We start from the raw sequence: 461,373 nt of genomic DNA on the forward strand, positions 1-461,373 counted from the left end.
GCACGGTACCGACCGGGCCTACGCCGTGCCGGAGCTGGCGGAGCGGCTGGGCGAGGCCTGTGGCGTGGTGCTGCGTCATCCCGATGAGAAGACGCTCTATCTTGCCGGGGATACCGTCTGGCGTGACGCGGTGGCGGCCGATCTGCAAAAGCACCAGCCGGACGTGGTGGTACTTAATGCCGGATATGCCCACGTGCTTGGTTTTGGGCCCATCATTATGGGCCAGGAGGATGTGCTCAACGTTCATTTCCTGCTCCCACAGGCCAAAATAGTGGCGAGCCATATGGAGGCGATTAACCACTGCCTGCTGACCCGCAGCGCGCTGCGTGAGTACGTTGAAGCCAATCAGGTGGGTGACGCAGTGACCATTCCCCAGGATGGCGAAACCGTTATATTCTGAGTGCGTTAAAGGGAAAGGAGAGACAGATGTCGCTAATCAACGTCGCGATTGTCGCGGTAGACGGGTTCAGCCCGTTCCACTACTCCGTTCCCTGCATTCTGTTTGGCGATTCCGTCTCCGGCGAAAAGCGCTTTAACGTGACGATCTGCGCCGAAACGCCGGGGTTCCTCACCTCAAAAGACGGGTTCGCCCTCAACGCCACGCAGGACTACACCGCCATTGGTCGGGCCGATATAGTCGTTGTTCCCTACTGGCAGCACGTCCTCGAACGCCCGCCTCAGACGCTGCTCGACAGCCTGGTGCAGGCGAGAGACAACGGCGCGGAAATCGTCGGGCTGTGTCTGGGGTCGTTTGTGCTGGGCTATGCGGGCATTCTCGACGGCAAGCGCGCTGCCACCCACTGGGAGTTCGAAAATCAGTTCCAGTCGCTCTTTCCGCACGTCCAGTTGGATATCAATGCCCTCTACGTGGATGACGGCAATATCATCACCTCTGCCGGAACCGCGGCTGCGCTGGACTGCTGCCTGTATATCATTCGTCAGCGCTTTGGCAGCGTGGTCGCCAACCAGATTGCCCGGCGGATGATTGTGCCGCCGCACCGCGAGGGCGGTCAGGCGCAGTTTATTGCTCAGCCTGTTCCGAATGACACCCGCGATGCACGTATTAATTGCCTGATCGACTATCTACAGCAGCACATCACCGAACCCCATAGCCTGGACTCGCTGGCGGAGGTGGTTTCGATGAGCCGCCGCACGCTGACCCGTCACTTTATTAAAGCCACGGGAATGAGCGTCGCCGACTGGCTTACCGCCGAACGCCTGCGGCGTAGCCAGATCCTGCTTGAAGCCGGAAATATGCCGATTGAACGCGTGGCCGAGCTGGTGGGATTTAATTCTGCCGTCACCTGGCGACAGCAGTTTAAGGCGCGTTTTGGGGTAAGTCCTGCGGAGTGGCGAAAGACGTTTCGTCTGCATAGCTAGCGTGGAAGTTCCACCCCGGTAAGTTGGGTATGAAGAGATTGAGCTACCCCAGCCTCTCCACCTTCGTCTCCCCCTCCGCCATCGACAGCTGGTACAGCGAAAACGATCTCTGTTTCTCAATCAACTTCGCCAGCTCCGGCGAGTGGCTGGTGAGCCAAATCTGCGAGTAGCGGCTGGCCTCGGCGATTAAGCTCGCCAGCGCGGGCAGCATCTGCGGATGCAGGCTGTTTTCCGGTTCGTTCAACGCGATAAACGCCGGTGGGCGCGGGCTTAACAGCGCCACCGCCAGGCACAGAAAGCGCAGGGTGCCGTCGGAGAACTCCGCCGGTTCCAGCGGCCTGCTCAGCCCCTCGCGCTGCATCATCATGCGAAAACGTCCGCCGGTGTTGTCGCTGTAAAACACGCAGCCGGGGAAGGCCTGGTCGAGGATGTGCATCAGGAGCAGTTCGTCGCCAATCTCCACGATGGTCTGAAACGCCGCCGCCAGGTTGGCACCGTCGCTGGCCAGCACCGGGGAACGGAACCCGACCTGCGGGGCACGCATCGCCGAGCCGGATGAGACGGAAAACTCATGATAAAAGCGCCAGTTACGCAGGGACTCGCGCATCTGCGACACTTCCGGGTAAAGATGCGGTTCGCCGAGCTGCCCGAACACCGATTCGTTCTCGTACAGCGTGCCGCTGTGGGTCACTTTCTCGTGATGCACGTTATTCAGAAACACCGCCTGATTCTTACGCTTCATCAGCTGTGACGACGGGCGTCGATGCTGGCCGCTCAGCCAGATGGACTCCTCTTTGATCACCGGGTCGAGCTGAAACTGCGAGGGATAGGGCAGTCTCTCCACAAACCCGACCTGCAGCTCGTATTCGTAGGTCTCGGTTTCCACCGCCAGGTTCATCCGCCGCAGCTGGTCGCTGCGGGTTTTGCCTGCCCAGAACACCTTCAGAATGCCGCCCTCGTTCGCCAGCGCCTGGGAGAACTGCCCCTGGGCGGCGCTGTGCATCAGGTGTATCGCCTTGTAAATATTGGATTTCCCGGTGCCGTTCGGGCCGAAGACGATGTTGAGCTGCTCCAGCTCAAGCGACATCTCGCGGATGGAGCGGTAGTTTTGAATGTGCAGGGTGTTGATCACGGGCAGGCCCCTTTTTGCAGAATAAGCCTGTATATAATCACAGTCTTTGAGGTTAAATGCAAAAAAGAGACGACAGTGAGGATGTCGTCTAAACGGGGTACTGCTTTGGGCCTCTACGGGTCAATGGGGCCTTCGCATTTTTGTGATCACTTGACTGCCAGACGCAGACCCAAATCATCAGGATAGGGATCAAAGTAGTTTTGCGTCATCAGATACCGGTCGGGATATTCGGCCAGGTAGTGCTTCAGCAGCGTGATCGGGGCGAGAATAGGTAACTGCCCGTTGCGATAGTGCAGGATCACGTCGCGCAGCTCACCGCGCTGGCGGGTGTTTAGCTGGTTGCGGAAATACCCCTGAATATGCATCAGCACGTTGGTGTGGTTCTTACGCGAAGCCGGTTTTTTCAGGATGGTCATCAGCTTTTCCCGGTACGCCACAAAGAAGGCGTCCAGGTCTTCCCACTCGTGCAGCGAGGCAACGAACGGACCGATTTCACGGTAGCCCGCCTGATGGTGCGCCAGCAGCTGCAATTTATAGCGGCTGTGGAAATCCAGCAGCCCACGTCGCGTCAGACCTTTAGCGCGCAGCGTGTTTAGCTCGTGCAGGGCAAATACCCGCTCAATAAAGTTTTCCCGCAGCACAGGGTCGTGCAGCCGACCATCTTCCTCGACGGGCAGCCATGGGTAGGTTTCAAGAAGGGCGGCGGTGAACAGCCCGACGCCCTCCTTGCGGCCCCGGTTGCCGTTTTCATCGTACAGCCGCACGCGTTCCAGGCCACAGCTTGGGGATTTTGCACAGACGATAAATCCCGAAAGATCGCCGATTTTTGGCAGATAGTCCGCCGTAAAGTCGGCCATTTTCTGCGTGAGGTCATCATGAGGCGGCTTGCTGAAACGGAGCTGCGTCTCGCCGCTGTCCGTCAGCGTCAGGCGTATGGCCGGGCGAGGCGTCGGCAGGCCGATCGCCATTTCCGGGCAGACGGGGCGGAAATTTACCCACTGGGCCAGCTCATCCATAACGAAGCCCATACGCTTGTGTCCGCCGTCAAAGCGTACGGCGGAGCCGGTCAAACATCCGCTAATACCGAGCACAGGTTTCGTTGTCATGGTGTGGTCCTCCTGTTCATATAATTAAAACTTACACAACATGACTAATTTGTCCAAGTATTCGCGGAACTATTTTTTTTATTCCTTTAGAATCAATGCGTCTTAACTGCCCTTGTAGGTCGAGTAACCGTACTGACTCAGAAGAAGCGGGATGTGCAGCTTTTCGTTGGTGCGGGTCACGGTAAACAGCACCGGGATCTCCGGGAAGAAGGTGTCCAGCTTTTTACCGTGGAAGTACTCTGCGGTTTTAAAGGTCACTTTATACACGCCAGGCTGCATGTCCTGGTCCTGCGGATAGAGCGATTTGATACGTCCGTCGTGGTCGGTTTTGCCGCTGGCAACCGGGGTCCATTTGTCCTGCTGCTGCTTCTCCAGCGTAACGGTCACGTCTGATGGCGGCATCCCGGTTTGCTGGTCGAGAATGTGGACGCTCAGCGTGCCGGCAGGGGCGCTAAAGGCGGCAGGGGCAAAGGCCATGGCGGCCAGGAACAGCAGAGGGGTTGTTTTTTTCATGGTGTTTTCCTGTGGAGTTATTCGTCACAGGAAAACGTTAGCATCTGCGGCGCGGGAAAATATTCAACTTTTCGTGAAGATTCCCACAGCAGAAAATGATCAGAGGATAATCACTTCAAGCGATACCTGCTGCTGCCACTGCTCCAGCTGCTTTTTCCGTCCGGCGGTAAGTTTGCCGCTGGTGACCAGAAGCCATTTCCGCTCCGGGAAAATCTCCGGAGCCAGCGTGGCAGGGGGAACCGGCAGGATGTCGATCCGGTGACCCTGACCGGTGCGCGTTAGGGCTTCGAGCCAGATCTCGCACGGGTCGTTGAGATGCCAGCCGCTGAGCAGAATATTGTCGCCCGGCGCTTTCTTATCACCTTCGAGACAAAACGAGGTGTAGGCGATGATGATGCCGTCGAGGATCGCGCGCAGGGTCATGGCGGCGGCAACGTTAGCCGAGACCTGGCTGCGCAGCGGACGCAGCACGTTCGCGACCAGCTCTGGTCTTGGGTACTCGCGTCCGGCGTCGTAAATCATCTGGCGCAGGGATTCGACTTTGCCGTCCTGCAGGCGCTGCAGCATGTTCTGCTGCAGGGTTTGCCAGTTGTTGGTCCGCCCCAGCGTCGGGCGCTCCAGCAGCGGTTTGACCTGGCCGATTGGGACGCCTTTTTTGACCCAGTCGAGGATTTTCAGCGCCTGCTGGACGTCCTCATCGCTGTACTGGCGGTGACCGCCTTCCGTGCGCTGTGGCTTGAGTAAACCGTAGCGACGCTGCCACGCCCGGAGGGTGGTGGCGGTAATGCCGCTGAGTCTGGCGAATTCGCCGATGGAGTAAGCCATGTCCGTGTCCAGAGTGGAGGAATACTCTCAATATACTACGAATTTTCCCGAACGGGATGAAGCGCCGAAACGGTGCACTACACTTAACATCCAACCGTGCAAATGAAAGGAATTCTCATGAAGCTATGGCCTGTTGTGACCGGTGTTGCCATTGCGCTGACCCTGGTTGCCTGTAAATCCCCTACGCCGCCGAAAGGCGTGCAGCCTATTACTCATTTTGAAGCCAGCCGCTATCTCGGCAAATGGTACGAAGTCGCGCGCCTTGAAAACCGCTTTGAACGCGGTCTGGAGCAGGTGACCGCCACCTACGGCAAGCGCAGCGACGGCGGTATCAGCGTGCTGAACCGGGGTTACGATCCGGTGAAAAACAAGTGGAATGAAAGCGAGGGGAAAGCGTACTTCACCGGCGAGCCGACCACCGCCGCGCTGAAGGTGTCGTTCTTCGGTCCGTTCTACGGCGGGTATAACGTAATCAAACTGGACGACAAGTACCAGTACGCGCTGGTCAGCGGCCCGAACCGCGATTATCTGTGGATTTTGTCACGCACGCCGACCATCCCGGATGCGGTGAAGCAGGATTACCTGAACACCGCGCGCAGTCTGGGCTTCCGGGTTGACCAACTGGTGTGGGTGAAGCAGTAAAGATCGTGCTTTCTTCGTAGGGTATTACGGACTCGCCTGGATAGACTTCCGTTAAAAGCCCAACGGAGGGAAGACGTTATGATCTGGCAGCCTTTTCGTGGTGACGCACCGAAAAACATGATGATTTTCAGTGCGTCCTTTCCCGACGTCAGCGACCAGTGGCCGATGAAAGACGATGCTGCCCGTGAAATCGCTGCGCTTGATCGGGCGCTGAAAGCCGAGCCAGCGCTCCGTCCTCCACTGGTTGAGTACGAAGAAGGAGGGCAGGCCGTGCTTGTCCCGCAGAACCGCTATTCCGAGCAGGCTTTCCGCAACCGTCCGGCGCTTACCGCATGGCGAACCCGGCTGGTGCCCTCCGCGCTGGCGCTGTTTGTGGTGCAAAACCCGCTTGAGGATCGCCTGCCGGACGGCACAAAGATGGACAGCGACAGTCGTCAGTGGTTTATCCACGCGAACGACGCCATCGGCGTGCGCTCCCGCGCCCGGGTGCTTGCCGCACTGGTGGAGAAGTACATTCACAATGAGAGCGAGAACAACTGGGTAAGCCTGGCAAGCGGCGCCGCCATTCCGGTGCTGGAGGCGCTGCGCGAAGCAAAGCTCGATGGCCAGCAGGTCTATCTCACGCTGGTGGATAAAGACCCCGTGGCGCTTAGCTGGGCCGAAACCATGGCGGCGCAGGAAGGCATTGTGGTGGGCGAACAGCTGACCCTGCTCAGGCGCAACCTGGTGCACACGCTGGTGCGTAACGAGGACCTGCTGCTGGAGCTGGGCGAGCATCAGGCCGAACTGGTCGACGCGCTGGGGATTTTTGAATACTTCAACGATGCCGACGCGGTGATTTTTCTCCAGCGCGCGCTGCGGCTGGTCAAGCCCGGCGGGGCGGTGATTGTCTCAAACATGCTGACCAGCAGCCCGCAGATTGACTTTGTGCTGCGCGGTATCGGCTGGGAGGATATCCACCCGAGGACGCTACAGCAGCTGCAGGATATTCACCTGGCGGCGGGCGTACCGGTGGAAAACGTCACCGTGGTCGTGCCGAAGGATGGGGTGTATGCGGTGATGGAGATTAAAGCTTAGCACGGTCGGTTCCCTCTCCCTGAGGGAGAGGGTTAGGGTGAGGGGGGACAGACCGCAAGGAGTGGCTTGAAATTGTTCGGTTTTCCAGACATGATCCCCCCCATGAAAATCGAAACCGCACACCCCTCCCACTTCGAACGCCTGGTCGCGATCTGGGAATCCTCCGTCCGCGCCACCCATCACTTTTTACAGGAAAGCGATATTGCGGCGCTGCGTCCGCTATTGCTCAACGCGTATCTCCCCAACCTCAAGGTCGTGATAGCCCGCGATGACGCAGGCGTTATTCACGGCTTTTTAGGGGTGGATGAAAACCGCATTGAAATGTTGTTTGTGGATGATGCGAGTCGCGGGAAGGGTGTCGGGAAATTGCTGCTTAAACACGCCATCGCAGAGTTCGGCGCGAACGAAGTGGACGTAAATGAGCAGAATCCGCAGGGAGTCGCCTTTTATCGGCATATGGGATTTGAGCAGGTCGGGCGCTCGGAACTTGACGGGCAGGGGAATGCGTTTCCGTTGCTGCATATGCGGTTGAGTGGGCAGGCTTAACGCCCTCTCCTTATGGTAGAGGGCGTTTGCAAGCTAGTTACTGGTAATTTGCCCGATAATGACGCCCCGTACTTTTTCGCCATCAAAGTAATAAGAGACCGTATTACTCTGGATGAATCCATTCTTTACTGGCGTCTCATGATAAAAAAGTACCGCTTTTTGTTTGGCAATCTCACTCTTGCCGAACCATTTAACTAAATTTCCATGACTCGCATTTAACAATGGAATATTAGCGACTGAGACGCTGACATGTCCTGTGGTTTTCGCACACTCTTTATGGCTGCCATCTTTGGATATGGCCAGCGCTGTGAGCAGTCCTGCCCCCATTTCGTTATCAGAAATAAACCAGTAATTCGTGCCATCGTCGTCATGAAGACAGATCCAACGAGCGGAACTGTCTTTGTTAACTGGTGTGCTGGAGATGTCTGCCAGATGAGTAACTTCCATTTGCACGGTTTTCTTACCGATAGTGATGATTGGGGTGAGGGGCATTGTTGTAGAAATTTCCGCCAGCGAGCCGTCTTCATCGTAATACTGGGTCGCGAAGCCGTTCATTTCATTTGCTGAGACGTACAAACTGACTGGAACGAGTAATGGCAATAAACAAAATAAATGCTTCATTTGACAATCAATACCGTATCGTTGCTTTTCCAGATACTCCTTCTGGCACTAAGAGGAGCAATGATACAGCCCTCAGAAGAGTCGTCAGGGTGCAAACTGCTTTTACCATGAATTTTAAATGAGTCCCTACCACACATATCATTTGTCGAGTAGGGCGTGAGGCTAAGAGTATATTTTCCTGTGTGGGCTGAATTATGAGGTGACCCAATAGTATAAGTACCTCGTGGCAGTGGTCCGTTGTTTTTTACACACTCTTGTGAAGGATCATTTTTGTAACCGCTGGCACCTGCGTAGTCCGCATCAAATTGATAGACACCATCCAGATAAAACTTATGCTCTTTTACATCATATTCCCAGGACATACTTTCTCCTTAAGCGCGTTCTTTCCATGTATCAGAGTGAATGATGTTTCCATCAATGTAGTGCCATGTGATTTTTTCATAGGTCAGATCTACATATTCATGGTGTGTATATTGTTCATTTTGCGGATGTTTAATGTCAAACATAAGTGGTTCAATTTGAACAACTCTTGCGTTTTCTAAAGTTGTCTTAAAGTAAGCCTTTTCGAGCCCGTTATAGTTTATCCTGTAAAATATGAATTCTGCTTTTTTTAGTGTTTGCCCAGTGCATAAGGCTTTGTATAGATAAGAGGATGATGAATCAATCTCTTTCATGAATGCATAGGTGCTACAAATACGTTTTGCTGTAATTTTTCCGGACAATTTATCTACGGGTTGCTCTATAGAATGCATAAATTCAATCACTTCTATTGAACCCTCTCGATCTTTTATCTCGACAGAACCATTAATCCTCCGGCCAGAATCATCCTCAAGCCATAAGTAAACAGGTATAGCCATCTCAATCTCCTTTTATAGGTTGAGAAAAAGTACTCTTCATTAATGATTTAGATTGTGACTTTCGTTTCAAGATAGAAAATAAAATATTAGGAGGTTACTAGTAACTAAGAATTGCTCTTTGAGACGTATTGGTTTCTCGGATAGATATTTGAAAACTATAGCACTGAATTATGATTTACTAACATTTTAAGGTAAGTCATAAGTTAACATAGCGTCAGGTATTGAAATGATGAATATTATTAAAATACTGTTCTTGTAAGTGAGCATTACATGTGGGGTACGAGCGCTTTTTGGATGTTATCGAAGAAAACGGGCATTCCATAATGTTTTATGTTGGCTGCATGCTCAGCAGCCAACTGGATAAAAGTGGTCACAGTTATGATAATTGCAGGCTCGTCAGGGTGCGCTCGATCTGGGATAACTTTGCTTTAGTTCGTTTGTAATCTTCGAGAATCCGCTGCTCCTGCTCGTTATACGCCACCAGAACGATGCACCCTTTCATCACCTTGACCGTGACCTGCTGTCCGGTATCAAAGCCTGCGGCACGCAGCCACTTGCCAGACAGAATGATATTGGGCGTGGATTTGTCGAAAACATTCGGGCGGTATCCCACAATTAACGAACGCTCGGTTCCGGATTGGTCGGTGTCTGGGGTAGAATGCGAATCAGCCATAATCAACTCCTTGATAGTTGGTGAGGTTAGACGCTCCGGTTGTGTTCCCGCACATCGGGGCGTTGCTAGTACAGGAGGTTTAGGTGGCCTCCTATGTGTGTGAGATTAAATGGATAGGTGGCCTCATGTCAATCATTTCGCGCGAAAAAAAACCAAAAGGCGGTGGGCAGTCTCCGCAGTTTAAGATGCGGATTGATCCGGCATTGAAGGAACAGTTGGATGCAGTGGCGGCTGAGGAAGGGGTGAGTCTCGCCAGTTGGTTAAAAAATTTAGCGAGGGAGGCTCTGTATGAGCGGGGAATAAAACCAAAAGGTTGAAATTATTTAATATTTAGATGAGGCAAGAGTTTATAATATGAAAGTTGAGTATTTGGTAACTATAGAAATTAAAGATTCTTTTTGTAGGACAAAAAAATCCTTTATAAACTTCATACAATCAAATGCTGATCTAGCTTTGTCCAGAGATAATGTTATCTATAAAAGCCATACATATGGACTGAAAATTTCTGAGGAAAAATGCCCCTCTGACAGGCATAAGATATTCCACCTTAGGGTTAATAATGACAATGAAGAGTTAATTGATGATTTTGTAATTTTTTTAAAAACCCTTAGAGGGATGTTACATTTCGCCTCAAAAAATAATGTACAAACAATTTGGGATGATATTAGTTTTAATTACTCCGTTAAAGGGTATCCAGTGATTCATCAAATAGAGAATTTGATGAGGAAGTTAATAACTAAATTTATGTTGACAAATGTAGGTTTGGGATGGATAGAAACCACATTCCCTGATGAATTACGTAAAACTAAAAGAGACAAAGGTACATCTTCAAACAACAATTACTTATATGAAACTGACTTTATTCAGTTATCTAATTTCCTTTTCGATTCTTACAGAACGCAAGAAATTGATGAGCTCATTCAGACAATAAAAAATCATGATGAAGAGATGATCAGCATTGATAGCATTAAAGACTTCATTCCCTTATCTAATTGGCAAAGATATTTTCAAAAGCATGTTGGTTGTGATGCCACTTATCTTAAGGCAAGATGGGAAAAACTTTATCTATTAAGATGTAAGATTGCTCATAATAATACAATAGAAAAAAAGGATTATGATCTCATTATAGAGCTTGATAGTGAAATTAAACCAATTTTAGAAGAAGCTCTAGCATCTTTAGATAAAATCACAGTTCCTGAAAATGAAAGAGAGGAATTAGCAGAGAATGTTGCCATGAATAATAATCAGCATTATAGTGATTTTATCATTTCATGGAAAGCTTTTGAAAACAGAGTGCTAAGCCTAGCATATAAAAGTGGAATTATAGTAGAAGGAATGAATATGCCTTTTTCTCAAATAGTACAAAGGTTGAGGGATCGAAATTTAATAAGTGAGGATGTTGCTGAGCAATCTTCAAAATTGAGAAATATAAAGAATATTATTGTACATGATCTTAATAGAGAGATTACTATTAATGATTTGGAGTATTATAATGCGAACCTTAAAGGGATAATTAATATGTTATGATTTTTCGCGAAATATTTTTGAAACAGATATGTTCCGTTCAAAATAAGAATTTTAATGGGTGCAATCTGAACGTTAATAAAAATTTTGGCGGAAGATCACAGGAGTCGAACCTGCCCGGGAACGCTGGCGTCCCCAACTGGATTTGAAGTCCAGCCACCTCACCGGAGATGACGATCTTCCGCGCCTGCATTGCTACATGGAGGCGGGGCGCATTATAGCTACTTTCAGGCATTTACCACATACCCCGACACACTTTTTTCACCTCTCTTTTGACCTGTACCCCCCTGTTTCAGTTAATTCTTAAGAAAATCCTCAGGTTAGCGTTTTGTGCTCTCCGACATTTACCGCGATCACAAAAAACAAGAAACGTAATCTGCTAACCAGAAAACGCAATACCCGCTCATGAAACAATGGTTTAAAACCAATGCAACCGGTCTCAGCGCCCCCTACAGCGTGAAGGATGAATAAAAGATGAGCGAAGTATTGTCAGTAAAAGAGAAGATTGGCTACGGCATGGGAGACGCCGCCAGCCACATCATTTTTGATAACGTCATGTTGTATATGATGTTTTTTTATACCGATATTTTCGGCATTCCCGCCGGGTTTGTCGGCACCATGTTCCTGCTCGCCCGTGCGCTGGATGCAATCTCCGACCCATGTATGGGGCTGATTGCCGACCGCACCCGCAGCCGCTGGGGCAAGTTCCGCCCGTGGATTTTGTTCGGCGCCATCCCGTTCGGCATCGTCTGCGTGCTGGCCTATACCACGCCGGATCTCAGCCTCAACGGCAAAATGGTTTACGCCGCCGTTACCTATACGCTGCTGACCCTGCTCTACACCGTGGTTAACATCCCGTACTGCGCATTGGGCGGGGTGATCACTAACGACCCGACGCAGCGTATCTCCCTGCAATCCTGGCGCTTCGTGCTGGCGACGGCGGGCGGCATGCTCTCCACGGTGCTGATGATGCCGCTGGTGAACCTGATCGGCGGCGACGATAAAGCGTTCGGCTTCCAGGGCGGGATCGCCGTCCTGTCGGTGGTCGCGTTCCTGATGCTGGCGTTCTGCTTCTTCACCACCAAAGAGCGCATCCAGGTGCCGCCGAGCACCACCGCCATGCGGGAAGACCTACGCGACATCTGGCGCAACGATCAGTGGCGCATCGTTGGCGTGCTGACCATCCTCAACATCCTCGCCGTCTGCGTGCGCGGCGGCGCGATGATGTACTACTGCACCTGGATCATGGGCTCGCCGGAAGTGTTCGTCGCGTTCCTCACCACCTACTGCGTCGGCAACCTGATCGGCTCCGCGCTGGCGAAACCGCTCACCGACTGGAAGTGTAAGGTCAGCATTTTCTGGTGGACCAACGCCGCGCTGGCGGTGGTGAGCGTGGCGATGTTCTTCGTGCCGATGCATGCCACCGTGGTGATGTTCGCCTTTATCTTCGTCATCGGCGTGCTGCACCAGCTGGTAACGCCGATCCAGTGGGTAATGATGTCCGATACCGTCGACTATGGCGAATGGACCAACGGCAAACGTCTGACCGGGATCAGCTTTGCGGGCACGCTGTTCGTGCTGAAGCTTGGCCTGGCGCTGGGCGGGGCGATGATCGGCTGGATGCTGGCAGGCGGCGGCTACGACGCGGCAGCCAAAACCCAGAACAGCGCGACCATCAGCATCATTATCGGCCTGTTTACCCTGGCCCCGGCGGTCTGCTACGTGCTGAGCGCCATTATCGCCAAACGCTACTACACGCTGAAAACCCCCTTCCTGACCAAAATCCTGGGCGAGCTGGCGCAGGGTGCGCGCCGCAATCAGCAGGAGTTTGAAAACCTGCCGGTCAGCAAAGAATTGCAGAACTAAGAGGACGAAAGCATGAAAATCAGTGATGGAAACTGGCTTATTCAACCGGGTCTGAACGTGACGTATCCGGTACAGGTGTTCGACGTGGAGCAGCAGGGCAATGACCTGGTGGTGTACGTGGCGCCGCGCGACGTGCGTGAGCGCACCTGGCAGCTCGACACGCTCATGTTCACGGTGCGCCTGTTTGCCCCGCAGGAGGGGATTGTCGGGGTGCGCATCGAGCACTTCCAGGGCGCGCTGGACAACGGCCCGCACTATCCGCTGAACGTGCTGAAAGACGTGAAGGTCGAGATTGAAAACAACGCGGAATTTGCCGAGCTGAAAAGCGGAAGCGTCAGCGTGCGCGTGACCAAAGGGGAGTTCTGGGCGCTGGACTTCCTGCGCAACGGCCAGCGCATTACCGGCAGCCAGCTGAAAAACAACGGTTACGTGCAGGACACCAACACCGATCGCAACTACCTGTTTGAACGTCTCGACCTCGGCGTAGGCGAAACGGTCTACGGTCTGGGCGAGCGCTTTACCGCCCTGGTGCGCAACGGCCAGATGATCGAAACGTGGAACCGCGACGGCGGCACCAGCACCGGGCAGTCCTACAAAAATATCCCGTTTTATCTGACCAACCGCGGCTACGGCGTGCTGGTGAATCACCCGGAAAACGTCTCGTTCGAAGTCGGCTCGGAGAAAGTCTCCAAAGTGCAGTTCAGCGTCGAAGGGGAGTATCTGGAGTACTTCGTGATCGACGGCCCGACGCCAAAAGAGGTGCTCAACCGCTATACGCGGTTCACCGGGCGTCCGGCGCTGCCGCCCGCGTGGTCGTTCGGCCTGTGGCTGACCACGTCGTTCACCACTAACTACGACGAAGCGACGGTTAACAGCTTTATCGACGGCATGGCCGAGCGCGATCTGCCGCTGCACGTCTTCCACTTCGACTGCTTCTGGATGAAGGCCTTCCAGTGGTGTGATTTTGAGTGGGACCCGGTGACCTTCCCGGATCCGGAAGGGATGATCCGCCGCCTGAAGGAGAAAGGGCTGAAGGTCTGCGTGTGGATTAACCCGTACATCGGCCAGAAGTCGCCGGTATTTCGCGAACTGAAAGAGAAGGGCTACCTGCTCAAGCGCCCGGACGGCTCCCTGTGGCAGTGGGACAAGTGGCAGCCGGGGCTGGCAATTTATGACTTCACTAACCCGGAAGCGTGCCGGTGGTATGCCGACAAGCTGAAAGGCCTGGTGGACATCGGCGTCGACTGCTTTAAGACCGACTTTGGCGAGCGCATCCCGACGGACGTGCAGTGGTTTGACGGATCCGATCCACAGAAGATGCATAACCATTACGCCTACATCTACAACGCGCTGGTGTGGAACGTGCTGAAAGAGACCGTGGGTGAGCAAGAGGCGGTGCTGTTTGCCCGCTCGGCGTCCGTGGGCGCGCAGCAGTTCCCGGTTCACTGGGGTGGTGACTGCTACGCCAACTATGAGTCGATGGCGGAAAGTCTGCGCGGCGGGCTGTCGATCGGCCTGTCCGGCTTTGGGTTCTGGAGCCACGATATCGGCGGATTTGAAAACACCGCCCCGGCGCACGTCTACAAGCGCTGGTGCGCGTTCGGGCTTTTATCCAGCCACAGCCGCCTGCACGGCAGTAAATCTTACCGCGTGCCGTGGGCGTATGATGACGAGTCCTGCGACGTGGTGCGCCACTTTACGCAGCTGAAGTGCCGGATGATGCCGTATCTGTACCGTCAGGCGGCGCTGGCGCGCGAGTGCGGTACGCCGATGCTGCGGGCGATGATGCTGGAGTTCCCGGACGATCCGGCATGCGATTATCTTGACCGCCAGTACATGCTGGGGGATGCGGTGATGGTCGCGCCGGTGTTCTCAGAGGAGGGCGATGTACAGTTCTGGCTACCTGAAGGACGCTGGACGCACCTGTGGCATAACGACGAAATTCAGGGTAGCCGCTGGCATAAGCAACAGCACGACTTCCGCAGCCTGCCGGTCTATGTGCGCGATAACACCCTGCTGGCGCTGGGCAATAACAGCCAGAAACCAGACTATGCGTGGAACGAGGGCACGGCCTTCCAGCTGTTTAACCTGGAGGATGGCGCAACGGCGGTGAGTGAAGTGCCTGCGGCGGACGGCGCGGTGGCGTTTACGCTGAAAGCGTCACGAGAGGGCGATACCGTGACCCTGACCGGCGTGGGTGAGGCGCGAAACTGGTCGGTGTGCTTGCGCAACGTGCAGAAGGTGGGCGGCGTGAAAGGCGGTTCACATGCGGGAAGCGAGTGGGGCGTGGTGGTAAAAGCGGAGGGGAATGAGGTGGTGGTTCACCTCTGAGCGATAAAAATGCCCGGTGGCGCTTCGCTTACCGGGCCTACGGTAATTATGCGGTCTGATGCCCTCACCCTGACCCTCTCCCACAGGGAGAGGGAATAAAACCGCCACCCGGCTTGTTTATTGCACGGGTGTTGAAACAATGCCACCCGTCATCGTCTGCTCTACCTGCTGTTTATCTATATTCACCGCGCTCAGCTTGCCGTTCACCGTCGGCTTCAGCGGCGCATTGGCCTGCACGCTGCCGCTGGCGGTGAGTTGAATATTGCCGTCGCCCGTCACCGGTAGCGCTGGCCAGCCCCACTGCTGCAGCACGTTGAGCGGCACGCCGCGCCCGTTAAGGCTGACGGTGGTTTGCCGTTGCGGCAACTGCGAAACCGTCGCCGTCGCTTCCAGAATGCCTTTCTCGGTAAATGCGCTCAGGTCGGTAATGTTCACCGTGGCGGCGTTGGCATTCAACGCCAGCGACGGACGGCGCACGTCCACGCGGTTAAAGGTCGCCGCCGCGCCGTTCAGGGTTGCGCTGCCGCTCCACACGCCCCACTGGCGGTCTTTCACCAGCTGCAGGTTGGCACCGTAGCCATCCAGGGAGGTGATCTGCCACGGGAAGGCGGGATCGATGTCGATCACCAGGTTGCGGCTCAGGCCGAATTTTTGCAGCGTGACGCTGTTCAGCCATTCCGGTAGCGGCTCCATCCACAGCGTTTTCCAGTTCTGCGGCAGGGTGTACTCCAGACCGGCGATGGCGACATCGTCCAGCACCAGCGCTTTGCCGTCGCGCAGCCAGTTGCCGGAGGTGCGCACCATGCCGCCTTCCCAGCGGGAGGTAAACTGGCGCAGCGCCATACCCTGCGGGGAAAACTCTGCGTTCAGGATCGGGTCAAACAGATGCAGCGAGCCGTAGATAAACTCGCTGGCGTTCATGGACAAACGCCCGTCCTGACTTTGCCAGTCGCCTTTGCTTATCGTCAGGTTGCGCAGGCTTAAATCGAGGTCGGTCACCGCCCAGTCCGGGCCCTGCAGCCGGGCGTCGGTGACCTCCAGACGGCCTATTTGCAGAGAAGGGAGGGTGGCCAGCGGGGCAAAGAAGGCTTTCAGCGTGTTGTCGCTCTGCAGGCGGATCTCATTCAGACGCAGGGTGTCGATAACCCAGCTTCCGTCGGCGTTACGCAGGGCGGAGCCGGTGAGCGAACCGCGCGCCATATCGGCACCGATGGTGTTCAGCACTACCTCCTTGCCGTTAAGCTGGCCCTCAATTAACACGTTGGTGGCCGGGACGCCGTTGAGTGTCAGCGAGCCTGCGCTCATCTGAATCTGTGCGTTTTTCCCCAGCACGTTGCCGGCTTCCGGCTGCCATGGGCTGACGCCGCCCGTCACCTTCTGCGCGCTCAGATCCCATTCGGTATTCGGGCTGTTAAAGGCCATATTGCTCAGTTGTAGACGATCGGCCTGCAAGGGCAGCGGTGCCGTCTGCGGCGAGAGGTTCAGCGTGCCATCGAAAAGGGTAATGGTGTCCATATGCAGCGGATCGGTCACCTGACGGCTGCTCAGGCCGATATCAACTTTTTTGGCTACCAGCGTGGCAGGTTTACCGTCCCGCCCGAAGGTGACGTTTTCCAGAATAAGATGGGAAGGCGACGAAAAGCGGTGATTCATCTTGTCGAAACTGAGTTCGTAATCGGTATTCACCGTCACCCAGCTGCTGACCTGAGCCGCGCCCCAGCGGGTCTGGAGCAGAATATAGAGCGCCAGTATCACAATGAGCAGGGCTACCAGAAGATAGACGAGCAGCTTTCCAATAAATTTCATGGTCTTCCATCCCGCAAACGTACATAAGGGAGTTATGCACGATTTATGCGCAATCCTCAAGGCGGGAATGGTGTAAATAGATGTCACGGCAGGCATTGACTGCCTGCCGTGAAGGGGATCAGTTCTTTTCAGGCGGGAAAACGAGGTTCAGCACAATAGCGGTGATACCGCCCGCGGCGATGCCGGAAGAGAGCAGGTTTTTCACCCAGTCAGGGGCAAACTGCAGGATCAGAGGCTGCTGAGAAACGCCCAGTCCCACGGCCAGCGACAGCGCGATAATCATGATCGCCCGGCGGTTCAGCGGTTCGCGGGAGACGATACGCACCCCGGACGCTGCGATAGTCCCGAACATCACCAGCGTTGCGCCACCCAGCACCGGCTCAGGAATGTGCTGCACAAAGCCGCTCACCGCCGGGAACAGGCCGAGGACGATCAGCATCAGCGCCACCACAAAACCCACGTAGCGGCTGGCGACGCCGGTCAGCTGGATCACGCCGTTGTTCTGGCCGAAGCAGGAGTTCGGGAAGGTATTGAATACCGCAGAAACAAACGAGTTCAGGCCGTTCGCCAGCACGCCGCCTTTCAGGCGCTTCATGTACAGCGGGCCGGACACCGGCTGCTCGGAGACGTCGGAGGTAGCGGTGATATCGCCGATGGTCTCCAGAGAGGTGATCATAAAGACCAGCATCAGCGGCAGGAGCAGACCCCAGTCAATGCCCAGACCGTAGTACAGCGGTGTGGGGACGGTGATCAGCGCGCTGTTGGTCGGTGCGGTGTTCTCCGGCAACATGCCCAGCGCCCACGCCAGCAGATAACCGGCTGCCATGGCGATCACCAGCGAAGCCACGCGCAGGTAAGGGTTACGCTGGCGGTTAAGCAGAATAATGATCGCCAGCACGACGCCCGCCAGCAGCAGGTTTTTCGGTGCGCCGAAGGTATGGTCGCTCATTGCGGCATAGCCGCCGCCGATGGAGGTGAGGCCGACCTGAATCAGCGACAGGCCGATAATCATCACCACCACGCCGGAGACCAGCGGGGTAATGACGCGGCGCGCCAGATGCAGCACGCGGGAGATGACCATCTCCGTGCAGCTTGCCAGCATCAGGGTGCCGAACAGCGCCGCCATCATGGTCGGGACATCCGCACCGCCGGTTTTCAGGGCTGTGCCGCCCATGATCAGCGGTGCCACGAAGTTAAAGCTGGTACCCTGGATCGACAATAATCCCGACCCCACCGGACCCCACGCTTTAATTTGAATAATTGAGGCCACGCCAGAGGCGAAGAGGGACATACTGATGATGTGCTGCGTATCCTGCGCCGGTAAACCGAGCGCCTGGCAGATCAGCAGCGCCGGGGTGATCACCGCGACAAACATCGCCAGAAGATGCTGGCAGGCCGCGAAAAGCGTCTGAGGCAGTGGCGGGCGATCTTCAAGGCGGTAAATCAGTTCGCTATTTTGCTTCTGCGCAATCGGTTGCGCATCAGGCGACTCTATGGTGTTAACGGACATCGGCGGCAATCCCACGGTGGAAAAGCGGGCATTTTATCTGACCACCTGGTAAAAGCAAACGATTGCCAGCAAAAAAAGGGAAGAAAATCTGCCGTTGTGAGCAGGTTTTCTACAACCCGTCGGGAAAAAAAATTACACTTTTTGCGCCGGTGGCTCATGAAGAGCGCAAACCGGCCAGGATAACGCCGCGTGTGTATGGAACACGCGCATAACAGGAGCCTTTTATGATTCATCTCGATACGTTGTCGACCCTTGTTGCCGCAACGCTGGTTCTGCTGCTTGGTCGCAAGCTGGTACATAGTGTTTCCTTTCTGAAAAAGTACACCATTCCTGAACCTGTCGCCGGTGGCTTGCTGGTGGCGCTGGCCCTGCTGGTACTGAAAAAAAGCATGGGCTGGGAAATTGATTTTGATATGTCCCTGAAAGATCCGCTGATGCTGGCCTTCTTTGCCACCATCGGCCTGAACGCCAACCTGGCGAGCCTGCGCTCTGGCGGTAAGGTGCTCGGCGTATTTCTGATTGTGGTGGTGGGACTGCTGCTGATGCAAAACGCCATTGGCATCGGCATGGCGACGCTGCTGGGGCTGGATCCGCTGATGGGTCTGCTGGCGGGTTCGATTACCCTGTCAGGCGGCCATGGTACCGGAGCCGCGTGGAGTAAGCTGTTTATCGAGCGTTACGGCTTTGAAAACGCAACGGAAGTGGCGATGGCCTGCGCAACCTTTGGTCTGGTGCTGGGTGGCCTGATTGGCGGCCCGGTGGCCCGTTATCTCGTTAAACATTCCACCACGCCGAATGGCAGACCGGACGATGAAATGGTGCCCACCGCGTTCGAAAAGCCGGATGTCGGGCGCAGCATCACCTCGCTGGTACTGATTGAAACCATCGCGATGATTGCCATCTGCCTGACCATGGGCAAAGTGGTTGCGCAATGGCTGGCGGGTACAGCGTTTGAACTTCCGACCTTTGTCTGCGTGTTGTTTATCGGGGTCATTCTGAGCAACGGTCTTGCGCTGATGGGCTTCTACCGCGTGTTTGAACGTGCGGTATCGGTGCTCGGTAACGTCTGTCTGTCGCTGTTCCTGGCGATGGCGCTGATGAGCCTCAAACTGTGGGAGCTGGCCTCGCTGGCGCTGCCGATGGTGGCGATTCTGGCGGTGCAGGCACTGTTTATGGCGCTGTACGCCATGTTCGTGACCTGGCGCCTGATGGGGAAAAACTACGATGCAGCGGTGCTGGCAGCGGGTCACTGCGGGTTTGGTCTGGGGGCAACCCCAACGGCTATTGCCAACATGCAGGCGATCACCGAACGGTTTGGGCCATCGCACATGGCGTTTCTGGTGGTGCCAATGGTCGGGGCGTTCTTTATTGATATCGTCAACGCGCTGGTGATTAAGCTGTACCTGATGCTGCCGATGTTTGCCTGAGATCAGGCGTTGGAATAGCGCTCGGTTTCCGGCATCCAGCGCTCAATTAACGCTGCCGCCTGTTCGGGGTAGCGTTCATGAATATGGCGTGCGAGGCGCTGAACTTCCGGGATCATGGCCTGATCGCGCAGCAAATCCGCCACCTTAAATTCGGCATTTCCCGTCTGACGCGTGCCCAGCAATTCGCCCGGGCCGCGTATCTCAAGGTCTTTTTGTGCAATCACAAAACCGTCGTTGCTGTCGCGCAGCACCTGCAAACGCATCTGGGCAGTTTTTGAGAGCGGCGCTTTATAGAGCAGCACGCAGTGGGAGGCCACTGCGCCACGCCCAACGCGCCCACGCAGCTGGTGGAGCTGAGCAAGGCCAAGACGCTCCGGGTTTTCGATGATCATCAGGCTGGAGTTGGGGACGTCGACGCCCACTTCAATAACCGTCGTCGCGACCAGTAAATGCAGCTCACCCTGTTTGAACGCCTGCATCACCGCCTGTTTTTCGGCAGGCTTCATGCGCCCGTGAACCAGACCCACGTTTAGCTCCGGCAGCGCCAGCTTTAGCTCTTCCCACGTTGCTTCAGCAGCCTGCGCTTCAAGCAGTTCTGACTCTTCAATCAGGGTGCAGACCCAATAGGCCTGACGCCCTTCGTGGGTACAGGCGTTGCGCACGCGGTCGATGATATCGCTGCGGCGCGTATCCGGTATGGCGACCGTCGTGACCGGCGTACGCCCCGGCGGCAGTTCATCGATGGTGGAGGTATCCAGATCGGCGTAGGCGGTCATCGCCAGGGTGCGCGGGATTGGCGTGGCGGTCATGATCAGCTGATGCGGATGGAAGCCCTGCTGCAGCCCTTTTTCCCACAGCGCCAGACGTTGATGCACGCCGAAGCGGTGCTGTTCGTCGATAATCACCAGCGCAAGGCCGTTAAACTGTACCTGCTCCTGGAAGATAGCGTGTGTGCCGACAATCATCTGCACCTGGCCGCTGGCGATGGCTTCCTGCTGCGCAAGACGCGCTTTGCCTTTTTGCTTCCCGGCAAGCCAGCCTACCTCAATCCCGAGCGGCGCGAACCAGGCGCGGAAATTATTGGCGTGCTGTTCAGCCAGCAGCTCAGTCGGCGCCATCAGCGCCACCTGTTTACCGTGGGCAATCGCGCGCAGTGCTGCCAGGGCGGCAACCAGCGTCTTACCGGACCCGACGTCGCCCTGCACCAGGCGCATCATCGGCACGTCGAGTGCCATATCGCGTTCAATCTCGGCCGTTACGCGCGCTTGTGCGCCAGTCGGCTTAAACGGCAGAGTGGCCAGCAGCTTATCTTTGAGCGCATCATTCTGGCTTAACGGCTGAGCGTGGAAACGCTGCGCGCCTGCGCGAAGCGCCAGCATGCTCAGGTTATGTGCCAGTAATTCCTCAAGGATAAGACGCCGTTGTGCGGGATGTTTGCCGCTTTCTAAATCGCTGAGCTGTAATGTGGGTGGTGGACGATGCAGTGTGCGCAATGCCTCGGGCAGGCTCATCATGCCCTGTGCCAGCTCGGGGGGCAGAAGTTCGGTAATCGCGCAGGTATCCAGCAGCTCCAGCGCCTGATCGGTGAGTTTACGCAGCGTTGCCTGCTTAATGCCTTCAGTCGTCGGGTAAACCGGCGTAAGCGTCTCCTGCAGTTCCGGTGTGCTGAGGTCGCCCTGCACGCGGTACTCCGGGTGGATCATCTCTGCGCCGTATTTACCGCGTTTGGCTTCGCCATAGGCCAGCACTCGGCGGCCTGTCGCCAGGCTGTTTTTCATCGCTGCGCTGAAGTTGAAAAAACGCATGGTGAGAATGCCGGTACCGTCGCTGATCTGACAGGTCATCATCCGGCGTCCACCAAACGTGATGTTGCAGTTCAGGACTTCGCCTTCAACGGTGGCGTAAATGGCAGGCAGCAGATCGCCAATTTTGTAGAGCTGAGTGCGGTCTTCGTAACGCAGAGGGAGGTGCAGGAGGAGATCCTGCACGGTATGCAGGCCAATTTTTGCCAGCTTACTGCTTTGCGCCGCGCCCACGCCCGTCAGGCTATTGAGCGGAATGGCATCCAGCAGGCGGCCTTTCATCAGTTACCCGGCGTACTGCATGGTGGACCACCACTCGGCATCGGCTTCAATTTCGCCCTGCGCGTTGACGTGGGGGTAAGGCAATTTTTTCTGCTTCGCGACGCGAGCCAGCACCGGATAACCGCCTTCAAACAGCAGGCGCTGCTGTTCCTCTTCCGGCAGCATACTGTTGCTGCGCTCGTACATTCCGGCGTTCTGGCGCTGGCGCTGCGCTTCATACAGAATCAGCGCAGAGGCAACCGACACGTTCAGGGACTGAACCATACCGATCATCGGGATGATGATGTCCTGATCCGCCAGATCCAGCGCTTCCTGGGTGATCCCGGTTTTCTCCTGCCCCATCAAAATGCAGGTTGGGCGGGTGTAGTCGATCTCGCGGAAATCCACAGCTTTAGCAGAAAGGTGAGTCGCAAGAACCTGCATACCGCGGCCTTTCAGGTGCGATACGGCTTCACCAATCGTCTGATGCGTTTTGACGGATACCCAGCTGTTGCTGCCTGCGGCAGCAGACACCATGTTTCGCATGCGGGTGCCCGGCCAGACGGCGTGCACTTCATGCACGCCGACGGCGTCTGCGGTACGAACGATAGCAGAGACGTTATGAGGCTTATGAACCTGCTCCATGCAGACCGTCAGGTCAGGCTGACGCCTGGCGAGCATTTCGCAGATACGTGTATAACGTTGTGAATTCATAAACCTAGTTTCGGTTTCGGGTAACTTTAATCACGTCCGGCATGACGCGGATCTTGCGCATAATATTCGCCAGATGCACGCGGTCGCGGGCGGTCAGACGAATAAAGGCGCTATAAACGCGGCCGTCTTTTTCTTCCGTATTCAGGCTCTGAATGTTGGACGAGGCCGTGTTGATCGCTGCCGTCAGGTTTGCCAGGGCACCCTGGTGATTGAACATATCCACCTTAATTTCGGTGATAAATTCCTGCGCCGTCTCTTTGTCCCACTCGACCGCCATAAACTTCTCGGCTTCTTTCTGGTAGCCGCGAATGTTACGACAGGATTCATGGTGGATAACCAGCCCTTTGCCGGGGCTGACGTGCGCAATAATCGGGTCACCTGGGATTGGACGGCAACATTTCGCGAAGGTGATCAGCACCCCGTCCGCGCCTTTGATTGGCAGATGAGCGTGGCCGGATGCGCCTGGAGCAGAAGGTATCGCTTCGCCCTGCTGCAGGTTTTTCGCCACCACGACGCTCATGGCGTTACCGAGACCAATTTCCGCCAGCAGATCGTCCAGAGACGTGAGCTTCATGCGGTCGAGTTCGCGCTGGATATGCTCTGGTGGAATTTCAGCCAGCTTACGGCTACCGCCCAACGCGTGGTTGAGCAGACGGCGTCCCAGGCTGACGGAGTCGTCGCGCTTGAGGTTTTTCAGCAACTGGCGAATTTTGGCGCGCGCTTTGGAGCTCACCACAAAGTTCAGCCAGGCCGCGTTCGGGCGTGCGCCCGGTGCGGTAATAATTTCTACCGTCTGGCCGCTGGAGAGCGGCTGAGACAGCGGATAAGGCTGTCTGTCGACGCGTGCGCCCACGCAGGCATGCCCGATATCGGTATGTACTGCGTAAGCAAAGTCGACCGGCGTTGCGCCCGCAGGCAGTTCGACAATGCGACCTTCTGGGGTGAAAACGTAAATCTCATCCGGGAAGAGATCGGATTTCACGCTCTCGATAAATTCAAAGGAGCTACCCGCACTCTGCTGCAGTTCCAGCAGGCTCTGCATCCAGCGTTGGGCGCGGATCTGTGCAGTCGTGCTGCTTTCGCCACCGTGCTCTTTATACGCCCAGTGCGCGGCGACACCCATCTCTGCCATCTGGTCCATGTCTTCGGTGCGGATCTGCACTTCGACAGGCACGCCGTGTGGACCGATCATCGAGGTATGCAAAGATTGATAGCCGTTCGCTTTTGGAATGGCGATGTAATCTTTCATGCGCCCCGGACGCGGTTTGTAGAGGCTGTGCATCTGCCCCAGCACGCGATAGCAGGTGTCGGCATCGTGGACGATCACGCGGAACGCGTAAATATCCATGATCGAGTGAAAACGCTGCTCTTTGAGCACCATTTTGCAGTAAATCGAGTACAGATGTTTCTCGCGGCCGCTGACGCGGCACGGAATGCCCGCTTCCTGTAAACGCCCTTCAATTTCCGAGAGGATCTTTTGAATCATCTCTTTACGGTTACCGCGTGCGGCTTTCACCACCTCTTTAATGACGCGATAGCGGTTCGGGTATAACGCTTCAAAACCCAGCTCTTCCAGCTCGGTTTTAATGTGGTGAATACCTAAACGGTGCGCCAGCGGACTGTAAATTTCCAGGGTTTCACGAGCAATGCGGCGACGCTTGTCCGGGCGAAGTGAGCCCAGCGTGCGCATGTTGTGGGTACGGTCAGCGAGTTTGATGAGAATGACGCGGATATCCTGCACCATCGCCATAATCATCTTGCGGAAGTTTTCGGCTTGCGCCTCTTTCTTGTCGCGGAATTTCAGCTTATCAAGCTTAGAGACCCCTTCCACCAGTTCGGCAACGCTTTTGCCAAACAGCTGTTCCATATCCTGGTAGGTGGCAGGGGTATCTTCGATCACGTCATGCAGCAGAGCAGCCATCAGCGTTTCGTAGTCGAGTTTCATCTCGGCCAGAATGCAGGCTACCGCAACAGGGTGCGTGATGTAGGGTTCACCGCTTGAACGTGTCTGGCCCTCGTGAGCGTCACGTGCAACGAGATACGCCTGCTGAAGACGCTTAATCTGGTCTTCAGGCAGATAGGTTTGAATCAGTTGATTCAGGCTTTCAAACAGATACAAGGGCGACCCGCAGGTTTAATTAACGACGACCTTCAGCAATGGCGGTTACGGCCTGCAGTTCTGCGGCTTCCTGCTCTTGCTGCTCCTGGCGCTCACGCACGTCGAGGATCTGGTTGTTGATCAGACCTTCTTCGATTTCGCGAAGTGCAATAACGGTGGTTTTATCGTTTTCTTCCGGTACCAGCGGATCTTTACCGCCTACCTGCATCTGACGAGCGCGACGCGCGGCGACCAGTACCAGGTCAAAACGGTTACCAATTTTCTCTACAGCGTCCTGAACAGTTACGCGTGCCATACTTAAAATGCTCCACAGGTGAAGAAATGACTGGGCATGATACTGAAAGTGGGTTCAGTCTGCCAACAGTTTGGTGATTAATGCGTCATGTCGCTGCTTCTGGCGGCTCATACGCAGACGTTCTGCGCGAAGGATGGTTTTGAGATCGCTCAGCGCGGCATCAAAATCATCATTCACAATAAGGTAATCATATTCCGCGTAATGGCTCATTTCTGCAACTGCCTGGGCCATACGCTTTGCAATCACGTCTTCGCTGTCCTGACCACGGCCACGCAGACGGCGATCCAGCTCATCTTTCGATGGCGGTAAAATAAAGATACTGCGTGACTCCGGCATTTTCTTGCGAATTTGCTGTGCGCCCTGCCAGTCGATATCCAGGAAGACATTCACGCCCGTGGCCAGAACCTGCTCAATGGTTTCACGCGAGGTACCGTAGTAGTTACCAAACACTTCAGCGTGTTCAAGAAACGCATCCCTGGCGATCATCGCTCTGAACTCGTCGTGATCCACAAAGAAATAGTGTTCACCGTGCACTTCACCCGGACGCGGCTGACGCGTGGTGTGAGAAACAGATACCTGTGTGTCGTACAACGGTTGGGTTTTTAACAGTGCCTGAATAAGGCTGGATTTACCCGCGCCACTAGGGGCAGAAACAATATAAAGCGTGCCTTGAGCCATGAGAGTCTTTTGTATGTGTTAGCGAAGAAGTCCTACATACGGGCTTATTATACACGTCGGCGCAGTGTGACGTAGCCTTTGTCACACTTTTTCCCCTGGATTATTGAATTTTGCGTACCGTTTTCAGGTTTTACCCGCGGTTTGCTGCAATAAAAATGAATACTGGATAGCGTCTCGCATGATGAGAAGTTGTTATTAGCCATGTTTCTCACGTCAGGTTATACCTCCGGCATTGCAAAGGAGGGGTAGCGATGTGGCGATGGATAAGCGGGTTAATGCTGTTGTGGTGTGGTTATGGGGCGGCGGTGTGTCCGGTGTGGTCACAGGCTAAAGCCGGAAAAGAGATTGCATCCTTAAGCGCACAGATCAAACGCTGGGATGAAGCCTACTGGAAGCAGGGCGTCAGCGAGGTCAACGACGAGGTATACGACCAGCTCAACGGACGCTTAGCCCAGTGGCAGCGCTGTTTTGGCCATGATCTCTCAGAGAACACCTTACCTGCGCTGACGGGAAGCGTAAAACATCCTGTTGCCCATACGGGGGTGCATAAGGCCGCCAGCAAAGAAGCGCTAGGTCAGTGGATGCGAGGCCAGAAAAATCTCTGGATGCAGCCAAAAGTCGACGGCGTGGCGGTGACGCTGGTGTATCGCAACGGAAAGCTCGCCCAGGCTATCAGTCGCGGTAATGGGTTAAAAGGTGAGGACTGGACCGCTCGCGTGCGTTTGATTCCGTCAGTGCCTAAAGAGGTATCCGGCGCACTGGCAAACAGCGTCCTGCAGGGGGAGCTTTTCTGGATGCGCGAGAATCATATTCAGCGGCAGATGGGCGGAATGAATGCACGCGCAAAAGTGGCGGGGGCGATGATGCGGCAGAACGACGGTGCGCTTCTGAACCAGACAGGAATATTTATCTGGGCCTGGCCGGATGGTCCGAAAGAGATGGAAAGTATGATTTCGGCGCTTTCCGGAGCAGGGTTTTCCATGACGGCGCCCTATACCTTGCCCGCCCGAACGGTTGATGAAGTTGAAAAGCAGCGTTTGGCCTGGCAAAACACAGCATTACCCTTTGCCACGGATGGCATTGTGGTTCGGTCCGCGGAGTCGCCTTCAGGGGAGCGCTGGCTGCCTGGCGAAGGCAACTGGGTCATGGCGTGGAAATATCCGCCAGTTGCGCAGGTTGCTGAGGTCAGGGATATTCATTTTTCAGTTGGGCGTACGGGTAAAATTTCCGTCGTGGCGGCGCTGGAGCCGGTGCAACTGGATGATAAACAGGTACAGCGGGTGAGCCTGGGGTCGGTTGGACGCTGGCAGAGGCTGGATATTGCCCCTGGCGATCAGATCCAGGTGAGCCTTGCCGGGCTGGGTATCCCACGGTTTGATAAGGTTATCTGGCGAGGGACGGACAGACAAAAACCAGAACCACCGGCCTCGCGTTTTCACTCCCTGAGCTGTTTTTATGCTTCGCCAGAGTGTATGGAACAGTTCTTCGCCCGGTTGACGTGGCTCAGTTCTAAGCAGGTATTCAACATTGAAGGATTAGGCGAGTCAGGCTGGCGAACACTCTGGCAGGCGCATCGTTTTGAACATCTCTTCTCATGGCTGCTCTTAACGCAGGCGCAGCTCCAGTCTACGCCGGGGTTTTCTCCAGCGCGGGGGCTGGCGATCTGGCATCGCTTCAACCTGGTACGTGAACAACCTTTTATCCACTGGATGATGGCGTTGGGTGCGCCATTGCCACAAGCCTCGCTGAAGGCGTTGGGGGATATGTCATGGCAACAGATGCGTGAACGCAGCGCAAAGGCGTGGCAGGCCTTGCCGGGTACGGGGGAAGAGAGGGCGCGGAAAATTGTCGCATTCATTCACGATCCTGGCGTTGCCATCCTGGCGACGTGGCTCGGCAAACAGGGTCTGCCAGGATTTTAGAGTGAGCTTGCTTTAGCTTTGCGCCAGGGGGTATGCCTGTCTGGCGAACTGAAGGTTTCGCGAAGCTGATCGTAGTCATAGATGTGACGGCCGCCATCAATCACCGGGATAAGCGTGGGAGCCTGGTAGCACGCTTCAAGTACCGAACTGCACTGATCAACACCCGTTGTGATTCCAAGCCACGTTAACATCAATTCATAATTGCTTGCCGTGGGCCACGGTTCATGTATCCAACCCACCGCTCTTTTTTGAGTATTCAGGGCTTGCTGGCTGTACCAGATAAACTGGGGGACCTGGTAAGCTTCTTTGCTTGGATTACGTGAGCCATGCATATAGATAGAATTCAGTTGCGGGTTTTTTTCCAGTCCATGGTCTGAAAAATAGAGCAGAGAGGATGTGCTACCCTGCAGGCGTTTAGTCACTTCGCCAATGAAAGAGTCGGTAAACAAAATCGCGTTATTGTAGCAATCTTCATATTTGTTGCCGGAGTGCAGAATATTGGCGGATGCGGGGTACCGATCGCAGGCCATCTCGTGACTGCCGTTTATATGTAGAAAAATCAATTTCTTGCCGGGGGTTTTAAGCGCCTCATCAAGGGCAGGTAAAAGCTCGGAGTCATAACGCGTGTCAATCCACTGGGCTTTTTGGCTGACAGAGGCAATGGCCACAATGTAATTATTGCTCTTGCCTGTATTACCCTGGGCGCTAATCCATTCCGTGTGATAGCCCGTTTGATTAGCAAGGCTAACGATATTGTCAGCAAGCTTATCGGCGGTGAAGTGGTCCGGATCCGCTTTACTTAATATCATCGGCACGGAAAGAACGGTGGCTGACGCGGGGGCAATAGCATTGCTAAAAATGAGGGCATTCTTAGTCAGCCTGGATTCCACTGGCGTGGTCTCCTGGTTAAAACCGTAAAGCTGCATATTGCTGCGACGTGCGGATTCACCTACGATAACAACATAATTTTCGATGCCTGTTTCATGATGCTGCAACGCAGGATAATTGATACTGTGCTGACTGATTTTCTGTGCCAGCGCGTTATCACGATGAGCAATAATAAACTCTGCGCCGATGTAAAACGGTGTATTGGTTAAAATCCGGGAGCTTAGGGGATAATAAACTTCAAGGTCGTGGCGTTTTTTTAGCCAGCTTGCCGTTGAGTACCATCCCAAATAAACGGCAAGCAGAACGAATCCGACGGTTTTTACCCGGGAAGAAGCATGCTCGCCAGCGGATTGGATTGCGTACCAGGTGACAATAAAGTAAGCAACCGCGGCTGGTAAACAGTGAAGGTATAAACCCGACATGCTTTTTGCCTCGGCTACGTGAGTGCCGAGCATACTCATCGCAAATACAGTGTTAAATTCGCTCTGGTAGACACTCCATGTACTGTAAGCAATCGCAAAATTTAACGTGAGCAGGGCGGTTAAAGCAAATGCGACCATCTTGCCGGAAAGCGAGCGATAGATCGCTGCGGCACAAATCAGTAACAGCGCATTACAAATCGCAATGCGCACTGCGAATCGGGCAGGTTGCGTTAAAAATACAGGCCATAATTGAATTAGCACGGAAACGAGCAGCAATATTAAAAAATGACTGCTGAGTTTTTTATGAATAATCAGTGCTGACGTTTTGGCAAAGGACATTGTTTTAACGCAAATTAATGGGGGGAAAGGTGCGATAGTTTATCGCAATTGCCCCGGTAAAATGAGATAACAAAAAGTGCTTTTTACTACTTTGTTGTAGCTTTGTTGAGAATTCAATGTGTGTCCTGCGTGTAATGAAAAATGGGCAATCCCAGTTTTAAGCGCAGCGCCAGCAAGCGAGCCGTAAAGCCAAATATTAACGTAGCAATGATCACAACATCATGGCTCGAAACATAGTGTTGTAAAGCAATATACAGAACGGCAGAGGCGAAGGATATCCCGGCGTAAAGCTCTTTCTGAAAAACCAGCGGAATGCGCTTGCAGAACATATCACGCAATACGCCACCAAACACGCCTGTTACGACTGCGGCGATAGTGGCAATGACCGGACTTTCGCCCATATCCAGCGCGATTTGCGCCCCTATGATGGAGAAAACCACAAGACCCAAAGCGTCAAGGACTAAAAACAGACGGCGAAGATGGGGCATAACCGGCGCAACGATGGTGGTCAACACAGCGGCAATCGCCACAATAACAATGTATTCAGGGTTTTTTACCCAGCCAAGCGGATAGTGTCCCAACAGGATATCACGTACCGATCCACCACCCAGTGCTGTGGCAGTAGCAATAATGATCACCCCAAACGTATCCATACGTCGACGACCAGCAGCGAGTGCTCCAGTCATGGCTTCGGCTGTGATCCCTACGAGATAAAGAATATGTAGCAGCATGTCTTCCCCCAGCATGTTGGGCGGCAGAGTAGCGTTTTGTGCAGCGGGTCACTATTTAGTTTTTTTTGTGTGAGCGACAATGACCTACTTATTTTAATCCAAAAACAGTTCATGCGCCGTCTTTATGGCGTCAATGTGTTTATGAATACATTATTTTTTCTCATGTTTAGGGCGTGTGTTGAGTGAAGATCAGACGAAACATAGGCACAAGCGCTTTATTACCCGTCTCGCTGAGGTGGTTATCGTCGAAATAGTGCGGTTCAAGATTTTTACTGCCCATGCACCGCCCCGCACTGCACAGATAAGGCGTGGGGTCGAGAACCTTAACGCCACAGGTTTTTGCTGCCAGAGATTGCGCCATCAGTATTGCGCGGTTTCGATTCTGATACTCTTCCAGAGGAATGGAGATATCCTGCGCTTTTTTAGACGTCATTAAGCGATGGGAGAGGGTTCGGGGCACATTCACATTCATTTCTGGAACAGGATTGACCAGCACCACCGGATGTTCGCGATTAAGCGTACAGGCCATCTTTACGATGGACGCCGCATACTGCTGTAAATATTGTTTATCGTCCAGAGAGCCTGTGATGAATTTCACAAGTCTTTTCTCAGCATAGTGGGTCAGACGGTTGATAATCACTACCGGGACGTTAGCAGGATAGGCTTTCAATTTTTCACTCAGCGAGCGGTTAAATTTGCCACAACGTTTGCTCTCTAGCAGAGTGGCATCTGCCAACGTAGGGCAACCGGAATAGGTTATGCCGACAACTGAACCACGATCTGCTGCCGCTGCAGCAACGGCAGTTGCCGCCGCTTCGGCGTGGCTGTCGCCAATAATGATGGCTGCAGGTGTACCGGTACCGTAAAAACTCATGTGCGTTTTTGGATCGGCGGCATAGTTTTTATTGTTCGCTTCGGTGGCAATCCGCTCTACCTGCACATCAGGGTGGCTGACAATCATGCCGTTTTTTACCAGATAGCTATACCCCCAGGCTGTCCCGATACAGCTAAACAGAATTATCCATAATGCTGCAACGCTAAGCTGGTTCAAAAAGTTTTTGGCGGGTTGCTCAATCATTACCCATGAGACCCATCCGAGTAAAAATGATAAGGCAATAGCGCCGACTACCCAGAGTCCGTTGTCCTGGTGCCCTGCATAAATGAGGTACACGGCAACAGGCCAATGCCATAAATAGATAGAATAGGAACTTAAACCCACCCAGCGAAGGTTTCGGTCAGCAAGGCTAAACAGTGAATTATCGTTGCTATAGATAACTAGCATGGTACCGATGATGGGTAGCAGAGTTAACCCGCCTGGCCAGGCGCGTTCAGCGCTAATAAAGAAAACAGAAGCCGCGATGAGCATATATCCCAGCAGGCTCGTTATCGTGCGCAAAGCCCTGGGGAGGGTTAAACGATTTGCCCCATACCAGACGAGGCCACCGCAGAGCATTTCCCAAGCGCGATAGGGCATCAAATAAAACCGGGTAGCGTCATTCGCCGTTGCACTCATGCTATACCAAAATGCACCCAGCGTAAGTATCAGCAGGCATAACCCGGTAGTGATCCATTTCCTGAGCGGGTATAACGCCATAATAATAAAGGGTAAAACCAGATAAAACTGCCATTCAACCGAGAGTGACCAAGTGTGAAGGAACCAGTTTTCATGCGAGTCGGTAGCAAAATAGTCTCCAGACTCCTTATTTAGCTTTATATTGGAAATAAAAATAACGATATAGCCAATATAATTTCCGAGTTTTCGATATTCGTTTGTTGGAAGCCAAAATAAAGTCGCCAATGCCATGATAATACACATCAAAAGCAATGCAGGGAGTATGCGTTTAGCACGTGCAGTATAAAACTTTATAAGGTTAAATGAATGCTTTTCCAGGCTTGTAGATATAATTTTTGTCATCAGAAAACCAGAGATAACAAAGAAGATATCTACCCCAACAAACCCGCCCGGGAGAAGGGCTGGTGCGAAGTGGTAAAGCACTACTGAAAGAATGGCAACGCCACGCAGCAGGTTGATATCCTGGCGGAATTCGCGGTCAACGGCGAGGCTTTTGCTTTCCTCTAATGTTAAGTTGATGTTTGCCATTCACTTTTCCGAACAATATTTTTCTTTTAATTAAAACGTCGGAGAGTGTAACAAAAGCAATAAGTAATTTCTTGTGTTCTAATGCCAAACGAAAAAGGCCACTGCTTCCAGTGGCCTTTTAAACATTATCGAGGGAGGTTACTCGATATTCTGGATTTGCTCGCGCATCTGCTCAATCAGCACCTTCAGCTCGATCGCTGAGTTGGTTACTTCAGCATTGATCGACTTAGATGCCAGGGTGTTCGACTCGCGGTTGAACTCCTGCATCATAAAGTCGAGGCGGCGGCCTACCGCTTCCTTCTTCTTCAGGATGTTGTAGGTCTCTTTCACGTGTGCTTCCAGACGATCCAGCTCTTCGGCAACGTCAATACGCTGCGCCATCAGCACCAGCTCTTGTTCCAGACGGGTGTTTTCCAGCTGAACTTCCGCTTCTTCCAGTTTGGCTACCAGACGCTCGCGCTGCCATTGCAGCACTTCCGGCATATGGGTGCGGACTTTTGCCACTTCGGCGCTTACGCCTTCAAGACGCTGCTCAATCATCGCTTTCAGCGCCTGGCCTTCGGTTTCGCGGGCCACGATAAAGTCATCCAGGGTACCGTCGAGGGCGGCAAGGATTTCGGCGGCGATGGCATCCAGATCCTGCTCACCGGCAGCCATGACGCCAGGCCAGCGCAGAATATCAACCGGGTTGATTTCGCCTTCATCACTTTGCATTTTGACCCAGTTCGCCGCATTCACGAGCTGTTTAGCCAGTTTTTCATTCAGGATCAGTTCGCCTTGCGCACTGGCATCAGGCTCAAAACGCAGGTTACATTCCACTTTACCGCGCGTCAGACGAGTACGGATGCGCTCGCGTACAACGGGCTCGAGGCTGCGGAACTGCTCCGGCATACGGAAATATGTTTCCAGATAGCGCTGGTTTACCGAGCGCATTTCCCAGGTAGCGCTACCCCAGCTACCCTTGATTTCACGCCGGGCGTAGGCGGTCATACTGCGGATCATAGACATTCCCGTTTTTAAAGGAGAGATGGGGGGATTATAGCTTTCGGGGGCTTCTCAGGATAGGAATAAGCGTCCTTTATCCGTATAATGCGCAGCCACATTCGTTTCAAGCCGGAGAATCCATCATGCGTCCATCAGGTCGTAGCGCCAATCAGGTGCGTCCCGTCACCCTGACCCGTAACTATACAAAACACGCTGAAGGTTCCGTGCTGGTTGAGTTTGGTGACACCAAAGTACTGTGCACCGCGTCCATCGAAGAAGGTGTTCCGCGTTTCCTGAAAGGCCAGGGCCAGGGCTGGATCACCGCAGAATACGGCATGCTGCCGCGCGCGACCCACACCCGTAACGCCCGTGAAGCGGCGAAGGGTAAGCAGGGTGGCCGTACCATGGAAATTCAGCGTCTGATCGCGCGTGCGCTACGCGCTGCTGTGGACCTGAAAACTCTCGGTGAATTCACGATTACGCTCGACTGCGACGTGATTCAGGCTGATGGCGGCACGCGTACCGCGTCCATTACCGGTGCCTGTGTGGCGCTGGCCGATGCCCTGAACAAACTGGTTGCAGCCGGTAAGCTTAAAACCAACCCAATGAAAGGCATGGTTGCGGCGGTTTCCGTGGGTATCGTTAACGGTGAAGCGCTGTGCGATCTGGAATACGTCGAAGATTCCGCCGCCGAGACCGACATGAACGTAGTGATGACCGAAGACGGTCGCATCATTGAGGTGCAGGGCACGGCGGAAGGCGAGCCGTTCACCCATGAAGAACTTCTTACCCTGCTGGCTCTGGCCCGAGGGGGAATCGAATCTATTGTCACGTCGCAGAAAGCGGCGTTAGAAGATTGATTTTAAAGGCGACCAATGAGTCGCCTTTTTTTTGCCTGCAAGACTGAAACCAAAGGAGCGAATCCATGAAATCGTATCAGCGCCAGTTTATTGAGTTTGCGATTAATAAACAGGTCCTTAAGTTTGGCGAGTTTACGCTGAAATCCGGTCGTAAGAGCCCTTATTTCTTTAACGCCGGGCTGTTTAATACCGGGCGCGATCTGGCGCTGTTGGGTCGTTTCTATGCCGAAGCGCTGATGGATTCCGGAATTGATTTTGACCTGCTTTTTGGCCCGGCCTACAAAGGCATTCCGATTGCGACCACCACCGCAGTAGCGCTGGCGGAACATCACGATCGCGACGTGCCGTACTGCTTTAACCGTAAAGAGGCTAAAACCCACGGTGAAGGCGGTAACCTGGTCGGCAGTGCACTGCAGGGCCGCGTGATGCTGGTGGACGATGTGATCACCGCAGGCACTGCGATTCGTGAATCGATGGAGATTATCCAGGCTCACGGCGCGACGCTGGCTGGCGTACTGATTTCTCTGGATCGTCAGGAGCGTGGTCGCGGCGATATCTCTGCTATCCAGGAAGTTGAGCGTGATTACGGCTGCAAAGTGACCTCTATCATTACCCTGAAAGAGCTGATTGCGTATCTGGAAGAGAAGCCTGAGATGGCGGACCATCTGGCTGCGGTGCGTGCATATCGCGAAGAGTTTGGCGTGTAGCTGAATTGCCCGGTGGCGCTACCGCTTACCGGGCCTACATCACCCGCAGGCCGGATAAGGCGAAGCCGTCATCCGGCACCGGAGTTATTGCAACTGAGCGGCGACGAGCGGCCAGCGGGCGTCAAAATCGTCCGTTGGACGGTATTTAAATTCGCTACGGACAAAGCGTGAGAGCATACCTTCACAAAACGCTAAGATCTGGCTTGCCAGCAATGTCTCATCCATCGTGTATCCTTCGCCTTCACGCATTTTCTTCTCGCGTAGTACCTGGCGCAGCTGCGCTTCAATACGTTCGAAAAGCTGATTAATGCGGCCCTGTAGCCTGTCCTGCTCAAACATCAGCGCGTGGCCAGTGAGGATACGGGTCAAGCCCGGGTTACGTTCACCAAAGCCCAGAATTAACAGCACAATCAGACGCAGACGCGCGGTGGTGTCTTTTTCGTCTTTCAGAATCAGGTTGATGCGTGTGATCAGGCTGTCTTCAATAAACTCAATCAGACTGTCGAACATCCTGGTTTTACTGGGGAAATGACGGTATAGCGCCGCCTCAGACACGCCTACAGAGGCGGCCAGTTTAGCGGTGGTGATGCGTTGACTGCCATCGCTGGATTCAAGCATCAGAGCCAGAGATTGAAGTATTTCTTCGCGACGATTCCTTTTCGCGGTTTGTTTTTCTGCCATGTTACAAAATACCCCTGAAAATAAGCACTTGCCAGGCTGGCATCCACACAGCGACCGCAAACGGACGTTTGCGGTTTGTTATTGCATTATGGCGCTGTGAGATACGTGTTTGTTGGGCGTTTATTTGCGCCCGGAATGGCCGAAGCCGCCTTCGCCACGGTCGGTGGCGTCAAAATCTGCCACCAGGTTAAATTCTGCCTGAACCACTGGCACAAAGACCATCTGCGCGATACGCTCGCCCGGTTCAATGGTGAAGCTGTCCTGACCACGGTTCCAGACGGAAACCATCAGTTGACCCTGATAGTCGGAGTCGATCAGGCCAACCAGGTTGCCCAGCACAACGCCATGCTTATGGCCAAGGCCAGAGCGTGGCAGGATGACTGCCGCCAGAGACGGGTCAGCAATGTGAATGGCCAGGCCCGTCGGGATCAGGGTGGTGGCACCCGGAGCCAGTTCTACGGCGTCATCGAGACAGGCGCGCAGGTCAAGTCCGGCAGAGCCGGAGGTGGCATAGGTTGGCAGCGGGAATTGCTCGCCAACACGCGGGTCCAGAATCTTAACGTCGATTTTTTTCATCATAACGGGTAACGATCTCGTCCAGTAATTGTTGGCCCAGGAGTTCCTTGCGCTCAAGCGGTAAGATTTTATCTCCATCCTGCCAGAAAAGGTGCAGTGCGTTGCTGTCGCTGTTAAATCCTTGCGTGGCCAGCGATACATCGTTCGCGCAGATTAAATCGAGGTTTTTGCGCGTACGTTTTTGCCGGGCATATTCTTCCACATTATTCGTTTCTGCGGCAAACCCAACAACGTAAGGACGATGGTTTTTTAGTGCGGCGACGCCGGCAACAATGTCCGGGTTTTTCACCATTTTTAGCGTTAATTCATCGCCTTGCTTTTTGATTTTCGCATCAGAGATGGTCTCAGCGCGGTAGTCTGCCACGGCCGCACAACCGATGAAAATCTGCTGGCGTTGCGCATGAGCCTGCACGGCGGCTTCCATCTCCAGGGCGGTGGTGACGTTAATGCGCTGCACAAAAGGCGGCGTAGGCAACGAGACCGGACCGCTTACCAGCGTGACGTTGGCGCCGCGTTTTGCGGCGGCGGCGGCAATGGCAAAACCCATTTTGCCGGAACTGTGGTTAGTGATGTAACGCACCGGGTCCAGCGGCTCGCGCGTAGGGCCCGCGGTAATCATGATGTTGAGATGTTGCAGATCGTTGACAGGCGAGAAATGGGCGGCGGCCATGTCGACAATCGTCAGTGGGTCAAGCATGCGGCCCGGGCCCACATCGCCGCAGGCCTGGCTGCCGCTGTCCGGACCCCAGATAAACAGGCCACGTGACGCCAGCATCTCCAGATTATGCTGGGTGGCCGCGTTACGGTACATCTGCTGGTTCATCGCAGGCACAACGGCGACCGGGGCAGGTGTAGCGAGGCATATGGTTGAAACCAAATCGTTCGCCATACCGGCCGCCACTCGGGCGATCAAATCAGCCGTGGCAGGGGCAAGAATCACAAGATCTGCCCACTTCCCAAGCTCAATGTGGCCCATTGCGGCTTCGGCGGCCGGGTCGAGCAGGCTGTCAGATACCGGATACCCTGACACGGCCTGCAGGCTCAGGGGAGTGATAAAGGCTTTGCCGCCTTCGGTTATCGCGACCCGCACATCCGCCCCGCGCTCGCGCAGACGACGCACCAGCTCCGGCGCTTTATAGGCAGCAATACCGCCGCTTACGCCAAGAACGATTTTTTTACCGGCCAGGCTCATCATGATTCTTTCCTGTTGGGTTTCACCAGAGAGCGGGCATTTTATCACAATCCCCTGAGCGCGGTGATTTTGTCCTTAGCTCACTTTGCGAGGCGCTACGCAAGAACGATACGAGGCCGTCGAGTGCCTGACTGGCCTGTGGCAGCATGTGGGTAAAAAGGGAGAAAGAGCATGGAAGAAGAGGATGAACTGCTGCTGCCGCGCGAAAAGTTGCTGCGCAACGGCGTCACCCCATTAACAGACGATGAGCTGCTGGCGCTCTTTTTGCGTACCGGGACCCCGGGGAAAACGGTCTTTACGCTGGCAAAAGAGCTGATCGCTCATTTCGGTTCACTGTATGGCTTGCTGACCGCCGACCTGGCACAGTTTAAGCATATTGGCGGGATCGGCGTGGCGAAATATGCTCAGCTGAGGGCGATTGCCGAGCTGGCCCGCCGTTTTAACAATGTCCGCCTGGAGAAGGAGGCACCGATCCTGACGCCAGCGATGACGCGTGAATTCCTGCAAAGTCAGTTAACCGATGTTGAACGCGAGATCTTTATGGTGATCTTTCTCGATAACAGGAACAGGGTGCTGAAACACAGCCATCTTTTTTCGGGTACTCTGAACCATGTAGAGGTACATCCGCGTGAAATTGTGCGCGAAGCGATAAAAGTGAATGCAGCGGGCGTGATCCTCGCGCATAATCACCCCTCTGGCTGTGCAGAACCGAGCAGAGCTGACAAAGAAATGACCGAGCGCATTATCAAATGCTGTCAATTCATGGACATTCGTGTGCTGGATCATCTGATAATTGGCCGCGGAGAGTACCTTTCTTTTGCCGAACATGGCTGGATTTAGGCTATTTCTGGCGATCCATCGGGATCTTTGTCTGTTCGGGACTTGAGCACACCGCCGAGTCAGCGTATACTACGCCACCTTTGAGAATCTCGGGTTTGGCATTTGGGCCTGGCAATCGAGAGTTCACTTAGAACTATGCGATGACCGGGCTGTAAAGCCTGACGAGGCGCCGATACCCCATACGAAGCTCGAGCTAATTTGATTTTTGGAGAATAGACATGTCCCGAGTCTGCCAAGTTACTGGCAAGCGTCCGGTGACCGGTAACAACCGTTCCCACGCACTGAACGCGACTAAACGCCGTTTCCTGCCGAACCTGCACTCTCACCGTTTCTGGGTTGAGAGCGAGAAGCGTTTTGTCACCCTGCGTGTATCTGCTAAAGGTATGCGTGTAATTGATAAGAAAGGCATCGATACAGTTCTGTCTGAACTGCGTGCCCGTGGCGAAAAGTACTAAGTACTTAAAGAGGAAATAAATCATGGCTAAAGGTATTCGCGAGAAAATCAAGCTGGTTTCTTCTGCTGGTACAGGTCACTTCTACACCACCACGAAGAACAAACGTACTAAGCCGGAAAAACTGGAACTGAAAAAATTCGATCCAGTTGTACGCCAGCACGTACTGTACAAAGAAGCTAAAATCAAATAATTTTAGCCTCCTTGTATTGAAAAACCCCGCAACTGCGGGGTTTTTTGCATTCTGCATCTCAACGGAGGAACCATGCCTGAATTACCTGAGGTAGAGACCAGCCGCCGCGGCATTGAGCCCCATCTGGTCGGCGCGACGATTCTTCATGCTGTCGTTCGCAATGGACGTCTGCGCTGGCCGGTGTCCGATGAGATCCACGCGTTAAGCGATAAACCCGTGCTTAGCGTGCAGCGCCGCGCGAAATACCTGCTGCTGGAGCTGCCTGACGGCTGGATTATCATCCATCTGGGGATGTCCGGGAGCCTGCGCATCCTTACTGAAGAACTGTCCGCGGAAAAGCACGACCACGTCGATCTGGTGATGAGCAACGGCAAAGTGCTGCGTTACACCGACCCACGGCGCTTTGGCGCGTGGCTGTGGACTAAAGAGCTGGAAGGGCACAACGTGCTGGCGCATCTGGGCCCGGAGCCGCTCTCAGACGCGTTTAATGCGGAATACCTGAAAGCGAAGTGCGCGAAGAAGAAGAGCCCGATTAAGCCCTGGCTGATGGATAACAAGCTGGTGGTCGGCGTGGGGAATATCTATGCCAGCGAATCGCTGTTTGCCGCCGGGATCCATCCCGATCGGCTGGCCTCTTCACTGTCGGCTCAGGAGTGCGAGCTGCTGGTCAGAGTGATTAAAGCGGTATTGCTGCGCTCGATTGAGCAGGGCGGAACCACGCTGAAGGATTTCCTGCAAAGCGACGGCAAGCCGGGCTATTTTGCTCAGGAGCTGCAGGTGTATGGCCGTAAAGGTGAGCCATGCAGAGTCTGCGGAACGCCAGTTATTGCCACGAAGCACGCACAGCGCGCCACGTTCTACTGCCGTCAGTGTCAGAAATAGCGCTACTTTAGCTTTTCTAGCAACGCCTGGTGGACGTTTACCGGCAGGAAGTGGGTAACGTCCCCATGATGGCGAGCCACCTCTTTTACCAGCGTGGACGAGATAAACGACCACTCTTTGGACGGCATCAGGAATACGCTTTCCAGTTCCGGCATCAGGTGGCGGTTCATGTGCGCCAGCTGCATCTCATACTCGAAGTCTGCCACCGCGCGTAACCCGCGAATCAGGATGTTTGCCTGCTGGGCACGGGCGAAGTTTGCCATCAGGTCGCTGAAGCCCACTACCTCTACATTCGGCAGGTGTGCAATCGCATCGCGGGCAAGCGCAACACGCTCGTCGAGGTCAAACATGGGTTTCTTGCTGGGACTGGCGGCAATCGCCAGAATCACCGTGTCGAACATGCACGCCGCACGGGTGATGATATCAAGATGACCGTTGGTGATCGGATCGAAGGTACCCGGATAAATCGCTTTTGTGCTCATGGCTCACGTTTTCTCTGAGTAGCCGCGGCAGAGCGCCCACAGCTCGGTGTATTTGTTGAAAGTATACTGGGCATTCACCACCGCCAGTAACCAGCCCTGCTTACCGTCCAGCACCCCGCCACGCAGCAGCAACGTTTTCAGAAACGCGCCCAGCGTGTGGGTGAAGATGCCGGTCAGCGTGGCCTTCTTGCCGCGCTGGTGGCGTTCCTGCGCCCACGCGGTGGCATAGCTGAGCTGTTTACGCTGGAAGCTGGCGAAATCGCGGCAGGTCAGGTGTAGCAAATCGCCCGTCAGGGGGATCTGCCGGGCGCTGTCGCAGACCAGTGACTCGTGGACCAGGTTGTCGTTGTACTGATAGCGCTCGCGCTCATAGAGGCGCATTACGCGGTCAGGATACCAGCCGCTGTGGCGCATAAAACGGCCCAGGAAATAGTTACGACGGGCAATGCTGTAGACCGCTTCGGGCTGCGGCGCGGCAAGCACGGTCTGAATGGCTTGCTGGAGTTCCGGGGTGACACGCTCGTCGGTGTCGATCATCAACACGTAATCACCGGTAGCATACTTTTGCGCGCGCTGGCGCTGGATGCCATAGCCTTGCCAGTCCGTATTGATAAAGACCTTTGCACCCGCTGCGCGGGCAACGTCCACCGTGTTGTCCGTGCTGCCGGAGTCAAGCACGACGATTTCGTCAGCCCAGGCGATCGAAGCCAGGCAGTCCGGAAGCAGGTCGGCGGCGTTTTTGGCGATCATCACGACCGACAGACGCGTTGACATTAGTGGCTCCGCTGAGGCAGATAAGGTTGCAGAAGCTGCAGAAGACGGGTGAGTGCGCCCTGGTTCTGATGCAGCACTTCGACGGCATGGCGACCGTACCACAGACGATAATCTTCGTCCGTCAGAAGGGTCGACACCTCTTTGACGACGGAGTCCGCGTCGGTCACGGTAATTAAACCATCGGCCTGCTGCAATTTGGCGCAGATATCTTTGAAGTTAAACGTGTGCGGACCCATCAGCACCGGAATGGCGTGCGCAGCTGGCTCGAGCGGGTTATGGCCGCCGCGTTCCACCAGGCTGCCACCGACAAAGGCGAGGTCGGCAATGCCGTACAGCAACATCAGCTCGCCCATGGTATCGCCAATCACCACCTGGGTGCTGCCGGAAGGGATCTCACCGCTGCTGCGCAAGGTGAAGCTGAAGCCGCCTTTCTGTACCATTTCACGGGCATCTTTAAAACGCTCCGGATGGCGGGGAACGAGGATCAGCAGTAAATCAGGGAATTTTTCCAGCAGCTTGCGGTGCGCCTGCAGGATGATCTCTTCTTCGCCATCATGGGTACTGGTTGCAATCCAGACCTGACGACGCGGGGCCCACTGGCGACGCAGCGTGATCGCGCGGGCGGCGAGTTCAGGGGTAACAGAAATATCAAATTTCAGGCTGCCCGTTACCGCAAGCTGGTTGCGTTTCAGGCCCAGCGCGATAAAGCGTGCGGCATCTTCTTCGTTTTGCGCGGCAATCAGGGTGATTTTGCTCAGGAGACGGCGCATAAATTTACCCAGCTTGCCGTAGCCTTTCGCTGAGCGCTCTGACAGGCGCGCGTTGGCAATCACCAGTGGAATTTTACGGGCATGCAGGGCGGAAATCATGTTCGGCCACAGTTCAGTTTCCATCACGATCACCAGTTTCGGGCGAACGGTATTCAGGAAACGATTCATGGCGCAGGGCAGATCGTAAGGGAGGTAGACGTGATGAACGTCTTTGCCAAAGGCGGATAACGCGCGCTCTGAGCCGGTTGGCGTCATCGTCGTGACGGTGATGGGCAGCGATGGGTAGCGGTGACGCAGGGCGCGAACCAGCGGGATCGCTGCCAGCGTTTCACCAACAGAAACGGAATGCAGCAGAATACCGTCCGGGGCGACTTTATTGCGGCAAAAGCCATAGCGCTCAGCCCAGCGTTTACGATACGCAGGCGCTTTACGGCTACGAAGCAACAGTCTCAGCCACACCAGTGGCTGAATGATGTAGAGCAGGGCGGTATACAACAATTCCAAGCGATTATCCGTTTTTTAGTTTCGGCGGGCAAATTCTAAGCATTTGGGCCGTCTAAAGCTATCTCTTTGGTGTTTTTAGGCATCCATTTGCCTGCGTTACGTTCATTCGCCTTAAAAAAAACGGGCAATTTCTTGCCCGTTTCTTGTCTCACCGTTTAGCGCTCCGCTTCGGGGAGGGCGTTCAGATGGTAGGTTACGCGCTCCGAAAGCCCGCGAATGTCACCGCCAGTGATAAAGAAGCTGTCATCTTTTTGATTTGGATTACTGACGTCGTAGCCCAGCATCTTGTTGATGAGCGTTGCCACCTGATAATGGTTGAGCGGCATCTGCGGACTGATCTCCTTCATGGCGTAAGCTGGATCGTTGCTGAAGTAGAGGAACGGTACCTGAGCAATTGGCATTTCTACAACCGAGTGGCCAAACAGACCGTTATCGCCCACGCGTTCCCCGTGATCGGAGGTGATAAACACCAGCACCGGCAGTTTGGATTTTGCCAGCGCGGTGCGAATCGCGGACGCGAGTTCCTTGTCATACAGGCGGACCGCATCGTCATACTCATTTTTCTTCTGCGCCACATCATCACTCAGACGCGGCGTAGAGAACTTCGCGAAGCCCTGCGGGATATTACGCTCGTACGGGATATGTGGAGCACGGCTGTTGAGCACCATCAGGAACGGTTTGTTCCAGTCCAGCGTTGCTTTCTCAACGGATGGCGTCAGAACAACGTCCGCGCCGACATCCGGTGCCGGGCGGATCTGGGTATCTTCCCACAGATCAATATCATGGATACCAATCCAGTTGCTCAGCCCTTCCAGCCCTTGAGCTGAGATAAAGGCGGTCTGATAACCCTGTTTTTTCGCATTGGCGAAGATATTGGTGGATTTGGATTTGTAGGCGCCGTAGTTATCCGGTTCACGCAGATTATTCACCAGCATCGGAATGGCCACACGTGTGGACACCGCATTTGAGACAATCAGACGACCCGTCCCTTGATATTGCTTTAATAGTGCTTTCAGCTCTGGCGTGGTATCTCGCTCGTAGCCCAGGGCGCTAACGTGGTGTGGGTTAAGGCTCTCACCAATCGCCAGAATAATAGAATATTTACCTGCGTGCGTTCCTGCTATAGGTTTGACCTGGTAGGGATCGTAATGGGCCAAATTCTGGTTTTCGCCAGAAATAGCTTCCGGAATCAGGCGGATTGCACTGAAGCTCATTGCGGACAGGCCGTTACGCAGCAGGGAGTGTCGGAGGTCCGGATTGAATTTGTACATCTGCCCGTCGACCGCTTTATAGAACTGACCGACAAACATCACGACGATGGCAAGGAGGCAAGGAAGGGCAATCCATTTATGCCAAAGCGGAGCCAGACGACGCGCAAAGACCAGCCCAAACACGACTGACACAATCATAATGGCGAAGTAGATGCCCAATGAACCTAAGCTATCAGTGATACCGCTGGCAATGTCTTTCGTTTCCACGAACGCCAGCCACACTTCGCTCGGGCCATAGAACTGGCCATAGAACTGGTAGTACACCGCTTCTGATATCTGCACGATAAACGTGACAGCCAGCAGCAGGCGAGTCAGGAAGAAGCGCGCACTGGCGGCGGCCAGCAGGGAAATAATCAGATACAGCGAGAGATCACTGGATTTCGGCTGGTAGACATGATCTTTCAGTAGGATGATGATTTCTGAGAGCGAGAACAGCAGCATGAATGCCAACGTCAGCCCCAGGGTACGCAACAGATTACTGCGTGGGGTGAACGAAGATTGTGAAGTTGTTTTAAACATGAGAGAACTCTATTCCGATCAGAACTTTTTAGTCAGCGGACGAATGGCTTTACCAAAACCAAAGCGCAATGCGCGAACCACCGTAGGGCGATTGTGCAATCCTTTACGCCAAATATCCTCAAACAGGGCGTACCAGCGGGCAGCGACCGCTTCGCGGGAATAGACCTGTAGACGTTTTTCACCCTGTTCACGCATCTGACGATACAGTTCAGGAGAGTTTTTCAGACGCATAATGGCATCAAATGCTTCATCAGGGTTTTTAGCGATCAGGTAGTCCAGCTCGCTTTCGCGGATCGCACGGTAAGACGGCTCATCGTCGCAAACCATCACGGTCCTCCCCAGCCAGTTGTTAATGAGTTTACTGGCAGGTTTGCGGGCCAGTTTGTGATCGTGCGATTTACGGAAGCTGATGCACACGTCCACATCCTGGTAGTTTGTCCAGTTATCGAATGAAATGCGGAGTTCGATACCTTGTTCAGCAAGACGTTGCTTAAAGGCCCCTTCGCGATATTCGTTCGGAAAACTGTCCACGCGGCCGAAGAACGCAACGGTTTTGATGGTTTCGTCGGCGCGTGCGCGAGGCTTTACGCCCGGCTGTGGCCAATAGGGGACGAAGATACGGTTGCTATGGTTGTCCACTTCCGGGTTCTGGTCTACGACAACATCGGCCCCAATGACGGGAGGACGATCCGCACGTGCGACCACGGTGAAACCACGCCAGGGTTTAACACGAGAACCAAAATCGTCGTTATGCATCAGGTTAATGGCATCTGGCCTGCATTCAGAGCCAAACGAACATTCGATAGCGTCACCATAATAATGGTTCAACGCCAGCGTGGTCTGGAACGTCCAGCCACCGCGACCTCCACAATAAAATCGCTCCGGAATGTCGTCCGGATTGACACGTTTATCCAGGAGGGTCTGGAAATCTGCGTAGTTTTTAGCGATAAAATCCGCGCGGGAAACCGCGTGTAATTTAAGTTTGCTCATAATTTTCGTTAGCCAAGAATTTTTTTAAGACGGAAGTAGCGGCGCCCCAGGCGCCACCGTTGGCGAAAGCCGCGTGCATTTTGCCAAATCATGTTCCAGATACCGCGATCGAAAAGCTCACGGGTGATCTCACGTTTTTTGGCCATATCGTCAATGTTGTTAATGCTGTGCAGGATCCCCAAACCCTCTTTGGCGATTTGCCAGTGGCAGGCTGGTACGCGTTTCACCTGTTCCGGATAGCGTTTGTTGATAGCGTCCAGCATTTCCAGAATCTTCATATAGTGGCGTGCGGAACGCATGCGCGTATCGTCTGTGCCTGGGGTATGGGAAACGGAAGCGGAGTGGATCAGGTAGTCGTAATAGACCTCATCCACATACTGCACGCGTCTGGCGGTGAGCAGCACTTCCGTCGTCCAGGGGATATCCTGATGACGAAGGCCGTGTTCAAAGCTGAAGCCCTGCTCTTTGATAAAAGCGTGTCGATAGATATTCAGCCAGGTCACATGCAGGAACTTACGTGATTCGAGCGCCATCTGCAGCCAGGTCGGGCCATCCAGTACATCGGTTGAAGCGAGTTTATCTGAAGGAAAAATCTTTTTCGACGGACGTCCATCATCATAGATATAGGTGCCGTTGCAGGTCGCGACGTCCAGTTGCCCGGCAAGCGCAATTTCCAGCAAACGCGGGTACATACCCGGGTAGATCACATCATCAATATCCGGAAACGCAACGTAATCACCCGTTGCTACAGCGAGGCCGGAATTACGGGCGGCAGAGACGCCACCATTAGCCTGATTGATGACCGTAAAGCTACTGAATTCGCTGGCGTAGCGGGCGATGATATCTGCGGAACCGTCTGAAGAGCCGTCATTAACAATAACCAGTTCCAGATTTTGCAGATTCTGATTCTTTATGCTGTCAAAAAAAGCGCTCAGGAAATTTTCGCCATTATAGACGGCGACAATGAGGCTTAATTGAGGCGTTCCAGACATGCTTACTCCGTAATTTAACGCGGTGAGATGCGGCCAACGAACGATGCAGTAACGTGCAATGGCTTTTCGACAGTCGGCAGGCAAAAGAGTTCTGATGGGTACCATTGCGCCGATACTTTTTACTCCCGGCGCAATGTATACGCGATCAGGAGGTCGTTTCTGTCTGTTTAGCAGGGCGTAACGCGCACATGCCCACGAGTAGCCCGGTTAGCAGCATATATTGCTCCAGGTAATGATCTTTCAGATTGTGGTCAACCATGGTTCGGGAGAAGAAACCAACTGTAAACAGCAGCAAGAACATCCCTACCATTGCATTGCCATGACGGAACTCTCGCCAGCCGATGTACCAGCAACCTGCAAGTAAAATAAGCCAACCCGCAATACCCGCGATACCGTTCTGAATACCAAACTCAATCAGGCCATAGTGGCTGTGCGGGATGTTGATGCGATTGTCCTGAGTGTCGCGACGCAATACATAACGGAATGCCTCTTTGCGTGGCCCCATTCCTGCAGGATGCTCACCTACCAGTTTCCAGCCCTGGTGGAAAAAGCTGGCGCGGCATCCGTTGGAGTGGTTCATCGGACGACCAAGATCGTTAGTCGGTACCGTTCCGTTGGTTTTGTTATAGCAAAAACTGGTGAAAGGAGCGTTCCATCCTGTTATCGCATCACTTTCCAGATTTTGCCAGCGTGGATCGGTTTTCCAGGAAGCATAGCCCAGGAGCGCGGAAACGATAATGATGCCCACAAGAATCGCACCTGTGAGCACGACCCGGCTGCGACGCATGCTGTGCAGGCTGAGCAGAATGAAGGAGGAGAAAAGGCTGCCGACCAGGCCGATAGTTCCCCAGCGGGTGTCAACTAACGCCGTACAGGTCAGGTTACACAGCAGCATAAAGGCAAGGAACGGTGTTTTCAGGCGTAAAAAGCGTTGATGAAGCAGGCCGCGCGCAAGCAGTTCGGCGAGCAGGAAACCGGTGATCATATTGACCTGGAAGCTCATGCGCGTGCGGTTATAAACAATTCGCGTTTCACCCCAGTGGATCACGCCGTCTCGCCAGTAAAGCCAGGCGGTATCAAGTAAGTGGATACAGACAACGCCCCAGAAAAAAAGCACCACGAGTGTAAAGAATCGGGCTGCCGATAACGAGGGGAAGCGATCCTGAATTACGGGTAATAACACCAGGCCAGCACAGAAAAGCAATACCGGACGTAACCACTGACCGTCCCAGGTCGAAACCATCTCTTTAATATCCGGTGCGACAAAAAAGCCGTTAATCAGGATAAAAAAGGTTAAGGTCCAAAGCACAATAAGCACGAACTTAATTTTGTTTAAGTCCAGCGCTTTTCTCGCCATTGAAGAGCTAAAGAAAAGACCGAGCGCCACCACAATATTGGGATAAATCAGACCATTACGATGAAAAGGAAGCTGATCGTTTGGAATTGGCCAGATAAAACATAAAGCCAGTACAGACAGTACTAAAAGACCTGTCAGGATGTTACGCGTATTTGTCATAATTTTGGTACTGGTAAAGGATCTCGGCGTTAATACCGGTTAGTTAACAATGCCATGCGCAAATTCCACTGATTTCGAATGGAATAAAAGCCTGAGAAAATTACCACAGAAGCCATAACTACAGAAGGACAATGTTTGTAAGCAAGATTAATCCGTCTGTGCATTACCCTAATACCAATGTATATAATCGGCAGATTGGACAGCGATTCCAGCTCAATGACAGGAAATGTATGCATATTGTTCACACTGAAGCAGACGGCGGCAAAGGCGGACAGCCTCTGCGCATTATCAACGAATCGCTAGGGATGATTCAGCGTGGCCATCAGGTGACTCTCCTTTGTCCGGAAACAGCGCCTCTACACGCGCTGGCGCGCAATGCTGGATTGAAGGTGATCACCATGTCGTTGAAGCGTAAGAACCTTAAAAACGTGCTCCTTCTGCGTCGCTGGCTGAAGGATAACCGCCAGTCGATTGACGTCGTTAACAGCCATAACTCCGCCGATACCTGGCTGGTGGCGTTGGCTAATCTGACGCTCTCTCACCCCGTACCGCTGGTCCGCACTCGTCATGCGTCAGGTGTACCACGCAATAACTGGACGACCCGCTGGCTATTCCGCACGGCCTGCGCGCATATCGTGACCACGGGGGAAGCGTTACGTCATCAGGTGGCAAATATTGGCGTGCCGATGTCCCAGAGTACGTCGGTGCCAAGCGGTGTCGATACGCAGCGCTTTCATCCGGGGGATAAGCACGAAGCCCGCGCACATTGTGGCTTATCTGAGTCAGATTTCTGGCTGGGCGTGGTGTCGCATTTGCGTCCAAACAAAGGTCACAGCGTACTGCTGCGTGCTCTGGCGAAAATCGACAATCCACAGATCAAGCTGGCGATTGTTGGCGAAGGCCCACACAAAGCGACGCTGGAGCAGGAAATTACCGCGCTGGGATTACAGCAGCGGGTGGTGGTGGCGGGACATCAAACCGATCCGGAACGTTGGTTCCCGGCATTCGATATTGCGCTGAGCCCTTCACACGATATGGAAGGTGTCCCGCAGGGCGTGTTGCAATCGTTAGCCACCCGCGTTGCAACCATTGCAACGGATGCTGGTGGAACGGGAGATGCGGTGATTAACGGGCAGACGGGGTTGTTAATTGCGCAGCGCGACGAAAACGCCCTGCACGATGCCATAATGAAACTCTATAACGACTCAGCGCTTCGCGAAACACTCGCGCAACAGGGTTATGACTACCTAAGCAATCACTTTACCCGCGAATGCATGCTGGACGCGATGGAGAAAGTCTTCTCCGATGCCGTTCAGCGCAGCAAATCGTGATAAAGCGTTTGTAACTCTCGCGCCATTCTGCCCAGGGTGAAAGGCTCCGCAGTTGCACGTGCAGCCGCGGAGTAATCGACACCCTGTTCACGGCCTTTCAACCAAAGAGAGATGGCCTGCTTGTAACCTTCGCTGTCCAGCGCATCACGCACCCAACCGTTTTGACCCTCGGTTATCCACTCGGCTGCGCCACAGCCGTGGCTGGTGAGCAGCGGCAAACCGCATGCCAGTGCTTCCACGCAGACGTTCGGGAAGGGATCGTAGAGCGTCGGTAGGATAAGTGCATCAGCCGTGCCATACACTTCACGCACGTTGGCAACGGGGCCCAGGAACGCCACGCGTGCGGCGACCCCCAGCGTTTGCGCCAGTTTCTCGAACTTCCGCGCATGTTTATCGCGCCCGGCAATCAGCAGCCAGACGTCAGGATGCGCCACAATGGCGCGCAGCGCGGTGGCAACACCTTTACGGCTGAAACCTGACCCAACATACGCCAGCACCGGCGCAGTATGGGGAATGCCCAGTGCTACACGCTTCGAAAGGGAGCGTACCTCAGGGCTGAACTGGTCTGTGTCGACGCCGTTATAGATCACCGTCAGCTTGTCATCCGACAGCCCGAAGCGGCGGGCTATATCGTCGCGCACCATCTTCGAATTACAGATCACCTTGCGTAGCTGCGGATGGGTAAACATCTGCGTTTCAGATCGCAGGATGTAGCGGTGATAGCGGCTCAGAGATTGCGCCCAGCGCGCCAATGGCGACAGAATGCGACCATATTGCTCAAGCCAGGTGGCGTGAACCCCGTCGCCTGCCCGAAAGATAGTCGCTCCTGGTATGCGTTCGTGGCTTTGCACAATATCAAACTGTGCAAAGTGCGCGGCGGCTTCCGCGGCAAAACCGGATTCACGAGCGATGCGATTGCGAAACGGCGGATTGACCGTCAATGTTTTCCAGCCTGCGGCATCTTCCCACTGGCGGGCAATCAGCGTGACATCAAGCGAGGTATTCTGCGCCAGTACGTTAAGCGCACGTGAGACAAAACGCTCTGCGCCACCGTTGGGGTTGTAGGTCTGTCGAACAATTGCCAGCTTCATGCAGGTGTTTCCGTTGCCAGTAGCATCGTGTCGATGGCGCCCAGCACCTGCTGTGGTGTGATAGCAGTGATGCAGTCTGAGACACCGCTGTCTCCGCAGCCCGCTTTACCGCACGGCTGGCAGGTAAACCCAGCCACAATCACACGGTAGTTGACCCCCCATGGTGCCCATTTGATGGCGCCGGTAGGGCCAAAAATGGCGACGGTCGGCGTACCGACGGCGCTTGCAAGGTGCATCGGCATGGAGTCCACTCCGAAGTATATCCGCGCGTGCTTCATGAGCGCGCCCAGCTCTTTCAGGTTCAACTGACCGCTTAAATCAAAGACCGGTTGGGTGAGGGCTGCGCGCAGCTCATCCATGTAGGTCTTCTCTTCTTTTGACGGTGCAGCGGAGAGGATAATCGGCAGGCCGCGCGCGGCCAGGTTATCAATCGTCGCTGCCAGCTTTTTGATATCCCAGGCTTTAAACATCCAGCGCGAGGTCGGGTGAACCAGAATGTACGATTTACTCGTGAGCCCAAATCCGGCCAGCTTTTCGGCAACAGAGACTTCTGCCGCTTCACCAGGCACAAAAAGAGTATGTTTGTCTTCGTCGGACTGCGGATGAATACCGATTCGGCGCAGGGCATCCAGATTGACCTCCACCATATGGCGGCTGTTGTCCTGAATAGCCGGGTAGAGCGTGGTGAACGATTTCACCCAGCGACGACGTGCCAGACCCCCGCGTTTATCCGGCTTAAAGCCAACGGAAACGCGCGGTTTCAGGCGACGCGCCAGACGCGCGCCGTGCCAGTGTTCGGTCAGATTAATCAGCACGTCATACTGACGGCCTTTCAGGGTATTGAGCAGCGAGCGGTAGAGGCGGAATTGTTCAAACCACCCCTTTTTACGCCAGTTACGACCAATCGTATGGACCTGGTCGATATGCGGGTGGCTGGTCAGCATCGCCTGCGTGTCGTCATAGACCAGTGCGTCGACTTCTACATTCGGCCAGTTCTTTTTCAATACGGTAAACACTGGCGAAGTAAGCAGAACGTCACCGTGGTGACGCAACTTAACGATCAGCACGCGCTTTGGTGGACGCTCCGCTGAGAAAAAATCAGACATAGGCTCTCTCTGCTGCCAGCAAAGGCTCTAATTGCGCAAATACCGCAGCGGCGCTGAGGTCGCTTAGCTGCGATGAGTCTTTCGGGCGGCAGATATATTGATTTTTTCCATAGCCGCCGATAAGGCCCGGGTCCGTTGGGCCATAAAGCGTAATATTAGGTCGATCCAGCGCTGCCGTCAGATGGCTGAGGCCCGTATCCACGGAGACCACTGCCGCAGCGCCGGCCAGCTCCTGAGCCACACCATCAAGTTTCATGCGCGGCAGAATGTCTACATAATCAAACCCTGCCGCCAGACGTTTGGCACGCGCTTCTTCATGCGGCGCTCCCCACGGGAGTTTGATACGTAGCCCCGCACTCCCCAGCAGGCTTATCAGTTCGCGCCAATGTGTTTCTGGCCAGTGTTTATCATCGCGCGTTGTGGCATGAAGGAAAACCAGATAAAGCGCATCTGTTTGTTGCGAACTGTGCAAAAAATGCTGAGAAATAGCGTAATCACCCTGCGTTTTGGGTTTTACATAGCCAAGACTCTTTGCAAACAGTTCACGGGTACGCTCCACCGCGTGCTGTTGTTTTGCAATACGGTGGCGACGGTTATAGAACAGGCTCGCCAGCGGCTCGCGGGCGGAGTGCCAGTCCATGCCATGCTTTACGCCGTGTGCCAGACGCGTCACCAGCGCGGCGCTTTTCACCAGCCCCTGCGCGTCGATGATCGCGTCGTAACGCTGCGCCTGAACCGCTTCGCGGAAGGCGGTGCGCTCGGCTTTAATCGGTGTGGAGAACCATGCTTTGCGCCAGCGGCGAATGGCCACCGGGATCACGCGGTCTACTGCTTCATGCCAGGTAGGGATCTGCGCGAAGCCTTCTTCCACCACCCAGTCAAAACGGATGCCCGGAATGGCCTGCATCGCGTCCGTCAGCGCAGGCAGCGTATGCAGAACATCACCCATAGAGGAGGTTTTAACGATCAATACCCGCATCCGTTACCCTTCTTCGCTCAACAGCAGTTCGTTGAGTTCTTCGAGAACACGCTGCGGCGTGATGTCGATCAGGCTCTGGTGATAGCCTTCTGCGGCATCGCCTTTGCGCACCTTGTGGTAGCCGGTAATCAGGCGAATGACGCGCGCTTTGTGCGACAGTGGCGGCGTGAAGTCCGGGCTGCTTGGACCATACAGCGCGACCAGCGGGCGGTCCAGCGCGGCAGCGACGTGCATCAGGCCGGAATCATTGGTCACCACGGCTTTACAGGCGGCGATCAGAATAACAGCTTGTTCGAGCTGCGTTTCCCCGGCCAGGTTTCGGCACCAGGCCTGCTGCTCTGTGCTGAGCGTGGCGAGAATTTCATTGCCTGCTTCGTGGTCTTTTGCCGAGCCAAACAGCACAATCTGATAGCCTTCGTCGATCAGCTGTTTTGCCAGCTCCGCATAGTGATAGTGCGGCCAGCGTTTTGCCGGACCGAACTCCGCACCAGGACAGAAGCCAATCATCGGGCGTTCAGACGAAAGACCAAACGCGTTGCAGGTCTGGGATTTCTCGCCGTCATTAACCTGAAGCTGCGGCCAGAGCAGCGGCTGCGGCAGATCTTTCGCACTGCGCATCACGCCTTTGTCGTAGGCCAGCGCCACGTAGCGCTCCACCATTAGCGGCCAGGCCTCTTTGTCCAGCACCCGCGCGTCGTTCAGCAGGCCGTAGCGCATTTCACCGCGCCAGCCGGTACGGTGCGGAATACCCGCAAAGAAGGGCACTAAGGCAGATTTGAAAGAGTTCGGCAGGACATACGCGCGATCGTAGCGCTTCTCGCGCAGGCTATGGCCGAGCTTGCGGCGTTCGCCGATTTCCAGCGCACCGTGGCCGAGTGGCATCGGGATCGCCTCGTTCACTTCCGGCATACGCGATAACAGCGGACGGCACCACGCGGGTGCCATCACGTCGATTATCGCCTGGGGATAGCGCGCCTTGAGCGTGCGATAGAGACTTTGCGACATCATCATGTCGCCCACCCATGACGGGCCGATCACCAGAATTCTCATACTTACGCGTCGCGGTTCAGCCAGGCCATATATTCCGTTACGCCTTCGGCAACGGTCTTGAACGGCTTGTCGTAGCCAGCTTTACGCAGGTTAGTCAGGTCTGCCTGGGTGAACGCCTGGTAGCGGCCTTTCAGCTTATCCGGGAACGGAATGTACTCAATGCTGCCTTTTTTGTGGTACGCCAGCGTCGCGTCTGCCACTGCCTGGAAGGATTCCGCGCGGCCAGTCCCCAGGTTGAAGATGCCGGACACACCGTTTTCCCAGAACCACAGGTTGACTGCAGCCACATCGCCCACGTAGACGAAGTCGCGCTTAAAGCCGTCGCTGCCTTCGAACAGTTTCGGGCTTTCGCCATTATTCAGCTGGGTATTCAGGTGGAATGCCACGCTCGCCATGCTGCCTTTGTGCCCTTCGCGCGGCCCGTAGACGTTGAAGTAACGGAAGCCGACAATCTGGGAGTTCGCTTCTGGCAGAATCTGACGCACGTATTCGTCGAACAGGAATTTGGAGTAGCCGTAGACGTTCAGCGGTTGCTCGTATTCGCGGGATTCGATGAAGTCTGAGGTACGCCCGCCGTAGGTGGCAGCAGAAGAGGCGTACAGGAACGGAATTTCACGCTCCAGGCAGTAGTGGAGGATCTCTTTGGAGTACTGATAGTTGTTGTCCATCATGTACTTGCCGTCCCACTCGGTGGTGGATGAGCACGCACCTTCGTGGAAAATGGCTTCAATCTCGCCAAACTCTTCACCTGCCATAATCTGGATAAGGAAGTCTTCTTTATCCATGTAGTCAGCGATGTTCAGATCCACCAGGTTAACGAACTTGGTGCCATCTTTCAGGTTGTCCACCACCAGGATGTCGGTGATGCCTTTGTCATTGAGAGCCTTAACAATATTGCTGCCGATAAAGCCTGCGCCGCCGGTAACGATGATCATAACGGTAACCTTTGAAGTGTGGAGTCCGGGGACAATCCCGAACGCTAATGTTTCTATCATATCATCACAATGCCCTGTCTTCAGCCATTCACCGATATGCGGTAGGGGTACACGTGATTTATGCTGCAAAAACGACAAGAGATACTGCGTCATCTCGTCATGAACTATAGGTTTGGGTAATATGTCCCGAAATTTGCCGAGTCTGGAGAATTGCAATGCGTGGTGATTTTTACAAACAGTTAAACAGCGACCTCGACACCGCACGTGCGGAAGGGTTGTTCAAGGAAGAGCGTATTATCACGTCTGCTCAGCAGGCGGACATCACCGTTGCCGACGGCAGCCACGTGATCAACTTTTGTGCGAACAACTACTTAGGTCTTGCGAATCACCCTGAGCTGATTGCCGCAGCGAAAAACGGCATGGATACTCACGGTTTCGGTATGGCCTCCGTACGCTTTATTTGCGGTACCCAGGATAGCCACAAGCAGCTTGAGCAAAAGCTGGCGAGCTTCCTTGGAATGGAAGACGCGATTCTCTACTCCTCCTGCTTCGACGCCAACGGCGGTCTGTTTGAGACCCTGCTTGGCGCAGAAGATGCGATTATCTCCGACGCCCTGAACCACGCCTCCATCATCGACGGCGTACGCCTGTGTAAAGCGAAGCGTTTCCGCTATGCCAACAACGACATGGTTGAACTGGAAGCGCGCCTGAAAGAGGCCCGTGAAGCGGGTGCTCGCCACGTGCTGATCGCCACCGACGGCGTGTTCTCCATGGACGGTGTGATCGCTAACTTGAAAGGTGTCTGTGACCTGGCGGATAAATACGACGCGCTGGTCATGGTCGATGACTCTCACGCGGTCGGTTTTGTCGGCGAAAATGGCCGCGGTTCCCACGAATACTGTGACGTGATGGGCCGCGTGGATATCATCACCGGTACGTTGGGCAAAGCGCTCGGCGGCGCGTCCGGTGGTTATACCGCTGCGCGTAAAGAGGTGGTTGAATGGCTGCGTCAGCGCTCCCGCCCGTATCTGTTCTCCAACTCCCTGGCGCCGGCCATTGTTGCCGCCTCCATCAAGGTACTGGAGATGGTGGAGTCCGGCGCGGGGCTGCGCGATCGCCTGTGGTCGAACGCCCGTCTGTTCCGTGAAAAAATGAGCGCCGCAGGTTTCACCCTGGCCGGTGCCGATCACGCCATCATCCCGGTGATGCTGGGTGATGCGGTCGTGGCGCAGCAATTTGCTCGTGAACTGCAGAAAGAAGGGATTTATGTCACCGGGTTCTTCTTCCCGGTGGTACCAAAAGGCCAGGCGCGTATCCGCACCCAGATGTCTGCGGCGCATTCGCCTGAACAAATTGAACGTGCGGTGGAAGCCTTTACCCGCATCGGCAAACAGCTGGGCGTAATTGCCTGAGGACGTGTGATGAAAGCGTTATCCAAACTGAAAGCGGAAGAAGGGATTTGGATGACCGACGTGCCGGAGCCGGAAGTCGGTCATAACGATCTGCTGATCAAAATTAGTAAAACCGCCATCTGCGGTACTGACGTTCACATCTACAACTGGGACCAGTGGTCACAGAAAACCATTCCGGTCCCGATGGTTGTCGGTCACGAATATGTGGGTGAAGTGGTTGGCATTGGTCAGGAAGTCAAAGGCTTCCAGATTGGCGACCGCGTCTCCGGGGAAGGCCATATCACCTGCGGCCACTGCCGCAACTGCCGCGGCGGGCGTACGCACCTGTGCCGTAATACCATTGGCGTGGGCGTAAACCGTCCGGGCTGCTTCGCGGAATACCTGGTGATCCCGGCGTTTAACGCGTTCAAAATCCCGGACAATATCTCTGACGATCTGGCCTCCATCTTTGACCCGTTCGGTAACGCGGTACACACGGCACTCTCCTTCGACCTGGTGGGTGAGGACGTGCTGGTGTCTGGCGCGGGCCCCATTGGCATTATGGCGGCAGCCGTGGCGAAGCATGTAGGCGCGCGTAACGTGGTGATCACCGACGTGAACGAATACCGTCTGTCGCTGGCGCGTAAAATGGGCGTCACCCGCGCGGTGGATGTTTCCAAAGAGAGTCTGACCGACGTGATGGAAGAGCTGGGCATGACCGAAGGCTTTGACGTAGGTCTGGAGATGTCCGGTGCGCCACCGGCGTTCCGCACCATGCTCGACACCATGAATCACGGTGGCCGTATCGCGATGTTGGGTATTCCGCCGTCAGATATGTCTATCGACTGGAACAAGGTCATCTTCAAGGGGCTGTTCATCAAAGGCATTTATGGCCGTGAAATGTTCGAAACCTGGTACAAGATGGCGGCATTAATCCAGTCTGGTCTGGATCTGTCCCCGATTATTACTCACCGCTTCTCAGTTGATGAGTTCCAGAAAGGCTTTGACGCGATGCGTTCAGGTCAGTCTGGGAAAGTTATTTTGAGCTGGGATTAACAGAAAAAGCGCCTTCGGGCGTTTTTTTTTCGGCTTCTTCACATTTCTTACATCCGCAATCAGATTATTTTGATTTTTCCTTCGCTTTTTTATCCACACACTTATAAAGTTTGTTGACGATCCGTTTACATTTACAGTGCCTATGTTCAAGCTTACCGTTTGTTTATTGACCTGTAATTCAGCGCGTTTGCTGCGCGAGGTGATCCCTCCGCTGCTGACAGTGGCAGATGAAATTGTCGTTCTGGATTCCGGCAGTACTGATGCCACTCTTTCTATTTGCCGCGAGTATAGCCTCTCCCTTTACCATCACCCCTATACTATGCATGGCGTGCAGATGAACCATGCGATCGACCTTGCGAGCAATGACTGGGTGCTGTGTATTGATAGCGACGAGATTCTGGACGCAGAAACTGTCGACTTTATTCTGACCCTCAAAGCCGGGGATGAACCTTCCGCCGATCGCGCATGGCGTATCGCCCGGTACTGGCATGTGCTGGGTGAGGAAGTGCGTACAATCTATCCTGTTTCCTCTCCTGATTTCCCGGTGCGCCTGTTCAATCGTACACTGGCTCGTTTCAACCAACGACCAGTGGATGACAAAGTTGAAGGCAATATTGTCGCCGTGAAAATGCCGGGTCGGGTGCGTCACGACACCTTTTATAACCTGCATGAAGTGTTCAACAAGCTCAACGGCTATACCACTAGACTGGTGAAATATCAGGCGGTTCGGCCCTCGATAGGACGCGGCATCATCAGTGCCATCGGGGCTTTCTTCAAATGGTATCTGTTCAGCGGCGCCTGGCGCCAGGGCAAGGTTGGGGTCGTGACGGGGCTTTATGCGACGGCCTACAGCTTTTTGAAGTATTTCAAATCCTGGTATCAGCATCAGGAGAAAAAAGAGCCCGTTGCTAATAAGCAGACGGACTCACAGATTGCGAAATAAGGGGCAAGCAATCAGGATTTCTTACCCCATCCCTGCCACTGGTGCTGGAAGTATTGCACCAGCGTACTCTGGCTCACGCTTTCGCTGATGACCGCGAAGAAGCGGGTTGCATGCACCGGTTCAGGCGGTTGTTTCAGCTTGCAATTCTTCACGCCACGGAACGGGTTACGCGGCTGCGTTGCGGGTGGTTGTGCACTACCCGGGCGAGATGTATCGACCTGCGGCTCATTGAGCAGATCGCTCGGACGTACCAGTGTGATATCTGGAGGCAAGGTCGGCAACATCTGCTGCAAAACGCGCACCGTAGAAGGATGCGGGTGGCCGATGGCAATGGCTGAACCATTACGTCGGGCGAGCTGCACGGCGCGATTGAACTGCACGCGAATGTCGGCCTCGTTCTGAGTATCATCCAGGAACACCTTGCGCTTGATCACCTTCACTCCCGTTCCCTGAGCGGCACGCATCGCCTGGCTGTTGCCGATGGTCATGCTGTCGAGGAAGTAGAGGTTGTAGCGTTCCAGCGCCCGCATCACTTTTAGCATGCCGTACAGGCTGGAGGTCATCGCGCTACCCATATGGTTGTTCAGGCCAACGGCATACGGCACGTTGTTGTAAGCGTCACGGATGATGCGCTCGATCTCATCGCTGCTCATATCCGGACGAAGCGTATCTTTTTCCAGCGGCTGTTTACTGAGCGGTGCCATCGGCAGATGGATGAGGACCTGATGTCCGCTGTTGTGGGCTTTGGTCGCCATCTCACGGGCGTGAGGCGCATTCGGAAGGACGGCGACAGAGATGGCTGGCGGCATCGCCAGCACCTGATTTTCATAGTGCGGACGATAACCGAAGTCATCAATCACGATGGCGAGTTTACCTGCGTATACCGGTGCAGCCAGCGCCAGCGCGCTGACGACGGAGAGAACCATTCGACGAAATTGAAGCAAAACTTATCTTCCCAACCACGGCTGTGGATTGACCGCCTGACCCTGACGACGAATTTCGAAATAGAGTGACGGGCGGCCCTGACCGCCACTGCTGCCCACAAGGGCGATGGGTTGGCCTGCGCGCACCTGTGTGCCAACGCTGACCAGTGCGCTCTGATTGTAGCCGTAAAGACTCATGTCGCCTTTACCGTGCTCAACCACTACCACAAGACCGTAACCCTGCAGCCAGTCGGCCAGAATCACTCGTCCATCGGCAATGGCTTTTACTTCACTACCTTCAGACGCACCGATAACGATCCCTTTCCAACGTAGCTCACCCTGCAGCTGTTCGCCATAACGATGCAGAAGCGTACCGCGAACGGGCCAGTAGGCCTGACCGCGTGGGGAAACCAGACCGCCGGTACGCGACATCAGGGAACGTTCGCTTTCGCTTGGCTTGTAGGTGGTACCTTTGCGGGAGGCTTCCTGCTGCTTGTCGCGGACAGCCTGTGCCTCGCGGGCCTCTTTTTCGGCACGCGCTTTCGCCGCGGCTTCGGCACGGGCGATACTGTTACGCAGTTTTGATTCGTTGGCACGCATTTCACTCAGCTGGCTCTGACCTTGCTGAATGGAGGACTCAAGACCGGAAAGGGTTTTCTTGCGCTCGTTACGGGCCTGCTCAAGTTTCGCCTGCTGCGCTTTTTGTTCGTAGAGCAACGTCTGCTGCTGACTCTGCTTCTCTTCCAGCTCAGCTTTTTGGGTGGAGACCTCTTCACGCGTTTGTTTCAACTGCGCAATGGTCTCCTGACGCGCCTGGTTCAGATAACCAAAGTAGGCCTGCAGACGCTGACCGCGCTGGCTCTCTTCTCCGCTGAGGATTAACTGAAGGCCGGTGTGTTCACCCTGTCGGAAAGCGGCATCAAGCTGTGCGGCAAGATTGCGCTCCTGTGCATCACGCTGGCGCTCCAGTTTGGCAATCGACGCGTTCATCTCGTCGATCTGTTTATTCAACTGAGCGAGGGTATCTTGCGTTTCACGGAGCTTACGGGCTGCGGCCGAAATAGCTTCTTCCTGCTGCTTAAGCTGGGCGAGCAGGGCGGAGCGTTGCTGTTGTTGCTGGCGTACCGCACGCTCTTTAGCGGCGATATCCGCCTGAATGGATTTCAACTGGTCGCGATCGTCCGCGTGGGCGGATGCGGCGCACAGCAATACGCCAGCGCTGAGTGCGCTGGCGCAAAGCAGGGGTCTGACTGATAACCTAAGCGGCTTCACGACCCATGTGATTGAAAAAATCGCCTTTCCCCTCATGGGGAGGGATTATTCCACGATGAACAGCGGCTTACCAGTCATCTCTTCAGGGATCGGCATACCCATCAGCGACAACATGGTTGGCGCGATGTCAGAAAGCTTGCCGCCTTCCACTGCTTTCAGTGATTTATCACCGACATAAATCAGCGGAACAGGCAGGTTGGTGTGAGCGGTATGCGCCTGGCCCGTTGCCGGGTCGCGCATCTGTTCCGCGTTACCGTGGTCAGCGGTGATCAGCAACTGACCGCCTACGGACTCAACCGTTTTTGCAACCTGCTCAACGCAGTGATCCAGTGCTTCAACCGCTTTCACGGCGGCTTCCATCACGCCGGTATGACCGACCATGTCGCCATTCGGGTAGTTACAGATGATGGTGTCGTACTTGCCGCTCTTGATGGCCGCGACCAGTTTTTCAGTCAGCTCAGCAGAGCTCATCTCTGGCTGCAGATCGTAAGTCGCGACTTTCGGTGAGTTGATCAGAATGCGCTCTTCACCTTTGAACGGCTCTTCCACGCCGCCGTTAAAGAAGAAGGTCACGTGCGCATATTTTTCGGTTTCGGAAATACGCAGCTGCGTTTTGTCATTCTTCGCCATCCACTCGCCGAAGGTATTAGCCAGCGAGGCTGGTGGATACGCGCATGGGGCTTTGATGTCTGCCGCGTATTCGGTCAGCTGGATGAAGTCGAGGTTTACCACTTTCTTACGGGCAAAACCGTCGAAGTCGCTGTTGACGAAAGCACGGGTGATTTCACGCGCGCGGTCAGCGCGGAAGTTCATGAAGATCAGCGCATCGCCATCTTCCATGGCGGCATCGGGCTGGCTTTCAGCACGAATCACGGTCGCTTTCACGAATTCATCGTTTTCATCACGTGCATAAGCGGCTTCCAGGGCTTCAACGGCCGTCGCGAACTGGAACTCACCTTTTGCCAGGGTCATCAGGTCATAGGCCTGTTCAACGCGATCCCAGCGGTTGTCGCGGTCCATGGCGTAGTAACGACCAATGATGGAGGCGACGCGGCCTTTGCCCAGTGCGGCAAATTTCTCTTCGAAGGCTTGCAGAGAGCCTTTTGCGCTGCGCGGTGGCGTATCGCGACCATCCAGGAAGGCGTGCAGATAGATTTTTTCTGCACCGCGCTCGGCGGCCAGTTCAACCATCGCCATGATGTGGTCTTCGTGGCTGTGTACACCGCCCGCGGAGAGCAAGCCCATGATGTGCACGGCTTTACCTGCCGCAACGGCTTTATCTACCGCGCCGCAAAGAACCGGGTTCGCGAAGAAGGTGCGTTCTTTGATTTCGACATCCAGACGGGTCAGGTCCTGATAGACGATACGGCCCGCGCCCAGGTTAACGTGACCGACTTCGGAGTTGCCCATCTGGCGATCTGGCAGACCGACTTCCAGACCGGATGCATCGATCAGGGTATGGGGACGTTTCGCCCACAGCGCATCCATCACCGGGGTTTTTGCGCTGAAAATAGCGTTATCCTGGCTGTCTTCACGGTAGCCATAGCCATCCAGAATCACCAGTACCATAGGTTTTTTAGAAACCGACATTGCAACAACCTCATGCTCAAGAGTCAAAATTTGCGTAATTTTACTACAGCTGAATCGATCAAATAGCCGCAGAAGATCAAAGAAAGCGCAGGGGCAAGGCGCTGACCGGACCATTTTGAGGCATTTTTTTAGGTGGCATGCCGCAGAAAATGGATTAGGTTAGGGTCGCTGGCTGTATTTGCCAGAACGCACAGGTATACTCCTGTCCTGGTTTTTTTATCACTTAGTCGGGAGTAGTTACCCTCCATGCAAGAAATTATGCAATTCGTTAGCCGCCATCCGGTTCTGAGCATCGCGTGGATTGGCCTGCTGGCTGCTGTGCTGTTCACCACATTTAAGAGCCTGACGTCTAAGATTAAGGTTATCACCCGTGGTGAAGCGACGCGTCTGATCAACAAAGAAGATGCCGTCGTTGTCGATCTGCGTCAGCGTGACGATTTCCGTAAAGGTCACATTGCAGGCGCAATCAACCTGCTGCCAGCTGAAATCAAAGCGAACAACGTGGGTGAGCTTGAAAAACACAAAGCCCAGCCAATTATCGTTGTTGATGCAACCGGTATGCAGGCGCAAGAATCTGCCAGCGCGCTTTATAAAGCGGGCTTCGAAAATGTAACGGTACTGAAAGAAGGGATCTCCGGCTGGAGCGGGGAAAATCTTCCTTTGGTTCGCGGTAAATAAGGAGTTCAGTCATGGCCAATATTGAGATCTACACCAAAGCGACGTGCCCGTTCTGCCACCGTGCGAAAGCGCTGCTGAACAGCAAAGGCGTCACGTTCAAGGAACTGCCGATCGACGGTGACGCGGTTAAACGCGAAGAGATGATCCAACGTAGTGGTCGTACGACGGTTCCGCAGATTTTTATTGATGCGCAGCACATTGGCGGCTGTGATGACTTGTATGCGCTCGACGCCCGTGGTGGACTCGATCCGCTGCTGAGCTAAGAGACTTTAGGACAATTAAAAAGGGTTTTTCCATGTCAGAACAAAGCAATAATGAAATGATTTTCCAGATCCAGCGCATCTACACGAAAGATGTCTCTTTTGAAGCGCCAAATGCGCCGCACGTTTTCCAGAAAGACTGGCAGCCAGAGGTTAAACTTGATCTGGATACCGCATCTACCCAACTGGCAGATGACGTGTATGAAGTTGTACTGCGTGTGACCGTGACCGCCTCTCTGGGCGAAGAAACCGCGTTCCTGTGTGAAGTACAGCAGGGCGGCATCTTCTCCATCGGCGGCATCGAAGGCAACCAGATGGCGCATTGCCTGGGTGCATACTGCCCGAACATCCTGTTCCCGTATGCGCGCGAATGCATCACCAGCCTGGTTTCTCGCGGTACATTCCCGCAACTGAACCTTGCGCCAGTTAACTTTGATGCGCTGTTCATGAACTATCTGCAGCAGCAAGCTGGCGAAGGTGCTGAACAACATCAGGATGCCTGATGAGCACTGTTAATGCTTCAATGACTGTGATCGGTGCCGGCTCATACGGCACCGCTCTTGCCATCACGCTGGCAAGAAATGGTCACGACGTGGTCCTGTGGGGCCACGATCCAAAACATATCGCCACGCTGCAGCACGACCGTTGCAATGTGGCGTTTCTCCCGGACGTTCCGTTCCCTGACTCCCTGCACCTGGAAAGCGATCTTGCGACCGCGCTGGCGGCCAGCCGCAACATTCTGATTGTCGTCCCGAGCCATGTGTTTGGCGAAGTGCTGCGTCAGATTAAGCCGCTGATGCGCCCGGATGCCCGTATTGTCTGGGCAACCAAAGGTCTTGAAGCGGAAACCGGACGCCTGCTGCAGGACGTTGCCCGCGAAGCGCTGGGTGATGCGATCCCGCTGGCGGTCATCTCCGGTCCGACCTTTGCCAAAGAGCTGGCTGCTGGCCTGCCGACGGCGATCTCGCTGGCATCCACTGACCAGGCTTTCTCCGACGATCTCCAGCATCTGCTGCACTGTGGCAAGAGCTTCCGCGTCTACAGCAACCCTGATTTTATCGGTGTCCAGCTGGGCGGTGCGGTGAAGAACGTGATTGCTATCGGTGCCGGGATGTCTGACGGTATTGGCTTTGGCGCCAACGCCCGTACGGCGTTGATTACCCGCGGCTTAACCGAGATGTCCCGTCTTGGCGAGGCGCTGGGCGCCGATCCGGCCACCTTTATGGGGATGGCGGGTCTGGGCGATCTGGTGCTGACCTGTACCGACAACCAGTCTCGTAACCGCCGCTTTGGCATGATGCTCGGACAGGGCAGCGATGTAAAAAGCGCGCAGCAGAAGATTGGACAGGTGGTGGAAGGCTACCGCAATACCAAAGAAGTCCGCGAATTGGCGCACCGGTTTGGTGTCGAAATGCCAATAACCGAGGAAATTTATCAGGTATTGTATTGCGGAAAAAATGCGCGCGAGGCAGCATTGACCTTATTAGGTCGTGCGCGCAAGGACGAGCGCAGCAGTAAGTAGTCGGAACCATTGTCACCTGAATGACCCAGCCAGCGCAGAACTGGCTGGTCATTAACTTATCGTCTGGAGTAAGCAATGCCGTGTGAAGAACTGGATATCGTCTGGAACAATATTAAAGCCGAAGCCCGGGCGCTGGCCGACTGTGAGCCTATGCTGGCCAGTTTTTACCACGCTACGCTACTTAAACACGAAAACCTTGGCAGTGCTCTCAGCTACATGCTCGCCAACAAGCTGGCTTCCTCGATTATGCCTGCTATCGCCATCCGTGAAGTGGTGGAGGAGGCATACGCCGCTGACCCGGAAATGATCGCCTCTGCCGCCTGTGATATTCAGGCCGTGCGTACGCGTGACCCGGCGGTAGATAAATACTCTACGCCTCTGCTATACCTGAAAGGCTTCCACGCCCTGCAGGCGTATCGCATCGGCCACTGGCTATGGAATGAAGGCCGCCGCGCGCTGGCAATCTTCCTGCAAAATCAGGTCTCCGTGACCTTCCAGGTCGATATTCACCCGGCAGCGAAAATTGGCCGTGGAATTATGCTCGACCACGCCACCGGCATTGTTGTGGGTGAGACGGCGGTGATTGAAGACGACGTTTCGATCCTGCAGTCGGTTACCCTTGGCGGTACCGGTAAAACCAGCGGCGATCGCCATCCGAAAATTCGTGAAGGGGTGATGATTGGCGCGGGTGCCAAAATCCTCGGCAACATCGAAGTCGGACGCGGCGCGAAGATTGGCGCAGGGTCGGTTGTGCTCCAGCCGGTTCCGCCGCACACCACCGCGGCTGGCGTACCGGCGCGTATCGTCGGCAAACCAGACAGCGATAAGCCGTCCATGGATATGGATCAGCACTTCAACGGTATCCACCATACGTTTGAGTATGGTGACGGCATTTAACTTCTGAGAATGGCGCCCGGGTACCCCAGCTGGCGCCATGCTTCATACACCACCACCGACACCGCGTTCGACAGGTTCATGCTGCGGCTGTCCGGCATCATCGGAATACGGATTTTCTGCTCAGCGGGCAGGGCATCCAGAATCGTGGCTGGCAGGCCGCGGGTTTCCGGGCCAAACATCAGATAGTCACCGTCCTGATAGCTCACGGCGCTGTGCGCTGGCGTGCCTTTGGTGGTCAGGGCGAACATGCGCTGCGGCTTTTCGCTTTCCAGAAACGCGGCGTAATCATGATGGCGCACGACGGCAGTAAATTCATGGTAATCCAGCCCCGCGCGACGCAGACGCTTGTCGTCCCACGTAAAGCCCATCGGCTCAATGATGTGCAGACGAAAGCCGGTGTTGGCACACAGGCGGATGATATTGCCGGTATTCGGCGGAATTTCTGGTTCGAATAAAACGATGTTAAGCATGCTGCCCCCTTAATTGCGGGGGCAGAATAGCAGAAAAGTGAGCAATTACGCGACGCCAGGTTCCTGCGCACGGCAACGCAGCATTTTGTAGCACGTTGCCGCTGCGGCGACCAGGGCAGGCACGCTGAGGATCATCAAAATACTGTCCGCCTGCCACTGCAGGGAAAGCAGCTGAGCGCTGGTCATGGTTCCCGCCACGCCGCCAAAGCGGCCGATCCCCTGCATCCAGGCAATACCCGTTGCGCGGCACTCTGTTGGGTAAAAAGTCGCTGCCAGGGTTTGCATGCCCGATTGCGCCCCGTTCATCGCGATTCCCATCAGGAAAATCAACCCGCCAAACAGGGCGATATGATTATGCTCAATGCCCAGTAACAGAATGAGACCCATTGTCAGCACAAAGCCACCCGCGACCACTTTGTGTGCCTCCCAGCGATCCATCATCCAGCCCGCGAGCAGAATGCCTGCGGTACCGCCGAAGGTGAACAGCGAGGTGAGCCAGGCGGATTCCGCCAGCGCATAGCCCATCCCCTGCATCAGGGTCGGCATCCAGCTCAGCAGGACGTAGTAAATCACCAGCCCCATAAAGTAAGTGACCCACAGCATCAGTGTGCCGGGCAGCCAGGGCATGGAGAAGAGCTGCGCCACGCTCCCTTTCTTAGAAGCGACTTTTTCCTCTGCCAGGAAAAAGCCGGTAACGCTCTCCAGGGTGCTGCGGCTGAACCGGCTGGCGATACGGCGGATCTGCATGACGTCCTTCCCGCGCTGCACCAGAAACTTCACCGACTCCGGCAAAAATAGCGCCAGCAGCAGCGTCAAAATCAGCGGCGCAATTGCACCCGTCAGCAGCACGCTTCGCCAGCCATGGTGGGGAATAAGCCACGAAGAGATCGCACCGCCCCCTGCGGCACCCAGAGGGAAGCCGCAGTACATGGTATTAATCGCCATGGCGCGGCAGCGCTGGGGGGCAAACTCGGAAATCAACGTGATGGCGTTTGGCATTGCGGCACCGAGGCTAAGGCCCGTCAGAAAACGCCACAACGTCAGCGTATTCAGAGTTTGCGCCCAGGCCGTGCCCAGGCTTGCAAGGCCGAAGAACAGGCAGGAGAAGACCAGCACGCGCTTGCGCCCCATCTTGTCCGATACCGGGCCTGCAATGAGGGCACCCAGCGACAAGCCCAGCAGGGCTGCGCTCAGCACCGGCCCCAGATCCTGTTTATGTATCCCCCATTCTGCCGACAGCGTAGGGGCGATGTAACCCATTGCTGCGGTATCAAATCCATCGATCGCCAGAACCAGAAAGCCCAGTACGATAAGAAGCCAGTGAAACCCTGAAAAGGGACTCTCATCGATCACCTGCTGAATATCGACCTTGCCTGAATACGTCATATGCTCCTCTCCGATGTGATGTTGTTTTTGTGTTCTTGTATTTGCTTGTCTATACAATTGCGGAGGGAGTAAATATGTCAAATTTTCTTATCCAATTTGTTATCTAAGTGTTATTTTCGGCAAAAAAAAGCGCCCGAAGGGGGAACCGGGCGCGTGAACAGCGGTGTTAACAGGAGGGGTATTCAGGCAGCGTTTCCCTGCACAAGGGGAGCCAGCGCCGCCGGTAATCGACTTAACTCCTGCACCAGAGAGTCTTTGCTGATTTCGCTAATGGTTTTCGCACCGGTCAGCGTCATCGCGACTTTCATCTCTTTTTCGATCAGGTCAAGCAGGTTCGCCACGCCAGCCTGACCTGCCGTCGCCAGCGCGTACAGATACGCACGGCCCAGCAGCACGCTGTCGGCGCCGAGCGCGATCATGCGTACCACATCCAGCCCGTTGCGAATGCCGCTGTCGGCCAGAATCGCGATATCGCCTTTCACCGCATCGGCAATGGCGGGCAGCGCGCGTGCTGAGGAGAGCACACCGTCGAGCTGACGCCCGCCGTGGTTTGAGACCACAATGCCGTCTGCGCCAAAACGTACCGCGTCGCGGGCATCTTCCGGGTCGAGGATCCCTTTGATCACCATCGGGCCGTCCCAGAATTCGCGGATCCACTCCAGGTCTTTCCAGGAGATGGACGGATCGAAGTTGTTCGCCAGCCAGCCGATGTAATCTTCCAGCCCGGTCGGTTTACCGAGGTAAGCCGAGATATTGCCCAGATCGTGCGGACGTCCGTTCAGACCCACATCCCACGCCCACTGCGGGTGCGTCACCGCCTGCCAGTAGCGGCGCAGAGCGGCATTCGGGCCGCTCATGCCGGAGTGGGCGTCGCGGTAGCGCGCGCCCGGCGTTGGCATATCGACGGTAAAGACCAGCGTGGAACAGCCCGCCGCTTTGGCGCGCTCCAGCGCGTTACGCATAAAACCGCGATCGCGCAGTACGTACAGCTGGAACCACATCGGACGCTTGATGGTCGGCGCGACCTCTTCAATCGGGCAGACGGAGACGGTAGAGAGGGTAAACGGAATACCCCTGGCATCCGCGGCCGCCGCCGCCTGCACTTCGCCACGACGGGCGTACATACCGCATAGGCCGACGGGGGCGAGGGCGACCGGCATGGAGAGCGTTTCGTTGAACAGCGTCGTCTCAAGGCTCAGGTCAGACATATTCTTCAGCACGCGCTGACGCAGGGCCACCTCTGACAAGTCTTCCACATTGCGGCGCAGGGTGTATTCGGCATACGCCCCGCCGTCGATGTAGTGGAACAGGAACGGGGGCAAAATGCGCTGCGCCGCGGCGCGATAGTCACTGGCTGCTGAAATGATCATGCTTTGTTCTCCCTGGAAATATCACTGTCGCCAGGCAGACGGGTAATACGCGCCTGTCGGGCCTGGTCTTCATCGAATCGTTTAATGGTGGTGTGAACGAAGCCGAGATGCGCCATCATCGCCTTGCGTGCGGCCTCGGCATCACCGGCCAGAATGGCGTTAAGCACCGCCTCGTGTTGTTCAGTCAGCTGGGCAAACACCGGCGGAACCAGGTACATGCGCTGGCGGCTTTGTTTGACAGAGGATTGCAACAGGTCGAAGAACCCGCGCATGGTCTGGAGCAGAACCACATTGTGCGACGCTTCGGCAATGGCCAGGTGAAAACGCACGTCAGCCTGGGAGGCGATATCCGGGTCGCTGCTTTGCGTGGCCTCAAAGCAGGCTTTGAGCTTCTCTTTGTCGGCCTCGGTTGCCCGCATGGCCGCATGCCAGGCGGTGCTGGTCTCGATGGCGTGACGCGCTTCGAGGATGTCAAAGCTGTAGTCCGGGTCATTTTCCATCAGCGTCTTCAGCGGCTGAACGATGTTTTGCTCGGACCAGTCGTCATGCTGCCAGCGCACAAAGGTGCCGCCGCCGCGACGGCTCACCAGTACCCCTTCGCTGACCAGCGTGGCCAGCGCTTCACGCAGGGAATTACGCGATACACCAAGCTGGGCGGCGAGCTGGCGTTCAGCGGGCAACTTCATGCCCGCTTCCAGCTGTTGTTCTTCAATCAGCGCCCGTACGCGAGAGGCTATCTCGTCGGACAGGCGTCTGGGCATCACTATCATGGGATCATCCAGGTTAAGACATAAGCCTGCAGGGTGGTGATCACCCCGACCATGCAGGTGAATATCAGGCTGTGTTTTACGGTAAAGCGGAACAGATCCGACTCTTTACCGACCAGTCCCACCGCCGCACAGGCAATGGCGATGGATTGCGGGGAGATCATTTTCCCGGTCACGCCGCCGGTGGTGTTCGCAGCGACCAGCAGGACATCCGACACGCCAATCTGCTGGGCTGCCGTAGCCTGCAGTGCAGCAAACAGGGCGTTCGACGAGGTATCTGACCCGGTCAGGAACACACCCAGCCAGCCGAGGAACGGTGAGAAGAAGGTGAAGGCGTGGCTGGTATGGGCCAGCGCCAGTGCCAGCGTCGATGACAGGCCGGAGTAGTTCGAGATAAACGCGAACGCCAGCACCATGCCGATGGAGTAAATCGGCAGCATCAGCTCTTTAATCGTCGCTGCGAAGGTCTGCACCGCGGCGGCAGGCTTCATGCGCAGCCACACCACGGAAAGGATCGCGGCAAACAGGATGGCGGTCCCGGTGGCGGAGAACCAGTCGAACTTATAGACCGCGGCATACGGTGTAGCGGCATGCACGACTGGCGGCATGCGGGCGACCATTTTGTCGAGGAACGGCACGGAGATGTTAATCACCATGTCGTACAGCGCGCCGCCCGGGGCGAACAGGGCTTTAAACGGCGGGATGCTCCACAGCGTTACCGTTGCGGTCAGGAACAGGAACGGTGACCAGGCACGGATCACCTGCCCTGCGGTATAGCCCGTGCGTGCCAGGGTTTGATCGACCTGCGAGGCACCCATGTCGGCGAAGCGGAAAATACGTACCGGCTGCCAGCGTTTCAGGAACAGGGTCAGGCAGACCAGCGAGACCAGCGACGAGATAATGTCCGGCAGCTCCGGACCGAGGAAGTTTGAGCTCAGGTATTGCGCGATGGCGAACGAACCGCCCGCCACCATTACAGCAGGCCACGTCTCTTTCACGCCGCGCCAGCCGTCCATAATCGCCATGATCCAGAACAGCACGATGATGGTCAGGAACGGCAGCTGGCGACCCACCATCTGGCCGATCTCAAAGCTATCCAGCCCGGTCACCTGTCCGGCGACCAGAATCGGAATCCCCATTGCGCCAAACGCCACCGGGGCGGTATTCACAATCAGGCACAGGCCCGCGGCATAAAGCGGGTTAAAGCCGAGGCCCACCAGCAGGGCGGCCGTAATGGCGACCGGTGCGCCAAATCCGGCGGCACCTTCCAAAAACGCCCCGAAGGAGAAGCCGACAATCAGCATCTGCAGGCGCTGGTCCGGCGTGATGGAGAGAATCGACGAGCGGATGATGTCGAACTGCCCGGTTTTCACCGAAATTTTATAGACAAAGACAGCGGCGATGATGATCCACGCAATTGGCCACAGACCGTAGAAGAAACCGTAGACAACGGAGGCCAGCGCGCGATCGACCGGCATTTTGTAGAAGAACAGCGCCACCAGCAGAGCGATGGCAACGGTGTACGTCGCGGCAAGGTAGCCCTTCAGCTTGAGCTTAATCAGCGCAAAGAAGAAGAACAGGATCGGAAGCGATGCGATCAGGCTCGACAGCCAGATATTTCCGGCCGGGTCGTAGTTTTGTTGCCAGAGGCTCATGCAGGTCTCCTGGGGACCAGATAACCTGCGCGGCGGGTGAGTCTCCGCTCATCTCTGCATCACAGGTTATGTAAAAGTGGTCCTGCCAATGTTGTGTTGTAGGGTTAATGACAATGAATGGTTAATCAGATGTTATGGGGTGGCAATGGTTTTGTGAGCGGAAATAATGGAATTGTGAACCAGGGGAGGATTGATTGCGCAATTGGTTGGACCAATTCACACGAAGGGGAAAAGAGTAGGCCGGGTAAGCGCAGCGCCACCCGGCATGAAATCAGAATGCGGTCTTACAAAAACCCGTCATCTCTTTCAGGCCCATTTCACGGCCAAGCTCGGTCATCGGGTGCACGACCACCAGGCCACGGACGCTTTTCTTCAGCTTGCCCATGTCAGCCTGTTCTTTTTTAGTGATTGCGCGGCGGTGTGGCATGTTCATCAGCTTCTGCGCTTCGTTGCTCAGCTTCTGGCCTTTTACTTCGCGCAGGCGCTCGATCTCTGCCTCCAGCTTCGCGGTCTCTTTCTCCAGCTCGGCGTACTTCTCGGCGGAATCGACCAGTGACAGACCCGCCATCTGGTGACGGATCAGATCCAGGCGGTCGCTCAGGCGTTTAATTTCGTTCTTTTCGACTTCTTTCATGACAAATAACTCTGAAAACGGGGAATTTACAGGGAAGGATACACCAATGTGAGCAGGCTTACTTCTGAAACGCTTTTTTTAAGCTGATCCGGGAAATCAGCTCAGTCAGGGAAAGGACCATCGTGGAGCGGACAACCTGCTGATAACGCAGCTTTTGCATCGCGTATAGCTCAGGGTCGCTGCTGTCGAAATGAGGGGCAGGGGGCAGCGCGGCCACGCAGTGCAGCTCGCCGAAGGGCCCCAGGATCTCATCATCGGTAAAGGCGTATTCGTTACCGTCATGATTGAGCTCCTCACGTAGCGCCATTAACAGCTCTGCATCTTCGTACTCTTGCCGGTTCAGCACGCCAAGACCGTAAATCAGCTTCAGACGCACCGATAAATCGCCCAGCGGTCCATCGCCGTCCAGTAACGGTTCTACAGCATATTTTACCGCGTAGTCGTCTTTGCGAAACACCTGAAGCACCAGGATATTTACCGCCTCGGTTAACAGCTCGACGGCGGCAATCAGGAAGCTTCGTACGGTTTTGCCAGCATTCAGACGCTCAAGCACACGATTTTCAAAGGCCTGGGTTTGTTCCATTATTGCCTGCATATCTGACAATCTGTTATCTGGGCGCAGGCTAACCTGCGCCACACTGTGCATCATTTGGTTGCGTTGTATGCGTTAACCGCCTCCACAACCACGTCGCTATTGGCGTCCAGACCGGAAATCTGCGCCAGCGCAGCCTGCGCGCCTTTGTCATCAATCAGCTGAGCCAGCTCGATCGCCTGCGGGTCCTGATCGCTGCGGTAGTGCATTGCAGCGGCAATCCCTTTCACCAGGTTGGCATGCGGCAGACCGTATTCCAGCGTGCCGAGCAGCGGCTTAATCAGACGGTCGCCTGCACTCAGCTTACGCAGCGGTTGACGTCCCACGCGCTCAACATCATCTTTCAGATACGGGTTTTCAAAGCGACCAAGGATTTTCTGGATGTAGGCTGCGTGTTTATCAGCATCAAAACCGTAGCGTTTGATCAGCACCGCGCCGCTCTCTTCCATGGCCCCTTTTACCACCGCGCGGATTTTCTCATCGAGAATCGCATCGCGAATGGTCTGATGACCGGCCAATTTTCCGAGGTACGCGGTTATAGCATGCCCGGTGTTCAGCGTGAAGAGTTTGCGTTCGACAAATGCCATCAGGTTATCGGTTAATTCCATTCCCGGAATAGTTGGCAGTGCACCTTTAAACTGAGTTTTATCGACGATCCACTCGCTGAAGGTTTCCACGGTCACTTCCAGCGGGTCGTGGGCGGCGGATGCTGACGGCGGAACGATGCGGTCCACGGCGGAATCCACAAACCCAACGTGCGCGTCGACCCAGGCTTTATCCTCGTCAGCCACGGCCGCCATGACATGGCCTTTCAGCTGTGTGGTGCCGCGTACCATGTTTTCACAGGCGATGATGTTCAGCGGGGTGTCGATGCCCTGCGCTTTACGTTTTGCCAGGCCTTTAGCCACCGCCGGGGCGATACGCTCCAGAACCACCGGGCCTACCGCCGTGGTGATAAGGTCAACGCTGGCAATCAGGTCGATTACGTCGTCGCCAATGCTACTGACCGCGTTCACGCCTGAGACGGTATCGACCTGCTCGTTTTCGCCCACCACATGGACCTGATAGCTATGACGGGCATTCAGGGCATCCAGGACCACCTGATTCACATCGGCGAACGTCAGCGTAATGCCCGCGTCTGCCAGCAGTTTGCCGATAAAACCACGACCGATATTACCTGCGCCAAAATGTAATGCTTTCATAGTGTTAACCTTCATCAATGTTTTTACCCGAGAGGGCTGGGGTGAGGAGCTTTCTCCCCCTCACCCTAGCCCTCTCCCCGGGGGGAGAGGGAAGAGGCGCTGTTATTTGTTCAGCAGTGCCAGAACTTCTTCAACGCTGGTGGTTTTGGCCAGACGCTCGATAACGGACTCATCGTCCAGGGCGTTGGTCAGGCTGGTGATCACCTGGATATGCTCGTTGTTGCGAGCGGCGATACCAATCACCAGGCGGGCGATGTCATCTTCTTCTTCACCGAAGCGTACGCCATCAGGATACTGACAGAACACCACACCGGTTTTCAGCACGCGGTCTTTCGCCTCAACGGTACCGTGTGGAACCGCGATGGATTCACCGAGATAGGTTGGGGTCAGTTTTTCGCGTTCCAGCATCGCATCGACATATTCAGGCTGAACGTAACCGCCTTTTACCAGCTGTTCACCGGCAAAGCGAATCGCTTCTTCTTTAGTAGCCGCGGTACGGCCGAGGAAGATGTTCTCCGCACCCAGTTTAAACAGGTGGGCATTACTCTCGTCAAAGCTATCCTGCAGGCTGGTGCGCACTTTCACTTCGTTATCTTCATGACGCTGCGCGGCAACCAGACGTTCGGTCAGGCTGGTGTACAGGCCGCTGTCGAGGAAGTTAGTCAGCGAAATGTGCTGTGCCTGCGGTACCTGACGCATGGCGCGTTCGGTCAGATCGCGGTGGGTGATCACCAGGTCAACGTCCGGCGGCAGACTGTTAATTGCGCTGTTGGTCACGGAGATGTTGGTCAGGCCCGCATCCTGTACTTTCTTACGCAGCACGCCGGCACCCATTGCACTGGAGCCCATACCGGCATCACAAGCAACGATGATTTTACGCACGTGGCTCAGGTCGTTAGAGACATCGCCAGCCGCCAGCGGGGTCGCGCCTTTGGATTCCGCTTTCATGTCGTGCATACGGCGGGTTGCCGCTTCGATATCGTCATCTTCTTTCACTTTGCTGGTTTTCAGCAGGATAGAAGAAACCACGAAGGAGACCGCCATGGCCGCACAGATAGCCGCGATGTTAGCGAAGTAGGCACCTTTCGGAGTCATTGCCAGCACGGCCAGGATAGAGCCCGGAGAAGCAGGGGAGACCAGACCGCCGCCCAGCACGCTCAGGGTGAACACGCCGGTCATACCGCCGAGGATAACGGCCAGGATCAGACGTGGGTTCATCAGCACGTACGGGAAGTAAATTTCGTGGATACCGCCCAGGAAGTGGATGATAGCCGCACCGCCAGCAGACTGCTTAGCGCTGCCGCGACCAAAGAACATGTATGCCAGCAGAACGCCCATACCCGGACCTGGGTTTGCTTCAATCAGGAAGAAGATGGACTTACCGAGATCGTGAGACTGCTGAATACCCAGCGGCGAGAAGATACCGTGGTTGATGGCGTTATTAAGGAACAGGATTTTCGCCGGTTCAACGAAGATAGACGCCAGCGGCAGCATGTCGTGCGCCACCATAAAGTTAACGCCTGCCGCCAGAATTTTGGACAGCACTTCAACCGCAGGGCCAATGCCGAGGAACGCCAGAATCGCGAGGATCATCCCGATGATGCCCGCAGAGAAGTTGTTCACCAGCATTTCGAAGCCGGATTTGATCTTACCATCTACCCAGACGTCGAATTTCTTAATCGCCCAGCCGCCCAGAGGACCGGCAATCATGGCACCGAGGAACATCGGCATATCCGCACCGACGATAACACCCATTGTGGTGATGGCACCCACAACGCCACCACGGTCACCGCCTACCAGACGACCACCGGTGAAACCGATCAGCAGCGGCAGGAGGTAAGTAATCATAGGGCCAACAAGTTTCGCCAGCGTTTCGTTAGGCAACCACCCTGTCGGAATGAACAATGCGGTGATAATACCCCACGCGATAAACGCGCCGATATTTGGCATCACCATGTTGCTGAGGAAACGACCAAAGCTTTGAACTTTGATCTTGAAATCGGATGACATAAAACACCCCTTCTTATGTTTACGCTTAGGCTTGCGGCCCGAGGTTTATCGTTAATGTGCGGCGGCAGAGGTAGCCGGGCCCTGTTCTGATGCTGTGAAATCTGGCACTGAATCGTTCAACTGTCCAGACAGTGAAAATTTGTGTGACATATGTCACGTAAATGTAGGGGGTGCGGCATTTAATGACGTGATCCGAATCACAAAATTAGTGGGTAAAAAAAATACGATGGCGAAAAACAAAGCAAAAACTACGCGTTTCTGTGATTGCGATCGCATTTTTGTTTTGTGGGTTTGTTTCTGGATTGTGACTGATTTCACAAAATATTTTTATGCAGATTTCTCTGGCTGTGATCGGCGGCAAACTCTGCTTTGCGAATTGGCGTCAGGATAGTCTTGAGTGACACGTAAAGTTAAAAAACCACTTTTCATGTGTGGTATGGCGAAAAGTTAAAAGGTGGATTACGCTCATAATGTAAGGTTAAGTATATTATTATTCAGGTTATATTTTGACACGTTTATAAACTTGCATGGAGATATTATAAAAACCGATACTCCCCGGCTCTGAAATAACCAGTGTGCCTTTTAAATTTAAAAATAAATTAATTAGGCTGCGTGCTGTTTTATTCGTTTAATGAGTTGACGTTGTTTAAGTGAGGAAAATATGTTTCTCAACTATTTTGCGTTGGGCGTATTGATTTTTGTATTTCTGGTGCTTTTTTACGGGATTATCGCTATTCATGATATCCCTTATAATATGGCTAAAAAACGTAATCATCCCCATGCCGATGCGATTCATACGGCAGGCTGGATTAGCCTGTTCACCCTCCATGCCATCTGGCCGTTTCTGTGGATTTGGGCCACGCTCTACCGTGAAGATCGCGGTTGGGGCATGCAGAACCACATTACAAAGCCAGATGAGGTCCCGGGCATGGATGCGCTGTCCAAACGCGTGGCCGAATTAGAACAAAAGCTGGCGGCGGTACAGCCCACTGCTGATCAGAACACGCTGGAGCGCTAATCATGGATCTGTTGATTATTTTGACCTATGTGGCATTTGCCTGGGCGATCTTTAAAATATTCCGCATTCCGGTAAATCAGTGGACGCTCGCCACCGCAACGTTGGGTGGGGTATTTATTGTTGCCGGACTGATTCTGTTAATGAACTATAACCATCCGTATACCTTTACGGCGCAAAAAGCGGTTATTTCCATTCCGATTACACCGCAGGTGACGGGCGTGGTCACCGAAGTGACTGATAAAAACAACCAGCTCATTAAAAAAGGCGAAGTGTTATTTAAACTTGATCCGGGCCGCTACCAGGCGCGGGTCGATAGACTCAAGGCCGATCTGGTCACCGCAACCCACAATATCGATAGCCTGAAAGCGCAGCTTGCAGAAGCCGTCGCTAATACCACGCGCGTCTCGGCAGAGCGTGACCGCCTGTATAAAGATTATCAGCGTTACCTGAAAGGCAGCCGGGCGAAGGTGAACCCGTTTTCTGAAAGCGATATCGACAACGCGCGGCAGAACTATCTGGCGCAGGATGCGCTGGTGAAAGGTTCTGTGGCTGAACAGACGCAGATTCAAAGTCAGTTAGACAGCATGGTGAACGGTGAACAGTCGCAGATTGCTTCATTACGCGCCCAGCTTGCCGAAGCGAAATACAATCTCGATCAGACCGTGGTGCGCGCGCCGAGCAACGGCTATATCACCTAGGTGCTGATCCGTCCGGGGACCTATGCCGCCGCGTTACCTCTGCGTCCGGTCATGGTCTTTATTCCGGAACAGAAACGTCAGATTGTGGCGCAGTTCCGCCAGAACTCGCTGCTGCGTCTTAAGCCGGGTGATGAAGCGGAAGTGGTGTTTAATGCGCTGCCGGGCCAGGTATTTACCGGGAAACTCACCAGCGTCCTGCCGGTGGTGCCGGGAGGGTCGTACCAGGCGCAGGGGGCGTTGCAGGCATTGACCGTCACACCGGGCACGGATGGCGTACAGGCGCTGATTGAACTGGAGCCTAACGCCGACGTCGATGCGCTACCAGACGGTATCTATGCCCAGGTGGCGGTCTATTCAGACCATTTCGCCCACGTCTCGGTGATGCGTAAAGTGTTGCTGCGCATGACCAGCTGGATGCACTACCTCTACCTCGATCATTAATCCCGCCAGGGCAGGAATGCGACATCCATACCTGCCCTTTTTTCATCCCGTGATCCATACTGACCTTTTCCCAGCATCAAGGATCAGGCAATGAAACTCATCGGTAGCTACACCAGTCCCTTCGTGCGAAAAATCTCGATTCTCCTGCTGGAGAAAGGGATGACATTCGAATTCGTCAATGAACAGCCCTACAACGCTGAAAACGGCGTTGCGCAGTACAACCCGCTGGGAAAAGTTCCGGCGCTGGTGACGGACGAGGGTGAATACTGGTTCGACTCCCCGATTATTGCGGAGTATATCGAGCTGTTGGGCGTGGCCCCGGCCATGCTGCCGGCTGACCCAAAAGCGGCGCTGGCGGTGAAGCAGATTGAAGCCCTGGCCGACGGCATTATGGATGCGGCGCTGACTTCCGTGCGTGAGCAGGCAAGGCCCGCCGCACAGCAGTCAGAAAACGAACTGCTGCGCCAGCGGGAAAAAATCAACCGCAGTCTGGATATGTGCGAACAGCTCATCCGGGAGGGAAAAATTCACACCGATAGCCTGAACCTGGCCACCATCGCCATTGCCTGCGCCATCGGGTATCTCAATTTCCGCCGCGTGTCCCCCGGCTGGTGCGTTGACCGACCGTTGCTGGTGAAGCTGGCTGAAACGCTCTTTAGCCGCGAGAGCTTTGCCCGTACCGAACCGCCAAAGGCTTGACGCGGGTTATAACACTTCGCTGCAGGAGGCGGTACAATCTCTCCACATGTTAACTCCCTCTCCCGTCGGGAGGGGGGAAGATATTTACTCGCCAGGCGCTTTCATGACTACTCATCATTCGCTCTACAGCCAGATCCCCGCTACCGATCGTCTTCTTCGCGAACCTCGCATTCATGCTGTTGTGGAGCGTTTCGGCCATACCGCGACGGTTGAGATGTTACGCCTGCTTCAGGACGAAGCCCGATGCGCCATTCAGGCAGAAAATAGCTTGCCCGGCTGGTGTAGCGCGTGGGAGCTGGAAGTGGAACATCGGCTGGACAAGAACGCGCAAAGCGCATTACGCCCGGTGATCAACCTTACCGGTACCGTGCTGCACACCAACCTGGGCCGCGCGCAGCAGGCGGAAGAGGCCGTGGCTGCGGTCGGGCAGGCCATGCGAACGCCGGTGACGCTGGAGTACGATCTGGACGGCGCAGGACGCGGGCATCGCGATCGTGCCCTGGCGGATCTGCTGTGCCAGCTGACCGGTGCAGAAGATGCCTGCATTGTGAATAACAACGCCGCAGCGGTGCTGCTAATGCTGGCGGCCACCGCCAGTGGCAAAGAGGTGGTGGTATCCCGCGGCGAGCTGGTGGAAATTGGCGGGGCGTTTCGCATCCCGGACGTGATGCGCCAGGCGGGCTGCACGCTGCATGAGGTCGGTACCACCAACCGTACCCATGCGAAAGATTATCGCGCAGCGGTGAATGAAAACACCGCCCTGCTGATGAAGGTTCACACCAGCAATTATCAGATAGAAGGCTTCACCAAAACGGTTGATGAGGCCGAGCTGGCGGAGATTGGGCGCGAACTGAATATCCCGGTGATTGCCGATCTCGGCAGCGGTTCGCTGGTGGACCTGAGCCAGTACGGCTTGCCAAAAGAACCGATGCCGCAAGAGATGATTGCGGCGGGCGTCAGCCTGGTGAGTTTTTCCGGCGACAAACTGCTGGGCGGGCCGCAGGCCGGGATTATTGTCGGCAAACGCGAGCTGATTGCCCGGCTGCAGCAGCATCCGCTCAAGCGCGCCCTGCGAGCCGATAAAATGACCCTTGCCGCGCTGGATGCGACGCTGCGGCTCTATCTCCATCCGGAGAAGCTGGCCGACCGCCTGCCTGTGCTGCGTCTCTTAACCCGTGATGCCGCCTCGATTCGTGCGCAGGCCGAGTTATTGCTGCCGCGCATCGCCCCGTACTATCCCGATTTTGACGTTCGGATTGAGCCCTGCCAGTCGCAGATTGGCAGCGGTTCGCTGCCGGTGGACAGGCTGCCGAGCGAAGCGCTCACGTTTACCCCGCGTGACGGGCGCGGCAGCCATCTGGAGGCCCTGTCGTTACGCTGGCGCGCCATGCCTGTGCCGGTTATCGGGCGGATTTACGATGGACGAATGTGGCTGGATCTGCGCTGCCTTGATGATGAAGAGCGATTTCTGGAGATGTTGTTGAAATGATTATTGCCACCGCCGGTCATGTCGACCACGGAAAAACTACGTTGCTGCAGGCGATTACTGGCATAAACGCCGATCGTCTGCCGGAAGAGAAAAAGCGCGGCATGACTATCGACCTGGGCTATGCCTACTGGCCCCAGCCAGACGGCCGCGTGCTGGGTTTTATTGATGTACCAGGGCACGAGAAGTTTCTGTCTAACATGCTGGCGGGGGTGGGGGGTATCGATCATGCCCTGCTGGTCGTGGCCTGCGATGACGGCGTGATGGCGCAAACCCGCGAGCATCTGGCAATCCTCCAGCTGACCGGCAACCCGCAGCTGACCGTAGCGCTGACGAAAGCTGACCGCGTGGATGACGCGCGCGTCGGCGAGGTGCGCGAAGGGGTGCAGGCCACCTTACGGGAGTATGGCTTTGCCGATGCGCCGATTTTTGTCACCGTGGCCACCGAAGGCCGCGGCATCGACGAACTTCGTCACCATTTGCAGCAACTGACGTCACGTGACCACGCAAGTCATCATCGCTTCCGTCTGGCGATTGATCGGGCATTTACCGTAAAAGGGGCGGGCCTGGTGGTCACCGGTACCGCGTTGAGCGGTGAAGTGAAGGTGGGCGATAGCCTGTGGCTGACGGGCGTTAACAAACCGATGCGCGTGCGCGGCTTACATGCACAGAACCAGCCGGCAGAGCAGGCGCATGCCGGGCAGCGGATCGCGCTGAATATTGCCGGAGATGCGGAAAAAGAGCAGCTTAACCGCGGCGACTGGCTGCTGGCCGATGCTCCGCCAGAGCCGTCTGAACGCGTGATTGTCTCTCTGCAGACGAATGTGCCGCTGACTCAGTGGCAGCCGCTGCATATTCACCACGCGGCCAGCCATATCACCGGACGCGTGTCGCTGCTGGAAAACGATCTTGCTGAACTGGTTTTCGATTCACCGCTCTGGCTTGCAGACAACGACCGTCTGGTTCTGCGGGATATCTCCGCGCGGGAAACGCTGGCCGGGGCACGGGTGGTGGCGCTTAACTCGCCGCGACGCGGCAAGCGTAAACCGGAATATCTGCAATGGCTGGCCGCGCTGGCACAGGCCCCTGATGATAACGCCGCGCTGCGGGTGCATCTCGATCGCGGTGCAGTGAACCTGGGTGATTTTGCCTGGGCACGCCAGCTGAGCAGGGAAGGATTAGACCCGCTGACCCGGCAGCCGGGCTTTATTCAGGCCGGTAATAGCCTGTTGAATGCCCCGGTTGCCGCACGCTGGCAGCGCAAAATACTCACCACTCTCGCGACGTATCATGAACAGCATCAGGATGAGCCTGGTCCGGGGCGTGAGCGTCTGCGCCGCATGGCGCTGCCGATGGAAGACGATGCGCTGGTGCTGCTGCTGATTGAAAACATGCGCGAAAGCGGGGTGATTAAAAGCCACCACGGCTGGCTGCACCTGCCGGATCACAAAGCCGGATTCACCGCAGAGCAGGAGGTTATCTGGCAGAAAGTGGCTTCGCTGTTTGGTGATGAGCCGTGGTGGGTTCGCGATCTGGCGCGCGAAACGAACACCGACGAGCAGGCGATGCGTCAGGTATTACGCCACGCGGCGCAGCAGGGGCTGATAGTTGCGATCGTGAAAGATCGTTATTACCGTAACGATCGCATTGTGGCGTTTGCTAACCTGATCCGCGAGCTGGATCAGGCGCGCGGCTCTACCTGTGCAGCCGATTTTCGCGATCGGCTGAACGTAGGGCGCAAGCTGGCGATTCAGATCCTGGAATATTTCAATCGTATTGGGTTTACACGTCGCCGCGGTAACGACCATGTTCTGCGAGATTCGTTATTATTTCCTGAAACTCCGTGACCCCCGTCGTAAACACCGTTACCGGTTGGCGAGAAAATCGCCAGCCGGGACTACCCTTGTTGTACACCAACAGCAAGGAGACGGTCATGACAAACAATCCTCCCTCTTCGCGTATCCAGCCTGGCGAGTATGGTTTTCCCCTCAAGCTAAAGCCTCGTTATGACAACTTTATTGGCGGCGACTGGGTGGCCCCCGTCGACGGCGAATACTATTCCAACCTGACCCCCGTTACCGGCCAGCCGCTGTGTGAAATAGCCAGCTCCGGCAAGCGCGATATCGATCTGGCGCTGGATGCGGCGCACAACGCGAAAGACAAATGGGGGCATACCTCCGTTCAGGATCGGGCGGCCATTCTGTTCAAAATCGCTGACCGGATGGAGCAGAATCTGGAACTGCTGGCGACGGCAGAAACCTGGGATAACGGCAAGCCGATCCGGGAAACGATGGCGGCAGACGTGCCGCTGGCCATTGACCACTTCCGCTATTTTGCCTCCTGTATTCGCGCTCAGGAGGGCGGAATCAGCGAGGTCGACAGCGACACCGTGGCGTATCACTTCCACGAACCGTTGGGCGTGGTAGGGCAAATTATTCCGTGGAACTTCCCGCTGCTGATGGCGAGCTGGAAAATGGCGCCCGCGCTGGCAGCAGGCAACTGCATTGTGCTCAAACCGGCGCGTCTGACCCCGCTTTCGGTTCTGCTGCTGATGGAAATCGTTGGCGATCTCCTGCCGCCGGGCGTGATTAACGTGGTGAACGGTGCGGGTGGCGAGATAGGGGAGTATCTGGCTACGTCTAAACGTATCGCCAAAGTGGCATTTACCGGGTCGACGGAAGTGGGCCAGCAGATCATGCAGTACGCCACCCAGAACATCATTCCGGTGACGCTTGAGCTCGGGGGAAAATCCCCGAACATCTTCTTTGCAGACGTGATGGAAGAAGAGGATGCCTTCTTCGATAAAGCCCTGGAAGGGTTTGCGCTGTTTGCGTTTAACCAGGGTGAAGTCTGTACCTGCCCGAGTCGCGCGCTGGTGCAGGAGTCTATCTATGAACGCTTCATGGAGCGCGCCATTCGCCGCGTCGAATCTATCCGCAGCGGGAACCCGCTCGATAACGTCACGCAGATGGGGGCGCAGGTCTCACATGGACAGCTGGAGACCATCCTCAACTACATTGATATCGGCAAGAAAGAGGGCGCAGATATCCTGACCGGCGGCCGCCGTAAGGTACTTGGTGGCGATCTGCAGGACGGGTATTACCTTGAGCCGACGATCCTGTTTGGCAAGAACAACATGCGCGTCTTCCAGGAGGAGATTTTCGGACCGGTGCTGGCGGTGACCACCTTCAAAACGATGGAGGAGGCACTGGAGATTGCCAACGACACGCCGTATGGCCTGGGGGCGGGCGTCTGGAGCCGCAACGGAAATCTGGCCTATAAAATGGGCCGGGGCATTCAGGCCGGGCGCGTCTGGACCAACTGCTATCACGCCTATCCGGCACACGCCGCATTTGGGGGTTATAAGCAATCGGGCATCGGGCGTGAAACCCACAAGATGATGCTGGAGCATTACCAGCAGACGAAATGTTTGCTGGTCAGCTATTCCGATAAACCGCTGGGCCTGTTCTAGTCGCCCTGCTCAGGCCGTCCCAGGGCGGCCTGAGCAATTTGCTGGCGCAGGCAATTGAGGACGCCATCAAGGACGTACTGCACACGCCAGGGCTGGTATTCACGTTTGCGGAATATTGCGGTCAGATCGAGCCACCACTCTTCCTGATGCGGGAAGCAGGGAACCAGCATGCCTTGCGCTAATTCTTTTTTCAGACTCTCTTTAGGTGCGAATACGATGCCAAGGTTATTTCTTGCGAGCTCCAGCGCCGTCTGCGTATTGTCACAAATATAATTTCCTGTCACCCTGTAATCTTGCACGTTATCACTACCATGGGTACGAAAACGCCAGATATTTGCATCGTCGACCAGCATGGAATCGATCAGAATACATGAGTGATTAATTAAATCGTCAGGTCCGGCTAACGGATGATTATTTAAATATTCCTGAGTGGCGAATGCCGTAACGGAATATTGTGTTAATACGCTGGCGACCAGACTTCCATCTTTTGGTTGTGCATAGGTAATTAAAATATCGCAGTCATCCGGGAAGGAAACGCCTTCTGAAAATTCATTGCGGTCCAGGTTGTACGTTTTCAGGGAGATACGAATGTCGCCGATGTCTTTTATCTGATGGATGACATGGCGCGCGAGGTAGGTGACAATTCCCGTGGGCGCGTAAAGGGTCACTTTGCCCCGCTTTTCATGCTTATAATCGGCAATGAAATTCACGAGCTGATCGTTTTTGTGCAGCGAAGCGTCAATATAGGGAAGTAACGCTTCACCAAACTGGGTAAGCGCAAGCTGACGGGTCGTGCGCTCAAAAACCTTTAGTCCAACCCGCGCTTCAAAATCAGAGAGATATTTACTGACGTTAGCCTGCGCCATACCCAACAGGGCAGCAGCATCACCAATGCTGTGAGTGGCGGCGATGACGGAGATTATTTTTAATTCGCGTGGCTTTAGCTGTAATTTACTCATCATGCGCACCCATCTATATCATTATATATATAATATTATATAAACCGCAGCGTTGCATTGGCAAATTTGTAACCATTATTATTCGCCCCGCTTGTTTGGCGTTTAAATGGATTACTTTGATGACTATTAAATACAATTTACTTATCGCTGCCACGTTATTTGCAGCTACGTCTGCAATGGCCGGTGACTTTTCAATAGGGGCGGGGGCTGTATTTAATGAGTCGCCTTATAAGGGGTATAACGAAAATACCACTGCGGTGCCGTTAATCAGTTACGAAAGCGATCGTTTTTATGTGCGCCAGACCACGGGCGGCTGGATCCTGTGGAAAGACGCAAAAAATGAACTCAGCCTGACCGCATCGTGGATGCCGCTGCATTTTGATCCCGATGACAATGACGACCATCAGATGAAACAGCTTGATGAGCGTAAGGCGTCCGCTTTCCTCGGTGGCGCGTACTATCACCACGAAAGCTGGGGTTCTTTGAAAGTGGCGGTCTCTGGCGATGCCACGGATGAAAGCGGCGGCATGATTGGAGAAGTCTCCTACTTTCGACCCATCAGGATGGAACGTCTGACCCTGACGCCATCTGTGGGTGTTTTTTATACCGACGAAAGCTATAACGACTACTACTACGGCGTATCCGGCAACGAGTCTCGCCGCTCAGGTCTGAAGCAATACACCGCCGGTGACAGCTGGACGCCATACGTTGGCCTGGCGGCTAAATATCAGTTAACCCAGAAGCTGTACCTTAACGCCAGCGCGGTCTACACCGTGTTGCCTGACGACGTGAAGAACAGCCCGATGATCGACCGCGACGACAGCTTCGTGCTGATGACCGGGCTGACCTGGCGCTTCTGATACCTTAAAGCCGGTTTACTCCCTCTCCCCGTGGGTGTGTACAGTCCGGGGGGAGGGCAACGGACCGCAAATATTCAGCCCTCATCCACCCATATCCGCATCTCCCCTTCTCCCCGGTTTGCCCAACTGAACCAGGGAATAAAGGTCAGCGTCTGGGGCTGACGCTGTACCGGCGAGCGATCGTACTGCCACAGCGCATCCGTATCCTTCGCGTGATAACCGCGCCCCTCCGCCTGTATCAACATTTTGTGCGCGAAAATGCCTTTGCCTTCAAATACCCGGAACGCACTGTTTTCAGGCAAAGAGAGGTTATGCAGATTTGCGCCGTTATCAGCTTCTTCCAGACAGTAAACCAGGGGCCCGCGCTGAAGCGCGACTTTACCTGCCTGCTGGCGCACCTGCGGGTTACCGTACACGCGGCGAACCGGCATAGGGAGTGTCAGAGTCAGCGTGTCGCCCTCATGCCAGCAACGGTTGAGGTAAAGATATCCACGAACGACCTCACCGGTGACGCGTTCACCATTCAGCGAAACAGCCGGTTCGGCGCACCAGTCCGGCAGCCGCAGGGCCAGCGTGTGAGTCACCGGAACAGGCGAGGTTATTTCGATGGTCACCTGATCCTGCCACGGATAGTTACCGATAATACGTAGCTGGAGTGTGTTTTCATCAATCTGTATGGCGACATCGTTCCCCACATACAGGTTGATCAACAGGGCATCCGGGCGAACGGTATAAATGTAATGTCCCAGTGATGTCAGCACGCGGGCGATATTCGGCGGACAGCAGGCGCAGCCGAACCATCGCTGGCGGACGGGCTTCACGTGATCGTAGATATGGTTGAACGCCAGCGTTTTCGGATGTACCTCCAGCGGGTTCACATAGAAGAAGTGTTTTCCGTCCAGCGCCATGCCACCGAGTACCGTGTTGTATAACGCGCGCTCCATCACGTCGGCATAGTGGCTATCTGCCTCCATCTCGAGCATCCGGCGGGCAAACATCATCAGGCCAATGGAGGCGCAGCTTTCCGCGTACACCGTATCGTTGGGCAGATCGTAATCGCTGCTGAACGCCTCGCCGCTACTTTGCGAGCCAATCCCGCCGGTAATGTACAGCTGGCGCTGCGCCATGTTATTCCACAGCCGCAGGCAGTCCTGGCGTTTACCTTCGTCGCCGCTCAGGCGCGCCAGATGCGCCATGCCCGCCATCAGGTAGACAAAGCGTACCGCATGGCCGATGGCCGTTTGTTGTTCAGCAAGAGGTTGATGTGCCTGGCTGTAGGCTTTGTCCTTGACCATCCACGCAGGTCCATAGGTATTCCAGTATGACGTTTTGCCACGCTTCTCGTACTCGATATCGTAGAAGTGAGGCTGGGCGCCGCGTTCCTCAATAAAGTATTTCACCAGATTGAGGTAGCGTGGTTCCTCCGTGACGTCGTACAGCCGCATCAGCGCCAGGTCGATTTCCGGGTGGCCAGGATAACCGTGCAGCTGCGTTTCGCCAGGGCCAAACACGCTGTCGATATGGTCTGCCAGCCTGCACACCACATCCAGCAGGTTGCGTTTACCGGTTCCCTGAAACCAGGCCACGCCAGCCTCAATCATATGCCCGGCGCAGTACAGCTCGTGGCATTCGGCCAGATTGGTCCAGCGCGCCTCGGGGGCCTTAACCGTAAAGTACGTATTGAGATAGCCATCTTCACACTGTGCTGCGGCAATCAGTTCAATGACCTCGTCGGCGGTTTTTTCCAGTTCAGCATCCGGTTTCTGGCATAGCGACCACGCCACGGCCTCCAGCCATTTCGCCACGTCGCTGTCCTGAAACACCATCCCGTAGAATTCACCCTCTTCCAGACCCGCGGCAATGCGGAAGTTGGCAATGGCGTGGCTGGGTTCAGCCTCTGCCACGCGATCGTTCAGCGCATCCCACTGGTAGGGGATCACCACATCACGGACCAGTCGTTGATACTGCCCGAGAAACGGGTCATTGATTTTCAGTTGGTGCAGATCGGGTTCCATTACGGACATCGTATTCTCCTCAGGAAGGGACATGACGCTGGCGCAGATCGGTGGCAATGCGCGACATCAGTGGATTGTTAAGCCTGCACCAGCGGATAGTGACCGCCAGCAGCAGATGGAAAAGGGCAGGCAGCAGTGTCTCCATGGCGGTGATGCCCTGTAACGAGGCTGGCGTCTGGTTACCCATGCCCGGCTGATAGGCTACGGTGATAAACACCAGGCTGATGATCCCGGCGCTGGATGCCCATGCGAGCTTGATGAAAAACAGGTTGAAGGCGAAGTTCATGCCCGATGAACGCACGCCGTTTTTCCATTCACCGTAGTCATCGGCAAAAGCCATCAGCGAGAAGTGCAGTGGCAGGGTAAAACCGAGGATCACGCCGTTGCTTAAAATAATCACCAGCCAGAGCGTCTGGTGCGCCGGGCCTCCCGGCAGAAACCACATGCCCACCGCAAGCGCAGCGAGCACCAGGTTGGTGTAGTAGTAGAGTTTGACGGTATCAATACGGCGCGACAGCGGATTGACGATCACCGCACCCAGAATGGCCGCAAAAGTCACCATCGTGAAAAAGAGCGAGGTATAGGCCGTGCTGCCCTGCAGGACGTAGGTGATGAAGTACATATATCCGCCGCCGCGAATGTTGAAAACGTTGATCAGCAGAAACGACATCACCAGCATCAGGAGCAGTTGATCGTTTTTACGCAGGCCCGCAAGGTGCTCGCGTAAGGTGAATTTACCCATCAGCGCCAGCGGGACGCGCTCGCGAACCCAGAAGAAGCAGCAGAGAAACATCACCACGGCGACAGCACACAGGACGCCGACGCCAAGCTGATAACCCTTTGCGGCATCGCCCTGACCGAGCTCCGCGACCAGCCATGGCAATCCCACAGAGACCAGAAATCCCGCCACGCCGCACAGCACAAAGCGCCATGACTGGCAGGCGATCACCTCGTTGTGTCGGGTAGTCATGGTGTTAATCAGCGCGCAGTAGGGCACGTTAATGGCGGTATAACCAACGGACAACAGCAAATAGGTACCAAACGCCCAGGCGATTTTCACCCCCATGCTGGCTTCCGGTACGGTGAACGTCAGCACGCCAATAACCCCGATGGGGAGCGCCACCCATAGCTGCCAGGGACGAAAACGTCCCCAGCGGCTCTGCGTGCGGTCAGCAATCACGCCCATCACCGGATCGGAGATGGCATCAAACACACGAAGAGCAATAAATAGCGTGCCCACGAGCGCGGGAGTGAGGCCAAAGACATCGGTATAGAAAAAGGTCAGGAAATTCATGATCAGGCAGGTAATTACCGTCCCGCCCGCATCACCCAGGCCATAGCCAATTTTTTCGCGGACGGACAGCCGGTCATCTGCCGCCCCTTGTGTCACGTCTGATTCAGTAATCGGTGTGGAAGTCATGAAGTAACTCCTCGATGAACGAATTTATTATCGTATTTATGCAAGGTACCCATTTATTCTGCATTGAACGGCAAGGCCAACAAGGGAAGGGAAAAGTATAAAAAGGTGACGATTCCGACCTGATGAAGAAAATGTGATTTCGATCGGACAGTTATTCAGATATTAGTTAATAATCAATGCGTAAATTGAATATTGATGGCAATAAAAGCGGAATGGTGAATATCCATGCTCGAATTATCCATAGCGCTTCCGATTAAGGTCCAAAATGGCGGGCTATTTATTTCCCGGGGCGTGGGTCGCCATCCTGCGCGGAAATTAACATCGTGGGAGATTATTTTTGTCGAAAAAGGGACATTAACGATCCAGGAAGAAAATACGGTGTTTGAGGTGCGTGCGGGGGAGACGTTACTGCTTTGGCCTGACAGGCGACACGTGGGTGTGGGCGAATTCCCGATCGATCTTAAATTTTACTGGCTGCATTTTGAGATTGAACATTACCCCTCTTCACAACCCAATCTGGCGATAGAACAGCATTGTCGCGTGAGGGACGCCCAGTCTGTCATTTCTCTTTTCCGCCAGTTCTTAAGCGAGCAGGAGAAATTACAGCGAACCATGGCGCTTGAAATCATTTTACTGCTGATCTTACAGCAAATTTCCCGTCCTTCCGGATATGAAGACAGCGCCAATGAAGCCGGCGCGGCCATGGCGTGGAAGGCGAAACAGCTTATTCGCACACAGTTTCATTTACCGCTTTCAACGTCGCTACTGGCAAAAGAGCTGCACTGCAATGCGGATTATCTTGGGCGAGTATTTCGCCGGACATTTCATTTAACCCTGACGGAGGCCATTCATCGCCAGCGTGTCCGGGCGGCAGAAAAATTACTGCTCAACGAGGCCGCATCATTAACCGAAGTAGCGACACGCTGCGGTTTTAATGATGTGGGCTATTTTCGACAGATTTTTTCTAAGCACACCGGTCTAACGCCCGCCGTCTGGAAACGGCGGTACTGTAAAGAGCATATTAATTCTGGTTGACCTGCCTCGGGGTCGCCAGATTATGCCCGCTGTGCAGCATCATCTGGCGTAACGCGTCACTGACCGTCTTCGAGCCAGGCTTTTTCGATTTCTTCGGCGAGAATTTTGACGCCCGCTTCAATTTTTTCCGGATCGGGCACGTAGTTCATACGCATGCACTGGTGCGTGTGCGGCCACGGCTTATCCAGACCCGGGAAGAAGTAATCACCCGGCACCATCAACACACCGCGTTTTTTCAGACGCTGGTAGAGCAGTTCGGTGGTGATCGGCAGGTCCTTAAACCACAGCCAGAGGAAAATCGCCCCCTCAGGTTTGTGGATCAGGCAGCGCTCTTCCGGCAGGTAGCGGCGAATCGTCGCGATGGTTTCCTGAACGCGCTGATAATAAAACGGCTTGATAACCTCGTTAGACAGACGCAGCAGGTCGTTGCGCTTAATCATTTCACACATCATTGCCGGACCGATGCCGCCCGGTGAAAGGCTGATAATGCCGTTCATATTGGTAATGGCGGTGATGATTTTCTCGTTGGCGATGATGATGCCGCAGCGGCTACCCGGCAGGCCCAGCTTAGAGAGGCTCATACACAGAACGATATTCGGGTTCCATAGCGGACGCGCTTCGCTGAAGATAATGCCCGGGAACGGCACGCCGTAGGCGTTATCGATCACCAGCGGAATGCCGTGCTGATTTGCCAGCGCATCCAGCTTCATCAGCTCGTCGTCGGTAATGACGTTGCCCGTCGGGTTAGTCGGACGGGAGACGCAGATCATGCCCGTCTCTTCACCGATATGCAGATGTTCAAAATCGACGTGATATTTGAACTGGCCTTCCGGCAGCAGCTCAATGTTAGGGCGTGCGGAGACGAACAGATCCTCTTCCAGACCGGAATCGGCATAGCCGATATATTCCGGGGCCAGCGGGAACAGCACTTTTTTGGTCGTGCCGTCGGCGCGACGTCCAGCGAACAGGTTAAACAAGTAGAAAAACGCGCTCTGGCTGCCGTTTGTTAGTGCAATATTCTGTGGTTCGATATCCCAGCCCAGCTCGTCACGCAGCATTCCAGCGAGGAGCGCCAGCAGTTCAGTTTTGCCCTGAGGACCGTCGTAATTGCAGAGCGCATCGGTCGCTTTGCCGTTTTCCAGCATCTGAGCGAGCAGCGTCTGGAAATAGGTATTCATCTCCGGAATTTGAGCCGGGTTTCCGCCGCCGAGCATGATTGCGCCCGGTGTGCGCAGCCCGTCGTTGAGGTCCTCCATCAGGCGAGTAATGCCTGAATGGCGGGTGAATTTGTCGCCGAAAAGTGAAAACGTCATAGCAGGTGATCTGTCGAGCTTATTTTGAAAGTGGGTAACCATAACGCTAGCACCGTGTTGGTGCAAATCGGGTGGTGTGGTCGGATTTGTTGTTTTGTGTGGCGGGTAAGGATTTATTCAGTGAATTGTTCTGGCGGTTTTTTCTCCCCTCACCCCGGCCCTCTCCCCTGTGGAGAGAGGGTTAGGGTGAGGGGGGGATTATTGATTACCAGCCCATACCACCATGACTTTATCGCCCTTGTGCTCGCGCACAAAGCCATACCCTTCTTTCAGCGACAGCGTGGTTTGCTTGCCTTCGCCGATCGCCGGGTGACGGGCGCGGAACTGACCCAGCATTTGCCAGTGGGCGACGGTTGACGCCTGCGTGCCCGTGACATCCTGCCAGTTCATATCCGAACGGGTGCCCTGAAGCGGGTCGGAGCCCGTCGGGCCGAACGGACGTTCGGATTCATCCCCGTAATAGATTTGTACGCTGCCCGGTGCCAGCAGGAGCAGCTCAGCCGCGCGCTGACCACCTTCGCGGAACAGGCGTGTGTCATGGGAGGAGAGGTAGCTCAGAACGTTGAAGCTTTGCAGCTTTTCTGCCATCTGCTGCCACGTCAGGTCGATATCGGCCAGGCAGTTCACCGCCTTTGCCGCCTGCTCCTGATAATCAAAGTTGATCATCGCATCGAAACCGTGGCGGTAATAATCACTCTGCATCACCCCGTGACCCCAGGATTCCCCGGTCATCCAGAACGGTGCGTTGTCGAGCTTTTTGTCCGGGTTCGCCCCTTTCCAGGCCGCCAGTGCCTGACTTGTCTGATCTTTTAGCTGCTGCCAGGCCGCAAGCTCGACGTGCTTCGCGGTATCGACCCGAAAACCGTCGATGCCGTAGTCTCGTACCCACTGGCTGAGCCAGTGAGTCAGATAGTCGCGCGGGGTATATCCCGGGATGGCCTTCGCGCGGGTATCGGGTTTGTGCTGATAAAAATTGGGTAACCCGGAAGGGACGGTGGATTCCGTTTTCAGGTCGGGCAGGAACGCCAGCGACATCGTCAAATCATCAAAGCCAGGGTTGTCGTAATCACCGATGTCGGTACGGATCCATTTCTTGCCCCACCATTTTTCCCATGCGGCTTTGTCGCTGAAGTTAATGTAGTCATTGAAGCTGTGCCAGGTTTGGCCTGCACCTGGCTTCCAGTCGGTCCAGTGTTCACCCAGCGTTTTTTTCAGCTCATCACCCTGTAAATACAGCGCGCCAAACTGATACGCCTGCATGTCTGCTAGCGTCGCGTAGCCCGTGTGGTTCATGACGATATCGAACAGGATGCGGATACCACGCTTGTGTGCTTCATCGACAAGATGGCGCAAATCTTCTTCGGTACCCATGTTGGCATCAAGCTTTGTCCAGTCCTGGGTGTAATAGCCATGATACGCATAGTGAGGGAAATCCCCTTTGGTCCCCCCGCCTACCCAACCATGGATCTGCTCAAGCGGAGAGCTTATCCAGAGCGCATTCACCCCCAGTTGCTGTAAATAATCGAGCTTGCTGGCAAGTCCCTTGAGGTCGCCACCGTGGAAGGTGCCAATCTCCTGCATGCCGTCTTTATGGCGGCCATAGCTGTTGTCGTTGCTCGGGTCACCGTTCACATAGCGGTCGGTCAGGACAAAATAGACGGTGGCGTTCTGCCAGCTAAACGGTGCGGGTTTATCCGTTTCGGCGCGCTCAAGCAGCAGCAGGCCATTACTGCCAGCGGCGGGCTGCAGGGTAATGTTTCCGTTCTGTACCGTCGCGGTCTGTTTGCTGTAGAAATCACGCACTACTGTCCCTTCCGGGAAAGTATCGCTAACGTTCAGCGTCAGCGGTTTACCATCCCACTTCGGACACTGGCGGGTAGCGGTTGCCACCGGTTGTTCTGCTGCACTCTGAATTGTCAGCAGCAGTGTGGGCGTGCCGGAGCGAGTATCAATCCGCATCTGATATTCACCGTCGCGGAAAAGGCGCCACTGCGGCGGCGTGCTATCGCAGGGTTTGAGCGACAGCATCTCATTGAGTTTTATCGCCTCTGATGGCTGCCAGCACGTCTTGTCAAAACTCAGCGTAAGAGGACGCGTACCCTTCGCAAGCTTTGCCTGGCTGGTGAAAATCCCGGTGCCTTCGGCGCTAAAACTATTAAACCCCGGTGATGACCAGTCAGCGTGTGCCAGTGCGGGTAGCATCAGAAAAGCCAGAGCGGTGCGTTTCATTCCATTTTCCTGTCGCGGCATTTTTAACCAGTTTGCCATCAGGCGGAGGGTAAAAACTCATCCTCCAGCGCTTTCTGCCAGGAGGACGTGTGAGGATGAGTGATCCCGCGCAAAATTAGGCAGTTATCTGCGATATCGCGCACAAATTTTCAGGAGTGCTGTTTTTATAAGCAAGTTTCAGGTGACATAGTTTCGGATTTGGACTATTTCTATACGTGCTCTTGAAGTCTATTTTTGATATGATTTGAGATTCCGCTCTCAAATTTGTGAAAAAAATAAGGTGTTAGGATGATGACATCCGACCAGGAGACCTAATGATATCGACTCCCATTCGACGATATGGGGCTGCGATACTCATGTTACTCACCATGGCATTTTCAGGTGAGGTGCTTGCGAAGACGCACACGGATACAACGAGTAAGAAAGCCCACGTAATAAAGACGACAAGTAGTAAGGTTAGCAGTAAACAAGAGTATTCTCGCAATAGTGCAAAGAGTAGTTCACTTCCTGATTTGCGAAAATACCCTTCCGGAACACCAAGGAAAAAAGCGTTTCTCCGGACGGTAATGCCTTACATCACGAGTCAAAATGCCGCGATTACTGCGGATCGTAACTGGCTGATTTCCAAACAGTACGATAGCCGCTGGTCGCCCTCAGAACGCGCGCGTCTGAAAGATATCACGAAGCGCTACAAGCTGAGCTGGAACGGTAACACCCGTCGTGTGCCGTGGAATGCTCTCCTTGAACGTGTCGATATCATCCCGAATAGCATGGTTGCGACCATGGCGGCAGCCGAAAGCGGCTGGGGAACGTCAAAGCTGGCGCGTAATAACAACAATCTTTTCGGTATGAAGTGTGTGAAAGGTCGTTGTAATAATGCGCCTGGCAAGGTGAAAGGCTATTCTCAGTTTGAATCAGTCAAAGATTCCGTGGGTGCCTATGTGGTCAATCTGAACACGCATCCGGCCTACTCATCCTTCCGTAAATCACGTGCTCAGTTGCGTAAAGCGGATCAGGAAGTGACGGCCAGTACGATGATTCACAAGCTGAAGGGTTATTCGACGAAGGGACAGAGCTATAACAACTATCTGTTCGCGATGTACCAGGATAACCAGCGCTTAATCGCCGCCCATATGTAATCACTAAAAACGCCTTCTAAATGAAGGCGTTTTCTTTTCTATATCAGCACCTCGCTGTGGCGATCCCGATACTCTTTTGGCGTGGTGTCATACTCTTTGCGAAACACCGAATAGAAATATTGCAGCGACGGATAACCGCACATCTGTGAGATTTCGTTGATCGACAGTGATGTTGAGATGAGCAGGCTGCGGGCTTTCTCCAGTTTCTCCGCATGGATGACGGCATGAATGGTTTCGCCCACTTCTTCTTTGAAACGCTTCTCCAGATTCGAACGAGAAATGCCCACCGAATCCAGAACCTGATCGACCTTAATTCCTTTACAGGCGTGGTTGCGAATATAGTGCATCGCCTGAATGACGGCCGGGTCACTCAGGGAACGATAGTCGGTTGAGCGACGCTCCACGACGCGGACAGGGGGTACCAGCAAACGCTGAAACGGCAGAGACTCTTTATCCAGCAGACGATGCAGCAGCTTCGCTGCCTGATAGCCCATCTGACGGGTGCCCTGTGCCACAGAGGAGAGCGCCACGCGGGAGAGATAGCGGGTGAGTTCTTCGTTATCAATGCCAATCACGCACAGCTTCTCGGGCACCGGGATATGTAAATGCTCGCAGACCTGCAGCACGTGGCGGGCGCGGGCGTCGGTGACGGCAATAATGCCGGTTTGCGGGGGCAGCGTTTGCAGCCAGTCCGCCAGCCGGTTTTGCGCGTGCTGCCAGTTTTCCGGAGCCGTCTCCAGCCCCTGATACACTACGCCGCGATACTTCTCCTGCGCGACCAGCTGGCAAAACGCATGCTCGCGCTCGACTGCCCAGCGCTTGCCGCTGGTAGCGGGTAAACCATAGAACGCGAAACGATGGACGCCTTTCTCTTTTAAATGAAGAAAAGCGGCTTCGACCAGGGCATGATTATCGGTGGCGATATAGTGAACCGGCGGGTAATTTTCGGGGGAATGGTAGGAGCCGCCGACGCCCACGATCGGGACGTCGACGTCGGTCAGCAGCTGTTCAATGACGGGATCGTCATAGTCAGCGATGACGCCATCCCCCAGCCAGTCTTTGATGTTCTCCAGACGGGTGCGGAAGTCTTCCTCAATGAAGATATCCCACTCGGATTGCGACGCCTGCAAATATTCACCCACGCCTTCAACGACCTGACGGTCGTAGGCTTTATTGGCATTGAATAACAACGTAATGCGGTGACGCTTTTCAAACATGGCTCACTTCCCAATTAAGTCACAATACGGTTATCAGGCTCGTCGCTTGGTGGCAGAGTCCATCCAGACTGCCAGCAAAAGAATGGCCCCCTTGACGATATACTGCCAAAACGTCGGGACGTCCATCATACTCATCCCGTTATCCAACGACGCCATGATAAATGCCCCCATGACCGCACCCGCCACGCTACCGATACCGCCGGCGAGGCTGGTGCCGCCAATGACGCAGGCGGCAATCGCATCCAGCTCGGCGATGTTACCTGCGGAGGGCGAACCGGCACCCAGACGCGAACTGAGGATCAACCCGGCGATGGCGACCATCAGGCCGTTAATGGCGAACACCGCGAGCTTAGTGCGCTCGACGTTGATCCCCGAGAGACGGGCAGCTTCAAGGTTGCCACCGATGGCATAAATGCGGCGGCCAAACGCGGTGCGCGTCGCCATAAACATCCCGCCCAGCAGTAACAGCGCCAGCAGCAGGACCGGTGTCGGAACACCGCGATAGTCGTTAAGAAGCCAGATGGCGCCCAGCACAATGACCGCAGTCAGCGCATGGCGTCCTACCACGGAGGTTGATGCCGGTGACGCCAGCCCCAGCGCCTGACGACGCATGCGCCCCCGCCACTGCCAGGCGACAAACGCCAGCAAACCTACCACGCCAATCGTAAAGCCCACGCTATCGGAGAGGTAGCTCTGACCAATTTGCGACATGGCGGCGCTGGTGGGGGAGACGGTAGTGCCGTTGGTAATCCCGATTAAGATCCCACGGAAGGCCAGCATACCCGCCAGGGTAACAATAAACGACGGGACTTTGCGGTAGGCAACCCACCAGCCGTTCCAGGCCCCCAGGACCAGACCCAGTACCAGCGTCACCGTCACGGTCAGCGGCAGCGGCCAGCCAAGCCAGACGTCGAAAATAGCCGCCACGCCGCCGAGCAGGCCCATCATCGAGCCTACAGACAGGTCAATTTCTGCCGAGATAATGACGAACACCATGCCTACGGCCAGGATCCCGGTAATGGCGGTCTGGCGGAGCAGGTTAGAGACGTTACGCGCGCTTAAATATGAGCCATCGGTCATCCAGGTAAAAAACAGCATGATGACGATAATTGCTGCGATCATCACGAAGACCTGCAGGTTCAGCGCTTTTAGCCCTGCGAACGCACCGGGCGTCGGAACGGCGACTTTGATATCAGACGGATTGCTTTTCGACATGACGTTCGCTCCTTAAGGCGGCTTCCATCACCTGCTCCTGCGTCAGGTTCTGGTTAATCAGGTTGGCTTTCAGTTTCCCCTCGTGCATCACCAGCACGCGGTCGCTCAGGCCGAGCACTTCGGGTAACTCAGACGAAATGACAATGACGGCAATCCCTTGCTGAACAAGCTGATTAATCAGTTTGTAGATTTCATATTTGGCACCGATATCAATCCCGCGCGTTGGCTCATCGAGGATTAATATGCGTGGGTTGAGAAGCAGGCAGCGCGCCAGAATCGCTTTCTGCTGGTTACCGCCACTCAGGCGGCCAATCGCCAGTTCCGGGGAGGACGTTTTGACCTTCAGCCTTGCAAGCGACTGAAGAATGCACTGTTGCTCTGCGGCATCGTCCAGGCTGCTCAGCGCGCCGGAGAACCGATCGAGTGCCGCAAGCGTAATGTTTTTCCCCACCGCCATGACCGGTACGATGCCGTCTTTTTTACGATCTTCCGGCACCATAGCAATGCCGCGGGCAATCGCCTGCTGGCAGTTGTCGATTTTCACTGGCTGGCCGTCGATATAAATCGTCCCCTCCCAGCGCCCGGGCCACACGCCAAACAGACACTGTACGGCCTCCGTGCGTCCGGCGCCGACGAGGCCCGCAATCCCGAGAATTTCGCCGCTGTGAAGAGAAAACGAGACGTTATTCACGCGTTTAATGTGGCGGTTAACGGGGTGCCACGCGGTCAGATTTTCCACACGCAGCACTTCCTCGCCTCTGGTGTGTGGCTCATTCGGGTAGAGCGCCGTCAGCTCGCGGCCTACCATCATGGTGATGATGTCATCTTCACTCATGCCTGCCGCTTCGCGCGTGCCGATGTGCTGCCCGTCGCGAATGACACAGATGGTGTCCGAAATGGCTTTAACCTCGTTTAGCTTGTGCGAAATGTAGATACAGGCGATGCCGTGGTTTTGCAGATCGCGGATGATATTGAGCAGAACTGCGGTTTCCTGTTCGGTGAGCGAAGCCGTGGGCTCATCGAGGATCAGCAGCCGTACCTGTTTGTTCAGCGCCTTAGCAATTTCTACCAGCTGCTGTTGCCCCAGACCCAGATCGCCCACGCGGGTATCCGGTGAAATATTGAGGCTCACCTGCGCCAGCAGCTTTTCACAGCGGAGCGTCATGGTGTCGTAATCCAGTACGCCGTGGTGGGAAATCTCGGCTCCAAGGAAGATGTTTTCCAGCACGGTGAGATGCTTCACCAGCGCCAGCTCCTGGTGGATAATGGCGATCCCTTTACGTTCGGTATCGCGAATGTGTGTCGCCTGGATCACTTCACCGGCAAAGACAATTTCGCCTTCGTAACTGCCGTGTGGGTAGATCCCACACAGAACTTTCATCAACGTTGATTTGCCCGAACCGTTCTCGCCGCACAGCGAAACCACTTCGCCGGGGTTCAACCGGAGGCTGACGTTGTCGACGGCCTTCACTGCGCCGAAGCGCTTGGTGATGCTTTTCATTTCAAGTAAATAAGGCATACCTGCTCCACATAACCCGAGGGAAGAACAGTACAACGTGATGCGCCCCCGCAGAGCGGGGGCCGCGCTGGATTACAGTTCGCTCTTCTTGTGGAAACCGTCTTTAATCACGGTGGCGTCAATGTTCTCTTTATTGACTTCAATTGGCGTGAGCAGGCGAGCCGGAACATCTTTCAGCCCGTTATTCAGCGTCGCGTCTGCTTTAGGCTGCTTGCCATTGCCCAGCTCCACGGCGATTTCCGCCGCGGTATTGGCAAGCTCGGTAATCGGTTTGTAGACCGTCATGGTTTGTGTGCCAGCGATAATGCGTTTTACCCCTGCCAGGTCGGCATCCTGCCCGGAGATTGCGACTTTCCCGGCCAGCCCCTGGGCGCTCAGCGCCTGGATAGCACCGCCTGCGGTGGCATCGTTGGAGGCCACGACCGCATCAATTTTGTTGTTGTTGGCCGTCAGCGCGTTTTCCATAATTTTCAGCGCGTTTTCTGGCAGCCATCCGTCGGCCCACTGATCGCCAACCACCTTAATTTTCCCGTTGTCGATGTAGGGTTTAAGGACTTTCATTTGTCCTTCACGGAACAGTTTGGCGTTGTTATCTACCGGAGAGCCACCCATCAGGAAATAATTGCCCTGAGGCACTTTGTCGATCAGGCTTTGCGCCTGTAATTCACCCACTTTTTCATTGTCGAACGAAATATAATAATCAATATCCGCATTATTAATCATGCGGTCATAAGCGAGAACTTTTATGCCCTCTTGCTTCGCTTCTTTCACAACGTTACTTAATACCTGGCCGTTATAAGGGATAATGACCAGGACATCGACACCACGGTTAATCATATTCTCGATCTGTGACATTTGCGTTTCTTCATTGCCATTCGCTGACTGAACAAAGACATTCGCACCGAGTGATTCCGCTTTTTTCACAAAGATATCGCGATCTTTTTGCCAGCGCTCCAGGCGCAGGTCGTCAATCGCCATGCCAATTTTGACCTCTTTGGCATGTCCTGCAAAGCTTACAAGGAGGAGAGTAGTGCAGATCGTTAGGGTCAGGTTCTTTATCTTCATAATTATTAGGCCTTTTGTAGGGGTATGTGTTGCTGAGATAAAAGAAACATTCACTGCTGGGACGCAGCAAATTTTTAACGCGGAAAGGCGGGCTGGCAATTACAGATTTTTATCTTCTCATTACGATATTTGGTTTATTTCTGAATTTATGACCGCGATCGGATTTTAAAATGCGTAACGTCTTAATTACATTTGATTCTGGAATTTACGCCGAAAAATAGTTTGCCTGCGCATTATTTTGCGAGCCAGCGCACAGTTGTGCATTCTCTCAATAGCAGTGTGAAATAACGTAATTGAGCAACCCAAAATGTCTATTCACTATTACTCCTGTATCAACGACTCGCCGCATACCCTGATTATGGAGCTCAATATGCAAGCTTATTTCGACCAACTCGATCGTGTTCGTTACGAAGGCCCAAAAACGACCAATCCTTTAGCATTTCGTCACTACAACCCGGATGAGCTGGTACTGGGTAAGCGCATGGAAGACCATCTGCGCTTTGCCGCCTGTTACTGGCATACCTTCTGCTGGAACGGCGCCGATATGTTCGGTGTGGGTTCCTTTGACCGCCCATGGCAGCAGCCGGGTGAAGCCATCGAGCTGGCGAAACGCAAAGCCGATGTGGCATTTGAGTTTTTCCACAAGCTGAACGTGCCGTACTACTGCTTCCACGATGTGGACGTCTCGCCGGAAGGTGCGTCTCTGAAAGAGTACCTGAACAATTTCGCGCAGATGGTGGATGTGCTGGCGGCAAAACAGCAGCAAAGCGGCGTGAAGCTGCTGTGGGGCACCGCAAACTGCTTCACTAACCCACGCTACGGCGCGGGCGCGGCAACCAATCCGGATCCGGAAGTGTTTAGCTGGGCGGCCACACAGGTGGTGACGGCCATGAACGCCACGCATCAGTTGGGCGGCGAAAACTATGTCCTGTGGGGCGGCCGTGAAGGCTACGAAACCCTGCTCAATACCGATCTGCGCCAGGAGCGCGAGCAGATTGGCCGCTTTATGCAGATGGTTGTCGATCATAAGCACAAAATCGGCTTCCGTGGCACGCTGCTGATTGAGCCGAAACCGCAGGAACCGACCAAGCACCAGTATGACTACGACGTGGCGACGGTGTATGGCTTCCTGAAACAGTTCGGTCTGGAAAAAGAGATTAAAGTTAACATTGAAGCCAACCACGCCACGCTGGCGGGCCACTCTTTCCATCACGAGATTGCGTCTGCGATTGCACTGGGCATCTTTGGCTCTGTCGATGCTAACCGCGGCGATGCACAGCTGGGCTGGGATACAGACCAGTTCCCGAACAGCGTGGAAGAGAATGCGCTGGTGATGTACGAAATCATTAAAGCGGGTGGTTTCACTACCGGCGGCCTGAACTTTGACGCCAAAGTACGTCGTCAGAGCACCGACAAATACGATCTGTTCTACGGTCACATTGGCGCGATGGACACCATGGCGCTGGCGCTGAAAGTCGCCGCTCGCATGATTGAAGACGGTGAGCTGGATAAGCGTGTTGCGAAGCGCTACAGCGGCTGGAACAGTGAGCTGGGTCAGCAAATTTTGAAAGGCCAGTTATCACTTGCGGAGATCGCGAAGTACGCTGAACAGCAGCAGCTGGCGCCGCGGCACCAGAGCGGGCACCAGGAACTGCTGGAAAATCTCGTAAACCACTATCTGTTTGATAAGTGATTGAGCTGAAGATGCACGTAGGCCCGGTAAGCGTTAGCGCCACCGGGCATTTCTGTTAAAGGAGTCACCGTAATGTATATCGGGATCGATCTTGGCACGTCGGGTGTGAAAGCCATCCTGTTAAGCGAGCAGGGCGATGTGTTAGCCACGCAGACGGAAACGCTGCAGGTTTCACGTCCGCATCCGCTGTGGTCGGAACAGGACCCGGAGCAGTGGTGGCAGGCAACGGACCGTGCCATCAAGGCGCTAGGCGAGAAACACGCTCTGCGTGACGTCAAAGCGCTGGGGATTGCCGGGCAAATGCACGGCGCAACGCTGCTGGATAGCCAGCATCGCGTGTTGCGTCCTGCGATCCTCTGGAACGATGGCCGCTGTGCAGAAGAGTGTGCGCTTCTTGAGGAACGTGTACCCACCTCCCGCCAGATCACCGGCAACCTGATGATGCCCGGTTTTACCGCACCGAAACTTCTGTGGGTACAGCGTCATGAACCTGAGATTTTCCGGCAGGTGGCGAAAGTCCTGCTGCCGAAAGATTATTTGCGTTTTCGCATGACGGGTGATTTCGCCAGCGACATGTCTGACGCGGCGGGCACGATGTGGCTCGACGTGGCGAAACGTGACTGGAGCGAGGCGATGCTGGATGCCTGCCATCTGACCCGCGCCCATATGCCCGCGCTGTTCGAAGGTAGCGAGGTGACAGGCACGCTGCAGCCAGCCGTTGCTGAACGCTGGAATATGCCAGCCGTACCGGTGGTGGCCGGAGGCGGTGACAATGCGGCGGGGGCCGTGGGTGTCGGCATGGTGGAGGCAGGGCAGGCGATGCTGTCGCTGGGAACGTCCGGTGTCTATTTTGCCGTTAGCGACGGGTATCGCAGCAACCCTGAAAGCGCTGTGCACAGTTTCTGCCATGCCCTTCCGGGGAAATGGCATTTGATGTCAGTGATGCTCAGTGCCGCATCTTGCCTGGACTGGGCGGCAAGACTCACCGGCATGGCCGATGTTCCGGCGCTCATCTCCGCCGCGCAGCAGGCGGATGACACCGCGGGTACGATCTGGTTTTTACCGTATCTTTCCGGTGAGCGAACGCCGCACAACAACCCGGAAGCGAAAGGGGTGTTCTTTGGTTTAACTCATCAGCATGGCCCGGCTGAGCTGGCGCGTGCGGTTCTGGAGGGTGTGGGCTATGCGCTGGCCGACGGCATGGACGTGGTGCATGATTGCGGCCTGAAACCGTCGAGCGTCACCCTGATTGGCGGCGGCGCGCGGAGCCCTTACTGGCGACAGATGCTGGCTGACATCAGCGGATTGCAGCTGGATTTCCGCACTGGTGGCGATGTCGGGCCCGCACTCGGCGCCGCACGGCTGGCACAGATAGCCATGAACCCCGAAAAACCGCTTTCACAATTGTTACCGCAGCTTCCGCTTGAACAGGCGCACTTGCCTGACGCAGCACGCCATGCCCGCTATGCGCAGAGGCGCGACGTGTTCCGCAAAATCTATCAGCAGCTGCTGCCGCTGATGTCGTAAACATCCGCCGGGTGGCGCTGCGCTGACCCGGCCTACAACTCCCCGTACATCTGGTTAACTTACAAACCTGCGCGTATCGATTCTTTGCAGCAGCATCGACAGCAGCAGGCTGATGACCAGCGTGGCGGCAAAAATCCAGATGATATCCAGCACCGGCCAGCTCTTTAGCTCCACACCTCTTGTTCGCAGGGCGTGGATCACCAGCGCGTGAAAACCATAAATTCCGAGCGAGTGCCGCGAAATCACGCTCAGTACCGGGAGTGGCCGCGCGTTGAGCGTGTTTTTAACGAGCGTAAGCAGCGAGACGGCACAGAGAAACACCATCGGTCCGCAATACAGGTACCAGGTATCGGCAAAATTACCGCGCCACTGCAATTCGTGCAGCGTCCCGCGCGATATCACCGCCACGCCTGCGATAAACAGCGACGCACAAAGCCAGTTCAGACTACGTTTTTGCGTCTCCATCATCCCGATGGCGCGCCCCAGCATGCCGTAAAGCACGTAATAGAAGGTATCGCCGTTGATATAGAGATTGACCGGCAACCATTCAAATCCGTCGATTTTCTGCGAGACCGTATTCGGGTTGGCGATGAGGCCAATCACCACCATCAGGGCCAGCAGCATTTTCCCGCTGACGTTTTTCACCTGAATAAGAGGAGAGACGAGATAGATAACGATAATGGCGAAGAAAAACCACAGGTGATAGAACACTGGTTTTTGCAGCAAATATTTGAGTGATAGCCCGGCGTTAATTGAGGTGAACAGGGTGATATAGAGCAAGGCAACGGCGCTGTAAAACCCCAGACAGGCCGCGATGCGGATGAAGTGCCTCGGCTGCGCGCTACGTTCGCCAAAAAAGAGAAAGCCGGAAATCATAAAAAATAGCGGGACGCTGACGCGAGACGCAGAGTTGAGAATGTTGGCAATGTCCCAGTTAACAGAGCTGATGCTGTGCGCATTCGTGACATACCAGGTCGTCGTGTGGATCATGACCACCATCAGACACGCTATTCCTCGCAGGTTATCAATCCAGTTAATTTTTGACGCCATCAGTTCCTCGTGTTCCCTGTAAATGGAGTGTGACTGCCATTGTCCAAAAGTCTTCGTTTGGAAAATTCTGAGTTTTATCAGCAGGCTTGCCGGAAGACCGCGAGATTCGCAGAATGGCGAACCTTAATCTATAAAAGCTTTGATACTAAAAATAACAGCCACTGACCAGGACGGTAATAAAAATGATGATGAAGCGAGTGGCGTCACTCTTTCTGCTGCTCATGCTGGCAGGTTGCAGTACGCCACAAGAAGCACCTGTGCAAAAAGCACAGCAGGGCAAAATGAGCCCGGAACGTTCACTGAACATGGAGGCAATCTGTAAAGATCAGGCTGCACGCCGCTATAACTCGGCCGTTCAGAAGATTGATGTCACCGGATTTGAGCGCTTTCAGGGAAGCTATGAGCTGCGGGGCCATACGTCGCGTAAAGAGGGCTTTGTCTGCTCGTTTGATGCAGACGGCCAGTTTTTACACCTCTCCATGCGCTAGCCTGCTCGCATAATCAACAGCCAGACGTCGCCCACGTTCTGGCCTGAAGGCTTATTTCCCAATTTTCCCTAAACAACCCCGTTTCGTACTGTATATCTTGCAGCCAGCGGGTATACTGGTCCCTTCCATTTAAAACCACACGTATCCAGCACGAAATACTATGCAAAAGTTTGATACCAAGACCTTCCAGGGCCTGATCCTGACCTTACAGGATTACTGGGCTCGTCAGGGCTGCACCATTGTTCAACCTTTGGACATGGAAGTCGGCGCCGGCACTTCACACCCGATGACCAGCCTGCGCGCGCTGGGACCAGAGCCAATGGCGACCGCGTATGTGCAGCCTTCCCGTCGTCCGACCGATGGTCGTTACGGTGAGAACCCGAACCGTCTGCAGCATTACTATCAGTTCCAGGTGGTGATTAAGCCATCGCCCGACAATATTCAGGAACTGTACCTCGGGTCGCTGAAAGAGCTGGGTATGGATCCAACCATTCACGATATCCGTTTCGTGGAAGATAACTGGGAAAACCCAACGCTGGGTGCCTGGGGTCTGGGTTGGGAAGTGTGGCTGAACGGCATGGAAGTGACCCAGTTCACTTACTTCCAGCAGGTTGGCGGTCTGGAATGTAAGCCGATCACGGGTGAAATCACCTACGGTCTGGAACGTCTGGCGATGTATATTCAGGGCGTAGACAGCGTTTACGACCTGGTCTGGAGCGACGGCCCGCTGGGTAAAACCACCTACGGCGACGTGTTCCATCAGAACGAAGTGGAGCAATCCACCTATAACTTCGAATACGCGGACGTGGACTTCCTGTTCACCTGCTTCGAGCAGTACGAGAAAGAAGCGCAGCAGCTGCTGGCGCTGGAGACTCCGCTGCCGCTGCCTGCTTACGAGCGTATTCTGAAGGCCGCCCACAGCTTCAACCTGCTGGACGCCCGCAAAGCCATCTCCGTGACTGAACGTCAGCGCTACATTCTGCGTATTCGTACCCTGACCAAAGCCGTTGCAGAAGCTTACTACGCGTCCCGTGAAGCCCTTGGCTTCCCGATGTGCAACCGAAACAAATAAGAGGCGGCCATGTCTGAGAAAACTTTCCTGGTGGAAATCGGCACCGAAGAGCTGCCACCAAAAGCCCTGCGCAGCCTGGCTGAATCTTTTGCTGCGAACGTGACCGCCGAGCTGGATAACGCTGGCCTGGCGCACGGTAAAATTGAGTGGTTTGCTGCGCCGCGTCGTCTGGCGCTGAAAGTGGCAAATCTGGCGGCGTCTCAGCCGGATCGTGAAGTCGAAAAACGTGGCCCGGCTATTGCCCAGGCGTTCGACGCGGAAGGCAAGCCAAGCAAAGCGGCTGAAGGCTGGGCGCGCGGTTGCGGCATCACCGTTGACCAGGCCGAGCGTCTGACCACCGACAAAGGCGAGTGGCTGCTGTATCGTGCGCATGTGAAAGGCGAGAGCGCAGAAGCGCTGCTGCCGGACATGATTGCCACGTCGCTGGCGAAATTGCCGATTCCTAAGCTGATGCGCTGGGGCGCGTCTGACGTCCACTTCGTGCGTCCGGTCCATACCGTGACCCTGCTGCTGGGCGACACCGTTATTCCTGCCACCATTCTGGGCGTGGCGTCCGATCGCGTGATCCGCGGCCACCGCTTTATGGGTGAGCCGGAGTTCACCATCGACAATGCCGACCAGTATCCGCAAATTCTGCTGGAGCGCGGCAAGGTCATTGCTGACTACGAACAGCGTAAAGCCAAAATCAAAGCGGACGCGGAAGAGGCGGCGCGCAAGATTGGCGGTAATGCCGATCTGAGCGACAGCCTGCTGGAAGAAGTGACCTCTCTGGTTGAATGGCCGGTGGTGCTGACTGCGAAGTTCGAAGAGAAATTCCTGGCCGTTCCGGCAGAAGCGCTGGTGTACACCATGAAGGGTGACCAGAAGTACTTCCCGGTCTACGCCAACGACGGCAAGCTGCTGCCAAACTTCATCTTCGTCGCCAACATCGAATCGAAAGATCCGATCCAGATTATCTCCGGTAACGAGAAAGTGGTGCGTCCACGTCTGGCGGATGCCGAGTTCTTCTTCAATACCGACCGTAAAAAGCGTCTGGAAGATAACCTGCCGCGTCTGCAGACCGTGCTGTTCCAGCAGCAGCTGGGTACGCTGCGCGACAAGACCGACCGCATTGCGGAGCTGTCCGGCTGGATCGCCCGCGAAATTGGTGCCGACGTCAACCATGCGACCCGTGCGGGCCTGCTCTCCAAGTGCGACCTGATGACCAACATGGTGTTCGAATTTACCGACACCCAGGGCGTGATGGGCATGCACTACGCGCGTCACGATGGCGAAGCGGAAGACGTGGCTGTGGCACTGAACGAGCAGTATCAGCCGCGCTTTGCGGGTGACGAACTGCCGTCCAACCCGGTCGCCTGCGCCGTGGCGATTGCCGACAAGATGGACACCCTGGCGGGTATCTTCGGTATCGGCCAGCATCCAAAAGGGGACAAAGACCCGTTTGCGCTGCGTCGTGCTGCGCTGGGCGTGCTGCGCATCATCGTTGAGAAGAACCTGAACCTCGATCTGCAGACACTGACCGAAGAAGCGGTGCGTCTGTACGGCGACAAGCTGACCAACGCGAACGTGGTGGACGACGTTATCGACTTTATGCTCGGTCGTTTCCGCGCCTGGTATCAGGACGAAGGTTACACCGTTGACACCATTCAGGCGGTGCTGGCGCGTCGTCCGACCCGTCCGGCTGATTTCGATGCGCGTATGAAGGCGGTTTCCCACTTCCGTACGCTGGAAGCGTCATCTGCGCTGGCTGCGGCTAACAAGCGTGTCTCCAACATTCTGGCGAAATCCGACGAAACGCTGAACGAACGCGTGAACGCCGCAACCCTGAAAGAGCCGGAAGAGATTGCTCTGGCGATGCAGGTTGTGGTGCTGCGCGACAAGCTCGAACCGTACTTCGCGGAAGGCCGCTACCAGGAAGCGCTGGTGGAGCTGGCGGAACTGCGTGACGTGATCGACGCCTTCTTCGAGAAAGTGATGGTGAACGTAGAAGATAAAGACCTGCGTATCAACCGTCTCTCTATGCTCGAAAAACTGCGCGAGCTGTTCCTGCGCGTGGCGGATATTTCGCTGCTGCAGTAATGTGCACGCTGTCATAAACATGTGAGCCGTCTTTCTTGCCGGGTGGCGCTACGCTTACCCGGCCTACATTGTGTAACGGGTTGCACGTTTCATTGTAGGCCCAAGCGTAGCGCCGCCGGGCGAAACTGACAAAATGCACTTTGCCAGCAGTTTGAAAACCCGCTTCGGCGGGTTTTTTATGGGGCTTTTGTAGGCCGGATAAGCGCGGCGCCTTCAGGGTATCGGCAAAGTAGTCCTTCCCAAAGGGCTGAGGGAGTATAAGTCGCCCAAAATTTAACCTTGAAACCTTCAACACATTACCGTTATCCTTACCCTCGTTAAATTTCTCGCGCTGGAGTGCCCCCCAAAAATGAACAAACACGACTGATGAATTTCGATCCTTGCTAAACGCCACCGCGTCGGCAGGGGATGTTTTGATTTCATTCAGGAGTGCTTATGGCTCATTTAGCGCAGTCCCCTTCTTTTATTTTGCATCAGGTCACCTGTCAGTTTGCGACGGGGGATACCCTTTTTGGTCCGCTGAATCTTTCTTTGGAACCGTCTCTGTGCGCGCTGGTGGGCCGCAACGGCAGTGGGAAAACACGTCTGCTGCGCCTGCTGGCGGGGCTTGATGAACCCGCAAACGGGCATATCGAACGAACCGGAACACAGGTTTATGTGGCGCAGCAGCAGGATATTTTGCCACACACGACGCTGGCTGAATTGCTCGGGTACGAGGCAATCTTCGCGGCGCGAGCGCGTGTCGACAGCGGAGAGTATCAGCCTGACGATCTGGAAACGCTTGATGGCTTCTGGGATTTAGCAGAACGCCTGAGCGAGGCGTTTGCCCGGGCGAGACTGCCGCCGTTTGATCCGGATAAGCCTGCCGCTGAACTCAGCGGTGGCGAGCGTGTCCGCGCGTTGCTGTGCGGGGCGTTTACGGCGCAAGCGGATTATCTGCTGCTGGACGAACCCACTAACCACCTGGACCGGCAAGGCCGGACATGGTTCTACGACCAGCTTGCCCGTTATCAGGGCGGTGTACTGGTGGCCTCCCATGACCGTGAGCTGCTGGCGCAGGTGCCGCGTATTCTTGAACTGAGTGGCGCGGGTCTTCGCAGCTATGGCGGGAATTATGCGGATTATCAAACCCAGCGCGATGCTGAGCAACAGGCTGCCCGCGCGGCGCTGGAGCACGCGGCGACGGCGCGCAAACGTACCCGCGCGCGCATGCAGAAAGAGCATGACGACAGCCAGCGGCGGTCGGCAAAAACATTACGCACCGTCGATACCCTCAATATCGCATCGTTCGAACGCGTCAAATATAAAGGCGCGGCAAAGGAACGTATTGGCAGCTGGAAAAAGCAGCATAACGAGCAAAATGATGTCCTGAACGCTGCCGTAAACAAGGCGCGTGAGCGGGTTGAAGACGATAACCCGGTGATGTTTACCCTGCCGGGGAGTCAGATTCCGGAAGGAAAACAGGTGCTGGTGATGGAAAATCTGGTGCTGCCACATGTGCTAGTTCCCCCACTCAACTGGCGGATGGATGGTCCGATGCGCGTGGCGTTAAAAGGACCAAACGGCTGCGGGAAGTCGACGCTGTTAAAAGCGATTCTCGGCGAAATCAGCCCGCGTTCAGGGACCTGCAACGTTTCCGTCAGCTGCGCTTATCTCGATCAACATCTGTCCCGGCTCGATCTCTCGCAGTCGGTCATGACCCACCTCAACCTGGGCAATACGCCCCTTGAAGAGGGGGTATTACGAACCCGTTTAGCACAGCTTCAGTTGGGGGCCGATAAAGTCGCGCTCCCGCTGGCGGAACTGAGCGGCGGTGAGCGTCTTAAGGCGGCACTGGCCTGCGTATTATGGCGTGCTGAGGCCACGCAGCTCCTGTTGCTGGATGAACCGACCAACCATCTGGATCTGGCCTCGGTTCAGGCCATTGAAGAGGCATTGGCCGGTTTTCCGGGAGCAGTGCTGGTGGTGTCACACGATGACGCTTTTTTAAAAGGGTTAACGTTGTCGCACGAGATGATCTGGGAAGAGGCGGGCTGGCGTTGCGAAAGTCTTTAAACACAAGCCCCCGCGAAGGCGGGGGCGTTCAAACGTCACTACGCTATCTGTTTGCTGAGTGCAGGGTTGGCCTGAATCAGGCGCATCAGCTTTAACTCGGTTGGCGTGGGTCTCTCACGTTTTGACTCCCACTCCAGCACCATCGCTACGCTGACACCCATCGCTCTGGCGAATTCTTCTGTCTTCAGACCTGTCCCTTTGCGCAATTGCTCATATTCTGTAAAGGGATTGGCTTTTTGTTGCAGGGTAATCGTCTGCGGTACATCTTTAAAAATGATCTGTTCCAGACTGCTCAGCAGCTCAAACTCAGGATCTTTATATTCCATTGAGAACTCCTCTTAAATCTCACATCGTGATCAAGAACATCAGAGAGCCAATTAAGAATAGTCCCTAATACAAACCCAGGATCGTCACGGGTGTGATTAATCGTGCGGTAACGATCGCTTTATCCGATTCAGCTATATGGATAGTTATGCTAATTACCTGATTAACCATAAGGAGGGCCCGTCAGGTATTTTTTTGTAAATGATAAGAAATAAATCGGCAATAGGCGTTTTACATGAAAAGAGTATCTTGCAAGGCTGACCTGGACTATCCTTGTAAGCCGTCGGGCACGCGTGTGCCGGTGTGCGCTTTTTTGGGTGAAAGGAGTAATAAAATGGCGACAGGAAAGTCCTGCTCTCGCTGGTTTGCGCCTATTGCGGCGTTGTTGATGGTTGTTAGCCTGAGTGGGTGTTTTGATAAAGAAGGCGATCAGCGCAAAGCGTTTATCGATTTTCTGCAGAATACAGTGATGCGCAGCGGCGAGCGGTTACCGACGCTGACTGCGGATCAGAAAAAACAGTTTGGTCCCTTTGTGTCCGATTACGCCATTCTTTATGGGTATTCACAGCAGGTGAGCCAGGCGATGGATTCCGGTATCCGCCCGGTCGTGGATAGCGTAAACGCCATCCGCGTTCCACAGGATTATGTGACTCAGCGTGAACCGCTGCGCCAGTCCAACGGTGCGCTCGGCGTGCTGAGCCAGCAGCTACAGAATGCGAAAATGCAGGCTGATGCGTCACGTTCTGCGCTGAAGCAGGGTGAGGATCTCAAACCGGTCTTTGACAAAGTGTATGAGAAAGTGGTGACCAAACCGTCTGAAGCACTGCAACCGCTGATTCCGGCCGCGCAAATTTTCACGCAGCAGCTGGTTCAGGTGGGTGACTTTATCGCCCAGCAGGACACTCAGGTGAGCTTTGTTGCCAACGGCATCCAGTTCCCGACTTCGCAGCAGGCAAGTCAGTACAATACGCTGATTGGGCCACTGGCCTACCAGCATCAGGCCTTTAGCCAGGCCTGGAGTGCCGCCGTCACGGCCACAGAATAAACCGAAAAAACCCCGCGTCAGGCGGGGTTTTTTTATGCATTGCGAAAATAACGCTTGTCATTCCTCTACCACATCGGTATAACTATTCCCGTCGGTTTGTTACACAGACCTAAAGCAGTTTAGTAAAGCAGTCCAGATTGTTATCCATAGATACCCTTCGTTGTGACCCTTCCTTCATCGCTTAAAAATCTGTAACGCAATCCATCAAGCCGGAAGGCACAATATATTTGTTAATTAAGGTAATTCTATGTCTGCTAAAATGACTGGTCTGGTAAAATGGTTCAACGCTGATAAAGGTTTCGGCTTCATCACTCCTGACGATGGCTCAAAAGACGTGTTCGTACACTTCTCTGCTATCCAGAACGATGGCTACAAATCTCTGGACGAAGGTCAGAAAGTGTCCTTCACCATCGAAAGCGGCGCTAAAGGCCCAGCAGCTGGTAACGTTGTAAGCCTGTAAGCTTCCAACCCAGTAGCACAAAATTCAAAAACCCGCCTTCTGGCGGGTTTTTTCGTTTCTACTGTTGGATCTGCGGGTTAATGCAGTTTTTATCCACTTTTCCACTCAGCGCGGCAATCAGGTTGTCCACTGCGGTAGCCGCCATGTTGTAGCGTGTCTCGTGCGTGGCAGAGCCGATGTGGGGCAGGGCGACGACGTTTGGCATTTTCAGCAGTGGAGAATCCACCGGCAGTGGCTCCTGCTCAAACACGTCCAGACCGGCGGCGTGGATCTCGCCATTTTGCAGGGCTTCAATGAGCGCCTGCTCATCCACCACCGGGCCACGACCCGCGTTGATAAAAATGGCGGATTTCTTCATTTTTTCAAATGCGGATTTGCCAATCAGGTGACGTGTTTCATCCGTCAACGGCAGGATCAGGCAGACAAAATCGGCTTCCTGCAACAGCGTATCCAGCTCACAGTAACGCGCGTTAAAACGTTCTTCCGCTTCACCGTGGTGACGGCGCGCGTTGTACAGTATCGGCATGTTGAAACCAAAATGCGCGCGCTGTGCCAGCGCCAGCCCGATACGTCCCATACCCACGATGCCCAGCGTTTTTCCGTGAACATCCACGCCGAACCAGTCCGGGCCAATGCTTTTTGTCCATTCGCCTGCTTTAACGCGCTCGGCCACTTCAACCACGCGACGGGCGGTGCTGAGCACCAGCGCCATCAGCGTGTCGGCCACGGTTTCCGTCAGGGCATGCGGAGTGTGCATCAGCAGGATTTTGCGGGCGCTCAGGGCATCCACGTCGAAGTTGTCATAACCTACTGAAACAGTTGAAGTAGCACGAAGCTTCGGCATTTTCTCCAGCAGGGCGATGTCCACTTTCTCGCTTGAACCCAGCAGGCCTTCGGCGCTGGCGAACGCATCGGCATGCTGTGCCACGGTCTCCGGACTCAGGTTTTTCACCTGCGTGACGGTGAAGTGCTCTTCCAGGCGTTTCTGCAGATCTTCCGGCAGTGCTTTATACAAAATGACGGACGGCTTCATGCTAATCTCCGTTGATTTTTAAGGATTCAGGCGTGGCGTGCGCCGACGGGGTGCTGTTGATTATTAGCAGGCTTAACAATCAGAGTAAGCCACACGGAGGCAAAAAGCGCCACCCCCATAAAGATGTACGATGCGGATGGGCTGCCGGTGGCTCCGTTCAGGTAACCAACAAACCAGGAGCCGCAGAACGAACCCAGCGCGCCCATGCTGTTAATTAATGCCATGGCACCGCCCGCCACGTTACGCGGCAGCATCTCCGGGATGATGGCAAAGAATGGACCGTACGGGGCGTACATGGCGGCACCGGCAATGACCAACAGGGTATAAGAGGCCCAGAAGTGATTCGCGCCCACGGCCCAGGAGCCGATGAAGGCAAAAGCAGCAATCAGCAGCAGCGGCCAGACGAACACCTTACGGTTTTGCAGCTTATCCGACGCCCAGGAGGCGACGATCATGGCGATGGTCGCAGCCAGATACGGTACGGACGAGAGCCAGCCCACTTCAACCATGCCGAGGTTTTCGCCGCCGCTGCGGATGATCGACGGCAACCACAGCACGAAACCGTACACGCCGATACTCCAGGTAAAATACTGCGCGCAGAGCAGGATCACGTTACGGGAGCGGAAGGCTTCACCGTAGTTACGTACCGCCTTCAGACCCTGCTGCTCTTTATCCAGCTGCGCCTGGAGCGCCGCTTTTTCATCTTCGGAAAGCCATTTCGCCTGGGCAGGTTTATCTTTTACCAGCACCCACCAGCAGAATGCCCAAATCACTGCCGGAACCCCTTCGATGATGAACATCTCGCGCCAGCCGAAGGACTGGATCAGGTAGCCGGAGACCACCGACATCCACAGTACGGTGACCGGGTTACCGAGGATCAGGAAAGTATTCGCGCGTGAGCGTTCAGATTTGGTAAACCAGTTGCTGATGTAAATCAGCATCGCGGGCATGACCGCCGCCTCAACGACGCCAAGGATAAAGCGAATGGCGGCCAGGGCAGGAATATTGTTCACCACGCCGGTAAGTGACGCACAGGCGCCCCACAGGATCAGACAAATGAAGATCAGCTTACGCACGCTGCGGCGTTCGGCGTAAATAGCACCGGGGATCTGGAAGAAGAAATACCCCAGGAAGAAGAGGGCGCCCAACAGGGATGAGACGCCCTTAGTGATCCCGAGGTCTTCGGTGATCCCCGCCGCGGATGCGAAACTGAAGTTGGCACGATCAAGGTACGCCAGGCTGTACGTGATAAACACGATTGGCATGATGTACCACCAGCGTTTTACTGCATTGGTCGAACTGTTCATAGGCTTGCCTCTGTTGTTGAGGTTGTTACCGCCGTTGTCTGTAGGGTACACGGTGGTTTAATTATTGGGTGCGGCCTGTGACCCTCACCCTGGCCCTCTCCCACGGGGAGAGGGAATTTACATGCCGAGCTGTGCTCGAGTCGGTAATCCTTCGCTGTCGCCCTGCACCTGAATGGCCAGTGAGCCAATCTTGTTGCCTCGTGCAACCGCCTGCTGCAGCGGTTTGCCTTCCAGCAGCGCGCTAATGACGCCCACGGCAAAGCCATCGCCCGCGCCGACGGTGTCGACGACGTTCTCGACCTTCACCGCCGCGACCGCGCCTTGCTCGCCTTCGGCTGTTTTAAACCATGCGCCATCGGCGCCGGTTTTCAGCACCACCGCTTTTACCCCTTTATTCAGGTAGAAGTCAGCAATGCCTTCCAGTGTATTTTCGCCGGTCAGGATCATTCCTTCTTTCAGGCCCGGCAGAACCCAGTCCGCCCTGAATGCCAGCCGGTTAAGCTTCTCGATCATTTCCGCTTCGCTTTTCCACAGCACCGGGCGCAAATTTGGATCGAAAGAGATCGTTTTGCCCAGCGACTTCATGGTCGTTGCCGCATGATCCAGCAGCGAATACGAGCTGGCAGAGAGCGCCGCCGCCACGCCGCTCAGGTGCAAATGGCGCGCGGAGGCAAAATAATCGGCGTGGTAATCTTCTACGGAGAGATGGCTGGCGGCCGACCCTTTACGGAAATACTCCACGATGGGATCGGTTCCATTTTCAACTTTAGACTTAAGCTGAAAGCCGGTGGGGAAGCGTCCGTCGAGCGTGACGCCTGCGGCATCAATCCCCTCTTTTTTCAGCGAATCGAGAACGAAGTGGCCAAAGCTGTCATCGCCCACGCGGCTGACCCAGCCGACGTTCAGGCCCAGACGCGCCAGGCCGGTTGCGACGTTCAGCTCTGCGCCCGCCACGCGTTTGATAAAGTGCTCTACCGCGCTCAGCTCGCCCGTTTCGGTGGCGACAAACATTGCCATGGCTTCGCCAATCGTGATGACATCCAGCGTCTTGTGCATGATTTACTCCTCGCGCAGCAGGTTGACGTAATGGCGGGTAACGGCGGTTAAATCCACCCCTTCCAGCGGGAACTCGATACCGCGCGGGGCATCGGCAGGCAGCTGGCCAAGCAGATCCAGCCAGCGGGAATCGGCACCATCCGGCGCGACGGCGCGAAAGTTATCTTTATGCGGAACGGCGGCTTTAACGTGGATATAGCTCACGGCAGGCGCCAGATGACGCGCGGCCTCTTCCGGGGAGTCACCGACCCACAGCCAGTTGCCCATGTCAAAAGTCAGCGTGACGGGAAGCGCCCTTTCGCGACAGGCGGCCTGAAAGCGTTGCATCGGTGCAAGCTGGCCGCAGTCGGTCTGATCGTTTTCCACAACCAGCGCGATACCGCTGGTATTGAGTAGAGTACGTAAGGCATCGAGAGGCTGCGTGTCGCTAAAATGGCCCAGGGAAACCTTCAGCCACAGCGCGTTCAGGGTGCTGGCTTCAGAGAGATACCGCGGCAGGTCCGGGTTGAGGGTGCCATCGGGCATAAACAGGGCGGCAGGTGCTGAGTAACACGCCAGCAGGCCCAGAAGCTCAATGGACTCACCGAGCGCAGGCAGCGCCAGTAACTCTTCGCTATTGAACAGCTCGCGGCGGATCTCCACGCCGTCGGCGCCTGCACCCGCAATAACGGGAAGCATCGCCCGCTGACCGCCCGCCTGTCGCACCTGCTCCGCGCCATACGCGGCGGTGACCACCATGATTTTCCTGCCCATCTTCGGACTCCATCGCAACATATCAATACTATTACGCTAGATGGAACCGGTTCCAAAGAAAAGCTCAGGATGTCGAATTTATGATCGCTATCACAAGGGGAAATTAACGTGCGGTGGAGCCGCGGACGATCAGCTCGCCGGAGAAGACCTGCTCGCGTACGGCCTCACTGGTGCCTTCAATACGACGAACCACTTGTTCTACAGCAGCATAGCCAATCTGCCAGGTTGGCTGTTTGAGGGTGGTAATGCCGACGCCAGCCAGCTCCGCCCACTCCAGTTCATCAAACCCCAGCAGACCGATATCGCTGCCCCAGTGCAGGCCAATACGCTTGAGTGAGCGGGCAACCTGCAGGGTTAGTGCCCCGTTGGCGGAGATAACGGCTTTGCGCATCCCGCGATGGCGCGTGTGGAACTGGCGTAGGGTATTGTCGAGCTGATCGGCTTCGTGAAGCGGCGTTTCGGCATTTTCGGCGGTCACGCCAGGATAACGCGCCAGCGTGGCACGAAATGCAGCCAGCCGATCGCGTCGGGTATTTACCATGCCCAGCGGTTCGCTCAGAAAGAGAATCGCCTCGAAACCTTGTTCAATCAGATGCTCGGTCGCGGTCGTGGCAGCCTGGGTGTTATCCAGCCCGACCACATCGCAGGCGAATTCCGGGATTTTACGGTCGATGAGGACCATGGGCAGGGAGGATTGCTGCAGACGGTTCAGCCCCTCTTCACGCATGCCCACCGCGTTGACCACAATCCCTTCCACCTGATAGCTGCGCAGCAGATCGAGATAGTGCAACTCCTGGTCGACCTCGTTGTTGGTATTACAGACCAGAGGCGTAAAACCTTTTTCGCGGCAGGCGGCTTCGATACCGCTGAGCACGTTTACAGAGTAGGGGTTAGTGATATCCGCGATGATAAGTCCGATAAGGCGGGTGCGGCCACGTTTGAGCCCGCGGGCCATCAGGCTGGGGCGGTAGTCGAGATCGGCAATAGCCTGTTCAATACGCGCCAGCAATGCATCGGACAATAGATGTTTCTCGCCGTTAAGGTAGCGCGAAATGCTAGTTTTACCGGTTCTGGCGGCTTTCGCCACGTCGCTGATGGTGGCCCGGGCTGGTTTGCTCATCACTGATTTCCCTGAATTTAGTGAGAATACCTTAACGGGAAAATCGGACGAATCAAGTAATTTGCCCGGTGGCGCTGCGCTTACCTGGGGTGCGGGCTGGTGCCCTCACCCCAACCCTCTCCCACGGGAGAGGGAGAAATGCGATTACTGAATTGGACTCAACGTAATCTCTACGCGACGGTTCTGCGCTTTACCTTCCGCCGTGCTGTTGCTGGCGATAGGGTTGGCAGGGCCCATGCCGCTGGTGCGGATGCGGTTCGCTTCCACACCCTGGGCGATCAGCGAGCTGGCAACGGAATCCGCGCGCTGCTGTGACAGACGCATGTTCAGATCCTGGCTGCCGGTGCTGTCGGTGTAGCCAATCACGTTCACGGCGGTCTTGTTGTACTCTTTCAGCACCATCGACACGCCGGTCAGCGTGTTCGCACCCGCTGGTTTCAGCGTTGCGCTGCTGCTATCAAAGGTCACGTTGTTCGGCATGTTCAGAATGATGTTATCGCCGCTGCGCGTCACGCTTACGCCGGTTCCCTTCATTTTGTCACGCAGTTTTGCTTCCTGCACGTCCATGTAATAACCGACGCCGCCGCCCAGTGCTGCCCCCGCCGCTGCGCCAATCAGCGCGCCTTTACCGCGGTCTTTCTTGGAGGAGGAGAGTGCCCCAACGCCTGCGCCGACCAGTGAGCCGATACCTGCGCCGATGCCGGATTTACCCGCTTCGCGCTCACCGGTGTAAGGGTTGGTTGTGCAGCCAGAAACAGCCAGTGCACCGCTCACCAGAGCGGCAATAACGAGTACGCGTTTTTTCATCTTCTTTCCTTAATTCTTTTTATTCTTTGCCACGGCGTGCGTGGCAGTTGATTATGACGTCCAGATACGGAGAAAATTCCGGGTATAACTCTGAAATTTGTGACAAACCATAAACGGCCTCAGCAAGAAGGCCGTAAAACCTGCACGCAACCAGGAGCGCACGCTTGAGCACCTCAACGAAAACCATTCTGACCGCCGCCCACTGGGGGCCGATGCTGGTCGAAACCGATGGCGAAAATGTTTTGTCGTCCCGCGGGGCACTGCCAACACAACATCCCAACTCTTTACAGACCGTCGTTCGCGATCAGGTGCATAGCAAAACGCGCGTGCGCTGGCCGATGGTGCGTAAAGGTTTTCTGGCTTCGCCGGACAAACCGCAGGGTATTCGCGGCCAGGATGAGTTTGTTCGCGTGAGCTGGGATGACGCGCTGGCGTTGATCCACGCCCAGCATAAGCGCATCCGCGAACGTTACGGCCCATCGTCCATTTTTGCCGGATCTTACGGCTGGCGTTCGAATGGCGTGCTGCATAAGGCGTCGACGCTGCTGCAGCGTTACATGAGCCTGGCGGGCGGTTATACCGGACATCTGGGAGATTATTCCACTGGCGCTGCGCAGGCGATCATGCCGTACGTGGTCGGCGGCAACGAAGTTTACCAGCAGCAGACCAGTTGGCCGCTGGTGCTGGCGCATACCGATGTGGTGGTGCTCTGGAGTGCCAACCCGCTTAACACGTTGAAAATTGCCTGGAATGCCAGTGACGAGCAGGGCATTGGCTATTTCGACGCGCTGCGCAAAAGCGGCAAGCGCATCATCTGCATTGACCCGATGCGCTCTGAAACCCTGGATTTCTTCGGCGACAGCGCCGAGTGGATTGCGCCGCATATGGGCACCGACGTGGCAATGATGCTGGGTATCGCCCATACGCTGCTGGAGAACGACTGGCACGACAGTGACTTCCTCACCCGCTGCACCTCCGGCTTTGACCAATTTGCCGACTATCTCACGGGGCAATCCGACGGGGTGGCTAAAACCGCAGAATGGGCGGCAGGAATTTGTGGTGTTTCTGCTGACAAAATTCGCGAACTGGCCGCGTTATTCCATGACAACACCACGATGTTAATGTCCGGCTGGGGGATGCAGCGCCAGCAGTTTGGCGAGCAGAAGCACTGGATGCTGGTCACGCTTGCCGCCATGCTCGGGCAGATCGGTACGCCGGGCGGCGGTTTTGGTCTCTCCTATCATTTTGCCAACGGCGGAAACCCAACGCGCAAAGCGGCGGTGCTGGCTTCTCTGCAAGGTTCGGTGGCAGGCGGCGTGGATGCCGTGGATAAAATCCCGGTGGCGCGAATCATTGAAGCCCTGGAAAACCCGGGCGGTTTTTATCAGCACAACGGTCTGGACCGCCATTTCCCGGATATTAAATTTATCTGGTGGGCGGGCGGGGCGAACTTCACGCACCATCAGGATACCAATCGCCTGATCCGCGCCTGGCAAAAGCCGGAGTTGGTGGTGATTTCCGAGTGCTTCTGGACCGCTTCGGCCAAACATGCGGATATTGTGCTGCCGGCGACCACGTCGTTTGAGCGTAACGATCTCACCATGACCGGCGATTACAGCAACCAGCATATGGTACCGATGAAGCGCGTTGTGGCGCCGCGCGATGAAGCACGTGATGATTTTGACGTGTTTGCTGAACTGAGCGAGCGGTGGGAAGCGGGCGGTCGCGAACGTTTTACCGAAGGGAAAACGGATCTGCAATGGCTGGAGACGTTTTACCAGATCGCCGGGCAGCGCGGTGCGGCGCAGGGCGTAACGCTGCCGCCATTTTCTGCGTTCTGGGAAGCGAACCAGTTGATCGAAATGCCGGAAAGCGAACAGAACGCGCAGTTCGTCCGTTTCGCTGATTTCCGCCGCGACCCGGAGAACCATCCGCTGAAAACCGAGAGCGGCAAGATTGTGATCTACAGCGAGCGCATCGCCAGCTTTGGCTATGCCGATTGCCCGCCACACCCTTCCTGGCTGGAGCCAGACGAGTGGCACGGCAACGCCCAGCCGGAGCAGCTGCAGGTGTTATCTGCTCATCCCGCACATCGTCTGCACAGCCAGCTTAACTACTCCTCACTGCGCGAGCAGTATGCGGTCGCCGGGCGAGAGCCGATCACGCTGAATACCCATGACGCTAAAGCCCGCGGGATTGCGGACGGCGATGTGGTGCGCGTCTGGAATCATCGTGGTCAGGTGCTGGCAGGGGCGGTGGTCAGCGACGGGATTAAACCGGGCGTGATCTGTATTCACCAGGGCGCATGGCCCGATCTTGAGCCTGCCGAGGGGGGGATCTGTAAAAACGGGGCGGTTAACGTGCTGACCAAAGATCTCCCCAGCTCGAAGCTGGGGAACGGTTGTGCAGGGAATACGGCGCTGGCCTGGGTCGAGAAATACCAGGGGCCTGAGCTTACCTTAACGGCGTTTGATCCGCCTGCCAGCTCATAATCCAGGTCGGGTGCTGGGTATCGTCCTGCCAGGCGCTGTCTTCGATGCGAAAGCCCTGTGCATGATAGAAATTCACCGCCCGGACGTTTTTCTGATAGACCTCCAGGCTTAAATGCGGGAAGCGCTGTTGAACATGGTTCAGCAGCGCGCCTCCAATACCTTGCCCGATATACGTTGGCCTGACGAACAGCGCCCCCACAAACTGCGACTTTATAATGCTAATAAAACCACGCAGCGTACCGTCCTCTTCCCACACCCAGGTTTCCGCTGCAGGGAGGTAGACCTCCCGCACCATGGCTTCGTTCTCCTTCCAGTAGCTTGCGCTGATGAACGGGTGCGCTTCGGTGGTGCTTTCAAGCCACAGGCTCAGGAGCGGATCGGCATTGTCACTTTGCCACTTGCGGATCATGTTGCCTCCCCGGATGACAGAAGCAGCCGGTAACATGGTCATTGACCAGGCCACAGGCCTGCATAAAGGCGTAGCAGATGGTGGAGCCGACAAACTTAAAGCCGCGCTTTTTGAGGGCCTTAGAGAGCGCGTCCGACTCCGGCGTGGAGGCCGGGATCTCCGCCAGCGAGGTGGCCTGAGTGAGCTGCGGCGTGTTATTCACAAACGACCAGACAAACGCAGAGAAGGGCTCGCCGTTTTGCTCCATCGCCAGGTAGGCGCGGGCATTGCCGATGATGGCCTGGATCTTACCGCGATGGCGGATGATGCCAGCATCCTGCACCAGGCGTTCTACGTCTTCATCGGTCATGGCGGCGACGGCGACGGGGTCGAACTGGTGAAAGGCGTTGCGGTAGTTTTCACGTTTCTTCAGTACCGTAATCCATGACAATCCCGCCTGCTGTCCCTCAAGGCAGATCATCTCAAAGAGTTTTCTGCCCTCCGTCTCCGGCACGCCCCATTCCCGATCGTGATAGTCGATATAAAGCTGATCCTGGCTTACCCAACCGCAACGTTCCATCCGTTATCTCCCTTACTGATGCTGATTTCGCAAAATTTTCATTCCGTCTGTCTTGACGTGCCTCGTATAAAGACAATAGTTAATACAGGGCCATATGCCCGAGAAATGCTTCCTGAATAACGACAAATATCGCCGAATTCGGCTCTCTCTGGGGTCGCTTTGATGATGATAAAAAAAATCAGTGGTCGCCATGCTGTTTCTGGCCTGGTGGGGATTTCAGCCTGCCTGTTGTTTTGTCATACAGCGTCTGCCTGGCAACAGGAATATATCGTTTCAGACGCCCAAAATAATACGGCGGAACGCTATACATGGGACGCGGATCACCAACCGCGTTATGAAGATATTCTTGCTGAGCGTATTCAGTCTTCGCAAAATTTGCCTGGGCTTGCCCTGGCTGTTCCCTCAGGTGCCACCACGGACGCGGCGATGAGCCTGGGATGGAATTTTCCGGTTTCAGCGCGGATCACCACCGGTCCGGTGATGTCCTGGCGGTATGACGGTTCGACGCCGATGATGATCAATGAGTTTGGCGATAGCGCGACGACGCAGACGCTCGCCGATCCGCTCTGGCATGCCAGCGTGAGCACGCTAGGCTGGCGCGTAAATACTCAGTACGGCGATCTTCGTCCCTGGGCGCAGGTGAGCTATAACCAGCAGTTTGGTGAAAACCAGTGGAAATCGCAGTTTGGCATGCCGCAAACGCCGGCCCCTGCTCAAAACGGTAACTGGATGGATGTCACTGTTGGAACGGATATGCCTTTTAATACGCACATGGCGGCGTATGCGTCGCTGGCTCAGGGGGAACGCACCACGACCGGTGAAGAGTTTCTCTATACCCTGGGGGTGAGCGCGAATTTTTAATGTTGTTACTTTTTTAAACGTAGCGATAACATCTCGAAAACAATAATCACAGGCTTTACAGCGACAGCAGGTACTAACCTGCTGTCGCTTTGTTCCCCGGCAAGGTCATTCATTCCCGATTCCAGGCATTTCATTCCGTTCCTCCTGCATTTCATGCCGTTTTACCCCATCACTGATAGGGTTTTGTTTATCGTTGCCCTCAGCGAATTCTTCTAATTTCTGTTGCAGGACAACGGCCATGAACACATCAACTTATAACCGTACGCGTTGGCTCACGCTCTTTGGCACCATCGTCACCCAGTTCGCGCTGGGATCGGTCTATACCTGGAGTCTGTTTAACAGTGCGCTTTCCGACAAACTTGGCGCACCGGTCAGCCAGGTGGCGTTTTCTTTTGGTCTGCTGAGCCTGGGACTGGCGATCTCGTCTTCCGTCGCGGGCAAGCTGCAGGAGCGTTTTGGCGTGAAGCGCGTGACCATGGCGTCCGGCATTTTGCTCGGTCTGGGCTTCTTCCTGACGGCGCATTCCAGCAACCTGATGATGCTGTGGCTGAGTGCTGGCGTCCTGGTGGGCCTGGCAGACGGTGCGGGCTATCTGCTGACGCTGTCGAACTGCGTGAAGTGGTTCCCGGAGCGTAAGGGGTTAATCTCCGCCTTTGCCATTGGTTCTTATGGCCTGGGCAGCCTCGGCTTTAAGTTTATTGATGCCCATCTGCTGGCGTCCGTTGGCCTCGAAAAGACCTTCATGATCTGGGGTGCCATCGTGCTGGTGATGATTCTGTTCGGTGCCACGCTGATGAAAGATGCCCCGCAGCAGGAAGTGAAATCCGTTAACGGCGTGGTGGAGAACGACTTTACGCTGGCGCAGTCCATGCGCAAACCGCAGTACTGGATGCTGGCGGTGATGTTCCTGACGGCCTGCATGAGCGGTCTGTACGTCATTGGCGTGGCGAAAGATATCGCCCAGGGAATGGTGAAACTGGATGCGGCAACCGCGGCGAATGCGGTGACGGTTATTTCCATCGCCAACCTGTCTGGTCGCCTGGTGCTGGGGATCTTGTCCGACAAGATTGCCCGTATCCGCGTCATTACGATAGGGCAGGTGGTCTCTCTGGTGGGGATGGCGGCGTTACTGTTCGCCCCGCTGAATGAAGCGACATTCTTTGCAGCAATTGCCTGCGTGGCCTTTAACTTTGGCGGCACCATTACCGTCTTCCCGTCGCTGGTAAGCGAGTTCTTTGGGCTGAATAACCTGGCGAAAAACTACGGGGTTATTTATCTCGGCTTTGGGATCGGCAGTATCTGCGGCTCGCTGATTGCCTCGCTGTTCGGCGGGTTCTACGTGACCTTCTGCGTGATATTTGCTTTGCTGATTATTTCGCTGGCACTGTCCACGACGATTCGTCAGCCGCAGCGCGAAATATTTAAAGAAGTTCATGCATAATCACGACGAGAAAGGCCGGTAATTCGGCCTTTTTATTTTTCTTAAGACTGGAAAAAAAGCGATATTGTCTGTTTTGGGATTTGCTTTTTTGTAAATAACTGTACCGATCACACTCTCTTTTGCCACTTTTCCTCTTCCCTGTGGTCTACTTATCACGCTTGTAGACGTTTCATTGAACGATCCCCTGAGCGTATGTCTAATCTGCCCACTTTTTAATCGAGATGGGCGGCGGTACTGTCCCTTTTTCCGGGTAGCTTGCATGAAATACATTAAATCGATGGCGCAACAAAAGCTCTGCTTTTTGCTGGCGTTGTACATCGGCCTGTTTATGAATGGCGCAGTTTTTTTCCGTCGGTTTGACGGTTATGCGCATGATTTTACCGTCTGGAAAGGAATTGCAGCGGTTGTCGAATTGGTCGCTGCAGTACTTGTTACCTTCTTCTTATTCCGTATTCTTACTCTGTTTGGCCGTCGCGTGTGGCGAGTGCTGGCAACGTTTATCGTGCTGTGCTCGGCTGGGGCCAGCTATTACATGACCTTTATGAACGTCGTCATTGGCTACGGCATTATTGCCTCGGTGATGACGACGGATATCGATCTCTCTAAAGAAGTCGTTGGATTGCACTTTATTCTGTGGGTGGCGGCGGTCAGCGCTTTACCGTTGCTGCTCATCTGGAGTAATCGCTGCCGGTATACGCTGGTTCACCAGATCCGCACGCCGGGAAAACGTTTCAGAAGCGTCGCGGTGGTGCTGCTAGCCGGTTTGATGGTCTGGGGGCCAATTCGCCTGCTTGAGGTGAAGCAGAAGAATGATGAGCGCACCTCTGGCGTGGATTTGCCTAGCTACGGCGGTGTGGTCGCCAACTCGTATTTACCGTCTAACTGGATCTCTGCGCTGGGATTATATGCGTGGGCGCAGGTTGATGAGTCTTCTGATAATAAGTCGCTGATGAACCCGGCGAAGAAGTTTACCTATGTTCCGCCAAAAGATATCGATGATACCTATATCGTCTTTATTATTGGGGAAACCACACGCTGGGATCACATGGGGATTCTGGGCTATGACCGCGATACAACGCCAAAACTGGCGCAAGAGAAAAACCTGATTGCTTATCGCGGCTACTCCTGTGATACCGCCACCAAGCTCTCCTTACGTTGCATGTTCGTACGTGAAGGGGGGGCGAGTGATAACCCGCAGCGTACGCTGAAAGAGCAAAACGTCTTCTCGGTGCTTCATCAGCTTGGGTTTACGTCTGACCTGTATGCGATGCAGAGCGAAATGTGGTTCTACAGCAACACCATGGCGCAGAACATTTCTTACCGCGAGCAGATTGGCGCAGAGCCGCGTAACCGCGGTAAGCCTGTCGATGACATGCTGCTGATTGATGAGATGAAGTTGTCTCTCAACGGTAATCCTAATGGGAAGCACATGATTATCTTGCATACCAAAGGGTCGCACTTTAACTACACGCAACGCTACCCGCGTAGCTTTGCGAAATGGACGCCGGAATGTGTCGGGGTGGATAAGGACTGCACCAAAGATCAACTTATTAACTCCTACGATAACTCCGTGACGTATGTGGATCACTTTATTGATACGGTGATTGACCAGGTGCGTGATAAGAAAGCGATTGTGTTCTATGCGGCGGACCACGGTGAATCCATCAATGAATACGAGCATCTGCACGGCACACCCCGTAAAATGGCGCCGCCGGAGCAGTTCCGTGTCCCTATGATGGTGTGGATGTCTGACAAATATCTGGAAAACCCTGACAAAGCTGCAATGTTTGCTCATCTGAAAAAAGAGGCGGAGATGAAGGTGCCACGTCGCCACGTTGAACTGTACGACACCATTATGGGTTGTCTCGGCTATACCTCACCAAATGGTGGAATTAACGAAAACAACAACTGGTGTAAACTCCCTGATAGCACCGCAAAAGCCGCGCAGTAACTGCTCTGGCGAGAATATCGCCAGTTGAATGGCTTTTTGAAAATAAGGGATTGACGGGGGCGCACCTCAGCAGTAAGATGCGCTCCGCATTCGGCGAGTAGCGCAGCTTGGTAGCGCAACTGGTTTGGGACCAGTGGGTCGGAGGTTCGAATCCTCTCTCGCCGACCACATTCTGAAAGGGCTAACCGCAAGGTTAGCCCTTTTTGCATTATGACCTTAGCCCGCCAGAGTCACCAAAACGCCCCTTATCCTGGCTTCTCCCTGCCTGTTAACGATTTTGTGACATAATCCATTGTATTTTTTTATATATAGATTGATCTTTTTTCGCGTTGCTTATGGATAACCTCAGCATTTTTCGCTGTGCGTTTTAACGTTCGCGGTATTTAGTGCTCAGATAATCACCATTCTGCAAGAAAATTTACCCATTCTGAATAAAAGTTAATCACTGATTGTTGCGAAATATGAAGATTTTTGTGCTGCAAGATGGCGAGTAGCATAAATTTCCCTGCTGAAAACTGGCATACATAGTTTTTTTAATCTTTGTTTGCGGTTTCTCACACTCCACGTAAATCCCCGTCACCTGTATTGACGTTTTCACATTCTGTTGACAGATTGTAGGGCATGAGGGGCATTTCAGGGACGATCTGCGCTGCAACTCAAACGCTCTTCTGAAAGGATTCTCCATCCCTTTACTGCCTTCGGGCACCACCGACCGGACCGGGTAAAAAATAAATAAAGGTCTGGCGGCGTAACACAACAAAGCAAAACATCACATTGGAGCAGAATAATGAGTATTTCCTTGAAGAAGTCAGGGATGCTGAAGCTTGGTCTGAGCCTGGTGGCTATGACCGTGGCAGCAAGCGTACAGGCAAAAACCCTGGTTTACTGTTCTGAAGGCTCGCCGGAAGGCTTTAACCCACAGCTCTTTACCTCTGGCACGACGTACGACGCAAGCTCTGTACCGATCTATAACCGTCTGGTTGAATTCAAAACCGGCACCACCGAAGTGATTCCGGGTCTGGCTGAGAAGTGGGACGTCAGCGAAGACGGTAAGACCTATACCTTCCACCTGCGTCAGGGCGTGAAGTGGCAGGACAGCAAAGAATTTAAACCAACGCGTGACTTTAACGCCGACGACGTTGTGTTCTCCTTCGACCGTCAGAAAAATGCCCAGAACCCGTACCACAAAGTGTCGGGCGGCAGCTATGAGTACTTCGAAGGGATGGGTCTGCCTGACCTGATCTCAGAAGTGAAAAAAGTGGACGATAAAACCGTGCAGTTCGTGCTGACGCGTCCGGAAGCGCCATTCCTGGCTGACCTGGCCATGGACTTCGCCTCTATTCTCTCTAAAGAGTATGCGGACAACATGCTGAAAGCCGGCACGCCTGAGAAAGTGGACCTGAACCCAATCGGTACCGGCCCGTTCCAGCTGCTGCAGTACCAGAAAGATTCCCGTATTCTGTATAAAGCCTTCCCGGGCTACTGGGGCACCAAGCCGCAGATCGACCGTCTGGTCTTCTCCATCACGCCTGATGCGTCCGTGCGTTATGCAAAACTGCAGAAAAACGAATGCCAGGTGATGCCATACCCGAACCCGGCTGACATCGCGCGCATGAAGCAGGATAAGAACATTAACCTGCTGGAACAGGCGGGCCTGAACGTGGGCTACCTCTCCTTCAACACCGAGAAGAAACCGTTTGATGACGTGAAAGTGCGTCAGGCGCTGACCTACGCGGTGAACAAAGAAGCGATCATCAAAGCCGTTTACCAGGGCGCAGGCGTTGCAGCCAAGAACCTTATCCCACCAACTATGTGGGGCTATAACGATGACGTTAAAGACTACAGCTACGATCCTGAGAAAGCGAAAGCGCTGCTGAAAGAAGCGGGCCAGGATAAAGGCTTCACCGTTGAGCTGTGGGCGATGCCGGTACAGCGTCCGTACAACCCGAACGCACGCCGTATGGCGGAAATGGTTCAGGCTGACTGGGCGAAAGTTGGCGTACAGGCCAAGATCGTGACCTACGAGTGGGGCGAGTACCTGAAGCGCGCCAAAGCGGGTGAGCACCAGGCGGTGATGATGGGCTGGACCGGTGACAACGGGGATCCGGACAACTTCTTCGCTACCCTGTTCAGCTGCGCGGCGGCGAAAGACGGTTCTAACTACTCTCGCTGGTGCTACAAGCCGTTTGAAGACCTGATCCAGCCGGCGCGTGCGACCGACGATCACAACAAACGTATTGAGCTGTACAAGCAAGCGCAGGTTGTTATGCACGATCAGGCTCCGGCGCTGATTGTTGCTCACTCCACCGTGTATGAGCCAGTGCGTAAAGAAGTGAAGGGCTATGTGGTTGATCCACTGGGCAAACACCACTTCGAAAACGTATCGGTTGAATAATTAAAAGCAACGCCAGGCGGCGTTGCGCTTGCACTGGCCTACGGTATGTAGGCCGGGTAAGCGTAGCGCCACCCGGCAGCAGTGCTTTATTTCCTCTCTGAAAGGAGAGGGGATAAGATTTGTGAGCAATACAGACGTCACGCCACTGGTCGTGCGTCATCAGAGAGAATCCGGGTTATGTTGCAGTTCATCCTCCGACGTCTGGGACTTGTTATCCCGACGTTTATCGGTATCACCCTTCTCACTTTTGCCTTCGTCCATATGATCCCCGGCGACCCGGTAATGATTATGGCGGGCGAGCGTGGTATCTCCCCTGAACGTCATGCGCAGCTTCTGGCTGAACTCGGCCTCGATAAGCCGATGTGGCAGCAGTACCTCCATTATATCTGGGGCGTGTTGCACGGTGACTTAGGGATTTCGCTGAAAAGCCGTCTTCCGGTGTGGGACGAGTTCGTGCCGCGTTTTAAAGCGACACTGGAGCTTGGCGTCTGCGCCATGATTTTCGCCACTGCGGTGGGTATTCCAGTTGGGGTACTGGCTGCCGTTAAACGTGGCTCAATTTTCGACCACACCGCTGTTGGCCTGGCGCTGACCGGCTACTCCATGCCTATCTTCTGGTGGGGCATGATGCTGATTATGCTGGTTTCGGTGCAGCTTAACCTGACGCCCGTCTCCGGGCGCGTCAGCGATATGGTTTTCCTCGACGACACCAATCCGTTGACCGGCTTTATGCTGATTGATACGGCTATCTGGGGTGAAGAGGGTAACTTCATCGATGCCGTCGCGCATATGATCCTGCCAGCCATGGTGCTGGGCACCATCCCTCTGGCGGTGATTGTGCGTATGACCCGTTCCTCCATGCTGGAAGTGCTGGGCGAAGATTACATCCGTACCGCACGCGCCAAAGGGTTAACCCGTATGCGCGTCATCATCGTACATGCGCTGCGTAACGCCATGCTGCCGGTGGTGACCGTTATTGGTCTTCAGGTGGGTACGCTGCTGGCAGGGGCGATCCTGACCGAAACCATCTTCTCCTGGCCCGGCCTCGGACGCTGGCTGATTGATGCGCTGCAACGCCGTGACTATCCGGTCGTGCAGGGCGGGGTGCTGCTGGTCGCGACGATGATTATCCTCGTCAACCTGCTGGTCGATTTGCTGTACGGCGTGGTGAACCCGCGTATTCGTCATAAGAAGTAAGGGGCCATCATGTCACACGTTTCTGAAAACAAAGTGGTTGCTGCACCGGTTCCAATGACACCGCTGCAGGAGTTCTGGCACTACTTCAAGCGCAATAAAGGTGCGGTAGTAGGGCTGGTGTATGTCGCAATCATGATCCTGATTGCGGTGTTTGCGAACTTCCTCGCACCTTATAACCCTGCGGATCAGTTCCGCGATGCGCTGCTTGCACCTCCTGCGTGGCAGGATGGCGGTAGCCTGGCGCACCTGCTGGGTACCGATGATGTAGGCCGCGATGTGCTTTCGCGTCTGATGTACGGCGCGCGTCTGTCGCTGCTGGTTGGCTGCCTGGTGGTGGTGCTGTCCCTGATTATGGGGATTGTGCTTGGTCTGGTGGCGGGTTACTTCGGCGGCATCGTCGATAACATCATTATGCGTGTTGTCGACATCATGCTGGCGCTGCCAAGCCTGCTGCTGGCGCTGGTGCTGGTGGCGATCTTCGGTCCGTCTATCGGTAACGCCGCGCTGGCGTTGACCTTCGTGGCGCTTCCTCACTACGTGCGTTTAACCCGTGCAGCGGTGCTGGTGGAAGTGAACCGCGACTACGTCACCGCGTCTCGCGTGGCGGGGGCGGGGGCGATGCGCCAGATGTTCGTCAATATCTTCCCGAACTGCCTTGCGCCGTTGATTGTTCAGGCGTCGCTCGGTTTCTCAAACGCCATTCTTGATATGGCCGCTCTTGGCTTCCTGGGCATGGGTGCGCAGCCGCCAACACCGGAGTGGGGCACGATGCTCTCCGACGTGTTGCAGTTCGCACAAAGCGCCTGGTGGGTTGTCACCTTCCCGGGTCTGGCAATCCTGCTGACGGTGCTGGCATTTAACCTGATGGGTGACGGCCTGCGTGATGCGCTTGATCCCAAACTGAAGCAGTAAGAGGCACGAGATGGCGTTATTAAATGTAGATCAATTATCGGTGCACTTCGGAGACGTTGGCACTGAGTTTCGCGCCGTGGACCGCATCAGCTACAGCGTAAATCAGGGCGAAGTGGTGGGTATTGTCGGGGAATCCGGTTCCGGTAAGTCGGTGAGCTCACTGGCGATTATGGGGCTTATCGATTATCCCGGCCGCGTGATGGCGGAAAACCTGCAGTTCAATGGTCAGGATCTGAAGCGCATTTCCGAAAAACAGCGCCGCCAGCTGGTGGGCGCGGAAGTGGCGATGATTTTCCAGGACCCGATGACCAGCCTGAACCCGTGTTACACCGTCGGCTTCCAGATTATGGAAGCGATAAAGGTGCACCAGGGCGGTAATAAGAAAACCCGTCGCCAGCGCGCGATCGATCTGCTGAATCAGGTGGGTATTCCTGACCCGGCATCGCGTCTGGACGTCTACCCGCACCAGCTCTCTGGCGGGATGAGCCAGCGCGTGATGATCGCGATGGCGATTGCCTGTCGGCCAAAACTGCTGATTGCGGATGAACCGACGACGGCGCTGGACGTGACCATTCAGGCGCAAATCATCGAACTGCTGCTGGAGTTGCAGCAGCAGGAAAATATGGCGCTGGTCCTGATTACGCATGACCTGGCGCTGGTGGCCGAAGCGGCGCACAAAATCATCGTGATGTATGCAGGCCAGGTCGTCGAGACCGGAAGTTCGCACGATATCTTCCGCGCACCGCGTCACCCTTATACGCAGGCTCTGCTGCGTGCGCTGCCGGAGTTTGCCCAGGATAAAGCGCGCCTGGCGTCACTGCCGGGTGTGGTGCCGGGTAAATATGACCGTCCGCAGGGCTGTCTGCTTAACCCGCGCTGTCCGTATGCGACGGACAAATGCCGGGCGGAGGAGCCAGAGCTGAACCAGCTTGCTGACGGCCGTCAGTCGAAATGCCACTACCCACTCGATGATGCCGGGAGGCCAACACTATGAGTACGCAACAGGCCACCACGCAACAACCGCTGTTGCAGGCCATCGACCTGAAAAAACACTACCCGGTGAAGAAGGGGATTTTTGCCCCTGAGCGCCTGGTGAAAGCGCTGGACGGCGTCTCCTTTACCCTCGAACGCGGCAAAACGCTGGCGGTGGTTGGGGAGTCGGGCTGTGGTAAATCTACGCTGGGCCGTCTGTTGACGATGATTGAAGTCCCGACCGGCGGTGAACTTTATTATCAGGGGCAGGATCTGCTCAAACACGATCCTCAGGCGCAGAAGTTGCGTCGCCAGAAAATCCAGATTGTGTTCCAGAACCCGTACGGTTCTCTGAACCCGCGTAAAAAAGTGGGACAGATTCTGGAAGAGCCGCTGCTCATTAACAGTAATCTGAGCAAAGAGCAGCGCCGCGAAAAAGCGCTGGCGATGATGGCGAAGGTCGGCCTGAAAACCGAGCATTATGACCGCTACCCGCATATGTTCTCCGGTGGCCAGCGTCAGCGTATTGCCATCGCCCGCGGCCTGATGCTCGACCCGGACGTGGTGATTGCCGATGAGCCCGTCTCCGCGCTCGACGTTTCCGTGCGTGCGCAGGTGCTGAACCTGATGATGGATCTCCAGCAGGAACTGGGGCTCTCTTACGTGTTCATCTCCCACGATCTGTCGGTTGTCGAACACATTGCGGATGAAGTGATGGTGATGTACCTGGGTCGCTGCGTGGAGAAGGGGAGCAAAGACCAGATCTTTACTAACCCGCGTCACCCGTATACCCAGGCCCTGCTGTCTGCGACGCCGCGTCTCAACCCGGACGATCGCCGTGAGCGTATTAAGCTGACGGGTGAGTTGCCAAGCCCGCTGAATCCGCCTCCTGGGTGTGCATTTAACGCCCGCTGCAGTCGCCGTTTTGGTCCCTGCACGCAGCTGCAGCCGCAGCTGAAGGATTATGGTGGTCAACTGGTCGCCTGTTTCGCGGTCGATCAGGATGAAAATGGCGAGAAGCCACATGCATAAAGAAAAAAACCGGCGTTAAGCCGGTTTTTTTATGTCTGCGCAATTATTTCCGCAAGCGAATCTGGTCGACTGCGTGCTTCTCGCTCTTGGTGAGGATCAGACTTGCGCGTTCACGCGTCGGCAGGATGTTCTCTTTCAGGTTCACGTAGTTGATCTCATTCCACAGCCCCGTCGCCACCTTAATGGCCTCTTCTTTTGACAGCTGCGCATAGTTATGGAAGTAAGAGTCAGGATCGGTGAACGCGCCTTCCCGGAACTTCAGGAAGCGGTTGATGTACCAGCTCTGGAGAAGATCTTCCGGCGCATCAACATATATAGAGAAATCGACGAAGTCTGAAACGAACACATGATGTGGGTCATGAGGATAATCCATCCCGCTTTGCAGGACGTTTAACCCTTCCAGGATCAGGATATCCGGCTGGACCACCGTTTTATCCCCATCCGGAATACGATCGTAGATCAGGTGTGAATAGACCGGTGCCGTGACGTGAGGCACCCCGGATTTCAGGTCAGAGACAAATTTCACCAGACGGTGCATATCATAAGAGAGCGGGAAGCCCTTCTTCTTCATTAGCCCGCGTTCTTTTAATACTTCGTTCGGGTGCAGGAAGCCGTCGGTGGTAATTAACTCAACGCTGCGGTGTTCAGGCCAGCGGCTCAACAGCGCCTGCAATACGCGCGCGGTGGTGCTTTTACCCACGGCCACGCTGCCCGCAATGCTGATGATATAAGGAATGCGCTGACCGTTCGTTCCGAGGAACTGCTCCAGTACCGCCTGACGGCGCAGGTTGGAGCTGATATAGAAGTTAAGCAAGCGAGAAAGGGGAAGATAAATTTCTGCCACCTCTTCCAGGGACAGATCTTCGTTTATCCCTTTTAACCGTGCGATTTCACCTTCCGTCAGCGTCATAGGGACGGAATCACGCAGGGCAGCCCACTGGCTGCGGTTAAAGTGAAGATAAGGCGTCATTAACGTTTGCTCTTTTTTGCTCATAAGCATGCTTCAGTGAGCCAGCTCAATACTGCCGGATCGTGGCTCATCACACAGTTAATTTTGGACAATGGGCAGGAGGTTAACACCAGATGGCAGGAATAATAAGAAAAAAGATGGAAAGCGCTACGTTACGCGGAAGCCGTCACGCTACGGTGTATCCCGTGCAAACGACCCTTGCATGTTGATTATTTGACCGCGAATGACTACTTTTACAGCGCTTAGTATGCTGTTCGCATAAAATGTGAGCGAAAGAACGTTTTATGCAAATTTTTAGTTGCATGACCGCGCAGGTATCCATAGAATGCGCGCTACTTGATGCCGACTTAGCTCAGTAGGTAGAGCAACTGACTTGTAATCAGTAGGTCACCAGTTCGATTCCGGTAGTCGGCACCATCAAGTCCGGTGGGGTTCCCGAGCGGCCAAAGGGAGCAGACTGTAAATCTGCCGTCACAGACTTCGAAGGTTCGAATCCTTCCCCCACCACCACTTTCTGGCAGCGTAAATGCCGCCGGAGCTGGTTGGAAAAATTAGCCAGCTCAAACTGAAAAAGAGAGAAATCTCTTTTTTTGTTACAGAAAGAACTGGGTAGCCGAGTTTCAGGATGCGGGCATCGTATAATGGCTATTACCTCAGCCTTCCAAGCTGATGATGCGGGTTCGATTCCCGCTGCCCGCTCCAATACGTGCTGATATGGCTCAGTTGGTAGAGCGCACCCTTGGTAAGGGTGAGGTCCCCAGTTCGACTCTGGGTATCAGCACCACTTCACTTCTCCTTCCCGTTTCTCTCTGTTTCAAATTTACTGTATTCAACAATTCAGGCATTTCGCCTGGTTGATGTGGTGATATCACCGATTTATCCGTGTCTTAGAGGGACAATCGATGTCTAAAGAAAAGTTTGAACGTACAAAACCGCACGTTAACGTCGGTACTATCGGCCACGTTGACCATGGTAAAACAACGCTGACCGCTGCAATCACTACCGTTCTGGCTAAAACCTACGGTGGTTCTGCTCGTGCATTCGACCAGATCGATAACGCACCAGAAGAAAAAGCTCGTGGTATCACCATCAACACTTCTCACGTTGAATACGACACCCCGACTCGCCACTACGCACACGTAGACTGCCCAGGCCACGCCGACTATGTTAAAAACATGATCACCGGTGCTGCGCAGATGGACGGCGCGATCCTGGTTGTTGCTGCGACTGACGGCCCAATGCCTCAGACTCGTGAGCACATCCTGCTGGGTCGTCAGGTAGGCGTTCCTTACATCATCGTGTTCCTGAACAAGTGTGACATGGTTGATGACGAAGAGCTGCTGGAACTGGTAGAGATGGAAGTTCGTGAACTGCTGTCTCAGTACGATTTCCCAGGCGACGACACCCCAATCGTTCGTGGTTCCGCGCTGAAAGCGCTGGAAGGCGACGCTGAGTGGGAAGCGAAAATCATCGAACTGGCTGGCTACCTGGATTCTTACATCCCAGAACCAGAGCGTGCGATTGACAAGCCATTCCTGCTGCCAATCGAAGACGTATTCTCCATCTCCGGTCGTGGTACCGTTGTTACCGGTCGTGTAGAGCGCGGTATCATCAAAGTTGGTGAAGAAGTTGAAATCGTTGGTATCAAAGAGACTGCGAAGTCTACCTGTACTGGCGTTGAAATGTTCCGCAAACTGCTGGACGAAGGCCGTGCTGGTGAGAACGTTGGTGTTCTGCTGCGTGGTATCAAACGTGAAGAAATCGAACGTGGTCAGGTTCTGGCGAAGCCAGGCTCAATCAAGCCACACACCAAGTTCGAATCTGAAGTGTACATCCTGTCCAAAGACGAAGGCGGCCGTCATACTCCGTTCTTCAAAGGCTACCGTCCACAGTTCTACTTCCGTACAACTGACGTGACCGGTACCATCGAACTGCCAGAAGGCGTTGAGATGGTAATGCCAGGCGACAACATCAAGATGGTTGTGACTCTGATCCACCCAATCGCGATGGATGACGGTCTGCGTTTCGCAATCCGTGAAGGTGGCCGTACCGTTGGCGCGGGCGTGGTTGCTAAAGTTCTCGGCTAATTGCTGATAACATTTGACGCAATGCGCAATAAAAGGGCATCATTTGATGCCCTTTTTGCACGCTTTCAGATCAGAACCTGGCTCATCAGTGATTATTTTTGTCATAATCATTGCTGAGACAGGCTCTGCAGAGAGCGTATAATCCGAAAAGCGAATGAGCATTTCGATTTGGTTTGCCTCGCAATCGCGGGGTGAAAATGTTTGTAGAATACTTCTGACAGGTTGGTTTATGAGTGCGAATACCGAAGCTCAAGGGAGCGGGCGCGGCCTGGAAGCGATGAAATGGGTAGTAGTAGCCGTTCTGCTGATCGTAGCGATTGTCGGCAACTACCTTTATCGTGACATTATGCTGCCGCTACGCGCGCTTGCAGTGGTAATTCTGATTGCTGCAGCGGGTGGTGTCGCGCTGTTGACGACGAAAGGCAAAGCGACTGTCGCTTTTGCACGCGAAGCGCGTACCGAAGTCCGCAAGGTGATTTGGCCGACTCGCCAGGAAACATTGCACACCACGCTGATTGTAGCGGCGGTTACCGCTGTAATGTCACTGATCCTGTGGGGACTGGATGGTATTCTGGTTCGCCTGGTATCCTTTATCACTGGCCTGAGGTTCTGAGATGTCTGAAGCCCCTAAAAAGCGCTGGTACGTCGTTCAGGCGTTTTCCGGTTTTGAAGGCCGCGTAGCAACGTCGCTGCGTGAGCATATCAAATTACACAACATGGAAGAGTTATTTGGCGAAGTTATGGTTCCGACCGAAGAAGTGGTTGAGATCCGTGGCGGCCAGCGTCGCAAAAGCGAGCGCAAATTCTTCCCGGGTTACGTGCTGGTTCAGATGGTTATGAACGACGCGAGCTGGCACCTGGTGCGCAGCGTACCGCGCGTGATGGGCTTTATCGGCGGCACGTCTGACCGTCCGGCGCCAATCAGCGACAAAGAAGTTGATGCGATTATGAACCGCCTGCAGCAGGTGGGTGATAAGCCGCGTCCGAAAACGCTGTTTGAGCCGGGTGAAATGGTTCGTGTTAATGACGGTCCGTTTGCTGACTTTAATGGTGTGGTTGAAGAAGTGGACTACGAGAAGTCCCGCCTGAAAGTCTCCGTCTCTATCTTCGGTCGTGCGACCCCGGTAGAACTGGACTTTGCTCAGGTAGAGAAAGCCTAAGCAGCGATCAAAAAAGCGGCGATTTAATCGTTGCACAAGGCGCGAGATTGGAATACAATTTCGCGCCTTTTGTTTTTATGGGTCTCGGCCCGTAAAACGAATTTTATTCACGGGGAGCCTCCCTGAGGCGCTATTACCCAATCAGAGGATTTTAGAATGGCTAAGAAAGTACAAGCCTACGTCAAGCTGCAGGTTGCAGCTGGTATGGCGAACCCAAGTCCACCAGTTGGTCCAGCTCTGGGTCAGCAGGGTGTGAACATCATGGAATTCTGTAAAGCGTTCAACGCCAAAACCGAATCCCTGGAAAAAGGTCTGCCAATCCCAGTTGTAATCACTGTTTACGCTGACCGTTCTTTCACTTTCGTTACCAAAACCCCTCCAGCAGCAGTTCTGCTGAAGAAAGCGGCGGGTATCAAGTCTGGTTCCGGTAAACCGAACAAAGACAAAGTGGGTAAAATTTCCCGCGCTCAGCTGCAGGAAATCGCGCAGACCAAAGCTGCCGACATGACTGGTGCCGACATTGAAGCGATGACTCGCTCCATCGAAGGTACTGCACGTTCCATGGGCCTGGTAGTGGAGGACTAAGAAATGGCTAAACTGACCAAGCGCATGTCCGTGATCCGTGACAAAGTTGATGCGACCAAACAGTACGACATCAACGAAGCTATCGCTCTGCTGAAAGAACTGGCTACTGCTAAGTTCGTTGAAAGCGTTGACGTTGCTGTTAACCTGGGCATCGATGCTCGTAAATCTGATCAGAACGTTCGTGGTGCAACTGTACTGCCACACGGTACTGGCCGTTCCGTTCGCGTAGCTGTATTTACTCAGGGTGCAAACGCAGAAGCTGCTAAAGCTGCTGGCGCTGAACTGGTAGGTATGGAAGATCTGGCTGACCAGATCAAGAAAGGCGAAATGAACTTCGACGTTGTTATCGCATCTCCAGATGCAATGCGCGTTGTTGGCCAGCTGGGCCAGGTTCTGGGTCCACGTGGCCTGATGCCAAACCCGAAAGTGGGTACTGTAACGCCTAACGTTGCTGAAGCGGTTAAGAACGCTAAAGCAGGTCAGGTTCGTTATCGTAACGACAAAAATGGCATCATCCACACCACCATCGGTAAAGTGGACTTTGACGCTGACAAACTGAAAGAAAACCTGGAAGCTCTGCTGGTTGCGCTGAAAAAAGCAAAACCAACTCAGGCGAAAGGCGTGTACATCAAGAAAGTTAGCATCTCCACCACCATGGGTGCAGGTGTTGCAGTTGACCAGGCTGGCCTGAGCGCTGCTGCAAACTAATGCCTTTACGTGGGCGGTGATTTTGTCTACAATCTTACCCCCACGTTTGCTAACAAAAGTTAGCGGCTAAAAGAATTGTTCGTTGGAGCCTGGCCTAATCCAGGCCTCCGTCGAAGACCGCAGGTGTTTCGCAAGAGACTTAATCCCCTGCGTAGACGGTGACAGAACGCTAAGATTATTTTTGGATATTCTGGCTTGTTTCTGCTCACCGTATTAAGACGCTCTTTCCGTTTGGGAGAGTGAAGTGAGTTCCGGAACATGAGTTCCGGCAAACATCCAGGAGCAAAGCTAATGGCTTTAAATCTTCAAGACAAACAAGCGATTGTTGCTGAAGTCAGCGAAGTAGCCAAAGGCGCGCTGTCTGCAGTAGTTGCGGATTCCCGTGGCGTTACTGTAGACAAAATGACTGAACTGCGTAAAGCAGGTCGTGAAGCTGGCGTATACATGCGTGTTGTTCGTAACACCCTGCTGCGTCGCGTAGTTGAAGGTACTCCTTTCGAGTGCCTGAAAGACACGTTTGTTGGTCCGACCCTGATTGCATACTCTATGGAACACCCGGGCGCTGCTGCTCGTCTGTTCAAAGAGTTCGCGAAAGCGAATGCAAAATTTGAGGTCAAAGCTGCAGCCTTTGAAGGTGAGTTGATCCCGGCATCGCAAATCGATCGCCTGGCAACCCTGCCGACCTACGAAGAAGCAATTGCACGCCTGATGGCAACCATGAAAGAAGCTTCGGCTGGCAAACTGGTTCGCACTCTGGCTGCTGTTCGCGATGCAAAAGAAGCTGCTTAATCGCAGTTATCTTTATAAAGCATTTGCTTACGTATAAACTTATTCTGATTTTCAGGAACAATTTAAATGTCTATCACTAAAGATCAAATCATTGAAGCAGTTGCCGCTATGTCCGTAATGGACGTTGTAGAACTGATTTCTGCAATGGAAGAAAAATTCGGTGTTTCTGCTGCTGCCGCTGTAGCTGTTGCTGCTGGCCCAGCTGCTGACGCTGCTGAAGAAAAAACTGAATTCGACGTAATTCTGAAAGCTGCAGGCGCTAACAAAGTTGCTGTTATCAAAGCAGTACGTGGCGCAACTGGCCTGGGTCTGAAAGAAGCTAAAGACCTGGTAGAATCTGCTCCAGCTGCGCTGAAAGAAGGCGTGAGCAAAGACGACGCAGAAGCACTGAAAAAATCTCTGGAAGAAGCTGGCGCTGAAGTTGAAGTTAAATAAGCCAACCCTTCTGGTTGCAGCCTAAGCAATTAGGCTGATGGCTGGTGACTTTTTAGTCACCAGCCTTTTTGCGCTGTAAGGCATCAGTAGCATTTCACACTGTTTGACTGCTGATTGTCCTGACAATGCATGTTTCTATCGACGACTTAATATATTGCGACAGGGTGCTCGCTCTGTGTAAATCGCGACGAAATGATTTAAGCGTGATAGCAACAGGTATTGCGGAAAGTATTCAATTTTCCGGTCCACAAAATGGTGTTGCACAAACTGTCCCTTCGTCGGACAGATGGGTCGACTTGTCAGCGAGCTGAGGAACCCTATGGTTTACTCCTATACCGAGAAAAAACGTATTCGTAAGGATTTTGGTAAACGTCCACAAGTTCTGGACATTCCATATCTCCTTTCTATCCAGCTTGACTCGTTCCAGAAGTTTATCGAGCAAGATCCTGAAGGGCAGTACGGTCTGGAAGCCGCCTTCCGTTCCGTGTTCCCGATTCAGAGCTACAGCGGTAACTCCGAGCTGCAGTACGTCAGCTACCGCCTTGGCGAACCGGTGTTTGACGTTCAGGAATGTCAGATCCGTGGCGTGACCTATTCCGCACCGCTGCGCGTAAAACTGCGTCTGGTGATCTACGAGCGCGAAGCGCCGGAAGGCACCGTAAAAGACATTAAAGAACAAGAAGTCTACATGGGTGAAATTCCACTCATGACAGACAACGGTACTTTCGTTATCAACGGTACTGAGCGTGTTATCGTTTCCCAGCTGCATCGTAGCCCGGGCGTCTTCTTCGACAGCGATAAAGGTAAAACACACTCTTCCGGTAAAGTACTGTATAACGCACGCATCATTCCTTACCGTGGTTCATGGCTGGACTTCGAGTTCGATCCAAAAGACAACCTGTTTGTCCGTATCGACCGTCGTCGTAAGCTGCCTGCAACCATCATTCTGCGTGCGCTGCAATATACCACTGAGCAGATCCTGGACCTGTTCTTTGAGAAAGTGATCTTTGAAATCCGCGACAACAAGCTGCAGATGGAGCTGGTGCCGGAACGTCTGCGTGGTGAGACCGCGTCGTTCGACATCGAAGCCGACGGCAAAGTGTATGTGGAAAAAGGTCGCCGTATCACCGCGCGCCACATCCGCCAGCTGGAAAAAGATGATATCAAACACATCGAAGTTCCGGTTGAGTACATTGCAGGAAAAGTAGCCGCGAAAGATTACGTTGATGAATCAACTGGCGAGCTGATCTGCCCGGCTAACATGGAGCTGAGCCTGGATCTGCTGGCTAAGCTGAGCCAGTCTGGCCACAAACGTATCGAAACGCTGTTCACCAACGACCTGGACCACGGTCCTTATATCTCTGAGACTATCCGCGTCGACCCAACGACCGATCGTCTGAGCGCGCTGGTTGAAATCTACCGCATGATGCGTCCTGGTGAGCCACCAACTCGCGAAGCGGCTGAAAGCCTGTTCGAGAACCTGTTCTTCTCCGAAGACCGCTACGATTTGTCCGCGGTAGGTCGTATGAAGTTCAACCGTTCTCTGCTGCGTGATGAGATCGAAGGTTCCGGTATCCTGAGCAAAGACGACATCATCGAAGTGATGAAGAAGCTCATCGATATCCGTAACGGTAAAGGCGAAGTGGACGATATCGACCACCTCGGCAACCGTCGTATCCGTTCCGTAGGCGAAATGGCGGAAAACCAGTTCCGCGTTGGCCTGGTACGTGTTGAGCGTGCGGTTAAAGAGCGTCTGTCTCTGGGCGATCTGGATACCCTGATGCCTCAGGATATGATCAACGCCAAGCCGATTTCTGCGGCAGTGAAAGAGTTCTTCGGTTCCAGCCAGCTGTCTCAGTTCATGGACCAGAACAACCCGCTGTCTGAGATTACGCACAAACGTCGTATCTCTGCACTCGGCCCAGGCGGTCTGACCCGTGAACGTGCAGGCTTCGAAGTTCGAGACGTACACCCGACGCACTATGGTCGCGTATGTCCAATCGAAACGCCTGAAGGTCCAAACATCGGTCTGATCAACTCCCTGTCCGTGTACGCACAGACAAACGAATACGGTTTCCTCGAAACGCCGTATCGTAAAGTGACCGACGGTGTTGTAACCGACGAAATTCATTACCTGTCTGCTATCGAAGAAGGCAACTACGTTATCGCTCAGGCGAACTCCAACCTGGATGACGAAGGCCACTTTGTAGAAGATCTGGTTACCTGCCGTAGCAAAGGCGAATCCAGCTTGTTCAGCCGCGACCAGGTTGACTACATGGACGTATCCACCCAGCAGGTGGTATCCGTCGGTGCGTCCCTGATCCCGTTCCTGGAACACGATGACGCCAACCGTGCATTGATGGGTGCGAACATGCAACGTCAGGCCGTTCCAACTCTGCGTGCTGATAAGCCGCTGGTTGGTACCGGTATGGAACGTGCTGTTGCCGTTGACTCCGGTGTTACTGCAGTTGCTAAGCGTGGCGGTACCGTTCAGTACGTTGACGCATCCCGTATCGTTATCAAAGTTAACGAAGACGAGATGTATCCGGGCGAAGCGGGTATCGACATCTACAACCTGACCAAATACACCCGTTCTAACCAGAACACCTGTATCAACCAGATGCCTTGTGTATCTCTGGGTGAGCCAGTTGAGCGCGGCGACGTGCTGGCAGACGGTCCGTCCACCGACCTCGGTGAACTGGCGCTCGGTCAGAACATGCGCGTAGCGTTCATGCCGTGGAACGGTTACAACTTCGAAGACTCCATCCTCGTCTCCGAGCGTGTGGTTCAGGAAGATCGTTTCACCACCATCCACATTCAGGAACTGGCATGTGTGTCCCGTGACACCAAGCTGGGGCCAGAAGAGATCACGGCCGACATCCCTAACGTGGGTGAAGCAGCGCTCTCCAAACTGGATGAATCCGGTATTGTTTACATCGGTGCGGAAGTGACCGGCGGTGACATTCTGGTTGGTAAGGTGACGCCGAAAGGTGAAACCCAGCTGACGCCAGAAGAGAAACTGCTGCGTGCCATCTTCGGTGAGAAAGCGTCTGACGTTAAAGACTCTTCTCTGCGCGTACCAAACGGTGTTTCCGGTACGGTTATCGACGTTCAGGTCTTCACCCGTGATGGCGTTGAGAAAGATAAACGTGCGCTGGAAATCGAAGAGATGCAGCTCAAGCAGGCCAAGAAAGACCTGTCTGAAGAACTGCAGATCCTCGAAGCAGGTCTGTTCAGCCGTATTTATGCGGTGCTGGTTGCCGGTGGCGTTGAAGCTGAGAAGCTCGACAAACTGCCACGCGATCGCTGGCTGGAACTGGGCCTGACCGACGAAGAGAAACAGAATCAGCTGGAACAGCTGGCTGAGCAGTATGACGAACTGAAACACGAGTTCGAGAAAAAACTCGAAGCGAAACGCCGCAAAATCACTCAGGGCGACGATCTGGCACCAGGCGTGCTGAAGATTGTTAAGGTGTATCTGGCCGTTAAACGTCAGATCCAGCCTGGTGATAAGATGGCAGGTCGTCACGGTAACAAGGGTGTTATCTCTAAGATCAACCCGATCGAAGATATGCCGCACGATGCTAACGGTACTCCGGTAGATATCGTACTGAACCCACTGGGCGTACCGTCTCGTATGAACATCGGTCAGATTCTGGAAACCCACCTGGGTATGGCTGCGAAAGGTATCGGCGACAAGATCAACGCCATGCTGAAACAGCAGCAGGAAGTCGCGAAACTGCGCGAATTCATCCAGCGTGCCTACGATCTGGGTACCGACGTTCGTCAGAAAGTCGACCTGAACACCTTCAGCGATGAAGAAGTGCTGCGTCTGGCAGAGAACCTGCGCAAAGGTATGCCAATTGCAACGCCGGTCTTCGACGGTGCAAAAGAAGCTGAAATTAAAGAGCTGCTGCAACTGGGTGGTCTGCCAACGTCTGGTCAGATTACGCTGTTTGACGGCCGTACCGGTGAACAGTTTGAGCGTCCGGTAACCGTAGGTTACATGTACATGCTGAAACTGAACCACCTGGTCGACGACAAAATGCACGCTCGTTCTACCGGTTCTTACAGCCTGGTTACTCAGCAGCCGCTGGGTGGTAAGGCACAGTTCGGTGGTCAGCGCTTCGGGGAGATGGAAGTGTGGGCGCTGGAAGCATACGGCGCGGCATACACCCTGCAGGAAATGCTCACCGTTAAGTCTGATGACGTGAACGGTCGTACCAAGATGTATAAAAACATCGTGGACGGCAACCATCAGATGGAACCGGGCATGCCAGAGTCCTTCAACGTACTGTTGAAAGAGATTCGTTCGCTGGGTATCAACATCGAACTGGAAGACGAGTAATTCTCGCTCAAACAGGTCACTGGTGCCGGGTTAACCCCCGGCACCGGATTGTGCTAACTCCGACGGGAGCAAATCCGTGAAAGATTTATTAAAGTTTCTGAAAGCGCAGACTAAAACCGAAGAGTTTGATGCGATCAAAATTGCTCTGGCTTCGCCAGACATGATCCGTTCATGGTCTTTCGGTGAAGTTAAAAAGCCGGAAACCATCAACTACCGTACGTTCAAGCCTGAGCGTGACGGCCTTTTCTGTGCGCGTATTTTCGGGCCAGTAAAAGACTACGAGTGCCTGTGCGGTAAGTACAAGCGCCTGAAACACCGTGGTGTGATCTGTGAGAAGTGTGGCGTTGAAGTGACCCAGACCAAAGTGCGTCGTGAGCGCATGGGCCACATCGAGCTGGCGTCTCCGACTGCGCACATCTGGTTCCTGAAATCTCTGCCGTCCCGTATCGGTCTGCTGCTGGATATGCCGCTGCGTGATATCGAACGTGTACTGTACTTCGAATCTTATGTGGTTATCGAAGGCGGTATGACGAACCTGGAACGTCACCAGATCCTGACTGAAGAGCAGTATCTGGACGCGCTGGAAGAGTTCGGTGACGAATTCGACGCGAAAATGGGTGCGGAAGCTATCCAGGCCCTGCTGAAGAGCATGGATCTGGAGCAAGAGTGCGAGCAGCTGCGTGAAGAGCTGAACGAAACCAACTCCGAAACCAAGCGTAAAAAGCTGACCAAGCGTATTAAACTGCTGGAAGCGTTCGTTCAGTCTGGTAACAAACCAGAGTGGATGATCCTGACCGTTCTGCCGGTTCTGCCGCCAGATCTGCGTCCGCTGGTTCCACTGGATGGTGGTCGTTTCGCGACGTCTGACCTGAACGATCTGTATCGTCGCGTCATTAACCGTAACAACCGTCTGAAACGTCTGCTGGATCTGGCTGCGCCGGACATCATCGTACGCAACGAAAAACGTATGCTGCAGGAAGCGGTAGATGCCCTGCTGGATAACGGTCGTCGCGGTCGTGCGATCACCGGTTCTAACAAGCGTCCTCTGAAATCTTTGGCCGATATGATCAAAGGTAAACAGGGTCGTTTCCGTCAGAACCTGCTCGGTAAGCGTGTTGACTACTCCGGTCGTTCTGTTATCACCGTAGGTCCATACCTGCGTCTGCATCAGTGCGGTCTGCCGAAGAAAATGGCACTGGAGCTGTTCAAACCATTCATCTACGGCAAACTGGAACTGCGTGGCCTGGCCACCACCATCAAAGCCGCGAAGAAAATGGTTGAGCGTGAAGAAGCTGTCGTTTGGGATATCCTGGACGAAGTGATCCGCGAACACCCGGTACTGCTGAACCGTGCACCAACCCTGCACCGTCTGGGTATCCAGGCATTTGAGCCAGTACTGATCGAAGGTAAAGCTATCCAGCTGCACCCGCTGGTTTGTGCGGCGTATAACGCCGACTTCGATGGTGACCAGATGGCTGTTCACGTACCGCTGACGCTGGAAGCCCAGCTGGAAGCGCGTGCGCTGATGATGTCTACCAACAACATCCTGTCCCCAGCGAACGGTGAGCCAATCATTGTTCCTTCTCAGGACGTTGTACTGGGTCTGTACTACATGACCCGTGACTGTGTTAACGCCAAAGGCGAAGGCATGGTGCTGACTGGCCCTAAAGAAGCTGAGCGTATTTATCGCGCTGGCCTGGCCTCTCTGCATGCGCGCGTTAAAGTGCGTATCACTGAATACGAAAAAGATGCAAACGGCGAATTCGTTGCGCACACCAGCCTGAAAGACACGACCGTTGGCCGTGCCATTCTGTGGATGATCGTACCGAAAGGTCTGCCTTTCTCCATCGTCAACCAGGCGCTGGGTAAGAAAGCGATCTCCAAAATGCTGAACACCTGTTACCGCATTCTGGGTCTGAAGCCGACTGTTATCTTCGCTGACCAGACAATGTACACCGGCTTTGCTTATGCAGCGCGTTCAGGTGCATCTGTTGGTATCGATGACATGGTCATCCCAGAGAAGAAACACGAGATCATCTCTGAAGCGGAAGCTGAAGTTGCTGAGATCCAGGAGCAGTTCCAGTCTGGTCTGGTAACCGCGGGCGAACGCTATAACAAAGTTATCGATATCTGGGCTGCGGCGAACGATCGTGTATCCAAGGCGATGATGGATAACCTGCAGACCGAAACCGTGATTAACCGTGACGGCGTAGAAGAGCAGCAGGTTTCCTTCAACAGCATTTACATGATGGCCGACTCCGGTGCGCGTGGTTCTGCAGCACAGATTCGTCAGCTGGCAGGTATGCGTGGTCTGATGGCGAAGCCAGATGGCTCCATCATCGAAACGCCAATCACCGCGAACTTCCGTGAAGGTCTGAACGTACTCCAGTACTTCATCTCCACGCACGGTGCGCGTAAAGGTCTGGCGGATACCGCACTGAAAACAGCGAACTCCGGTTATCTGACGCGTCGTCTGGTTGACGTTGCACAGGATCTGGTCGTAACTGAAGACGATTGTGGCACCCTCGAAGGTATCACCATGACCCCGGTTATCGAGGGTGGTGATGTTAAAGAGCCACTGCGCGATCGCGTACTGGGTCGTGTAACCGCGGAAGACATTCTGAAGCCGGGTACCGCAGACATTCTGGTTCCACGCAACACGCTGCTGCACGAACAGTGGTGTGACCTGCTGGAAGCGAACTCTGTTGACTCCGTGAAAGTGCGTTCCGTTGTATCCTGTGACACCGACTTTGGTGTTTGTGCGCACTGCTATGGTCGTGACCTGGCGCGTGGCCACATCATCAACAAAGGTGAAGCTATCGGCGTTATCGCGGCACAGTCCATCGGTGAGCCAGGTACACAGCTGACGATGCGTACGTTCCACATCGGTGGTGCGGCATCTCGTGCGGCTGCTGAATCCAGCATTCAGGTGAAAAACAAAGGTAGCATCAAGCTCAGCAATGCGAAGTCGGTTGTTAACTCCGCAGGCAAGCTGGTTGTGACCTCTCGTAACACCGAGCTGAAGCTGATCGACGAATTCGGTCGTACCAAAGAGAGCTATAAAGTACCTTACGGTGCGGTTATGGCGAAAGGTGATGGCGAGCAGGTTGCCGGCGGTGAAACCGTTGCAAACTGGGATCCACACACCATGCCGGTTATCACCGAAGTAAGTGGTTTCATCCGCTTTACTGACATGATCGACGGCCAGACCATTACTCGTCAGACCGACGAGCTGACCGGTCTGTCTTCTCTGGTGGTTCTGGATTCTGCTGAACGTACTACCGGTGGTAAAGATCTGCGTCCTGCACTGAAAATCGTTGATGCTCAGGGTAATGACGTTCTGATCCCGGGTACCGATATGCCTGCGCAGTACTTCCTGCCGGGTAAAGCGATTGTACAGCTGGAAGATGGCGTACAGATCAGCTCTGGTGACACCCTGGCGCGTATTCCTCAGGAATCCGGCGGTACCAAGGACATCACCGGTGGTCTGCCACGCGTTGCGGACCTGTTCGAAGCTCGTCGTCCGAAAGAGCCGGCAATCCTGGCTGAAATCAGCGGTATCATTTCCTTCGGTAAAGAGACCAAAGGTAAGCGCCGTCTGGTTATCACTCCAGTAGATGGCAGCGAGCCGTACGAAGAGATGATTCCTAAGTGGCGTCAGCTCAACGTGTTCGAAGGTGAACGTGTAGAACGTGGTGACGTTGTTTCCGACGGTCCAGAAGCGCCGCACGACATCCTGCGTCTCCGTGGTGTACATGCTGTTACCCGTTACATTGTTAACGAAGTACAGGACGTATACCGCCTGCAGGGCGTTAAGATTAACGATAAACACATCGAAGTTATCGTTCGTCAGATGCTGCGTAAAGCAACCATCGAAAACGCAGGCAGCTCTGAGTTCCTCGAAGGCGAGCAGGTTGAATACTCACGCGTCAAGATCGCTAACCGCGACCTGGAAGCGAATGGCAAAATCGGTGCGACTTACGCGCGCGATCTGCTGGGTATCACCAAAGCGTCTCTGGCAACCGAGTCCTTCATCTCTGCAGCATCGTTCCAGGAAACGACTCGTGTCCTGACCGAAGCGGCTGTTGCAGGTAAACGTGATGAACTGCGCGGTCTGAAAGAGAACGTTATCGTGGGTCGTCTGATCCCAGCGGGTACCGGTTATGCATACCATCAGGATCGTATGCGTCGTCGTGCTGCGGGCGAACTGCCAGCTGCACCGCAGGTGACTGCTGAAGATGCATCCGCGAGCCTGGCAGAACTGCTGAACGCAGGTCTGGGCGGTTCCGACAACGAGTAATCGTTGATGCCGTAAATAAAAAACCCGCCTCGGCGGGTTTTTTTACATCTGCATTTTTTCAATTCACTAACGGGATCCGTCGATAAAGCTCAATCATGTCGCCTGCCAGATCCTGAATCACCATGGCGTTCATCAGGTGGTCCTGAGAGTGAACGGTTATCAGGTTGACCGGGAGCTTGCCGGTTCCTTCGTCAAGACCGATAAGCTGTGTCTGGATCGTATGCGCATGCTTCACATATTCGCGAGACTCTTCCATTGCTTTTTCGGCTTCGTCGAACTCACCTTTGCGGGCCATTTGTAATGCCGTAAGCGCGGCACTTCGCGCCGCGCCGGCGTTGACCAGCAGTTCCATGATCGTTGTCTCTAAATCTTCCATGAGGTCACTCCAGCAGTTTGAGGGCTTTTTCCAGTACGGCATCGCCTTTCATCATGCCGTAGTCCATCATGTCGATCACCGCGACTTTTTTGCCCAGTGGGTCAGCCTGTGCCTGCAGTTTTGCCTGCTCGTATTTAACCTGTGGCCCCAGCAATACGATGTCGGCCGTCGCGATGTTGTCTTTAAACTCCGCAACCGGAACGGCTTTAATGGTGACTTCAACCCCTTTTTTCTGCGCGGCGTCTTTCATACGTTGAACCAGCATGCTGGTTGACATTCCCGCTGCACAGCATAAAACGATGTTCTTCATAATCAGCCTCGATCTACATGTGTTTATTGATAATTATCCCGTGCAGACCGCTTCAACAACCGCTTTACCGCGATTGTGTGTCAGGCATCACAAAGAAAACGGCATTTTCCTGAAACCGGTTACAATTCTGACGGGAGGAGAGAAAATTAGGCGACGGTTGTTCGAACAATGCGGTTTTTTCCCTGCTGTTTAGCGCTATAAAGCGCGTTATCGACACTTCCCACCAGTTGTTCCAGCGGTTCGAAGTGCCATTCCCCCAGACCCGCACTGAACGTAACGTGCAGGTTTTCTTCCCGCCAGACGCGCCTTTCAACGGCGGTGCGCCAGGCGTCAAGCAATGAGAATGCGGCAGCGATCTGCTCGGCCTGGAAGATCACCGCGAACTCTTCTCCACCGTAGCGATAGACCGAGATGTTGTGTGGCTGCATTATCTGGATCCCTTCGCGCGCCACATTACGCAGGACAATGTCACCACTCAGATGTCCCCATGTGTCGTTGATCGATTTGAAGTTATCGATATCAATCAGCGCCAGTGCGAAAGGCTGGTGGGCGGTCAGCAGTTCATCCACATCATTGTCAAACGCGCGGCGGTTTTTGCAGCCGGTCAGCGCATCGTGAGTCGCCTGGCGAACATACGCCATCTCCCGCTCTTTATTGGACTGAATCGTGTGGCTCAGCATCGCTTCCAGACGCGGTGCCTGGCTGACATCGCCCGTTTTGATCGCATTGATAATGGTCATTAATACGGTACGCGAGGCATGACGCAGATAAAGACCGAAGAGAATGATGATGATGGCTGCCAGCGCGAAGCCCCAGCCAACGATAGTGGTTTCGTGGCGGGTGATATCGGTAAGCGTCGCGCCAGATACCCGATAGATAACAAACCAGTCCGGGTTCGTGAAAGAGTAGTAGTAATACCAGGCATTGGTTTTCCGATCGTAAAGATGGCCTTCGCCGCTGGTCATTTTGTCCATCAGCGCTTCGCTCACGTACTTTTTGAACAGGGCGCCTGTATCTGGGTGCAGCACGACGGTCCCGTCGCGTTCGACGACGAAGAATTCCCCTTGTACGGGGGCCACCATTTGTCGAAGGGTATACCCCATCGACGTCAAATCAAGATGAAAAGCGAGGGTTCCCTTGAGTCTGCCTTCTGTTGAAATCAATGGCTTATAAAGCGTAACTGTCGGATGCCCGGTAAAGTAGTCCGTATAATGATGGGTATAATGGCTGAAAATACTGGCTTCTGCGTGCGCGACAAACCACGGGCGCGTCCGCGGATCGACGTTTTTACTCTTTTCCGTGGGAGGCGCTTCTGGTGCGTGTAAATAATGCCCCTCTGTGTCGGCCAGCGAGATGGATGACACGGTCGGCATCAGGTTTTGCAAATGCATCAACATCTGCAGCCCTTGCGTCGGGTTGACGTTGAGCGTCTCATTCAGTATCTCGCTGCGGGCAAAGTACATCGCAGAGCGACCAAGGATATAGTCGTTTTCACGCAGGATTGATTCGGTATAGTTAACCGCCAGGTTATGCGTGAAGTTACTGTTAATCTTGTGATAATCCTCAAGGAAATCCTTTCTTTGCGAAAGAGAGACCACGACCGCGATCAGCGCAAAACTGCACAGGATCCCCGCGAAGCTGAGCATGATTGGCCGGGTAAAAGAGAGCTTTTTGCTGTGAAGTGCCATGAGTTGTACATCGATCCTGATGGTGAATATTTTTTGTCTGCCGATATCCTCTCAGCATAGTCGCTGTCCTGCGGTTCGCGGTGAATTATACGGAACACGATTTTCGGCAAGATGATTTATCTTAAGAATCACTAAGAAATTCCTTATCCATGTTTTTGCCGCCCCATTTATGCAAGAAATCGGAGGCAGGGCGAAACGAGGAAGAAGCTTTTCGCCCTGGCCAGCATCCCTTGCTGACCGGATGACAATAAAAAACCGGACGATCGCTGACAATCGTCCGGTTTTATCTTTCCGTAGTGTCTCGACACTTTTTTAACGTATTGCAGCGTGTTTCAACGTTATTGCGAGGCTCTTCCCAGCCAGCTGTCCCAGTCTTTCCAGACCGGCTGTAGGCCCTGTGCCGTCAGGGCGGCGGCGACTGCCTCCGGACGTCGCCCGTCATGCGGTGCAAACTGTTCCAGCTCCGGGTGATCGTCGGCGTAACCGCCCGGCTGTGTTTTGGAAAACGCGCTGACGTTGTTAATTGCCAGCGGGATCGCGCGATCGCGAAACGCCGGGGACTCACGCGTTGAAAGCGATAATTCAACCTCCGGGGCGAGCAGGCGAAACGCGCAGATAGTCTGCACCAGCTGACGCTCATCCATCAGCGATGCCGGTTCTATTCCGCCTGCGCAGGGTCGCAGGCGGGGGAAAGAGATAGAATAGCGGCTCTGCCAGTAGTGCTGCTGGAGCCACAGCAAATGCTCTGCCACCATGTAGCAATCGACCCGCCAGCTGTCGGAGAGCCCAATCAGCGCCCCGAGACCGATTTTATCGATCCCGGCGCGGCCCAGCCTGTCCGGTGTCTCCAGCCGGAAGAAGAAATCCTGTTTCTTCCCCTTCAGGTGGTGCCGGGCGTACGTTGCCTCGTGGTAGGTTTCCTGGTAAACCATGACCCCATCCAGCCCGAGCGATTTTAACTCCGCGTACTCGTCCTGCGACAGGGGCTGTACCTCCATCTGCAACGACGCAAACTCGCGACGTATCGCCGGAAGGTGCTGACGGAAATAGTCCATTCCCACTTTTCCCTGATGCTCGCCCGTGACCAGCAGAAGATGTTCGAACCCCATTTCACGAATGGCGGCGCACTCACGTGCGATCTCATCTTCATCAAGGGTTTTCCGCTTGATGCGGTTGCTCATGGAGAAACCGCAATAGGTGCAGTCATTGGCGCACAGGTTCGAGAGATAAAGTGGAACGTAGAAGCTTACCGTGTTGCCAAAACGCTGGCGGGTAAGGCGCTGAGCGCGCTGCGCCATCGGTTCAAGGTACGCGCTGGCCGCCGGAGAGAGCAGGGCCATCAGGTCCTCACGGGTCAGATGACGGGCATTCAGGGCACGCTCCACGTCAGCCGCCGTTTTGCTGTTGATACGCAGGGCGATATCGTCCCAGTTGAGCTGACGCCAGCGTTCGGTAAACGTGCTCATGAGAGAGCCTCCAGAAAACCGGTCAGCGGGCTGGTGGCCTGCGCCTGAAAACTGCGCGAGCCAGGGCCGGATCCTCTTGCCAGCAAGCCGGCCTCTACGGCCATGCGGAACGCGCGCGCCATCATGACCGGATCGTCAGCCACCGCAATCGCCGTATTGACCAGTACCGCGTCGGCCCCCATCTCCAGCGCCTGCGCGGCATGGCTTGGTACGCCAATCCCCGCATCGACCACCACCGGCACGGTGGCTTGTTCAATGATGATCTCCAGCATCGCGCGAGTTTCGAGACCCTGATTAGAGCCAATTGGCGCACCCAGCGGCATCACGGCGACACAGCCGACCTCTTCCAGACGCTTACACAGCACAGGGTCCGCCCCGCAGTAAGGCAGGACGGTAAACCCTTGCTGCACAAGCTTTTCTGCTGCTTTCAGCGTTTCAATCGGGTCCGGCAGCAGCCAGCGGGCATCCGGATGAATTTCCAGCTTCAGCCAGTGGGTACCGAGCGCTTCACGTGCCAGCTGTGCGGCGAAAATTGCTTCTTCCGCCGTTTTTGCACCGGAGGTGTTGGGCAAGAGCGTAACGCCTGCCTCCAGCAAAGGCGCAAGAATGGCATCGTTGTGCTGGCGCAGATCCACGCGTTTCATCGCCAGCGTCACCAGCTGGCTGCCACTTTCACGGATGGCCTCTACCATCAGCTGTGGAGAGGCGAACTTTCCGGTTCCGGTAAACAGATGTGAATCAAAGATTTTATCGGCAATATGTAGCATCTCAGCCCCCTGCGATAACCTGAAACAGCAGGATCTGGTCGCCGTCATTGACCTGCTGATGTTCCCACTGCTCGCGCGGCAGGATCTGTTGATTGAGTGCCAGCGCCGTTCCCGGCTTGAGCTGACGTAACTTATCGAGCAGGGCGGCAATGGTCAGCCCGTCGTCGCAGCTTATCGGCTCATCGTTAAACAGAATGCGCATCGCGGCCTCCGCATACCGGGCAGTGGCTGGCGCGGTTTAAGGCCAGATGGCGCCAGCCGCCTGAACGAGCGTCGAACAGCCGCAGCGTATTACGTTCCGTCTCCATGCCGCTGAGCAGCTTGATGGCCTCAAGCGCCTGAAGGGTGCCCATCACTCCGACTACCGGGCCAAGAATGCCTGCCGTGCGGCAGTTGCGTGCGGGCTCGGCATCGTCCGGCCACAGGCAGCGATAGCAGCCCTGCGCCCAGGGGGGCGTCAGGACCATCATCTGTCCGCCGAACCCCACCGCGCTGGCGGTGATCAGGGGCGTGTTATTGATCACGCAGGCGGCGTTGATCGCCTGACGCGTCGCCATGTTGTCAGTGCAGTCCAGCACCACGTCGGCAAGGGCGACCTCACGGTGCAGATTTTCATCGCTCAGCCGCGTCTGGAGTGCAATCAGTTCGATATCCGGGTTGAGCTGATTCAGCCTCTGGCGGGTAATCTGCGCTTTGGGTTGATTAATGTCCTTTGTCGTGAAGAGGATTTGTCGCTGCAGGTTGCTGAGGTGCACCTCGTCGTCGTCGGCCAGCACCAGCGTACCGATACCTGCGCCTGCCAGATAAAGCGCGGCGGGGGCGCCTAATCCGCCCAGACCAACAATCAACACCCGGCTGGCGAGCAGCTTTTGCTGCCCGTCGATGGCGATATCCTCCAGCAGAATTTGACGGCTGTAGCGCATAAAATCGCGGTCATTCATCGCCCGCTCCTGCCAGCTGTAAAAGCCGTGCCGTGGCCGCCTGCCAGTCCGCCGCCTGGGTAATCGCGCTGACGACGGCGATACTGCCGACGCCGGTTTCCAGTACCGCAGGGGCGCGTTCAAGGCTTATCCCGCCAATGGCAACGGTGGGGTAATCGGCCAGGCGCTTAACGTGTAACGCCAGCTGCGTTAAACCCTGTGGTGCGGAGGGCATCTGCTTGGTTTGCGTCGGAAAAACGTGGCCGAGGGCAATGTAGGAGGGGCGCGCCGCCAGTGCCACGTCAATTTCCATATCGTCGTGTGTCGACACCCCCAGCCACAGCCCGGCTTTGCGGATAGCGTTAAGATCGGTAGTTTCCAGATCTTCCTGACCCAGATGGACGCCGTACGCCTGGTGCTTAATGGCCAGCCGCCAGTAGTCGTTGATAAACAGACGAGCGTGGTAGCGTCGTCCCAGCGCGATGGCGGCGATAACGTCGGCCTCAACTTCTTCATCGCGCTTATCCTTGATGCGCAGCTGGAGGGTGCGAACGCCTGCCTCCAGCAGGCGTTGGATCCACTCCACGCTGTCCACCACCGGATAGAGCCCTAAACGGAAGGGCACGGAGGGGAAATCAGGCTGGTACATTAGGCCTCCTCTTTTTTGAGGTAGATCTCGCCGCCTTTCGCGCGGAAGGTTTCTGACATGTCTGCCATACCCACTTCAATGGTCTGTGCGGCGGCGTAGTCGCGTACCTCCTGGCTGATTTTCATCGAGCAGAATTTTGGACCGCACATGGAGCAGAAGTGTGCCACCTTGCCCGATTCCTGCGGCAGGGTTTCGTCGTGGTAGGCGCGGGCGGTGAAGGGGTCCAGCGCCAGGTTGAACTGATCTTCCCAGCGGAATTCAAAGCGCGCCTTCGACATGGCGTTATCGCGGATTTGCGCCCCCGGGTGGCCTTTCGCCAGATCCGCCGCATGAGCGGCAATCTTGTAGGTAATTAGTCCTTGCTTCACGTCCTCTTTATTTGGCAGGCCCAGGTGCTCTTTCGGCGTGACGTAGCAGAGCATGGCGCAGCCGAACCAGCCGATCATCGCTGCGCCAATCCCGGAGGTGAAGTGGTCGTAGCCCGGTGCAATATCGGTGGTCAGGGGCCCCAGAGTATAGAACGGCGCTTCGTGGCAGTGCTCCAGCTCCTCGGTCATATTGCGGCGGATCATCTGCATAGGCACATGTCCAGGGCCTTCAATCATCACCTGTACGTCATACTCCCAGGCAATTTTTGTCAGTTCGCCCAGCGTGTGCAGCTCGGCAAACTGCGCTTCGTCGTTGGCATCGCGAATGGAGCCCGGACGCAGGCCGTCGCCCAGCGACAGGGATACGTCATAGGCGGCGCAGATTTCGCAGATCTCGCGGAAGTGTTCGTAGAGGAAGTTTTCCTGATGATGTGACAGACACCATTTTGCCATGATGGACCCGCCGCGGGAGACGATGCCGGTCAGACGTTTTGCGGTCATCGGCACGTAGCGCAGCAGCACGCCAGCGTGAATCGTGAAGTAGTCCACGCCCTGTTCCGCCTGCTCCAGCAGCGTGTCGCGGAAGGTTTCCCAGGTGAGGTTTTCGGCGATGCCGTTCACTTTCTCCAGCGCCTGATAAATCGGGACAGTACCAATCGGGACCGGGCTGTTACGCAGGATCCACTCGCGTGTTTCGTGAATATAACGGCCAGTTGAGAGGTCCATTACCGTGTCCGCGCCCCAGCGCGTTGACCAGACCAGCTTTTCTACCTCCTCTTCAATGGAGGAAGTGACGGCAGAGTTACCGATATTGGCATTAACCTTCACCAGGAAATTGCGGCCGATAATCATCGGTTCGGATTCCGGGTGGTTGATGTTGGCAGGGATAATCGCGCGGCCAGCGGCCACTTCGTCACGCACAAACTCCGGCGTGATGTTTTCCGGCAGGCTAGCGCCAAACCCTTCACCTGGATGCTGGTGGCGCAGCACTTCGCTACGGATACGCTCGCGGCCCATGTTTTCACGAATGGCGATGAACTCCATCTCCGGTGTGACGATCCCCTGGCGCGCATAGTGCAGCTGGGTCACGCGTTTGCCCGCTCTGGCGCGTTTTGGCGTCAGCAGACCGGTGAAACGCAATTCGTCCAGACCATCGTCGGCCAGGCGCGCTTTGGTGTACGACGAGCTTTGTTCGTTGAGTTCTTCACAGTCGTTACGTGCGTCAATCCACGGCTGGCGCAGCTTTGCCAGACCCCGCTGAACATTGATGGCAACAGAGGGATCGCCATACGGGCCGGAGGTGTCATACACCGGGACGGCTTCGTTATCTTCATATTGCGGGTTATCTTTGCTGCCGCCGATAAGCGTCGGGCTAAGCTGGATTTCGCGCATCGGCACGCGAATGTCGGGCTGTGAACCGGTGATGTATATGCGCTTCGAGTTCGGGAAAGCGGTACCTTCCAGGGTATCGATGAAGTGTTGGGTGTGTTCGCGCTGTTCGCGACGGGTCAGTTTAGTGGTAGACATAGCTCATTCCAGAAGTGAAGGACATGGCTTGTCAGACGACGGATGAAGCAAGAGAAGATCGCCTCAGGGGCGATACAACAGCAGTGTGACTCTTGTTCCCTTCGCAGGTATTAACCTGATCAGGTTCCGCGGATCCCGAATTAACGGTCTCAGCCCGCGCGTTTAAGCGCTGGGCACTCCGACAAGAAAAATCCCCCTCCGCAGAGGGGCGAATGGTTGTAAATTACTCGTTAACGATTAAGAACTCAAGCAGGGCGCGCGATGTTATCTTCGTTACTCACATCCAGGCCGTTATCCAGGACGAGGGCGATCAGCCTGTCTTCCAGCGTGAATCGCTCTTCCAGCGCTTCGCCAAGATCTGAAAGCGCCTGCTGGAACTCAAGATAATTGTCGTGATCGATGGCATTTTCGAGCGTGGAATCGTAGTAATCCATGATCTGCTGGGTGTTGGCTTCCAGCAGCGGATAGAGTTTACTGGCCGCTAAATACGGCGTTGTCCCTTCCATTTCGCGGATAATACGTTCATAAATATTGAAATGTCCGTCGGACAGGTAGTCGACCAGGCTCTGACAAAAATCATCCAGCGCTTTTTCATTCAGCCGCATAAACGATTCTTTGCCAGGCTTAATACCGACCAGATTGTAATAAGCCACGAGTAGATGCTTGCGTACATGTAGCCAGCGATCCACCAGTTTGTTACTTCCTCTAACGCGCTCAGTCAGGCTTTCTAGCTGGTTTAACATGGTTGACTCCGCAAGGTTGAGAATTGAATCTGCTTATCCAAAATGTAACCACAATGCTAACAACATGTCAGTGAAGCGAAGGTAGTGCAATAGATATGGATCGTATTATTGAAAAATCAGATCTGGGTTGGTGGATCGTCAGTCACGAACAAAAACTATGGCTTCCTGCCGGGGAGATCCCTTATGGCGCAGCAGAGGCGTTCGATCTTGTTGGCCAGCCAGCACTGAAGATTGGTGAATGGCAGGGGGATGCAGTGTGGTTGATCCAACAGCCTCGCCGTCAGGAGATGGGATCGGTTCGTCAGGTGCTGGATCAGGATGTTGGCTTGTTCCAGTTGGCGGGGCGCGGCGTCCAGCTGGCGGAGTTTTACCGCTCGCATAAATACTGCGGCTACTGCGGCCATACCATGCACCCGAGCAAAACCGAGTGGGCAATGCTCTGCGGCCACTGCCGTGAACGTTACTATCCGCAGATTGCACCCTGCATTATCGTCGCCATTCGCCGTGAGGATACTATCCTGCTGGCGCAGCATACCCGCCATCGCAACGGCATTTATACCGTTCTTGCCGGTTTCGTCGAAGTGGGTGAAACGCTGGAGCAGGCGGTAGCGCGTGAAGTGATGGAAGAGAGCGGGATCAAGGTGAAAAACCTGCGCTACGTAACGTCTCAACCGTGGCCATTCCCGATGTCCCTGATGACGGCGTTTATGGCGGAATACGACAGCGGTGAGATCGTTATCGATCAGAAAGAGCTGCTGGACGCGAACTGGTATCGTTATGACGATTTGCCTCTGTTACCGCCACCCGGCACCGTGGCGCGTCGGCTGATAGAAGATACCGTGGCGATGTGTCGGGCCGAGTATGAGTAGTGTTACACTGAGGCCATGACGCTTAAGGAACTGCAAAAATGACCGAACTGAAGAACGATCGTTATCTGCGTGCGCTGCTGCGCCAGCCCGTTGATGTCACCCCGGTGTGGATGATGCGCCAGGCAGGACGCTATCTGCCAGAGTACAAAGCCACGCGTGCGCAGGCAGGTGATTTTATGTCGCTGTGCAAAAACGCTGAGCTGGCGTGTGAAGTGACGCTCCAGCCGCTGCGCCGCTTCCCGCTGGATGCCGCCATTCTCTTTTCGGACATTCTGACCATTCCAGATGCAATGGGCCTTGGCCTGTACTTTGAAACCGGCGAAGGCCCGCGTTTTACCTCCCCGATCAAAAGCAAAGCCGACGTGGATAAGCTGCCGATCCCCGATCCGGAAGGCGAACTGGGCTATGTGATGAACGCCGTGCGCACCATTCGCCGTGAGCTGAAAGGCGAAGTGCCGCTGATTGGCTTCTCCGGTAGCCCGTGGACGCTGGCAACTTACATGGTTGAAGGTGGCAGCAGCAAAGCTTTTACCGTGATCAAAAAAATGATGTACGCCGAGCCGATGGCTCTGCATGCGCTGCTGGACAAGCTGGCGAAGAGCGTCACGCTCTATCTCAACGCGCAGATTAAAGCGGGCGCGCAGTCAGTGATGATTTTCGATACCTGGGGTGGCGTACTGACCGGGCGCGATTATCAGCAGTTCTCCCTGTATTACATGCACAAAATCGTTGATGGCCTGCTGCGTGAAAACGAAGGCCGCCGCGTGCCGGTGACGCTGTTCACCAAAGGTGGCGGTCAGTGGCTGGAAGCGATGGCGGCGACCGGCTGCGATGCATTGGGTCTCGACTGGACGACCGATATCGCTGATGCTCGCCGTCGCGTGGGCGACAAAGTGGCGCTGCAGGGCAATATGGACCCGTCCATGCTCTATGCACCGCCAGCCCGCATTGAAGAAGAAGTGTCGACTATACTCTCTGGTTTCGGCCAGGGGGAAGGCCACGTCTTTAACCTCGGCCACGGCATTCATCAGGATGTTCCGCCAGAGCATGCAGGCGTATTTGTGGAGGCGGTGCATCGGCTTTCTGCCCAGTATCACCAGTAAGGAGTGGTTATGGATCTCGCGTCGCTACGCGCTCAGCAAATTGAACTGGCTTCATCGGTGATCCGCGAGGATCGCCTGGATAAGGATCCCCCGCAGTACATTGGCGGAGCGGACGTCGGATTCGAGCAGGGTGGTGAAGTGACGCGAGCGGCGATGGTGGTTCTGAAATACCCTTCGCTGGAGCTGGTTGAGTACAAGGTGGCGCGTATCGCCACCACTATGCCGTACATTCCGGGTTTCCTCTCCTTTCGCGAGTATCCCGCGCTGCTGGCAGCATGGGAGCAGCTCTCGCAAAAACCTGACCTGCTGTTTGTGGATGGACACGGTATCTCACATCCGCGCCGTTTAGGCGTGGCCAGCCATTTTGGGCTGCGGGTGGATGTGCCGACCATTGGCGTTGCCAAAAAACGCCTGTGTGGCGCGTTTGAACCACTTTCCCCCGAGCCGGGTGCGCTGGCGCCGCTTATCCATAAAGGCGAGCAGCTGGCGTGGGTCTGGCGCAGCAAAGCGCGCTGTAATCCGCTGTTTATCGCGACCGGTCACCGGGTGAGCATGGACAGCGCACTGGCGTGGGTTCAGCGCTGCATGAAGGGCTACCGTTTACCGGAGCCAACCCGCTGGGCGGACGCCGTCGCTTCCTCGCGTCCGGCTTTTGTTCGTTGGCAGGAAATTCAGCCGTGATTCAGGTAAACTGCGGCTAATTTTCGATTCGAGACATCATCATGTTACAAAACCCGATTCATCTGCGCCTTGAGAAGCTGGAAAGCTGGCAGCACGTCACCTTTATGGCTTGCCTGTGCGAGCGCATGTATCCCAACTATGCCGCGTTCTGTAAGCAGACGGGCTTTGGTGATGGTCATATCTACCGCCGCATTCTGGATTTGATCTGGGAAACGCTGACGGTCAAAGACGCAAAGGTGAATTTCGACTCCCAACTGGAAAAGCTGGAAGAGGCGATCCCGGCCGCGGATGATTTTGATCTGTACGGTGTCTATCCGGCCATTGATGCCTGCGTGGCATTAAGTGAGCTGATCCACTCCCGTCTGAGTGGCGAAACCCTGGAGCATGCTATCGAAGTCAGTAAGGCATCCATTACGACCGTTGCGATGCTCGAAATGACCCAGGAAGGCCGTGAAATGACCGACGAAGAGCTGCGAGCTAACCCGGCGGTTGAGCAGGAATGGGATATCCAGTGGGAAATTTTCCGCCTGCTGGCAGAGTGTGAAGAACGTGACATTGAGCTGATCAAAGGGCTGCGTGCGGACTTACGTGAGTCGGGCGAGAGCAATATTGGTATAGTTTTTAACCAATGAGACAACAAAACGTGATTTAACGCCTGTTTTGTCGCACCTCGACTCTTCCCTTCTGCCCCCCGTCTGGTCTACATTTGGGGGGCGAAAAAAAGTGGCTATCGGTGCGTGTATGCAGGAGAGTGCTTTTTTGGCATTTTCGTCGCACTCGATGCTTAGCAAGCGATAAACACATTGAAAGGATAACTTATGAACAAGACTCAACTGATTGATGTAATTGCGGACAAGGCTGATCTGTCTAAAGTGCAGGCTAAAGCTGCTCTGGAATCTACCCTGGCTGCTATTACTGAGTCTCTGAAAGAAGGCGATGCTGTACAACTGGTTGGTTTCGGTACCTTCAAAGTGAACCACCGCGCTGAGCGTACTGGCCGCAACCCGCAGACCGGTAAAGAAATCAAAATCGCCGCAGCTAACGTGCCGGCATTTGTTTCTGGTAAAGCACTGAAAGACGCTGTTAAGTAAGACGCGTGGCAGTGAACAGTTTTAGCGAAGGGGCGGCAACGCCCCTTTTGTCATTCTGGCGTGGAACGCTCGCGCTGGCAGGCGTGCTTCTGCTGTCTGCCTGCAGCCACGACACCTCTCTGCCACCGTTTACCGCCAGCGGCTACGCTGACAATCAGGGTGCGGTGAGGATATGGCGCAAAGATTCCGGCGGCGAAGTGCATCTGCTCTCCGCTTTCAGTCCGTGGCATAACGGCAATACGTCGACCGCGGAGTATCGCTGGCAGGGTGATTACCTGTCGCTGATTGAACTGAACGTCTACAGTAAAACCCCCGAACATGTGAAAGTGCGTTTTGACGACCATGGTGAGCTGAGCTTTATGCAGCGTGAAGTGAGTGGTCAAAAACAGCAGCTTTCCAGCGATCAGATTGCCCTCTACCGCTATCGTGCTGAACAAATCCGCCAGACCAGCGATGCGCTTCGTCTTGGACGTGTGGTGCTGCGTCAGGGGCGCTGGCATAACGATGGCACGGTAACCACCTGCGAAGGGCAGACGGTGAAGCCTGAGCTTGAATCCTGGGCGACCGAACATATTCAACGCCGTCAGCGTCATTCATCAATGGAAGTGAGTGTGGCGTGGCTTGAGGCGCCGGAAGGCTCTCAGCTGTTGCTGGTGGCGAACGAAGATTTCTGCACGTGGCAGCCGACAGAGAAGAGTTTTTGACGTAAATCCCCTCTCCCTTGAGGGAGAGGGTTAGGGTGAGGGGGAAAATTACTCGCCCTGCTCGCGCGCAATCGCACGATAACCAATATCCTGACGGCTAAAGCTACCGTTCCAGTGAATATCCGCCATCAGCGCATAGGCACGCTTCTGCGCTTCTGCAACGGTATGACCCAGTGCGGTAGCACACAGGACGCGGCCGCCGTTGGTCAGGACGCGCTCGTCGTCAGACAGTTTCGTACCCGCGTGGAATACCTTCGCACCGTCAATCTCTTCCAGCGGCAGGCCGTGGATTTCATCACCGGTGTTGTAGTTACCCGGATAACCGCCCGCGGCAATCACCACGCCCAGAGACGCACGTTCATCCCACTCTGAGGTTTTCTCGTCCAGCTTGCCTTCGCAAGCCGCCAGACACAGATCGACCAGGTCCGATTTCATGCGCAGCATTATCGGTTGAGTTTCCGGATCGCCAAAGCGGCAGTTGAACTCGATAACCTTAGGGTTGCCCTGCTTGTCGATCATCAGACCTGCATAGAGGAAACCGGTGTAGGTATTCCCTTCCGCCGCCATGCCTTTCACGGTAGGCCAGATAATGCGGTCCATGGTGCGCTGATGTACTTCATCCGTCACCACCGGGGCAGGGGAGTAGGCGCCCATCCCGCCGGTATTAGGACCGGTATCGCCATTACCCACGCGTTTATGATCCTGGCTGGTGGCCATCGGCAGAACGTGCTCGCCGTCGACCATGACAATGAAGCTCGCTTCTTCGCCGTCGAGGAACTCTTCAATCACGATACGGTGGCCTGCATCGCCAAAGGCATTGCCAGCCAGCATATCCTGAACCGCGGCTTCCGCTTCTTCGAGGGTCATCGCAACGATAACGCCTTTACCGGCGGCCAGACCGTCGGCTTTAATAACGATCGGCGCGCCTTTTTCACGCAGGTAAGCCAGAGCTTGCTCCACTTCGGTGAAGTTCTGATATTCCGCCGTCGGGATGTTGTGACGTGCCAGGAAATCTTTGGTGAAGGCTTTAGACCCTTCCAGCTGGGCAGCACCTTCCGTTGGTCCGAAGATTTTCAGGCCAGCAGCGCGGAACGCGTCAACTACGCCAATCACCAGCGGCGCTTCCGGGCCGACAATGGTCAGATCGATTTTCTCATTCTGGGCAAAGTTCAGCAGGGCTGGGATATCGGTCACACCGATGGCGACGTTCTGCAAAGCGGGTTCCAGGGCAGTACCGGCATTACCCGGTGCCACGAAGACCGTTTTCACCCGCGGAGACTGCGCCGCTTTCCACGCCAGGGCGTGCTCGCGTCCGCCGTTACCAATCACTAATACTTTCATTTTTCTGCTCCGGGAATTAATGGCGGAAGTGGCGCATGTCGGTGAAGATCATCGCGATACCGTGCTCGTCGGCGGCGGCAATCACTTCGTCGTCGCGGATAGAACCACCAGGCTGGATCACGCAGGTAATGCCTACAGCGGCTGCCGCATCGATACCGTCACGGAACGGGAAGAAGGCATCAGAGGCCATGGCGGAACCTTTCACTTCCAGCCCTTCATCACCTGCTTTGATCCCGGCAATTTTCGCAGAGTAGACACGGCTCATCTGGCCTGCGCCTATTCCGATGGTCATGTTCTCTTTGGCGTAGACGATGGCGTTGGACTTGACGAACTTCGCCACTTTCCAGCAGAACAGCGCGTCACGCAGCTCCTGCTCGCTCGGCTGGCGTTTGGTCACTACGCGCAGGTCAGCTTCTGTCACCATACCCAGATCGCGATCCTGAACCAGAAGGCCGCCGTTCACGCGTTTGAAGTCCAGACCCGGCACGCGATTTGCCCACTGGCCGCAAATCAGTACGCGCACATTCTGTTTTGCCGCGGTGATTTTCAGCGCTTCTTCGGATGCCGATGGTGCAATAATCACTTCAACAAACTGACGGGAGATGATGGCCTGCGCGGTTTGGGCATCCAGCTCGCGGTTGAAGGCGATAATGCCGCCAAACGCGGAGGTCGGGTCGGTTTTGTAAGCACGGTCGTAAGCGTCCAGAATAGAGGTGCTCACCGCCACACCGCAAGGGTTGGCGTGCTTGACGATAACGCAGGCTGGCTCGCTGAACTCTTTCACGCATTCCAGCGCAGCGTCGGTGTCAGCAATATTGTTGTAGGAGAGCGCCTTGCCCTGAACCTGCTGAGCGGTGGCAACCGAGGCTTCTTTGATCTCTTCTTCTATATAGAAGGCAGCCTGCTGGTGGCTGTTCTCGCCGTAACGCATATCCTGCTTCTTGATGAAGTTCAGGTTCAGCGTGCGCGGGAAGCGGCCAGAAGGATCGTTGCTTTCACCGTGGTAAGCCGGCACCAGGCTACCGAAGTAGTTGGCGATCATGCTGTCGTATGCAGCGGTGTGTTCGAAGGCTTTGATAGCGAGGTCGAAACGCGTGTCGAGCGTCAGTGACCCTTCGTTGGCATCCATCTCGCTAATAATGGTGTTGTAATCGCTGCTCTTCACCACGATGGCCACATCTTTATGGTTCTTGGCTGCAGAGCGCACCATGGTCGGGCCGCCGATATCAATATTTTCTACCGCATCTTCCAGAGAGCAACCTTCGCGGGCAACGGTCTGGGCAAACGGGTAGAGGTTAACGACAACCATGTCGATTGGCGCAATATCATGCTTTTCCATAATGGCATCGTCCTGGCCGCGACGGCCAAGAATACCGCCGTGCACTTTCGGATGCAGAGTTTTGACGCGTCCATCCATCATCTCCGGGAAACCGGTGTAATCGGACACTTCGGTTACCGGCAGACCTTTATCTGCTAACAGGCGTGCGGTGCCGCCTGTAGAAAGCAGCTCCACACCGCGTGCAGAAAGTGCCTGAGCGAATTCGACGATACCGGCTTTATCAGAAACACTGAGCAGAGCGCGGCGGACTGGACGACGTTGTTGCATGGTAAATCCCCTGGATTTCACGATTACAGAGAGCGTTAGATGAATTTTCCTGCGAAAAACTCATCTAACACACCTGACGAGGCATCCTTGTGAAGCGCGAGCATTTTAACGAAAACGTTTGCGCAACGCTCGCACATTTTTACTTTTTCGTATCATTGTGGATAAGTCTGTGTGTAAAAGGGTATAAGGCGGGGTTTTGCTGTGGAATGCAGCAGTCAGTCATTTTTCTGTCATTTAGCGGTTGCGGCCTGCGGATAACTCCCTATAATGCGCCTCCATCGACACGGCAGATGTGAATCACTTCACAGACAACCCGGTCGGTTGAAGAGAAAAAATCCTGAAATAACGGGTTGACTCTGAAAGAGGAAAGCGTAATATACGCCACCTCGCAACGGTGAGCGAAAGCCGCGTTGCACTGCTCTTTAACAATTTATCAGACAATCTGTGTGGGCACTCAAAGTGACATGGATTCTTAACGTCGCAAGACGAAAAATGAATACCAAGTCTCTGAGTGAACATACGTAATTCATTACGAAGTTTAATTCACGAGCATCAAACTTAAATTGAAGAGTTTGATCATGGCTCAGATTGAACGCTGGCGGCAGGCCTAACACATGCAAGTCGAACGGTAGCACAGAGAGCTTGCTCTCGGGTGACGAGTGGCGGACGGGTGAGTAATGTCTGGGAAACTGCCTGATGGAGGGGGATAACTACTGGAAACGGTAGCTAATACCGCATAACGTCGCAAGACCAAAGAGGGGGACCTTCGGGCCTCTTGCCATCAGATGTGCCCAGATGGGATTAGCTAGTAGGTGGGGTAACGGCTCACCTAGGCGACGATCCCTAGCTGGTCTGAGAGGATGACCAGCCACACTGGAACTGAGACACGGTCCAGACTCCTACGGGAGGCAGCAGTGGGGAATATTGCACAATGGGCGCAAGCCTGATGCAGCCATGCCGCGTGTATGAAGAAGGCCTTCGGGTTGTAAAGTACTTTCAGCGGGGAGGAAGGTGTTGTGGTTAATAACCGCAGCAATTGACGTTACCCGCAGAAGAAGCACCGGCTAACTCCGTGCCAGCAGCCGCGGTAATACGGAGGGTGCAAGCGTTAATCGGAATTACTGGGCGTAAAGCGCACGCAGGCGGTCTGTCAAGTCGGATGTGAAATCCCCGGGCTCAACCTGGGAACTGCATTCGAAACTGGCAGGCTAGAGTCTTGTAGAGGGGGGTAGAATTCCAGGTGTAGCGGTGAAATGCGTAGAGATCTGGAGGAATACCGGTGGCGAAGGCGGCCCCCTGGACAAAGACTGACGCTCAGGTGCGAAAGCGTGGGGAGCAAACAGGATTAGATACCCTGGTAGTCCACGCCGTAAACGATGTCGACTTGGAGGTTGTGCCCTTGAGGCGTGGCTTCCGGAGCTAACGCGTTAAGTCGACCGCCTGGGGAGTACGGCCGCAAGGTTAAAACTCAAATGAATTGACGGGGGCCCGCACAAGCGGTGGAGCATGTGGTTTAATTCGATGCAACGCGAAGAACCTTACCTACTCTTGACATCCAGAGAACTTAGCAGAGATGCTTTGGTGCCTTCGGGAACTCTGAGACAGGTGCTGCATGGCTGTCGTCAGCTCGTGTTGTGAAATGTTGGGTTAAGTCCCGCAACGAGCGCAACCCTTATCCTTTGTTGCCAGCGGTTAGGCCGGGAACTCAAAGGAGACTGCCAGTGATAAACTGGAGGAAGGTGGGGATGACGTCAAGTCATCATGGCCCTTACGAGTAGGGCTACACACGTGCTACAATGGCGCATACAAAGAGAAGCGACCTCGCGAGAGCAAGCGGACCTCATAAAGTGCGTCGTAGTCCGGATTGGAGTCTGCAACTCGACTCCATGAAGTCGGAATCGCTAGTAATCGTAGATCAGAATGCTACGGTGAATACGTTCCCGGGCCTTGTACACACCGCCCGTCACACCATGGGAGTGGGTTGCAAAAGAAGTAGGTAGCTTAACCTTCGGGAGGGCGCTTACCACTTTGTGATTCATGACTGGGGTGAAGTCGTAACAAGGTAACCGTAGGGGAACCTGCGGTTGGATCACCTCCTTACCTTAAAGAACCTGCCTTTGTAGTGCTCACACAGATTGTCTGATGAATGATGAACTTCTGAATGTACTTTTGAGTGCATTAAGAAGTTTTGCTCTTTAAAAATCTGGATCAAGCTGAAAATTGAAACGACACACATGTTATGTGTGTTCGAGTCTCTCAAATTTTCGCAAACCGATGATGAATCGAAAGAAACATCTTCGGGTTGTGAGGTTAAGCGACTAAGCGTACACGGTGGATGCCCTGGCAGTCAGAGGCGATGAAGGACGTGCTAATCTGCGAAAAGCGCCGGCGAGGTGATATGAACCTTTGACCCGGCGATGTCCGAATGGGGAAACCCAGTGTGTTCCGACACACTATCGTTAACTGAATACATAGGTTAACGAGGCGAACCGGGGGAACTGAAACATCTAAGTACCCCGAGGAAAAGAAATCAACCGAGATTCCCCCAGTAGCGGCGAGCGAACGGGGAGCAGCCCGGAGTCTGAATCAGCTTGTGTGTTAGTGGAACGGTCTGGAAAGTCCGACGGTACAGGGTGATAGTCCCGTACACGAAAATGCACAGGTTGTGAACTCGAAGAGTAGGGCGGGACACGTGGTATCCTGTCTGAATATGGGGGGACCATCCTCCAAGGCTAAATACTCCTGACTGACCGATAGTGAACCAGTACCGTGAGGGAAAGGCGAAAAGAACCCCGGCGAGGGGAGTGAAAAAGAACCTGAAACCGTGTACGTACAAGCAGTGGGAGCCTCTTTATGGGGTGACTGCGTACCTTTTGTATAATGGGTCAGCGACTTATATTCTGTAGCAAGGTTAACCGAATAGGGGAGCCGAAGGGAAACCGAGTCTTAACTGGGCGTTAAGTTGCAGGGTATAGACCCGAAACCCGGTGATCTAGCCATGGGCAGGTTGAAGGTTGGGTAACACTAACTGGAGGACCGAACCGACTAATGTTGAAAAATTAGCGGATGACCTGTGGCTGGGGGTGAAAGGCCAATCAAACCGGGAGATAGCTGGTTCTCCCCGAAAGCTATTTAGGTAGCGCCTCGTGAACTCATCTTCGGGGGTAGAGCACTGTTTCGGCTAGGGGGCCATCCCGGCTTACCAACCCGATGCAAACTACGAATACCGAAGAATGTTATCACGGGAGACACACGGCGGGTGCTAACGTCCGTCGTGAAGAGGGAAACAACCCAGACCGCCAGCTAAGGTCCCAAAGTCATGGTTAAGTGGGAAACGATGTGGGAAGGCACAGACAGCCAGGATGTTGGCTTAGAAGCAGCCATCATTTAAAGAAAGCGTAATAGCTCACTGGTCGAGTCGGCCTGCGCGGAAGATGTAACGGGGCTAAACCATGCACCGAAGCTGCGGCAGCGACACTATGTGTTGTTGGGTAGGGGAGCGTTCTGTAAGCCGTTGAAGGTGGCCTGTGAGGGTTGCTGGAGGTATCAGAAGTGCGAATGCTGACATAAGTAACGATAAAGCGGGTGAAAAGCCCGCTCGCCGGAAGACCAAGGGTTCCTGTCCAACGTTAATCGGGGCAGGGTGAGTCGACCCCTAAGGCGAGGCCGAAAGGCGTAGTCGATGGGAAACAGGTTAATATTCCTGTACTTGGTGTTACTGCGAAGGGGGGACGGAGAAGGCTATGTTAGCCGGGCGACGGTTGTCCCGGTTTAAGCATGTAGGCGGAGGTTCCAGGTAAATCCGGTACCTTTTAACGCTGAGGTGTGATGACGAGGCACTACGGTGCTGAAGTAACAAATGCCCTGCTTCCAGGAAAAGCCTCTAAGCATCAGGTAACACGAAATCGTACCCCAAACCGACACAGGTGGTCAGGTAGAGAATACCAAGGCGCTTGAGAGAACTCGGGTGAAGGAACTAGGCAAAATGGTGCCGTAACTTCGGGAGAAGGCACGCTGATATGTAGGTGAAGCCCCTGCGGGTGGAGCTGAAATCAGTCGAAGATACCAGCTGGCTGCAACTGTTTATTAAAAACACAGCACTGTGCAAACACGAAAGTGGACGTATACGGTGTGACGCCTGCCCGGTGCCGGAAGGTTAATTGATGGGGTTAGCGGTAACGCGAAGCTCTTGATCGAAGCCCCGGTAAACGGCGGCCGTAACTATAACGGTCCTAAGGTAGCGAAATTCCTTGTCGGGTAAGTTCCGACCTGCACGAATGGCGTAATGATGGCCAGGCTGTCTCCACCCGAGACTCAGTGAAATTGAACTCGCTGTGAAGATGCAGTGTACCCGCGGCAAGACGGAAAGACCCCGTGAACCTTTACTATAGCTTGACACTGAACACTGGTCCTTGATGTGTAGGATAGGTGGGAGGCTTTGAAGCGTGGACGCCAGTCTGCGTGGAGCCGACCTTGAAATACCACCCTTTAATGGCTGGTGTTCTAACGTAGACCCGTAATCCGGGTTGCGGACAGTGTCTGGTGGGTAGTTTGACTGGGGCGGTCTCCTCCCAAAGAGTAACGGAGGAGCACGAAGGTTAGCTAATCCTGGTCGGACATCAGGAGGTTAGTGCAATGGCATAAGCTAGCTTGACTGCGAGAGTGACGGCTCGAGCAGGTGCGAAAGCAGGTCATAGTGATCCGGTGGTTCTGAATGGAAGGGCCATCGCTCAACGGATAAAAGGTACTCCGGGGATAACAGGCTGATACCGCCCAAGAGTTCATATCGACGGCGGTGTTTGGCACCTCGATGTCGGCTCATCACATCCTGGGGCTGAAGTAGGTCCCAAGGGTATGGCTGTTCGCCATTTAAAGTGGTACGCGAGCTGGGTTTAGAACGTCGTGAGACAGTTCGGTCCCTATCTGCCGTGGGCGCTGGAGAATTGAGGGGGGCTGCTCCTAGTACGAGAGGACCGGAGTGGACGCATCACTGGTGTTCGGGTTGTCATGCCAATGGCACTGCCCGGTAGCTAAATGCGGAAGAGATAAGTGCTGAAAGCATCTAAGCACGAAACTTGCCCCGAGATGAGTTCTCCCTGAGACTTTAAGTCTCCTGAAGGAACGTTGAAGACGACGACGTTGATAGGTCGGGTGTGTAAGCGCAGCGATGCGTTGAGCTAACCGATACTAATGAACCGTGAGGCTTAACCTTACAACGCCGAAGCTGTTTTGGCGGTGAGAGACGATTTTCAGCCTGATACAGATAACAGAATTTGCCTGGCGGCTTTAGCGCGGTGGTCCCACCTGACCCCATGCCGAACTCAGAAGTGAAACGCCGTAGCGCCGATGGTAGTGTGGGGTCTCCCCATGTGAGAGTAGGGAACTGCCAGGCATCAATCAAGAAGAACCCCGTACCGTAAGGTGCGGGGTTTTTTGCTTTGGGCTTTATTCCTCTCCTTGAAACTTTCTCACCTTCCTCTTGCAGACTCGACATTCAGGCCGGATCTCGGTATTGTTAGCTGTCTGGATGTCTAAACGTTTATACGTATGCTTTGAGGATTCAACGATATGCCGATTCGGGTGCAGGACGAGCTACCAGCCGTCAATTTCTTACGTGAAGAGAACGTCTTTGTGATGACGGCTTCACGCGCAACAGTTCAGGAAATTCGCCCGCTGAAGGTTCTTATTCTCAACCTGATGCCGAAAAAGATTGAAACAGAGAATCAGTTCCTGCGTCTGCTTTCAAACTCTCCGCTGCAGGTCGATATTCAGCTGCTGCGGATCGATGCGCGCGAGTCACGCAACACGCCTTCTGAGCACCTGAACAACTTTTACTGTAACTTCGATGACATTCAGGGGGAAAACTTCGACGGCCTGATTGTGACCGGCGCACCGCTCGGTCTGGTTGAATTTAACGATGTTGCCTACTGGCCGCAGATCAAACAGGTCCTGGAGTGGGCAAAAGATCACGTCACGTCCACCTTGTTTGTTTGTTGGGCGGTACAGGCGGCACTGAATATTCTTTATGGTATCCCTAAACAAACCCGCACTGAAAAGCTCTCCGGCGTATACGAACACCACATTCTTCATCCACATGCTCTGCTGACGCGCGGGTTTGATGATTCGTTTCTGGCGCCGCATTCGCGCTATGCCGATTTCCCGGCGCAGCTGATCCGTGATTACACCGATCTGGAGATCCTGGCCGAAACGGAAGAGGGGGATGCATACCTGTTTGCCAGCAAAGATAAGCGCATTGCCTTTGTAACCGGGCATCCTGAATACGATCCGCATACCCTCGCGTCAGAGTATTTCCGTGATGTCGAAGCGGGTCTTAATCCGGATGTGCCGTACAACTATTTCCCGAAAAACGATCCACAAAACAAACCGAGAGCAACCTGGCGCAGCCACGGGAATTTGCTTTTTACAAACTGGCTCAACTATTACGTCTACCAGATCACACCATACGATCTGCGACACATGAATCCGACGCTAGAGTAATCTTCTGCATTAAACGATCCTAAAGCGTTTCAGCTGTTCGCATCAGGCACCTTCGGGTGCCTTTTTTATTTCCGAAATTCTACTCAACATTGAGAAAAACTTTAACTTCATACTGATCAAGGAGTTAACGTTATAAATAAAATAAAATGGAAATTGTTTTTGATTTTGGAAAGAATAGAGATAGTCTTAATTCTGCTGAGCGAAAACTACACAACGATCTTTCGTTCGCATCGGGGGCGTGATTTTGGATCTTTGATGAGGAGCAGAGTAATGACTCAACAGGCAACGACGGTCGACGAACTGGCCTTTACCCAGCCGCATGGTGAGCAAGAACAGCAAATATTGACGGCAGAGGCGGTCGAATTTCTGACTGAACTGGTGACCCGCTTTACGCCGCAGCGCAATAAGCTGCTGGCAGCACGCATTCACCAGCAGCAGGAAATTGACGATGGCAAGTTGCCTGGGTTTATTTCGGAAACCGCTTCCATTCGCCGTGGTGAGTGGAAAATTCGTGGTATTCCTGAAGATTTAAAGGATCGCCGCGTTGAGATCACCGGTCCGGTAGAACGCAAAATGGTGATCAACGCCATGAACGCGAACGTTAAAGTCTTTATGGCTGATTTTGAAGACTCGTTGGCACCGGACTGGCGTAAGGTTATCGAGGGGCAAATCAACCTGCGCGACGCCGTGAACGGCACCATCAGCTATACCAACGAAGCCGGGAAAATCTATCAACTTAAACCGAATCCGGCGGTGCTGATCTGTCGCGTACGCGGTCTCCATCTGCCTGAAAAACACGTCACCTGGCGTGGGGAAGCCATTCCCGGCAGCCTGTTTGATTTCGCGCTCTATTTCTTCCACAACCACAAAAACCTGCTGGCAAAAGGCAGTGGCCCCTATTTCTATCTGCCAAAAACGCAGGCCTGGCAGGAAGCGGCGTGGTGGAGTGACGTGTTCAGTTATGCAGAAGATCGTTTCAACCTGCCACGTGGCACCATCAAAGCCACCCTGTTGATTGAAACGCTGCCTGCGGTTTTCCAGATGAACGAAATTCTGCATGCCCTGCGTGACCACATCGTCGGCCTGAACTGTGGGCGTTGGGACTATATCTTCAGCTATATCAAAACCCTGAAAAATTATCCCGATCGTGTACTGCCCGATCGTCAGGTCGTCACTATGGATAAGCCGTTCCTGAGCGCCTACTCGCGCCTGCTGATCAAAACCTGCCACAAGCGCGGTGCCTTTGCGATGGGCGGCATGGCGGCATTTATTCCGAGCAAAGACGCGGAGCGTAACAATCAGGTGCTCAACAAAGTGAAGGCCGATAAAGAGCTTGAAGCGCGTAACGGTCATGACGGAACGTGGATCGCCCATCCGGGCCTCGCAGATACGGCAATGGAAGTCTTTAACCGCGTACTCGGTGACAATAAAAATCAGCTCTTTGTTACGCGCGAAGAGGATGCGCCAACGGCTGAAGAACAGCTGCTGGCACCGTGTGCAGGTGAACGTACGGAAGAGGGCATGCGCGCCAACATTCGCGTTGCGGTGCAGTACATCGAAGCCTGGATCTCCGGCAACGGCTGCGTGCCGATCTACGGCCTGATGGAAGATGCCGCCACGGCGGAAATCTCCCGCACCTCTATCTGGCAATGGATCCATCATCAAAAAACGCTCAGCAACGGCAAGCCGGTGACCAAAGCCCTGTTCCGCCAGATGCTGGCCGAAGAAATGCGGGTGATCCAGGACGAGTTGGGCGAACACCGCTTCAGCAGCGGACGTTTTGACGATGCTGCACGCCTGATGGAACAAATCACCACCTCAGATGACTTAATCGACTTCCTGACCCTGCCGGGCTACCGGTTCCTGGCGTAACTCACCACATAACAATATGGAGCATCTGCACATGAAAACCCGTACCCAACAAATCGAAGAACTGAAGAAAGAATGGACACAACCGCGCTGGGAAGGCATTCGTCGTCCGTACAGCGCGGAAGAAGTGGTGAAATTACGCGGCTCGGTCAATCCGGAATGCACGCTGGCGCAAAATGGCGCGGCGAAAATGTGGAAGCTGCTGCACGGTGGTTCCAAAAAGGGTTATATCAATAGCCTCGGGGCGTTGACCGGCGGTCAGGCACTGCAGCAGGCGAAGGCCGGTATTGAGGCTGTCTATCTTTCCGGCTGGCAGGTTGCGGCGGATGCCAACCTGGCATCCAGTATGTATCCGGATCAGTCCCTCTACCCGGCGAACTCCGTGCCGTCGGTGGTTGATCGAATCAACAACACCTTCCGCCGTGCGGATCAGATCCAGTGGGCGGCAGGCATCGAACCCAACGATCCGCGCTTTATTGACTACTTCCTGCCGATCGTCGCGGATGCGGAAGCGGGTTTCGGCGGCGTGCTGAACGCGTTCGAGCTGATGAAATCAATGATTGAGGCCGGTGCAGCGGCCGTTCACTTCGAAGATCAGCTGGCATCGGTGAAGAAGTGCGGACACATGGGCGGTAAGGTGCTGGTTCCGACCCAGGAAGCGATTCAGAAACTGGTTGCCGCGCGTCTGGCGGCAGACGTGCTCGGCGTGCCGACGCTGGTCATTGCCCGTACCGATGCGGATGCGGCTGACCTGATCACCTCTGACTGCGATCCGTACGACAGCGAGTTTATTACCGGTGAGCGCACCAGCGAAGGGTTCTATCGTACCCATGCAGGCATCGAACAGGCGATCAGCCGTGGCCTGGCGTATGCCCCTTACGCCGACCTGGTCTGGTGTGAAACCTCCACGCCGGATCTGGCGCTGGCAAAACGTTTTGCCGATGCCATTCATGCGAAATATCCGGGCAAACTGCTGGCCTATAACTGCTCGCCGTCCTTCAACTGGCAGAAGAATCTGGATGATAAAACCATCGCCAGCTTCCAGCAGCAGCTTTCTGACATGGGCTACAAGTACCAGTTCATTACCCTGGCGGGCATCCACAGCATGTGGTTCAACATGTTCGACCTTGCACATGCTTATGCGCAGGGTGAAGGCATGAAGCACTACGTCGAGAAGGTTCAGCAGCCAGAATTCGCCGCCGGAAAAGAGGGTTATACCTTCGTTTCTCACCAGCAGGAAGTGGGAACGGGCTACTTCGACAACGTGACCACCATCATTCAGGGCGGTGCCTCCTCCGTCACCGCCTTAACGGGATCAACCGAAGAAGCACAGTTCTAATCGTTTCCCCCTCTCCCCCCTCGGGGAGAGGGTTGGGGTGAGGGGGAATATATGTCGCGTGGCCTGGAATTACTGATTGCTCAAACTATTTTGCAGGGCTTCGATGCCCAGTATGGTCGTTTTCTTGAAGTGACATCCGGTGCGCAACAGCGCTTCGAACATGCAGACTGGCATGCGGTTCAGCAGGCCATGAAGCAGCGTATTCACCTTTATGACCACCACGTGGGTCTGGTGGTGGAGCAGTTGCGCTGTATTACCGATGGTAAAAGCCCGGATGCGGACTTTTTACTGCGCGTGAAAGAGCACTACACCCATTTATTACCTGACTACCCGCGCTTCGAGATTGCGGAGAGCTTTTTCAACTCCGTCTATTGCCGGTTATTTGACCACCGCTCATTATCTCCTGAGCGGTTATTTATCTTCAGCTCTCAGCCTGAACGACGATTTCGTGCTATCCCACGTCCGCTGGCGAAAGATTTCTTCCCGGAGCGCGGGTGGGAGAAGCTTTTGCACCGTGTGCTTACCGATTTGCCGCTGCGTTTGCCCTGGGAGAATAAAACCCGGGATATAGGTTATATCCATACCCACCTGCGTGAAACCTTCGGCGAGGCGTTACTCGGCCGCAGCCACTTGCAGGTTGCCAACGAGCTTTTTTACCGCAATAAAGCCGCCTGGCTGGTAGGAAAACTGGTCACGCCATCGGCCATCGTACCGTTTCTGCTCCCCATCCATCGCACAGATGACGGGGAACTGTTTGTCGATACCTGCCTGACCACCAGCGCCGAGGCCAGCATTGTATTTGGCTTCGCCCGCTCCTATTTCATGGTGTACGCACCGTTGCCTGCCGCGCTGGTGGAATGGCTGCGGGAGATCTTGCCGGGCAAAACCACCGCCGAGCTGTATATGGCGATTGGCTGTCAGAAGCACGCTAAAACGGAAAGCTATCGGGAATACCTGCGTTATGTCACCACCGCAGATGAACAGTTTATCGAAGCGCCTGGCATTCGCGGCATGGTGATGCTGGTGTTTACGCTTCCGGGGTTCGACCGCGTATTTAAGGTCATTAAAGACCGGTTCGCGCCGCAGAAAGAGATGACCGCCGCGCACGTCCGCGCCTGCTATCAGCTGGTCAAAGAGCATGACCGTGTCGGACGTATGGCGGATACTCAGGAATTCGAAAACTTTGTGCTGGATAAGCAACAGATCGACCCGGCGCTGATGGCGCTTTTGCTCAAGGAAGCATCGGGGAAAATCACCGATCTTGGCGACAAAATCGTGATTAGCCATCTTTACATCGAGCGCCGCATGGTGCCGCTGAACATCTGGCTGGAGCAGTCCGAGGGTCAGGCGCTGCGCGATGCTATAGAAGAATACGGTAACGCGATTCGCCAGCTTGCCGCGGCCAATATTTTCCCGGGCGATATGCTGTTTAAAAACTTCGGCGTCACGCGCCATGGGCGAGTGGTGTTTTATGATTACGACGAGATTTGTTACATGACCGAAGTGAATTTCCGCGATATCCCGCCGCCCCGTTATCTGGAAGATGAACTGTCTGGTGAACCGTGGTACAGCGTTTCGCCGGGCGATGTCTTTCCCGAAGAGTTTCGCCACTGGCTGTGCGCCGACCCGCGCATCGGGCCGCTATTTGAAGAGATGCACGCCGACCTTTTTCGTGCCAGCTACTGGCGTGGGCTGCAAACGCGGATCAAAAACGGGCATGTGGAAGATGTGTACGCTTATCGCCGCAAGCAGCGGTTTTGCATCCGGTTTAACGAATCCCACCATACGCCAGCGTCACCTCTTTCGCCGCCTTAATCACCAGCGCACCTAACTCGGTAACGCGGTCGTCGGTCATGCGCGAAATCGGCCCGGAGATAGAGATGGCGGCAAACGGCTCGCGGTGCTCGTCAAAGATACAGGCCGCGATACAGCGCAGACCCAAAGCATGTTCTTCATCATCAAATGAATAGCCACGTTTGCGGGTTAACGCCAGATCCTCTTTCAGATGCACCGGCGAAACCAGCGTGGCATGGGTATAGGCGTGCAGCCCTTTACGATGCAGCAGCCCTGTCACCTGATCTTCGCTGAGCTGAGACAGAAACGCTTTTCCTGCCCCGGACGCATGCATCGGCAGCTTACCGCCAATCGGCGCGGACATACGCATCAGCTGCGTGCACTGCACCTGATCGATAATGATTGCCTGATGATCGCTCTGGTCAAGCACCGCCAGGTTTACCGTCTCGCCGGAATCTTCCATTAGCTTGCGCAGAATCGGATGCACAATCGCCAGCAGATTGCGGCTTTGCAGGAAGCTGCTGCCAACGATAAAGGCATGTGCGCCCACCGCCCAGTGTCCCAGCTCGCCGACCTGGCGGACAAAGCCCAGCTGCTGCATAGTGGTCAGCAGGCGGTGCGTGGTGGAGTTCGGCAGGCCAGCCTGCTGGGCCAGCTCCGTCAGGGCCACGCTGCTGTGCGACTCGGCTATCCACTCCAGCAGCTTCAGACCGCGCGTGAGCGATTGAACCTGTCCGCTCGGTTGTGCAGCGGGGGTGGCAGCAGGTTTTCTGCCGCGTTTGGCGGGAACGGTCGCGACCATGACGATCTCCTTTTTCTGTATCGTGGAAATCATTTTCGTTTTATTTGGTGATTTTGCAACCGTTATCCTGACTGATCGGAGGAGTGATGGTGAACATGTCTCATGTTACCGCTGTGTGACTTTTCCACCCTGCGAGATTGTGCCAGTATGGAACGCAGCCTTTTGGCCTTGTTGAGCGTTGTCGGGAGCAAGTGTGAGCAGCAAAGTAGAGCAACTGCGTGCGCAGTTAAATGAACGAATTCTGGTGCTGGACGGCGGCATGGGCACGATGATCCAGGGCTATCGTCTGAGTGAAGACGATTTCCGCGGCGAACGCTTCGCTGACTGGCCTTGCGATCTGAAAGGTAACAACGACCTGCTGGTGCTCAGCAAGCCGTCCGTCATTAAGGATATCCACAATGCCTACTTCGAGGCAGGGGCGGATATCGTTGAAACCAACACCTTTAATTCGACAACCATCGCTATGGCGGATTACCAGATGGAATCCCTGTCGGCGGAGATCAACTTTGAAGCCGCGAAGCTGGCGCGCGCCTGCGCAGACGAATGGACGGCCCGCACGCCGGACAAACCGCGCTACGTTGCCGGGGTGCTTGGCCCAACCAACCGCACCGCATCAATCTCACCGGACGTCAACGACCCGGCATTTCGTAATATCACCTTTGACCAGCTGGTCGCTGCCTACCGTGAATCGACCAAAGCGCTGGTGGAAGGCGGTTCCGACCTGATCCTGATTGAAACGGTTTTCGACACCCTCAACGCCAAAGCCGCGATTTACGCGGTGAAAGAGGAGTTCGAGGCACTGGCCGTTGACCTGCCGATCATGATTTCCGGCACCATTACCGACGCCTCCGGCCGTACCCTGTCCGGCCAGACCACCGAAGCGTTTTATAACTCCCTGCGCCACGCGGAAGCGCTCTCCTTTGGCCTGAACTGTGCTCTGGGGCCAGATGAACTGCGCCAGTACGTGCAGGAGTTATCGCGCATCGCAGAATGCTATGTCACCGCGCACCCGAACGCCGGTCTGCCCAATGCCTTTGGTGAATACGATCTGGATGCCGACACCATGGCGGCGCAAATCAGCGAGTGGGCTGAATCTGGCTTCCTGAACATTGTTGGCGGCTGCTGCGGCACCACGCCGGAACACATTGCCGCCATGAGCAACGCAGTGGCCGGGCTGCCGCCGCGTAAGCTGCCTGAGCTTCCCGTTGCCTGTCGTCTTTCTGGTCTCGAGCCGTTGACCATTGGCGACGACAGCCTGTTTGTGAACGTGGGGGAGCGGACTAACGTCACTGGTTCCGCGAAGTTCAAGCGCCTGATTAAAGAAGAGAAGTACAGCGAAGCGCTGGACGTCGCCCGCCAGCAGGTGGAAAGCGGCGCGCAGATTATTGATATCAACATGGACGAGGGGATGCTCGATGCCGAAGCGGCGATGGTGCGTTTCCTCAACCTGATTGCCGGCGAGCCGGACATTGCCCGCGTGCCGATCATGATCGACTCCTCCAAATGGGAAGTCATCGAAAAAGGGCTGAAGTGCATTCAGGGTAAAGGCATCGTCAACTCTATCTCGATGAAAGAGGGCGTTGATATCTTTATCCACCACGCGAAGATGGTCCGCCGCTACGGTGCCGCCGTGGTGGTCATGGCCTTCGACGAAGTGGGCCAGGCGGATACCCGCGAGCGTAAAATTGAGATATGCCGCCGCGCGTACAAGATTTTGACCGAAGAGGTGGGTTTCCCGCCGGAAGACATCATCTTCGACCCGAACATTTTCGCCGTCGCGACCGGGATTGAAGAGCATAACAACTATGCCCAGGACTTTATCGGCGCATGTGAAGACATTAAACGTGAATTGCCGCATGCGTTAATCTCCGGCGGCGTGTCGAACGTGTCGTTCTCGTTCCGCGGCAACGACCCGGTGCGTGAAGCGATCCACGCCGTGTTCCTCTACTACGCCATCCGCAACGGGATGGACATGGGGATCGTTAACGCCGGCCAGCTGGCGATTTACGATGACCTCCCTGCCGAGCTTCGCGACGCGGTAGAAGATGTCATCCTTAACCGTCGCGACGACGCCACCGAGCGCATGCTGGACCTCGCGGAGAAATACCGCGGCAGCAAAACGGATGAATCGGCCAACGTTCAGCAGGCCGAGTGGCGTTCCTGGGACGTGAAAAAGCGTCTGGAATATTCGCTGGTGAAAGGTATCACCGAGTTTATTGAGCAGGACACCGAAGAAGCGCGCCAGCAGGCAGCTCGCCCGATTGAGGTGATCGAAGGCCCGCTGATGGACGGCATGAACGTGGTCGGCGATCTGTTCGGCGAGGGAAAAATGTTCCTGCCGCAGGTGGTGAAATCTGCCCGCGTGATGAAGCAGGCCGTGGCCTATCTGGAGCCGTTTATCGAGGCCAGCAAAGAGAAAGGCTCCAGCAACGGCAAGATGGTCATCGCCACCGTGAAGGGCGACGTGCACGACATCGGCAAGAATATCGTCGGCGTGGTGCTGCAGTGCAATAACTACGAAATTATCGACCTCGGGGTAATGGTCCCGGCGGATAAAATCCTCAAAACCGCGCGTGAGGTGAATGCCGACCTGATTGGCCTTTCCGGGCTGATCACGCCGTCGCTGGACGAGATGGTCAACGTGGCGAAAGAGATGGAGCGTCAGGGCTTCACTATTCCGCTGCTGATTGGCGGAGCGACCACCTCGAAAGCGCATACGGCGGTAAAAATCGAACAGAACTACAGCGGCCCGACGGTCTATGTGCAGAACGCCTCGCGCACCGTAGGCGTGGTGTCCGCGCTGCTCTCCGACACCCAGCGCGATGACTTCGTGGCGCGCACCCGCAAAGAGTACGAAACCGTCCGCATCCAGCACGGTCGTAAGAAACCGCGCACGCCGCCGGTTTCACTTCAGGCGGCGCGCGATAACGATCTGGCGTTTGACTGGTCCAGCTATACCCCGCCGGTTGCGCACCGTCTGGGCGTGCAGGACGTCACCGCCAGCATCGAAACGCTGCGTAACTACATCGACTGGACACCGTTCTTCATGACCTGGTCGCTGGCGGGCAAATATCCGCGTATCCTCGAGGATGAGGTGGTTGGTGAAGAGGCGAAACGGTTGTTTAAAGATGCCAATGACATGCTCGACAAGCTGAGTGCAGAGAAATCCCTCAATCCGCGCGGCGTGGTGGGGCTGTTCCCGGCGAACCGCGTGGGTGACGACGTGGAAATCTACCGCGATGAAACCCGCACGCATGTGCTGACCGTGAGCCATCACCTGCGTCAGCAAACGGAGAAAGTGGGCTTCGCCAACTACTGTCTGGCGGATTTCGTCGCACCGAAACTGAGTGGTAAAGCCGACTATATCGGCGCCTTTGCGGTAACCGGCGGCCTGGAAGAAGATGCGCTGGCGGAGGCATTCGAAGCGCAGCATGATGATTACAACAAAATCATGGTCAAAGCGATTGCCGACCGCCTGGCGGAAGCCTTCGCTGAGTATCTGCATGAGCGCGTACGTAAGGTGTACTGGGGCTACGCGGCCAATGAAAACCTCAGCAACGAGGAGCTGATCCGCGAAAACTACCAGGGCATTCGCCCGGCCCCGGGCTATCCGGCCTGCCCGGAGCACACCGAAAAAGGCACCATCTGGAAACTTCTCGATGTTGAGGCCCATACGGGGATGAAACTCACCGAGTCGTTCGCCATGTGGCCGGGTGCCTCCGTCTCAGGCTGGTACTTCAGCCACCCGGACAGCAAGTACTTTGCCGTGGCGCAGCTACAGCGCGATCAGATCGAAGATTACGCCCTGCGCAAAGGCATGAGCGTGTCAGAAGTCGAGCGCTGGCTGGCGCCTAATCTCGGCTACGACGCCGACTAAAATCACTTTTCCTTACAACAAACAGGGCGCTCATGGGGCGCCCTGTCTCTTTCTTACGTTTAAACCCTTATACTGAACCTAAGGAAAATGAATAACGATAAGGAGGAAAACCTTCCGTGCTGACCCTGTTACATCTGCTCTCCGCAGTCGCACTGCTCGTTTGGGGGACCCATATCGTCCGTACCGGCGTGATGCGCGTCTTTGGTGCTCGTTTACGCACCGTTCTCAGCAGCAGCGTTGAGAAGAAGCCGCTCGCCTTTTGTGCGGGGATAGGCGTCACGGCGCTGGTTCAGAGCAGTAATGCCACCACCCTGCTTGTCACCTCCTTTGTGGCACAGGATCTGGTGGCGCTCGCGCCGGCACTGGTGATCGTGCTGGGGGCCGACGTGGGTACCGCGCTGATGGCGCGTATTCTGACGTTCGATCTCTCCTGGCTGTCGCCGCTGCTGATTTTCATTGGCGTCATCTTCTTCCTCGGGCGCAAACAGACGCGTGCCGGGCAGCTTGGGCGCGTGGGGATTGGCCTGGGGCTGATCCTGCTGGCGCTGGAGCTGATTGTGCAGGCGGTCACCCCCATCACCGAAGCCAACGGCGTTCAGGTCATCTTCGCCTCTCTGACCGGTGACATCATGCTGGATGCGCTGATTGGCGCGGTGTTTGCCATCGTCAGCTATTCAAGCCTGGCAGCCGTATTGCTGACGGCCACGCTCACCGCTGCCGGGGCGATCTCCTTCCCGGTGGCGCTATGTCTGGTGATTGGCGCGAATCTGGGGTCTGGCCTGCTGGCAATGCTCAACAACAGTGCCGCCAACGCTGCGGCTCGCCGCGTGGCGCTCGGCAGCCTGCTGTTTAAGCTGGTGGGTAGCCTGATTATCCTGCCGTTTGTGCACCCGCTGGCGAACCTGATGGATAACCTCTCGCTGCCGAAAGCGGAGCTGGTGATCTATTTCCACGTTTTCTATAACCTGGTACGCTGCCTGGCGATGGTGCCTTTTGCGGGGCCGATGGCCCGCTTTTGCGAACGACTCATTCAGGATGAACCGGAGCTGGATGCGCGCCTGAAACCGAAGCATCTGGATACCTCCGCGCTGGATACCCCGGCGCTGGCGCTGGCGAATGCCGCCCGCGAGACGCTACGCATGGGTGATGCGATGGAAACCATGCTCGAAGGGCTGCAGAAGGTGATGCACGGCGAACCGCGCGAAGAGAAAGAGTTGCGCAGGCTGGCGGACGATATCAACGTGCTTTATACCGCCATTAAGCTCTATCTGGCGCGTATTCCGCAGGATGAACTGGCGGAAGAGGAGTCTCGCCGCTGGGCAGAAATCATCGAGATGTCGCTCAACCTGGAGCAAGCCTCCGATATCGTGGAGCGTATGGGGAGTGAGATTGCAGATAAGTCACTGGCAGCACGTCGGGCATTCTCCATTGAGGGCCTGAAGGAGCTGGAGGCGCTCCACGAACAGCTCTTGAGCAACCTGAAGCTGGCGATGCTGGTCTTCTTCTCCAGCGACGTGCCGAGCGCGCGCCGCCTGCGTCGTAACAAGCATCGCTTCCGCATCCTCAACCGTCGCTACTCGCACGCCCACGTTGAGCGTCTTCACCAGCAAAACGTGCAGAGTATCGAGACCAGCTCCCTGCACCTGGGGCTGCTGGGGGACATGAAGCGTCTTAACTCGTTGTTCTGCGCGGTGGCCTATAGCGTGATGGAACAGCCGGATGAAGATGACGAGCGGGACGAGTATTAATCTCTGAAAGCGCCTCGCAAAACCGTTTTGCGAGGCGTGACACCTTATGAAGCGCCATTTACGCTGCAGACCTTACATTTTTAAGGGAATAGAAAATGCTCGTTTATTACGCTACACTTCGCCAATTCATGCGCATACCGATGGGGGTTCTCATGCGCACTACTCATGGCATCAAAAAATCAGTCAATGTGTCGTTAGCACCAGAAATCCTTGAAGAGGCGCGACGGCTTAAACTTAATCTCTCTGCTGTACTTACGGCTGCATTGCAGGAGCAGTTTCGTGCGCATCAGCGTGCAGAGTGGTTAGCAGAAAATAAAGCGTCTATCGAGGCTATTAACCAGTGGGTTGATGAAAACGGCTCCTTTAGTGACTTTCAGAGGTCGTTCTGATGGAGCAATATTTTGCTTATGAGAATGAAGGTAAGGGGAAAACTGCCTATCCCTGGCTAATCAATATGCAGCATCCCGTGGCCAATGTGATGAAGCATGTTCTGGTCGCCCCCGCAGTTGAGCTTAGCCACCTGGGAGGCATTCAGCCGCCTGCGAAAGTGTGCCCTGTCGTTGAGATAGCGGGTAAGCCCTGCGTGGTTATGATGCACATGATGGCAGGCATATCGCCAAAAGAGTTAGGCGAGCGTGTCGCCGATCTTACTCAAGACCGGGCCTCATTGCGGGATGCACTCGATTTTTTGATCAACGGTTACTAACACTTTTTTGTCAGCCGCAAGGTAAGGTATATTTCGCCCTTCACAGGAGAAACTATGCTGCCAACTCAATCAACCCGATTAAACAAATACATTAGCGAGAGCGGGATCTGCTCACGTCGCGAGGCTGACCGTTACATTGAACAAGGTAACGTGTTTCTTAACGGCAAACGCGCCACCATCGGCGATCAGGTGGTGCCTGGCGACGTGGTCAAAGTGAATGGTCAGGTCATCGAACCGCGTGATGCAGAAGACCTGGTGTTTATCGCGTTGAATAAACCGGTTGGGATTGTCAGCACCACGGAAGACGGTGAGCGAGACAACATCGTTGATTTCGTGAACCACAGCAGCCGCATCTTCCCGATTGGCCGTCTGGATAAAGATTCGCAGGGGCTGATTTTCCTCACCAACCATGGCGATCTGGTGAACAAAATCCTGCGAGCCGGTAACGACCATGAGAAAGAGTACATCGTTACGGTAAACAAACTGGTAACGGACGAGTTTATCCGCGGGATGAGCGCAGGCGTGCCGATCCTGGGCACGGTGACGAAGAAGTGTAAGGTCAAGAAAGAAGCGCCTTTCGCGTTCCGAATTACCCTGGTACAGGGCTTAAACCGCCAGATCCGCCGCATGTGCGAGTACTTCGGTTATGAAGTGACGAAGCTTGAACGTACGCGCATCATGAACGTTAGCCTGTCCGGGATCCCGCTGGGCGAGTGGCGTGACTTGACGGATGACGAGCTGATTGAGCTGTTCAGGCTTATCGAAAACTCGTCGTCAGAAGCGAAGCCGAAGGCTAAGGCGAAGCCGAAAACCCAGGCGATTAAACGCCCGGTGGTGAAGGCGCCGCAGGCGGAAGAGAAAGGGCGAGGCAAGCCGGGTAACGGTAAGCGATTTACCCAGCCGGGTCGTAAAAAGAAAGGGCGCTGATTAGCGCCTTCCACGGGTTGACGTGCTGGCGGACCAGGAGAAGGTCGCCTCTGCATCCGGTTTATAAGCCTGCTCTTTTTTCAGTTTGCGGGCTTTCTTCGCCGCGGCGTCACGTTCCGCCATCAGCTTGTCGATGTACTCTTTTTTCACCTGATTGGTTTCGGCGTTCGTCAGCGTGCGGCCATGTGCAATGCGGGCGCGGTCGAGAAGCGTTTTCAGTTCGCGCTGCTCGGCTTCCGTCATGTCTTTCTGGGTCAAACGTGGTGTAGCCATTGCTGAAGCCTCCTGAGGGGGAGGCTTCAGTGTAAAGCAATTCAATCCTGTTTCACCGCTTCTTTTTTCGTTTGTGCATTAATCGGTTTGCCGGACCAGTAGCCCGCCAGCAGCGAACCTGAAAGATTGTGCCACACCGAGAACAGGGCACCCGGCAGGGCCGCCAGCGGCGAGAAGTAAATTTTGCCAAGCGCCGCCGCCAGACCGGAGTTCTGCATCCCTACTTCAATCGCCAGCGTGCGGCAGGTGGATTCGTCGAAACCAAACAGCTTCCCGCCCCAGTATCCTCCCAGCAGTCCGATGGTGTTATGCAGCACGACTGCGACGATCACCACAAAACCGACGGAAGCAATGTGCGAGGCAGAACCCGCCACCACGGCGCTGATGATGGCCAGAATGCAGACCATCGAAAACGCAGGCAGGTAGGGCTCAACGGCTTTCACCACGCGCGGGAACAGATGGTGAATGACCAGCCCCAGGGCAATCGGGATCACCACAATCTGCAGAATGCTGAGCAGCATCCCCATCACGTCCACCTGAATATGCGCGTCCACGTACAGGCGGGTTAACAGCGGCGTGGCAATCACGCCCACCAGCGTGGAAACGGATGAAATGGTAACGGAGAGGGCTACATCCCCTTTCGCCAGATAGATCATGACGTTAGACGCCGTGCCGCTGGCGACGCTGCCCACCAGCACCATTCCGGCAGAGAGATCCGGCGGCATCTTAAAGGCCATCGCCAGCAGCCATGCCGCGAGCGGCATCACCAGGTAATGCAGGAAGATACCCGCAGCAACCGGAGCCGGGCGCGACAGCACGCGTTTGAAATCGTCGATTTTTAAATGCACGCCCATGCCGAACATAATCAGCATCAGCAGCGTGGCGACCCACGGACCAATACCGGTGAACGTGGCGGGAGTGTAATACGCGAGTACAGAGAGCAGCAGCGCCCATAAGGGGAACAGCCGGGTGATAACGGATAACATAGTGAATTCCTTTCAGTATTGTCGTGTTGTTTTGTTATGAAAAAGCCGGGTCTGTGCCCGGCTTATCGATATTGTTTAACGTGCTAACGAATTTTATTCAAACAAATTCTGATGAAGTTTCTGCACGACCTGCTCAGCCTGATCGGCAGGGACCAGGAAACAAAGGTTGTAGCTGGAGGCACCGTAGCAAATCATGCGGATGTTGAACGGGTCGAGCACACCAAACACCTCTTTGCCCACGCCGCAGGCGCGCGACAGCTTGTTGCCAATGATGGCCACCAGCGCCAGGTTTTCTTCCACTTCCACGCGGCACAGCTCGGACAACTCAATCAGCAGCGACTGCGTCAGCAGGGTATCGCCGGTGGAGGTCGAGCCGGTAGTGTCCAGCGTCAGCGCAATGCTCACTTCGGAGGTGGTGATGAGGTCTACGGAGATATTGTGACGCGCCAGAATGCCAAACACCTCTGCCAGGAAACCGCGGGAGTGGAGCATATTGTGGCTATGCAGCGTCACCAGCGTCTGGCGACGGCGCAGGGCCAGCGCACGGAACAGCGGTGGGTTTTCCGTTTTCTTGCAAACCAGCGTGCCGCCCGCTTTAGGATCTTTACTGGAGCCCACGAAGACCGGAATATCGCTGCGCACGGCAGGCAGCAGCGTTGCCGGGTGTAGCACCTTCGCGCCGAAGGTGGCCATTTCCGCCGCTTCTTCAAACGCGATCACATCAATACGTTTCGCCGCGGAAACCACGCGCGGGTCGGTGGTGTAGATACCCGGCACGTCAGTCCAGATATCCACACGGGTGGCATGCAGAGCTTCACCCAGCAGAGCCGCGGTATAGTCGCTGCCGCCACGGCCCAGCGTCGTCGTGCGACCTTTGGCTTCGCTGCCGATAAAGCCCTGGGTGACCACCATGCCTTCAGCCAGGCGCGGTGCCAGTTGCTGGTTGGTGAGCTCAGCCAGCATCTCAACGTCCGGTTCAGCGCGGCCAAAACGGTCACTGGTGCGCATCACTTTACGCACGTCAAACCACTGCGCCTGAACGTTACGTTCGCGCATGATTTCAACAAACAGCAGGGTAGACATCAATTCACCGTGGCTGACCAGTTCATCGGTCAGGGCGGTGGAGGTGGCCAGAGACGCTGCTTCTGCCAGGGTAGTGATATTTTCCAGCAGGCGTTCCACTTCTTCGCGGATCACGTTTGGATTCTGCAGACGCTCAAGGATGTCGAACTGAATTTTGCGCAGTGCATCCAGCTTCACGAAACGTTCTGTCGCTTCCAGTCCTTCAGACAGAGAAACCAGCAGGTTCGTCACGCCAGCGGATGCGGAGAGCACCACCAGGCGGGTATTCGGATCGGCCAGCACCACATCGGCGCTGCGGTTCATGGCATCGTAGTCGGCCACACTGGTGCCGCCAAACTTGGCGACCACAAAACTCGTCATAACAACCTCGTGTCAGGGAATGAATAAGCGACCTTGGCACAAGAGTGAAACGAAAACAGGTGCAGGCGCAAAATACGGCCCTATAAATAAAATGCGGGGGAGGTCCTGTCAATGCTGGGATTATGCGGATTTTTTATGGGGGGGTACCCCTGAGAAACAGGACTTATAACAGGGCCATATTTTATGCTCCGTTTTACCCCCTTTTGACCGACAATTCGCCGCCCGGGAGGGCACTTCAGCAGCTATACTTTTCGGGTCTTTTCACCTGTGTTTGATGCAGGCCAGGGCAATGGCATAAAAACCATCACAATTTTTATTTGCAGGCGCTACAATCGACCGCAGTCACAATTCTCAAATCAGAAGAGTATTGCTAATGAAAAACATCAACCCAACGCAGACCGCTGCCTGGCAGGCACTCCAGAAACATTTTGATGAAATGAAAGACGTCACCATCGCGGATCTGTTCGCGAAAGATGCCGATCGTTTCGCTAAGTTCTCCGCGACCTTCGACGACCTGATGCTGGTGGATTTTTCCAAAAACCGCATTACCGAAGAGACGCTGGCAAAGCTGCAGGATCTGGCAAAAGAGACTCAGCTTGCCGACGCTATCAAGTCCATGTTCTCCGGCGAGAAAATCAACCGCACCGAAGACCGTGCTGTGCTGCACGTGGCCCTGCGTAACCGTAGCAATACGCCAATCATCGTTGACGGCAAAGATGTGATGCCGGAAGTGAACGCGGTGCTGGAAAAGATGAAAGCTTTCTCCGAAGCGATCATCTCCGGTAGCTGGAAAGGCTATACCGGTAAAGCGATCACCGACGTGGTAAACATCGGCATCGGCGGTTCTGACCTGGGTCCGTTCATGGTGACCGAAGCGCTGCGTCCGTACAAAAACCACCTCAACATGCATTTCGTGTCTAACGTCGATGGTACTCACATCGCGGAAGTGCTGAAGAACGTGAACCCGGAAACCACCCTGTTCCTGGTGGCGTCTAAAACCTTCACCACCCAGGAAACCATGACCAACGCCCACAGCGCGCGTGACTGGTTCCTGAAAACCGCGGGCGACAACAAGCACGTGGCGAAACACTTTGCGGCGCTGTCCACCAATGGTAAAGCGGTTGGCGAGTTCGGTATCGACACCGCGAACATGTTCGAGTTCTGGGACTGGGTTGGCGGCCGTTACTCTCTGTGGTCTGCCATCGGTTTGTCCATCATTCTGTCCGTAGGCTTCGATAACTTCGTAGAACTGCTCTCCGGCGCGCACGCGATGGATAAACACTTCTCCACCACCGCACCTGAGAAAAACCTGCCGGTGCTGCTGGCGCTGATTGGTATCTGGTACAACAACTTCTTTGGCGCTGAAACCGAAGCGATCCTGCCGTACGACCAGTACATGCACCGCTTTGCGGCCTACTTCCAGCAGGGCAATATGGAATCCAACGGTAAGTACGTTGACCGTAATGGCAACGCGGTGGATTACCAGACGGGTCCAATCATCTGGGGTGAGCCGGGCACTAACGGCCAGCACGCGTTCTACCAGCTGATCCACCAGGGAACCAAAATGGTACCGTGCGATTTCATCGCCCCGGCTATTACCCATAACCCGCTGTCTGACCACCATCCAAAACTGCTGTCTAACTTCTTCGCCCAGACTGAAGCGCTGGCGTTCGGTAAATCCCGCGAGGTGGTTGAGCAGGAGTATCGCGATCAGGGTAAAGATCCGGCCACGCTGGACCACGTTGTGCCGTTCAAAGTGTTCGAAGGCAACCGCCCAACCAACTCCATCCTGCTGCGTGAAATCACCCCGTTCAGCCTGGGTGCGCTGATTGCGCTGTACGAGCACAAGATCTTTACTCAGGGTGCCATCCTGAACATCTTCACCTTTGACCAGTGGGGCGTTGAACTGGGCAAACAGCTGGCAAACCGCATTCTGCCAGAGCTGGGTGACGATAAAGCGATCACCAGCCACGACAGCTCGACCAATGGTTTGATTAACCGCTATAAAGCCTGGCGCGCGTAATTAAAACATCATGAAAATGTGCCGGCGAAATGCCGGCATTTTTTTATCGGATAATTCCTGATGTCTGTTAGTTAACTCAAATTCTGGATGTGAGTTTAATCCGAAAAAGACGGTTAACCCGTTAATTGCTGCGGTTTATTTTAAGAAAATACGTAGAAGTAAGATAATGGGTTTATATTATAAATTATTGATTTTTAGCTATTATATATTTTAATTATTTGCTTTTCATTTCGATTTTATCCATTAGTCCGAAAACCCCTTCCCTATTTCCCCTCACGGTAATCCCGCTGCTTTAGTTGTGTATACTCGATTCCGCCTGAATTTCTTTTCGGGCAAATCTCCATTCATTCATTGAAGGGAAATTGTTATGAAGAAAGTACTGTATGGCATTTTTGCCATATCTGCACTTGCGGCGACATCTGTCTATGCAGCTCCGGTCCAGGTCGGGGAAGCAGCAGGGTCGGCAGCGACGTCTGCGTCTGCGGGAAGCTCTACCGCAGCCAGCACCAGCGCCGTAAGTTCAGCCGTGGGTGTCGCGCTGGCGGCAACCGGTGGCGGTGATGGCTCCAATACCGGAACCACGACCACTACGACAACCAGCACCCAGTAAGACCGGGTGTTTTAATCATAACCACACTTCGGTGTGGTTATTTCGCCCCTTCGGAGAAGAGTCGTGAAGCGACCTGCAATCATTCTGATTTGCCTGCTGTTGCAGGCGTGCTCAGCCACCACCAAAGGGCTGGGTCATTCACTGTGGGACAGCCTGTTCGGTACGCCGGGCGTGCAATTGACCGATGACGAACTTCAGAACATGCCCTACGCCAGCCAGTACATGCAGCTTAATGATGGCCCGCAACTGTTTGTGGTGCTCGCTTTCGATGAAAACGGGCAGCAGAAATGGGTGACGCAGGATCAGGCCACCATCGTGACGCAGCATGGCCGTATCGTGAAAACCCTGCTCGGGGGCGACAACCTGCTTGAGGTGAACAATATCGCGGCCGATCCGCTGATCAAGCCGAACCAGATTACCGACGGCGCTGGCTGGACGCGCACGATGGGCTGGACTGAACACAAGCAGGTGCGTTACGCCACGGCGCATTCCACCTTCCGCTGGGATGGCACCGACAGTGTGAAAGTAGGGAGCGATGAAACCCAGGTACGCGTGCTGGATGAAGAGGTAACAACCGACCAGGCCACCTGGCATAACCGCTTCTGGATCGACGAGGAAGGGCAAATCCGTCAGTCCCTGCAGTATCTAGGTGCCGGTTTCTTCCCGGTGAAAACCACGCTGATCAAGGCCGCAAAATCATGAAAACAATTATCCGCGTTGCGCTAATTGCGAGCCTTGCAACCCCTGCGGCATGGTCTGCAGGAACGGTGAAGGTCTACACGGCGGACAACGAGAAACCCAAAACGTTAACCAACGCTGAACATCTGCTCGATCTCGTCGGGCAGCCGAGGCTTGCCAACAGCTGGTGGCCGGGGGCGGTGATCGGCGAGCGTCAGGCAACGATTAAGGCAGAGCAAGAACATCTTGCACTGCTTGCCCGTCTGACAGGTCTGGCGGCGCAGGAAGACGGTGACGATGCCGCAGCAATCAATAGCATTCGCCAGCAGCTTCAGGCGCTGAAGGTGACTGGCCGCCAGAAGGTGAATCTTGATCCCGATGAAGTGCGCGTCACGGAAAAGGGCAACCCAACCCTTGAAGGGGAGTACACCCTCTGGCTGCCCGTAAAACCGACGACGGTGACCGTGATGGGGCTTGTCAGCAGCCCGGGTAAAAAGCCCTTTACGCCAGGTCGCGACGTGGTGAGCTATCTCGACGAGCAAAGCCTGCTGAGCGGTGCCGATAACAGCTACGCCTGGGTCGTTTACCCTGACGGGCACACGCAAAAAGCGCCGGTAGCTTACTGGAATAAACGCCATATCGAGCCCATGCCTGGCAGCATCATTTTTGTCGGTTTTGCCGACCATTTCTGGACGAAGGCATATGACGGGCTTAACGCCGATATCCTTCACTCCCTGACACAGCGGATACCGGAAGAATGAAAAAAACCTATCTCTACAGCATGCTGGCGCTCTGTGTAAGCGCCGCCTGTCATGCAGAAACGTATCCGGCACCCATTGGCCCGTCTCAGTCAGACTTCGGCGGCGTCGGTTTACTGCAAACGCCCACCGCGCGCATGGCGCGTGAAGGGGAAATCAGTCTGAACTACCGCGATAACGACCAGTACCGCTACTATTCCGCCTCGGTACAGCTTTTCCCGTGGCTTGAAACCACGCTGCGCTACACCGATGTGCGAACGAAACAGTACAGCAGCGTCGAGGCGTTCTCTGGCGACCAGACTTACAAAGATAAAGCCTTCGACCTCAAGCTGCGCCTGTGGGAAGAGAGCTACTGGATGCCGCAGGTGTCCGTGGGGGCCAAAGATATCGGCGGGACCGGCCTGTTTGATGCGGAATACATTGTGGCCAGCAAGGCCTGGGGGCCGTTCGACTTCTCGCTTGGCCTGGGATGGGGCTATCTCGGTACCAGCGGTAACGTCAAAAACCCGTTCTGCACCTACAGCGATAAATATTGCTACCGCGATAACAGTTACCAGAAAGCGGGTTCCATCAACGGCGACCAGATGTTCCATGGCCCGGCCTCGCTGTTCGGTGGCGTGGAATACCAGACCCCCTGGCAGCCATTGCGCCTGAAGCTGGAGTACGAAGGAAACGACTACTCTCAGGATTTCGCCGGGAAGATTGAGCAGAAGAGCAAGTTTAACGTCGGCGCCATTTATCGCGTCACCGACTGGGCCGACGTTAACCTCAGCTACGAGCGCGGTAATACCGTGATGTTTGGTTTCACGCTGCGCACCAACTTTAACGACATGCGGCCACACTACAATGATAACGCGCGGCCAGCCTACCAGCCGGAGCCGCAGGATGCGATTCTGCAGCACTCCGTGGTGGCAAATCAGCTGACGCTGCTGAAATACAATGCCGGTCTGGCGGATCCGAAGATTCAGACCAAGGGCGACACGCTTTACGTCACCGGCGAGCAGGTGAAATACCGCGACTCGCGGGAAGGGATCGAACGCGCCAACCGGATCGTCATGAACGATCTCCCGGACGGGATCCGCACGATCCGCGTGACCGAGAACCGCCTGAACCTGCCACAGGTGACGACGGAAACGGACGTTGCCAGCCTCAAGCGCCATCTCGAAGGCGAGCCGCTTGGGCATGAAACCGAGCTGGTGCAAAAACGCGTTGAGCCGGTCGTGCCAGACACCACCGAGCAAGGCTGGTATATCGACAAGTCGCGCTTTGATTTCCATATCGATCCGGTGCTGAACCAGTCCGTTGGCGGACCGGAAAACTTCTACATGTATCAGCTGGGCGCAATGGCGACGGCAGATCTGTGGGTCACCGACCATCTGCTGACTACCGGTAGCCTGTTCGGCAATATCGCCAACAACTACGACAAATTTAACTACACCAACCCGCCGAACGATTCAAAACTGCCGCGCGTAAGAACTCGCGTTCGTGAATATGTGCAGAACGATGTCTACGTGAATAACCTGCAGGCCAACTACTTCCAGTACTTCGGCAACGGTTTCTACGGCCAGGTGTACGGCGGATATCTGGAAACCATGTTCGGTGGCGCAGGGGCAGAGGTGCTTTACCGTCCTGTCGACAGCAACTGGGCATTTGGGATTGATGCCAACTACGTGAAACAGCGTGACTGGCGCAGCGCGCAGGACATGATGAAGTTCACCGACTACAGCGTCAAAACGGGCCATCTGACCGCCTACTGGACACCATCATTCGCGCAGGACGTACTGGTGAAAGCCAGCGTCGGCCAGTATCTGGCGGGCGACAAGGGTGGCACGCTGGATATCTCCAAACACTTCGACAGCGGCGTCGTGGTGGGCGGTTATGCCACCATCACCAACGTCTCGCCGGACGAGTACGGGGAAGGGGACTTCACTAAAGGGGTCTATGTGTCGATTCCGCTGGATCTCTTCTCGTCAGGCCCAACCCGCAGCCGTGCGGCAGTGGGCTGGACACCGCTGACCCGCGACGGGGGCCAGCAGCTTGGGCGTAAGTTCCAGCTGTATGACATGACCAGCGATAAGAACGTTAACTTCCGCTGATGCTTGTTTGCCCGGTGACGCTGCGCTTACCGGGCCTACGAGAGTGTTTTTGTAGGCCGGGCAAACGCAGTGCCGACCGGCAAGAATGCTAATGCGGACAAAACATAAACAAAAAATATAGATCCCCGTCACATTTTTGCGTTATACAGGAACCTCGCCCTGGAGAATGAGGTGCTGTATGACTTCCCTGACTCGCCCGCGCGTTGAGTTTATCTCAACGATCCTCCAGACCGTGCTAAATCTCGGTCTGCTAAGCCTTGGTCTGATTCTGGTCGTCTTCCTTGGCAAAGAGACGGTGCATCTGGCGGATGTGCTGTTCGCCCCTGAACAAACCAGCAAATATGCGCTGGTGGAAGGCCTGGTGGTCTACTTTCTCTACTTCGAGTTTATTGCCCTGATTGTGAAGTACTTTCAGTCGGGCTTTCACTTCCCGCTGCGCTATTTTGTCTACATTGGGATCACCGCGATTGTGCGGCTGATCATCGTCGATCATAAATCTCCCCTCGACGTGCTGATCTACTCGGCGGCGATCCTGCTGCTGGTGATCACCCTCTGGCTGTGTAACTCGAAGCGGCTGAAACGGGAATAAAAAAATGGCGCTCCGAAGAGCGCCTAACAACAGTCACAAGTTGGGTCAATACAATACGTCTAAAGTTGAGGGTTGCAGTGGCATAACAAATGAAACTTAACCTTTCACACCGCCCGCCGTCAGGCCGTTAACCAGCCAGCGCTGGGCCAGCAGGAATACCACGGTAATCGGGATGGCAGAGAGTACAGCCGCCGCAGCAAAGTCGCCCCACAGGTAGTTTTGCGGGTTGAGGTATTGCTGCATACCCACGGCCAGGGTGTAACTGTTCACGTCGCGCAGTAACAGAGAGGCGACCGGCACTTCGGTGATCGCAGCGATAAACGACAGGATAAACACCACCGCCAGGATAGGTACCGACAGCGGCAGCAGCACCAGACGGAAGGCCTGCCACGGAGTAGCGCCATCCAGCGCGGCCGCCTCTTCCAGCGAACCGTCGATGGTTTCGAAATACCCTTTGATGGTCCACACATGCAGGGCGATACCGCCAAGATAGGCGAAGATCACGCCGCCGTGGGTGTTCAGGCCGATAAACGGCACGTACTGACCCAGACGGTCAAACAGGGCATACAACGCGACCAGCGACAGCACGGCCGGGAACATCTGGAAAATGAGCATGCCTTTCAGCAGCGTCGCTTTGCCCGGGAAACGCATACGGGCGAAGGCGTAAGCACAGGTGGTGGAGAGCGTGACAATACCGATTGCGGTAATGGTCGCCACTTTCACCGAGTTCCACAGCCACAGCAGCACCGGGAACGGCGGGGGAGTCACGCGTCCATCCGCATGCTCCACGCTGAAGCCCAGCGCCAGCTTCCAGTGCTCCCAGGAGATTTCGTCCGGGATGAGACTCCCGGTCGCGAAGTTACCCGAACGCAGGGAGATCGCGATAACCATCAGCAGCGGGAACATGATTGCCGCGATGAAAATCAGCAGGCCTAAGTGTGTCGCCAGGAGGCGCAATTTCTGAGATTTGGGTTGTACCATAGCCATGATCGATGCCCTCCTTAGTCAAATTTCATACGTGTGGCTTTCAGGTTCACAATCGCCAGGGCACCAACCAGCAGGAAGATCAGGGTGGCAATGGCTGCTGCCAGACCGAAGTCCTGTCCGCCGCCGCCTTCGAAGGCGATACGGTAGGTGTAGCTCACAAGCAGGTCGGTATAGCCTGCCGGCGTGGTGGTGCCGAGACGGTCCGGGCCACCGTTGGTCAACAGCTGAATCAGCACGAAGTTGTTAAAGTTAAAGGCAAAGCTGGCAATCATCAGCGGGGTCAGCGGCTTAATGAGCAGCGGCAGCGTAATTTTAAAGAAGTTCTGGAACGGACCCGCGCCGTCCATCGCTGAAGCTTCGTACAGATCGTCCGGGATAGCCTTCAGCAGGCCCATGCACAGGATCATCATGTACGGGTAGCCCAGCCAGGTGTTCACGATAATAATCATCGAGCGGGCGGTGGTTGGGTCGCTGAACCAGGCCGGTTTGATACCGAACAGCGCGCTCAGCATCATGTTGATTTCACCGAAGCTCTGGTTAAACAGCCCTTTGAAAATCAGAATCGAGATAAACGACGGCACGGCATACGGCAGAATCAGCAGCACGCGGTAAATCGCTTTGCCTTTCAGGGATTCCCACTGCACGAGACAGGCCAGCACCATGCCCACGGCCACGGTCAGGATCACGGTGAGCACCGAGAAAATCACCGTCCAGACGAAGATGGCGAAGAACGGTTTCTGGATGCCTTCGTCGGTGAACACGCGGGTAAAGTTATCCCAGCCGATGGTAACGGTATAACCCGGACTGAGTTTGTCATCACCCCATTTGCCGTCGGCAGTAATGGACTGATAGAAACCAATGTCGTTGTTCGGGCGATACTTCACGCCGCTCTGATTGTTAGTCAGCGTGCCGTCTTTTGCCAGGGTATAGAGCGGCTGCGTGCCGGAGAACTGGCGCAGCGAGCTCATGGTCACTTTGCTTTCATCTGGCAGCACGGCGGTGAGCTGGGTCAACGCCTGGCGATTCTGGGTAATGATACGCAGGTTAGCACGTTCACCTTCCGGCAGGGCCGCAGCCTCTTTTAAGGCCAGCTTCTGCTCGCCGCCAAATTTAAACGCGTCGGAAATATAGTTTTTGCCGCTCTCACCGTCAGTGAGCGCTAACTTCCATTCGTCACCCGCAGGATACAGGCCGAAATTAAAGGTTTTTCCCGCCTGATAGGATCGGTCCAGAAGCACCTGTTGGGCGCGTTCCTGCGCAAGCTGGTTGGTGCTGCTGTAGTTGGTGAATGCAATGGCGATGGTACAGATCAGTGGGAACAGGACAAACAGCCCCATCCCGGCCACGCCAGGGTAAACATAGCGCCAGGCATAGGCTTTACGGTTGGCGAAAATATACAGGCCAGCAGAGCTTAAGATCAGCGTCATGATGGCAAAGAGATATTCCCCTTGTACGTACATTAAAACAACAAGGTAACCCACCAGTAGACACAGCAGACCTATCACTGACCATTTCAGCGCGTCGCTTTGCCACCAGTGCTTCTTTTTAATGACATCCATGGGGTTCTTCCTCTACAACGGTGGAAACTTTTCGTCAGGTGGCGCGGCGCTTACCTGACCTACGGATCGTGCCGTAGTCGTAGGGCGGGTAAGCGCACGCGCCACCCGCCGTTTTTCTGCTTATTTAGTAATACGACCCTGCGCATCCTTCAGCGCGGCATCAACAGTCTGACGACCGCTTGCTGCGTTGATGACTGCAGTACGGGTGGCGTACCAGAACGCTGCCATCTGTGGGATGTTCGGCATGATTTCGCCTTTCTGGGCGTTATCCATAGTGGCCGCGATGCGTGGATCTTTCGCCAGCTGATCCTGGAAGGATTTCAGCGCCACGGCGCCCAGCGGTTTATCCTTGTTCACTTCATCCAGACCCTGATCGGTCAGCAGGTAGTTTTCCAGGAACTCTTTCGCCAGCTCTTTGTTCGGGCTGGCGGCGTTGATACCCGCACTCAGCACGCCAACGAACGGTTTAGACGGCTTGCCGTTGAAGGTTGGCAGCAGCGTTACGCCGTAGTTGATTTTGCTCTTATCGATGTTGGTCCAGGCCCACGGACCGTTGATGGTCATCGCGGTTTCGCCTTTGTTGAACGCCGCTTCCGCGATGGAGTAATCGGTATCCGCGTTCATGTGTTTGTTCTTGATCAGGTCAACCAGGAAGGTCAGGCCTTTTTTCGCGCCTGCGTTATCCACGCCCACGTCTTTCACGTCATATTTGCCGTTTTCAAACTTGAACGCGTAACCGCCGTCGGCAGCAATCAGCGGCCAGGTGAAGTACGGCTCTTGCAGGTTGAACATCAGAGCGGATTTACCTTTCGCCTTCAGCTCTTTATCCAGTTTCGGGATCTCTTCCCAGGTTTTCGGTGGGTTTGGTACCAGGTCTTTGTTGTAAATCAGAGACAGGGCTTCAACTGCGATAGGGTAAGCGATCAGCTTGCCGTTGTAGCGAACGGCATCCCAGGTGAACGGGAAGAGTTTGTCCTGGAACGCTTTGTCCGGGGTGACTTCAGCCAGCAGGCCAGACTGCGCGTAGCCGCCGAAACGGTCATGCGCCCAGAAGATGATGTCCGGGCCGTCGCCGGTTGCTGCAACCTGCGGGAATTTCTCTTCCAGTTTGTCCGGATGTTCTACGGTAACTTTGATACCGGTGTCTTTCTCGAATTTTTTGCCCACTTCGGCCAGGCCGTTATAGCCTTTGTCGCCGTTAATCCAGATAACCAGCTTGCCTTCTTCAATTTTGGCGAGCGCCGGTGCGGAAACCATCATTGCTGCAAGGGCGGACAATGCGAAAACGCGTGCGCCAGTCTTGATATTCATATCTGCCATCCTTTTGGTGATGTCTCGTAGTATGACTTCAGTGGTTCAACGTGAATCAGTCTCCTTATTTGACATCCTCTTTCCATCCTCCCAACCCCTACGCCCCACCCCCTGTTTGTGTGATCTCCGTTGCATAAATTTAAGTTATGAGTGCTGGCGCACATAAAAACCCACCGAATTTTGCAGGCGGCTTCACGAATTTCGCCTCAGCCCCCCGGCTGCGGTCGCAGAGCCTGCTCTCTCATCCTCCCGCCTCCTCCCCCATAAAAAAGCCGGGGGGTGGAGGATTCGTGAAAGTTATGGATACCCCATAGTGAACTTATGTTGAATGTTTCTGTCGGTGACAGGTTGTAACGAAGGGAGAAGGGCATGGCGAGCGTACAGCTGCGTAATGTAACGAAAGCCTGGGGCGACGTAGTGGTGTCAAAAGACATCAATCTGGACATCACTGAAGGTGAGTTTGTGGTGTTTGTCGGCCCATCAGGCTGTGGTAAATCTACTCTGCTGCGTATGATTGCCGGTCTTGAAACCATCACCAGCGGCGACCTGCTGATCGGTGATACCCGAATGAACGACATTCCGCCTGCCGAACGTGGCGTCGGTATGGTGTTCCAGTCTTATGCACTTTATCCCCATCTTTCCGTTGCCGAGAACATGTCCTTTGGCCTGAAGCTGGCCGGCGCGAAGAAAGACGTGATTAACCAGCGCGTCACCCAGGTGGCGGAAGTATTACAGCTGGCGCACCTGCTGGAGCGTAAACCGAAAGCGCTTTCCGGCGGTCAGCGTCAGCGTGTGGCGATTGGCCGTACGCTGGTGGCCGAACCGCGCGTGTTCCTGCTCGACGAACCCCTTTCTAACCTGGATGCCGCCCTGCGCGTTCAGATGCGTATCGAAATCTCCCGTCTGCACAAACGTCTTGGCCGCACGATGATTTACGTCACCCACGATCAGGTCGAAGCGATGACGCTGGCCGACAAAATCGTGGTGCTGGATGCCGGTCGCGTGGCGCAGGTGGGCAAACCGCTGGAGCTCTATCACTATCCGGCAGACCGCTTTGTTGCAGGCTTTATTGGCTCGCCAAAGATGAACTTCCTGCCCGTTAAAGTGACTGCAACGGCCATTGAACAGGTACAGGTGGAGCTACCAAACCGCCAGCAAGTCTGGCTGCCGGTGGACAGCGCCAACGTACAGGTCGGGGCAAACATGTCCCTCGGTATCCGCCCTGAGCATCTCCTGCCGAGTCACATTGCCGATGTGACGCTGGAAGGTGACGTTCAGGTCGTTGAACAGCTTGGTCACGAAACACAGATTCATATCCAGATCCCCGCCATTCGTCAGAACCTGGTCTACCGCCAGAATGACGTGGTGTTGGTAGAAGAGGGTGCCACATTCGCTATCGGCTTGCCGCCAGAGCGTTGCCATCTGTTCCGTGAGGATGGCACTGCATGTCGTCGGTTGCATAAAGAGCCAGGCGTTTAAGCAATCCCAAAAGAAGACACGAAACCGACAGGTGAAGTGTTCAAAGAAAAGCAATGATCTCAGGAGATAGAATGATGATTACTCTGCGCAAACTTCCTCTGGCAGTTGCCGTCGCAGCGGGCGTAATGTCTGCTCAGGCAATGGCCGTGGATTTCCATGGTTATGCTCGTTCCGGTATCGGCTGGACGGGGAGTGGCGGCGAACAACAGTGCTTCCAGGCAACCGGTGCTCAAAGTAAATACCGTCTTGGTAACGAATGTGAAACCTATGCGGAATTGAAGCTGGGCCAGGAAGTGTGGAAAGAAGGCGACAAGAGCTTCTACTTCGACACCAACGTAGCGTATTCCGTAGCACAACAGAACGACTGGGAAGCCACTGACCCGGCGTTCCGTGAAGCCAACGTGCAGGGTAAAAACCTGATCGAATGGCTGCCAGGTTCCACCATCTGGGCTGGTAAGCGCTTCTATCAGCGTCATGACGTTCACATGATCGACTTCTACTACTGGGATATCTCTGGTCCTGGTGCGGGTCTGGAAAATATTGACGTCGGTTTCGGTAAACTTTCTCTGGCAGCAACCCGCTCTTCTGAATCAGGCGGTTCTTCCTCCTTCGCCAGCAACAGTATTTATGATTACACCACCCGCACCGCGAACGACGTCTTTGACGTGCGTTTAGCGCAGATGGAAGTTAACCCAGGCGGCACCCTTGAGCTGGGCGTTGACTATGGCCGTGCTAACCCACGTGATGACTATCGTCTGGTTGACGGTGCGTCTAAAGACGGCTGGATGTTCACCGCTGAACACACCCAGAGCATGCTGAAAGGCTACAACAAGTTTGTGGTTCAGTACGCCACCGACTCCATGACCTCTCAGGGTAAAGGCCTGTCTCAAGGTTCTGGCGTAGGCATTGATGGCAATACCGGTTTTGCCTATGACATCAACAACAACGGCAGCCTGCTGCGTATCCTTGACCACGGTGCAATCTCTCTGGGCGATCGTTGGGACCTGATGTACGTCGGTATGTATCAGGATATCGACTGGGATAACAACAACGGCACCAAGTGGTGGACTGTAGGTGTTCGTCCAATGTTCAAATGGACACCAATCATGAGCACCTTGCTGGAAGTGGGCTACGACAACGTCAAATCCCAGGAAACTGGCGAAACCAACAACCAGTACAAAATCACCCTGGCGCAACAGTGGCAGGCTGGCGACAGCATCTGGTCACGTCCAGCAATCCGCGTCTTCGCAACCTATGCGAAGTGGGATGAGAAGTGGGGCTATGACTACAACGGTAACCCAGCGAATAACCCTAACTTCGGTAAAGCGGTTAAAGATGGCTTCAACGGTGGTTCCTTCGGTCGTGGCGACAACGACGAGTGGTCCTTCGGCGCCCAGATGGAAATCTGGTGGTAATACTGTCTTAACCTGAAGTAATGACCAAACTGAGGGGCGCAAGCCCCTCAATCCTTGGGACGGCGCGCTATTGCCTGGCTACCGCTGACCTGTGCATTTTGAGGTGATAACAATGAAAATGAACAAAACTCTTCTTGCCCTTTGTTTATCCGCAGGGCTGCTGGCAAGCGCGCCTGCCGTCACGCTCGCTAACGTGAACTTCGTTCCGCAGAATACAACATCTGCACCAGCCATTCCGGCGGCGACACTGCAACAGCTGGTCTGGACGCCTGTCGATCAGTCTAAAACCCAGACCACCCAGCTCTCAACAGGCGGACAAACGATTAATGTTCCGGGTATTACTGGCCCGGTCGCTGCGTATAGCGTACCTGCTAATATCGGTGAACTGGCCATTACCTTGACCAGTGAAGTCAACAAGCAGACGAGCGTATTTGCGCCAAACGTGTTGATTCTCGATCAGAACATGACACCATCTGCCTTTTTCCCAAGTGAATATTTTACTTATCAGGAACCTGGCGTAATGAGTGCCGATCGTCTGGAAGGTGTCATGCGTCTTACGCCTGCGCTGGGACAGCAAAAACTCTACGTGCTGGTCTTTACGACTGAGCAAGATCTGCAGAAAACCACCACGCTGCTTGACCCGGCCAAAGCCTATGCGAAGGGCACCGGCAACGCCGTACCTGATATTCCAGACCCGATTGCACGCCACGTCACCGACGGAACGTTAAAGCTGAAGGTGAAAACGAACAGCGGTTCCAGCGTGCTGGTCGGCCCGCTGTTTGGCTCCTCCGGTAACGGCCCGGTAACCGTGGGTAATACCGCCGCACCTGCCTATACCGCACCAGTTGCCACCGCAGCCGCACCGGTAGCAGCCGCCGCACCAGCACCGGCGAAGAAAGCTGAGCCGGTACTGAACGACACCGAAGAATACTTCAACAACGCTATTAAGCAGGCGGTGAAGCGCGGCGATGTCGATAAAGCGCTGAAACTGCTTGATGAAGCCGAACGTTTAGGTTCAACCACTGCCCGTTCCACCTTTATCAGCAGTGTAAAAGGCAAGGGGTAACCGTTTCCCCACAGTGCTGATTTGTCAGTAGTTTAGTGCGCCTGAGTGGGCGCACTTTTTTTCGTGTCCGCCAGGCTGTTGCATCCATGTTGCGATCGTGATCGTTAAATAACGTTTGGCCCCCCTTAATCCGTGTTTCTGCGATACAATGCCATTACGTTATGTATCGGAGAGTCTGGCATGTCACACCCCGCGCTAACGCAACTGCGTGCGCTGCGCTATTTCGACCAAATACCTGCGCTTGATCCGCAGCAACTGGACTGGTTGCTGCTGGAAGATTCCATGACGAAACGTTTTGAACAGCAAGGTAAAACGGTCACGGTGACCCTGATACAGGAAGGGTTTGTCTCCGGCGATGAGATCGCCAGCGAGCTGCCGCTGCTGCCGCAAGAGGAACGCTACTGGCTGCGCGAAATTTTGCTCTGTGCCGATGGTGAGCCCTGGCTTGCCGGACGGACGGTAGTGCCCGAGTCCACCCTTTCCGGGCCTGAGCTGGCGCTGCAGCGGCTGGGGAAAACCCCGCTGGGACGTTATCTTTTTACCTCATCTGAGCTGACCCGGGATTTTATTGAGATTGGGCGTGATGCCGAACTGTGGGGACGCCGTTCCCGCCTTCGCCTGAGCGGTAAGCCGTTAATCCTGACGGAACTTTTTTTACCGGCATCACCGTTGTACTAAGAGGAAGAAAAAATGGAGTGGAGCCTGACGCAGAATAAGCTGTTGGCGTATCACCGCTTAATGCGTACTGATAAACCTATTGGCGCGTTACTGCTGCTGTGGCCGACCTTATGGGCGCTGTGGGTTGCAACGCCGGGCGTACCGCCGCTATGGATCCTGGGCGTATTTGTCGCCGGTGTCTGGTTGATGCGCGCGGCGGGCTGCGTGGTGAATGACTATGCCGATCGTAAATTCGACGGCCATGTAAAACGGACAGCCAACCGTCCGTTACCCAGCGGCCAGGTGACCGGAAAAGAAGCCCGCGTGCTGTTCCTCGTACTGGTGCTGCTCTCATTCCTGCTGGTGTTAACGCTGAACACCATGACAATTCTGCTTTCCGTCGCTGCGCTTGCACTGGCCTGGGTTTATCCGTTCATGAAGCGCTATACCCACCTGCCTCAGGTTGTGTTGGGCGCGGCATTTGGCTGGTCGATTCCGATGGCGTTTGCGGCGGTGAGTGAATCCCTACCGCTCAGCTGCTGGCTGATGTTCCTGGCGAACATTCTCTGGGCCGTGGCGTATGACACGCAATACGCGATGGTAGACCGCGACGATGACCTGAAAATTGGTATTAAATCGACCGCCATTCTCTTTGGACGTCAGGACAAACTGATCATCGGCATTTTACAGGTCGCGGTACTGGCACTGATGGTCGCGATTGGCCGTCTGAACGGGCTGAACTGGGAGTTTTACTGGTCGGTGCTGGTGGCGGGATTGCTGTTTGCTTACCAGCAAAAGCTGATTGCCAAACGCGAACGTGAAGCCTGCTTTAAAGCGTTTTTGAATAATAACTATGTCGGGCTGGTGCTGTTTTTAGGCCTGGCGATGAGCTATTTCTTATAAAAAAGTCGGGTGGCGGCTTCGCCTTACCCGACCTACGATCTGGCAGAACATGTAGGCCCGGTAAGCGTTAGCGCCACCGGGCGTTTTTTTATCGACGACGCAACAGCCTGAGCGCGTTCGCCGTCACCAGCACCGTTGCCCCCGTATCCGCCAGCACTGCCAGCCACAGCCCGGTCATGCCGAGCAGCGTCGTCACCAGGAAAATCCCCTTCAGTCCGAGCGCAATCCCGATGTTCTGGCGGATATTGGCCCGCGTCGCCCGCGCCAGGCCGATCATCTCTGCCAGCCCGGTCAGACGGTTATGCGTCAGCGCCGCGTCTGCCGTCTCCAGCGCCACGTCGGTGCCGCTTCCCATCGCAATGCCTATGGTGGATGCTTTCATCGCGGGTGCATCGTTAATGCCGTCCCCGACCATCGCGAGCGGGGCGTGGCTGTTCAGCTCGGTTACCGCACTGACCTTATCGGCGGGCAGCAATCCAGCTTTAAATTCCAGTCCCAGTTCACCCGCAATGGCTGACGCCGCACGTGGGTTATCCCCGGTCAGGATCACGCCCTGCACGCCCAGCTGATGCAGCGCCGCTACGGCTTCCTTCGCGTCATCACGCAGGGTATCGCGCAGCGCCAGCATCCCTTTCGTCACGCCGTCCTGCATAACAACCACGACAGTTTGCCCTGCCTGCTCTAACGCCTGAACCTGTGCTGAAGGGGAGTGACCCGCCGCGACAATCAGGACCTTTTTACCGTCGACGTTGGCCTCAATCCCGGACCCGACCAGCGCCCGCTGGGCGGTGGCCGCCGGAATCGGTAATCCGCGAGCCTGCGCTTCCCGCACAATGGCCTGCGCCAGCGGGTGGGTGGAACCCTGTTCGACGGCGGCGGCTAAGGTAAGCAGTTCATCTTCAGCGATATCCTGCGGATAAATGCCGGTCACCTGGGGTTTGCCGACGGTTAACGTGCCGGTTTTGTCGAAGGCGATATGCTGAACCTGGCTCAGCTGCTCCAGCGCCGCACCGCCTTTAATCAGCGCCCCGCGACGTGCCGCTGCCGCCAGACCGGAGGTGATCGCCGCTGGCGTGGAGATCACCAGCGCGCACGGGCAGCCAATCAGCAGCAGGGTCAGACCTTTATAAATCCAGCCCTCCCAGGGCGCGCCAAAGAACAGCGGTGGAACGAGCGTAACCAGCAGAGCAACCAGCATAATTGCGGGCGTGTAAATCCGGCTAAAGCGATCGATAAAACGCTCGACGGGGGCACGACGCTCTTCAGCTTCTTCAATCAGCTTCAGGATACGGTCGATGGCGCTGTCGCCGGGCCCGGAAAGCACCTCAAGCTGCACCAGGCGGTCAACGCTGGTGGCGCCTGCAGGCACTTTTTCTCCCGCGGTACGCTCAACCGGAATGGATTCCCCTGTCAGGGCGCTTTCATCAAAGCTTGCGGTGGCGCTAAGCAGTGCGCCATCGGCAGGCAAGCGCCCCCCTGCGGCGACTTCAATGACGTCGCCCGGGCGCAGCGTGCTGATGGCGACCGTTTCACGTTTGCCTTCGTTAACCCGCGTCGCGGTTTCCGGCTTCAGTGCCATCAACGCGCTCACCCCATTACGCGCGCGGCTGGCGGCCCAGCCCTCAAGCCGTTCGCCGATCAGGAACAGCAGCAGAACCATCGCCGCTTCCGCCGTCGCGCCGATAAACAGCGCGCCGATCGCCGCCACGCTCATCAGCGTTTCGATGGCGAACCAGCTGCCGCTTCTCATCAGACGTAATGCCTGGCGGGCAATCGGAAACAGTCCGACCAGCGTGGTGGCGATAAACGCCAGGTTGCCAAACGGATGGTTGATCCGTTCCAGACCCCAGCTCAGGGCCATCATGATGATGAGGGTAATGAGCGGCAGATTTTCCTTCAGGGAGGCGGTCTTTTCGACAGGGGCTGTTTCGCTGCGCAGGGTGTATCCCGCCTTGCTGACGGCGGCTTCAACCTGCTTACTGACATCCTTGTCGGCGCTGACTAACAGCTTTTCGGTCGCAAAAAGCACCTGAACGTGGCTGACGCCCGGCACCTGTTTGACCGCATTTTCCACTTTACGTGCGCAGGCTGCGCAGTCCATACCGTTGACGGCCCAGCTGTAGCGATTACCGCTTTCGGGCAGCGCGTCGGCTTGCGTTTCGCAGCTCCCCTCGCAGCAGCAGTCCTCTTTTGGCGGAACCGGGCTGAGCTTAAGTGCCGAAAATTGTGGGATTTTTTTAGGTGTTTCTGGAGTCGACATGGCAGTCTCCGGTAATGATAATTTTCTCATTAACCGCAGCATACACTCTGGAGTCGACTCCAGAGTCAAGCGTTATTTAGATATACAGCGAACGCACGATCAGGAAGTGCCCGGCAAAGTAGCAGGCGGAAGCAATCGCGTTGTCGGCGCGGAAGCGACGGCGATAGTGGCTGCCCAGCCAGACGATATTACCGAGTAAGAGCAGTGCTGCGCCGAAGAACGCAGACATCGCCTGAGACGTCGGGCGGAAGAACCAGAGCTCGCCAGCGAGCCACACCATCACCAGCGTCATGGCGATAAATGTACAGACTGGCAAACGCATCTCTTCCAGACGCGACCAGATCACCGCTATCAGCAGTGCGCCAATCACCAGCAGCACCAGCGGCAGCGGCCAGAAGAAGGAGAGCGTCATCTGGCTGGCGAAGTAGATGGTATACAGCAGATGCGACAGGAAAAACGCCCCAACGGCATACAGCAGACGCTGACGCGGGAGCAGGGTTAAGGCATCGCCAATCAGGGACGCGCACAGCCCGGCGAGAACCAGGTAGCTGATGGCGTTAAACATCGGCGCTTGCCAGGCAAGCAGCAGAAGGAGCAACAGCGTGACGGGTTTAAACAACCAGCGCTGCCAGGCTGGGCCACGGTAGGACGCATCAACATAAAGCCATGCGGAAAAACAGACAGCGATAAATGACCAAAGCATATTAACTCCCTGTAACTGTTAAGGCTGAATAATCAGTTTCTGATCCAGTGTAGTGACGCGGGCGGGCGTTTGGCAATGCCGGGGCAGGCGAGGTATCCTGAATTCCGCATAATCTGATGGGATGTTTCAATGATCAAGATGCCGCTGTTTTTCATTATCGTGGTAGCGATTATCGTCATTGCCGCCTCGTTTCGCTTCGTGCAGCAGCGCCGGGAAAAGGCGGATAACGATGCCGCACCGCTGATGCAAAAGCGGGTGGTGGTGAGCAATAAGCGCGAGAAAGCCCTCAACGACCGACGCTCTCGCCAACAGCAGGTTACGCCTGCAGGCGCGACGATGCGCTATGAAGCCAGCTTTAAGCCGGAAACCGGCGGGCTGGAGATGACTTTCCGCCTGGAGGCGCAGCAGTACCACCAGTTGACGGTGGGTGAGAAAGGAATGCTGAGCTACAAAGGGTCGCGGTTTGAAGGTTTTAGGGCGGAATAATGCGCGATCGGTCCCCTCTCCCGGTGGGAGAGGGTTAGGGTGAGGGCATCAGGCCGCACCCTACTTCTTCACCTGCGCCTTAAACTTCTTCATCCACACCAGCAACTCAAACACGCCGAAAATAAATACCCGCAGTTGCTGCCAGCCGGTCATCGGCGGGCCATCTTTTGGCAGGCCGTTTTTCAGCATTATCATCTGCAGGGCGTGCATGAACGAGGTGAAAATCAGCGCCACGTTAACGAAGATGTTCAACGGGCGCGGGAACGGGTGCACCAGATTCAAAATCAAAAATGCCCAGACGCCCAGCATCAGCAAACGTCCCAGGTTAATCAGTACCGGCATCAGAGCCTCCTTGTACCTGACGGTGATAAAGACGATAAGCGACCTGACCGGCAACCTTTTCGCGGTGCAGATCCCAGTGCGCGGGCACTGGCGGAAGACCGTTTTCCACTTCGCTTTCAACGTAAATTAATGCGTCATCCGCCAGCCAGCCGTTTTGTTCCAGCAGGGATAACGTCTCTTCGAGCAGCCCCTTGCGGAACGGCGGATCGACAAACACCACCTGATGCGGCGTGCCTTTCTGCGCGAGGAAGCTCAGGGTATTGGTGTTTACGACTTTGGCGTTACTCGCTTTGAGCGTCGCCAGATTTTGCTGCAGCGTCTGTGCCACGCCGCGCTCCATCTCCAGCAGCGTGGCGCTGGCGGCGTAGCGCGACAACGCTTCGAGCCCTAATGCACCGCTGCCGGCGAAGCAGTCCAGGCAGTGGGCATCTACCATTGACGGGGCGAGCCAGTTAAACAGCGTCTCGCGAACGCGGTCGGTTGTCGGGCGTAAACCGGGGCTGTCCGGCACCGGTAATTTCCGGCCTCGCCACTGACCGCCGATAATTCGAATTTGACCGGCCGGGGCGCGGGTGGGTTTCTTCATCTCTGGAAAGCTCTGTTAACCATTGCCCTGCGATTGCGGGCGGTGATGTCAATTAAGTAAAGTGTTAGACTATTTCATCATTTTTTTAGCTTCCCTGTATATAGCGCCGCGAGGAGTGTAGTCGCAGATGGCAAAACAAAAAAAACGTGGCTTCTTTTCCTGGTTGGGTTTCGGTGAAAAAGAGCAAGAAACAGAACAGAAAACCGAAGAACAACAGGTTGTAGAAGAGCAGTCACAGCCTGAAACGCCTGTAGAAACCGCTGCGGTTATCGAAGCGGAAGAACCTGTCCACAGCAAAGAAGAGATTGAATCGTTTGCTGAAGAGGTGGTTGAAGTCACTGAACAGGTTCAGGAGAGCGAGAAGCCAGAACCGGTTGTGCCCGAAGCCGTTACCGACGCACCGCAGGCTGTTATCGAACATGAAGAGCTGCCGCTGCCGGAAGAGGTTAAAGCCAAAGAGGTATCTGCAGAAGAGTGGCAGGCCGAAGCGGAAACCGTTGAAATTGTTGAGGCGGTGGAAGAAGAGGCGGCGCTTGAGCCAGAGCTGACCGACGACGAGCTGGAAGCCCAGGCGCTGGCGGCGGAAGCGGCTGAAGACGCGGTTATCGTCGTGCCGGTGGAAGAGCAGGAGCAGGCTGAAGAAGAGATCGTTCAGGAGCAGGAAAAACCGACCAAAGAAGGTTTCTTTGCCCGTCTGAAGCGCAGCCTGTTAAAAACCAAAGAAAATCTGGGTTCCGGATTTATCAGTCTGTTCCGCGGCAAGAAGATCGACGACGATCTCTTTGAAGAGCTGGAAGAGCAACTGCTGATCGCTGACGTGGGGGTGGAAACCACCCGTAAGATCATCGCCAGCCTGACCGAAGGGGCAAGCCGCAAACAGCTGCGCGATGCCGAGGCACTGTACGGCCTGCTGAAAGACGAGATGGGTGAAATTCTCGCAAAAGTTGATGAACCGCTTAATATTGAAGGCAAAACGCCATTTGTTATTCTGATGGTGGGTGTTAACGGCGTGGGTAAAACCACGACTATCGGCAAGCTGGCGCGTCAGTTCGAGCAGCAGGGAAAATCGGTGATGCTGGCGGCGGGCGATACCTTCCGTGCGGCGGCGGTTGAGCAGCTGCAGGTGTGGGGCCAGCGGAACAACATTCCGGTGATTGCCCAGCATACCGGCGCGGATTCCGCGTCCGTGATTTTTGATGCCATTCAGGCGGCGAAGTCCCGTAACGTGGACGTGCTGATTGCTGACACCGCAGGGCGTTTGCAGAACAAATCGCACCTGATGGAAGAGTTGAAGAAAATCGTCCGCGTCATGAAGAAGCTGGACGAAGATGCACCGCATGAAATTATGCTGACTATCGACGCCAGCACCGGACAGAACGCCGTTAGCCAGGCGAAGCTGTTCAATGAAGCGGTAGGATTGACCGGGATCGCGCTGACCAAGCTGGACGGCACCGCGAAAGGCGGGGTGATCTTCTCCGTAGCCGACCAGTTCGGCATTCCTATCCGCTACATCGGTGTGGGCGAGCGTATTGAGGATTTGCGTCCGTTTAAAGCGGACGACTTTATTGAGGCACTATTTGCCCGAGAGGACTAACAATGATTCGCTTTGAACACGTCAGCAAGGCCTATCTCGGTGGGAGACAAGCGCTGCAGGGAGTCACATTCCACCTGCAGCCAGGCGAGATGGCATTCCTGACCGGCCATTCCGGCGCGGGGAAAAGTACTCTGCTCAAGCTTATCTGTGGGATCGAACGGCCAAGCGCCGGGAAAATCTGGTTCAGCGGCCATGATATTAGCCGTCTTAAGAACCGTGAAGTGCCGTTCCTGCGTCGTCAGATCGGCATGATTTTCCAGGATCACCATCTGCTGATGGATCGCACCGTTTTCGATAACGTCGCTATCCCGCTGATTATTGCCGGTGCCAGCTATGATGATATCCGTCGTCGCGTCTCTGCGGCGCTGGATAAGGTTGGGCTGCTGGACAAAGCGAAGAACTTCCCGATCCAGCTCTCCGGCGGTGAACAGCAGCGTGTGGGCATCGCCCGTGCGGTGGTGAACAAGCCGGCCGTACTGCTGGCGGATGAACCCACAGGTAACCTGGACGATGCGCTCTCCGAAGGGATTTTGCGTCTGTTTGAGGAATTCAACCGCGTTGGGGTCACAGTATTGATGGCGACGCACGATATCGGGCTGATTTCCCGTCGTTCGTACCGCATGCTGACTCTGAGCGATGGACATTTGCACGGAGGCCATGGTGAACAAGCGTGATGCAATGAACCAGATTCGGCAGTTCGGGAACCGGTTTGACCGTTTCCGTAAGCCGCAGGGTGGCGGTGATGGCAATCGTAACGCACCCAAGCGCCAGAAAGCGGCGCCAAAGCCGGCTTCGCGCAAAACCAACGTGTTTAACGAGCAGGTGCGCTACGCTTTCCACGGCGCGTTGCAGGATCTGAAAAGCAAACCGCTGGCAACGTTCCTGACGGTGATGGTCATCGCCATCTCCCTGACGCTGCCAAGCGTCTGCTACATGGTTTATAAGAACGTGAACCAGGCGGCGTCCCAGTATTATCCGTCGCCGCAGATCACCGTTTATCTGGATAAAGCGCTCGACGATAACGCGGCGGCGCAGGTGGTCGGGCAAATCCAGGCCGAGCAGGGCGTGGAGAAGGTCAACTATCTTTCCCGTGAAGAAGCGCTGGGCGAGTTTCGCAACTGGTCCGGTTTTGGCGGCGCGCTGGATATGCTCGAAGAGAACCCGTTACCTGCGGTGGCGGTGGTGATCCCGAAGCTCGATTTCCAGGGGACCGATTCGCTAAATACGTTACGCGATCGCATCACCCGGATTAACGGAATTGATGAAGTGCGCATGGACGACAGCTGGTTTGCCCGTCTTGCCGCGCTGACCGGGCTGGTGGGACGTGTGTCGGCGATGATCGGCGTACTGATGGTGGCCGCGGTGTTCCTCGTCATTGGTAACAGCGTGCGCCTGAGCATTTTTGCTCGCCGCGATACCATTAACGTGCAGAAACTGATTGGCGCGACGGATGGCTTCATCCTTCGTCCTTTCCTCTATGGCGGCGCATTGCTCGGTTTTTCCGGCGCATTTCTTTCACTGATTTTGTCAGAAATTTTGGTGATGCGTTTGTCATCGGCCGTGACGGAAGTGGCGCAGGTTTTCGGAACTAAGTTTGATATCAGTGGCTTAGGATTTGACGAGTGCCTGTTATTACTGCTGGTTTGCTCGATGATTGGTTGGGTGGCTGCCTGGCTGGCGACCGTTCAACATTTACGCCACTTTACTCCCGACTAATAAAAGCGTGATATAATCTTTCCCTGCACCGAGATGTTCGCTCTGCAGGGAAAGCGTCCCTGTTGTCTCTTCCCCTGTTATCATCTCCATGTCACATTTTGTGCGTAATTTATTCACTGTTGCACCTGGAACTTGTGGATAAAATCACTGTCTGATAAAAGAGTGAATGCTAATCTCGTGGCTCAAACGCTTTGGCATGGTTGTTGCCTGACGGGGACAACCTGGACCAGAAGAAACATTGAGAGGAATGAATGACCAAAGAAATGCAAACTTTAGCTTTAGCCCCTGTTGGTAACCTGGAATCTTACATCCGGGCTGCGAACACCTGGCCGATGTTAACGGCCGAGGAAGAAAAGGAGCTTGCTGAAAAGCTGCATTACCAGGGCGATCTGGAAGCAGCGAAAAAGCTGATCCTGTCTCACCTGCGCTTTGTTGTTCACATTGCTCGTAATTACGCGGGCTATGGCCTGCCGCAGGCGGACTTGATTCAGGAAGGTAACATCGGTCTGATGAAGGCTGTACGTCGCTTTAACCCGGAAGTGGGTGTGCGACTGGTCTCCTTCGCCGTACACTGGATCAAAGCAGAAATTCATGAATACGTGCTGCGCAACTGGCGTATCGTGAAAGTCGCCACGACAAAAGCGCAACGTAAACTGTTCTTCAACCTGCGTAAAACCAAGCAGCGTCTGGGCTGGTTCAATCAGGATGAAGTGGAAATGGTGGCGCGCGAGCTGGGTGTATCCAGCAAAGATGTGCGTGAGATGGAATCCCGTATGGCCGCGCAGGACATGACGTTTGATATGTCCTCCGACGACGACGGCTCTGACAGCCAGCCAATGGCCCCGGTTCTGTATCTGCAGGATAAAACCTCCAACTTTGCTGACGGCATTGAAGAGGATAACTGGGAAGATCAGGCCGTGAATAAGCTCACCCATGCGATGGAAGGCCTCGACGAACGTAGTCAGGATATTATCCGTGCCCGCTGGCTGGACGAAGACAACAAGTCCACGCTGCAGGAACTGGCCGACCGCTACGGCGTCTCCGCTGAACGTGTGCGTCAGCTTGAAAAGAACGCCATGAAAAAACTTCGCGCCGCTATCGAAGCGTAATTTCTGCGAAGTACACTGAGAACCCCTGGATGAGAGTCCGGGGGTTTTGTTTTTTTAGCGCCCGCTCTGGCGAATTCCTCCCCCCTGGCAAACACTTACTGATGCGCTAAGCAGGCGATTTTCTCAGGGGGACAGGGTGAAAAATAACGAACTGAACGACCGGCGTTTGCAGGCGACGCCGCGCGGTATCGGCGTCATGTGTAATTTCTATGCCGATAAAGCCGAAAACGCCACGGTGTGGGACGTAGAAGGCAACGAGTATATCGACTTCGCCGCCGGCATTGCGGTGCTGAATACCGGCCATCGCCATCCCAAAGTCATTTCCGCTATTGAAAAACAACTCCACGCCTTTACCCATACGGCGTACCAGATTGTGCCGTATGAAGGCTATGTGGCGCTGGCCGAGCGTATCAACCAGCGCGTGCCCATTGATGGCCCGGCCAAAACGGCCTTTTTCTCGACGGGCGCAGAAGCGGTTGAAAACGCGGTTAAAATAGCCCGCGCCTATACCCGACGTCCTGGCCTCATCACTTTCGGCGGCGCGTTCCACGGCCGTACTTTTATGACCATGGCGCTGACTGGCAAAGTTGCGCCGTACAAACTGGGCTTTGGTCCGTTCCCTGGCTCGGTGTATCACGCGCAGTATCCGAACGATCTGCACGGCGTTAGCACGAATGAGGCGTTAAAAAGCCTGGAGCGCATCTTTAAAGCGGATATCGCACCGGATCAGGTCGCGGCCATTATTCTCGAACCGGTTCAGGGGGAAGGCGGTTTCAATATTGCACCTGCCGATTTTATGCAGGCGCTGCGTGCCCTCTGTGATACCCACGGTATTTTGCTGATTGCCGACGAGGTACAAAGTGGTTTCGCCCGTACAGGCAAACTGTTCTCGATGGAACACCACTGCGTGAAGCCCGATTTGATCACCATGGCGAAAAGCCTCGCGGGTGGGATGCCGCTCTCTGCGGTATCGGGCCGTGCCGACGTGATGGACGCACCTGCGCCGGGCGGGCTGGGCGGTACTTACGCGGGGAACCCGCTGGCGATTGCCGCTGCGCATGCGGTGCTGGACGTGATTGATGAAGAGGATCTCTGTACACGTTCTGCGCATCTTGGTCATCACCTGGTAGAGGTGCTGAACAAAGCGAAGAAACACTGTCCGTATATCGCCGACATTCGCGCGCAAGGATCGATGGTGGCGGTAGAGTTTAATGACCCTCAAACGGGCCAGCCTTCGCCGGAATTCACCCGCCAGGTACAGAAACGCGCGCTGCAGGAAGGTCTGCTTCTGCTGAGCTGCGGCGTTTACGGCAACGTTATTCGTTTCCTTTATCCGCTGACAATCCCCGAAGTGCAGTTCCGTCAAGCGCTGGACATTATCTCCGCCTCGCTGACACGTTAAAGCCGCGCGCCCGGTGAAATCTTTGCCGGGCTTATCATATATTCATTTCAAATTAGCTATTCCAAAATCATAAAAATGGGGTATGTTTTAGCAGAGTATGCTGAAAAAGCGCGAACAGCACACCAATAACTGAAATAAAGCGCTGCACAACAACATCACAACAATCGTAATAACCATAATAATGGGGAATCTCAGGATGAACATGAAGGGTAAAGCGTTACTGGCAGGATGTATTGCGTTGGCATTCAGCACCATGGCACAGGCAGACATTAAGGTGGCTGTGGTTGGCGCAATGTCCGGTCCGGTAGCACAGTACGGCGACCAGGAATTTACGGGCGCTGAACAGGCGGTTGCAGACATTAATGCTAAGGGCGGTATTAAAGGCGAAAAACTGCAGATCGTAAAATATGATGATGCCTGTGACCCGAAACAAGCGGTAGCGGTTGCGAACAAAGTGGTGAACGACGGGATCAAATACGTTATCGGTCACCTGTGCTCTTCCTCAACTCAGCCTGCGTCTGACATCTACGAAGACGAAGGGATTCTGATGATCACCCCGGCGGCGACCGCACCGGAGCTGACCGCGCGCGGCTACAAACTGACCCTGCGCACCACGGGCCTGGACTCTGACCAGGGTCCAACGGCGGCGAAATACATTCTGGATAAAGTGAAGCCGAAGCGTATCGCGATTGTTCATGACAAACAGCAGTACGGTGAAGGTCTGGCGCGTGCGGTGCAGGATGGTCTGAAGAAAGGCAACGCCAATGTGGTCTTCTTCGATGGGATCACTGCCGGTGAGAAAGACTTCTCCACGCTGGTGGCGCGCCTGAAAAAAGAGAATATCGATTTCGTTTACTACGGCGGTTACCACCCGGAGATGGGCCAGATCCTGCGCCAGGCGCGTGCAGCCGGTCTGAAAACCCAGTTTATGGGGCCTGAAGGCGTAGCGAACGTTTCCCTGTCTAACATCGCAGGTGAATCCGCTGAAGGCCTGCTGGTGACCAAGCCGAAGAACTACGACCAGGTCCCTGCGAACAAACCTATCGTAGATGCCATCAAGGCGAAGAAACAGGATCCAAGCGGCGCGTTCGTCTGGACCACCTACGCGGCGCTTCAGTCTCTGCAGGCGGGTCTGAACCAGTCAGCCGATCCGGCTGAGATTGCGACCTGGCTGAAAGCGAACACCGTCGAAACCGTGATGGGACCACTGTCCTGGGATGAGAAGGGTGACCTGAAAGGCTTTGAGTTCGGCGTGTTTGACTGGCATGCCAACGGTACGGCGACAGACGCCAAATAATTTTCCCGTCGCCTTTCGCGCCGCAGGTGCGTTGGCTGCGTTATTCAACCCCGGTCACTTACTTATGTAAGCTCCCGGGGATTTCATAACTTGCCGCCTTCCTGCAACACGAAATGCTTGGGAAAATACGGTGGAGAATGTAGGCCGGGTAAGGCGCAGCCGCCACCCGGCTTTCTTTTAGCGCTTCTCCCACCCGCTCTCCTGCGCCGTAAACCCTAACGCCTGCATAAACGCCGCCATCACGCCGCGGTCTTCTACACCTACGTCAGCCATCCACCATGAGGTCACGTTCGGGTTTTCGCGGATCACTTCTTCAATTAAATACTGCCCCACGCCGCGACGACGGGTGACGTCACGTACACGCAGTGAGTCCAGCGCCCCTTCTGTACCGCTCAGGGTCACGCGAACCGCAGCCAGCAGGCGTTCGTTGAAACGCGCGGCATAAATGCGGTGAGTCTCGTCGACGCGTAGCGACGAAGGGGAATATTCCGGCCAGATCTTGCCCAGGTCGATATGATCCTGGTCGCTAAAGGTCACCAGACGCACGATAGTCAGTTTCATTAGCTACATGTCCAAATCAAATTGAGTAGGGGCAGTGTACTCAATTTATTCACTCAGCGGCTTCCTCTTTTTATTCTCATTAACCAGGTGATTAGTTTTTTGGTAACGCGCTGGGCAGTTTGAAAACACATGGATCGAAAAATAAGCAGAATTTTAACCTGAATGGTAGTGATTTATTCGGCGCTTTGTACCGTTATTTTATGCTGCAAACTGCACTTTTATTTGTTTATCTCTGCATGATTTCAGAATATTATCTTTGCTTAATCGCCTGAAAAATAGAGATTTTAGTCTGGTTTTTGGCAAAAAACTGCGCTAAACCATTAAAGGCACTGGTAAAAATAGCGTTGTGCATTAAAAGTACAGAATGCTTTTTAACCATAATAAAACAAAATATAAACACGACATCACGAATGGGGATTCTGAGATGAAAAGGAACGCGAAAACATTTATCGCGGGAATGGTTGCACTGGCGATCTCGCATGCAGCCATGGCGGAAGAGATCAAAGTTGCGGTCGTGGGCGCAATGTCCGGCCCTGTTGCCCAGTGGGGTGATATGGAGTTCAACGGCGCGCGCCAGGCCATCAAAGACATCAACGCCAAAGGCGGCATCAAAGGCGACAAGCTGGTGGGCGTGGAATATGACGACGCCTGCGATCCGAAACAGGCCGTCGCGGTCGCCAACAAAATCGTCAACGATGGCATCCAGTATGTGATTGGCCACCTGTGCTCATCGTCCACCCAGCCTGCGTCTGATATCTACGAAGACGAAGGTATTCTGATGATCACCCCCGGCGCCACTAACCCAGAACTGACCCAGCGCGGCTATCAGCACATTATGCGTACCGCCGGTCTCGATTCTTCCCAGGGACCCACCGCCGCCAAATTTATCCTCGAAACCGTAAAGCCAAAGCGCATTGCCATCATTCATGACAAGCAGCAGTACGGCGAAGGCCTGGCGCGTTCCGTTCAGGACGGCCTGAAAAAAGGTGGCGCGAACATCGTCTTCTTCGACGGCATCACTGCCGGTGAGAAAGACTTCTCCGCGCTGATTGCTCGTCTGCAAAAAGAGAACATCGACTTCGTTTACTACGGCGGCTACTACCCTGAAATGGGGCAGATGCTGCGTCAGGCACGCGCCACCGGTCTGAAAACCCAGTTTATGGGACCAGAGGGCGTGGGTAATGCCTCCCTGTCGAACATCGCGGGCGATTCTGCCGAAGGCATGCTGGTTACGATGCCAAAACGCTATGACCAGGATCCGGCGAACAAGGCTATCGTTGATGCGCTTAAGGCGCAGAAAAAGGACCCGAGTGGTCCGTATGTCTGGATCACCTACGCGGCCGTACAGTCTCTGGCGACGGCTCTGGAGCGTACCGGCAGCAAAGAGCCGTTGGATCTGGTGAAAGATTTAAAAGCACACGGGGCGAACACCGTGATTGGGCCGCTGAACTGGGATGAGAAAGGCGATCTGAAGGGATTTGAGTTTGGTGTCTTTAAGTGGCACGCCGACGGGTCTTCCTCGGCCGCCAAATAATTATCCCGCCGCCCGGACCGCCGGGCGGGAATAAAAAGGTTTGCATATGTCCGAGCAGTTTCTCTATTTCCTGCAGCAGATGTTTAACGGCGTCACGCTGGGAAGCACCTACGCGCTGATTGCCATCGGCTATACGATGGTTTACGGCATTATCGGCATGATCAACTTCGCCCACGGCGAGGTGTACATGATCGGTAGCTACATCTCCTTTATGATCATCGCCGCCCTGATGATGATGGGCATCGACAGCAGCTGGCTGCTGGTTGCCGCCGGGTTTGTCGGCGCCATTGTGATCGCCAGCGCCTATGGCTGGAGCATCGAGCGCGTGGCCTATCGGCCGGTGCGCAGCTCCAAGCGTCTGATTGCGCTCATCTCCGCCATCGGTATGTCGATCTTCCTGCAAAACTACGTCAGCCTGACCGAAGGGTCGCGCGACGTGGCGCTGCCAAGCCTGTTTAACGGTCAGTGGATCGTGGGGGCCAGCGAAAACTTCTCTGCCTCTATCACCACCATGCAGCTCGTCATCTGGGTCGTGACCTTTATTGCAATGCTCGCCCTGACGCTGTTCATCCGTTATTCCCGCATGGGGCGCGCCTGCCGTGCCTGCGCGGAAGACCTGAAGATGGCGAGCCTGCTTGGCATCAATACTGACCGCGTGATTGCCCTGACCTTCGTGATCGGTGCCGCGATGGCGGCAGTGGCGGGCGTGCTGCTCGGCCAGTTCTACGGCGTGATCAACCCGTACATCGGCTTTATGGCCGGAATGAAAGCCTTCACCGCGGCAGTACTTGGCGGTATCGGCAGTATTCCTGGCGCGATGATCGGCGGCCTGATCCTGGGCGTGGCGGAAGCGCTCTCCTCGGCGTACCTGAGCACCGAATATAAAGACGTGGTGTCGTTTGCCCTGCTGATTCTGGTTCTGCTGGTCATGCCTACCGGTATTCTGGGCCGTCCGGAGGTAGAGAAAGTATGAAACCGATGCATTTTGCAATGGCGCTGCTCTCTGCCGCCATGTTCTTCGTGCTGGCGGGCGTCTTTATGGGCGTCCAACTGGAGCTGAGCGGCACCAAACTGGTGGTGGATACCGCACCTGACATCCGCTGGCAGTGGGTGTTTATTGGCACGGCGGTGGTGTTCCTGTTCCAGCTGCTGCGTCCGCTGTTCCAGAAGACGCTGAAAAACGTTTCTGGCACGAAATTCATCCTGCCGGCAATCGACGGTTCCACCGTGAAGCAAAAGCTGTTCCTCGTGGCGCTGCTGGTGGCGGCCGTGGCGTGGCCATTCGTGGTCTCGCGCGGCACGGTGGATATCGCTACCCTGACCATGATTTACGTGATTTTGGGTCTCGGCCTGAACGTGGTGGTGGGGCTCTCTGGCCTGCTGGTGCTGGGCTACGGTGGTTTTTACGCCATCGGTGCCTACACCTTCGCGCTGCTGAACCATTATTACGGCCTCGGCTTCTGGACCTGTCTGCCGCTGGCGGGCCTGGTTTCTGCCGCTGCGGGCTTCCTGCTGGGCTTCCCGGTGCTGCGCCTGCGCGGTGACTACCTGGCGATTGTGACCTTAGGCTTTGGCGAAATCGTCCGTATCCTGCTGCTGAATAACACCGAAATCACCGGTGGTCCGAACGGCATCAGCCAGATCCCGAAACCGACCTTCTTCGGGCTGGAGTTCAGCCGTACCGCCCGCGAAGGCGGCTGGGATACCTTCAGCAACTTCTTTGGCGTGAAGTATGACCCGTCCGACCGCGTGATTTGGCTCTACCTGGTTGCGCTGCTGCTGGTGGTGGTGACCCTTTTCGTGATTAACCGTCTGCTGCGCATGCCGCTGGGCCGCGCGTGGGAAGCGCTGCGTGAAGATGAGATCGCCTGCCGCTCCCTGGGCCTGAACCCGACCCGCATCAAGCTGACCGCGTTTACCATCAGCGCCGCGTTTGCCGGTTTCGCCGGGACGCTGTTTGCCGCGCGTCAGGGCTTCGTCAGCCCGGAATCGTTCACGTTTGCCGAATCGGCCTTTGTGCTGGCGATTGTGGTGCTCGGCGGGATGGGCTCGCAGTTTGCCGTCATTCTCGCGGCCATCCTGCTGGTGGTCTCGCGCGAGCTGATGCGTGACTTTAACGAATACAGCATGCTGATGCTGGGTGGTTTGATGGTGCTGATGATGATCTGGCGTCCGCAGGGCCTGCTGCCGATGACCCGTCCACAGCTGAAGCTGAAGAACGGGAAAGCGAAAGGAGAGCAGGCATGAGTCAGCCATTATTATCCGTTAACGGTCTGATGATGCGTTTTGGCGGCCTGCTGGCGGTCAACAACGTGAATCTGGATCTGCATAAGAAAGAGATCGTCTCCCTGATTGGCCCCAACGGCGCGGGAAAAACCACGGTGTTTAACTGTCTGACCGGTTTCTACAAGCCGACGGGCGGCACCATCATGCTGCGCGATAAGCACCTGGAAGGGCTGCCGGGCCAGCAAATTGCCCGCATGGGCGTGGTGCGTACCTTCCAGCACGTGCGCCTGTTCCGCGAGATGACGGTGATTGAGAACCTGCTGGTGGCACAGCATCAGCAGCTCAAAACCGGGCTGTTCTCCGGTCTGCTGAAGACTCCGGCCTTCCGCCGAGCCCAGGAGGAGGCCCTCGACCGCGCCGCCACCTGGCTCGACCGCATCGGCTTGCTGCAGCACGCCAACCGTCAGGCGAGCAACCTGGCCTACGGCGATCAGCGTCGTCTGGAGATTGTGCGCTGCATGGTGACGCAGCCGGAGATCCTGATGCTCGACGAACCGGCGGCGGGCCTCAACCCGAAAGAAACCAAAGAGCTGGACGAGCTGATTGCCGAGCTGCGCGATCACCACGACACCACCATCCTGCTGATTGAGCACGACATGAAGCTGGTGATGGGTATTTCGGACCGTATTTACGTGGTCAACCAGGGCACGCCGCTGGCAAACGGCACGCCGGAAGAGATCCGCAACAATCCGGACGTGATCCGCGCGTACCTTGGTGAGGCATAAGATGGAAAAAGCGATGTTAACGTTCGACAAGGTCAATGCGCACTACGGCAAGATCCAGGCGCTGCACGACGTCAGCCTGCACATCAATCAGGGTGAAATCGTCACCCTGATTGGCGCCAACGGCGCGGGCAAAACCACGCTGCTCGGTACCCTGTGCGGCGACCCGCGGGCTACCAGCGGGCGGATTGTGTTTGATGGCAAAGACATTACCGACTGGCAGACTGCAAAAATCATGCGTGAAGCGGTGGCGATTGTTCCGGAAGGGCGTCGCGTCTTCTCGCGCATGACGGTGGAAGAGAACCTGGCGATGGGCGGCTTCTTCGCTCACCGCGATGAATACCAGACCCGCATCAAGTGGGTATACGAACTCTTCCCGCGCCTGTGGGAGCGCCGTATTCAGCGTGCGGGCACCATGTCCGGCGGTGAGCAGCAGATGCTGGCGATTGGCCGCGCGCTGATGAGCCAGCCACGCCTGCTGCTGCTGGACGAACCGTCGCTCGGTCTGGCGCCGATCATTATCCAGCAGATCTTCGACACCATCGAGCAGCTGCGTAAAGAGGGGATGACCATCTTCCTCGTCGAGCAGAACGCCAACCAGGCGCTGAAGCTCGCCGACCGTGGCTACGTGCTGGAAAACGGCCGCGTGGTGCTTGAAGATACCGGCGATGCGCTGCTGGCGAATGAAGCGGTGCGGAGCGCGTACCTCGGAGGCTAAGCCGTCTGTGTTGCCCGGTGGCGCTTACGCTTACCGGGCCTACGGGATCGACCAGGCCGGGTAAGGCGAAGCCGCCACCCGGCTTTTTTTAACCCAACACCCTTCACACAACCATCATCCCCCTGACGCTTTGCTGTCACTTATCTGTAAACAAACAGTTATTTTTCTGTCATTCGAGCATGTCATGTTACCTCGCGAGCATAAAACGCGTGATATCGCGCATCCGGCACAATAAGAGAGATGACAATGACATCGTTACGACACACAGCTTTGGGTCTGGCACTGGGTCTGGCTTTTGCGACGAACGCAATGGCTGTCACCACCATTCCATTCTGGCATTCCATGGAAGGGGAGTTGGGTAAAGAAGTTGACTCCCTGGCGCAGCGTTTCAACGACACCCACCCGGATTACAAAATTGTGCCGGTGTACAAAGGCAACTACGAGCAGAGCCTGAGCGCGGGCATCGCCGCCTTCCGTACCGGTAACGCCCCTGCACTGTTACAGGTTTATGAAGTGGGTACCGCGACCATGATGGCCTCCAAAGCCATTAAGCCGGTCTATGAAGTCTTCAAAGAGGCGGGCATCAACTTCGACGAGTCGCAGTTCGTGCCAACCGTGGCGGGCTACTACACCGATTCCAAAACCGGTCACCTGCTGTCTCAGCCGTTTAACAGCTCCACGCCGGTCCTGTACTACAACAAAGATGCCTTCAGAAAAGCCGGTTTAGATCCGGAGCAGCCGCCAAAAACCTGGCAAGACCTGGCGGAATACACCGCTAAGCTGAAAGCGGCGGGCATGAAGTGCGGCTACGCCAGCGGCTGGCAGGGCTGGATCCAGATTGAAAACTTCAGCGCCTGGCACGGCCTGCCGGTTGCCACCAAAAACAACGGCTTCGACGGCACCGACGCGGTACTGGAGTTCAACAAGCCGGAGCAGGTGAAGCACATTGCGCTGCTGGAAGCGCTCAACAAAAAGGGCGATTTCAGCTACTTCGGCCGTAAAGACGAATCCACTGAGAAGTTCTACAACGGTGACTGCGCCATTACCACCGCGTCTTCCGGTTCGCTGGCAGATATCCGTCACTACGCCAAATTCAACTACGGCGTGGGCATGATGCCGTACGACGCTGACGTGAAGGGCGCGCCGCAGAACGCCATCATCGGCGGGGCCAGCCTGTGGGTGATGCAGGGCAAAGACAAGGGCACCTACAAAGGCGTGGCCGAGTTCCTCGACTTCCTGGCGAAGCCAGAGATTGCCGCTGAGTGGCACCAGAAAACCGGCTACCTGCCGATCACCAAAGCCGCCTATGACCTGACCCGCGAGCAGGGCTTCTACAGCAAAAACCCGGGCGCGGATATCGCGACGCGTCAGATGCTGAACAAGCCGCCGTTGCCGTTCACCAAAGGTCTGCGTTTGGGCAACATGCCGCAGATCCGCACCATCGTGGATGAAGAGCTGGAAAGCGTGTGGACCGGGAAGAAAACGCCTCAACAGGCGCTGGATTCAGCGGTAGAACGCGGGAATCAGCTGCTGCGCCGTTTTGAGCAGTCGACCAAATCGTAATTAAAACCTGCCCCTCACCCTAACCCTCTCCCCATAGGGGAGAGGGGACTGCACGGAGCCGTCTTTTCTCCCTCGCCCCTTTGGGGAGAGGGTCGGGGTGATGGGTGAATACCTACAGAGCTAACCTATGTCATCATCCCGTCCGGTGTTCCGTTCCCGCTGGCTGCCCTATCTTCTGGTCGCGCCGCAGCTGGTCATCACCGTTATCTTCTTTATCTGGCCTGCGGGCGAAGCGCTGTGGTACTCGGTACAAAGCGTCGACCCGTTCGGGCTGTCCAGCCAGTTTGTTGGCCTGGACAACTTCACCGCGCTGTTCCACGACAGCTACTATCTGGACTCCTTCTGGACGACGATGAAATTCAGCGCGCTGGTCACCGTCAGCGGTCTGGTCGCTTCGCTGTTCTTTGCCGCGCTGGTGGACTACGTGGTGCGCGGCAGCCGCCTGTATCAGACCCTGATGCTGCTGCCTTACGCCGTCGCGCCCGCCGTTGCGGCCGTGCTGTGGATCTTCCTGTTTAACCCGGGGCGCGGGCTGATTACCCATTTCCTGGCCGAATTGGGTTACGACTGGAACCACGCCCAGAACAGCGGTCAGGCGATGTTCCTGGTGGTGTTCGCCTCGGTGTGGAAGCAGATCAGCTATAACTTCCTGTTCTTCTTTGCCGCACTGCAGTCCATCCCGCGTTCGCTGGTGGAAGCCGCGGCGATTGACGGCGCAGGGCCGGTTCGCCGCTTCTTCAGATTATCGCTGCCGCTGATCGCCCCGGTGAGTTTCTTCCTGCTGGTGGTTAACCTCGTGTACGCCTTCTTCGACACTTTCCCGGTGATCGACGCGGCGACCGCGGGCGGCCCGGTGCAGGCGACCACGACGCTTATCTATAAGATCTACCGCGAAGGCTTTGCGGGGCTTGATCTCTCGGCCTCCGCCGCGCAGTCGGTGGTGCTGATGTTCCTCGTCATCATCCTCACGGTGGTGCAGTTCCGCTATGTTGAAAGTAAGGTGCGCTACCAATGATTGAGAACCGTCGCGGGCTGACGATTTTCAGCCATACCATGCTGATTTTAGGGATCATCGTCATCCTGTTTCCGCTGTACGTGGCGTTTGTCGCCGCCACGCTGGACACCAAAGCGGTGTTCGACACGCCGATGACGCTGATCCCAGGTTCGCATTTGTTTGAGAACATGAAGACCATCTGGACCCAGGGCGTGGGCGCGAACAGCGCGCCGTTCTGGCTGATGATGCTCAACAGCTTCATCATGGCGTTCGGCATCACCGTCGGCAAAATCACGGTGTCGATGCTCTCCGCCTTCGCCATCGTCTGGTTCCGTTTTCCGCTGCGCAACCTCTTCTTCTGGATGATCTTTATCACCCTGATGCTGCCGGTGGAAGTGCGTATCTTCCCGACGGTGGAAGTGATCGCCAACCTGAAGATGCTCGACAGCTACGCGGGCTTAACCCTGCCGCTGATGGCCTCGGCGACCGCCACCTTCCTGTTCCGCCAGTTCTTTATGACCCTGCCGGACGAGCTGATTGAAGCCGCGCGTATCGACGGCGCGTCACCTATGCGCTTCTTCCGCGATATCGTGCTGCCGCTGTCGAAAACCAACCTTGCGGCGCTGTTTGTGATCACCTTTATCTACGGCTGGAACCAGTACCTGTGGCCGCTGCTGATTATCCAGGACGTCAGCCTCGGCACCGCCGTCGCGGGCATCAAAGGCATGATTGCCACCGGCGAAGGCACCACCCTCTGGAACCAGGTGATGGCGGCGATGCTGCTCACCCTTATCCCACCCGTAGTCATTGTTTTAGCCATGCAGCGCGCGTTTGTCCGCGGCCTGGTCGATAGCGAGAAATAAGATGGCAGGTTTAAAACTTCAGGCAGTAACCAAAAGCTGGGACGGCAAAACCCAGGTCATTCAGCCGCTGACGCTCGACGTAGCGGACGGGGAATTTATCGTGATGGTTGGCCCGTCCGGCTGCGGCAAATCCACCCTGCTGCGCATGGTGGCGGGGCTGGAGCGCGTGACCTCGGGCGATATCTGGATTGACCGCCAGCGCGTCACCGAGATGGAACCGAAGGATCGCGGTATTGCGATGGTGTTTCAGAACTACGCCCTCTATCCGCACATGAGCGTGGAAGAGAATATGGCGTGGGGGCTGAAAATCCGCGGCATGGGCAAAGGCCATATCGACGAGCGCGTCAAAGAAGCGGCACGCATTCTGGAACTGGACGGCCTGCTCAAGCGCCGCCCGCGCGAGCTCTCCGGTGGTCAGCGCCAGCGCGTGGCGATGGGACGCGCCATCGTGCGCGACCCGGCGGTATTCCTGTTCGATGAACCGCTCTCCAACCTGGATGCCAAGCTGCGCGTGCAGATGCGTCTTGAGCTGCAACAGCTCCATCGCCGTCTGAAAACCACCTCCCTGTACGTGACCCACGATCAGGTCGAAGCTATGACCCTTGCCCAGCGCGTGATGGTGATGAACAAAGGCATCGCCGAGCAGATTGGTACGCCGGTGGATGTTTACGAGAAACCGGCCACCCGCTTTGTGGCGAGCTTTATCGGCAGCCCGGCAATGAATTTGCTGGAAGGGCGTATCAGCAATGCAGGCACGCACTTTGAGCTGGAAAGCGGGATGGCATTACCGATCAACTGGTACTATCGTGGCTACGCCGGGCGTAAGATGACGCTCGGGATCCGCCCCGAGCATATCGGTTTAACCTCTCAGGCGGACGGCGGCGTGCCGCTGGTGATGGACACGCTGGAGATGTTGGGGGCAGATAACCTGGCGCACGGGCGCTGGGGCGAGCAAAAAATGGTGGTGCGTCTGGCACATCAGGAGCGCCCGAAAGCAGGCAGCACGCTGTGGCTGCACCTGCCGGAAAATCATCTGCACCTCTTTGATGGTGAAACAGGACAACGAGTATGAGCAACTGGCCTTATCCCCACATCGTCGCCCACCGTGGCGGCGGTAAACTGGCGCCGGAAAATACCCTGGCGGCGATTGATGTTGGCGCGCGCTACGGTCACACGATGATCGAGTTTGACGCCAAGCTGTCGAAGGACGGCGAGATTTTCCTGCTGCATGACGACAACCTCGAACGCACCAGCAACGGCTGGGGCGTGGCGGGTGAACTGCCGTGGCGCGATCTGCTGAAAGTGGATGCCGGAAGCTGGTACAGCGGTGAATTCAAAGGCGAACCGCTTCCGCTGCTGGCGGAGGTGGCGGACCGCTGTCGTCAGCACGGCATGATGGCAAACATTGAAATCAAACCGACCACCGGCACCGGGACGCTGACGGGTAAAGTCATTGCGCTGGCCGCGCGTGAGCTATGGGAAGGGATGACGGCGCCGCTGCTCTCCTCGTTTGAAATTGACGCCCTGGAAGCGGCCCAGGCTGCCGTGCCTGAACTCCCGCGTGGGCTGCTGCTGGACGAGTGGCGTGAGGACTGGCGCGAGCTGACGACCCGCTTAGGCTGTGTCTCTATCCATCTCAATCACAGGCTGCTGGACGAGGCGCGGGTGAAGATGCTCAAAGACGCGGGTCTGCATATTCTGGTTTATACCGTGAATAAACCCCAGCGTGCAGCCGAACTGCTGCGCTGGGGCGTGGACAGCATCTGTACCGATGCCATAGACCTGATCGGCCCGAATTTTAGTTCTGCGGGTTAAGCATACTGCCATTCGACTGCGACGGCAGCATATGCTGCTGTCCGCTGCCTGACGACGTCATCCCACCTAACATCCCACCGTTTTTATTCGGCAGCGGCTGCTCACGCACCTGTCCCTGCTGTACGCGCTGGGTGTTGGCGTTCATCTGATTTTGCAGGCTCTGCTGCTGCATCTGGGTCTGCGTTTTCAACTGCTGGTTCAGCATCCCTTTTTGCTGTTGCTGCTGGCTCATCATCTCCGTCTGCATACGCTGCTGGCTCGGGATGACATAACCCTGCTGGTTCGGGTTGTTCATGGTGTTAAGTGGCTGTGCGAGCGCGGCAAACGGGATCAGCGCCGCAAGAATCAGTAAGCGTTTCATTGTCATTTCCTCCTGTTGAGGTCTCTCTTAAGTTTACCCTGATTTCACCATGACGATGATTTTTTAGGAGTTGTGAACCAGGCTTAAGCGGGGAATATGGATCCCTTCACCTGGAGAACAATAATGATGAAACCAACGTTTTTGCGCTGGGTCGCCATCGCCGCGCTGATGGCAGGCGGGACATTTAGCGTGGCGGCCAACCCGCCAGCGGCTCCGCCAGTATCGTATGGCGTGGAGGAAGATGTTTTTCATCCCGTGCGGGCAACCCACGGTATGGTGGCGTCCGTGGATGCGCTGGCAACCCATGTGGGCGTCGACATTCTCAAACAGGGCGGTAACGCGGTAGATGCGGCGGTCGCGGTGGGATATGCACTGGCGGTAACGCACCCGCAGGCGGGGAATCTGGGCGGCGGCGGCTTTATGATGCTGCGCACCAAAGACGGCAAAACGACCGCCATCGACTTCCGCGAAATGGCGCCTGCTCAGGCGTCCCGCGATATGTTCCTCGACGACCAGGGGAACCCGGACAGTAAAAAATCCCTGACTTCCCATCTCGCAAGCGGCACGCCGGGCACCGTGGCGGGCTTCTCGCTGGCGCTGGAGAAATACGGCACCATGCCGCTGAACAAAGTGGTGCAGCCAGCCATTAAACTGGCCCGGGACGGCTTTGTGGTGAATGACGCTCTGGCGGACGATCTCAAAACCTACGGCAGTGAAGTGATTCCCAATCACGAAAATAGTAAAGCCATCTTCTGGAAAGACGGCGAGCCGTTGAAGAAGGGCGATAAGCTGGTGCAGAAGAACCTCGCCAAAAGCCTTGAGCTGATAGCTGAAAACGGTCCGGACGCGTTCTACAAAGGGGCGATTGCTGACCAGATTGCTGAAGAGATGAAGAAAAACGGCGGGCTCATCACCAAAGCGGACCTGGCCGAGTATAAGGCGGTAGAGCGTGAGCCGATTAGCGGAACCTATCGCGGCTACGAAGTCTTCTCGATGCCACCGCCGTCCTCCGGCGGGATCCACATCGTGCAGATCCTCAATATTCTTGAAAACTTCGATATGCATAAGTTCGGCTTCGGCAGCGCGGATGCGATGCAGGTAATGGCGGAGGCCGAAAAACGCGCCTACGCCGACCGCTCGGAATACCTCGGTGACCCGGACTTCGTGAAGGTGCCGTGGCAGGCGTTGACCAACAAGGCATATGCCAAATCCATTGCTGATGAGATCGACATCAACAAGGCTAAACCGTCCAGCGAGATCCGCCCCGGCAAGCTGGCACCGTATGAAAGCAACCAGACCACCCACTTCTCGGTGGTGGATAAAGACGGTAACGCGGTGGCGGTGACCTATACGCTCAACACCACCTTTGGTACCGGGATTGTGGCGGGCAACAGCGGCATTCTGCTTAACAACGAGATGGATGATTTCTCTGCCAAGCCGGGCGTGCCGAACGTCTACGGTCTGGTCGGCGGCGATGCGAATGCGGTTGGGCCGAAGAAGCGACCGCTGTCATCCATGTCACCCACTATCGTGGTGAAAGACGGTAAAACCTGGCTGGTCACCGGCAGTCCTGGCGGAAGCCGGATTATCACTACGGTGTTGCAGATGGTGGTCAACAGTATCGATTTTGGGATGAACGTCGCCGAAGCGACCAACGCGCCGCGTTTTCATCACCAGTGGCTGCCGGATGAACTGCGCGTTGAGAAGGGCTTTAGCCCGGACACCATCAAACTGCTGGAGCAACGTGGACAGAAGGTGGCGGTAAAAGAGGCGATGGGCAGCACCCAGAGCATTATGGTCGGGCCGGACGGCGCGCTGTTTGGGGCATCGGACCCGCGTTTGGTAGATGATTTGACGGCGGGGTACTGATTTTGTTGCCCGGTGGCGCTGCGCTTACCGGGCCTACAACGGCACGAATGTAGGCCGGGTAAGGCGAAGCCGCCACCCGGCAACAAATTACTTCATTCTCGCCATATAATACGCATCCACATACTCACCGTTGCGCAGGGCGTAGCGCTTGCCAGTACCTTCAATCTCGAATCCGTGTTTTTTGTACACGGCTATTGCCGGCTCGTTATCCACAAACACCGTTAATTCGATGCGGTCGACGCGCAGCCAGTTGTCGCACATGTCGATCATGGTGCGGATTAGCGCGCTGGCGACGCCGCGGTTGTGCCACTGTGCGCCTACGCAGATACCAAAATCGGCCACGTGGCTGCGGCGCGGGCGCTGGGCAACATCAATGGTGAGGTGCCCAACCACGATATCGTCAATACAGGCAACCAGTTGCTTAATACCGGGCTGGTCGCCTAGCCGCATCTGCCACATTTCCAGCGAAGGGTGAGGAACCTGTAGCGTGTTGTGGTACACCTCCGGCTGGGCGTGGATCTGACGAATGGCGTCATAATCTTTCGGTTCCGCGTGGCGTATCACAATCTCACTCATCCCTTGTTCCTCAGTCAGTTAAATGTCCCTCTCAACATCAATGACTTTAAAATTTGAGTCAACCGCTATTTTTTGCAAAAAGTATTGGACAAGTGCGAATGAGAATGATTATTATTGCTCTGCATTCAGGAAGACCCCTACGGGAACCTGAAAGCACGACATTGCTCACATTGCTTCCAGTATTACTTTAGCCAGCTTTTAGCTGGCTTTTTTTTTGTTATGGTTAGACTCAGTAACCTTCCAAAAGGACTGAGCCATGACACTACATTGCGCATTTATTGGATTTGGTAAAAGTACGACCCGCTATCACCTGCCGTATGTTCTCAACCGTAAAGACAGCTGGCACGTCGCGCACATCTTCCGCCGCCGCGCGAAGCCGGAAGAGCAACTCCCGCAGTACTCCCATATTCATTTCACCAGCGATCTCGATGAGGTGCTTAACGACCCGCAGGTCAAGCTGGTGGTTGTCTGCACCCACGCCGACAGCCATTTTGACTATGCGAAACGCGCGCTGGAAGCGGGCAAAAACGTGCTGGTGGAAAAACCGTTCACCCCAACCCTTGCCGAAGCGAAAGCGCTGTTCGCGCTGGCAAAAAGCAAAGGGCTAACCGTGACGCCGTACCAGAATCGTCGCTTTGACAGCTGTTTCCTGACGGCGAAAAAAGCGATTGAAAGCGGTAAGCTCGGTGACATTGTGGAAATCGAAAGTCACTTTGATTACTACCGTCCGGTAGCGGAAACCCAACCCGGGCTGCCTCAGGATGGCTCTTTCTACGGGCTTGGCGTGCACACCATGGACCAGGTCATCTCCCTGTTTGGCCGGCCGGACCACGCTGCGTATGACATTCGCAGTCTGCGCAATAAAGCCAACCCGGACGATACTTTTGAAGCGCAACTGTTTTACGGTGACCTGAAAGCCATCGTCAAAACCAGCCATTTGGTGAAAATCGACTATCCGAAATTTATCGTTCACGGCACCCGTGGCTCGTTCATCAAGTACGGTATCGACCAGCAGGAGACGAGTCTGAAGGCCAACATTATGCCGGGTGAACCGGGCTTTGCGGCGGATGATTCCGTGGGCGTACTGGAATATGTCAACGACGAAGGCGTAACGGTCAAAGAAGCGCTGAAGCCGGAAACCGGCGACTATGGTCGCGTCTACGATGCGCTGTTTGAAACGCTGACCCGCGGGGCACCCAATTACGTCAAGGAATCTGACGTTCTTACCAACCTCGAACTGCTCGAGCGGGCGTTCGAACAGGCTTCTCCTGCCACGATCACTCTCGCGAAATAAGCAAAAACGGCTCCTCTGCGCTTGTTCACAATTTTTGAACAGAGGAGTCAATTTTCACCCTCTATGATCCTAGGCTGTTTGCGTCCACACTTACTCCATCGAAACGAACTGAGGGTGAAAACAATGATCTATTTACGCAAAGCAAACGAACGTGGTCACGCGAATCATGGCTGGCTGGACTCATGGCATTCATTCTCGTTTGCCGACTACTACGACCCGAACTTCATGGGCTTCTCTGCACTGCGCGTCATTAACGACGACGTGATTGATGCAGGTCAGGGCTTCGGTACCCACCCGCACAAAGACATGGAAATCCTGACCTATGTGCTGGAAGGGGCGGTTGAGCACCAGGACAGCATGGGCAACAAAGAGCAGGTTCCGGCGGGCGAGTTCCAGATCATGAGCGCGGGTACCGGGGTGCGTCATTCCGAGTACAACCCGAGTAAAACGGAAAAACTGCACCTGTATCAAATCTGGATCATTCCAGAAGAGACCGGCATCACGCCGCGCTATGAGCAGCGCCGCTTCGACGCCAAACAGGGCAAACAGCTGGTGCTGTCCCCGGATGCGCGTGAAGGTTCCCTGAAAGTGCATCAGGACATGGAGCTGTACCGCTGGGCGCTGGCGAAAGATGAACAGTCTGTGCATCAGATTGCCGCTAACCGCCGCGTCTGGATCCAGGTAGTGAAAGGTGAGGTGTCCATCAACGGCACCAAAGCCACCACTGCCGATGGTCTGGCGATCTGGGATGAACAGGCACTCTCCGTGCATGCCGACAGCGAAAGTGAAATCCTGCTGTTTGACCTGCCGCCGGTCTAAATAATTTCTCAACCTTCCCTTTAAACGGGGAAGGTTGAGCTTTGTCCGTGATAAACTGAGCAAATCTCTCACTTCAAGATTTCTCAGGACGATGAAAAAGAAACGCCCCGTACTTCAGGATGTCGCCGATCGCGTCGGTGTGACCAAAATGACGGTCAGCCGCTTTTTACGTAACCCGGAACAGGTTTCCGTGGCGTTGCGTGGCAAGATTGCCGCAGCCCTTGATGAACTGGGTTATATCCCCAACCGCGCACCCGATATTCTTTCCAATGCGACCAGCCGTGCGGTGGGTGTCCTCCTGCCTTCCTTAACCAACCAGGTTTTCGCCGAGGTGCTTCGCGGCATTGAAAGCGTCACCGATGCGTTTGGTTACCAGACCATGCTCGCCCACTACGGGTACAAGCCGGAGCTGGAAGAAGAACGTCTTGAATCCATGCTTTCCTGGAACATCGACGGCCTGATTTTAACCGAACGTACGCACACCGCCCGCACGCTAAAAATGATTGAAGTGGCGGGTATTCCGGTGGTGGAGCTGATGGACAGCCAGTCGCCGTGCCTCGACATCGCCGTGGGTTTTGATAACTTCGAAGCGGCACGTCAGATGACGGCGGCCATCATCGCCCGGGGACATCGTCATATCGCCTATCTGGGCGCGCGTCTTGATGAACGTACTATCATCAAACAGAAGGGATACGAGCAGGCGATGCTCGACGCGAACTTAACCCCGTACAGCGTAATGGTTGAGCAGTCCTCTTCCTATACGTCGGGTATTGAGCTGATGCGTCAGGCGCGACGCGAGTATCCGCAACTGGACGGTATTTTCTGTACCAACGATGACCTTGCGGTCGGTGCAGCGTTCGAATGCCAGCGTCTGGGGCTGAAGATCCCGGAAGATATGGCGATTGCGGGTTTCCACGGCCATGACATCGGCCAGGTGATGGAGCCGCGTCTGGCGAGCGTGCTGACACCGCGTGAACGTATGGGCCGCATTGGCGCAGAACGCCTGCTGGCGCGCATTCGTGGCGAGACGGTTACGCCTAAGATGTTAGATTTAGGTTTCACCTTGTCACCGGGTGGATCTATTTGAGCTGACAAATTTGAACTAGCTCACACTTATTCACTTCGCGCACGTTTGGATATTGCTTCTCTTTTGCCCCGGCAGGACAATGTTACCGATAACTGTTACCCGTAACAATTGACTGAGGGACACCCTTTGAGCACGACTAATCATGATCACCACGTTTACGTCCTGATGGGCGTGTCCGGTAGCGGTAAATCTGCCGTGGCGAGCGAAGTGGCGCATCAACTCCAGGCTGCGTTTCTTGATGGTGACTTCCTCCATCCGCGCAGCAACATCATGAAAATGGCCTCCGGCGAGCCGCTGAACGACGACGATCGCAAACCGTGGCTGCAGGCGCTGAACGACGCCGCATTCGCCATGCAGCGTACCAACAAAGTTTCGCTGATCGTCTGCTCCGCGCTGAAAAAAACCTACCGCGATCTGCTGCGCGACGGCAACCCGAACCTCTCTTTCATCTACCTGAAAGGCGATTTCGAGGTGATTGAAAGCCGACTGAAGGCGCGTAAAGGTCACTTCTTCAAAACCCAGATGCTGGTGACGCAGTTCGACGCGCTCCAGGAGCCGGGTGAAGATGAGAAAGACGTCTTAGTGGTTGATATCGATCAGTCACTGGAGGGTGTTGTAGCCAGCACCATCGAGGTCATTAATAAAAGGCAGTAAGTTTTGAGTACATTAACGCTAGTTTTGACAGCAGTGGGTTCGGTATTGCTGCTGCTGTTTTTAGTGATGAAGGCGCGTATGCACGCCTTCGTTGCTTTGATGGTGGTTTCTATTGGTGCAGGTCTCTTTTCCGGTATGCCGCTCGATAAGATCGCTGCGACGATGGAAAAAGGGATGGGAGGCACGCTCGGCTTCCTGGCGATAGTGGTCGCGCTGGGCGCGATGTTTGGCAAGATTTTACATGAGACGGGCGCGGTCGATCAGATTGCCGTCAAGATGCTGAAATCCTTCGGCCACAGCCGCGCGCACTATGCGATTGGTCTGGCGGGTCTGATTTGCGCGCTGCCGCTGTTCTTCGAGGTGGCGGTTGTGCTGCTGATTAGCGTGGCATTCTCTATGGCGCGTCATACCGGTACCAACCTCGTGAAGCTGGTCATTCCGCTGTTTGCGGGCGTGGCGGCAGCGGCAGCGTTTCTGTTGCCTGGGCCCGCGCCGATGCTGCTGGCCTCCCAGATGCACGCTGACTTTGGCTGGATGATCCTGATTGGCCTGTGCGCCGCGATCCCGGGAATGATCATTGCCGGCCCGCTGTGGGGCAACTTCATTAGCCGTTACGTTGAGCTGCACATTCCGGATGACATCACCGAGCCGCATTTGGGCGAAGGCAAAATGCCGTCCTTTGGCTTCAGTCTGTCACTGATCCTGCTCCCGCTGGTCCTCGTGGGTCTGAAAACCATCGCAGCGCGTTTTGTGCCGGTGGGCTCTACCGCCTACGAATGGTTTGAGTTCATTGGTCACCCGTTTACGGCGATCCTGGTGGCGTGTCTGGTGGCTATTTACGGCCTGGCGATGCGTCAGGGAATGCCGAAAGACCGCGTGATGGAGATCTGCGGTGCCGCGCTGCAGCCTGCGGGTATTATCCTGCTGGTGATTGGTGCCGGTGGCGTGTTCAAGCAGGTGCTGGTGGATTCTGGCGTGGGCCCGGCTCTGGGTGAAGCGCTGACCGGAATGGGCCTGCCGATTGCGGTAACCTGCTTCGTGCTGGCGGCGGCCGTGCGTATTATCCAGGGTTCCGCCACCGTGGCGTGTTTAACCGCCGTGGGTCTGGTAATGCCGGTGATTGAACAGCTGAACTACTCCGGTGCGCAGATGGCAGCGCTGTCTATCTGTATCGCGGGCGGTTCAATTGTGGTCTCTCACGTTAACGACGCTGGCTTCTGGCTGTTCGGTAAATTTACCGGCGCCACCGAAGCGCAAACCCTGAAAACCTGGACGCTGATGGAAACCATCCTCGGTACGACGGGTGCGATTGTCGGGATGATTGCCTTTACGTTGCTGAGCTGAATGCGGTGATTTAACCCGGCTCAAAAATAAGGCCCGGTAGCGTTAACGCTGACCGGGCCTTAATCTTTTCATCTTATGCAGAACATGAGGCCGGGAAAGATGAAACCACCACCCGGCTTTTTTACATCACTCGCCCTGCGTCGCGCTCTCAATCGTCAAGCGCACATCTGACGTAATCAGCTCTGCCAGCATCTGGTAAACCTTCAGCGTCTCTTCTGGCTCGGCATCGCCCGTATCACTGATGAAGCCTTCATCACGCAGCGTCAGCACGAGGGAACTGAAGACCGCTTTGTCGAAGAATTCTGGTGCGTTAATGCCGTGCAGCACAGACAGGCGCTGTGCCAGCGTCCGGCTCTCTTTCTCCAGCGTACCGCGGTTGATCGACGGGTTCGCACTCAACAGCCAGAACGTAATGGCGTAGCGCTGCAGCGTTTCGCGCGCACCGGCCGCCAGCAGCTGCAGGGTTCGGGAGCGTGACGGATTGATATGCAGCTCATCGTTGGCAACGGTGATCAGCCCCTGACGACGAAGTTCTTCCGTCAGTTTATCCAGCTCAACGGCCAGCTCATCTTTGCTCCAGCGCAGGAACAACTCCGCTTTCAGCATCGGGTAGAGCGTATCAACGTGACGCAATAGCTCCTGACGTGAAATGTGGCGATGCTGGGTAATGATGGCCGCCATCAGCGACGGCAACATCAGCATATGCGCGATGTTGTTGCGATAGTACGTCATCAACACGGCCTGTTCGCGCGGCAGAATGATGATGTCGCCGATCGTGTCCTTCTCGACTTCAAACTTGTTCATCTGCAACGCGTGATCGATGAGCTCGCTGGCAGTAGCCGCAGGAACCGTTGAATCAACCGAGTAAGGCACGTTGCGCATCATGTCCAGGTAGCAGTCCAGCTGCTCCGTGAGCTGTTCACGGGTCAGGGAGCGCTGACGAGAAGCCAGTAGCGCGGTACAGCACAGGTTCATGGCGTTAGCCGCCCCCGCGTTGTTAATACGCACCATCAGCTCGGATGCAATGCCGTTAACCGTTGGCGTCAGCCAGGCAGGACGAACCGCTTCGATAGGATCGATGGATTCGCGCCACTCCGGAACGTGATGATTCAGGTACGTCATCAGCGGCATTGGCTCGCCAAAGTTCACGTAGCCCTGACCCAGGTTGCGTAACTTGCTCAGGCCGCGCAACATCTGCGGCAGGCTCTCTTTCTCTTTGGTTGCGCCACGCAGTTCTTTGGCATACGTACCCACTTCCATGACGTGCTCATAACCAATGTAGATAGGCACCAGCGTGATCGGACGGGTTCCGCCGCGCAGCATCGCCTGAATGGTCATCGACAGCGTGCCGGTCTTCGGATCAAGCAGACGTCCGGTACGGGAGCGACCACCCTCCACGAAGTACTCCACGGAATAGCCGCGGCTGAACAGTTCGCCCAGATACTCGCGGAACACGGTGGAGTAGAGCTTATTGCCCTTGAAGGTACGACGGATAAAGAAGGCGCCCAGGCGGCGGAAGATCGGGCCCGCTGGCCAGAAATTCAGGTTAATACCGGCCGCGATGTGCGGTGGTACCAGCCCCTGGTGATAGAGCACGTAGGAGAGAAGCAGGTAGTCCATGTGGCTGCGGTGGCAGGGGACATAGACAATTTCATGGCCATCATGCGCCAGCTGGCGTACACGCTCGGCGTTATGAACGTTGATGCCCTGATACAGGCGGTTCCAGGTAAAGCCGAGAATACGATCGGAAAGGCGAATCATCTCGTAAGAGAAGTTCGCGGCAATCTCTTCCATCAGCGCAATGGCGTTCTGCTGGGCTTTCTCATGCGAAATCTTCTTGCTACGCGCTTCGTCTTCAACGGCGCGGGCTATCGCTTTGGAGGCCAACAGTTTGTTGAACAGGTCCTGACGCGCCGGGAGTCGTGGCCCGACGGCCGCGAGGCGCTGACGGGCGAAGTGCATACGTGCTACGCGCGCCAGCTTCTGCGCGATGATCTTGTCGGTACCGTGCTCATCTGCCATCCGGCGCAATGAAACGGAAGGGGAGAAGCGCACAAAGCTGTCGCGTCCCAGCCAGGAGACCGCGAAGAACTTCTGGATGCCGTTAAGCATACGCAGCGGCGGATTCTCTTCGCCTTTTTCACGGCCCGGACGGCGGCCAAACATCACCGATACCGGCACCATCTGCACATCCAGATCGGGATTGCTGCGGTGCAGGTCGAGATAGTCGTGGAACAGCTTAATGGACTCTTCTTTTGGCGTGTAATAGGTAAATACACGCGGCCCGCCGTGAATGAACACGTAGCGCGGCAGCAACGTGCCGTCGACTTCCAGCGGTTCAAGCGGGTCAGGTAAGTCATGCGCCAGACATTGGGCGCGAAGGGTCAGTAAGTCTGCCTTCGAGTTATAAGGCAAAACGTACATAATAGGACGCGACGTATCGAGCCCCAATTCCAGCGCGGGTTCTGCTGGGATAGACTTGCTTTTTACCAGGATGCTTAATGGTAAATTAAGTAATTTGTAGTAAATTCGTGGCCAGCCGGACATAAACGATGTAAAGCCTCTGGTTAATAATGCAATTGCGGCGCAAGGATAACAGAAAGCGCGCAAAATTTCTGTTGTTACCCGTCATACTTCAGGCTGTAGCGAAACGCGCTACAGTTCCTGTTACTGACGCTTTTTTCATAAAAGGTTCTTTTAATGGCCAATAATACCACTGGGTTAACGCGTATCATCAAAGCCGCCGGCTATTCATGGAAAGGTTTCCGTGCCGCGTGGATCAACGAAGCCGCCTTTCGTCAGGAAGGTGTCGCCGCTATCATCGCGGTCATCATCGCCTGTTTCCTTGATGTCGATGCTATTACCCGCGTACTTCTCATCGGTTCCGTGCTTCTGGTGATGATAGTGGAAATTCTCAATAGCGCTATTGAGGCCGTTGTTGACCGTATTGGCTCAGAGTTCCACGAGCTCTCCGGTCGCGCGAAAGACATGGGTTCTGCCGCTGTGCTGCTGGCGATTATCACTGCAGTCATTACCTGGGTCACGCTGCTTTGGTCACATTTCCGATGAGCCTCGAGGAATAATTAAGTCCCTGGTTTTTTGTGCAGTTTTTGGTTCCAAATTCACCTTTGACTGTATATACTCACAGCATAACTGTATATACACCCAGGGGGCGGAATGAAAGCATTAACGACCAGGCAGCAAGAGGTGTTTGATCTCATTCGGGATCATATCGGCCAGACGGGTATGCCACCCACGCGTGCGGAAATCGCTCAGCGTCTGGGCTTCCGTTCTCCGAATGCTGCCGAAGAACACCTGAAAGCGCTGGCACGTAAGGGCGTGATTGAAATTGTTTCAGGCGCGTCACGCGGTATCCGCCTGCTGGTGGAAGAAGAGACGGGCATTCCGCTGATAGGCCGTGTTGCTGCGGGTGAGCCGCTGCTGGCACAGCAGCATATCGAAGGCCACTACCAGGTTGATCCTGGTATGTTCAAGCCGAGCGCAGATTTTCTGCTGCGCGTAAGCGGCATGTCGATGAAAGATATCGGCATTCTCGACGGCGATCTGCTGGCGGTACACAAAACGCAGGATGTGCGGAACGGCCAGGTGGTGGTCGCGCGCATTGATGACGAAGTGACCGTTAAGCGTCTGAAAAAGCAGGGTAACACCGTTCAGTTGCTGCCCGAAAACAGCGAGTTCTCTCCTATTGTGGTCGATCTCCGCGAACAGAGCTTCTCTATCGAAGGTCTGGCGGTCGGTGTGATTCGCAACGGTGAATGGCTGTAATCTCTTCCTGACAGGCTACGGTCCCGCTGTAGCCTGCCTTATTGACCACTCCCGGTGTTTCTCATGTCACTGCTGACGGCATCCGATAAGGCATTGTGGCGTCTTGCACTGCCGATGATTTTCTCCAATATCACCGTGCCCTTGCTGGGTCTGGTCGACACGGCCGTTATTGGGCATCTCGATTCCCCTGTCTATCTTGGCGGCGTGGCGATTGGCGCGACGGCAACCAGCTTCCTCTTTATGCTGCTGCTCTTTTTGCGCATGAGCACCACCGGACTCACGGCACAGGCGTATGGTGCAAAAGATCCGTTACGTCTGGCGCGGGCGCTGGTGCAGCCGCTGATTCTTGCGTTGGGCGCGGGCGCGTTAATCGTTTTACTCCGTGATCCCCTGATTGACCTTGCGCTCCATATCGTTGGCGGCAGTGAGGCGGTACTGGAGCAGGCGCGACGTTTTCTCGAAATCCGCTGGCTCAGTGCGCCCGCTTCGCTGGCAAATCTGGTTCTGCTGGGTTGGTTACTGGGCGTTCAGTATGCTCGTGCGCCAGTGATTCTGCTGGTCGTGGGAAACCTGCTCAACATCGTGCTGGATCTCTGGCTGGTGATGGGCCTCCATATGAACGTGCGGGGCGCGGCACTGGCGACGGCGATTGCTGAATACGGGACCTTTGTGATGGGGCTGTGGATGGTCTGGCGCGTGCTGGCGATGCGCGGGATCTCCCTCGCGCTGCTGAAAACCGCATGGCGCGGCAATATCCGTAAGCTGCTGGCGCTTAACCGTGACATCATGCTGCGCTCGCTGCTTCTGCAACTCTGCTTCGGCGCGCTGACGGTCTTCGGTGCACGGCTGGGGCCTGAAATCGTCGCGGTCAACGCGGTATTGATGACGCTGCTGACGTTTACCGCCTATGCGCTGGACGGCTTTGCCTACGCGGTTGAAGCACATTCGGGGCAGGCGTATGGCGCGCGTGAAAGCGGGCAGCTTCATGATGTCTGGCGGGCAGCCTGCCGTCAGTCAGGACTGGTAGCGCTGGTGTTTGCCGTGGTCTATGCCTGCTTCGGCGAACAGATTGTTGCCTTACTGACCTCTCTCCCTGCGCTGCGCGAACTGGCGAGCCACTATCTCATCTGGCAAGTCATCTTACCGGTGGTGGGTGTCTGGTGTTATCTGCTGGACGGCATGTTTATTGGTGCGACGCGCGGGGCGGAAATGCGTAACAGTATGGCCGTTGCGGCGGCGGGATTTGGCCTGACGCTGCTGATGCTTCCCTGGCTGGGTAATCACGGTTTGTGGTTGGCGCTTGCGGTCTTTCTCTCTCTGCGTGGCCTGTCGCTGGCTTTTATATGGCGCCGCCACTGGCAAAACAATACCTGGTTTCCTTCGCGTCACGATATATCGTGATGGTTAAAGATTCCGAATATGAAATCAATCGCCGAATCCTTAACTACAATAATTATCACGTCCAGCAGAAAAGAACGTAACGGACGTTACGACCCGACGCTTAACTAAGAGGACACGATGATGAATAAAGACGAAATCGGCGGCAACTGGAAGCAGTTCAAAGGTAAAGCGAAAGAACAGTGGGGTAAGCTGACAGATGACGATATGACCGTCATTGAAGGTAAGCGCGATCAGCTTGTCGGTAAAATTCAGGAACGTTACGGCTACGCGAAAGATCAGGCGGAAAACGAAGTCAAAGACTGGGAAACCCGCAATGATTACCGCTGGTAACGCTGAATAACCTACTGGGGCGGCTTCAGGCCGCCTTTTCTTTTGCTGCTAACGCGGCTTTTTTTTCACCAGAATAGAGTGGTCATGCTGACACTCATCCTGATGTCGACACGCTTCCACCTCGACACACGCTGAACACAGCCCGTGTGCTTCAATCACATTATGACGCAGGGCAAACCCCATTCCTGCCGCCAGCGTATGCATAATGTCTTCCACGCCTTCCGCAGCTTCTTCTTTCACTACGCCACAACGGTCGCAGATAAACATGGCCGACGTGTGGGTGGGCTGATCGAAAAGATGGCACAGTACATAGCTGTTTGTGGATTCCACTTTATGAACAAATCCTTGTTCCAGCAGGAAATCCAGCGCGCGATACACTGTCGGCGGTTTAGCCTGTGGCTCGCTTTCGCGGAGCAGGTCGAGCAGGTCATAGGCGCTGATGGCACCCTGCTGCAGGCTCATCAGACGTAAGACTTCAAGGCGCTGCGGAGTCAGGCGCACATTGCGTTGCGCGCACAGCTTTTCGGCCTGCGCTAACAGCTCTTTTGTGGACTTATCCATTGAGCACCTCGGATGTTCTGGGACGTAAAACCCTCACTTTATCATGTTCTGGTAAAAACACCGACATCCGTCAGGCTGTGCTATACCTGACGCATCGCAAATCGGGAATATCATCATGAAAAAACCAGACTGTATTAAGCACTGGCGCGACATAGAAGGGCCGGATGACGCCACCTACCCCGACAGTAATGAGCTCTTTTCTATCGGTGCACCGCTGGCCCGCAGCCTTGGCCTCCGACGTATCGGCATTCATCATGAGCGTTTATTGCCCGGGCGTCGGACATCCTATCCCCATGCAGAGAGTGACGAAGAAGAGTTTATCTACGTGCTTGAGGGCTATCCTGAAGCCTGGATTAATGGCTATTTGTGGAAACTTGAACCCGGCGACAGCGTGGGATTTCCTGCCGGAACCGGCGTCTGCCATACCTTTATCAACAACACGGATGAAGAGGTTCGATTACTGGTGGTGGGCGAGGCCAACAAGAAGCACAACCGCATCTACTATCCGCTCAATCCGGTCTATGCCGCCACGCGGGAGGATCGCTGGGTTGACCATCCTCCGCAGTTTTTTGGCCCGCATGATGGAAAACCTGTGAAAAAATAATTTCCTCTTCTATAAATATTGAAGGCCGTCACAAATTACAACAGGCCGTAAGGGAATTTCACTTAGGGAAAGAAATAGCGGGTCTTTTGCTTCTTATTCACAGCAATAGTTCGTTCCTGTTTGGGTGATAACAGACAGGGGTTATCTAATAACAAACTATTACGGGCATACTGTGAAAAAACATTTTAAATTTTCGGTGGTTAGCATTGCTGTTTCCCTGTTTATGGCAAATCAGGCGGGAGCAGCCAATACCTGGACAGAATCACGTAGCGACGCCATGGGCGGGACGGGCGTAGCCGCTGGCAGTTATGGCAGCGGAGCGTTAATCAACCCCGCGCTGCTGGCAAAGGCAAAACCGGACGATGATGTGACGGTCATTTTGCCATCCGTTGGGGTGCAGGTGACGGATGAAGACAATCTTCAGGATGAGATTGATACCATCAACGACAAAATCAATCACTATAAGGATGTGGTTGATAACCTTACGCCTATTGAAGTCATCACCAATCCGTTAGGTTCGATCAACCAGTTCCAGGGCGCGGCCAAAGATCTTGCCGATGAACTGGACTATCTCAAGGGCAAAACTGCACGTGCAACAGCTGGGGCAGGACTTGCCGTGAGTATCCCTAACGATGTGCTTTCCGTGGCCTTTATGGCCAAAGGTTATGCTCATGGTCGGGTTAGCTCATCTATCGACCAGCAAGATATTGATTATCTGCGCAGTATTCAACGAAGCGATGTGGTTGCTGCCGGTGTTGCCCTGGATGCAGCGCTGAATGGCACGGATCAGATTACCAAAAACCTCAACTCAACGGCGTCTGGCCGGGCGGCGATTGTGTCCGACTACGGTATTGCGGTTGCCCGTCAGTTCGATCTCGGGGGCATCCCGGTTTCCGTTGGCGTCACGCCAAAACTGCAAAAAACCTGGATCTATAACTACACCACTTCCATCTACGATTACGACAGTAATAAGTGGAACGATAGCCGCTACCGTACAGACGATACGGGCTTTAACGTTGATGCTGGTATTGCCGCTGATTTTGGCGAAAACTGGACGGTCGGCCTGAGCGGACAAAACCTGATGTCACGCGATATCGACAGCAAGGATATCCGCATCCGCAACGGGCGTACGGGAGAAGTGGTGAGCTATAAAGACACCTACCAGATCCGTCCGCTGGTCACCGCGGGCGCCGCCTGGCACAACGATCTTGTTACGCTGACCGCTGATGGCGATCTGACCGAAACCAAAGGTTTCAAGAGCGAAGATACGTCGCAGTATGTTGGGGTAGGTGCTGAAGTGACCCCGCTGAGCTGGCTGGCGGTACGCGCAGGTTATCGCGCTGACGTGAAGGGTAACGACAGCAACGTCTTTACCGGTGGTGTCGGCTTCGCGCCGTTCAACACCGTGCATGTTGACCTGATGGGCCTCTACGGTGAAGACGAAACCTGGGGCGCAGGGGCACAGCTAAGCATGACGTTCTAAAGTGCACCGGAGGCGCTGCGCCTCCGGCTTTTCTTTGTGCTATAGTAGCGCCCCTTTTCCACCAGATGCTTAAAACTTCGCCATGTTGTCAGAATACCAGACCGCTTTCCCAGCACACCGTTTCTCCATTGCGCCAATGCTCGACTGGACGGACAGACACTGCCGCTTCTTCCTGCGTCAGCTCTCCCGCCATACGCTGCTGTACACCGAAATGGTGACCACTGGTGCAATCATTCACGGCAAGGGCGACTATCTGGCATACAGTGAAGAAGAGCATCCGGTTGCCTTGCAGCTGGGTGGCAGCGATCCGGCCGCGCTGGCGCAGTGTGCGAAGCTGGCGGAAGCGCGCGGCTATGACGAGATTAACCTCAACGTTGGCTGTCCTTCAGACCGTGTGCAAAACGGTATGTTCGGTGCGTGTCTGATGGGGAACGCGCAGCTGGTTGCCGACTGTATCAAGGCGATGCGTGATGTGGTCTCCATTCCCGTGACGGTCAAAACCCGTATCGGCATTGACGACCAGGACAGCTACGAATTCCTGTGCGATTTCATCAACACGGTGTCCGGCAAAGGCGAATGCGAGATGTTTATCATCCACGCCCGTAAAGCCTGGCTCTCCGGCCTGAGCCCGAAAGAGAACCGTGAGATCCCACCGCTGGACTATCCGCGCGTATATCAGCTTAAACGTGATTTCCCGCATCTGACGATGTCGATCAACGGCGGTATTAAGTCGCTTGAAGAAGCCAAAGCGCACCTCGAACATATGGACGGCGTGATGGTCGGACGCGAGGCCTATCAGAACCCGGGCATTCTGGCGACGGTCGACCGTGAAATCTTTGGCGTTGACGGCGCCGATACCGATCCGGTTGCCGTCGTGCGCGCCATGTATCCTTACATTGAGCGCGAGCTGAGCAACGGCACGTATCTCGGCCACATTACCCGCCATATGTTGGGCCTGTTCCAGGGCATACCGGGGGCGCGGCAGTGGCGTCGTTACCTCAGTGAGAACGCACATAAAGCCGGTGCGGATATCGAGGTGCTGGAACATGCGCTGCGACTGGTCGCAGATAAGCGATAATTTTCGCTAAAAGATCGTCAAATTCACCACGCCCTGCATATCATTGCGGGGCGTTTTTCTTTAAGAACAATGGTTTAGTTTTGGCATGATTCTTGTAATACAGACTGTATTACTCGGGAATTCGTGGGAGAGCACCATGCTGGAACTACTTTTTGTCATTGGCTTTTTTGTCATGCTGTTAGCCACGGGCGTTTCGCTGCTCGGCATTCTCGCTGCGCTCGTCGTGGCGACGGTGGTGATGTTTATCGGCGGACTGTTTGCCCTGACCATCAAACTGCTGCCGTGGTTATTACTGGCCATTGCGGTGGTGTGGGCGATACGGGCGATTAAATCACCAAAACTGCCGACTTATCAGCGCAATAACCGCTTCCGTTACTAAGGTATTGAGGGGTTCGTCACATACTTGTAACTTTCCCGGCAGCATTACTTAGAACAGAATAGGATTTACTTATCGAATCTGTCACTATGGCTGCCGCTACAGAATTCATCGAGCTGTACCCTACATACAGCCGAACTAAAAAAAGAAAGGGCTTCCCACGGGAAGCCCAATTTCTTTTTGGGGCTCAGGGAATGAGTAAACTTGAACCCTGTGTCGCCCGGCTTTCCAGCACCTCATGCGCACGCTGCGCATCGGTCAGCGGATATTTCTGCGCATCCGCCACGTCCACCTTAATCACGCCGCTGGCGATCAGCGAGAACAGCTCGTTGCTGGCTTCCTCCAGTTCTTCCCGGTTGGTGATATAGCCCTGCAGGGAAGGGCGGGTCACGTAGAGCGAGCCTTTCTGATTCAGGATGCCAAGATTGACGCCAGTGACAGCGCCTGACGCATTCCCGAAGCTCACCATCAGCCCACGACGTTGCAGGCAGTCCAGCGACGCCTCCCAGGTGTCTTTGCCCACCGAGTCATACACCACGCGCACTTTTTTACCGCCAGTAATCTCTTTCAGGCGCTCGACGATGTTCTCTTCGCGATAGTTGATCACCTGCCACGCCCCCGCGTCCAGCGCACGCTGCGCTTTTTGGGCATTGCCCACGGTACCGATGAGTTTCGCGCCTAAGGCTTTCGCCCACTGGCAGGCAATCAGCCCCACGCCACCCGCTGCGGCATGAAAAAGAAACTGCTCGTCGGGTTTAATTTCATAGGTTTTGCGCAGCAGATAGTAAACCGTTAACCCCTTCAGGAACGAAGCGGCCGCCTGCTCGAAGGAGATAGCGCCAGGCAGCAGAGCGGCTTTATCCGCCGGAACGTTGTGGACGGAGCTGTAAGCGCCCAGCGCAGATTGCGCATACACCACGCGGTCGCCCTCTTTAATATGCTTAACCGCGCTGCCCACTTTAATGACGACACCGGCCGCCTCGGTGCCCAGACCACTCGGCATTGACGGAGGCGGGTAGAGACCGCCGCGAATATAGGTATCGATGTAGTTAATGCCGATAGCTTTGTTTTCAACCTGAATTTCGTTCTCGCCAGGCGCTGCGGGGGTAAACTCCACCGCTTTCAGTACGTCCGGACCGCCGTGTTTCTGGAACTCAATGCGCGTTGCCATGCTCCCTCCGTAAGAAAAATATGGTAATCTTTCGACCCACTCTTTATCTCGGTAACTCCATTCACTATGGCAGGAAACAAACCCTTCAACAAACAGACTGAACCCCGCGAGCGTGATTTCCAGGTCGCAGGGTTAAAAGTCCCGCCGCACTCGATTGAAGCGGAACAGTCGGTGTTGGGCGGTTTAATGCTGGATAACGAACGCTGGGACGACGTCGCTGAGCGCGTGGTGTCTGAGGATTTCTACACCCGTCCGCACCGTCATATCTTTACCGAAATGGCGCGCCTGCAGGAGTCGGGCAGCCCGATTGACCTGATTACGCTCGCGGAATCGCTTGAGCGTCAGGGTCAGCTGGACAGCGTCGGCGGGTTTGCCTACCTGGCAGAACTGTCAAAAAACACGCCAAGTGCGGCGAACATCAGCGCTTATGCCGATATCGTGCGGGAACGTGCCGTCGTCCGTGAAATGATATCGGTGGCGAACGAGATCGCCGAAGCCGGTTTTGATCCGCAGGGGCGCACCAGCGAAGATCTGCTCGACCTGGCGGAGTCCCGCGTCTTTAAAATTGCCGAAAGCCGTGCGAACAAAGACGAAGGGCCTAAAAACATTGCCGATGTGCTCGACGCGACCGTGGCGCGTATCGAGCAGTTGTTCCAGCAACCGCACGATGGTGTCACCGGGGTCAACACCGGTTATGACGACCTCAACAAAAAGACCGCCGGCCTGCAGCCGTCGGATCTGATTATCGTTGCGGCGCGTCCGTCGATGGGTAAAACGACATTTGCGATGAACCTCGTCGAAAACGCCGCAATGTTGCAGGATAAACCTGTTCTCATCTTCAGTCTTGAGATGCCCTCCGAGCAGATTATGATGCGTTCTCTGGCATCGCTGTCGCGCGTGGACCAGACCCGTATCCGTACCGGCCAGCTCGATGACGAAGACTGGGCGCGTATCTCCGGCACGATGGGCATTCTGCTGGAAAAACGTAACATCTATATCGATGACTCCTCTGGCCTGACGCCGACGGAAGTGCGCTCGCGCGCGCGCCGTATCGCCCGTGAACACGGCGGCATCGGCCTCATCATGATCGACTACCTCCAGCTGATGCGCGTGCCGTCGCTCTCCGACAACCGTACGCTGGAAATTGCAGAGATTTCCCGCTCGCTCAAGGCGTTAGCCAAAGAGCTGCACGTGCCGGTGGTGGCGCTGTCGCAGCTGAACCGCTCCCTGGAACAACGTGCCGATAAACGCCCGGTCAACTCCGACCTGCGTGAATCCGGCTCCATCGAGCAGGATGCCGACTTAATCATGTTCATCTACCGTGATGAGGTTTATCACGAGAACAGCGACCTGAAAGGGATCGCCGAAATTATTATTGGTAAACAACGTAACGGCCCGATCGGGACGGTGCGTCTGACCTTTAACGGACAGTGGTCGCGTTTCGACAACTACGCCGGTCCTCAATATGATGATGAGTAATTTCTAAGGAATTCAAATGCAAGCGGCAACTGTAGTCATTAACCGCCGCGCTCTGCGACACAACCTGCAACGTTTGCGTGAACTGGCGCCCGCCAGCAAGCTCGTTGCAGTCGTGAAAGCGAACGCTTACGGACACGGTCTTCTTGAGACCGCGCGAACGCTCCCCGATGCCGACGCCTTTGGCGTCGCCCGTCTTGAAGAAGCTCTCCGCCTGCGTGCGGGGGGGATCACGCAACCCATTTTGCTGCTGGAAGGCTTTTTCGAAGCCACAGACTTGCCTACGATTGCTGACCAGCATCTGCACACGGCGGTACATAACGAAGAACAGCTGTCCGCGCTGGAAAACGCCGAGCTGAGTGAACCCGTTACCGTCTGGATGAAGCTCGACACGGGCATGCACCGTCTGGGCGTTCGCCCGGAAAATGCGGAGGCGTTTTATCAGCGTTTGTGCCGGTGCAAAAACGTGCGCCAGCCCGTGAACATCGTCAGCCATTTTGCGCGTGCCGATGAGCCTGAATGTGGGGCAACCGAGCAGCAGCTCGATATCTTTAACACCTTCTGCGAAGGCAAGCCGGGAATGCGCTCGATTGCGGCTTCCGGCGGGATCCTGCTGTGGCCGCAGTCGCACTTTGACTGGGCGCGCCCGGGCATTATTCTTTATGGCGTGTCGCCTCTGGAGAGCAAACCCTGGGGGCCGGACTTTGGCTTTAAGCCAGTGATGTCGCTGGTCTCGAATCTGATTGCCGTGCGTGAGCACAAAGCGGGCGAGCCGGTGGGCTATGGCGGCACCTGGATTAGCGAGCGCGACACGCGCCTTGGCGTGGTGGCGATGGGCTACGGAGATGGCTATCCGCGTGCTGCACCGACAGGTACACCGGTGCTGGTCAACGGTCGCGAGGTCAACATTGTCGGTCGCGTCGCGATGGACATGATTTGTGTGGACCTTGGACCCGACGCCCAGGATAAAGCAGGTGATGATGTTGTGATGTGGGGTGAGGGCCTGCCCGTTGAGCGCATTGCTGAAATCACGAAAGTGAGTGCTTACGAACTTATTACTCGCCTGACCTCCCGGGTGGCGATGAAATACCTTGACTGAACCGTCTGTGAAGTGAGGTTATTAACCTCACTTCAACTTTATTAACATCCTCTCGACCTTCTCCCACTTCCGGTTTATTGTTGAAACTCCTGCCTCATCGAATTCCGGAGAACCATCGCGTGTTTCAGAACGTTGACGCCTATGCCGGCGACCCTATTCTCTCCTTAATGGAGCGTTTCAAAGAAGATCCTCGCAGCGATAAAGTGAACCTCAGCATCGGTTTGTATTACAACGAAGAGGGTATTATTCCTCAGTTACAAGCCGTTGCCGAAGCCGAAGCGCGTCTGAATGCGGTCCCGCATGGAGCGTCGCTCTATCTGCCGATGGAAGGGCTCAATGCGTACCGCAATACCATTGCACCGCTGCTGTTTGGGGCCGATCATCCGGTACTTGCGCAAAAACGTGTGGCGACCATCCAGACGCTGGGTGGATCGGGCGCGCTGAAAGTCGGTGCTGATTTCCTGAAAAAATACTTCCCGGATTCCGGCGTGTGGGTCAGTGACCCGACGTGGGAAAACCACGTCGCAATTTTTGAGGGCGCAGGCTTTAACGTCGAGACTTATCCGTGGTTTGACAGCGAAACCAACGGCGTGCGCGTTGAAGCCCTGCTGGAAAAACTGAAAACGTTGCCGGCGCGCAGCATTGTGCTGCTGCATCCGTGCTGCCACAACCCAACGGGTGCGGACCTCACCAATGCCCAGTGGGATGCCGTCATTGAGGTGCTCAAGGCTCGCAACCTGATTCCATTCCTCGACATCGCCTATCAGGGCTTTGGCGCCGGGATGGAAGACGATGCCTATGCTATCCGCGCCGTTGCGAGTGCCGGCCTGCCAGTGCTGGTGAGCAACTCTTTCTCGAAAATTTTCTCCCTGTATGGCGAACGCGTCGGCGGGCTGTCCGTGGTCTGCGAAGATGCCGAAGCTGCCAGCCGCGTGCTGGGTCAGCTTAAAGCTACGGTGCGCCGTATCTACTCCAGCCCCCCGAACTTTGGTGCGCAGGTTGTGGCGACGGTACTCGGTGACGAACAGCTGAAAGCTAGCTGGCTTGCCGAAGTGGAATCCATGCGTAAGCGCATTCTGTCGATGCGTCAGGAGCTGGTCAACGTGCTGAAAGAGGCGGTACCGGGGCATAACTTTGATTATCTGATCAGGCAGCGCGGGATGTTCAGCTACACCGGTTTGAGCGCCGCGCAGGTCGACCGTCTGCGCGACGAGTTCGGCGTCTACCTGATTGCCAGCGGCCGCATGTGCGTCGCGGGTCTCAATGCCAGCAACGTTCATCGCGTGGCACAGGCATTTGCTGCGGTAATGTAAGTACTCACTACGGTTTCTCCCTCTCCCTTTGGGGGAGGACATCAGGCCGCCGTGCAGTCTCATCGCCCGGTGGCGCTCCGCTTACCGGGCCTACGGGCTGGGTGTTCTCCCTCTCCCTGTGGGAGAGGGCCGGGGTGAGGGCATCAGGCTACTCAGGTCGATGTCTCGCTTTGTGATCGTCTTCTTTTTCTTCAGATTGATAATCAAAAACTCCTTTTCTTCACCTGCCGCTGGGGTTATGGTCGGATAGTTTTTTGACCATTCACTCAAAATAAAACGATAACGAACTGAATATTCAGGGGAAAATATGCGCAAGATCACCCTGGCGCTCAGCGCCGCCTGCTTATTGTTCTCACTTAATAGTGCCGTCGTCGCGCGCGCTTCTGCGCCAACGCCGCTTTACACCGGCACTACCGCTGCCATTCTTGCCGAACAGGCTCCTATTCACTGGGTATCCGTGGCCCAAATCGAAAACAGTCTGATGGGCCGCCCGCCCATGGCCGTTGGCTTTGATATTGACGACACCGTTCTGTTCTCCAGCCCGGGATTCTGGCGCGGCAAAAAAATGTATTCGCCGGACAGCGAAGCGTATCTGAAGAACCCGGCGTTCTGGGAAAAGATGAATAACGGCTGGGACGATTACAGTATCCCGAAAGAGGTCGCCCGGGCGGTCATTGCCATGCATGTGAAGCGCGGCGACAGCATTTACTTCGTCACCGGTCGTAGTCAGACCAAAACAGAAACCGTCTCCAGAACCCTGCAGGATGATTTCCAGATCCCGGCTGCCAACATGAACCCGGTCATTTTTGCGGGTGACAAAGAAGGGCAAAACACCAAAACCCAGTGGCTGGAGAAGAAAAACATCAAAGTGTTCTATGGTGATTCGGATAACGACATTACCGCGGCGCAGGATACAGGAGCCAGAGCGATCAGGGTGTTACGCGCCTCTAACTCGACCTATCGACCGCTGCCGATGGCCGGAAAATTTGGCGAAGAGGTGATTGTTAACTCGGAGTATTAAGCGTCTGGCCGCGAGTTTGATTCTTTTTTAATCAAATCTCGCTGCGGCGGGTTTTACCTTTCGACTTCTTGCTGCACACTTAGAAAGGTTCATCTTTCTAAACGGAGCAGCACATGTGGTATCAACAGACCCTGACCTTAAGCGCTAAACCCCGCGGGTTTCACCTGGTGACGGAGGAAGTCATCGGGCAAATCCGCGATTTGTCGCGCGTCAGAACGGGTTTACTGCATCTGCTGCTTCAACACACGTCAGCCTCCCTCACGCTTAATGAAAATTGCGATCCCACTGTCCGGTCTGATATGGAAAACCATTTTCTGAAGAGTGTCCCGGACAACGCCCCCTATGAGCACGATTATGAGGGCGCAGATGACATGCCTTCGCATATCAAATCTTCTCTGCTCGGGGTATCGCTGATGCTGCCGGTACACAACGGGCGGCTACTGCTGGGAACGTGGCAAGGGATCTGGCTGGGAGAACATCGCATTCACGGTGGTTCGCGTAAAATTATCGCAACGCTACAAGGGGAATAATGATGACAATTTCGGAGCTACTTCAGTACTGCATGAGTAAACCTGGCGCGGAGCAGAGCGTGCATAGCGACTGGAAAGCCACGCAGATAAAAGTGGGAGATGTGCTGTTTGCGATGGTGAAAGAGGTCGAAGGCCGCCCGGCCGCGTCGCTGAAAACCAGCCCGGAGCTGGCGGATTTGCTACGCCAGCAGCATGATGATGTGAGGCCGAGCAAACACCTGAATAAGGCGCACTGGAGCACGGTTTATCTGGATGGATCCCTGCCCGGCTCGCAAATTTACTATCTGGTGGATGCGTCTTATAAACAGGCAGTAGAGCTGCTGCCGGAAGCGACCCGACAACAACTCTCCGTCTGACATTACAGCAACGGTTTAAGGAAGCGCGCGGTGTGCGAGGCTTCGCACTCTGCAACGGTCTCTGGCGTACCGGAGACGAGGATTTCACCGCCGCCGCTGCCGCCTTCCGGGCCGAGATCGACAATCCAGTCCGCGGTTTTAATCACGTCCAGATTATGTTCGATGACCACAATCGTGTTGCCCTGATCGCGCAGCTGATGCAGCACGTCGAGCAACTGCTGGATATCCGCAAAGTGCAGACCGGTGGTCGGCTCATCCAGAATATACAGCGTCTGACCGGTGCCGCGTTTGGAGAGCTCACGCGCCAGCTTCACGCGCTGGGCTTCACCGCCCGACAGCGTAGTGGCGGACTGCCCCAGACGAATGTAGGTCAGACCGACGTCCATCAGGGTCTGCAGCTTACGCGCCAGCGCAGGGACGGCGTCAAAGAACTCGCGCGCCTCTTCGATGGTCATGTCCAGCACTTCGTGGATGGTCTTGCCTTTGTACTTAATTTCCAGCGTTTCGCGGTTATAGCGTTTACCTTTGCACTGGTCGCACGGGACGTAGATATCCGGCAGGAAGTGCATCTCAACTTTGATGACGCCATCGCCCTGGCACGCTTCACAGCGGCCGCCGCGCACGTTAAAGCTGAACCGTCCCGGCGTGTACCCGCGTGAACGCGCTTCCGGCACGCCGGCGAACAGTTCACGTACGGGCGTGAAGACGCCGGTATAGGTCGCCGGGTTCGAGCGAGGGGTTCGGCCAATCGGGCTCTGGTCAATGTCGATAACCTTATCGAAATGTTCCAGCCCCTGAATGTCTCGGTACGGCGCGGGCTCGGCCAGCGTCGCACCGTTCAGCGCCGTCTGCGCAATCGGGAACAGGGTATCGTTAATCAGCGTCGATTTACCGGAACCGGACACGCCAGTGATGCAGGTAAACAGGCCAACCGGTAGCGTCAGCGTCACATCTTTCAGGTTGTTGCCGCGCGCGCCGGTCAGCTTCAGCACTTTTTCCGGATCTGCCGCTACGCGCTGTTTTGGCACCTCAATCTTACGCTTGCCGCTCATGTACTGGCCGGTCAGCGACTCGGGTACCGCCATAATGTCTTTCAGCGTCCCTTCCGCGACCACCTGACCGCCGTGTACGCCCGCGCCAGGACCAATGTCGATCACGTGATCCGCAGCGCGAATCGCGTCTTCGTCGTGCTCCACCACAATCACCGTGTTACCGAGGTTGCGCAGGTGGACCAACGTGCCGAGCAGACGTTCGTTGTCGCGCTGGTGCAGGCCGATTGACGGCTCATCCAGCACGTACATCACGCCCACCAGGCCTGCGCCAATCTGGCTGGCCAGGCGGATACGCTGGGCCTCACCGCCGGACAGCGTTTCTGCCGAGCGGGAAAGCGTCAGGTAGTTCAGACCGACGTTCACCAGGAACTTGAGACGATCGCCAATCTCCTTCAGCACTTTTTCAGCGATTTTTGCGCGCTGACCGGAGAGCTTCAGGTTGTTGAAGAAGTCCATCGCGTGGCCGATGCTCATGTCTGAGATGGTCGGCAGCGCCGTGTTTTCGACAAAGACATGACGCGCTTCGCGACGCAGACGCGTGCCTTCACAGGTGGCACAGGAGCGGTTGCTGATGAACTTCGCCAGCTCCTCGCGTACCGCGCTGGATTCGGTCTCTTTGTAGCGGCGCTCCATATTGTGCAGCACCCCTTCGAACGGGTGGCGACGCACGGAGGTATCACCGCGATCGTTCATGTATTTGAACTCGATGTTCTCTTTACCGGAACCGAACAGGATCACTTTGTGCACGTTCGGGCTGAGGCTGGCCCACGGCGCTTCCACATCGAACTTATAGTGCTCCGCCAGCGATTTCAGCATCTGGAAGTAGTAAAAGTTACGCTTATCCCAGCCGCGAATGGCGCCGCCTGCCAGCGACAGCTCAGGGTTCTGGATCACGCGGTCCGGGTCGAAATACTGCTGTACGCCCAGGCCGTCGCAGGTTGGGCATGCGCCTGCCGGGTTGTTGAACGAGAACAGACGCGGTTCCAGCTCGCGCATGCTGTAGCCGCAAATCGGGCAGGCAAAGTTGGCGGAGAAGAGCAGCTCTTCCGCTTTCGGGTCGTCCATATCGGAAACAACGGCGGTACCACCGGAGAGTTCCAGCGCCGTTTCGAACGATTCCGCAAGACGCGTCGCGAGGTCTTCACGCACCTTAAAGCGATCGATCACCACCTCAATGGTGTGCTTTTTCTGCAGCTCCAGTTTTGGCGGATCCGACAGGTCGCACACTTCGCCGTCAATACGGGCGCGGATATAGCCCTGGCTTGCCAGGTTCTCCAGCGTTTTGGTGTGTTCGCCTTTACGCTCTTTAATAATTGGCGCCAGCAGCATCAGGCGTTTGCCTTCCGGCTGCGACAGCACGTTATCCACCATCTGGCTCACGGTCTGCGCCGCCAGCGGGACGTCGTGGTCCGGGCAGCGCGGCTCACCCACGCGCGCATACAGCAGACGCAGGTAGTCGTGAATTTCAGTAATGGTACCGACCGTTGAACGCGGGTTATGCGAAGTCGACTTCTGCTCGATGGAGATCGCAGGCGATAACCCTTCAATATGATCGACATCCGGTTTTTCCATCAGCGACAGGAACTGACGCGCGTACGCGGAGAGAGATTCAACGTAACGACGCTGTCCTTCGGCATACAAGGTGTCGAAAGCCAGTGAGGATTTGCCAGACCCCGAAAGCCCGGTCACGACGATGAGTTTGTCGCGAGGGATTATGAGGTTGATATTTTTGAGATTGTGGGTGCGGGCGCCCCGAACTTCGATCTTATCCATTCACCTTTCCCGGTTGAAACACGGATTGCCTGGTTTGTTTGAAGGACAAACGGCTGTCAGAAACGGCTAATTATGACACAATTTAACCTGTTTGAATATACAGTATTGGAATGCATTTTCTGATTCGCTGTGTAACAATGTCGAGTTCGCGTGAGATTTCGGAACCGACTACGCAACTATGCAAATTGCCGCGTGGAAATGGTACACTCGCGCGTTTACACTATTAAGAAACGTATTCAGGAGACACGAACATGGCCAGCAGAGGCGTAAACAAGGTGATTCTCGTCGGTAATCTGGGCCAGGACCCGGAAGTACGCTACATGCCGAGTGGTGGCGCAGTTGCCAACATTACGCTGGCTACTTCCGAATCCTGGCGTGATAAAGCGACCGGTGAGATGAAAGAGCAGACTGAATGGCACCGCGTGGTGCTGTTTGGCAAACTGGCAGAAGTTGCCGGTGAGTATCTGCGTAAAGGTTCTCAGGTCTATATCGAAGGCCAGCTGCGCACCCGTAAATGGACCGATCAGTCCGGCGCTGAGAAGTACACCACCGAAGTTGTGGTAAACGTTGGCGGTACCATGCAGATGCTGGGCGGCCGTCAGGGCGGTGGCGCGCCAGCAGGTGGCGGTCAGCAGCAGCAGGGCGGTTGGGGTCAGCCTCAGCAGCCACAGGGCGGCAACCAGTTCAGCGGCGGCGCACAGTCTCGTCCGCAGCAGCAGTCTGCTCCGGCACCGTCTAACGAGCCACCAATGGACTTCGACGACGACATCCCGTTCTAGGATTTACCTAAGAACATTTAGTCATGAATTTTCTATCAAGCCTCTGTTAATACAGGGGCTTTTTTTGTATTCGACATATCAAAACCGTCAAATTTTTTATTGACCCTATTTTAGGATATTATGGACCTTGCAATTGTGTAAAGTTTATGGGGTGTAGGTGCATGAAGAATCACTACGGGCTTAAAACATTTATTATGGACAGTGGCGAGCGCTACTGCATAGTGATGAATCGCTCTTCTGGCCTTCCCGTGTATTACCCTACTCTTTATTTAACAACACAACTCCGCAATAGGGGGGATGCTTTTTCAACGATGTCAGCGGCGGCTAGCAACCTAATTGTTTTGCTCCGCTTTTTAGATATTCGTGGAATTGACCTTGAACAGCGTTTTTTGACCAAAAATTTCTTAAAACCACATGAGCTGGACGACCTGCGAGATTTTGCTCAGCGTAAGCAAGCAAAGAAGTCATTAAATACATCCTCTACCCTTTGGCTTGATGAGCCGGAGTCCGATATTGTTGATAACGGAACACAGCATTCTAGGCTGACAACGTGTGCCAACTATTTACACTGGTATGCGATGCATATTTTAAAGACGGCAGAACTGGAAGTGGTCCAGCAGATCGACGCTATGGTGCAACAGATAAAGAAGCGCAGGCCTTCTAAACAGCGCAGAAGCAGTGAGCTACTAGATAGATCACTGAGTGATATTCAATTGGATTCACTATTTGAAGTTATCCTTCCTGGATCCAAATTAAATCCTTTTTCAATTGAAGTGCAGCGCCGAAATCGGCTGATGATCTTGCTTCTGTTTTATCTTGGTATTCGGGGTGGTGAATTATTGAATATCAGAATACAGGATGTTGATTTTAGTACTAACAGGATCCGTATTGTTAGGCGAGCAGATGAGCGGGCTGACTCTAGAACCAATGAGCCTAATGCCAAAACCAGAGAACGACTCTTACCGTTGTCTGAATCTTTAGTTCTAGAACTGCATAGTTATATCATTCAAGTGACCTGCCCCCACGATTAGATACAACACTCAGTTAGTAACGTCGGAATCTTCATTCTCAGAATGACCCTTTCTCCAGCCCGCTGCAAATTCAGACGGTGTCTGATAATTCAGCGTGGAGTGCGGGCGGCATTCGTTATAATCCTGCCGCCAGTCATTAATAATTTTCCTGGCATGAACGATATCGCTGAACCAGTGCTCATTCAAACATTCATCGCGAAATCGTCCGTTAAAGCTCTCAATAAATCCGTTCTGCGTTGGCTTGCCCGGCTGGATTAAGCGCAACTCAACACCATGCTCAAAGGCCCATTGATCCAGTGCACGGCAAGTGAACTCCGGCCCCTGGTCAGTTCTTATCGTCGCCGGATAGCCTCGAAACAGTGCAATGCTGTCCAGAATACGCGTGACCTGAACGCCTGAAATCCCAAAGGCAACAGTGACCGTCAGGCATTCCTTTGTGAAATCATCGACGCAGGTAAGACACTTGATCCTGCGACCGGTGGAAAGTGCGTCCATGACGAAATCCATCGACCAGGTCAGATTGGGCGCCGCCGGACGGAGCAGCGGCAGACGTTCTGTTGCCAGCCCTTTACGACGTCTTCTGCGTTTTACGCCCAGGCCACTGAGGTGATAAAGCCGGTACACGCGCTTATGATTAACATGAAGCCCTTCACGGCGCAGCAACTGCCAAATACGACGGTAGCCAAAACGCCTGCGCTCCAGTGCCAGCTCAGTGATGCGCCCTGATAAATGCGCATCAGCAGCCGGACGGTGAGCCTCATAGCGGCAAGTCGACAGGGATAAACCTGTAAGCCTGCAGGCACGACGTTGCGACAGACCGGTCGCATCACACATCAACATCACGGCTTCCCGCTTCTGGTCTGTCGTCAGTACTTTCGCCCCAGAGCCACCTGAAGCGCCTCTTTATCCAGCATGGCTTCGGCAAGCAGCTTCTTGAGTCTGGCGTTCTCTTCCTCAAGCGACTTCAGGCGCTTAACTTCAGGCACCTCCATACCGCCATACTTCTTACGCCAGGTGTAAAACGTGGCATCGGAAATGGCATGCTTGCGGCAGAGTTCACGGGCGGGTACCCCAGCTTCGGCTTCGCGGAGAATACTGATGATCTGTTCGTCGGAAAAACGCTTCTTCATGGGGATGTCCTCATGTGGCTTATGAAGACATTACTAACATCGGGGTGTACTAATCAACGGGGAGCAGGTCAATCTGACCTGCTCCCGGTTGATTAATATACCGTGATTTTTTTTCGTCTATAATTGCCTGTCCCCTTTGCTGGAGTGGACATATCAAAAACAGGCAATTACACAACTTTAATTACAGTCTCTAGTGACGGAGAAAGACGCTAATGACAATGCTTCAATAATTAAGATATATTATTGAGAACTATTTTCTTGTGACTTTATATTTATTGCTCTGTTTTATACGAAAGATATACTCCCCATTTAAATCAAAAAGTGTCAGTAGGTGGGGTTATTTTTTCATATTGTGACGGCTGTCATTTTTTATTTGCTACATTTTTATTTAAATATAACATGTTATGGGTTAATTTATTGATTGGTGGAAGAACTCAGTAAGGGAATGAAATGCTTAAAAAATTTAATTATATTAAAAAGTTGGGTGTATTTGATAACTTTATTTGGGATCAGCAAGTCTTAAATAAAGGAGGCGCAGTTCAAAGCTTTGTTGATATTAATATAATATATGGTAGAAATTACTCAGGAAAAACAACACTTTCTCGTATTATTCGCTCCTTAGAAAAAGGAAACATCTCAGATAAATACGGCACCCCTTCGTTTAATTTAAAGTTTGCAGATAATGTTGAAGTAACTAATAATAATCTTTCTACTCATGATAAAAAAATCCGTGTATTCAATGAGGATTTTATCCGAGACAATCTGCGCTTCATCAGTAACCCTGAAGAGAGTATTGAGTCTTTCGCTATCCTTGGCGATGATAACAATAAGATAGAAGTGGAGCTAGCAGAATTAAATTTAGAATTAGGAATTAATGACGAAGGGAAAGAAACTGGTTTATATGCAAATAAAAAAATGGCAACTATAGATTATAACGATGCTTCTTCGAAACATAAAATTGCTAGCGATAATTTGGATAAGCAATTGACAAATAAAGCTACAGGTAAAGATATTGGAATAAAATATAAACCTGAGCGTTATGGAGAACAGAATTACACGATAGTAAAGCTTAAAAATGAAATTACAGAGGTAAATAAAAGCAGTTATAAACCGCTAAGCGATGAAGAGTTAGAGAAATATGACAAGTTGATCTCTGAGAGAGTGTTGCCAAACTTACCGAAATTTAAAACTCCAGACCTTAATTTAAAATCTTTTGAGGAAGATGCTGAGAAACTCATTACTAAAAAAATTAGTGCATCTGACAAGATTGATGAGTTAGTCAAGGATGCAATCTTAAATCGATGGGTTAATGAGGGGCGAAGACATCATAGAGATAAGCATGAGAAATGTGCATTTTGTGACAATACAATATCATCGGAAAGATGGAGCAAGCTTGATAAACATTTTGATGAAGAGTCAGAGCAGTTAGACAGGGATATTAACTTACTTATTACAAAGATCACGGACGAAAAAAGGACAATAAGAAATTTATTATCAGTAAATAAATCTTTATTTTACACAAAATTTCATAATGAACTGGATGATTTTATTTTAAATTTAAATGCTGCCTATAAAAATTATGAGCTGTCGCTAGACAGCCTGATTCAGCAACTCAATGTTAGACAGCAAGATACATTAAACTCTAAGGATTTTGATATACCTTTTGACTCTACACCTCAATTGAAGAATATTTGGAGTCAATATTCGGAAATTTGCATTAAATCGGATATGTTTACCAACTCATTAAGCACTGAACAAGCTAAAGCGAGGAAGCTTCTAAGATATAATGAGGTTTATAACTATCTAATTACAATAGATTATAAAAACTTGAGTAGTTCTGTAACTGAGCTGAAAATTAAATCAGATAACTCATACAATGAGCTTGCACATATTACTAGAACGATCGCCCAGAAGCAATCATTAATTACTGAAAAGAAACGTGAGCTAAATGATGAAGCGAAAGGGGCAATGAAAGTTAATGAATATTTGAACAACTTCTTTGGTCATAGATTCTTATCGCTTGAAGCTTTAAAAGAACAGACTGACGATACTAACCGTACTCAAATTAGATTTGAAGTTATGAGGGACGGAAAAAAAGCTTACCATCTAAGTGAAGGGGAATGCAGTCTTTTGGCATTTTGTTATTTCCTTGCTAAATTGGACGATATCGAAACACGAGATTCGAAGCCAATTATTTGGATTGACGATCCAATTTCTTCATTGGATGGCAATCACATATTTTTTATTTACAGTTTATTGAATGCAGAGATTGTGTCTTCAGGGAAGTTTAAACAGTTATTTATTTCAACGCACAATCTTGACTTCCTAAAGTATCTTAAAAGATTAAAGGATAACTTTATAGATGAGAATAATAAGAAGATTAGCTTCCAAAAGGCCTTTTTTGTTGTTGTAAGAAATGATAAGGAATCTAGTATTCAAGTTATGCCATCATATTTAAAGGATTATGTTACAGAGTTCAACTATCTTTTTCATCAGATTTATAAATGTTCCAGTATTAGCTCTGTAGATGATACTAATTATATTACCTTTTATAATTTCGCAAATAATGCGAGGAAGTTTTTTGAAATATATCTATATTATAAATACCCAGATCAAGGGATGAATGAAAGTACGCTCAGGCTGTTTTTTGGTGAGAATAAAATTCCGGCCATCTTATCCGACAGAATTAATAATGAGTATTCACATTTGTGTGGTGTATTTGAACGCGGAGCTACCCCGGTGGAAGTGCCTGAGATGCAAACAGCTGCGCTACAAATCATTGAAAGACTCAAAGAGGATGAGGATCAATATACTGCATTATTAAATAGCGTTGGTGAGCATATGGCAGCTGCCATGTAGCGATTTGAGTTTGGTACATTGCAATAGCTTTTATAAATTTAGGCTCCTCGAACAGGAGCCTTTTTAAAATTAAAATAGCGTGATACTTACGAAAATCAATCAGTGAAATGCAACTTGGCTCTACGCTCTTGCATGTTGACTCCATGGTTAATTCTTTGGTTACCACAGATATAACAAGAACATGCACAAGGTGTGCGATAAGTCTTCCCTACAACGGTAGAACCCGGTATTTGAACCGTTACAGCCCAATATTTTTTTCGCTTAGATTTTAATCGATATACCTGATGGCGACGCCAGGCTCTACTTCTGACCATTTCAATTTACTCCAATTTTCTGGCGCGGCGTTGTACCGCGTCCCTATTTGTGCATGGAGTTCAATATCAATCTGATTTTTCAAGAATACCTCGAAATCTATCAATGGTGAGAAATATTATACCAATCTTTGCCCAGCGGGTGAATTGTAAGTATCCCTGCAAAACGAACCATTCACTTTTAGAGATCTTCCGACATACTGATTATGTCTTCTGAGGAGATCGCCATGCGTAAAGCCCGATTCACCGAACACCAGATCATTGTCGTTCTGAAGTCCGTCGAAGCGGGACGTACCGTTAAGGATGTCTGCCGTGAAGCCAGTATTTCTGAAGTCATCTATTACAACTGGAAAGCGAGGTTTGGCGGCATGGAAGCGTCTGATATCAAGAAGATGAAAGACCTGGAGGATGAAAACCCGCGATTAAAACAGATGTTTGCTGATCTCAGCCTTGAATGCCGGGCACTGAAAGACGTTATCGAAAAAAAGCCTTAAAACCAGCGATAAAGCGGGAGCTCGTCAGCTATCTGACGGCACAATTTGCCATGAGCCTGCAGGACATTATCGCTGAGCAGGACGGTCTATGTTTACCAGCCCGATACCCGGCGCGTTGAACCGATGATCCAGTTGCTGACTGAACTGGCAGAGCGCTACCCGCGATACGGTTTTAAGAAGTTGTTCCAGTTGCTGCGCAGGCAGGGTAACACCTGGAATCATAATCGCGTTCACCGGATTTATTGCCTGCTGAAACTGAATTTTAGCCGCAAGGGAAAGTAGCGTCTGCCGGTACGCAACCCAGCGCCACTGGTGACGCCTGAAGCACTTAATCAGAGCTGGTCGATAGACTTTATGCATGTTGCACTCGTCTGCGGTAGGCGTTTCCGTACCTTCAATGTGGTGGATGACTTTAACCGCGAAGCCCTCGCAATAGAAATTGATCTGAATATCCCGGCGCAGCGGGTGGTCAGAGTACTGGACAGAATAGTGGCGAACCGGGGGTATCCTCTGAAACTGAGGATAGACAACGGCCCGGAACTGGTCTCGCTGACATTTGCGCAGTGGGCTGAAGAGCATAGTGTGGCACTGGAATTTATCAAGCCGGGTAAGCTGACGCAGAATGCATTTATCGAACGGTTCAACCGGACGTACCGGACAGAAATTCTGGATTTTTACCTGTTCAGAACGCTGAATGAAGCACGGGAAATCACGGAACGCTGGCTGAATGAATACAACAGCGAGCGTCCTTATGAATCCCTGAATAACCTGACGCCGGTGGAATACCGGCTTATAGCTTAAAACCGGAACTCTCAAAAAGTGCGAGGAACTAAAACAGGTGTGCTTACAGTGGGGTCTGTTGCCTACGCACGATTCTAGGGCGAAGACGATGAAGACGAGCTTGTTGGTCGTCAGCTTTTTGCAGCAGGGTTAGTCCAGGGCTTACTGACCGAGATTAAGAGGCAACGGGCAATCTAACGAAAACAGAATGGCCCGTACAAACTTGGTTTTTTGGCTGTTCCAGTTTCTCACTAGTTGCTGACAAAATGTAATGTTTAACAGGAATTGATATGAAAAATTTTACAAAAAACATTACATTTTATGTATTTTCTTAGGTATCAAGGCATCAGGAGCCATTTACATATAGTCTGTTATTATTACTGACACATTCATTCGCGATGAATCAGGTAAATCTAACCCTTCTGATCAACGGATGCTCAAACAAAAAACCCAGACATCGTCTGGGTTTTTTGTTTATACAGGAATCAGGTAATCACCATTGGCCAGTCTGGTGGCTGGTGGCTCATTGCCTCTACCATCACGACTTTAATATTTTCCCAGACAGCGGCAATATCCAGCAGGGTGATGCCCAACAGGCCCGTTGCGAACCAGCAAGCCGCGCCAAGTCCCAGCAGAGTGCTGATGACCGCAAGACCCGCGTAGTCAGATTTACGAAACTGAATGTTCAGCGTGCTGGCTAAAAACATCAGTACCGCGCTCAACAAAGGCCAGCGCAGGAGAACCATGCTGGTAGTAATGGTTGCCATAGAACCCATCCTCTACAAAACAGACGAACTGAATGAAACGGTGTTTCTCGTTACAGAATATGTGTGAACTATATCACATTTGTTGATTTATTCGCCAGCGTCTGAGCGTTCAAAATGGGGATTTTATTACGCAAAAAAGGCGATGGTGCCGGGTACCTGGGTCCCGATACCTGGCTGAGCGGACACACGATGGGCCAGCCACGAGGTTTTTATAAGTGGCACGTTATTTTTTGCTCATCCTGAAAATAATGTGGTAATAGCCGGGCATTTATAAAACATCGATTCTCTGTTGTGTTATCTTCAAACCCCACATGTGCGCTGGATAATTATTTCCCTTAATTGAAACGGAACGAATACTTACAGTTTAGCTTACGGGAAAATATTATCGTCATAACGAAATTTAAGATTTTTAATACTAAAAGTCAGTTGCTAACTTCGCATGATTCATGCAACGTAATCACCTGTTTAACAAAGCATCCGGCCTTCATTACTACAGGCGTACAACATGCAGGGATATAGGGCGGGAAATGAATCGTAGCGCGCGGCGCAAAATGCTCAGGGTAGTAGGGATCATCATGGTAGTTATGCTGCCGGTGATGCTTGCCCTATGGTTTGCCCAGCTAAGAGCCGTGTCGGAAACAAGCGCTCAGCTCCGTACATTTGCTGAACTGGCTTTAGACAAAACAGAACTGGTTATTCAACAAGTTGATCTGGCCCGGGACGAGGCCGAAAAATATCAGGGTAAACTTTGTACACCGGAACATCGCCAATATATGTTGAACGTTGTGCGTGGCCGCCTGTTTGTCGCTGATTTAATTTATGCAGAAGGTCAGAATTTTCTTTGTTCAACCGTTTTTACACCGGACCAACCTTACGCGATCCCGATTGCCAATTACACCCGTAAACCTGACATCGCTATCTATTATTTTCGCGACACGCCATTTTATACTGGCTATAAAATGACATATATGCAGCGTGGAAATTATGTCGTGGTGGTCAATCCGCTTTCTTACAGCGAAGTGATGTCTACCGATCATTCTCTCTCCTGGGGAGTGTACGACACGGTAACCAATGCATTCTTTTCCGTTAGCCAGAAAGCAAATCCTTCTTTATTAAATTCGATGATTCAGGATAAGGAATCGGTATTTCAAAAAGATAACCGTTTCTATACCGTCGTGAAATCACCAAAACGGCCGATTGCCGCTATCGTGTCGACGTCAAATAAGCGTTTTTACGAAACGCTCTACCATCAGGCGACGTTGACGCTGCCGCTGGGGATGATCTGCAGCATTATTATTTTGCTGGTATGGTCGCGGACGCACCGCGAGCTTAATTCGCCAGGGCGGTTGCTGCATCGGGCGTTGCACAAACGACAGCTTTGCCTGCACTACCAGCCGATTATTGATATCAAGAACAACCAGTGCGTGGGGGCAGAGGCGTTGTTGCGCTGGCCGGGTTTCAACGGACAGGTGATGAGTCCGGCTGAGTTTATTCCGCTGGCTGAAAAAGAGGGAATGAGCGAGCGGATTACGGATTATGTCGTTGAGGAGGTATTCAGCGATCTGGGTCATTTCCTGGCTGAGCATCCGCATCTCTATATTTCAATTAACCTGTCGGCCACGGATTTCCACTCCTCACGGCTGATCGCCATGATTTCTGACAAGGCGCGCCACTATGCCGTCCGTGCTCAGCAAATCAAAATCGAAGTGACGGAACGTGGGTTCATTGATGTGCCAAAAACCACACCGGTGATTCAGGCTTTCCGGCAGGCGGGTTATGAAGTGGCGATCGATGATTTCGGGACCGGTTACTCGAACCTGCACAATCTCTATTCGCTGAACGTCGACATTCTGAAAATTGATAAATCATTTATCGATACCTTAACGACCAACAGCACCAGCCACCTGATCGCCGAGCATATTATCGAGATGGCGCAAAGCCTGCGGCTTAAAACCATTGCGGAAGGGGTCGAAACGGCAGAGCAGGTGAGTTGGTTGCTGAAGCGTGGCGTCCAGTTCTGTCAGGGATGGCACTTCGCGAAAGCGATGCCGCCCCAGGAATTTATGACCTGGCAGCAGCAACCTTTGCACTAAGGGTGATTAATTCAACTGGTGGCGATAGTCGCTCGGCGTACGGTCAAACTCGCGGCGAAACACGCGGGAAAAGGTTTGTTGCGACACATAGCCAAGATCCATCGCGATATCAAAAATCGGTCGCTGCGTTGAGCGTAACGCCTGCGCCGCCAGCAGTAATCTGCGCTGACGAATGTACTCACCCAGGGTTTGATGCATAACCGTGCGGAACATTCTCTGTAAATACCATTTCGAATAGCCCGACTTTTTAGCGACCACATCAATGTTCAACGGTTGATCGATATGATCATCAATCCATTCAATAAGTGTCTGAATAATCTGCTGATGCGACATAAGGTTGCCCCTCTGTAGATACAACTTTCTCGGTTGATTCGTCGTTTTCTCTGCGGGGGAGTATAATTCCTCAAGTTAACTTGAGGTAAAGAGGTTTTATGGAAAAGAGATTGCCGCGTATTAAAGCGCTTTTAACCCCCGGCGAAGTGGCAAAGCGAAGCGGTGTTGCGGTATCGGCGCTCCACTTCTATGAAAGCAAAGGGTTAATTAAAAGCATCCGTAACGGCGGAAACCAGCGCCGCTATACCCGTGACGTTCTCCGTTATGTGGCGATTATCAAAATTGCGCAACGAATCGGTATTCCCCTGGCGACGATAGGTGAGGCGTTTGGGGTGTTGCCAGAGGGCCACACGCTGAGCCCGAAAGAGTGGAAAGAACTCTCCTCCCAGTGGCGTGAAGAGCTGGACAGACGTATTCATACGCTGGTTGCGCTGCGCGATGAACTGGACGGTTGTATCGGCTGCGGCTGTCTGTCCCGCAGCGACTGCCCGTTGCGGAACCCCGGCGACAGGCTGGGCGAGCAGGGGACAGGGGCGCGGCTGCTGGAGGAGGAGTAAGTCTCTGCGGCCTGCGCGTCGGGTGGCGGCTGCGCCTTACCCGACCTACAAAAACCACATTCTCGAACGTAGGCCGGGTAAGGCGCAGCCGCCATCCGGCATAAACACGCACCCTATAAAGAACTAAAGCGCCACTAAGGGCGCTTTAGTTTTTCCCGGTCTTTGTCTTTCTCTCTATCCCGCTGGTTCACGGGAGGGTTTCCCCCGACATCAGCACCCCTCGTGTCGAGCTGGTTGGTGAGGTTCCGGATTGTGCTGACACTTTAATTCTATGCAAGCCCCGTTTTTTCGCCAGCGTCGCTGACCGGTTTTTAGCCGAATTTTTTTCGCGGTGTTGTTCAATTTTCTATAGTTAAAAAGTATGAATCACAGGAGAAGACCATGCTCACGGTACATCACCTTAACCAGTCGCGCTCACATCGTGTGATCTGGGCGCTGGAAGAACTCGCCCTGCCTTATGAGATCGTTCACTACCAGCGCGAAAAGAACATGCTGGCGCCGGAGGCTCTCAAAAAGGTGCATCCGTTGGGCAAATCACCCATCATCGAAGATAACGGACTTATCCTCGCGGAATCGGGTGCCATTCTGGAATACCTCCAGGAAACCTATGATGCCGAATCGCGCCTTAAGCCGTTAGATCCGGCGCATAAGGTGCAATACCGCTTCTGGCTGCATTACGCGGAAGGATCGCTGATGCCACTGCTGTTAATGAAGCTGGTTTTCAACAGCCTCGGCAAGCCGCCCGTGCCGCCAGGCATCCGACTCCTGGGCAAGGCGCTGGGTAAGGGGGTGCAGAAAGCGTATCTCAATCCCCAGCTGGAAACGCATGCGCGCTTTATTGACTCGCATCTCGCTCAAAACAGCTGGTTTGCCGGGGACGCGCTCAGCATGGCCGACATTCAGATGAGTTTCCCGATCTTTGCCCTGCTGGCGCGTGGGGGCATAGACAATCTGCCGCATATTGAGGCCTGGAAGCAAAAGGTCGACAACAGTCCCGGCTGGAAGCGAACCCTGGAACAGGGTGGGCCATTATCCATCCCGGGTGAGGATTAAATGTAAACAAATTGCGCATAGACGATAACGTTTGCGCATCCTCTGTTTATTTCTTCAGCGTCATAAGCGAATTTTAGCGAAAAACGATAAAGTTCAGTTGAAAAGGGCGGTGTTTAGGCTGGATAATCGTTTGCCTTAATTTGACCACCCGTTTTTAAGCGCGGAGCTAAACGTTTGCTTTTTTTGTGACGCCCTTTCGTCGCAAACGCAAGACAAGGATTTGACGTTTAGCTGGCAGTGGCGTCTCCACCACGCTTATGAACGTTCTATAAAAACTCTCAGGGGATGTTTTCTATGTCTACGCCATCTGCGCGTACCGGCGGTTCACTTGACGCCATGTTTAAAATTTCGGCTCGCGGCAGCACCGTGCGTCAGGAAGTTGTTGCCGGTCTGACAACGTTTCTGGCGATGGTTTACTCCGTCATCGTTGTGCCGGGCATGCTGGGTAAAGCGGGCTTCCCGCCAGCAGCTGTTTTTGTCGCGACCTGCCTGGTGGCCGGTGTGGGCTCCATTGTGATGGGGCTGTGGGCGAACCTGCCGCTGGCGATTGGTTGCGCCATCTCTTTGACCGCGTTCACCGCGTTCAGCCTGGTGCTGGGTCAGCAGATCAGCGTACCGGTCGCACTCGGCGCCGTGTTCCTGATGGGTGTGCTGTTCACCGTTATCTCTGCTACCGGCATTCGTAGCTGGATTTTGCGCAACCTGCCGCAGGGCGTGGCGCACGGCACCGGTATCGGCATCGGTCTGTTCCTGCTGCTGATTGCCGCTAACGGCGTGGGCCTGGTGATCAAGAACCCGCTGGACGGCCTGCCGGTGGCGCTGGGGCATTTCGCGAGCTTCCCGGTGATCATGTCGCTGATCGGTCTGGCGGTGATTATCGGTCTGGAAAAACTGAAAGTGCCGGGCGGCATTCTGCTGACCATTATCGGTGTATCCATTGTCGGCCTGATTTTCGATCCGAACGTTCACTTCTCCGGTATTTTCGCTATGCCGTCGCTGAGCGATGACAAGGGCAATTCTCTGATTGGCAGCCTGGATATCGTTGGTGCGCTTAACCCGGTAATCCTGCCAAGCGTGCTGGCACTGGTGATGACCGCCGTGTTTGACGCAACCGGTACGATTCGCGCGGTGGCCGGTCAGGCTAACCTGCTGGATAAAGACGGTCAGATTATTGATGGCGGCAAAGCCCTGACGACTGACTCCCTGAGCAGCGTCTTCTCAGGACTGGTGGGCGCAGCGCCTGCGGCAGTGTATATCGAGTCCGCAGCGGGCACGGCAGCAGGCGGTAAAACCGGCTTGACGGCCATCACCGTCGGCGTGCTGTTCCTGCTGATCCTGTTCCTCTCTCCGCTCTCTTATCTGGTACCGGCTTACGCGACCGCGCCAGCGCTGATGTATGTCGGCCTGCTGATGCTGAGCAACGTGGCGAAGATCGACTTTGCGGATTTCGTGGATGCCATGTCTGGCCTGATTACCGCCGTGTTTATCGTGCTGACCTGTAACATCGTGACCGGCATCATGATCGGTTTCGCGTCGCTGGTCATTGGTCGTCTGGTCTCTGGTGAATGGCGCAAGCTGAACATCGGCACCGTGGTGATCGCCGTTGCGCTGGTGGCATTCTACGCGGGCGGCTGGGCCATCTAAGTTGTCCATTGATGCGAAAACGGGTGGCTCAGGCCGCCCGTTTTTATTTTCAGAGCTCATCCCGTTGCCTTTTGCGTTACTCTGAAGAAGATAGAATAAAAGGCACGACGCCTTCCGTAGTACATAAGTAACACAGCAAACAGGGAACGCATGGAAATCTTCTTCACAATACTCATCATGACCCTTGTGGTCTCTTTATCCGGGGTGGTCACACGCGTACTGCCCTTTCAGGTCCCCCTGCCATTAATGCAAATTGCCATCGGCGCGCTGCTGGCGTGGCCGACGTTTGGCCTGCACGTGGAATTTGACCCCGAACTGTTCCTCGTGCTGTTTATTCCGCCACTGCTGTTTGCTGATGGCTGGAAAACGCCCACGCGCGAATTCCTTGAGCACGGGCGAGAGATCTTCGGCCTGGCGCTGGCGCTGGTCGTCGTCACCGTCGTCGGGATTGGCTTCCTGATTTACTGGGCCGTACCGGGTATCCCGTTAATCCCCGCCTTTGCGCTGGCCGCCGTGCTCTCGCCAACCGATGCCGTGGCGCTTTCCGGCATTGTGGGTGAAGGTCGTATTCCGAAGAAAATCATGGGGATTTTGCAGGGCGAGGCGCTGATGAATGACGCCTCTGGTCTGGTCGCCCTGAAGTTTGCCGTGGCGGTTGCCATGGGGACGATGGTCTTTACCATTGGCGGCGCGACGCTGGAATTCTTCAAAGTGGCGATTGGCGGTATCCTCGCGGGCTTTGTGGTGAGCTGGCTGTATGGTCGCTCCCTGCGCTTCCTCAGCCGCTGGGGCGGTGATGAACCCGCCACGCAAATCGTACTGCTGTTCTTGCTGCCGTTTGCCTCCTACCTGATTGCCGAACATATTGGCGTATCGGGCATTCTGGCGGCGGTAGCGGCAGGGATGACCATTACCCGCTCCGGCGTGATGCGCCGCGCGCCGCTGGCAATGCGTCTGCGTGCCAACAGCACCTGGGCGATGCTGGAATTCGTGTTTAACGGCATGGTATTCCTGCTGTTGGGCCTGCAACTGCCGGGCATTATGGAGTCCTCGCTGATTGCGGCAGAGGCCGATCCGAACGTTGAAGTCTGGATGCTGTTTACCGACATCGTGCTGATCTACATGGCACTGATGCTGGTGCGTTTTGGCTGGCTCTGGACGATGAAGAAATTCAGCGTGCGCTTCCTGACGAAAAAGCCGATGGAGTTTGGCTCCTGGACCACACGCGAGCTGCTGATTGCCTCTTTCGCTGGCGTGCGTGGGGCGATCACCCTTGCCGGTGTGCTCTCTATTCCGCTGCTGCTGCCGACGGGCGATGTCTTCCCGGCTCGCTACGAGCTGGTGTTCCTGGCGGCAGGCGTGATCCTCTTCTCGCTGTTCGTGGGCGTGGTGATGCTGCCGATTTTACTGCAGCACATTGACGCCGGTGATTCGACCCAACAGCATAAAGAGGAGCGTATTGCGCGTGCGGCTACCGCCGAAGTGGCGATAGTCGCTATTCAGAAAATGGAAGAGCGTCTGGCGGCGGATACAGACGAGAACATCGATAATCAGCTGCTGACGGAAGTGAGTTCCCGCGTGATTGGTAACCTGCGCCGTCGGGCTGACGGACGTAATGACGTGGAAAGCTCGCTGCAGGAGGAAAACCTGGAACGCCGGTTCCGCCTGGCGGCGCTGCGTTCAGAGCGTGCCGAGCTGTACCATCTGCGTGCCACGCGGCAGATCAGCAACGAGACGCTGCAAAAGCTGCTGCACGATCTGGATTTGCTGGAAGCGTTGTTGATAGAGAATCAGTAGCGCGCTTTTGCCCGGTGGCGCTGCGCTTACCGGCCTACATTCGAATCGTAGGCCGGGTAAGGCGAAGCCGCCACCCGGCACTATTCAGACTGCACCCAAAACCCCTTACAGCACTCCAGCCACGCCTGCGCGCTATGCGACAGATACACCCCTTCACGCCAGATCATCCCTAACTGCCAGTGCAGCTCGCTCTCCAGCGGGATCCAGCGCAGGGTGTTTTTATCCAGCCGCTCGCAAATTGGCTGCGGCAGAATGGCAATCCCCACGCCAGCCTGAACCATCGCGGCCAGAAAATCCCACTGACCGCTGCGCACCGCAATGCGTGGCTTCACATTATGTTGGTTAAACAGCGTCATCAGCTGGCGGCTTAAGGCGAAGTCTTCGTTGTAGATCAGCAACGGATGTTCGCCGAGCAGTTCGGGTTTCACCGAGTCAATTTTCAGCCAGTCACCGGAGCGCGGTACGAGCACGCACAGCGGATGGCTGAACAGTGGCAGCGTCGCCAGACCGCTCTCTTCCTCTACGGGGAGGGCCGTCATCGCCACATCCAGCTCGCCGTTCATCACGGCCTGCTGGACGGTCAGGCCGCCAAATTCAGAAATTTTTAGCTCAACGCCGGGGTAGCGCTGACGAAACAGGCTAATCGGCCCGGCCATCATCATGCCGACCATCGGCGGAATGCCAAGACGTAATAGCCCTTTGGTAAGGTGGTTGATATCCGCAAGCTCAGCCTCAAGCTGGCGGAACTCAGCCAGAATCGCCAGCCCGCGCTCGAAGACCACGCGCCCGGTATCCGTCAGCAGCAGCTTGCGTCCGTCACGAAGCAGCAGGGTACAGTTCAGCTCGTCCTCAAGGTTTTTCAGCATCTTGCTGATGGTCGGCTGGGTAACGAACAACTTCTCCGCTGCGCGGGTAAAACTTTGCTGGCGAACCACCTCGACAAAATAGCGCAGCGTTCTTATGTCCATGATTATTCCTCGAAACTATACCTTCGATGATTTTAATTCATTTCTGTCCCTGACGTGCGCTCACTATACTGGCGCCTCGTCTCAATTTTGAGGAAAACCCCCATGGCCGTGGCGTTAAGTCGTGTTACGCCTGCCGTTGTGCAACGACTCCAGGTACCGGTTCAGGTACTGCTCTATGCCGGACTGTTTGTTTTCGCGGAATATCTTGTCGACTGGCTGCACCTGCCTTTACCCGCCAACCTGGTCGGGATGGTGCTAATGCTAACGCTGATCCTCTGTCGCGCGTTGCCCCTTAGCTGGGTGCGAGCCGGCGCGCGCTGGCTGCTGGCGGAGATGCTGCTGTTCTTCGTGCCTGCGGTGGTCGCGGTGGTGAACTATGCCCAGCTGCTGATGGTCGACGGCTGGCGCATCTTCGCGGTTATCGCCCTGAGTACGCTGATGGTATTGGGCGCCACTGCCTGGGTGGTGGATAAAGTCTATCGCTTTGAAATCAGCAGGCAGAAGCATGACTAACGTTCAGATAAGCGTGCTGTGTCTGATTGCGACCATCGTAATCTACTTTGCCAACAAGCGTTTGTACCGCCGCTTTCGCGCGCTGCCGCTCATGCCGCTGGTGTTCACCCCCATCCTGCTGGTGCTCATGCTGGTCTTCGGCCATATTTCCTGGCAGAACTACATTGGGGAATCCCACTGGCTGCTGTGGCTGCTCGGCCCGGCCACCATCGCCTTTGCCGTTCCCGTGTACGACAACCTGAATATTATTAAACGCCACTGGATGTCGCTTAGCGCAGGCGTTCTGACTGCCACGGTGGTGGCGGTGTGTAGCTCGGTCTGGCTGGCGCGGCTGTTTACGCTGCCCGATGAAATTCAGCGCAGCCTGGCCGTGCGTTCGGTGACGACGCCGTTTGCGCTGGCAGCGGCTAAACCGCTTGGCGGGCAGCCGGATCTGGTGGCGCTGTTTGTGGTCGTGACGGGCGTCTTTGGCATGGCGGTGGGCGATATGCTCTTTTTGCGGCTTTCTATTCGGGAGGGGATGGCGAAAGGGGCAGGGTTTGGCGCTGCGTCTCATGGCGCAGGTACGGCGCGATCGTATGAGCTGGGTCAGCAGGAAGGCGTGGTGGCAAGTCTGGTGATGATGCTCTCTGGCGTGACGATGGTGCTTATCGCACCGCTGGTGGCATGGGTGATGTTTTAAACTCCCCGGCCTGAGAGACCGGGGAGAAAGGCTTAGTGTGCGCGGCCCTGTTCAACGCCCAGGCCGGTTTGGGAGCGAATAAACTGGGCGCGGAATTTCTCACGCTCCAGGTTACCTTCCGGCGAGTTGTCGGTGGCCGAGAAGATCCAGATACCAATAAACGCCACGGCAATCGAGAACAGCGCCGGATACTCATACGGGAAAATGGCGCTTTCGTGACCGAGGATCTGTACCCAGATGGTCGGGCCCAGAATCATCAGGATCACCGCCGTCAGCAGCCCCAGCCAGCCGCCAATCATCGCCCCACGGGTGGTCAGTTTTGACCAGTACATGGAGAGCAGGATGATCGGGAAGTTACAGCTCGCCGCAATCGAGAAGGCCAGCCCCACCATAAAGGCGATGTTCTGCTTCTCAAACAGAATACCGAGCAAAATGGCGACCACACCCAGCACCAGCACGGTGATCTTAGAGACTTTCAGCTCGTCACGTTCGCTTGCCCCTTTACGGAACACGTTGGCGTAGAGGTCGTGCGAGACCGCAGAGGCACCGGCCAGCGTCAGTCCCGCTACCACGGCAAGGATGGTGGCGAAGGCCACGGCGGAGATAAAGCCGAGGAACAGGTTACCGCCCACCGCATCGGCCAGATGCACCGCCGCCATGTTGTTGCCGCCAATCAGCGCACCCGCCGCGTCTTTAAACGCCGGGTTTGCCCCTACCAGCATGATCGCGCCAAAGCCGATAATAAAGGTCAGGATGTAGAAATAACCCATAAAGCCGGTGGCGTAGAAGACGCTCTTACGCGCTTCACGCGCATCGCTCACGGTGAAGAAACGCATCAGAATGTGTGGCAGGCCCGCGGTACCGAACATCAGGCCGAGACCGAGGGAGAGTGCGGATATCGGATCTTTCACCAGCCCGCCGGGGCTCATGATTGCCTCTCCTTTTGGATGAACCGCCATCGCTTCGGTAAACAGGTTATTGAAGCTGAACCCGACGTGCTTCATCACCATAAAGGCCATAAAGCTGGCGCCGAACAGCAGCAGGACCGCTTTGATAATCTGTACCCAGGTGGTCGCCAGCATGCCGCCGAACAGGACGTACATCACCATCAGGACGCCAACCAGTACCACGGCGATGTGGTAGTTCAGACCGAACAGCAGTTCGATCAATTTACCTGCCCCGACCATCTGCGCAATCAGGTATAGCGCAACCACCACCAGCGAACCGCAGGCGGAGAGGGTACGAATGGGCCCCTGTTTCAGGCGATAGGAGGCCACGTCAGCGAAGGTATAGCGCCCGAGGTTGCGCAAGCGCTCGGCAATGAGGAACAGGATGATCGGCCAGCCGACGAGGAAGCCCAGGGAGTAGATCAGGCCGTCGTAGCCGGAGGTATAAACCAGCGCGGAGATCCCGAGGAACGAGGCGGCAGACATAAAGTCGCCCGCTATCGCCAGCCCGTTCTGGAAACCGGTAATGTTGCCGCCCGCGGTGTAATAATCATTACGGGAGCGCACGCGCTTCGACGCCCAGTAAGTGATGTACAGCGTCAGCAGGACGAAAATCAGGAACATCACAATCGCCTGCCAGTTAGTCGGCTGACGCTGAACGTCGCCGGTGATGGCATCCGCCGCGTGGGCGGCAAAAGGAAGTGTGGCGGCAAGCGCCGTCAGGATCCGCTTCATGATGCTTTTACCTCTTGCAGTACCGCTCTGTTGAGACGATCGAATTCACCGTTCGCGCGCCAGACGTACACGCCGGTCAGCAAGAAGGAGATCACAATCACGCCAATGCCAATAGGAATGCCGCGCGTGACGCTGGTGCCCGCGTGCAGCGGGGTGCCCAGCCAGTGCGGAGCAAAGGCGATCAGCATAATAAAGCCGACGTAGATAATCAGCATGATGATAGAAAGGATGAAGGCAAACCGTTGCCGTTTTTCGACGAGCTCCCTGTAGTGCGCACTATTCTCTATCTGCTGACAAATATGGTCATTCATCACAGAGTCTCCAAAGGTAAGGTTGGTTTGTTTTTAGTCCCCTCTCCCCTTTGGGGAGAGGGTTAGGGTGAGGGGAGAGGAAGGTGCGGTCTGATGCCCTCACCCCGGCCCTCTCCCACGGGGAGAGGGAGAAAAAACTAGGAAGGCATTGCGATGGACTGCTTCTCTTCGAGCAGTTTTTCCACCACGCCAGGATCCGCGAGCGTTGAGGTATCACCGAGGTTGCTGGTATCCCCCGCCGCGATTTTGCGCAGGATACGGCGCATAATCTTGCCGGAGCGGGTTTTCGGCAGCGAGTCGGTCCAGTGCAGCACGTCCGGCGTAGCAAGCGGGCCGATCTCCTTACGTACCCAGTTGCGCACCTCGGCGTACAGCTCGGGTGACGGCTCCTCGCCGTGGTTCAGCGTGACGTAAGCGTAAATCGCCTGGCCTTTGATGTTGTGCGGGATCCCGACAACGGCGGCTTCAGCAATTTTCGGATGCGACACCAGCGCCGATTCAATTTCAGCCGTCCCCAGACGGTGGCCAGAAACGTTGAGCACGTCATCCACGCGACCGGTGATCCAGTAATAACCGTCTTCATCACGGCGCGCGCCGTCGCCGCTGAAGTACATGTTTTTAAAGGTCGAGAAATAGGTCTGCTCAAAGCGTTCGTGGTCGCCGAACAGGGTACGCGCCTGGCCTGGCCACGAGTCGACGATCACCAGGTTGCCTTCGGTGGCCCCGTCCAGCGGGTTGCCCTCGTTATCCACCAGCGCAGGCTGTACGCCGAAGAATGGGCGCGTGGCAGAACCGGCCTTCAGCTGTGTGGCGCCAGGCATAGGGGTGATCATGAAGCCGCCGGTTTCGGTCTGCCACCAGGTGTCCATCACCGGGCATTTTTCATTGCCGATTTTCTTCCAGTACCACTCCCAGGCTTCGGGGTTAATGGGTTCACCCACGGAACCGAGGATGCGCAACGAAGAGCGGTCAGTGCCTTCGATGGCCTTATCGCCTTCCGCCATTAACGCGCGGATCGCCGTTGGCGCGGTGTAGAGAATGTTGACCTGGTGCTTGTCGACTACCTGACACATACGCGCCGGGGTCGGCCAGTTTGGCACGCCCTCAAACATCAGCGTGGTGGCACCGCAGGCCAGCGGGCCGTAGAGCAGGTAGCTATGCCCGGTCACCCAGCCCACGTCGGCGGTACACCAGTAGATGTCGCCCGGGTGGTAGTCGAAAACATATTTAAAGGTCGTGGCCGCATAAACCAGATAACCGCCGGTGGTGTGCAGCACGCCTTTCGGTTTACCGGTTGAACCGGAGGTGTAAAGAATGAACAGCGGGTCTTCAGCATTCATCTCTTCCGGCTGATGCTGGTCACTCGCTTTCTCGATCAGGTCACTCCACCACAGGTCACGTCCCTCGTTCCAGTCGATCTTGCCGCCGGTACGCTTCAGCACGATAACGTTACTGACCGTTTTGACATTCGGGTTTTTCAGCGCTTCATCGACGTTTTTCTTCAGCGGGATACCGCGTCCGGCGCGCACGCCTTCATCGGCGGTGATCACCAGTTTTGAACTGGAATCGACAATACGGCCGGCAACGGCTTCCGGTGAGAACCCGCCGAAGATAACCGAGTGAATTGCGCCGATACGCGCGCAGGCCAGCATAGCAACCGCGGCTTCCGGCACCATTGGCATATAGATAGCCACCACATCGCCCTTTTTAATGCCTTTTTCCAGCAGGACGTTGGCGAAACGGCAGACGTCGCGATGCAGTTCTTTATAGGTAATGTGTTTGCTCTGTGAGGCATCGTCGCCTTCCCAGATGATGGCGGTTTCATTCCCGCGTTCGGCAAGATGGCGATCCAGGCAGTTCGCCGCCAGGTTCAGCGTGCCATCTTCATACCATTTAATGGAGACGTTGCCGGGCGCAAAGGAGGTGTTTTTCACCTTCTGATAAGGTTTGATCCAGTCAAGGATGTGTCCCTGCTCGCCCCAGAAGGCGTCAGGGTGGGAAACTGATTGCTGATATTTCTCGTGGTACTGCTCCGGGGTGATCAGGCAACGGTCCGCAATGTTTGCGGGAATGTCGTGTTTATGTATTTGGCTCATGGCTTTTTTTCTCCTTGTAAGATGTTAATAATATGTCGCAAAAACGTTAATAGTAGGGGCTTTACAAGCTTTGTTTATTATTTGGGCTACAGATCACGCATTGTTTGAAGAGGTTGAAAAACGAGCGAATGAAACTTTGAAGGGAAATAATTCAGCCTGACGATTATTCGCATTTAGATTTAAAAAAGCGTTTTTATAACAAATGGTTATTTATCAGGATAATGACAAACTCGCGTTATACCGTCATTTTCCAGTGAAATGCGTCGTTCTTTAAGGCTTGCGCAACAGGTCGCGCAAATGATACTCATACGCCGCGTTAAAAAATCCCATAAACCAACGCAACACAATTCATACCCTTTCAGTATGTCTCCATATTCATGCAGTTTTGCTGGTGCGGAGATTTCATTGAGGAAGTCAGTTTCTATGAAAAACGTTAAAGTCAGCCTGGCCTGGCAGATCTTGCTAGCCCTTGTGCTGGGCATTTTGCTGGGCAGTTATCTCCACTATCATAGCGACAGCCGCGAATGGCTGATTGCCAACCTGCTCTCCCCGGCGGGCGATATCTTTATTCATTTGATCAAGATGATCGTGGTGCCGATTGTGATCTCGACGCTGGTGGTCGGCATTGCCGGGGTCGGTGACGCGAAACAGTTAGGCCGTATCGGTGCGAAAACCATTCTCTATTTCGAAGTGATCACTACGGTTGCGATTATTCTGGGGATTACCCTGGCAAACGTGTTCCAGCCAGGTTCCGGGATCGATATGTCGCAGCTGGCCACGGTGGATATTTCGAAATACCAAAGCACAACGGCGGAAGTGCAGAGCCATGCGCACGGCCTGATGGGCACGATCCTTTCACTGGTGCCGACCAATATCGTGGCATCGATGGCGAAAGGCGAGATGTTGCCGATCATCTTCTTCTCGGTGCTGTTTGGCCTGGGGCTCTCCTCGCTGCCTGCCACGCACCGTGAACCGCTGGTCACCGTCTTCCGCTCTATCTCCGAAACCATGTTCAAAGTGACCCACATGGTGATGCGCTACGCGCCGGTTGGGGTGTTCGCATTAATTGCGGTGACCGTGGCAAACTTCGGCTTTGCCTCCCTGTGGCCGCTGGCGAAGCTGGTGATCCTGGTGCACTTCGCCATCCTGTTCTTTGCGCTGGTGGTGCTGGGCATTGTGGCGCGCCTGTGCGGGCTGAGCATCTGGATCCTGATCCGTATCCTGAAAGATGAGTTGATTCTGGCGTACTCCACGGCAAGCTCTGAGAGCGTGCTGCCGCGCATTATTGAGAAGATGGAGGCTTACGGTGCGCCTGCCTCTATCACCAGCTTCGTGGTGCCGACCGGCTACTCTTTCAACCTGGACGGTTCAACGCTGTACCAGAGTATCGCCGCTATCTTTATTGCGCAGCTGTATGGCATTGACCTGTCGCTGTGGCAGGAGATCGTGCTGGTGCTGACCCTGATGGTGACGTCTAAAGGTATTGCAGGCGTACCGGGCGTTTCGTTCGTGGTGCTGCTGGCGACGCTGGGCAGCGTGGGTATTCCGCTGGAAGGTCTGGCGTTTATCGCCGGTGTCGACCGTATCCTCGACATGGCGCGTACGGCGCTGAACGTGGTGGGGAATGCCCTGGCGGTGCTGGTTATCGCCAAGTGGGAACACAAATTCGACCGTAAAAAAGCGCTGGCGTATGAACGCGAGGTGCTGGGGCGTTTTGATAAGACGGCCGATCGGTAACATCTTATGCCCGGTGGCGCTGCGCTTACCGGGCCTACGGGTTTTGTAGGCCCGGTAAGGCGAAGCCGCCACCCGGCGCTTTACTCCCCGCTCAACGCATCAAACTCTTCACATCCCGTATCAAACCCTTCCGTACAGCTCAGGTTCAACCAGAAAAGCGCTTTCTGCTTGTTCGGCGTGATAAACCCTTTCTCGCCCTGTCTGAACAGCATCCCCGCCCAGTACTCCGCATAGCCCGTTCGCGACAGGGTAGAACTTCGCTTGAACCACGACGCGGCCCGCACGTCATCCTGAGCCACCTCAACGCCGTTGGCATAGATCAGCCCCAGCAGCAGCTGCGCGTCTACCGCCGAATCGTTGTCGATATCTTCAGTCGCCGTTTGCAGGAGCTTAATGGCCTGGGGATAGTCGGTTTGACCGGCCTGAGTGTTGACCAGCACGCGCGCCAGCATGATCGCGCCGCGTTTGCTGCCTGCAATGTTTGCCTGCTGCGCCAGAGCCTTGGCCTGCGCGTAATCCCCCTGCGTAAAGTGAATTTGCGACAACAGCGCCATGGCATCGACATCGCCACCTTTTGCGGCTTTTTCGGCCCACCGCGCGGCCTGTGTGCGGTCCCCCGAGCTGAAGTAGGTATCAGCAAGATAATACTGGGCGCGGGCATCGCCCGCTTCCGCCTGCTTCAGATACTGGCTGCCTATCTCATCCGCGCAGGCGAACGAGGTTATAAAGAATAACAACAGAAAAATGGCTTTCATGGATTCTTATCTTCTGGGTACACGCCGCGCAGTATAATCGCGGTGGCGGAAATAAAAAAAGGGAGTGAATATATCACTCCCTTTGTTCATTAATTAATTACCCGCTTCAACCCATTGCGCTTTCACGCAGTCGGGCTTTCAGCTTGTTATATTCGTCAATCACATACTGTTCGGCAGCGTGTTGATCCGCAATGGGTTCCACGTTGACGGCACAATATTTATACTCCGGCGTTTTGGTTATCGGGCTTAAATTCTCCGTCACCAGTTCGTTACAGGCACCAATCCACCACTGGTAGGTCATATAGACCGCTCCTTTGTTGGGACGATCGCTCACCTGCGCACGGGTGATGATTCGCCCTTTGCGCGAGTTCACCCATACCAGCGCTTCATCCTCAATACCCAGGCGTTCTGCGTCAGCAGTGTTGATTTGCGCGTAGCCGGGTTCATCTGCCAGCGCGGCCAGCGCGGCGCAGTTCCCGGTCATTGAGCGACAGGAGTAGTGGCCTACTTCGCGCACGGTGGAGAGCACCATCGGATACTCGTCGGTGAGTTTATCTATAGGTGCGACCCAGTCGCAGGTGAAGAACTGCGCCAGCCCGTTCGGGGTATCGAACGTCTCTTTGAAGAGGTATGATGTCCCCTGGTCGGCTTCCGACTCATCGCGGCATGGCCACTGGATATACCCCAGCTCACCCATTTTTTCATAGGTGGCACCGTAGAAGTCCGGGCACAGATGCCGCAACTCGTCCCAGATCTCCTGGGTGTTGTTGTAGTGCATCGGGTAGCCCATACGGGTGGCGATTTCGCTGATGATCTGCCAGTCGGTTTTCAGATCCCACTTCGGTTCGACCGCTTTGAAGAAGCGCTGGAAACCGCGGTCAGCCGCCGTGTAGACGCCTTCATGCTCACCCCATGACGTCGACGGTAAAATCACATCCGCCGCCGCCGCGGTTTTGGTCATGAAGATATCCTGGACAATCACCAGCTCAAGATCCTCAAACCCTTTACGTACCGCAGAGAGTTCGGCATCGGTCTGGAGCGGATCTTCACCCATGATGTAGGCCGCACGCACTTCACCGTGCGCCGCGCGGTGCGGCAGCTCGCTGATGCGATAGCCGGTGTGTTCCGGCAGGCTTTCGACCCCCCAGGCTTTCGCGAATTTCTCGCGGTTTTCCGGGAATTTGACGTACTGATATCCTGGATAGGTATCCGGCAGCGCGCCCATATCGCAGGCCCCCTGGACGTTATTCTGGCCACGTACCGGGTTGACGCCGACGTGGGCCTTGCCCAGGTTACCCGTCAGCATGGCGAGGCTGGTCAACGAACGCACGGTTTCCACGCCCTGGTAGAACTGGGTCACGCCCATGCCCCACAGAATGGCGGCGGTTTTCGCCCCGGCGTACATGCGTGCGGCCTGGCGGATCTCTTGTGCGCTGACGCCGGTTATCGCTTCAACGGACTCTGGCGTATAGCCTTCGACAATTTTACGATACTCTTCAAAGCCTTCCGTGCGGCTGGCCACAAACGCCTGGTCGTACAGATTCTCCTCAATAATGACGTGCCCCATCGCATTCAACAGCGCGATGTTCGAGCCGTTTTTCAATGCAATGTGCATATCCGCAATGCGCGCGGTTTCAATTTTGCGCGGATCGCAGACGATGATTTTCGCCCCGTTCTGTTTGGCGCGAATAACATGGTTCGCGACGATAGGGTGAGAATCCGCCGGGTTATAGCCGAAAATAAACACCAGATCGGTGTTGTCTATCTCGTTGATGGCATTACTCATTGCGCCGTTACCGACCGACTGGTGCAGACCTGCAACCGATGGGCCGTGTCAGACGCGAGCGCAGCAGTCGACGTTATTGGTTCCAATAACGGCGCGTGCGAATTTTTGCATCACATAGTTGGTTTCATTCCCTGTCCCGCGTGAGGAACCGGTCGTCTGAATCGCATCCGGGCCGTACTTGGCCTTGATGGCGCTGAGGCGCGTGGCGACGTAATCGAGCGCCTCGTTCCAGCTGACGGCTTCCAGCTTGCCACCGCGCTCGCGGCGGATCATAGGGGTTTTCAGGCGCGGGGTGAGGATTTGGGTATCATTGATAAAATCCCAGCCGTAATACCCTTTCAGACACAGCGTGCCCTGGTTGGTTTTCCCCTGTGCGGCCTCCGCCCGGACGATTTTGCCGTTATCGACCACCAGGTGGATCTTGCAACCTGAGGCACAATAAGGGCAAACCGTGACGACTTTTTTCATCAGTCTGCTCCAGTTAATCGAATCTTTCGCACCGACTAATGCAGCTTCTATGCCATGTTTTTAGTAGGGGTAATTGCGCGCTTTACGGCGTATTCCTGCCGACAACCCTGACGAAAAGCAGACCATCGTCAAAATTGACGTGTCGAATGGGCAGGGTATGTGACATGGGTTGAATTTCCGTCACGGAAAACGCCCTTTCACTGGAGCTGACGGCAGAATGGTTCAGACTTAACATAATACCCTGACGGAAGCATATGATGAAACCGGCGATTCTGGTGGTTGATGACGATTTGGCAGTGTGCGAACTGCTGCAGGATGTGCTGAGTGAACACGTCTTTGACGTGCTTGTCTGCCATAACGGCCAGGATGTGCCAGGCCGGGTACAACAGACGCCGGAGATCGCCCTTGTCCTGCTGGATATGATGCTGCCGGATATCAATGGGTTACAGGTTTTGCTGCAGTTGCAAAAGCAGCGTCCGGCGCTACCGGTGATCATGTTAACCGGGTTGGGCAGTGAATCCGACGTGGTGGTGGGGCTGGAGATGGGCGCCGACGACTATATTGGCAAACCGTTTAATCCGCGCGTGGTGGTTGCCCGGGTTAAAGCGGTCCTGCGTCGGACCGGCGTGCTGGCCGCAGAAACGCCGATGCCACGCGTAGCGGGGATAACCTTCGACAACTGGACGCTGGATACCTCCCGATGTGAACTGATTGATCCGCAGCGTAACGTCGTGCCGTTGACCCAGGGGGAATATGGCCTGCTGCTGGCGCTTACGCAAAATGCCCGCCGGGTACTCAGCCGCGATCAACTGCTGGAACTCACCCACAGCGAAAGCACGGAGGTGTTTGACCGGACTATTGACGTGCTGATCATGCGTCTGCGCCGGAAAATCGAGGTCAACCCGCATCAGCCAGCCCTCATCAAAACCATTCGCGGGCTGGGCTACGTGTTTGCCACCGATGTTTCCCACAGTGAAAAAGCAGCCTAAGTCTTCTCTTTGATAAACAACTGCAGCTCGGCCAGCGTTTTCGCGCCGTCGATCGCGTTGGCGGCCAGCAGGCTTGCCCGTGCACAGGCGTGTGCCAGATAAATGCTCTCCGTGAGCGGCAGTGATTCATGACAACCGTATAAAAAACCCGCGCAAAACGCGTCGCCCGCGCCGACGCTGCCGACAATCTCTTTTTGCTCGAGTAACCATGAGGGGATCCATCGGCCTTGCTCACCCGGAGCTTCACCCCATGCGCCTTCCGGGCAGTGGATCACCACCCGCTGACGAACGCCTGCCGCCAGCAGCTGCGATGCGGCTTCGGCGATAGGGGCGATATTCAGCGCACCGTTGGCGTCGCGCATCTCCAGCCCGCTAAACTCACCGGCCTCCAGCTCGTTAATCACCAGATAATCGAGATGACGCAGGGCAGGGAGCACCAGTGGCTGGTAGCGCGGGTCGCCCTTGCGGGAAACCAGATCAAGCGAGGTTTCATACCCCTGGTCGCGCATTTGCGCCAGCAGCCGTGCGCTGCGGGTGCCAAATTCATCATCCGGCATGTCCAGGCTGTCGAGCAGCAGCAGGTAACCGAGATGGAAGATCTTCATTGAGCCCTCCAGGCGATCGAAGGCGGGAAGATCCAGCAGGCGGTTCGCGCCCGGCGAGTGGAAAAAGGTGCGTTGTCCGCTGGGGTCGGTCATCACCTGAGACATCGAGGTCGGGGCGAAAGTGGTGCGCTGCACGCGCTGGCGGTTGACGTGATACTGATCGAGCATCGCCAGAACGTAATCTCCGTCACTGTCCTCCCCAACCAGCCCCACCGCCTGCAGCGGCAGGCCGACATGCATTTTCGCCAGCGTCAGCAGAACGTTAAGCGGCGCGCCGCCCGTGGAACGTTCGCTGTGGGTGATTTCCGCCAGCCAGCCGCGCTCAGGCCACTGCACGATCTGATGGACGTGATCGACCAGCATGTTGCCAGCGGCGATAATGCCTTTGCGTTCCATTATGCCTGCCCCGCGCTGCCGAAGATGCGCATCTGCCCGGCGACCGTATCGGTAATGGCCTCTTCTATGCCCAGTAGCAGCTCGGCAAACTCATCGTACAGCGGCTGGCGGTTCGCTATGCGTTGCTCAACGGCGGCGAGTGCGGCCTGTGACATGCCAGTATAGAAATTGATTTTATGAATGCCCAGCTCGATGGCGCGGCGGAAGTCGGCATCGCTAATCCCGGAACCGCCATGCAGCACCAGCGGCAGGCCCGTCTGCTGGCGAATAGCGTCCAGGCGCGGGAAATCGAGCTTCGGCTCGCCCTTGTATTTGCCGTGTGCGTTGCCGATGGCGACGGCCAGCGCGTCGATGCCGGTTTTATCGACAAATTCCCGCGCCAGCTTCGGGTCAGTGAAGAACGCTTCATCCGCATGCCCGTAAAGCGCGCCGCCTTCATCACCGCCTACCGCGCCCAGCTCTGCCTCTACCGACACGCCCACTGCGTGGCACATTTTTACCACTTCCCGCGTCTGGCGAATGTTCTCGTCATAGCTCAGCGTCGAGCCGTCGAACATTACGGAGCTGAACCCCAGGCGCAGCGCACGCACGACCGCCTCAAAGTGCAGGCCATGGTCGAGATTCAGCACCACGGGAATGTCATGACGGGCGGCTTCAAACTTGACCGCTTCGACAAGTGAATCGAGCGAGACATACTTAAAATGCACTTCGGCGATGTTGATGATAAACGGTGAACGCTCCTGCTTTGCGGCGGCGAACAAGGCGCGCAGAAAATGGGAGTCGAGCACGTTGAACGCGCCCAGCGCGTAGCGGTGTTCCCTGGCGTGTGCCAGACCGTCGGCAAGAGAGATCAATGGCATCATTTACTCCTTATATCCGAAACAGGTTGTATTCGTTGCACAGCACCAGCACCGCCGGTTCGTCTTCTTCGATGTTGTTATAGCGGGCAATGGGCTGCAAAAAGTGGTTGTCGTGCTCATCGTCATTCACCGATGACACCTCGCCGACCAGCACGTCACCAAACCCGCGCTCGCCCCAGAAACTGTGGTAAAGACAGGGCGTCAGGCAGATGCTTTCCCCTGGTGTGAGGCGCAGCTGGCTGCCGGGAGCATGCGTTTGCCGACACCCGTCTATCGTGACGGTGACGTCGGTGTTTTCTGGCTCTTCATGCGCCCCGGCATTCCATAACTCAATGATGAGGTTCCCACCGCCCCGGTTGATGATGTCTTCCCGCTTACGCCAGTGAAAATGCATCGGCGTTACCTGGCCGTCGCGCACATGCATGATTTTTTCAGCATAGCCTTTTTCATAAGGCACCCCGTTCGGCGAGCCGTTACGCAGGGTAAACAGCGTTAACCCCTGGGCGGCAAAGTTGTTGCCGCCGAATGCCGTCACGTCCCAGCCGAGCTTAAGGTCGAACACTTCCTGCCATGCGGCCTGGTCAAGCCGCTGCCATTTTGTGGGGGGAAAGCTGGCAAACGGCGGGAGATGCACGTCATGCATGGAAAAGAACTGCCGTGTGTGGCCGAGGATCGCATTGATGTCGGAGCGTTTCATGGGGACTCCTTGAAAACAGTTCCCTCTCCCTGTGGGAGAGGGAAAAGGATCATTTAACCGTCCAGCCCTTATAGGTACCGACGTTCTTTTTGTCGATCATCGTCACCGGGATCAGCACCGGTTCTTTCGGTGCCGGTTTGCCCTGGAGAATGTCGTAGCCGATCTCGACCGCTTTTGCCGCCATCACCTGCGGATCTTGTGCCGGGGTTGCCACAAACAGGGAGTTTTCCCGCTTCAGCGCTTCTTCACCATCCGGGCTGCCATCCACGCCCACAATGAAGAATTCATTGCGCTGCGCCTGTTTTGCCGCCAGATCGGCGCCGATCGCGGTCGGATCGTTAATCGCGAATACGCCGTCGATCTTCGGATTGGCTGCCAGAAGAGAGGTCATGACTTCCAGACCGCCTTCACGGCTGCCTTTGGCGTTCTGGTTATCCGAGAGCACCTTGATATCCGGATGTTTTTTGAATTCCATCTGGCAACCTTCCACACGGTTTTGCACCGCCGAGACCGGTGGTCCGTTGATGATCACCACATTGCCTTTGCCTTTCAGGCGGTCGGTAATGTACTTACAGGCCATTTCGCCCGCCTGGGTGTTATTGGAGGTGATGGTCGCATCGGCACCTTCCGCCGCCACGTCAACCGCCACGACCACGATCCCGGCATCCTTCGCGCGTTTCACCGCCGGGCCGATCCCTTTGGAATCCGCGGCGTTGAGGATGATCATGTCCACTTTCGCGGCGATAAAGTTATCGATCTGCGCCACCTGCTGACCGAGATCGTAACCGCTGGAGACCAGCGTCACTTTGACGTTATCGCCCGCCAGCTTGCGCGCTTCCAGCTCGGCACCTTTGGTGATCTGCACAAAGAACGGGTTGGCCAGGTCACCCACCGTCACGCCGATGGACTTCAGATCTTTCGCCTGCGCAAACGGCGTTGCGGCAAGCAGCGCGCCAGCACAGAGCGCGGTCACTAACGGTTTTAAACGCATATTGTATTCCTCGAAGCTGTAGGGTTTTGTTGTTATGCACTTTGATGGTGTCGGGTACGGTATTTGTCGATCAGCACCGCAATGATGATCACCGCCCCTTTGATCACCAGTTGCCAGAAGTAGGAGACGCCCATCAGCGTCATGCCGTTGTTGAGGGTGGCGATAATCAATGCCCCCACCAGCGTGCCGGTGATCGTGCCGATCCCGCCGACGAAGCTGGTACCGCCGAGGATCACCGCCGCAATCGCATCCAGCTCATAGCCGGTACCGAGGTTGCCGTTGGCGCTGTAAAGGCGCGAGGCGCTCATCACGCCACCGAGACCGGAGAGCAGCCCGCTCATGCCGTAGACAAACAGCAGTACCATCCAGACCTTGATGCCCGTCAGGCGCGCCGCCTGCATGTTGCCGCCCACGGCGTAGATGTGAACGCCCAGCGTAGTGCGGCGCAGGATAAACCAGCAGATAGCAATGACCGCCAAAGCAATGACCACCAGCCATGGCACGGGACCGAGGTAGTTATTGCCGATCCACTCGAAGTTGATATTCGAGTTGATCACCGTGGTGCCGTCTGCCAGCAGGTAGGCCGCGCCGCGCAGCGCCGTATAGGTACCGAGCGTGACGATAAACGGCGGTAGCCCGGCAAAGGCCACCAGCGCGCCGTTGAACAGCCCCAGCACCATGCCGAGCATCAGCGCCGCCGGAATAGAAAGTCCGGCGAATTCCGGGATCAGCGACACCACCATTGCCGCAACGGCGGTAGTACCGAGAATCGACCCCACGGAGAGGTCAATCCCACCGGTTAAGATGATGAAGGTCATCCCCGCTGCCAGCACGATGTTGATCGACGCCTGACGGGTGATGTTGAGCAGGTTGCTCTCGGTGAAGAAGTTAGGGGCGATAAAGCCAAATACCGCCACGATCAGAATTAAAATAGGTAAAATGCCGATCGTTTGCATCAGATCGCTCATCAACATTTTTTTGGCGGAGGCGGATTTCGCCACCTGCTGCGGATGGGTTGGAGTTGTCATAATTACACCGCCTGATGATGTGTGTCGTCCACGCCGGTTGCCAGCGTCATGATGTTTTCCTGAGAGATATCGCGCCCGTGGAGTTCACCCGCAATGCTGCCTTCGCGCATCACGTACACCCGGTCACTCATGCCCACCACTTCCGGCAGTTCGCTGGAGATCATCAAAATCGCCACGCCCTTACGCGCCATCTGATTCATGATGCGGTAGATCTCGCTTTTCGCGCCAACGTCCACGCCGCGGGTGGGTTCGTCCAGAATCAGAATGCGCGGGCCTATCGCCACCCAGCGCGAGATCAGCAGTTTTTGCTGATTACCGCCGGACAGTCCGCCCGCGCGTACCTGTGAATGGGGCACACGAATGTTGAGCAGGGCGATAGCGTCATCGGAAATGGACTGGGCTTTTTTGCGGTTCAGCATGCCGAAGGTGGCATCGCGTTCCAGCGTCGCCATCGTGATGTTCTCCTGCGCCGCCAGCTCCAGAAACAGCCCCTGCTCCTTACGGTTCTCGGTGAGAAAACCGATCCCGTTTTCAATGGCCGCGCGCGGGGAGTGGATCACCACCGGCTCGCCGTCCACCTCAATCATGCCGCCCGTGGCTTTGCGCACGCCGAAAATCAGCTGCGCCAGCTCGGAGCGTCCGGCACCGACCAGCCCGGCCAGCCCGACGATTTCGCCGGAACGGACCTGTAAACTGCACGGCCGCACTTTTTTACCGTCGGTAAGGTGGTGGACGTTCAGGCGCGGGCTGCCGAGAGGGATATCGCGCTCTTTGTTGAACAGATCGCTTAAGGGGCGGCCCACCATCATTTTCACCAGCTCGGAGGCGTTGAGCTTGTCGCGCGTCAGGCTGCCGACGTACTGCCCGTCACGCAGAACGCTGACGCGGTCAGAGAGTTCATACACTTCCGCCATACGGTGGCTGATATAGATAATCGCCATGCCTTCATCGCGCAGGGGCAGAATCAGTTCAAACAGGCGGTGGGTTTCGCGTGAAGAGAGGGCGGCGGTGGGTTCGTCCATCACCAGAATGCGGCTGTTGCGGTGCAGCGCGCGGGCAATTTCCACCTGCTGCTGTTCGGCGATGGTCAGCTTCATCACCCGATCGGTGGCGCTGAACTGGGCGCCGAGGCGATCGATCACCGCCTGCGCCTGGGCGGCCATCTCTTTACGCTGAACCAGCCCGCCGCGCGACAGTTCGCTGCCGAGGAAAATGTTTTCCGCCACGGTCAGATTGGGGGCGAGCTGCATCTCCTGGTAAATCAAGGTAATGCCTGCGGCCAGGGCATCTTTCGGCCCTTTGATGTGAAACGGCTGTCCGTCGATCAGGATCTCACCGCGGGTGGCAGTGTAGGCACCTGCGAGTATTTTCATCAGCGTGCTTTTGCCCGCGCCGTTTTCGCCCATCAGCGCGTGGATCTCACCGGGGAAAACCGTCAAATCCACGCCCTTGAGCGCGTGGAAATTGCCAAAGGTTTTGGCTATGCCGCGCATCTCTAAAACCGGGGTTCTGCTCATGGCGGATCTCCTGTGAATGTCGATATCTGCACTTCATCACAGGTGCGTAAATGCAAAATGTCAGAAGCTGTTCATATTTGTCATAGTTATGAATAGCTAACCGCCGTCACATTTCTCTTTTCCCTCTCCCCGTGGGGGAGGGCCAGGGTGAGGGCATCAGACCGCTAAGGAGCCTAAAGAGATGTCATCACGCCCCCCGTTTTTTACCAGTGCCCGTGGCCGCCTGCTGATGTTCAATCTGCTGGTTGTTGCGGTCACGCTGATGGTCAGCGGCGTGGCGGTGCTTGGCTTCCGTCATGCCAGCCAGATCCAGGAGCAGGTGCAGCAGCAAACGCTGGATGACATGACCGGCAGCATGAACCTCGCTCGCGATACGGCTAACGTGGCGACGGCGGCGGTGCGGTTGTCGCAGGTAGTCGGATCGCTGGAGTACAAAGGCGAGGCGGAGCGGTTAAAGCAGATGCAAACGGCATTGCGCCGCTCGCTGGAGCAGCTGGCCGATGCGCCGCTGGCGCAGCAGGAGCCGGCGCTGGTGGCGCGGATTATTCAGAGAAGCAATGAATTACAGCAAGGCGTGACGGGGATGCTGGAGCGCGGGCAGCGACGCCATCTGGAGCGTAACGCGCTGCTCAGTTCGCTCTACCAGAGCCAGAGTTACCTGCGTCATCTGCAGGACATCAACCGCCGTACTGGCAGCGATGTTCCGGATGCGCAGCTGCTGATGGAAATGGACAGGCTGATCGCCGCCGCCATCGAAACCCCTTCACCACGCGCCACGATACAGCAGCTGGATACGGTGACGGCGATGTTGCCCCAGCGCGCGACGCAGCCTGCGGTCAACGTTGTGCTGCCCGACTTTAACGCCGAGCTGCGTAAGCTTGCCCCGCTGTCGACGCAGCTGGCAGAGAGCGATCTGGCAATAAGCTGGTATATGTTCCACATCAAGGCGCTGGTGGCGATACTGAATAGCGATATCAATCAGTACGTTGAACAGGTCGCGCAAGCCTCCCGGCTTCGCACGGCCCAGAGCCATCACGAGCTGCAATCCATTAGCGTTTTTATCAGCATTTTCGCCGTGCTGGCGCTGATCATCACCGGGTGCGCCTGCTGGTATATTTACCGTAACCTGGCCTCCAACCTGACGGCTATCTCCCGGGCCATGTCGCGCCTTGCCCGTGGCGAACAGGATGTCTCGGTGCCCGCATTGCAGCGGCGGGACGAGCTCGGCGAGCTGGCGCGCGCGTTTAACGTTTTTGCCCGCAACACTGCTTCACTTGAGCACACGACGCGTCTGCTAAAAGAGAAAACGACGCAGATGGAGATTGACCGCATCGAGCGTCAGGGACTGGAAGAAGCGTTGCTTCACAGCCAGAAGATGAAGGCTGTCGGACAGCTGACCGGCGGGCTGGCGCATGATTTTAATAATCTTCTGGCGGTGATCATCGGCAGTCTTGAGCTGACCGACCCCGAATCAAAAGACGCGCCGCGTATTACCCGGGCGCTGAAGGCGGCAGAACGCGGCGCCATGCTGACCCAGCGCCTGCTGGCATTTTCCCGCAAGCAATCCCTGACGCCGCATACCGTTGAGATGAAACCGCTGCTGGAGAACCTGCGGGAACTGATGCGCCACTCCTTGCCTGTCACCCTGACTCTGGAGATTGAAGCGCAAACCCCGGCATGGCCCGCATGGATAGACGTCGGCCAGCTGGAAAACGCGATTATCAACCTGGTGATGAACGCCCGCGATGCGATGGAAGGGCAAAGCGGCGTCATTAAAATTCGTACATGGAACCAGCGCGTGACCCGCAGCGACGGCCGCAGGCAGGATATGGTGGCGCTGGAGGTCATTGACCATGGTAGCGGTATGGCGCAGGAGGTGAAATCCCGGGTCTTTGAACCGTTCTTTACCACCAAACAGACCGGAAGTGGCAGCGGATTAGGGTTGTCGATGGTGTACGGTTTTGTGCGTCAGTCCGGGGGACGCGTGGAGATTGAAAGCGCGCCGGGGCAGGGCACCACCGTTCGGCTCCATCTGCCGCGCTCGACGTTTTCCACCGTGTCTGAAAGTGAGGCGCTCCCGGCTACCACCTCCCCGGATAGCGAGCGGCTGGTGCTGGTACTGGAAGATGAGGCGGATGTCCGCCAGACCCTGTGTGAGCAGCTGCATCAGCTAGGCTACCTGACACTCGAAGCGGAGAATGGCGAGCAGGCCCTGAGCATGCTGGAGGCATCGCCGGATATTGGCATGTTTATCAGCGACCTGATGCTGCCCGGAAGCCTCAGCGGAGCGGAGGTCATTAACCATGTGCGCAGTCATTATCCGCAGCTTCCGGTGCTGCTGATCAGCGGCCAGGATTTGCGGCCTACGCATAACCCTCAGCTGCCGGACGTTCAGTTACTGCGTAAGCCGTTTACCCGCGTACAGCTGGCACAGGCGCTGCGTAAGGTGATGGTAATTTGAGATTCCTCCGCTACTCCGGCACAGTCCCGTTGATTACCTTAACGCCAGTCCACCTGTGAGTCTGGCCTTATGAAACGTTACTTTTCCGCTCTGATATTGGGTCTGCTGTCACTCACCAGCCAGCTGGCCCACGCCGACGTGATTGATGATGCCATTGGCAACATTCAGCTGGCGATCAACGATGCTTATAACCCCGACAGCAGCCGTAATGACGACGACGATCGCTACGATCGCAGCCGTCAAAGCGACAGCCGTCAGTACGACGATCGCCGTCGGCAGCTCGAAGACAGACGCCGCCGTTTAGACGAGCGTCAACGTCAGTTAGATGACGACAGGCGCAGGCTGGAAGAGGATGAACGGCGGTTAGAAGACGATTACGATCGCGGCTAAAGCCTGGTGGCGCTTCGCTTACGCAGGCCTACAAAACCCTGGCCTGTAGGCCGGGTAAGGCGCAGCCGCCACCCGGCAAAACTCAGTCGAGTACCAGCACCATGCCGTCATACCCCGCTTCGATACCGTTCGGCAGCGGGTTGTTCATCATCCACACGTCAAACTGATGGCTGATGTGCGTCAGGATCACCTGCGGACAGCCAATCACCTCGTTTAACGCAACCACGGTGTTCAAATCACAATGGTTACGCGGCGGCTCGTCACGCGGTTCATGACTGCAGTCGATGATTATCGCCTGCGGCTGATTGTTGAGCAGAAACTTCACCGTTTTTTCCGGTAATCCCGCCGTGTCTGAAAGCCACGCCACGCGGCTGTGGGCGGATTCCAGCAGATAGCCAAACGTCAGCTTCGAATGGTTGAGGGGCAACGGCGTCACCCGCAGTCCCTGTAGCTCAAACACCACAAACGGTTCGACCGTATGACTGAAATCCAGGATCCCCGGATGTTTGAACAGGTCGTCACACCCCGCGTCGTCCGGTGGGCCGTAGACCGGAATCGTTGCACCCACGCCCCAGCGCAGGGGAAACAGCCCCTGAACGTGATCCATATGATAGTGAGTGAGTAAAAACTGCTGAAAACTGCCCGCGGGCCAGTCCTCCATCAGGTGTGGAATACCGGCGTCCAGCAACGTGACCGCATCGTTGTATTTGACCACCGCACTGCAGGGACGACGGCGATAATTTTCCTGCAAACGCGCGCGTCTACACGCCGCGCAGTCGCAGCCAAAGACGGGCACCAGCTGGGCACCGCCGGTGCCGGTTAACGTTATGGTCAGACTCATCACTCACCTCTACAGCGGTTTGGTGAAGCGGAAATGGCTCTGCGTATACCCTTCACGAAGGTAGAAACGGTGGGCGTCCACGCGCTTCACGCTGGTGGAAAGTTCTGTCAACTCCGCGCCAGCCTGTCGTGCAACGTCCTCTGCCCAGGCGAGCAACTGGCTACCCACCTTTAACCCGCGCGCTTGCGGCATTACCACCAGCTCCTGGATCTCGCCGATCCAGCGGGCGTGATGGAGGTGAAACTGCATGTGCAGACCGATCATGCCGATGACTTCCCCGTCCAGCTCGGCAAGCTGGTAGCGCATATTGTGATCCTGCAGATTAGCCAGATAGCCGGCATGAAACGCCTGGTGATCGAACTCTGCTTGCTTAAGTTCGCAGATGAGGGCGTACACGCTCTGCGCATCATCAGCAGTGGCGGGGCGAAGCTGGCAGTCAGGCATGCTGTTTCTCCTTCTGACGGATAAGGGATAAAAAGCTCTCGACTGACTGTAGCAAACTTCCGTCGTTATTGAGGACATGGCAGCCTGAAGGGGTGTAGCGCGCCGCGCGCTCCAGACGCTGGTCAATCTCCCGCGCGTTTTCGCGCCCCCGGTTTTGCAGCCTGCTGCGCAGAACGTCCGGGGAAACCTGCAGGCAGATCGGCAGCAGGGCCGTTTCATATCGGGCTTTTGCCTGCGGCAGATGGGCGCGTGAGCCGTTGACCAGCACATCAAAACCCGCGTGCAGCCAGAGGTCGATCTCAATGCCGACGCCATAGTAGAAACCGTTAGCGTGCCAGCTCAGTGCCAGCAGGTTTTGCCCGGCGCGGGTGAAAAACTCCTGCTCGCTCAGGGCGATATGGTTTTCACTTCCGGCGTTCGCCGCGCGGGTAATATAGCGGTGCGCCACCAGCAGCTGTGAATGTTCCCGCTGCCGCAGGGCAGACAGCAGGCTGTCCTTACCGGAGCCGGACGGCCCCATCAACCAGATAAGTCTTCCCATCAGAACACCCTTTTTCCCTGACGCCAGACGTGGTCGATATGAATATGCTCGCCTTTGCGGTGGGCCAGCACCAGATCTGCCCGTTTTCCTTCGGCAATCTCACCGCGATCCTGAAGATTGAGTGCGGCGGCCGGGTTTTTGGTCACCAGGCGAATGGCCTGCGGCAGCGTAAAACGGTTCTCCTCATCGTCCGCGACCCGGAATGCCGCATCCAGCAGGCTGGCGGGGTAGTAGTCAGACGAGAGGATATCCAGCAGGCCGAGCGAGGCGAGCTTGCTTGCCGCCACGTTGCCGGAGTGCGAGCCGCCGCGCACGATGTTCGGCGCGCCCATCAGCACGTTCATCCCGTGCTGACGTGACGCCTCTGCGGCTTCGAACGTAGTGGGAAATTCGGCGATCACGCTACCAAGCTGGTGGGATTCACGCACATGATCGTGCGTGGCATCGTCATGGCTTGCCAGCGCAATATTGCGGTCACGGCACATTGCGGCAATCCTGAGACGGTTCGGCTGCGACCACTGTGCCGCAAGCGCCAGCTGTTCTTCTTCGTAGCGCGCCATCTCGGCATCGTTGAGCGAGTATTTGCCCTGATAGTATTCACGATACTTCTCAATGTTGGCGAACTGACGCTGCCCCGGCGAGTGGTCCATCAGGGAGACCAGCGAGACAGGCTCGCGGCCCACCAGTTTTTCAAACAGCGGCAGGGTGGTGTGGTGCGGCAGTTCACAACGCAGATGCAGGCGGTGCTCGGCGCGGTTGAGGCCACGCTTTTGCGTCTCTTCCACGGCGTTAATCATCTTCTCCAGGTTTTCAAGTCTGTCGCCGCCGTCGCGCACGTCGCCAATCGCCACCGCGTCGAGCACGGTGGTAATACCGCTGGCGACCATCAGCGCGTCGTGGCTGCTCATCGCCGAATGGGCGGGCCAGTCCACCTTCGGGCGCGGGGTGAAAAATTTGTCGAGGTTGTCGGTATGCAGCTCAATGAGCCCCGGCAGCAGCCAGCCACCTTCGCCGTCCATCGCGTCAGGCGCGCGGCTCCGGGTTTCGGCAAACGCGCGGATGACGCCGTCCTGGATTTCAACCGAGCCATCCACGACCTCGTTTTCCAGCACCAGCCTGACGTTATTGATAATCATACGTTTGTCCCCATCGGGTGCAGTCTGTCCGCTACGCGCTCGCGCACGGCTTCATCGTGGAAGATCCCGACGATCGCTGCGCCGCGCGCTTTGGCCTGTTCGATCAGTTCCATCACCGCTGCGCTGTTTTTGCTGTCGAGCGAAGCGGTGGGTTCATCCAGGAGTAAAATCGGGTAGTCGACAATAAAGCCGCGTGCGATGTTGACCCGCTGCTGCTCGCCACCGGAAAAGGTCGATGGGGCAAGGTGCCACAGACGCTCCGGCACGTTGAGGCGCGTCAGCAGGCTGGCGGCTTTGGCAGCACAGGTGTCACGCGGGACGCCGAGATCCAGCAGTGGCTGCATCACCACGTCCAGAGCGGAGATCCGCGGGATCACCCGCAGAAACTGGCTGACCCAGCCGATCGTCGAACGGCGCACTTCAAGTACCTTACGCGCGGGTGCCTGCACCAGATCCACCCACTCGTTGTTGTGGCGAATATGAATGTGGCCTTCGTCTGGCTGATAGTTGGCGTACAGGGAGCGCAGCAGGGTGGATTTTCCACTGCCGGAGTGGCCGTGCAGCACGACGCATTCGCCGTTGCCGACCTCTAACGACGCGTTTTGCAGGACGGGCAGCCGCACGCCGTTTTGCTGGTGGAGCACAAAGGTTTTACTGACGTTTTGTACGTGGATCATGTTGGCCTCGAGATTCGTTTTGCCGGGTGGCGGCTTCGCCTTACCCGGCCTACAGGCGCGGTGTTCGTAGGCCGGGTAAGCGCAGCGCCACCCGGGGACAGCGCCCTCAATTCTGCAATACGGACGACACCAGCAGCTGGGTGTACGGATGATGGGGATCGTCGAGCACGCGGTCGGTCAGCCCACTTTCCACCACCTGACCCTGCTTCATCACCAGCAGACGGTCCGCCAGCAGGCGTGCGACGCCCAAATCGTGGGTGACAATCACCACCGCCAGGTTCAACTCCACCACCAGGCCGCGCAGCAGATCGAGCAGGCGCGCCTGAACCGAGACATCCAGCCCGCCGGTGGGCTCATCCATAAACACCAGCTTCGGATGGGTGACCAGGTTGCGGGCGATCTGTAAACGCTGCTGCATGCCGCCGGAGAAAGTGGTGGGCAGGTCGTCGATACGCGAGGCGGGGATTTCAACCTCCTCCAGCCAGTGCTGCGCGGTGGCGCGGATGTGACCGTAGTGGCGCGTGCCGGTGGCCATCAGTCGTTCGCCGATGTTGCCTCCCGCTGAAACCTGGCGGCGCAGCCCGTCCATTGGGTGCTGATGCACTACGCCCCACTCGGTACGCAGCAGGCGACGGCGCTCGGCCTCGCTCATGCCATACAGCGACGTGCCCTCATATAAAATCTCACCGTTCTGCGGCGTCAGGCGCGCGGAGAGGGACTTGAGCAGCGTGGTTTTGCCGGAGCCGGACTCGCCGACAATCCCCAGCACTTCGCCCGGCCACAGCTCGAACGACACGTCGCTGAAGCCTTTGCCCGGCGCGTATAGGTGAGTCAGGTTATTAACCGAAAGCAGCGGTTTCATTGGCTGTTCGCCTCGCTCTGTTGGCGGCAGAAATCGGTGTCGGAGCAGACGAACATCCGTTTGCCCGTGTCATCCAGCACCACTTCATCCAGATAGCTATGTTGGGATCCGCAGATGGCGCATGGCTCGTCCCACGCCTGCACCGTAAACGGGTGGTCATCAAAATCGAGACTCTCCACACGGGTGTAAGGCGGTACGGCATAGATGCGTTTTTCACGCCCGGCGCCAAAGAGTTGCAGGGCTGGCATCATGTCCATCTTTGGGTTATCGAATTTCGGGATTGGCGACGGGTCCATCACATAGCGCCCGTTGACCTTCACCGGGTAAGCGTAGGTGGTGGCGATATGGCCGAAGCGGGCGATGTCCTCGTACAGCTTCACCTGCATCACGCCGTACTCTTCCAGCGCGTGCATGGTGCGGGTTTCGGTTTCCCGCGGCTCGATAAAGCGCAGCGGCTCCGGGATCGGCACCTGGAAAATCAGAATCTGATCTTCAGTCAGCGGGGTTTCCGGAATGCGGTGGCGGGTCTGGATCAGCGTTGCGTCTTCGGTTTTTTCAGTGGTCGCTACGCCGGTCACGCGCTTGAAGAAGTTGCGGATCGAAACGGCGTTGGTGGTGTCGTCTGCCCCCTGGTCGATGACCTTAAGCACGTCGGCTTCCCCGATCACGCTGGCGGTCAACTGAATACCGCCGGTGCCCCAGCCGTAGGGCATTGGCATCTCGCGGCCGCCGAACGGTACCTGGTAGCCCGGAATGGCAACCGCTTTGAGGATGGCGCGGCGGATCATGCGTTTGGTTTGCTCATCCAGATAGGCAAAGTTGTAGCCGCTTAAGTTAGCCATTGGCGCGCTCCCGTTGCAGACGTTTCAGCAGTTCCAGTTCGGCCTGGAAATCGACGTAGTGCGGCAGCTTGAGGTGCGAGACGAAACCGGCGGCCTCAACGTTGTCTGCATGGGCCAGCACGAACTCCTCATCCTGCGCCGGGCCGGCGATGTGCTCGCCGTAGTCCGGTGCCTGCAGGGCGCGGTCGACCAGCGCCATCGCCATGGCTTTGCGTTCGCTCAGGCCAAACACCAATCCGTAGCCGCGGGTAAAGTGCGGGTCTTCATTCTCTGGCGCGACAAAGCCGTTAACCATTTCGCATTCGGTCATCAGCAGTTCGCCGACGTTCACCGCAAAACCCAGCTCTTCCGGCACAATTTCGACGTCGATATAGCCGCTGCGAATTTCGGCCGCAAACGGGTGGTTACGCCCATAGCCGCGCTGGGTGGAGTAGGCCAGCGCCAGCAGATAGCCTTCGTCGCCGCGCATCAGCTGCTGCAGACGCGAGGAGCGCGAGCACGGGAAAACTGGCGGCGTGCGGGTGATGTCATCTGGCGCGGTACCCGAATCTTCTTCCGCTTTCGCCAGCCCCTGGTTTGCCAGCAGGCTGAAGACGTGCGGAGACGGCTCCTGTTCGGCATCCGTGGTGCTGAGCCGTGGCGCTTCGCCGTTCGCCAGCAGGGTAAAATCCAGCAGGCGATGGGTGTAATCGTAGGTGGGGCCAAGCCGCTGGCCGCCGGGGATGTCTTTATAAACGGCAGAAATACGGCGCTCCAGGCGCATCTGCGCCGTATTCACCGGCTCGCTCGCCGTGAAGCGGGGAACCGTGGTGCGCCAGGCGCGCAGCAGAAAGATGGCTTCGACGTTATCGCCGCTGGCCTGCTTCAGCGCCAGCGCCGCCAGCTCGCGATCGGCGACGCCGCCTTCGGTCATCACCCGGTCAACGGCCAGGTTCAGCTGCTGCTCAATCTGGGCGACGCTCAGTTCGGGCAGTTTTTCATCGCCCCGTCGTCTGTGTTCCTGCAAGGCATGGGCGGCGGCGATCGCCTTTTCGCCCCCTTTAACGGCAACGTACATCAGCACACCTCCACGTGGGTGGTCCGCGGGATGGCGAGCAGACGCTCGCCGCAGGTCAGGATCAGGTCTATGCCCAGCGGGAACGGGTGCGGGCGTTCGGTCAGCTCATGAATGATGCATTCCGGCAGCTGCGGCGCAACCATGCGTTCATCGGCGATACCTGCACCGGTCAGGCGGAGCATGCGGCCTCCGCTCAGGCTGGAGACCTGCAGAATCAGCGTGGCGCTGGTTTCCGGTGCAACGGCGCTGCCTTCGCTCAGGGCGTTGAGCTGCTCGTGGCTGATGTGTTCGTCGGCCACGGCAAAGACCGCCTGTCGCGGTTGCTCAACCAGCGGAGCACTGGTGTGAAAACGCAGGTTCTGGCTGGCGATGTCATTAGATAAGGCGCCTGACAGCCACACCGGCGTGTCGTTGTCGGCAAGGGTCAGCAACACGCTGGTGGTCGCCAGATTCAGCGGCAGCCAGCCCTGTGAAAGCTGATGCAGCGAGACAATCACCCCCGGCTCGCTCATGGCTTTCAGCAGGCGACGAAAACTTTGTTGGGCATCCTGGACGGCCAGGGTAAAAGCAGGTTGAAGCGTCATGCGTTGTCTCCGCGAACGAGCGTAAAGAAGTCGACCCGGCTGGTATTCACTTCGGCCTGACGTGCGGCAAGTCGTGCGGCGCGGTCAGCTTCCAGCGGGGCAATAAGGGTTTCCATTAACGTCTGAAAATGCGTTTGTTCCTGCAAAAGGGCGTCTATTACTGCGCAGCGCTCGGCGTGTGCTTTATCGCGTCCCAGCACGTAGCTGTAGCCCAGCGTGCCGCTGTTCAGGCGGATCGCGGCGCGGGTGAGGGGGGCGTCTCCCGCAAAAAAGCGCTGCCCGGTGCCGCCCATCCGTGCCTGGATCTGCACCAGGCCAATTTCCGGTGCGCGGATAGTGTCGTAGTCTGGCGTCATGCTCAGGGCGTTCATGCGATCGCGCAGGGCAGCAGGCTGGCTGTGGGCCAGCACACGCATCCAGCGCTGTCGGGTGGCGGTATCGACGTGCATTCAGTGCTCCATAGTGAATTCGATCATGTCGGCACGGGTCAGGCTGACGGAATATTCCGTCGCATTGACCTCGCCGTCACGGTGGTTGAGGGTGCGCACGCAGAGCAGCGGCGCCATATTGGGGATTTCGAGCACTTTGCTCTCTTTAGCCTGCGCGCGGCGGGCGCTGATACGCGTCTGGGTGCGCTTGAGGGCGATGCCCGTGGCATCCTGCAGAAAGTCGTGCAGGGAACCGCTGGAAAAGTTTTGCAGCACTGGCCAGAGGGCGAGGTCCGCGAAGTAGTGGTCAATCTGGCATACCGCTACGCCGTTGACGCGGCGCAACGTGCGCAGGTGGATGACGTTATCGCCTTCCTGAACGCCCAGCGCGTCCGCCACATGGCTGGAGGCCGGGCGCAGGACCGAGAGCAGCTTTTCGCTGGTGGGATGGCTGCCCTGATCCAGCAGGTTCTGACTAAAGCGCGCCTGGGCATTGAGCGGATAGTCGAACGGGCGCATCAGCACCAGCACGCCCACGCCCTGACGGCGTTGCACCCAGCCGCGCTCGACCAGCTGGTCAATGGCGCGGCGCAGGGTGTGGCGATTCACTTCATAGCGATCCGCAAGCTGCTGCTCGGCAGGCAGGTAGTCTCCGCAGCGGTAGTGCGTGCGCAGTTCCGCTTCGAGCTTTGCCGCAATTTCTTGCCAACGGGTTGGGTAACTGGTCGGATGTCTGGATAAGTGCATAGAAAACAAAGCCTCGCTTCTCAGATGAAGTGCTTACGCAAACGTTGAGAGAGGAAATCCAGCAGGCTGACGGTGACGATGATGAGCACCATCAGGGCGCAGGTTTGCTGGAACTGGAAACCGCGAATCGCTTCCCACAGGGTGACGCCGATTCCGCCTGCACCGACCATGCCGACGACCGTGGCGGAGCGAACGTTGGATTCAAAGCGGTACAGCGAGTAGGAGATCAGCAGCGGCATCACCTGCGGCAGGACGCCGTAGAGGATCTCTTCGATTTTGTTGGCGCCGGTGGCGCGGATGCCTTCCACCGGGCCGGGCTCAATGGCTTCGACCGCTTCCGAGAGCAGCTTGGAGAGCACCCCGGTGGTGTGGATGAACAGCGCCATGACGCCCGCGAACGGACCCAGACCCACGGCTACCACGAACAGCATCGCAAAGACCATTTCGTTAATCGCGCGGCAGGCGTCCATCAGGCGACGCATCGGCTGGTATACCCACCACGGCACGATGTTTTCCGCGCTCATCAGGCCAAACGGAATGGAGAGAATGACGGCAAGGGCGGTGCCCCAGACGGCAATTTGCAGAGTAATGGCCATTTCGCTGAGATAGTCCTGCCACTGGCTGAAGTCCGGCGGGAAGAAGTCGGCGGCGAAGGTTGCCATGTTGCCGGAATCTTTGAAGAGCAGCAGCGGATCCATTTCTGCGCCCTTCCAGGAGATAACCAGCACCGCCAGCAGGATGGCCCAGCTTATGAGCGAGAACCAGCTGCGCTTTGGCGGCGGGAGGGTGATGGTTTGCATGTTGGCTCCTTGGGTTTTAATTCCCTCACCCTTGAGGGAGAGGGTTAGGGTGAGGGGGAAATGTGCGCGCTGATGCCCTCACCCCGGCCCTCTCCCACGGGGAGAGGGGGAAAAGAAACTACTGCACCGCTTTATTTACGCTGGTCATGGCGCCGAGTGCCGCGGTCAGGCGGTCAAGGTCTTCCAGCTGGGCCTGAATGTCAGAGACTTTGCTGGTCTTCTCTTCTTCCTTGAGCCCTTTGTTGTCCTTCACGGCCTGCATCTGTTTAAACAGCGCCAGCTGGCGAATCGGGACCAGCTGAAGGTCGCTGGAGGCGCGGAACGGTGCCCAGCCCAGTTTCTCAAGAACCGCTTTCTCTTCCGGCGTTTTGCCGTAGTTCATAAAGAAGTCGTACACCTTGTCCTTGGTGCTTTCGGAGAGGTTTTTACGCCAGACGATCGGGTCGCCCGGGATCAGCGGCGATTTCCAGATCACCTTCAGTTCTTTCAGCTTGTCCGGCGCGGAGGTTTTCAGCTTGTCGAGGTTTTCGGTGTTGTTGGTGGCAACATCCACCTGCTTGTTCGCCACGGCCAGGGCGTTGGTTTCATGGCTGGCGTTGACGGTGCGTTTGAAGTCGCTGGCGGAGGCGTTGTTTTTCGCGAAGACGTAGTAGCCAGGGACGAGGAAGCCGGAGGTGGAGTTCGGGTCGCCGTTACCAAAGGTCAGCTCTTTGCGTTTGGCGAGCATGTCGTTGAGGTTGTTGATCGGGCTGTCTTTGTTCACGATCAGCACGCTCCAGTAGCCCGGGGAGCCATCTGCCGCAACGGTCTGGGCAAAGACCTGGCCGTTGGCGCGGTCTACCGCTTCCATTGCGGAGAGGTTGCCATACCAGGCGATGTCGACTTTATTAAAGCGCATTCCCTGGATAATGCCCGCGTAGTCCGGGGCGAAGAAGGCATTCACTTTGATCCCCAGTTTGGTTTCCATATCTTTCAGGAACGGTTCCCACTGAGGCTTCAGGTTCTGCTGTGATTCCGTCGAAATAATGCCGAAGTTCAGCGCTTTTTCCTGCTCTTGTGCATACGCCGGGCTTAACAGGGTGCTGATGCTGAACATGCTGGTAAAGGCCAGCGCGGCAACGGCTTTGTAGTTCATTTCCATTCCTCGTTATGGGGAGTTATGCAGCCTGCGCGCGCTCTTCGACGCGGTTTACGCTGCGGTAGAGATGATCAAAACGTTCGTTATCAAACTGGTGGCTTGCGCCGTCAAAGAACACATGGCCCTGACGCAGGGCGACAATGCGCTCGCAGTAGCGCAGGGCGTAATCCACCTGATGCAGCGTTACCACCACGGTAATGCCGTCGTTCTGGTTAATGTCGCGCAGGGTTTCCATCACGATGCGGGCGGATTCCGGGTCCAGCGAGGCGATAGGTTCATCGGCCAGAATGATTTTTGCTTTCTGCATCAGGGCGCGGGCGATGGCGACGCGCTGCTGTTGTCCACCGGACAGGGTGGAGACACGCTGGTGGGCCAGGTGTGCCATACCGACGCGAGTCAACGCCTGAAGAGCTTCCTGCTTCTGGGAAGGTGAGAACCAGCGCAGGCAGGTGCGCCAGAACGGTGTGCTGCCGAGTGCGCCAATCAGCACGTTCTCCAGTACCGTCAGGCGATTGACCAGGTTGAACTGCTGGAAGATGTAGCCCGTCTGGGCACGGCTCTTGCGGATATCACTTGCCAGACGCCCGGCGCGCTGCACCGTGTTGCCCAGCAATTCGACGTGACTTTCCGGGGTTTTATCGCAGGTGATAAGACCGCTTAAATGGCGCAGAAGGGTGGATTTACCGGAGCCAGAAGGGCCTAGAAGCGCCACCATGTCGCCCTGCTGGACGGTCAGATCAACGGCATGCAGCGCCTTGTTGTGATTGAAGGTCTTGCTCAGTTTCTCGACGCGGATGACAGTTTGCATGTGCGGGGGCCTCACCATAAATGTGGCCTCATGCTGGCGCATCAATGTGACATTTGGGTTAAGTCTGGGTTGCGGGAATTTGAAGAGTTGAGGGGAGTTTGATGACAGGCGGAGGCGGACCGCCCACCGCCAGAAAATTAGTGCTGCTGCTTAACGACGTTAATCATCCACGGTACGCCGTATTTATCGGTGACTTTACCGAAACCGTGCGCCCAGAAGGTCTCCTGCCACGCCATGTCGATATTGCCGCCAGCGGCGAGGTTGTCGAACCAGCGCTTGCCTTCTGACACATCCTGCGTGTCGAGCACCAGCGTGAACCCGGCGTACTGCGCGTTGCTGCCCGGCGGCTGCCCGTCGCTCATCATGATGTCGCTGCCCGCAATGCGGACGTTAGAGTGGGCGATAGCGGAATCAGGAAACTGCATGCCGGACGGACAGCCTTCTTCACTGCTGTCGCTTTTGGGCATTTCACCGAAAGTGATTTTATAGAGGAGTTCAGCGCCGACGGCCTGCTGATAAAAGGCGGTTGCCTCTGCACAGTTGCCGGCGAAGGAGATGTAGGGACTTAACGGCATATTCTTTACCTCACGTAAGAAAAGCCCATTAAGTGTAGTTCTTTTTTTGTAGGCCGGATAAGCGTAGCGCATCCGGCAAAAGCGCCCGGCGGCGCTTCGGTTATCGGGCCTACAGGAGAAAAATCAGTTCTTTTTCACGAACTCAGATTTCAGTTTCATCGGACCGAAGCCGTCAATTTTGCAGTCGATATTATGATCGCCTTCAACCAGACGGATGTTCTTCACTTTGGTACCGATCTTCAGCATGGAAGAGCTGCCTTTGACTTTAAGATCTTTAACCACGGTGACGCTGTCGCCATCCGCCAGCAGGTTACCGTTCGCATCTTTTACGATCAGGGCATCTGCATCCTGTGCCGGTTCGGCATCATTCCATTCATGCGCACATTCCGGGCAGATGAACATGCCATTATCTTCATAGGTGTATTCAGAATTGCATTTCGGGCAGTGTGGGAGAGACATATCGGTATCCTCAAAAAAGTGTTAACACGCTGGAAAATGCCAGCTAAATGACGGCAGTGTGCCGAAAAAGGCGGCAAGTATAGCGCAAATCCACACGTTTGTCGGTGATATTCTGAATTTAAAAAAAAGCAAAAAATGTGTCGGGAGTGACACTTCCTGTCAGTCAGTTAAGCGATGCTAACGTCATTAACACGGTGGAAAGAGAAGTCGCTAAATATATCGAATATTTTATTGTGGCAAATTGCTACGCACCTTCATTTCGGATAAGGTGAAGCAACACATTGTTATTTATCTTTGGTCTTTGCTGCCATGCATTTCGTATGGTTGTGGCATAACCCGTTCTTTTTAGGTGGATAAATAATGATGATATATCCTGAAGTTTCTTAAAAAGGGCTACGCTTTTTATCTTTTGGCTGTCAGGCCTTGAGGAGAGCTTTACACGCCATGCAAGGATAGCCATTTATTTCTGATTATCTTCAATCAGTTATATTCCGGTGAACATGTTTTCCACACGTGATCATATAAGCCTGAACATCATAATTAATACCAGTGGCTTAATAAAAGTAATAAATTTGCGTTAAGGAAAGGCTTTTATCATGCACACACAGACCATTTTTGAATTAAGCCAGGAAGCTGAGCGTTTGTTACAGCTTGCCCTGCAAAATCTTGATACCTTGAAGTCAATGCCGACAGCGATGCTGGAGAACACGACGGCCGCTATTACGGGTGAAAAGAACAACGTTCTGCCTTTGCATTTTAGTGCGCGGGGTGTCGAAGCGCAGCAGGCAATGCTGAATAATGAATTACGCAAAATAACACGTCTGGAAATGGTTCTGGCTATCGTTGGTACCATGAAAGCGGGGAAATCGACCACCATTAATGCCATTGTGGGGACCGAAGTGTTGCCTAATCGCAATCGCCCAATGACGGCGCTTCCTACCCTGATTCGTCATACGCCAGGCCAGAAAGAGCCGGTACTCCATTTCTCACATGTCTCGCCTATTGATGATTTGATCCAGCTGCTGCAGAAACAACTCTGCGATTACGATCGCGGGAAGCTGGCCCAGCATCTGGAAATTGATAAAGACATGAATACGCTGCTGGAACGCATTGAAAAAGGTGAAGCCTTTGAAAAGCATCATCTTGGAGCGCAGCCAATATTTCATTGCCTGAAAAGCCTCAATGACCTGGTCAGACTCTCTCAGGCGCTGGGCGTGGCGTTTCCGTTTTCAGAATACGCGGCCATTGAACACATTCCGGTCATTGAAGTGGAGTTCGTGCATCTTGCGGGTCTGGATGCCCACCTCGGGCAACTGACGCTGCTCGATACCCCTGGGCCTAATGAGGCCGGACAGCCGCATCTGCAAAAAATGCTGAGTGAGCAGTTAGCCCGCGCATCGGCGGTGCTGGCGGTAATGGATTATACCCAGCTTAAATCTATATCTGATGAAGAGGTCCGTCAGGCTATTTCGGTGGCGGGGAAATCCGTGCCTCTGTATGCCCTGGTGAATAAATTCGACCAGAAAGATCGCAATAGCGATGATGAAGAGCAGGTCCGGGCGATGATCTCCGGCACCTTAATGAAAGGCAATATTTCGCCTGGCCAGATCTACCCTGTCTCCTCCATGTGGGCGTATCTGGCGAACCGCGCTCGCTACGAGATGAATACCCACGGACAACTGCCGGATCATCAGGAGCAACCCTGGGTGCAGGATTTTGCCGAAGCCGCCCTCGGTCGCCGCTGGCGTACGGCGGACCTGGATGATATTGGCCATATCCGTCACGCCGCCGATTTGCTCTGGGAAGATTCGCTGTTTGAACAACCGATACGCAAACTGATTTACGCCGCCTATGCTAATGCCTCGTTATTTGCGTTGCGCTCGGCGTCCCATAAGTTGCTCAACTACGCACAAAATGCCCGGGAATATCTCGACTTCCGCTATCAGGGGCTGACGGTCGCCTTTGACGCGCTGGAACTGAATATTACGCGTCTTGAAGAGGACATGGCGATGATGCAGACGCGCCAGCGGGTGGTGAGCGATGAGGTGAAACATGAAGTTGAGCAGGCGCTGAATGCCACTGCGGACTTTATGGGGGCCCAAAAAACAGCGCTTCACCAGGCGATTGGTCACGTGTTTAGCGCTCGCAATATCCTTGATTTAGCCGGTAACGATCGGTTGAATCCTCGCGGTGACGAACCGCAAGAACTACAGCAGCTGGTACTGGATGACGAGGGGCAGGCACAGATTGCCCTGAGTAAAATCCGCTCCTCCTGCGAGCTTATCATGCTGGATGCGCAGACAAAGATCTGCCGGGAGCTGGCGTTACGCTTCGATCAGCTGGAGTCTACGCTGGCGCGTTCCCTGAATGACGCAATGCGTCCCATCGAAACGCGTATTAAAGAGCATCTGAGCCATGCCGGCTTTCGGGCGCGGATTAGCTTCCCGGCTTTTCAGGCTAACCAGCTTAACGTCAATACGCAGGCGCTGTTTAACGATGCCATCGCGCAGGACAACCGCCCTGCAGGACAGCCATCGGGCGCGGGCAGCATGCGTGAGACCGTCTCTCGCTGGCTGAATAATCCGGGCTGGGGCTGGGATGAATATGTGGCGACCCGCACGTGCTATGTTATCGACATTGCGCAGCTACATGACAAATTTAAGCAACATATTGATCAGTTTTGTGAACATATACGTAAAGCTTTGTCCGCCCAGGTCGATGTCTCTGTTACGGCAGGAATGGCGACGTTCTTTGCAGAATTTTCGTTATACCTGACCGGGTTACAGGAAAGCTTGCGTGATAGCCTCGCAGTGCGTCAACAAAATGAGCATTCGACCCGAGCGCTCAGCCAGCTGTTGAAGCAAAGTATCACTACTGCGACGTGGATACAGGAAGATACCCGACTGTTACGCGATGATATTCAAACTCTATTCGCGGCAGAGCAACCATGACAACACAGCTACTGGACGGTCCCGGGCGGACGCTGGAGTGTATTCATCCTAAATTTATGGTCGATCTTGTGCAGGGCGTGGACGTTGCGCGTCATCCTCATTTGGGGCCGCAGCAGCTGCAGTTTCGTGAGCGCTTGACTCAGGAGATCATGACGCACACCCGGTTACGACCCTGGGCGATGGCCGGAATGCTGAATGAGAATGCTGCCCTGCGCCTCGGTCTGGCTGAAAAACTCGCCGGGATGCTTGACCTTGGCCATCTTGCGCTGACGCTGATGGCGGATAAATTGAATACACTTCGTCAGCAGGCTCACTTAAGGGCTCAGCCCTCTCCGGGCCTGCTTGAACAGTACGCTGAGCTCTCATCGCATTTTACCCAACGTGCCGTTTATAAAGAAAAGGCGCTAACTCAGCGTGGACTGACCGTCCAGGCGGGTGAGCACAGCGAGCAAATTTTCACTCGCTGGCGAGCCGGTCATTATGATGGCTGGTCGCTGGCCGGGCGTTGTTTCATTGTCCTGGAAGAGTTGCGCTGGGGGGCCTTCGGCGATGCTTGCCGTCTGGCGAAGGACGATGTGTCGGCCATGCTCAAGGATAATTTACGCAGTATGGCTGCCAATTATCTTGCTCAGGGTATCAATGCGTCTCCTGCGACGCGCCATTTCTATCATCAGTGGCTGACCACACCCGCTTCGGCGGGTTTAATCGATCATAAAGACATGCTGGGCTGGCTGGGTGACTGGTGTCAGGCGGATAAACACCCGGTGAGTTGGTCAGTTACGCAAAACTGGCAGACCGTTGCGCTGGGGATGCCGAGGCTGTGTTCGGCAAAACGTCTGGTGGAGGCGATGGTGGAGGAGATTTTTGGTTGAACCCCTCACCCCTCTCCTCAGAGGGGTGAGGGGATGGTTTGGTGCAGTTTGTTAATGTTGAAGCTCTGCTGCCTTCCTTTCTACATCTTTCTCTTGCACGTTTCCGTAGCGTTTCGCGTACAGTGCCGTGATGATCGGCACCAGAATCGCGGTAACAATCACGCTGGCAGCCACCAGTGCCGTTGCAGAAGCGGCTACCGGTTCGAAGGCCGGGTTAATCTGAGCAATAATCACCGGGTTTGCGACCGCAGCACCTGCGGCTGAAGAGGCGGCGACACCCGCCGTGCCGTTTCCGCCGCCAATCACGCGGTCGGCAATAATCAACGGAATACCGGTGATGATGATGACCGCAACCCCCAGCACAATACCCAGCAGGCCCGTATCAAGGATCACGTTCAGGTTGATGGTGTTGCCCAGCGCAAAACCAAAGAACGGGATGAGTACGGGTGTGGCTTTGCTGAAGAAATCGCGCAGATCGTGATCCAGATTCCCGAGGGCGAAACCGATCAGGAAGGGCAGGATCGCGCCAACAAAGTGGTGAGGCTCAAAAGAGGCCAGGCCAGCAGAACCCAGGATCAGCATCGTCATGAGCGGGCCGGACTCCAGAGACATCAGGACAAATGCCCCGGATTCTTCTTTCGTTCCGTACTGGTTCATCAGGCTGGCATACAACCCGCCGTTAGTCATATCCATCGCCGAGACAATTGCCAGGACCGATAAACCCGCGAAGAAACCGGTCTGAATTCCATTCTCTGGAATGAACATCGCGCATATCATGGCGACAACCCAGGCCACCGCTATTTTGGTTATGACCAGCGTGCCGGATTTGCGTAATACGGTGCCTGTTGCACGTAAATTAATGGATGCACCGATACAAAAGAACCAGACTGCCAGGATGGGGACGGTGCCTGTAATCATCCCTTTTGTGAAACCGCCAAAATAAGCCCCGGTTTCAGGCGCTAAGGTATTCAGAATAGCACCGAGTACCAGGGGGACCAGCATCATACCACCAGGAATACGTTCTATCGTGGCTTTAATCTTCATATACAACCCTCACAATGTTACCCCTCATAGCGAGCGGCGGGCGCGAATAAAAAATCAATAAATTCAAAATGATGAAGGGTTTTCTTGATGGCTTGTATTGGATAACCCCGCAACAAAATTCAGTAAGCGCTCTAGTTTTCTCTTGTCAGAAAACACTCATCGCTATGTTTCGGGAATTATCATGCGATCACTGGAATAATGATTCAATGAAAATAAAACAGTGTTTTAGTTATCTGTGTCACATATTGATTGTAAACTTTACGCCGCGTTCTGGTTGGATGGGGTTTATGTAAATCTCTTGTAAAAAAGCGGCTTTTTATGTCGTGATAAAAAGAAAATGGGACAACATGAAAATGTTTCTTTGGGACGGGTTGAGAAAGTGCTTATTTGCGGAAATTGACAAAGACTGTCTTCACTTTACGCAGCATAAATATATGTGTGAAGTTGATCACAAATATAAACGCTGGTAGGGTAAAAAGGTCATTAACTGCCCTGGCAGGCGTCAACAGGTTCGGTTGTATCGACGATAAACGTCAATGTAAGTAAACCTGCTACGCTTGAATAAGGCGATTCGCATGGAGCGGATCCCAAGGTTCACAGCACACACACTGGATTGTGAAACAGACAGGGCCGAGTCAACGAGGATAGCTATGCTGAGAAGGAAAAAGATTAAACCCATCACGCTTCGCGACGTCACTATTATTGACGACGCAAAATTGCGTAAGGCCATCACCGCAGCCTCGCTCGGTAATGCGATGGAATGGTTCGATTTTGGTGTCTATGGCTTTGTGGCCTACGCGTTAGGTAAAGTGTTTTTCCCAGGGGCTGATCCCAGCCTGCAGATGATTGCCGCACTGGGGACGTTCTCCGTTCCTTTCCTTATTCGCCCGCTGGGTGGTCTGTTCTTCGGTATGCTCGGTGATAAATACGGTCGCCAGAAGATCCTTGCCATCACCATTGTCATCATGTCGATAAGTACCTTCTGTATCGGCCTGATTCCGTCCTATGCCACGATCGGCATCTGGGCACCGATTCTGCTGCTGCTCTGTAAGATGGCGCAGGGTTTCTCCGTCGGTGGGGAATATACCGGTGCCTCGATCTTCGTCGCGGAGTATTCCCCGGACCGTAAGCGCGGTTTTATGGGGAGCTGGCTGGACTTCGGCTCGATTGCCGGATTCGTGATGGGTGCGGGTGTCGTAGTGCTGATTTCAACCGTCGTCGGTGAAGAGAACTTCCTCGACTGGGGCTGGCGTATCCCATTCTTCCTCGCGCTGCCGCTGGGGATCATCGGTCTGTATCTGCGTCATGCGCTGGAAGAGACACCGGCGTTCCAGCAGCACGTTGAGAAACTGGAGCAGGGTGACCGTGAAGGGCTGCAGGATGGTCCGAAGGTGTCGTTCAAAGAGATTGCCACTAAGCACTGGCGCAGCCTGCTGACCTGTATTGGTCTGGTGATTTCGACCAACGTGACCTACTACATGCTGCTGACCTACATGCCGAGTTATCTGTCGCATAACCTGCATTACTCGGAAGATCACGGTGTGCTGATTATTATCGCCATCATGGTGGGTATGCTGTTCGTGCAGCCGATTATGGGTCTGCTGAGTGACCGCTTTGGCCGTCGACCGTTCATTATTCTGGGAAGCGTGGCGCTGTTTGCCCTGGCAATCCCGGCCTTTATTCTGATCAACAGTAACGTGCTGGGGTTGATTTTTGCGGGTCTGCTGATGCTGGCGGTGATCCTGAACTGCTTCATCGGGGTGATGGCCTCAACGTTGCCTGCGATGTTCCCGACGCATATTCGTTACAGTGCGCTGGCGGCAGCCTTTAACATCTCGGTGCTGATTGCCGGCCTGACCCCGACGCTTGCCGCCTCGCTGGTGGAAAGCACGCAGAATCTGATGATGCCTGCTTATTACCTGATGGTGATCGCGGTGATTGGCTTGATTACCGGTATTACGATGAAGGAGACGGCGAACCGTCCACTGAAAGGGGCGACGCCTGCGGCATCGGATATTCAGGAAGCGAAAGAGATCCTGCGTGAGCACTACGATAATGTAGAGCAGAAGATTGAAGACATTGACGCAGAGATTGAAGAACTGCAGAAAAAACGCTCCCGACTGGTGGATCAGCATCCACGCATCAACGAGTAATAAAGAAACCCGCCAACGGCGGGTTTTCTTTTATTAGCATCCGGCAGCGATGTAGTCGCCATTGGCGCTGATGGGGATGACCGTCAGGAAGAGAACGGTCGCGAACAGGATCAGAACTATCCCGCCGGCTATTTTGACGGCTGGCACCAGCCATCTTAACGTGCTATTTCCCCCGAAGCAGGCCACCGTGCGTTCACGGGCATAACGTACCGCCAGCGAGAGCCCCATAATCGAGAGTGCCGTTCCCAGGGACATTGTCATGACGGCAGCCATCCCCCAGGTGACAATGCCCAGCGCATTTGAAAACATCAGAATCATGATTGCCCCACTGCACGGGCGTGCGCCAATCGCCAGAATCACCCCCAGGCGAGTTTTCCAGTCTCCCTGCGTCAGGTCCGCACCCACGCCGTGATGGCCGCAGCCACAGTGTTCATTGTGCTGATGGAGGGGACTGATGGCTGAGATCGTCATTCTGCGCGGACGCAGGCTCTTTAATGCCTGATAAATGACGAACGCGCCGAATACACCAATCAGCACTGCGCTTATCTTCTCTACATACCAGCGGCTGGTACTGATATCCCCTGAGGCGAGGTTAAACCCCACCGCCAGAATAAAGACAAACAGAATGGCGCTCACGCCCTGCATCAGGCTGCCAAGGAAAGGAACGACCCGGGCAGCCCGCTCGCTTTCCTTATTAGTGGTCAGATAGGTCGTCACAATGAATTTCCCGTGCCCCGGCCCGATGGCGTGCAGCACGCCATAAAGGAAGGCTCCTGTTAAGAGCCATAGTCCGCCGCTGTACTGGTGGTTATTCAGCTGCAGCAGATACATCACCAGATAACGGTGCAGGGTAATTTGAGTGGCAAAACACCACTGGATAAAGGCGCTCCAGTGCGTATGCAGGGTAAAACTGGCAAACAGAATAGCCAGCAGCATCACCCCTGCGGTAGGGAGACGCCAGTCGCGGGCGAGGCGTTGTGTGTTCATGAGGGAGTGCTCTGCCAGGAAGAATATTTGCCGCTAGTATAGTTGATCTTCCTTTTCAGTTCGCAGGATCGCATCGGGATCCTGATGATGCTGTGGATAAGTCTGTGTGTAAAAGGGTATAAGGCGGGGTTTTGCTGTGGAATGCAGCAGTCAGTCATTTTTCTGTCATTTAGCGGTTGCGGCCTGCGGAGAACTCCCTATAATGCGCCTCCATCGACACGGCAGATGTGAATCACTTCACAGACAACCCGGTCGGTTGAAGAGAAAAAATCCTGAAATAACGGGTTGACTCTGAAAGAGGAAAGCGTAATATACGCCACCTCGCAACGGTGAGCGAAAGCCGCGTTGCACTGCTCTTTAACAATTTATCAGACAATCTGTGTGGGCACTCAAAGTGACATGGATTCTTAACGTCGCAAGACGAAAAATGAATACCAAGTCTCTGAGTGAACATACGTAATTCATTACGAAGTTTAATTCACGAGCATCAAACTTAAATTGAAGAGTTTGATCATGGCTCAGATTGAACGCTGGCGGCAGGCCTAACACATGCAAGTCGAACGGTAGCACAGAGAGCTTGCTCTCGGGTGACGAGTGGCGGACGGGTGAGTAATGTCTGGGAAACTGCCTGATGGAGGGGGATAACTACTGGAAACGGTAGCTAATACCGCATAACGTCGCAAGACCAAAGAGGGGGACCTTCGGGCCTCTTGCCATCAGATGTGCCCAGATGGGATTAGCTAGTAGGTGGGGTAACGGCTCACCTAGGCGACGATCCCTAGCTGGTCTGAGAGGATGACCAGCCACACTGGAACTGAGACACGGTCCAGACTCCTACGGGAGGCAGCAGTGGGGAATATTGCACAATGGGCGCAAGCCTGATGCAGCCATGCCGCGTGTATGAAGAAGGCCTTCGGGTTGTAAAGTACTTTCAGCGGGGAGGAAGGTGTTGTGGTTAATAACCGCAGCAATTGACGTTACCCGCAGAAGAAGCACCGGCTAACTCCGTGCCAGCAGCCGCGGTAATACGGAGGGTGCAAGCGTTAATCGGAATTACTGGGCGTAAAGCGCACGCAGGCGGTCTGTCAAGTCGGATGTGAAATCCCCGGGCTCAACCTGGGAACTGCATTCGAAACTGGCAGGCTAGAGTCTTGTAGAGGGGGGTAGAATTCCAGGTGTAGCGGTGAAATGCGTAGAGATCTGGAGGAATACCGGTGGCGAAGGCGGCCCCCTGGACAAAGACTGACGCTCAGGTGCGAAAGCGTGGGGAGCAAACAGGATTAGATACCCTGGTAGTCCACGCCGTAAACGATGTCGACTTGGAGGTTGTGCCCTTGAGGCGTGGCTTCCGGAGCTAACGCGTTAAGTCGACCGCCTGGGGAGTACGGCCGCAAGGTTAAAACTCAAATGAATTGACGGGGGCCCGCACAAGCGGTGGAGCATGTGGTTTAATTCGATGCAACGCGAAGAACCTTACCTACTCTTGACATCCAGAGAACTTAGCAGAGATGCTTTGGTGCCTTCGGGAACTCTGAGACAGGTGCTGCATGGCTGTCGTCAGCTCGTGTTGTGAAATGTTGGGTTAAGTCCCGCAACGAGCGCAACCCTTATCCTTTGTTGCCAGCGGTTAGGCCGGGAACTCAAAGGAGACTGCCAGTGATAAACTGGAGGAAGGTGGGGATGACGTCAAGTCATCATGGCCCTTACGAGTAGGGCTACACACGTGCTACAATGGCGCATACAAAGAGAAGCGACCTCGCGAGAGCAAGCGGACCTCATAAAGTGCGTCGTAGTCCGGATTGGAGTCTGCAACTCGACTCCATGAAGTCGGAATCGCTAGTAATCGTAGATCAGAATGCTACGGTGAATACGTTCCCGGGCCTTGTACACACCGCCCGTCACACCATGGGAGTGGGTTGCAAAAGAAGTAGGTAGCTTAACCTTCGGGAGGGCGCTTACCACTTTGTGATTCATGACTGGGGTGAAGTCGTAACAAGGTAACCGTAGGGGAACCTGCGGTTGGATCACCTCCTTACCTTAAAGAACCTGCCTTTGCAGTGCTCACACAGATTGTCTGATGAAAAAACAGCAGTAAAAATCTCTGCAGGCTTGTAGCTCAGGTGGTTAGAGCGCACCCCTGATAAGGGTGAGGTCGGTGGTTCAAGTCCACTCAGGCCTACCAAACTCCTTTTAAAGGATGAGCGGTACAGAGATTACAAACGATGGGGCTATAGCTCAGCTGGGAGAGCGCCTGCTTTGCACGCAGGAGGTCTGCGGTTCGATCCCGCATAGCTCCACCATCTTTTACTGCGAACACAAGAAAACTTCAGAGTGAACCTGAAAAGGTGCACTGCGAAGTTTTGCTCTTTAAAAATCTGGATCAAGCTGAAAATTGAAACGACACACAGTTAATGTGTGTTCGAGTCTCTCAAATTTTTGCAAACCGATGATGAATCGAAAGAAACATCTTCGGGTTGTGAGGTTAAGCGACTAAGCGTACACGGTGGATGCCCTGGCAGTCAGAGGCGATGAAGGACGTGCTAATCTGCGAAAAGCGCCGGCGAGGTGATATGAACCTTTGACCCGGCGATGTCCGAATGGGGAAACCCAGTGTGTTCCGACACACTATCGTTAACTGAATACATAGGTTAACGAGGCGAACCGGGGGAACTGAAACATCTAAGTACCCCGAGGAAAAGAAATCAACCGAGATTCCCCCAGTAGCGGCGAGCGAACGGGGAGCAGCCCGGAGTCTGAATCAGCTTGTGTGTTAGTGGAACGGTCTGGAAAGTCCGACGGTACAGGGTGATAGTCCCGTACACGAAAATGCACAGGTTGTGAACTCGAAGAGTAGGGCGGGACACGTGGTATCCTGTCTGAATATGGGGGGACCATCCTCCAAGGCTAAATACTCCTGACTGACCGATAGTGAACCAGTACCGTGAGGGAAAGGCGAAAAGAACCCCGGCGAGGGGAGTGAAAAAGAACCTGAAACCGTGTACGTACAAGCAGTGGGAGCCTCTTTATGGGGTGACTGCGTACCTTTTGTATAATGGGTCAGCGACTTATATTCTGTAGCAAGGTTAACCGAATAGGGGAGCCGAAGGGAAACCGAGTCTTAACTGGGCGTTAAGTTGCAGGGTATAGACCCGAAACCCGGTGATCTAGCCATGGGCAGGTTGAAGGTTGGGTAACACTAACTGGAGGACCGAACCGACTAATGTTGAAAAATTAGCGGATGACCTGTGGCTGGGGGTGAAAGGCCAATCAAACCGGGAGATAGCTGGTTCTCCCCGAAAGCTATTTAGGTAGCGCCTCGTGAACTCATCTTCGGGGGTAGAGCACTGTTTCGGCTAGGGGGCCATCCCGGCTTACCAACCCGATGCAAACTACGAATACCGAAGAATGTTATCACGGGAGACACACGGCGGGTGCTAACGTCCGTCGTGAAGAGGGAAACAACCCAGACCGCCAGCTAAGGTCCCAAAGTCATGGTTAAGTGGGAAACGATGTGGGAAGGCACAGACAGCCAGGATGTTGGCTTAGAAGCAGCCATCATTTAAAGAAAGCGTAATAGCTCACTGGTCGAGTCGGCCTGCGCGGAAGATGTAACGGGGCTAAACCATGCACCGAAGCTGCGGCAGCGACACTATGTGTTGTTGGGTAGGGGAGCGTTCTGTAAGCCGTTGAAGGTGGCCTGTGAGGGTTGCTGGAGGTATCAGAAGTGCGAATGCTGACATAAGTAACGATAAAGCGGGTGAAAAGCCCGCTCGCCGGAAGACCAAGGGTTCCTGTCCAACGTTAATCGGGGCAGGGTGAGTCGACCCCTAAGGCGAGGCCGAAAGGCGTAGTCGATGGGAAACAGGTTAATATTCCTGTACTTGGTGTTACTGCGAAGGGGGGACGGAGAAGGCTATGTTAGCCGGGCGACGGTTGTCCCGGTTTAAGCATGTAGGCGGAGGTTCCAGGTAAATCCGGTACCTTTTAACGCTGAGGTGTGATGACGAGGCACTACGGTGCTGAAGTAACAAATGCCCTGCTTCCAGGAAAAGCCTCTAAGCATCAGGTAACACGAAATCGTACCCCAAACCGACACAGGTGGTCAGGTAGAGAATACCAAGGCGCTTGAGAGAACTCGGGTGAAGGAACTAGGCAAAATGGTGCCGTAACTTCGGGAGAAGGCACGCTGATATGTAGGTGAAGCCCCTGCGGGTGGAGCTGAAATCAGTCGAAGATACCAGCTGGCTGCAACTGTTTATTAAAAACACAGCACTGTGCAAACACGAAAGTGGACGTATACGGTGTGACGCCTGCCCGGTGCCGGAAGGTTAATTGATGGGGTTAGCGGTAACGCGAAGCTCTTGATCGAAGCCCCGGTAAACGGCGGCCGTAACTATAACGGTCCTAAGGTAGCGAAATTCCTTGTCGGGTAAGTTCCGACCTGCACGAATGGCGTAATGATGGCCAGGCTGTCTCCACCCGAGACTCAGTGAAATTGAACTCGCTGTGAAGATGCAGTGTACCCGCGGCAAGACGGAAAGACCCCGTGAACCTTTACTATAGCTTGACACTGAACACTGGTCCTTGATGTGTAGGATAGGTGGGAGGCTTTGAAGCGTGGACGCCAGTCTGCGTGGAGCCGACCTTGAAATACCACCCTTTAATGGCTGGTGTTCTAACGTAGACCCGTAATCCGGGTTGCGGACAGTGTCTGGTGGGTAGTTTGACTGGGGCGGTCTCCTCCCAAAGAGTAACGGAGGAGCACGAAGGTTAGCTAATCCTGGTCGGACATCAGGAGGTTAGTGCAATGGCATAAGCTAGCTTGACTGCGAGAGTGACGGCTCGAGCAGGTGCGAAAGCAGGTCATAGTGATCCGGTGGTTCTGAATGGAAGGGCCATCGCTCAACGGATAAAAGGTACTCCGGGGATAACAGGCTGATACCGCCCAAGAGTTCATATCGACGGCGGTGTTTGGCACCTCGATGTCGGCTCATCACATCCTGGGGCTGAAGTAGGTCCCAAGGGTATGGCTGTTCGCCATTTAAAGTGGTACGCGAGCTGGGTTTAGAACGTCGTGAGACAGTTCGGTCCCTATCTGCCGTGGGCGCTGGAGAATTGAGGGGGGCTGCTCCTAGTACGAGAGGACCGGAGTGGACGCATCACTGGTGTTCGGGTTGTCATGCCAATGGCACTGCCCGGTAGCTAAATGCGGAAGAGATAAGTGCTGAAAGCATCTAAGCACGAAACTTGCCCCGAGATGAGTTCTCCCTGAGACTTTAAGTCTCCTGAAGGAACGTTGAAGACGACGACGTTGATAGGTCGGGTGTGTAAGCGCAGCGATGCGTTGAGCTAACCGATACTAATGAACCGTGAGGCTTAACCTTACAACGCCGAAGCTGTTTTGGCGGTGAGAGACGATTTTCAGCCTGATACAGATAACAGAATTTGCCTGGCGGCTTTAGCGCGGTGGTCCCACCTGACCCCATGCCGAACTCAGAAGTGAAACGCCGTAGCGCCGATGGTAGTGTGGGGTCTCCCCATGTGAGAGTAGGGAACTGCCAGGCATCAAATAGAAGAACCCCGTACCGTAAGGTACGGGGTTTTTTGCTTTTGGTTTTCCTCTCCTTGAAACTTTCCCGTAGGCCGGATAAGGCAAAGCCGCCATCCGGCAAAGCAGATTGCACGATCTCACCGGAAAGAGAAGCAAGAATATAAAAGAAGGGATTTATAAGCGCAGAAAAACAAAAACCCAGCCATAGGCTGGGTTCTTTAAATAGTGGTGCCCGGACTCGGAATCGAACCAAGGACACGGGGATTTTCAATCCCCTGCTCTACCGACTGAGCTATCCGGGCAACGGAGCGCATTAAACCGCAATCGCGCCTTATCGTCAACATTATTTCGGGGAAAGCTGTTCAATTGCTTAACTTTACGGCAATCTGGCGGTTTGCGCGCCGAAAAGACCAAATTTCGCTGATTCGCTTACGTCAACGCCCCGCCCATACGACACTGAGCAAAGCGAAGAATATCTTCCGCCAGGCGGTGCGCCGTATCCACATCGGCCTGGCTACGATTCACCAGCATGCGGCTCAGACAACCCTCCAGTATCAGCTCCATCTGCTTAGCGACCATTGCCGGGTCATCCACTTCAAGCGTTGTCAGTAGCTCGTGAGTGAAGTCATGCGCCGCACGCTTTTGCTGATCCGCCAGCTGATGTATTGGATGCCCGGGATCGGGATAAAATGTACAGGCGGCAATAAACAGGCAGCCCGGATAACGATTGTTACTGACACATTCAGTCAGGGCGGTGTAGCGAGCCAGCAGCTTTTGCTCAGCCGTCAGTTCTTCATTAAGCATTAACTGTCTGCGCCAGATATCCACCTGCTGGCTAAGGTAGCGCAGCGCATCATAAAGCAGGGCCTCTTTATCCGGCCAGAAGCGCGTTAACTCATCCAGAGGGTAATCGATACGGTCGGCTACCATCTCAAGCGTGGTGCTGGCGATCCCTTGAATCTCAAGTAATTGCAGGGCTTGTCCCAGTACGTCTTCACGTTGCACGGTTATCTCCTCCGCTATTCCCAACGGTATGTCCCGTCTAAAGTGTTGTTTACGGTTGGCGATTGCGCAAATGCGCGCTGAATGCCGTTGAATCCATAAACCCGGTTACACGCTGTTCTGGCTGCTCTTCCCCTTGTTCATTGAAGAATAAAATGGTTGGCAGCCCGAGTACGTTAAGGTGCTTAAGCAGAGTCTTATCCTGCTCATTGTTGGCCGTGACGTTTGCCTGGAGCAACACCGTCTCTTTCAGGGCGCTTTGTACCTGAGGATCGCTAAAGGTGTATTTTTCAAACTCTTTGCAGGCAACACACCAGTCAGCATAGAGATCGAGCATCACCGGTTTACCTTTTGCCTGAGCCAGGGCGCTATTGAGCTCATCGACATTGTTAATGCGGGTGAAGTCCAGATGCGCCTGCGTCTGACCCACCGGCGCGCCAAATGCCCAGTCCTGCAGCGGACGCACGCTGACCAGTGCAGCCGCCAGCAGCAGGATTTGCACAAGGCGCATCCATGGCTTTTTCGCCCCCAGGCTGACGATAAATGCCCAGGAGAAGAATGCGACGCCAAGCATCGCCCACAGACGCCTTCCCCACTCGTCTCCGATGATGCGCTCCAGCAGGAACACCGGTAGCGCCAGAATGACAAAACCAAACGCGGTTTTCACCGTCTCCATCCACGGTCCGCTTTTCGGCAGCAGACGATTACCAAAGACCGTCACAAGAATGAGCGGCAGACCCATCCCCAGCGCATAAAGATACAGCGTTCCGCCACCGAGCCACATATTGCCGCTCTGGGCGATGTACAGCAGGATGGCGCTGAGCGGCGCAGTGGTGCAGGGTGAACAGATTAGCCCAGCAATTGCACCCATTGCGAACACGCCGCCTGCAGATCCTCCCTGCTGACGATTACTCATCAGCGTTAAGCGGGTTTGCAGCGAAGAGGGCAGTTGCAGAGTGAACAGGCCAAACATCGACAGCGCCAAAAGAATAAAGACAACTGACAGACCAATAAGCACGTAAGGATGCTGAAGCGCTGCCTGGAATTGCAATCCAGCGGCGGCGACCACGAGGCCGAGCGCCGTGTAGGTTAATGCCATGCCCTGGACATAAATAAAAGCCAGCAGCAGCGCCCGGGCGGTGGAAAGCCGTTGCTTACCGCCTAGCACAATCCCGGAGATCAGCGGGTACATGGGCAGTACACACGGCGTAAAGGCAATGCCAATACCAATCAGTAGCGCCCAAAACGCTGAGAAGGGAAGATCTGAAGTGGCTTCGCCTTCTCCCTTCACCCTGGCCCTCTCCCCTGAGGGAAGAGGGGAGGCAGCCGCTTTAACTTCAGTAAGCGGAACGACCTTCGTTTCAGGAGGATAGCAGAAGCCCGCGTCGGCACAGCCCTGATACGTCACCGTCAGCGTGGCGCCTTTATCCGCCTGATTCACCGTGACGGGGACGTTTAAGCGCTGACGATAGATTTCACTCTTACCGTAGAACTCGTCCTCGTGCCACTCGCCCGCGGGCATCTGCAATGCGCCGACGTTAGCCTTTGCGGACGTGATGCTGACCTGTTTGCGGTAAAGGTAGTAACCCTCTTTCACCTGCCAGGTCAGATTGAGATCGTGCTGGTTCTGCTGAAAATCGAAAACAAACGCCTGGTCGGCAGGAATAAAGTTTGAACGGCCGGGTGCGTCAAACAACCCGGCAAAAACTGATGTGCTGCACAGCAGCAGGATCAGCGTAAGGAAGCGTTGAGCCATGTGAGATAGTCGTTATCGCCATGGAGCACTGGCAGCACCAGCAGCTCTGGAGTTTGGTAAGGATGATGAGACTTGAGGCAGTCGAGGAGCGCCTGCTGGTTCGCCCGGTTGGTTTTTAGCAACATCTGGACTTCGTACTCCTGCTCCAGTTTGCCTTCCCAGTAATAAAGGGAGGTTGCGCCGGGGAGAAGCGTTACGCAGGCTGCCCATTTTTCGGCCAGCACTTTGGCGGCGAGATCCTGGGCAGAGGCTTCATCAGGGGCGGTACACAGTACGACAACGGCATCAGGCGTGTTCACAAGTCGACCTCCTCATCACGAAAGTCTTCACTATATCACGCAAGACGATTGGTCATTAATGAATCGGGCCACAGTGCGGCCCGATTTTAACTATTTTTACAACGGCTGAAGGTTTACAGCACAATGCCACCGATGATAAAGCCGAGGATGACGCAAAGCGTAATTGCCACCACGCCCGGGATCAGAAACGCGTGGTTAAACACGTATTTACCGATACGGGTAGAGCCAGTGTCATCCATTTCAACCGCTGCCAGCAGGGTTGGGTAGGTTGGCAGAACGAACAGTGCGGAAACGGCTGCGAAAGAGGCAATCGCCGTCAGCGGCGTTACGCCTAACATGAGTGCCGCAGGCATCAGCGCTTTGGTGGTTGCTGCCTGGGAGTAAAGCAGGGTCGCAGCAAAGAACAGCACGACCGCCAGCAGCCACGGGTAGTTGTGCAGCAGGTCGCCGGCTACGGTCTGGATATCGCTGATGTGCGCCTTCACGAAGGTATCGCCGAGCCATGCCACACCCAGTACACACACGCAGGCGCTCATACCGGATTTAAAGGTACTGGCGTTCAGCACTTCGCTGGTGTCGATTTTACAGGTGATACTAATCAGCGTCGCGATAGTCAGCATGAACACCACAATCGCTTCGTTACGCGGCAGAACCGGGTTCTGAATCAGCCCCACGGTGTCACTGATGGCGGTTGCGTAGAACATCACTGCGACGATACCAATCAGGAAAAGCAGTACGGAGCGCTTTGCGTGCGGCTTCAGTTCGAAGACCTGGCTACCGCGCAGTCTCACTTCACCTTTTGCCAGACGCTCCTGGTAAACCGGATCGTCTTTCAGTTCGGCACCGAGGAAGTTACACAGCACGGCAGTAATCATGACCGCAATCAGCGTCACCGGAATACAGATCGCCAGCAGCGTCAGGTAGCTCACGCCCATCGGCTCAAGGATACCGGCGAAGAAGACTACGGCGGCAGAGATCGGCGACGCGGTGATGGCAATCTGAGACGCAACGACGGCAATAGAGAGGGGACGAGACGGGCGAATCCCCTGTTCTTTTGCCACTTCGGTAATCACCGGCAGCGTGGAGAACGCCGTGTGGCCAGTTCCCGCGAGAATGGTCATAAACCAGGTGACCAGCGGGGCAAGGAAGGTAATGTATTTTGGATGGCGGCGCAGCATACGCTCCGCCAGACTCACCAGGTAGTCCATACCGCCTGCCACCTGCATAGCGGCGATAGCGGCAATAACTGCCATGATGATTTCGATAACGTCAAAAGGGATTGCGCCGGGTTTAATCTGAAAGATAAGGGTAAGAACGAGCACCCCGAGACCGCCGGCAAAACCGATGCCGATACCCCCGAGTCTTGCTCCCAAATAAATCGCCAACAAGACGATGACGAGTTCTGCTCCAAACATAAGGACCTGCCTTGCTTATTAACAAGTTGATATTGAATTGTTGTATTTTGGTAACGCCTAAAAAGAAAAAAGGCACGTCACAAGTGACGTGCCTTTAAAAGCCTAGCCTGAACGGTTACTGTTCGCTTTCATCGGTATATCGTTTCGCTTTATATGCCGGGTGCATCAGGTTCTGGGCGGAGAAGATATCGTCCAACTCAGCCTCGGTCAACAGTCCGCGCTCCAGCACCACTTCACGCACGCTCTTACCGGTTTCGGCACAAATCTTACCGACAATGTCACCGTTATGGTGACCGATGAACGGGTTGAGGTAGGTGACGATCCCGATAGAGTTGTAAACGTAGCCTTCACACACTTCTTTATTTGCGGTAATGCCGTTAATGCATTTTTCCAGCAGGTTGTAGCAGGCGTTAGTCAGGATGTGGATAGATTCGAACATCGCCTGGCCAATCACGGGCTCCATTACGTTCAGCTGCAGCTGACCGGCCTCGGAGGCCATCGTCACGGTAGTGTCGTTACCGATGACTTTGAAGCAAACCTGATTCACCACTTCTGGCACGACCGGGTTCACCTTAGCTGGCATGATGGACGAACCCGCCTGCAGCTCTGGCAGGTTGATTTCGTTCAGGCCAGCGCGCGGGCCGGAAGAGAGCAGGCGCAGGTCATTACAGATTTTGGACAGTTTCACCGCCAGACGTTTCAGTGCGCTGTGTACCATCACGTACGCGCCGCAGTCGGAGGTGGCTTCAATCAGGTCTTCCGCAGGCACGACCGGCAGGTTGGACACTTCAGCCAGCTTCTGAACCGCCAGCTGCTGATAGCCATCCGGGGTGTTCAGACGCGTACCGATGGCGGTTGCGCCCAGGTTCACTTCCAGCAGCAGCTCAGAGGTGCGCAGCAGGTTTTTGGTCTCTTCATTCAGCAGCACGTTAAATGCGTGGAATTCCTGGCCCAGCGTCATTGGCACTGCGTCCTGTAACTGGGTACGACCCATTTTCAGGATATCCTGGAACTCAACCGCTTTACGCTGGAAGCCATCGCCCAGTTGGTTGATGGCGTCCACCAGTTTCACCACGGAGGCATACACCGCGATACGGAAGCCGGTTGGGTAGGCGTCGTTGGTGGACTGGCATTTGTTAACGTGGTCGTTCGGGTTCAGGTACTGGTATTCACCTTTCTGATGACCCATCAGCTCCAGGCCGATGTTTGCCAGTACTTCGTTGGTATTCATGTTGACGGAGGTACCCGCGCCGCCCTGATAGACGTCAACCGGGAACTGGTCCATGCATTTGCCGTTGTTCAGCACTTCATCGCAGGCAGCGATAATCGCATTTGCCGCGCTTTTAGGAATGGTTTGCAGCTCTTTGTTAGCCAGCGCTGCGGCTTTCTTCACCATCACCATGCCACGGACAAACTCAGGGATATCGCTGATTTTGCTGTTGCTGATGTAGAAGTTTTCAATCGCTCTCAGAGTGTGAACACCATAGTAGGCATCCGCTGGAACTTCCCTGGTACCCAACAAGTCTTCTTCGATACGAATGTTGTTTAACATGTGAACCTTCTTTTCAAGCTGCCGATGGATTGTACTAAACACACAGTATATATGTGGTTTTGAATATTTTCTGACCGACGATTATTCCCTCAATCAGCCAGATGCTCGAGATCATATGCTGATGATAGCGAATTGCCGTAAGCTGGATCACTTATTATCGAGCCGATTCCATGATAATTATTAATCTGTGAAATGTGTCACCGCTTTAATATTTCCAGAAAAAATATCCGTGCAAACCGATTGAATTTTCGCTAACTGCCACCATTTCATACAAACGCGCGTCGCGAACACATTCAGACAGGGGCCTGACGGCACCTGCCCTACAGGAGATGCCAGTGCGCTGGATACCATTTATTGCTTTCTTTCTCTATGTTTACATTGAGATTTCCATTTTTATCCAGGTTGCCCATGTACTGGGCGTCCTGCTGACGCTGGTTCTGGTGATTTTCACCTCCGTCATCGGCATGTCGCTGGTGCGTAACCAGGGTTTCAAAAATTTCCTGATAATGCAGCAGAAGATGGCTGCAGGCGAAAGCCCGGCAGAAGAGATGATCAAAAGCGTGTCGCTGATTATCGCGGGTCTGCTGCTTATTCTGCCTGGCTTCTTTACCGACTTTCTCGGCCTTTTGCTGCTTCTGCCGCCAGTGCAAAAACACCTGACCATGAAGCTGCTGCCGCATCTGCGTTTTAGCCGTATGCCGGGCGGTGGCTTCAGTACGGGCCCGGGCGATACGTTTGAAGGGGAGTATCAGCGTAAGGATGAACAGCACGACCGTTTAGACCACAAAGACGATCGGTGATTTTTATGCCCGGTGGCGCATCGCTCACCGGGCCTGCGGGTTTTGCCGCTTCGGTAAAAACAGCCACAGCCCTGCCAGCATGACGATGGCATACACACTCTTCCATCCCACCATTGCCAGCAACAGCAGGCAAAGCACACCCCCAACGACCGCCAGTGCTTTATAGCGGCCTTCCAGCAGACGACAGCCCGCCAGCATGCACAGCAGATAGATCATAATGAAAATGCCGTTGGCGTAGACGATCAGGGCATCCAGATTGATTTTCAGTACGTAAATACCCAGCGTACTCAACACGCAGCAGCCCAGCACGGTATTCAGTGCATTCACCGGAAGTTGACGTTTGGACAACTGCGCAAGACGGCTTTCAGGATTATAAAGCGCCTGCGACCACACCAGACGGGCAAAGCTCTGGATATAAATATTCAGGCTGGCAAAACAGGCGAGATAGCCAATCATACACGCGACCCACAGCGCTTTTACGCCAAACAGCTGTACCACTATGCCAGGCAGTGACGCGGCAGCCGCTTTATCCGCACCGAATGCGTTGAAGTGCAATACCAGCACGGTGCAGGCCCAGTAAACTGTTCCTGCCAGCAGCAGGCCAATCATCAGCGCGCGCGGAAAATCGCGCTCAGGCTGCTTAAATTCAGAGGCCAGATGGGCGAACGCTTCGAGACCCACAAAACACCAGAACATAACGGCAAGGGCGGCGAAAAGCTGTGAATGGTCAATGTTTGTCGCTGCCGGGAAGGGAATGTCCTTAATTGTGATATCGCCCGCCCACCAGACAGCCGCGACGAGCGCAACAATCAGTACCGCAACCAGCGTCTGCAGGTTTGCACTTGAGCTGGCGCCGCGTGAGCCCACCCACCAGACAATGGCCAGCGTACCCAGTTCAGCCAGCAGGAGCTGCTCGTTATGCCAGCCAAACAGCGCCTGTCCAAAGCCGGTTGCAATATGCAATGCCGCAGGAAGACCCACCGGGATCACCGAGAGAAACAGCCAGCCGGTAACACGCTTCAGTCGCGGGCCAAACGCCAGCCCGACAAAGTGCGCCACACCGCCTGCGTCAGGGAAGTGCCGCCCGAGGATGGCAAACACAATGGCTATCGGAAACACCAGCACAATCAGCACCGGCCACGCCCACAGGCTGTTATTGCCTGCTACCAGCGCCGCCAGTGCGGGTACGGCAAATACGCCCGTACCTAACAAGGAGGTTGAGAGCAGGCCAACGCCCTGCGCCAGTCCCAACTCCTGTTTAAGTCCACTCATTGACATCGTCCTGCCAATACCAAAAGAGAGGGGATGGTAACACTTTCGCAAAATTTTTTTTCAACTCCCCCTTGAAGGGGGAAAAAGCTATCCCCATCTCTCAGGGCACTAGTCGGAAAACCGCATGCGGGCCGGCGTCATCCATAACTGATAATGACTTTCTCAAAGGAGAGCTATCAATGAGTATTCGTCCGTTACATGATCGTGTGATCGTCAAACGTAAAGAAGTTGAAACCAAGTCTGCTGGCGGCATCGTTCTGACCGGTTCTGCTGCAGCCAAATCAACGCGTGGCGAAATCATCGCTGTCGGTAAGGGCCGCATCCTGGAAAACGGAACTGTGCAGCCGCTGGACGTTAAAGTTGGTGACATCGTAATTTTCAACGATGGCTACGGCGTGAAATCCGAGAAGATCGACAATGAAGAAGTGTTGATCATGTCCGAGAGCGACATTCTGGCAATTGTTGAAGCGTAATTTACGCACGAGAATTTGAGGAAATAAGAACATGGCAGCTAAAGACGTAAAATTCGGTAACGACGCTCGTGTAAAAATGCTCCGCGGCGTAAACGTACTGGCCGATGCAGTTAAAGTGACCCTGGGCCCGAAAGGCCGTAACGTAGTGCTGGATAAATCCTTCGGCGCGCCAACCATCACCAAAGATGGTGTTTCTGTAGCACGTGAAATCGAACTGGAAGACAAGTTCGAAAACATGGGTGCTCAGATGGTGAAAGAAGTTGCCTCTAAAGCGAACGATGCTGCAGGTGACGGTACCACCACCGCGACCGTACTGGCGCAGGCTATCATCACTGAAGGTCTGAAAGCCGTTGCTGCGGGCATGAACCCAATGGATCTGAAACGTGGTATCGACAAAGCTGTCGCTTCCGCTGTTGAAGAGCTGAAAGCGCTGTCCGTACCGTGCTCTGACTCCAAAGCCATTGCTCAGGTAGGTACCATCTCCGCTAACTCCGACGAAACCGTAGGTAAACTGATCGCTGAAGCGATGGACAAAGTCGGTAAAGAAGGCGTTATCACCGTTGAAGACGGTACCGGTCTGGAAGACGAACTGGACGTGGTTGAAGGTATGCAGTTCGACCGCGGCTACCTGTCCCCATACTTCATCAACAAGCCAGAGACTGGCGCTGTTGAGCTGGAAAGCCCGTTCATCCTGCTGGCTGACAAGAAAATCTCCAACATCCGCGAAATGCTGCCAGTGCTGGAAGCCGTTGCGAAAGCAGGCAAACCGCTGGTTATCATCGCTGAAGACGTTGAAGGCGAAGCGCTGGCGACCCTGGTGGTTAACACCATGCGTGGCATCGTGAAAGTGGCTGCGGTTAAAGCACCTGGCTTCGGCGATCGTCGTAAAGCGATGCTGCAGGATATCGCAACCCTGACTGGCGGTACCGTTATCTCCGAAGAGATCGGTATGGAGCTGGAAAAAGCGACCCTGGAAGACCTGGGCCAGGCAAAACGCGTTGTGATCAACAAAGACACCACCACCATCATCGACGGTGTGGGTGAAGAAGCCGCTATTCAGGGCCGTGTTGGTCAGATCCGTAAGCAGATCGAAGAAGCAACCTCTGATTACGACCGTGAAAAACTGCAGGAGCGCGTAGCGAAACTGGCAGGCGGTGTCGCCGTTATCAAAGTCGGTGCTGCGACCGAAGTTGAAATGAAAGAGAAAAAAGCGCGCGTTGACGATGCCCTGCACGCGACCCGTGCTGCGGTAGAAGAAGGCGTGGTTGCTGGTGGTGGCGTTGCGCTGGTGCGTGTTGCCGCTAAACTGGCTGGCCTGACTGCACAGAACGAAGACCAGAACGTGGGTATCAAAGTTGCGCTGCGCGCAATGGAAGCGCCTCTGCGTCAGATCGTTTCTAACGCCGGTGAAGAGCCATCTGTGGTTGCGAACAACGTGAAAGCGGGCGAAGGTAACTACGGTTACAACGCGGCAACTGAAGAATACGGCAACATGATCGACTTCGGTATTCTGGACCCAACTAAAGTTACCCGTTCTGCTCTGCAGTATGCGGCATCTGTAGCTGGCCTGATGATCACCACCGAGTGCATGGTTACTGATATGCCTAAAGGCGACGCGCCTGACTTAGGTGCTGCTGGTATGGGCGGCATGGGTGGTATGGGCGGCATGATGTAATCATGTTGTTCTGAACCTCTCAGAACGAACCCCGGGCAGCGATGCCCGGGGTTTTTTATTGCCTGTCCAGCTGCTACTCAAAGGTGCCTTTCACGCACACAACACCTTCGCGCACCATCTGGCGGCCTTTCGCCCAGACCTCGTGGATTTTTAGATCGTCCGTCAACACCAGGAAATCGGCATCGCATCCGGGCGCGATCCGTCCTTTATGCTCCAGCCCGAGAAACTCCGCCACATTACGCGTAAATGGCAGAAGCGCCTCCTCCAGCGGCAGGTGATAGCGGCTGACCAACTGCTGTAGGGTTTCCGGAAGGGATTCGAATCCTGCCACGCCAATACCTACCAGATTGCCATTTGCGTCAAAATTCGGTTGGCTACCGTTACCGTCCGAGCTGAGCGTGAGACGGTTAAACGGCACCTGCGCTTCGCGGGCTGTCGCAATGGCGGTGGCGGCATCAATGGGTTCGCTGATGCTGGTGGTGATATCGATATAACCCCCTTCGCGAGCATAGTTTAGCGCGGCGAGGAAAAGCGCCTCGCCGCGGTTAACGTGGGTTGGCATCAGCTTCGTGCGGGGAACGTCGGCGCTATTCAGAATGTTAAGGAGCGGCTCCAGCAGCTTCGGGCTGTTGCCGAGGTGAAAAACGGAGATACCCGCTTTGGCACCCAATAGCCCGCCGACGCGTGACTGGGCGGCCATACTGGCGAGCCGATCGTCCGCTGGCGCGGAAGAGCGATGATCGGAAATCGCGCATTTTACACCAATGATTTTGTCGATCAGCGCCACATCTTTTTCAATACTGCCGGTAATCGTCGGAGAAGGCAGTCCGTACGCGCCCGTCAGCATCCACGCGCTGATCCCTTCATGCTCAAGCGCGCGTGTTTTTGCCAGCAGTGATTCAGGGTGTCGGGTGACGCCGTCGGTGCCCAGCAGGCCAACCACGGAGGTGATACCTGCTGCTACCAGCGCAGACAGCCGCACCTCCGGCGTGCGGGTGTGGGGCCCCGCTTCACCGCCGCCACCGATGAGATGCACGTGCTGATCGATAAATCCCGGGCAAATCACCGCTCCGGCGAGATCGGTTTCAGGACACGCCATCCGCGTTGTTGCATGCCCCGCTTTTTCGATCGCAACAATTTTTCCCCCAGCGATCAGCAGATCGCAATGTCCCCGATCCTCCGGGGCGTAGAGATGTGCGTTGCGGAAAAGATGGGGTTCCAGCACTGAAAAATCCATTTTTATCTCCTCAGAAGAGTAGCTGCATCACCCACATTGAGAGCAGGGCGTTAATGACGCAAACCGTAATAATGTGCGGGTAATATTTCGGATTTACGCCTGCGGTACCCAGGCAGCGGCCGGTATTTTGCACCGGATTGCCCATCAAATAGATGGCGGGCAGCAGGATGGTGGCATCGTGACCGTTGAGTGAGCCGGCGGCGACCAGACTGGCGCAGACCCCCACGCCGCCGCCCATACTCATCACCGAGGCCAGAAGGACCGTTGCCGCCGCGCCCGGAAGCCCCCAGAGCGCCATGACGGGCTCGCAAACATTGCCCACGATATCCAGCAGGCCCGTCACCTTCAGCGCCTGAATAATGACAAATGCCATGACCACGTTTGGCAGCAGGCTGGTGGTCGCGATGGTAAAGCCGCGGCGGGCACCATCAATAAACATGTCCATGATATTTTTACGCGGCTGGGCGATCATTTTTTTCCTCCTGAATACGATGATCTTCCATACGGGCGATCCACAGTCGCAGGAAGTTAGCGCCAACAAATTTGAATACCAGAATGACGGCCAGCGGCGCGATCACCGGGACGGTAATAAACGTGAAAAGCGCGGCGCCGGAAGAAAAATAGTTGGTAATAATGGCGCTTCCGCTGGTCTGGAAGGTAGCGAAAATGGCGCGTTCATGGTCGGTAATTGCTCCGTCGTCGGTCAGCTCTTTGGTCATACCTGCCGCCGCATCGGTGTTTTGCAGGTTGGCGATAAGGGCCAGAGAGCAGATCCCCGGCACGCCAAGCAGCGGACGCAAAATAGGCGTCATCAGCTGTTGTGCGGCACGCAGTCCGCCCAGGCCTTCGGTGACGGCAATGATCCCGAGCGATAAAATGACCGAGGGCGCCAGTTCAAGGGCAAATAAAAACCCGTCTTTCGCCCCCGTTCCGCCCGTGCCGCGAAACGTCAGGGCGCCGTTGACCGGTCCAAAGCTACCGTTTAAGACGGTAAAGTCCAGCACGCGCCACCATTCAGTACTTTTGGCGAAAAAACCGGAGAAAAATACGATGGTGAGTACAAACGCCAGATAGCCTACCCATGTCACTTTTTCCTCTCCTGAGGATGATGCACTCATGAAACCCCCTTTTTCATTGCGTACAAAAGTTGTACGTCGCACCACTACATACGATCGAGGGCTAAAACACGATATCCCAAAGGCTATTATCAGAATTCATTTAAGATGTCGGAGGAGTGCCTGGCGGAATCTGGCTCGCAGAAATGCTCGGCATTTTTCTTTTGGTCATCTTTTAGGTATAAGATTTAGACACGGACAACTACTGTCCAGCTTATTGAAAACGAGGAATAACATGCGCGTAAAAGTCTGTGCAGGGATTGTAGGGGCAGCATTGCTGCTGGCGGGTTGTAGCTCCAGCAATGAGCTGTCGGCGGCGGGCCAGGGTGTTCGCTTTGTGGAAGATAAGCCGGGTAGCGAATGCCAGCTGTTAGGCACGGCCACGGGCGAGCAAAGCAACTGGATGTCGGGACAGCATGGTGAAGAGGGCGGCTCTATGCGCGGTGCGGCGAATGCCCTGCGTAACCAGGCTGCGGCAATGGGCGGCAATGTGATTTACGGCGTGAGTAGCCCAACGCAGGGAATGCTCTCCAGCTTCGTGCCAACCGCCAGCCAGATGAGCGGCCAGGTCTACAAGTGCCCGAACTGAGTTAACGCGGTGATGGCGCTGCGCCCGGACCCTGTAGGGCAGGTAAGCGTAGCGCCACCTGCCTTTTAGTGCTGCCGCAGCTGCAAATCCAGCGGCGTCTTACTTGGCTCTCCGCCAATTTCGCGCGCCAGCTTGGGTACCATATAACCTGAAACCAGCGTTAACAGCTCGCGCATAATCTGTCGGGCTTCTTCATCGGTCACCATGAAGTGCGCCGCACCCTGCACGCGATCCAGCACATGCAGGTAATAGGGCAAGACACCCGCATCAAACAGGGCGTTGCTGAGGTCGGCCAGCACACGGGCGCTATCATTTACCCCACGCAGCAGCACGCTCTGGTTTAGTAGCGTGACCCCCACTTTACGCAGGCGCGCCATGGCCGCGCGAAATGCATCGTCAATTTCATTCGCGTGGTTAATATGGTTCACCAGCAGCACCTGCAAGCGGGATTGCGCCAGGCGCGACACCAGTCCGTCAGTAATGCGTGCCGGAATGACAATCGGTAAACGGCTGTGAATACGCAGACGTTTGATGTGCGGGATGGCCTCAAGCTGGGTTAATAGCCAGTCCAGCTCATGATCTTTTGCCATCAGCGGGTCACCGCCGGAAAAAATAATCTCATCCAGCTCTGAATGGGCGGCGATATAGTCCAGCGCGACCTGCCAGTTGCGCTTATTTCCCTGGTTTTCGGCGTAAGGGAAGTGCCGACGGAAGCAATAACGGCAATTTACCGCGCAGCCGCCTTTGACCAGCAGCAGGGCGCGGTTGAGATACTTATGCAGTAAACCCGGTACCACACTGTTCTGCTCTTCCAGGGGATCGGTGCTGTACCCTGGTGCAGTAATGAACTCATCCTGCAAGGTAATGGTTTGTTTTAAAAGCGGATCGTCAGGATTGCCTTTCTCCATGCGCGCAACAAACGCGCGTGGAACGCGCAGGGCGAAAAGGCGCTTTGCCTCGCGGCCCGCAAGCAACTCTGGGTGCTGATCGAGGTCTAAAAGACGCAGCAATTCATCAGGACTGGTGATTACATCGGCAAGTTGCGATAACCAATCTTCTCTGGACGGGGTGTTTAGGGTTACAATATGCGCCATTTTGTGGCTTAGCTACCAGTTAACAAATTTAGAGGGCCTTATGGCAACGTACTATAGCAACGATTTTCGTGCTGGTCTTAAAATCATGATGGACGGCGAACCGTACGCGGTTGAAGCCAGCGAATTCGTTAAACCAGGTAAAGGCCAGGCATTCGCACGCGTTAAGCTGCGCCGCCTGCTGACCGGTACCCGCGTTGAGAAAACTTTCAAGTCTACCGACTCCGCTGAAGGCGCAGATGTTGTGGATATGAACCTGACTTACCTGTACAACGACGGTGAGTTCTGGCACTTCATGAACAACGAAACCTTCGAGCAGCTGTCTGCTGACGCGAAAGCGATTGGCGATAGCGAAAAATGGCTGCTGGATCAGGCTGAGTGCATCGTGACCCTGTGGAACGGTCAGCCTATCGCTGTTACTCCACCAAACTTTGTTGAGCTGGAAATCGTTGAAACCGATCCAGGTCTGAAAGGTGACACTGCCGGTACTGGCGGTAAACCAGCGACGCTGTCTACCGGTGCTGTGGTTAAAGTGCCACTGTTCGTACAGACTGGCGAAGTGATCAAAGTGGATACCCGCTCCGGCGAATACGTATCACGCGTGAAGTAATAGTCAGGGCGCAGCGCCCGCTGCGCCTGATTTTTGCAGGCAGGGATGATGAAACGTACCGTTAAAATTCTGCTTCTGTTAGCGCTCTCCAGTGCATTGCTTTCCGGCTGTAACACCACGCGCGGCATGGGGGAAGATATCCAGGATCTTGGGCATATCATTTCTCACGCGGCCAGCTAAGCTCGTCTAATTTTCCGAAAAATGCTTCCTTGTCCGTCAATCGGCGGGATCTTGTCTATTCTTAAGTTGCTATACACAAAACAACTTTGGCTATAAAAGGAAGATATTATGGTTAAGAAGACAATTGCAGCGATCTTTTCAGTCCTGGTACTTTCTTCAGTATTAACTGCCTGTAATACCACGCGTGGCGTTGGTCAGGATATTTCTGAAGGTGGTAGTGCAATCTCTGGTGCGGCAACAAAAGCACAGCAGTAATTAATTAACGGTACGGAACCAGAAGGGTTTCGTACCGTCAGTTTTCTGTACCCTGCGGAGATAAAAACGGGGAAAAGCGCGTGTCCATATGCAGCTTCATGCGGATATTTCGCTTGTAGGTATATACCGTTTTCCCATTGATACTCAGGTGAGCGGCAATTTTTTGATTGCTTGCGCCGTCCATCCACATTGTCAGCACTTTCTCCTCCTGGCGGGTCAGCAACGGCGTGGCCACTGTTGGTCTGTGCGTGTCTGAGCCCGAAATTAACGCTTCATTAATAACCGTGGCGAGTTCCTCAAGACGGGCATTTTTCATGAGTGAAGACCAGACCGGGAAGTTCTCCAGCCAGGCCGTCATGTCTCTGTCCTCTCCCGATTGCAACATAATAAAGGGGAGTTTTTCGCTGGCATTCAGTAAGGAAGAGAATTGCTGGAAATGGGGAGTATCCTGCCTGAAACCATGCAGGTCAGCGATAACCAGTGAGGGTTTCCATTGCAGAATGTGCTCTCTGGCGAGGAAAAGATTGTTCAGCCCGGTCACAACGTAATGTCCCGGGAATAAACCGGAATGATTGAGCCATGCTTCAAACCCCGCGCGGGTAAAGTGACAACGGTCAATCAAAAGTATTTTGAACATATTTTATTCGCAGTCGGCTAGTGGTTTGGCTTCCTGCCATCAGAAAGCACATCATCATAGAGAAGTCCGATGAGTAATAAATGCCTGAACTGCGCGCCTTACTGCGGCTATTTCTGGCCTTAAGGGGGTCAGCAGAAAATGATTGAAAAAAAATCGCACGTTAACCAAAATATGAGGCGTTATCTGCCTTGCGGGACGACCCGTAAGCGCTTTCTTCATCGGGGACGGCCCCAACTTATTTAAGTTAAGGAGCCTGAGATGTCCTGGATTATTCTTTTTATTGCCGGCCTGCTCGAAGTAGTATGGGCGATTGGTCTTAAGTACACCCACGGTTTTACCCGCCTGACGCCCAGCGTCATTACCGTTTCTGCGATGATTGTGAGTATTGTTCTGCTCTCATGGGCGATGCGTTCCCTGCCCGTGGGAACAGCCTATGCTGTCTGGACGGGGATTGGTGCCGTGGGGGCTGCAATTACCGGCATTCTGTTGCTGGGTGAGTCAGCGAGCCTGGCGCGTATCGCCAGCCTCGCCCTGATTGTGGCCGGTATCATTGGACTGAAGCTCAGCACCCATTAGTGGGGCTGTTTAACCCAGATGAGTTTCGACACATCAAACCCTTGCCGGGTCGCGACATCCAGCATCTGCTGTTTCATCTCCGACGAAATGGTTGGCGTGCGGGAAAGTATCCACAGATAGTTGCGATCCGGCCCGCAGACCAGTGCGTGACGGTACTCTCTGTCGAGCGCTATCACGTTATAGCCGCCATAGAAGGGGCCAATGAAAGAGACTTTGAGCGCGGCCCGTTGCGGGTCGCCGGTGAAGTATGCTTTCCCGACAGACTGCTGCCACATCTGCCGATCGGGGTTATAGCCCCGGTTGATAACCTGAATACCCCCATCCTTCATCGTGCTGTAATGTGCAGTCACCTTCTCTAAACCCTGTTCGAACCGATGGTCGAGGCGGGCGATTTCATACCATGTTCCGAGAAAGCGTTGTGCGTCAAAAGGCGTGACGACAGTGACACCAGGAGGTGGGGTAGGGGAACTGCAGGCAACCACTAAAAACGCGGCTGTCACCGCGGCGATAACAGGCAGAATGCGCATAGGAGTTTCCTTACTGTTTTTTGTTAAGTGTAGATGACAGCAGGGAAAATGCGGGAATTTTGCAGGCCGGGTGGGCATCAGCGCCACCCGGCAAGGTTTTACTGCAGAGCGCTCAGAATACGGTATGCCGCTTCCACGCGCGCCGGGTTCGGATAGCTCTTGTTCGCCAGCATAACAATGCCGAGTTCCTTCTCAGGAATAAATGCGACATAGCTGCCGAATCCACCCGTCGAGCCTGTTTTATGTACCCATGATGCTTTTACTGGCGGAGCTGGAGGGTTCACTTCTGCCACCGGTAACGGTGCAAGAGCCACCTTGTTATCGCTGCCCTCCACGACGGTTTTGGCTTCTACCGGCCAGTTGAGCATCTCCCAGCCCAGACCCTGATACATGGCACCCACGCGCCAGTAGCGAGACTGTGCCAGGGCAATACCCTGTTTCAACGTTGAATCCGGAAGGGCGGCAGGGTTCATGTTGGCCTTCACCCAGCTCGCCATATCCTGGACGTTGGTTTTGACACCATACGCTTCGGCATCCAACATTCCCGGTGAAACGTGGACCGTTTTACCATCACGGTATCCCCAGGCGTAATGCGCCTCGTCTTCTTTCGGAACGTCAATCCATGTATGGTCCAGTTTGAGCGGCTTGAAGACCCGCTTCGTCATGGCCTGTTCAAAGCTCATACCGGAGGGTTTAACCGCGAGGGCGCCAAAAAGCCCGATGCTGGCGTTCGCATAAAGACGCGTTGTGCCTGGTTTCCACTGCGGTTGCCAGTCTTGATAGAAACGCAGCAGGGAGGCGTTATCCGTGACCTCATCCGGCACCTGTAGCGGCAGGCCACCCGCGGTGTAGGTCGCCAGATCTAACATGCGAATACCCTGCCACTGCTTGCCTGTTAGCTCGGGCCAGTACTTTGTCACGGGGTCGCCCAGCGATATTTCTCCGCGCGCAATCGCATCGCCACCTAATACGCCGGTGAAGGTTTTACTTATAGAGCCCAGCTCAAACAGGGTTTGCGGGGTGACAGGTTTGTTCGCCGCAACATCGGCCTTTCCGAAGGTAAAGTAGTGCGGATGACCCTGATAAATCACCGCCACCGCCATGCCCGGAATGGCTTGCGCCTTCATCAGGGGGGTAACGGTACGTTCCACCACGTCAGACAGCTGTTTCTCTGACATCGGTGCGGCGAGAACAGAGCAGGAGGTGCTGAGCAGCAGGGCGCAGCAAAGAGATTTTGTCTTCATCAGTTATCTTCCGTAATAGCGGTTCAAGGGAGTGTCCGGGCCCGTCAGACCTCAGTAGTCTGTTGGATTTGACTGTGGCTGACAAACGGTTAAATTTAGCATTAGCTGTTAATTTTTCTAACGGATGTAATGATGACCCGCAGCTATCTCCCGCTTAATTCGCTTCGCGCTTTCGAAGCGGCCGCCAGACACCTCAGTTTTACGCATGCCGCGATAGAGCTGAACGTGACCCACTCTGCTATCAGCCAGCACGTTAAAGCGCTGGAGCAGCATCTGAATTGTCAGCTGTTTGTCCGCGTTTCGCGCGGGCTGATGCTGACCACGGAAGGTGAAAACTTGCTGCCGGTGTTGAATGATTCATTCGATCGGATCGCCGGAATGCTGGATCGCTTTGCCAGTCATCGCGCCCAGGAGAAGCTAAAAGTGGGTGTGGTCGGCACCTTCGCTACCGGTGTTTTATTCTCGCAGCTCGCGGACTTTCGTCGCTGCTATCCGCATATCGATCTTCATCTTTCGACCCATAACAACCGCGTCGATCCCGCGGCGGAAGGGCTGGATTATACGATTCGATACGGTGGCGGGGCGTGGCACGGCACCGAAGCGCAGTTCCTGTGTTCTGCACCGCTGTCCCCGCTTTGCTCGCCCGATATTGCTCTCGGGCTCCAGTCTCCGGCCGACATTCTGAAGTTTACCCTGCTGCGCTCCTACCGACGCGACGAATGGTCGGCGTGGATGCAGGCGGCAGGTGAACATCCCCCGTCACCCACGCATCGGGTGATGGTCTTTGATTCGTCCGTGACCATGCTGGAAGCCGCGCAGGCAGGTGTGGGCATCGCCATAGCACCTGTGGATATGTTTACCCATCTGCTCAATAGCGAGCGTATCGTGCAGCCGTTTGCCACCCGGATTGACCTGGGAAGTTACTGGCTCACACGATTACAGTCGAGGGCTGAAACCCCCGCAATGCATGAGTTTGCTCAATGGCTGGTGGGAAAAATGCAGAAATAAAAGGCCCGCCGGAGGGCGGGCCAGATGTATCAGATAGTGACCACGGCAATCAGCGTCACCACGGTCAGGATGGTCGCCAGACCGTAGAACACCCATTTACCGCTCGGTACATGGATTTTCAGGTCATGCATCGCATGGTGAATACGGTGCAGGCCACACCACAGCGGCAGGACGATCATTAGGAAGATGAATACCCGACCAATAAAGCTGCTCGCAAACGCCAGCACGCGTTCGTAGCTCAGCGCATCGCCCGGGAATAACCCCAGCGGCAGCATAATCCCAACCAGCAGAATGATCACTGGCGCGATGATGGCGCTCCACATGCCGCCTGCGCCAAACAGGCCCCAGAAGACTGGCTCGTCTGAACGTTTTGGATTTGGATTAATCACAGTCGTCTCCTTACCAGAACAGTGCGACAAACAGAATGACCACAGTGACCAGGATCGTCACTCCCCATAGCCCTTTAATCACCGGCTCTGGCCCCATTTTCTCGCCTTTTACGATGATGTTTGCCGCTTTTGGCGCCAGTTCAAACCAGGTTTTGGTATGAAGCAGCGCTGCCGCGAGCACGATCAGGTTCAGAATTACAATGATGGGGTTTTGCAGAAAACCGACAAAGTTCGCCCAGGTTTCCGGCCCGTGCTTGAGGGCAAAAACGCCATACATCAGCTCAAGGCTGAACCAGACCGCCGGTACCGCCGTGCCTTCACGTAGCATGTAGAAGCGATAAAACGGCAGGTTTTTCCACCAGGTGGACGGCACTGGCCGCACATAGGCTTTGCGTTTAGTCGTCATCATGCACTCCTTAGCGTGGTTTCAGGGTAGCGATAAGAAAGTCTTTCGAGCTTTCCACTTTACCCTGCTGAATTGCGGCGGCCGGGTCGACATGCTTCGGACAGACTTCGGAGCAATAACCCACAAAGGTACAGGTCCAGACGCCGTTCTGGCTGTTAAGCTGCGCCATGCGTTCTTTTTTACCGTGGTCGCGGCTGTCTTCGTTATAGCGGTGCGCCAGGGTAATGGCGGCCGGGCCGATGAACTCAGGGTTCAGGCCAAACTGGGGACAAGCGGCGTAGCACAGGCCGCAGTTGATGCAGCCGGAGAACTGATGGTATTTCGCCATCTGCGCTGGCGTCTGGGTATTGGGTCCCTGATCCGGAGTACGCGGGTTGCCAATGATGTACGGCTTAATCGCTTCCAGACTTTCGATAAAGTGCGTCATATCGACCACCAGATCGCGCTCGATTGGGAAATTACCCAATGCTTCAACCTTGATGCCTTTGGTGTAATCGCGCAGGAAGGTTTTGCATGCCAGCTTCGGCACTTTGTTGACCATCATGCCGCAGGAGCCGCAGATTGCCATGCGGCAGGACCAGCGGTAGCTCAGGTCAGGTGCCAGGTTATCTTTGATATAGCCGAGCGCATCCAGCAGGGAGGTTTGCTCGTCATAAGGCACTTCATAGAAAGCGCTGTGGGGGGCGGTATCCACTTCCGGATTGTAGCGCACCACTTCAACTTTCAGTTTTTGCATCTCAGCCATTCGCCTTCTCCTTCTTCTCGGCGGCTTCTGCTTCTGCGCCGTACACGCGTTTAGCCGGCGGCAGCGTGGTGATTTTCACGTCGCTGTAGTCCAGGCGCGTTGTGCCATCCGCATCGCGCCAGGCGAGAGTGTGTTTAAGGAAATTGACGTCGTCACGTTCGGTGCAGCCTTCGTCCAGACGCTGGTGCGCCCCACGCGACTCTTTACGCGCCAGCGCAGAGTGCGCCATACATTCCGCGACGTTCAGGCCGTGGCCCAGCTCAATGGTATAGAGCAGGTCGGTATTGAAGACGCTGGAGGTGTCGGTAATGCGCACGCGCTTGAAGCGCTCCTGCAGCTCCGCCAGCTTGTCGACGGTTTTCTGCATCAGCTCAGGGGTACGGTAGATACCGCAGCCTTCTTCCATCGACAGACCCATTTCATCGCGGATCTTCGACCAGTTCTCGTTACCTTCCTGGTTCACCAGGTCTTTCAGGCGTTTTTCAACGTCTGCGACCTGCGCATCCAGCGCGGCACCGTTAGCTTCGCCTGCGGTTGCGGCACGCTCCATTGCGCGTTCGCCCGCCATGCGGCCAAAGACCACCAGCTCTGCCAGCGAGTTAGATCCCAGACGGTTGGCGCCGTGCAGACCCACAGAGGAACATTCGCCCACCGCAAACAGGCCCTGAATGCGGGTTTCGCACTGCTGATCGGTTTCGATACCGCCCATGGTGTAGTGTGCAGTTGGGCGAACCGGAATCGGCTCTTTCACCGGGTCGACGCCCACATAGGCTTTCGCCAGCTCACAGATAAACGGCAGACGTTCCAGCAGTTTCTTCTCGCCCAGGTGACGCAGGTCAAGGTAAACCACGTCGCCGCGCGGCGTTGAGATGGTGTTGCCTTTGCGCCACTCGTGCCAGAAGGCCTGAGAAACTTTGTCGCGCGGGCCGAGTTCCATGTATTTGTTCTTCGGCTCACCAAGCGGCGTTTCCGGACCCATACCGTAATCCTGCAGATAGCGGTAGCCGTTTTTGTTGACCAGAATACCGCCTTCACCGCGGCAGCCTTCCGTCATCAAAATGCCGGACCCTGGCAGACCGGTTGGGTGATACTGCACAAACTCCATATCACGCAGCGGCACGCCGTGGCTGAGCGCCATGCCCATTCCGTCACCGGTAACGATGCCGCCGTTGGTGTTGTAGCGGTACACGCGTCCCGCGCCGCCCGTTGCCATCACCACCGCGTTAGCGCGGATCTGAACGAGCGTGCCTTCCATCATGTTCATTGCCACCAGGCCGCGCGCATGCCCGTCATCAACCAGGATATCGAGGACGAAATGTTCATCAAAGCGCTGAATTTGTGGGAACTGAAGGGAGGTCTGGAACAGGGTATGCAACATGTGGAAGCCGGTCTTATCGGCGGCGAACCAGGTGCGTTCAATCTTCATTCCGCCGAAGCGGCGGACGTTGACGCTGCCGTCCGGACGGCGGCTCCACGGGCATCCCCACTGCTCAAGCTGGGTCATCTCCGTTGGACAATGGTGGACAAAGTAGTCAACGACATCCTGTTCGCAAAGCCAGTCGCCCCCTGCAACCGTGTCGTGGAAATGGTATTCAAAGCTGTCATGATCCTGCGCAACGGCGGCGGACCCTCCTTCTGCGGCAACCGTGTGGCTGCGCATCGGATAGACTTTTGAAATCAGTGCGATTTTAGCGTTTGGATTAGCCTGCGCTGCAGCAATCGCAGCACGTAATCCAGCCCCGCCAGCGCCAATTACGGCAAGATCGGCTTGAAAAGTTTGCACGACATTCCTCCAGATTTTTGTTATTTCGCAACGCGACAAACTAAAGGTAGTTCACCCGCCCAAAGGGACGATTGCGAAAGCGTTTCCACTGCTCCTTTATGGGTAAAAGAGTATAACCGTGTAGATGTCAGGGAAATTTGACGTGTTCGATTTTTTTGCTGTTCTGTGCGGTGATTTATCATGGTGATTGATGAATTACGTCACGAAATAATCAACCTAAATGAAATGCGCTTTTTTACTGCGCAAAATTTGTCTCTGTCCCTGCTAACGAGTAGACTTCGTGCCCTTGTCTGAAATCGGAGAAAAACTCATGAGCGAAACGGCCACCTGGCAGCCGAGCGCATCCATCCCAAATCTGTTAAAACGCGCTGCAATTATGACGGAGATCCGCCGTTTCTTTGCCGACCGCGGCGTCCTGGAGGTGGAAACCCCGTGCATGAGTCAGGCAACGGTGACGGATATTCATCTGGTCCCGTTTGAAACCCGTTTTGTTGGTCCTGGCCACTCTCAGGGCATGAATCTGTATCTGATGACCAGCCCGGAATACCACATGAAACGCCTGCTGGCGGCGGGGTGTGGTCCGGTGTATCAGCTGTGCCGCAGTTTCCGAAATGAAGAGATGGGTCGTCACCATAACCCGGAATTCACCATGCTGGAGTGGTACCGCCCGCATTATGATATGTACCGCCTGATGAATGAGGTGGACGATCTGCTGCAGCAGGTACTGGAGTGTTCAGAAGCAGAAACGCTCTCTTATCAGCAGGCTTTCCAGCGCCATCTGGAAATCGATCCGCTGTCGGCGGACAAGGCCCAGCTGCGCGAAGTGGCGGCAAAACTGGATCTGAGCAACGTGGCGGATACCGAAGAGGATCGCGACACGCTGCTGCAACTGCTGTTCACTTTTGGTGTTGAACCACTGATTGGCAAAGATCGCCCGACCTTTGTTTACCATTTCCCGGCAAGCCAGGCGTCACTGGCGCAGATCAGCACTGAAGATCACCGCGTGGCGGAGCGTTTTGAGGTCTATTACAAAGGCATTGAGCTGGCGAACGGTTTCCACGAACTGACCGACGCGCGTGAACAGCAGCAGCGTTTTGAGCAGGATAACCGCAAGCGCGGCGCGCGTGGTCTGCCGCAGCAGCCAATTGATAACAACCTGCTGGAAGCGTTAAAAGCCGGTCTGCCGGACTGCTCAGGCGTAGCGCTGGGTGTTGACCGTCTGGTAATGCTGGCCCTTGGCGCAGAGCAACTGGGCGATGTGATTGCCTTTACGGTCGATCGCGCGTAAAGAATTGCCGGGTGGCGCTATCGCTTACCCGGCCTACGCTTCTGGTGGCAATTATCCTTTCCATTTCGTCATGGCAACATTAAAAACTGCCATTTTCTGTGTACACGGGTCTTTTTCTTAAATTGCTTCGTATAGCCACAATATTTGTCTGGTCATCTGCTAACATCCGCGCAGTTTAATTCCTCTTCGGATGGTTATATGTCCCACTCACTCAAAAAAATGACCCTTACCGGGCTCATACTGATGATTTTTACGTCAGTTTTTGGCTTTGCTAACAGCCCGTCGGCTTTCTATCTGATGGGCTATAGCGCGACGCCGTTTTATATCGTTTCTGCTCTGTTCTTCTTTATCCCGTTTGCGCTAATGATGGCGGAGATGGGCTCGGCTTACCGAAAAGAAGAGGGCGGTATCTATTCGTGGATGAACAACAGTATCGGCCCGCGTTACGCGTTTATCGGGACGTTTATGTGGTTTTCATCCTACGTCGTGTGGATGGTCAGCACGGCGGCCAAAGTCTGGGTGCCATTCTCCACGTTTCTTTTTGGTACGGATAAAACGCAGGTCTGGTCGCTGGCGGGGCTGAGCTCCACGCAGGTCGTCGGTATTCTGGCGGTCTTCTGGATGGTGATGGTCACGCTGGTGGCGTCGAAAGGCATCAACAAAATTGCCCGTATCACCGCGGTTGGTGGTATTTCAGTGATGTGTCTGAACCTGGTGCTGCTGCTGGTGAGTATCGCTATTCTGTGCCTGAACGGCGGGCATTTTGCGCAGGAGGTCAATTTTGTTTCATCCCCTAATCCGGGTTATCAGTCCGGGCTGGCTATGCTCTCCTTTGTGGTGTTTGCCATCTTCGCTTACGGTGGTATTGAAGCGGTAGGCGGGCTGGTCGACAAGACCGAGAACCCGGAAAAGAACTTCGCCAAAGGGATTATTTTTGCCGCTATCGTGATTTCCATCGGCTATTCACTGGCCATTTTCCTCTGGGGCGTCAGCACCAACTGGCAACAGGTGTTGAGCAATAACACCACTAACCTCGGCAACATTACCTATGTGCTAATGAAAAGCCTGGGGATGACCCTGGGGCAGGCGATGAACCTGAGCCCCGAGGCGGCATCGGTAATGGGAGTCTGGTTTGCGCGTATCACCGGCCTGTCGATGTTCCTCGCCTATACCGGCGCATTCTTCACGCTGATCTACTCGCCGCTGAAAGCGATCATTCAGGGTACGCCTAAAGCGCTGTGGCCAGCACGCATGACGCAGCTAAACACCGCAGGAATGCCAGCTAACGCTATGTGGATGCAGTGTCTGCTGGTCTGTATGTTCATTCTGCTGGTGTCTTTTGGTGGCGATACGGCGTCTGCGTTTTACAACAAGCTGACCCTGATGGCGAACGTGTCGATGACGCTGCCCTACCTGTTCCTGACCCTGGCGTTCCCGTTCTTCAAAGCGAAGCAGGATCTTGAGCGTCCGTTTGTGATCTTCAAAACCCGCGCGGCAACGCTGCTGGCGACCACGGTAGTGGTGCTGGTCGTGGCGTTTGCCAACATCTTTACCGTTATACAGCCCGTGGTTGAGGCGAATGACTGGAACAGCGCGTTGTGGATGGTTGGTGGGCCGATCTTCTTCTCGCTGCTGGCGATGGGGATTTACGAGAATTACCGTCGACGCTCGCAGGCGTTCGTCACGGAAGTGGCATAGCGCTAAAATACCCCTCCCGAAAGGGAGGGGAGACAGTTACAAACTTCCTGCCGGGCGGGTTCTTGCCGCCGAGGTTAGGGTTTTACCCATCTTTCGTCCGTCCATACTTTCCAGACGCATCTGGAACGGTGGGAACGGCATATCAATTCCGTGCTCGCGGAAGCCCGCCAGAATCAGCTGGTGGATCTCGTGGCGAAGCGGCATTCGGTGCCCCATTTCGGCGGCGTAGATACGCAGCTCGAAAATCTGGATCCCCTGTTGTAAATCGACCAGGAACACTTCCGGTGCAGGGTTATCGAGCACCAGCGTGCAGCGTTCGGCAGCGGTATAGAGGATCTGCGTGACTTCTTCACTGTTAGCATCCGACGGTGCCGGCACTGTCAGCACCACACGCGTGACGGAGTCTGACAACGACCAGTTGATAAACTGCTCGGTGATAAACGCCTTGTTAGGCACGATGATCTCTTTACGGTCCCAGTCACTGATTGTGGTGGCGCGAGTGTTGATCTTCGTTACGCTACCGGTCAGATCGCGAATCGTCACCGTATCGCCTATACGAATCGGTTTTTCAAACAGGATGATCAGGCCGGACACAAAGTTGGCGAAAATCTCCTGCATGCCAAAACCCAGGCCAAACGTCAGCGCGGCGACCAGCCACTGCAGTTTAGACCACTCGATACCAATCATTGAGAAACCGACCATCCCACCAAAAAGCAATATCAGGTATTTGGTGATGGTGGTAATCGCATATCCCGTGCCGGGGGTTAAATCCAGATGCTGCAATAGCGCCAGCTCGAGCAGTGCCGGGAAGTTACGCACCAGTTGGGTGGTGATGATCAGCACCAGAATGGCAATCAGCACCGCACCCAGGGTAATCGGCTCCAGGCTTTCCACGCCCTGCACCGTGGACGTCACATCCCACAGAGAGATGTTCTCCAGGAAGCCAAACGCGGAATGAATTTCCGACCACAGGAAGATTACCGACAGGAGGGCTATCAGCATCAGGATGGAACGCACCAGCCGCAGGGACTGGGTACTGATGGCATCCAGATCCAGTTCGACCTCGTCCGCGTCTATCGTGCCTTCCGTGCTGTTAACATGGTTTGACTCTTCCTCACCTCGCGCACGTTGAGCGAGGATCTCCGCCCGGCGATGCTTGGCGCGGTCGAAGGCCAGACGACGGCGCTGGATCAGCATTCCGCGGCGGATAACGTGATACACCACCAGAAGCAGGAACCAGATCGCCACCGAGGTTTCCAGACGCGCCAGTAGCGCCTTCGAGGTAGCCAGATATCCCACTGCTGCAGCCAGCATTGCAATCAGAGGGGCACTGAGCAGCAGGTTCCAGAGCAGTCGGTTAAACATGTTGTCGCCGCTACCGGATTTATCCAGATAGAGCGGTATCCCTGCACGTTTCAGGCTGAGCGTGACAATGGCCAGCGCACCGCATATCAGCATAAAGCAGAGGCGGCCCAGCGAGCCTGAGAACTCGCGGTCATCGAGATTATCAAACATGATCAGCGCCATAATCAGCGGCACAATCAGCCCGATGCTCATCAGGTAGTAGCGCATGGCGCGCGCAACGCGGTTACGTGGCCAGCCAAAGTGGGCAATGAAAAGGCCATTTGGCCGCGCGAGGGTGGCGCAGATCATCACGACCCACAGCAGCGGTACCGTGGCGGTCACGCCATCGCCAATGGCAACGGCGAGTGGATAGGGCCAGGCTTCCCGTAGCCCGTACCCGAGCGTCATCCACAGCACCGGCAGCGGAGAGGCGACAAGTATCGACCAAAACACGGTGCGCAGCGTCAGCCAGAAATGGTCCTGGGTGACTTTCCCCACCCGTGCGCTGGAACGCTCCAGGAAACGGGTAAAATGCCTGCGTGAGTAAATGCTGAATCCCACCAGAATCAACGCGCCCAGCAGCGGGAAGATGGTCTCTTTGCTGGTCAGCATCATCACGCTGGCCTGTCCCAGTTGGCTGACGGTGTCCAGCGAAATCAGACGGCGCAAATCCTGCACGATCTCGATCGGCCATGAGAAGGTCATTGGACGCACGTCGGATGTCCAGAAAAGATAACGGTGCGTTGCCTCGTTGACCTCTTTCAGCGCATCTTCCAGCTGGCTGTTGGAAACCTTGAGCTTAGTCAGCTCCAGAATCAGCGTATCGCCGCCCTGCAGCAGGGAGTTCAGCAGTTCACGCTGGGTACGCAGCTGAGCTTCCAGAATCCGGTTTTGCTCGCTGGTCAGGGGCTGGCCATCCGCCTGACGGATTTGGCGAATTTGCGGCTGCTTATTGAGGAGATCCTCAAAATGCAGTCGCTGAACGCGTAGCTGGGCCATCTCGGTATCCAGCTGCTGCGGCTTCGGCATTTCCGGCAGACGCGCAACCTGGGCACGCAGCGCCTCGCCCAGCAGGTTTGATGACCCAAGCCACTGGGACTGTTCGCGCAGGGTGTTGAGCGCCTGACGCACCTGCAGGGTTTGATTGGTCGCCTGACGTTGCTGTGAGGCAACCAGATCCATACGCTGCGCCTGCTGATTCAGTGCGGCAGAGAGCTCACGGTTGACCTTAAACTGATCGACGATGTCCGCTGGCAGGTTGGCACTGTTTTCCGCCAGCAGTTCGGTGCTTTCGAGAGCACGTTCGGCCTCGCGCTGGCGCTGGCTATTAAGCTGATTACGCAGGGCCTGAAGATACGCATCCAGCTGCTCGCTCTGCTTTTGTGCGAGTTCCGAGCGCATCCGCGACAACTCCTGGCGGTTATTGGCGGACAGCTGCGCCAGTTCCAGTTCATCTACCAGGGCTTTCAGACGCGCCGATTCCGCCTGCAGGCCAAGATTTTGTGCCTGCGCCTGCGGCGTGTTGCCAGTTTGCGTACCCACGCGGCGCTCAACTTCATTAAGCTGGCGACGGGCGTCGGTTTGCTGCTGCGGGAGCTGGCTGAGGGAGTCGGCAATTTCACGTGCACGCTCTTGCTCCTGCTGAGCCAGACGGCTCTTCTCCAGAAGCTGGCTGCTGACCTGCAGGATTTCCTGATTCAGGGCGTCCGTGGTCATGTTGGCTGGCACATCGCGCGGCTCATCACGCAGATTCGCCAGCTGCGCGCGCAATGTTTGCGAGAGTTTGGGGAAGTTGTCGATAACTTGCTGATATTGCTGAGCGCGCTCAAGAGAGCCTTTCCGCTCTTCAAGCGCGTTCAGTGCGGACTGAAGCGACTCGACGGTCTCTGGCTGAGCGGGTTTGGCCGCTTTTGCCTGCTCCAGTTCCTGACTTATCTGTTTGGCGTCGGGGGCTGTCGCTGCGTACGCCCCCATGCTGAGGCACCAGGCCATCAGTAGAACGATAATCGGGCGCACGTCAGCGATCCTTCTGTTGTTAGCCTTCGTCTTTTTTGTCGTCAACCAGCGGGCTGGCGTCATGCTCGGCGTTGATCTCTTCTTGTGACAGCGGAGCAGGTTCTGCATCGGGTGTCACAAAAGTTTCGGTGGAGACTGCCAGCGGCTGGCCAAGTTTGGTCACCGACAGGCTTTCAAGCTGTTCAGCTAGCTTCACTTTGCCCGGCGCAAACAGGTTGATAACGGTAGAGCCCAGCTTGAAGCGCCCCATCTCCTGACCTTTCAGCAGGGCGACAGAGCCTTCCGCTTCACCAGCAGGCCACGTCCAGCGTTTGATGATACCTTCACGCGGAGGCGTGATGGTGCCAGCCCAGACGGTTTCAATACTGCCGACAATGGTCGCGCCCACCAGAATTTGCGCCATCGGGCCAAATTCAGTATCAAACAGGCAGATGACGCGTTCGTTACGGGCAAACAGGTTCGGTACGTTCTGCGCGGTCAGGTGGTTCACGGAGAAGAGATCGCCCGGAACGTAGATCATCTCACGCAGGATACCGTTACACGGCATGTGTACGCGGTGATAGTCGCGCGGTGACAGGTAGGTGGTCGCAAACGTACCGTTACGGAACAGGTCCGCCATCAGGTAGTTACCCGCCAGCAGCGCTTCCAGGCTGTAGTTATGGCCTTTCGCCTGCAGGATTTTGTCGTCTTCGATATTACCCAGCTGGCTGATCACGCCGTCAGCGGGCATCACCAGTACGTTAGGGTCGGTGTTCAGCGGACGCACTTCATCGCGTAGCGGGCGTACAAAAAACTCGTTGAAGGTACGGTAGCTGGCGGTGTCTGGCTTCTGTGCCTCTTTCATGTCGACCTTGTAATACTTCACAAAAAGGTCGATGACCAGTTTGGTCAGCCAGCCCGCGCGTTTGCTTGCGCCCCAGCCCGCCAGGCGAGTGAGCCACAGTTTTGGCAGAATGTATTGAAGCGAAAGTTTAAATGCGTTTAACAAGGTAGCCTCCAGGCCATTGTTTTGTCGTTCCTGATCCGGCGGTAAGCCGCCGGAACCTGAAAAAAGGGGACGATTTTAGCGATGCTTAGCTTAGTTGTCAGTTGTCAGAATCAGAAAAGTTTTTACGCGTTTTTACCTGATCCATGCTCTCAAGAATGCGGTGGTAATTCTCGAAGCGGGTCTCCGCAATCTCACCTTTTTCGACCGCTTCACGGATAGCGCAACCTGGGTCGTTATCGTGTTTACAGTCGCGGTACTTGCAAGCGCCTAAATAATCATGGAATTCGACAAATCCGTTGAAGATTTGTTCCGGTTCAAGATGCCACAAACCGAACTCGCGCACGCCCGGGGAGTCGATGACATCGCCCCCGTGCGGGAAGTGATACAGGCGTGATGCGGTGGTGGTGTGCTGGCCAAGACCCGAGACATCAGACACATCATTGGTAAGGATCGCCTGCTGGAGGCCAAGCAAATTGTTCAGCAGACTCGATTTGCCCACGCCGGACTGGCCCGCAAAGATGCTGATGCGATCGGTGAGCGCCTCTTCCAGCGGTTTCAGACCATCTTTGGTATGGCTGGAGACCATCAGGACGCGATAGCCAATATTGCGATAGATATCCATCTGCTCATTGACGAAGGCCATCCCGTCGTCGTCCAGCAGATCGATTTTGTTTAATACAATGATCGGCTCAACCTGCAGCGTTTCGCAGGCGACAAGGTAACGGTCGATAATATTGAGCGAAAGCTCAGGTAAAATCGCCGAAACAATAACGATCTGGTTAATGTTGGCGGCAATCGGCTTCACGCCATCGTAGAAATCCGGGCGGGTGAGCACCGACGTGCGTTCATGCACAGCTTCAACGATACCTTTAACCGTGACCCCTTCAGCCGCCTCTTTACCCGGACGCCAGACCACGCGATCGCCGGTAACCAGTGAACGGATGGTGCGACGGATATTGCATCGGTGAATATCCCCGTCGGCGGATTCCACATCGGCATGCATACCGAAACGGCTGATGACGACGCCTTCTGTCGCTTCACCAAACAGGTTATCGTCATAATCCGGCTTCTCCGAAGTGGTTTTAAGACGGCGCTGGTGGTTGGCGTTTACGCGGCGCTGCTGCCCTTTGGAGAGTTTATTTTTACTCAATCGCGCTGGCTCCTGGTCGCCCGTAAGGGGCAAAACCTCTATGATACACTCTAATTAATACTAGTTAACCTGCTACTGCCGGTTATGCGAGAAGGGTGGAAAATAACATGAGCGCGGATGAAAACAACCTGATTTGGATCGATCTCGAAATGACCGGGCTGGATCCCGAGCGCGATCGCATTATTGAGATTGCAACTCTGGTGACGGACGCCAACCTGAATATTCTGGCCGAAGGGCCGACGATTGCCGTGCATCAGTCCGACGATCAGCTGGCTTTGATGGATGAATGGAACGTGCGCACCCACACCGGTAGCGGCCTGGTGGATCGCGTGAAGGCCAGCACGTTGGGCGATCGTGAGGCAGAACTGGCGACGCTTGAGTTCCTGAAACAATGGGTTCCGGCAGGTAAATCGCCTATCTGTGGGAATAGCATTGGCCAGGATCGCCGTTTCCTGTTTAAGTACATGCCGGAGCTGGAGTCTTACTTCCACTACCGCTATCTGGATGTCAGTACCCTGAAAGAGCTGGCGCGCCGCTGGAAACCTGAAATCCTTGATGGCTTTAAAAAGCAGGGGACGCACCAGGCGATGGACGATATTCGTGAGTCTGTGGCAGAGCTTGCGTACTACCGCGAAAACTTTATTAAGCTGTGATTTTGAGATCCGGCGCCTTGCGTGGCCGGGTTTTTGTCGTTAAATTGTTCAGCTTGCCGATTTAATAAGCATTTGAACTGAATTTCGAAAAAATCGCTTTAAGGGGGGTTGCAGCTAAAAGGATTTCTCGTATAATGCGCCTCCCGTAACGACAGAGAATTACACGTTACGACAGCAACAAAAGCAGTACAGATTTGCGGGAATAGCTCAGTTGGTAGAGCACGACCTTGCCAAGGTCGGGGTCGCGAGTTCGAGTCTCGTTTCCCGCTCCAAAATTTGAAAAGTGCTTTCACAGCACAGACTGCCCAAGCGGGAATAGCTCAGTTGGTAGAGCACGACCTTGCCAAGGTCGGGGTCGCGAGTTCGAGTCTCGTTTCCCGCTCCAAAATTTGAAAGTGCTTTCAGAGCACGGACCACCCAAGCGGGAATAGCTCAGTTGGTAGAGCACGACCTTGCCAAGGTCGGGGTCGCGAGTTCGAGTCTCGTTTCCCGCTCCAAATTCTTCTTCATATCTAAAGTATCCACAGCGAAAAGAGTCGTTGGGGACGTTTTCTATTTCTTCTGAAATACTCTTGTGAACAGAGTTATCCACAGATTTCGTCTTTAATCCTGACTGTTCAGAAAGTTAGCAGGGTGAATAATATCCTTCCAAGTGATTGTATAAATTGAAGAAAATTTGATTTCAAAATGTTATTGAGATCACTTGACCTCTTCTCAAGCCCAGATGGCGCTTGAGTTTTTATTTTTATACACAGGCTGTGAATAGTTCACGCATCCCGCGTAAGTCCTTTTTCGATGACCCTGACCAGCCGCTGTTTTTTCGGAAGCTGCACCTCAACCACACAGGCATTACGCTTCTCAATCTGCTGCGCAATCGCCCATTCTATGTGTTCATCAAGAAGTGGGTGCTCACCTCTACGGCTTTCAAGAGCCTGAATGTTCGCTTCATCCCACGGGGCATTACCCAGCGCGACGGCAACATTACGCAGCCAGCGCAGATGACCGATACGACGAATGGCCGAGCCTTCCGTCACTTTCAGGAACCAGGGTTCGCTCCAGGCGAACAGTTCGATGAGTTGTGGCGCATGCAGCGCCTTACGCGGGCTGAAATCCTCTTCATCCGTAAGCTGCGAATAACGGTTCCACGGGCAGATCAGCTGGCAGTCATCGCAGCCGTAGATGCGGTTGCCGATAAGTGGTCGAAACTCCTCCGGAATGGCCCCTTCCAGTTCGATAGTGAGATAGGAGATGCAGCGACGGGCATCAACGGTATAAGGCTCAACGATAGCCCCCGTCGGGCAGATGGTCATGCAGGCCACGCAGCGGCCACAGCCTTCCTCCACCGGGCCGTCTATCGGTAACGGTAAATCAATCAGCAATTCGCCAAGGAAGAAGAACGATCCGGCGTCACGGCTAAGGATAAGTGAGTGCTTACCTGTCCAGCCAAGCCCGGCTTTTTCAGCGATCGGGCGCTCAAGAATAGGCGCGGAATCAACAAAGGGTCTAAAATTCAGCGAAACACAGTGCTGCTGAATAGTTTCCCCGAGTTTTTTTAAACGGTTACGCAGAAGCTTATGGTAATCACGCCCCAGGGCGTACCGGCTGACGTAACCCAGAGAGGGATTTTTTAGCGTGCGCGCAAAAGCCGCGTTGGCAGGCAGATAGTTCATGCGCACGCTGATGACGCGCAAGGTACCCGGTAAAAGCTCGTGTGGGCGGGCACGCATCATGCCGTGACGCGCCATCCACTCCATTTCGCCGTGGTATTGTTTGTCCAGCCAGGCCTGAAGTTTTGGCTCGCTGGCGGAGAGGTCGGTGTCGGTAATACCCACCTTCTGGAAGCCAAGCTCAGCACCCCACTGTTTTATTTTTTGCGCTAACTCATTGAGATCGAGGGGCTGTGACATGACGGACCATACAGTGAAGAAAAACCCCGCAAGTATACCACATTCCATCTGGCATGCGGATGACCTCCGGCGCGCCGAAAAAGAGGCTGCAGATAGCCTCGGGATCACCCTTTATGAACTGATGCAGCGTGCGGGAGAGGCAGCATTTACCGTTGCCCGCAGCGCCTGGCCGCAATCCACTCACTGGCTGATTTTGTGCGGACACGGCAATAACGGCGGGGACGGCTACGTCATTGCCCGTCTTGCGGTAGCTGCCGGTATTCGCGTTACGCTGCTGGCGCTGGAAAGTGATAAGCCCTTGCCAGAAGAGGCCAGCGCAGCACGGGAGGCATGGCTGAATGCCGGCGGTGTGATTCATGCGCCTGATATCGTCTGGCCGGAGGATGTCGATCTGATTATTGATGGTCTGCTGGGTACCGGGCTGCGCAGTGCTCCCCGCGAGAATATTGCCGCGCTGATTGAACACGCCAACAGACATTGCGCCCCGGTAGTGGCGCTGGATATCCCTTCAGGCCTGAACGCGCAAACCGGCGCGACGCCTGGCGCCGTCATCCAGGCTGCGCACACCGTGACCTTCATTGCTTTGAAGCCGGGTCTGTTAACCGGTAAAGCACGGGATGTGGTCGGCGTATTACATCATAACGCGCTCGGACTGGAGGGCTGGCTAGCCGGGCAGGAAATGCGCATCGCTCGTTTTGATGCATCGCAGCTGACTGAGTGGTTTCCGCCACGCCGTCCGACATCCCATAAGGGCGACCACGGCAGGCTGGTGATTATTGGTGGCGATCGCGGTACGGCAGGGGCGATTCGCATGACCGGCGAGGCAGCATTACGCAGCGGTGCTGGTTTAGTGCGAATTCTCACTCGTATTGAGAACATTGCACCGCTAATCACAGCCCGACCGGAGCTGATGGTGCATGAGCTTACGCCCCAGACGCTTGAGGAAAGCCTCGAATGGGCGGATGTCGTGGTCATTGGCCCAGGGCTTGGGCAACAGGGATGGGGTAAACAGGCCCTGCAAAAAGTCGAGAATTTTCGTAAACCGATGCTGTGGGATGCCGACGCGCTTAACCTTCTGGCAATAAACCCGGATAAGCGTCACAATCGCATCCTGACGCCACACCCCGGCGAAGCCGCGCGCCTGCTTAACTGCAGCGTCGCAGAAATTGAAAGCGATCGCTTACTTTCTGCTCAGCGTCTGGTAAAACGTTACGGAGGTGTTGCCGTTTTGAAAGGGGCAGGAACCGTCGTTGCCAGTGACGAGGCGCTGGGCATTATTGATGCCGGAAATGCGGGCATGGCGAGCGGCGGTATGGGCGACGTGCTTTCCGGTATCATCGGCGCATTGCTTGGACAGAAACTTCCCCTTTATGATGCAGCCTGTGCGGGCTGCGTGGCCCACGGTGTCGCGGCAGATAAACTGGCGGCGCGATATGGAACACGCGGTATGCTGGCCACCGATCTTTTTTGCACGCTACGGCGTGTTGTTAACCCGGATGTGATTGACGTAGAAAATGACTAATCGAGCGATTCCTTTACCTGATGAACAAGCCACTTTAGATCTCGGCAAGCGCGTGGCGCAGGCCTGTCAGGGGGCAACCGTCATTTATCTGTATGGTGATTTGGGGGCGGGTAAAACCACTTTCAGCCGGGGTTTTTTGCAGGCGTTAGGGCATAACGGGAATGTGAAAAGCCCAACCTACACGCTCGTCGAGCCGTACACCCTCGACAATCTCATGGTGTACCACTTTGATTTATATCGCCTTGCGGATCCTGAGGAGCTGGAATTTATGGGGATCCGTGATTATTTTGCCAATGATGCCATCTGCCTGGTGGAGTGGCCGCAACAAGGTGCGGGTGTGTTACCTGACCCGGATGTCGAAATTCACATAGATTACCAGGCACAAGGGCGTGAGGCTCGCATCAGTGCGGTTTCCTCATCAGGGTGTTCCTTACTGGCGCGTCTCGCCGGTTAAGCGTAGGGATGACGGGATGAAAAATCGCGTTAAAGGTTGGCTGTTAGCTGCTTCGGTGCTGCTGTGCGCGCAGGCCGGGGCGGCAAGCCTTTCGGATATTCAGGTGTCGAACGGCGAAAGCCAGGCCCGGATCACGTTTAGCTTTATGGGTGACCCTGAATACGCTTTTTCACAGCCAGACAGCCACAGCGTGGCGCTGGATATCAAACAGACCGGGGTGATTCAGGGGCTCCCGCTTCGGTTCAGCGGTAACAACCTGGTGAAAAGTATCCGCTCGGGTAACCCGCAGGACAGCCAGTCATTGCGCCTGGTGGTGGATCTCACCGAAAAGGGCAAAACGAAAGCGGTGAAGCAGCAAAACGGCGCGAACTATACGGTAGTTTTTACCATCAATGCCGACGTTCCGCCGCCGCCTCCGCCTCCGCCGGTTGTCGCGAAACGCGTGGAGGAGCCTGTGTATACTCCGCGTCCATCGGAACCCGCGCGTAATCCGTTTAAATCGCAGAACGATCGCATTACCGCAGCAACCAGCAGCAATACGGTAACGCGTCCGGCGGCAAGTGCGCGCCGCGCGGTCAGCGGTGATAAAGTGATTATCGCCATTGATGCCGGACACGGTGGTCAGGATCCTGGTGCGATTGGCCCGGGCGGCACGCGGGAGAAAAACGTCACAATTGCCATTGCCCGTAAGCTGCGCGCGCTGCTGAATGACGATCCTATGTTTAAAGGCGTGTTGACCCGCGACGGCGACTATTTTATTTCCGTTATGGGGCGCTCGGACGTGGCGCGTAAGCAAAATGCCAATTTCCTGGTCTCTATTCATGCGGATGCTGCGCCAAACCGCAGTGCCACGGGCGCGTCTGTGTGGGTGCTGTCAAACCGCCGGGCAAACAGCGAGATGGCAAACTGGCTGGAAGAGCATGAGAAACAGTCAGAACTGCTGGGCGGTGCGGGTGATGTGCTGGCAAACAGTCAGTCAGACCCGTACCTCAGCCAGGCGGTACTGGATTTACAGTTCGGTCATTCCCAGCGCGTCGGGTATGATGTCGCCACTAACGTGTTGAATCAGCTGCAGGGCATCGGGGCATTGCACAAGCGTCGCCCGGAACATGCGAGCCTGGGCGTGCTGCGTTCGCCGGATATTCCGTCAATTCTGGTCGAGACCGGCTTTATCAGCAACAACGCCGAAGAGCGCCTGCTGGGAAGCGACAGCTATCAGCAGCAAATTGCCGAAGCGATTTATAACGGTCTGCGTAAATACTTTGACGCGCACCCGCTGCAGTCCGCGCCGTCGGGCGGAGCAGGCCAGGTGGCCAACGCTTCACTGCCGGGTGGGATGACCGCGACCAACTAAGGAGACAACATGCCGATTCAGGTTCTACCGCCGCAGCTTGCGAACCAAATCGCCGCCGGTGAGGTGGTGGAACGTCCTGCATCGGTGGTGAAGGAACTGGTGGAAAACAGCCTCGATGCGGGAGCTACCCGCATTGATATTGATATCGAACGCGGCGGGGCGAAGCTTATCCGCATTCGCGATAACGGCTGTGGGATAAAAAAAGACGAGCTGGCGCTGGCGCTGGCGCGTCATGCCACCAGTAAAATTGCCTCTCTGGACGATCTTGAAGCAATAATCAGCCTCGGCTTTCGCGGCGAGGCGCTCGCCAGTATTAGTTCGGTTTCCCGCCTGACGTTGACCTCTCGTACCGCTGAACAGCAGGAAGCCTGGCAGGCATACGCCGAAGGACGCGACATGGATGTGACGGTTAAACCCGCGGCGCATCCTGTCGGTACCACGCTGGAAGTGCTGGATCTGTTCTACAACACCCCCGCCCGACGCAAGTTTATGCGTACCGAAAAAACCGAATTCGGCCATATCGACGAGATCATTCGTCGTATCGCGCTGGCGCGTTTTGACGTCACCATTAATCTCAGCCATAACGGCAAGGTGATGCGCCAGTATCGCGCGGTGGCGGAAGGCGGGCAGAAAGAGCGCCGTTTAGGGGCTATCTGCGGAACGCCATTTCTGGAACAGGCGCTGGCGATAGAGTGGCAGCATGGCGATCTCGCGTTACGTGGCTGGGTGGCCGACCCGAACGCCAGCAGTGCGGCTTTCTCTGAAATTCAGTATTGCTACGTGAATGGCCGCATGATGCGCGACCGCCTCATTAACCACGCCATTCGTCAGGCCTGTGAAGACAAGCTTGGGGCCGATCAGCAACCGGCTTTTGTGCTTTATCTGGAGATCGACCCGCATCAGGTCGATGTTAACGTCCACCCCGCCAAGCATGAGGTGCGCTTCCATCAGTCGCGTCTGGTGCATGATTTTATCTATCAGGGCGTGCTGAGCGTATTGCAACAGCAGGTTGAGCCTGCATTGCCGCTGGAAAAAGACGATTCCTCACCGCGTCCCATCCCGGAAAACCGTGTCGCTGCGGGCCGCAACCATTTTGCGCAGCCCGCTGTCGCGCGAGAGCCGGAAACGCCTCGATTCTCAACTGGTGCGAGCACGACGCGTCCGACGGGAGCAAACTATCCGAACGCTCAACCCGGCTATCAAAAGCAGCAGGGGGCGTTGTACCGTAAGTTGCTGGAAACGCCTGCTGTTGAGCGCAAAGATCACGTTGCAGTGGCGACACCGTCCCTTGAAGGGCACAGCCAGAGTTTCGGGCGAGTGCTGACGATTATCGCGCCGGATATGGCATTGCTAGAACGCGACGGCAAATTGCAGCTTCTGGCGTTACCGGTTGCCGAACGCTGGCTCAAACAGGCGCAACTGACGCCAGGGGAAAATGCGGCCTGTGCGCAGCCGTTATTGATCCCGGTTCGTCTGAAAATATCCGCTGAAGAAACACGGGTATTGCAGCGTACAGAGGCCCTACTGACGCAAATGGGCATTGAAATGGTGCTCGAACCACAACATGTGACAATTCGCGCAGTGCCTTTACCCTTACGCCAACAAAATTTACAAAACTTGATTCCTGAACTGATAGGCTACCTGGCGCAGCAAACATCGTTTGAGGCCGCCAACACCGCGCAGTGGATCGCTCGCCATCTGGCCAGCGAACATACACCGTGGAGTATGGCGCAGGCGATTACCGTGCTGGCGGAGGTCGAACGCCTCTGCCCACAGCTGGTGAAAGCGCCGCCGGGTGGGTTATTACAACCTGTTGATTTGAAAACGGCGATGACCGCCCTGAAACATGACTGACGTAAGTAAGGCGAGCCTGCCAAAGGCAATTTTTTTAATGGGCCCAACGGCCTCCGGCAAAACGGCGTTAGCTATTGAGTTACGCAAAGTTTTGCCTGTAGAGTTGATTAGCGTTGATTCCGCCCTCATCTATCGGGGGATGGACATTGGTACGGCGAAGCCTGGCGCAGAAGAACTGCGTGCGGCACCGCACCGTTTGCTGGATATTCTCGACCCGGCAGAGGCTTACTCCGCAGCGGATTTCCGCCGGGATGCCTTAGCCGAGATGGCCGAGATTACGGCGGCAGGACGTATACCGCTGTTGGTTGGCGGCACCATGCTCTACTTTAAGGCGCTGCTGGAAGGATTATCACCTTTACCTTCCGCAGATCCTGACGTGAGAGCAAAGATTGAGCAACAGGCGGCAGAGCAGGGATGGGACGTGTTGCATAAGCAACTGGCAGAGATTGACCCGGTTGCGGCAGCGCGAATCCATCCAAATGATCCGCAAAGGCTTTCCCGGGCACTGGAAGTTTTTTTCATTTCGGGTAAAACTTTAACGGAACTGACGCAAACGTCAGGAGACGCTCTGCCGTATCAGGTGCATCAGTTCGCCATCGCCCCGGCGAGCCGTGAACTGCTCCATCAACGAATTGAGCAGCGTTTTCATCAGATGTTAGCTTCAGATTTTGAAGCAGAAGTGCGGGCGCTATTTGCCCGTGGAGATTTGCATACGGATATGCCTTCCGTTCGTTGTGTGGGATACCGCCAGATGTGGTCGTATCTTGAAGGTGAGATTTCATACGATGAAATGGTTTATCGAGGTGTTTGCGCCACGAGACAGTTAGCGAAGCGCCAGATCACCTGGTTGCGCGGTTGGGAGGGAGTTCACTGGTTAGACAGTGAAAAACCGCAACAGGCGTTAAACGAGGTGATTGAGGTTGTTGGTGATATCGCCCACTGAATGTGTACAATTGAGACGTATCGTGCGCAATTTTTCAGAATCGCAAGGTTCTAAGTACAAAACAAGCATATAAGGAAAAGATAGAATGGCTAAGGGGCAATCTTTACAAGATCCGTTCCTGAACGCATTGCGTCGGGAACGTGTTCCAGTTTCTATTTATTTGGTGAATGGTATTAAGCTGCAAGGTCAGATTGAGTCTTTCGATCAGTTTGTGATCCTGTTGAAAAACACGGTCAGTCAGATGGTCTACAAGCACGCTATCTCTACTGTTGTTCCGTCCCGTCCAGTCTCTCATCACAGCAATAACGCTGGCGGCGGCACTGGCAGTAACTACCATCATGGCAGCAACGCGCAGGGTTCTTCAACGCCAGCGCAGGACAGCGACGAAACCGAATAAGGTTTCAGCTGTTATCCACACGGGGAGCCAGGGATCCTGCGTTCCCCGCTGATCTTTTTAGAGAGGTTTACGCTTGTTTGACCGTTATGATGCCGGTGAGCAGGCGGTGCTGGTACACATCTATTTTTCGCAAGACAAAGATATGGAAGATCTCCAGGAGTTTGAATCTCTGGTCTCTTCCGCCGGTGTCGAAGCAATGCAGGTGATTACCGGTAGCCGTAAAGCGCCGCACCCAAAGTATTTTGTTGGTGAAGGTAAAGCAGTAGAAATTGCGGATGCCGTAAAAGCAACCGGCGCGTCAGTCGTGTTGTTTGATCATGCGCTGTCTCCAGCCCAGGAGCGCAACCTGGAAGCTCTCTGCGAATGCCGTGTGATCGACCGCACGGGATTGATTTTAGACATTTTTGCTCAGCGTGCACGTACCCATGAAGGGAAATTGCAGGTTGAGCTTGCACAGCTGCGCCATCTGGCGACGCGTCTGGTGCGTGGCTGGACCCACCTTGAAAGACAAAAAGGCGGGATCGGTTTGCGCGGTCCGGGTGAAACCCAGCTCGAAACCGACCGTCGTTTACTGCGTGGCCGTATTACCCAGATCCTCTCGCGTCTGGAACGTGTAGAGAAACAGCGTGAACAGGGGCGTCGGGCGCGAACCAAAGCTGACATCCCGACCGTGTCGCTGGTGGGTTATACCAACGCCGGTAAATCCACCCTGTTTAACCAGATAACCGAGGCCCAGGTTTATGCCGCAGACCAGCTGTTTGCGACCCTGGACCCTACGCTGCGTCGTATTGACGTAGCAGACGTGGGTGAAACGGTGCTGGCGGATACCGTAGGGTTTATCCGCCATTTGCCACACGATCTGGTGGCGGCGTTTAAAGCGACGTTGCAGGAGACGCGACAGGCGACCCTGCTGCTGCACGTGATTGATGCGGCTGACGTACGCGTGCAGGAGAACATCGACGCGGTGAACGTGGTGCTGGAAGAGATTGATGCCCACGAAATTCCCACGCTGTTGGTGATGAACAAGATCGATATGCTGGAGGATTTCGAACCGCGTATCGACCGAGATGAAGAGAACAAACCGATTCGGGTCTGGCTTTCTGCTCAGGCCGGTATTGGTGTGCCACTGCTTTTCCAGGCTTTGACAGAACGTCTTTCCGGTGAGGTAGCGCAGCACACGCTGCGCCTGCCGCCACAGGAAGGCAGGCTGCGCAGCCGGTTTTATCAGCTTCAGGCGATAGAAAAAGAGTGGATGGAGGATGACGGCAGCGTGGGGATGCAGGTGCGTATGCCGATCGTTGACTGGCGTCGCCTCTGTAAACAAGAACCTGCGCTGGCGGACTATATCGTCTGATCAGAAAGGGGAAGCCTGAAAAATTCGCCCTTGCATAACAAATATGGAGCATATACATGGCGTGGAATCAGCCCGGTAATAACGGACAAGACCGCGACCCGTGGGGAAGCAGCAATAATCAAGGCGGCAACTCTGGGGGAAATGGCAATAAAGGTGGTCGCGAGCAGGGGCCGCCGGATCTGGATGATATCTTCCGCAAGCTGAGCAAAAAGCTTGGTGGCCTGGGCGGAGGAAAAGGTTCTGGCTCAGGGGGTAATTCCACTCAGAGTCCGCGCCCGCCAATGGGGGGCCGCGTAGTGGGCATTGTGGCCGCTGCGGTGGTAATCATCTGGGCAGCCAGCGGGTTCTACACCATTAAAGAAGCAGAACGCGGCGTGGTCACCCGTTTCGGTAAGTTCAGCCATCTGGTTGAGCCGGGCCTGAACTGGAAGCCTACCTTCATTGACGACGTGACAGCGGTAAACGTGGAGTCCGTCCGTGAACTGGCCGCCTCTGGCGTGATGCTGACGTCTGATGAGAACGTGGTACGCGTTGAGATGAACGTCCAGTACCGCGTGACCGATCCTGAACGTTATCTGTTTAGCGTAACCAGCGCCGATGACAGCCTGCGTCAGGCGACTGACAGTGCCCTGCGTGGTGTGATTGGTAAATACACCATGGACCGCATTCTGACCGAAGGTCGTACCGTTATTCGTAGCGATACCCAGCGCGAGCTGGAGGAGACCATTCGTCCGTACAACATGGGTATCACCCTGCTGGACGTTAACTTCCAGGCTGCTCGTCCGCCGGAAGAGGTGAAGGCCGCATTTGATGATGCAATTGCTGCCCGTGAAAACGAACAGCAGTACATCCGTGAAGCGGAAGCGTACACCAACGAAGTTCAGCCACGTGCTAACGGTCAGGCGCAGCGTATTCTGGAAGAAGCACGCGCGTATAAGACGCAGACCATCCTGGAAGCACAGGGTGAAGTGGCTCGCTTCGCGAAGATTCTGCCGGAATATAAAGCAGCGCCAGAAATTACCCGTGAGCGTCTCTATATCGAGACCATGGAAAAAGTGCTGAGCCATACCCGCAAAGTGTTGGTTAACGACAGCAAAGGTGGAAACCTGATGGTGCTGCCGCTGGATCAGATGCTGAAGGGCGGTTCTGCACCGGCCGCGAAAGACACCAGCGGAGCGAACAACCTGCTGCGTCTGCCGCCAGCGTCATCGGGCAGCGCCAGCGCGAACACAACGCCTTCTTCGAACGATGGTGACATTATGGACCAACGCCGTGCTAACGCGCAGCGTAACGACTACCAGCGTCAGGGGGAATAAGGATGCGTAAGTCAGTTATTGCGATCATCGTCATCGTACTGGTCGTGCTGTATACCTCGATCTTTGTGGTGAAAGAGGGCGAGCGTGGGATCAAGTTCCAGTTCAGCAGCGTCGTGCGTGACAGTGACAAACGTCCGGTGATTTACGAACCGGGTCTGCACTTCAAGGTGCCGTTCATTCAGTCAGTGAAAACGCTGGATGCGCGTATCCAGACTATGGATAACCAGGCTGACCGTTTCGTGACCAAAGAGAAGAAAGACCTGATCGTTGATTCCTACATCAAATGGCGCATCAGCGATTTCAGCCGTTACTTCCTGGCCACCGGCGGTGGCGACGTTTCTCAGGCGGAAGTGCTGCTGAAACGTAAGTTCTCTGACCGTCTGCGTTCTGAAATTGGTCGTCTGGATGTGAAAGACATCGTGACCGACTCCCGCGGTCGTCTGACCCTGGAAGTGCGCGATGCGCTGAATTCCGGTACAGCGGGCACGGAAGACGAAGTGGAAACGCCAGCAGCGGATGACGCGATTGCGAAAGCAGCTGAACGCGTTCAGGCTGAAACCAACGGTAAAGTGCCGGTGATCAACCCGAACAGTATGGCTGCGCTGGGTATCGAAGTGGTTGACGTGCGTATCAAGCAGATCAACCTGCCAGCTGAAGTGTCCGAAGCGATCTACAACCGTATGCGCGCCGAGCGTGAAGCGGTAGCCCGTCGCCACCGTTCACAAGGCCAGGAAGAGGCTGAGAAGCTGCGTGCGGCAGCGGACTACGAAGTTACCAAGACGCTGGCGGAATCTGAGCGTCAGGGCCGTATTCTGCGCGGTGAAGGTGATGCGGAAGCGGCGAAGCTGTTCGCTGATGCCTTCAGCCAGGATCCCGACTTCTACGCCTTTATCCGTAGCCTGCGTGCTTACGAGAATAGCTTCCAGAGCAACCAGGATGTGATGGTGCTCAGCCCGGACAGCGATTTCTTCCGTTATATGAAGACGCCGACTAACGCAACACGATAAACTCTGGCACGTTTGAGTATTCAAACCACCGCTCCCTCCGGAGCGGTGGTTTTCTTTTATAAGGAATAAAAATGAATTCAATCATTTGGCTGGCGCTGGCCCTGGTGTTAGTGCTGGAAGGCCTGGGACCGATGCTTTATCCGCGTGCCTGGCGCCGCATGATCGCGACCATGAGCCAACTTCCGGATAATATTTTGCGCCGTTTCGGCGGTGGACTTGTGGTTGCTGGCATCGTGATCTACTACATGTTGAGGAAAACGATTGGCTGATCAAAAAGTGGTCGGATTTGGCGTATTTTGAGGTCAAAAAGTGCTGTATATCTGAAAAAGCGATGGTAGAATCCATTTTTAAGCAAACGGTGATTTTGAAAAAAATGGGTAACAACGTCGTCGTACTGGGCACCCAATGGGGTGACGAAGGTAAAGGGAAGATTGTTGATCTTCTGACTGAACGGGCTAAATATGTTGTACGCTACCAGGGCGGTCACAACGCAGGCCATACTCTCGTAATCAACGGTGAAAAAACCGTCCTCCATCTTATTCCATCAGGCATTCTTCGCGAAAACGTCACCAGCATCATCGGTAACGGCGTTGTGCTGTCTCCCGCTGCGCTGATGAAAGAGATGAAGGGTCTGGAAGACCGTGGTATCCCTGTTCGTGAGCGTCTGCTGCTCTCCGAAGCCTGCCCGCTGATCCTGGATTATCACGTGGCTTTGGACGTCGCGCGTGAGAAAGCACGTGGTGCGAAAGCGATCGGTACGACCGGTCGTGGTATCGGCCCGGCTTATGAAGATAAAGTGGCACGTCGCGGTCTGCGCGTGGGCGATCTCTTCGACAAAGCCACCTTCGCTGAAAAACTGAAAGAAGTGATGGAATATCACAACTTCCAGCTGGTGAACTTCTACAAAGCTGACGCTGTTGACTACCAGAAAGTGCTGGATGACGTCATGGCGATTGCAGACATTCTGACCGGTATGGTTGTTGATGTGTCCGATCTGCTGGACCAGGCGCGCAAGCGTGGCGATTTCGTCATGTTCGAAGGTGCGCAGGGTACGCTGCTGGACATCGACCACGGTACCTATCCGTACGTAACCTCTTCTAACACCACCGCAGGTGGCGTGGCGACCGGCTCTGGCCTGGGTCCACGTTATGTGGATTACGTTCTGGGCATCATCAAAGCTTACTCCACGCGTGTGGGGGCAGGTCCATTCCCGACCGAGCTGTTCGATGAAACCGGCGAGTTCCTCTGCAAGCAGGGTAACGAGTTTGGCGCGACCACCGGTCGTCGTCGTCGTACCGGCTGGCTGGACGCGGTTGCTGTGCGTCGTGCCGTGCAGATCAACTCCCTGTCTGGCTTCTGCCTGACCAAGCTGGACGTGCTGGACGGCCTGAAAGAAGTGAAAATCTGCGTCGGCTACCGTATGCCAGACGGCCGTGAAGTGACCACGACTCCGCTGGCCGCTGATGACTGGGAAGGCATTGAGCCAATTTACGAAACCATGCCGGGCTGGTCTGAGACCACTTTCGGTGTGAAAGAGCGTAGTGGCCTGCCGCAGGCGGCGCTGGATTACATCAAGCGTATTGAAGAACTGACCGAAGTGCCGATCGATATTATTTCTACCGGCCCGGATCGTACTGAAACGATGATCCTGCGCGACCCGTTCGACGCATAATCTTCGTGAATGCTGGCCTGCGGGGAAACTCGTAGGCCGGATAAGCGTAGCGCCATCCGGCGACCGCTCCTGGATCTCCGCTTTTTCGCCCCGTCTGTCAAATAAATTAGCCGCTATCTATCTGGCTGGTTTATCATCATTAATGAATATCTCTGCGGTTTGACCGCGTTTTCCCTTTTTCCTGAGGTTGATGTGCAGTTAACAAGTTTCACCGATTACGGCTTACGTGCGCTGATTTACATGGCGTCGTTACCCGATGGGAAGATGACCAGTATCTCTGAAGTGACGGAGGTATACGGCGTATCTCGTAATCATATGGTCAAAATAATCAATCAACTTAGTCGTGCCGGATACGTTGCTGCCGTCCGCGGGAAGAATGGGGGGATCCGTCTCGGTAAACCGGCGCAGAGTATTCGCATCGGGGATGTGGTACGCGAACTGGAGCCCTTGTCTCTGGTGAACTGCAGCAGTGAGTTTTGCCACATTACACCCGCTTGCCGCCTGAAACAGGCGCTTTCTAAGGCTGTGCAAAGTTTTCTCAAGGAACTGGATAACTACACGCTGGCCGATTTGGTTGAAGAGAATCAACCGCTTTATAAATTATTGCTGGTGGAATGAAGAAAATTTCCACCGGAGCTGACAACGGAGGAACCGACATGTCACAAGATCCTTTCCAGGAACGCGAAGCCGAAAAATACGCGAATCCTATCCCCAGCCGCGAGTTCATCATTGAACACTTAACAAAACGCGAAAAACCCGCCAATCGTGAAGAACTTGCCGTTGAATTAAATATTGAAGGTGAAGAGCAAATTGAAGCCCTTCGCCGTCGCCTGCGTGCCATGGAGCGCGACGGGCAACTGGTCTTTACCCGCCGCCAGTGCTACGCGCTGCCTGAACGCCTCGACTTGCTGAAAGGCACCGTGATTGGGCACCGTGATGGCTTTGGCTTCCTGCGCGTGGAAGGCCGCAAAGATGACCTGTATCTGTCATCTGAACAAATGAAAATGTGTATCCACGGCGACCAGATCCTGGCGCAGCCGCTGGGTGCTGACCGTAAAGGTCGCCGGGAAGCGCGCGTGGTGCGCGTACTGGTGCCAAAAACCAGCCAGATTGTTGGCCGTTACTTCACTGATGCGGGTGTGGGCTTTGTGGTGCCGGACGACAGCCGTCTGAGCTTTGACATCCTGATCCCGCCTGAAGAGGTGATGGGCGCACGCATGGGCTTTGTGGTTGTGGTAGAACTCACTCAGCGCCCAACGCGTCGCACCAAAGCGGTTGGTAAAATCGTGGAAGTCCTGGGCGATAACATGGGCACTGGCATGGCCGTTGATATGGCATTGCGCACCCATGAGATCCCCTACATCTGGCCGAAAGCGGTTGAAGATCAGATCGAAAGTCTGCGTGAAGAAGTGCCGGAAGAGTCCAAAGTGGGCCGCGTGGATCTGCGCTCCCTGCCGCTGGTCACCATTGATGGCGAAGATGCCCGCGACTTCGATGATGCCGTTTACTGTGAGAAAAAACGCGGTGGCGGATGGCGTCTGTGGGTGGCGATTGCGGACGTGAGCTACTATGTGCGCCCGCACACCCCGCTGGATAACGAAGCGCGCAGCCGTGGTACCTCGGTGTATTTCCCCTCTCAGGTAATACCGATGCTGCCGGAAGTGCTCTCTAACGGCCTGTGCTCCCTGAACCCGCAGGTTGATCGCCTCTGTATGGTGTGTGAGATGACCATCTCCACCAAAGGGCGCTTAACCGGCTACAAGTTCTATGAAGCGGTCATGAGTTCCCATGCGCGTCTGACCTATACCAAGGTCTGGCATATGCTGCAGGGCGACCAGGATCTGCGCGAACAATACGCGCCGCTGGTCAAGCATATTGAAGAACTGCATAACCTCTACAAAACGCTGGATCAGGCACGCGAAGAGCGCGGCGGGATCTCGTTCGAGAGCGAAGAAGCGAAGTTTATCTTCAACGCAGAGCGTCGCATTGAGCGTATCGAGCAGACCCAGCGTAATGATGCGCACAAGCTGATCGAAGAGTGTATGATCCTGGCGAACATCTCGGCAGCGCGTTTCGTTGAGAAAGCCAAAGAGCCAGCGCTGTTCCGTATTCACGATAAGCCGTCAACGGAAGCCATCACCGCGTTCCGTTCAGTACTGGCGGAACTGGGTCTGGAGCTGCCTGGCGGCAACAAGCCTGAACCGCGCGATTACGCCGAGCTGCTGGAGTCCATTGGCGACCGTCCTGATGCAGAAATGCTGCAGACGATGCTGTTGCGTTCGATGAAGCAGGCGATTTACGATCCGGAAAACCGGGGACACTTCGGCCTGGCGTTGCAGTCTTACGCGCATTTCACCTCGCCGATCCGTCGCTATCCTGACCTCTCTCTGCACCGCGCGATCAAGTATCTGCTGGCGCAGGAGCAGGGCCATAAAGGGAACACTACCGAAACCGGCGGTTACCACTATTCGATGGAAGAGATGCTGCAGCTCGGTCAGCACTGTTCCATGACCGAGCGTCGTGCTGATGAAGCCACGCGCGACGTAGCGGACTGGCTGAAGTGTGACTTTATGCTGGACCAGGTGGGCAACGTCTTTAAAGGCGTGATTGCCAGCGTGACCGGCTTTGGTTTCTTCGTGCGTCTGGACGAGCTATTTATCGACGGTCTGGTGCACGTCTCCAGCCTGGATAACGACTACTACCGCTTCGACCAGGTTGGTCAACGCCTGATTGGCGAATCGGGCGGCCAGACCTACCGTCTGGGCGACCGTGTGGAAGTGAAAGTTGAAGCCGTGAATATGGACGACCGTAAAATCGACTTCAGCCTCATCTCCAGCGAGCGTGCGCCGCGTAACGTCGGTAAAACCGAGCGTGAACGGGCGAAAAAAGGCGGAAACGGTAAACCGGGCGGCGGTAAACGTCGTCAGGCGGGTAAGAAGGTAAACTTCGAGCCAGACAGCGCGTTCCGCGGCGAGAAGAAGCAAAAGCCGAAGGCGGCGAAGAAAGACGCTCGCTCAGCGAAAAAACCTTCTGCGAAGACGCAGAAAATCGCTGCTGCCACCAAAGCAAAACGTGCAGCGAAGAAAAAACAGGCGGAGTAAGTTCCGCCCCTCACCCTGACCCTCTCCCCAGGGGGGAGAGGGGAAAGAACAGTCATAATGAGAACCATCAATGAGTGAAATGATTTACGGCATCCACGCGGTGCAGGCCCTTCTCGAGCGCGCACCGGAGCGTTTTCAGGAAGTGTTTATTCTGAAAGGGCGTGAAGACAAACGTCTGATGCCGCTGATCCACGCGCTGGAAGCGCAGGGCGTGGTGATCCAGCTGGCGAACCGTCAGTACCTGGATGAGAAAAGTGAAGGCGCGGTTCACCAGGGCATTATTGCCCGCGTGAAGCCGGGCCGTCAGTATCAGGAAAACGATCTGCCGGATCTTATTGCCGCACTGGATAACCCGTTCTTCCTGATCCTTGATGGCGTAACCGATCCGCACAATCTCGGCGCATGCCTGCGTAGCGCGGATGCGGCAGGTGTGCATGCTGTTATTGTACCGAAAGATCGCTCCGCGCAGCTTAACGCGACGGCGAAGAAAGTGGCCTGCGGCGCAGCGGAAAACGTTCCGCTGATCCGCGTAACCAACCTGGCGCGTACCATGCGTCTGCTGCAGGAAGAGAATATCTGGATCGTCGGTACCGCGGGTGAGGCAGATCATACCCTGTACCAGAGCAAAATGACCGGACGTCTGGCACTGGTGATGGGTGCGGAAGGTGAAGGTATGCGCCGTCTGACGCGCGAGCACTGCGACGAGCTGATCAGCATCCCGATGGCGGGCAGCGTGTCATCCCTGAACGTGTCTGTGGCGACGGGCATCTGCCTGTTTGAAGTTGTGCGTCAGCGTAGCTGATTTTCTCCCGATGGCGCTTCGCTTACCGGGCCTGCGTTTTTGTAGGCCGGGTAAGGTGAAGCCGCCACCCGGCAAAACAACCTCACTCCTCTAACGACCGCAAATGGTCATCCTTTCGCAGCGTCATCAGCGCGAAAATACTCACCACCGCCGTTGCCATCACATAATATGCCGGAATATCCAGGTTGCCCGTCTCTTTAATTAATCCGGTAATAATCAGTCCCGCACAGCCCGAGAAGATCGCGTTTGACAGGGAATACGCCAGCCCCAGGCCGGTATAACGCACGCGCGTCGGGAACATTTCAGACAGCATTGCCGGCCCCGGTCCTGCCAGCATCCCCACCAGTCCGCCCGCAATTAGCACCACCATCGCTTTAACGGCCAGCGTGGCGGACTCAGCCTGCAACATTTTCAGCAGCGGCAGGGCGAGTATCAGCAGCAGGGCGGTGGCAATCATCATCACCGTGCGGCGGCCAATCTTGTCGCTCAGGATCCCCGAGGGGATGATGGTCAGCGCAAAGCCGATATTCGAAATCACCGCAATCAGCAGCGCCTGATTAAACCCGGTGTGTAGCGCCGACTGGAGATAGGTGGGCATAATCACCAGGTAGGTATACCCCGCCGCCGACCAGACCATGACCCGGCAAATGCCCATCAGAATCGTTTTGAGCGTGGCGGAGGTGCTGGCCTGAGCCACAACCGGTTTTTCCTTCTGCTGCACAAAGCTCGGCGTCTCTTCCATACTCACACGCAGCCATAGCGCGACAGCCCCCATCGGCAGCGCAAGGAAGAATGGAATACGCCAGCCCCAGTCATGTAATGCCTCAGGCGTGAGAAGGGCGGAGAGCAGTGCCACAATCCCCGCGCCCGCTAGCAGCCCGAGCGCCACGGTAAAGGACTGCCACGCGCCATACAGACCGCGCTTGCCGCGTGGAGCGAACTCTGTCATCAACGAAACTGCACCACCGTACTCTCCGCCTGCGAACAATCCCTGCAAAATGCGCAGCAGCGTAACGATCAGCGGTGCGGCAATGCCTATGCTGGCGTAGACGGGCACAAGACCAATGGCTGTGGTGGCGAGCGTCATCAGTACCAGCACAATGATCAGCGTCGGTTTCCGGCCAATCCTGTCGCCGATGCGGCCAAATACCACCGCACCCAGGGGACGGAAGAAGAACGCGATAGCAAACGAGGCCCAGGTGAGGATCAGGCTGGTCAGTCCCGCTTCTCCCTCGAGCTGGAAGAAGTTCCTGGCAATCACGGTCGCCATAAAACCGTAGACCGCAAACTCATACCACTCGATGAAGTTACCAATGGAGCCTGCAATTAATGCTCGCTTGTGCGCATCCGGTTGCATAACGATCCTCACTGAAAGGGGTAAGAATAAATTATTCAACAAAAGCGAAGTGATGAAATAGTTTATTCTTATGTTCTGTGAGCTATTTCACGAATGATATCAGCGGGATCGCCAGCTTGTGACCCCCCTCCCATGCAGCGTGCACGCGGCCTGTCCATACTTATCCTCATTGCCACTGAAGGAGGGAGACAGCATGCACTGGCAGACCCATACCGTTTTCAATCAACCGGCACCGCTTTCAAACAGCAACCTTTTCCTCTCCGACTGCGCCCTGCGTGACGCGGTTTCCCGCGAGGGGGCCGAGTGGGATAGCGAGCTGCTCGCCAGTATCGGGCAGCAGTTAGGGACCGCAGAGTCGCTGGAGCTGGGCAGGCTGGCCAACGTCAACCCACCGGAGCTGTTACGCTACGACGCCACCGGAGAGCGGCTGGACGATATTCGCTTTCACCCCGCCTGGCACCTCCTGATGCAGGGGCTCTGTGCCAACCGGGTACATAACCTGGCGTGGGAAGAGGAGGCGCGAAGAGGTTCCTTTGTGGCCAGAGCGGCACGGTTTGTTTTGCATGCGCAGGTTGAAGCCGGCACGCTTTGCCCCGTCACCATGACCTTCGCCGCCACGCCGCTGTTGCAACAGTCGCTACCTAAACCGTTTCATGCATGGTTAACGCCGCTGATGAGCGATCGCTACGATCCCCATCTCGTGCCGGGTGGGCAAAAACGCGGGTTGCTGATCGGCATGGGGATGACGGAAAAGCAGGGGGGATCCGATGTCCTGAGCAACACCACCAAAGCGGAAAAATGCAGCGACGGTAGCTACCGTCTGGTAGGCCATAAATGGTTTTTCTCCGTCCCGCAGAGTGATGCGCATCTGGTGCTGGCTCAGGCAAAAGGTGGCTTATCCTGCTTTTTTGTCCCGCGCTTTTTACCTGACGGACAACGTAACGCCGTACGGCTGGAGCGCCTGAAGGACAAGCTCGGGAACCGCTCCAACGCGAGCAGCGAGGCGGAGTTTCTTGATGCCTCCGGCTGGCTGCTGGGGGAAGAAGGGGAAGGGGTACGGCAGATCCTCAAAATGGGCGGTCTGACGCGCTTCGACTGCGCGCTGGGCAGCCATGGTTTAATGCGCCGGGCGCTGTCTGTGGCGTTGTACCACGCTCATCAGCGGCAAACCTTCGGTAAAAATCTCATCGATCAGCCGTTAATGCGTGAGGTCTTAAGCCGCATGGCGCTGATGCTGGAGGGGCAAACGGCACTGCTGTTCCGTCTCGCCCGCGCGTGGGATAAACGCGTGGATCCGCAAGAGGCGGCCTGGGCACGGCTGTTTACGCCGGCCGCGAAATTTAGCGTCTGCAAAGCGGGTATCCCGTTTGTGGCAGAGGCGATGGAGGTGCTGGGCGGCGTAGGGTACTGCGAGGAGAGTGAGCTTCCCCGCCTGTATCGCGAAATGCCGGTGAACAGTATCTGGGAAGGCTCAGGCAATATCATGTGCCTGGACGTGCTGCGCGTGCTGACGAAGCAGCCCGGGATCCACGACCTGCTGGCCGATGAGTTTGCGCAGGTCAAAGGGCAGGACAGACACTTTGACCGTAGCTGGCGCCAGCTTCAGCAAAAGCTGCGTAAACCACAGGAGGCGCAGGGGCGGGAGATCGCGCAGCAGCTTTTCTTGCTGGGGGCCGGGAGCCAGATGCTGCGGCACGCATCGCCGCCCGTGGCGCAGGCGTGGTGCCGCATGATGCTGGATACCCGTGGCGGTACGCTGATGAGCGAGCAGGTGCAAAGCGATTTGCTGCTGCGCGCCACGGGCAGGGTTGGCTAGCGTTTAAGCTGGAACAGACTGACCAGTTGGGTAAGGTGTAAACCTTTCTCGCGCAGCGTGTGTGCGGTTTGTTCGCTACGCGAGACGCGATCGGCGTTGATGTGTGACGCTTCACCAATGTGGGTCATGGCGAGATTCACCTGGCCAATCCCCGCGGATTGCTCGCGCGATGCATGGTTAATTTCGGTGACCAGCTGGCTGATGTTATCGATATGAACGATGATGGAATCCATAGCCAGACGCGTCTGTTCAGACAGCGCGTGACCTTCGCTCACTTTTCTCAGCGTATCGCCAATCAGCTGTTCTATCTCTTTCACCGCGTTGGCGCTCCGGCCCGCCAGCGCGCGAACTTCCTGGGCAACCACCGCAAAACCTTTTCCGTGCTCGCCTGCACGTGCCGCTTCTACCGCCGCATTCAGCGCCAGAATATTGGTCTGAAACGCGATGGACTCAATCACGCGGGTAATATCTTCGATACGTTTTGACGCTTCGCGAATGTCATCCATCGTGGCAACCGCATGGGTTACCGTTTCACCCCCCTCGTGAACCGCGCGTGAGGTTTCTCCCACCAGTTGCTGCGTTTGCTCCATGTTGGCGGCATTTTGCTGTACGGTCGCGGCCAGTTGCTCCATGCTGGCTGAGGTCTCCTCCACGCTGCTGGCCTGCTTGTTGATCTGCTCTGAGATCTCGCCGGTATCGGAGGCCAGCGCGTTAGTCCCCGTCTGGATCTCACCTGCAGCCTCGCGAACCTGCAGAACAATTTTTTGCAGCCCGCCGCCAATGCCGTTAATGGCGTCAATCAGCTGTCCGACCTCGTCCCGGCGCGTCACGGGCAGGCTGGAGCGAAGATCGCCGTCGGCATACTGCCGTGCAAGCTGGATCACGTTGCGCAGCGGTTGCGTCAGCATACGGCGAATAAGGACAACGAACAGGCCTGCAAAGAGGACCGACAAGACCACACCGGCCAGCAGGAAGCGATCGCGCATGGCAGTGACGCTTGAAAGCAGCACTGACTTATCCACTTCGCCCACGATAGTCCAGTTCCAGCCGGGTAGCGGGGTATAGGCCATTTTCAGCGTCCGTCCGTCGTCACTTACGCGCTCCAGGGTGCCGGGTTTATCACCCAGAAGCTGCTGTTGTGTCGCGCTGTCCCACTTCGGCAGTTGTCCCTCTTCCGTGTTGTGGAACAGGTATTGCCCGCGTGTTTTGCCGTTGCTGCGATCCAGCACGAAGAAGTGACCGCTCTCGCCCAGGCGGCGGTTGAGGATTTTCTCGCGCATGACGTTCCAGGAGTGGCTAATGTCCACCCCGACAAAGACGATCGCAATGACCTGACCTTCGGCGTTTTTCACCGGCTGGTACTGGGTGATATAGCGTTTGCCAAACAGCAGCGCCAGGCCACGGTAGACATCACCTTTATTGGCGGCGGCAAAGGCTGGGCTGGAGGTATCCAGAACGGTCCCCATTGCCCGCTCGCCATTCTCTTTACGCAGGGAGGTGGCGACGCGAATAAAGTCGTTACCGCTGCGAACAAATAGCGTGGAGATGGCCCCCGTTCGGTTCAGGAAGTCGTCAGAAAAAGTGGTATTTTCATGGAGTTCCGTTTCCCCGCCTTTCAGCAGAGGAACATTGAGCCCGTTAATTGTCCGGGTCTGAAGCGTATCGACGCTAAATGGCTGGGGCAAAAATGTCGTAAACAGTCTGGTATAGCTTTCGACTTCTTCACTCAGGCTGGTGTTGAACATTTGCACCATATCGACCATACCGGTGGACTGGTTATGCAGGTCTTCTACCGCGAGGGCTTCAAGCTGCTGGCTGGCTTTTTGGCTGAGCAGGAAAGTGAAAAGCAGAAACAGCAAGGCAACACTGACGCCCGTCAGCAGCGATAGCTTTGTCCCGAGGCCCGCACGGCGGAAAAGATTGATCATAAATTGCTCATCATTGAAAAGGTATGGTTCTTCAACGGCAGAGCGGGGATTACGTTTACTGAATTAGTGTAACAAAATGTTATTGAGTTGTTTTTATATGGTTTTGTAAAAGATAAAAAATTTGCAAAAACGAAAAGCCACTAAAAATAAGTGGCTTTTATCAGGAAGGTGCTTAGACGTAGAGAATGGCCTGTACCCGCCAGTGGTCGACATGGTTATCTTCCTGCATCTGGATGATGCGATACCATGAGGCACCCTGTTCATCGGCTTTTAATGCCACGATACGTTCAACATCTTGCGGGCTCCCCGAAATGTTATTGACGGAGATGTGGCCTATTTCATTCAGACCTGTTACGCAATCCGCGCTGGCAAATTCTGCTGACTGCGCGGTGGTGCTCACCAGGCCTGCTGAGAGCAACAGAGAGGTCAAAGCAAGAGTTCGTTTCATCGTCAGCTCCATTTCACATATCTCCGGTATCCGCCGGGCAATCCTTCGCGAATAAACTCCTTTCCATTGACGCGGGCATGGAGTTTATTGTGGACAGGAAAATGTCTATGGACGCAAAGCAGTGTAAATGTCGTTCAAAGGAAAACCATTACTGACGGTATAAAATGGCCTGTGAATACCACTGCCCCGTAATGATGGTTTCATCGACCATGATAATGACGTAATAATCTGCTTTGGCGGCGACGGCTTGTGCCTTTATTGCCTCTTCTGCGTCATCCGGAGAACCGCGAACCAGCGCGGAGACGGTGCCCATTCGTTGTAATCCTTCTGTCTGATTACGACGAATCTCCTGCGGGTGATCGGCAACCGGGGGAGCGGGTTGCGGCGTTCCCTGCAGTGCGCTACAGCCACTGAGAAGAAGCACCAGCAATAAAGCTGCAAACCTGTGCATAACCATATCTCTTTTCCTGATAGCCATAGTGTAGTTGTCTGCGAATTTCGTTTTGGGGGAATGTTCCCGAAGTGTTATCTGGGGCGTAATTTTCGAATGAAAATAGCCTGAAACCGTAACCCAGTTCTCAACATTATGAATCATTCATTCGTACAGGGTCGACAATGATTGAAATTGAAATACGCCGTCTCGGCGACCATGAAATTTTACACGCCACGCCGACGGGGAAACGTGATAAACCGCTGCCAGTTGTGGTTTTTTATCATGGATTTACCTCGTCAAAGCTGGTTTACAGTTATTTTGCGGTGGCGCTGGCGCAGGCCGGTTTTCGTGTCGTCATGCCGGATGCCCCCGATCACGGTGCGCGCTTTACGGGGGATGAACAGGCGCGGCTTGGTCAGTTCTGGCCCATTCTGCACGGCAGTCTGACCGAGTTTTCCGGGCTGCGCGATGCGCTTTATGACGCAGGGCTGGTGGCCGATAACCGGCTGGCGGTTGCCGGGGCCTCGATGGGCGGCATGACGGCGCTGGGGATTATGACGCATCATCCTGAAGTGAGATCCGTCGCCTGTCTGATGGGCTCCGGCTACTTTACGTCGCTGGCGAAGACGCTTTTTCCCCCGCAAGATTTGACGGAAATGACGGCGAAGCTGGCTGACTGGGAAGTGACTCGCGCACTGCCGCGCGTGGCCGATCGTCCGCTTCTGCTGTGGCACGGTGACGCAGATGACGTGGTACCGGCTGACGGCACCTTTCGCCTGCAGCAGGCGCTAAAGCGTGAAGGACTGGACGGCAATCTGACCTGTTTGTGGGAATCGGGCGTCCGCCACCGCATTACGCCAGCGGCGCTGGAGGCCACGGTGGCGTTTTTCCGCCAGCACCTTTAAACCCGCAGGATTTTAACGCCCTGATCTTCCAGTTTCTGGAGGATCTCGGGGTTAGCCCCTTTGCCGGTGATCACCATGTCGATCTGTTCTGCGCGGCTAAACAGCATGCCTGCGCGTTCACCGACTTTACTGCTGTCGACCAGCACGACGAGTTTGCCCACAACGTTCAGCATGTTTTGTTCGGCCATCGCAGTCAGCATATCGGTTTTATATAAACCGTCTGCAGTCAGGCCTTTGCCGCTGGTAAACATCCAGTGCCCGGCGTAAAGACTGTTTTCACTGTCCTGGGGGCTAAGGGTGATGGACTGGCTCTTATTGTACTGGCCGCCCATGATCACCACGCTGTCATGCTCCTGGTCGATAAGATAGTTGGCGAGCGGTAGGTAGTTGGTGATGATCTGCACCGGCTTGCCGCACATCTCGCGGCCCAGCAAAAATGCCGTAGACCCGCAGTTGATGACGACGCTCTCACCCGGGTTCACCAGCTGTGAGGCGGCTCTGGCGATCCGCACCTTTTCATCGTGATTCTGCGCCTGATGGATATTCATTGGCGACCAGCGTGGACGCTGCTGGCTGATGGCTTCTGCACCGTTGCGGACTTTTTTCAGTTTGCCGCTCTCATCCAGCTTGTTAATGTCCCGCCGCGCGGTAGCGGGGGAGATGCCTAAACGTTCGATCACTTTCTCGACGGTGATAAACCCTGTTTGCGCCAGGAGTTCCAGTAAAATTTGATGCCGTTGCGCTTCCGTCATGAGCTATTCCGATAAGAATTGATTTGAAAAGATGATATTTGAAATAGCGTGAAATTACTAAAATAAATATGAAATCGCCAGACTCAGGGTCTGGCGATGTGGCCGGATAATCAGAGGAAGGACTTAAACGGCAAGTCTGGCTCAATAGTAAAGCAATCATCGAAACCGCGTGGGTAGTGGTACTCAAGATTGTCTTTATCCAGCGGCCAGGTGAACTTGCCGCCTACCTGCCAGATAAATGGCTTGAAGCCGTACTTCAGGCGGTCTTTTTTCATCTCCCACAGCACGCGAATTTCCTGCGGATCGGCCTGGAAGTTTGACCAGATGTCGTGGTGGAACGGAATCACGACCTTGGTGTTCAGCGCCTCCGCCATACGCAGCATATCGGCGCTGGTCATCTTGTCGGTAATGCCACGTGGATTCTCGCCGTAGGAGCCCAGCGCCACGTCAATCTGATGCTCATTACCGTGCTTCGCGTAGTAGTTGGAGTAGTGTGAGTCGCCGCTGTGGTACAGGGAACCGCCAGGGGTTTTGAACAGGTAGTTGACGGCGCGCTCGTCCATGCCGTCCGGCAGAACGCCTGCGGCTTTCTGGTCAGCCGGCAGCGTAATCAGTGCGGTACGGTCAAAGGCATCCAGGGCGTGAATTTCAATGTCTTTGATTTTCACCACGTCGCCCGGCTTCATCACGATGCAGCGCTCTTTTGGCACGCCCCAGCCAATCCAGAGATCCACGCAGGTCTGCGGCCCGATAAACGGCACGTCGTCCGCGCAGTTTTGCATTACTGCCGCCGCCACGTTCACGTCAATATGATCGTTGTGATCGTGGGTGGAGAGCACGGCATCGATTTGGCGAATGGCAAAAGGGTCGAGCACAAACGGCGTGGTACGCAGGTTCGGTTGCAGTTTTTCCACGCCGGCCATGCGCTGCATCTGGTGGCCTTTTTTCATCAACGGATTGCCGTGGCTCTGTTTGCCTGTGCCGCACCAGAAATCGACGCAAATATTGGCGCCACCCTCGGATTTCAGCCAGATACCGGTGCAGCCCAGCCACCACATGGCAAAAGTACCAGGAGCAACCTGTTCCTGTTCGATCTCTTCGTTCAGCCAGCTACCCCACTCCGGGAAGGTGCTCAGAATCCATGATTCACGGGTGATGGTGTTCACTTTACTCATCGTTTTGACTCCTGGTTTTAATCAAAAGTAATCATATGGTGATTTGTTGTGATTAACTCTGGCACCATTTGACGTGCTTTGCAATGACAAAAGTGCGTAATTTTAACTGTGCGATATCACAGATACTTCGCTTTATCCCTGTTAGACTATCTGCCATTAATGATTAATTACATGAATTATAAAGAATAATTCATTTTGTTTGTGCGGTAGTGAAAATCATTACTAACACCATGGAAATAATTTGCGTGATACGTCACAAATAATCAAATTCAATCTTGTGGTGATTATTTGTGATTACTGGAGTGATGACACCAACCACACAGGGATTGCCCCTCGTGTTCTCATTTCTGGAGAGAGTTATGGAGATCCTCTACAACGTCTTTACCGTTTTCTTCAATCAGGTAATGACCAATGCCCCGCTGCTGCTGGGTATCGTGACGTGCCTGGGTTACATCCTGCTGCGTAAAAGCGTCAGCGTGATCATCAAAGGCACGATTAAGACCATTATCGGTTTTATGCTGTTGCAGGCGGGGTCAGGCATCCTGACCAGCACGTTTAAGCCAGTCGTCGCCAAAATGGCGGAGGTCTACGGTATAAACGGTGCAATTTCCGATACTTATGCCTCAATGATGGCCACGATTGACCGCATGGGTGACGCCTACAGCTGGGTGGGTTACGCGGTTCTGCTCGCGCTGGCGCTGAACATTATCTACGTGTTGCTGCGTCGCATTACCGGTATTCGCACCATCATGCTTACCGGTCACATCATGTTCCAGCAGGCGGGTCTGATCGCGGTTTCTCTCTATATCTTCGGTTACCCAATGTGGACCACGATTATCTGCACCGCGGTGCTGGTCTCGCTCTATTGGGGCATCACTTCCAACATGATGTACAAGCCGACCCAGGAAGTGACCGACGGCTGTGGCTTCTCCATCGGCCATCAGCAGCAGTTTGCGGCCTGGGTTGCCTATAAAGTTGCGCCATACCTGGGGAAAAAAGAGGAGAGCGTTGAAGACCTCAAGATGCCCGGTTGGCTGAATATCTTCCATGACAACATCGTCTCGACGGCGATTGTGATGACCCTTTTCTTCGGCGCCATTCTGCTCTCCTTTGGCATTGACGTTGTGCAGGCGATGGCGGGCAAAACGCACTGGACGATTTATATCCTGCAGACCGGTTTCTCCTTCGCGGTGGCCATTTTCATCATCACCCAGGGCGTGCGTATGTTCGTCGCCGAGCTCTCTGAAGCCTTCAACGGCATCTCTCAGCGCCTGATCCCGGGAGCCGTTCTGGCAATTGACTGTGCGGCCATCTATAGCTTCGCGCCAAACGCCGTCGTCTGGGGCTTTATGTGGGGCACCATCGGCCAGCTGATTGCGGTGGGTATCCTGGTGGCCTGCGGCTCCTCAATCCTGATTATTCCTGGCTTTATCCCGATGTTCTTCTCCAACGCCACCATCGGCGTCTTTGCTAACCACTTCGGCGGCTGGCGTGCAGCGCTCAAGATCTGCCTGGTGATGGGGATGGTGGAAATCTTCGGTTGCGTGTGGGCGGTCAAGCTCACCGGTATGAGCGCCTGGATGGGCATGGCGGACTGGTCAATCCTGGCGCCGCCGATGATGCAGGGCTTTGCGTCCGTCGGGCTGGTCTTTATGGCCGTCATCATCCTGATTGCACTGGCTTATATGTTCTTCGCTGGCCGTTCGCTGCGAGCAGAAGAAGATGCAGAAAAACAAACAGCAGAAGTTTCTGCTCACTAAGGAGTTTCGATTATGACCGTACGTATCCTGGCTGTGTGTGGCAATGGGCAAGGCAGCTCCATGATCATGAAGATGAAAGTGGACCAGTTTTTAACCCAGTCAAACATCGACCACACGGTAAACAGCTGCGCAGTGGGTGAATACAAAAGTGAGCTGAACGGCGCAGACATCATCATCGCGTCAACTCACATTGCCGGCGAGATTAGCGTGTCGGGCAACAAATATGTGGTGGGCGTGCGCAACATGCTGTCGCCTGCGGATTTCGGACCAAAACTGCTGGAAGTGATCAAAGAACACTTCCCACAAGACGTGAAGTAAGGACCCGACATGAAACTACGAGATTCGCTGGCAGAGAATGACTCCATCCTTTTGCAGGCTGACGCCAGCACCTGGCAGGAAGCGGTGAAGCTGAGCGTGGATCTGCTGGTTAAGGCGGATGTTGTCGAGCCGCGTTATTACCAGGCCATTCTGGATGGCGTGGCGCAGCACGGCCCCTATTTTGTGATTGCCCCGGGGCTGGCTATGCCGCACGGCCGCCCGGAAGAGGGCGTGAAGAAAACCGGCTTTGCGCTGGTCACGCTGAAAACGCCGCTGGTCTTCAACCATGAAGATAACGACCCGGTCGATATCCTGATCACCATGGCGGCTGTCGATGCCAATACCCACCAGGAGGTGGGCATCATGCAGATCGTCAATCTGTTTGATGATGAAGCCAATTTTGACCGTTTACGCGCCTGCCGTACCGCGCAGGAAGTGCTGGATTTAATTGATAACGCCACTGCGGCGGCCGTTTAAGAGGAATTGAACATGTCATTACCAATGTTGCAGGTTGCGCTGGATAACCAGACGCTGTCCGATGCTTATGAAACCACCCGCCTGATCGCCGAAGAGGTAGACATCATTGAAGTGGGTACCATTCTGTGCGTGGGCGAAGGCGTTCGCGCCGTTCGTGACCTGAAGGCGCTCTACCCGCACAAAATCGTACTGGCTGATGCCAAAATCGCTGACGCGGGCAAAATCCTCTCCCGCATGTGTTTTGAAGCCAACGCCGACTGGGTCACCGTGATCTGCTGCGCGGATATCAATACCGCCAAAGGCGCGCTGGACGTGGCAAAAGAGTTTAACGGCGACGTGCAGATTGAACTGACCGGTTTCTGGACCTGGGAGCAGGCACAGGCGTGGCGCGATGCGGGGATCCAGCAGGTGGTGTACCACCGCAGCCGTGATGCGCAAGCCGCTGGCGTGGCGTGGGGCGACGCGGACATCAGCGCGATTAAACGTCTGGCCGAAATGGGCTTCAAAGTGACCGTGACCGGTGGCCTGGCGCTGGAAGATCTGCCGCTGTTCAAGGGTATCCCGATTCACGTCTTTATCGCGGGTCGTAGCATCCGTGACGCGGCGTCTCCGGTGGAAGCAGCGCGTCAGTTCAAACGCTCAATCGCTCAGCTTTGGGGCTAAGGAGCGGGTATGTTGTCAAAACAGGTTCCGCTTGGCATCTATGAAAAGGCACTCCCTGCGGGGGAGTGCTGGCTGGCGCGGTTACAGCTGGCGAAGCAGCTGGGTTTCGATTTTGTCGAAATGTCAGTGGATGAGACGGATGAACGCCTCTCTCGCCTCGACTGGAGCCGCGAGCAGCGTCTGGCGCTGGTGAGCGCCATCGCTGAAACCGGCGTGCGCGTGCCGTCCATGTGCCTGAGCGCTCACCGTCGTTTTCCCCTCGGCAGCGAAGATGATGCCGTGCGGGCGCAGGGGCTGGAGATCATGCGCAAAGCCATTCGCTTTGCTCAGGATGTCGGTATCCGTGTGATCCAGCTGGCGGGTTATGACGTTTACTATCAGGAAGCCAACGATGAAACGCGCCGTCGTTTCCGTGACGGTCTGAAAGAGAGCGTTGAGATGGCAAGCCGCGCGCAGGTTACGCTGGCGATGGAGATCATGGACTACCCGTTAATGAACTCCATCAGCAAGGCACTGGGCTACGCGCACTATCTGAATAACCCGTGGTTCCAGCTCTATCCGGATATCGGCAACCTGTCGGCATGGGATAACGACGTGCAGATGGAGCTGCAGGCGGGCATTGGGCATATCGTGGCGGTGCACGTCAAAGATACCCGTCCAGGCGTGTTTAAAAACGTACCGTTCGGCACCGGGGTGGTGGAGTTCGAACGATGCTTCGAGACGCTCAAGCAGACAGGGTATTGCGGGCCTTACCTGATTGAGATGTGGAGCGAGACGTCTGACGACCCGGCAGCGGAAGTGGCAAACGCCCGGGACTGGGTGCGCGAGCGTATGGCGCGAGCAGGTTTGCTGGAGGTGGAACATGCTTAAGCTTAAACAGCAGGTCTTTGAAGCCAATATGGATTTGCCGCGCTATGGCCTGGTAACGTTCACCTGGGGTAACGTCAGCGCGATTGACCGAGAGCGCGGCCTCATCGTCATTAAACCCAGCGGAGTGGCGTATGAGACCATGAAGGTCGACGATATGGTTGTCGTGGACCTTGAAGGAAACGTCGTAGAGGGACAGTGGCGTCCTTCTTCGGATACTGCTACCCATCTGGCGCTTTATCGACGTTATCCCTCCCTCGGCGGGGTAGTGCATACCCACTCAACCCATGCCACCGCCTGGGCACAGGCTGGGCTTGTCATCCCGGCGCTGGGCACGACGCACGCGGATTACTTCTTCGGGGATATTCCCTGCACGCGCGCGTTAACGCAGGCCGAGGTGGAAGGCGAGTACGAGCTCAACACCGGCAAGGTGATTATCGAAACGCTGGGTGAGTCAGAACCGCTGCATACGCCGGGAATTGTGGTGTACCAGCACGGTCCGTTCTCCTGGGGTAAAGATGCTCACGACGCGGTGCATAATGCTGTGGTGATGGAAGAGGTGGCCAAAATGGCGTGGATTGCCCGCGACATTAATCCACAGCTTCAGGGGATTGATGATTACCTGAAGAACAAGCATTTCATGCGCAAGCACGGCCCGAATGCCTATTACGGTCAGAAGTAAATAAGTGCTCTGGAATACCGAAAAACAGTTGTAACCGGTGGTATTTCAGAGCCATTTACAAAAAAAAGCCCCCGGGCAGGGGGCAACGTAAACTATGGGTATGTTCTCGTTGTTGGCTTTCCTGGTGCTAGCGTTAAAGCGTTATCGGTAAATGTCTGCACTGGCGTGCATATTGCCGTTGCTGCCGGGCTCACGGATTAACATCACGTGGTAATAGGTTGCGCCCTGGGCATCGGTCTCTTCATTTAGTGCCTGATCTGCTTCGCTTTCAGTGGCGAAATTATGATTGATATAGATTACGCCTAAGCTTTGCACATCATCCATGTTCCTGGCCTGCCGGCCGTCTATTTTGATGGCTGCCATCGCGTTTGCACTGAGCAAAAGCGCAGCCATAATGGCTAATGCGATTTTTTTCATGATATGCGCTCCACGACTGCGTGCTGTGAGAGAGGGGATACTCCTTCTTTAATTCAGGTGTTCTCTGATTAAAGTGTAATCATTCATACGGCGGGGATGCGTGACCATTTCTGATGCAGTTGTTCAAAAAAACAACGCTTCCTGGTGTGTTCAATTTTAAATCACCCACTTAGACCCGCTTTACGCTTTGTGCGAATTATTTGTGCAATCAGCTTGAGTTTCCAGGGGCGCGCAAGTATTATGACGCGTCAATTTTTCAGCCGACCTTTAACACGTTCCTTGCCTCCCCGGGCCTCGGCTGACCCAGACAGGAGGCTGAATAATCCGTAAGGAGCAATTCGATGCGTCATTACGAAATCGTTTTTATGGTCCATCCTGACCAGAGCGAACAGGTTCCGGGTATGATCGAGCGTTACTCTGCTGCCATCACTGGTGCAGAAGGTACGATCCACCGTCTGGAAGACTGGGGCCGCCGTCAGCTGGCTTACCCGATCAACAAACTGCACAAAGCACACTACGTTCTGATGAACGTTGAAGCGCCGCAGGAAGTGATCGATGAGCTGGAAACTACCTTCCGCTTCAACGATGCCGTTATCCGCAGCATGGTTATGCGTACCAAAAACGCAGTTACCGAAGCATCTCCGATGGTTAAAGCGAAAGACGAGCGCCGTGAGCGTCGCGATGATTTCGCAAACGAAACCGCAGATGATTCTGATGCTGGGGATTCTGAAGAGTAATTTCTGATGACCAACCGTCTGGCGTTGTCCGGCATCGTATGCAGGGCTCCCCTTCGAAAGGTCAGTCCATCAGGAATTCCGCATTGCCAGTTCGTGCTTGAGCATCGTTCTGTGCAAGAGGAAGCCGGGTTTCACCGGCAGGCGTGGTGCCAAATGCCCGTTATTATTAGCGGACACGAAAACCAGGCCATTACTCACAGTTTAACGGTCGGTAGCGCAGTAATCGTTCAGGGGTTCATCTCTTGCCACAAGGCAAAGAACGGCCTGAGCAAAATGGTTCTGCATGCCGAGCAGATTGATTTGATAGATTCTGGAGACTAGCCATATGGCACGTTATTTCCGTCGTCGCAAGTTCTGCCGTTTCACCGCGGAAGGCGTTCAAGAGATCGACTATAAAGATATCGCAACGCTGAAAAACTACATCACCGAAAGCGGTAAGATTGTCCCAAGCCGTATCACCGGTACTCGTGCAAAATATCAGCGTCAGCTGGCTCGCGCTATCAAACGCGCTCGCTACCTGTCCCTGCTGCCGTACACTGATCGTCATCAGTAATCGGGCACGGTCCATTAATACGACTTTAAGAGGATAAGGTAATGCAAGTTATTCTGCTTGATAAAGTAGCAAACCTGGGCAGCCTGGGTGATCAGGTAAACGTTAAAGCGGGTTACGCTCGTAACTTCTTGGTTCCACAGGGTAAAGCTGTTCCAGCTACTAAGAAAAACGTAGAGTTTTTCGAAGCACGTCGTGCTGAACTGGAAGCCAAACTGGCTGACGTTCTGGCGGCTGCTAACGCTCGCGCTGAAGCAATCAACGCACTGGGCACCGTTACCATCGCGTCTAAAGCTGGCGACGAAGGTAAACTGTTCGGTTCCATCGGTACCCGCGATATCGCTGATGCAGTGACTGCAGCAGGCGTTAAAGTGGCTAAGAGCGAAGTTCGCATGCCGAACGGCGTTCTGCGTACCACTGGTGAGCACGAAGTTGACTTCCAGGTTCACAGCGAAGTGTTCGCTAAACTGGTTGTTAACGTTGTAGCTGAGTAATTTTTTACTCTGCTCACGTTGAAACGCCGGCCTTGTGCCGGCGTTTTGCTTTTTAAAGAACCAGGTCTTTAACGCGCCCGGACAAAACTGCCGTCCGGCTGGCGGGTAAACAGCACCTGCTGACCATTTCCTGTATCAATCGTTAAGCCTGTCACCACACCGCTGGCATTCTGGCGAATCTGTACCATCTGACCATTCTGCAGGTTACTGAGCGGCTTACCCGCACCTTCCACTTTTGCCATGGCATACACGTCAGTCGGCGGCAGGTTGTGATCGCGGAAAAGCTGCGCCAGGGTTTTACCCGGCTCGACGCGATAGGAGCGCCACTGCTGCTCAATGCCCGTAGGCTGCTGAGCCTGCTGCTCTACCGGGGCGGAGGTTTGAGCCTGATCTTCCTGGACGGGTTCCGGTTCAACCGGCGCGACCTGACCCGGATCGTTCGAAGGGGTCACCAGCTGCGTTTGCATCGGCTGTGCATCAGGCTGCGGCCGCGTTTGCGACTGAATATCCAGTTGTGCATTGCGGGTGACAGGGGCGGTATCGACATCATCACCGCCGGAAGGAAGCAGGAAGCCCACGATCACCATCAGCGCACCAATGATAATCCCTCTGCGATGCAGAGGAGGCAGCGGGTCCATAATGCGAAAATTGTCCGGCGCCTGCCAGATTTTCGCCAGGGTAGGTTTCAGTTCAAATCGCCCGGGCATGGCTCTCCTCCTGCTCCGCGTCTTTTTTATCCTGTGCATCGAAGTATAGTTTGCTAACTGCCTGAACGGCGTAGCAAACCCGACATCCGTGACATCAGTTCGGGATTAATCCTGGTTGTCTCTATTGTTTCTGTTTCGTCGCGGTTTGTCACCTTAACTTCAGACAAAGTTTTACCCATAAGGGCATGGCTGCTATGCTGCCCGCTACTTTAAATGTGATGGAAGGAAAACCCATGACCACCCCGACTTTTGACACTATCGAAGCGCAGGCAAGTTACGGTATCGGCTTGCAGGTAGGACAGCAGCTGAGCGAATCCGGCCTGGAAGGTCTGTTACCAGAAGCGCTGGTGGCGGGTATCGCTGACGCGCTGGAAGGTAAACAGCCCGCTGTTCCGGTTGACGTTGTACACCGCGCACTGCGTGAAATTCATGAACGTGCTGACGCTGTGCGTCGCGCGCGTTTCGAAGAGATGGCGGCCGAAGGCGTGAAATATCTGGAAGAGAACCGTGAGCGTGAAGGCGTGAACAGCACCGAGTCTGGCCTGCAGTTCCGCGTGATCAACCAGGGCGACGGCGCAATCCCGGCACGTACCGACCACGTTCGCGTACATTATACCGGTAAACTGATCGACGGCACCGTGTTTGACAGCTCCGTGGCGCGTGGCGAACCGGCAGAATTCCCGGTCAACGGCGTGATCGCAGGCTGGATTGAAGCGCTGACCCTGATGCCAGTTGGCTCCAAATGGGAACTGACTATTCCGCACAACCTGGCTTACGGCGAGCGTGGTGCTGGCGCATCCATCCCGCCATTCAGCACCCTGGTATTTGAAGTCGAGCTGCTGGAAATCCTGTAATCGACTTTTCTTATTTCCTCTCTCCGTTCGGGGAGAGGAAAATAGTGATAAAACCTATAGTTACGACGTTATCAATATTTTATCTTGCAAACGAAACTTTTGCGTGTATTTTTGTGAGCTGTTTCGCGCTGTATGAGTGATATGACACTCACTTTCAACATATTATTAACATAATATCTAAATCATAGTATTCATCCCGCCGATTCTTACCTAATATCGATAAGCCCTTACAAGGGGAACGTCATCTTTTGACGTATTTAAAGGCCAGAAGAGCCTTAACAACACAGACAGGCATAAACAGGAAAAATTACATGGTAGATCAGGTCAAAGTCGCCGCTGCAGAAGAGGCGACGTCTGAACAGTCGCTACGGCGCAATCTCACAAACCGTCATATTCAGCTTATCGCCATAGGTGGGGCCATCGGGACCGGGCTGTTTATGGGGTCAGGCAAAACCATCAGTCTTGCCGGGCCGTCGATCATCTTCGTTTATATGATCATTGGTTTCATGCTGTTCTTCGTGATGCGGGCAATGGGTGAATTGCTGCTCTCGAACCTCGAATACAAATCCTTCAGCGACTTCGCGTCTGACCTGCTCGGACCATGGGCAGGCTATTTCACCGGCTGGACCTACTGGTTCTGCTGGGTTGTTACCGGTATGGCGGACGTCGTGGCGATTACCGCCTACGCACAGTTCTGGTTCCCGGGACTGTCAGACTGGGTGGCCTCGCTGGCGGTTATCGCTTTGCTGCTGAGCCTCAACCTCGCCACCGTAAAAATGTTCGGTGAGATGGAGTTCTGGTTCGCGATGATCAAGATTGTCGCTATCGTGGGGCTGATTGTTGTGGGCCTGGTGATGGTACTGACGCACTTCCAGTCGCCAACCGGCGTACAGGCATCATTTACCCATCTGTGGAATGACGGTGGCTGGTTCCCGAAAGGCATCAGCGGCTTCTTTGCCGGCTTCCAGATTGCGGTGTTCGCGTTTGTGGGCATTGAGCTGGTGGGAACCACGGCGGCCGAAACTAAAGATCCCGAGAAGTCTCTCCCGCGCGCCATTAACTCGATTCCGGTTCGTATCATCATGTTCTACGTCTTCGCGCTGATCATCATTATGTCCGTGACGCCGTGGAGCTCCGTGGTGCCGAGCAAGAGCCCGTTCGTTGAACTGTTTGTGCTGGTAGGGCTGCCCGCTGCGGCAAGCCTGATTAACTTCGTCGTGCTGACCTCTGCGGCGTCGTCCGCGAACAGCGGCGTGTTCTCAACCAGCCGTATGCTGTTTGGTCTGGCGCAGGAGGGCGTGGCGCCGAGCGCCTTTGCGAAACTGTCTAAGCGTGCGGTACCGGCGAAAGGGCTGACTTTCTCCTGCATGTGCCTGCTGGGCGGCGTGGTCATGCTCTACGTGAACCCAAGCGTGATTGGCGCGTTCACCATGATCACCACGGTCTCTGCAATCCTGTTTATGTTCGTCTGGACCATTATCCTCTGCTCGTACCTGGTGTACCGCAAACAGCGTCCACACCTGCATGAGAAGTCGATCTACAAGATGCCGCTGGGCAAGCTGATGTGCTGGGTGTGCATGGCGTTCTTCGTGTTCGTGCTGGTGCTGCTGACGCTGGAAGATGATACCCGTCAGGCGCTGATTGTTACGCCGCTGTGGTTTATCGCGCTGGGGCTGGGCTGGGTGTTTATCGGTAAGAAACATATGGCTGGCATGCGTTAAGCATGTTGCCGGGTGGCGCTGACGCTTACCCGGCCTACGTTCGAGGACGTTGTAGGCCCGGTAAGCGCTAGCGCTACCGGGCTTTTTTATTTATCAGCTAATGCCCGCGGGAACAACACGTTGTTCTCAAGACTGATGTGTTCCATCAGGTCATCGATCATCTCGTTAATGCCGTTGTACATCGCTTTCCAGGTGGTGCACGCCTCTGGCGGCGGTGTGACGTTGTGGGTGGTGTGTTTGATCACTTCCAGCAGTTCGCCCGCATCATCATGCTCGCTTTCCATCACGCTAATCGGACCCATTGCCTGGCTGCCCATTCCCTGTTTAATCATCGGGAAAAGGATCTGTTCTTCTTTCATCATGTGGCTGGAAAGCTCTTCGTGCAGCATGGTCAGATATTTCGCCAGACCGCGGGGTACGGAAGGTTTGTCAGCATGTACGCGCTCGACTTTGGTCGCCTGCAGGATCAGCTCCGGCAGTTGCTCCCGGTGGCGATCGTGGTAACGCACAATGATGTGGTCGATGATTTCTGCGAGCGGGGCGGTACGCCAGTCTTTATCAACAGGCTGTTCGGCCAGTTGCGCCAGCTCTGCTTCAATCACCTCCACATCCAGCTCCTTACGTGAGGCCGCTCGCGCGAGGGTTTGCTTACCGCCGCAGCAGTAATCCATATCGTATTTACGGAACAGCGCAGAAGCGCGAGGGATGGAGAGCGCCAGCTCGCCGAGGGGTTGGTCGCGAAAGGCCATAGCAGTTACCTCGTCATCAAGAATATAAGATGCATTTTAAATGCATCTTTATGGCGGCGCTATAACCCTTTAGAGGGAAGGGTAAAAGTGAGACGTAAGTCACAAAAAAATTATCCGGGTTAACGCCCTGAATGGATTCAGGAAAGTGGTTTAGAAAGTTTTTAAAGGTGGAGAAACAGTAAACAACCCGCCTTGCCTGCCGATATATCCACGTCAGACAAACCTGCATATAACAAAGGCAACGTATGTTTAAACGTATAAAAGTTATTACTCTTCTTATTTCGGTGCTGCTTGTGCTCGGCATCATGCAAGTGATTTCCGCGGGGATCTTTATCAACGCGCTGAACAACGATAAAGACAATTTCACCGTGTCGCAGCTCTCCAGCAAGAATGTGGCGGAGTTTACCGATGCGTGGATCAGCCTGAACCAGGCGCGCGTGACGCTGAACCGTGGGATGCTGCGTCTGCAAAGCAGCATGGCTTCGCAGATTAATGGTGGTCAGCTCAATGAGCTGGTCAACACCGCGAAAAATCTGCTGGCTGATGCGCAGGTCCATTACGATAAATACTATGCCCTGCCGAATACGCCGGGCCTGGACGAGAATCTGGCGAAGCGACTGGAGGAGCAATACCGTATTTACTCCTCAACGCTGACGCAAATGAACGTGCTGCTGAGCCAGGGCAATCTGGAAGACATGTTCAAGCAGAACGCTGAGCAAAAACAGACTGCGATGCAGGCGGTTTATCGCGAGTGGCGCGAAGCACAGGCAACGCTTACCGATAAAGGCATCCAGGACAATGAAAGCGACTACAAACGCATTCTGTGGATCCTCTCTGCGGTAATGCTGTTGGTCATTGTGGTGATTATTTCCAGCTGGATCGCCATGCGTCGCGTGCTGCTGCTGCCTCTGGAAGAGGTGATCAACCATATTCGCGCCATTGCGGCAGGGGACTTAACCCAGCCGATTCAGGCTGACGGTAAGAACGAAATGGCGATCCTGGCGCGCAACGTGCATGAGATGCAGACCTCGCTGGCGAATACCGTTGGCGTGGTGCGTGAAGGTGCCGACACCATCTACACCGGAGCCGGTGAAATTTCTGCCGGGAGTAACGACCTTTCTTCCCGTACTGAGCAGCAGGCGGCTTCCCTGGAAGAAACGGCAGCCAGCATGGAACAGCTGACGGCCACCGTGAAGCAGAATGCCGATAACGCCCGTCAGGCTTCCCGTCTGGCACTGGATGCCTCCTCAACGGCGAAGAAGGGCGGGAACGTGGTGGAAGGTGTCGTGCGCACGATGGACGAAATCGCCACCAGTTCCAGTAAAATTGCGCAAATTACCAACGTGATCGACGGTATTGCTTTCCAGACCAACATTCTGGCGTTGAACGCGGCGGTAGAGGCTGCGCGTGCAGGTGAACAGGGCCGTGGCTTTGCGGTGGTCGCAGGGGAAGTACGTACCCTCGCCCAGCGCAGTGCCCAGGCGGCGAAAGAGATCAAAGCGCTGATCGACGATTCCGGCGAGCGCGTGAACGCCGGCTCGCAGCTGGTTAACGAAGCCGGGGCGACGATGGCGGAGATCGTCAATGCGGTCACCCGCGTGACGGACATTATGGGCGAGATCGCCTCAGCCTCTGACGAGCAGAGCCGCGGTATCGACCAGGTGGGCCAGGCGGTGGCTGAAATGGATCGCGTGACCCAGCAGAACGCCTCGCTGGTCGAGGAATCTGCGGCCGCGGCGGCCGCGCTGGAAGATCAGGCTGCACGCCTGAATGACGCGGTGGCGGTGTTTAAAATTACCCGTAATCAGGCGGTCAAAGCCGCGCCGGTGAAAACCTACGTGCCGAAAGCGCAGCCCGCAGCGAGCGTGCCTGAAGCGAACTGGGAAACGTTTTAACCTGGTGCCGGGTGGCGCTGACGCTTACCCGGCCTACAAAATCGCTCCGTGTAGGCCGGGTAAGGCGTAGCCGCCACCCGGCAAAAATCACACTTCTGATGCTGACACAACCCTCGGTTTTTCCGGCTTCGCTCTCACCGCCATCACCACCCCAACGACCAGCAACACAATCCCACAGGCCGTTAATACAGGCGGTACGCTCTGGCGCATCAGGAAGGTATAAAGCAGCCCGGCCAGGGTTTCGAAAACAATCAGCGGCCCCAGGATCACCGTTGGCAGTTTCTGGCTGGCAATGTTCCAGCACAGCGCGCCCACCCAGGAACACAGCACCGCAATCGCCACCATCAGGGCAACAAATACCCACGGTCTGGGTCCGAAGGGCTGGGCGAAATCGGGCTGTTGATGGCCTAACCAGAGGCACGCCCCAACATATCCCAGCAGTGAAACGGGCAATGTGACCAGGGCCTGAGCCGTCGCCCACATCATCGGATGCTTGTCCGGGTTCTCACGCAGCCAGCGCGCATTGCGCAGGGCATACCATGCCCAACACGCCACGGAAACGAACGCCAGCAGAATGCCGGAGCCGTAACGCCACAGATCAAAGTCCTTCAGCCCATTACGCAGCTCGGCAATATTGACGCATATCAGCCCTACGGCGGTACACAACAGCGCAGGCACCATTTTTGGCCACGTCAGTTTGCCATCGCGGTGGCTATAGAGCAGGTTAGCAAAGATGGGGATGACAACCGGCAGTGTGCCGATAATCATGGTCGAGACCGGGGCCCCGGTGCGTTGAATGGCACTCGCCAGGCAAACGTAATAGATGAGGTTGCCCATCATGGTCAGCGCCAGCGCGGTGCGCCAGTCCTGACGGCTAAGCTGACGCAGGCGCGCGCGTCCCAGCCATGCCAGAGGTAAGGCTATCAGCCCCAGCGCCAGATAACGTCCGGTCGACTGCAGTATTGCCGGGTATTCGGGCACGATCAGCGGGCCAACAAAAATCAGCCCCCACATCATCCCTGCCAGCAGGGCATACAACACGCCACTAATCATTTTTCCATCCCTATTGCTTCACGTTGCGCTCAGTGTAGGAAGGGCAAATGCGCGCGTATTGTATGAGATTGCGCATTACCGCCGGGTGACCTGCTTCTGGTAGCGCACGGGCGTAATGCCGTAGCGGCGGGTAAATGCCCGGGTCAAATGTGACTGGTCGGTCAGCCCCGTCGCCGCAGCGACCTCAGCTGCGGGCATGCCGTGGGTGAGGAACGCTTTGGCGCGCCACAGGCGGATAGCCATCAGCATCTGGTGCGGCGTAACGTGGAAATGGGCTTTGAACTGGCGCTGAAAATGATACGGACTGAGCGAAACGACGTTGGCCAGCTCATCGAGCGTCAGGGAGTGCATATAGTTGTCATGCAGATACTCGCGCACACGTTCGAAGCGGTGCGCACCTTCCTGAACCACCGGCGCGTGATGGGCCAGGGGCTGAAAGGTCTCAATCAGATCCAGCAATAATCCTTTTTGCGCCAGCGGATCGTCCGTATGCCACAGGCCGTAGATGAGCCTGCCGATTTGCTGCGAGCGATGGGGGTCAAAACGGGTCACCTCGCTGAACCACCAGTGCCGGAGGCCGGTTACCTCTTCCAGCAGATCGGGTTCGATATAGACCATCCGGTAGCGCCAGCCGCCTTCGGTGGCTGATTCCCCGGTGTGGATCTCGTCCGGGTTCATGGTAACGACGGATTTCTCCGGCGCGAGGTGCTGGGTACCGCGATAGCGAAAACGTTCGGCACCGGTTTCAATCGTGCCGATCCCGAAGGCTTCATGGGTGTGAGGCTCAAAGGCGTAGCGGGATATATGCGCGTGATAGAGTTCGATGCCCGGCACCTGCGCCAGATGGCGAAAGCGCGCGCTGTCTCTCTCATCAATGAACTGTTCCGGTACGCCTTGCACGTTGAGCCTCCTCGTGGTCATCGCTTCATTATCAGAGATGACCCGAGGGGATGCCACAAAAAATAACCAATCCGTAACAATTACAGAATGGCTTTAATGCTCTCCGCCAGCGGTGTGGTCGGGCGGCCGATCAGTGTGCTCAGGGTATGGCTGTCGTCAAACAGGCCGCCTTTGGATGCACCCACGTCGGAGTCCGCGAGCATATCCGCCAGCCCCGCAGGCAGACCCACCCCCTTCAGCGCGGCGGCAAAATCGGCTTCGCTGAGATTCTGATAGGTCACCGGCTTCCCGCTCTGCTTGCTCAGCTCAGCCGCCAGCTCGCTCAGCGTCCAGCCGTGGTCGCCAGCCAGTTCGTATACCTTGCCAGCATGACCCTCTTCAGCGATCACTTTGGCTGCGGCGGCGGCGTAGTCTGCACGGGTGGCAGAGGCAATTTTGCCTTCGCCTGCCGCACCTATAAACACGCCATGCTCAATCGCCGGTGGCGCGCTTGCCAGATAGTTTTCGGTATACCAGCCATTGCGCAGCAGGGCATAAGGAATGCCGGACGCCGCCAGCGCTTTCTCCGTCTCGACGTGTTCAACGTGCAGGCCCAGCGGGGAGCGATCCGCATGCAGCAGGCTGGTGTAGGCGATGAATTTCACGCCAGCGGCTTTGGCGGCGTTAATGACGTTCTGATGTTGGGTTGCACGCTGGCCGACTTCGCTGGAGGAGATCAGCAGCAGCTTATCCACGCCGCTCAGCGCGGCGGTGAAGGCGGCTTCGTTCGTGTAATCCGCCTGACGAACTACAATTCCCTGCTGGCTTAAGGCGTCGGCTTTCGCCGGGTTACGGACAATGGCGACAATCTCGTTTGCCGGAACCGTTTTCAGCAGTTCTTCAATAACGTATTGGCCAAGCTGGCCGGTAGCGCCGGTAATCGCAATCATGATGAATCTCCTTCGTGTTTGTCTGGTGTTATGGCACACTAGCACCATAGCTAACTTTTAGTAAGTACGTACAAAAAGGTAAGTATGAAAACAACGATACCGACACTCAGCGAACAAATGCGCGATGGCAACCTCTTTGCGGAACAGTGTCCTTCCCGGGAGGTGCTCAAACACGTTACCAGCCGCTGGGGCGTGCTGATTCTGCTGGCCCTGCGTCAGGGAACGCATCGCTTCAGCGATCTGCGCCGCAAAATGGGCGGGGTAAGCGAAAAGATGCTGTCCCAGTCGCTTCAGGCGCTGGAGCAGGACGGGTTTGTCGATCGCGTGTCATATCCGGTTGTGCCGCCGCACGTAGAGTATAGCCTGACGCCGATGGGGATTGAGGTCAGTGAGAAAGTGGCTGCGCTGGCGGACTGGATTGAGGTGAATACGCCGAAGGTGATGGCGAATCGGGACGATCGGGTGGCGTGACATGCCGGGTGGCGGCTTCGCCTTACCCGGCCTACCCGATCTCGTAGGTCGGGTAAGCGAAGCGCCACCCGACACAATCACCGCGACTTGCTTAGGTCAACCTGATAAATCGCGAAGCCAATATCATCGGTCGCCACCTTCTTCATCGGATACTGCGCCTTATCCTTAATGAACGCGGCGGCCTTATCGGACGGTGACGTTTCAAAGCGGATATCCAGTTTCGTATCGCTGTGGATCGGTGCCAGGCGCCAGTTGTTATCCACGGCCGGGTGAATTTCGCCCGCCTTCTTCGACTCAGCACTGATCCACGCCGCCAGTACCGAGCGGTTTTCGTCCGGTGAAGCAAAGGCGATGTGGTTATCTCCCGTACCGGCAAACTTACCGCCATAGGCGCGGTAGTTATTGGTTACCACCAGGAAGGTGGCATTCGGATCGATCGCCTTACCGTTGAAGGTCAGGTTTTTGATGCGCTCGGCCTGCGGGTTAATGGCCTGGCACTCGCCGTCATATTTCGCGGGTTGGGTAACGTCAATCTGATAATTCACGCCATCGATCACGTCAAAGTTATAGGTTCGGAAGCCATCCCAGTTAATCAGCGACTGCGGTTTACTGCTCTTCGGATCGATCTGGTTAAACTGTCCGGCAGAGCACTCCAGCCATTCCTTCACTTCTTTACCCGTCGCTTTCACCACCACCAGCGTGTTCGGATAGAGATAGAGATCGGCGGCGTTACGGAACGTCAGCTGGCCTTTCTCAACTTCGACATAGCTTGCCGGGTCGTTCTTACGCCCGCCAACTTTGAATGGCGCAGCGGCAGACAGCACCGGCAGTTTTGCCAGATCCGGATCGCCCTGAACAAAGTGTTCGGCATAGGCCTTCTGCGCCATGTTGACGACCTGAACGGTTGGGTCATCCTGCACCAGCGCCAGGAAGCTATACATATTATCGGCGGATTGGCCGATCGGCTTGCTGACGAATTCGCGGGTGGCGTCGTGATCGTGCTTCAGCACGTCGACCAGTTTTTTATCTTCAGCGGCCAGTGATTTTTTAGCCGCAGCGTCGTAAATCGGACGCGCCTCTGCTTTTGACTGAGTGACCTTCCAGCTGCCGCCATCGTTATTGAGTACCAGATCCACCACCCCAAGGTGGTCGCCCCACATGCCCGGCATCACCGACGGCACGCCATTGAGCGTCCCTTTCTCGATGTCTGCGCCCTTAATGCTGGCAAAGTCCTTACCCGGGAAGACCGCGTGGGCGTGGCCGAACAGGATCGCATCGACGCCCGGGACTTCACTCAGATAATAAACGGAGTTTTCCGCCATGGCCTGATACGGGTCGGCGGAGAGTCCCGAGTGCGCAACCACCACCACCAGATCTGCCCCTTTTTCGCGCATTTCCGGCACGTATTTGCGCGCAGTTTCGGTAATATCGTTAACGGTCACTTTACCGGCGAGGTTGGCTTTATCCCAGGTCATGATTTGCGGTGGCACGAAGCCGATATAGCCGATTTTAAGCGTCTGTTTTTTACCGTCCTGATCGACAACCTCGGTCTCTTTAATCAGATAGGGGGTAAAGAGCGGCTTCTGCGTCTTAACGTCGATGATGTTGGCGTTAACGTAGGGGAATTTTGCGCCAGCCAGCGCATCGTGCAGGTACTTCAGGCCGTAGTTAAATTCGTGGTTGCCCAGGTTGCCGACGGCATAATCCAGCGTATTCATCGCCTTATAAACGGGATGGATCTCGCCTTTCTTTAGCCCCTTCGCGGCCATGTAATCCCCGAGTGGACTACCCTGAATAAGATCGCCGTTGTCCACCAGCACGCTATTTTTCACTTCACCCCGCGCGGCATCGATCAAACTTGCCGTGCGGACCAGACCGAATTTTTCGGTAGGGGTATCTTTGTAGTAATCGAAGTCCATTATGTTGCTGTGCAGATCGGTCGTTTCCAGAATACGCAGATCTACCGTCGCCGCCTGCACGCTCGCTGCAATCAGCGTCGCCAGAAGCGTTGCACTAAACTTAATCATCAGAGGAGTCCTTTTTTCGATCCATGCCACAAAAGAGTATGTATCTATAGCGTGTTGCTTACAGAAATGTGAATCCTGACAGAAAAAAGCGTACTGAAACCGGAATTGCTTCACAGATAGCGGAATTGTTCACATTACGATATAACTAAAACAATGAGTTAACCTCACTGCGTTAACAAAGAGGTGGAGAATGCTAGATAAAATTTGTCAACTCGCACGGGATGCGGGGGATGCCATCATGCAAGTGTATGACGGTGCAAAACCGATGGAGGTCGTCAGTAAAGCGGACGACTCCCCGGTCACGGCGGCGGATATCGCTGCGCATAAGGTCATTATGAACGGTTTACAGGCGCTGACGCCGGACATCCCCGTTCTGTCTGAAGAAGCGCCGCAGAGCTGGGATGAACGCCAGCACTGGCAGCGCTACTGGCTGGTCGATCCGCTGGACGGTACCAAAGAGTTCATCAAGCGCAACGGGGAGTTCACCGTTAATATCGCCCTGATTGAGAAGGGAAAAGCGGTGCTCGGCGTGGTTTACGCCCCGGTGATGAAGGTGATGTACAGCGCGGCGGAAGGTAAAGCCTGGAAGGAGGAGTGCGGCGTTCGTAAGCAGATCCAGGTGCGCGATGCGCGCCCACCGCTGGTGGTGATTAGCCGCTCGCACAGCGACAGTGAACTGCAGGAGTACCTGCAGCAGCTGGGGGAGCACCAGACGACGTCGATTGGTTCATCGCTGAAATTCTGCCTGGTGGCGGAAGGACAGGCGCAGCTTTATCCGCGCTTTGGGCCGACTAACGTCTGGGATACGGCGGCAGGGCACGCGGTTGCTGCGGCCGCCGGGGCGCATGTTCATGACTGGCAGGGCAAGCCGCTGGACTATACCCCGCGTGAATCCTTCCTCAACCCCGGCTTCCGCGTCTCGATTTATTGAGCCAACAGCTTGTGCAGCAGGGCGACGACCTGCTGCACCTCTTCCTGGGTCAACGCGCCGTCTTTCACCCACTGGACGCGACCTTCCTTATCCAGCACGATAATCGCGGAACTCTCTTCCTCCAGCTGCCAGGCCTTACGGGTGACTCCGTTGCTGTCGACGATAAACTGCGACCACGGATAGAGCTTCTTATTACTCTCAAGGCTTGAACGCACAAACATCCCGGAGCCGGGAATCGCGTCATCGGTGTTCACAATCGTGGTGGTCTGGTAGCGATCGTGCGGGAATTTTGCGGCCTTGATCGCTTCCACCAGGTTGGCATTTTTCTCTTTTGCAGATGTACGACCGGCAATATGTTGTACAACTCTCACTTTGCCTGCGAGCTGCGCGCTATTCCAGGCTTTATAGCTAAACTTATCATTGTCGAGAATCAATTCTCCCCGGTCAGCAATGCCGACTGGCGGGACGCGTTGTCCTTTTTCAATGTTGTGAGCGCAAGCCCACAGGGGCAGCAGCAGACAAGCTGCTGCAAGGATGTTACGTAGGGTCATGGCGTTTCCTTATTGTTTGCAGGTGATCCGACCACTTGGTCTTACGCTTTTAATCATAAGTGCGATCAATGTGGTTTTCCCGCAATCCCAATGCCAGTTTGCGGGTGAACGCACATATCCATGAAAAAACGACGGCTTATACTGCTCTCAGTCACGCTTTGCAAAGATTATTCTGAATAATTGTAATCAAACGGTAAATAAACTTATGCACACTGGGTAACACCGTAGTTCTGGTCTATAGTCATTGGGCATCAAAATTTGCGCTCAGGACAGTCGGGCCGATTGTGGCACCGCAAGAGCGTATGATTCGCAGGAGATACAAGAATGAAAATTTTCCAACGCTACAACCCGCTTCAAGTGGCGAAGTACGTGAAGATCCTGTTCCGTGGACGGTTGTACATCAAGGATGTTGGCGCTTTTGAATTTGATAAGGGCAAGATCCTTATCCCAAAAGTGAAGGACAAACAGCACCTGTCTGTGATGTCCGAAGTCAACCGTCAGGTTATGCGTCTGCAAACTGAGATGGCTTAACCAACGTGCTATGCAGTAGTTAAAAAGACGGCTCCCAATGGGAGCCGTTGATGTATATGGGGCTTACGCCGACACCTTCTCTTCTGCGTCAGGCATCCGCGGCACCAGCACGGTCGGTTTGTTGTCAATGCGCGTCACCAGCAGCTGGTCGATGCGGTAGTTATCAATGTCCACCACCTCAAACTTGTAGCCGGAGAACTTCACCGAATCGGTACGTTTCGGGATTTTGCGCAGCATAAACATCATAAAGCCGCCGATGGTTTCGTAATTACCGGACTGCGGGAACTCGTCGATGTCCAGCACGCGCATGACGTCTTCAATCGGTGTACCGCCATCAATCAGCCACGAGTTATCGTCACGCTGAACAATCTGCTCCTCCAGCCCCTGGCCCACCAGGTCGCCCATCAGCGTGGTCATCACGTCGTTCAGCGTAATGATCCCCACCACCAGCGCGTATTCGTTCATGATGACGGCGAAGTCTTCCCCGGCGGTTTTGAAACTTTCCAGCGCTTCCGAGAGCGTCAGGGTGTCTGGCACGATCAGGGTGTTGCGGATCTGCACGCCGCTGTTGAGCGCCAGGCTCTGGTTTGCCAGCACGCGGTTGAGCAGGTCTTTGGAGTCGACGTAACCGATGATGTGGTCGATATCTTCATTACAGACCAGGAACTTAGAGTGCGGATGCTGTGCCACTTTGTTCTTCAGGCTCTGCTCATCCTCATGCAAATCGAACCAGATAATACTTTCACGGCCCGTCATGGAAGAGGGCACGGTACGGGATTCCAGTTCGAATACGTTCTCAATGAGTTCGTGTTCCTGCTTACGCAGCACCCCGGCCAGCGCGCCAGCTTCCACCACCGCATAGATGTCGTCAGAGGTGATGTCGTCTTTACGCACCATGGGCAGCTTGAAGATGCGGAAAATCACGTTTGCCAGGCCGTTGAAGAACCATACCAGCGGACGGAACACGAACAGGCAGAAGCGCATCGGGTTGATGATACGCAAAGCCACAGCTTCTGGCGCAATCATACCGATGCGTTTCGGGGTCAGGTCAGCGAAGAGGATGAACATGCCGGTAACCAGCGTGAAGGAGAGGATAAAGCTCAACTGCTCGGCCAGTTCGGCGGACATGTACTGCACAAACAGGCTGTAAAACGCTGGCGAAAACGCCGCATCGCCCACGATACCGCCGAGAATGGCGACCGCGTTCAGGCCAATCTGCACCACGGTGAAGAAGGTGCCGGGGTTCTCCTGCATTTTGAGAATGCGGGAGGCGTTGATGTTGCCTTCATCAGCAAGCAGCTTCAGTTTGATTTTACGGGAGGCGGCCAGCGAAATCTCCGATATCGAGAAAAATGCACTGACGGCAATCAGACAAAGTATTACTAAAATACTGTTTAACATAGTTTATCCGGCTTCTCGCCAGATCCTCAGAAGGGGAATTGATACCATTTGTGTGAAAACACGTAGAACGTCAGCCCGTAGCGTTGAGCTGATTATTTCAGCGGGTAGTATAGCGTAAAGAGAAGTAAATCTGCCAGAGGTCACATTTTGGCATAAAAACAGACCGGACAGTGGAGTGCTGCCCGGTCTGCGCGGTTATTTCACGGGAGATAAATGGGCGCTTCCCACCGTCTGTCGTGTGGCGTCGCCTCCCCACACCTGGTCATACTCGTATCCGGTTAACTGCTTGATGATCACCCGAGTCCTGGCGTCGCAGTCGCGGTAATCTCCGCCCAGTTTCCGCCGGGCAATCTCCTTGAGGAGCAACTTATGCGTCTCGCGGGTGAGCTTAAACTTGTAGGTAGTGAAGAAACTCACCGCCAGAAGCGCCGCGGTGGCGAAAATCATCAGGCCGATAATGGCCCCCAGCGCGCTTTCCGGTTGTGCGCCACTGCCTTTCACGAAACCGGACTCCTGCAGCACCAGACCAATAATCATGATGGCAATAGCCACGGTACTTTTGCGGGTCAGGACCATCACACCGGCAAAAATCCCTTCGCGGCGCTGCTGCGTCACCATCTCGTCGATATCCGGAATGAAGCTGTAGATATTCCACGGAATGTAGTAAAGGCCGGAGCGGGCGGCACCCAGCAAGATAAAGACCGCCGAGAACAGCAGCGTCGGCACCTGCGTTTCGGTAAGGTAGACCGTAAACAGGAATACCAGCACGCAGAAAATACAGCCGTAGGAGAGGCGGAGCGCGGCGGAAGGAGTCACATTCAGCCGATTCAGCAACAGCATAAACCCGTACGTGCCCGGCACCGAGGCGAAGGCCGCAATGCTCAGCCAGCCAGATACCGCCGCCGCATCCTGGCTCAGGCAGTACACGACATAATAGGTAAAGACCGAACCGAATACGTCCATCGCCGTAAACGAAAAGATATAAATAATGATATGCAGCCGGAACGCGCGAATGCGGAATGAAGAAAAGAGATCCAGAACCAGATATTTCAGGTGATTGAGTATCCCGCTGCTGCGCTGGTTATCCACTTTAAAATCGGACTCCTGCTGCACATCTTTGGCTTCCCAGGTGGTGTACCAGGTAATAAATACCGCAATGCAAAATACGCAGGAAAATATCAGTCCGGTAAGGGTATAGGTAAACGGATTATCTTTACCCGTGAACTGCATAATGACGCCGGGGACGGAAACCGCAAGAAACCCCCCGAGCTGAGAGCAGATCATGCGCACACCGGAAAGGCGGCTACGCTCTTCATAGCGGTTTGTCATTTCCGCTGCCAGCGTTTCCCACGGGACCAGCACCATCGCCGACAGCAGTTCAATCGAGAGATAGGTGCCCAGATAGTACCAGTAGCCCATGTCCGTCATCCACAGCAGGGCATACAAAAACATGAGCGGTGAGCTGAGTAATAAAAAGAAGCGGCGGCGGCCAAATTTACGTCCGAGCCAGGTATCACCGAAATTATCGGTGACGTATCCCATAATGGGGCTGAGGAGTGCGTCAATAACGCGGGCAATGGCGAATATTGAACCCGCTTCAATCACTGAGAGTCCGCAATAGGTGGTGTAAAAAAAGAGCAGCCAGGTGCCGATAATGGCAAAAGCGCCCCCGCCAAACAGATCGGTTACGCCGTAGCCAAGCGCTACGCCGTAACCAACTCTACGTTCAGTTGGTTTGACCATAATAATATCCAATGTAGGGTAATGATTAACCTGTGTTTCAGGTCGTTTTTTTATTTACTGCTGGACGACACATTACGTTCTAATTATTGATATCTATCCATTTTCTTAATTGAGATGAGCGATAAAGGGCCTCCACAAGGGTGAGTGATTTCCCGGCAGCATGGATATCGGTGTAGTCCGTTTCCGGGTGATGAATGGCATGATAAAAACGGCGGATCGCCTGCTGGTGTCCCAGCCCCCAGTAGCTTTTGACCGAGCCGTCAGGAGAATCATCGGTTGCCAGCTTACGACGTTCGCCCGGGGTGATGCGCCAGAGCACGTTGTCATTGAGCAGCAGCGAACCCCGTTCGCAATGGATCTCAAGCCAGAGGGGGGAATCCGTGGTATTGCAGTTGCTGGCATAAAACAGGCCACGCGCGCCGTTAGCAAAGTGCAGCGTCGCCATTGCGCTGTCCTCCCCTTCGGTTACGTCCGCCAGCTCACCGCTCTCCACCACGCCTTTCAGGCGCGTGACCCCGCCGGCGAACCACTGCATCAGGTCGAGGGTATGGATCGCCTGGTTGATCAGCAGACTGCCGCCTTCCGTTGCCAGCCGTCCACGCCACGGACTTTCGGTGTAATAGGCGCCCGACCGCGACCACGTCAGCACCGCTTTCATGCCGAGCATCTTCCCCAGCTCGCCCTCGCTTAACTCCTGTCGGATGCGCAGGCTGGTGGGATTGAGCCGGTTCTGATAGCAAACGCCGAGCAGGCCCGGCGCCTGGTCGACGGCCTGGACGATATCGCCGAATTCACTGCTGTTCATCCCCACCGGTTTTTCGCAGAACACATGCTTCCCGGCGGCGAGCGCCGCCAGAATCATACGTTTATGCTCGAAATGCGGCGTACAGATATGGACCACGTCGATGGCATCATCCAGCAGCATTTCCCGGTAATCCTGATAAAAACGGCACTGATAGGCCATCGCCAGCGTCAGTCCTTTAACGCTGTCGATGTCCACCAGCGCGCGCAGCGCGACGTTGGGGATCTGGCGTAATGCATTCACATGGCAGCGGTGAATCGCGCCGGCACCGATAACCGCTGTGTTCAGGATCGTCATCGTTGCCTCCCGTTATGCCGTCGCGTTGGCCAGCATCTGAGCCTTCACGCAAAGCTCCGCCGCCTTGAAGGCGTGCGCCTGCGTCATGGCGTTTTCGGTCCGGTGCAGGCAGTCGAGGATCAGTTCACCAAAGAACGGGAACCCGACCTGCCCGGCGACGGGATAACGGAATTCTCCCTCCTTGTTCACCAGATAAACCACATCCTGCTCGCCGCGGGTTAAATCGACATATTTGCGGATTTCGATATAGCCTTCGGTGCCGAGCAGGGTCAGACGACCGTCGCCCCACGTTGACAGCCCGTCTGGCGTAAACCAGTCGCAGCGGAAATAGCCGCTGGCACCGTTTTCCCCTTTCAGCATCGCGTCGCCGAAATCTTCGAAGGTGGGATACTGCGGGTGTTTAACGTTGCGAACCTGGCTTGCCACCACCGAGGCGTCGCTGTTGCCGGTATAAAAAAGGAACTGCTCAATCTGATGGCTCCCGATATCGCAGAGAATGCCGCCGAAGTCGCGACGATCGTAGAACCACTCCGGACGACCGGTCCCTTCCCGATGTGGGCCGGTTCCCAGGGTTTGCACGACGCGGCCAATCGCGCCCTGCTGCACCAGTTGTCCGGCAAAGACCGCGCTCTCTACGTGCAGACGCTCGCTGTAATACACCGCGTATTTCTTCCCGGTTTGCGCCACCATTGCTTTGGCATCGGCCAGCTGTTCAAGGGTGGTGAGCGGCGCTTTATCCGTGAAATAGTCCTTACCTGCGGCCATCGCTTTCAGCCCCAGCGCACAGCGCCCGGACGGGATGGCCGCACCCGCCACCAGGCGCACCTCGTCGTCGTTGAGTATCACGTCCAGCGACGCCGCCACGTTGGCCTGCGGATATTGCTGGATGAATTTATCCACTTTCGCCGGGTCGGGGTCGTACACCCATTTCAGCGTGGCGCCGGCTTCAATCAGGCCGTTGCACATGCCGTAAATATGACCGTGGTCGAGTGCGGCAGCGGCAAAAACAAATTCACCTTCCCGGACAACCGGCTGCGGTTTACCTACCGGGGCATAGTTCATTCCGTCTTTCTTGTTCATGATGACATTCCTCAATCCAGATCTTTTCCCAGGGGGATGGCACCGACTTCGCTGAAGTTGGCCACGCTTGCGGACTTCTCATAAAAACGGGGGGCGAGGGCGTTCGTCCCGCCGGTACGGTAAAACGGGTCATCGCGCTGAATCGGCAGCGGGACGACGGTGCGGGTAATGGCTGATTTATAAATTGCGGTAATCAGTTCGAGGGAACGCTTGCCCTGCAGGCCATCCACTAACGGTGCCGTGCCGTGCTCAATGGCATAAAGCAGGTCGTTAATCTGCCCGTTGTGTAGCGTCCATTCGAGTTTGCGGGTGTCGTGAAAAACCGCGTTGAGTTGCGCTTCTCGCGGCAGATCGTGGCTTTCCTGTGGGAAGCCGTTATCGGCGCTGACGCTGGCAAAGGCCTGCCACGGCGCGGAGATACGCGCTTTATCGCCCTGAATGATGATTTTCTGATCTTCCCCGTGGTGCACCACCGAGGCGGTAAGCTGCGTGAGCGCGCCGTTCGGGTATTTGAAGATCGCGGCGCTGAGGTCTTCCACCTCGGCATTGTCGTGCGCCACGTTGGTCATCATTGCCACGACCTCCGACGGGAAGCCGAGCATCCACTGGATGGCGTCGATATGATGTACCGCGTGGTTAAGCGTGCAGCCACCTCCCTCTTTTTCCCAGGTGCCACGCCACCACAGGTCGTAATAGCAGTGTCCGCGCCACCAGAACGAATCCACCTGCGCATGGCAGATTTTTCCCGCGAGGCCGGAATCCAGCGCTGCTTTTAAGCGCCAGAAAGCATCGGTAAAGCGGTTCTGAGCGATGATGGAGAGCGTTTTACCGCTGGCCTGCTGTGCGGCGATCATCGCGTCGCACTCTTCCAGCGAGGCGGCCATCGGTTTTTCGCACAGCACATGGCACCCCGCGCGCAGGGCATCAATGCTGATCTCCGCGTGAACATAGGGCGGCGTACAGACATCGACGATGTCCACATCGGGCTCTGACGCCAGCATCTGCTGGTGGCTTGCGTACACGCGGGCATCCGTCAGGCCGTAGCGTGCTTTTTTCTCGTGGGCTTTTTCCGGGTAGATATCGACCAGCGCGACGATCCGGCAACGCTGACCAAACTGCAAATAGCCCTGAATATGGTTATGCGAGATATTCCCTGTTCCCACGATAGCGACATTTAACATCGTGTTTCTCCGCTGTTACCAGCTGCCAGAGGCGTCCAGCGTGATGCTGGCGGTCTCTTTAGCCACTGAGGTGCTAATACGCTGCTGAAGCAGGCGCAGATACTGTTTCTCATTGAGCGGCAGGTCGACCCAGTCGTCTGTCCAGGTGGAGAGGTGCATGGCATTGGAAAGCGTAAGCCCGCGGATCCCTTCCAGGCCCGGCGCAATCAGCGGCTCGCCGCGTAAAATGGCGGCAGAGAAATTGGCGGTAATAACGTGATGTTCGCTGCATTCCGGGGCGACGGGGATGGAGACCTCCCAGCATTCGGGTTCACCAAAACCGTTTTGCCAGCGGGCATTGAAGGCGGTTTCGGATTCACGTAACCGCCAGTAGCGCAGTTTCCCCTCTTCGACGACCACCTTGCCGCGGTCGCCAACGATTTCCAGGCGGTTGGTCCCCGGTGTTTCCGCGACGGTAGTGATAAACACGCCCGTCGCGCCATTGGCGTACTCCGCATAGGCGGTGACCTCGTCTTCCACTTCGATATCGCGATGTTTGCCGAACTGGCAAAACGCGCGCAGACGGACCGGCATTCCGACCAGCCACTGCCAGAGATCGAGCTGATGCGGATCCTGGTTGAGCAAGACGCCGCCACCTTCCCCTTTCCAGGTGGCGCGCCAGCCGCCGGAGTTGTAGTAGCTCTGCGAGCGATACCAGTTGGTGATGATCCAGTTGGAGCGGCGGATCTCGCCCAGCTCGCCGCTGTCGATAAGGTCTTTTACCTTCTGATAAAGCGGGTTCGGGCGTTGGTTGTACATGATGCCAAACACCACGTCGCAGTCCCGGGCGCAGGTGTTCATCTCCTGCACCTGAGCCGTGTATACCCCCGCCGGTTTTTCACACAGGGTGTGAATGCCGTCGCGCATCGCCAGCATCGACAGGCGCGGATGCTCGTAGTGCGGCGTCGCGACAATCACCGCGTCGATAAGCCCGCTCTGGATCATCTCCTGGGCGTCACTGAACACGGGGAGATTGCCGACCAGCTGGCGAATGGCCGGGTGCTTTTCCGGTGCATTATCGCAAACCGCCGTCAGGCACGCGTCGCTGACCGTACCCGCCAGTAAATAGCGCGCGTGGACCGTGCCGATATTACCTATTCCAATAATGCCAAAACGTACCTTATCCATGTCACACCTTAATTTCTGTTGAAAAGAAGTGATGACCGGAAAATAGGAAAGGCGAGCCGCAGCGACAATGTGTTTTTGTGAGAATACTCGCAAGGTGATTAAGTAATCTCCAGGCTTTCTGAAATTTGGTTTTAAAATCAAAAGGCTGTTTCTGCAAATATTTGCAAAAACTGAATGAGAGCGAGGTCACACTATGCCAGGCAGGTTAAAAATGGAGGAGATTGCGGCCCTGACGGGCTATTCCGTCAGTACGGTATCTCGGGTATTAAGCGGCAAATCGTATACCAGCGATAAAGCCCGGGAGGCGATCGTTCGTACTGCCAGAGAATTAGGCGTACTGGAGTCCATGGCGAGCGGCAGACTGTTAATTAACGGTATCGCTGTTTTTGCGCCAGAAAGAACCTTTCAGGGACGCGGCGATATTTTTTATCTGGAAGTCACAAAAGGGATTACTGAAGCCTGCGCGCGGCACAATGTGTGGGTGAGCTGCTGTGGATTAGAAGAACAGCACGCCGACGTGAAATTATTTATGGAAAAGGCCAGCCAGAAGAATATTAACGCGATAATTATTATTGGGACTGATGATTCCACCATATTTAAACTGGCGAGCACGTTAAATAAGCCCTGCGTGTTAATTAATTCCGTTGACCGGGATCGGGAACTGGATGCCGTGTCACCCGATCACCGGGCGATTGGGTTTACCGCCATGCAGTATCTTTTTGAGCAGGGACATCGGCGTGTGCTCACGCTCACCTGCCTGCGGCGAGAAACGCTTTACGCGCGTCTGGACGGCATTAAAGAGGCGTACCGCCATTTTCACGTGGGCTTCGATCCCCAGCGTGATTTGCTCGTGACGGAGTGGTTTACCGCCGAAGAGGCTGAGCGGGCTCTGGATGCGTGGCTGATGAGCCATGATAGATCGCAGTGGCCGGAGGTGATTTTCCCGAACAGCACCAGCATGGTGGAAGGGGTGGTCAGGGCGTTAACTCGACACGGGCTGCGCGTTCCGGAAGATATTTCACTGATAACGACCGATTTTGCATGGAACCTGGCGCACCGTCTGGAAAAACCGGTCACGGGCGTGACGGTGCCCTGTCGGGAGTTGGGGATTGAAGCCGTTCACCTGCTGCAAACGCGGCTCAACCGACCGCAGGCGCCGGTCTTTAACCTGCTGTTGCAGGGAAAAGTGATGGATTACGGCTCGGTCTGTAATGCAACGCGCCACGCGGCTCGCGTGGCGCTGGAACGGTGATCAGGCCAGTTGAGGCGGCAGGCAGACGCCGATGCCTCCGATACCGCAGTAGCCGTATGGGTTTTTGTGCAGGTACTGCTGATGATCGTCCTCGGCATAGTAGAACGGTTTCGCGGTGGTGATTTCGGTTGTCACGTCACGCGTATCGCCCGCTTCCCGCATGGCCTGCTGGAAACGCTCAAGGCTGGCGCGGGCGGCAGCATCCTGCTCAGGCGTGAGCGGATAAATGGCCGAGCGGTACTGTGTGCCGTGGTCGTTGCCCTGACGCATACCCTGCGCCGGATCGTGGTTTTCCCAGAAAACCTGCAGAAGCTGCTCGTAGCGAATCACCGCAGGGTCGTACACCACGCGAACCGCTTCCGCATGGCCGGTCTCGCCGGAGCAGACTTCGCGGTAGGTTGGGTTAGGCGTGTAGCCGCCGGTGTAGCCAGCAGCGGTGCTGTATACGCCGGGCAGCTGCCAGAAGAGGCGCTCAACGCCCCAGAAGCAGCCCATGGCGAACAGGGCGATCTCCATTCCATCCGGCACGTTAGTCATCGAATGGCCATTCACGGCGTGTAAGGTCGCCACAGGCATAGGGGTGTTGCGTCCCGGTAATGCATCAGCTTGTGAAACCAGATGCTTTTTGTCGAATAAACTCACGATGGGGCCTCCCGGGGTGCGATGTTTCGGTTAAGGTTGTCACGACGCGTTTAATTGAACACAATAAATGCGCTGAATGAGTCTAGATTTAATCATAAGAAATATTTGGGTGTTACACCCATTTTCAACCCGTGATGTGGGTTTTTGGCTAACAGGCCGTATTTTGCCGCGGAGCGGCACTGCATTTGCTTCCAGGGTGGAAACAGGGATATTCAGGAGAAAACGTGACAAAAATCCGCCAGTTATGTTTGGTCAGTGTGTTGCTGACAAGCGGGGTTGCCAGCGCGGCGAATGTCCGTTTGCAGGTTGAGGGGCTTTCCGGAGCGCTGGAAAAAAACGTGCGTGCGCAGCTGTCGACCATCCAGAGTGATGAGGTGACGCCGGACCGGCGTTTTCGCGCGCGCGTGGATGACGCGATCCGTGAAGGGCTGAAAGCGCTGGGTTATTACGAACCCACCATTGATTTCGATCTCCGTCCGCCGCCAAAGAAGGGGCGTCAGGTGCTTATTGCCCGCGTCTCGGCGGGGGAGCCGGTACGGATTGGTGGCACGAACGTCGTCCTGCGCGGCGGGGCGCGTACCGACCGGGATTACCTGGATCTGCTCAGCACGCGGCCGAAAATCGGCACCGTGCTTAACCATGGCGATTACGACCATTTCAAAAAAGAGCTGACGAGCGTTTCCCTGCGTAAGGGCTACTTTGACAGCCAGTTCAACAAAAGCCAGCTGGGCATCGCGCTGGAGCGACGCCAGGCCTTCTGGGACATCGACTACGACAGCGGGGAGCGCTACCGCTTTGGCGACGTGACGTTTGAAGGTTCGCAAATTCGTGAAGAGTACCTGCAAAACCTCGTGCCGTTTAAAAAAGGCGACTACTACCAGTCGAGCGACCTGGCGGAACTAAACCGTCGTCTCTCCGCCACCGGCTGGTTTAACTCGGTGGTTGTCGCGCCGGAATTTGATAAGTCTCGCAAAACCAAGGTGTTGCCGCTGCATGGCGTTGTCTCGCCGCGCACCGAGAACACCATTGAGACCGGTGTTGGCTATTCGACCGACGTCGGCCCGCGCGTGAAGGCCACCTGGAAAAAGCCGTGGATGAACTCATACGGCCACAGCCTGACGACCAGCGCCAGTATCTCTGCACCGGAGCAGCAGCTTGATTTCAGCTATAAAATGCCGCTGCTGAAAAATCCGCTTGAGCAGTACTATCTGGTCCAGGGGGGCTTTAAGCGCACCGACCTGAACGATACAGAGTCCGATTCCACCACGCTTGCGGTATCCCGCTACTGGGATCTCTCCAGCGGCTGGCAGCGCGCCATTAACCTGCGCTGGAGCCTGGACCACTTTACCCAGGCCAACGTCACCAACACCACCATGCTGCTCTATCCTGGGGTGATGATCAGCCGCACCCGCTCGCGCGGCGGCCTGATGCCAACCTGGGGGGATTCCCAGCGTTACTCCATCGATTACTCCAACACGATGTGGGGTTCTGACGTGGATTTCTCGGTGATTCAGGCGCAAAACGTCTGGATCCGCACGCTGTATGACAAACACCGCTTTGTCATGCGCGGCAACCTCGGCTGGATTGAAACCGGCGATTTCGACAAAGTCCCGCCGGACCTGCGTTTCTTCGCCGGGGGCGACCGCAGCATCCGCGGCTACAAATATAAATCTATCGCGCCTAAAGACGATGACGGCAAGCTGATCGGGGCCTCCAAGCTGGCCACTGGCTCGCTGGAGTACCAGTACAACGTCAGCGGAAAATGGTGGGGCGCCATGTTCGTTGATGGCGGCGAGGCGGTGAGCGATATCCGCCGCAGCGACTTTAAAACTGGCGCAGGTGTAGGCGTGCGCTGGCAGTCACCGGTCGGGCCCATCAAGCTTGATTTCGCCGTTCCGGTCGGCGACAAAGAAGAACATGGATTACAGTTTTACATCGGTCTGGGGCCTGAATTATGAGTTTATGGAAGAAAATAAGCCTCGGGGTGCTGATTTTTATCGTGCTGCTGCTCGGTACGGTGGCGTTTCTGGTGGGGACGACGACCGGGCTGCATCTGCTGTTTAACGCGGCGAACCGCTGGGTGCCGGGGCTGGAGATAGGTCAGGTGACCGGCGGCTGGCGCGACCTGCGTCTGAAGAACATCCGCTATGAGCAGCCAGGCGTGGCGGTGAATGCCGGGGAATTTCACCTCGCGGTGAAGCTGGGCTGTCTGCGTGACAGCAAGCTGTGCGTTAACGATCTGTCGCTAAGAGACGTTAACGTGGCGATAGATTCGAAGAAAATGCCGCCGTCTGCGCCGGTGGAAGAAGAGGATAGCGGCCCGCTGAATCTCTCCACGCCGTACCCGATTGCCCTCTATCGGGTGGCGCTCGATAACGTCAATATTAAAATCGACGACACCACCGTTTCCGTCATGGATTTCACCTCCGGCCTGCGCTGGCAGGAGAAAAACCTGACCCTGACGCCAACCTCACTACAGGGCTTGCTGATCGCGCTGCCGAAAGTGGCCGAGGTGGCGCAGGAAGAGATCGTCGAGCCGAAGATCCAGAATCCGCAGCCGGAAGAAAAGCCGCTGGGTGAAACGCTGAAGGATCTCTTCTCGAAGCCTGTTCTGTCGGAAATGACTGACGTTCATCTGCCGCTGAACCTCAATATTGAGGAGTTCAAAGGTGAGCAGCTACGCCTGACCGGCGATACCGACCTGACCGTCTACAACATGCTGCTGAAAGTCAGCAGCATTGACGGCAACATGAAGCTCGACGCGCTGGATATCGACACCAACCAGGGGTCGGTGAATGCGTCTGGTAACGCCCTGCTGCGCGACAACTGGCCGGTGGATATCACGCTGAACAGCGCGCTCAACATCGACCCGCTGAAGGGCGAAAAAGTGAAGGTCAAAGTGGGTGGGGAGCTGCGCGATAAGCTGGACGTCGGGGTCAATCTCTCCGGCCCGGTGGACATGGTTCTGCGCGCGCAGACTCAGCTGGCGGAAGCCGGGCTGCCGCTCAATCTTGAGGTCGTCAGCAAGCAGCTTTACTGGCCGTTTACCGGCGAAAAACAGTTCCAGGCCGATGACCTGAAGCTGAAGCTGAGCGGCAAGGTGACTGACTACACGCTCTCGTTCCACACGGCGGTGAAGGGGCAGGGCGTACCGCCCGCGAATATCACGCTGGATGCGAAGGGCAACGAACAACAGGTCAACCTCGACAAGCTGACCGTCGCGGCGCTGGAAGGGAAAACGGAGCTGACCGCGCTGCTCGACTGGCAGCAGGCGATCAGCTGGCGGGGCGAACTGAAGCTGACGTGTATCAACACCGCCAAAGAGGTGCCGGACTGGCCGTCGAAGCTGGACGGGCTGATCAAAACGCGCGGTAGCCTGTACGGCGGTACGTGGCAGATGGACGTGCCGGAGATCAAGCTCACCGGTAACGTGAAGCAGAACAAGGTGAATGTTGAAGGCTCGGTGAAAGGCAACAGCTACCTGCAGTGGGTGATCCCGGGTCTGCACGTCGCGCTGGGGCGCAACACGGCGGATATCAAAGGCGAGCTGGGGGTAAAAGATCTCAATCTTGATGCCACCATCGACGCGCCGAACCTGGATAACGCCCTGCCGGGCCTGGGCGGAACGGCGAAAGGGTTAGTGAAAGTGCGCGGTACGGTCGACGCTCCACAGCTCCTTGCGGATATCACTGCCAATAATCTGCGCTGGCAGGAACTGAGCGTTGCCCGCGTCCGCGTGGAAGGAGATGTGAAATCCACCGATCAGATCGGCGGTAACCTGAACCTGCGCGTGGAGCGCATTTCTCAGCCGGACGTGAACATTAACCTGGTCACCCTGGACGCCAAAGGGAACGAAAAACAGCATGACCTCCAGCTACGCGTGCAGGGTGAGCCGGTTTCCGGGCAGCTTCACCTGACCGGCAGCTTCGACCGCAAAGCGGAGCGCTGGAAAGGGACGCTGGACAATACCCGTTTCAACACGCCGGTGGGGCCGCTGGCGTTGTCACGTTCTCTCTCGCTGGACTACCGTAATGCGGAACAAAAGATCGCTATTGGGCCGCACTGCTGGATCAACCCGAATGCAGAGCTGTGCGTGCCGCAGACCATCGATGCGGGCGCGGCAGGGCACGCGCAGGTAAACCTCAACCGCTTTGATCTGGCGATGCTGAAACCGTTTATGCCGGACACCACGCAGGCCAGCGGTGTCTTCAGCGGGAAAGCCGATGTCGCCTGGGATACGACCAAAGAGGGGCTGCCGCAGGGTAGCGTCACGCTTTCAGGCCGTAACGTGAAGGTGACGCAGGAGGTGAATGATGCGTCGCTCCCGGTGGCATTCGATACCCTCAACCTGAGCGCAGACCTGCATAACAACCGTGCTGAGCTGGGGTGGCTGATCCGTCTTACTAACAACGGTCAGCTTGACGGACAGGTACAAATTACCGATCCGCAAGGACGGCGTAATCTGGGCGGCAACGTCAATATCCGTAACTTCAACCTGGCGATGGTGAACCCGATATTCGCCCGCGGGGAGAAAGCCGAGGGCATGCTGAACGCCAACCTGCGTCTGGGCGGCAACGCGCAAAGCCCGCAGCTATTCGGTCAGATGCGCCTCAGCGGCGTGGACATCGACGGCAACTTTATGCCGTTTGATATGCAGCCCAGCCAGATTGCGATGAACTTCAACGGCATGAGCTCGACCCTGAGCGGTTCGGTGTTAACGCAGCAGGGGCAAATCAACCTGAGCGGTGACGCGGACTGGAGCCAGCTCGATAACTGGCGTGCCCGCATCGCGGCCAAAGGCAGCAAGGTGCGCATTACCGTACCGCCAATGGTGCGCCTGGATGTCTCGCCGGATGTGGTCTTTGAGGCGACGCCAAGCCTCTTCACCCTGGACGGGCGCGTCGACGTGCCGTGGGCGCGTATTGTGGTTCACGAGGTTCCGGAAAGCGCCGTCGGTGTCTCAAGTGATGAAGTTATGCTCAATGAAAATCTGAAACCTGTCGAACAGAAGAGCGCTGGCATACCGATTAATAGTAACCTTATCGTACACGTGGGGAATAACGTGCGGTTGGATGCGTTTGGGCTGAAGGCGAGGCTCACGGGCGATCTGAAAGTGGCCCAGGATAAACAAGGGCTTGGCCTGAACGGGCAGATCAATATTCCTGAAGGGCGTTTCCATGCCTATGGTCAGGATCTGATTGTGCGTAAGGGCGAGCTGCTGTTCTCCGGTCCACCGGATCAGCCTCTGTTGAACATCGAAGCGATTCGTAACCCTGAAGCGACGGAAAACGACGTCATTGCAGGCGTACGCGTCACCGGCTCTGCCGACGAACCGAAGGCGGAGATCTTCTCTGACCCGGCGATGTCGCAGCAGGAAGCCCTTTCTTACCTGCTGCGTGGACAGGGTCTGGACAGCGGTCAGAGCGACAGTGCGGCGATGACCTCAATGTTAGTCGGCCTGGGGGTTGCACAAAGTGGGCAGGTTGTGGGTAAAATCGGCGAGACGTTCGGCGTAAGCAATCTGGCGCTGGACACCCAGGGCGTGGGTGACTCCTCGCAGGTGGTGGTCAGTGGCTATGTACTGCCGGGTCTGCAGGTAAAATACGGTGTGGGGATCTTTGACTCACTGGCAACACTCACGCTACGCTATCGCCTGATGCCTAAGCTATATCTGGAAGCAGTGTCCGGCGTAGACCAGGCACTTGATCTGCTCTATCAGTTTGAGTTTTAGCAATGCGAATATTTGTCTACGGCAGTTTACGAACCAAGCAAGGCAACAGTCACTGGATGACCAATGCCCTGCTGCTGGGGAATTACAATATCGAAAATTACCAGTTGTACAGCCTGGGCCACTATCCAGGCGCGGTTCCCGGCGAAGGAACAGTACAGGGTGAAGTTTATCGTATTGATAATGCTACACTTGCCGAACTTGATGCCTTGCGCACCAGGGGCGGTGAATACGCTCGCCAGTTGATCCAGACGCCGTACGGAAGTGCGTGGATGTATGTCTACCAGCGTCCGGTCGATGGGTTAACGCGGATTGTAAGCGGTAACTGGTTAGACAGAGACCAGTACTGAAAAACGACAACGCCACCGGAAGGTGGCGTTGTTTTTTTACTCTTTCAATTATCTTCTGTATTACGGCGTCTGGTTAAGAACAGAGGAACGAACAGCATGACGTACGGGGCAATAATCCATAAAAAACACAAGGCGCGTGAACGGCCATAGTAGTTTATGCACCGCGTATTGCTTGAAATGACGGGCAGGAAAAACAGTAAAAACAGCAGAATCGCATAATCGCTTCGATAAGGGATCCATAAGTAAAACAAAAACCAGGCAAGCTGGAATGTTATGATGCAGAGATACTGCCATTTGCTGTCTTTGCCGTAACAGTCAAACGCCTTTATGTAACCCATCTTTATGCTTTGAAGAAAGAAACTTAGCATGTATAACGCTCACGATCGCGACGGTCAGGAGTGTGCTCGTCAGCAACGCCCCTAAAAAATAGCTGTGGGTGATATCAGTAGCACCCGAGCCTAAAGTATGCAATTTACTATATCCTCTCTCTACTGCAACAAAAAGTGTATATAGCCCGATGTTGATACAGAACTGAAGTAGACAAGAAGCGACGATATTTTTGGGAGTTCTTTTTAATAACATAAGTGATGCGTAGATAATACTTGCTGAAAGAGCAAAATAGAGTCCGTTAAATAAACTTGATAGTAAGGCGATATTAACTTCATTGAAGACTAAATTATCGCTTCCATAGTACCATGCCAGGTATTCAACATACGTGCTTCTGCCAAAGATAAAGGCAGCAATAATAAGGATGAATAGACTCAAGATATGGCTTTTCTTACTCATAATTTTGCTCCCTTAGAAAGCAGTTCCTTCATTGTTTTACCAGCTTCCAGCTGATCTTTGATTATGGCAAGGTCACGAGTATTGTGGTTATACTTTGCAATAGCGGTTGGCGTACCTTTACCACCATTGTCCATAAAGAAGACAATATCCTTACGACCATAAAGAAGTACCTGTGGGATGGGATCACGCCCATAACTCACTGCTTGCGGAAGGGAGTGAATAGACTCTGTCGTGAGGAAGCGAGGAATGCTTTCATGCTCAATATTGCCTAAAGGTGTAGTGGCAACAAGGGAGCCGATAAAATCGGTCGTATACACTAACGCATCGGTATCTTTAGTCGTGACTTTTGAACCCGTAAGATATTTTATCTGTTGCCAAAGGGTAATATCTTTTGGGATTACTTTTATACCATCCATAAACATATCTTGCTTACGTTTTAGCTGAATGACTGTACGATGCACCTGTGTCAAAGAGGGGCTTATTTCCCCAATAGAAGGCATAAGTCCATCGCGGGAATACAGTCGTTCAATGATAAAATAAATTCCAGTTGGGCGGGCAACATCAATGTTAATGGATGACATATGAATCCTGTTATGAATGGGGATTAATGATCATCATGACAGTATGTTATTAATTTCCATGCTATTCAACCACTCCCACCATAAATGATAGGGTGTCCTTTTTTTAAAAATATACAAGATAAAAGAAATGGGATTTATCTTAAAAACTCATGTGGTGCTTTTAACTAATCCATAAAAAAGCCCCGACTCGCGGGGCCTTCATTATCAGCGTAAGAATTACTTCTTAGCCGCGCGCTCGAAAGAGGCGATGATTTCTGCTTTCGCCGCTTCTGCGTTGTCCCAGCCGTCAACTTTAACCCACTTGCCTTTTTCGAGGTCTTTGTAGTGCTCGAAGAAGTGAGTGATCTGCGCTTTCAGCAGTTCTGGCAGGTCGTTCACATCTTTAATGTGATCGTACTCTTTGCTCAGCTTGGTGTGCGGTACTGCAACCAGCTTCGCATCTTCACCGGATTCGTCGGTCATTTTCAGCACGCCAACTGGACGGCAGCGAATGACTGCGCCTGGCTGCAGCGGGTATGGCGTTGGGACCAGTACGTCAACCGGGTCACCGTCCAGAGACAGGGTGTGGTTGATGTAACCGTAGTTGCATGGATAGAACATCGCGGTAGACATGAAACGGTCTACGAACAGGGCGCCGCTCTCTTTGTCCACTTCGTATTTGATCGGATCTGCGTTTGCCGGGATTTCGATAACTACGTAGATGTCTTCTGGCAGTTCTTTACCCGCTGGGACGTTGAGTAAGCTCATGTCGGTGTCCTTTAAAATGGATGGTAAACAAGTGGCAGGTATTATAGCCAACTCACGCTGAATGTCTCCGCCTGTTTTCGCATTCTCTCCCCGCCAGCACCACTTTTCAGACCGATTCCATGACAGAAAAATCCATAAACTCAGCCGCATTTTTAATGGTGAAATGAAAGCGATTACAAACTTGTGATTAACGTTTTATTCACTTTTCCGAAGTGTGATGTAACGCAATTCGTTACATATTTCATTGGCTATAGTCATTTCGCAGAACATCTTTTAACCAACAATAAACACCCCTACGAGGACGCTCATATGTGGAAGCGCTTACTTCTTGTCACAGCAGTTTCGGCAGCCATGTCGTCTATGGCGATGGCCGCCCCTTTAACCGTAGGTTTTTCGCAAGTTGGCTCTGAATCCGGCTGGCGTGCGGCAGAAACCAACGTTGCGAAAAGCGAGGCTCAGAAACGCGGCATCACGCTGAAAATCGCCGATGGTCAGCAAAAGCAGGAAAACCAGATCAAAGCCGTGCGCTCATTTATTGCTCAGGGCGTGGATGCCATCTTTATCGCGCCAGTGGTGGCGACCGGCTGGGAACCGGTTCTGAAAGAAGCCAAAGATGCTGAGATTCCGGTCTTTCTGCTCGATCGTTCCATCGACGTTAAAGACAAATCTCTCTATATGACCACCGTGACGGCCAACAACGTGCTTGAAGGGCAATTAATTGGCGACTGGCTGGTAAAACAGGTCGACGGCAAGCCGTGTAACGTCGTTGAACTGCAGGGCACCGTGGGGGCGAGCGTGGCTATCGACCGTAAGAAGGGTTTTGCTGAGGCCATCGCGAAAGCGCCAAACATCAAGATTATCCGCTCTCAGTCCGGCGACTTTACCCGCAGTAAAGGTAAAGAGGTCATGGAGAGCTTTATTAAAGCGGAAAACAACGGCAAGAACATCTGCATGGTTTACGCCCATAACGATGACATGGTGATTGGTGCGATTCAGGCGATTAAAGAAGCGGGCCTGAAGCCGGGCAAAGATATCCTCACCGGCTCTATCGACGGTGTGCCGGATATCTACAAAGCGATGATCGACGGCGAAGCCAACACCAGCGTAGAACTGACGCCAAATATGGCGGGTCCGGCATTTGATGCGCTGGAGAAATTCAAGAAAGACGGCACGATGCCTGAGAAGGTGACCGTCACCAAGTCCACGCTCTACCTGCCTGACACGGCGAAAGAAGAGTTAGAGAAGAAGAAAAACATGGGCTACTAAGCCAGTGAAATTGCCGGGTGGCGCTGCGCTTGCCCGGCCTACGATACGCTCTTTTGTAGGCCGGATAAGCGTAGCGCCACCCGGCTTGATGTAGGGGGAACCATGACCACTGAACAGCACCAGGAAATCCTCCGCACAGAGGGCTTAAGCAAATTTTTCCCGGGTGTAAAAGCGCTGGATAACGTTGATTTTAGCCTGCGGCGCGGTGAAATTATGGCGCTGCTGGGCGAGAACGGCGCGGGAAAATCGACGCTGATTAAATCTCTGACCGGCGTTTATCACGCCGATCGCGGCACCATCTGGCTGGAAGGCAACGCCATTTCGCCAAAAAATACCGCCCATGCTCAACAGCTTGGGATTGGGACGGTCTACCAGGAAGTGAACCTGCTGCCAAATATGTCGGTGGCGGATAACCTGTTTATTGGTCGTGAACCAAGACGTTTTGGCCTGCTGCGGCGCAAAGAGATGGAAGCGCGGGCGACGAAACTGATGGAATCCTACGGCTTCTCCCTCGACGTTCGCGAGCCGCTGAACCGGTTTTCCGTCGCGATGCAGCAGATCGTCGCCATTTGCCGCGCGATCGATCTCTCCGCGAAGGTGCTGATCCTCGACGAACCTACCGCCAGCCTCGATACCCAGGAAGTCGAGATGCTCTTTACCCTGATGCGCCAGCTGCGCGATCAGGGCGTCAGCCTGATCTTCGTCACACACTTCCTCGATCAGGTGTATGAAGTGAGCGATCGCATTACCGTACTTCGTAACGGCAGCTTTGTTGGCTGCCGTGAAACCCGCGAGCTGCCGCAGATTGAGCTGGTCAAAATGATGCTGGGCCGTGAGCTGGAGACCAATGCGCTCCAGCGCGCAGGGCGCACGCTGCTGAGCGAAAAACCGGTGGCCGCGTTCAGCGATTACGGCAAAAAAGGGATCATCTCACCGTTTAACCTCGAAGTGCGCCCCGGCGAAATTGTCGGGCTGGCGGGGCTGCTAGGGTCAGGCCGGACCGAAACCGCCGAGGTGATCTTCGGCATCAAGCCTGCGGACAGCGGTACCGCGTTGATCAAAGGTAAACCGCAAACCCTGCGATCGCCGCATCAGGCCTCCTGTCTGGGGGTGGGGTTCTGCCCGGAAGACAGGAAAACGGACGGCATTATTGCCGCCGCCTCGGTGCGTGAAAATATCATTCTGGCGCTACAGGCGCAGCGCGGATGGCTGCGTCCAATTCCGCGTAAAGAGCAAAACGCCATTGCCGAGCGCTTTATTCGCCAGCTGGGTATTCGTACGCCGAGCGCGGAACAGCCGATCGAATTTCTCTCCGGCGGTAACCAGCAGAAAGTGCTGCTGTCGCGCTGGCTGCTGACCAAACCGCAGTTCCTGATCCTGGATGAACCCACGCGCGGCATTGACGTTGGCGCGCACGCCGAAATTATCCGGCTTATCGAAACGCTGTGTGCCGACGGGCTGGCGCTGCTGGTCATTTCGTCCGAGCTGGAAGAACTGGTGGGGTATGCCGATCGCGTGATCATCATGCGCGATCGCAAACAGGTGGCTGAGATCCCGCTGGATAAGCTGTCCGTTCCGGCGATCATGAATGCCATCGCGGCATAAGGAGTGAATTGTGATGTCCCGCTCGCTTTCGCAAACCGGTGAGTCAAAGCGCCGCTTTAACTGGCCAACCGGCACGCCGCAAATCGCAGCGCTGCTGGTGGTGTTACTGGTGGATAGCCTTGTCGCACCGCATTTCTTCCAGATTATTGTTCAGGATGGTCGCCTGTTTGGCAGCCCGATCGATATTTTAAACCGTGCCGCGCCCGTCGCGCTGCTGGCGATTGGTATGACGCTGGTGATTGCCACCGGCGGGATTGACCTCTCCGTCGGCGCGGTGATGGCTATTGCCGGGGCCACCGCAGCCTCCATGACCGTAGCGGGCCATAGCCTGCCGGTGGTACTGCTGGCGGCATTGGGAACCGGCGTGCTGGCCGGACTGTGGAACGGCATTCTGGTGGCGGTACTAAAAATTCAGCCTTTCGTCGCCACCCTTATTTTGATGGTGGCCGGGCGCGGGGTGGCGCAGCTGATCACCTCCGGACAGATAGTCACCTTTAACTCCCCGAGTCTGGCGTGGATCGGCAGCGGCAATTTCCTGTTCTTTCCAACACCGGTGATCGTGGCTCTGGTCACATTAGTGGTGTTCTGGCTTTTCACCCGCAAAACAGCGCTCGGCATGTTTATTGAAGCGGTGGGGATCAACATTCGTGCGGCACGAAATGCCGGGGTCAATACGCGGCTGATGGTGATGCTGACCTACGTGCTGAGCGGCGTTTGCGCCGCCATTGCCGGGGTGATTGTCGCGGCCGATATCCGCGGGGCCGATGCCAACAATGCCGGGCTCTGGCTGGAGCTGGATGCCATCCTCGCGGTGGTGATTGGCGGCGGATCGTTGATGGGCGGGCGCTTTAACCTGCTGCTCTCGGTCATTGGCGCGCTGATCATTCAGGGCATGAACACCGGGATCCTGCTCTCCGGTTTTCAGCCGGAACTCAACCAGGTGGTAAAAGCGGTGGTCGTACTCTGCGTGCTGATCGTCCAGTCACCGCGCTTTGTCAGCATCATTAAGGGGATCCGTGGCCATGATAAAACGTAATTTACCGTTAATGATCACGCTGGGCGTGTTTGTGCTGGGGTATCTCTACTGTCTGACCCAGTTCCCCGGTTTTGCCTCAACGCGCGTGATTTGCAACATCCTGACCGATAACGCCTTTTTAGGCATCATCGCCGTCGGGATGACCTTTGTGATCCTCTCCGGCGGGATCGATCTCTCCGTTGGCTCGGTGATCGCGTTTACCGGCGTGTTCCTCGCCAAGGCGATCGGTTTCTGGGGGATCTCCCCTCTGGTGGCGTTTCCGCTGGTGCTGGCGATGGGCTGTGCGTTTGGCGCCTTTATGGGGCTACTGATCGACGCGCTAAAAATTCCCGCTTTTATTATTACCCTCGCCGGGATGTTCTTCCTGCGCGGCGTAAGTTACCTGGTATCGGAAGAGTCCATCCCGATTAACCACCCGGTGTACGACACGCTCTCCAGCCTGGCGTGGAAAATCCCCGGCGGTGGCCGTCTGAGCGCGATGGGGTTGTTGATGCTGGGCGTGGTAGTGGTAGGTATCTTCCTTGCCCACCGTACCCGGTTCGGTAATCAGGTTTACGCCATTGGCGGGAACGCCACGTCGGCAAACCTGATGGGGATCTCGACCCGCAGCACGACCATCCGCATCTATATGCTCTCAACCGGCCTGGCAACGCTGGCGGGTATTGTCTTCTCGGTGTATACCCAGGCGGGCTATGCCCTTGCAGGCGTAGGCGTGGAGCTGGACGCGATTGCCTCTGTGGTCATTGGCGGCACGCTGCTCAGCGGCGGAGTGGGGACGGTGCTGGGAACGCTGTTCGGCGTAGCGATCCAGGGGCTGATCCAGACCTATATCAACTTTGACGGCACGCTCAGTTCCTGGTGGACCAAGATCGCCATCGGCATTCTGCTTTTTATATTTATTGCCCTGCAGCGCGGTCTGACGGTGCTCTGGGAGAACCGTCAAAGCTCGCCTGTTACTCGCGTAAACACCTCGGTAACAGAGCGATAACACGCTGAATTTGCTTAAAGTCTAAACATTTTCCGGTAGCGGCCGATAACCTTTTTTTCTGTCCAGAAATATCTCGCTACCGGAAATAATATCATGCTTAAAACGCTATCGATTCGTACCGGCTTGCTCTCTTTACTGGCCGTTATGACCCTTCTGCTGCTGATTGTCAGCGGCATTGGCATTTATGCCCTCACACAGAGTTCTTCTTCACTGCAGCGCATTAATCACCTTCAGGGTGAGCAGATGGTGCAGCTAAATACCGGCTATACGCTGATTCTGCGCGCGCGCAATGAGGCGGGCCAGGCCGTCCGGATGATGGAAATCGGCATGCTCGATGATGCGGCCAAATCGGTTAAAAACATCAATCAGGAAATCGCCGTGGCTCAGAAAACGCTGAAAGGCGTGATCGACGGCGGCGTGGCTGACGAGCAGGGGCAAAAGTTGCTGGATAACGTGGCAACCAGTCTGGCGACGTATAACCAGCAGGGCATCAACCCGATGCTAAAAACCCTGAATGACCAGAGCGCGGACAGTTATTACGACCTGCTGGAGAATACGCTGATCCCCGTGGCGAAGCAGTTTGATAACGATATGCAGGCGTTTCAGACATGGAGCGAAGCGCGAGGGAAGGCGGAAGTCACTGCCGTACAGGCGAGCAAAACCCGCGTGCTGATCCTGATTATTGTCGCCGCGCTGCTGACGGCTGGCATCATCGTGCTTGCCTGGCTGGTGCTGCGCCATATGCTGCTTAAGCCGCTCTCTGCTTCCATTGCTCAGCTGGAGAATGTGGCGGCGGGCGATTTAACCCACACGCTGAATGCCCCGGCGAGCCAGGAATTTAACCGCCTTAACGCGGCGATAGAGGTGATGCGTCAGTCGCTGATGCACTCGGTGATGCGGGTACGCGATGCCAGCTCGCAAATCGACACCGGCAGCCGTGAGCTGACGGCGGGCAACCGGGATCTTGCCGAGCGTACAGAATCCACCGCCACCTCGCTGGAGCAGACCGCTGCCAGTATGGAACAGATTACCGCCACGGTGAAACTCAACGCCGATAATGCCGAGCAGGCGCACCAGCTGGCGAAATCGGTTTCTGATACCGCCGATCACGGCAGCGAAATGGTCTGCTACGTGATTGAAAAAATGCGTGATATCTCCGGCAGTTCAGCGCGTATTGCTGACATCCTGAGCGTGATCGATGGCATTGCCTTCCAGACCAATATTCTGGCCCTTAACGCCTCCGTGGAAGCGGCGCGCGCGGGCGAGCAGGGGCGCGGGTTCGCCGTCGTGGCGGGTGAAGTGCGTAACCTTGCCAGCCGCAGCGCCGACGCGGCGAAAGAGATCCGATCCCTTATCAGCGATTCGCAGACCCACGTTAACGAGGGCAGCGAGCTGGCCCAGCAGGCGGGTGAAACGATGGACGAGATTGCCACCGAAGTGCTGCGCATGACCAAACTGATGCGCGAGATTGCGACCGCGTCTCAGGAGCAGAGCCGCGGCATTGAGCAGGTGAATATTGCTGTGAATCAGATGGACGAAACGGCGCAGCAGAATGCGGCGCTGGTGCAGCAATCCTCCGCCGCGACCCGCTCTCTGGAAGAGCAGTCGCGTCAGCTGATGGAGGCCATGTCATCATTTAAATTGACGGCTCAGACTGCGGCATAATATTTCCCAACCCCGGTACGTTCTGTGCCGGGGATTTATTTCGCCCTGAATTAATGGCCGCAATATTATCGTGAATATCGCCCATTAATATTTCCAGTGAGTGGGTTAACGCTAACGCTTTTTCAGTTGGCTCAAGGTATAAACCCTTGCGGAAAAATAATGGCTCATCAAACAGTTGATTAAAACGCTTCAGGGCCAGGCTCACCGCAGGACGTGACATCTCCAGGCGCACTGAGGCCTTTGCCATGCTGCCGCAGCGGACGACTTCAATAAATACAGGAATAAGGTTTAAATCAATGCCGGTATTCGCCCGGGAATAATTTTTCATTGCGATGCTGCTCCACGAAATATCTGTCAAACTGTTATGGAAATAATGCAGGAGCAATGGCGAATATAAAAGCGTGTTTTTTATAAACACTTATACGGTAAAAGATATAAATGTGTTGGGGAGCCAGATGGGCTCCCCGGGAGTGAGAGATTACGCGTCCGGATACTCGCGGATAAAGCGCTCAACGTCTTCAACCATGTGGTTGTTGCCGACGAAGAAGGAACGACGCTGGTGGAGGCTTTCCGGCACGATGTCCAGAATACGCTCTTTACCGTCGCTCGCCTTGCCGCCCGCCTGTTCGGCCAGGAACGCCATTGGGTTGCACTCGTACAGCAGGCGCAGCTTTCCGTCAGGGTGGCTGGCGGTACTTGGGTAGAGGTAGATACCGCCTTTCAGCAGGTTACGGTGGAAATCCGCGACCAGCGAGCCAATATAGCGGGAGGTGTACGGGCGCTGAGTCGCTTTATCTTCTTCCTGACAGAATTTGATGTACTTCTTCACGCCGTTCGGGAATCGGATGTAGTTGCCTTCGTTGATGGAGTAGGTGTTGCCCTTCTCCGGGAAGCGCATACGCTCCTGGCTCAGACAGAAGACGCCCAGCGATGGATCGTAGGTAAAGGCGTGAACGCCACACCCGGTGGTGTACACCAGCATGGTGGAGGAGCCATAGACGACGTAACCGGCAGCCACCTGATTACTGCCCGGCTGCAGGAAATCTTCCTCGGTCACCGGCGTACCAACAGGCGTGACGCGGCGGTAGATGGAGAAAATGGTACCGACAGAAACGTTAACGTCGATGTTGGAGGAACCGTCGAGCGGATCCATCAGTACAACGTATTTCGCGTGTTCACACCCTTCGAAAACAACAATTTCATCTTCTTCTTCGGAGGCGATACCCGCAACGATGTCGCGCGCGCGCAGTGCAGCTTTCAGTTTTTCATTTGCGAACAGATCGAGTTTCTGTTGAACCTCGCCCTGAACGTTCTCGGCACCGCTGGCACCCAGGATATCGACCAGACCGGCCTTGTTGATATCACGATGGATGATCTTAGCGCCCAGCTTTATTGCCGACAGCAAAGCAGTGAGTTCACCCGTAGCATGAGAGAACTCGTGCTGCTTTTCGACAATAAATTCACCTAACGTTTTCATAACACTTTCCCTGCATCTTTGTGAGTAGAGCGATTGTATGTTCACTAAAACGACTAAAGCCCAACAATCTTAACAAATATTCAAATAGTAGCGCAGAGGTGAATCGCGCCAGCAACATACGGATTTACCTGAAATGCGTTTCACAGCCGCTAACATGTGAGTAAAATGTGCGCCACATTGAAGAAGGATAGTGACGTATGCGCATTCATATATTGGGGATTTGTGGCACTTTCATGGGCGGGCTGGCAATGCTGGCGCGCTCGCTGGGCCATGAAGTGACAGGTTCGGACGCCAATGTGTATCCGCCGATGAGCACGCTTCTGGAGAAGCAGGGTATCTCTCTGATTCAGGGCTACGATGCCAGCCAGCTGGATCCCGAGCCGGATCTGGTCATTATTGGCAATGCCATGACCCGCGGCAATCCGTGCGTTGAAGCGGTGCTGGAGCGCAATATTCCATTCATGTCCGGCCCGCAATGGCTGCATGATTTCGTCCTGCGTGACCGCTGGGTGGTTGCCGTTGCGGGTACCCACGGCAAAACCACCACCGCCGGCATGGCGACCTGGATCCTCGAAGCCTGTGGCTACAAGCCGGGCTTTGTGATCGGCGGCGTGCCGGGTAACTTCGACGTTTCTGCGCGTCTGGGCGATAGCCCATTCTTTGTCATTGAAGCGGACGAATACGACTGCGCGTTCTTCGACAAACGCTCCAAGTTTGTCCATTACTGCCCGCGCACGCTGATCCTCAACAACCTTGAGTTCGATCACGCGGATATTTTTGACGACCTGAAAGCGATTCAGAAGCAGTTCCACCACCTGGTGCGCATCGTGCCGGGGCAGGGCCGTATCATCCTGCCGGAGAATGACATTAACCTGAAGCAGACTCTGGCGATGGGCTGCTGGAGCGAGCAGGAGCTGGTGGGCGAGCAGGGTCACTGGCAGGCGAAGAAACTCAACGCGGATGCCTCCGAGTGGGAAGTGTTGCTCGACGGCGAAAAAGTGGGTGAGGTGAAGTGGGGCCTGGTGGGCGAACACAACATGCACAACGGCCTGATGGCGATTGCAGCTGCGCGTCATGTCGGCGTTCTGCCTGCGGATGCCGCCAATGCGCTGGGCACGTTTATCAATGCCCGCCGCCGTCTGGAACTGCGCGGTGAAGCGAATGGCGTGACGGTGTATGACGATTTCGCGCACCACCCAACGGCTATTCTGGCGACGCTTGCCGCGTTGCGCGGCAAGGTCGGCGGCACCGCACGCATTCTGGCCGTGCTGGAACCGCGCTCGAACACCATGAAAATGGGCATCTGCAAAGACGATCTGGCCCCGTCGTTAGGCCGTGCCGATGAAGTCTTCCTCCTGCAGCCGCAGCATATTCCGTGGCAGGTGGCGGAAGTGGCCGATGCGTGCATTCAGCCTGCCCACTGGAGTGCGGATGTGGATGCGCTCGCGGATATGGTGGTCAAAGCCGCACAGCCTGGTGACCATATTCTGGTGATGAGCAACGGCGGGTTTGGTGGGATCCATCAGAAGCTGCTGGACGGTTTGGCGAAAAAGGCCGAGGCCGCAGAGTAAAAAAAAGCCCGGTGGCGCTAGCGCTTACCGGGCCTGGATTTTGCACGACCTTGTAGGCCGGATAAGGCGTTTACGCCGCCATCCGGCGCAAAACCGCACCGATTACCCTTCGTTCTCAGACAGCTCGCGCAGATACTGGAAAATCAGACGCGCAGACTTCGGCGGTTTATTCCCTTCTTTCTCTTTCTTCGCGTTGCGGATCAAAGAGCGCAGCTGCTGACGGTCGGCATTCGGCCACAGGTTCAGCACTTCCGGTACTGCATCATCACCCTGTTCAATCAGACGATCGCGGATCTGCTCCAGCTTATGGAACAGCGCAACCTGCTGGTTGTGGCGGTTTTTCAGTTTATCCAGCGCCTGGCGGATCGGATCTACGTCGCGCTGACGCAGCATTTTCCCGATAAGCTGAAGCTGGCGACGACGGCCTTCTTTTTTGATTTTCTGTGCCAGTTCAATGGCATCACGCAGATCCTGGTCGAGCGGGATTTTGTCCAGCGCGTTTTTACCCAGTTCTACCATTTCTGCGCCAAGCTGTTTTAACTCTTCGGCGTCGCGTTTAATTTCACTTTTACTGACCCAGATGATCTCATCATCTTCGTCTTCGATGTCATCACCGGGAACGTCGTCGAGCCAGTCTTCGGGCTGCTTAGTCATGTCAGGCTCCTTAAAAAAAGAGGCTAATGTTACCAGTTAAGACGCGCACTGAAAAACGGTTCTCTGTTAGACTTCATTTAACTCTCTCTTACAGTATGGCATTTGCGATGAAAGTAACCTCACAAGTTGAAGCGCAGCGTAAGATTCTGGAAGAAGCCGTCTCCACCGCGCTGATGCTTGCTTCAGAAAAATCAGATGGCGCCGAAGTGGCGGTCAGCAAAACCACCGGTATCAGCGTGAGCACCCGCTATGGCGAAGTGGAGAACGTAGAATTCAATAGCGATGGCGCGCTTGGGATCACGGTGTATCACCAGAATCGCAAAGGCAGCGCGTCGTCTACCGATCTCAGCCCGGATGCCATTGCCCGCACGGTGCAGGCGGCGCTGGATATCGCCCGATACACCTCGCCGGATCCTTACGCCGGCGTGGCCGATAAAGAGCTGCTGGCCTTTGACGCGCCGGATCTTGATCTCTTCCACCCGGCAGAAGTCACCCCGGATGAAGCCATCGAGCTGGCCGCGCGTGCCGAGCAGGCTTCCCTGCAGGCCGACAAGCGCATCACCAATACCGAAGGCGGCAGCTTCAACAGCCACTACGGCATCAAAGTTTTCGGCAACAGCCACGGCATGCTGCAGGGCTACTGCTCCACCCGTCACTCGCTCTCCAGCTGCGTCATCGCCGAAGAGAACGGTGACATGGAGCGTGACTACGCTTACACCATTGGCCGCGCGCTGGGGGATTTGCAATCGCCGGAGTGGGTGGGCAAAGAGTGTGCCGAACGCACGCTGTCTCGCCTGTCGCCGCGTAAACTCTCTACCATGAAAGCCCCGGTGATTTTTGCCAATGAAGTGGCAACCGGTCTGTTTGGTCATCTGGTGGGCGCTATCGCCGGTGGCTCCGTTTACCGTAAATCCACCTTCCTGCTCGACTCGCTGGGCAAGCAGATCCTGCCGGAATGGCTGACCATTGAAGAACACCCGCATCTGCTGAAAGGGCTGGCCTCTACGCCGTTCGACAGCGAAGGGGTGCGCACGGAACGCCGCGATATCGTTAAGGACGGCATTCTGACCCAGTGGCTGCTGACCAACTACTCCGCGCGCAAGCTGGGGCTGAAAAGTACTGGCCACGCGGGCGGTATCCATAACTGGCGTATTGCCGGGCAGGGCCTGAACTTTGAGCAGATGCTGAAAGAGATGGGCACCGGTCTGGTGGTAACCGAACTGATGGGCCAGGGCGTCAGCGGCATCACCGGAGACTATTCTCGCGGGGCGGCGGGCTTCTGGGTCGAAAACGGTGAAATTCAGTATCCGGTGAGCGAAATCACCATCGCCGGCAACCTGAAGGACATGTGGCGCAACATCGTTACGGTCGGTAACGATATTGAAACACGTAGCAATATACAGTGTGGTTCTGTACTGCTGCCCGAGATGAAAATTGCGGGTCAATAAAGATAGCGTTTTGTTAATAATAAAAAAGGAAGTGAGCAATGCGTAAACATCTGTTAGCGATCGTCGCGGCTTCAACGCTGGTTCTTGGCTCTTCTGCGTTTGCTGCCGATCTTGAAGAAGACATGGGCATCCTCGGGCAAAACCTGAAGGTGGTGCAAAAGACGGACAATGCGGCGGAAATGAAAGACGCCCTGACCAAAATGCGTGAAGCGGCGCTGGACGCCCAAAAAGCGACACCGCCGAAGCTGGAAAGCAAAGCGGCAGACAGCGCAGAGATGAAAGACTATCGCCACGGCTTTGACGTGCTGGTCGGCCAGATTGACGGCGCGCTGAAGCTGGCCAACGAAGGCAAAGTCAAAGAAGCTCAGGCGGCGGCCGAGCAGTTCGTGACGACCCGCAACACGTATCACAAGAAATACCGTTAACCGATCGCGCATCGGACCAACACCCAACGGGAGCCAGTGGCTCCCGTTTTTTTTGCGTGGTGATAAGTAAACCCTATCGCCATCACATTTTTGCATTACCACGCCTGAACGTTTTCGTTGCCTCTGCCCGCCTTTGACCGCTGGAATCAGTGATATTCATCACGTAAATGCATTGATTTGACCGCATTCACCGTATTTATGTGGCACAGATCACTGCCGCGGCTTGCCTTTCCACTTCGAAGTGGAAAACAACTCGCTACAAACCCTTCCTCCCCACCGTTAGTTTTATTCCAGAGCCATTAACGGGGTAAGACGAGTGATTAACGGAGCGGTAATGAACGACGTTGGGGAACAGGCGGTGCAAACAGAACAGCTCGCGAACACCATGCTACAGCAGGTCTATGCCCTGCTGGCCCGGCACAACATCATCCCCAACGCAGTACAGGAGCAGATGCTCACCTCCCACGTTCGCGCCATGGCGCACCGGTCCGTGACCGGCGAGCCGCTGCCGGAGGTTGAAGCAGAGCTGTTTGACGAAATTTCACCGGATTCAATGCGGCTTGCCCGTGAAGTGGTGGCGCAGTTTGGCAACCTTCCTGATGAAGAGGCCTGGCTGCTCTCCGTTCACTTTGAAGTCGCGAAAGACAACCTTTAAGGAGCAACACATGGAACAGATTACAGTCGTGATTGGCGATCGCCTGGGTAAAGGTCAGAAAGTGGCGGCCGGGGTGGAAAAAGCAGGTGGACGCGCGGTGGTTGTGCCGGGCATGGCAGCGGATATGAAGCTCGGCGACGTAATGAAAGCGGAAAACGCCACCTTCGGCATCTCCTTCTGCGGCAGCGGCGGCGCGGGCGCGATTACCGCGCAAACCAAGTATGGCTACAAAGCCAAATACGGCATGCGTTCGGTGGATGAAGGCGTCACCGCCATCAACGAAGGCTGCAACGTGCTGGGCTTTGGCTTTATGGACAAAGAAGAGCTGGGCGAGCGTCTGGTGCAGGCGTGGCAGAAGAAACACGGCGCATAAGCATGAAAGAACAGTTCACAACCACGGTGAGAGTGAAGGGGAAGGGCGACGCCAAAGCGCGCGCCTTTGCCGACGCGCTCAACCACGTTCAGGCCGCGGTGATGAAAGCCTCACCGCATATCTTACTGCGTATTGAGCCACAGGATGTGCAGGTCGTTCAGGCGCAAGAAGCGGTGCGTAAAGAAGCGTTTCTGTTCTTCTTTTTGCGCCGGGAAAGACGCACCTACAGCGTGGAGCTGGATGTGACCGTCAACGTGACCGCCATCAATCTCGATCGGGTGGACTTCGTCACGCAACGCTGATTATTCATAAAAGGGCAGACTGATGTTCTTAATTATATTAATAAAATCGCTCATCATCGGCGGCCTGGTAGGCGTCGGTGTCGGGGCCGGGGCTGCACGCATGTTTCATGCGCCTACCACTCAGGGTATGGGCGCGTTTCGTACGTTGGGGGAACTGAACTCCTGCGAAGGGGATCCCGCTTCTCACTTCTCCTTTGGGTTAGGTTTCTTCTTTAACGCCTGGGCCTCTTCCGTGGCCGCGGGTGCTTTCACACAGGACGTTGACCACCGCATCATCCCGAACTGGGGCGCGGCGGCACTGATGATCAAAAACCGTAACGTCGGCGAAACGCTGCACGATCCGCGCAAAATGGCGATTGCCTGTGGCGTGATCGGCATGATCGTCGTGACTTTCCTTAACCTGACGGCCTCCTCCGTACCGGCTGCGCTTCAGGTCACCGCCGTGAAGGTGCTGGTGCCCGCTGCGAACCTGCTGGTCAACACCGTGATGCCGGTGATCTTCTGGCTGGCGGCCATCGACGCCGGTAAAAAATCGGGCTTCTGGGCCACCATCTTTGGCGGCGCGGCACAGCTGATCATGGGTAACGCCGTACCGGGCCTGGTGCTGGGGATCCTGATCGGTAAAGGCGTTGAAGAGAGCGGCTGGAACCACGTCACCAAAGTGATGATGGCGGCGATCGTTCTGCTCTTTGTGCTGAGCGGCTTCTTCCGCGGCTTCGACATGAAGATGATCGAATCCTTCCATCTGACCGTGCCGAACTGGCTCGACATGATCCACAACTCGCTCAGCGGTAAATAACAGGAGCCTCGACATGGAACAGAATAAAGGTTTTTGGTATGCCGACTGGTCGTTCCCGATCTTCGTTGGCCTGCTCTCCTCCGGCGTGTTCGCCGGGACGCACATGTACTACCTCTACGGCATCGGCGCGTTTAACGAAGTGGCCTTCGTGGCGATGCTGAAAGCCGGGATTGATACCGGGGTCTACGGTGCGGTGGCGGCATTCGGCGCAAGCTTCCTGTTCGCCCGCATCATTGAAGGCTCACTGGTGGGTATTCTCGACATCGGCGGTGCGATTCAGACCGGCGTCGGGCTCGGCGTGCCGGCGCTGCTGTTGGGGGCGGGGATCATGTTCCCGGTGACCAACTTTATTGCCTCGCTGATTACCGGCCTGGTGATTGGCCTGGCGATTGGCTACGTCATCATCCTGGCGCGTAAGTTCACCATCAACCAGAGCAACTCCACCTACGGGGCTGACGTGATGATGGGCGCGGGTAACGCCTCAGGCCGCTTCCTCGGGCCGTTGATTATCCTCAGCGCCATGACCGCCTCTATTCCTATCGGCGTCGGTTCGCTGGTGGGCGCGCTGCTGTTCTACATCTGGCAGAAGCCGATCACCGGTGGCGCCATCCTCGGTGCAATGATTTTGGGCTGGCTGTTCCCGGTCGCCCTTTAATACCCGCGGGCGCTCAGGCGCCCGCCTTATCAGGAGAACCCCATGTTTGATTTACTCCTGCGCCGCGCGCGCCTCGCCGACGATACCCTGACCGATATCGCCATTCAGGACGGGAAAATCGCTGCGCTGGGCGAGATTGACGCTCCCGCCCGTAAAACGGTTGAGCTGAACGGTAATGTGTTCGTCAGCGCAGGCTGGATTGACTCTCACGTCCACTGCTATCCGAACTCGCCGATTTATCACGACGAGCCGGACAGCGTAGGCATTGCCACGGGCGTCACCACCGTGGTGGATGCCGGCAGTACCGGGGCAGATGACGTGGATGATTTCTATGAAATTACCCGCAAAGCCGCCACCGAGGTGTTTGCCCTGCTGAACATCTCCCGCGTCGGGCTGATTGCCCAGAACGAACTGGCCAATATGGCGAATATTGATGCCGATGCCGTGAAGCAGGCAGTAAAACGCCACCCTGATTTTATCGTCGGCCTGAAAGCGCGCATGAGCAGCAGCGTGGTCGGTGAAAACGGCATTACGCCGCTGGAGCGCGCGAAAGCCATCCAGAGCGAGAACGGCGATCTGCCGCTGATGGTGCACATCGGCAACAACCCGCCGAACCTCGACGAAATCGCCGAACTGCTCAGTTCCGGCGACATCATCACCCACTGCTACAACGGCAAACCCAACCGTATTTTGACGCCCTCCGGCGAGCTGCGCGCCTCCATCACCTCCGCCCTGAAGCGCGGCGTGCGTCTGGACGTGGGGCACGGTACGGCGAGCTTCAGCTTTGAGGTGGCGAAACGCGCCATCGCGATGGGCATTTTGCCGCACACCATCAGCTCGGATATCTACTGCCGTAACCGGATTAACGGCCCGGTCGGGTCGCTTGCAAGCGTGATGTCGAAGTTTCTCGCCATCGGCATGTCTTTGCCGCAGGTCATTGACTGCGTCACCGCCAACGCCGCGGATGGCCTGCGCCTGACGCGTAAAGGCCGCATCCAGCCCGGCCTTGACGCCGACCTGACGCTGTTCACGATTAAACGCCAGCCAACGGTGCTGACGGATGCCGAAAACGACAGCCTGCAGGCTGAACATATTCTGGTGCCGCTTGCAGCGATCCGCGCGGGCAAGGGCTACATGACCGAACAAGGGAGCACGGAACATGCCTTCGATTTATGAGAAGTACCACTTAAAGCAAGTTATCAACACCTCGGGCCGCATGACGGCGCTGGGCGTTTCCACGCCGCGCCCGGAAGTGGTGCAGGCGGCAATGGACGGCATGAATCACTATTTTGAGATGAAGGGCCTGGTCAACAAAACCGGGGAATACATCGCGAAGCTTCTTGATGTGGAGGGCGCGACGGTGGTCTCCTGCGCGTCGGCGGGCATTGCCCAGTCCGTAGCGGCAGTGCTGGTCAAAGACAGCGACTGGCTGCTGGAAAACCTGCACGTCACCCCGATTGCGAACAACGAGATTGTCCTGCCGAAAGGCCACAACGTTAACTTTGGCGCGCCGGTGGGCACCATGGTCGCGCTGGGCGGCGGAAAACTGGTCGAAGCGGGCTATGCCAACGAATGTTCCGCCGATCAGCTGGCGGCGGCGATCACCCCGCGCACGGCGGCGATCCTCTATATCAAATCTCACCACTGCGTGCAGAAAAGCATGCTCAGCGTCGAGCAGGCGGCAGTAGTCGCACGTAAACACGATCTGCCGCTGATCGTCGATGCCGCAGCGGAAGAAGATCTGCATGTTTACTACCGTTCCGGCGCGGACCTGGTGATCTACAGCGGTGCGAAGGCGATCGAAGGGCCAACCAGCGGGCTGGTGATCGGCAAAACCCAGTACGTTGAGTGGGTGAAACGCCAGACGGCAGGTATTGGCCGCGCGATGAAGGTGGGTAAAGAGGGCATTCTCGGCCTGACCTGCGCCATCGAACACTACCTCACGGCGACCAAAGAGAGCGGTGCCGAGATGGTGGCGAAGATGATGCCGTTTATCGACGCGCTTAACACCCTGAACGGCGTCACCGCGCGCGTAGTCTGGGATAGCGCCGGGCGCGATATTGCCCGCACCGAGATTAAATTTGACGAAGCCACCACCGGCGTGGGCACCGGTGACCTGGTGAATAAGCTCAAGCAGGGTGAATACGCCATCTATTTCCGTGGCTACAAGGCCAACGAAGGGATTATCGAAGCGGACGTGCGCAGCGTAAATGCTGACCAGCTGAACATCGTGTACCGCCGCATTAGCGAAGTGTTAGGACAGGAGAAAAAGGCATGAAACTGACCCCCAATTTTTACCGTGACCGCGTCTGCCTGAACGTGCTGGCAGGTTCGAAGGCCAATGCCAGCGCCATTTACGAGGCGGCGGAAGGCCATGTGCTGGTGGGCGTGCTCTCCAAAAATTACCCGGACGTGGCAAGCGCGGTGGCGGATATGCGCGAGTACGCGGCGCTGATTGATAACGCGCTTTCCGTGGGACTGGGCGCGGGCGACCCGAACCAGTCGGCGATGGTCAGTGAAATCTCCCGTCAGGTACAGCCGCAGCACGTCAACCAGGTCTTTACCGGCGTGGCGACCAGCCGCGCGCTGCTGGGGCAGAACGACTCTGTGGTGAACGGTCTGGTCTCACCGACCGGCACCGTCGGTATGGTGAAAATTTCCACCGGTCCGCTGAGCAGCACGGCACCGGACGGTATTGTCCCGGTGGAAACCGCGATTGCCCTGCTGAAAGATTTTGGCGGCAGCTCGATCAAATACTTCCCGATGGGCGGCCTTAAGTGCCGTGACGAATACCAGGCGGTAGCGGAAGCCTGCGCCCGTCACGACTTCTGGCTGGAACCGACCGGCGGGATCGATCTGGAAAACTTTGAGGCGATCCTGCAGATCGCCCTCGACGCGGGCGTGAGCAAGATCATCCCGCATATCTATAGCTCGATTATCGACAAGGCCAGCGGTGATACGCGTCCGGAAGATGTGCGTACGCTGCTTGAGATGACGAAGAAACTGGTTAAGTCATAACACCCAAAGGAGCCACCATGCACACCCGTAACCTGCTTGTTGCTTCACTCTCTTTGCTTGCTACCGCCGCCGTCGCGCAAACCCAGTATGCCTGGGTCGGCACCTACAACCCCAACGGCGAAGGGCTGTACCGTTTTATCGTTGACGCGCAAACCGGCGCGCTAGGCAACAAAACGCTGGTGAGCAAACTGCCGAACGCCGCGCAGTTGGCCGTCTCACACGACGGCAAAACGCTCTATCTGGCAAGCGAAGTGGAGCAGGGCGTGGTGCAGGCGCTGCGGGTGGAAGATAACGGCGAGCTGAGCGAGTTGAATCAGGTGGCCTCCGGCGGCGCGGGGCCGGTTTATCTTTCGCTGACGCCGAATGGCCAGCACCTGCTGGTGGCCAACTACGTCAGCGGATCGATTGCCGTTTTGCCGGTCAAAGCAGACGGCAGCCTGGGAGATGCCACGGATAAACATCAGGATCAAGGCGAACCGGGTGCAGCAAAACCAGAAGCCGCTGTAGAGGGCAGTTTTGCTATCAGCGATCACAACGGTCCTCATGCGCACATGATCGCCGCCGATCCGAGCGGGAAGTACGTATTTTCGACCGATCTGGGGTTAGATCGCATCTATCAGTACCGTTTTGACGATCGAAGCGGAAAGCTGACCCCCAACTATCCGCCGTTTATCAGCGCCTCCTCGAAAGGGGCCGGACCTCGCCATTTCGTCTTTACGCCGAAAGGGGATGCCCTGTGGCTGATTAACGAAGAGGCCTCAACGCTCACCCATTATACCGTGAATGCCAACGGCACCTTGAAAGCGGGTAAAACACTCTCTGCCCTGCCAAAAGGGTACAAAGGCACCAGTTTTGCTGCCGGGCTGGCGTTAAGCGCCGACGGTAAACAGCTGTATGTGGCTAACCGTTTGCATAACAGCATCGGGCACTTTACCGTAACAGCAGAAGGCACGCTGAGGCATCAGGATGACGTGTGGACGCGTGGCGACTACCCGCGCACCCTGACGCTCGATAAACAAGGACGCTGGCTGTACGTTATGAACCAGCGCAGCGATAACATTACCCGTTTTCGCGTGGCGCAGGATGGGAAGTTGAGCTTCGAGCCAGATTATACGCCGGTCGGCAGCCCATCCCAGATGGTCATTTCACCCTAAGCCGTAAGAGGACAACGACGTGCGATTTCCGAACCAACGTTTAGCGCAACTTTTCGATCTGTTGCAAAACGAGACGCTGCCGCAGGACGAGCTGGCGCAGCGGCTGTCGGTCTCCACGCGAACCGTCCGTGCTGACATCACCGCCCTGAACGCGCTGCTGGCGAGCCACGGGGCGCAGTTTATTCTGAGCCGTGGAAATGGCTATCAGCTTAAAATTGACGACGCCGCGCGTTATCAGCAGCTCCAGGCCTCCCATCCGCGCGCGCTGCGTATTCCCCGTACGGGCGCGGAGCGCGTGCATTATCTGGTGGTGCGTTTTCTGACGTCGGCGTTTTCGCTTAAGCTGGAGGACCTTGCGGACGAGTGGTTTGTCAGCCGCGCCACGCTGCAAAGCGACATGGCGGAAGTGCGCGAGTGTTTTCATCGCTATAACCTGACGCTGGAAACCCGTCCACGCCATGGGATGAAGCTGTTTGGCAGCGAAATGTCGGTTCGCGCCTGCCTGACCGATCTGCTCTGGGAGCTGGCGCAGCAGGACAGCCTGAACCCGCTGGTGACGGACGTCGCGCTCAATGCGGGCGTGGCGGAAAAGATGGTACCAGTGCTGCACGACGCGCTGACGCGTCACCACATTCGCCTGACGGACGAAGGGGAGTTGTTCCTGCGCCTGTACTGCGCGGTATCAGTGCGACGCATCAGCGAAGGCTATCCGCTGTCGGAATTCCATGCGGAGGATGTGGAGGAGAACGTGCGGGAAGCGGCGAAAGATATTGCCGTGGCCATTCAGGAACTGGCGGGCAAAGCGCTTGCACCCTCGGAGGAGAACTGGCTCTGCGTGCACATCGCTGCGCGGCAGATCCAGGAGATCGCCCCAAGCGCCATTAACGCCGATGACGAAGAGGCGCTGGTGAACTATATCCTGCGCTACATCAACACCCACTATAACTACAACCTGCTCAGCGACGCGCAGCTGCACGCGGATCTGCTCACGCACATCAAGACGATGATCACCCGCGTGCGGTATCAAATCATGATCCCCAATCCGCTGCTGGATAACATCAAGCAGCACTACCCGATGGCCTGGGACATGACCCTGGCGGCGGTATCGAACTGGGGCAAATACACGCCGTATGCGATCAGCGAAAACGAAATTGGTTTCCTGGTGCTGCACATTGGCGTCGGGCTGGAGCGTCACTACAACATTGGCTACCAGCGCCAGCCGCGCGTGCTGCTGGTCTGTGACGCCGGTAATGCGATGGTGCGTATGATTGAGGCGGTACTCCAGCGTAAATACCCGCAGATTGAGGTCACGCGCACGCTCACGCTGCGCGAGTACGAGCAGGTGGAATCGCTCAGCGAGGACTTTGTTATCGCCACCGCGCGCGTCAGTGAAAAAGCAAAACCGGTAGTGATGATCGCACCGTTTCCGACTGATTATCAGCTGGAGCAGATTGGCAAGCTGGTGCTGGTAGACCGCACCCGCCCGTGGATGCTGGATAAATACTTCGACGCCGCCCATTTCCGCATCATCGACGCGCCGATTGACCAGCAAACGCTGTTCCGCGAGCTGTGCGAACAGCTTGAAGGGGAGGGGTTTGTGGGGACGGCGTTTCTGGAGTCGGTGGTTGAACGTGAAGCCATCGTCAGCACCATGCTCGGTGACGGCATTGCGCTTCCGCACTCCCTCGGTCTGCTGGCTCAGAAAACCGTGGTCTACACCGTACTCGCCCCGCAGGGGATTGCGTGGGGTGACGAAACCGCGCACGTGATTTTCCTGCTCGCCATCAGCAAAAGCGAGTATGAAGAGGCGATGGCGATCTACGATATCTTTGTCACCTTCCTGCGCGAGCGCGCCATGGCGCGGCTCTGTAGCTGCGGCGATTTTGCCGAGTTTAAAACGGTGGCGATGGAGAGTTTGAGTCGGTTTTGAGAGGCGTTATCCAGAATTCGATGTAATGCGAATGTAATGCTAAACTGCATTACACATTCACTTCTACTGGGGGCATAATGGCCACGCTGAACGTCCGTCTGGATGACAAACTCAAAAATGAGGCTTATGCCGTGCTGGAAAAACTCAATATCACGCCAACGGAAGCTGTGCGTTTACTGTTTCAGTATGTCGCGGAAACGGGACGCATGCCGGTGAAAACGGTCACCATTAGCGACAGTGAAGATGAACTGATACAGACAGTCCGGGAGCGACTGGCTAATCCGCAAAAGGGAATCAAGGTCAGTCTGGATGACTTATGAACTGGTATTTGACCCGAGGGCGTTAAAGGAGTGGAGCAAGCTGGGCGATACCGTAATCAGCCGTTTATCATGACGCAAACAAACGGCTTTAGCGATTAACGCAAATGATGCACAACCTGGTTACTGCTGCCGCGCCAGATCAGCGCGGGGTCTTTTAAATCCTGAACGAACTTGCCGTCGACCAGCACGTTAATCAACTCCACCACTTCCATCTGAGCAGCATTCAGTTCATCCAGCCTGTAACCCGTCCAGACCCAGATATCCTTTCCTGCGCACTCGCGGCGAATGCGTTTTATCAGTTTCAGGATCTCCGGCACGTTTTGCGGGTGAAGAGGATCGCCGCCAGAGAGCGAAATTCCCTGTCGTTTGATGCGCGTATCGTTGAGATCGTTAATGATCCGGTCTGCCATTTCCGCGGTAAACGGCATACCGGAATTTAAGCGCCAGGTGCTTTTGTTATAGCAACCCGGGCACTCGTGGACGCAGCCTGACACGAACAGGGTGCAGCGGGTGCCGGGTCCGTTGACGATATCGACAGGGTAGTATTGATGGTAATTCATAGCGTTAACCTGATGCCCTCACCCCGGCCCTCTCCCACAGGGAGAGGGAGAAAACCGGAGCCGGGCTCAACAATATGCTCGATCGGTTCCCTCTCCCTTGAGGGAGAGGGGTAGGGTGAGGGGGAGAACCCAGCGCAGAACTTACCCGATCTGCCCATTCCCCAGATGCTTCACGCGGCGTTTCACCTCTTCCTGCTTACCGGCGTTAAACGGACGCGCATCCGGGCTACCGAGATAGCCGCACACGCGGCGGGTTACCGACACGCGTGCCGCGTCGTGGTTACCGCATTTCGGGCAGGTAAAGCCTTTGCTGGTACACTCGAACTCGCCGGTAAAGCCGCACTCGTAGCATTCGTCGATGGGCGTGTTGGTGCCGTAATACGGCACATGCTGATAGCTGTAATCCCACACGTCTTCCAGCGCCTTCAGGTTGTGCTGAATGTTCGGGTACTCGCCGTAGCAGATGAAGCCGCCGTTGGCGATCGGCGGATACGCCGCTTCAAAGTCGATCTTGTCGTACGGGTTTACCTTCTTCTCCACGTCGAGGTGGAAGCTGTTGGTGTAGTAACCTTTATCGGTCACGCCTTCCACGATGCCGAACTCGGCGGTGTCCAGACGGCAGAAGCGGTCGCACAGGTTCTCGCTTGGGGTACTGTACAGGCTGAAACCGTAGCCGGTTTCCTCTTTCCACTGGTCCACGGCATCGCGCAGGCGCTGAACAATCGCCACGCCTTTTTCACGCAGCGCGTCGCTGTCATACATATGCGTGCCGCCAGACAGGGCATTGATGGTTTCATGGATGCCGATATAGCCCAGCGAAATCGACGCGCGGCCGTTTTTGAAGATCTCAGACACGTCATCGTCCGCTTTCAGGCGCACGCCGCAGGCCCCTTCCATATAGAGGATAGGCGCCACGCGGGCTTTGACCCCTTCAAGGCGAGCGATACGGGTCATCAGCGCCTTGCGCGCCAGCTGCAGGCGTTCATCCAGCAGTGTCCAGAATTCAGCTTCATTGCCTTTGGCCTCCAGCGCGATGCGCGGCAGGTTCAGGCTGATGACGCCGAGGTTGTTACGCCCGTCGTGGATCTGCTCGCCGTTTTCATCTTCGTATACGCCGAGGAAGCTGCGGCAACCCATTGGCGTTTTAAATGAACCGGTTACTTTTACGACCTGATCGTAGTTCAGAATATCCGGGTACATGCGCTTGCTCGCGCACTCCAGCGCCAGCTGTTTGATGTCGTAATTCGGATCGCCAACTTTGTGGTTCAGCCCGTCGCGGATGGCGAATACCAGTTTCGGGAACACCGCCGTTTTGCGGTTCTTACCGAGGCCGGAGATACGGTTGCGCAGGATGGACTGCTGGATCAGACGCGATTCCCAGCTGGTGCCCAGGCCAAAACCGAAGGTCACAAACGGCGTCTGGCCGTTGGCGGTATGCAGGGTATTCACCTCATACTCCAGCGACTGGAACGCGTCATAGCACTCTTTCTCGGTGCGCGAGTGCGCATAGCCGTCGGCGTCCGGGATCTGCCACTCTTCGGCCGTTTTGCGGTGCTTGTTGAAGCTTGCGGTCACAAACGGGGCCAGCACTTCGTCAATGCGGTTAATGGTGGTGCCGCCGTAAATGTGGCTGGCGACCTGGGCGATAATCTGTGCCGTGACCGCAGTGGCGGTGGAGATGGATTTTGGCGGTTCAATCTCGGCGTTACCCATTTTAAACCCGTGGGTCAGCATGCCTTTCAGGTCGATCAGCATACAGTTGAACATCGGGAAGAACGGTGAATAGTCGAGATCGTGATAGTGGATCTCACCGCGCTCGTGCGCTGAGACCACATCGCGCGGCAGCAGGTGCTGACGGGCATAGTGTTTGGCGACGATACCGGCCAGCAGATCGCGCTGGGTGGGGATCACTTTACTGTCTTTGTTGGCGTTTTCATTGAGCAGGGCAGAGTTGGTCTGCTCTACCAGGCCACGGATCTCCTGGTTCAGGCGGCCGCGCTTTTCACGCTGCACGTCACGATCGTGGCGGTACTCAATGTAGGCGCGGGCCAGCTGCTTGTAGGGGCCCGCCATCAGCTGATTTTCAACCGCGGTCTGGATCTCGTTGATATCAACCTGGCTGCGTTCATTCATCTGGCTGCTAACGACTTCTGCGACGGTGGCGCAGTAATCTGCGTCATCGACTCCCGCTGCTTTAGCTGCACGCAGAATGGCTTCCTGGATGCGCTCTGATTTAAACGGCACTTTACAGCCATCACGTTTCATCACATGCGGTGTCATGATCACTCCATTTTTAAAAACAGTTTATCCACAGAGGTGGAGAAGTATTCACCGGGCGCATTCCCCGCCAGGCCAAAGACTTCCCGCGTTCCCGGCTCGTGTTATCCACAATTCCGGCCAGCGTAAGCGCCGTCTTGTTGTTGGAATAGTAGACGATTAATACAACATGTTGGGTCGGCGAGCATTTTAAGTGCTACATATAGTGATTTGCATCAAACTTGTTTGCGATTTATTTGATGCAGAACAAAGTAAAAAGACGAGAGTACAAACGGCGGGCGCTTCAGCGATTGTAAAGACCAGAAGGAAAAATCTGATTAATTATTCAACAAAAACAAGCGCTCAGCACGGTCTGTACTGAGCGCTACGTGATTAATGGATGCCGCGCACCCAGCTTAAACCTGCCTGTAAAAAGGCGGCGATAGCGACAGTGCCCAGCACCAGTGGGATGAGAAGGGAACGCGCGGCCACCGCATCCTCAATGTGCGGTTCTTCCGTACTCAGGGCAGACAGCGCCTCTTCCCGGGTGCGTGCCGCCAGAAGCTGCTCACGCACACGGTCTTCCGTCAACAGGCTGGTTAGCGTCGTGAGCAGCTGCATATGCGTGCTGCCTGCTTCAGCAGGGGGAATGGCGAGCAGGAAGACCATTCTGACCTCTTCATCCCCCTCCAGCCCCGGCCAGCGTATCGGGTCGTCAAAAAGCGCCAGACAAAACGCCGCCTCATGCACCGTCTCGGTTTTACCGTGTGGAACGGCAAGTGCTTCGCCCAGAGCCGTGGGACCTTCACTTTCACGCTTTAAAACGCTCTGGATAAATGTCTCTTGATCGCCGATGACGTTTCGCCTGACGAGCGGTTCGGCGAGCCAGCGGATCAGCGCTTCAGGGGTACGGTGCGGCGGGTTGATAAAAACCAAATCGGGGTGCGTCAATGCAAGCAAGTTCATATTAAGCCTCTAACAAAAAATCGCAGGTCGCGGAAGGGTGGATCGCCGTTACCGGCTGCACGGGCTCTTCCAGATAGTTGATCTGAGGAAGCCCCGCGAGATCTGCCGGAACGGGAACCGGCTGCGTGCCAGCGTTAAACACGCGGATGACCGTGCCATGCGACTGTTGGGCATGGGGCAGGGCAGACAGAATAAGCGGCTCCGGTAGGGTCAACAGCGAGAAGTGTGCCGGAAGCTGGCGTTCGGGCAGGCGCAACGAAAAGCGCTCAAGGCGATGATCGAGCGTGTGCAGCGTTTGCCGTTGATAGGTAAACGGCTGCCCGGTCGCGAGATTTTCCAACTGACGTAGCGTCAGATGATCGGCACTGTCGGCCAGCGCGACGCTGAATGAAAAGTGCAACGGCTTCAGCAATTGGGCATCGGGGGTCTCAACCACCGTATTATTAATCCCGGATGCCCGACCCGGTCGCCAGTCAAGGTCATTTCGTCCGAGCACACCCGTTGACTTAAACAGCGTCAGGGCAATCACTGCCGGTTCGTGCCCGAGGATCTGAAACTCCTTCATGCCGCGGCTATTCACCACCAGCGCTTTGCCTTCTTCTGCGACAGCGATAATGCCCTCGCTGGTTTCGATATCCACGGGCAGCTCGCGATAGCGTTCCTGCCAGTTTTCATCGTCATACCCCGTTTCGCGTTGGATGATCGCAAAGGGCTGTGAGGCGATAGCGTGATGCGTGTGAATATCGCTGTTGATCAGCAAGCGCAGCCGGTGATCGCAGTGGCTGTTTTCCAGCGCACCGTCGACATACAGGTTCGGATCGTCATGGCGCAATTCACACGCCAGACGCAGGCATAACGGTTTTCTGACTGCATCCTGATGTCCGGCGAGATCCGGCGGCAGAAGCAGCGTCGCCTCAATAACCAGCTTTTCGACAAGAGGCGTTTTCAGGCAATCAATGAGTGTGAAATGGGAACAGCGCGTTGGCGTATCGCCTGCAAGCGGGGAGAAATCGTAGCTGTCGCCCGCATCCGCGCAGTCTTCGAGGGTAAAGAACGCGGGGATGCATCTGCCCGTGTGTTTGTCCTCAAGGGTAAGCGTTCCGGCGTCCAGCATCAGCCGATAATGCGCATTTTCTATTTCGCGGCCCTTTTCCTGTTCAGGCTGCCGTAGCGGCGCAGGGTTATTCTCAACGTTCACGGTGAGATAGCCAACCGACGGCAGAACCGGCGTATGCACAGCAATGTGCCAGCGGAAATAGGGAGGAAGAGGCGTTTCACACTCGCCTTCGGCAGTGAGGGAGATCGCCGTTCCGCCGGGTAAAATGTCTCTTTTCAGGACGTCGAAGCGCACGGGCTGCCCCTGATACGTCAGCGCGATATGTTCAGCCCGGCTATACAGCGTGGTTTTAACCACGCGCCGCATTGGGGTGGTCAGCGGATTGAAGATCAGCAGGTCCCCTTCCTGAGCACAGGCGGCGGCCAGCGTTTTTACCACCAGATTCCACAGGCTGTGACACAGCTGCTCGGTTTGTTCCAGCCGATGCAGAATGTCGCGATTGGTCGCATCGCTATTACAGCCGCCGATAGAGTCGTGGGCGTGGCTTCGCAAAAGCGTCTTCCAGAGGGTATCGACCACAGAGAGATTGACCGGTAGCCCCTGATGCCGCGCCATGGCAATCGTCGGCTCCAGCTGTCGCAGGATAAACTGCTCAATCTCATCATTTTTCTTTTTAATGTCGTAGCGCACGGAGCCGATCGTTTTATGGATGCGGGTGTAGCGTGGCGATTTCAGCTCGCCTTCCCAGCATTCAAACTGCTCACGCTGCGCGCGCAGGATGTCCACGTAACGCTCCAGCGAACTGATGGTGTACCAATCCTGGTTGGGAGAGTGTTTGCTGGCGACCTGCAGGATAGTCGGCAGCGCCGGGTCGATGCTGACCTGATCGCCGCCGCAGGGCAGGAGCAGGTCATCGATACCGGCCCGTGAACGCAGCAAATCGACCATCGGGTAGATTTTCCCCTGCAGATGGCTGGCTTGCGAAGCGATATTTTTAGCCGCGCCATACCCGAGCGCCATCGCGCAGGCGATGACGCTCGCCCCTGACGGTGCGCGCCAGATAAACTGGCTGCGTTTGGCCTGCCGGTCGTGATCGATACCGCGCCAGAAGACGATGTTATCGATATTGCAGCTCTGCAAAATCGTCGGCATTTGCGCATTGTGGCCGAAGGTATCAGGCAGATAACCGACCTGCATCGCATGTCCCAGCGTTCGTGCGGCGAAGATGCCGTACTTCAGGTTGCGGATAATGGATTCGCCATGCACGTTGTAGGTGTCCGTCTGGGTATACCAGGGCCCGACGAAAATCCTTTTTTCTCTGACCAGCTTTTCCAGCCTGGCGCGATAATCGGGATTGATCGCAAGAAAGTCCTCCACGACCGCCATCTGCCCGTCAAGGTGATAGCAGGCATAAGCCGGGTCCTGCTCCAGCGTGTTGATAACATCCGCAAAGTTATATGACGCCAGCACCATGCTGTCCTGACGGGTGAAATACCACTCCTGATCCCAGTGCGTGTGGGCAATAACGTGGATCTGACTCATGATGTTTCCCTCACCTGACGTTCTTTGGGCTGACATAAAGCACGCCCAGGGCGCAAATCAGTGCGCCAATAAAGACGCTCGCCAGATAGCCCGCCACATTGGTCGCCAGCGGCCAGCCCCAGATGGCGGGCAGAGGCAGCGTCTGCTTCACGCCGAGTGCAATCGCCACCAGCGCACCGGCGACGGCACCGGTCATGAACACCGGGATCAGGCGTGGGTTTTTCAGGATGAACGGGATAGCGCCTTCTGAGATCCCGATTACGCCCAGCAATAACGAGGTGCTGCCAACGGTTTTCTCCTCCCGGCTGAAGACGTCCGGCAGACCAAAACGGCCGTTGAGGAATGCGGCAAAACCGACGCCAATGGAGGGGATCACGATAGAGAGTTCGCGGGCGGTTAAATCAAACGTCTCGCTCATGCCATTCAGGCCGAGCGCGACCGAGCCTGCCGCCTTATTGACCGGACCACCAAGGTCGAAAGCGGTGCCCGCGGCGATCATTGCGGAATAGAACCCGCGTCCGGTGTCACCTGCCGAGGTAAAAAAGACCACCATCAGCTGATTAAGCGAGCCAAAAATCGGGTTAATCAGATATTCCATGACCATCACCAGCGTAATGCCGGTGATCAGCGGGACGATTAGCATGGTTTTAATGGTGGTGAGCTGCTGGCGGACATGAATCGAATCGTTGAGCCAGCGCACCAGATAGCCCACAAAGAAGCCAATCCCAATCGCGCCAAAAAAGCCGGAGGGCATAAAGCCCTCGATATCAAAGAAGCGCTTGTAGACTTCGTCTGACATGATGCCGCCGATAAGCCCGGGGATCAGCGCCGGTTTTCCGGCAATGGCAAACGCCAGATACATGGCGAAGACCGGATACATGAACTTGATGGTCATAAAGCCCACTTTATCCAGCACGCTGAACGGCGAATGTTCAATGTTAATAAACTGGCCGGTAATTTTGGCCGTTGCCATCATCAGCCCACCCATGACCACGACCGGTAACATATAGCTGATGGCCGCCATGATATGGCCAATAAATATCTGGTAAGCCGAACGCCGGAGATCGTCCTCGTCTTCATCTGCCACCGCGGTCGCATTTTTTTCCATTGCCAGCGCCTGACGCAGATAGCGGTCGGTGTGCTTGATCAGCTCTTGTGTTCGTGTCTGAAGGTGAGGAATGTCATCAAAACGTTCGGCATCCTGAATGGGGACGTCGGTTGCCAGAATAATGGCGGTGGCAGAAGCAATATCCTGTTTTGTTAAGCGATTTTTAACACCGTCGCTACCCTGCGTTTCGACCTTTACCTCAATGTTATGCGCTTTAGCCCATGCGATAATTTTATTCGCGGCCATAAACGTGTGTGCAATGCCTGTCGGGCAGGCCGTTACCGCGACAACTTTTTGTTTCGTCATTGTCATAATTCCCTGGATGTGAAAACAGGGAAAGTATAAAGAGAAGCCAAAACAGTTTTTAATGTTTGCTAATACTTATTACGTATCGTCATACGCGGGCTTGCAATATGTGAAGCGCCTTCCAGAGGATATTTTTCGGCTGTGGTAAAGTCATGCCAGGATTAAACAGGGTGTAATATATGAATTCATTTCAGGGAAGTGAGCGTTTGATATTTGAATACATTCAGCATCACGCTACTCATATTTCTACTATATCGGCAAAAGAGATTGCCCGTGATACTTTTACCACGACAACCTCCGTTAATCGCGTGTGTAAGAAAATGGGGTATAAAAGTTATACCGAGCTTCGGTATCGTTTTTTGCGCGATCATTTTACCCCTGCGCCTGTAAACCCTGACGTGGGGCCGCAGGCGGAGGAGATTGTGGTGGAGATGTCCAGGTTGCTGACCCATTCCAGCCATATTTTTCTCTATGCACGGGGCGCATCACTCACCAGCCTCAACTACCTGTCGCGTTTTTTATCTCTGGCGAGCCTGCCGCACCTTATTCTCAACGATATGCACCAGCTGACGCGGGTATCGAAGGGAACGCTGGTGTTGATCAGTAAATCCGGAGAGACGCAGTCGTTAATTGAAATGGCGCGTAACGCGCTGCGCAAAGGATTAAAGATTATTGCGATCACGCGAGAGGGGTCTACGCTGGCCGCGCTCTCTTCTCTATGCTGGCCGTTGTTGATTGATATCAACGCGGTATCGTTATATCAGCGGGAAGGGCAGCTGGAACTGTTAAGTGCGGTAGACCGTATCGGCTGTAGGCTGCTGCAGCACGATACGGTGTAGTCAGGTCGTCAGAGCTGCTTCACTATCCCCAGACGGACGGCATAATCATTTTCATGGTTGCCGTCATCGTTGATATAGGTTTTATCCAGTGAAACCAGTTCGACGTAAGGCGTCCAGCCATCGTCGAGCTTGTAGTTGAAGGCGACGGTATGTTCCCAGTAGGTATCATCCCCGGTTCCCTGATCGACACCATCCTGCCAGCGGAAGCGTGGGTTGTAGGACATCCCGAATTTGCCAATGTTATACGCGAACCAGATGTCGAACTGGTGTGACTGGCGGCGGGTATACCCGCTGCCGTCGAGTTCTTTGTCGCTGTGCGCGTCATTGACGGTGTTATAGCGATAACGGGCGGCGAGATTCAGACCGTTATCGAACGCTTTCCAGCCCTGAATGAAGGGGCGGTAATGGGTATTGCTGGCGGTGAAAACCGTCACCATGCCCGGCGCTACGGCAAAGCCGTTTCCAAGATCGAAGCGCCAGCGCGTTTCAATCTCTTGTGCCGCCTCCGTTAAGCCTTTTTCGTCTGGGTTATATCGGTCGGTATCGCCAAAAAAGGTATCATTGTGGTTTTGTGCGGCTTCAACGGAGAAGTAAAAACCATTCTCCGCCTGATGCATGACCTTAATACGGGAATCATTGACGTCTGAGTTTGTGTTGTGACCAAAACGAAGGTCGACGGATGTATTTCCGCACCATCCCTGTGTGCTTAATAATAGTACGCTAATACACGTTGCTTTAATAATTCTCTTTTTCATAATGTCCTGCCGAGGTTATTTGATTGGCAGGGCTATTTTTATTTTCGGCACGCCACGATGTAAAAGTTATCGTCGTACATTTAGCGTATCGCTAAACATAAAAAAAAAGAGATACAGCATGCTGTATCTCCTGATAGTTATTCCTGCACCCACCAGATAGCTTCAAACGGGCGCAAGAGCAGCGTGTCGGGACGGGTGGGGACATCATCATAGTTGCTGAGTGCGACCCGCCATGCGCCCTGTACCGGCTCCGGTTGCCACTGCTGACGCTCGCGGCTCAGGTTCGCCACCACCCTCAGCGTCTGCCCCTGCCACTGACGGCGATAACACCACAGGGAAGGATGGTCCGGGAGCAGATCCTCGTAGTCGCCCCACGTGAGCAGCGGCAGCGTTTTGCGCAGGCGAATCAGCGACTGGTAGGTGTAAAACACCGAGTCCTGGTCGTCCAGCGCCGCGCGGGCGTTCACGGTTTCGTAGTTATCGCAGACGCCAATCCACGGCTCGCCCTCGCTAAAGCCGGCATTGTGCGAGGCGTCCCACTGCATCGGCGTGCGGCCGTTATCGCGGGATTTGCTTGCCAGAATCGCCAGCAGTTCCTCAGGATCGCGACCGTTTGCCCGCATTTCGGCGAACATATTCAGGCTTTCCACATCGCGATAATCGGTGATGCGGCTGAAGTGCGGGTTGGTCATCCCCAGCTCCTCGCCCTGATAAATGTACGGCGTGCCCTGCATACCGTGCAGCACCATGCCCAGCATTTTCGCTGCGGCTACGCGGTGTTCCCCTTCGTCGCCAAAGCGTGAAACGATGCGCGGCTGATCGTGGTTACACCAGAACAGCGCGTTCCAGGCTTTGTTGTGCATCCCCTGCTGCCAGTGGCGGAAGAGGGTTTTCAGCGCGACAAAGTCCGGTTTCGCCTTCGTCCATTTTTCACCGCCCGGGTAATCCACCTTCAGGTGATGGAAGTTAAAGGTCATCGACAGCTCGCGCCCGTCGAGCGAGGCATACTGCTGGCAATTCTCCAGCGAGGTCGAGGACATTTCGCCCACCGTCATCAGGTTTCGCGGGGTAAAGACGTCGCGGCTCATCTCCTGCAGATATTCGTGGATGCGCGGCCCGTCCGTGTAGAAGCGGCGACCGTCGCCCGTTTCGTCATTCGGGAAATCCTGATCTTTTGAAATCAGGTTAATGACGTCCAGACGTAAGCCGTCCACGCCGCGATCGGCCCAGAACTCGCATACCTTTTTCAGCTCGGCGCGCACCTCCGGGTTTTCCCAGTTGAGATCCGCCTGCTCCGGCGCGAAGAGGTGCAGGTAATACTGCTCGCTCTCGGCGTGCCAGCGCCAGGCGTTGCCGCCAAACTTGGAGCGCCAGTTGTTAGGCAGTTGCTCCGGCGTACCGTCGCGCCAGATGTAGAACTGGCGGTACGGGCTTTCCTTATTCAGTGATTCCCGGAACCAGGCGTGCTGGGTTGACGTGTGGTTGAACACCATGTCCAGCACGATGCGAATACCGCGTTGATGCGCCCCGGCGACCAGTTCGTCAAAATCATCCAGCGTACCGTACGCCGGGTCGATGGCGATGTAATTCGCCACGTCATAGCCGTTATCCACCTGCGGCGAGATATAAAACGGCGTCAGCCAGATGGCGTCAATGCCGAGGGTTTTCAGGTAGTCCAGCCGCGCGGTCACGCCGCGTAAATCGCCGGTGCCACTGCCGGTCGTGTCCTGAAAACTCTTTGGATAGATCTGATAGATGACGCCGTTCTGCCACCAGTGAGGAAGGGTATTCATAATGCGTTCCTGCAAATGCGAAGGGGCGCAACTGCGCCCCGAAAGATGAAGTTAAACAATCTGCAGCGCGCCCTGACGGAACTTACGCTGATAAACCACGGTGGTGAGCGCCATTGGGACGATAATCGCAATCGCCATTGCCAGGGCAAACACCTGCCAGTAAGCGGGCTGGATGGAGAGAATGCCCGGCAGACCGCCCACGCCAATCCCGTTCGCCATCACGCCGTTCAGACCACACACAAGGCCTGCCAGACCGGAACCGATCATCGCGCAGAGCATCGGGAAGCGGTATTTCAGGTTGATACCGTACATCGCCGGTTCGGTGACGCCGAGGTAGGCAGAGATCGCGGCCGGAACGGAGATCTCGCGCTCGTTGTGCTTACGGCTGACGATGATGATGCCGGTCACCGCAGACGCCTGCGCAATGTTAGACAGGGCGATAATCGGCCAGACCGGCGTGCCGCCGAGGCTCTGGATCATCTGCATATCAATGGCCAGCGTGGTCTGGTGTACACCGGTAATCACCAGCGGGGCGTACAGGAAGCCAAACAGCGCGGCGCCAATCGGTGCGAAGCTGCCGGTCATCAGGTGGCGCACCGCGAAGGCCACGCCGTCGCCGATCATGCGGCCAAACGGACCGATAAACGCATGTGCCAGGAAGACGGCCAGAATCAGCGAGCAGACCGGAACGACCACCAGATAGAGATAATCCGGCACGATGCGCTTCAGGCGTGTCTCAATAAAGCCCAGCATCAGCCCCGCCAGCAGGGCCGGGATAACCTGCGCCTGATAGCCCACTTTGGCGATGGTGAACAGACCGAAGTTCCACACTTCAGGCACCTGCTGACCAAGTAAGTAAGCGTTCATTAACTGCGGAGAGACCAGCGTGACGCCCAGCACGATACCGAGAATCGGCGTACCGCCCATTTTGCGCACCGCGGACCAGCAAATCCCGACCGGCAGATAGAAGAAGATCGCTTCACCAATCAGCCACAGGAAGTCGTAAACGGTTTTCAGCGCCGGATACATCTGCGCCAGCGTTTTGCCGTCGCTCATCGGCACATCACCGATGACGTTACGGAAACCGAGAATTAAGCCGCCGCTGATCAGCGCCGGCAGCAGCGGGAAGAAGATCTCCGCGAAGTGGGAAATCAGCTGCTCGTGCCACTTCATATTCTGGCGTGCAGCCTTCTTGGCCTGCTCTTTATCCGCCGAGCTGTGCCCGGTGGTTGCCAGCAGAGCCTGATAGTAATCGCCCACTTCGGTACCAATGACCACCTGGAACTGCCCGGCGTTGGTGAAGCAGCCTTTAACCATTTTGAGTTCTTCAATCGCCTTCGGGTTCGCTTTGGCCGGATCGTTCAGCACGAAGCGCAGGCGGGTAATGCAATGGCTAACGGTTGCGATGTTTTCGCGGCCGCCGACCAGGACGATCAGCTGATCAATATCTGCTTGTTTGACTTTACTCATCATGAAACCTCATGACAGATGGTGAGGGGTGTAATGACCTGAGCGCAAGCCTACTCTTTCAGCGTGACGGCGAAAATGGGAACGTTCCCGAAATCGGGCGAAGATCACAATAAACGCTTCAGAGGGGCTATGAAAGATGAGCGGGAATCACGATCTGCCGCGGCTCGCTCCGCCCGTTGATCTGCTCGATCAGCTGCGCGGCGGCCTGTCTGCCGGACTCGGCATAACCCGGATCGACGGTGATGATCTCCGGGTGCAGAAACTTCATCAGCGGCGTGCTGCCGACGCTCGCCACCTGCAGGCTGTCGATGCGCTGCTCCTGAAGGTATTTGCTGGCTCCCAGCGCCAGCGTATCCGTGGCGCACACCAGCGCGGTTGTCTGCGGGGTCAGGACACTGGCAACCTGCTCGTAGCCTTGCTTCATGCCCAGACCCGGCAGGGAGGCGACGGCCGGGAGGTTGTGCTTTTTGCAAAATGCCAGATAGGCCTCATGGCGACGCTTGCCGGTGGTGACGTCGGTGTGGGGTACGCCGAGGAAGCTGATATGGCGATGGCCTTTATCGTACAGACGCTGCATCAGGGTGATAATCGCCCCCTCGTCGTCATAACAGACAGAGGCAAAACCGTGGGCGTCGCGCGCCATCATGACCAGTGAGGGCTGCCAGGGTTTTAGCATCTCGTCTTTAATGCCGGTAAAGCCGAACAGCACCACGCCGTCAATGTTGCGTCGCTGGAGCATGCCCAGATGCTCTTCAACCAGCTGCGGCGAGAACTGGCTCTCCATCATGATGGGGTCATATCCCTGCTCGTAAAAGGCGGGCAACATGGTCTGCACGGCAAGGTTCTCCGAGAGCGAATCCAGACGAGAGACAATAATCGCGACCACTTTGTCACTCTGCCCGCGCATAGCGCGCGCGGAGCGGGAAGGGGAAAAGCCGTGCTGATTCATCACCGCCTCGACGCGCTCGCGGGTGCGTTCGCTGACACCGCTTTCGTTATTCAGCACCCGTGAGACGGTCGATTTCCCCACGCCGCTTAAACGCGCGATGTCTTTAATGGTAAGGCGGTTCTGCATGCTGTTTTCCCTGTAACAACGACAAAATGATCAATTGAGCCTAATGCTATAGCGCGATTTCGCTATGGGCAAAGTCTGGTTTACGTTCGGTTTATTTGCAGGGGGGTATAATACCGCCCGAATCGTCACAAAGGGTACGCTTAAATCCTTATACTGCGCGGCGACACCCTGTTTTTTACTTACCGGAGGCTCCATGGATCCCGATCCCACACCTCTCCTGAACGGGAGAACACGTTCTTTCCGGTAAGCCAGCTTTTGCTGTCTCACCGGTGATGTGAGGCAGCAACGTCCCAAACGTTCCTGCTTGAAAAATTGAGTGCCTGACAGGTACGGCTTTGCCACGCCTGAAGGGAATGCTGCGTCCGCCGTTGCGGATGCGGAGGAATGACTATGTTTAAAAATATCACCCGGCAGCTGCAGGCCCTGCTGAGCCGCCACCTGCCACATCGTCTTATTCAGCGCGACCCGCTGCCCAATGCAAAAAACATCGCGGGTGCAGCGATTCCCGCTTCCCTGACCGAACGCTGCCTGAACGTGGCGGCAATGGATGAGAACGAAGTCTGGCGCGCCTTTGGCGGCCACCCGGAAGGGCTGAACGCGACGGAAGTGGACAAAATCCGCGCCGTGCACGGCGATAACCAAATTCCGGCGCAAAAACCGTCTCCGTGGTGGGTGCACCTGTGGCTCTGCTACCGCAACCCCTTCAACCTGCTGCTGACCGTGCTCGGCATCATCTCCTACGCGACGGAAGATCTCTTTGCCGCTGGGGTGATTGCCCTGATGGTGGGGATTTCCACGCTGCTGAACTTTATTCAGGAAGCCCGCTCCACCAAAGCGGCGGACGCCCTGAAAGCGATGGTCAGCAACACCGCGACCGTCTCGCGCGTGATTAACGACCTCGGCGAAAACGCCTGGGTGGAGCTGCCCATTGACCAGCTGGTGCCGGGTGACCTGGTGAAGCTGGCCGCGGGGGACATGATCCCGGCGGATTTACGCATCATTCAGGCGCGGGATCTGTTTGTCGCCCAGGCCTCCCTGACCGGGGAATCCCTGCCCGTTGAAAAGGTGGCGCGCAGCCGAGATCCGCAGCAGATGAACCCGCTTGAGTGCGACACCCTGTGCTTTATGGGAACCACGGTCGTCAGCGGTACGGCGCAGGCGATTGTCACCGCGACCGGGGGCAACACCTGGTTTGGTCAGCTTGCCGGACGCGTCAGCGAGCAGGAGAGCGAGCCGAATGCCTTCCAGAAAGGGATTGGCCGCGTCAGCATGCTGCTGATCCGCTTTATGATGGTGATGACGCCGATTGTGCTGTTGATCAACGGCTACACCAAGGGCGACTGGTGGGAGGCGGCGCTGTTTGCCCTCTCCGTGGCCGTTGGCTTAACGCCGGAAATGCTGCCGATGATTGTCACCTCCACGCTGGCGCGTGGGGCGGTGAAGCTCTCGAAACAGAAAGTGATCGTCAAGCACCTCGACGCTATCCAGAACTTTGGCGCGATGGACATTCTCTGCACCGACAAAACCGGCACCCTGACGCAGGATAAAATCGTGCTGGAGAACCACACCGATATCGCCGGTAAAACCAGCGAACGCGTGCTGCACAGCGCGTGGCTGAACAGCCATTACCAGACCGGGCTGAAGAACCTGCTCGACGTGGCGGTGCTGGAAGGGGTCGATGAGGAAGCCGCCCGCACGCTCTCCGGTCGCTGGCAGAAGGTGGATGAGATCCCGTTTGACTTTGAACGCCGCCGCATGTCGGTGGTGGTGAGCGAGCAGCCGGACGTGCACCAGCTGATCTGCAAAGGCGCGCTGCAGGAGATCCTGAATGTGTCGACGCAGGTGCGCCATAACGGTGAGATCGTTCCGCTGGACGACACCATGCTGCGCCGCATCAGGCGCGTCACCGACAACCTGAACCGTCAGGGGCTGCGCGTGGTGGCGGTGGCGAGCAAGTTTCTGCCCGCGCGCGAGGGGGACTATCAGCGTATCGACGAATCCGATTTGATCCTCGAGGGTTACATCGCATTCCTCGATCCGCCGAAAGAGACCACCGCGCCTGCGCTAAAAGCGCTGAAGGCGAGCGGGATCACCGTTAAAATCCTCACCGGCGACAGCGAGCTGGTGGCCGCGAAAGTGTGTCACGAAGTCGGGCTGGATGCGGGTGAGGTGGTCGTGGGCAGTGACATTGAGCCCCTGTCCGACGACGAGCTGGCGAAGCTGGCGCAGCACACCACGCTGTTTGCCCGCCTGACACCGATGCACAAAGAGCGCATTGTTACCCTGCTGCGTCGTGAAGGGCACGTTGTGGGCTTTATGGGTGACGGCATCAACGATGCGCCCGCCCTGCGTGCCGCGGATATTGGCATCTCCGTGGACGGCGCGGTGGATATTGCCCGCGAAGCGGCGGATATTATCCTGCTGGAAAAAAGCCTGATGGTGCTGGAGGAAGGCGTTATCGAAGGGCGTCGCACCTTCGCCAACATGCTCAAGTACATCAAAATGACCGCCAGCTCCAACTTCGGTAACGTGTTCAGCGTCCTGGTGGCCAGCGCGTTTCTGCCGTTCCTGCCGATGCTGCCGCTGCACCTGCTGATCCAGAACCTGATGTACGACGTGTCCCAGGTGGCGATCCCGTTTGATAACGTCGACGACGAGCAGATCCAGAAGCCACAGCGCTGGAACCCGTCCGATCTGGGGCGCTTTATGCTGTTCTTTGGGCCGATCAGCTCCATCTTCGACATCCTGACCTTCTGCCTGATGTGGTTTGTGTTCCATGCCAACACGCCGGAACATCAGACGTTGTTCCAGTCCGGCTGGTTCGTGGTGGGTCTGCTGTCGCAAACGCTGATTGTGCATATGATCCGCACGCGCCGCATTCCGTTCATCCAGAGCCGTGCCGCATGGCCGCTGATTGTGATGACGGGCATTGTGATGGCGCTCGGCATCGCGCTGCCGTTCTCGCCGCTGGCAAGTTACCTGCAGCTTCAGGCGCTGCCGCTGAGCTACTTCCCGTGGCTGGTGGCGATCCTCGCGGGCTACATGGTGCTGACGCAGATGGTGAAAGGGTTTTATGCGCGTCGGTATGGGTGGCAGTGATTTTTTGCCGGGTGGCGGCTTCGCCTTACCCGGCCTACTCCCGTCACGTAGGCCCGGTAAGCGCAGCGCCACCGGGCAATAGCTTTCTTCCCAAATTTAACAACCTGTGATCGCCGTCGGCGCATTCGCTTGACGACAATTTGTACGCATGTTAACAGAATGTTTTGCCTTTATTTGGCCCGTCAGATAAGGAACATTCATGTTACGGTACAGCCTCTTAACCGCCGGGCTGCTGCTCGGCGCCTCTGCCTTTGCCGCCCCGGCAGGGGATCTCCCGTTAATGCCCTGGCCTGAGAAGGTGGAACGCCCGACCACGCAGGGCGCACTGGTGCTCACCAGCCAACTTTCCGTGACCGTCAGCGGCGACGATCTCGGCGACGCGGTCAACCGCCTGCGTCAGCGTATCGCCCTGCAAACCGGCTGGACGCTACAGCCGCAGGCTGAGCAACCGGACAAACCGACCATTCGCATCGCCATCGCCAAAAAGGTGAAGCCACAGCCGCTGCCGGACAGTGATGAAAGCTATAAGCTCACGGTGGATGCCAACGGTGTGAACATCTCCGCCAACACCCGCTTCGGCGCGCTGCGGGCGATGGAAACGCTGCTCCAGCTGGTGCAAAACGGCGCGGAAAACACGTCGCTGCCGTGGGTGACCATTGAAGACGCGCCGCGCTTCCCGTGGCGAGGGCTGCTGCTCGACTCGGCGCGCCATTTCATTCCCGTCGTGGATATCAAACGCCAGATTGACGGCATGGCGGCCGCAAAGCTTAACGTCCTGCACTGGCACTTAACCGACGATCAGGGCTGGCGCTTCAGCTCGAAGCGTTACCCGAAGCTGACGCAGCTTGCCAGCGACGGGCTGTTCTATACCCCTGAGCAGATGCGCGAGATTGTTCGCTATGCCACCGAGCGCGGCATCCGCGTGGTGCCGGAGATCGACATGCCGGGCCACGCCTCGGCGATTGCTGTGGCCTACCCGGAGCTGATGAGCGCGCCGGGGCCCTACAAAATGGAGCGCAACTGGGGCGTGCTGAAGCCGGTGCTTGATCCGACCAAAGAGGCCACATACGCCTTTGCTGACGCGATGGTCAGCGAACTGGCAGCGATCTTCCCGGATCCGTATCTGCACATCGGCGGGGATGAGGTGGACGACAGCCAGTGGAAAGCGAACGCCGCGATCCAGACGTTCATGCGCGACAACACACTGGCGGACAGCCACGCGCTGCAGGCCTATTTCAACCGCAAGCTGGAGACGATCCTCGAGAAACATCATCGGCAGATGGTCGGCTGGGATGAGATCTATCATCCTGACTTACCGAAAAGCATTCTGATCCAGTCCTGGCAGGGGCAGGACGCGCTGGGTAAGGTGGCGCAAACCGGCTATAAGGGTATTCTTTCGACCGGTTTCTACCTCGATCAACCCCAGTCCACCGCCTATCACTACCGCAATGAAATCGTTCCCCAGGGGCTGAATGGCGTGGACGTGATAGCAGACACCGACAGCGCCCAGAGCTGGGCCTTCTCCATGCCGCGTCTGAAAGGCAAGCCGGTCGAGGGGAGTTTTACCCTGGTGAAAGGGGACGCCGGCTGGCGCGGTTTTATTGATTTTGCCGGGAAATCCCGCCGTGCGGTGCAGGATATTGCGTGGCGCGACGACAATCAGGTGACGTTTACCGTTGATACCTGGATGGGCGAAACGCGCCCGGTCGTCTCCGTCGATAACGACAAGCTCACCGGTTACTTCCTGGTGGGCAATACCCGCTATCCGATTAGCGGTACCCGTCTGGACGAGGTGCCGAAAGGGATCCCGCCGGTAGTGCCGGACGCGGCGAATCAGGCTAATTTGCTCGGCGGAGAAGCCGCGCTGTGGGCGGAAAACGTGGTCGCGCCGGTGCTGGATATCCGCCTGTGGCCGCGGACGTTTGCGGTGGCGGAGCGGTTATGGTCCGCGCAGGACGTCAATGATGTCGACAACATGTATACCCGCCTGCAGGCGATGGACAGCTGGACGACGGTGTCGGTTGGCCTGCAGCAGCATACCCAGCAGCAGGTGCAATTCACGCGGCTCGCGAATAATGCCGACACGTTGCCGCTGCAAATCCTCGCGCAGGCGCTTGAACCGGCCCAGTATTACACCCGGCAGCACCTCAAGTTCCAGGCGGGAAACTATCACCAGTTTGAGCCGCTTAACCGCCTCGCGGATGCGCTGAATGCGGAAAGCATCACCGTGCGTCAGATGAACAAATGGGCGGACCGTCTGGTGAGCGATGCGGAAGACACGGAAAGCGCCGACGCGCTGCGCCACGTCTTTAATCGCTGGCAGAGCAACACCAGCGACGCGCTGGCGCTGAGCGAAAACAGCTATCAGCTGAAGGCGATTAAACCGGTGATCCTGGAGGTGGATAAGCTTGCCGCAATTGGCCTGAGGCTGACGGATCTGGTGGCGCGACAGGGCACGCTGGATGACAAAGAGATCGCCTCGATTCAACGCGAGCTGGATAACGCGGCGAAGGTGCAGGACGAAGTGGTGATTGCTGCGGTGTATCCGCTGGAGACGCTGCTCAGGGCGACGCGAAACCAGTAACATAAGCGCCCGGTGGCGCTACGCTTACCGGGCCTACGTGACGTGTAGGCCCGGCAAACGAAGTGCCGCCGGGCGTAAAGGCAACTCAGTTCTTCAACATCCACGCCTCTTTCCAGTCTGAACCCACGCCGGGCTCGAACTGGGTAGAGGTCGAACTGTACTGCTTGCAGTACCCACTGTACGGGAATGGCTTGCACTCGTAGGTCTTACCGTCTTTGGGCTGCAACACCACGGTGCCCGCCTTATAAGAGGCAAGGTTATCCGGGAAGATAAAATCAGATTTACCGGTATCGCCGGAGGTTGCTTCACCTTCGAGCATCATATCCAGCACGTCCTGCGCGAACAGGGTGCCGGCTTTATTGGTGGCGTAGTATTTCAGCATGTGGTGCCCTGGCGTGACGTTTGTCAGGTTCATGGTCACATCCTGGTTGCTGTTATTCATATCCTGCTTCAGATAACCTTTTTCCGCTCCGGGATGGTTCAATACGTGTGCTTCAAGGTTCACGTCACCCTGCGTATTGACGTGGAATGTCACCGTCGCGGCACCGTGAGTCACTTTGCTGTAATGCAGGTCAGTCACGGCAATGGATTCATTAACCACCGCTTTTTGCTCTTCATAAGAGATAGCCACTGACTTCAGCGTACTGTCTTCTTTTACGAAGACGCTGTTTGCGCCGTGAACCGGGCTAACGTCTCCGCTTTCATCCTTCACGCCGACGCGCACGTCGTGATGAGCGCTGTTAATTTTTTGCGCCAGATCGTAGGCCCACTGGTTGGCATCTCCCTGTTGAGCCGAGGCGATAGTCAGCTCGGTCGCCATGGAGGCAATTTCGCCGTTGGCATCGAAGAAGCGAGCAATCACTTTATCGCCCACGTTGAGGTTGTTACCTGCAATCTGGCCGCTCAGCGTTTTGCTCCACACGGAGGCGGCGGCCGGGGTTTCATCCGGCGTGACGTTGCCGCCGTTACCGAAGTCCACGTCGATGGCCTGATAGAAACTGTTGGGCGTATCGGCAATTTCCCACACGCCGTAAATCACCTGATAACCGGTACGTTCCGGCACGTTACAGTTCATCGACTGGGTCATTGCGGGCGCCTGGCCGTTGCCGTTTACCGTACAAAACGGCGTTAAGTCGAACTGGTCGCGGGTCAGCGGCTTATTCGGGTTCCAGTTTTGTTTGGTGATGTAATAGCGCCAGTTGGTGGTTTTGTGCGGCGCGGTGTGGTGCCAGACAAACTGATGTACCCCGGCGGTCATCGGCGTTTTGGTCCAGGCATTCTGGCTTTGCTTATCAAGCTGCGAGTAGTTGGCAATCCCGGCGCTGGCGAGTTCGCCATCCGGCGGCAGGCTCCCTGACGGGAAACCGGAGGCACGTTCTACGCTCTGGGGTTCATATTCCACCAGACCGCAGTCAATATTTTGTCCCTGTTTACACATATAAGCGCGGCTGGCAGGGGATTCGATATAGCCGTGTGCCAGCGCAGAAGAGGCTACCGTAAGAGTGGCCATAGCCAACGCAATTCTGGAGATTTTCATTTTTGTCCGAAGCGGGAATTTATAAAGGTGTGCGAGTGTATTTATTCCCGGACCGCGTCGTCATCGTATTACGAAGGTAAAAATAGCCAAATAAAAAAGGCAGCCGAAGCTGCCCTGGTTTACCTGAAATTGATTAGCGGCGCACGGCGATCGCTTCGATTTCAATTTTCACGTCTTTTGGCAGACGCGCCACTTCAACGCAGGAGCGCGCCGGGAAGGTCGCATTGTATTCGGTAAAGAATGCTTCGTAAGTGGCGTTAACGGTCGCGAAATCATTCAGATCTTTCACGAACACGGTCGTTTTCACGATGTCGCCCACTTTCAGACCGGCAGATTCAACGATAGCCTGCACGTTTTCCAGCGACTGACGCGCCTGTGCCGCTACGTCGGCTGGCACTTCACCGGTTTTTGGGTTCACCGGGATCTGGCCCGAGGTGATGATCATGCTGCCCAGATCAACGCCCTGAACGTACGGGCCGATAGCCGCGGGTGCATTTTCCGTCGCGAGTACTTTGGTCATGATTTCTCCAGAATAACAGCTGATTAAATGTTCCCGGCCATTATAGGGAGGCCGGGATCCTTTACCAACCTCAATTAGTTGGCCAGCACCACATAATGAGAAAACTCTTTTTCGCAGTATTTGCATTTGAGTGCGATGTCATCAGCGCGTTTTTTCACTGCAAAACTGGATGAAACCGGCTCAGCATGACTGATGCAGTTGCTGTTCGGACAGACCAGCACGCTCTCAATGCGATCCGGCAGGCCAGGATGGGATTTGCCGACCACTTCATACTCGTCGATGCGGTTGACGGTAGCATCCGGTGCGTATAGCGACAGCTGGTTGACCTGCTCGTCGGTCAGGAAGGTATTCTCGATTTTGATCAAGTCCTTGCGGCCCATCTCGCCCGACGGCAGGTTCAGGCCAATGGTGATGCGCTGATCGGTCTCGGTCAGTTTGAACAGCGTCAGCAGCTTAAAGCCCACCTGCGCAGGGATGTGGTCAATCACGGTGCCACGTTTGATGGCTTCAACCTGGAGTTTGTTATCGTGTGTCATGGTCGTCTCCCCTTACAGAGCTAAATCGCGATTCAGAACCAGTGCCAGTAACGCCTGGCGGGCGAAGATACCGTTCCCGGCCTGCTGGAAGTACCAGGCGTGCGGCGTTTTATCCACGTCAGTGGTGATCTCATCGATGCGCGGCAGCGGGTGCAGCACCTTCATGTTGTCGCGCGCGCCGTCGAGGTCGCTGGCGCGCAGGACAAACTGCGCCTTCACGTTGGCGTACTCGGAAGGATCCAGACGCTCTTTCTGCACGCGGGTCATGTAGAGAATATCCACGTGGCTCATCACCTCTTCGATGCTGGCGTGCAGGCTCCACGCAATGCCTTTTTCGTCCAGCATATCGAGAATGTACTGCGGCATCGCCAGCGCGTCTGGGGCGATGAAGAAGAAGCGGTTGCCGTTAAATTTCGCCAGCGCCTGGGTCAGGGAGTGGACGGTGCGGCCATATTTCAGGTCGCCGACCATGGCGATGTTCAGGTTCTCCAGCGTGCCCTGCGTCTCCTGAATGGTGAACAGATCCAGCAGGGTCTGCGTCGGATGCTGGTTAGCACCGTCCCCGGCGTTCAGTACCGGGATGCCGCCGGAAAACTCGGTCGCCAGGCGCGCCGCGCCCTCCTGCGGGTGGCGCATCACAATCGCGTCTACGTAGGTGCTGATCACTGAAATGGTATCCGCCAGGGTCTCGCCTTTTTTACCCAGCGACGTGTTGCTGCTGTCTGAGAAGCCCACCACGCTCGCGCCCAGGCGGTGCATGGAGGTCTCAAAGGAGAGGCGGGTGCGGGTCGAGGCTTCAAAGAAGCAGCTCGCAATCACCTTGTGCTTCAGCAGCTCCGGTTGCGGATTGGCCTTCAGTTTTGCCGCGGTTTCCAGAACCAGTTCCAGCTCTTCGCGGCTGAGGTCGTTTATGGAAATGATGTGTTTTTGATAAAGCGGATTCATGTTTATCTCCTGACGCCGGGCAAAAAAAAACCCCTCAAATGAGGGGCTCTGGGAATAGATTAAGCAACGGGAAGAAAAACGGCAGGCCAGCGTCTGATTTCAGACGCGGTAAGACGTTATGTCGTACACGCTTGACCATGCTTCCTCCCGGCAAATTGTCGGGCATTATACGCAGCTCGCTTTGCGGATCAAGCGATTTAATGCACGCTTTACTCAATGCAAACGGTTCTTTATGAATATTAATGCGTTCTGAGTAAATAATTAATTTGCTTATGCACCAGCGCGGTGCGCTTCACCACCCGAGGGGCGACCCAGACGATACTGCTTCCGGCCACCACGCCTAAAATTTCCGGTAACTGGTGATAATCCAGGATACGCGCCACCGCGCGGCCATATCCGGCAACGGTATGGATAAGGATAAATTCGCTATTGTGCTCAACGCTCACCACCATTTCGGACACGGTGCGCGCGGCATCAGGAGCCGGGCGCAGCTGGGGATTCAGCGAATAAATCTTTAGCCCTTTGGCATTTCGAATTTTTATGACACCGAGCAACTTGAGCAGACGTGAAACGGTGGACTGGCTGATGGTCTCAAAACCCCGCTCCTGTAAGTCGCGGCGGATCTCCTCCTGAGAGAGATAGCCCTTTTCCGCGATCAGACGCTGGCAGACCGTTAGCTGTAGTTGCTCTTTGGGAGAGTACTCTTCGTAATCCATCATAGTTCCCATATCAGTTCCCGAAATAACCGGTGACACCGCACCGATCCACAGGCCGGATAAGCGCAGCGCCATCCGGCAAATTACAACAACGCCCCCAGACTTAACGCCACCATAATCACCACCGTTAAAATCCCCAGCAGCGGCGCGACCCATTTCAGATAGCGCACGTAAGGCACGCGGGCGATAGCCAGCCCGCCCATTACGACGGCAGAGGTGGGAGTGATCAGGTTAACGATACCGGACGCCGACTGGTAAGCCGTAACCACCAGGTCGCGGTTGACGTTAGCGAAATCGGCAAGAGGCGCCATGATCGGCATCGTCAGAACGGCCAGGCCGGACGAAGAAGGCACAAGAAACGACAGCACCACCTCCAGCCAGTACATCACGTTGATGAACGCCACCGTCGATAAGCCGGTAACCATTCCCTCGGCGCTGTGCAAAATGGTATGGGTAATCATGCCCTTATCCATGATCACTACGATACCGCGCGCGATACCGATAATCAGCGCGACGCCCAGCAAATCTCGCGCGCCGTTGATAAAGGTTGAGGTCAGTTCCTCTTCGCTCATGCGGGCGATCAGGCCGACGATTATTGCACTGGCGAGAAACACCGCTGAGATCTCCGCCATCCACCAGCCGAGCACCGCCACGCCGTAGATCATGACCGCGAAGGCAAGGGCGAAAATCACCAGGATGATTTTGCGCACCGGGGTGAATTCCAGCGACTGTTCGCCCTTGTTGCCGAGGAAGTGGGCGAGGTTCTCCTCCTGTTTGTCCGCCACGATGGAGAGAGAGGGATCCTTGCGCACTTTACGGGCATAGCGCATCACCCACGCCACACAGATGATCCACCCGATGACCAGCAGCGCGACGCGCAGGGCGATACCGTTGGTGAAGGGGATCCCGGCGGCGTTGGCGGCGATCACCGTCGCGAACGGGTTAATGGTGGAGCCAAGCGTGCCGATCCCGGCGCCGAGCAGCACGGTGGAGGCGGCTACCACCGGGTCGAAACGGGCGGCCAACATCACCGGAACCAGCAGGGTATAGAACGGCAGGGACTCTTCGGCCATGCCGTAAATGGTGCCGCCTGCGGCAAACAGCGCCATCAGGATCGGGATCATCCACTCTTCGCGACCGCGCAACCGGGTGGTGACGCGTTCGATCCCGGCGTCAATGGCCCCGGTTTTGGTGACGATCCCAAGGAATCCCCCGATGATCAGTATAAACAGCGCAACGTCGATCGCCCCGGCCTGGCCGGACTCGGGATCGTACAACCCGGCAATCGGGGCCATCAGCACGGAAACCAGTCCCTGCGGATGGGCCGCTACGTGCGCATAGGTTCCGGCAACCGGCACGTCCTTGCCGAGCGCCTCGTTCATGGCCATGTGATACTGCCCGGCCGGAACAATCCACGTCAGGACGGCAACGACGGCAATCAGAAAAAAGAGAATGGTGTATGCGGAGGGAAATTTGAACTTGCCCATGATGTTCTCCTGAAACCCGGCGCACCCCGCGGCGCGCCGGGCGGTGATTAGTCGCCGAGTGTCGCCACCATGACCGCTTTAATGGTATGCATGCGGTTTTCTGCTTCATCAAAGACGATAGAGTTCGGGGATTCGAAGACCTCTTCCGTCACCTCCAGCCCTTTCAGGCCATAGGCCATTTCGATTTCGCGGCCCACTTTGGTGTGCTCGTTGTGAAACGCCGGCAGGCAGTGCATGAACTTGACGTTCGGGTTGCCGGTGGCTTTCATGACGTCCGCGTTAATTTGATACGGCTTCATCAGGCTGACGCGTTCGGCCCACGCCTCTTTCGGCTCGCCCATGGAGACCCACACGTCGGTGTAGAGGAAATCCGTCCCGCGCACGCCTTCTTCCACGTCGTCGGTCAGGGTGATGCGCGCGCCCGTTTCTTTCGCGATGGCACGGCACTGCTCAACCAGACCCGCTTCCGGCCAGAAGGATTTCGGTGCCACCAGGCGGATGTCCATCCCCATTTTGGCCGCGCCGACCATCAGGGAGTTGCCCATGTTGTTGCGTGCGTCGCCGAGATAAGCAAAGCTTAGCTCCGGCAGGGTTTTGCCCGGCGCGTGCTCCAGCATGGTCATCAGATCGGCGAGGATCTGCGTCGGATGGAATTCGTCGGTCAGGCCGTTCCACACCGGTACGCCCGCGTATTCACCCAGCTCTTCAACAATCGCCTGGCCGTAGCCGCGGTATTCGATACCGTCATACATACGCCCCAACACGCGGGCGGTGTCTTTCATCGACTCTTTATGGCCGATCTGCGATCCGCTTGGGCCGAGGTAGGTCACCTGCGCACCCTGGTCAAACGCGCCCACTTCGAAGGCGCAGCGGGTGCGGGTGGAGGTTTTTTCAAAGATCAGGGCGATGTTTTTGCCGACCAGGGTTTGCTTTTCGCGTCCGGCTTTTTTGGCCGCTTTCAGCTCGATGGCGAGGTCGATCAGGTACTGGATCTCCGCCGGGGTGTAGTCCAGCAGTTTCAGGAAGTTGCGGTTTTTCAGGTTGATGGTCATATGGGAAATCCTTTTTAAATGTATGTTCAGTTACGAATCAACGTGCCTTTCTCGCCCGCCAGAATCTCTGCCCCATCGGCCAGCGCGCCGATTCCGGCAATGCCGTTGCAGGCTTCAACAAACTCGCGGCAGGCGGCCACTTTCGGCCCCATCGATCCGGCGTCAAACTGCATGCCTCTGAGCAGTTCTGGCGTCACCTGCGCCAGCGGGCGCTGGGTCGGTTTTCCCCAGTCGAGGTACACCGCGTCGGCATCGGTGAGGATCAGCAGGGCGTCGGCCTCAATCTGGCGCGCCAGCAGGGCGGCGGAGAGGTCTTTGTCGATCACCGCCTCAATGCCGTGATAGCCGTTGGCGTTTTCCACCACCGGCACGCCGCCGCCGCCGTTGCAGATCACCAGGTGGTCGCGCTGGATCAGCGCCGTGATGGCGTCGCTCTCGACGATGCGTTTCGGCTGCGGTGACGGCACCACGCGACGGAAGTAGCTGCCGTCGGCCTTAAACACCCAGCCTTTTTCCGCGGCCAGCGTTTTTGCCTGGGCTTCGCTGTACACCGGGCCGATGTATTTGGTCGGGTTGCTGAACGCCGGGTCGGCGGCGTCCACTTCCACTTGCGTAAGCAGGACGCTCACCTCACGCTGCGGCAGGTTGTTTTTCAGCGCCTGCTGGAGCATGTAGCCGATCATCCCCTGGCTTTCGGCACCAAGAACGTCCAGTGGGTAAGGGGTCACTTTGTCGTAGGCGCTGTTCTGCAGCGCCAGCAGCCCGACCTGTGGACCGTTGCCGTGGACCAGCACCACGCGCCACTGCGCCGTGAGCCCGGCGATGGTGCGGGCGGCCTGCTCAATGTTCTGGCGCTGGATCTCGGCTTCCAGCGGCTCGCCGCGCTTCAGCAGCGCGTTGCCGCCAAGGGCCACAACCAGAGTGGGTTTTCGTTCCATGATGGCTCCTTTAAATTCCGTCGCGTTCCAGTGGGCAGCTCATGCAGCGTGCGCCGCCGCGGCCGCGTCCCAGCTCATCGCCCGGGATGGGCAGCACGGTGATGCCGGCTTTGTCGTACTTCTCGTTAGTCCAGACGTTGCGCTCGTAGCCAATCACCACGCCGGGACGGATGGTCAGAACGTTGTTGGCGTCGTTCCACTGTTCGCGTTCGGCTTCAAAGGCGTCGCCGCCGGTGGTGATCAGGCGCACCTGATTAATGCCGAGCGCTTTCTCGATGGCGTGCAGCAGGTCGGTTTCCTGGGTACGTTGCAGACCGCCGCGCCCGTCCGGGGTGAGCGTCCAGCACTGGGCGTCTTTGCGCACTACTTCCGGGTAGACGGAGAAAGTGTCCACGTCGATGTGGGTCATCACGGTGTCGAGGTGCATGCAGGAGCGATGTTTTGGCAGTTCAACGGCGATCACGCGCTCGGCCTGGCGGTGTTTGAACAGGCTGTTGGCGAGGAACTCCACGCCCTGCGGCGTCGTGCGTTCGGACATGCCGATCAATACCGCCCCGCGACCAATCACTAATACGTCGCCGCCTTCCAGGGTAGCGTGGTCGTAATTAATATTTTCGTCGCCGAAATACTTAATAAAATCGCCGTCGGCAAATGCCGGATGCCAGCGATATATTGCCCGAAGGTTATTGGTTTCACGCTGACGGGCGGGTTTAGCCATCGGGTTAATGGACACGCCGTTATAAATCCAGCAGGAAGTGTCGCGGGTAAATAAATGGTTCGGCAGAGGCTTCATAATAAAGTCATTGGCCGTGTGGGTATCTACCACCATATTTTTGATGGCCGCCGGAATTTCGCCGTAGGTTAATCCGCCGCTTAATCTGCGCGCCAGTTCACGGTGCGGCATGTCCGCCAGCCAGCCGCGCACGTCGCCCGCAAAGGTAGGCCCGAGGCGATAGTCCGAGATTTGCGTCTCCAGCAGCCAGGCTTTCGCTTCTGTAATATCAAGCGTTTGTGTCAGGAGGTCGGTTAACAGCAGGACTTCCACACCCTGCTCGCGCAGCGTGTTTGCGAAGATATCATGCTCTTCACCCGCCCGTTCAACCGAGAGCACATCATCGAAAAGCAGTTCCTGACAATTCGATGGCGTTAAACGTTTCAGACTTAAATTTGGGCGGTGCAGCATAACGCTACGCAATTGACCAATTTCAGAACCGACGTAATGCTTTTCCATAATTATTCCTTTAACTGTTTTTCAGAATAAAAAGGGCATGCGCCATGTGATGTGTTTAATTTCATGGCGGCTAAGCTCAATTGATTTCGAGGTTCATACTAGGCGGTTAAATAATAATTATTGTGATGCAGTTCACGCGAAAATGGATATTAAGGTGTTTGTTTTCATTTGCATGATTCGCATCAGATAATGATTAATTTCATATTATTGGCACGTGAATAGCTAAGCAGCATTCGGTGGCAATATTTGTGTTTGTTATTATTTTGTAGAATTTAATGTTTCGAAATAATTAGTTATGTCATTGATTTTAAAAGTTAAAATTTGGTGGTGGGAATGGCTATGCAATAATGGCAGTTAACTATTTTTGACTTAAGGAAAATCCATAAATAATTATGGGTTTATAAAGGAAATTATTAAAGTGATAAAATGTGATACGGCAGCAGGTTTTGTGATTTACGCTTTCGATTCAGGAGGTTATGTTGGCGCTATCGCGCGCGCGAAATGAGGTTATGCATAACCGCTGCATAATTGCCTGTGTGTGATTAACAGTGAATTAACACCTTTCCCGATAAACATGCGCTCGCGCAAAGGTCACAGAAAAAGGACTGGTATGGCAGCGCGAACTCTCGTATAAAAGACAAAAATGAAACGTCGTTTTACATTGAGAGGTTTTTCATGATCATCGGCAACATCCACCATCTCCAGCCCTGGCTGCCTGACGCGCTGCGCCAGGCCATTGACTATATAAAGCGCCACGTCACCGACGCCACGCCGCCCGGCAAGCATGATATCGATGGCAACACACTGTTTTATCTGGTCTCGGAAGACATGACTCAGCCGTTTGCTGAACGCCGCGCCGAGTTTCATGCGCGCTATCTGGACATCCAGATCGTGATGAAGGGTCAGGAAGGGATGACCTTCAGCACCCTGCCGCACGGTACGCCGGATACCGACTGGCTGGCGGACAAAGACATCGCGTTCCTGCCGGAAGGCGAGCAGGAGAAAACCGTGGTGCTGAGCGAAGGGGATTTTGTGGTGTTCTGGCCTGGCGAAGTCCATAAGCCGCTGTGCGCGGTGGGGGCGCCTGCTAAGGTGCGAAAAGTCGTGGTGAAAATGCTGATTGAATAGCCCCATTAACCCCGGCAGGGAGTTAAAGTCCCCTCTCCCTGTGGGAGAGGGTTAGGGTGAGGGCAACAGACCGCACCCTTTAATCTGTGATCCAGCTTAAATTTCCCGCACTCCCTCCTCATCTCCCATTTACCTGCGCTTTTTCTGCGTCATAGTATGTTCGTTAAATTAATGAACGCTGTTCTATAATGTAGAACAAAATGATTCAGCAAGGAGATCTCATGCCGCAGCCTGTGTTGTTTACGGGAATCATTCCCCCTGTCTCCACCATTTTTACCGCCGATGGCCAGCTCGATAAGCAGGGCACCGCCGCGCTGATCGACGATCTGATCGCCGCAGGCGTTGATGGCCTGTTCTTCCTCGGCAGCGGCGGCGAATTCTCCCAGCTCAACGCCGAAGAGCGTAAAACCATTGCCCGATTTGCTATCGATCATGTCGATCGTCGCGTGCCGGTTCTGATCGGCACCGGCGGCCCCAACGCCCGGGAAACCATTGAACTGAGCCAGCACGCGCAGCAGGCGGGCGCGGACGGCATCGTGGTCATCAACCCCTACTACTGGAAAGTCTCGGAAGCGAACCTGATTCGCTATTTCGAACAGGTGGCCGACAGCGTCACGCTGCCGGTGATGCTCTATAACTTCCCGGCGCTGACCGGGCAGGATCTCACGCCAGCGCTGGTGAAAACCCTCGCCGACTCGCGCAGCAACATCGTAGGCATTAAAGACACCATCGACTCCGTCGCCCATCTGCGCAGCATGATCCACACCGTCAAAGCGGCCCACCCGCACTTCACCGTGCTGTGTGGCTACGACGATCATCTGTTCAATACCCTGCTGCTCGGCGGCGACGGGGCGATTTCGGCGAGCGGCAACTTTGCGCCGCAGGTGTCGGTAAATCTTCTGAAAGCCTGGCGCGATAAGGACGTGGCGAAAGCGGCTGAGTATCATCAGACCTTGCTGCAAATCCCGCAGCTGTATCAGCTGGATACGCCGTTCGTGAACGTCATTAAAGAGGCGATTGTACTTTGCGGCCGCCCGATCTCCACGCACGTGCTGCCGCCCGCTTCACCGCTGGACGAGCCGCGCAAAGCGCAGCTGAAATCCCTGCTGCAACAGCTCAAGCTCTGCTGAGCCGGAAGATAACCATGACCATCGAGAAAATTTTCACCCCACAGGACGATGCGTTTTACGCGGTGATCACCCACGCGGCGGGGCCGCAGGGCGCGCTGCCGCTGACCCCGCAGATGCTGATGGAATCCCCCAGCGGCAACCTGTTCGGCATGACGCAAAACGCCGGGATGGGCTGGGACGCCAACAGGCTGACCGGCAAAGAGGTGCTGATCATCGGTACCCAGGGCGGCATCCGCGCCGGGGACGGACGCCCGGTTGCGCTGGGCTACCACACCGGGCACTGGGAAATTGGCATGCAGATGCAGGCGGCAGCGAAGGAGATCACCCGCAACGGTGGGATCCCGTTCGCGGCCTTCGTCAGCGACCCGTGCGACGGGCGCTCTCAGGGCACGCACGGCATGTTCGACTCCCTGCCGTACCGCAACGACGCGGCGATCGTATTTCGTCGTCTGATCCGCTCCCTGCCGACGCGCCGGGCGGTGATCGGCGTGGCAACCTGCGATAAAGGGCTGCCTGCGACCATGATCGCGCTGGCCGCCATGCACGATCTGCCGACCATTCTGGTGCCGGGCGGCGCGACGCTGCCGCCGACCGTGGGTGAAGATGCGGGCAAGGTGCAGACCATCGGCGCGCGCTTTGCCAACCACGAGCTGTCGTTGCAGGAGGCCGCCGAGCTGGGCTGTCGCGCCTGCGCGTCGCCGGGCGGCGGGTGTCAGTTTCTCGGCACGGCGGGCACCTCTCAGGTGGTTGCGGAAGCGCTGGGTCTGGCACTGCCGCACTCCGCGCTGGCAC

General features: G+C 55.3%; 409 protein-coding genes, 12 tRNA genes, 6 rRNA genes, 4 pseudogenes and 1 riboswitch (2 of these 432 only partly in view). Of the genes and pseudogenes, 233 read left to right on the plus strand and 198 right to left on the minus strand.

Annotation, left to right across the window (positions count from 1 at the left end):
* Together AAER43_RS00280 and AAER43_RS00285 are read left to right on the plus strand one after the other, a co-directional pair.
* Window positions 1–400 carry the 3' portion of an MBL fold metallo-hydrolase gene (locus AAER43_RS00280; RefSeq protein ID WP_050862775.1) on the plus strand. The gene continues 380 nt to the left of window position 1, outside the view, so the window shows 400 of its 780 coding nt (coding positions 381–780); its start codon lies off the left edge, out of view; its stop codon occupies window positions 398–400.
* Between the two features lie 26 nt (window positions 401–426).
* Window positions 427–1,380 carry a helix-turn-helix domain-containing protein gene (locus tag AAER43_RS00285; protein WP_014881951.1) on the plus strand — a complete coding sequence of 318 codons (954 nt, stop codon included), beginning with the start codon at window positions 427–429 and terminating at the stop codon, window positions 1,378–1,380.
* 43 nt (window positions 1,381–1,423) lie between these two features.
* Here AAER43_RS00285 and AAER43_RS00290 read toward each other — a convergent pair whose 3' ends face one another.
* The 4 genes from AAER43_RS00290 to AAER43_RS00305 all read right to left on the minus strand — a co-directional run bounded on the left by AAER43_RS00290 (window position 1,424) and on the right by AAER43_RS00305 (window position 4,956).
* Window positions 1,424–2,512, minus strand: a complete 1,089-nt coding sequence (locus AAER43_RS00290; protein ID WP_050862776.1) for an AAA family ATPase — start codon at window positions 2,510–2,512, stop codon at window positions 1,424–1,426.
* A 146-nt stretch (window positions 2,513–2,658) separates the two neighbouring features.
* A complete protein-coding gene (locus AAER43_RS00295) occupies window positions 2,659–3,618 on the minus strand; it encodes a DUF523 and DUF1722 domain-containing protein (protein ID WP_023333995.1) in 960 nt (319 codons plus the stop codon).
* 102 nt (window positions 3,619–3,720) lie between these two features.
* Window positions 3,721–4,131, minus strand: a complete 411-nt coding sequence (gene uraH / locus AAER43_RS00300; RefSeq protein ID WP_014881954.1) for a hydroxyisourate hydrolase — start codon at window positions 4,129–4,131, stop codon at window positions 3,721–3,723.
* A 99-nt stretch (window positions 4,132–4,230) separates the two neighbouring features.
* Entirely contained in the window at window positions 4,231–4,956 is a 726-nt protein-coding gene (locus AAER43_RS00305) for a MerR family transcriptional regulator (protein WP_014881955.1), read from the minus strand.
* Window positions 4,957–5,073: 117 nt separating this feature from the next.
* Between AAER43_RS00305 and AAER43_RS00310 the strand changes: the two genes are divergently transcribed.
* The 3 genes from AAER43_RS00310 (at window position 5,074) to AAER43_RS00320 (ending at window position 7,221) form a co-directional block, all read left to right on the plus strand.
* The gene (locus AAER43_RS00310; protein ID WP_014881956.1) at window positions 5,074–5,598 is read left to right on the plus strand and encodes a lipocalin family protein; all 525 of its coding nucleotides are present in this window, start codon (window positions 5,074–5,076) and stop codon (window positions 5,596–5,598) included.
* A gap of 78 nt (window positions 5,599–5,676) precedes the next feature.
* The gene (locus AAER43_RS00315) at window positions 5,677–6,675 is read left to right on the plus strand and encodes a class I SAM-dependent methyltransferase (protein ID WP_050862777.1); all 999 of its coding nucleotides are present in this window, start codon (window positions 5,677–5,679) and stop codon (window positions 6,673–6,675) included.
* A gap of 102 nt (window positions 6,676–6,777) precedes the next feature.
* The gene (locus tag AAER43_RS00320) at window positions 6,778–7,221 is read left to right on the plus strand and encodes an acetyltransferase (RefSeq protein ID WP_050862784.1); all 444 of its coding nucleotides are present in this window, start codon (window positions 6,778–6,780) and stop codon (window positions 7,219–7,221) included.
* A 33-nt stretch (window positions 7,222–7,254) separates the two neighbouring features.
* Here AAER43_RS00320 and AAER43_RS00325 read toward each other — a convergent pair whose 3' ends face one another.
* From AAER43_RS00325 to AAER43_RS00340, 4 genes are all read right to left on the minus strand, one after another.
* Window positions 7,255–7,842, minus strand: a complete 588-nt coding sequence (locus AAER43_RS00325) for a hypothetical protein (RefSeq protein WP_224955237.1) — start codon at window positions 7,840–7,842, stop codon at window positions 7,255–7,257.
* A complete protein-coding gene (locus AAER43_RS00330) occupies window positions 7,839–8,204 on the minus strand; it encodes a tlde1 domain-containing protein (protein WP_071978112.1) in 366 nt (121 codons plus the stop codon). Before AAER43_RS00330 ends, AAER43_RS00325 begins: the two co-directional genes overlap by 4 nt.
* Window positions 8,205–8,213: 9 nt before the next feature.
* Entirely contained in the window at window positions 8,214–8,699 is a 486-nt protein-coding gene (gene tssD / locus AAER43_RS00335) for a type VI secretion system tube protein TssD (RefSeq protein ID WP_050862779.1), read from the minus strand.
* 376 nt (window positions 8,700–9,075) lie between these two features.
* Entirely contained in the window at window positions 9,076–9,372 is a 297-nt protein-coding gene (locus AAER43_RS00340; RefSeq protein ID WP_050862780.1) for a SymE family type I addiction module toxin, read from the minus strand.
* Window positions 9,373–9,497: 125 nt separating this feature from the next.
* On the opposite strand from AAER43_RS00340, the gene AAER43_RS00345 reads away from it, so the two are divergent.
* On the plus strand, window positions 9,498–9,689 hold the full coding sequence (locus AAER43_RS00345; RefSeq protein ID WP_050862785.1) for a toxin-antitoxin system HicB family antitoxin: 192 nt from the start codon (window positions 9,498–9,500) through the stop codon (window positions 9,687–9,689).
* Window positions 9,690–9,726: 37 nt separating this feature from the next.
* Window positions 9,727–10,899, plus strand: a complete 1,173-nt coding sequence (locus AAER43_RS00350; protein WP_050862781.1) for a HEPN domain-containing protein — start codon at window positions 9,727–9,729, stop codon at window positions 10,897–10,899.
* 85 nt (window positions 10,900–10,984) lie between these two features.
* Here AAER43_RS00350 and AAER43_RS00355 read toward each other — a convergent pair.
* A tRNA-Sec gene (locus AAER43_RS00355) sits at window positions 10,985–11,079 on the minus strand.
* Window positions 11,080–11,370: 291 nt separating this feature from the next.
* Here AAER43_RS00355 and AAER43_RS00360 point away from each other — a divergent pair.
* Entirely contained in the window at window positions 11,371–12,762 is a 1,392-nt protein-coding gene (locus tag AAER43_RS00360; RefSeq protein WP_047626543.1) for a glycoside-pentoside-hexuronide family transporter, read from the plus strand.
* A 12-nt stretch (window positions 12,763–12,774) separates the two neighbouring features.
* Window positions 12,775–15,093, plus strand: coding sequence for an alpha-xylosidase (yicI, locus tag AAER43_RS00365; protein WP_057057604.1), 2,319 nt, complete (start codon window positions 12,775–12,777; stop codon window positions 15,091–15,093).
* 117 nt (window positions 15,094–15,210) lie between these two features.
* Here yicI and AAER43_RS00370 read toward each other — a convergent pair whose 3' ends face one another.
* Window positions 15,211–16,899 (minus strand): AsmA family protein, encoded by a 1,689-nt coding sequence (locus AAER43_RS00370; RefSeq protein WP_050863100.1) that lies wholly within the window; start codon window positions 16,897–16,899, stop codon window positions 15,211–15,213.
* A gap of 118 nt (window positions 16,900–17,017) precedes the next feature.
* Window positions 17,018–18,409, minus strand: coding sequence for a xanthine/proton symporter XanP (gene xanP / locus AAER43_RS00375; RefSeq protein WP_014881972.1), 1,392 nt, complete (start codon window positions 18,407–18,409; stop codon window positions 17,018–17,020).
* A 224-nt stretch (window positions 18,410–18,633) separates the two neighbouring features.
* On the opposite strand from xanP, the gene gltS reads away from it, so the two are divergent.
* Window positions 18,634–19,836 carry a sodium/glutamate symporter gene (gene gltS / locus AAER43_RS00380; RefSeq protein ID WP_045269340.1) on the plus strand — a complete coding sequence of 401 codons (1,203 nt, stop codon included), beginning with the start codon at window positions 18,634–18,636 and terminating at the stop codon, window positions 19,834–19,836.
* A gap of 2 nt (window positions 19,837–19,838) precedes the next feature.
* Here the strand turns inward: gltS and recG are convergent, their stop codons facing one another.
* From recG to gmk, 5 genes are read right to left on the minus strand one after another with little or no spacing between them, the layout of a single operon-like run.
* Window positions 19,839–21,920: an ATP-dependent DNA helicase RecG gene (gene recG, locus AAER43_RS00385; RefSeq protein ID WP_050863101.1), complete on the minus strand. Its 2,082-nt coding sequence runs from the start codon at window positions 21,918–21,920 to the stop codon at window positions 19,839–19,841.
* A 3-nt stretch (window positions 21,921–21,923) separates the two neighbouring features.
* On the minus strand, window positions 21,924–22,613 hold the full coding sequence (trmH, locus tag AAER43_RS00390; RefSeq protein ID WP_014881975.1) for a tRNA (guanosine(18)-2'-O)-methyltransferase TrmH: 690 nt from the start codon (window positions 22,611–22,613) through the stop codon (window positions 21,924–21,926).
* Between the two features lie 4 nt (window positions 22,614–22,617).
* The gene (gene spoT, locus AAER43_RS00395; protein ID WP_014881976.1) at window positions 22,618–24,732 is read right to left on the minus strand and encodes a bifunctional GTP diphosphokinase/guanosine-3',5'-bis pyrophosphate 3'-pyrophosphohydrolase; all 2,115 of its coding nucleotides are present in this window, start codon (window positions 24,730–24,732) and stop codon (window positions 22,618–22,620) included.
* 19 nt (window positions 24,733–24,751) lie between these two features.
* Window positions 24,752–25,027 carry a DNA-directed RNA polymerase subunit omega gene (rpoZ, locus tag AAER43_RS00400; RefSeq protein WP_000135058.1) on the minus strand — a complete coding sequence of 92 codons (276 nt, stop codon included), beginning with the start codon at window positions 25,025–25,027 and terminating at the stop codon, window positions 24,752–24,754.
* A gap of 54 nt (window positions 25,028–25,081) precedes the next feature.
* Window positions 25,082–25,705 (minus strand): guanylate kinase, encoded by a 624-nt coding sequence (gene gmk, locus AAER43_RS00405; protein WP_014881977.1) that lies wholly within the window; start codon window positions 25,703–25,705, stop codon window positions 25,082–25,084.
* Between the two features lie 251 nt (window positions 25,706–25,956).
* Here gmk and ligB point away from each other — a divergent pair, with 251 nt between their 5' ends.
* The gene (ligB, locus tag AAER43_RS00410) at window positions 25,957–27,627 is read left to right on the plus strand and encodes an NAD-dependent DNA ligase LigB (RefSeq protein ID WP_050863102.1); all 1,671 of its coding nucleotides are present in this window, start codon (window positions 25,957–25,959) and stop codon (window positions 27,625–27,627) included.
* Here the strand turns inward: ligB and AAER43_RS00415 are convergent.
* The 4 genes from AAER43_RS00415 to AAER43_RS00430 all read right to left on the minus strand — a co-directional run bounded on the left by AAER43_RS00415 (window position 27,624) and on the right by AAER43_RS00430 (window position 33,110).
* On the minus strand, window positions 27,624–29,276 hold the full coding sequence (locus AAER43_RS00415; RefSeq protein ID WP_047343848.1) for a phosphoethanolamine transferase: 1,653 nt from the start codon (window positions 29,274–29,276) through the stop codon (window positions 27,624–27,626). The genes ligB and AAER43_RS00415 overlap by 4 nt on opposite strands.
* Before the next feature lie 113 nt (window positions 29,277–29,389).
* Window positions 29,390–30,007, minus strand: coding sequence for a trimeric intracellular cation channel family protein (locus tag AAER43_RS00420; protein ID WP_050863103.1), 618 nt, complete (start codon window positions 30,005–30,007; stop codon window positions 29,390–29,392).
* Between the two features lie 166 nt (window positions 30,008–30,173).
* A complete protein-coding gene (locus AAER43_RS00425; protein ID WP_057057603.1) occupies window positions 30,174–32,108 on the minus strand; it encodes an acyltransferase family protein in 1,935 nt (644 codons plus the stop codon).
* A gap of 138 nt (window positions 32,109–32,246) precedes the next feature.
* Entirely contained in the window at window positions 32,247–33,110 is an 864-nt protein-coding gene (locus AAER43_RS00430; RefSeq protein WP_008502687.1) for a YicC/YloC family endoribonuclease, read from the minus strand.
* A 125-nt stretch (window positions 33,111–33,235) separates the two neighbouring features.
* Between AAER43_RS00430 and rph the strand changes: the two genes are divergently transcribed.
* Both rph and pyrE read left to right on the plus strand, forming a co-directional pair.
* A complete protein-coding gene (gene rph / locus AAER43_RS00435; RefSeq protein WP_048996469.1) occupies window positions 33,236–33,952 on the plus strand; it encodes a ribonuclease PH in 717 nt (238 codons plus the stop codon).
* Window positions 33,953–34,017: 65 nt separating this feature from the next.
* Window positions 34,018–34,659 (plus strand): orotate phosphoribosyltransferase, encoded by a 642-nt coding sequence (gene pyrE / locus AAER43_RS00440; protein ID WP_023331719.1) that lies wholly within the window; start codon window positions 34,018–34,020, stop codon window positions 34,657–34,659.
* An 84-nt stretch (window positions 34,660–34,743) separates the two neighbouring features.
* Here the strand turns inward: pyrE and slmA are convergent, their stop codons facing one another.
* The 3 genes from slmA to coaBC form a co-directional block, all read right to left on the minus strand.
* Entirely contained in the window at window positions 34,744–35,340 is a 597-nt protein-coding gene (gene slmA, locus AAER43_RS00445) for a nucleoid occlusion factor SlmA (RefSeq protein WP_014881982.1), read from the minus strand.
* Between the two features lie 120 nt (window positions 35,341–35,460).
* Window positions 35,461–35,919, minus strand: coding sequence for a dUTP diphosphatase (gene dut / locus AAER43_RS00450; RefSeq protein WP_015570042.1), 459 nt, complete (start codon window positions 35,917–35,919; stop codon window positions 35,461–35,463).
* Window positions 35,897–37,108 (minus strand): bifunctional phosphopantothenoylcysteine decarboxylase/phosphopantothenate--cysteine ligase CoaBC, encoded by a 1,212-nt coding sequence (gene coaBC, locus AAER43_RS00455; protein ID WP_088126285.1) that lies wholly within the window; start codon window positions 37,106–37,108, stop codon window positions 35,897–35,899. Before coaBC ends, dut begins: the two co-directional genes overlap by 23 nt.
* A 171-nt stretch (window positions 37,109–37,279) precedes the next feature.
* Here coaBC and radC point away from each other — a divergent pair, with 171 nt between their 5' ends.
* The 4 genes from radC (at window position 37,280) to mutM (ending at window position 39,475) form a co-directional block, all read left to right on the plus strand.
* Window positions 37,280–37,948, plus strand: coding sequence for a DNA repair protein RadC (gene radC, locus AAER43_RS00460; RefSeq protein ID WP_014881984.1), 669 nt, complete (start codon window positions 37,280–37,282; stop codon window positions 37,946–37,948).
* 218 nt (window positions 37,949–38,166) lie between these two features.
* Window positions 38,167–38,403 carry a 50S ribosomal protein L28 gene (gene rpmB, locus AAER43_RS00465; protein WP_002436699.1) on the plus strand — a complete coding sequence of 79 codons (237 nt, stop codon included), beginning with the start codon at window positions 38,167–38,169 and terminating at the stop codon, window positions 38,401–38,403.
* A 22-nt stretch (window positions 38,404–38,425) separates the two neighbouring features.
* Window positions 38,426–38,593, plus strand: coding sequence for a 50S ribosomal protein L33 (gene rpmG, locus AAER43_RS00470; protein WP_003024094.1), 168 nt, complete (start codon window positions 38,426–38,428; stop codon window positions 38,591–38,593).
* A gap of 72 nt (window positions 38,594–38,665) precedes the next feature.
* Window positions 38,666–39,475, plus strand: a complete 810-nt coding sequence (mutM, locus tag AAER43_RS00475) for a bifunctional DNA-formamidopyrimidine glycosylase/DNA-(apurinic or apyrimidinic site) lyase (protein ID WP_057057602.1) — start codon at window positions 38,666–38,668, stop codon at window positions 39,473–39,475.
* Between the two features lie 2 nt (window positions 39,476–39,477).
* Here mutM and coaD read toward each other — a convergent pair whose 3' ends face one another.
* The 7 genes from coaD to AAER43_RS00510 all read right to left on the minus strand — a co-directional run bounded on the left by coaD (window position 39,478) and on the right by AAER43_RS00510 (window position 47,293).
* Window positions 39,478–39,957: a pantetheine-phosphate adenylyltransferase gene (gene coaD, locus AAER43_RS00480; RefSeq protein WP_014881986.1), complete on the minus strand. Its 480-nt coding sequence runs from the start codon at window positions 39,955–39,957 to the stop codon at window positions 39,478–39,480.
* Between the two features lie 3 nt (window positions 39,958–39,960).
* The gene (locus AAER43_RS00485; RefSeq protein ID WP_014881987.1) at window positions 39,961–40,731 is read right to left on the minus strand and encodes a glycosyltransferase family 2 protein; all 771 of its coding nucleotides are present in this window, start codon (window positions 40,729–40,731) and stop codon (window positions 39,961–39,963) included.
* Window positions 40,731–42,005: a lipid IV(A) 3-deoxy-D-manno-octulosonic acid transferase gene (waaA, locus tag AAER43_RS00490; RefSeq protein WP_014881988.1), complete on the minus strand. Its 1,275-nt coding sequence runs from the start codon at window positions 42,003–42,005 to the stop codon at window positions 40,731–40,733. The genes AAER43_RS00485 and waaA overlap by 1 nt, the downstream gene beginning before the upstream one ends.
* Before the next feature lie 155 nt (window positions 42,006–42,160).
* On the minus strand, window positions 42,161–43,795 hold the full coding sequence (locus AAER43_RS00495) for a sulfatase-like hydrolase/transferase (protein WP_050863120.1): 1,635 nt from the start codon (window positions 43,793–43,795) through the stop codon (window positions 42,161–42,163).
* An 18-nt stretch (window positions 43,796–43,813) separates the two neighbouring features.
* Window positions 43,814–44,785, minus strand: a complete 972-nt coding sequence (locus tag AAER43_RS00500; protein WP_050863121.1) for a hypothetical protein — start codon at window positions 44,783–44,785, stop codon at window positions 43,814–43,816.
* A gap of 8 nt (window positions 44,786–44,793) precedes the next feature.
* Complete coding sequence (locus tag AAER43_RS00505; protein WP_047343722.1) at window positions 44,794–45,777, minus strand: glycosyltransferase; 984 nt, start codon at window positions 45,775–45,777, stop codon at window positions 44,794–44,796.
* Window positions 45,778–45,922: 145 nt separating this feature from the next.
* Window positions 45,923–47,293 carry an O-antigen ligase family protein gene (locus AAER43_RS00510; protein WP_047343723.1) on the minus strand — a complete coding sequence of 457 codons (1,371 nt, stop codon included), beginning with the start codon at window positions 47,291–47,293 and terminating at the stop codon, window positions 45,923–45,925.
* 230 nt (window positions 47,294–47,523) lie between these two features.
* Between AAER43_RS00510 and AAER43_RS00515 the strand changes: the two genes are divergently transcribed.
* On the plus strand, window positions 47,524–48,624 hold the full coding sequence (locus AAER43_RS00515; protein WP_047343724.1) for a glycosyltransferase family 4 protein: 1,101 nt from the start codon (window positions 47,524–47,526) through the stop codon (window positions 48,622–48,624).
* Here the strand turns inward: AAER43_RS00515 and AAER43_RS00520 are convergent.
* The 5 genes from AAER43_RS00520 to rfaD are packed head-to-tail and all read right to left on the minus strand — an operon-like array spanning window position 48,606 to window position 53,785.
* Window positions 48,606–49,715: a glycosyltransferase family 4 protein gene (locus AAER43_RS00520; RefSeq protein WP_047343725.1), complete on the minus strand. Its 1,110-nt coding sequence runs from the start codon at window positions 49,713–49,715 to the stop codon at window positions 48,606–48,608. The genes AAER43_RS00515 and AAER43_RS00520 overlap by 19 nt on opposite strands.
* A complete protein-coding gene (rfaQ, locus tag AAER43_RS00525) occupies window positions 49,712–50,821 on the minus strand; it encodes a putative lipopolysaccharide heptosyltransferase III (protein WP_047343726.1) in 1,110 nt (369 codons plus the stop codon). The genes AAER43_RS00520 and rfaQ overlap by 4 nt, the downstream gene beginning before the upstream one ends.
* On the minus strand, window positions 50,814–51,800 hold the full coding sequence (gene rfaC / locus AAER43_RS00530; protein WP_050863123.1) for a lipopolysaccharide heptosyltransferase RfaC: 987 nt from the start codon (window positions 51,798–51,800) through the stop codon (window positions 50,814–50,816). The genes rfaQ and rfaC overlap by 8 nt, the downstream gene beginning before the upstream one ends.
* Before the next feature lie 3 nt (window positions 51,801–51,803).
* Window positions 51,804–52,850: an ADP-heptose--LPS heptosyltransferase RfaF gene (gene rfaF, locus AAER43_RS00535; RefSeq protein ID WP_014881998.1), complete on the minus strand. Its 1,047-nt coding sequence runs from the start codon at window positions 52,848–52,850 to the stop codon at window positions 51,804–51,806.
* A gap of 2 nt (window positions 52,851–52,852) precedes the next feature.
* On the minus strand, window positions 52,853–53,785 hold the full coding sequence (gene rfaD / locus AAER43_RS00540; protein ID WP_014881999.1) for an ADP-glyceromanno-heptose 6-epimerase: 933 nt from the start codon (window positions 53,783–53,785) through the stop codon (window positions 52,853–52,855).
* 215 nt (window positions 53,786–54,000) lie between these two features.
* On the opposite strand from rfaD, the gene kbl reads away from it, so the two are divergent.
* The 3 genes from kbl (at window position 54,001) to AAER43_RS00555 (ending at window position 57,175) form a co-directional block, all read left to right on the plus strand.
* Complete coding sequence (kbl, locus tag AAER43_RS00545) at window positions 54,001–55,197, plus strand: glycine C-acetyltransferase (RefSeq protein ID WP_014882000.1); 1,197 nt, start codon at window positions 54,001–54,003, stop codon at window positions 55,195–55,197.
* A gap of 9 nt (window positions 55,198–55,206) precedes the next feature.
* Window positions 55,207–56,232 (plus strand): L-threonine 3-dehydrogenase, encoded by a 1,026-nt coding sequence (tdh, locus tag AAER43_RS00550; protein WP_231069994.1) that lies wholly within the window; start codon window positions 55,207–55,209, stop codon window positions 56,230–56,232.
* Window positions 56,233–56,374: 142 nt separating this feature from the next.
* Window positions 56,375–57,175 carry a glycosyltransferase family 2 protein gene (locus AAER43_RS00555; RefSeq protein WP_047343729.1) on the plus strand — a complete coding sequence of 267 codons (801 nt, stop codon included), beginning with the start codon at window positions 56,375–56,377 and terminating at the stop codon, window positions 57,173–57,175.
* Window positions 57,176–57,186: 11 nt separating this feature from the next.
* Here AAER43_RS00555 and AAER43_RS00560 read toward each other — a convergent pair whose 3' ends face one another.
* Genes AAER43_RS00560 through gpmM form a run of 3 tightly spaced genes read right to left on the minus strand, consistent with a single transcriptional unit; the run spans window position 57,187 to window position 60,960 of the window.
* Window positions 57,187–58,119, minus strand: coding sequence for a divergent polysaccharide deacetylase family protein (locus AAER43_RS00560; RefSeq protein WP_050863124.1), 933 nt, complete (start codon window positions 58,117–58,119; stop codon window positions 57,187–57,189).
* A 3-nt stretch (window positions 58,120–58,122) separates the two neighbouring features.
* Window positions 58,123–59,382, minus strand: coding sequence for a murein hydrolase activator EnvC (envC, locus tag AAER43_RS00565; RefSeq protein ID WP_342702026.1), 1,260 nt, complete (start codon window positions 59,380–59,382; stop codon window positions 58,123–58,125).
* A gap of 33 nt (window positions 59,383–59,415) precedes the next feature.
* On the minus strand, window positions 59,416–60,960 hold the full coding sequence (gpmM, locus tag AAER43_RS00570) for a 2,3-bisphosphoglycerate-independent phosphoglycerate mutase (RefSeq protein WP_050863125.1): 1,545 nt from the start codon (window positions 60,958–60,960) through the stop codon (window positions 59,416–59,418).
* 246 nt (window positions 60,961–61,206) lie between these two features.
* On the opposite strand from gpmM, the gene AAER43_RS00575 reads away from it, so the two are divergent.
* The 5 genes from AAER43_RS00575 (at window position 61,207) to cysE (ending at window position 64,317) form a co-directional block, all read left to right on the plus strand.
* Window positions 61,207–61,638 carry a rhodanese-like domain-containing protein gene (locus AAER43_RS00575; RefSeq protein ID WP_014882007.1) on the plus strand — a complete coding sequence of 144 codons (432 nt, stop codon included), beginning with the start codon at window positions 61,207–61,209 and terminating at the stop codon, window positions 61,636–61,638.
* 11 nt (window positions 61,639–61,649) lie between these two features.
* Window positions 61,650–61,901, plus strand: coding sequence for a glutaredoxin 3 (gene grxC / locus AAER43_RS00580; RefSeq protein ID WP_014882008.1), 252 nt, complete (start codon window positions 61,650–61,652; stop codon window positions 61,899–61,901).
* A 32-nt stretch (window positions 61,902–61,933) separates the two neighbouring features.
* Window positions 61,934–62,401 (plus strand): protein-export chaperone SecB, encoded by a 468-nt coding sequence (secB, locus tag AAER43_RS00585; protein ID WP_008502716.1) that lies wholly within the window; start codon window positions 61,934–61,936, stop codon window positions 62,399–62,401.
* Window positions 62,401–63,420: an NAD(P)H-dependent glycerol-3-phosphate dehydrogenase gene (gene gpsA / locus AAER43_RS00590; protein ID WP_050863126.1), complete on the plus strand. Its 1,020-nt coding sequence runs from the start codon at window positions 62,401–62,403 to the stop codon at window positions 63,418–63,420. Before secB ends, gpsA begins: the two co-directional genes overlap by 1 nt.
* 75 nt (window positions 63,421–63,495) lie before the next feature.
* The gene (cysE, locus tag AAER43_RS00595; RefSeq protein ID WP_008502718.1) at window positions 63,496–64,317 is read left to right on the plus strand and encodes a serine O-acetyltransferase; all 822 of its coding nucleotides are present in this window, start codon (window positions 63,496–63,498) and stop codon (window positions 64,315–64,317) included.
* Here the strand turns inward: cysE and trmL are convergent.
* The 9 genes from trmL to AAER43_RS00640 form a co-directional block, all read right to left on the minus strand.
* Window positions 64,314–64,787, minus strand: coding sequence for a tRNA (uridine(34)/cytosine(34)/5-carboxymethylaminomethyluridine(34)-2'-O)-methyltransferase TrmL (trmL, locus tag AAER43_RS00600; protein WP_014882010.1), 474 nt, complete (start codon window positions 64,785–64,787; stop codon window positions 64,314–64,316). The two genes, cysE and trmL, sit on opposite strands and share 4 nt — an antisense overlap.
* A gap of 45 nt (window positions 64,788–64,832) precedes the next feature.
* A complete protein-coding gene (locus tag AAER43_RS00605) occupies window positions 64,833–66,173 on the minus strand; it encodes an aromatic acid/H+ symport family MFS transporter (protein ID WP_050863127.1) in 1,341 nt (446 codons plus the stop codon).
* 182 nt (window positions 66,174–66,355) lie between these two features.
* Complete coding sequence (lldD, locus tag AAER43_RS00610; protein ID WP_050863128.1) at window positions 66,356–67,543, minus strand: FMN-dependent L-lactate dehydrogenase LldD; 1,188 nt, start codon at window positions 67,541–67,543, stop codon at window positions 66,356–66,358.
* Window positions 67,540–68,313, minus strand: a complete 774-nt coding sequence (gene lldR, locus AAER43_RS00615; RefSeq protein WP_014882013.1) for a transcriptional regulator LldR — start codon at window positions 68,311–68,313, stop codon at window positions 67,540–67,542. Before lldR ends, lldD begins: the two co-directional genes overlap by 4 nt.
* Window positions 68,310–69,965, minus strand: coding sequence for an L-lactate permease (gene lldP / locus AAER43_RS00620; RefSeq protein WP_014882014.1), 1,656 nt, complete (start codon window positions 69,963–69,965; stop codon window positions 68,310–68,312). The genes lldR and lldP overlap by 4 nt, the downstream gene beginning before the upstream one ends.
* A 271-nt stretch (window positions 69,966–70,236) precedes the next feature.
* Window positions 70,237–70,599 carry a YibL family ribosome-associated protein gene (locus AAER43_RS00625; protein ID WP_014882015.1) on the minus strand — a complete coding sequence of 121 codons (363 nt, stop codon included), beginning with the start codon at window positions 70,597–70,599 and terminating at the stop codon, window positions 70,237–70,239.
* A gap of 58 nt (window positions 70,600–70,657) precedes the next feature.
* Window positions 70,658–71,248 carry a mannitol operon repressor MtlR gene (gene mtlR, locus AAER43_RS00630; protein ID WP_023331737.1) on the minus strand — a complete coding sequence of 197 codons (591 nt, stop codon included), beginning with the start codon at window positions 71,246–71,248 and terminating at the stop codon, window positions 70,658–70,660.
* Window positions 71,245–72,393 (minus strand): mannitol-1-phosphate 5-dehydrogenase, encoded by a 1,149-nt coding sequence (mtlD, locus tag AAER43_RS00635; protein WP_050863129.1) that lies wholly within the window; start codon window positions 72,391–72,393, stop codon window positions 71,245–71,247. Before mtlD ends, mtlR begins: the two co-directional genes overlap by 4 nt.
* A 102-nt stretch (window positions 72,394–72,495) precedes the next feature.
* The gene (locus AAER43_RS00640; protein WP_014882018.1) at window positions 72,496–74,403 is read right to left on the minus strand and encodes a PTS mannitol transporter subunit IICBA; all 1,908 of its coding nucleotides are present in this window, start codon (window positions 74,401–74,403) and stop codon (window positions 72,496–72,498) included.
* 661 nt (window positions 74,404–75,064) lie between these two features.
* Between AAER43_RS00640 and AAER43_RS00645 the strand changes: the two genes are divergently transcribed.
* The 6 genes and pseudogenes from AAER43_RS00645 to aldB all read left to right on the plus strand — a co-directional run bounded on the left by AAER43_RS00645 (window position 75,065) and on the right by aldB (window position 82,217).
* A complete protein-coding gene (locus AAER43_RS00645; protein WP_014882019.1) occupies window positions 75,065–75,421 on the plus strand; it encodes a DUF3302 domain-containing protein in 357 nt (118 codons plus the stop codon).
* Window positions 75,422–75,423: 2 nt separating this feature from the next.
* A pseudogene (locus AAER43_RS00650) lies at window positions 75,424–76,560 on the plus strand (HlyD family secretion protein).
* A 90-nt stretch (window positions 76,561–76,650) separates the two neighbouring features.
* Window positions 76,651–77,259, plus strand: a complete 609-nt coding sequence (locus AAER43_RS00655; RefSeq protein WP_014882021.1) for a glutathione S-transferase — start codon at window positions 76,651–76,653, stop codon at window positions 77,257–77,259.
* 103 nt (window positions 77,260–77,362) lie between these two features.
* The gene (selA, locus tag AAER43_RS00660) at window positions 77,363–78,748 is read left to right on the plus strand and encodes an L-seryl-tRNA(Sec) selenium transferase (RefSeq protein ID WP_050863130.1); all 1,386 of its coding nucleotides are present in this window, start codon (window positions 77,363–77,365) and stop codon (window positions 78,746–78,748) included.
* Window positions 78,745–80,592: a selenocysteine-specific translation elongation factor gene (gene selB / locus AAER43_RS00665; protein WP_057057600.1), complete on the plus strand. Its 1,848-nt coding sequence runs from the start codon at window positions 78,745–78,747 to the stop codon at window positions 80,590–80,592. Before selA ends, selB begins: the two co-directional genes overlap by 4 nt.
* Window positions 80,593–80,678: 86 nt before the next feature.
* Complete coding sequence (aldB, locus tag AAER43_RS00670; protein ID WP_014882024.1) at window positions 80,679–82,217, plus strand: aldehyde dehydrogenase AldB; 1,539 nt, start codon at window positions 80,679–80,681, stop codon at window positions 82,215–82,217.
* On the opposite strand, the gene AAER43_RS00675 is transcribed toward aldB, so the two are convergent.
* The gene (locus tag AAER43_RS00675) at window positions 82,214–83,179 is read right to left on the minus strand and encodes a LysR family transcriptional regulator (RefSeq protein ID WP_069683661.1); all 966 of its coding nucleotides are present in this window, start codon (window positions 83,177–83,179) and stop codon (window positions 82,214–82,216) included. The genes aldB and AAER43_RS00675 overlap by 4 nt on opposite strands.
* Before the next feature lie 116 nt (window positions 83,180–83,295).
* Between AAER43_RS00675 and AAER43_RS00680 the strand changes: the two genes are divergently transcribed.
* On the plus strand, window positions 83,296–84,036 hold the full coding sequence (locus AAER43_RS00680; RefSeq protein WP_014882026.1) for a MipA/OmpV family protein: 741 nt from the start codon (window positions 83,296–83,298) through the stop codon (window positions 84,034–84,036).
* A 74-nt stretch (window positions 84,037–84,110) separates the two neighbouring features.
* Here AAER43_RS00680 and AAER43_RS00685 read toward each other — a convergent pair whose 3' ends face one another.
* Both AAER43_RS00685 and AAER43_RS00690 read right to left on the minus strand, forming a co-directional pair.
* Entirely contained in the window at window positions 84,111–86,060 is a 1,950-nt protein-coding gene (locus AAER43_RS00685; RefSeq protein WP_050862726.1) for a glycoside hydrolase family 127 protein, read from the minus strand.
* A gap of 10 nt (window positions 86,061–86,070) precedes the next feature.
* Window positions 86,071–87,471 (minus strand): MFS transporter, encoded by a 1,401-nt coding sequence (locus AAER43_RS00690; protein WP_045282192.1) that lies wholly within the window; start codon window positions 87,469–87,471, stop codon window positions 86,071–86,073.
* Window positions 87,472–87,696: 225 nt separating this feature from the next.
* Here AAER43_RS00690 and AAER43_RS00695 point away from each other — a divergent pair, with 225 nt between their 5' ends.
* On the plus strand, window positions 87,697–88,506 hold the full coding sequence (locus tag AAER43_RS00695; RefSeq protein WP_045134449.1) for a helix-turn-helix domain-containing protein: 810 nt from the start codon (window positions 87,697–87,699) through the stop codon (window positions 88,504–88,506).
* 56 nt (window positions 88,507–88,562) lie between these two features.
* On the opposite strand, the gene avtA is transcribed toward AAER43_RS00695, so the two are convergent.
* Together avtA and AAER43_RS00705 are read right to left on the minus strand one after the other, a co-directional pair.
* Entirely contained in the window at window positions 88,563–89,819 is a 1,257-nt protein-coding gene (gene avtA, locus AAER43_RS00700; RefSeq protein WP_023331743.1) for a valine--pyruvate transaminase, read from the minus strand.
* A 198-nt stretch (window positions 89,820–90,017) separates the two neighbouring features.
* On the minus strand, window positions 90,018–92,048 hold the full coding sequence (locus AAER43_RS00705; RefSeq protein ID WP_050862727.1) for an alpha-amylase: 2,031 nt from the start codon (window positions 92,046–92,048) through the stop codon (window positions 90,018–90,020).
* Window positions 92,049–92,362: 314 nt separating this feature from the next.
* On the opposite strand from AAER43_RS00705, the gene AAER43_RS00710 reads away from it, so the two are divergent.
* Window positions 92,363–93,187 (plus strand): protein bax, encoded by an 825-nt coding sequence (locus AAER43_RS00710; RefSeq protein WP_014882032.1) that lies wholly within the window; start codon window positions 92,363–92,365, stop codon window positions 93,185–93,187.
* 38 nt (window positions 93,188–93,225) lie between these two features.
* On the opposite strand, the gene xylR is transcribed toward AAER43_RS00710, so the two are convergent.
* The 4 genes from xylR to xylF form a co-directional block, all read right to left on the minus strand.
* Complete coding sequence (gene xylR / locus AAER43_RS00715) at window positions 93,226–94,404, minus strand: D-xylose utilization transcriptional activator XylR (protein ID WP_050862728.1); 1,179 nt, start codon at window positions 94,402–94,404, stop codon at window positions 93,226–93,228.
* A 33-nt stretch (window positions 94,405–94,437) separates the two neighbouring features.
* Window positions 94,438–95,619, minus strand: a complete 1,182-nt coding sequence (gene xylH, locus AAER43_RS00720; protein WP_057057599.1) for a xylose ABC transporter permease XylH — start codon at window positions 95,617–95,619, stop codon at window positions 94,438–94,440.
* A complete protein-coding gene (locus tag AAER43_RS00725) occupies window positions 95,597–97,138 on the minus strand; it encodes a xylose ABC transporter ATP-binding protein (RefSeq protein WP_050862729.1) in 1,542 nt (513 codons plus the stop codon). The genes xylH and AAER43_RS00725 overlap by 23 nt, the downstream gene beginning before the upstream one ends.
* A gap of 72 nt (window positions 97,139–97,210) precedes the next feature.
* On the minus strand, window positions 97,211–98,203 hold the full coding sequence (gene xylF, locus AAER43_RS00730; protein WP_014882036.1) for a D-xylose ABC transporter substrate-binding protein: 993 nt from the start codon (window positions 98,201–98,203) through the stop codon (window positions 97,211–97,213).
* Window positions 98,204–98,573: 370 nt separating this feature from the next.
* On the opposite strand from xylF, the gene xylA reads away from it, so the two are divergent.
* Window positions 98,574–99,896 (plus strand): xylose isomerase, encoded by a 1,323-nt coding sequence (xylA, locus tag AAER43_RS00735; protein ID WP_100246814.1) that lies wholly within the window; start codon window positions 98,574–98,576, stop codon window positions 99,894–99,896.
* A gap of 72 nt (window positions 99,897–99,968) precedes the next feature.
* Entirely contained in the window at window positions 99,969–101,423 is a 1,455-nt protein-coding gene (xylB, locus tag AAER43_RS00740) for a xylulokinase (protein WP_050862730.1), read from the plus strand.
* Window positions 101,424–101,477: 54 nt separating this feature from the next.
* On the opposite strand, the gene AAER43_RS00745 is transcribed toward xylB, so the two are convergent.
* Complete coding sequence (locus AAER43_RS00745; protein ID WP_023331748.1) at window positions 101,478–102,473, minus strand: acyltransferase; 996 nt, start codon at window positions 102,471–102,473, stop codon at window positions 101,478–101,480.
* A gap of 182 nt (window positions 102,474–102,655) precedes the next feature.
* On the opposite strand from AAER43_RS00745, the gene AAER43_RS00750 reads away from it, so the two are divergent.
* The 4 genes from AAER43_RS00750 (at window position 102,656) to AAER43_RS00765 (ending at window position 108,167) form a co-directional block, all read left to right on the plus strand.
* Window positions 102,656–102,961, plus strand: coding sequence for a YsaB family lipoprotein (locus AAER43_RS00750; protein ID WP_014882040.1), 306 nt, complete (start codon window positions 102,656–102,658; stop codon window positions 102,959–102,961).
* A 160-nt stretch (window positions 102,962–103,121) separates the two neighbouring features.
* Window positions 103,122–104,033 carry a glycine--tRNA ligase subunit alpha gene (gene glyQ, locus AAER43_RS00755; protein ID WP_003860141.1) on the plus strand — a complete coding sequence of 304 codons (912 nt, stop codon included), beginning with the start codon at window positions 103,122–103,124 and terminating at the stop codon, window positions 104,031–104,033.
* 9 nt (window positions 104,034–104,042) lie between these two features.
* The gene (gene glyS / locus AAER43_RS00760) at window positions 104,043–106,112 is read left to right on the plus strand and encodes a glycine--tRNA ligase subunit beta (protein ID WP_014882041.1); all 2,070 of its coding nucleotides are present in this window, start codon (window positions 104,043–104,045) and stop codon (window positions 106,110–106,112) included.
* Window positions 106,113–106,547: 435 nt separating this feature from the next.
* Window positions 106,548–108,167, plus strand: a complete 1,620-nt coding sequence (locus AAER43_RS00765) for an ABC-F family ATP-binding cassette domain-containing protein (protein ID WP_050862731.1) — start codon at window positions 106,548–106,550, stop codon at window positions 108,165–108,167.
* Window positions 108,168–108,205: 38 nt separating this feature from the next.
* Here the strand turns inward: AAER43_RS00765 and AAER43_RS00770 are convergent, their stop codons facing one another.
* Window positions 108,206–108,493, minus strand: coding sequence for an HTH-type transcriptional regulator (locus AAER43_RS00770; RefSeq protein ID WP_014882043.1), 288 nt, complete (start codon window positions 108,491–108,493; stop codon window positions 108,206–108,208).
* A gap of 332 nt (window positions 108,494–108,825) precedes the next feature.
* Here AAER43_RS00770 and AAER43_RS00775 point away from each other — a divergent pair, with 332 nt between their 5' ends.
* Complete coding sequence (locus tag AAER43_RS00775) at window positions 108,826–109,536, plus strand: DUF3053 domain-containing protein (protein WP_057057598.1); 711 nt, start codon at window positions 108,826–108,828, stop codon at window positions 109,534–109,536.
* A 247-nt stretch (window positions 109,537–109,783) separates the two neighbouring features.
* Window positions 109,784–109,996: an RNA chaperone/antiterminator CspA gene (gene cspA, locus AAER43_RS00780; protein ID WP_003860775.1), complete on the plus strand. Its 213-nt coding sequence runs from the start codon at window positions 109,784–109,786 to the stop codon at window positions 109,994–109,996.
* A 58-nt stretch (window positions 109,997–110,054) separates the two neighbouring features.
* Here the strand turns inward: cspA and ghrB are convergent, their stop codons facing one another.
* The 6 genes from ghrB to AAER43_RS00810 all read right to left on the minus strand — a co-directional run bounded on the left by ghrB (window position 110,055) and on the right by AAER43_RS00810 (window position 116,072).
* The gene (gene ghrB, locus AAER43_RS00785; RefSeq protein ID WP_342701792.1) at window positions 110,055–111,029 is read right to left on the minus strand and encodes a glyoxylate/hydroxypyruvate reductase GhrB; all 975 of its coding nucleotides are present in this window, start codon (window positions 111,027–111,029) and stop codon (window positions 110,055–110,057) included.
* 26 nt (window positions 111,030–111,055) lie between these two features.
* Complete coding sequence (locus AAER43_RS00790) at window positions 111,056–112,336, minus strand: MFS transporter (protein WP_023331751.1); 1,281 nt, start codon at window positions 112,334–112,336, stop codon at window positions 111,056–111,058.
* 117 nt (window positions 112,337–112,453) lie between these two features.
* On the minus strand, window positions 112,454–113,392 hold the full coding sequence (locus AAER43_RS00795) for a sugar kinase (RefSeq protein ID WP_023331752.1): 939 nt from the start codon (window positions 113,390–113,392) through the stop codon (window positions 112,454–112,456).
* 3 nt (window positions 113,393–113,395) lie between these two features.
* Window positions 113,396–114,145: a xylose isomerase gene (locus tag AAER43_RS00800; RefSeq protein ID WP_032629647.1), complete on the minus strand. Its 750-nt coding sequence runs from the start codon at window positions 114,143–114,145 to the stop codon at window positions 113,396–113,398.
* Between the two features lie 103 nt (window positions 114,146–114,248).
* Window positions 114,249–115,265 carry a LacI family DNA-binding transcriptional regulator gene (locus tag AAER43_RS00805; protein WP_050862733.1) on the minus strand — a complete coding sequence of 339 codons (1,017 nt, stop codon included), beginning with the start codon at window positions 115,263–115,265 and terminating at the stop codon, window positions 114,249–114,251.
* 144 nt (window positions 115,266–115,409) lie between these two features.
* On the minus strand, window positions 115,410–116,072 hold the full coding sequence (locus tag AAER43_RS00810; protein ID WP_050862734.1) for an OmpA family lipoprotein: 663 nt from the start codon (window positions 116,070–116,072) through the stop codon (window positions 115,410–115,412).
* A gap of 212 nt (window positions 116,073–116,284) precedes the next feature.
* Between AAER43_RS00810 and AAER43_RS00815 the strand changes: the two genes are divergently transcribed.
* On the plus strand, window positions 116,285–118,564 hold the full coding sequence (locus AAER43_RS00815) for a molybdopterin guanine dinucleotide-containing S/N-oxide reductase (RefSeq protein ID WP_050862736.1): 2,280 nt from the start codon (window positions 116,285–116,287) through the stop codon (window positions 118,562–118,564).
* On the opposite strand, the gene AAER43_RS00820 is transcribed toward AAER43_RS00815, so the two are convergent.
* Both AAER43_RS00820 and tag read right to left on the minus strand, forming a co-directional pair.
* The gene (locus AAER43_RS00820) at window positions 118,527–118,973 is read right to left on the minus strand and encodes an N-acetyltransferase (protein WP_032635359.1); all 447 of its coding nucleotides are present in this window, start codon (window positions 118,971–118,973) and stop codon (window positions 118,527–118,529) included. The two genes, AAER43_RS00815 and AAER43_RS00820, sit on opposite strands and share 38 nt — an antisense overlap.
* Window positions 118,951–119,532 (minus strand): DNA-3-methyladenine glycosylase I, encoded by a 582-nt coding sequence (tag, locus tag AAER43_RS00825; protein ID WP_014882052.1) that lies wholly within the window; start codon window positions 119,530–119,532, stop codon window positions 118,951–118,953. Before tag ends, AAER43_RS00820 begins: the two co-directional genes overlap by 23 nt.
* A 162-nt stretch (window positions 119,533–119,694) precedes the next feature.
* Here tag and AAER43_RS00830 point away from each other — a divergent pair, with 162 nt between their 5' ends.
* The 9 genes from AAER43_RS00830 (at window position 119,695) to dppF (ending at window position 130,293) form a co-directional block, all read left to right on the plus strand.
* Entirely contained in the window at window positions 119,695–120,393 is a 699-nt protein-coding gene (locus AAER43_RS00830) for an autotransporter domain-containing protein (protein WP_014882053.1), read from the plus strand.
* A gap of 238 nt (window positions 120,394–120,631) precedes the next feature.
* On the plus strand, window positions 120,632–121,834 hold the full coding sequence (locus AAER43_RS00835; RefSeq protein WP_047026815.1) for an MFS transporter: 1,203 nt from the start codon (window positions 120,632–120,634) through the stop codon (window positions 121,832–121,834).
* Window positions 121,835–122,093: 259 nt separating this feature from the next.
* On the plus strand, window positions 122,094–123,785 hold the full coding sequence (gene eptB, locus AAER43_RS00840; RefSeq protein WP_057057597.1) for a kdo(2)-lipid A phosphoethanolamine 7''-transferase: 1,692 nt from the start codon (window positions 122,094–122,096) through the stop codon (window positions 123,783–123,785).
* A gap of 91 nt (window positions 123,786–123,876) precedes the next feature.
* Window positions 123,877–123,953 (plus strand) — tRNA-Pro (locus tag AAER43_RS00845).
* Window positions 123,954–124,572: 619 nt separating this feature from the next.
* On the plus strand, window positions 124,573–126,180 hold the full coding sequence (dppA, locus tag AAER43_RS00850; protein WP_014882056.1) for a dipeptide ABC transporter periplasmic-binding protein DppA: 1,608 nt from the start codon (window positions 124,573–124,575) through the stop codon (window positions 126,178–126,180).
* Between the two features lie 177 nt (window positions 126,181–126,357).
* Window positions 126,358–127,377: a dipeptide ABC transporter permease DppB gene (gene dppB, locus AAER43_RS00855; protein WP_014882057.1), complete on the plus strand. Its 1,020-nt coding sequence runs from the start codon at window positions 126,358–126,360 to the stop codon at window positions 127,375–127,377.
* A 9-nt stretch (window positions 127,378–127,386) separates the two neighbouring features.
* Complete coding sequence (gene dppC, locus AAER43_RS00860) at window positions 127,387–128,289, plus strand: dipeptide ABC transporter permease DppC (protein WP_014882058.1); 903 nt, start codon at window positions 127,387–127,389, stop codon at window positions 128,287–128,289.
* A gap of 10 nt (window positions 128,290–128,299) precedes the next feature.
* Window positions 128,300–129,283, plus strand: coding sequence for a dipeptide ABC transporter ATP-binding protein (gene dppD / locus AAER43_RS00865; RefSeq protein ID WP_032635363.1), 984 nt, complete (start codon window positions 128,300–128,302; stop codon window positions 129,281–129,283).
* On the plus strand, window positions 129,280–130,293 hold the full coding sequence (gene dppF / locus AAER43_RS00870) for a dipeptide ABC transporter ATP-binding subunit DppF (protein WP_023331759.1): 1,014 nt from the start codon (window positions 129,280–129,282) through the stop codon (window positions 130,291–130,293). Before dppD ends, dppF begins: the two co-directional genes overlap by 4 nt.
* A 43-nt stretch (window positions 130,294–130,336) precedes the next feature.
* Here the strand turns inward: dppF and coaA are convergent, their stop codons facing one another.
* The gene (gene coaA / locus AAER43_RS00875) at window positions 130,337–131,287 is read right to left on the minus strand and encodes a type I pantothenate kinase (protein ID WP_014882061.1); all 951 of its coding nucleotides are present in this window, start codon (window positions 131,285–131,287) and stop codon (window positions 130,337–130,339) included.
* 317 nt (window positions 131,288–131,604) lie between these two features.
* Here coaA and AAER43_RS00880 point away from each other — a divergent pair.
* From AAER43_RS00880 to rpoC, 13 genes are all read left to right on the plus strand, one after another.
* Window positions 131,605–131,680: transfer RNA gene (locus AAER43_RS00880), tRNA-Thr, on the plus strand.
* 8 nt (window positions 131,681–131,688) lie between these two features.
* Window positions 131,689–131,773: transfer RNA gene (locus AAER43_RS00885), tRNA-Tyr, on the plus strand.
* A gap of 117 nt (window positions 131,774–131,890) precedes the next feature.
* Window positions 131,891–131,965, plus strand: a tRNA-Gly gene (locus AAER43_RS00890).
* A 6-nt stretch (window positions 131,966–131,971) separates the two neighbouring features.
* Window positions 131,972–132,047 (plus strand) — tRNA-Thr (locus tag AAER43_RS00895).
* A 118-nt stretch (window positions 132,048–132,165) separates the two neighbouring features.
* A complete protein-coding gene (tuf, locus tag AAER43_RS00900; protein WP_013094997.1) occupies window positions 132,166–133,350 on the plus strand; it encodes an elongation factor Tu in 1,185 nt (394 codons plus the stop codon).
* 229 nt (window positions 133,351–133,579) lie between these two features.
* Window positions 133,580–133,963 carry a preprotein translocase subunit SecE gene (gene secE / locus AAER43_RS00905; RefSeq protein ID WP_013094999.1) on the plus strand — a complete coding sequence of 128 codons (384 nt, stop codon included), beginning with the start codon at window positions 133,580–133,582 and terminating at the stop codon, window positions 133,961–133,963.
* A gap of 1 nt (window position 133,964) precedes the next feature.
* Complete coding sequence (gene nusG / locus AAER43_RS00910; protein ID WP_003862341.1) at window positions 133,965–134,510, plus strand: transcription termination/antitermination protein NusG; 546 nt, start codon at window positions 133,965–133,967, stop codon at window positions 134,508–134,510.
* A gap of 156 nt (window positions 134,511–134,666) precedes the next feature.
* Window positions 134,667–135,095, plus strand: a complete 429-nt coding sequence (rplK, locus tag AAER43_RS00915; protein ID WP_008503452.1) for a 50S ribosomal protein L11 — start codon at window positions 134,667–134,669, stop codon at window positions 135,093–135,095.
* A gap of 3 nt (window positions 135,096–135,098) precedes the next feature.
* Window positions 135,099–135,803 (plus strand): 50S ribosomal protein L1, encoded by a 705-nt coding sequence (rplA, locus tag AAER43_RS00920; protein WP_013095000.1) that lies wholly within the window; start codon window positions 135,099–135,101, stop codon window positions 135,801–135,803.
* A gap of 291 nt (window positions 135,804–136,094) precedes the next feature.
* Window positions 136,095–136,592, plus strand: coding sequence for a 50S ribosomal protein L10 (rplJ, locus tag AAER43_RS00925; protein WP_004097644.1), 498 nt, complete (start codon window positions 136,095–136,097; stop codon window positions 136,590–136,592).
* A 66-nt stretch (window positions 136,593–136,658) separates the two neighbouring features.
* Entirely contained in the window at window positions 136,659–137,027 is a 369-nt protein-coding gene (rplL, locus tag AAER43_RS00930; RefSeq protein ID WP_014882064.1) for a 50S ribosomal protein L7/L12, read from the plus strand.
* Window positions 137,028–137,346: 319 nt separating this feature from the next.
* Window positions 137,347–141,375: a DNA-directed RNA polymerase subunit beta gene (gene rpoB / locus AAER43_RS00935; protein WP_014882065.1), complete on the plus strand. Its 4,029-nt coding sequence runs from the start codon at window positions 137,347–137,349 to the stop codon at window positions 141,373–141,375.
* Window positions 141,376–141,451: 76 nt separating this feature from the next.
* A complete protein-coding gene (gene rpoC, locus AAER43_RS00940; protein ID WP_014882066.1) occupies window positions 141,452–145,675 on the plus strand; it encodes a DNA-directed RNA polymerase subunit beta' in 4,224 nt (1,407 codons plus the stop codon).
* Window positions 145,676–145,733: 58 nt separating this feature from the next.
* On the opposite strand, the gene AAER43_RS00945 is transcribed toward rpoC, so the two are convergent.
* The 10 genes from AAER43_RS00945 to AAER43_RS00990 form a co-directional block, all read right to left on the minus strand.
* The gene (locus tag AAER43_RS00945; RefSeq protein WP_008503455.1) at window positions 145,734–146,051 is read right to left on the minus strand and encodes a PTS lactose/cellobiose transporter subunit IIA; all 318 of its coding nucleotides are present in this window, start codon (window positions 146,049–146,051) and stop codon (window positions 145,734–145,736) included.
* A gap of 4 nt (window positions 146,052–146,055) precedes the next feature.
* Window positions 146,056–146,361, minus strand: coding sequence for a PTS sugar transporter subunit IIB (locus tag AAER43_RS00950; protein WP_014882067.1), 306 nt, complete (start codon window positions 146,359–146,361; stop codon window positions 146,056–146,058).
* 146 nt (window positions 146,362–146,507) lie between these two features.
* Window positions 146,508–148,049, minus strand: a complete 1,542-nt coding sequence (locus tag AAER43_RS00955) for a sensor domain-containing diguanylate cyclase (RefSeq protein WP_045269734.1) — start codon at window positions 148,047–148,049, stop codon at window positions 146,508–146,510.
* A gap of 338 nt (window positions 148,050–148,387) precedes the next feature.
* The gene (gene thiH / locus AAER43_RS00960; RefSeq protein ID WP_050862835.1) at window positions 148,388–149,515 is read right to left on the minus strand and encodes a 2-iminoacetate synthase ThiH; all 1,128 of its coding nucleotides are present in this window, start codon (window positions 149,513–149,515) and stop codon (window positions 148,388–148,390) included.
* Window positions 149,512–150,282 (minus strand): thiazole synthase, encoded by a 771-nt coding sequence (thiG, locus tag AAER43_RS00965; protein ID WP_050862834.1) that lies wholly within the window; start codon window positions 150,280–150,282, stop codon window positions 149,512–149,514. Before thiG ends, thiH begins: the two co-directional genes overlap by 4 nt.
* A gap of 1 nt (window position 150,283) precedes the next feature.
* Complete coding sequence (thiS, locus tag AAER43_RS00970) at window positions 150,284–150,484, minus strand: sulfur carrier protein ThiS (protein WP_014882071.1); 201 nt, start codon at window positions 150,482–150,484, stop codon at window positions 150,284–150,286.
* Entirely contained in the window at window positions 150,468–151,223 is a 756-nt protein-coding gene (thiF, locus tag AAER43_RS00975; RefSeq protein WP_047028103.1) for a thiazole biosynthesis adenylyltransferase ThiF, read from the minus strand. The genes thiS and thiF overlap by 17 nt, the downstream gene beginning before the upstream one ends.
* Window positions 151,216–151,851 (minus strand): thiamine phosphate synthase, encoded by a 636-nt coding sequence (thiE, locus tag AAER43_RS00980; protein WP_057057908.1) that lies wholly within the window; start codon window positions 151,849–151,851, stop codon window positions 151,216–151,218. Before thiE ends, thiF begins: the two co-directional genes overlap by 8 nt.
* Complete coding sequence (gene thiC, locus AAER43_RS00985) at window positions 151,851–153,746, minus strand: phosphomethylpyrimidine synthase ThiC (RefSeq protein WP_050862833.1); 1,896 nt, start codon at window positions 153,744–153,746, stop codon at window positions 151,851–151,853. Before thiC ends, thiE begins: the two co-directional genes overlap by 1 nt.
* Before the next feature lie 79 nt (window positions 153,747–153,825).
* A riboswitch (TPP riboswitch) is annotated at window positions 153,826–153,937 on the minus strand.
* Window positions 153,938–153,991: 54 nt separating this feature from the next.
* Window positions 153,992–154,489, minus strand: a complete 498-nt coding sequence (locus AAER43_RS00990; RefSeq protein ID WP_014882075.1) for an Rsd/AlgQ family anti-sigma factor — start codon at window positions 154,487–154,489, stop codon at window positions 153,992–153,994.
* 95 nt (window positions 154,490–154,584) lie between these two features.
* Here AAER43_RS00990 and nudC point away from each other — a divergent pair, with 95 nt between their 5' ends.
* From nudC to AAER43_RS01020, 6 genes are all read left to right on the plus strand, one after another.
* Window positions 154,585–155,358 (plus strand): NAD(+) diphosphatase, encoded by a 774-nt coding sequence (gene nudC, locus AAER43_RS00995; RefSeq protein ID WP_023338926.1) that lies wholly within the window; start codon window positions 154,585–154,587, stop codon window positions 155,356–155,358.
* 38 nt (window positions 155,359–155,396) lie between these two features.
* Window positions 155,397–156,461, plus strand: coding sequence for a uroporphyrinogen decarboxylase (gene hemE, locus AAER43_RS01000; RefSeq protein WP_023336588.1), 1,065 nt, complete (start codon window positions 155,397–155,399; stop codon window positions 156,459–156,461).
* Between the two features lie 9 nt (window positions 156,462–156,470).
* Window positions 156,471–157,142 (plus strand): deoxyribonuclease V, encoded by a 672-nt coding sequence (gene nfi, locus AAER43_RS01005; protein WP_057057910.1) that lies wholly within the window; start codon window positions 156,471–156,473, stop codon window positions 157,140–157,142.
* A gap of 41 nt (window positions 157,143–157,183) precedes the next feature.
* Window positions 157,184–157,774, plus strand: coding sequence for a YjaG family protein (locus tag AAER43_RS01010; RefSeq protein WP_050862832.1), 591 nt, complete (start codon window positions 157,184–157,186; stop codon window positions 157,772–157,774).
* Window positions 157,775–157,960: 186 nt separating this feature from the next.
* Entirely contained in the window at window positions 157,961–158,233 is a 273-nt protein-coding gene (gene hupA, locus AAER43_RS01015) for a nucleoid-associated protein HU-alpha (RefSeq protein ID WP_002445246.1), read from the plus strand.
* 11 nt (window positions 158,234–158,244) lie between these two features.
* Window positions 158,245–158,937 (plus strand): DUF1481 domain-containing protein, encoded by a 693-nt coding sequence (locus tag AAER43_RS01020; protein ID WP_014882080.1) that lies wholly within the window; start codon window positions 158,245–158,247, stop codon window positions 158,935–158,937.
* A 48-nt stretch (window positions 158,938–158,985) separates the two neighbouring features.
* On the opposite strand, the gene purD is transcribed toward AAER43_RS01020, so the two are convergent.
* Both purD and purH read right to left on the minus strand, forming a co-directional pair.
* Window positions 158,986–160,278 carry a phosphoribosylamine--glycine ligase gene (purD, locus tag AAER43_RS01025; protein WP_050862831.1) on the minus strand — a complete coding sequence of 431 codons (1,293 nt, stop codon included), beginning with the start codon at window positions 160,276–160,278 and terminating at the stop codon, window positions 158,986–158,988.
* 16 nt (window positions 160,279–160,294) lie between these two features.
* Window positions 160,295–161,884, minus strand: a complete 1,590-nt coding sequence (purH, locus tag AAER43_RS01030; protein ID WP_023331770.1) for a bifunctional phosphoribosylaminoimidazolecarboxamide formyltransferase/IMP cyclohydrolase — start codon at window positions 161,882–161,884, stop codon at window positions 160,295–160,297.
* 560 nt (window positions 161,885–162,444) lie between these two features.
* Here purH and AAER43_RS01035 point away from each other — a divergent pair.
* The 7 genes from AAER43_RS01035 to aceK all read left to right on the plus strand — a co-directional run bounded on the left by AAER43_RS01035 (window position 162,445) and on the right by aceK (window position 173,405).
* Window positions 162,445–163,984: ribosomal RNA gene (locus tag AAER43_RS01035) — 16S ribosomal RNA — on the plus strand.
* Window positions 163,985–164,192: 208 nt separating this feature from the next.
* Window positions 164,193–167,096: ribosomal RNA gene (locus AAER43_RS01040) — 23S ribosomal RNA — on the plus strand.
* 64 nt (window positions 167,097–167,160) lie between these two features.
* Window positions 167,161–167,276: ribosomal RNA gene (gene rrf, locus AAER43_RS01045) — 5S ribosomal RNA — on the plus strand.
* Together the 16S, 23S and 5S rRNA genes form the textbook arrangement of a ribosomal RNA operon.
* A gap of 176 nt (window positions 167,277–167,452) precedes the next feature.
* Window positions 167,453–168,382: a homoserine O-succinyltransferase gene (metA, locus tag AAER43_RS01050; RefSeq protein WP_023331771.1), complete on the plus strand. Its 930-nt coding sequence runs from the start codon at window positions 167,453–167,455 to the stop codon at window positions 168,380–168,382.
* Between the two features lie 270 nt (window positions 168,383–168,652).
* On the plus strand, window positions 168,653–170,254 hold the full coding sequence (gene aceB / locus AAER43_RS01055; protein ID WP_050862166.1) for a malate synthase A: 1,602 nt from the start codon (window positions 168,653–168,655) through the stop codon (window positions 170,252–170,254).
* A gap of 31 nt (window positions 170,255–170,285) precedes the next feature.
* On the plus strand, window positions 170,286–171,590 hold the full coding sequence (aceA, locus tag AAER43_RS01060; RefSeq protein ID WP_014882085.1) for an isocitrate lyase: 1,305 nt from the start codon (window positions 170,286–170,288) through the stop codon (window positions 171,588–171,590).
* A 51-nt stretch (window positions 171,591–171,641) separates the two neighbouring features.
* Window positions 171,642–173,405, plus strand: a complete 1,764-nt coding sequence (gene aceK, locus AAER43_RS01065; RefSeq protein WP_050862167.1) for a bifunctional isocitrate dehydrogenase kinase/phosphatase — start codon at window positions 171,642–171,644, stop codon at window positions 173,403–173,405.
* On the opposite strand, the gene iclR is transcribed toward aceK, so the two are convergent.
* Window positions 173,359–174,186, minus strand: coding sequence for a glyoxylate bypass operon transcriptional repressor IclR (gene iclR, locus AAER43_RS01070; RefSeq protein ID WP_014882087.1), 828 nt, complete (start codon window positions 174,184–174,186; stop codon window positions 173,359–173,361). The genes aceK and iclR overlap by 47 nt on opposite strands.
* A gap of 193 nt (window positions 174,187–174,379) precedes the next feature.
* On the opposite strand from iclR, the gene metH reads away from it, so the two are divergent.
* From metH to rluF, 5 genes are all read left to right on the plus strand, one after another.
* Complete coding sequence (metH, locus tag AAER43_RS01075; RefSeq protein ID WP_050862168.1) at window positions 174,380–178,063, plus strand: methionine synthase; 3,684 nt, start codon at window positions 174,380–174,382, stop codon at window positions 178,061–178,063.
* A gap of 116 nt (window positions 178,064–178,179) precedes the next feature.
* Window positions 178,180–179,811: a Na/Pi cotransporter family protein gene (locus tag AAER43_RS01080; protein ID WP_014882089.1), complete on the plus strand. Its 1,632-nt coding sequence runs from the start codon at window positions 178,180–178,182 to the stop codon at window positions 179,809–179,811.
* Window positions 179,812–179,906: 95 nt separating this feature from the next.
* Window positions 179,907–180,200, plus strand: a complete 294-nt coding sequence (locus tag AAER43_RS01085) for a type II toxin-antitoxin system CcdA family antitoxin (protein ID WP_014830260.1) — start codon at window positions 179,907–179,909, stop codon at window positions 180,198–180,200.
* Window positions 180,200–180,517, plus strand: coding sequence for a CcdB family protein (locus tag AAER43_RS01090; protein WP_023331776.1), 318 nt, complete (start codon window positions 180,200–180,202; stop codon window positions 180,515–180,517). Before AAER43_RS01085 ends, AAER43_RS01090 begins: the two co-directional genes overlap by 1 nt.
* Before the next feature lie 54 nt (window positions 180,518–180,571).
* Window positions 180,572–181,444: a 23S rRNA pseudouridine(2604) synthase RluF gene (gene rluF / locus AAER43_RS01095; RefSeq protein WP_032637776.1), complete on the plus strand. Its 873-nt coding sequence runs from the start codon at window positions 180,572–180,574 to the stop codon at window positions 181,442–181,444.
* On the opposite strand, the gene AAER43_RS01100 is transcribed toward rluF, so the two are convergent.
* The 3 genes from AAER43_RS01100 to lysC form a co-directional block, all read right to left on the minus strand.
* Window positions 181,445–181,717, minus strand: a complete 273-nt coding sequence (locus AAER43_RS01100; RefSeq protein ID WP_014882093.1) for a DUF3811 domain-containing protein — start codon at window positions 181,715–181,717, stop codon at window positions 181,445–181,447. It lies immediately after the preceding gene.
* A gap of 41 nt (window positions 181,718–181,758) precedes the next feature.
* Entirely contained in the window at window positions 181,759–182,703 is a 945-nt protein-coding gene (panS, locus tag AAER43_RS01105) for a ketopantoate/pantoate/pantothenate transporter PanS (RefSeq protein ID WP_045135510.1), read from the minus strand.
* A gap of 93 nt (window positions 182,704–182,796) precedes the next feature.
* The gene (gene lysC, locus AAER43_RS01110) at window positions 182,797–184,146 is read right to left on the minus strand and encodes a lysine-sensitive aspartokinase 3 (RefSeq protein ID WP_023331779.1); all 1,350 of its coding nucleotides are present in this window, start codon (window positions 184,144–184,146) and stop codon (window positions 182,797–182,799) included.
* Window positions 184,147–184,519: 373 nt separating this feature from the next.
* Here lysC and pgi point away from each other — a divergent pair, with 373 nt between their 5' ends.
* From pgi to psiE, 6 genes are all read left to right on the plus strand, one after another.
* Complete coding sequence (gene pgi, locus AAER43_RS01115) at window positions 184,520–186,169, plus strand: glucose-6-phosphate isomerase (protein WP_014882096.1); 1,650 nt, start codon at window positions 184,520–184,522, stop codon at window positions 186,167–186,169.
* 367 nt (window positions 186,170–186,536) lie between these two features.
* Window positions 186,537–186,779: an exopolysaccharide production protein YjbE gene (yjbE, locus tag AAER43_RS01120; RefSeq protein ID WP_003860341.1), complete on the plus strand. Its 243-nt coding sequence runs from the start codon at window positions 186,537–186,539 to the stop codon at window positions 186,777–186,779.
* A 63-nt stretch (window positions 186,780–186,842) separates the two neighbouring features.
* Window positions 186,843–187,481: a YjbF family lipoprotein gene (locus tag AAER43_RS01125; protein ID WP_014882097.1), complete on the plus strand. Its 639-nt coding sequence runs from the start codon at window positions 186,843–186,845 to the stop codon at window positions 187,479–187,481.
* Window positions 187,478–188,218 carry a capsule biosynthesis GfcC D2 domain-containing protein gene (locus AAER43_RS01130; RefSeq protein ID WP_014882098.1) on the plus strand — a complete coding sequence of 247 codons (741 nt, stop codon included), beginning with the start codon at window positions 187,478–187,480 and terminating at the stop codon, window positions 188,216–188,218. The genes AAER43_RS01125 and AAER43_RS01130 overlap by 4 nt, the downstream gene beginning before the upstream one ends.
* Window positions 188,215–190,311: a YjbH domain-containing protein gene (locus AAER43_RS01135; protein WP_014882099.1), complete on the plus strand. Its 2,097-nt coding sequence runs from the start codon at window positions 188,215–188,217 to the stop codon at window positions 190,309–190,311. Before AAER43_RS01130 ends, AAER43_RS01135 begins: the two co-directional genes overlap by 4 nt.
* A 178-nt stretch (window positions 190,312–190,489) precedes the next feature.
* Complete coding sequence (gene psiE, locus AAER43_RS01140; protein WP_000202963.1) at window positions 190,490–190,900, plus strand: phosphate-starvation-inducible protein PsiE; 411 nt, start codon at window positions 190,490–190,492, stop codon at window positions 190,898–190,900.
* A gap of 96 nt (window positions 190,901–190,996) precedes the next feature.
* Here psiE and malG read toward each other — a convergent pair whose 3' ends face one another.
* The 3 genes from malG to malE all read right to left on the minus strand — a co-directional run bounded on the left by malG (window position 190,997) and on the right by malE (window position 194,757).
* Entirely contained in the window at window positions 190,997–191,887 is an 891-nt protein-coding gene (malG, locus tag AAER43_RS01145; protein ID WP_003860332.1) for a maltose ABC transporter permease MalG, read from the minus strand.
* A 14-nt stretch (window positions 191,888–191,901) separates the two neighbouring features.
* The gene (gene malF / locus AAER43_RS01150; protein WP_014882101.1) at window positions 191,902–193,446 is read right to left on the minus strand and encodes a maltose ABC transporter permease MalF; all 1,545 of its coding nucleotides are present in this window, start codon (window positions 193,444–193,446) and stop codon (window positions 191,902–191,904) included.
* Between the two features lie 120 nt (window positions 193,447–193,566).
* The gene (gene malE, locus AAER43_RS01155; protein ID WP_023331781.1) at window positions 193,567–194,757 is read right to left on the minus strand and encodes a maltose/maltodextrin ABC transporter substrate-binding protein MalE; all 1,191 of its coding nucleotides are present in this window, start codon (window positions 194,755–194,757) and stop codon (window positions 193,567–193,569) included.
* Between the two features lie 369 nt (window positions 194,758–195,126).
* On the opposite strand from malE, the gene malK reads away from it, so the two are divergent.
* From malK to ubiA, 5 genes are all read left to right on the plus strand, one after another.
* Entirely contained in the window at window positions 195,127–196,236 is a 1,110-nt protein-coding gene (gene malK, locus AAER43_RS01160; RefSeq protein ID WP_014882102.1) for a maltose/maltodextrin ABC transporter ATP-binding protein MalK, read from the plus strand.
* Between the two features lie 71 nt (window positions 196,237–196,307).
* Window positions 196,308–197,651, plus strand: coding sequence for a maltoporin (locus tag AAER43_RS01165; RefSeq protein ID WP_032637773.1), 1,344 nt, complete (start codon window positions 196,308–196,310; stop codon window positions 197,649–197,651).
* Window positions 197,652–197,763: 112 nt separating this feature from the next.
* On the plus strand, window positions 197,764–198,717 hold the full coding sequence (gene malM / locus AAER43_RS01170; RefSeq protein ID WP_050862169.1) for a maltose operon protein MalM: 954 nt from the start codon (window positions 197,764–197,766) through the stop codon (window positions 198,715–198,717).
* Between the two features lie 180 nt (window positions 198,718–198,897).
* Window positions 198,898–199,395: a chorismate lyase gene (gene ubiC, locus AAER43_RS01175; protein ID WP_014882105.1), complete on the plus strand. Its 498-nt coding sequence runs from the start codon at window positions 198,898–198,900 to the stop codon at window positions 199,393–199,395.
* A 12-nt stretch (window positions 199,396–199,407) separates the two neighbouring features.
* Entirely contained in the window at window positions 199,408–200,277 is an 870-nt protein-coding gene (ubiA, locus tag AAER43_RS01180) for a 4-hydroxybenzoate octaprenyltransferase (RefSeq protein ID WP_014882106.1), read from the plus strand.
* A gap of 88 nt (window positions 200,278–200,365) precedes the next feature.
* On the opposite strand, the gene zntA is transcribed toward ubiA, so the two are convergent.
* Together zntA and AAER43_RS01190 are read right to left on the minus strand one after the other, a co-directional pair.
* Window positions 200,366–202,537 (minus strand): Zn(II)/Cd(II)/Pb(II) translocating P-type ATPase ZntA, encoded by a 2,172-nt coding sequence (gene zntA, locus AAER43_RS01185; RefSeq protein WP_050862170.1) that lies wholly within the window; start codon window positions 202,535–202,537, stop codon window positions 200,366–200,368.
* Window positions 202,538–202,613: 76 nt separating this feature from the next.
* Window positions 202,614–203,240, minus strand: coding sequence for a lysoplasmalogenase (locus AAER43_RS01190; RefSeq protein WP_014882108.1), 627 nt, complete (start codon window positions 203,238–203,240; stop codon window positions 202,614–202,616).
* A gap of 129 nt (window positions 203,241–203,369) precedes the next feature.
* Between AAER43_RS01190 and AAER43_RS01195 the strand changes: the two genes are divergently transcribed.
* Window positions 203,370–203,726 carry a DUF2500 domain-containing protein gene (locus AAER43_RS01195; protein WP_050862171.1) on the plus strand — a complete coding sequence of 119 codons (357 nt, stop codon included), beginning with the start codon at window positions 203,370–203,372 and terminating at the stop codon, window positions 203,724–203,726.
* 60 nt (window positions 203,727–203,786) lie between these two features.
* On the opposite strand, the gene AAER43_RS01200 is transcribed toward AAER43_RS01195, so the two are convergent.
* Together AAER43_RS01200 and rsmD are read right to left on the minus strand one after the other, a co-directional pair.
* Window positions 203,787–204,068, minus strand: coding sequence for a DUF1145 family protein (locus AAER43_RS01200; RefSeq protein ID WP_342701795.1), 282 nt, complete (start codon window positions 204,066–204,068; stop codon window positions 203,787–203,789).
* Window positions 204,052–204,654, minus strand: a complete 603-nt coding sequence (rsmD, locus tag AAER43_RS01205; RefSeq protein WP_045135381.1) for a 16S rRNA (guanine(966)-N(2))-methyltransferase — start codon at window positions 204,652–204,654, stop codon at window positions 204,052–204,054. The genes AAER43_RS01200 and rsmD overlap by 17 nt, the downstream gene beginning before the upstream one ends.
* A gap of 127 nt (window positions 204,655–204,781) precedes the next feature.
* On the opposite strand from rsmD, the gene ftsY reads away from it, so the two are divergent.
* From ftsY to livJ, 6 genes are all read left to right on the plus strand, one after another.
* Window positions 204,782–206,248: a signal recognition particle-docking protein FtsY gene (ftsY, locus tag AAER43_RS01210; RefSeq protein ID WP_050862172.1), complete on the plus strand. Its 1,467-nt coding sequence runs from the start codon at window positions 204,782–204,784 to the stop codon at window positions 206,246–206,248.
* A 2-nt stretch (window positions 206,249–206,250) separates the two neighbouring features.
* Window positions 206,251–206,922: a cell division ATP-binding protein FtsE gene (gene ftsE, locus AAER43_RS01215; protein WP_014882113.1), complete on the plus strand. Its 672-nt coding sequence runs from the start codon at window positions 206,251–206,253 to the stop codon at window positions 206,920–206,922.
* Window positions 206,909–207,964, plus strand: coding sequence for a permease-like cell division protein FtsX (ftsX, locus tag AAER43_RS01220; protein ID WP_014882114.1), 1,056 nt, complete (start codon window positions 206,909–206,911; stop codon window positions 207,962–207,964). The genes ftsE and ftsX overlap by 14 nt, the downstream gene beginning before the upstream one ends.
* Before the next feature lie 251 nt (window positions 207,965–208,215).
* Window positions 208,216–209,073 carry an RNA polymerase sigma factor RpoH gene (gene rpoH / locus AAER43_RS01225; RefSeq protein ID WP_050862173.1) on the plus strand — a complete coding sequence of 286 codons (858 nt, stop codon included), beginning with the start codon at window positions 208,216–208,218 and terminating at the stop codon, window positions 209,071–209,073.
* Between the two features lie 136 nt (window positions 209,074–209,209).
* Window positions 209,210–210,475 (plus strand): 4-aminobutyrate--2-oxoglutarate transaminase, encoded by a 1,266-nt coding sequence (locus tag AAER43_RS01230; protein WP_050862174.1) that lies wholly within the window; start codon window positions 209,210–209,212, stop codon window positions 210,473–210,475.
* A gap of 196 nt (window positions 210,476–210,671) precedes the next feature.
* A complete protein-coding gene (gene livJ / locus AAER43_RS01235; protein WP_014882117.1) occupies window positions 210,672–211,772 on the plus strand; it encodes a branched chain amino acid ABC transporter substrate-binding protein LivJ in 1,101 nt (366 codons plus the stop codon).
* Window positions 211,773–211,949: 177 nt separating this feature from the next.
* Here the strand turns inward: livJ and panM are convergent, their stop codons facing one another.
* The gene (gene panM, locus AAER43_RS01240) at window positions 211,950–212,333 is read right to left on the minus strand and encodes an aspartate 1-decarboxylase autocleavage activator PanM (protein ID WP_014882118.1); all 384 of its coding nucleotides are present in this window, start codon (window positions 212,331–212,333) and stop codon (window positions 211,950–211,952) included.
* Window positions 212,334–212,757: 424 nt separating this feature from the next.
* Here panM and livK point away from each other — a divergent pair, with 424 nt between their 5' ends.
* From livK to ugpQ, 10 genes are all read left to right on the plus strand, one after another.
* Window positions 212,758–213,867 carry a high-affinity branched-chain amino acid ABC transporter substrate-binding protein LivK gene (gene livK, locus AAER43_RS01245; protein WP_014882120.1) on the plus strand — a complete coding sequence of 370 codons (1,110 nt, stop codon included), beginning with the start codon at window positions 212,758–212,760 and terminating at the stop codon, window positions 213,865–213,867.
* A gap of 46 nt (window positions 213,868–213,913) precedes the next feature.
* Window positions 213,914–214,840: a high-affinity branched-chain amino acid ABC transporter permease LivH gene (gene livH, locus AAER43_RS01250; RefSeq protein WP_014882121.1), complete on the plus strand. Its 927-nt coding sequence runs from the start codon at window positions 213,914–213,916 to the stop codon at window positions 214,838–214,840.
* Window positions 214,837–216,114: a branched chain amino acid ABC transporter permease LivM gene (gene livM / locus AAER43_RS01255; RefSeq protein WP_050862175.1), complete on the plus strand. Its 1,278-nt coding sequence runs from the start codon at window positions 214,837–214,839 to the stop codon at window positions 216,112–216,114. The genes livH and livM overlap by 4 nt, the downstream gene beginning before the upstream one ends.
* Window positions 216,111–216,878: a high-affinity branched-chain amino acid ABC transporter ATP-binding protein LivG gene (livG, locus tag AAER43_RS01260; RefSeq protein WP_014882123.1), complete on the plus strand. Its 768-nt coding sequence runs from the start codon at window positions 216,111–216,113 to the stop codon at window positions 216,876–216,878. The genes livM and livG overlap by 4 nt, the downstream gene beginning before the upstream one ends.
* A gap of 1 nt (window position 216,879) precedes the next feature.
* Window positions 216,880–217,593, plus strand: a complete 714-nt coding sequence (gene livF / locus AAER43_RS01265) for a high-affinity branched-chain amino acid ABC transporter ATP-binding protein LivF (RefSeq protein WP_006812273.1) — start codon at window positions 216,880–216,882, stop codon at window positions 217,591–217,593.
* A 246-nt stretch (window positions 217,594–217,839) separates the two neighbouring features.
* Window positions 217,840–219,156, plus strand: a complete 1,317-nt coding sequence (ugpB, locus tag AAER43_RS01270; RefSeq protein WP_023331791.1) for a sn-glycerol-3-phosphate ABC transporter substrate-binding protein UgpB — start codon at window positions 217,840–217,842, stop codon at window positions 219,154–219,156.
* 127 nt (window positions 219,157–219,283) lie between these two features.
* Window positions 219,284–220,171: a sn-glycerol-3-phosphate ABC transporter permease UgpA gene (gene ugpA / locus AAER43_RS01275; RefSeq protein WP_023331792.1), complete on the plus strand. Its 888-nt coding sequence runs from the start codon at window positions 219,284–219,286 to the stop codon at window positions 220,169–220,171.
* On the plus strand, window positions 220,168–221,013 hold the full coding sequence (gene ugpE / locus AAER43_RS01280) for a sn-glycerol-3-phosphate ABC transporter permease UgpE (RefSeq protein ID WP_023331793.1): 846 nt from the start codon (window positions 220,168–220,170) through the stop codon (window positions 221,011–221,013). Before ugpA ends, ugpE begins: the two co-directional genes overlap by 4 nt.
* A gap of 1 nt (window position 221,014) precedes the next feature.
* Complete coding sequence (locus AAER43_RS01285; protein WP_014882127.1) at window positions 221,015–222,085, plus strand: sn-glycerol-3-phosphate import ATP-binding protein UgpC; 1,071 nt, start codon at window positions 221,015–221,017, stop codon at window positions 222,083–222,085.
* Window positions 222,082–222,828: a glycerophosphodiester phosphodiesterase gene (ugpQ, locus tag AAER43_RS01290; protein WP_023336597.1), complete on the plus strand. Its 747-nt coding sequence runs from the start codon at window positions 222,082–222,084 to the stop codon at window positions 222,826–222,828. The genes AAER43_RS01285 and ugpQ overlap by 4 nt, the downstream gene beginning before the upstream one ends.
* Here ugpQ and AAER43_RS01295 read toward each other — a convergent pair.
* Window positions 222,812–223,189, minus strand: coding sequence for a DUF2756 family protein (locus AAER43_RS01295; RefSeq protein ID WP_023331795.1), 378 nt, complete (start codon window positions 223,187–223,189; stop codon window positions 222,812–222,814). The genes ugpQ and AAER43_RS01295 overlap by 17 nt on opposite strands.
* Window positions 223,190–223,312: 123 nt before the next feature.
* Between AAER43_RS01295 and ggt the strand changes: the two genes are divergently transcribed.
* A complete protein-coding gene (gene ggt, locus AAER43_RS01300) occupies window positions 223,313–225,058 on the plus strand; it encodes a gamma-glutamyltransferase (RefSeq protein WP_072093676.1) in 1,746 nt (581 codons plus the stop codon).
* Between the two features lie 87 nt (window positions 225,059–225,145).
* Here the strand turns inward: ggt and yhhY are convergent, their stop codons facing one another.
* Entirely contained in the window at window positions 225,146–225,634 is a 489-nt protein-coding gene (gene yhhY / locus AAER43_RS01305) for an N-acetyltransferase (RefSeq protein ID WP_014882131.1), read from the minus strand.
* Between the two features lie 256 nt (window positions 225,635–225,890).
* Between yhhY and AAER43_RS01310 the strand changes: the two genes are divergently transcribed.
* The 5 genes from AAER43_RS01310 (at window position 225,891) to gntU (ending at window position 230,832) form a co-directional block, all read left to right on the plus strand.
* The gene (locus AAER43_RS01310) at window positions 225,891–226,928 is read left to right on the plus strand and encodes an oxidoreductase (RefSeq protein WP_014882132.1); all 1,038 of its coding nucleotides are present in this window, start codon (window positions 225,891–225,893) and stop codon (window positions 226,926–226,928) included.
* Window positions 226,929–227,051: 123 nt separating this feature from the next.
* The gene (locus tag AAER43_RS01315; protein WP_000639796.1) at window positions 227,052–227,747 is read left to right on the plus strand and encodes a pirin family protein; all 696 of its coding nucleotides are present in this window, start codon (window positions 227,052–227,054) and stop codon (window positions 227,745–227,747) included.
* 91 nt (window positions 227,748–227,838) lie between these two features.
* Window positions 227,839–228,834: a gluconate operon transcriptional repressor GntR gene (gene gntR, locus AAER43_RS01320; RefSeq protein WP_014882133.1), complete on the plus strand. Its 996-nt coding sequence runs from the start codon at window positions 227,839–227,841 to the stop codon at window positions 228,832–228,834.
* A gap of 126 nt (window positions 228,835–228,960) precedes the next feature.
* Entirely contained in the window at window positions 228,961–229,488 is a 528-nt protein-coding gene (gene gntK / locus AAER43_RS01325; protein ID WP_014882134.1) for a gluconokinase, read from the plus strand.
* 3 nt (window positions 229,489–229,491) lie between these two features.
* A complete protein-coding gene (gntU, locus tag AAER43_RS01330) occupies window positions 229,492–230,832 on the plus strand; it encodes a gluconate transporter (RefSeq protein ID WP_014833577.1) in 1,341 nt (446 codons plus the stop codon).
* A gap of 126 nt (window positions 230,833–230,958) precedes the next feature.
* Here gntU and plsB read toward each other — a convergent pair whose 3' ends face one another.
* Window positions 230,959–233,379 (minus strand): glycerol-3-phosphate 1-O-acyltransferase PlsB, encoded by a 2,421-nt coding sequence (gene plsB, locus AAER43_RS01335; RefSeq protein ID WP_014882135.1) that lies wholly within the window; start codon window positions 233,377–233,379, stop codon window positions 230,959–230,961.
* A gap of 153 nt (window positions 233,380–233,532) precedes the next feature.
* Here plsB and AAER43_RS01340 point away from each other — a divergent pair, with 153 nt between their 5' ends.
* The 4 genes from AAER43_RS01340 to AAER43_RS01355 all read left to right on the plus strand — a co-directional run bounded on the left by AAER43_RS01340 (window position 233,533) and on the right by AAER43_RS01355 (window position 236,349).
* Window positions 233,533–233,901 carry a diacylglycerol kinase gene (locus AAER43_RS01340; protein WP_014882136.1) on the plus strand — a complete coding sequence of 123 codons (369 nt, stop codon included), beginning with the start codon at window positions 233,533–233,535 and terminating at the stop codon, window positions 233,899–233,901.
* 108 nt (window positions 233,902–234,009) lie between these two features.
* Window positions 234,010–234,618, plus strand: coding sequence for a transcriptional repressor LexA (gene lexA, locus AAER43_RS01345; RefSeq protein WP_014882137.1), 609 nt, complete (start codon window positions 234,010–234,012; stop codon window positions 234,616–234,618).
* Window positions 234,619–234,681: 63 nt separating this feature from the next.
* A complete protein-coding gene (gene dinF, locus AAER43_RS01350; protein ID WP_050862178.1) occupies window positions 234,682–236,019 on the plus strand; it encodes an MATE family efflux transporter DinF in 1,338 nt (445 codons plus the stop codon).
* 120 nt (window positions 236,020–236,139) lie between these two features.
* Window positions 236,140–236,349, plus strand: coding sequence for a CsbD family protein (locus AAER43_RS01355; protein WP_014882139.1), 210 nt, complete (start codon window positions 236,140–236,142; stop codon window positions 236,347–236,349).
* A gap of 48 nt (window positions 236,350–236,397) precedes the next feature.
* Here AAER43_RS01355 and zur read toward each other — a convergent pair whose 3' ends face one another.
* A complete protein-coding gene (zur, locus tag AAER43_RS01360; RefSeq protein WP_050862179.1) occupies window positions 236,398–236,910 on the minus strand; it encodes a zinc uptake transcriptional repressor Zur in 513 nt (170 codons plus the stop codon).
* Window positions 236,911–237,025: 115 nt separating this feature from the next.
* Between zur and AAER43_RS01365 the strand changes: the two genes are divergently transcribed.
* From AAER43_RS01365 to pspG, 4 genes are all read left to right on the plus strand, one after another.
* Window positions 237,026–237,514: a cupin domain-containing protein gene (locus AAER43_RS01365; RefSeq protein ID WP_014882141.1), complete on the plus strand. Its 489-nt coding sequence runs from the start codon at window positions 237,026–237,028 to the stop codon at window positions 237,512–237,514.
* Window positions 237,515–237,686: 172 nt separating this feature from the next.
* Window positions 237,687–238,997 (plus strand): conjugal transfer protein TraF, encoded by a 1,311-nt coding sequence (gene traF / locus AAER43_RS01370; protein WP_023331799.1) that lies wholly within the window; start codon window positions 237,687–237,689, stop codon window positions 238,995–238,997.
* 82 nt (window positions 238,998–239,079) lie between these two features.
* Complete coding sequence (dusA, locus tag AAER43_RS01375) at window positions 239,080–240,075, plus strand: tRNA dihydrouridine(20/20a) synthase DusA (RefSeq protein WP_014882143.1); 996 nt, start codon at window positions 239,080–239,082, stop codon at window positions 240,073–240,075.
* 136 nt (window positions 240,076–240,211) lie between these two features.
* Window positions 240,212–240,454: an envelope stress response protein PspG gene (pspG, locus tag AAER43_RS01380; RefSeq protein WP_014882144.1), complete on the plus strand. Its 243-nt coding sequence runs from the start codon at window positions 240,212–240,214 to the stop codon at window positions 240,452–240,454.
* A 184-nt stretch (window positions 240,455–240,638) separates the two neighbouring features.
* Here pspG and AAER43_RS01385 read toward each other — a convergent pair whose 3' ends face one another.
* Window positions 240,639–241,622: a quinone oxidoreductase gene (locus AAER43_RS01385; protein WP_050862180.1), complete on the minus strand. Its 984-nt coding sequence runs from the start codon at window positions 241,620–241,622 to the stop codon at window positions 240,639–240,641.
* Window positions 241,623–241,688: 66 nt separating this feature from the next.
* Between AAER43_RS01385 and dnaB the strand changes: the two genes are divergently transcribed.
* The 6 genes from dnaB to AAER43_RS01415 all read left to right on the plus strand — a co-directional run bounded on the left by dnaB (window position 241,689) and on the right by AAER43_RS01415 (window position 247,417).
* Window positions 241,689–243,101, plus strand: a complete 1,413-nt coding sequence (gene dnaB / locus AAER43_RS01390) for a replicative DNA helicase (RefSeq protein ID WP_008503375.1) — start codon at window positions 241,689–241,691, stop codon at window positions 243,099–243,101.
* A 16-nt stretch (window positions 243,102–243,117) separates the two neighbouring features.
* The gene (gene alr / locus AAER43_RS01395; protein WP_014882146.1) at window positions 243,118–244,197 is read left to right on the plus strand and encodes an alanine racemase; all 1,080 of its coding nucleotides are present in this window, start codon (window positions 243,118–243,120) and stop codon (window positions 244,195–244,197) included.
* Window positions 244,198–244,316: 119 nt separating this feature from the next.
* Window positions 244,317–245,510 (plus strand): aromatic amino acid transaminase, encoded by a 1,194-nt coding sequence (gene tyrB / locus AAER43_RS01400; protein WP_050862181.1) that lies wholly within the window; start codon window positions 244,317–244,319, stop codon window positions 245,508–245,510.
* A 307-nt stretch (window positions 245,511–245,817) separates the two neighbouring features.
* Window positions 245,818–246,531, plus strand: coding sequence for an acid phosphatase AphA (aphA, locus tag AAER43_RS01405; protein WP_014882148.1), 714 nt, complete (start codon window positions 245,818–245,820; stop codon window positions 246,529–246,531).
* 113 nt (window positions 246,532–246,644) lie between these two features.
* Window positions 246,645–247,061 carry a secondary thiamine-phosphate synthase enzyme YjbQ gene (locus AAER43_RS01410; RefSeq protein WP_014882149.1) on the plus strand — a complete coding sequence of 139 codons (417 nt, stop codon included), beginning with the start codon at window positions 246,645–246,647 and terminating at the stop codon, window positions 247,059–247,061.
* A gap of 2 nt (window positions 247,062–247,063) precedes the next feature.
* Window positions 247,064–247,417: an MmcQ/YjbR family DNA-binding protein gene (locus AAER43_RS01415; RefSeq protein ID WP_014882150.1), complete on the plus strand. Its 354-nt coding sequence runs from the start codon at window positions 247,064–247,066 to the stop codon at window positions 247,415–247,417.
* 2 nt (window positions 247,418–247,419) lie between these two features.
* Here AAER43_RS01415 and uvrA read toward each other — a convergent pair whose 3' ends face one another.
* Entirely contained in the window at window positions 247,420–250,242 is a 2,823-nt protein-coding gene (gene uvrA / locus AAER43_RS01420; protein ID WP_023331804.1) for an excinuclease ABC subunit UvrA, read from the minus strand.
* A gap of 251 nt (window positions 250,243–250,493) precedes the next feature.
* On the opposite strand from uvrA, the gene ssb1 reads away from it, so the two are divergent.
* Together ssb1 and AAER43_RS01430 are read left to right on the plus strand one after the other, a co-directional pair.
* A complete protein-coding gene (ssb1, locus tag AAER43_RS01425) occupies window positions 250,494–251,021 on the plus strand; it encodes a single-stranded DNA-binding protein SSB1 (protein ID WP_014882152.1) in 528 nt (175 codons plus the stop codon).
* Between the two features lie 161 nt (window positions 251,022–251,182).
* Entirely contained in the window at window positions 251,183–252,052 is an 870-nt protein-coding gene (locus AAER43_RS01430) for a site-specific integrase (RefSeq protein ID WP_204377930.1), read from the plus strand.
* Between the two features lie 9 nt (window positions 252,053–252,061).
* Here AAER43_RS01430 and AAER43_RS01435 read toward each other — a convergent pair.
* Window positions 252,062–253,182 (minus strand): IS3-like element ISSen4 family transposase gene (locus tag AAER43_RS01435; RefSeq protein ID WP_087451024.1). Its coding sequence is split into 2 segments (ribosomal slippage): window positions 252,062–252,924 and window positions 252,924–253,182, totalling 1,122 coding nucleotides; the frame shifts between segments, so codons are not numbered across the junction.
* Between the two features lie 450 nt (window positions 253,183–253,632).
* On the opposite strand from AAER43_RS01435, the gene AAER43_RS01440 reads away from it, so the two are divergent.
* Both AAER43_RS01440 and AAER43_RS01445 read left to right on the plus strand, forming a co-directional pair.
* Window positions 253,633–256,041, plus strand: coding sequence for an AAA family ATPase (locus tag AAER43_RS01440; protein ID WP_342701797.1), 2,409 nt, complete (start codon window positions 253,633–253,635; stop codon window positions 256,039–256,041).
* A gap of 538 nt (window positions 256,042–256,579) precedes the next feature.
* Window positions 256,580–257,679 (plus strand): annotated as a pseudogene (locus tag AAER43_RS01445) (IS3 family transposase).
* Window positions 257,680–258,111: 432 nt separating this feature from the next.
* Here the strand turns inward: AAER43_RS01445 and AAER43_RS01450 are convergent.
* Window positions 258,112–258,393: a YjcB family protein gene (locus AAER43_RS01450; protein WP_014882153.1), complete on the minus strand. Its 282-nt coding sequence runs from the start codon at window positions 258,391–258,393 to the stop codon at window positions 258,112–258,114.
* 527 nt (window positions 258,394–258,920) lie between these two features.
* Here AAER43_RS01450 and AAER43_RS01455 point away from each other — a divergent pair.
* Window positions 258,921–260,486, plus strand: a complete 1,566-nt coding sequence (locus AAER43_RS01455; RefSeq protein ID WP_023336605.1) for an EAL domain-containing protein — start codon at window positions 258,921–258,923, stop codon at window positions 260,484–260,486.
* Between the two features lie 6 nt (window positions 260,487–260,492).
* On the opposite strand, the gene soxS is transcribed toward AAER43_RS01455, so the two are convergent.
* Window positions 260,493–260,819: a superoxide response transcriptional regulator SoxS gene (gene soxS, locus AAER43_RS01460; protein WP_008503387.1), complete on the minus strand. Its 327-nt coding sequence runs from the start codon at window positions 260,817–260,819 to the stop codon at window positions 260,493–260,495.
* A 98-nt stretch (window positions 260,820–260,917) separates the two neighbouring features.
* On the opposite strand from soxS, the gene soxR reads away from it, so the two are divergent.
* The 4 genes from soxR to AAER43_RS01480 all read left to right on the plus strand — a co-directional run bounded on the left by soxR (window position 260,918) and on the right by AAER43_RS01480 (window position 265,870).
* Window positions 260,918–261,376 (plus strand): redox-sensitive transcriptional activator SoxR, encoded by a 459-nt coding sequence (soxR, locus tag AAER43_RS01465; protein WP_014882155.1) that lies wholly within the window; start codon window positions 260,918–260,920, stop codon window positions 261,374–261,376.
* Between the two features lie 381 nt (window positions 261,377–261,757).
* Window positions 261,758–262,429 carry a glutathione S-transferase gene (locus AAER43_RS01470; protein ID WP_023331807.1) on the plus strand — a complete coding sequence of 224 codons (672 nt, stop codon included), beginning with the start codon at window positions 261,758–261,760 and terminating at the stop codon, window positions 262,427–262,429.
* 294 nt (window positions 262,430–262,723) lie between these two features.
* A complete protein-coding gene (gene ghxP / locus AAER43_RS01475; protein WP_014882157.1) occupies window positions 262,724–264,073 on the plus strand; it encodes a guanine/hypoxanthine transporter GhxP in 1,350 nt (449 codons plus the stop codon).
* A 150-nt stretch (window positions 264,074–264,223) separates the two neighbouring features.
* Window positions 264,224–265,870 carry a Na+/H+ antiporter gene (locus AAER43_RS01480; RefSeq protein ID WP_014882158.1) on the plus strand — a complete coding sequence of 549 codons (1,647 nt, stop codon included), beginning with the start codon at window positions 264,224–264,226 and terminating at the stop codon, window positions 265,868–265,870.
* 80 nt (window positions 265,871–265,950) lie between these two features.
* On the opposite strand, the gene AAER43_RS01485 is transcribed toward AAER43_RS01480, so the two are convergent.
* Entirely contained in the window at window positions 265,951–266,838 is an 888-nt protein-coding gene (locus AAER43_RS01485; RefSeq protein WP_014882159.1) for a LysR family transcriptional regulator, read from the minus strand.
* 102 nt (window positions 266,839–266,940) lie between these two features.
* Here AAER43_RS01485 and AAER43_RS01490 point away from each other — a divergent pair, with 102 nt between their 5' ends.
* Window positions 266,941–267,351, plus strand: a complete 411-nt coding sequence (locus AAER43_RS01490) for a CidA/LrgA family protein (RefSeq protein ID WP_014882160.1) — start codon at window positions 266,941–266,943, stop codon at window positions 267,349–267,351.
* Window positions 267,344–268,033 carry an LrgB family protein gene (locus AAER43_RS01495; RefSeq protein ID WP_014882161.1) on the plus strand — a complete coding sequence of 230 codons (690 nt, stop codon included), beginning with the start codon at window positions 267,344–267,346 and terminating at the stop codon, window positions 268,031–268,033. Before AAER43_RS01490 ends, AAER43_RS01495 begins: the two co-directional genes overlap by 8 nt.
* 32 nt (window positions 268,034–268,065) lie before the next feature.
* Here the strand turns inward: AAER43_RS01495 and actP are convergent, their stop codons facing one another.
* From actP to acs, 3 genes are all read right to left on the minus strand, one after another.
* Window positions 268,066–269,715, minus strand: a complete 1,650-nt coding sequence (gene actP / locus AAER43_RS01500) for a cation/acetate symporter ActP (RefSeq protein WP_032637735.1) — start codon at window positions 269,713–269,715, stop codon at window positions 268,066–268,068.
* Window positions 269,712–270,026, minus strand: a complete 315-nt coding sequence (locus AAER43_RS01505) for a DUF485 domain-containing protein (protein WP_014882163.1) — start codon at window positions 270,024–270,026, stop codon at window positions 269,712–269,714. Before AAER43_RS01505 ends, actP begins: the two co-directional genes overlap by 4 nt.
* Before the next feature lie 137 nt (window positions 270,027–270,163).
* Entirely contained in the window at window positions 270,164–272,122 is a 1,959-nt protein-coding gene (gene acs / locus AAER43_RS01510; protein ID WP_023331810.1) for an acetate--CoA ligase, read from the minus strand.
* Between the two features lie 423 nt (window positions 272,123–272,545).
* On the opposite strand from acs, the gene gltP reads away from it, so the two are divergent.
* Entirely contained in the window at window positions 272,546–273,859 is a 1,314-nt protein-coding gene (gene gltP / locus AAER43_RS01515; RefSeq protein ID WP_014882165.1) for a glutamate/aspartate:proton symporter GltP, read from the plus strand.
* 80 nt (window positions 273,860–273,939) lie between these two features.
* On the opposite strand, the gene AAER43_RS01520 is transcribed toward gltP, so the two are convergent.
* Together AAER43_RS01520 and fdhF are read right to left on the minus strand one after the other, a co-directional pair.
* Entirely contained in the window at window positions 273,940–274,614 is a 675-nt protein-coding gene (locus AAER43_RS01520; RefSeq protein ID WP_045135398.1) for a tetratricopeptide repeat protein, read from the minus strand.
* 106 nt (window positions 274,615–274,720) lie between these two features.
* A complete protein-coding gene (fdhF, locus tag AAER43_RS01525; RefSeq protein ID WP_078309985.1) occupies window positions 274,721–276,868 on the minus strand; it encodes a formate dehydrogenase subunit alpha in 2,148 nt (715 codons plus the stop codon).
* Window positions 276,869–277,125: 257 nt separating this feature from the next.
* On the opposite strand from fdhF, the gene AAER43_RS01530 reads away from it, so the two are divergent.
* The gene (locus AAER43_RS01530; RefSeq protein ID WP_047343371.1) at window positions 277,126–277,857 is read left to right on the plus strand and encodes a response regulator transcription factor; all 732 of its coding nucleotides are present in this window, start codon (window positions 277,126–277,128) and stop codon (window positions 277,855–277,857) included.
* On the opposite strand, the gene AAER43_RS01535 is transcribed toward AAER43_RS01530, so the two are convergent.
* From AAER43_RS01535 to AAER43_RS01560, 6 genes are read right to left on the minus strand one after another with little or no spacing between them, the layout of a single operon-like run.
* Window positions 277,854–278,858, minus strand: a complete 1,005-nt coding sequence (locus tag AAER43_RS01535; RefSeq protein WP_048996864.1) for a carbohydrate kinase family protein — start codon at window positions 278,856–278,858, stop codon at window positions 277,854–277,856. The two genes, AAER43_RS01530 and AAER43_RS01535, sit on opposite strands and share 4 nt — an antisense overlap.
* Entirely contained in the window at window positions 278,858–279,718 is an 861-nt protein-coding gene (locus tag AAER43_RS01540) for a ketose 1,6-bisphosphate aldolase (protein ID WP_050863257.1), read from the minus strand. The genes AAER43_RS01535 and AAER43_RS01540 overlap by 1 nt, the downstream gene beginning before the upstream one ends.
* Before the next feature lie 10 nt (window positions 279,719–279,728).
* Window positions 279,729–280,415 (minus strand): D-lyxose/D-mannose family sugar isomerase, encoded by a 687-nt coding sequence (locus AAER43_RS01545; protein WP_050863258.1) that lies wholly within the window; start codon window positions 280,413–280,415, stop codon window positions 279,729–279,731.
* Between the two features lie 49 nt (window positions 280,416–280,464).
* A complete protein-coding gene (locus AAER43_RS01550) occupies window positions 280,465–281,406 on the minus strand; it encodes an ABC transporter substrate-binding protein (protein WP_014882170.1) in 942 nt (313 codons plus the stop codon).
* Between the two features lie 32 nt (window positions 281,407–281,438).
* Window positions 281,439–282,434, minus strand: a complete 996-nt coding sequence (locus AAER43_RS01555) for a COG4158 family protein (RefSeq protein WP_014882171.1) — start codon at window positions 282,432–282,434, stop codon at window positions 281,439–281,441.
* Window positions 282,435–282,436: 2 nt separating this feature from the next.
* Window positions 282,437–283,951, minus strand: a complete 1,515-nt coding sequence (locus AAER43_RS01560; protein WP_050863259.1) for a sugar ABC transporter ATP-binding protein — start codon at window positions 283,949–283,951, stop codon at window positions 282,437–282,439.
* Window positions 283,952–284,132: 181 nt separating this feature from the next.
* Between AAER43_RS01560 and AAER43_RS01565 the strand changes: the two genes are divergently transcribed.
* Both AAER43_RS01565 and yjdP read left to right on the plus strand, forming a co-directional pair.
* On the plus strand, window positions 284,133–286,412 hold the full coding sequence (locus tag AAER43_RS01565) for a hybrid sensor histidine kinase/response regulator (protein WP_050863260.1): 2,280 nt from the start codon (window positions 284,133–284,135) through the stop codon (window positions 286,410–286,412).
* Between the two features lie 69 nt (window positions 286,413–286,481).
* Window positions 286,482–286,802: a DDRRRQL repeat protein YjdP gene (gene yjdP / locus AAER43_RS01570; protein ID WP_050863261.1), complete on the plus strand. Its 321-nt coding sequence runs from the start codon at window positions 286,482–286,484 to the stop codon at window positions 286,800–286,802.
* Window positions 286,803–286,884: 82 nt separating this feature from the next.
* Here yjdP and phnP read toward each other — a convergent pair whose 3' ends face one another.
* From phnP to AAER43_RS01650, 16 genes are all read right to left on the minus strand, one after another.
* On the minus strand, window positions 286,885–287,643 hold the full coding sequence (gene phnP / locus AAER43_RS01575) for a phosphonate metabolism protein PhnP (RefSeq protein ID WP_023331816.1): 759 nt from the start codon (window positions 287,641–287,643) through the stop codon (window positions 286,885–286,887).
* A gap of 9 nt (window positions 287,644–287,652) precedes the next feature.
* Window positions 287,653–288,087, minus strand: coding sequence for an aminoalkylphosphonate N-acetyltransferase (gene phnO / locus AAER43_RS01580; RefSeq protein ID WP_032637727.1), 435 nt, complete (start codon window positions 288,085–288,087; stop codon window positions 287,653–287,655).
* Entirely contained in the window at window positions 288,080–288,631 is a 552-nt protein-coding gene (phnN, locus tag AAER43_RS01585; protein ID WP_086527806.1) for a ribose 1,5-bisphosphokinase, read from the minus strand. Before phnN ends, phnO begins: the two co-directional genes overlap by 8 nt.
* Window positions 288,628–289,764 (minus strand): alpha-D-ribose 1-methylphosphonate 5-triphosphate diphosphatase, encoded by a 1,137-nt coding sequence (gene phnM, locus AAER43_RS01590; RefSeq protein ID WP_014882178.1) that lies wholly within the window; start codon window positions 289,762–289,764, stop codon window positions 288,628–288,630. The genes phnN and phnM overlap by 4 nt, the downstream gene beginning before the upstream one ends.
* Window positions 289,761–290,441, minus strand: a complete 681-nt coding sequence (gene phnL / locus AAER43_RS01595; protein WP_014882179.1) for a phosphonate C-P lyase system protein PhnL — start codon at window positions 290,439–290,441, stop codon at window positions 289,761–289,763. The genes phnM and phnL overlap by 4 nt, the downstream gene beginning before the upstream one ends.
* 106 nt (window positions 290,442–290,547) lie before the next feature.
* Window positions 290,548–291,303, minus strand: a complete 756-nt coding sequence (gene phnK / locus AAER43_RS01600) for a phosphonate C-P lyase system protein PhnK (protein WP_050863262.1) — start codon at window positions 291,301–291,303, stop codon at window positions 290,548–290,550.
* Window positions 291,300–292,145, minus strand: coding sequence for an alpha-D-ribose 1-methylphosphonate 5-phosphate C-P-lyase PhnJ (phnJ, locus tag AAER43_RS01605; protein ID WP_014882181.1), 846 nt, complete (start codon window positions 292,143–292,145; stop codon window positions 291,300–291,302). The genes phnK and phnJ overlap by 4 nt, the downstream gene beginning before the upstream one ends.
* Window positions 292,138–293,202, minus strand: a complete 1,065-nt coding sequence (locus AAER43_RS01610) for a carbon-phosphorus lyase complex subunit PhnI (protein WP_023331819.1) — start codon at window positions 293,200–293,202, stop codon at window positions 292,138–292,140. The genes phnJ and AAER43_RS01610 overlap by 8 nt, the downstream gene beginning before the upstream one ends.
* Window positions 293,202–293,786 carry a phosphonate C-P lyase system protein PhnH gene (gene phnH / locus AAER43_RS01615; RefSeq protein ID WP_023331820.1) on the minus strand — a complete coding sequence of 195 codons (585 nt, stop codon included), beginning with the start codon at window positions 293,784–293,786 and terminating at the stop codon, window positions 293,202–293,204. The genes AAER43_RS01610 and phnH overlap by 1 nt, the downstream gene beginning before the upstream one ends.
* On the minus strand, window positions 293,783–294,235 hold the full coding sequence (gene phnG / locus AAER43_RS01620) for a phosphonate C-P lyase system protein PhnG (protein ID WP_050863263.1): 453 nt from the start codon (window positions 294,233–294,235) through the stop codon (window positions 293,783–293,785). The genes phnH and phnG overlap by 4 nt, the downstream gene beginning before the upstream one ends.
* Window positions 294,236–294,961 carry a phosphonate metabolism transcriptional regulator PhnF gene (gene phnF / locus AAER43_RS01625; protein WP_050863264.1) on the minus strand — a complete coding sequence of 242 codons (726 nt, stop codon included), beginning with the start codon at window positions 294,959–294,961 and terminating at the stop codon, window positions 294,236–294,238.
* 20 nt (window positions 294,962–294,981) lie between these two features.
* On the minus strand, window positions 294,982–295,761 hold the full coding sequence (gene phnE, locus AAER43_RS01630) for a phosphonate ABC transporter, permease protein PhnE (protein WP_023331823.1): 780 nt from the start codon (window positions 295,759–295,761) through the stop codon (window positions 294,982–294,984).
* Window positions 295,762–295,879: 118 nt separating this feature from the next.
* Entirely contained in the window at window positions 295,880–296,896 is a 1,017-nt protein-coding gene (gene phnD / locus AAER43_RS01635; protein WP_045135406.1) for a phosphonate ABC transporter substrate-binding protein, read from the minus strand.
* Window positions 296,897–296,918: 22 nt separating this feature from the next.
* Complete coding sequence (gene phnC / locus AAER43_RS01640; protein ID WP_014882188.1) at window positions 296,919–297,707, minus strand: phosphonate ABC transporter ATP-binding protein; 789 nt, start codon at window positions 297,705–297,707, stop codon at window positions 296,919–296,921.
* A gap of 137 nt (window positions 297,708–297,844) precedes the next feature.
* Window positions 297,845–298,282 (minus strand): VOC family metalloprotein YjdN, encoded by a 438-nt coding sequence (gene yjdN, locus AAER43_RS01645; protein ID WP_014882189.1) that lies wholly within the window; start codon window positions 298,280–298,282, stop codon window positions 297,845–297,847.
* 123 nt (window positions 298,283–298,405) lie between these two features.
* Window positions 298,406–298,741, minus strand: a complete 336-nt coding sequence (locus AAER43_RS01650; protein WP_008500067.1) for a zinc ribbon domain-containing protein YjdM — start codon at window positions 298,739–298,741, stop codon at window positions 298,406–298,408.
* 596 nt (window positions 298,742–299,337) lie between these two features.
* On the opposite strand from AAER43_RS01650, the gene crfC reads away from it, so the two are divergent.
* Together crfC and AAER43_RS01660 are read left to right on the plus strand one after the other, a co-directional pair.
* Window positions 299,338–301,692, plus strand: a complete 2,355-nt coding sequence (gene crfC / locus AAER43_RS01655; protein ID WP_057058048.1) for a clamp-binding protein CrfC — start codon at window positions 299,338–299,340, stop codon at window positions 301,690–301,692.
* Window positions 301,689–302,564: a diguanylate cyclase regulator RdcB family protein gene (locus tag AAER43_RS01660; protein WP_050863265.1), complete on the plus strand. Its 876-nt coding sequence runs from the start codon at window positions 301,689–301,691 to the stop codon at window positions 302,562–302,564. The genes crfC and AAER43_RS01660 overlap by 4 nt, the downstream gene beginning before the upstream one ends.
* A gap of 51 nt (window positions 302,565–302,615) precedes the next feature.
* Here AAER43_RS01660 and kdgT read toward each other — a convergent pair whose 3' ends face one another.
* Window positions 302,616–303,608 carry a 2-keto-3-deoxygluconate transporter gene (kdgT, locus tag AAER43_RS01665; RefSeq protein ID WP_014882192.1) on the minus strand — a complete coding sequence of 331 codons (993 nt, stop codon included), beginning with the start codon at window positions 303,606–303,608 and terminating at the stop codon, window positions 302,616–302,618.
* 650 nt (window positions 303,609–304,258) lie between these two features.
* Here kdgT and proP point away from each other — a divergent pair.
* On the plus strand, window positions 304,259–305,761 hold the full coding sequence (gene proP / locus AAER43_RS01670) for a glycine betaine/L-proline transporter ProP (protein ID WP_014882193.1): 1,503 nt from the start codon (window positions 304,259–304,261) through the stop codon (window positions 305,759–305,761).
* Between the two features lie 33 nt (window positions 305,762–305,794).
* Here proP and AAER43_RS01675 read toward each other — a convergent pair whose 3' ends face one another.
* The gene (locus AAER43_RS01675; protein WP_048995822.1) at window positions 305,795–306,748 is read right to left on the minus strand and encodes a nickel/cobalt transporter; all 954 of its coding nucleotides are present in this window, start codon (window positions 306,746–306,748) and stop codon (window positions 305,795–305,797) included.
* A gap of 495 nt (window positions 306,749–307,243) precedes the next feature.
* Between AAER43_RS01675 and AAER43_RS01680 the strand changes: the two genes are divergently transcribed.
* The 5 genes from AAER43_RS01680 (at window position 307,244) to rrf (AAER43_RS01700) (ending at window position 312,312) form a co-directional block, all read left to right on the plus strand.
* Window positions 307,244–308,783, plus strand: a 16S ribosomal RNA gene (locus tag AAER43_RS01680).
* 70 nt (window positions 308,784–308,853) lie between these two features.
* Window positions 308,854–308,930, plus strand: a tRNA-Ile gene (locus AAER43_RS01685).
* A gap of 42 nt (window positions 308,931–308,972) precedes the next feature.
* Window positions 308,973–309,048: transfer RNA gene (locus AAER43_RS01690), tRNA-Ala, on the plus strand.
* A gap of 180 nt (window positions 309,049–309,228) precedes the next feature.
* Window positions 309,229–312,132, plus strand: a 23S ribosomal RNA gene (locus AAER43_RS01695).
* Between the two features lie 64 nt (window positions 312,133–312,196).
* Window positions 312,197–312,312, plus strand: a 5S ribosomal RNA gene (gene rrf, locus AAER43_RS01700).
* A gap of 213 nt (window positions 312,313–312,525) precedes the next feature.
* Here the strand turns inward: rrf (AAER43_RS01700) and AAER43_RS01705 are convergent.
* The 6 genes from AAER43_RS01705 to aspA form a co-directional block, all read right to left on the minus strand.
* Window positions 312,526–312,601: transfer RNA gene (locus AAER43_RS01705), tRNA-Phe, on the minus strand.
* A 127-nt stretch (window positions 312,602–312,728) separates the two neighbouring features.
* Entirely contained in the window at window positions 312,729–313,304 is a 576-nt protein-coding gene (locus tag AAER43_RS01710) for a transcriptional regulator (protein ID WP_023331831.1), read from the minus strand.
* A gap of 49 nt (window positions 313,305–313,353) precedes the next feature.
* Entirely contained in the window at window positions 313,354–315,057 is a 1,704-nt protein-coding gene (locus tag AAER43_RS01715; RefSeq protein WP_050861786.1) for a protein-disulfide reductase DsbD, read from the minus strand.
* The gene (gene cutA / locus AAER43_RS01720; protein WP_014882197.1) at window positions 315,033–315,356 is read right to left on the minus strand and encodes a divalent cation tolerance protein CutA; all 324 of its coding nucleotides are present in this window, start codon (window positions 315,354–315,356) and stop codon (window positions 315,033–315,035) included. Before cutA ends, AAER43_RS01715 begins: the two co-directional genes overlap by 25 nt.
* A 113-nt stretch (window positions 315,357–315,469) precedes the next feature.
* Window positions 315,470–316,771 (minus strand): anaerobic C4-dicarboxylate transporter, encoded by a 1,302-nt coding sequence (locus AAER43_RS01725; protein ID WP_023331834.1) that lies wholly within the window; start codon window positions 316,769–316,771, stop codon window positions 315,470–315,472.
* 115 nt (window positions 316,772–316,886) lie between these two features.
* Window positions 316,887–318,323 (minus strand): aspartate ammonia-lyase, encoded by a 1,437-nt coding sequence (gene aspA / locus AAER43_RS01730; protein WP_003855923.1) that lies wholly within the window; start codon window positions 318,321–318,323, stop codon window positions 316,887–316,889.
* A 335-nt stretch (window positions 318,324–318,658) separates the two neighbouring features.
* Between aspA and AAER43_RS01735 the strand changes: the two genes are divergently transcribed.
* Window positions 318,659–319,123 (plus strand): FxsA family protein, encoded by a 465-nt coding sequence (locus tag AAER43_RS01735; protein WP_014882199.1) that lies wholly within the window; start codon window positions 318,659–318,661, stop codon window positions 319,121–319,123.
* A 24-nt stretch (window positions 319,124–319,147) separates the two neighbouring features.
* On the opposite strand, the gene yjeH is transcribed toward AAER43_RS01735, so the two are convergent.
* Window positions 319,148–320,395: an L-methionine/branched-chain amino acid transporter gene (gene yjeH, locus AAER43_RS01740; RefSeq protein WP_032637712.1), complete on the minus strand. Its 1,248-nt coding sequence runs from the start codon at window positions 320,393–320,395 to the stop codon at window positions 319,148–319,150.
* Window positions 320,396–320,574: 179 nt separating this feature from the next.
* Here yjeH and AAER43_RS01745 point away from each other — a divergent pair, with 179 nt between their 5' ends.
* Together AAER43_RS01745 and groL are read left to right on the plus strand one after the other, a co-directional pair.
* A complete protein-coding gene (locus tag AAER43_RS01745) occupies window positions 320,575–320,868 on the plus strand; it encodes a co-chaperone GroES (protein ID WP_003855929.1) in 294 nt (97 codons plus the stop codon).
* Between the two features lie 31 nt (window positions 320,869–320,899).
* Entirely contained in the window at window positions 320,900–322,543 is a 1,644-nt protein-coding gene (gene groL, locus AAER43_RS01750; protein WP_014882201.1) for a chaperonin GroEL, read from the plus strand.
* Window positions 322,544–322,616: 73 nt separating this feature from the next.
* Here the strand turns inward: groL and iadA are convergent, their stop codons facing one another.
* The 3 genes from iadA to AAER43_RS01765 are packed head-to-tail and all read right to left on the minus strand — an operon-like array spanning window position 322,617 to window position 324,898.
* Entirely contained in the window at window positions 322,617–323,780 is a 1,164-nt protein-coding gene (iadA, locus tag AAER43_RS01755; protein WP_057057661.1) for a beta-aspartyl-peptidase, read from the minus strand.
* Window positions 323,781–323,790: 10 nt separating this feature from the next.
* Entirely contained in the window at window positions 323,791–324,252 is a 462-nt protein-coding gene (locus AAER43_RS01760) for a YjiG family protein (protein ID WP_014882203.1), read from the minus strand.
* Window positions 324,233–324,898, minus strand: a complete 666-nt coding sequence (locus AAER43_RS01765) for a nucleoside recognition domain-containing protein (protein ID WP_023331837.1) — start codon at window positions 324,896–324,898, stop codon at window positions 324,233–324,235. The genes AAER43_RS01760 and AAER43_RS01765 overlap by 20 nt, the downstream gene beginning before the upstream one ends.
* 232 nt (window positions 324,899–325,130) lie before the next feature.
* Here AAER43_RS01765 and AAER43_RS01770 point away from each other — a divergent pair, with 232 nt between their 5' ends.
* On the plus strand, window positions 325,131–325,484 hold the full coding sequence (locus tag AAER43_RS01770; protein ID WP_014882205.1) for a DUF4156 domain-containing protein: 354 nt from the start codon (window positions 325,131–325,133) through the stop codon (window positions 325,482–325,484).
* 65 nt (window positions 325,485–325,549) lie between these two features.
* On the opposite strand, the gene epmB is transcribed toward AAER43_RS01770, so the two are convergent.
* Window positions 325,550–326,578, minus strand: coding sequence for an EF-P beta-lysylation protein EpmB (epmB, locus tag AAER43_RS01775; protein ID WP_023338937.1), 1,029 nt, complete (start codon window positions 326,576–326,578; stop codon window positions 325,550–325,552).
* A 40-nt stretch (window positions 326,579–326,618) separates the two neighbouring features.
* Here epmB and efp point away from each other — a divergent pair, with 40 nt between their 5' ends.
* The 3 genes from efp to ecnB all read left to right on the plus strand — a co-directional run bounded on the left by efp (window position 326,619) and on the right by ecnB (window position 327,620).
* Window positions 326,619–327,185, plus strand: a complete 567-nt coding sequence (efp, locus tag AAER43_RS01780) for an elongation factor P (RefSeq protein ID WP_014882207.1) — start codon at window positions 326,619–326,621, stop codon at window positions 327,183–327,185.
* A gap of 48 nt (window positions 327,186–327,233) precedes the next feature.
* Complete coding sequence (locus AAER43_RS01785; RefSeq protein WP_013095266.1) at window positions 327,234–327,365, plus strand: entericidin A/B family lipoprotein; 132 nt, start codon at window positions 327,234–327,236, stop codon at window positions 327,363–327,365.
* A 108-nt stretch (window positions 327,366–327,473) separates the two neighbouring features.
* On the plus strand, window positions 327,474–327,620 hold the full coding sequence (ecnB, locus tag AAER43_RS01790; protein ID WP_003025482.1) for a lipoprotein toxin entericidin B: 147 nt from the start codon (window positions 327,474–327,476) through the stop codon (window positions 327,618–327,620).
* A 37-nt stretch (window positions 327,621–327,657) separates the two neighbouring features.
* On the opposite strand, the gene AAER43_RS01795 is transcribed toward ecnB, so the two are convergent.
* Window positions 327,658–328,257, minus strand: a complete 600-nt coding sequence (locus AAER43_RS01795) for a LuxR C-terminal-related transcriptional regulator (protein ID WP_023331840.1) — start codon at window positions 328,255–328,257, stop codon at window positions 327,658–327,660.
* A gap of 258 nt (window positions 328,258–328,515) precedes the next feature.
* On the opposite strand from AAER43_RS01795, the gene sugE reads away from it, so the two are divergent.
* Window positions 328,516–328,833: a quaternary ammonium compound efflux SMR transporter SugE gene (sugE, locus tag AAER43_RS01800; protein ID WP_014882209.1), complete on the plus strand. Its 318-nt coding sequence runs from the start codon at window positions 328,516–328,518 to the stop codon at window positions 328,831–328,833.
* Here sugE and AAER43_RS01805 read toward each other — a convergent pair.
* Window positions 328,830–329,360, minus strand: a complete 531-nt coding sequence (locus AAER43_RS01805; protein WP_050861788.1) for a lipocalin family protein — start codon at window positions 329,358–329,360, stop codon at window positions 328,830–328,832. The two genes, sugE and AAER43_RS01805, sit on opposite strands and share 4 nt — an antisense overlap.
* Before the next feature lie 98 nt (window positions 329,361–329,458).
* Window positions 329,459–330,604 carry a cephalosporin-hydrolyzing class C beta-lactamase ACT-64 gene (locus AAER43_RS01810; protein ID WP_050861789.1) on the minus strand — a complete coding sequence of 382 codons (1,146 nt, stop codon included), beginning with the start codon at window positions 330,602–330,604 and terminating at the stop codon, window positions 329,459–329,461.
* 132 nt (window positions 330,605–330,736) lie between these two features.
* On the opposite strand from AAER43_RS01810, the gene ampR reads away from it, so the two are divergent.
* Window positions 330,737–331,612 carry a LysR family transcriptional regulator AmpR gene (gene ampR, locus AAER43_RS01815; RefSeq protein WP_014882212.1) on the plus strand — a complete coding sequence of 292 codons (876 nt, stop codon included), beginning with the start codon at window positions 330,737–330,739 and terminating at the stop codon, window positions 331,610–331,612.
* Window positions 331,613–331,641: 29 nt separating this feature from the next.
* Here the strand turns inward: ampR and frdD are convergent, their stop codons facing one another.
* From frdD to frdA, 4 genes are read right to left on the minus strand one after another with little or no spacing between them, the layout of a single operon-like run.
* Window positions 331,642–332,001: a fumarate reductase subunit FrdD gene (gene frdD, locus AAER43_RS01820; RefSeq protein ID WP_000609653.1), complete on the minus strand. Its 360-nt coding sequence runs from the start codon at window positions 331,999–332,001 to the stop codon at window positions 331,642–331,644.
* Between the two features lie 10 nt (window positions 332,002–332,011).
* Window positions 332,012–332,407, minus strand: a complete 396-nt coding sequence (frdC, locus tag AAER43_RS01825; RefSeq protein ID WP_014882213.1) for a fumarate reductase subunit FrdC — start codon at window positions 332,405–332,407, stop codon at window positions 332,012–332,014.
* Window positions 332,408–332,417: 10 nt separating this feature from the next.
* Complete coding sequence (gene frdB, locus AAER43_RS01830) at window positions 332,418–333,152, minus strand: fumarate reductase iron-sulfur protein (RefSeq protein WP_014882214.1); 735 nt, start codon at window positions 333,150–333,152, stop codon at window positions 332,418–332,420.
* Window positions 333,145–334,935, minus strand: a complete 1,791-nt coding sequence (gene frdA, locus AAER43_RS01835; RefSeq protein ID WP_014882215.1) for a fumarate reductase (quinol) flavoprotein subunit — start codon at window positions 334,933–334,935, stop codon at window positions 333,145–333,147. Before frdA ends, frdB begins: the two co-directional genes overlap by 8 nt.
* Before the next feature lie 310 nt (window positions 334,936–335,245).
* On the opposite strand from frdA, the gene epmA reads away from it, so the two are divergent.
* Complete coding sequence (gene epmA, locus AAER43_RS01840) at window positions 335,246–336,223, plus strand: elongation factor P--(R)-beta-lysine ligase (RefSeq protein ID WP_014882216.1); 978 nt, start codon at window positions 335,246–335,248, stop codon at window positions 336,221–336,223.
* A gap of 198 nt (window positions 336,224–336,421) precedes the next feature.
* Window positions 336,422–337,921: a glutamate/gamma-aminobutyrate family transporter YjeM gene (yjeM, locus tag AAER43_RS01845; RefSeq protein ID WP_023336678.1), complete on the plus strand. Its 1,500-nt coding sequence runs from the start codon at window positions 336,422–336,424 to the stop codon at window positions 337,919–337,921.
* A gap of 36 nt (window positions 337,922–337,957) precedes the next feature.
* Here the strand turns inward: yjeM and mscM are convergent, their stop codons facing one another.
* The 3 genes from mscM to rsgA all read right to left on the minus strand — a co-directional run bounded on the left by mscM (window position 337,958) and on the right by rsgA (window position 343,419).
* Complete coding sequence (mscM, locus tag AAER43_RS01850; RefSeq protein ID WP_023331844.1) at window positions 337,958–341,281, minus strand: miniconductance mechanosensitive channel MscM; 3,324 nt, start codon at window positions 341,279–341,281, stop codon at window positions 337,958–337,960.
* Window positions 341,282–341,300: 19 nt separating this feature from the next.
* On the minus strand, window positions 341,301–342,269 hold the full coding sequence (gene asd / locus AAER43_RS01855) for an archaetidylserine decarboxylase (RefSeq protein ID WP_023331845.1): 969 nt from the start codon (window positions 342,267–342,269) through the stop codon (window positions 341,301–341,303).
* Between the two features lie 97 nt (window positions 342,270–342,366).
* Complete coding sequence (gene rsgA / locus AAER43_RS01860) at window positions 342,367–343,419, minus strand: small ribosomal subunit biogenesis GTPase RsgA (RefSeq protein ID WP_014882220.1); 1,053 nt, start codon at window positions 343,417–343,419, stop codon at window positions 342,367–342,369.
* Between the two features lie 107 nt (window positions 343,420–343,526).
* Between rsgA and orn the strand changes: the two genes are divergently transcribed.
* The 4 genes from orn to AAER43_RS01880 all read left to right on the plus strand — a co-directional run bounded on the left by orn (window position 343,527) and on the right by AAER43_RS01880 (window position 344,569).
* Entirely contained in the window at window positions 343,527–344,072 is a 546-nt protein-coding gene (orn, locus tag AAER43_RS01865; RefSeq protein WP_014882221.1) for an oligoribonuclease, read from the plus strand.
* A 196-nt stretch (window positions 344,073–344,268) separates the two neighbouring features.
* Window positions 344,269–344,344 (plus strand) — tRNA-Gly (locus AAER43_RS01870).
* 37 nt (window positions 344,345–344,381) lie between these two features.
* Window positions 344,382–344,457, plus strand: a tRNA-Gly gene (locus AAER43_RS01875).
* A 36-nt stretch (window positions 344,458–344,493) separates the two neighbouring features.
* Window positions 344,494–344,569 (plus strand) — tRNA-Gly (locus tag AAER43_RS01880).
* 270 nt (window positions 344,570–344,839) lie between these two features.
* On the opposite strand, the gene queG is transcribed toward AAER43_RS01880, so the two are convergent.
* Complete coding sequence (gene queG, locus AAER43_RS01885) at window positions 344,840–345,979, minus strand: tRNA epoxyqueuosine(34) reductase QueG (RefSeq protein ID WP_032637694.1); 1,140 nt, start codon at window positions 345,977–345,979, stop codon at window positions 344,840–344,842.
* Between queG and nnr the strand changes: the two genes are divergently transcribed.
* The 14 genes from nnr (at window position 345,978) to rlmB (ending at window position 361,755) form a co-directional block, all read left to right on the plus strand.
* Window positions 345,978–347,501, plus strand: a complete 1,524-nt coding sequence (gene nnr / locus AAER43_RS01890; RefSeq protein ID WP_050861790.1) for a bifunctional ADP-dependent NAD(P)H-hydrate dehydratase/NAD(P)H-hydrate epimerase — start codon at window positions 345,978–345,980, stop codon at window positions 347,499–347,501. The two genes, queG and nnr, sit on opposite strands and share 2 nt — an antisense overlap.
* A complete protein-coding gene (tsaE, locus tag AAER43_RS01895; protein ID WP_014882224.1) occupies window positions 347,494–347,955 on the plus strand; it encodes a tRNA (adenosine(37)-N6)-threonylcarbamoyltransferase complex ATPase subunit type 1 TsaE in 462 nt (153 codons plus the stop codon). Before nnr ends, tsaE begins: the two co-directional genes overlap by 8 nt.
* 16 nt (window positions 347,956–347,971) lie before the next feature.
* On the plus strand, window positions 347,972–349,309 hold the full coding sequence (amiB, locus tag AAER43_RS01900) for an N-acetylmuramoyl-L-alanine amidase AmiB (RefSeq protein WP_045134425.1): 1,338 nt from the start codon (window positions 347,972–347,974) through the stop codon (window positions 349,307–349,309).
* 9 nt (window positions 349,310–349,318) lie between these two features.
* Window positions 349,319–351,163: a DNA mismatch repair endonuclease MutL gene (gene mutL / locus AAER43_RS01905; RefSeq protein ID WP_050861791.1), complete on the plus strand. Its 1,845-nt coding sequence runs from the start codon at window positions 349,319–349,321 to the stop codon at window positions 351,161–351,163.
* Complete coding sequence (gene miaA, locus AAER43_RS01910) at window positions 351,156–352,106, plus strand: tRNA (adenosine(37)-N6)-dimethylallyltransferase MiaA (protein ID WP_032629682.1); 951 nt, start codon at window positions 351,156–351,158, stop codon at window positions 352,104–352,106. Before mutL ends, miaA begins: the two co-directional genes overlap by 8 nt.
* 85 nt (window positions 352,107–352,191) lie before the next feature.
* On the plus strand, window positions 352,192–352,503 hold the full coding sequence (gene hfq / locus AAER43_RS01915) for an RNA chaperone Hfq (protein ID WP_008502919.1): 312 nt from the start codon (window positions 352,192–352,194) through the stop codon (window positions 352,501–352,503).
* 73 nt (window positions 352,504–352,576) lie between these two features.
* Window positions 352,577–353,857 carry a ribosome rescue GTPase HflX gene (gene hflX / locus AAER43_RS01920; protein ID WP_023331851.1) on the plus strand — a complete coding sequence of 427 codons (1,281 nt, stop codon included), beginning with the start codon at window positions 352,577–352,579 and terminating at the stop codon, window positions 353,855–353,857.
* Between the two features lie 56 nt (window positions 353,858–353,913).
* On the plus strand, window positions 353,914–355,173 hold the full coding sequence (gene hflK / locus AAER43_RS01925; RefSeq protein ID WP_014882229.1) for an FtsH protease activity modulator HflK: 1,260 nt from the start codon (window positions 353,914–353,916) through the stop codon (window positions 355,171–355,173).
* 2 nt (window positions 355,174–355,175) lie between these two features.
* Window positions 355,176–356,180, plus strand: coding sequence for a protease modulator HflC (hflC, locus tag AAER43_RS01930; RefSeq protein WP_013095290.1), 1,005 nt, complete (start codon window positions 355,176–355,178; stop codon window positions 356,178–356,180).
* A gap of 71 nt (window positions 356,181–356,251) precedes the next feature.
* Window positions 356,252–356,449, plus strand: coding sequence for a DUF2065 domain-containing protein (locus AAER43_RS01935; protein ID WP_050861792.1), 198 nt, complete (start codon window positions 356,252–356,254; stop codon window positions 356,447–356,449).
* A 104-nt stretch (window positions 356,450–356,553) separates the two neighbouring features.
* Window positions 356,554–357,852, plus strand: coding sequence for an adenylosuccinate synthase (locus tag AAER43_RS01940; RefSeq protein WP_006178975.1), 1,299 nt, complete (start codon window positions 356,554–356,556; stop codon window positions 357,850–357,852).
* 192 nt (window positions 357,853–358,044) lie between these two features.
* Entirely contained in the window at window positions 358,045–358,470 is a 426-nt protein-coding gene (nsrR, locus tag AAER43_RS01945) for a nitric oxide-sensing transcriptional repressor NsrR (RefSeq protein ID WP_014882230.1), read from the plus strand.
* A gap of 38 nt (window positions 358,471–358,508) precedes the next feature.
* Window positions 358,509–360,953, plus strand: a complete 2,445-nt coding sequence (gene rnr, locus AAER43_RS01950; RefSeq protein WP_014882231.1) for a ribonuclease R — start codon at window positions 358,509–358,511, stop codon at window positions 360,951–360,953.
* A gap of 70 nt (window positions 360,954–361,023) precedes the next feature.
* On the plus strand, window positions 361,024–361,755 hold the full coding sequence (rlmB, locus tag AAER43_RS01955; RefSeq protein ID WP_050861793.1) for a 23S rRNA (guanosine(2251)-2'-O)-methyltransferase RlmB: 732 nt from the start codon (window positions 361,024–361,026) through the stop codon (window positions 361,753–361,755).
* A gap of 82 nt (window positions 361,756–361,837) precedes the next feature.
* On the opposite strand, the gene AAER43_RS01960 is transcribed toward rlmB, so the two are convergent.
* Window positions 361,838–363,112 (minus strand): MFS transporter, encoded by a 1,275-nt coding sequence (locus AAER43_RS01960; RefSeq protein ID WP_045134423.1) that lies wholly within the window; start codon window positions 363,110–363,112, stop codon window positions 361,838–361,840.
* A gap of 193 nt (window positions 363,113–363,305) precedes the next feature.
* Here AAER43_RS01960 and AAER43_RS01965 point away from each other — a divergent pair, with 193 nt between their 5' ends.
* Window positions 363,306–364,928, plus strand: coding sequence for an isovaleryl-CoA dehydrogenase (locus AAER43_RS01965; RefSeq protein WP_045134422.1), 1,623 nt, complete (start codon window positions 363,306–363,308; stop codon window positions 364,926–364,928).
* On the opposite strand, the gene AAER43_RS01970 is transcribed toward AAER43_RS01965, so the two are convergent.
* The 3 genes from AAER43_RS01970 to bsmA all read right to left on the minus strand — a co-directional run bounded on the left by AAER43_RS01970 (window position 364,925) and on the right by bsmA (window position 367,782).
* Window positions 364,925–366,856: a methyl-accepting chemotaxis protein gene (locus tag AAER43_RS01970; protein WP_057057663.1), complete on the minus strand. Its 1,932-nt coding sequence runs from the start codon at window positions 366,854–366,856 to the stop codon at window positions 364,925–364,927. The genes AAER43_RS01965 and AAER43_RS01970 overlap by 4 nt on opposite strands.
* Before the next feature lie 172 nt (window positions 366,857–367,028).
* Window positions 367,029–367,304: a DUF1471 family protease activator YjfN gene (gene yjfN, locus AAER43_RS01975; protein ID WP_014882236.1), complete on the minus strand. Its 276-nt coding sequence runs from the start codon at window positions 367,302–367,304 to the stop codon at window positions 367,029–367,031.
* A 148-nt stretch (window positions 367,305–367,452) separates the two neighbouring features.
* Entirely contained in the window at window positions 367,453–367,782 is a 330-nt protein-coding gene (gene bsmA, locus AAER43_RS01980; RefSeq protein ID WP_014882237.1) for a biofilm peroxide resistance protein BsmA, read from the minus strand.
* Window positions 367,783–367,919: 137 nt separating this feature from the next.
* On the opposite strand from bsmA, the gene yjfP reads away from it, so the two are divergent.
* Complete coding sequence (yjfP, locus tag AAER43_RS01985) at window positions 367,920–368,642, plus strand: esterase (protein WP_050861795.1); 723 nt, start codon at window positions 367,920–367,922, stop codon at window positions 368,640–368,642.
* Here yjfP and ulaR read toward each other — a convergent pair.
* Window positions 368,639–369,394: an HTH-type transcriptional regulator UlaR gene (gene ulaR / locus AAER43_RS01990; protein WP_014882239.1), complete on the minus strand. Its 756-nt coding sequence runs from the start codon at window positions 369,392–369,394 to the stop codon at window positions 368,639–368,641. The genes yjfP and ulaR overlap by 4 nt on opposite strands.
* Before the next feature lie 110 nt (window positions 369,395–369,504).
* Window positions 369,505–370,569, minus strand: coding sequence for an L-ascorbate 6-phosphate lactonase (gene ulaG / locus AAER43_RS01995; RefSeq protein WP_010427455.1), 1,065 nt, complete (start codon window positions 370,567–370,569; stop codon window positions 369,505–369,507).
* Between the two features lie 359 nt (window positions 370,570–370,928).
* Here ulaG and ulaA point away from each other — a divergent pair, with 359 nt between their 5' ends.
* Genes ulaA through AAER43_RS02025 form a run of 6 tightly spaced genes read left to right on the plus strand, consistent with a single transcriptional unit; the run spans window position 370,929 to window position 375,336 of the window.
* Window positions 370,929–372,329, plus strand: coding sequence for a PTS ascorbate transporter subunit IIC (gene ulaA / locus AAER43_RS02000; RefSeq protein ID WP_014882240.1), 1,401 nt, complete (start codon window positions 370,929–370,931; stop codon window positions 372,327–372,329).
* 12 nt (window positions 372,330–372,341) lie between these two features.
* Window positions 372,342–372,647 (plus strand): PTS ascorbate transporter subunit IIB, encoded by a 306-nt coding sequence (gene ulaB, locus AAER43_RS02005; protein WP_003856022.1) that lies wholly within the window; start codon window positions 372,342–372,344, stop codon window positions 372,645–372,647.
* 9 nt (window positions 372,648–372,656) lie between these two features.
* Window positions 372,657–373,124: a PTS ascorbate transporter subunit IIA gene (gene ulaC / locus AAER43_RS02010; protein WP_014882241.1), complete on the plus strand. Its 468-nt coding sequence runs from the start codon at window positions 372,657–372,659 to the stop codon at window positions 373,122–373,124.
* A 12-nt stretch (window positions 373,125–373,136) separates the two neighbouring features.
* Window positions 373,137–373,787, plus strand: coding sequence for a 3-keto-L-gulonate-6-phosphate decarboxylase UlaD (ulaD, locus tag AAER43_RS02015; RefSeq protein ID WP_032637676.1), 651 nt, complete (start codon window positions 373,137–373,139; stop codon window positions 373,785–373,787).
* A 9-nt stretch (window positions 373,788–373,796) separates the two neighbouring features.
* Window positions 373,797–374,657: an L-ribulose-5-phosphate 3-epimerase gene (locus tag AAER43_RS02020; RefSeq protein WP_014882243.1), complete on the plus strand. Its 861-nt coding sequence runs from the start codon at window positions 373,797–373,799 to the stop codon at window positions 374,655–374,657.
* The gene (locus AAER43_RS02025) at window positions 374,650–375,336 is read left to right on the plus strand and encodes an L-ribulose-5-phosphate 4-epimerase (RefSeq protein WP_050861799.1); all 687 of its coding nucleotides are present in this window, start codon (window positions 374,650–374,652) and stop codon (window positions 375,334–375,336) included. The genes AAER43_RS02020 and AAER43_RS02025 overlap by 8 nt, the downstream gene beginning before the upstream one ends.
* Window positions 375,337–375,477: 141 nt before the next feature.
* Here the strand turns inward: AAER43_RS02025 and yjfY are convergent, their stop codons facing one another.
* Window positions 375,478–375,753, minus strand: coding sequence for a DUF1471 family protein YjfY (gene yjfY, locus AAER43_RS02030; RefSeq protein ID WP_014882245.1), 276 nt, complete (start codon window positions 375,751–375,753; stop codon window positions 375,478–375,480).
* Between the two features lie 341 nt (window positions 375,754–376,094).
* Between yjfY and rpsF the strand changes: the two genes are divergently transcribed.
* The 4 genes from rpsF to rplI are packed head-to-tail and all read left to right on the plus strand — an operon-like array spanning window position 376,095 to window position 377,534.
* Window positions 376,095–376,490: a 30S ribosomal protein S6 gene (gene rpsF, locus AAER43_RS02035; protein ID WP_014068637.1), complete on the plus strand. Its 396-nt coding sequence runs from the start codon at window positions 376,095–376,097 to the stop codon at window positions 376,488–376,490.
* A gap of 6 nt (window positions 376,491–376,496) precedes the next feature.
* Entirely contained in the window at window positions 376,497–376,811 is a 315-nt protein-coding gene (gene priB, locus AAER43_RS02040; RefSeq protein WP_008502895.1) for a primosomal replication protein N, read from the plus strand.
* Window positions 376,812–376,815: 4 nt separating this feature from the next.
* On the plus strand, window positions 376,816–377,043 hold the full coding sequence (rpsR, locus tag AAER43_RS02045; protein ID WP_000135199.1) for a 30S ribosomal protein S18: 228 nt from the start codon (window positions 376,816–376,818) through the stop codon (window positions 377,041–377,043).
* 41 nt (window positions 377,044–377,084) lie between these two features.
* Entirely contained in the window at window positions 377,085–377,534 is a 450-nt protein-coding gene (gene rplI / locus AAER43_RS02050) for a 50S ribosomal protein L9 (RefSeq protein ID WP_006810372.1), read from the plus strand.
* A 68-nt stretch (window positions 377,535–377,602) separates the two neighbouring features.
* Here the strand turns inward: rplI and AAER43_RS02055 are convergent, their stop codons facing one another.
* Window positions 377,603–378,241, minus strand: a complete 639-nt coding sequence (locus tag AAER43_RS02055; protein ID WP_032637673.1) for an OapA family protein — start codon at window positions 378,239–378,241, stop codon at window positions 377,603–377,605.
* A 233-nt stretch (window positions 378,242–378,474) separates the two neighbouring features.
* On the opposite strand from AAER43_RS02055, the gene fklB reads away from it, so the two are divergent.
* Together fklB and cycA are read left to right on the plus strand one after the other, a co-directional pair.
* On the plus strand, window positions 378,475–379,095 hold the full coding sequence (gene fklB / locus AAER43_RS02060) for an FKBP-type peptidyl-prolyl cis-trans isomerase (RefSeq protein ID WP_008502892.1): 621 nt from the start codon (window positions 378,475–378,477) through the stop codon (window positions 379,093–379,095).
* 311 nt (window positions 379,096–379,406) lie between these two features.
* Window positions 379,407–380,816: a D-serine/D-alanine/glycine transporter gene (gene cycA, locus AAER43_RS02065; RefSeq protein WP_050861800.1), complete on the plus strand. Its 1,410-nt coding sequence runs from the start codon at window positions 379,407–379,409 to the stop codon at window positions 380,814–380,816.
* A gap of 86 nt (window positions 380,817–380,902) precedes the next feature.
* Here the strand turns inward: cycA and ytfE are convergent, their stop codons facing one another.
* A complete protein-coding gene (ytfE, locus tag AAER43_RS02070; protein ID WP_023331865.1) occupies window positions 380,903–381,565 on the minus strand; it encodes an iron-sulfur cluster repair protein YtfE in 663 nt (220 codons plus the stop codon).
* A 245-nt stretch (window positions 381,566–381,810) separates the two neighbouring features.
* On the opposite strand from ytfE, the gene AAER43_RS02075 reads away from it, so the two are divergent.
* A complete protein-coding gene (locus AAER43_RS02075; RefSeq protein ID WP_050861801.1) occupies window positions 381,811–383,460 on the plus strand; it encodes a methyl-accepting chemotaxis protein in 1,650 nt (549 codons plus the stop codon).
* Between the two features lie 87 nt (window positions 383,461–383,547).
* On the opposite strand, the gene AAER43_RS02080 is transcribed toward AAER43_RS02075, so the two are convergent.
* The 3 genes from AAER43_RS02080 to AAER43_RS02090 all read right to left on the minus strand — a co-directional run bounded on the left by AAER43_RS02080 (window position 383,548) and on the right by AAER43_RS02090 (window position 386,342).
* The gene (locus tag AAER43_RS02080) at window positions 383,548–384,513 is read right to left on the minus strand and encodes a DMT family transporter (protein WP_050861802.1); all 966 of its coding nucleotides are present in this window, start codon (window positions 384,511–384,513) and stop codon (window positions 383,548–383,550) included.
* A 75-nt stretch (window positions 384,514–384,588) separates the two neighbouring features.
* Window positions 384,589–385,413 carry an AraC family transcriptional regulator gene (locus AAER43_RS02085; protein ID WP_047027131.1) on the minus strand — a complete coding sequence of 275 codons (825 nt, stop codon included), beginning with the start codon at window positions 385,411–385,413 and terminating at the stop codon, window positions 384,589–384,591.
* 80 nt (window positions 385,414–385,493) lie between these two features.
* Window positions 385,494–386,342, minus strand: a complete 849-nt coding sequence (locus AAER43_RS02090) for an SDR family oxidoreductase (RefSeq protein WP_014882252.1) — start codon at window positions 386,340–386,342, stop codon at window positions 385,494–385,496.
* A gap of 84 nt (window positions 386,343–386,426) precedes the next feature.
* Here AAER43_RS02090 and AAER43_RS02095 point away from each other — a divergent pair, with 84 nt between their 5' ends.
* Window positions 386,427–386,813 carry a helix-turn-helix domain-containing protein gene (locus AAER43_RS02095; RefSeq protein ID WP_050861803.1) on the plus strand — a complete coding sequence of 129 codons (387 nt, stop codon included), beginning with the start codon at window positions 386,427–386,429 and terminating at the stop codon, window positions 386,811–386,813.
* A 77-nt stretch (window positions 386,814–386,890) separates the two neighbouring features.
* Here AAER43_RS02095 and AAER43_RS02100 read toward each other — a convergent pair whose 3' ends face one another.
* Window positions 386,891–388,840: a bifunctional 2',3'-cyclic-nucleotide 2'-phosphodiesterase/3'-nucleotidase gene (locus AAER43_RS02100; protein ID WP_050861804.1), complete on the minus strand. Its 1,950-nt coding sequence runs from the start codon at window positions 388,838–388,840 to the stop codon at window positions 386,891–386,893.
* A 190-nt stretch (window positions 388,841–389,030) separates the two neighbouring features.
* Between AAER43_RS02100 and cysQ the strand changes: the two genes are divergently transcribed.
* Window positions 389,031–389,771, plus strand: a complete 741-nt coding sequence (gene cysQ / locus AAER43_RS02105; protein ID WP_014882255.1) for a 3'(2'),5'-bisphosphate nucleotidase CysQ — start codon at window positions 389,031–389,033, stop codon at window positions 389,769–389,771.
* Here cysQ and AAER43_RS02110 read toward each other — a convergent pair.
* Window positions 389,765–390,322, minus strand: coding sequence for a YtfJ family protein (locus AAER43_RS02110; RefSeq protein ID WP_014882256.1), 558 nt, complete (start codon window positions 390,320–390,322; stop codon window positions 389,765–389,767). The genes cysQ and AAER43_RS02110 overlap by 7 nt on opposite strands.
* Window positions 390,323–390,646: 324 nt before the next feature.
* Here AAER43_RS02110 and AAER43_RS02115 point away from each other — a divergent pair, with 324 nt between their 5' ends.
* Entirely contained in the window at window positions 390,647–390,853 is a 207-nt protein-coding gene (locus AAER43_RS02115) for a DUF1107 domain-containing protein (protein WP_003856054.1), read from the plus strand.
* Between the two features lie 63 nt (window positions 390,854–390,916).
* Here the strand turns inward: AAER43_RS02115 and AAER43_RS02120 are convergent, their stop codons facing one another.
* The 6 genes from AAER43_RS02120 to AAER43_RS02145 all read right to left on the minus strand — a co-directional run bounded on the left by AAER43_RS02120 (window position 390,917) and on the right by AAER43_RS02145 (window position 398,524).
* Window positions 390,917–392,254: a hemolysin family protein gene (locus tag AAER43_RS02120; protein ID WP_023338945.1), complete on the minus strand. Its 1,338-nt coding sequence runs from the start codon at window positions 392,252–392,254 to the stop codon at window positions 390,917–390,919.
* 195 nt (window positions 392,255–392,449) lie between these two features.
* On the minus strand, window positions 392,450–393,997 hold the full coding sequence (locus AAER43_RS02125) for an MFS transporter (protein WP_014882258.1): 1,548 nt from the start codon (window positions 393,995–393,997) through the stop codon (window positions 392,450–392,452).
* A 79-nt stretch (window positions 393,998–394,076) separates the two neighbouring features.
* Window positions 394,077–395,096 carry a Gfo/Idh/MocA family oxidoreductase gene (locus AAER43_RS02130; RefSeq protein ID WP_047027136.1) on the minus strand — a complete coding sequence of 340 codons (1,020 nt, stop codon included), beginning with the start codon at window positions 395,094–395,096 and terminating at the stop codon, window positions 394,077–394,079.
* A 12-nt stretch (window positions 395,097–395,108) separates the two neighbouring features.
* Window positions 395,109–396,176, minus strand: coding sequence for a Gfo/Idh/MocA family oxidoreductase (locus tag AAER43_RS02135; protein WP_050861805.1), 1,068 nt, complete (start codon window positions 396,174–396,176; stop codon window positions 395,109–395,111).
* An 11-nt stretch (window positions 396,177–396,187) separates the two neighbouring features.
* On the minus strand, window positions 396,188–397,357 hold the full coding sequence (locus AAER43_RS02140) for a Gfo/Idh/MocA family oxidoreductase (RefSeq protein ID WP_047343859.1): 1,170 nt from the start codon (window positions 397,355–397,357) through the stop codon (window positions 396,188–396,190).
* A gap of 15 nt (window positions 397,358–397,372) precedes the next feature.
* Window positions 397,373–398,524 (minus strand): Gfo/Idh/MocA family oxidoreductase, encoded by a 1,152-nt coding sequence (locus AAER43_RS02145; RefSeq protein WP_050861806.1) that lies wholly within the window; start codon window positions 398,522–398,524, stop codon window positions 397,373–397,375.
* Window positions 398,525–398,717: 193 nt separating this feature from the next.
* On the opposite strand from AAER43_RS02145, the gene AAER43_RS02150 reads away from it, so the two are divergent.
* Window positions 398,718–399,776 carry a LacI family DNA-binding transcriptional regulator gene (locus tag AAER43_RS02150; protein WP_023331873.1) on the plus strand — a complete coding sequence of 353 codons (1,059 nt, stop codon included), beginning with the start codon at window positions 398,718–398,720 and terminating at the stop codon, window positions 399,774–399,776.
* Here AAER43_RS02150 and msrA read toward each other — a convergent pair whose 3' ends face one another.
* A complete protein-coding gene (gene msrA / locus AAER43_RS02155) occupies window positions 399,777–400,418 on the minus strand; it encodes a peptide-methionine (S)-S-oxide reductase MsrA (protein ID WP_023336688.1) in 642 nt (213 codons plus the stop codon). It lies immediately after the preceding gene.
* Between the two features lie 224 nt (window positions 400,419–400,642).
* Here msrA and tamA point away from each other — a divergent pair, with 224 nt between their 5' ends.
* Genes tamA through AAER43_RS02170 form a run of 3 tightly spaced genes read left to right on the plus strand, consistent with a single transcriptional unit; the run spans window position 400,643 to window position 406,496 of the window.
* Window positions 400,643–402,376 carry an autotransporter assembly complex protein TamA gene (gene tamA, locus AAER43_RS02160; protein WP_047626910.1) on the plus strand — a complete coding sequence of 578 codons (1,734 nt, stop codon included), beginning with the start codon at window positions 400,643–400,645 and terminating at the stop codon, window positions 402,374–402,376.
* Window positions 402,373–406,149 (plus strand): autotransporter assembly complex protein TamB, encoded by a 3,777-nt coding sequence (gene tamB, locus AAER43_RS02165; protein ID WP_057057688.1) that lies wholly within the window; start codon window positions 402,373–402,375, stop codon window positions 406,147–406,149. The genes tamA and tamB overlap by 4 nt, the downstream gene beginning before the upstream one ends.
* 2 nt (window positions 406,150–406,151) lie before the next feature.
* Window positions 406,152–406,496 carry a gamma-glutamylcyclotransferase gene (locus AAER43_RS02170; RefSeq protein ID WP_014882267.1) on the plus strand — a complete coding sequence of 115 codons (345 nt, stop codon included), beginning with the start codon at window positions 406,152–406,154 and terminating at the stop codon, window positions 406,494–406,496.
* A 315-nt stretch (window positions 406,497–406,811) separates the two neighbouring features.
* Here AAER43_RS02170 and AAER43_RS02175 read toward each other — a convergent pair whose 3' ends face one another.
* The 3 genes from AAER43_RS02175 to ppa form a co-directional block, all read right to left on the minus strand.
* Entirely contained in the window at window positions 406,812–407,282 is a 471-nt protein-coding gene (locus tag AAER43_RS02175) for a hypothetical protein (protein ID WP_050861808.1), read from the minus strand.
* Complete coding sequence (locus AAER43_RS02180) at window positions 407,279–407,863, minus strand: hypothetical protein (protein ID WP_014882270.1); 585 nt, start codon at window positions 407,861–407,863, stop codon at window positions 407,279–407,281. The genes AAER43_RS02175 and AAER43_RS02180 overlap by 4 nt, the downstream gene beginning before the upstream one ends.
* Window positions 407,864–408,079: 216 nt before the next feature.
* On the minus strand, window positions 408,080–408,610 hold the full coding sequence (ppa, locus tag AAER43_RS02185) for an inorganic diphosphatase (protein ID WP_008501423.1): 531 nt from the start codon (window positions 408,608–408,610) through the stop codon (window positions 408,080–408,082).
* Window positions 408,611–408,919: 309 nt separating this feature from the next.
* On the opposite strand from ppa, the gene ytfQ reads away from it, so the two are divergent.
* The 5 genes from ytfQ (at window position 408,920) to AAER43_RS02210 (ending at window position 415,170) form a co-directional block, all read left to right on the plus strand.
* A complete protein-coding gene (ytfQ, locus tag AAER43_RS02190; RefSeq protein ID WP_057057689.1) occupies window positions 408,920–409,876 on the plus strand; it encodes a galactofuranose ABC transporter substrate-binding protein YtfQ in 957 nt (318 codons plus the stop codon).
* A gap of 102 nt (window positions 409,877–409,978) precedes the next feature.
* Complete coding sequence (gene ytfR, locus AAER43_RS02195) at window positions 409,979–411,481, plus strand: galactofuranose ABC transporter, ATP-binding protein YtfR (RefSeq protein ID WP_045134407.1); 1,503 nt, start codon at window positions 409,979–409,981, stop codon at window positions 411,479–411,481.
* Window positions 411,482–411,491: 10 nt separating this feature from the next.
* The gene (gene ytfT / locus AAER43_RS02200; RefSeq protein WP_014882273.1) at window positions 411,492–412,517 is read left to right on the plus strand and encodes a galactofuranose ABC transporter, ATP-binding protein YtfT; all 1,026 of its coding nucleotides are present in this window, start codon (window positions 411,492–411,494) and stop codon (window positions 412,515–412,517) included.
* Window positions 412,504–413,505: a galactofuranose ABC transporter, permease protein YjfF gene (yjfF, locus tag AAER43_RS02205; protein ID WP_023331880.1), complete on the plus strand. Its 1,002-nt coding sequence runs from the start codon at window positions 412,504–412,506 to the stop codon at window positions 413,503–413,505. Before ytfT ends, yjfF begins: the two co-directional genes overlap by 14 nt.
* Window positions 413,506–413,598: 93 nt before the next feature.
* Window positions 413,599–415,170, plus strand: a complete 1,572-nt coding sequence (locus AAER43_RS02210; RefSeq protein WP_014882275.1) for a methyl-accepting chemotaxis protein — start codon at window positions 413,599–413,601, stop codon at window positions 415,168–415,170.
* Here AAER43_RS02210 and AAER43_RS02215 read toward each other — a convergent pair.
* Entirely contained in the window at window positions 415,142–415,588 is a 447-nt protein-coding gene (locus AAER43_RS02215) for a LysR family transcriptional regulator (protein WP_224955188.1), read from the minus strand. The two genes, AAER43_RS02210 and AAER43_RS02215, sit on opposite strands and share 29 nt — an antisense overlap.
* Window positions 415,589–415,648: 60 nt before the next feature.
* A complete protein-coding gene (gene fbp, locus AAER43_RS02220) occupies window positions 415,649–416,647 on the minus strand; it encodes a class 1 fructose-bisphosphatase (protein WP_014882277.1) in 999 nt (332 codons plus the stop codon).
* Window positions 416,648–416,844: 197 nt separating this feature from the next.
* Between fbp and mpl the strand changes: the two genes are divergently transcribed.
* Window positions 416,845–418,218 carry a UDP-N-acetylmuramate:L-alanyl-gamma-D-glutamyl-meso-diaminopimelate ligase gene (gene mpl, locus AAER43_RS02225; protein WP_014882278.1) on the plus strand — a complete coding sequence of 458 codons (1,374 nt, stop codon included), beginning with the start codon at window positions 416,845–416,847 and terminating at the stop codon, window positions 418,216–418,218.
* Window positions 418,219–418,320: 102 nt separating this feature from the next.
* Here the strand turns inward: mpl and yjgA are convergent, their stop codons facing one another.
* A complete protein-coding gene (yjgA, locus tag AAER43_RS02230) occupies window positions 418,321–418,872 on the minus strand; it encodes a ribosome biogenesis factor YjgA (protein WP_014882279.1) in 552 nt (183 codons plus the stop codon).
* Window positions 418,873–418,967: 95 nt separating this feature from the next.
* Between yjgA and pmbA the strand changes: the two genes are divergently transcribed.
* The 14 genes and pseudogenes from pmbA to AAER43_RS02300 all read left to right on the plus strand — a co-directional run.
* A complete protein-coding gene (gene pmbA, locus AAER43_RS02235; RefSeq protein WP_023336694.1) occupies window positions 418,968–420,320 on the plus strand; it encodes a metalloprotease PmbA in 1,353 nt (450 codons plus the stop codon).
* Between the two features lie 38 nt (window positions 420,321–420,358).
* Complete coding sequence (gene cybC, locus AAER43_RS02240; RefSeq protein WP_014882281.1) at window positions 420,359–420,745, plus strand: cytochrome b562; 387 nt, start codon at window positions 420,359–420,361, stop codon at window positions 420,743–420,745.
* A 316-nt stretch (window positions 420,746–421,061) separates the two neighbouring features.
* Window positions 421,062–421,400 (plus strand): glycine dehydrogenase, encoded by a 339-nt coding sequence (locus AAER43_RS02245; RefSeq protein ID WP_086527803.1) that lies wholly within the window; start codon window positions 421,062–421,064, stop codon window positions 421,398–421,400.
* Between the two features lie 10 nt (window positions 421,401–421,410).
* Entirely contained in the window at window positions 421,411–421,773 is a 363-nt protein-coding gene (locus tag AAER43_RS02250; protein ID WP_006179053.1) for an SFCGS family glycine-rich protein, read from the plus strand.
* A 2-nt stretch (window positions 421,774–421,775) separates the two neighbouring features.
* Window positions 421,776–422,075, plus strand: a complete 300-nt coding sequence (locus AAER43_RS02255) for a DUF4312 family protein (protein ID WP_008501409.1) — start codon at window positions 421,776–421,778, stop codon at window positions 422,073–422,075.
* A gap of 22 nt (window positions 422,076–422,097) precedes the next feature.
* Window positions 422,098–422,874 carry a DUF4311 domain-containing protein gene (locus tag AAER43_RS02260; protein ID WP_008501408.1) on the plus strand — a complete coding sequence of 259 codons (777 nt, stop codon included), beginning with the start codon at window positions 422,098–422,100 and terminating at the stop codon, window positions 422,872–422,874.
* 13 nt (window positions 422,875–422,887) lie between these two features.
* Window positions 422,888–423,529 carry a DUF4310 family protein gene (locus AAER43_RS02265; RefSeq protein WP_003856081.1) on the plus strand — a complete coding sequence of 214 codons (642 nt, stop codon included), beginning with the start codon at window positions 422,888–422,890 and terminating at the stop codon, window positions 423,527–423,529.
* Between the two features lie 42 nt (window positions 423,530–423,571).
* On the plus strand, window positions 423,572–424,705 hold the full coding sequence (locus AAER43_RS02270) for an amidohydrolase/deacetylase family metallohydrolase (protein WP_050862216.1): 1,134 nt from the start codon (window positions 423,572–423,574) through the stop codon (window positions 424,703–424,705).
* Window positions 424,689–425,807: a DgaE family pyridoxal phosphate-dependent ammonia lyase gene (locus AAER43_RS02275; protein ID WP_050862215.1), complete on the plus strand. Its 1,119-nt coding sequence runs from the start codon at window positions 424,689–424,691 to the stop codon at window positions 425,805–425,807. Before AAER43_RS02270 ends, AAER43_RS02275 begins: the two co-directional genes overlap by 17 nt.
* Window positions 425,804–426,547 (plus strand): KDGP aldolase family protein, encoded by a 744-nt coding sequence (locus AAER43_RS02280; RefSeq protein ID WP_023331886.1) that lies wholly within the window; start codon window positions 425,804–425,806, stop codon window positions 426,545–426,547. The genes AAER43_RS02275 and AAER43_RS02280 overlap by 4 nt, the downstream gene beginning before the upstream one ends.
* A gap of 17 nt (window positions 426,548–426,564) precedes the next feature.
* The gene (locus AAER43_RS02285) at window positions 426,565–427,701 is read left to right on the plus strand and encodes a lactonase family protein (protein ID WP_050862214.1); all 1,137 of its coding nucleotides are present in this window, start codon (window positions 426,565–426,567) and stop codon (window positions 427,699–427,701) included.
* A 19-nt stretch (window positions 427,702–427,720) separates the two neighbouring features.
* A complete protein-coding gene (locus AAER43_RS02290; protein WP_014882290.1) occupies window positions 427,721–429,631 on the plus strand; it encodes a PRD domain-containing protein in 1,911 nt (636 codons plus the stop codon).
* Window positions 429,632–429,708: 77 nt separating this feature from the next.
* Window positions 429,709–429,951: a type II toxin-antitoxin system RelB/DinJ family antitoxin gene (locus AAER43_RS02295; RefSeq protein ID WP_023331889.1), complete on the plus strand. Its 243-nt coding sequence runs from the start codon at window positions 429,709–429,711 to the stop codon at window positions 429,949–429,951.
* Window positions 429,911–430,018 (plus strand): annotated as a pseudogene (locus AAER43_RS02300) (hypothetical protein); the annotation flags it as partial. The gene AAER43_RS02295 and the pseudogene AAER43_RS02300, both read left to right, overlap by 41 nt.
* Before the next feature lie 28 nt (window positions 430,019–430,046).
* On the opposite strand, the gene nrdG reads toward AAER43_RS02300, so the two are convergent.
* From nrdG to AAER43_RS02325, 5 genes are all read right to left on the minus strand, one after another.
* Window positions 430,047–430,511, minus strand: coding sequence for an anaerobic ribonucleoside-triphosphate reductase-activating protein (nrdG, locus tag AAER43_RS02305; RefSeq protein ID WP_023331890.1), 465 nt, complete (start codon window positions 430,509–430,511; stop codon window positions 430,047–430,049).
* A gap of 141 nt (window positions 430,512–430,652) precedes the next feature.
* A complete protein-coding gene (nrdD, locus tag AAER43_RS02310) occupies window positions 430,653–432,791 on the minus strand; it encodes an anaerobic ribonucleoside-triphosphate reductase (RefSeq protein ID WP_014882293.1) in 2,139 nt (712 codons plus the stop codon).
* Window positions 432,792–433,160: 369 nt separating this feature from the next.
* A complete protein-coding gene (locus tag AAER43_RS02315; RefSeq protein WP_050862213.1) occupies window positions 433,161–433,733 on the minus strand; it encodes a PTS sugar transporter subunit IIA in 573 nt (190 codons plus the stop codon).
* 1 nt (window position 433,734) lies between these two features.
* On the minus strand, window positions 433,735–436,332 hold the full coding sequence (locus AAER43_RS02320) for a glycoside hydrolase family 38 C-terminal domain-containing protein (protein WP_050862212.1): 2,598 nt from the start codon (window positions 436,330–436,332) through the stop codon (window positions 433,735–433,737).
* Window positions 436,333–436,342: 10 nt separating this feature from the next.
* Window positions 436,343–437,746 (minus strand): fructose-specific PTS transporter subunit EIIC, encoded by a 1,404-nt coding sequence (locus AAER43_RS02325; RefSeq protein WP_071847093.1) that lies wholly within the window; start codon window positions 437,744–437,746, stop codon window positions 436,343–436,345.
* A gap of 179 nt (window positions 437,747–437,925) precedes the next feature.
* Here AAER43_RS02325 and AAER43_RS02330 point away from each other — a divergent pair, with 179 nt between their 5' ends.
* Entirely contained in the window at window positions 437,926–438,585 is a 660-nt protein-coding gene (locus AAER43_RS02330; RefSeq protein ID WP_014882297.1) for a MurR/RpiR family transcriptional regulator, read from the plus strand.
* Between the two features lie 8 nt (window positions 438,586–438,593).
* On the opposite strand, the gene AAER43_RS02335 is transcribed toward AAER43_RS02330, so the two are convergent.
* From AAER43_RS02335 to treR, 4 genes are all read right to left on the minus strand, one after another.
* The gene (locus AAER43_RS02335) at window positions 438,594–439,340 is read right to left on the minus strand and encodes an oligogalacturonate-specific porin KdgM family protein (RefSeq protein ID WP_050862211.1); all 747 of its coding nucleotides are present in this window, start codon (window positions 439,338–439,340) and stop codon (window positions 438,594–438,596) included.
* A gap of 137 nt (window positions 439,341–439,477) precedes the next feature.
* Entirely contained in the window at window positions 439,478–441,133 is a 1,656-nt protein-coding gene (treC, locus tag AAER43_RS02340) for an alpha,alpha-phosphotrehalase (RefSeq protein WP_032637631.1), read from the minus strand.
* Window positions 441,134–441,184: 51 nt separating this feature from the next.
* Window positions 441,185–442,603, minus strand: a complete 1,419-nt coding sequence (treB, locus tag AAER43_RS02345) for a PTS trehalose transporter subunit IIBC (protein WP_014882300.1) — start codon at window positions 442,601–442,603, stop codon at window positions 441,185–441,187.
* Between the two features lie 127 nt (window positions 442,604–442,730).
* Window positions 442,731–443,678 (minus strand): trehalose operon repressor TreR, encoded by a 948-nt coding sequence (treR, locus tag AAER43_RS02350; protein ID WP_014882301.1) that lies wholly within the window; start codon window positions 443,676–443,678, stop codon window positions 442,731–442,733.
* A 390-nt stretch (window positions 443,679–444,068) separates the two neighbouring features.
* Between treR and mgtA the strand changes: the two genes are divergently transcribed.
* Together mgtA and AAER43_RS02360 are read left to right on the plus strand one after the other, a co-directional pair.
* Complete coding sequence (gene mgtA / locus AAER43_RS02355; RefSeq protein ID WP_050862210.1) at window positions 444,069–446,777, plus strand: magnesium-translocating P-type ATPase; 2,709 nt, start codon at window positions 444,069–444,071, stop codon at window positions 446,775–446,777.
* Window positions 446,778–446,976: 199 nt separating this feature from the next.
* Window positions 446,977–449,361: a family 20 glycosylhydrolase gene (locus AAER43_RS02360; protein ID WP_050862209.1), complete on the plus strand. Its 2,385-nt coding sequence runs from the start codon at window positions 446,977–446,979 to the stop codon at window positions 449,359–449,361.
* Window positions 449,362–449,446: 85 nt separating this feature from the next.
* Here the strand turns inward: AAER43_RS02360 and gbpA are convergent, their stop codons facing one another.
* The 5 genes from gbpA to AAER43_RS02385 form a co-directional block, all read right to left on the minus strand.
* On the minus strand, window positions 449,447–450,898 hold the full coding sequence (gene gbpA, locus AAER43_RS02365; protein ID WP_047343874.1) for an N-acetylglucosamine-binding protein GbpA: 1,452 nt from the start codon (window positions 450,896–450,898) through the stop codon (window positions 449,447–449,449).
* Between the two features lie 133 nt (window positions 450,899–451,031).
* Window positions 451,032–451,418 (minus strand): 2-iminobutanoate/2-iminopropanoate deaminase, encoded by a 387-nt coding sequence (ridA, locus tag AAER43_RS02370; RefSeq protein WP_050862208.1) that lies wholly within the window; start codon window positions 451,416–451,418, stop codon window positions 451,032–451,034.
* A 74-nt stretch (window positions 451,419–451,492) separates the two neighbouring features.
* On the minus strand, window positions 451,493–451,954 hold the full coding sequence (gene pyrI, locus AAER43_RS02375; protein WP_014882306.1) for an aspartate carbamoyltransferase regulatory subunit: 462 nt from the start codon (window positions 451,952–451,954) through the stop codon (window positions 451,493–451,495).
* 12 nt (window positions 451,955–451,966) lie between these two features.
* Complete coding sequence (gene pyrB, locus AAER43_RS02380) at window positions 451,967–452,899, minus strand: aspartate carbamoyltransferase (RefSeq protein ID WP_014882307.1); 933 nt, start codon at window positions 452,897–452,899, stop codon at window positions 451,967–451,969.
* 34 nt (window positions 452,900–452,933) lie between these two features.
* Window positions 452,934–453,038 (minus strand): pyrBI operon leader peptide, encoded by a 105-nt coding sequence (locus AAER43_RS02385; RefSeq protein ID WP_022646880.1) that lies wholly within the window; start codon window positions 453,036–453,038, stop codon window positions 452,934–452,936.
* Between AAER43_RS02385 and AAER43_RS02390 the strand changes: the two are divergent.
* Window positions 453,018–453,142: pseudogene (locus AAER43_RS02390) on the plus strand (hypothetical protein). The gene AAER43_RS02385 and the pseudogene AAER43_RS02390 overlap by 21 nt on opposite strands.
* On the opposite strand, the gene AAER43_RS02395 reads toward AAER43_RS02390, so the two are convergent.
* The 5 genes from AAER43_RS02395 to arcA form a co-directional block, all read right to left on the minus strand.
* Entirely contained in the window at window positions 453,139–453,618 is a 480-nt protein-coding gene (locus AAER43_RS02395; protein WP_014882308.1) for an ArgR family transcriptional regulator, read from the minus strand. The pseudogene AAER43_RS02390 and the gene AAER43_RS02395 sit on opposite strands and share 4 nt — an antisense overlap.
* An 80-nt stretch (window positions 453,619–453,698) precedes the next feature.
* On the minus strand, window positions 453,699–455,102 hold the full coding sequence (locus AAER43_RS02400) for a YfcC family protein (RefSeq protein WP_045134401.1): 1,404 nt from the start codon (window positions 455,100–455,102) through the stop codon (window positions 453,699–453,701).
* A gap of 47 nt (window positions 455,103–455,149) precedes the next feature.
* The gene (argF, locus tag AAER43_RS02405) at window positions 455,150–456,154 is read right to left on the minus strand and encodes an ornithine carbamoyltransferase (RefSeq protein ID WP_023310201.1); all 1,005 of its coding nucleotides are present in this window, start codon (window positions 456,152–456,154) and stop codon (window positions 455,150–455,152) included.
* A gap of 26 nt (window positions 456,155–456,180) precedes the next feature.
* Entirely contained in the window at window positions 456,181–457,092 is a 912-nt protein-coding gene (arcC, locus tag AAER43_RS02410) for a carbamate kinase (protein ID WP_023331903.1), read from the minus strand.
* 10 nt (window positions 457,093–457,102) lie between these two features.
* Window positions 457,103–458,323 (minus strand): arginine deiminase, encoded by a 1,221-nt coding sequence (gene arcA, locus AAER43_RS02415; protein ID WP_014882312.1) that lies wholly within the window; start codon window positions 458,321–458,323, stop codon window positions 457,103–457,105.
* A 675-nt stretch (window positions 458,324–458,998) separates the two neighbouring features.
* Here arcA and AAER43_RS02420 point away from each other — a divergent pair.
* The 3 genes from AAER43_RS02420 to yagF all read left to right on the plus strand — a co-directional run.
* Complete coding sequence (locus AAER43_RS02420; protein WP_050862207.1) at window positions 458,999–459,451, plus strand: YhcH/YjgK/YiaL family protein; 453 nt, start codon at window positions 458,999–459,001, stop codon at window positions 459,449–459,451.
* Window positions 459,452–459,672: 221 nt separating this feature from the next.
* Window positions 459,673–460,581: a 2-keto-3-deoxygluconate aldolase gene (gene yagE, locus AAER43_RS02425; RefSeq protein WP_045134398.1), complete on the plus strand. Its 909-nt coding sequence runs from the start codon at window positions 459,673–459,675 to the stop codon at window positions 460,579–460,581.
* Window positions 460,582–460,595: 14 nt separating this feature from the next.
* Window positions 460,596–461,373, plus strand: partial view of a xylonate dehydratase YagF gene (yagF, locus tag AAER43_RS02430; protein WP_014882315.1) — the start only. Its footprint extends 1,190 nt past the window's final position; 778 of the gene's 1,968 nt are visible here — the first part of the coding sequence; it begins with the start codon at window positions 460,596–460,598; its stop codon lies beyond the right edge, outside the window.

It is taken from the genome of Enterobacter sp. FUJ80071 (assembly GCF_038739915.1).
Lineage (GTDB): Bacteria > Pseudomonadota > Gammaproteobacteria > Enterobacterales > Enterobacteriaceae > Enterobacter > Enterobacter kobei.

What these genes read in the sequence shown, in the direction of transcription:
- AAER43_RS00285 (WP_014881951.1), top strand. Translation starts at nt 427, where the DNA reads ATGTCGCTAATCAACGTCGCGATTGTCGCGGTAGACGGGTTCAGCCCG.
- AAER43_RS00295 (WP_023333995.1), bottom strand. Translation starts at nt 3,618, where the DNA reads ATGACAACGAAACCTGTGCTCGGTATTAGCGGATGTTTGACCGGCTCC.
- uraH (WP_014881954.1), bottom strand. Translation starts at nt 4,131, where the DNA reads ATGAAAAAAACAACCCCTCTGCTGTTCCTGGCCGCCATGGCCTTTGCC.
- AAER43_RS00305 (WP_014881955.1), bottom strand. Translation starts at nt 4,956, where the DNA reads ATGGCTTACTCCATCGGCGAATTCGCCAGACTCAGCGGCATTACCGCC.
- AAER43_RS00310 (WP_014881956.1), top strand. Translation starts at nt 5,074, where the DNA reads ATGAAGCTATGGCCTGTTGTGACCGGTGTTGCCATTGCGCTGACCCTG.
- AAER43_RS00315 (WP_050862777.1), top strand. Translation starts at nt 5,677, where the DNA reads ATGATCTGGCAGCCTTTTCGTGGTGACGCACCGAAAAACATGATGATT.
- AAER43_RS00320 (WP_050862784.1), top strand. Translation starts at nt 6,778, where the DNA reads ATGAAAATCGAAACCGCACACCCCTCCCACTTCGAACGCCTGGTCGCG.
- AAER43_RS00325 (WP_224955237.1), bottom strand. Translation starts at nt 7,842, where the DNA reads ATGAAGCATTTATTTTGTTTATTGCCATTACTCGTTCCAGTCAGTTTG.
- AAER43_RS00330 (WP_071978112.1), bottom strand. Translation starts at nt 8,204, where the DNA reads ATGTCCTGGGAATATGATGTAAAAGAGCATAAGTTTTATCTGGATGGT.
- tssD (WP_050862779.1), bottom strand. Translation starts at nt 8,699, where the DNA reads ATGGCTATACCTGTTTACTTATGGCTTGAGGATGATTCTGGCCGGAGG.
- AAER43_RS00340 (WP_050862780.1), bottom strand. Translation starts at nt 9,372, where the DNA reads ATGGCTGATTCGCATTCTACCCCAGACACCGACCAATCCGGAACCGAG.
- AAER43_RS00345 (WP_050862785.1), top strand. Translation starts at nt 9,498, where the DNA reads ATGTCAATCATTTCGCGCGAAAAAAAACCAAAAGGCGGTGGGCAGTCT.
- AAER43_RS00350 (WP_050862781.1), top strand. Translation starts at nt 9,727, where the DNA reads ATGAAAGTTGAGTATTTGGTAACTATAGAAATTAAAGATTCTTTTTGT.
- AAER43_RS00360 (WP_047626543.1), top strand. Translation starts at nt 11,371, where the DNA reads ATGAGCGAAGTATTGTCAGTAAAAGAGAAGATTGGCTACGGCATGGGA.
- yicI (WP_057057604.1), top strand. Translation starts at nt 12,775, where the DNA reads ATGAAAATCAGTGATGGAAACTGGCTTATTCAACCGGGTCTGAACGTG.
- AAER43_RS00370 (WP_050863100.1), bottom strand. Translation starts at nt 16,899, where the DNA reads ATGAAATTTATTGGAAAGCTGCTCGTCTATCTTCTGGTAGCCCTGCTC.
- xanP (WP_014881972.1), bottom strand. Translation starts at nt 18,409, where the DNA reads ATGTCCGTTAACACCATAGAGTCGCCTGATGCGCAACCGATTGCGCAG.
- gltS (WP_045269340.1), top strand. Translation starts at nt 18,634, where the DNA reads ATGATTCATCTCGATACGTTGTCGACCCTTGTTGCCGCAACGCTGGTT.
- recG (WP_050863101.1), bottom strand. Translation starts at nt 21,920, where the DNA reads ATGAAAGGCCGCCTGCTGGATGCCATTCCGCTCAATAGCCTGACGGGC.
- trmH (WP_014881975.1), bottom strand. Translation starts at nt 22,613, where the DNA reads ATGAATTCACAACGTTATACACGTATCTGCGAAATGCTCGCCAGGCGT.
- rpoZ (WP_000135058.1), bottom strand. Translation starts at nt 25,027, where the DNA reads ATGGCACGCGTAACTGTTCAGGACGCTGTAGAGAAAATTGGTAACCGT.
- gmk (WP_014881977.1), bottom strand. Translation starts at nt 25,705, where the DNA reads ATGGCTCAAGGCACGCTTTATATTGTTTCTGCCCCTAGTGGCGCGGGT.
- ligB (WP_050863102.1), top strand. Translation starts at nt 25,957, where the DNA reads ATGTGGCGATGGATAAGCGGGTTAATGCTGTTGTGGTGTGGTTATGGG.
- AAER43_RS00415 (WP_047343848.1), bottom strand. Translation starts at nt 29,276, where the DNA reads ATGTCCTTTGCCAAAACGTCAGCACTGATTATTCATAAAAAACTCAGC.
- AAER43_RS00420 (WP_050863103.1), bottom strand. Translation starts at nt 30,007, where the DNA reads ATGCTGCTACATATTCTTTATCTCGTAGGGATCACAGCCGAAGCCATG.
- AAER43_RS00425 (WP_057057603.1), bottom strand. Translation starts at nt 32,108, where the DNA reads ATGGCAAACATCAACTTAACATTAGAGGAAAGCAAAAGCCTCGCCGTT.
- AAER43_RS00430 (WP_008502687.1), bottom strand. Translation starts at nt 33,110, where the DNA reads ATGATCCGCAGTATGACCGCCTACGCCCGGCGTGAAATCAAGGGTAGC.
- rph (WP_048996469.1), top strand. Translation starts at nt 33,236, where the DNA reads ATGCGTCCATCAGGTCGTAGCGCCAATCAGGTGCGTCCCGTCACCCTG.
- pyrE (WP_023331719.1), top strand. Translation starts at nt 34,018, where the DNA reads ATGAAATCGTATCAGCGCCAGTTTATTGAGTTTGCGATTAATAAACAG.
- slmA (WP_014881982.1), bottom strand. Translation starts at nt 35,340, where the DNA reads ATGGCAGAAAAACAAACCGCGAAAAGGAATCGTCGCGAAGAAATACTT.
- dut (WP_015570042.1), bottom strand. Translation starts at nt 35,919, where the DNA reads ATGATGAAAAAAATCGACGTTAAGATTCTGGACCCGCGTGTTGGCGAG.
- coaBC (WP_088126285.1), bottom strand. Translation starts at nt 37,108, where the DNA reads ATGAGCCTGGCCGGTAAAAAAATCGTTCTTGGCGTAAGCGGCGGTATT.
- radC (WP_014881984.1), top strand. Translation starts at nt 37,280, where the DNA reads ATGGAAGAAGAGGATGAACTGCTGCTGCCGCGCGAAAAGTTGCTGCGC.
- rpmB (WP_002436699.1), top strand. Translation starts at nt 38,167, where the DNA reads ATGTCCCGAGTCTGCCAAGTTACTGGCAAGCGTCCGGTGACCGGTAAC.
- rpmG (WP_003024094.1), top strand. Translation starts at nt 38,426, where the DNA reads ATGGCTAAAGGTATTCGCGAGAAAATCAAGCTGGTTTCTTCTGCTGGT.
- mutM (WP_057057602.1), top strand. Translation starts at nt 38,666, where the DNA reads ATGCCTGAATTACCTGAGGTAGAGACCAGCCGCCGCGGCATTGAGCCC.
- coaD (WP_014881986.1), bottom strand. Translation starts at nt 39,957, where the DNA reads ATGAGCACAAAAGCGATTTATCCGGGTACCTTCGATCCGATCACCAAC.
- AAER43_RS00485 (WP_014881987.1), bottom strand. Translation starts at nt 40,731, where the DNA reads ATGTCAACGCGTCTGTCGGTCGTGATGATCGCCAAAAACGCCGCCGAC.
- AAER43_RS00495 (WP_050863120.1), bottom strand. Translation starts at nt 43,795, where the DNA reads ATGTTTAAAACAACTTCACAATCTTCGTTCACCCCACGCAGTAATCTG.
- AAER43_RS00500 (WP_050863121.1), bottom strand. Translation starts at nt 44,785, where the DNA reads ATGAGCAAACTTAAATTACACGCGGTTTCCCGCGCGGATTTTATCGCT.
- AAER43_RS00505 (WP_047343722.1), bottom strand. Translation starts at nt 45,777, where the DNA reads ATGTCTGGAACGCCTCAATTAAGCCTCATTGTCGCCGTCTATAATGGC.
- AAER43_RS00510 (WP_047343723.1), bottom strand. Translation starts at nt 47,293, where the DNA reads ATGACAAATACGCGTAACATCCTGACAGGTCTTTTAGTACTGTCTGTA.
- AAER43_RS00515 (WP_047343724.1), top strand. Translation starts at nt 47,524, where the DNA reads ATGCATATTGTTCACACTGAAGCAGACGGCGGCAAAGGCGGACAGCCT.
- AAER43_RS00520 (WP_047343725.1), bottom strand. Translation starts at nt 49,715, where the DNA reads ATGAAGCTGGCAATTGTTCGACAGACCTACAACCCCAACGGTGGCGCA.
- rfaQ (WP_047343726.1), bottom strand. Translation starts at nt 50,821, where the DNA reads ATGTCTGATTTTTTCTCAGCGGAGCGTCCACCAAAGCGCGTGCTGATC.
- rfaC (WP_050863123.1), bottom strand. Translation starts at nt 51,800, where the DNA reads ATGCGGGTATTGATCGTTAAAACCTCCTCTATGGGTGATGTTCTGCAT.
- rfaF (WP_014881998.1), bottom strand. Translation starts at nt 52,850, where the DNA reads ATGAGAATTCTGGTGATCGGCCCGTCATGGGTGGGCGACATGATGATG.
- rfaD (WP_014881999.1), bottom strand. Translation starts at nt 53,785, where the DNA reads ATGATCATCGTTACCGGCGGCGCAGGCTTTATCGGCAGCAATATTGTT.
- kbl (WP_014882000.1), top strand. Translation starts at nt 54,001, where the DNA reads ATGCGTGGTGATTTTTACAAACAGTTAAACAGCGACCTCGACACCGCA.
- tdh (WP_231069994.1), top strand. Translation starts at nt 55,207, where the DNA reads ATGAAAGCGTTATCCAAACTGAAAGCGGAAGAAGGGATTTGGATGACC.
- AAER43_RS00555 (WP_047343729.1), top strand. Translation starts at nt 56,375, where the DNA reads ATGTTCAAGCTTACCGTTTGTTTATTGACCTGTAATTCAGCGCGTTTG.
- gpmM (WP_050863125.1), bottom strand. Translation starts at nt 60,960, where the DNA reads ATGTCGGTTTCTAAAAAACCTATGGTACTGGTGATTCTGGATGGCTAT.
- AAER43_RS00575 (WP_014882007.1), top strand. Translation starts at nt 61,207, where the DNA reads ATGCAAGAAATTATGCAATTCGTTAGCCGCCATCCGGTTCTGAGCATC.
- grxC (WP_014882008.1), top strand. Translation starts at nt 61,650, where the DNA reads ATGGCCAATATTGAGATCTACACCAAAGCGACGTGCCCGTTCTGCCAC.
- secB (WP_008502716.1), top strand. Translation starts at nt 61,934, where the DNA reads ATGTCAGAACAAAGCAATAATGAAATGATTTTCCAGATCCAGCGCATC.
- gpsA (WP_050863126.1), top strand. Translation starts at nt 62,401, where the DNA reads ATGAGCACTGTTAATGCTTCAATGACTGTGATCGGTGCCGGCTCATAC.
- cysE (WP_008502718.1), top strand. Translation starts at nt 63,496, where the DNA reads ATGCCGTGTGAAGAACTGGATATCGTCTGGAACAATATTAAAGCCGAA.
- trmL (WP_014882010.1), bottom strand. Translation starts at nt 64,787, where the DNA reads ATGCTTAACATCGTTTTATTCGAACCAGAAATTCCGCCGAATACCGGC.
- AAER43_RS00605 (WP_050863127.1), bottom strand. Translation starts at nt 66,173, where the DNA reads ATGACGTATTCAGGCAAGGTCGATATTCAGCAGGTGATCGATGAGAGT.
- lldD (WP_050863128.1), bottom strand. Translation starts at nt 67,543, where the DNA reads ATGATCATTTCAGCAGCCAGTGACTATCGCGCCGCGGCGCAGCGCATT.
- lldR (WP_014882013.1), bottom strand. Translation starts at nt 68,313, where the DNA reads ATGATAGTGATGCCCAGACGCCTGTCCGACGAGATAGCCTCTCGCGTA.
- lldP (WP_014882014.1), bottom strand. Translation starts at nt 69,965, where the DNA reads ATGAGCCTCTGGCAACAAAACTACGACCCGGCCGGAAATATCTGGCTG.
- AAER43_RS00625 (WP_014882015.1), bottom strand. Translation starts at nt 70,599, where the DNA reads ATGAAAGAAGTCGAAAAGAACGAAATTAAACGCCTGAGCGACCGCCTG.
- mtlR (WP_023331737.1), bottom strand. Translation starts at nt 71,248, where the DNA reads ATGATGCACAGTGTGGCGCAGGTTAGCCTGCGCCCAGATAACAGATTG.
- mtlD (WP_050863129.1), bottom strand. Translation starts at nt 72,393, where the DNA reads ATGAAAGCATTACATTTTGGCGCAGGTAATATCGGTCGTGGTTTTATC.
- AAER43_RS00640 (WP_014882018.1), bottom strand. Translation starts at nt 74,403, where the DNA reads ATGTCATCCGATTTCAAGATCAAAGTTCAAAGCTTTGGTCGTTTCCTC.
- AAER43_RS00645 (WP_014882019.1), top strand. Translation starts at nt 75,065, where the DNA reads ATGTTTCTCAACTATTTTGCGTTGGGCGTATTGATTTTTGTATTTCTG.
- AAER43_RS00655 (WP_014882021.1), top strand. Translation starts at nt 76,651, where the DNA reads ATGAAACTCATCGGTAGCTACACCAGTCCCTTCGTGCGAAAAATCTCG.
- selA (WP_050863130.1), top strand. Translation starts at nt 77,363, where the DNA reads ATGACTACTCATCATTCGCTCTACAGCCAGATCCCCGCTACCGATCGT.
- selB (WP_057057600.1), top strand. Translation starts at nt 78,745, where the DNA reads ATGATTATTGCCACCGCCGGTCATGTCGACCACGGAAAAACTACGTTG.
- aldB (WP_014882024.1), top strand. Translation starts at nt 80,679, where the DNA reads ATGACAAACAATCCTCCCTCTTCGCGTATCCAGCCTGGCGAGTATGGT.
- AAER43_RS00675 (WP_069683661.1), bottom strand. Translation starts at nt 83,179, where the DNA reads ATGATGAGTAAATTACAGCTAAAGCCACGCGAATTAAAAATAATCTCC.
- AAER43_RS00680 (WP_014882026.1), top strand. Translation starts at nt 83,296, where the DNA reads ATGACTATTAAATACAATTTACTTATCGCTGCCACGTTATTTGCAGCT.
- AAER43_RS00685 (WP_050862726.1), bottom strand. Translation starts at nt 86,060, where the DNA reads ATGTCCGTAATGGAACCCGATCTGCACCAACTGAAAATCAATGACCCG.
- AAER43_RS00690 (WP_045282192.1), bottom strand. Translation starts at nt 87,471, where the DNA reads ATGACTTCCACACCGATTACTGAATCAGACGTGACACAAGGGGCGGCA.
- AAER43_RS00695 (WP_045134449.1), top strand. Translation starts at nt 87,697, where the DNA reads ATGCTCGAATTATCCATAGCGCTTCCGATTAAGGTCCAAAATGGCGGG.
- avtA (WP_023331743.1), bottom strand. Translation starts at nt 89,819, where the DNA reads ATGACGTTTTCACTTTTCGGCGACAAATTCACCCGCCATTCAGGCATT.
- AAER43_RS00705 (WP_050862727.1), bottom strand. Translation starts at nt 92,048, where the DNA reads ATGAAACGCACCGCTCTGGCTTTTCTGATGCTACCCGCACTGGCACAC.
- AAER43_RS00710 (WP_014882032.1), top strand. Translation starts at nt 92,363, where the DNA reads ATGATATCGACTCCCATTCGACGATATGGGGCTGCGATACTCATGTTA.
- xylR (WP_050862728.1), bottom strand. Translation starts at nt 94,404, where the DNA reads ATGTTTGAAAAGCGTCACCGCATTACGTTGTTATTCAATGCCAATAAA.
- xylH (WP_057057599.1), bottom strand. Translation starts at nt 95,619, where the DNA reads ATGTCGAAAAGCAATCCGTCTGATATCAAAGTCGCCGTTCCGACGCCC.
- AAER43_RS00725 (WP_050862729.1), bottom strand. Translation starts at nt 97,138, where the DNA reads ATGCCTTATTTACTTGAAATGAAAAGCATCACCAAGCGCTTCGGCGCA.
- xylF (WP_014882036.1), bottom strand. Translation starts at nt 98,203, where the DNA reads ATGAAGATAAAGAACCTGACCCTAACGATCTGCACTACTCTCCTCCTT.
- xylA (WP_100246814.1), top strand. Translation starts at nt 98,574, where the DNA reads ATGCAAGCTTATTTCGACCAACTCGATCGTGTTCGTTACGAAGGCCCA.
- xylB (WP_050862730.1), top strand. Translation starts at nt 99,969, where the DNA reads ATGTATATCGGGATCGATCTTGGCACGTCGGGTGTGAAAGCCATCCTG.
- AAER43_RS00745 (WP_023331748.1), bottom strand. Translation starts at nt 102,473, where the DNA reads ATGGCGTCAAAAATTAACTGGATTGATAACCTGCGAGGAATAGCGTGT.
- AAER43_RS00750 (WP_014882040.1), top strand. Translation starts at nt 102,656, where the DNA reads ATGATGATGAAGCGAGTGGCGTCACTCTTTCTGCTGCTCATGCTGGCA.
- glyQ (WP_003860141.1), top strand. Translation starts at nt 103,122, where the DNA reads ATGCAAAAGTTTGATACCAAGACCTTCCAGGGCCTGATCCTGACCTTA.
- glyS (WP_014882041.1), top strand. Translation starts at nt 104,043, where the DNA reads ATGTCTGAGAAAACTTTCCTGGTGGAAATCGGCACCGAAGAGCTGCCA.
- AAER43_RS00765 (WP_050862731.1), top strand. Translation starts at nt 106,548, where the DNA reads ATGGCTCATTTAGCGCAGTCCCCTTCTTTTATTTTGCATCAGGTCACC.
- AAER43_RS00770 (WP_014882043.1), bottom strand. Translation starts at nt 108,493, where the DNA reads ATGGAATATAAAGATCCTGAGTTTGAGCTGCTGAGCAGTCTGGAACAG.
- AAER43_RS00775 (WP_057057598.1), top strand. Translation starts at nt 108,826, where the DNA reads ATGGCGACAGGAAAGTCCTGCTCTCGCTGGTTTGCGCCTATTGCGGCG.
- cspA (WP_003860775.1), top strand. Translation starts at nt 109,784, where the DNA reads ATGTCTGCTAAAATGACTGGTCTGGTAAAATGGTTCAACGCTGATAAA.
- ghrB (WP_342701792.1), bottom strand. Translation starts at nt 111,029, where the DNA reads ATGAAGCCGTCCGTCATTTTGTATAAAGCACTGCCGGAAGATCTGCAG.
- AAER43_RS00790 (WP_023331751.1), bottom strand. Translation starts at nt 112,336, where the DNA reads ATGAACAGTTCGACCAATGCAGTAAAACGCTGGTGGTACATCATGCCA.
- AAER43_RS00795 (WP_023331752.1), bottom strand. Translation starts at nt 113,392, where the DNA reads ATGCACAAGACGCTGGATGTCATCACGATTGGCGAAGCCATGGCAATG.
- AAER43_RS00800 (WP_032629647.1), bottom strand. Translation starts at nt 114,145, where the DNA reads ATGGGCAGGAAAATCATGGTGGTCACCGCCGCGTATGGCGCGGAGCAG.
- AAER43_RS00805 (WP_050862733.1), bottom strand. Translation starts at nt 115,265, where the DNA reads ATGAGCAAACCAGCCCGGGCCACCATCAGCGACGTGGCGAAAGCCGCC.
- AAER43_RS00810 (WP_050862734.1), bottom strand. Translation starts at nt 116,072, where the DNA reads ATGAAAAAACGCGTACTCGTTATTGCCGCTCTGGTGAGCGGTGCACTG.
- AAER43_RS00815 (WP_050862736.1), top strand. Translation starts at nt 116,285, where the DNA reads ATGCTGGTCGAAACCGATGGCGAAAATGTTTTGTCGTCCCGCGGGGCA.
- AAER43_RS00820 (WP_032635359.1), bottom strand. Translation starts at nt 118,973, where the DNA reads ATGATCCGCAAGTGGCAAAGTGACAATGCCGATCCGCTCCTGAGCCTG.
- tag (WP_014882052.1), bottom strand. Translation starts at nt 119,532, where the DNA reads ATGGAACGTTGCGGTTGGGTAAGCCAGGATCAGCTTTATATCGACTAT.
- AAER43_RS00830 (WP_014882053.1), top strand. Translation starts at nt 119,695, where the DNA reads ATGATGATAAAAAAAATCAGTGGTCGCCATGCTGTTTCTGGCCTGGTG.
- AAER43_RS00835 (WP_047026815.1), top strand. Translation starts at nt 120,632, where the DNA reads ATGAACACATCAACTTATAACCGTACGCGTTGGCTCACGCTCTTTGGC.
- eptB (WP_057057597.1), top strand. Translation starts at nt 122,094, where the DNA reads ATGAAATACATTAAATCGATGGCGCAACAAAAGCTCTGCTTTTTGCTG.
- dppA (WP_014882056.1), top strand. Translation starts at nt 124,573, where the DNA reads ATGAGTATTTCCTTGAAGAAGTCAGGGATGCTGAAGCTTGGTCTGAGC.
- dppB (WP_014882057.1), top strand. Translation starts at nt 126,358, where the DNA reads ATGTTGCAGTTCATCCTCCGACGTCTGGGACTTGTTATCCCGACGTTT.
- dppC (WP_014882058.1), top strand. Translation starts at nt 127,387, where the DNA reads ATGTCACACGTTTCTGAAAACAAAGTGGTTGCTGCACCGGTTCCAATG.
- dppD (WP_032635363.1), top strand. Translation starts at nt 128,300, where the DNA reads ATGGCGTTATTAAATGTAGATCAATTATCGGTGCACTTCGGAGACGTT.
- dppF (WP_023331759.1), top strand. Translation starts at nt 129,280, where the DNA reads ATGAGTACGCAACAGGCCACCACGCAACAACCGCTGTTGCAGGCCATC.
- coaA (WP_014882061.1), bottom strand. Translation starts at nt 131,287, where the DNA reads ATGAGCAAAAAAGAGCAAACGTTAATGACGCCTTATCTTCACTTTAAC.
- tuf (WP_013094997.1), top strand. Translation starts at nt 132,166, where the DNA reads ATGTCTAAAGAAAAGTTTGAACGTACAAAACCGCACGTTAACGTCGGT.
- secE (WP_013094999.1), top strand. Translation starts at nt 133,580, where the DNA reads ATGAGTGCGAATACCGAAGCTCAAGGGAGCGGGCGCGGCCTGGAAGCG.
- nusG (WP_003862341.1), top strand. Translation starts at nt 133,965, where the DNA reads ATGTCTGAAGCCCCTAAAAAGCGCTGGTACGTCGTTCAGGCGTTTTCC.
- rplK (WP_008503452.1), top strand. Translation starts at nt 134,667, where the DNA reads ATGGCTAAGAAAGTACAAGCCTACGTCAAGCTGCAGGTTGCAGCTGGT.
- rplA (WP_013095000.1), top strand. Translation starts at nt 135,099, where the DNA reads ATGGCTAAACTGACCAAGCGCATGTCCGTGATCCGTGACAAAGTTGAT.
- rplJ (WP_004097644.1), top strand. Translation starts at nt 136,095, where the DNA reads ATGGCTTTAAATCTTCAAGACAAACAAGCGATTGTTGCTGAAGTCAGC.
- rplL (WP_014882064.1), top strand. Translation starts at nt 136,659, where the DNA reads ATGTCTATCACTAAAGATCAAATCATTGAAGCAGTTGCCGCTATGTCC.
- rpoB (WP_014882065.1), top strand. Translation starts at nt 137,347, where the DNA reads ATGGTTTACTCCTATACCGAGAAAAAACGTATTCGTAAGGATTTTGGT.
- AAER43_RS00945 (WP_008503455.1), bottom strand. Translation starts at nt 146,051, where the DNA reads ATGGAAGATTTAGAGACAACGATCATGGAACTGCTGGTCAACGCCGGC.
- AAER43_RS00950 (WP_014882067.1), bottom strand. Translation starts at nt 146,361, where the DNA reads ATGAAGAACATCGTTTTATGCTGTGCAGCGGGAATGTCAACCAGCATG.
- AAER43_RS00955 (WP_045269734.1), bottom strand. Translation starts at nt 148,049, where the DNA reads ATGGCACTTCACAGCAAAAAGCTCTCTTTTACCCGGCCAATCATGCTC.
- thiH (WP_050862835.1), bottom strand. Translation starts at nt 149,515, where the DNA reads ATGAGCACGTTTACCGAACGCTGGCGTCAGCTCAACTGGGACGATATC.
- thiG (WP_050862834.1), bottom strand. Translation starts at nt 150,282, where the DNA reads ATGCTACATATTGCCGATAAAATCTTTGATTCACATCTGTTTACCGGA.
- thiS (WP_014882071.1), bottom strand. Translation starts at nt 150,484, where the DNA reads ATGCGCATTCTGTTTAACGATGAGCCGATAAGCTGCGACGACGGGCTG.
- thiF (WP_047028103.1), bottom strand. Translation starts at nt 151,223, where the DNA reads ATGAATGACCGCGATTTTATGCGCTACAGCCGTCAAATTCTGCTGGAG.
- thiE (WP_057057908.1), bottom strand. Translation starts at nt 151,851, where the DNA reads ATGTACCAGCCTGATTTCCCCTCCGTGCCCTTCCGTTTAGGGCTCTAT.
- thiC (WP_050862833.1), bottom strand. Translation starts at nt 153,746, where the DNA reads ATGTCTACCACTAAACTGACCCGTCGCGAACAGCGCGAACACACCCAA.
- AAER43_RS00990 (WP_014882075.1), bottom strand. Translation starts at nt 154,489, where the DNA reads ATGTTAAACCAGCTAGAAAGCCTGACTGAGCGCGTTAGAGGAAGTAAC.
- nudC (WP_023338926.1), top strand. Translation starts at nt 154,585, where the DNA reads ATGGATCGTATTATTGAAAAATCAGATCTGGGTTGGTGGATCGTCAGT.
- hemE (WP_023336588.1), top strand. Translation starts at nt 155,397, where the DNA reads ATGACCGAACTGAAGAACGATCGTTATCTGCGTGCGCTGCTGCGCCAG.
- nfi (WP_057057910.1), top strand. Translation starts at nt 156,471, where the DNA reads ATGGATCTCGCGTCGCTACGCGCTCAGCAAATTGAACTGGCTTCATCG.
- AAER43_RS01010 (WP_050862832.1), top strand. Translation starts at nt 157,184, where the DNA reads ATGTTACAAAACCCGATTCATCTGCGCCTTGAGAAGCTGGAAAGCTGG.
- hupA (WP_002445246.1), top strand. Translation starts at nt 157,961, where the DNA reads ATGAACAAGACTCAACTGATTGATGTAATTGCGGACAAGGCTGATCTG.
- purD (WP_050862831.1), bottom strand. Translation starts at nt 160,278, where the DNA reads ATGAAAGTATTAGTGATTGGTAACGGCGGACGCGAGCACGCCCTGGCG.
- purH (WP_023331770.1), bottom strand. Translation starts at nt 161,884, where the DNA reads ATGCAACAACGTCGTCCAGTCCGCCGCGCTCTGCTCAGTGTTTCTGAT.
- metA (WP_023331771.1), top strand. Translation starts at nt 167,453, where the DNA reads ATGCCGATTCGGGTGCAGGACGAGCTACCAGCCGTCAATTTCTTACGT.
- aceB (WP_050862166.1), top strand. Translation starts at nt 168,653, where the DNA reads ATGACTCAACAGGCAACGACGGTCGACGAACTGGCCTTTACCCAGCCG.
- aceA (WP_014882085.1), top strand. Translation starts at nt 170,286, where the DNA reads ATGAAAACCCGTACCCAACAAATCGAAGAACTGAAGAAAGAATGGACA.
- aceK (WP_050862167.1), top strand. Translation starts at nt 171,642, where the DNA reads ATGTCGCGTGGCCTGGAATTACTGATTGCTCAAACTATTTTGCAGGGC.
- iclR (WP_014882087.1), bottom strand. Translation starts at nt 174,186, where the DNA reads ATGGTCGCGACCGTTCCCGCCAAACGCGGCAGAAAACCTGCTGCCACC.
- AAER43_RS01085 (WP_014830260.1), top strand. Translation starts at nt 179,907, where the DNA reads ATGCTCGTTTATTACGCTACACTTCGCCAATTCATGCGCATACCGATG.
- AAER43_RS01090 (WP_023331776.1), top strand. Translation starts at nt 180,200, where the DNA reads ATGGAGCAATATTTTGCTTATGAGAATGAAGGTAAGGGGAAAACTGCC.
- rluF (WP_032637776.1), top strand. Translation starts at nt 180,572, where the DNA reads ATGCTGCCAACTCAATCAACCCGATTAAACAAATACATTAGCGAGAGC.
- AAER43_RS01100 (WP_014882093.1), bottom strand. Translation starts at nt 181,717, where the DNA reads ATGGCTACACCACGTTTGACCCAGAAAGACATGACGGAAGCCGAGCAG.
- panS (WP_045135510.1), bottom strand. Translation starts at nt 182,703, where the DNA reads ATGTTATCCGTTATCACCCGGCTGTTCCCCTTATGGGCGCTGCTGCTC.
- lysC (WP_023331779.1), bottom strand. Translation starts at nt 184,146, where the DNA reads ATGACGAGTTTTGTGGTCGCCAAGTTTGGCGGCACCAGTGTGGCCGAC.
- pgi (WP_014882096.1), top strand. Translation starts at nt 184,520, where the DNA reads ATGAAAAACATCAACCCAACGCAGACCGCTGCCTGGCAGGCACTCCAG.
- yjbE (WP_003860341.1), top strand. Translation starts at nt 186,537, where the DNA reads ATGAAGAAAGTACTGTATGGCATTTTTGCCATATCTGCACTTGCGGCG.
- AAER43_RS01130 (WP_014882098.1), top strand. Translation starts at nt 187,478, where the DNA reads ATGAAAACAATTATCCGCGTTGCGCTAATTGCGAGCCTTGCAACCCCT.
- AAER43_RS01135 (WP_014882099.1), top strand. Translation starts at nt 188,215, where the DNA reads ATGAAAAAAACCTATCTCTACAGCATGCTGGCGCTCTGTGTAAGCGCC.
- psiE (WP_000202963.1), top strand. Translation starts at nt 190,490, where the DNA reads ATGACTTCCCTGACTCGCCCGCGCGTTGAGTTTATCTCAACGATCCTC.
- malG (WP_003860332.1), bottom strand. Translation starts at nt 191,887, where the DNA reads ATGGCTATGGTACAACCCAAATCTCAGAAATTGCGCCTCCTGGCGACA.
- malF (WP_014882101.1), bottom strand. Translation starts at nt 193,446, where the DNA reads ATGGATGTCATTAAAAAGAAGCACTGGTGGCAAAGCGACGCGCTGAAA.
- malE (WP_023331781.1), bottom strand. Translation starts at nt 194,757, where the DNA reads ATGAATATCAAGACTGGCGCACGCGTTTTCGCATTGTCCGCCCTTGCA.
- malK (WP_014882102.1), top strand. Translation starts at nt 195,127, where the DNA reads ATGGCGAGCGTACAGCTGCGTAATGTAACGAAAGCCTGGGGCGACGTA.
- AAER43_RS01165 (WP_032637773.1), top strand. Translation starts at nt 196,308, where the DNA reads ATGATGATTACTCTGCGCAAACTTCCTCTGGCAGTTGCCGTCGCAGCG.
- malM (WP_050862169.1), top strand. Translation starts at nt 197,764, where the DNA reads ATGAAAATGAACAAAACTCTTCTTGCCCTTTGTTTATCCGCAGGGCTG.
- ubiC (WP_014882105.1), top strand. Translation starts at nt 198,898, where the DNA reads ATGTCACACCCCGCGCTAACGCAACTGCGTGCGCTGCGCTATTTCGAC.
- ubiA (WP_014882106.1), top strand. Translation starts at nt 199,408, where the DNA reads ATGGAGTGGAGCCTGACGCAGAATAAGCTGTTGGCGTATCACCGCTTA.
- zntA (WP_050862170.1), bottom strand. Translation starts at nt 202,537, where the DNA reads ATGTCGACTCCAGAAACACCTAAAAAAATCCCACAATTTTCGGCACTT.
- AAER43_RS01190 (WP_014882108.1), bottom strand. Translation starts at nt 203,240, where the DNA reads ATGCTTTGGTCATTTATCGCTGTCTGTTTTTCCGCATGGCTTTATGTT.
- AAER43_RS01195 (WP_050862171.1), top strand. Translation starts at nt 203,370, where the DNA reads ATGATCAAGATGCCGCTGTTTTTCATTATCGTGGTAGCGATTATCGTC.
- AAER43_RS01200 (WP_342701795.1), bottom strand. Translation starts at nt 204,068, where the DNA reads ATGCCGGTACTGATTAACCTGGGACGTTTGCTGATGCTGGGCGTCTGG.
- rsmD (WP_045135381.1), bottom strand. Translation starts at nt 204,654, where the DNA reads ATGAAGAAACCCACCCGCGCCCCGGCCGGTCAAATTCGAATTATCGGC.
- ftsY (WP_050862172.1), top strand. Translation starts at nt 204,782, where the DNA reads ATGGCAAAACAAAAAAAACGTGGCTTCTTTTCCTGGTTGGGTTTCGGT.
- ftsE (WP_014882113.1), top strand. Translation starts at nt 206,251, where the DNA reads ATGATTCGCTTTGAACACGTCAGCAAGGCCTATCTCGGTGGGAGACAA.
- rpoH (WP_050862173.1), top strand. Translation starts at nt 208,216, where the DNA reads ATGACCAAAGAAATGCAAACTTTAGCTTTAGCCCCTGTTGGTAACCTG.
- livJ (WP_014882117.1), top strand. Translation starts at nt 210,672, where the DNA reads ATGAACATGAAGGGTAAAGCGTTACTGGCAGGATGTATTGCGTTGGCA.
- panM (WP_014882118.1), bottom strand. Translation starts at nt 212,333, where the DNA reads ATGAAACTGACTATCGTGCGTCTGGTGACCTTTAGCGACCAGGATCAT.
- livK (WP_014882120.1), top strand. Translation starts at nt 212,758, where the DNA reads ATGAAAAGGAACGCGAAAACATTTATCGCGGGAATGGTTGCACTGGCG.
- livH (WP_014882121.1), top strand. Translation starts at nt 213,914, where the DNA reads ATGTCCGAGCAGTTTCTCTATTTCCTGCAGCAGATGTTTAACGGCGTC.
- livM (WP_050862175.1), top strand. Translation starts at nt 214,837, where the DNA reads ATGAAACCGATGCATTTTGCAATGGCGCTGCTCTCTGCCGCCATGTTC.
- livG (WP_014882123.1), top strand. Translation starts at nt 216,111, where the DNA reads ATGAGTCAGCCATTATTATCCGTTAACGGTCTGATGATGCGTTTTGGC.
- livF (WP_006812273.1), top strand. Translation starts at nt 216,880, where the DNA reads ATGGAAAAAGCGATGTTAACGTTCGACAAGGTCAATGCGCACTACGGC.
- ugpB (WP_023331791.1), top strand. Translation starts at nt 217,840, where the DNA reads ATGACATCGTTACGACACACAGCTTTGGGTCTGGCACTGGGTCTGGCT.
- ugpA (WP_023331792.1), top strand. Translation starts at nt 219,284, where the DNA reads ATGTCATCATCCCGTCCGGTGTTCCGTTCCCGCTGGCTGCCCTATCTT.
- ugpE (WP_023331793.1), top strand. Translation starts at nt 220,168, where the DNA reads ATGATTGAGAACCGTCGCGGGCTGACGATTTTCAGCCATACCATGCTG.
- AAER43_RS01285 (WP_014882127.1), top strand. Translation starts at nt 221,015, where the DNA reads ATGGCAGGTTTAAAACTTCAGGCAGTAACCAAAAGCTGGGACGGCAAA.
- ugpQ (WP_023336597.1), top strand. Translation starts at nt 222,082, where the DNA reads ATGAGCAACTGGCCTTATCCCCACATCGTCGCCCACCGTGGCGGCGGT.
- AAER43_RS01295 (WP_023331795.1), bottom strand. Translation starts at nt 223,189, where the DNA reads ATGAAACGCTTACTGATTCTTGCGGCGCTGATCCCGTTTGCCGCGCTC.
- ggt (WP_072093676.1), top strand. Translation starts at nt 223,313, where the DNA reads ATGATGAAACCAACGTTTTTGCGCTGGGTCGCCATCGCCGCGCTGATG.
- yhhY (WP_014882131.1), bottom strand. Translation starts at nt 225,634, where the DNA reads ATGAGTGAGATTGTGATACGCCACGCGGAACCGAAAGATTATGACGCC.
- AAER43_RS01310 (WP_014882132.1), top strand. Translation starts at nt 225,891, where the DNA reads ATGACACTACATTGCGCATTTATTGGATTTGGTAAAAGTACGACCCGC.
- AAER43_RS01315 (WP_000639796.1), top strand. Translation starts at nt 227,052, where the DNA reads ATGATCTATTTACGCAAAGCAAACGAACGTGGTCACGCGAATCATGGC.
- gntR (WP_014882133.1), top strand. Translation starts at nt 227,839, where the DNA reads ATGAAAAAGAAACGCCCCGTACTTCAGGATGTCGCCGATCGCGTCGGT.
- plsB (WP_014882135.1), bottom strand. Translation starts at nt 233,379, where the DNA reads ATGTCCGGCTGGCCACGAATTTACTACAAATTACTTAATTTACCATTA.
- AAER43_RS01340 (WP_014882136.1), top strand. Translation starts at nt 233,533, where the DNA reads ATGGCCAATAATACCACTGGGTTAACGCGTATCATCAAAGCCGCCGGC.
- lexA (WP_014882137.1), top strand. Translation starts at nt 234,010, where the DNA reads ATGAAAGCATTAACGACCAGGCAGCAAGAGGTGTTTGATCTCATTCGG.
- dinF (WP_050862178.1), top strand. Translation starts at nt 234,682, where the DNA reads ATGTCACTGCTGACGGCATCCGATAAGGCATTGTGGCGTCTTGCACTG.
- AAER43_RS01355 (WP_014882139.1), top strand. Translation starts at nt 236,140, where the DNA reads ATGAATAAAGACGAAATCGGCGGCAACTGGAAGCAGTTCAAAGGTAAA.
- zur (WP_050862179.1), bottom strand. Translation starts at nt 236,910, where the DNA reads ATGGATAAGTCCACAAAAGAGCTGTTAGCGCAGGCCGAAAAGCTGTGC.
- AAER43_RS01365 (WP_014882141.1), top strand. Translation starts at nt 237,026, where the DNA reads ATGAAAAAACCAGACTGTATTAAGCACTGGCGCGACATAGAAGGGCCG.
- dusA (WP_014882143.1), top strand. Translation starts at nt 239,080, where the DNA reads ATGTTGTCAGAATACCAGACCGCTTTCCCAGCACACCGTTTCTCCATT.
- pspG (WP_014882144.1), top strand. Translation starts at nt 240,212, where the DNA reads ATGCTGGAACTACTTTTTGTCATTGGCTTTTTTGTCATGCTGTTAGCC.
- AAER43_RS01385 (WP_050862180.1), bottom strand. Translation starts at nt 241,622, where the DNA reads ATGGCAACGCGCATTGAGTTCCAGAAACACGGCGGTCCGGACGTACTG.
- dnaB (WP_008503375.1), top strand. Translation starts at nt 241,689, where the DNA reads ATGGCAGGAAACAAACCCTTCAACAAACAGACTGAACCCCGCGAGCGT.
- alr (WP_014882146.1), top strand. Translation starts at nt 243,118, where the DNA reads ATGCAAGCGGCAACTGTAGTCATTAACCGCCGCGCTCTGCGACACAAC.
- aphA (WP_014882148.1), top strand. Translation starts at nt 245,818, where the DNA reads ATGCGCAAGATCACCCTGGCGCTCAGCGCCGCCTGCTTATTGTTCTCA.
- AAER43_RS01410 (WP_014882149.1), top strand. Translation starts at nt 246,645, where the DNA reads ATGTGGTATCAACAGACCCTGACCTTAAGCGCTAAACCCCGCGGGTTT.
- AAER43_RS01415 (WP_014882150.1), top strand. Translation starts at nt 247,064, where the DNA reads ATGACAATTTCGGAGCTACTTCAGTACTGCATGAGTAAACCTGGCGCG.
- uvrA (WP_023331804.1), bottom strand. Translation starts at nt 250,242, where the DNA reads ATGGATAAGATCGAAGTTCGGGGCGCCCGCACCCACAATCTCAAAAAT.
- ssb1 (WP_014882152.1), top strand. Translation starts at nt 250,494, where the DNA reads ATGGCCAGCAGAGGCGTAAACAAGGTGATTCTCGTCGGTAATCTGGGC.
- AAER43_RS01430 (WP_204377930.1), top strand. Translation starts at nt 251,183, where the DNA reads ATGAAGAATCACTACGGGCTTAAAACATTTATTATGGACAGTGGCGAG.
- AAER43_RS01440 (WP_342701797.1), top strand. Translation starts at nt 253,633, where the DNA reads ATGCTTAAAAAATTTAATTATATTAAAAAGTTGGGTGTATTTGATAAC.
- AAER43_RS01450 (WP_014882153.1), bottom strand. Translation starts at nt 258,393, where the DNA reads ATGGCAACCATTACTACCAGCATGGTTCTCCTGCGCTGGCCTTTGTTG.
- AAER43_RS01455 (WP_023336605.1), top strand. Translation starts at nt 258,921, where the DNA reads ATGAATCGTAGCGCGCGGCGCAAAATGCTCAGGGTAGTAGGGATCATC.
- soxS (WP_008503387.1), bottom strand. Translation starts at nt 260,819, where the DNA reads ATGTCGCATCAGCAGATTATTCAGACACTTATTGAATGGATTGATGAT.
- soxR (WP_014882155.1), top strand. Translation starts at nt 260,918, where the DNA reads ATGGAAAAGAGATTGCCGCGTATTAAAGCGCTTTTAACCCCCGGCGAA.
- AAER43_RS01470 (WP_023331807.1), top strand. Translation starts at nt 261,758, where the DNA reads ATGCTCACGGTACATCACCTTAACCAGTCGCGCTCACATCGTGTGATC.
- ghxP (WP_014882157.1), top strand. Translation starts at nt 262,724, where the DNA reads ATGTCTACGCCATCTGCGCGTACCGGCGGTTCACTTGACGCCATGTTT.
- AAER43_RS01480 (WP_014882158.1), top strand. Translation starts at nt 264,224, where the DNA reads ATGGAAATCTTCTTCACAATACTCATCATGACCCTTGTGGTCTCTTTA.
- AAER43_RS01485 (WP_014882159.1), bottom strand. Translation starts at nt 266,838, where the DNA reads ATGGACATAAGAACGCTGCGCTATTTTGTCGAGGTGGTTCGCCAGCAA.
- AAER43_RS01490 (WP_014882160.1), top strand. Translation starts at nt 266,941, where the DNA reads ATGGCCGTGGCGTTAAGTCGTGTTACGCCTGCCGTTGTGCAACGACTC.
- AAER43_RS01495 (WP_014882161.1), top strand. Translation starts at nt 267,344, where the DNA reads ATGACTAACGTTCAGATAAGCGTGCTGTGTCTGATTGCGACCATCGTA.
- actP (WP_032637735.1), bottom strand. Translation starts at nt 269,715, where the DNA reads ATGAAGCGGATCCTGACGGCGCTTGCCGCCACACTTCCTTTTGCCGCC.
- AAER43_RS01505 (WP_014882163.1), bottom strand. Translation starts at nt 270,026, where the DNA reads ATGAATGACCATATTTGTCAGCAGATAGAGAATAGTGCGCACTACAGG.
- acs (WP_023331810.1), bottom strand. Translation starts at nt 272,122, where the DNA reads ATGAGCCAAATACATAAACACGACATTCCCGCAAACATTGCGGACCGT.
- gltP (WP_014882165.1), top strand. Translation starts at nt 272,546, where the DNA reads ATGAAAAACGTTAAAGTCAGCCTGGCCTGGCAGATCTTGCTAGCCCTT.
- AAER43_RS01520 (WP_045135398.1), bottom strand. Translation starts at nt 274,614, where the DNA reads ATGAAAGCCATTTTTCTGTTGTTATTCTTTATAACCTCGTTCGCCTGC.
- AAER43_RS01530 (WP_047343371.1), top strand. Translation starts at nt 277,126, where the DNA reads ATGAAACCGGCGATTCTGGTGGTTGATGACGATTTGGCAGTGTGCGAA.
- AAER43_RS01535 (WP_048996864.1), bottom strand. Translation starts at nt 278,858, where the DNA reads ATGGAACGCAAAGGCATTATCGCCGCTGGCAACATGCTGGTCGATCAC.
- AAER43_RS01540 (WP_050863257.1), bottom strand. Translation starts at nt 279,718, where the DNA reads ATGCCATTGATCTCTCTTGCCGACGGTCTGGCACACGCCAGGGAACAC.
- AAER43_RS01545 (WP_050863258.1), bottom strand. Translation starts at nt 280,415, where the DNA reads ATGAAACGCTCCGACATCAATGCGATCCTCGGCCACACACGGCAGTTC.
- AAER43_RS01550 (WP_014882170.1), bottom strand. Translation starts at nt 281,406, where the DNA reads ATGCGTTTAAAACCGTTAGTGACCGCGCTCTGTGCTGGCGCGCTGCTT.
- AAER43_RS01555 (WP_014882171.1), bottom strand. Translation starts at nt 282,434, where the DNA reads ATGACAACTCCAACCCATCCGCAGCAGGTGGCGAAATCCGCCTCCGCC.
- AAER43_RS01560 (WP_050863259.1), bottom strand. Translation starts at nt 283,951, where the DNA reads ATGAGCAGAACCCCGGTTTTAGAGATGCGCGGCATAGCCAAAACCTTT.
- AAER43_RS01565 (WP_050863260.1), top strand. Translation starts at nt 284,133, where the DNA reads ATGTCATCACGCCCCCCGTTTTTTACCAGTGCCCGTGGCCGCCTGCTG.
- yjdP (WP_050863261.1), top strand. Translation starts at nt 286,482, where the DNA reads ATGAAACGTTACTTTTCCGCTCTGATATTGGGTCTGCTGTCACTCACC.
- phnP (WP_023331816.1), bottom strand. Translation starts at nt 287,643, where the DNA reads ATGAGTCTGACCATAACGTTAACCGGCACCGGCGGTGCCCAGCTGGTG.
- phnO (WP_032637727.1), bottom strand. Translation starts at nt 288,087, where the DNA reads ATGCCTGACTGCCAGCTTCGCCCCGCCACTGCTGATGATGCGCAGAGC.
- phnM (WP_014882178.1), bottom strand. Translation starts at nt 289,764, where the DNA reads ATGATTATCAATAACGTCAGGCTGGTGCTGGAAAACGAGGTCGTGGAT.
- phnL (WP_014882179.1), bottom strand. Translation starts at nt 290,441, where the DNA reads ATGATCCACGTACAAAACGTCAGTAAAACCTTTGTGCTCCACCAGCAA.
- phnK (WP_050863262.1), bottom strand. Translation starts at nt 291,303, where the DNA reads ATGAAACCGCTGCTTTCGGTTAATAACCTGACTCACCTATACGCGCCG.
- phnJ (WP_014882181.1), bottom strand. Translation starts at nt 292,145, where the DNA reads ATGGCTAACTTAAGCGGCTACAACTTTGCCTATCTGGATGAGCAAACC.
- AAER43_RS01610 (WP_023331819.1), bottom strand. Translation starts at nt 293,202, where the DNA reads ATGTACGTTGCCGTTAAAGGGGGCGAAAAGGCGATCGCCGCCGCCCAT.
- phnH (WP_023331820.1), bottom strand. Translation starts at nt 293,786, where the DNA reads ATGACGCTTCAACCTGCTTTTACCCTGGCCGTCCAGGATGCCCAACAA.
- phnG (WP_050863263.1), bottom strand. Translation starts at nt 294,235, where the DNA reads ATGCACGTCGATACCGCCACCCGACAGCGCTGGATGCGTGTGCTGGCC.
- phnF (WP_050863264.1), bottom strand. Translation starts at nt 294,961, where the DNA reads ATGCACTTATCCAGACATCCGACCAGTTACCCAACCCGTTGGCAAGAA.
- phnE (WP_023331823.1), bottom strand. Translation starts at nt 295,761, where the DNA reads ATGCAAACCATCACCCTCCCGCCGCCAAAGCGCAGCTGGTTCTCGCTC.
- phnD (WP_045135406.1), bottom strand. Translation starts at nt 296,896, where the DNA reads ATGAACTACAAAGCCGTTGCCGCGCTGGCCTTTACCAGCATGTTCAGC.
- phnC (WP_014882188.1), bottom strand. Translation starts at nt 297,707, where the DNA reads ATGCAAACTGTCATCCGCGTCGAGAAACTGAGCAAGACCTTCAATCAC.
- yjdN (WP_014882189.1), bottom strand. Translation starts at nt 298,282, where the DNA reads ATGCCGTTAAGTCCCTACATCTCCTTCGCCGGCAACTGTGCAGAGGCA.
- AAER43_RS01650 (WP_008500067.1), bottom strand. Translation starts at nt 298,741, where the DNA reads ATGTCTCTCCCACACTGCCCGAAATGCAATTCTGAATACACCTATGAA.
- crfC (WP_057058048.1), top strand. Translation starts at nt 299,338, where the DNA reads ATGCACACACAGACCATTTTTGAATTAAGCCAGGAAGCTGAGCGTTTG.
- AAER43_RS01660 (WP_050863265.1), top strand. Translation starts at nt 301,689, where the DNA reads ATGACAACACAGCTACTGGACGGTCCCGGGCGGACGCTGGAGTGTATT.
- kdgT (WP_014882192.1), bottom strand. Translation starts at nt 303,608, where the DNA reads ATGAAGATTAAAGCCACGATAGAACGTATTCCTGGTGGTATGATGCTG.
- proP (WP_014882193.1), top strand. Translation starts at nt 304,259, where the DNA reads ATGCTGAGAAGGAAAAAGATTAAACCCATCACGCTTCGCGACGTCACT.
- AAER43_RS01675 (WP_048995822.1), bottom strand. Translation starts at nt 306,748, where the DNA reads ATGAACACACAACGCCTCGCCCGCGACTGGCGTCTCCCTACCGCAGGG.
- AAER43_RS01715 (WP_050861786.1), bottom strand. Translation starts at nt 315,057, where the DNA reads ATGGCTCAACGCTTCCTTACGCTGATCCTGCTGCTGTGCAGCACATCA.
- AAER43_RS01725 (WP_023331834.1), bottom strand. Translation starts at nt 316,771, where the DNA reads ATGTTTGGAGCAGAACTCGTCATCGTCTTGTTGGCGATTTATTTGGGA.
- aspA (WP_003855923.1), bottom strand. Translation starts at nt 318,323, where the DNA reads ATGTTAAACAACATTCGTATCGAAGAAGACTTGTTGGGTACCAGGGAA.
- yjeH (WP_032637712.1), bottom strand. Translation starts at nt 320,395, where the DNA reads ATGAGTGGACTTAAACAGGAGTTGGGACTGGCGCAGGGCGTTGGCCTG.
- AAER43_RS01745 (WP_003855929.1), top strand. Translation starts at nt 320,575, where the DNA reads ATGAGTATTCGTCCGTTACATGATCGTGTGATCGTCAAACGTAAAGAA.
- groL (WP_014882201.1), top strand. Translation starts at nt 320,900, where the DNA reads ATGGCAGCTAAAGACGTAAAATTCGGTAACGACGCTCGTGTAAAAATG.
- iadA (WP_057057661.1), bottom strand. Translation starts at nt 323,780, where the DNA reads ATGGATTTTTCAGTGCTGGAACCCCATCTTTTCCGCAACGCACATCTC.
- AAER43_RS01760 (WP_014882203.1), bottom strand. Translation starts at nt 324,252, where the DNA reads ATGATCGCCCAGCCGCGTAAAAATATCATGGACATGTTTATTGATGGT.
- AAER43_RS01765 (WP_023331837.1), bottom strand. Translation starts at nt 324,898, where the DNA reads ATGAGTGCATCATCCTCAGGAGAGGAAAAAGTGACATGGGTAGGCTAT.
- AAER43_RS01770 (WP_014882205.1), top strand. Translation starts at nt 325,131, where the DNA reads ATGCGCGTAAAAGTCTGTGCAGGGATTGTAGGGGCAGCATTGCTGCTG.
- epmB (WP_023338937.1), bottom strand. Translation starts at nt 326,578, where the DNA reads ATGGCGCATATTGTAACCCTAAACACCCCGTCCAGAGAAGATTGGTTA.
- efp (WP_014882207.1), top strand. Translation starts at nt 326,619, where the DNA reads ATGGCAACGTACTATAGCAACGATTTTCGTGCTGGTCTTAAAATCATG.
- AAER43_RS01785 (WP_013095266.1), top strand. Translation starts at nt 327,234, where the DNA reads ATGAAACGTACCGTTAAAATTCTGCTTCTGTTAGCGCTCTCCAGTGCA.
- ecnB (WP_003025482.1), top strand. Translation starts at nt 327,474, where the DNA reads ATGGTTAAGAAGACAATTGCAGCGATCTTTTCAGTCCTGGTACTTTCT.
- AAER43_RS01795 (WP_023331840.1), bottom strand. Translation starts at nt 328,257, where the DNA reads ATGTTCAAAATACTTTTGATTGACCGTTGTCACTTTACCCGCGCGGGG.
- sugE (WP_014882209.1), top strand. Translation starts at nt 328,516, where the DNA reads ATGTCCTGGATTATTCTTTTTATTGCCGGCCTGCTCGAAGTAGTATGG.
- AAER43_RS01805 (WP_050861788.1), bottom strand. Translation starts at nt 329,360, where the DNA reads ATGCGCATTCTGCCTGTTATCGCCGCGGTGACAGCCGCGTTTTTAGTG.
- AAER43_RS01810 (WP_050861789.1), bottom strand. Translation starts at nt 330,604, where the DNA reads ATGAAGACAAAATCTCTTTGCTGCGCCCTGCTGCTCAGCACCTCCTGC.
- ampR (WP_014882212.1), top strand. Translation starts at nt 330,737, where the DNA reads ATGACCCGCAGCTATCTCCCGCTTAATTCGCTTCGCGCTTTCGAAGCG.
- frdC (WP_014882213.1), bottom strand. Translation starts at nt 332,407, where the DNA reads ATGACGACTAAACGCAAAGCCTATGTGCGGCCAGTGCCGTCCACCTGG.
- frdB (WP_014882214.1), bottom strand. Translation starts at nt 333,152, where the DNA reads ATGGCTGAGATGCAAAAACTGAAAGTTGAAGTGGTGCGCTACAATCCG.
- epmA (WP_014882216.1), top strand. Translation starts at nt 335,246, where the DNA reads ATGAGCGAAACGGCCACCTGGCAGCCGAGCGCATCCATCCCAAATCTG.
- yjeM (WP_023336678.1), top strand. Translation starts at nt 336,422, where the DNA reads ATGTCCCACTCACTCAAAAAAATGACCCTTACCGGGCTCATACTGATG.
- orn (WP_014882221.1), top strand. Translation starts at nt 343,527, where the DNA reads ATGAGCGCGGATGAAAACAACCTGATTTGGATCGATCTCGAAATGACC.
- nnr (WP_050861790.1), top strand. Translation starts at nt 345,978, where the DNA reads ATGACGGACCATACAGTGAAGAAAAACCCCGCAAGTATACCACATTCC.
- queG (WP_032637694.1), bottom strand. Translation starts at nt 345,979, where the DNA reads ATGTCACAGCCCCTCGATCTCAATGAGTTAGCGCAAAAAATAAAACAG.
- tsaE (WP_014882224.1), top strand. Translation starts at nt 347,494, where the DNA reads ATGACTAATCGAGCGATTCCTTTACCTGATGAACAAGCCACTTTAGAT.
- amiB (WP_045134425.1), top strand. Translation starts at nt 347,972, where the DNA reads ATGAAAAATCGCGTTAAAGGTTGGCTGTTAGCTGCTTCGGTGCTGCTG.
- mutL (WP_050861791.1), top strand. Translation starts at nt 349,319, where the DNA reads ATGCCGATTCAGGTTCTACCGCCGCAGCTTGCGAACCAAATCGCCGCC.
- miaA (WP_032629682.1), top strand. Translation starts at nt 351,156, where the DNA reads ATGACTGACGTAAGTAAGGCGAGCCTGCCAAAGGCAATTTTTTTAATG.
- hfq (WP_008502919.1), top strand. Translation starts at nt 352,192, where the DNA reads ATGGCTAAGGGGCAATCTTTACAAGATCCGTTCCTGAACGCATTGCGT.
- hflK (WP_014882229.1), top strand. Translation starts at nt 353,914, where the DNA reads ATGGCGTGGAATCAGCCCGGTAATAACGGACAAGACCGCGACCCGTGG.
- hflC (WP_013095290.1), top strand. Translation starts at nt 355,176, where the DNA reads ATGCGTAAGTCAGTTATTGCGATCATCGTCATCGTACTGGTCGTGCTG.
- AAER43_RS01935 (WP_050861792.1), top strand. Translation starts at nt 356,252, where the DNA reads ATGAATTCAATCATTTGGCTGGCGCTGGCCCTGGTGTTAGTGCTGGAA.
- AAER43_RS01940 (WP_006178975.1), top strand. Translation starts at nt 356,554, where the DNA reads ATGGGTAACAACGTCGTCGTACTGGGCACCCAATGGGGTGACGAAGGT.
- rnr (WP_014882231.1), top strand. Translation starts at nt 358,509, where the DNA reads ATGTCACAAGATCCTTTCCAGGAACGCGAAGCCGAAAAATACGCGAAT.
- rlmB (WP_050861793.1), top strand. Translation starts at nt 361,024, where the DNA reads ATGAGTGAAATGATTTACGGCATCCACGCGGTGCAGGCCCTTCTCGAG.
- AAER43_RS01960 (WP_045134423.1), bottom strand. Translation starts at nt 363,112, where the DNA reads ATGCAACCGGATGCGCACAAGCGAGCATTAATTGCAGGCTCCATTGGT.
- AAER43_RS01965 (WP_045134422.1), top strand. Translation starts at nt 363,306, where the DNA reads ATGCACTGGCAGACCCATACCGTTTTCAATCAACCGGCACCGCTTTCA.
- AAER43_RS01970 (WP_057057663.1), bottom strand. Translation starts at nt 366,856, where the DNA reads ATGATCAATCTTTTCCGCCGTGCGGGCCTCGGGACAAAGCTATCGCTG.
- yjfN (WP_014882236.1), bottom strand. Translation starts at nt 367,304, where the DNA reads ATGAAACGAACTCTTGCTTTGACCTCTCTGTTGCTCTCAGCAGGCCTG.
- bsmA (WP_014882237.1), bottom strand. Translation starts at nt 367,782, where the DNA reads ATGGCTATCAGGAAAAGAGATATGGTTATGCACAGGTTTGCAGCTTTA.
- yjfP (WP_050861795.1), top strand. Translation starts at nt 367,920, where the DNA reads ATGATTGAAATTGAAATACGCCGTCTCGGCGACCATGAAATTTTACAC.
- ulaR (WP_014882239.1), bottom strand. Translation starts at nt 369,394, where the DNA reads ATGACGGAAGCGCAACGGCATCAAATTTTACTGGAACTCCTGGCGCAA.
- ulaG (WP_010427455.1), bottom strand. Translation starts at nt 370,569, where the DNA reads ATGAGTAAAGTGAACACCATCACCCGTGAATCATGGATTCTGAGCACC.
- ulaA (WP_014882240.1), top strand. Translation starts at nt 370,929, where the DNA reads ATGGAGATCCTCTACAACGTCTTTACCGTTTTCTTCAATCAGGTAATG.
- ulaB (WP_003856022.1), top strand. Translation starts at nt 372,342, where the DNA reads ATGACCGTACGTATCCTGGCTGTGTGTGGCAATGGGCAAGGCAGCTCC.
- ulaC (WP_014882241.1), top strand. Translation starts at nt 372,657, where the DNA reads ATGAAACTACGAGATTCGCTGGCAGAGAATGACTCCATCCTTTTGCAG.
- ulaD (WP_032637676.1), top strand. Translation starts at nt 373,137, where the DNA reads ATGTCATTACCAATGTTGCAGGTTGCGCTGGATAACCAGACGCTGTCC.
- AAER43_RS02020 (WP_014882243.1), top strand. Translation starts at nt 373,797, where the DNA reads ATGTTGTCAAAACAGGTTCCGCTTGGCATCTATGAAAAGGCACTCCCT.
- AAER43_RS02025 (WP_050861799.1), top strand. Translation starts at nt 374,650, where the DNA reads ATGCTTAAGCTTAAACAGCAGGTCTTTGAAGCCAATATGGATTTGCCG.
- yjfY (WP_014882245.1), bottom strand. Translation starts at nt 375,753, where the DNA reads ATGAAAAAAATCGCATTAGCCATTATGGCTGCGCTTTTGCTCAGTGCA.
- rpsF (WP_014068637.1), top strand. Translation starts at nt 376,095, where the DNA reads ATGCGTCATTACGAAATCGTTTTTATGGTCCATCCTGACCAGAGCGAA.
- priB (WP_008502895.1), top strand. Translation starts at nt 376,497, where the DNA reads ATGACCAACCGTCTGGCGTTGTCCGGCATCGTATGCAGGGCTCCCCTT.
- rpsR (WP_000135199.1), top strand. Translation starts at nt 376,816, where the DNA reads ATGGCACGTTATTTCCGTCGTCGCAAGTTCTGCCGTTTCACCGCGGAA.
- rplI (WP_006810372.1), top strand. Translation starts at nt 377,085, where the DNA reads ATGCAAGTTATTCTGCTTGATAAAGTAGCAAACCTGGGCAGCCTGGGT.
- AAER43_RS02055 (WP_032637673.1), bottom strand. Translation starts at nt 378,241, where the DNA reads ATGCCCGGGCGATTTGAACTGAAACCTACCCTGGCGAAAATCTGGCAG.
- fklB (WP_008502892.1), top strand. Translation starts at nt 378,475, where the DNA reads ATGACCACCCCGACTTTTGACACTATCGAAGCGCAGGCAAGTTACGGT.
- cycA (WP_050861800.1), top strand. Translation starts at nt 379,407, where the DNA reads ATGGTAGATCAGGTCAAAGTCGCCGCTGCAGAAGAGGCGACGTCTGAA.
- ytfE (WP_023331865.1), bottom strand. Translation starts at nt 381,565, where the DNA reads ATGGCCTTTCGCGACCAACCCCTCGGCGAGCTGGCGCTCTCCATCCCT.
- AAER43_RS02075 (WP_050861801.1), top strand. Translation starts at nt 381,811, where the DNA reads ATGTTTAAACGTATAAAAGTTATTACTCTTCTTATTTCGGTGCTGCTT.
- AAER43_RS02080 (WP_050861802.1), bottom strand. Translation starts at nt 384,513, where the DNA reads ATGATTAGTGGCGTGTTGTATGCCCTGCTGGCAGGGATGATGTGGGGG.
- AAER43_RS02090 (WP_014882252.1), bottom strand. Translation starts at nt 386,342, where the DNA reads ATGATTGCGATTACCGGCGCTACCGGCCAGCTTGGCCAATACGTTATT.
- AAER43_RS02095 (WP_050861803.1), top strand. Translation starts at nt 386,427, where the DNA reads ATGAAAACAACGATACCGACACTCAGCGAACAAATGCGCGATGGCAAC.
- AAER43_RS02100 (WP_050861804.1), bottom strand. Translation starts at nt 388,840, where the DNA reads ATGATTAAGTTTAGTGCAACGCTTCTGGCGACGCTGATTGCAGCGAGC.
- cysQ (WP_014882255.1), top strand. Translation starts at nt 389,031, where the DNA reads ATGCTAGATAAAATTTGTCAACTCGCACGGGATGCGGGGGATGCCATC.
- AAER43_RS02110 (WP_014882256.1), bottom strand. Translation starts at nt 390,322, where the DNA reads ATGACCCTACGTAACATCCTTGCAGCAGCTTGTCTGCTGCTGCCCCTG.
- AAER43_RS02115 (WP_003856054.1), top strand. Translation starts at nt 390,647, where the DNA reads ATGAAAATTTTCCAACGCTACAACCCGCTTCAAGTGGCGAAGTACGTG.
- AAER43_RS02120 (WP_023338945.1), bottom strand. Translation starts at nt 392,254, where the DNA reads ATGTTAAACAGTATTTTAGTAATACTTTGTCTGATTGCCGTCAGTGCA.
- AAER43_RS02125 (WP_014882258.1), bottom strand. Translation starts at nt 393,997, where the DNA reads ATGGTCAAACCAACTGAACGTAGAGTTGGTTACGGCGTAGCGCTTGGC.
- AAER43_RS02130 (WP_047027136.1), bottom strand. Translation starts at nt 395,096, where the DNA reads ATGACGATCCTGAACACAGCGGTTATCGGTGCCGGCGCGATTCACCGC.
- AAER43_RS02135 (WP_050861805.1), bottom strand. Translation starts at nt 396,176, where the DNA reads ATGAACAAGAAAGACGGAATGAACTATGCCCCGGTAGGTAAACCGCAG.
- AAER43_RS02140 (WP_047343859.1), bottom strand. Translation starts at nt 397,357, where the DNA reads ATGTTAAATGTCGCTATCGTGGGAACAGGGAATATCTCGCATAACCAT.
- AAER43_RS02145 (WP_050861806.1), bottom strand. Translation starts at nt 398,524, where the DNA reads ATGGATAAGGTACGTTTTGGCATTATTGGAATAGGTAATATCGGCACG.
- AAER43_RS02150 (WP_023331873.1), top strand. Translation starts at nt 398,718, where the DNA reads ATGCCAGGCAGGTTAAAAATGGAGGAGATTGCGGCCCTGACGGGCTAT.
- tamB (WP_057057688.1), top strand. Translation starts at nt 402,373, where the DNA reads ATGAGTTTATGGAAGAAAATAAGCCTCGGGGTGCTGATTTTTATCGTG.
- AAER43_RS02170 (WP_014882267.1), top strand. Translation starts at nt 406,152, where the DNA reads ATGCGAATATTTGTCTACGGCAGTTTACGAACCAAGCAAGGCAACAGT.
- AAER43_RS02175 (WP_050861808.1), bottom strand. Translation starts at nt 407,282, where the DNA reads ATGAGTAAGAAAAGCCATATCTTGAGTCTATTCATCCTTATTATTGCT.
- AAER43_RS02180 (WP_014882270.1), bottom strand. Translation starts at nt 407,863, where the DNA reads ATGTCATCCATTAACATTGATGTTGCCCGCCCAACTGGAATTTATTTT.
- ppa (WP_008501423.1), bottom strand. Translation starts at nt 408,610, where the DNA reads ATGAGCTTACTCAACGTCCCAGCGGGTAAAGAACTGCCAGAAGACATC.
- ytfQ (WP_057057689.1), top strand. Translation starts at nt 408,920, where the DNA reads ATGTGGAAGCGCTTACTTCTTGTCACAGCAGTTTCGGCAGCCATGTCG.
- ytfR (WP_045134407.1), top strand. Translation starts at nt 409,979, where the DNA reads ATGACCACTGAACAGCACCAGGAAATCCTCCGCACAGAGGGCTTAAGC.
- yjfF (WP_023331880.1), top strand. Translation starts at nt 412,504, where the DNA reads ATGATAAAACGTAATTTACCGTTAATGATCACGCTGGGCGTGTTTGTG.
- AAER43_RS02210 (WP_014882275.1), top strand. Translation starts at nt 413,599, where the DNA reads ATGCTTAAAACGCTATCGATTCGTACCGGCTTGCTCTCTTTACTGGCC.
- fbp (WP_014882277.1), bottom strand. Translation starts at nt 416,647, where the DNA reads ATGAAAACGTTAGGTGAATTTATTGTCGAAAAGCAGCACGAGTTCTCT.
- mpl (WP_014882278.1), top strand. Translation starts at nt 416,845, where the DNA reads ATGCGCATTCATATATTGGGGATTTGTGGCACTTTCATGGGCGGGCTG.
- yjgA (WP_014882279.1), bottom strand. Translation starts at nt 418,872, where the DNA reads ATGACTAAGCAGCCCGAAGACTGGCTCGACGACGTTCCCGGTGATGAC.
- pmbA (WP_023336694.1), top strand. Translation starts at nt 418,968, where the DNA reads ATGGCATTTGCGATGAAAGTAACCTCACAAGTTGAAGCGCAGCGTAAG.
- cybC (WP_014882281.1), top strand. Translation starts at nt 420,359, where the DNA reads ATGCGTAAACATCTGTTAGCGATCGTCGCGGCTTCAACGCTGGTTCTT.
- AAER43_RS02250 (WP_006179053.1), top strand. Translation starts at nt 421,411, where the DNA reads ATGGAACAGATTACAGTCGTGATTGGCGATCGCCTGGGTAAAGGTCAG.
- AAER43_RS02255 (WP_008501409.1), top strand. Translation starts at nt 421,776, where the DNA reads ATGAAAGAACAGTTCACAACCACGGTGAGAGTGAAGGGGAAGGGCGAC.
- AAER43_RS02260 (WP_008501408.1), top strand. Translation starts at nt 422,098, where the DNA reads ATGTTCTTAATTATATTAATAAAATCGCTCATCATCGGCGGCCTGGTA.
- AAER43_RS02265 (WP_003856081.1), top strand. Translation starts at nt 422,888, where the DNA reads ATGGAACAGAATAAAGGTTTTTGGTATGCCGACTGGTCGTTCCCGATC.
- AAER43_RS02270 (WP_050862216.1), top strand. Translation starts at nt 423,572, where the DNA reads ATGTTTGATTTACTCCTGCGCCGCGCGCGCCTCGCCGACGATACCCTG.
- AAER43_RS02275 (WP_050862215.1), top strand. Translation starts at nt 424,689, where the DNA reads ATGCCTTCGATTTATGAGAAGTACCACTTAAAGCAAGTTATCAACACC.
- AAER43_RS02280 (WP_023331886.1), top strand. Translation starts at nt 425,804, where the DNA reads ATGAAACTGACCCCCAATTTTTACCGTGACCGCGTCTGCCTGAACGTG.
- AAER43_RS02285 (WP_050862214.1), top strand. Translation starts at nt 426,565, where the DNA reads ATGCACACCCGTAACCTGCTTGTTGCTTCACTCTCTTTGCTTGCTACC.
- AAER43_RS02295 (WP_023331889.1), top strand. Translation starts at nt 429,709, where the DNA reads ATGGCCACGCTGAACGTCCGTCTGGATGACAAACTCAAAAATGAGGCT.
- nrdG (WP_023331890.1), bottom strand. Translation starts at nt 430,511, where the DNA reads ATGAATTACCATCAATACTACCCTGTCGATATCGTCAACGGACCCGGC.
- nrdD (WP_014882293.1), bottom strand. Translation starts at nt 432,791, where the DNA reads ATGACACCGCATGTGATGAAACGTGATGGCTGTAAAGTGCCGTTTAAA.
- AAER43_RS02315 (WP_050862213.1), bottom strand. Translation starts at nt 433,733, where the DNA reads ATGAACTTGCTTGCATTGACGCACCCCGATTTGGTTTTTATCAACCCG.
- AAER43_RS02320 (WP_050862212.1), bottom strand. Translation starts at nt 436,332, where the DNA reads ATGAGTCAGATCCACGTTATTGCCCACACGCACTGGGATCAGGAGTGG.
- AAER43_RS02325 (WP_071847093.1), bottom strand. Translation starts at nt 437,746, where the DNA reads ATGACGAAACAAAAAGTTGTCGCGGTAACGGCCTGCCCGACAGGCATT.
- AAER43_RS02330 (WP_014882297.1), top strand. Translation starts at nt 437,926, where the DNA reads ATGAATTCATTTCAGGGAAGTGAGCGTTTGATATTTGAATACATTCAG.
- AAER43_RS02335 (WP_050862211.1), bottom strand. Translation starts at nt 439,340, where the DNA reads ATGAAAAAGAGAATTATTAAAGCAACGTGTATTAGCGTACTATTATTA.
- treC (WP_032637631.1), bottom strand. Translation starts at nt 441,133, where the DNA reads ATGAATACCCTTCCTCACTGGTGGCAGAACGGCGTCATCTATCAGATC.
- treB (WP_014882300.1), bottom strand. Translation starts at nt 442,603, where the DNA reads ATGAGTAAAGTCAAACAAGCAGATATTGATCAGCTGATCGTCCTGGTC.
- treR (WP_014882301.1), bottom strand. Translation starts at nt 443,678, where the DNA reads ATGCAGAACCGCCTTACCATTAAAGACATCGCGCGTTTAAGCGGCGTG.
- mgtA (WP_050862210.1), top strand. Translation starts at nt 444,069, where the DNA reads ATGTTTAAAAATATCACCCGGCAGCTGCAGGCCCTGCTGAGCCGCCAC.
- AAER43_RS02360 (WP_050862209.1), top strand. Translation starts at nt 446,977, where the DNA reads ATGTTACGGTACAGCCTCTTAACCGCCGGGCTGCTGCTCGGCGCCTCT.
- gbpA (WP_047343874.1), bottom strand. Translation starts at nt 450,898, where the DNA reads ATGAAAATCTCCAGAATTGCGTTGGCTATGGCCACTCTTACGGTAGCC.
- ridA (WP_050862208.1), bottom strand. Translation starts at nt 451,418, where the DNA reads ATGACCAAAGTACTCGCGACGGAAAATGCACCCGCGGCTATCGGCCCG.
- pyrI (WP_014882306.1), bottom strand. Translation starts at nt 451,954, where the DNA reads ATGACACACGATAACAAACTCCAGGTTGAAGCCATCAAACGTGGCACC.
- pyrB (WP_014882307.1), bottom strand. Translation starts at nt 452,899, where the DNA reads ATGAATCCGCTTTATCAAAAACACATCATTTCCATAAACGACCTCAGC.
- AAER43_RS02385 (WP_022646880.1), bottom strand. Translation starts at nt 453,038, where the DNA reads ATGGTCAAGCGTGTACGACATAACGTCTTACCGCGTCTGAAATCAGAC.
- AAER43_RS02395 (WP_014882308.1), bottom strand. Translation starts at nt 453,618, where the DNA reads ATGATGGATTACGAAGAGTACTCTCCCAAAGAGCAACTACAGCTAACG.
- AAER43_RS02400 (WP_045134401.1), bottom strand. Translation starts at nt 455,102, where the DNA reads ATGGGCAAGTTCAAATTTCCCTCCGCATACACCATTCTCTTTTTTCTG.
- argF (WP_023310201.1), bottom strand. Translation starts at nt 456,154, where the DNA reads ATGACCATCAACCTGAAAAACCGCAACTTCCTGAAACTGCTGGACTAC.
- arcC (WP_023331903.1), bottom strand. Translation starts at nt 457,092, where the DNA reads ATGGAACGAAAACCCACTCTGGTTGTGGCCCTTGGCGGCAACGCGCTG.
- arcA (WP_014882312.1), bottom strand. Translation starts at nt 458,323, where the DNA reads ATGGAAAAGCATTACGTCGGTTCTGAAATTGGTCAATTGCGTAGCGTT.
- AAER43_RS02420 (WP_050862207.1), top strand. Translation starts at nt 458,999, where the DNA reads ATGATCATCGGCAACATCCACCATCTCCAGCCCTGGCTGCCTGACGCG.
- yagE (WP_045134398.1), top strand. Translation starts at nt 459,673, where the DNA reads ATGCCGCAGCCTGTGTTGTTTACGGGAATCATTCCCCCTGTCTCCACC.